At 39.0% G+C, this 461,373-nt stretch carries 383 protein-coding genes, 3 tRNA genes, 2 other RNA genes, 1 pseudogene and 3 riboswitches (2 of these 392 running past the window's edge); of the genes and pseudogenes, 177 read left to right on the top strand and 212 right to left on the bottom strand.

The features are described 5' to 3' along the window. Window positions 1-1,651 carry the 3' portion of a TonB-dependent siderophore receptor gene (locus ABEG20_RS07595; protein WP_406826774.1) on the top strand. It extends 605 nt beyond the left edge of the window, so the window shows 1,651 of its 2,256 coding nt (coding positions 606-2,256); its start codon lies off the left edge, out of view; it ends in the stop codon at window positions 1,649-1,651. A gap of 372 nt (window positions 1,652-2,023) precedes the next feature. Here ABEG20_RS07595 and lysA read toward each other — a convergent pair whose 3' ends face one another. Further along, window positions 2,024-3,190, bottom strand: coding sequence for a diaminopimelate decarboxylase (gene lysA, locus ABEG20_RS07600; RefSeq protein ID WP_406826775.1), 1,167 nt, complete (start codon window positions 3,188-3,190; stop codon window positions 2,024-2,026). A 165-nt stretch (window positions 3,191-3,355) separates the two neighbouring features. Here lysA and ABEG20_RS07605 point away from each other — a divergent pair, with 165 nt between their 5' ends. After that, the gene (locus ABEG20_RS07605; RefSeq protein WP_406826776.1) at window positions 3,356-3,520 is read left to right on the top strand and encodes a hypothetical protein; all 165 of its coding nucleotides are present in this window, start codon (window positions 3,356-3,358) and stop codon (window positions 3,518-3,520) included. Here the strand turns inward: ABEG20_RS07605 and ABEG20_RS07610 are convergent. Further along, window positions 3,509-4,822: an aspartate kinase gene (locus ABEG20_RS07610; RefSeq protein ID WP_406826777.1), complete on the bottom strand. Its 1,314-nt coding sequence runs from the start codon at window positions 4,820-4,822 to the stop codon at window positions 3,509-3,511. The genes ABEG20_RS07605 and ABEG20_RS07610 overlap by 12 nt on opposite strands. Window positions 4,823-5,165: 343 nt before the next feature. Here ABEG20_RS07610 and ABEG20_RS07615 point away from each other — a divergent pair, with 343 nt between their 5' ends. From ABEG20_RS07615 to rnpB, 4 genes are all read left to right on the top strand, one after another. Beyond that, window positions 5,166-6,902 carry a phospho-sugar mutase gene (locus ABEG20_RS07615; RefSeq protein ID WP_406826778.1) on the top strand — a complete coding sequence of 579 codons (1,737 nt, stop codon included), beginning with the start codon at window positions 5,166-5,168 and terminating at the stop codon, window positions 6,900-6,902. 619 nt (window positions 6,903-7,521) lie between these two features. Further along, on the top strand, window positions 7,522-8,172 hold the full coding sequence (locus ABEG20_RS07620; RefSeq protein ID WP_406826779.1) for an SCO family protein: 651 nt from the start codon (window positions 7,522-7,524) through the stop codon (window positions 8,170-8,172). Between the two features lie 128 nt (window positions 8,173-8,300). Continuing rightward, entirely contained in the window at window positions 8,301-8,723 is a 423-nt protein-coding gene (locus ABEG20_RS07625) for a c-type cytochrome (RefSeq protein WP_406826780.1), read from the top strand. A gap of 167 nt (window positions 8,724-8,890) precedes the next feature. Beyond that, window positions 8,891-9,290: RNase P RNA component class A (gene rnpB, locus ABEG20_RS07630), an RNA gene on the top strand. Here the strand turns inward: rnpB and ABEG20_RS07635 are convergent. Further along, window positions 9,290-10,171 (bottom strand): polyphosphate kinase 2 family protein, encoded by an 882-nt coding sequence (locus ABEG20_RS07635; protein ID WP_406826781.1) that lies wholly within the window; start codon window positions 10,169-10,171, stop codon window positions 9,290-9,292. The two genes, rnpB and ABEG20_RS07635, sit on opposite strands and share 1 nt — an antisense overlap. A gap of 141 nt (window positions 10,172-10,312) precedes the next feature. Here ABEG20_RS07635 and ABEG20_RS07640 point away from each other — a divergent pair, with 141 nt between their 5' ends. Both ABEG20_RS07640 and ABEG20_RS07645 read left to right on the top strand, forming a co-directional pair. Then, window positions 10,313-12,769 (top strand): transglycosylase domain-containing protein, encoded by a 2,457-nt coding sequence (locus ABEG20_RS07640; protein WP_406826782.1) that lies wholly within the window; start codon window positions 10,313-10,315, stop codon window positions 12,767-12,769. Between the two features lie 172 nt (window positions 12,770-12,941). After that, entirely contained in the window at window positions 12,942-16,115 is a 3,174-nt protein-coding gene (locus ABEG20_RS07645) for a peptidase MA family metallohydrolase (protein WP_406826783.1), read from the top strand. A 364-nt stretch (window positions 16,116-16,479) separates the two neighbouring features. Here the strand turns inward: ABEG20_RS07645 and ABEG20_RS07650 are convergent, their stop codons facing one another. Continuing rightward, a complete protein-coding gene (locus ABEG20_RS07650) occupies window positions 16,480-16,830 on the bottom strand; it encodes a GIY-YIG nuclease family protein (RefSeq protein ID WP_406826784.1) in 351 nt (116 codons plus the stop codon). A gap of 133 nt (window positions 16,831-16,963) precedes the next feature. On the opposite strand from ABEG20_RS07650, the gene ABEG20_RS07655 reads away from it, so the two are divergent. The 4 genes from ABEG20_RS07655 (at window position 16,964) to bioD (ending at window position 20,076) form a co-directional block, all read left to right on the top strand. Then, entirely contained in the window at window positions 16,964-17,740 is a 777-nt protein-coding gene (locus tag ABEG20_RS07655; protein ID WP_406826785.1) for an XRE family transcriptional regulator, read from the top strand. A 79-nt stretch (window positions 17,741-17,819) separates the two neighbouring features. After that, entirely contained in the window at window positions 17,820-18,272 is a 453-nt protein-coding gene (locus ABEG20_RS07660; protein ID WP_406826786.1) for a hypothetical protein, read from the top strand. A 73-nt stretch (window positions 18,273-18,345) separates the two neighbouring features. After that, window positions 18,346-19,467, top strand: a complete 1,122-nt coding sequence (locus ABEG20_RS07665) for an aminotransferase class I/II-fold pyridoxal phosphate-dependent enzyme (protein WP_406826787.1) — start codon at window positions 18,346-18,348, stop codon at window positions 19,465-19,467. Continuing rightward, window positions 19,468-20,076, top strand: coding sequence for a dethiobiotin synthase (gene bioD, locus ABEG20_RS07670; protein WP_406826788.1), 609 nt, complete (start codon window positions 19,468-19,470; stop codon window positions 20,074-20,076). It abuts the gene before it with no gap. Window positions 20,077-20,203: 127 nt separating this feature from the next. Here the strand turns inward: bioD and ABEG20_RS07675 are convergent, their stop codons facing one another. The 9 genes from ABEG20_RS07675 to ABEG20_RS07715 form a co-directional block, all read right to left on the bottom strand. Further along, window positions 20,204-20,899 (bottom strand): GDSL-type esterase/lipase family protein, encoded by a 696-nt coding sequence (locus tag ABEG20_RS07675; protein ID WP_406826789.1) that lies wholly within the window; start codon window positions 20,897-20,899, stop codon window positions 20,204-20,206. Between the two features lie 25 nt (window positions 20,900-20,924). Continuing rightward, window positions 20,925-21,824 carry a glycerophosphodiester phosphodiesterase family protein gene (locus ABEG20_RS07680; RefSeq protein ID WP_406826790.1) on the bottom strand — a complete coding sequence of 300 codons (900 nt, stop codon included), beginning with the start codon at window positions 21,822-21,824 and terminating at the stop codon, window positions 20,925-20,927. Window positions 21,825-22,082: 258 nt separating this feature from the next. After that, a complete protein-coding gene (locus tag ABEG20_RS07685) occupies window positions 22,083-23,492 on the bottom strand; it encodes a calcineurin-like phosphoesterase C-terminal domain-containing protein (protein ID WP_406826791.1) in 1,410 nt (469 codons plus the stop codon). A 70-nt stretch (window positions 23,493-23,562) separates the two neighbouring features. Beyond that, window positions 23,563-25,098 carry a DUF5689 domain-containing protein gene (locus tag ABEG20_RS07690; RefSeq protein ID WP_406826792.1) on the bottom strand — a complete coding sequence of 512 codons (1,536 nt, stop codon included), beginning with the start codon at window positions 25,096-25,098 and terminating at the stop codon, window positions 23,563-23,565. Window positions 25,099-25,109: 11 nt separating this feature from the next. Then, window positions 25,110-26,690: a SusD/RagB family nutrient-binding outer membrane lipoprotein gene (locus tag ABEG20_RS07695; protein WP_406826793.1), complete on the bottom strand. Its 1,581-nt coding sequence runs from the start codon at window positions 26,688-26,690 to the stop codon at window positions 25,110-25,112. 7 nt (window positions 26,691-26,697) lie between these two features. Continuing rightward, complete coding sequence (locus tag ABEG20_RS07700; RefSeq protein WP_406826794.1) at window positions 26,698-30,198, bottom strand: SusC/RagA family TonB-linked outer membrane protein; 3,501 nt, start codon at window positions 30,196-30,198, stop codon at window positions 26,698-26,700. 117 nt (window positions 30,199-30,315) lie between these two features. Then, on the bottom strand, window positions 30,316-31,323 hold the full coding sequence (locus ABEG20_RS07705; protein ID WP_406826795.1) for a FecR family protein: 1,008 nt from the start codon (window positions 31,321-31,323) through the stop codon (window positions 30,316-30,318). Window positions 31,324-31,811: 488 nt separating this feature from the next. Then, complete coding sequence (locus tag ABEG20_RS07710; protein ID WP_406826796.1) at window positions 31,812-32,339, bottom strand: sigma-70 family RNA polymerase sigma factor; 528 nt, start codon at window positions 32,337-32,339, stop codon at window positions 31,812-31,814. Between the two features lie 103 nt (window positions 32,340-32,442). Next, complete coding sequence (locus tag ABEG20_RS07715) at window positions 32,443-33,678, bottom strand: sterol desaturase family protein (RefSeq protein ID WP_406826797.1); 1,236 nt, start codon at window positions 33,676-33,678, stop codon at window positions 32,443-32,445. Window positions 33,679-33,841: 163 nt separating this feature from the next. Here ABEG20_RS07715 and ABEG20_RS07720 point away from each other — a divergent pair, with 163 nt between their 5' ends. The 5 genes from ABEG20_RS07720 to ABEG20_RS07740 all read left to right on the top strand — a co-directional run bounded on the left by ABEG20_RS07720 (window position 33,842) and on the right by ABEG20_RS07740 (window position 38,871). Beyond that, entirely contained in the window at window positions 33,842-34,600 is a 759-nt protein-coding gene (locus ABEG20_RS07720; RefSeq protein WP_406826798.1) for an ROK family protein, read from the top strand. A gap of 87 nt (window positions 34,601-34,687) precedes the next feature. Then, complete coding sequence (gndA, locus tag ABEG20_RS07725; RefSeq protein WP_406826799.1) at window positions 34,688-36,103, top strand: NADP-dependent phosphogluconate dehydrogenase; 1,416 nt, start codon at window positions 34,688-34,690, stop codon at window positions 36,101-36,103. A 30-nt stretch (window positions 36,104-36,133) separates the two neighbouring features. After that, window positions 36,134-37,648, top strand: a complete 1,515-nt coding sequence (gene zwf / locus ABEG20_RS07730) for a glucose-6-phosphate dehydrogenase (protein WP_406826800.1) — start codon at window positions 36,134-36,136, stop codon at window positions 37,646-37,648. Between the two features lie 138 nt (window positions 37,649-37,786). Next, on the top strand, window positions 37,787-38,512 hold the full coding sequence (gene pgl, locus ABEG20_RS07735) for a 6-phosphogluconolactonase (RefSeq protein ID WP_406826801.1): 726 nt from the start codon (window positions 37,787-37,789) through the stop codon (window positions 38,510-38,512). 5 nt (window positions 38,513-38,517) lie between these two features. Beyond that, window positions 38,518-38,871, top strand: a complete 354-nt coding sequence (locus ABEG20_RS07740; protein WP_406826802.1) for a DUF5655 domain-containing protein — start codon at window positions 38,518-38,520, stop codon at window positions 38,869-38,871. A gap of 435 nt (window positions 38,872-39,306) precedes the next feature. Here ABEG20_RS07740 and ABEG20_RS07745 read toward each other — a convergent pair whose 3' ends face one another. The 3 genes from ABEG20_RS07745 to ABEG20_RS07755 form a co-directional block, all read right to left on the bottom strand. Beyond that, the gene (locus ABEG20_RS07745; protein WP_406826803.1) at window positions 39,307-40,188 is read right to left on the bottom strand and encodes an exopolyphosphatase; all 882 of its coding nucleotides are present in this window, start codon (window positions 40,186-40,188) and stop codon (window positions 39,307-39,309) included. After that, window positions 40,188-42,248: a polyphosphate kinase 1 gene (gene ppk1 / locus ABEG20_RS07750; protein ID WP_406826804.1), complete on the bottom strand. Its 2,061-nt coding sequence runs from the start codon at window positions 42,246-42,248 to the stop codon at window positions 40,188-40,190. Before ppk1 ends, ABEG20_RS07745 begins: the two co-directional genes overlap by 1 nt. Window positions 42,249-42,349: 101 nt before the next feature. Then, window positions 42,350-42,919: a hypothetical protein gene (locus ABEG20_RS07755; protein ID WP_406826805.1), complete on the bottom strand. Its 570-nt coding sequence runs from the start codon at window positions 42,917-42,919 to the stop codon at window positions 42,350-42,352. A gap of 75 nt (window positions 42,920-42,994) precedes the next feature. On the opposite strand from ABEG20_RS07755, the gene ABEG20_RS07760 reads away from it, so the two are divergent. The 4 genes from ABEG20_RS07760 to ABEG20_RS07775 all read left to right on the top strand — a co-directional run bounded on the left by ABEG20_RS07760 (window position 42,995) and on the right by ABEG20_RS07775 (window position 46,557). Then, on the top strand, window positions 42,995-43,486 hold the full coding sequence (locus tag ABEG20_RS07760) for a YajQ family cyclic di-GMP-binding protein (protein ID WP_090979043.1): 492 nt from the start codon (window positions 42,995-42,997) through the stop codon (window positions 43,484-43,486). 129 nt (window positions 43,487-43,615) lie between these two features. Further along, window positions 43,616-44,056 carry a GNAT family N-acetyltransferase gene (locus tag ABEG20_RS07765; RefSeq protein ID WP_406826806.1) on the top strand — a complete coding sequence of 147 codons (441 nt, stop codon included), beginning with the start codon at window positions 43,616-43,618 and terminating at the stop codon, window positions 44,054-44,056. A gap of 66 nt (window positions 44,057-44,122) precedes the next feature. After that, the gene (locus tag ABEG20_RS07770; RefSeq protein ID WP_406826807.1) at window positions 44,123-44,719 is read left to right on the top strand and encodes a DUF4142 domain-containing protein; all 597 of its coding nucleotides are present in this window, start codon (window positions 44,123-44,125) and stop codon (window positions 44,717-44,719) included. A gap of 236 nt (window positions 44,720-44,955) precedes the next feature. After that, on the top strand, window positions 44,956-46,557 hold the full coding sequence (locus ABEG20_RS07775) for a S8 family peptidase (protein ID WP_406826808.1): 1,602 nt from the start codon (window positions 44,956-44,958) through the stop codon (window positions 46,555-46,557). A gap of 110 nt (window positions 46,558-46,667) precedes the next feature. Here the strand turns inward: ABEG20_RS07775 and ABEG20_RS07780 are convergent, their stop codons facing one another. The 5 genes from ABEG20_RS07780 to recQ all read right to left on the bottom strand — a co-directional run bounded on the left by ABEG20_RS07780 (window position 46,668) and on the right by recQ (window position 53,755). Next, window positions 46,668-48,791, bottom strand: a complete 2,124-nt coding sequence (locus ABEG20_RS07780; RefSeq protein WP_406826809.1) for a xanthine dehydrogenase family protein molybdopterin-binding subunit — start codon at window positions 48,789-48,791, stop codon at window positions 46,668-46,670. Between the two features lie 2 nt (window positions 48,792-48,793). Then, on the bottom strand, window positions 48,794-49,777 hold the full coding sequence (locus ABEG20_RS07785) for an FAD binding domain-containing protein (RefSeq protein WP_406826810.1): 984 nt from the start codon (window positions 49,775-49,777) through the stop codon (window positions 48,794-48,796). Further along, window positions 49,774-50,397, bottom strand: coding sequence for a (2Fe-2S)-binding protein (locus ABEG20_RS07790; protein ID WP_406826811.1), 624 nt, complete (start codon window positions 50,395-50,397; stop codon window positions 49,774-49,776). The genes ABEG20_RS07785 and ABEG20_RS07790 overlap by 4 nt, the downstream gene beginning before the upstream one ends. Window positions 50,398-50,636: 239 nt before the next feature. Beyond that, on the bottom strand, window positions 50,637-51,449 hold the full coding sequence (gene kdsA / locus ABEG20_RS07795; RefSeq protein WP_406826812.1) for a 3-deoxy-8-phosphooctulonate synthase: 813 nt from the start codon (window positions 51,447-51,449) through the stop codon (window positions 50,637-50,639). Between the two features lie 116 nt (window positions 51,450-51,565). Continuing rightward, entirely contained in the window at window positions 51,566-53,755 is a 2,190-nt protein-coding gene (gene recQ, locus ABEG20_RS07800; RefSeq protein ID WP_406827387.1) for a DNA helicase RecQ, read from the bottom strand. Window positions 53,756-53,846: 91 nt separating this feature from the next. Between recQ and ABEG20_RS07805 the strand changes: the two genes are divergently transcribed. Both ABEG20_RS07805 and ABEG20_RS07810 read left to right on the top strand, forming a co-directional pair. Beyond that, complete coding sequence (locus ABEG20_RS07805) at window positions 53,847-54,815, top strand: SIS domain-containing protein (protein ID WP_406826813.1); 969 nt, start codon at window positions 53,847-53,849, stop codon at window positions 54,813-54,815. 14 nt (window positions 54,816-54,829) lie between these two features. Then, window positions 54,830-55,921, top strand: a complete 1,092-nt coding sequence (locus ABEG20_RS07810; RefSeq protein WP_406826814.1) for a mannose-1-phosphate guanylyltransferase — start codon at window positions 54,830-54,832, stop codon at window positions 55,919-55,921. Between the two features lie 161 nt (window positions 55,922-56,082). On the opposite strand, the gene rlmB is transcribed toward ABEG20_RS07810, so the two are convergent. Then, window positions 56,083-56,850: a 23S rRNA (guanosine(2251)-2'-O)-methyltransferase RlmB gene (gene rlmB / locus ABEG20_RS07815; RefSeq protein WP_406826815.1), complete on the bottom strand. Its 768-nt coding sequence runs from the start codon at window positions 56,848-56,850 to the stop codon at window positions 56,083-56,085. Window positions 56,851-57,050: 200 nt separating this feature from the next. Between rlmB and dnaB the strand changes: the two genes are divergently transcribed. Then, the gene (gene dnaB, locus ABEG20_RS07820) at window positions 57,051-58,613 is read left to right on the top strand and encodes a replicative DNA helicase (protein WP_406826816.1); all 1,563 of its coding nucleotides are present in this window, start codon (window positions 57,051-57,053) and stop codon (window positions 58,611-58,613) included. A 186-nt stretch (window positions 58,614-58,799) separates the two neighbouring features. Here the strand turns inward: dnaB and ABEG20_RS07825 are convergent, their stop codons facing one another. The 3 genes from ABEG20_RS07825 to ABEG20_RS07835 form a co-directional block, all read right to left on the bottom strand. Continuing rightward, window positions 58,800-59,417 (bottom strand): porin family protein, encoded by a 618-nt coding sequence (locus ABEG20_RS07825; RefSeq protein WP_406826817.1) that lies wholly within the window; start codon window positions 59,415-59,417, stop codon window positions 58,800-58,802. A gap of 84 nt (window positions 59,418-59,501) precedes the next feature. Next, window positions 59,502-60,719, bottom strand: a complete 1,218-nt coding sequence (chrA, locus tag ABEG20_RS07830; protein WP_406826818.1) for a chromate efflux transporter — start codon at window positions 60,717-60,719, stop codon at window positions 59,502-59,504. 35 nt (window positions 60,720-60,754) lie between these two features. Continuing rightward, on the bottom strand, window positions 60,755-61,090 hold the full coding sequence (locus tag ABEG20_RS07835; RefSeq protein ID WP_406826819.1) for a tetratricopeptide repeat protein: 336 nt from the start codon (window positions 61,088-61,090) through the stop codon (window positions 60,755-60,757). A 130-nt stretch (window positions 61,091-61,220) separates the two neighbouring features. Between ABEG20_RS07835 and ABEG20_RS07840 the strand changes: the two genes are divergently transcribed. From ABEG20_RS07840 to ABEG20_RS07860, 5 genes are all read left to right on the top strand, one after another. Continuing rightward, on the top strand, window positions 61,221-61,958 hold the full coding sequence (locus tag ABEG20_RS07840; RefSeq protein WP_406826820.1) for an electron transfer flavoprotein subunit beta/FixA family protein: 738 nt from the start codon (window positions 61,221-61,223) through the stop codon (window positions 61,956-61,958). Window positions 61,959-62,055: 97 nt separating this feature from the next. After that, a complete protein-coding gene (locus ABEG20_RS07845) occupies window positions 62,056-63,024 on the top strand; it encodes an electron transfer flavoprotein subunit alpha/FixB family protein (protein WP_406826821.1) in 969 nt (322 codons plus the stop codon). 51 nt (window positions 63,025-63,075) lie between these two features. After that, on the top strand, window positions 63,076-63,690 hold the full coding sequence (locus ABEG20_RS07850) for a bifunctional nuclease domain-containing protein (protein ID WP_406826822.1): 615 nt from the start codon (window positions 63,076-63,078) through the stop codon (window positions 63,688-63,690). A gap of 186 nt (window positions 63,691-63,876) precedes the next feature. Next, on the top strand, window positions 63,877-65,256 hold the full coding sequence (locus ABEG20_RS07855; protein ID WP_406826823.1) for a nucleoside permease: 1,380 nt from the start codon (window positions 63,877-63,879) through the stop codon (window positions 65,254-65,256). A gap of 17 nt (window positions 65,257-65,273) precedes the next feature. Continuing rightward, entirely contained in the window at window positions 65,274-66,395 is a 1,122-nt protein-coding gene (locus tag ABEG20_RS07860; protein ID WP_406826824.1) for a DUF3667 domain-containing protein, read from the top strand. Window positions 66,396-66,618: 223 nt separating this feature from the next. Here the strand turns inward: ABEG20_RS07860 and ABEG20_RS07865 are convergent, their stop codons facing one another. The 8 genes from ABEG20_RS07865 to ABEG20_RS07900 all read right to left on the bottom strand — a co-directional run bounded on the left by ABEG20_RS07865 (window position 66,619) and on the right by ABEG20_RS07900 (window position 73,286). After that, a complete protein-coding gene (locus ABEG20_RS07865) occupies window positions 66,619-67,908 on the bottom strand; it encodes a citrate synthase (protein WP_406826825.1) in 1,290 nt (429 codons plus the stop codon). Between the two features lie 133 nt (window positions 67,909-68,041). Then, complete coding sequence (locus tag ABEG20_RS07870) at window positions 68,042-68,572, bottom strand: DUF3347 domain-containing protein (protein ID WP_406826826.1); 531 nt, start codon at window positions 68,570-68,572, stop codon at window positions 68,042-68,044. A gap of 96 nt (window positions 68,573-68,668) precedes the next feature. Beyond that, complete coding sequence (locus ABEG20_RS07875) at window positions 68,669-69,217, bottom strand: hypothetical protein (RefSeq protein ID WP_406826827.1); 549 nt, start codon at window positions 69,215-69,217, stop codon at window positions 68,669-68,671. Between the two features lie 151 nt (window positions 69,218-69,368). After that, the gene (locus tag ABEG20_RS07880; protein ID WP_406826828.1) at window positions 69,369-69,893 is read right to left on the bottom strand and encodes an outer membrane beta-barrel protein; all 525 of its coding nucleotides are present in this window, start codon (window positions 69,891-69,893) and stop codon (window positions 69,369-69,371) included. Window positions 69,894-70,002: 109 nt separating this feature from the next. Beyond that, window positions 70,003-70,941 (bottom strand): tRNA (adenosine(37)-N6)-dimethylallyltransferase MiaA, encoded by a 939-nt coding sequence (gene miaA / locus ABEG20_RS07885; RefSeq protein ID WP_406826829.1) that lies wholly within the window; start codon window positions 70,939-70,941, stop codon window positions 70,003-70,005. Continuing rightward, entirely contained in the window at window positions 70,941-71,723 is a 783-nt protein-coding gene (locus tag ABEG20_RS07890; protein WP_406826830.1) for a hypothetical protein, read from the bottom strand. The genes miaA and ABEG20_RS07890 overlap by 1 nt, the downstream gene beginning before the upstream one ends. Before the next feature lie 53 nt (window positions 71,724-71,776). Next, window positions 71,777-72,139: a hypothetical protein gene (locus ABEG20_RS07895; RefSeq protein ID WP_406826831.1), complete on the bottom strand. Its 363-nt coding sequence runs from the start codon at window positions 72,137-72,139 to the stop codon at window positions 71,777-71,779. Between the two features lie 52 nt (window positions 72,140-72,191). Further along, on the bottom strand, window positions 72,192-73,286 hold the full coding sequence (locus ABEG20_RS07900; protein WP_406826832.1) for an MBL fold metallo-hydrolase: 1,095 nt from the start codon (window positions 73,284-73,286) through the stop codon (window positions 72,192-72,194). 211 nt (window positions 73,287-73,497) lie between these two features. On the opposite strand from ABEG20_RS07900, the gene ABEG20_RS07905 reads away from it, so the two are divergent. Next, window positions 73,498-74,514: a LacI family DNA-binding transcriptional regulator gene (locus ABEG20_RS07905; protein WP_406826833.1), complete on the top strand. Its 1,017-nt coding sequence runs from the start codon at window positions 73,498-73,500 to the stop codon at window positions 74,512-74,514. Window positions 74,515-74,536: 22 nt separating this feature from the next. Here the strand turns inward: ABEG20_RS07905 and ABEG20_RS07910 are convergent, their stop codons facing one another. Beyond that, window positions 74,537-75,472 carry a helix-turn-helix domain-containing protein gene (locus ABEG20_RS07910; RefSeq protein ID WP_406826834.1) on the bottom strand — a complete coding sequence of 312 codons (936 nt, stop codon included), beginning with the start codon at window positions 75,470-75,472 and terminating at the stop codon, window positions 74,537-74,539. Window positions 75,473-75,574: 102 nt separating this feature from the next. Here ABEG20_RS07910 and ABEG20_RS07915 point away from each other — a divergent pair, with 102 nt between their 5' ends. Next, window positions 75,575-77,650: a TonB-dependent receptor plug domain-containing protein gene (locus ABEG20_RS07915; RefSeq protein WP_406826835.1), complete on the top strand. Its 2,076-nt coding sequence runs from the start codon at window positions 75,575-75,577 to the stop codon at window positions 77,648-77,650. A 28-nt stretch (window positions 77,651-77,678) separates the two neighbouring features. After that, complete coding sequence (locus tag ABEG20_RS07920) at window positions 77,679-78,779, top strand: HmuY family protein (RefSeq protein WP_406826836.1); 1,101 nt, start codon at window positions 77,679-77,681, stop codon at window positions 78,777-78,779. Between the two features lie 198 nt (window positions 78,780-78,977). Here ABEG20_RS07920 and ABEG20_RS07925 read toward each other — a convergent pair whose 3' ends face one another. From ABEG20_RS07925 to ABEG20_RS07940, 4 genes are all read right to left on the bottom strand, one after another. Next, window positions 78,978-79,157, bottom strand: coding sequence for a hypothetical protein (locus ABEG20_RS07925; protein ID WP_056096518.1), 180 nt, complete (start codon window positions 79,155-79,157; stop codon window positions 78,978-78,980). Between the two features lie 183 nt (window positions 79,158-79,340). Next, window positions 79,341-79,925, bottom strand: a complete 585-nt coding sequence (locus ABEG20_RS07930; protein WP_406826837.1) for a biliverdin-producing heme oxygenase — start codon at window positions 79,923-79,925, stop codon at window positions 79,341-79,343. A 71-nt stretch (window positions 79,926-79,996) separates the two neighbouring features. Next, window positions 79,997-80,416 carry a response regulator gene (locus ABEG20_RS07935; RefSeq protein WP_406826838.1) on the bottom strand — a complete coding sequence of 140 codons (420 nt, stop codon included), beginning with the start codon at window positions 80,414-80,416 and terminating at the stop codon, window positions 79,997-79,999. Further along, window positions 80,417-82,630, bottom strand: coding sequence for an ATP-binding protein (locus ABEG20_RS07940; RefSeq protein ID WP_406826839.1), 2,214 nt, complete (start codon window positions 82,628-82,630; stop codon window positions 80,417-80,419). 143 nt (window positions 82,631-82,773) lie between these two features. Here ABEG20_RS07940 and ABEG20_RS07945 point away from each other — a divergent pair, with 143 nt between their 5' ends. Further along, window positions 82,774-83,142, top strand: coding sequence for a response regulator transcription factor (locus ABEG20_RS07945; protein WP_406826840.1), 369 nt, complete (start codon window positions 82,774-82,776; stop codon window positions 83,140-83,142). A 3-nt stretch (window positions 83,143-83,145) separates the two neighbouring features. Here the strand turns inward: ABEG20_RS07945 and ABEG20_RS07950 are convergent, their stop codons facing one another. Genes ABEG20_RS07950 through ABEG20_RS07960 form a run of 3 tightly spaced genes read right to left on the bottom strand, consistent with a single transcriptional unit; the run spans window position 83,146 to window position 84,505 of the window. Further along, window positions 83,146-83,952, bottom strand: coding sequence for a mechanosensitive ion channel family protein (locus ABEG20_RS07950; RefSeq protein ID WP_406826841.1), 807 nt, complete (start codon window positions 83,950-83,952; stop codon window positions 83,146-83,148). Window positions 83,953-83,973: 21 nt separating this feature from the next. Continuing rightward, entirely contained in the window at window positions 83,974-84,126 is a 153-nt protein-coding gene (locus ABEG20_RS07955) for a hypothetical protein (RefSeq protein WP_406826842.1), read from the bottom strand. Window positions 84,127-84,136: 10 nt separating this feature from the next. Continuing rightward, window positions 84,137-84,505, bottom strand: coding sequence for an STAS/SEC14 domain-containing protein (locus ABEG20_RS07960; protein ID WP_406826843.1), 369 nt, complete (start codon window positions 84,503-84,505; stop codon window positions 84,137-84,139). Window positions 84,506-84,641: 136 nt separating this feature from the next. Here ABEG20_RS07960 and ABEG20_RS07965 point away from each other — a divergent pair, with 136 nt between their 5' ends. Further along, the gene (locus ABEG20_RS07965) at window positions 84,642-85,757 is read left to right on the top strand and encodes an alpha/beta hydrolase (protein WP_406826844.1); all 1,116 of its coding nucleotides are present in this window, start codon (window positions 84,642-84,644) and stop codon (window positions 85,755-85,757) included. A 95-nt stretch (window positions 85,758-85,852) separates the two neighbouring features. Here the strand turns inward: ABEG20_RS07965 and ABEG20_RS07970 are convergent, their stop codons facing one another. After that, a complete protein-coding gene (locus tag ABEG20_RS07970; RefSeq protein ID WP_406826845.1) occupies window positions 85,853-86,623 on the bottom strand; it encodes a Ku protein in 771 nt (256 codons plus the stop codon). Window positions 86,624-86,843: 220 nt separating this feature from the next. Between ABEG20_RS07970 and ABEG20_RS07975 the strand changes: the two genes are divergently transcribed. Then, complete coding sequence (locus ABEG20_RS07975; protein WP_406826846.1) at window positions 86,844-89,114, top strand: glycosyltransferase; 2,271 nt, start codon at window positions 86,844-86,846, stop codon at window positions 89,112-89,114. A 715-nt stretch (window positions 89,115-89,829) separates the two neighbouring features. Here ABEG20_RS07975 and ABEG20_RS07980 read toward each other — a convergent pair. Continuing rightward, window positions 89,830-91,296 carry a glycoside hydrolase family 130 protein gene (locus tag ABEG20_RS07980; RefSeq protein ID WP_406826847.1) on the bottom strand — a complete coding sequence of 489 codons (1,467 nt, stop codon included), beginning with the start codon at window positions 91,294-91,296 and terminating at the stop codon, window positions 89,830-89,832. A 145-nt stretch (window positions 91,297-91,441) separates the two neighbouring features. Between ABEG20_RS07980 and ABEG20_RS07985 the strand changes: the two genes are divergently transcribed. Next, window positions 91,442-92,542, top strand: a complete 1,101-nt coding sequence (locus tag ABEG20_RS07985; RefSeq protein WP_406826848.1) for a sensor histidine kinase — start codon at window positions 91,442-91,444, stop codon at window positions 92,540-92,542. Here ABEG20_RS07985 and ABEG20_RS07990 read toward each other — a convergent pair. Continuing rightward, a complete protein-coding gene (locus ABEG20_RS07990) occupies window positions 92,528-93,631 on the bottom strand; it encodes a metallophosphoesterase (protein WP_406826849.1) in 1,104 nt (367 codons plus the stop codon). The genes ABEG20_RS07985 and ABEG20_RS07990 overlap by 15 nt on opposite strands. A gap of 89 nt (window positions 93,632-93,720) precedes the next feature. Between ABEG20_RS07990 and ABEG20_RS07995 the strand changes: the two genes are divergently transcribed. Together ABEG20_RS07995 and ABEG20_RS08000 are read left to right on the top strand one after the other, a co-directional pair. Next, window positions 93,721-94,677, top strand: a complete 957-nt coding sequence (locus tag ABEG20_RS07995) for an alpha/beta hydrolase fold domain-containing protein (RefSeq protein ID WP_406826850.1) — start codon at window positions 93,721-93,723, stop codon at window positions 94,675-94,677. Between the two features lie 60 nt (window positions 94,678-94,737). After that, on the top strand, window positions 94,738-95,940 hold the full coding sequence (locus ABEG20_RS08000) for a DUF763 domain-containing protein (protein WP_406826851.1): 1,203 nt from the start codon (window positions 94,738-94,740) through the stop codon (window positions 95,938-95,940). Between the two features lie 148 nt (window positions 95,941-96,088). On the opposite strand, the gene ABEG20_RS08005 is transcribed toward ABEG20_RS08000, so the two are convergent. After that, the gene (locus tag ABEG20_RS08005) at window positions 96,089-97,555 is read right to left on the bottom strand and encodes a glutamate synthase subunit beta (RefSeq protein WP_406826852.1); all 1,467 of its coding nucleotides are present in this window, start codon (window positions 97,553-97,555) and stop codon (window positions 96,089-96,091) included. A gap of 3 nt (window positions 97,556-97,558) precedes the next feature. After that, the gene (gltB, locus tag ABEG20_RS08010; RefSeq protein ID WP_406826853.1) at window positions 97,559-102,058 is read right to left on the bottom strand and encodes a glutamate synthase large subunit; all 4,500 of its coding nucleotides are present in this window, start codon (window positions 102,056-102,058) and stop codon (window positions 97,559-97,561) included. 410 nt (window positions 102,059-102,468) lie between these two features. Here gltB and ffs point away from each other — a divergent pair. Together ffs and fsa are read left to right on the top strand one after the other, a co-directional pair. Further along, window positions 102,469-102,568, top strand: an RNA gene (gene ffs / locus ABEG20_RS08015) — signal recognition particle sRNA small type. Window positions 102,569-102,659: 91 nt separating this feature from the next. After that, entirely contained in the window at window positions 102,660-103,319 is a 660-nt protein-coding gene (gene fsa / locus ABEG20_RS08020) for a fructose-6-phosphate aldolase (protein WP_175633162.1), read from the top strand. Window positions 103,320-103,871: 552 nt separating this feature from the next. Here fsa and ABEG20_RS08025 read toward each other — a convergent pair. Continuing rightward, window positions 103,872-104,378: a D-glycero-alpha-D-manno-heptose-1,7-bisphosphate 7-phosphatase gene (locus tag ABEG20_RS08025; RefSeq protein WP_406826854.1), complete on the bottom strand. Its 507-nt coding sequence runs from the start codon at window positions 104,376-104,378 to the stop codon at window positions 103,872-103,874. Window positions 104,379-104,526: 148 nt separating this feature from the next. Continuing rightward, window positions 104,527-105,813: a sugar MFS transporter gene (locus tag ABEG20_RS08030; RefSeq protein ID WP_406826855.1), complete on the bottom strand. Its 1,287-nt coding sequence runs from the start codon at window positions 105,811-105,813 to the stop codon at window positions 104,527-104,529. 388 nt (window positions 105,814-106,201) lie between these two features. On the opposite strand from ABEG20_RS08030, the gene ABEG20_RS08035 reads away from it, so the two are divergent. Next, a tRNA-Lys gene (locus tag ABEG20_RS08035) sits at window positions 106,202-106,274 on the top strand. Between the two features lie 608 nt (window positions 106,275-106,882). Here ABEG20_RS08035 and ABEG20_RS08040 read toward each other — a convergent pair. After that, window positions 106,883-107,623 (bottom strand): hypothetical protein, encoded by a 741-nt coding sequence (locus ABEG20_RS08040; protein WP_406826856.1) that lies wholly within the window; start codon window positions 107,621-107,623, stop codon window positions 106,883-106,885. A 594-nt stretch (window positions 107,624-108,217) separates the two neighbouring features. Here ABEG20_RS08040 and ABEG20_RS08045 point away from each other — a divergent pair. Next, complete coding sequence (locus tag ABEG20_RS08045) at window positions 108,218-108,952, top strand: hypothetical protein (RefSeq protein WP_406826857.1); 735 nt, start codon at window positions 108,218-108,220, stop codon at window positions 108,950-108,952. A gap of 272 nt (window positions 108,953-109,224) precedes the next feature. On the opposite strand, the gene ABEG20_RS08050 is transcribed toward ABEG20_RS08045, so the two are convergent. The 19 genes from ABEG20_RS08050 to ABEG20_RS08140 form a co-directional block, all read right to left on the bottom strand. Next, window positions 109,225-111,093, bottom strand: coding sequence for an AAA family ATPase (locus ABEG20_RS08050; protein ID WP_406826858.1), 1,869 nt, complete (start codon window positions 111,091-111,093; stop codon window positions 109,225-109,227). 4 nt (window positions 111,094-111,097) lie between these two features. Beyond that, window positions 111,098-112,783: a restriction endonuclease subunit S gene (locus tag ABEG20_RS08055; RefSeq protein ID WP_406826859.1), complete on the bottom strand. Its 1,686-nt coding sequence runs from the start codon at window positions 112,781-112,783 to the stop codon at window positions 111,098-111,100. A 6-nt stretch (window positions 112,784-112,789) separates the two neighbouring features. Beyond that, window positions 112,790-114,235: an N-6 DNA methylase gene (locus ABEG20_RS08060; protein WP_406826860.1), complete on the bottom strand. Its 1,446-nt coding sequence runs from the start codon at window positions 114,233-114,235 to the stop codon at window positions 112,790-112,792. 15 nt (window positions 114,236-114,250) lie between these two features. Further along, window positions 114,251-116,599 carry an EcoAI/FtnUII family type I restriction enzme subunit R gene (gene hsdR / locus ABEG20_RS08065; RefSeq protein WP_406826861.1) on the bottom strand — a complete coding sequence of 783 codons (2,349 nt, stop codon included), beginning with the start codon at window positions 116,597-116,599 and terminating at the stop codon, window positions 114,251-114,253. Window positions 116,600-117,069: 470 nt separating this feature from the next. Next, entirely contained in the window at window positions 117,070-118,053 is a 984-nt protein-coding gene (locus ABEG20_RS08070) for a transposase (RefSeq protein WP_406826862.1), read from the bottom strand. Continuing rightward, the gene (locus ABEG20_RS08075) at window positions 118,046-118,399 is read right to left on the bottom strand and encodes a transposase (protein ID WP_406826863.1); all 354 of its coding nucleotides are present in this window, start codon (window positions 118,397-118,399) and stop codon (window positions 118,046-118,048) included. Before ABEG20_RS08075 ends, ABEG20_RS08070 begins: the two co-directional genes overlap by 8 nt. 200 nt (window positions 118,400-118,599) lie before the next feature. Continuing rightward, window positions 118,600-119,505, bottom strand: a complete 906-nt coding sequence (locus tag ABEG20_RS08080; protein WP_406826864.1) for a hypothetical protein — start codon at window positions 119,503-119,505, stop codon at window positions 118,600-118,602. Between the two features lie 267 nt (window positions 119,506-119,772). Beyond that, window positions 119,773-120,321, bottom strand: coding sequence for a GNAT family N-acetyltransferase (locus ABEG20_RS08085; protein WP_406826865.1), 549 nt, complete (start codon window positions 120,319-120,321; stop codon window positions 119,773-119,775). Next, window positions 120,318-121,415 carry an aminotransferase class III-fold pyridoxal phosphate-dependent enzyme gene (locus tag ABEG20_RS08090; RefSeq protein ID WP_406826866.1) on the bottom strand — a complete coding sequence of 366 codons (1,098 nt, stop codon included), beginning with the start codon at window positions 121,413-121,415 and terminating at the stop codon, window positions 120,318-120,320. The genes ABEG20_RS08085 and ABEG20_RS08090 overlap by 4 nt, the downstream gene beginning before the upstream one ends. 59 nt (window positions 121,416-121,474) lie before the next feature. Further along, complete coding sequence (locus ABEG20_RS08095; RefSeq protein WP_406826867.1) at window positions 121,475-122,218, bottom strand: phytanoyl-CoA dioxygenase family protein; 744 nt, start codon at window positions 122,216-122,218, stop codon at window positions 121,475-121,477. After that, window positions 122,211-123,173 carry a phosphotransferase enzyme family protein gene (locus tag ABEG20_RS08100; protein ID WP_406826868.1) on the bottom strand — a complete coding sequence of 321 codons (963 nt, stop codon included), beginning with the start codon at window positions 123,171-123,173 and terminating at the stop codon, window positions 122,211-122,213. The genes ABEG20_RS08095 and ABEG20_RS08100 overlap by 8 nt, the downstream gene beginning before the upstream one ends. Beyond that, window positions 123,163-124,344, bottom strand: a complete 1,182-nt coding sequence (locus ABEG20_RS08105; protein WP_406826869.1) for a glycosyltransferase family 4 protein — start codon at window positions 124,342-124,344, stop codon at window positions 123,163-123,165. The genes ABEG20_RS08100 and ABEG20_RS08105 overlap by 11 nt, the downstream gene beginning before the upstream one ends. Then, window positions 124,341-127,196, bottom strand: a complete 2,856-nt coding sequence (locus ABEG20_RS08110) for a glycosyltransferase (protein ID WP_406826870.1) — start codon at window positions 127,194-127,196, stop codon at window positions 124,341-124,343. Before ABEG20_RS08110 ends, ABEG20_RS08105 begins: the two co-directional genes overlap by 4 nt. 6 nt (window positions 127,197-127,202) lie before the next feature. Next, window positions 127,203-128,099 carry a PIG-L deacetylase family protein gene (locus tag ABEG20_RS08115; RefSeq protein WP_406826871.1) on the bottom strand — a complete coding sequence of 299 codons (897 nt, stop codon included), beginning with the start codon at window positions 128,097-128,099 and terminating at the stop codon, window positions 127,203-127,205. A gap of 116 nt (window positions 128,100-128,215) precedes the next feature. After that, window positions 128,216-129,748: an SPASM domain-containing protein gene (locus ABEG20_RS08120; protein WP_406826872.1), complete on the bottom strand. Its 1,533-nt coding sequence runs from the start codon at window positions 129,746-129,748 to the stop codon at window positions 128,216-128,218. After that, entirely contained in the window at window positions 129,745-132,120 is a 2,376-nt protein-coding gene (locus tag ABEG20_RS08125) for a radical SAM protein (protein WP_406826873.1), read from the bottom strand. Before ABEG20_RS08125 ends, ABEG20_RS08120 begins: the two co-directional genes overlap by 4 nt. Before the next feature lie 2 nt (window positions 132,121-132,122). Then, on the bottom strand, window positions 132,123-132,938 hold the full coding sequence (locus ABEG20_RS08130) for a glycosyltransferase family 2 protein (RefSeq protein WP_406826874.1): 816 nt from the start codon (window positions 132,936-132,938) through the stop codon (window positions 132,123-132,125). A 51-nt stretch (window positions 132,939-132,989) separates the two neighbouring features. Further along, complete coding sequence (locus ABEG20_RS08135; protein ID WP_406826875.1) at window positions 132,990-133,520, bottom strand: hypothetical protein; 531 nt, start codon at window positions 133,518-133,520, stop codon at window positions 132,990-132,992. Window positions 133,521-133,591: 71 nt separating this feature from the next. Then, on the bottom strand, window positions 133,592-134,770 hold the full coding sequence (locus tag ABEG20_RS08140; protein WP_406826876.1) for a hypothetical protein: 1,179 nt from the start codon (window positions 134,768-134,770) through the stop codon (window positions 133,592-133,594). A 768-nt stretch (window positions 134,771-135,538) separates the two neighbouring features. On the opposite strand from ABEG20_RS08140, the gene ABEG20_RS08145 reads away from it, so the two are divergent. From ABEG20_RS08145 to ABEG20_RS08170, 6 genes are all read left to right on the top strand, one after another. Further along, window positions 135,539-136,420, top strand: coding sequence for a hypothetical protein (locus ABEG20_RS08145; RefSeq protein ID WP_406826877.1), 882 nt, complete (start codon window positions 135,539-135,541; stop codon window positions 136,418-136,420). Between the two features lie 145 nt (window positions 136,421-136,565). After that, window positions 136,566-138,530 (top strand): hypothetical protein, encoded by a 1,965-nt coding sequence (locus tag ABEG20_RS08150; protein ID WP_406826878.1) that lies wholly within the window; start codon window positions 136,566-136,568, stop codon window positions 138,528-138,530. Window positions 138,531-138,557: 27 nt separating this feature from the next. After that, window positions 138,558-139,382, top strand: a complete 825-nt coding sequence (locus tag ABEG20_RS08155; protein ID WP_406826879.1) for a phytanoyl-CoA dioxygenase family protein — start codon at window positions 138,558-138,560, stop codon at window positions 139,380-139,382. Between the two features lie 82 nt (window positions 139,383-139,464). Further along, window positions 139,465-147,594, top strand: a complete 8,130-nt coding sequence (locus ABEG20_RS08160; RefSeq protein ID WP_406826880.1) for an RHS repeat-associated core domain-containing protein — start codon at window positions 139,465-139,467, stop codon at window positions 147,592-147,594. An 85-nt stretch (window positions 147,595-147,679) separates the two neighbouring features. Then, entirely contained in the window at window positions 147,680-148,252 is a 573-nt protein-coding gene (locus tag ABEG20_RS08165; protein WP_406826881.1) for a TIGR02466 family protein, read from the top strand. Window positions 148,253-148,312: 60 nt separating this feature from the next. Next, entirely contained in the window at window positions 148,313-150,187 is a 1,875-nt protein-coding gene (locus ABEG20_RS08170; protein ID WP_406826882.1) for an FAD-binding protein, read from the top strand. Between the two features lie 108 nt (window positions 150,188-150,295). On the opposite strand, the gene ABEG20_RS08175 is transcribed toward ABEG20_RS08170, so the two are convergent. Continuing rightward, the gene (locus ABEG20_RS08175; RefSeq protein ID WP_406826883.1) at window positions 150,296-151,045 is read right to left on the bottom strand and encodes an SAM-dependent methyltransferase; all 750 of its coding nucleotides are present in this window, start codon (window positions 151,043-151,045) and stop codon (window positions 150,296-150,298) included. Beyond that, window positions 151,035-152,222 carry a cytochrome P450 gene (locus tag ABEG20_RS08180; RefSeq protein ID WP_406826884.1) on the bottom strand — a complete coding sequence of 396 codons (1,188 nt, stop codon included), beginning with the start codon at window positions 152,220-152,222 and terminating at the stop codon, window positions 151,035-151,037. The genes ABEG20_RS08175 and ABEG20_RS08180 overlap by 11 nt, the downstream gene beginning before the upstream one ends. Before the next feature lie 431 nt (window positions 152,223-152,653). Here ABEG20_RS08180 and ABEG20_RS08185 point away from each other — a divergent pair, with 431 nt between their 5' ends. The 12 genes from ABEG20_RS08185 (at window position 152,654) to ABEG20_RS08240 (ending at window position 165,606) form a co-directional block, all read left to right on the top strand. Next, window positions 152,654-153,526 (top strand): alpha/beta hydrolase, encoded by an 873-nt coding sequence (locus ABEG20_RS08185; RefSeq protein ID WP_406826885.1) that lies wholly within the window; start codon window positions 152,654-152,656, stop codon window positions 153,524-153,526. Window positions 153,527-153,648: 122 nt separating this feature from the next. Further along, window positions 153,649-154,551 (top strand): SDR family oxidoreductase, encoded by a 903-nt coding sequence (locus tag ABEG20_RS08190; protein ID WP_406826886.1) that lies wholly within the window; start codon window positions 153,649-153,651, stop codon window positions 154,549-154,551. A gap of 43 nt (window positions 154,552-154,594) precedes the next feature. Continuing rightward, window positions 154,595-155,509 carry a helix-turn-helix domain-containing protein gene (locus ABEG20_RS08195; RefSeq protein WP_406826887.1) on the top strand — a complete coding sequence of 305 codons (915 nt, stop codon included), beginning with the start codon at window positions 154,595-154,597 and terminating at the stop codon, window positions 155,507-155,509. A gap of 370 nt (window positions 155,510-155,879) precedes the next feature. Beyond that, on the top strand, window positions 155,880-157,580 hold the full coding sequence (locus ABEG20_RS08200; RefSeq protein ID WP_406826888.1) for a ribulokinase: 1,701 nt from the start codon (window positions 155,880-155,882) through the stop codon (window positions 157,578-157,580). Further along, complete coding sequence (locus ABEG20_RS08205) at window positions 157,577-158,278, top strand: L-ribulose-5-phosphate 4-epimerase (RefSeq protein WP_406826889.1); 702 nt, start codon at window positions 157,577-157,579, stop codon at window positions 158,276-158,278. The genes ABEG20_RS08200 and ABEG20_RS08205 overlap by 4 nt, the downstream gene beginning before the upstream one ends. A gap of 160 nt (window positions 158,279-158,438) precedes the next feature. After that, window positions 158,439-159,932, top strand: coding sequence for an L-arabinose isomerase (gene araA / locus ABEG20_RS08210; protein ID WP_406826890.1), 1,494 nt, complete (start codon window positions 158,439-158,441; stop codon window positions 159,930-159,932). A gap of 434 nt (window positions 159,933-160,366) precedes the next feature. Further along, the gene (locus tag ABEG20_RS08215) at window positions 160,367-161,140 is read left to right on the top strand and encodes an IclR family transcriptional regulator (protein ID WP_406826891.1); all 774 of its coding nucleotides are present in this window, start codon (window positions 160,367-160,369) and stop codon (window positions 161,138-161,140) included. Between the two features lie 243 nt (window positions 161,141-161,383). Beyond that, window positions 161,384-162,148: an SDR family NAD(P)-dependent oxidoreductase gene (locus ABEG20_RS08220; RefSeq protein WP_406826892.1), complete on the top strand. Its 765-nt coding sequence runs from the start codon at window positions 161,384-161,386 to the stop codon at window positions 162,146-162,148. 35 nt (window positions 162,149-162,183) lie between these two features. Next, window positions 162,184-163,038, top strand: a complete 855-nt coding sequence (locus ABEG20_RS08225) for a fumarylacetoacetate hydrolase family protein (protein ID WP_406826893.1) — start codon at window positions 162,184-162,186, stop codon at window positions 163,036-163,038. 1 nt (window position 163,039) lies between these two features. Continuing rightward, window positions 163,040-163,369 carry an L-rhamnose mutarotase gene (locus ABEG20_RS08230; protein WP_406827388.1) on the top strand — a complete coding sequence of 110 codons (330 nt, stop codon included), beginning with the start codon at window positions 163,040-163,042 and terminating at the stop codon, window positions 163,367-163,369. A gap of 10 nt (window positions 163,370-163,379) precedes the next feature. After that, window positions 163,380-164,201, top strand: coding sequence for an amidohydrolase family protein (locus ABEG20_RS08235; protein ID WP_406826894.1), 822 nt, complete (start codon window positions 163,380-163,382; stop codon window positions 164,199-164,201). 241 nt (window positions 164,202-164,442) lie between these two features. After that, window positions 164,443-165,606 carry an alpha-hydroxy-acid oxidizing protein gene (locus ABEG20_RS08240; RefSeq protein WP_406826895.1) on the top strand — a complete coding sequence of 388 codons (1,164 nt, stop codon included), beginning with the start codon at window positions 164,443-164,445 and terminating at the stop codon, window positions 165,604-165,606. Between the two features lie 209 nt (window positions 165,607-165,815). On the opposite strand, the gene ABEG20_RS08245 is transcribed toward ABEG20_RS08240, so the two are convergent. Further along, window positions 165,816-166,967 (bottom strand): aldose epimerase family protein, encoded by a 1,152-nt coding sequence (locus ABEG20_RS08245; RefSeq protein WP_406826896.1) that lies wholly within the window; start codon window positions 166,965-166,967, stop codon window positions 165,816-165,818. Window positions 166,968-167,165: 198 nt separating this feature from the next. On the opposite strand from ABEG20_RS08245, the gene ABEG20_RS08250 reads away from it, so the two are divergent. The 3 genes from ABEG20_RS08250 (at window position 167,166) to ABEG20_RS08260 (ending at window position 168,821) form a co-directional block, all read left to right on the top strand. Next, on the top strand, window positions 167,166-167,837 hold the full coding sequence (locus tag ABEG20_RS08250) for an HAD family hydrolase (RefSeq protein WP_406826897.1): 672 nt from the start codon (window positions 167,166-167,168) through the stop codon (window positions 167,835-167,837). 2 nt (window positions 167,838-167,839) lie between these two features. Next, window positions 167,840-168,538, top strand: a complete 699-nt coding sequence (locus ABEG20_RS08255; protein WP_265848869.1) for an NrtR DNA-binding winged helix domain-containing protein — start codon at window positions 167,840-167,842, stop codon at window positions 168,536-168,538. Between the two features lie 210 nt (window positions 168,539-168,748). Beyond that, window positions 168,749-168,821 (top strand) — tRNA-Lys (locus ABEG20_RS08260). Between the two features lie 227 nt (window positions 168,822-169,048). Here ABEG20_RS08260 and ABEG20_RS08265 read toward each other — a convergent pair. After that, a complete protein-coding gene (locus ABEG20_RS08265; protein WP_406826898.1) occupies window positions 169,049-169,501 on the bottom strand; it encodes a hypothetical protein in 453 nt (150 codons plus the stop codon). A 55-nt stretch (window positions 169,502-169,556) separates the two neighbouring features. Next, on the bottom strand, window positions 169,557-170,123 hold the full coding sequence (locus ABEG20_RS08270; protein ID WP_406826899.1) for a Crp/Fnr family transcriptional regulator: 567 nt from the start codon (window positions 170,121-170,123) through the stop codon (window positions 169,557-169,559). Window positions 170,124-170,652: 529 nt separating this feature from the next. On the opposite strand from ABEG20_RS08270, the gene ABEG20_RS08275 reads away from it, so the two are divergent. From ABEG20_RS08275 to ABEG20_RS08285, 3 genes are read left to right on the top strand one after another with little or no spacing between them, the layout of a single operon-like run. After that, a complete protein-coding gene (locus ABEG20_RS08275) occupies window positions 170,653-174,150 on the top strand; it encodes a family 78 glycoside hydrolase catalytic domain (protein ID WP_406826900.1) in 3,498 nt (1,165 codons plus the stop codon). A gap of 5 nt (window positions 174,151-174,155) precedes the next feature. Continuing rightward, window positions 174,156-176,504: an alpha-L-rhamnosidase C-terminal domain-containing protein gene (locus ABEG20_RS08280; RefSeq protein ID WP_406826901.1), complete on the top strand. Its 2,349-nt coding sequence runs from the start codon at window positions 174,156-174,158 to the stop codon at window positions 176,502-176,504. Between the two features lie 52 nt (window positions 176,505-176,556). After that, window positions 176,557-177,303 (top strand): metallophosphoesterase, encoded by a 747-nt coding sequence (locus ABEG20_RS08285; protein ID WP_406826902.1) that lies wholly within the window; start codon window positions 176,557-176,559, stop codon window positions 177,301-177,303. A 7-nt stretch (window positions 177,304-177,310) separates the two neighbouring features. Here the strand turns inward: ABEG20_RS08285 and ABEG20_RS08290 are convergent, their stop codons facing one another. After that, complete coding sequence (locus tag ABEG20_RS08290; protein WP_406826903.1) at window positions 177,311-177,964, bottom strand: hypothetical protein; 654 nt, start codon at window positions 177,962-177,964, stop codon at window positions 177,311-177,313. Between the two features lie 228 nt (window positions 177,965-178,192). On the opposite strand from ABEG20_RS08290, the gene ABEG20_RS08295 reads away from it, so the two are divergent. Then, window positions 178,193-178,996 (top strand): DUF6597 domain-containing transcriptional factor, encoded by an 804-nt coding sequence (locus ABEG20_RS08295; protein WP_406826904.1) that lies wholly within the window; start codon window positions 178,193-178,195, stop codon window positions 178,994-178,996. Between the two features lie 100 nt (window positions 178,997-179,096). Further along, window positions 179,097-179,969 (top strand): NmrA family NAD(P)-binding protein, encoded by an 873-nt coding sequence (locus tag ABEG20_RS08300; RefSeq protein ID WP_406826905.1) that lies wholly within the window; start codon window positions 179,097-179,099, stop codon window positions 179,967-179,969. A 91-nt stretch (window positions 179,970-180,060) separates the two neighbouring features. Here ABEG20_RS08300 and ABEG20_RS08305 read toward each other — a convergent pair whose 3' ends face one another. Next, window positions 180,061-182,208: a GH92 family glycosyl hydrolase gene (locus tag ABEG20_RS08305; RefSeq protein WP_406826906.1), complete on the bottom strand. Its 2,148-nt coding sequence runs from the start codon at window positions 182,206-182,208 to the stop codon at window positions 180,061-180,063. A gap of 222 nt (window positions 182,209-182,430) precedes the next feature. On the opposite strand from ABEG20_RS08305, the gene ABEG20_RS08310 reads away from it, so the two are divergent. Continuing rightward, window positions 182,431-184,698 (top strand): glycosyl hydrolase family 95 catalytic domain-containing protein, encoded by a 2,268-nt coding sequence (locus ABEG20_RS08310; protein WP_406826907.1) that lies wholly within the window; start codon window positions 182,431-182,433, stop codon window positions 184,696-184,698. A 290-nt stretch (window positions 184,699-184,988) separates the two neighbouring features. Here the strand turns inward: ABEG20_RS08310 and ABEG20_RS08315 are convergent, their stop codons facing one another. From ABEG20_RS08315 to ABEG20_RS08325, 3 genes are all read right to left on the bottom strand, one after another. Further along, complete coding sequence (locus ABEG20_RS08315) at window positions 184,989-185,180, bottom strand: hypothetical protein (protein ID WP_406826908.1); 192 nt, start codon at window positions 185,178-185,180, stop codon at window positions 184,989-184,991. Next, on the bottom strand, window positions 185,164-186,360 hold the full coding sequence (locus ABEG20_RS08320; RefSeq protein ID WP_406826909.1) for an ATP-binding protein: 1,197 nt from the start codon (window positions 186,358-186,360) through the stop codon (window positions 185,164-185,166). Before ABEG20_RS08320 ends, ABEG20_RS08315 begins: the two co-directional genes overlap by 17 nt. Window positions 186,361-186,611: 251 nt before the next feature. Next, a complete protein-coding gene (locus ABEG20_RS08325) occupies window positions 186,612-188,036 on the bottom strand; it encodes a glycoside hydrolase family 125 protein (protein ID WP_406826910.1) in 1,425 nt (474 codons plus the stop codon). Between the two features lie 288 nt (window positions 188,037-188,324). Here ABEG20_RS08325 and ABEG20_RS08330 point away from each other — a divergent pair, with 288 nt between their 5' ends. Further along, window positions 188,325-189,512, top strand: coding sequence for a DUF1624 domain-containing protein (locus ABEG20_RS08330; RefSeq protein ID WP_406826911.1), 1,188 nt, complete (start codon window positions 188,325-188,327; stop codon window positions 189,510-189,512). Between the two features lie 13 nt (window positions 189,513-189,525). On the opposite strand, the gene ABEG20_RS08335 is transcribed toward ABEG20_RS08330, so the two are convergent. From ABEG20_RS08335 to mutS, 3 genes are all read right to left on the bottom strand, one after another. Continuing rightward, the gene (locus tag ABEG20_RS08335; protein WP_406826912.1) at window positions 189,526-190,005 is read right to left on the bottom strand and encodes a TlpA disulfide reductase family protein; all 480 of its coding nucleotides are present in this window, start codon (window positions 190,003-190,005) and stop codon (window positions 189,526-189,528) included. A gap of 203 nt (window positions 190,006-190,208) precedes the next feature. Beyond that, complete coding sequence (locus tag ABEG20_RS08340; RefSeq protein WP_406826913.1) at window positions 190,209-190,736, bottom strand: C40 family peptidase; 528 nt, start codon at window positions 190,734-190,736, stop codon at window positions 190,209-190,211. A gap of 75 nt (window positions 190,737-190,811) precedes the next feature. Next, on the bottom strand, window positions 190,812-193,424 hold the full coding sequence (gene mutS / locus ABEG20_RS08345; protein ID WP_406826914.1) for a DNA mismatch repair protein MutS: 2,613 nt from the start codon (window positions 193,422-193,424) through the stop codon (window positions 190,812-190,814). Between the two features lie 394 nt (window positions 193,425-193,818). Here mutS and ABEG20_RS08350 point away from each other — a divergent pair, with 394 nt between their 5' ends. Next, window positions 193,819-194,133 (top strand): HPF/RaiA family ribosome-associated protein, encoded by a 315-nt coding sequence (locus ABEG20_RS08350; RefSeq protein ID WP_293788193.1) that lies wholly within the window; start codon window positions 193,819-193,821, stop codon window positions 194,131-194,133. 139 nt (window positions 194,134-194,272) lie between these two features. On the opposite strand, the gene ABEG20_RS08355 is transcribed toward ABEG20_RS08350, so the two are convergent. From ABEG20_RS08355 to ABEG20_RS08370, 4 genes are all read right to left on the bottom strand, one after another. Then, window positions 194,273-195,013 carry a menaquinone biosynthetic enzyme MqnA/MqnD family protein gene (locus ABEG20_RS08355; protein WP_406826915.1) on the bottom strand — a complete coding sequence of 247 codons (741 nt, stop codon included), beginning with the start codon at window positions 195,011-195,013 and terminating at the stop codon, window positions 194,273-194,275. A gap of 39 nt (window positions 195,014-195,052) precedes the next feature. Continuing rightward, window positions 195,053-195,676: a histidine phosphatase family protein gene (locus ABEG20_RS08360; protein ID WP_406826916.1), complete on the bottom strand. Its 624-nt coding sequence runs from the start codon at window positions 195,674-195,676 to the stop codon at window positions 195,053-195,055. A 106-nt stretch (window positions 195,677-195,782) separates the two neighbouring features. Further along, window positions 195,783-196,976, bottom strand: a complete 1,194-nt coding sequence (mqnE, locus tag ABEG20_RS08365) for an aminofutalosine synthase MqnE (RefSeq protein ID WP_406826917.1) — start codon at window positions 196,974-196,976, stop codon at window positions 195,783-195,785. Between the two features lie 426 nt (window positions 196,977-197,402). Next, window positions 197,403-197,897 (bottom strand): hypothetical protein, encoded by a 495-nt coding sequence (locus ABEG20_RS08370; RefSeq protein ID WP_265852177.1) that lies wholly within the window; start codon window positions 197,895-197,897, stop codon window positions 197,403-197,405. A 123-nt stretch (window positions 197,898-198,020) separates the two neighbouring features. On the opposite strand from ABEG20_RS08370, the gene ABEG20_RS08375 reads away from it, so the two are divergent. Next, window positions 198,021-199,136, top strand: coding sequence for a trans-sulfuration enzyme family protein (locus ABEG20_RS08375; RefSeq protein WP_406826918.1), 1,116 nt, complete (start codon window positions 198,021-198,023; stop codon window positions 199,134-199,136). A 188-nt stretch (window positions 199,137-199,324) separates the two neighbouring features. Here ABEG20_RS08375 and ABEG20_RS08380 read toward each other — a convergent pair whose 3' ends face one another. After that, window positions 199,325-200,338, bottom strand: a complete 1,014-nt coding sequence (locus tag ABEG20_RS08380; protein ID WP_406826920.1) for a hypothetical protein — start codon at window positions 200,336-200,338, stop codon at window positions 199,325-199,327. Window positions 200,339-200,551: 213 nt separating this feature from the next. Next, window positions 200,552-200,662: riboswitch (SAM riboswitch) on the top strand. Between the two features lie 7 nt (window positions 200,663-200,669). Here ABEG20_RS08380 and ABEG20_RS08385 point away from each other — a divergent pair. The 4 genes from ABEG20_RS08385 to ABEG20_RS08400 all read left to right on the top strand — a co-directional run bounded on the left by ABEG20_RS08385 (window position 200,670) and on the right by ABEG20_RS08400 (window position 204,723). Continuing rightward, window positions 200,670-200,798, top strand: a complete 129-nt coding sequence (locus ABEG20_RS08385) for a hypothetical protein (RefSeq protein WP_406826921.1) — start codon at window positions 200,670-200,672, stop codon at window positions 200,796-200,798. A 128-nt stretch (window positions 200,799-200,926) separates the two neighbouring features. Further along, the gene (locus tag ABEG20_RS08390) at window positions 200,927-202,252 is read left to right on the top strand and encodes an O-acetylhomoserine aminocarboxypropyltransferase/cysteine synthase family protein (protein WP_406826922.1); all 1,326 of its coding nucleotides are present in this window, start codon (window positions 200,927-200,929) and stop codon (window positions 202,250-202,252) included. 35 nt (window positions 202,253-202,287) lie between these two features. Further along, window positions 202,288-203,346, top strand: coding sequence for a homoserine O-acetyltransferase (gene metX, locus ABEG20_RS08395; protein WP_406826923.1), 1,059 nt, complete (start codon window positions 202,288-202,290; stop codon window positions 203,344-203,346). A gap of 132 nt (window positions 203,347-203,478) precedes the next feature. After that, a complete protein-coding gene (locus tag ABEG20_RS08400; RefSeq protein WP_406826924.1) occupies window positions 203,479-204,723 on the top strand; it encodes a homoserine dehydrogenase in 1,245 nt (414 codons plus the stop codon). A 77-nt stretch (window positions 204,724-204,800) separates the two neighbouring features. Here the strand turns inward: ABEG20_RS08400 and ABEG20_RS08405 are convergent, their stop codons facing one another. The 4 genes from ABEG20_RS08405 to ABEG20_RS08420 all read right to left on the bottom strand — a co-directional run bounded on the left by ABEG20_RS08405 (window position 204,801) and on the right by ABEG20_RS08420 (window position 207,319). Continuing rightward, a complete protein-coding gene (locus ABEG20_RS08405; protein WP_406826925.1) occupies window positions 204,801-205,061 on the bottom strand; it encodes a hypothetical protein in 261 nt (86 codons plus the stop codon). Between the two features lie 87 nt (window positions 205,062-205,148). Further along, window positions 205,149-205,946, bottom strand: coding sequence for a type II toxin-antitoxin system antitoxin SocA domain-containing protein (locus tag ABEG20_RS08410; protein ID WP_406826926.1), 798 nt, complete (start codon window positions 205,944-205,946; stop codon window positions 205,149-205,151). A gap of 132 nt (window positions 205,947-206,078) precedes the next feature. After that, complete coding sequence (locus ABEG20_RS08415) at window positions 206,079-206,525, bottom strand: hypothetical protein (protein ID WP_406826927.1); 447 nt, start codon at window positions 206,523-206,525, stop codon at window positions 206,079-206,081. 23 nt (window positions 206,526-206,548) lie between these two features. After that, on the bottom strand, window positions 206,549-207,319 hold the full coding sequence (locus ABEG20_RS08420) for a queuosine precursor transporter (protein WP_406826928.1): 771 nt from the start codon (window positions 207,317-207,319) through the stop codon (window positions 206,549-206,551). Window positions 207,320-207,514: 195 nt separating this feature from the next. On the opposite strand from ABEG20_RS08420, the gene ABEG20_RS08425 reads away from it, so the two are divergent. Next, window positions 207,515-208,741 carry a multidrug effflux MFS transporter gene (locus tag ABEG20_RS08425; protein WP_406826929.1) on the top strand — a complete coding sequence of 409 codons (1,227 nt, stop codon included), beginning with the start codon at window positions 207,515-207,517 and terminating at the stop codon, window positions 208,739-208,741. A gap of 236 nt (window positions 208,742-208,977) precedes the next feature. On the opposite strand, the gene ABEG20_RS08430 is transcribed toward ABEG20_RS08425, so the two are convergent. Continuing rightward, the gene (locus tag ABEG20_RS08430; protein ID WP_406826930.1) at window positions 208,978-209,667 is read right to left on the bottom strand and encodes a PepSY-associated TM helix domain-containing protein; all 690 of its coding nucleotides are present in this window, start codon (window positions 209,665-209,667) and stop codon (window positions 208,978-208,980) included. Continuing rightward, window positions 209,633-211,165: a DUF2271 domain-containing protein gene (locus tag ABEG20_RS08435; RefSeq protein ID WP_406826931.1), complete on the bottom strand. Its 1,533-nt coding sequence runs from the start codon at window positions 211,163-211,165 to the stop codon at window positions 209,633-209,635. Before ABEG20_RS08435 ends, ABEG20_RS08430 begins: the two co-directional genes overlap by 35 nt. Before the next feature lie 261 nt (window positions 211,166-211,426). Between ABEG20_RS08435 and ABEG20_RS08440 the strand changes: the two genes are divergently transcribed. The 4 genes from ABEG20_RS08440 (at window position 211,427) to ABEG20_RS08455 (ending at window position 215,590) form a co-directional block, all read left to right on the top strand. Next, window positions 211,427-212,572, top strand: coding sequence for a methionine aminotransferase (locus tag ABEG20_RS08440; protein WP_406826932.1), 1,146 nt, complete (start codon window positions 211,427-211,429; stop codon window positions 212,570-212,572). 20 nt (window positions 212,573-212,592) lie between these two features. Then, on the top strand, window positions 212,593-213,396 hold the full coding sequence (locus ABEG20_RS08445) for a nitrilase family protein (RefSeq protein WP_406826933.1): 804 nt from the start codon (window positions 212,593-212,595) through the stop codon (window positions 213,394-213,396). A 244-nt stretch (window positions 213,397-213,640) separates the two neighbouring features. Then, window positions 213,641-214,675, top strand: a complete 1,035-nt coding sequence (locus ABEG20_RS08450) for a N(4)-(beta-N-acetylglucosaminyl)-L-asparaginase (RefSeq protein WP_406826934.1) — start codon at window positions 213,641-213,643, stop codon at window positions 214,673-214,675. 150 nt (window positions 214,676-214,825) lie between these two features. After that, window positions 214,826-215,590: a copper homeostasis protein CutC gene (locus ABEG20_RS08455; protein WP_406826935.1), complete on the top strand. Its 765-nt coding sequence runs from the start codon at window positions 214,826-214,828 to the stop codon at window positions 215,588-215,590. A gap of 196 nt (window positions 215,591-215,786) precedes the next feature. On the opposite strand, the gene ABEG20_RS08460 is transcribed toward ABEG20_RS08455, so the two are convergent. The 3 genes from ABEG20_RS08460 to ABEG20_RS08470 form a co-directional block, all read right to left on the bottom strand. Further along, a complete protein-coding gene (locus ABEG20_RS08460) occupies window positions 215,787-216,179 on the bottom strand; it encodes a DUF983 domain-containing protein (protein WP_406826936.1) in 393 nt (130 codons plus the stop codon). A gap of 113 nt (window positions 216,180-216,292) precedes the next feature. Further along, window positions 216,293-216,877 carry a Crp/Fnr family transcriptional regulator gene (locus ABEG20_RS08465; RefSeq protein WP_406826937.1) on the bottom strand — a complete coding sequence of 195 codons (585 nt, stop codon included), beginning with the start codon at window positions 216,875-216,877 and terminating at the stop codon, window positions 216,293-216,295. 61 nt (window positions 216,878-216,938) lie between these two features. Then, the gene (locus ABEG20_RS08470) at window positions 216,939-217,925 is read right to left on the bottom strand and encodes a D-alanine--D-alanine ligase (protein WP_406826938.1); all 987 of its coding nucleotides are present in this window, start codon (window positions 217,923-217,925) and stop codon (window positions 216,939-216,941) included. A 200-nt stretch (window positions 217,926-218,125) separates the two neighbouring features. Between ABEG20_RS08470 and ABEG20_RS08475 the strand changes: the two genes are divergently transcribed. The 5 genes from ABEG20_RS08475 (at window position 218,126) to ABEG20_RS08495 (ending at window position 221,554) form a co-directional block, all read left to right on the top strand. After that, a complete protein-coding gene (locus tag ABEG20_RS08475; RefSeq protein WP_406826939.1) occupies window positions 218,126-218,896 on the top strand; it encodes a PASTA domain-containing protein in 771 nt (256 codons plus the stop codon). A gap of 18 nt (window positions 218,897-218,914) precedes the next feature. Next, entirely contained in the window at window positions 218,915-219,970 is a 1,056-nt protein-coding gene (gene mltG, locus ABEG20_RS08480) for an endolytic transglycosylase MltG (RefSeq protein ID WP_406826940.1), read from the top strand. Beyond that, window positions 219,970-220,377, top strand: a complete 408-nt coding sequence (locus ABEG20_RS08485) for an acyl-CoA thioesterase (protein WP_406826941.1) — start codon at window positions 219,970-219,972, stop codon at window positions 220,375-220,377. Before mltG ends, ABEG20_RS08485 begins: the two co-directional genes overlap by 1 nt. 8 nt (window positions 220,378-220,385) lie before the next feature. Further along, window positions 220,386-221,375, top strand: coding sequence for a YihY/virulence factor BrkB family protein (locus ABEG20_RS08490; protein ID WP_406826942.1), 990 nt, complete (start codon window positions 220,386-220,388; stop codon window positions 221,373-221,375). Between the two features lie 94 nt (window positions 221,376-221,469). Continuing rightward, window positions 221,470-221,554, top strand: a tRNA-Ser gene (locus tag ABEG20_RS08495). A 170-nt stretch (window positions 221,555-221,724) separates the two neighbouring features. On the opposite strand, the gene bla is transcribed toward ABEG20_RS08495, so the two are convergent. The 5 genes from bla to ABEG20_RS08520 form a co-directional block, all read right to left on the bottom strand. Continuing rightward, entirely contained in the window at window positions 221,725-222,588 is an 864-nt protein-coding gene (gene bla, locus ABEG20_RS08500; protein WP_406826943.1) for a subclass B3 metallo-beta-lactamase, read from the bottom strand. A gap of 23 nt (window positions 222,589-222,611) precedes the next feature. Further along, window positions 222,612-223,790, bottom strand: a complete 1,179-nt coding sequence (locus tag ABEG20_RS08505) for a serine hydrolase domain-containing protein (protein WP_406826944.1) — start codon at window positions 223,788-223,790, stop codon at window positions 222,612-222,614. Between the two features lie 294 nt (window positions 223,791-224,084). Then, window positions 224,085-224,876, bottom strand: a complete 792-nt coding sequence (locus ABEG20_RS08510; protein WP_406826945.1) for a hypothetical protein — start codon at window positions 224,874-224,876, stop codon at window positions 224,085-224,087. 24 nt (window positions 224,877-224,900) lie between these two features. Continuing rightward, window positions 224,901-225,530, bottom strand: coding sequence for a carboxypeptidase-like regulatory domain-containing protein (locus ABEG20_RS08515; protein ID WP_406826946.1), 630 nt, complete (start codon window positions 225,528-225,530; stop codon window positions 224,901-224,903). Between the two features lie 10 nt (window positions 225,531-225,540). Then, complete coding sequence (locus ABEG20_RS08520) at window positions 225,541-226,125, bottom strand: hypothetical protein (RefSeq protein ID WP_406826947.1); 585 nt, start codon at window positions 226,123-226,125, stop codon at window positions 225,541-225,543. Between the two features lie 221 nt (window positions 226,126-226,346). Here ABEG20_RS08520 and ABEG20_RS08525 point away from each other — a divergent pair, with 221 nt between their 5' ends. The 3 genes from ABEG20_RS08525 to ABEG20_RS08535 are packed head-to-tail and all read left to right on the top strand — an operon-like array spanning window position 226,347 to window position 229,539. Beyond that, window positions 226,347-228,350, top strand: coding sequence for an ATP-binding protein (locus ABEG20_RS08525; RefSeq protein ID WP_406826948.1), 2,004 nt, complete (start codon window positions 226,347-226,349; stop codon window positions 228,348-228,350). Beyond that, window positions 228,343-228,972, top strand: a complete 630-nt coding sequence (locus ABEG20_RS08530) for a response regulator (protein ID WP_406826949.1) — start codon at window positions 228,343-228,345, stop codon at window positions 228,970-228,972. The genes ABEG20_RS08525 and ABEG20_RS08530 overlap by 8 nt, the downstream gene beginning before the upstream one ends. 30 nt (window positions 228,973-229,002) lie before the next feature. Further along, entirely contained in the window at window positions 229,003-229,539 is a 537-nt protein-coding gene (locus ABEG20_RS08535; protein WP_406826950.1) for a hypothetical protein, read from the top strand. Between the two features lie 387 nt (window positions 229,540-229,926). Here ABEG20_RS08535 and ABEG20_RS08540 read toward each other — a convergent pair whose 3' ends face one another. The 7 genes from ABEG20_RS08540 to ABEG20_RS08570 form a co-directional block, all read right to left on the bottom strand. Then, window positions 229,927-230,262, bottom strand: a complete 336-nt coding sequence (locus ABEG20_RS08540) for a Dabb family protein (protein WP_406826951.1) — start codon at window positions 230,260-230,262, stop codon at window positions 229,927-229,929. A 94-nt stretch (window positions 230,263-230,356) separates the two neighbouring features. After that, complete coding sequence (locus tag ABEG20_RS08545) at window positions 230,357-230,854, bottom strand: YMGG-like glycine zipper-containing protein (protein ID WP_406826952.1); 498 nt, start codon at window positions 230,852-230,854, stop codon at window positions 230,357-230,359. 131 nt (window positions 230,855-230,985) lie between these two features. Further along, the gene (locus ABEG20_RS08550) at window positions 230,986-231,708 is read right to left on the bottom strand and encodes a diphthine--ammonia ligase (RefSeq protein ID WP_406826953.1); all 723 of its coding nucleotides are present in this window, start codon (window positions 231,706-231,708) and stop codon (window positions 230,986-230,988) included. Continuing rightward, window positions 231,701-232,384, bottom strand: a complete 684-nt coding sequence (locus ABEG20_RS08555; RefSeq protein WP_406826954.1) for a Sir2 family NAD-dependent protein deacetylase — start codon at window positions 232,382-232,384, stop codon at window positions 231,701-231,703. The genes ABEG20_RS08550 and ABEG20_RS08555 overlap by 8 nt, the downstream gene beginning before the upstream one ends. Before the next feature lie 5 nt (window positions 232,385-232,389). Next, window positions 232,390-233,331, bottom strand: a complete 942-nt coding sequence (locus ABEG20_RS08560) for an ABC transporter substrate-binding protein (protein WP_406826955.1) — start codon at window positions 233,329-233,331, stop codon at window positions 232,390-232,392. Window positions 233,332-233,462: 131 nt separating this feature from the next. Continuing rightward, window positions 233,463-234,053, bottom strand: coding sequence for a DUF6580 family putative transport protein (locus ABEG20_RS08565; protein ID WP_406826956.1), 591 nt, complete (start codon window positions 234,051-234,053; stop codon window positions 233,463-233,465). A 40-nt stretch (window positions 234,054-234,093) separates the two neighbouring features. Then, the gene (locus ABEG20_RS08570; protein ID WP_406826957.1) at window positions 234,094-235,962 is read right to left on the bottom strand and encodes a TonB-dependent receptor plug domain-containing protein; all 1,869 of its coding nucleotides are present in this window, start codon (window positions 235,960-235,962) and stop codon (window positions 234,094-234,096) included. Window positions 235,963-236,059: 97 nt separating this feature from the next. Further along, window positions 236,060-236,254, bottom strand: a riboswitch (cobalamin riboswitch). A gap of 256 nt (window positions 236,255-236,510) precedes the next feature. Between ABEG20_RS08570 and ABEG20_RS08575 the strand changes: the two genes are divergently transcribed. Continuing rightward, on the top strand, window positions 236,511-237,914 hold the full coding sequence (locus tag ABEG20_RS08575) for a sigma-54-dependent transcriptional regulator (RefSeq protein WP_406826958.1): 1,404 nt from the start codon (window positions 236,511-236,513) through the stop codon (window positions 237,912-237,914). Window positions 237,915-238,118: 204 nt separating this feature from the next. Here ABEG20_RS08575 and ABEG20_RS08580 read toward each other — a convergent pair whose 3' ends face one another. From ABEG20_RS08580 to ABEG20_RS08605, 6 genes are all read right to left on the bottom strand, one after another. Further along, entirely contained in the window at window positions 238,119-239,909 is a 1,791-nt protein-coding gene (locus ABEG20_RS08580) for a chloride channel protein (RefSeq protein ID WP_406826959.1), read from the bottom strand. A 77-nt stretch (window positions 239,910-239,986) separates the two neighbouring features. Then, complete coding sequence (locus ABEG20_RS08585) at window positions 239,987-240,709, bottom strand: RluA family pseudouridine synthase (protein ID WP_406826960.1); 723 nt, start codon at window positions 240,707-240,709, stop codon at window positions 239,987-239,989. A gap of 221 nt (window positions 240,710-240,930) precedes the next feature. Next, complete coding sequence (locus tag ABEG20_RS08590) at window positions 240,931-241,620, bottom strand: response regulator transcription factor (RefSeq protein ID WP_113951181.1); 690 nt, start codon at window positions 241,618-241,620, stop codon at window positions 240,931-240,933. Window positions 241,621-241,723: 103 nt separating this feature from the next. Beyond that, the gene (locus tag ABEG20_RS08595; protein WP_406826961.1) at window positions 241,724-242,836 is read right to left on the bottom strand and encodes a redoxin domain-containing protein; all 1,113 of its coding nucleotides are present in this window, start codon (window positions 242,834-242,836) and stop codon (window positions 241,724-241,726) included. Then, complete coding sequence (gene gatB, locus ABEG20_RS08600; protein WP_406826962.1) at window positions 242,836-244,299, bottom strand: Asp-tRNA(Asn)/Glu-tRNA(Gln) amidotransferase subunit GatB; 1,464 nt, start codon at window positions 244,297-244,299, stop codon at window positions 242,836-242,838. The genes ABEG20_RS08595 and gatB overlap by 1 nt, the downstream gene beginning before the upstream one ends. 110 nt (window positions 244,300-244,409) lie before the next feature. Further along, the gene (locus tag ABEG20_RS08605) at window positions 244,410-245,597 is read right to left on the bottom strand and encodes an ATP-binding protein (protein WP_406826963.1); all 1,188 of its coding nucleotides are present in this window, start codon (window positions 245,595-245,597) and stop codon (window positions 244,410-244,412) included. 312 nt (window positions 245,598-245,909) lie between these two features. On the opposite strand from ABEG20_RS08605, the gene ABEG20_RS08610 reads away from it, so the two are divergent. Further along, a complete protein-coding gene (locus tag ABEG20_RS08610; RefSeq protein WP_406826964.1) occupies window positions 245,910-246,503 on the top strand; it encodes a hypothetical protein in 594 nt (197 codons plus the stop codon). Between the two features lie 122 nt (window positions 246,504-246,625). Next, window positions 246,626-247,138, top strand: coding sequence for a hypothetical protein (locus ABEG20_RS08615; protein ID WP_406826965.1), 513 nt, complete (start codon window positions 246,626-246,628; stop codon window positions 247,136-247,138). 84 nt (window positions 247,139-247,222) lie between these two features. Here the strand turns inward: ABEG20_RS08615 and alaS are convergent, their stop codons facing one another. After that, a complete protein-coding gene (gene alaS / locus ABEG20_RS08620) occupies window positions 247,223-250,063 on the bottom strand; it encodes an alanine--tRNA ligase (RefSeq protein WP_406826966.1) in 2,841 nt (946 codons plus the stop codon). A 116-nt stretch (window positions 250,064-250,179) separates the two neighbouring features. Between alaS and ABEG20_RS08625 the strand changes: the two genes are divergently transcribed. The 7 genes from ABEG20_RS08625 (at window position 250,180) to ABEG20_RS08655 (ending at window position 258,684) form a co-directional block, all read left to right on the top strand. Then, the gene (locus ABEG20_RS08625; protein ID WP_029274329.1) at window positions 250,180-250,515 is read left to right on the top strand and encodes a MerR family transcriptional regulator; all 336 of its coding nucleotides are present in this window, start codon (window positions 250,180-250,182) and stop codon (window positions 250,513-250,515) included. 148 nt (window positions 250,516-250,663) lie between these two features. Next, window positions 250,664-252,640, top strand: a complete 1,977-nt coding sequence (locus tag ABEG20_RS08630; protein WP_406826967.1) for a helix-hairpin-helix domain-containing protein — start codon at window positions 250,664-250,666, stop codon at window positions 252,638-252,640. A 52-nt stretch (window positions 252,641-252,692) separates the two neighbouring features. After that, window positions 252,693-252,878 carry a hypothetical protein gene (locus ABEG20_RS08635; protein ID WP_406826968.1) on the top strand — a complete coding sequence of 62 codons (186 nt, stop codon included), beginning with the start codon at window positions 252,693-252,695 and terminating at the stop codon, window positions 252,876-252,878. Window positions 252,879-252,881: 3 nt separating this feature from the next. Next, entirely contained in the window at window positions 252,882-254,969 is a 2,088-nt protein-coding gene (locus ABEG20_RS08640; RefSeq protein WP_406826969.1) for a ComEC/Rec2 family competence protein, read from the top strand. Window position 254,970: 1 nt separating this feature from the next. After that, window positions 254,971-255,747: an enoyl-CoA hydratase/isomerase family protein gene (locus tag ABEG20_RS08645; RefSeq protein ID WP_406826970.1), complete on the top strand. Its 777-nt coding sequence runs from the start codon at window positions 254,971-254,973 to the stop codon at window positions 255,745-255,747. A 22-nt stretch (window positions 255,748-255,769) separates the two neighbouring features. Continuing rightward, entirely contained in the window at window positions 255,770-256,417 is a 648-nt protein-coding gene (locus tag ABEG20_RS08650; RefSeq protein WP_406826971.1) for a DUF4412 domain-containing protein, read from the top strand. A gap of 98 nt (window positions 256,418-256,515) precedes the next feature. Continuing rightward, complete coding sequence (locus tag ABEG20_RS08655) at window positions 256,516-258,684, top strand: S9 family peptidase (protein ID WP_406826972.1); 2,169 nt, start codon at window positions 256,516-256,518, stop codon at window positions 258,682-258,684. 34 nt (window positions 258,685-258,718) lie between these two features. Here the strand turns inward: ABEG20_RS08655 and ABEG20_RS08660 are convergent, their stop codons facing one another. Next, the gene (locus tag ABEG20_RS08660) at window positions 258,719-259,429 is read right to left on the bottom strand and encodes a DUF3307 domain-containing protein (RefSeq protein WP_406826973.1); all 711 of its coding nucleotides are present in this window, start codon (window positions 259,427-259,429) and stop codon (window positions 258,719-258,721) included. Beyond that, a complete protein-coding gene (locus tag ABEG20_RS08665) occupies window positions 259,429-260,040 on the bottom strand; it encodes a SatD family protein (RefSeq protein ID WP_406826974.1) in 612 nt (203 codons plus the stop codon). Before ABEG20_RS08665 ends, ABEG20_RS08660 begins: the two co-directional genes overlap by 1 nt. Before the next feature lie 155 nt (window positions 260,041-260,195). On the opposite strand from ABEG20_RS08665, the gene ABEG20_RS08670 reads away from it, so the two are divergent. From ABEG20_RS08670 to pdeM, 4 genes are all read left to right on the top strand, one after another. Continuing rightward, on the top strand, window positions 260,196-261,224 hold the full coding sequence (locus tag ABEG20_RS08670; RefSeq protein WP_406826975.1) for a ligase-associated DNA damage response exonuclease: 1,029 nt from the start codon (window positions 260,196-260,198) through the stop codon (window positions 261,222-261,224). A 2-nt stretch (window positions 261,225-261,226) separates the two neighbouring features. Then, window positions 261,227-262,816, top strand: a complete 1,590-nt coding sequence (locus ABEG20_RS08675) for an ATP-dependent DNA ligase (RefSeq protein WP_406826976.1) — start codon at window positions 261,227-261,229, stop codon at window positions 262,814-262,816. A gap of 161 nt (window positions 262,817-262,977) precedes the next feature. Further along, window positions 262,978-265,455, top strand: coding sequence for a ligase-associated DNA damage response DEXH box helicase (locus ABEG20_RS08680; protein WP_406826977.1), 2,478 nt, complete (start codon window positions 262,978-262,980; stop codon window positions 265,453-265,455). Between the two features lie 71 nt (window positions 265,456-265,526). Beyond that, complete coding sequence (pdeM, locus tag ABEG20_RS08685; RefSeq protein WP_406826978.1) at window positions 265,527-266,165, top strand: ligase-associated DNA damage response endonuclease PdeM; 639 nt, start codon at window positions 265,527-265,529, stop codon at window positions 266,163-266,165. Here the strand turns inward: pdeM and trxA are convergent. From trxA to ABEG20_RS08710, 5 genes are all read right to left on the bottom strand, one after another. Further along, window positions 266,162-266,458 carry a thioredoxin gene (trxA, locus tag ABEG20_RS08690; RefSeq protein ID WP_406826979.1) on the bottom strand — a complete coding sequence of 99 codons (297 nt, stop codon included), beginning with the start codon at window positions 266,456-266,458 and terminating at the stop codon, window positions 266,162-266,164. The genes pdeM and trxA overlap by 4 nt on opposite strands. A 116-nt stretch (window positions 266,459-266,574) precedes the next feature. Next, a complete protein-coding gene (locus ABEG20_RS08695) occupies window positions 266,575-267,189 on the bottom strand; it encodes a hypothetical protein (RefSeq protein ID WP_406826980.1) in 615 nt (204 codons plus the stop codon). A gap of 75 nt (window positions 267,190-267,264) precedes the next feature. Then, a complete protein-coding gene (locus ABEG20_RS08700; protein ID WP_406826981.1) occupies window positions 267,265-268,620 on the bottom strand; it encodes a dihydrolipoamide acetyltransferase family protein in 1,356 nt (451 codons plus the stop codon). A gap of 56 nt (window positions 268,621-268,676) precedes the next feature. Next, complete coding sequence (locus ABEG20_RS08705; protein ID WP_406826982.1) at window positions 268,677-269,921, bottom strand: competence/damage-inducible protein A; 1,245 nt, start codon at window positions 269,919-269,921, stop codon at window positions 268,677-268,679. Between the two features lie 4 nt (window positions 269,922-269,925). Further along, complete coding sequence (locus ABEG20_RS08710; protein WP_406826983.1) at window positions 269,926-272,586, bottom strand: putative LPS assembly protein LptD; 2,661 nt, start codon at window positions 272,584-272,586, stop codon at window positions 269,926-269,928. Between the two features lie 74 nt (window positions 272,587-272,660). Between ABEG20_RS08710 and ABEG20_RS08715 the strand changes: the two genes are divergently transcribed. The 3 genes from ABEG20_RS08715 (at window position 272,661) to ABEG20_RS08725 (ending at window position 275,436) form a co-directional block, all read left to right on the top strand. Continuing rightward, complete coding sequence (locus ABEG20_RS08715) at window positions 272,661-273,524, top strand: N-acetylmuramoyl-L-alanine amidase (protein WP_406826984.1); 864 nt, start codon at window positions 272,661-272,663, stop codon at window positions 273,522-273,524. A 12-nt stretch (window positions 273,525-273,536) separates the two neighbouring features. Beyond that, a complete protein-coding gene (locus ABEG20_RS08720; RefSeq protein ID WP_406826985.1) occupies window positions 273,537-274,313 on the top strand; it encodes an N-acetylmuramoyl-L-alanine amidase in 777 nt (258 codons plus the stop codon). A gap of 169 nt (window positions 274,314-274,482) precedes the next feature. After that, on the top strand, window positions 274,483-275,436 hold the full coding sequence (locus tag ABEG20_RS08725) for an MlaD family protein (RefSeq protein ID WP_406826986.1): 954 nt from the start codon (window positions 274,483-274,485) through the stop codon (window positions 275,434-275,436). A gap of 431 nt (window positions 275,437-275,867) precedes the next feature. Here the strand turns inward: ABEG20_RS08725 and ABEG20_RS08730 are convergent, their stop codons facing one another. The 5 genes from ABEG20_RS08730 to ABEG20_RS08750 form a co-directional block, all read right to left on the bottom strand. Then, window positions 275,868-276,773 (bottom strand): ribonuclease Z, encoded by a 906-nt coding sequence (locus tag ABEG20_RS08730; protein ID WP_406827389.1) that lies wholly within the window; start codon window positions 276,771-276,773, stop codon window positions 275,868-275,870. Between the two features lie 70 nt (window positions 276,774-276,843). Next, window positions 276,844-277,221, bottom strand: coding sequence for an STAS domain-containing protein (locus ABEG20_RS08735; RefSeq protein ID WP_406826987.1), 378 nt, complete (start codon window positions 277,219-277,221; stop codon window positions 276,844-276,846). A 43-nt stretch (window positions 277,222-277,264) separates the two neighbouring features. After that, window positions 277,265-278,209, bottom strand: a complete 945-nt coding sequence (locus ABEG20_RS08740; protein WP_406826988.1) for a phosphoribosylaminoimidazolesuccinocarboxamide synthase — start codon at window positions 278,207-278,209, stop codon at window positions 277,265-277,267. Window positions 278,210-278,593: 384 nt separating this feature from the next. After that, window positions 278,594-278,872 (bottom strand): hypothetical protein, encoded by a 279-nt coding sequence (locus ABEG20_RS08745; protein ID WP_406826989.1) that lies wholly within the window; start codon window positions 278,870-278,872, stop codon window positions 278,594-278,596. Between the two features lie 94 nt (window positions 278,873-278,966). Beyond that, on the bottom strand, window positions 278,967-279,926 hold the full coding sequence (locus ABEG20_RS08750) for a PhoH family protein (RefSeq protein WP_406826990.1): 960 nt from the start codon (window positions 279,924-279,926) through the stop codon (window positions 278,967-278,969). A gap of 103 nt (window positions 279,927-280,029) precedes the next feature. Here ABEG20_RS08750 and ABEG20_RS08755 point away from each other — a divergent pair, with 103 nt between their 5' ends. From ABEG20_RS08755 to ABEG20_RS08765, 3 genes are all read left to right on the top strand, one after another. After that, entirely contained in the window at window positions 280,030-280,809 is a 780-nt protein-coding gene (locus tag ABEG20_RS08755) for an S-adenosyl-l-methionine hydroxide adenosyltransferase family protein (RefSeq protein WP_406826991.1), read from the top strand. 193 nt (window positions 280,810-281,002) lie between these two features. Beyond that, complete coding sequence (locus ABEG20_RS08760) at window positions 281,003-281,530, top strand: hypothetical protein (RefSeq protein ID WP_406826992.1); 528 nt, start codon at window positions 281,003-281,005, stop codon at window positions 281,528-281,530. Further along, window positions 281,511-281,657 (top strand): hypothetical protein, encoded by a 147-nt coding sequence (locus ABEG20_RS08765; protein ID WP_406826993.1) that lies wholly within the window; start codon window positions 281,511-281,513, stop codon window positions 281,655-281,657. Before ABEG20_RS08760 ends, ABEG20_RS08765 begins: the two co-directional genes overlap by 20 nt. Window positions 281,658-281,725: 68 nt before the next feature. On the opposite strand, the gene ABEG20_RS08770 is transcribed toward ABEG20_RS08765, so the two are convergent. The 4 genes from ABEG20_RS08770 to rpe form a co-directional block, all read right to left on the bottom strand. Next, a complete protein-coding gene (locus ABEG20_RS08770) occupies window positions 281,726-282,676 on the bottom strand; it encodes a D-2-hydroxyacid dehydrogenase (protein WP_406826994.1) in 951 nt (316 codons plus the stop codon). Window positions 282,677-282,752: 76 nt separating this feature from the next. After that, the gene (serC, locus tag ABEG20_RS08775; protein WP_406826995.1) at window positions 282,753-283,826 is read right to left on the bottom strand and encodes a 3-phosphoserine/phosphohydroxythreonine transaminase; all 1,074 of its coding nucleotides are present in this window, start codon (window positions 283,824-283,826) and stop codon (window positions 282,753-282,755) included. A 218-nt stretch (window positions 283,827-284,044) separates the two neighbouring features. After that, on the bottom strand, window positions 284,045-286,465 hold the full coding sequence (locus ABEG20_RS08780; protein ID WP_406826996.1) for a carboxypeptidase-like regulatory domain-containing protein: 2,421 nt from the start codon (window positions 286,463-286,465) through the stop codon (window positions 284,045-284,047). Between the two features lie 173 nt (window positions 286,466-286,638). Beyond that, entirely contained in the window at window positions 286,639-287,307 is a 669-nt protein-coding gene (gene rpe / locus ABEG20_RS08785) for a ribulose-phosphate 3-epimerase (protein ID WP_406826997.1), read from the bottom strand. A 352-nt stretch (window positions 287,308-287,659) separates the two neighbouring features. Here rpe and ABEG20_RS08790 point away from each other — a divergent pair, with 352 nt between their 5' ends. Then, window positions 287,660-288,025 carry a hypothetical protein gene (locus ABEG20_RS08790; RefSeq protein ID WP_406826998.1) on the top strand — a complete coding sequence of 122 codons (366 nt, stop codon included), beginning with the start codon at window positions 287,660-287,662 and terminating at the stop codon, window positions 288,023-288,025. A 90-nt stretch (window positions 288,026-288,115) separates the two neighbouring features. Here ABEG20_RS08790 and pnp read toward each other — a convergent pair whose 3' ends face one another. The 4 genes from pnp to ABEG20_RS08810 form a co-directional block, all read right to left on the bottom strand. Then, window positions 288,116-290,251, bottom strand: a complete 2,136-nt coding sequence (pnp, locus tag ABEG20_RS08795; RefSeq protein WP_205055853.1) for a polyribonucleotide nucleotidyltransferase — start codon at window positions 290,249-290,251, stop codon at window positions 288,116-288,118. A 175-nt stretch (window positions 290,252-290,426) separates the two neighbouring features. Next, complete coding sequence (gene rpsO, locus ABEG20_RS08800; protein WP_025146265.1) at window positions 290,427-290,711, bottom strand: 30S ribosomal protein S15; 285 nt, start codon at window positions 290,709-290,711, stop codon at window positions 290,427-290,429. Between the two features lie 298 nt (window positions 290,712-291,009). Next, window positions 291,010-291,486, bottom strand: a complete 477-nt coding sequence (locus tag ABEG20_RS08805) for a hypothetical protein (protein WP_406826999.1) — start codon at window positions 291,484-291,486, stop codon at window positions 291,010-291,012. A 7-nt stretch (window positions 291,487-291,493) separates the two neighbouring features. Next, entirely contained in the window at window positions 291,494-291,697 is a 204-nt protein-coding gene (locus tag ABEG20_RS08810; RefSeq protein WP_406827000.1) for a hypothetical protein, read from the bottom strand. A gap of 114 nt (window positions 291,698-291,811) precedes the next feature. Here ABEG20_RS08810 and ABEG20_RS08815 point away from each other — a divergent pair, with 114 nt between their 5' ends. The 6 genes from ABEG20_RS08815 to ABEG20_RS08840 all read left to right on the top strand — a co-directional run bounded on the left by ABEG20_RS08815 (window position 291,812) and on the right by ABEG20_RS08840 (window position 297,872). Further along, window positions 291,812-292,231: an acyl-CoA thioesterase gene (locus ABEG20_RS08815; RefSeq protein ID WP_406827001.1), complete on the top strand. Its 420-nt coding sequence runs from the start codon at window positions 291,812-291,814 to the stop codon at window positions 292,229-292,231. A 252-nt stretch (window positions 292,232-292,483) separates the two neighbouring features. Next, complete coding sequence (locus ABEG20_RS08820) at window positions 292,484-293,908, top strand: MATE family efflux transporter (RefSeq protein WP_406827002.1); 1,425 nt, start codon at window positions 292,484-292,486, stop codon at window positions 293,906-293,908. 388 nt (window positions 293,909-294,296) lie between these two features. After that, window positions 294,297-296,084, top strand: coding sequence for a translation elongation factor 4 (lepA, locus tag ABEG20_RS08825; RefSeq protein WP_406827003.1), 1,788 nt, complete (start codon window positions 294,297-294,299; stop codon window positions 296,082-296,084). An 83-nt stretch (window positions 296,085-296,167) separates the two neighbouring features. Further along, a complete protein-coding gene (locus tag ABEG20_RS08830) occupies window positions 296,168-297,049 on the top strand; it encodes a bifunctional 5,10-methylenetetrahydrofolate dehydrogenase/5,10-methenyltetrahydrofolate cyclohydrolase (RefSeq protein WP_406827004.1) in 882 nt (293 codons plus the stop codon). 139 nt (window positions 297,050-297,188) lie between these two features. Next, window positions 297,189-297,449, top strand: coding sequence for a DUF6364 family protein (locus tag ABEG20_RS08835; RefSeq protein WP_406827005.1), 261 nt, complete (start codon window positions 297,189-297,191; stop codon window positions 297,447-297,449). 3 nt (window positions 297,450-297,452) lie between these two features. Beyond that, entirely contained in the window at window positions 297,453-297,872 is a 420-nt protein-coding gene (locus tag ABEG20_RS08840; RefSeq protein ID WP_406827006.1) for a PIN domain-containing protein, read from the top strand. Between the two features lie 290 nt (window positions 297,873-298,162). On the opposite strand, the gene ABEG20_RS08845 is transcribed toward ABEG20_RS08840, so the two are convergent. Next, window positions 298,163-298,501 (bottom strand): Rieske (2Fe-2S) protein, encoded by a 339-nt coding sequence (locus ABEG20_RS08845; RefSeq protein ID WP_406827007.1) that lies wholly within the window; start codon window positions 298,499-298,501, stop codon window positions 298,163-298,165. Between the two features lie 106 nt (window positions 298,502-298,607). Between ABEG20_RS08845 and ABEG20_RS08850 the strand changes: the two genes are divergently transcribed. The 3 genes and pseudogenes from ABEG20_RS08850 to ABEG20_RS08860 all read left to right on the top strand — a co-directional run bounded on the left by ABEG20_RS08850 (window position 298,608) and on the right by ABEG20_RS08860 (window position 302,015). Further along, complete coding sequence (locus ABEG20_RS08850; protein ID WP_406827008.1) at window positions 298,608-299,231, top strand: 7-carboxy-7-deazaguanine synthase QueE; 624 nt, start codon at window positions 298,608-298,610, stop codon at window positions 299,229-299,231. A gap of 39 nt (window positions 299,232-299,270) precedes the next feature. Continuing rightward, on the top strand, window positions 299,271-301,157 hold the full coding sequence (locus tag ABEG20_RS08855) for an OmpA family protein (RefSeq protein WP_406827009.1): 1,887 nt from the start codon (window positions 299,271-299,273) through the stop codon (window positions 301,155-301,157). Window positions 301,158-301,371: 214 nt separating this feature from the next. Continuing rightward, window positions 301,372-302,015 (top strand): annotated as a pseudogene (locus ABEG20_RS08860) (YceH family protein). A 276-nt stretch (window positions 302,016-302,291) separates the two neighbouring features. Here ABEG20_RS08860 and fabF read toward each other — a convergent pair. The 3 genes from fabF to ABEG20_RS08875 form a co-directional block, all read right to left on the bottom strand. Further along, window positions 302,292-303,542: a beta-ketoacyl-ACP synthase II gene (fabF, locus tag ABEG20_RS08865; protein ID WP_406827010.1), complete on the bottom strand. Its 1,251-nt coding sequence runs from the start codon at window positions 303,540-303,542 to the stop codon at window positions 302,292-302,294. Between the two features lie 216 nt (window positions 303,543-303,758). Next, window positions 303,759-304,529, bottom strand: coding sequence for an SDR family oxidoreductase (locus ABEG20_RS08870; RefSeq protein ID WP_406827011.1), 771 nt, complete (start codon window positions 304,527-304,529; stop codon window positions 303,759-303,761). Between the two features lie 86 nt (window positions 304,530-304,615). Beyond that, window positions 304,616-305,266, bottom strand: a complete 651-nt coding sequence (locus ABEG20_RS08875) for a TetR/AcrR family transcriptional regulator (RefSeq protein WP_406827012.1) — start codon at window positions 305,264-305,266, stop codon at window positions 304,616-304,618. An 82-nt stretch (window positions 305,267-305,348) separates the two neighbouring features. Between ABEG20_RS08875 and ABEG20_RS08880 the strand changes: the two genes are divergently transcribed. The 3 genes from ABEG20_RS08880 to ABEG20_RS08890 all read left to right on the top strand — a co-directional run bounded on the left by ABEG20_RS08880 (window position 305,349) and on the right by ABEG20_RS08890 (window position 308,443). Continuing rightward, window positions 305,349-306,260 carry a helix-turn-helix domain-containing protein gene (locus ABEG20_RS08880; protein WP_406827013.1) on the top strand — a complete coding sequence of 304 codons (912 nt, stop codon included), beginning with the start codon at window positions 305,349-305,351 and terminating at the stop codon, window positions 306,258-306,260. An 88-nt stretch (window positions 306,261-306,348) separates the two neighbouring features. Next, window positions 306,349-307,182 carry an SDR family NAD(P)-dependent oxidoreductase gene (locus ABEG20_RS08885; protein WP_406827014.1) on the top strand — a complete coding sequence of 278 codons (834 nt, stop codon included), beginning with the start codon at window positions 306,349-306,351 and terminating at the stop codon, window positions 307,180-307,182. A gap of 409 nt (window positions 307,183-307,591) precedes the next feature. Continuing rightward, window positions 307,592-308,443: an SDR family oxidoreductase gene (locus ABEG20_RS08890; RefSeq protein ID WP_406827015.1), complete on the top strand. Its 852-nt coding sequence runs from the start codon at window positions 307,592-307,594 to the stop codon at window positions 308,441-308,443. A gap of 25 nt (window positions 308,444-308,468) precedes the next feature. On the opposite strand, the gene ABEG20_RS08895 is transcribed toward ABEG20_RS08890, so the two are convergent. From ABEG20_RS08895 to ABEG20_RS08920, 6 genes are all read right to left on the bottom strand, one after another. Continuing rightward, entirely contained in the window at window positions 308,469-309,038 is a 570-nt protein-coding gene (locus ABEG20_RS08895) for a hypothetical protein (RefSeq protein WP_406827016.1), read from the bottom strand. Between the two features lie 29 nt (window positions 309,039-309,067). Continuing rightward, window positions 309,068-309,388, bottom strand: a complete 321-nt coding sequence (locus ABEG20_RS08900) for a DUF5763 domain-containing protein (RefSeq protein WP_406827017.1) — start codon at window positions 309,386-309,388, stop codon at window positions 309,068-309,070. Window positions 309,389-309,468: 80 nt separating this feature from the next. Next, window positions 309,469-310,539, bottom strand: coding sequence for an ACR3 family arsenite efflux transporter (gene arsB / locus ABEG20_RS08905; protein WP_406827018.1), 1,071 nt, complete (start codon window positions 310,537-310,539; stop codon window positions 309,469-309,471). 1 nt (window position 310,540) lies between these two features. After that, window positions 310,541-310,960 carry an arsenate reductase ArsC gene (locus ABEG20_RS08910; protein WP_406827019.1) on the bottom strand — a complete coding sequence of 140 codons (420 nt, stop codon included), beginning with the start codon at window positions 310,958-310,960 and terminating at the stop codon, window positions 310,541-310,543. Window positions 310,961-310,980: 20 nt separating this feature from the next. Then, window positions 310,981-311,547 carry a DUF6428 family protein gene (locus ABEG20_RS08915; protein WP_406827020.1) on the bottom strand — a complete coding sequence of 189 codons (567 nt, stop codon included), beginning with the start codon at window positions 311,545-311,547 and terminating at the stop codon, window positions 310,981-310,983. A gap of 37 nt (window positions 311,548-311,584) precedes the next feature. Beyond that, a complete protein-coding gene (locus ABEG20_RS08920; protein WP_406827021.1) occupies window positions 311,585-311,914 on the bottom strand; it encodes an ArsR/SmtB family transcription factor in 330 nt (109 codons plus the stop codon). Window positions 311,915-312,055: 141 nt separating this feature from the next. Here ABEG20_RS08920 and ABEG20_RS08925 point away from each other — a divergent pair, with 141 nt between their 5' ends. Continuing rightward, window positions 312,056-312,469, top strand: a complete 414-nt coding sequence (locus ABEG20_RS08925; RefSeq protein WP_406827022.1) for an EamA family transporter — start codon at window positions 312,056-312,058, stop codon at window positions 312,467-312,469. A 342-nt stretch (window positions 312,470-312,811) separates the two neighbouring features. Here ABEG20_RS08925 and ABEG20_RS08930 read toward each other — a convergent pair whose 3' ends face one another. Then, window positions 312,812-315,097 (bottom strand): GH92 family glycosyl hydrolase, encoded by a 2,286-nt coding sequence (locus tag ABEG20_RS08930; RefSeq protein WP_406827023.1) that lies wholly within the window; start codon window positions 315,095-315,097, stop codon window positions 312,812-312,814. Between the two features lie 435 nt (window positions 315,098-315,532). Between ABEG20_RS08930 and mnmA the strand changes: the two genes are divergently transcribed. Further along, on the top strand, window positions 315,533-316,624 hold the full coding sequence (gene mnmA, locus ABEG20_RS08935; protein WP_406827024.1) for a tRNA 2-thiouridine(34) synthase MnmA: 1,092 nt from the start codon (window positions 315,533-315,535) through the stop codon (window positions 316,622-316,624). Window positions 316,625-316,834: 210 nt separating this feature from the next. On the opposite strand, the gene ABEG20_RS08940 is transcribed toward mnmA, so the two are convergent. Further along, entirely contained in the window at window positions 316,835-317,149 is a 315-nt protein-coding gene (locus ABEG20_RS08940; protein ID WP_406827025.1) for a hypothetical protein, read from the bottom strand. Window positions 317,150-317,438: 289 nt separating this feature from the next. Here ABEG20_RS08940 and ABEG20_RS08945 point away from each other — a divergent pair, with 289 nt between their 5' ends. Continuing rightward, window positions 317,439-317,801 (top strand): response regulator transcription factor, encoded by a 363-nt coding sequence (locus ABEG20_RS08945; RefSeq protein WP_406827026.1) that lies wholly within the window; start codon window positions 317,439-317,441, stop codon window positions 317,799-317,801. A gap of 166 nt (window positions 317,802-317,967) precedes the next feature. Here ABEG20_RS08945 and ABEG20_RS08950 read toward each other — a convergent pair whose 3' ends face one another. The 3 genes from ABEG20_RS08950 to ABEG20_RS08960 form a co-directional block, all read right to left on the bottom strand. After that, window positions 317,968-318,564: an FMN-dependent NADH-azoreductase gene (locus tag ABEG20_RS08950; RefSeq protein ID WP_406827027.1), complete on the bottom strand. Its 597-nt coding sequence runs from the start codon at window positions 318,562-318,564 to the stop codon at window positions 317,968-317,970. 209 nt (window positions 318,565-318,773) lie between these two features. Continuing rightward, the gene (locus ABEG20_RS08955; RefSeq protein ID WP_406827028.1) at window positions 318,774-320,723 is read right to left on the bottom strand and encodes a glycoside hydrolase family 97 protein; all 1,950 of its coding nucleotides are present in this window, start codon (window positions 320,721-320,723) and stop codon (window positions 318,774-318,776) included. 198 nt (window positions 320,724-320,921) lie between these two features. Then, a complete protein-coding gene (locus ABEG20_RS08960) occupies window positions 320,922-321,611 on the bottom strand; it encodes a DUF4142 domain-containing protein (protein ID WP_406827029.1) in 690 nt (229 codons plus the stop codon). A gap of 160 nt (window positions 321,612-321,771) precedes the next feature. Here ABEG20_RS08960 and ABEG20_RS08965 point away from each other — a divergent pair, with 160 nt between their 5' ends. After that, the gene (locus ABEG20_RS08965) at window positions 321,772-322,083 is read left to right on the top strand and encodes a hypothetical protein (RefSeq protein WP_406827030.1); all 312 of its coding nucleotides are present in this window, start codon (window positions 321,772-321,774) and stop codon (window positions 322,081-322,083) included. Between the two features lie 117 nt (window positions 322,084-322,200). Here ABEG20_RS08965 and ABEG20_RS08970 read toward each other — a convergent pair whose 3' ends face one another. Continuing rightward, the gene (locus ABEG20_RS08970) at window positions 322,201-323,052 is read right to left on the bottom strand and encodes an SDR family oxidoreductase (RefSeq protein ID WP_406827031.1); all 852 of its coding nucleotides are present in this window, start codon (window positions 323,050-323,052) and stop codon (window positions 322,201-322,203) included. A 464-nt stretch (window positions 323,053-323,516) separates the two neighbouring features. Here ABEG20_RS08970 and ABEG20_RS08975 point away from each other — a divergent pair, with 464 nt between their 5' ends. Together ABEG20_RS08975 and ABEG20_RS08980 are read left to right on the top strand one after the other, a co-directional pair. Beyond that, on the top strand, window positions 323,517-324,236 hold the full coding sequence (locus ABEG20_RS08975) for a DUF481 domain-containing protein (protein WP_406827032.1): 720 nt from the start codon (window positions 323,517-323,519) through the stop codon (window positions 324,234-324,236). Between the two features lie 289 nt (window positions 324,237-324,525). Further along, window positions 324,526-324,717 (top strand): hypothetical protein, encoded by a 192-nt coding sequence (locus tag ABEG20_RS08980; protein ID WP_406827033.1) that lies wholly within the window; start codon window positions 324,526-324,528, stop codon window positions 324,715-324,717. A 172-nt stretch (window positions 324,718-324,889) separates the two neighbouring features. Here the strand turns inward: ABEG20_RS08980 and ABEG20_RS08985 are convergent, their stop codons facing one another. The 3 genes from ABEG20_RS08985 to ABEG20_RS08995 are packed head-to-tail and all read right to left on the bottom strand — an operon-like array spanning window position 324,890 to window position 329,867. Next, window positions 324,890-326,191 (bottom strand): PepSY-associated TM helix domain-containing protein, encoded by a 1,302-nt coding sequence (locus tag ABEG20_RS08985; RefSeq protein WP_406827034.1) that lies wholly within the window; start codon window positions 326,189-326,191, stop codon window positions 324,890-324,892. A 38-nt stretch (window positions 326,192-326,229) separates the two neighbouring features. Further along, on the bottom strand, window positions 326,230-327,477 hold the full coding sequence (locus tag ABEG20_RS08990; RefSeq protein WP_406827035.1) for a DUF4374 domain-containing protein: 1,248 nt from the start codon (window positions 327,475-327,477) through the stop codon (window positions 326,230-326,232). A gap of 32 nt (window positions 327,478-327,509) precedes the next feature. Then, on the bottom strand, window positions 327,510-329,867 hold the full coding sequence (locus ABEG20_RS08995; protein ID WP_406827036.1) for a TonB-dependent receptor: 2,358 nt from the start codon (window positions 329,865-329,867) through the stop codon (window positions 327,510-327,512). A 270-nt stretch (window positions 329,868-330,137) separates the two neighbouring features. On the opposite strand from ABEG20_RS08995, the gene ABEG20_RS09000 reads away from it, so the two are divergent. Further along, on the top strand, window positions 330,138-330,719 hold the full coding sequence (locus tag ABEG20_RS09000; RefSeq protein ID WP_406827037.1) for a DUF4142 domain-containing protein: 582 nt from the start codon (window positions 330,138-330,140) through the stop codon (window positions 330,717-330,719). 440 nt (window positions 330,720-331,159) lie between these two features. Here the strand turns inward: ABEG20_RS09000 and ABEG20_RS09005 are convergent, their stop codons facing one another. After that, window positions 331,160-331,837 (bottom strand): competence protein, encoded by a 678-nt coding sequence (locus tag ABEG20_RS09005; protein WP_406827038.1) that lies wholly within the window; start codon window positions 331,835-331,837, stop codon window positions 331,160-331,162. Window positions 331,838-332,010: 173 nt separating this feature from the next. On the opposite strand from ABEG20_RS09005, the gene ABEG20_RS09010 reads away from it, so the two are divergent. The 4 genes from ABEG20_RS09010 to ABEG20_RS09025 all read left to right on the top strand — a co-directional run bounded on the left by ABEG20_RS09010 (window position 332,011) and on the right by ABEG20_RS09025 (window position 337,035). Further along, entirely contained in the window at window positions 332,011-333,213 is a 1,203-nt protein-coding gene (locus ABEG20_RS09010; protein WP_406827039.1) for a hypothetical protein, read from the top strand. A 130-nt stretch (window positions 333,214-333,343) separates the two neighbouring features. Next, a complete protein-coding gene (locus tag ABEG20_RS09015; RefSeq protein WP_406827040.1) occupies window positions 333,344-333,562 on the top strand; it encodes a DUF6965 family protein in 219 nt (72 codons plus the stop codon). A 187-nt stretch (window positions 333,563-333,749) separates the two neighbouring features. After that, window positions 333,750-335,837, top strand: a complete 2,088-nt coding sequence (gene pta / locus ABEG20_RS09020) for a phosphate acetyltransferase (protein ID WP_406827041.1) — start codon at window positions 333,750-333,752, stop codon at window positions 335,835-335,837. A 1-nt stretch (window position 335,838) separates the two neighbouring features. After that, window positions 335,839-337,035, top strand: coding sequence for an acetate/propionate family kinase (locus ABEG20_RS09025; RefSeq protein ID WP_406827042.1), 1,197 nt, complete (start codon window positions 335,839-335,841; stop codon window positions 337,033-337,035). A gap of 56 nt (window positions 337,036-337,091) precedes the next feature. On the opposite strand, the gene ABEG20_RS09030 is transcribed toward ABEG20_RS09025, so the two are convergent. Then, window positions 337,092-337,475, bottom strand: coding sequence for a VOC family protein (locus ABEG20_RS09030; RefSeq protein ID WP_406827043.1), 384 nt, complete (start codon window positions 337,473-337,475; stop codon window positions 337,092-337,094). A gap of 108 nt (window positions 337,476-337,583) precedes the next feature. Then, on the bottom strand, window positions 337,584-338,063 hold the full coding sequence (locus tag ABEG20_RS09035; RefSeq protein WP_406827044.1) for a DinB family protein: 480 nt from the start codon (window positions 338,061-338,063) through the stop codon (window positions 337,584-337,586). A 109-nt stretch (window positions 338,064-338,172) separates the two neighbouring features. Between ABEG20_RS09035 and ABEG20_RS09040 the strand changes: the two genes are divergently transcribed. Further along, complete coding sequence (locus ABEG20_RS09040) at window positions 338,173-339,246, top strand: aminotransferase class V-fold PLP-dependent enzyme (RefSeq protein ID WP_406827045.1); 1,074 nt, start codon at window positions 338,173-338,175, stop codon at window positions 339,244-339,246. On the opposite strand, the gene ABEG20_RS09045 is transcribed toward ABEG20_RS09040, so the two are convergent. Genes ABEG20_RS09045 through ABEG20_RS09065 form a run of 5 tightly spaced genes read right to left on the bottom strand, consistent with a single transcriptional unit; the run spans window position 339,243 to window position 345,280 of the window. Beyond that, entirely contained in the window at window positions 339,243-340,217 is a 975-nt protein-coding gene (locus tag ABEG20_RS09045) for an L-histidine N(alpha)-methyltransferase (protein WP_406827046.1), read from the bottom strand. The genes ABEG20_RS09040 and ABEG20_RS09045 overlap by 4 nt on opposite strands. A gap of 7 nt (window positions 340,218-340,224) precedes the next feature. Next, window positions 340,225-341,373, bottom strand: a complete 1,149-nt coding sequence (gene egtB / locus ABEG20_RS09050) for an ergothioneine biosynthesis protein EgtB (RefSeq protein WP_406827047.1) — start codon at window positions 341,371-341,373, stop codon at window positions 340,225-340,227. Further along, complete coding sequence (locus tag ABEG20_RS09055; protein WP_406827048.1) at window positions 341,373-342,944, bottom strand: ABC transporter permease/substrate-binding protein; 1,572 nt, start codon at window positions 342,942-342,944, stop codon at window positions 341,373-341,375. Before ABEG20_RS09055 ends, egtB begins: the two co-directional genes overlap by 1 nt. After that, the gene (locus tag ABEG20_RS09060) at window positions 342,937-343,896 is read right to left on the bottom strand and encodes an ABC transporter ATP-binding protein (protein ID WP_406827049.1); all 960 of its coding nucleotides are present in this window, start codon (window positions 343,894-343,896) and stop codon (window positions 342,937-342,939) included. The genes ABEG20_RS09055 and ABEG20_RS09060 overlap by 8 nt, the downstream gene beginning before the upstream one ends. A 1-nt stretch (window position 343,897) precedes the next feature. Beyond that, window positions 343,898-345,280 carry a mercuric reductase gene (locus ABEG20_RS09065; protein ID WP_406827050.1) on the bottom strand — a complete coding sequence of 461 codons (1,383 nt, stop codon included), beginning with the start codon at window positions 345,278-345,280 and terminating at the stop codon, window positions 343,898-343,900. A 176-nt stretch (window positions 345,281-345,456) separates the two neighbouring features. Between ABEG20_RS09065 and ABEG20_RS09070 the strand changes: the two genes are divergently transcribed. Continuing rightward, the gene (locus ABEG20_RS09070) at window positions 345,457-345,591 is read left to right on the top strand and encodes a hypothetical protein (protein WP_406827051.1); all 135 of its coding nucleotides are present in this window, start codon (window positions 345,457-345,459) and stop codon (window positions 345,589-345,591) included. Window positions 345,592-345,990: 399 nt separating this feature from the next. Here ABEG20_RS09070 and ABEG20_RS09075 read toward each other — a convergent pair whose 3' ends face one another. From ABEG20_RS09075 to ABEG20_RS09115, 9 genes are all read right to left on the bottom strand, one after another. Then, window positions 345,991-348,558 carry a M1 family aminopeptidase gene (locus ABEG20_RS09075; RefSeq protein ID WP_406827052.1) on the bottom strand — a complete coding sequence of 856 codons (2,568 nt, stop codon included), beginning with the start codon at window positions 348,556-348,558 and terminating at the stop codon, window positions 345,991-345,993. Window positions 348,559-348,568: 10 nt separating this feature from the next. Further along, window positions 348,569-349,753, bottom strand: coding sequence for an NRAMP family divalent metal transporter (locus ABEG20_RS09080; RefSeq protein WP_406827053.1), 1,185 nt, complete (start codon window positions 349,751-349,753; stop codon window positions 348,569-348,571). Next, entirely contained in the window at window positions 349,750-350,511 is a 762-nt protein-coding gene (locus tag ABEG20_RS09085) for a 5-oxoprolinase subunit PxpA (protein WP_406827054.1), read from the bottom strand. Before ABEG20_RS09085 ends, ABEG20_RS09080 begins: the two co-directional genes overlap by 4 nt. Further along, a complete protein-coding gene (locus tag ABEG20_RS09090) occupies window positions 350,508-351,506 on the bottom strand; it encodes a biotin-dependent carboxyltransferase family protein (RefSeq protein ID WP_406827055.1) in 999 nt (332 codons plus the stop codon). The genes ABEG20_RS09085 and ABEG20_RS09090 overlap by 4 nt, the downstream gene beginning before the upstream one ends. Further along, complete coding sequence (gene pxpB, locus ABEG20_RS09095; protein ID WP_406827056.1) at window positions 351,503-352,249, bottom strand: 5-oxoprolinase subunit PxpB; 747 nt, start codon at window positions 352,247-352,249, stop codon at window positions 351,503-351,505. The genes ABEG20_RS09090 and pxpB overlap by 4 nt, the downstream gene beginning before the upstream one ends. 165 nt (window positions 352,250-352,414) lie before the next feature. Continuing rightward, complete coding sequence (locus ABEG20_RS09100; protein WP_406827057.1) at window positions 352,415-353,719, bottom strand: ATP-binding protein; 1,305 nt, start codon at window positions 353,717-353,719, stop codon at window positions 352,415-352,417. 120 nt (window positions 353,720-353,839) lie between these two features. Beyond that, window positions 353,840-354,712 carry a cysteine synthase CysM gene (gene cysM, locus ABEG20_RS09105; protein ID WP_406827058.1) on the bottom strand — a complete coding sequence of 291 codons (873 nt, stop codon included), beginning with the start codon at window positions 354,710-354,712 and terminating at the stop codon, window positions 353,840-353,842. Window positions 354,713-354,723: 11 nt separating this feature from the next. Continuing rightward, a complete protein-coding gene (gene epsC, locus ABEG20_RS09110) occupies window positions 354,724-355,536 on the bottom strand; it encodes a serine O-acetyltransferase EpsC (RefSeq protein WP_406827059.1) in 813 nt (270 codons plus the stop codon). A 345-nt stretch (window positions 355,537-355,881) separates the two neighbouring features. Beyond that, window positions 355,882-358,488: a hypothetical protein gene (locus ABEG20_RS09115; RefSeq protein WP_406827060.1), complete on the bottom strand. Its 2,607-nt coding sequence runs from the start codon at window positions 358,486-358,488 to the stop codon at window positions 355,882-355,884. 789 nt (window positions 358,489-359,277) lie between these two features. On the opposite strand from ABEG20_RS09115, the gene ABEG20_RS09120 reads away from it, so the two are divergent. From ABEG20_RS09120 to ABEG20_RS09135, 4 genes are all read left to right on the top strand, one after another. Then, window positions 359,278-360,378 (top strand): fatty acid desaturase family protein, encoded by a 1,101-nt coding sequence (locus ABEG20_RS09120; protein ID WP_406827061.1) that lies wholly within the window; start codon window positions 359,278-359,280, stop codon window positions 360,376-360,378. Between the two features lie 243 nt (window positions 360,379-360,621). Further along, window positions 360,622-361,209 (top strand): GDSL-type esterase/lipase family protein, encoded by a 588-nt coding sequence (locus ABEG20_RS09125; RefSeq protein WP_406827062.1) that lies wholly within the window; start codon window positions 360,622-360,624, stop codon window positions 361,207-361,209. 66 nt (window positions 361,210-361,275) lie between these two features. After that, window positions 361,276-362,004, top strand: a complete 729-nt coding sequence (locus ABEG20_RS09130; protein WP_406827063.1) for an esterase family protein — start codon at window positions 361,276-361,278, stop codon at window positions 362,002-362,004. A 300-nt stretch (window positions 362,005-362,304) separates the two neighbouring features. Further along, window positions 362,305-363,087, top strand: a complete 783-nt coding sequence (locus tag ABEG20_RS09135) for an HAD-IIA family hydrolase (protein WP_406827064.1) — start codon at window positions 362,305-362,307, stop codon at window positions 363,085-363,087. 86 nt (window positions 363,088-363,173) lie between these two features. On the opposite strand, the gene ABEG20_RS09140 is transcribed toward ABEG20_RS09135, so the two are convergent. The 3 genes from ABEG20_RS09140 to ABEG20_RS09150 form a co-directional block, all read right to left on the bottom strand. Then, window positions 363,174-363,443, bottom strand: a complete 270-nt coding sequence (locus tag ABEG20_RS09140; RefSeq protein ID WP_406827065.1) for a hypothetical protein — start codon at window positions 363,441-363,443, stop codon at window positions 363,174-363,176. 423 nt (window positions 363,444-363,866) lie between these two features. Then, entirely contained in the window at window positions 363,867-366,077 is a 2,211-nt protein-coding gene (locus tag ABEG20_RS09145) for an alpha-galactosidase (RefSeq protein WP_406827066.1), read from the bottom strand. Between the two features lie 53 nt (window positions 366,078-366,130). Next, on the bottom strand, window positions 366,131-368,125 hold the full coding sequence (locus ABEG20_RS09150; RefSeq protein WP_406827067.1) for an alpha-galactosidase: 1,995 nt from the start codon (window positions 368,123-368,125) through the stop codon (window positions 366,131-366,133). Window positions 368,126-368,673: 548 nt separating this feature from the next. On the opposite strand from ABEG20_RS09150, the gene ABEG20_RS09155 reads away from it, so the two are divergent. Then, window positions 368,674-368,874, top strand: a complete 201-nt coding sequence (locus ABEG20_RS09155) for a YtxH domain-containing protein (RefSeq protein ID WP_134204881.1) — start codon at window positions 368,674-368,676, stop codon at window positions 368,872-368,874. A 148-nt stretch (window positions 368,875-369,022) separates the two neighbouring features. On the opposite strand, the gene ABEG20_RS09160 is transcribed toward ABEG20_RS09155, so the two are convergent. Further along, window positions 369,023-370,453, bottom strand: coding sequence for a SusD/RagB family nutrient-binding outer membrane lipoprotein (locus tag ABEG20_RS09160; protein WP_406827068.1), 1,431 nt, complete (start codon window positions 370,451-370,453; stop codon window positions 369,023-369,025). A gap of 11 nt (window positions 370,454-370,464) precedes the next feature. Next, window positions 370,465-373,632: a SusC/RagA family TonB-linked outer membrane protein gene (locus ABEG20_RS09165; protein WP_406827069.1), complete on the bottom strand. Its 3,168-nt coding sequence runs from the start codon at window positions 373,630-373,632 to the stop codon at window positions 370,465-370,467. Between the two features lie 319 nt (window positions 373,633-373,951). Further along, window positions 373,952-374,058: riboswitch (SAM riboswitch) on the bottom strand. A 137-nt stretch (window positions 374,059-374,195) separates the two neighbouring features. On the opposite strand from ABEG20_RS09165, the gene ABEG20_RS09170 reads away from it, so the two are divergent. Continuing rightward, window positions 374,196-375,464 (top strand): peroxiredoxin family protein, encoded by a 1,269-nt coding sequence (locus ABEG20_RS09170; RefSeq protein ID WP_406827070.1) that lies wholly within the window; start codon window positions 374,196-374,198, stop codon window positions 375,462-375,464. A 660-nt stretch (window positions 375,465-376,124) separates the two neighbouring features. Here the strand turns inward: ABEG20_RS09170 and ABEG20_RS09175 are convergent. The 8 genes from ABEG20_RS09175 to ABEG20_RS09210 all read right to left on the bottom strand — a co-directional run bounded on the left by ABEG20_RS09175 (window position 376,125) and on the right by ABEG20_RS09210 (window position 388,673). Further along, entirely contained in the window at window positions 376,125-377,801 is a 1,677-nt protein-coding gene (locus tag ABEG20_RS09175) for a trypsin-like peptidase domain-containing protein (protein WP_406827071.1), read from the bottom strand. Between the two features lie 147 nt (window positions 377,802-377,948). After that, entirely contained in the window at window positions 377,949-379,082 is a 1,134-nt protein-coding gene (locus tag ABEG20_RS09180; protein ID WP_406827072.1) for a redoxin domain-containing protein, read from the bottom strand. Between the two features lie 340 nt (window positions 379,083-379,422). Next, a complete protein-coding gene (locus tag ABEG20_RS09185; RefSeq protein WP_406827073.1) occupies window positions 379,423-380,841 on the bottom strand; it encodes a PKD-like family lipoprotein in 1,419 nt (472 codons plus the stop codon). A gap of 10 nt (window positions 380,842-380,851) precedes the next feature. Then, window positions 380,852-381,661: a DUF4843 domain-containing protein gene (locus tag ABEG20_RS09190; RefSeq protein ID WP_406827074.1), complete on the bottom strand. Its 810-nt coding sequence runs from the start codon at window positions 381,659-381,661 to the stop codon at window positions 380,852-380,854. 29 nt (window positions 381,662-381,690) lie between these two features. Then, window positions 381,691-383,181, bottom strand: a complete 1,491-nt coding sequence (locus tag ABEG20_RS09195) for a RagB/SusD family nutrient uptake outer membrane protein (protein ID WP_406827075.1) — start codon at window positions 383,179-383,181, stop codon at window positions 381,691-381,693. A gap of 34 nt (window positions 383,182-383,215) precedes the next feature. Beyond that, the gene (locus ABEG20_RS09200) at window positions 383,216-386,548 is read right to left on the bottom strand and encodes a SusC/RagA family TonB-linked outer membrane protein (RefSeq protein WP_406827076.1); all 3,333 of its coding nucleotides are present in this window, start codon (window positions 386,546-386,548) and stop codon (window positions 383,216-383,218) included. Between the two features lie 276 nt (window positions 386,549-386,824). After that, a complete protein-coding gene (locus tag ABEG20_RS09205) occupies window positions 386,825-387,943 on the bottom strand; it encodes a FecR family protein (protein ID WP_406827077.1) in 1,119 nt (372 codons plus the stop codon). A gap of 145 nt (window positions 387,944-388,088) precedes the next feature. Next, window positions 388,089-388,673, bottom strand: a complete 585-nt coding sequence (locus ABEG20_RS09210; protein WP_406827078.1) for an RNA polymerase sigma factor — start codon at window positions 388,671-388,673, stop codon at window positions 388,089-388,091. Between the two features lie 828 nt (window positions 388,674-389,501). Between ABEG20_RS09210 and ABEG20_RS09215 the strand changes: the two genes are divergently transcribed. Continuing rightward, window positions 389,502-390,227, top strand: coding sequence for a LytR/AlgR family response regulator transcription factor (locus tag ABEG20_RS09215; protein WP_406827079.1), 726 nt, complete (start codon window positions 389,502-389,504; stop codon window positions 390,225-390,227). A 95-nt stretch (window positions 390,228-390,322) separates the two neighbouring features. Here ABEG20_RS09215 and ABEG20_RS09220 read toward each other — a convergent pair whose 3' ends face one another. Continuing rightward, window positions 390,323-390,502, bottom strand: a complete 180-nt coding sequence (locus ABEG20_RS09220) for a histone H1 (RefSeq protein ID WP_057933955.1) — start codon at window positions 390,500-390,502, stop codon at window positions 390,323-390,325. A 398-nt stretch (window positions 390,503-390,900) separates the two neighbouring features. Here ABEG20_RS09220 and ABEG20_RS09225 point away from each other — a divergent pair, with 398 nt between their 5' ends. The 3 genes from ABEG20_RS09225 to map all read left to right on the top strand — a co-directional run bounded on the left by ABEG20_RS09225 (window position 390,901) and on the right by map (window position 393,721). Continuing rightward, a complete protein-coding gene (locus tag ABEG20_RS09225; RefSeq protein WP_406827080.1) occupies window positions 390,901-392,013 on the top strand; it encodes a helix-turn-helix domain-containing protein in 1,113 nt (370 codons plus the stop codon). Window positions 392,014-392,189: 176 nt separating this feature from the next. Further along, window positions 392,190-392,801 (top strand): Crp/Fnr family transcriptional regulator, encoded by a 612-nt coding sequence (locus ABEG20_RS09230; RefSeq protein ID WP_406827082.1) that lies wholly within the window; start codon window positions 392,190-392,192, stop codon window positions 392,799-392,801. Between the two features lie 113 nt (window positions 392,802-392,914). Beyond that, window positions 392,915-393,721: a type I methionyl aminopeptidase gene (gene map, locus ABEG20_RS09235; RefSeq protein WP_406827083.1), complete on the top strand. Its 807-nt coding sequence runs from the start codon at window positions 392,915-392,917 to the stop codon at window positions 393,719-393,721. A gap of 75 nt (window positions 393,722-393,796) precedes the next feature. Here map and ABEG20_RS09240 read toward each other — a convergent pair whose 3' ends face one another. Next, window positions 393,797-394,921, bottom strand: coding sequence for an AI-2E family transporter (locus ABEG20_RS09240; RefSeq protein ID WP_406827084.1), 1,125 nt, complete (start codon window positions 394,919-394,921; stop codon window positions 393,797-393,799). 223 nt (window positions 394,922-395,144) lie between these two features. On the opposite strand from ABEG20_RS09240, the gene mnmE reads away from it, so the two are divergent. Continuing rightward, a complete protein-coding gene (mnmE, locus tag ABEG20_RS09245) occupies window positions 395,145-396,503 on the top strand; it encodes a tRNA uridine-5-carboxymethylaminomethyl(34) synthesis GTPase MnmE (protein WP_406827085.1) in 1,359 nt (452 codons plus the stop codon). A gap of 62 nt (window positions 396,504-396,565) precedes the next feature. Here the strand turns inward: mnmE and ABEG20_RS09250 are convergent, their stop codons facing one another. Together ABEG20_RS09250 and ABEG20_RS09255 are read right to left on the bottom strand one after the other, a co-directional pair. Then, window positions 396,566-397,282 (bottom strand): hypothetical protein, encoded by a 717-nt coding sequence (locus ABEG20_RS09250; RefSeq protein ID WP_406827086.1) that lies wholly within the window; start codon window positions 397,280-397,282, stop codon window positions 396,566-396,568. 33 nt (window positions 397,283-397,315) lie between these two features. Next, window positions 397,316-397,603: a DUF805 domain-containing protein gene (locus tag ABEG20_RS09255; RefSeq protein ID WP_406827087.1), complete on the bottom strand. Its 288-nt coding sequence runs from the start codon at window positions 397,601-397,603 to the stop codon at window positions 397,316-397,318. Window positions 397,604-397,979: 376 nt separating this feature from the next. Between ABEG20_RS09255 and ABEG20_RS09260 the strand changes: the two genes are divergently transcribed. Both ABEG20_RS09260 and ABEG20_RS09265 read left to right on the top strand, forming a co-directional pair. After that, the gene (locus tag ABEG20_RS09260; RefSeq protein WP_406827088.1) at window positions 397,980-399,224 is read left to right on the top strand and encodes a DUF2252 domain-containing protein; all 1,245 of its coding nucleotides are present in this window, start codon (window positions 397,980-397,982) and stop codon (window positions 399,222-399,224) included. 216 nt (window positions 399,225-399,440) lie between these two features. Further along, complete coding sequence (locus tag ABEG20_RS09265; protein ID WP_406827089.1) at window positions 399,441-399,680, top strand: hypothetical protein; 240 nt, start codon at window positions 399,441-399,443, stop codon at window positions 399,678-399,680. 235 nt (window positions 399,681-399,915) lie between these two features. Here the strand turns inward: ABEG20_RS09265 and ABEG20_RS09270 are convergent, their stop codons facing one another. Then, on the bottom strand, window positions 399,916-400,746 hold the full coding sequence (locus tag ABEG20_RS09270; protein ID WP_406827090.1) for a M12 family metallopeptidase: 831 nt from the start codon (window positions 400,744-400,746) through the stop codon (window positions 399,916-399,918). Window positions 400,747-401,043: 297 nt separating this feature from the next. Beyond that, a complete protein-coding gene (locus ABEG20_RS09275; RefSeq protein WP_406827091.1) occupies window positions 401,044-401,499 on the bottom strand; it encodes a PA2169 family four-helix-bundle protein in 456 nt (151 codons plus the stop codon). A 300-nt stretch (window positions 401,500-401,799) separates the two neighbouring features. Between ABEG20_RS09275 and ABEG20_RS09280 the strand changes: the two genes are divergently transcribed. The 3 genes from ABEG20_RS09280 (at window position 401,800) to infC (ending at window position 403,934) form a co-directional block, all read left to right on the top strand. Continuing rightward, window positions 401,800-402,696, top strand: coding sequence for an SDR family oxidoreductase (locus ABEG20_RS09280; protein ID WP_406827092.1), 897 nt, complete (start codon window positions 401,800-401,802; stop codon window positions 402,694-402,696). Between the two features lie 178 nt (window positions 402,697-402,874). Next, window positions 402,875-403,168 (top strand): hypothetical protein, encoded by a 294-nt coding sequence (locus tag ABEG20_RS09285; protein ID WP_406827093.1) that lies wholly within the window; start codon window positions 402,875-402,877, stop codon window positions 403,166-403,168. 196 nt (window positions 403,169-403,364) lie between these two features. Continuing rightward, a complete protein-coding gene (gene infC / locus ABEG20_RS09290) occupies window positions 403,365-403,934 on the top strand; it encodes a translation initiation factor IF-3 (protein WP_406827094.1) in 570 nt (189 codons plus the stop codon). 350 nt (window positions 403,935-404,284) lie between these two features. On the opposite strand, the gene ABEG20_RS09295 is transcribed toward infC, so the two are convergent. Next, the gene (locus ABEG20_RS09295; RefSeq protein WP_406827095.1) at window positions 404,285-405,118 is read right to left on the bottom strand and encodes an alpha/beta fold hydrolase; all 834 of its coding nucleotides are present in this window, start codon (window positions 405,116-405,118) and stop codon (window positions 404,285-404,287) included. 417 nt (window positions 405,119-405,535) lie between these two features. Here ABEG20_RS09295 and ABEG20_RS09300 point away from each other — a divergent pair, with 417 nt between their 5' ends. Further along, a complete protein-coding gene (locus ABEG20_RS09300; protein ID WP_406827096.1) occupies window positions 405,536-406,630 on the top strand; it encodes an OmpA family protein in 1,095 nt (364 codons plus the stop codon). A 90-nt stretch (window positions 406,631-406,720) separates the two neighbouring features. On the opposite strand, the gene ABEG20_RS09305 is transcribed toward ABEG20_RS09300, so the two are convergent. Beyond that, window positions 406,721-407,344: a class I SAM-dependent methyltransferase gene (locus ABEG20_RS09305; RefSeq protein ID WP_406827097.1), complete on the bottom strand. Its 624-nt coding sequence runs from the start codon at window positions 407,342-407,344 to the stop codon at window positions 406,721-406,723. A gap of 331 nt (window positions 407,345-407,675) precedes the next feature. Between ABEG20_RS09305 and ABEG20_RS09310 the strand changes: the two genes are divergently transcribed. Beyond that, entirely contained in the window at window positions 407,676-408,545 is an 870-nt protein-coding gene (locus ABEG20_RS09310; RefSeq protein WP_406827098.1) for a helix-turn-helix domain-containing protein, read from the top strand. 54 nt (window positions 408,546-408,599) lie between these two features. Continuing rightward, on the top strand, window positions 408,600-410,204 hold the full coding sequence (locus ABEG20_RS09315; RefSeq protein WP_406827099.1) for a S41 family peptidase: 1,605 nt from the start codon (window positions 408,600-408,602) through the stop codon (window positions 410,202-410,204). A 107-nt stretch (window positions 410,205-410,311) separates the two neighbouring features. Here ABEG20_RS09315 and ABEG20_RS09320 read toward each other — a convergent pair whose 3' ends face one another. Both ABEG20_RS09320 and ABEG20_RS09325 read right to left on the bottom strand, forming a co-directional pair. Continuing rightward, window positions 410,312-410,671: a response regulator transcription factor gene (locus ABEG20_RS09320; protein WP_406827100.1), complete on the bottom strand. Its 360-nt coding sequence runs from the start codon at window positions 410,669-410,671 to the stop codon at window positions 410,312-410,314. 69 nt (window positions 410,672-410,740) lie between these two features. Further along, window positions 410,741-411,001, bottom strand: coding sequence for a DUF3253 domain-containing protein (locus tag ABEG20_RS09325; protein WP_406827101.1), 261 nt, complete (start codon window positions 410,999-411,001; stop codon window positions 410,741-410,743). 239 nt (window positions 411,002-411,240) lie between these two features. Here ABEG20_RS09325 and ABEG20_RS09330 point away from each other — a divergent pair, with 239 nt between their 5' ends. Both ABEG20_RS09330 and ABEG20_RS09335 read left to right on the top strand, forming a co-directional pair. Further along, the gene (locus ABEG20_RS09330) at window positions 411,241-412,311 is read left to right on the top strand and encodes a glycosyltransferase family 4 protein (protein WP_406827102.1); all 1,071 of its coding nucleotides are present in this window, start codon (window positions 411,241-411,243) and stop codon (window positions 412,309-412,311) included. A gap of 1 nt (window position 412,312) precedes the next feature. Continuing rightward, window positions 412,313-413,359, top strand: coding sequence for a glycosyltransferase (locus tag ABEG20_RS09335; RefSeq protein ID WP_406827103.1), 1,047 nt, complete (start codon window positions 412,313-412,315; stop codon window positions 413,357-413,359). Here the strand turns inward: ABEG20_RS09335 and ABEG20_RS09340 are convergent. Further along, complete coding sequence (locus ABEG20_RS09340) at window positions 413,356-414,177, bottom strand: glycosyltransferase family 2 protein (RefSeq protein WP_406827104.1); 822 nt, start codon at window positions 414,175-414,177, stop codon at window positions 413,356-413,358. The two genes, ABEG20_RS09335 and ABEG20_RS09340, sit on opposite strands and share 4 nt — an antisense overlap. Before the next feature lie 247 nt (window positions 414,178-414,424). Between ABEG20_RS09340 and ABEG20_RS09345 the strand changes: the two genes are divergently transcribed. Next, on the top strand, window positions 414,425-415,219 hold the full coding sequence (locus ABEG20_RS09345) for a murein L,D-transpeptidase catalytic domain family protein (RefSeq protein WP_406827105.1): 795 nt from the start codon (window positions 414,425-414,427) through the stop codon (window positions 415,217-415,219). On the opposite strand, the gene ABEG20_RS09350 is transcribed toward ABEG20_RS09345, so the two are convergent. Then, a complete protein-coding gene (locus tag ABEG20_RS09350; protein ID WP_406827106.1) occupies window positions 415,216-416,745 on the bottom strand; it encodes a L,D-transpeptidase family protein in 1,530 nt (509 codons plus the stop codon). The two genes, ABEG20_RS09345 and ABEG20_RS09350, sit on opposite strands and share 4 nt — an antisense overlap. Before the next feature lie 179 nt (window positions 416,746-416,924). Between ABEG20_RS09350 and ABEG20_RS09355 the strand changes: the two genes are divergently transcribed. Together ABEG20_RS09355 and ABEG20_RS09360 are read left to right on the top strand one after the other, a co-directional pair. Continuing rightward, window positions 416,925-417,833, top strand: a complete 909-nt coding sequence (locus tag ABEG20_RS09355) for a GyrI-like domain-containing protein (protein WP_406827107.1) — start codon at window positions 416,925-416,927, stop codon at window positions 417,831-417,833. Window positions 417,834-417,943: 110 nt separating this feature from the next. Continuing rightward, window positions 417,944-418,321, top strand: a complete 378-nt coding sequence (locus tag ABEG20_RS09360) for a VOC family protein (RefSeq protein WP_406827108.1) — start codon at window positions 417,944-417,946, stop codon at window positions 418,319-418,321. Between the two features lie 17 nt (window positions 418,322-418,338). Here the strand turns inward: ABEG20_RS09360 and ABEG20_RS09365 are convergent, their stop codons facing one another. From ABEG20_RS09365 to ABEG20_RS09380, 4 genes are all read right to left on the bottom strand, one after another. Beyond that, window positions 418,339-419,820 (bottom strand): TolC family protein, encoded by a 1,482-nt coding sequence (locus ABEG20_RS09365; RefSeq protein ID WP_406827109.1) that lies wholly within the window; start codon window positions 419,818-419,820, stop codon window positions 418,339-418,341. After that, window positions 419,821-421,143, bottom strand: a complete 1,323-nt coding sequence (locus ABEG20_RS09370) for an HlyD family secretion protein (RefSeq protein WP_406827110.1) — start codon at window positions 421,141-421,143, stop codon at window positions 419,821-419,823. A 28-nt stretch (window positions 421,144-421,171) separates the two neighbouring features. Next, complete coding sequence (locus tag ABEG20_RS09375; protein WP_406827111.1) at window positions 421,172-422,176, bottom strand: ABC transporter ATP-binding protein; 1,005 nt, start codon at window positions 422,174-422,176, stop codon at window positions 421,172-421,174. Between the two features lie 267 nt (window positions 422,177-422,443). After that, window positions 422,444-424,117, bottom strand: coding sequence for an alpha/beta fold hydrolase (locus ABEG20_RS09380; protein WP_406827112.1), 1,674 nt, complete (start codon window positions 424,115-424,117; stop codon window positions 422,444-422,446). 163 nt (window positions 424,118-424,280) lie between these two features. Between ABEG20_RS09380 and ABEG20_RS09385 the strand changes: the two genes are divergently transcribed. Next, window positions 424,281-425,138 (top strand): helix-turn-helix domain-containing protein, encoded by an 858-nt coding sequence (locus tag ABEG20_RS09385; protein ID WP_406827113.1) that lies wholly within the window; start codon window positions 424,281-424,283, stop codon window positions 425,136-425,138. 71 nt (window positions 425,139-425,209) lie between these two features. Beyond that, a complete protein-coding gene (locus tag ABEG20_RS09390) occupies window positions 425,210-426,400 on the top strand; it encodes an FAD-dependent oxidoreductase (RefSeq protein ID WP_406827114.1) in 1,191 nt (396 codons plus the stop codon). A 193-nt stretch (window positions 426,401-426,593) separates the two neighbouring features. On the opposite strand, the gene ABEG20_RS09395 is transcribed toward ABEG20_RS09390, so the two are convergent. Both ABEG20_RS09395 and ABEG20_RS09400 read right to left on the bottom strand, forming a co-directional pair. Then, on the bottom strand, window positions 426,594-427,316 hold the full coding sequence (locus tag ABEG20_RS09395; protein WP_406827115.1) for a type 1 glutamine amidotransferase domain-containing protein: 723 nt from the start codon (window positions 427,314-427,316) through the stop codon (window positions 426,594-426,596). A 7-nt stretch (window positions 427,317-427,323) separates the two neighbouring features. Beyond that, window positions 427,324-427,467 carry a hypothetical protein gene (locus ABEG20_RS09400; RefSeq protein WP_406827116.1) on the bottom strand — a complete coding sequence of 48 codons (144 nt, stop codon included), beginning with the start codon at window positions 427,465-427,467 and terminating at the stop codon, window positions 427,324-427,326. A gap of 154 nt (window positions 427,468-427,621) precedes the next feature. On the opposite strand from ABEG20_RS09400, the gene ABEG20_RS09405 reads away from it, so the two are divergent. Then, window positions 427,622-428,512 (top strand): GNAT family N-acetyltransferase, encoded by an 891-nt coding sequence (locus ABEG20_RS09405; RefSeq protein ID WP_406827117.1) that lies wholly within the window; start codon window positions 427,622-427,624, stop codon window positions 428,510-428,512. A 68-nt stretch (window positions 428,513-428,580) separates the two neighbouring features. On the opposite strand, the gene ABEG20_RS09410 is transcribed toward ABEG20_RS09405, so the two are convergent. The 4 genes from ABEG20_RS09410 to ABEG20_RS09425 all read right to left on the bottom strand — a co-directional run bounded on the left by ABEG20_RS09410 (window position 428,581) and on the right by ABEG20_RS09425 (window position 431,787). Further along, window positions 428,581-429,252, bottom strand: coding sequence for a hypothetical protein (locus tag ABEG20_RS09410; protein ID WP_406827118.1), 672 nt, complete (start codon window positions 429,250-429,252; stop codon window positions 428,581-428,583). Between the two features lie 65 nt (window positions 429,253-429,317). After that, window positions 429,318-429,905, bottom strand: coding sequence for a Crp/Fnr family transcriptional regulator (locus tag ABEG20_RS09415; RefSeq protein WP_406827119.1), 588 nt, complete (start codon window positions 429,903-429,905; stop codon window positions 429,318-429,320). A 131-nt stretch (window positions 429,906-430,036) separates the two neighbouring features. After that, window positions 430,037-430,957, bottom strand: a complete 921-nt coding sequence (locus ABEG20_RS09420; RefSeq protein ID WP_406827120.1) for a helix-turn-helix domain-containing protein — start codon at window positions 430,955-430,957, stop codon at window positions 430,037-430,039. 56 nt (window positions 430,958-431,013) lie between these two features. After that, window positions 431,014-431,787 (bottom strand): SDR family NAD(P)-dependent oxidoreductase, encoded by a 774-nt coding sequence (locus ABEG20_RS09425; RefSeq protein ID WP_406827121.1) that lies wholly within the window; start codon window positions 431,785-431,787, stop codon window positions 431,014-431,016. 316 nt (window positions 431,788-432,103) lie between these two features. On the opposite strand from ABEG20_RS09425, the gene ABEG20_RS09430 reads away from it, so the two are divergent. The 3 genes from ABEG20_RS09430 (at window position 432,104) to ABEG20_RS09440 (ending at window position 436,235) form a co-directional block, all read left to right on the top strand. Next, window positions 432,104-433,528 (top strand): serine hydrolase domain-containing protein, encoded by a 1,425-nt coding sequence (locus ABEG20_RS09430; protein WP_406827122.1) that lies wholly within the window; start codon window positions 432,104-432,106, stop codon window positions 433,526-433,528. A 91-nt stretch (window positions 433,529-433,619) separates the two neighbouring features. Then, window positions 433,620-434,774: a M23 family metallopeptidase gene (locus tag ABEG20_RS09435; protein ID WP_406827123.1), complete on the top strand. Its 1,155-nt coding sequence runs from the start codon at window positions 433,620-433,622 to the stop codon at window positions 434,772-434,774. A 153-nt stretch (window positions 434,775-434,927) separates the two neighbouring features. Then, complete coding sequence (locus ABEG20_RS09440) at window positions 434,928-436,235, top strand: hypothetical protein (protein WP_406827124.1); 1,308 nt, start codon at window positions 434,928-434,930, stop codon at window positions 436,233-436,235. Between the two features lie 110 nt (window positions 436,236-436,345). On the opposite strand, the gene ABEG20_RS09445 is transcribed toward ABEG20_RS09440, so the two are convergent. From ABEG20_RS09445 to argS, 4 genes are all read right to left on the bottom strand, one after another. Beyond that, window positions 436,346-437,176, bottom strand: a complete 831-nt coding sequence (locus ABEG20_RS09445) for an XAC2610-related protein (protein ID WP_406827125.1) — start codon at window positions 437,174-437,176, stop codon at window positions 436,346-436,348. An 11-nt stretch (window positions 437,177-437,187) separates the two neighbouring features. After that, entirely contained in the window at window positions 437,188-437,829 is a 642-nt protein-coding gene (locus ABEG20_RS09450; RefSeq protein ID WP_406827126.1) for a hypothetical protein, read from the bottom strand. Between the two features lie 461 nt (window positions 437,830-438,290). Continuing rightward, window positions 438,291-439,055: a sulfite exporter TauE/SafE family protein gene (locus tag ABEG20_RS09455; RefSeq protein ID WP_406827127.1), complete on the bottom strand. Its 765-nt coding sequence runs from the start codon at window positions 439,053-439,055 to the stop codon at window positions 438,291-438,293. A 68-nt stretch (window positions 439,056-439,123) separates the two neighbouring features. Then, on the bottom strand, window positions 439,124-440,896 hold the full coding sequence (gene argS / locus ABEG20_RS09460; protein ID WP_406827128.1) for an arginine--tRNA ligase: 1,773 nt from the start codon (window positions 440,894-440,896) through the stop codon (window positions 439,124-439,126). A 359-nt stretch (window positions 440,897-441,255) separates the two neighbouring features. Between argS and ABEG20_RS09465 the strand changes: the two genes are divergently transcribed. The 10 genes from ABEG20_RS09465 (at window position 441,256) to ABEG20_RS09510 (ending at window position 454,560) form a co-directional block, all read left to right on the top strand. Beyond that, entirely contained in the window at window positions 441,256-442,701 is a 1,446-nt protein-coding gene (locus ABEG20_RS09465) for an arginine deiminase family protein (protein ID WP_406827129.1), read from the top strand. Between the two features lie 62 nt (window positions 442,702-442,763). Continuing rightward, window positions 442,764-443,699, top strand: coding sequence for a citrulline utilization hydrolase CtlX (gene ctlX, locus ABEG20_RS09470; protein WP_406827130.1), 936 nt, complete (start codon window positions 442,764-442,766; stop codon window positions 443,697-443,699). A gap of 162 nt (window positions 443,700-443,861) precedes the next feature. Beyond that, entirely contained in the window at window positions 443,862-444,440 is a 579-nt protein-coding gene (locus tag ABEG20_RS09475; RefSeq protein WP_406827131.1) for a PhnA domain-containing protein, read from the top strand. Window positions 444,441-444,927: 487 nt separating this feature from the next. Beyond that, on the top strand, window positions 444,928-446,316 hold the full coding sequence (locus ABEG20_RS09480) for an arginine decarboxylase (RefSeq protein ID WP_090764474.1): 1,389 nt from the start codon (window positions 444,928-444,930) through the stop codon (window positions 446,314-446,316). 159 nt (window positions 446,317-446,475) lie between these two features. Continuing rightward, window positions 446,476-447,381, top strand: a complete 906-nt coding sequence (locus tag ABEG20_RS09485; protein WP_406827132.1) for a DUF72 domain-containing protein — start codon at window positions 446,476-446,478, stop codon at window positions 447,379-447,381. 193 nt (window positions 447,382-447,574) lie between these two features. Beyond that, the gene (locus ABEG20_RS09490) at window positions 447,575-448,288 is read left to right on the top strand and encodes a 3'-5' exonuclease (RefSeq protein ID WP_406827133.1); all 714 of its coding nucleotides are present in this window, start codon (window positions 447,575-447,577) and stop codon (window positions 448,286-448,288) included. After that, window positions 448,288-449,994 (top strand): ABC transporter ATP-binding protein, encoded by a 1,707-nt coding sequence (locus ABEG20_RS09495; protein ID WP_406827134.1) that lies wholly within the window; start codon window positions 448,288-448,290, stop codon window positions 449,992-449,994. Before ABEG20_RS09490 ends, ABEG20_RS09495 begins: the two co-directional genes overlap by 1 nt. Before the next feature lie 3 nt (window positions 449,995-449,997). Continuing rightward, window positions 449,998-451,035, top strand: a complete 1,038-nt coding sequence (locus ABEG20_RS09500) for an exo-alpha-sialidase (protein ID WP_406827135.1) — start codon at window positions 449,998-450,000, stop codon at window positions 451,033-451,035. Window positions 451,036-451,408: 373 nt separating this feature from the next. Next, window positions 451,409-453,541, top strand: coding sequence for a ribonuclease R (gene rnr / locus ABEG20_RS09505; RefSeq protein WP_406827136.1), 2,133 nt, complete (start codon window positions 451,409-451,411; stop codon window positions 453,539-453,541). Window positions 453,542-453,585: 44 nt separating this feature from the next. Further along, on the top strand, window positions 453,586-454,560 hold the full coding sequence (locus tag ABEG20_RS09510) for a polyprenyl synthetase family protein (protein WP_406827137.1): 975 nt from the start codon (window positions 453,586-453,588) through the stop codon (window positions 454,558-454,560). Window positions 454,561-454,651: 91 nt separating this feature from the next. Here the strand turns inward: ABEG20_RS09510 and ABEG20_RS09515 are convergent, their stop codons facing one another. The 3 genes from ABEG20_RS09515 to rplU form a co-directional block, all read right to left on the bottom strand. Further along, complete coding sequence (locus ABEG20_RS09515) at window positions 454,652-455,536, bottom strand: hypothetical protein (RefSeq protein ID WP_406827138.1); 885 nt, start codon at window positions 455,534-455,536, stop codon at window positions 454,652-454,654. 378 nt (window positions 455,537-455,914) lie between these two features. Continuing rightward, a complete protein-coding gene (rpmA, locus tag ABEG20_RS09520) occupies window positions 455,915-456,319 on the bottom strand; it encodes a 50S ribosomal protein L27 (RefSeq protein WP_406827139.1) in 405 nt (134 codons plus the stop codon). Between the two features lie 51 nt (window positions 456,320-456,370). After that, the gene (gene rplU / locus ABEG20_RS09525; RefSeq protein WP_039476071.1) at window positions 456,371-456,682 is read right to left on the bottom strand and encodes a 50S ribosomal protein L21; all 312 of its coding nucleotides are present in this window, start codon (window positions 456,680-456,682) and stop codon (window positions 456,371-456,373) included. 1,285 nt (window positions 456,683-457,967) lie between these two features. On the opposite strand from rplU, the gene ABEG20_RS09530 reads away from it, so the two are divergent. Beyond that, window positions 457,968-458,924, top strand: coding sequence for a GLPGLI family protein (locus ABEG20_RS09530; RefSeq protein ID WP_406827140.1), 957 nt, complete (start codon window positions 457,968-457,970; stop codon window positions 458,922-458,924). Further along, window positions 458,921-461,373, top strand: the 5' portion of a protein-coding gene (locus ABEG20_RS09535; RefSeq protein ID WP_406827141.1) for a carboxypeptidase regulatory-like domain-containing protein. Its footprint extends 208 nt past the window's final position; 2,453 of the gene's 2,661 nt are visible here — the first part of the coding sequence; its start codon is at window positions 458,921-458,923; its stop codon lies beyond the right edge, outside the window. The genes ABEG20_RS09530 and ABEG20_RS09535 overlap by 4 nt, the downstream gene beginning before the upstream one ends.

A 461,373-nucleotide genomic window follows, 5' to 3' on the forward strand; every position in this document is an offset into this window, starting at 1 on the left:
AAAAAGCAAGGGTTTTTCATATCGTTTCAATACCGCTTTTCAGCACCAGGATTCGTACCTCAATTACATGAAAACCGCAAAGTACGTAATTGCACCAGTATTACAATATAATTTTAGTCCACAGACATTTTTAATTGCTGAATACAATTACATCCGTGGTGAAGTAAAAAATGGCTCTTCTATCAATAAATTGCGTCAGGATAAAGATGTATTGCAAGATCCGATCAGCTTAAATTTCAGTGCCGGGATAGGTTTGCCTTTAAGTGTTGCACAAACACACACTTTCAGGTTTAGTGCCGTTCATCAATTTAATAAAAACTGGCAGCTTACTTCCCAATCTAACTTTGTTAAGGCACCTGCCAACCAATGGTATATGGTATCGGCCAATAACAGAACATCGATCAGCTTTAACACTGAAGGCAAAACCAACCGTATCGCAAGCAACTCCAATATATTGGGCGAAACCTATAACACCAACCTATTTCTAACAGGCAAATTTAAAACAGGTGCATTAAAACACACTTTGTTAATCGGTAGCGATTACACCACAGGTAAAGATTCATTATCAACCTATTACGGAGGTAACTCCTTTCCATTTGAACGGAATAACCCGAATTTTTATGTAGATGGAAATACTGTACGCATAACTAAAAGATCAATCAGGCAGGAAAATCATATTCACTACTCTGCCGCCTATGTTTATGATAATATAGCCATTGATAAATTTTTACTGACTGTTGGGGCGCGTTATACCGATTACCGTAACCGCAATATTTTAACCACTACAAGAGGTCCACGTGTGCCTGATTATTACAAACAACATGCTTTTTCTCCACGTGCAGCATTAAGTTTTATGCCAGACTCTACATCATCTGTATATTTCCTTTACGACCAGTCGTTTGTACCTAAAACCGGGCAGGTAGTAACCGAAACCGCTGATGGTCCACAGGCCGGACAAAAAACGGTTACTGCATCAAAACCTGTTGAACCGGAGCTAGGCAACAATTATGAAATTGGTATAAAAAAGAACTGGTTAAACGGCCGTTTGTTAACTACGGTAAATGGTTTCCATACCGTAAAAAGAAATGTAGCGGCGAGAGATTTCAGAAGTTACGCAGCCGCCGGAGGCGCTATTGCCTATTATCTTCAATTGGGCGAAGTAGTAAGCAACGGTTTTGAAGTAGATGTAATCGGAAATATTACCGATCGCCTGTCACTGATCACGAATTACACCTATGTGGATGCCAAAATAACCAAAGACAATAACCTTAACCCAACAGTTGATGACCCATCAATTGTTGGGCAAAAGATGCCGGATGTACCTCAGCAAGTATTTAATACCTGGTTACAATATAGCATTCCTTTAAAAGGTTATCATAAAATCTCTGTCAGCGCAGGGCAAACCACCATTACCAAACTTTCTGCCATCAGCCAAAGAGATACCTACCTGCCCAATTACACCAAATTTGATGCAGGTTTGAGTTTTAGCAGTCCTAAATATATGTTTAGGCTAATTGCAGATAATCTAACCAACAAACGCTATATGGCATCTGGTGATATCACCACGGATTTCCCATATTCGGGCAACAATTATTTCTTTGTTGAAGGAGAACCTTTTACTATCAGACTTTCACTAGGTATTAAATTTTAATCATAACATATGTTAGAAGCTATTGGATTAACCAAAAAATAAGGGGAGCGTAGTGTTTATTACCCCTAAGATATTTTTAATGCGCTTAATTTAGAGACCATGATTTGTAATTATGCGAAAGGAAACACTTATATATATTTAAATGCCAGGGACATTCCGGCATTTGATCTCAGCAAGTTGTATCTGCAAACAATTTAAAATAAAAATCGTCATTGCGGGGCATCATTCTGGACGTCACCCTGAATTCATTTCAGGGTCTTCATTTCCCAGTTTAATATTCCGCAATGACGAAAAAAATTTCTTTTATCTATTTTAGCAGGTGTTTTTTCGGTTAAAGATCCTTCATTGCATTCAGGATGACAAAAGCTAAAGTTAGATTTCGTAACTATATACCGATCTTATTGCATCCCTCAGGTTATATTTCGAAGCCATTACCTCACCGTAAGCACCAGCGCTTCTGATGGCAAAAATATCTCCCCTAAAAGATTCGGGTTGTTCCACCTCTTTACCAAAACAATCGGTACTCTCGCAAATCGGTCCAACGATATCGTATTTGATTGGCGTTTGAGATCTGAGATTTGAGATTCGAGATAAATTTTCTATTTTATGATAGGCTTGATATAGTGCTGGACGCATCAATTCGGTCATTCCTGCATCTAAAACCACAAAGTTTTTCTTCTTTCCGTTTTTAATATACAATACACGGCTAATTAACGATGCTGATTGACCAACCAGGGCCCTACCTAATTCGAAATGCACTTCCTGACCCGGTTTAATGGTTAAGAATTCATTGAAAATTTTAAAGTAAGATTCGAAATCAGGAATTTGATGATTGGGATTATAGTAATCGATCCCTAAACCACCGCCTACATTCAATACCTGAAGTTTAAATCCTTTATCTTCAAACCATGCTGCAAATTCATTTACACGAACACAAAGATTTTTATAAACATCAAGATTGGTAATCTGTGAGCCGATATGAAAATGAATACCGATAAATTTAAGGTTCGGAGATGATTTTAAGGTCTCAGCACATTCGGCTAAATCCCATGAATTGATCCCGAATTTATTTTCGTCCAAACCTGTGGTAATATTATGGTGTGTATGCGCATCAACATTTGGGTTAATGCGGATAGCTACCTGAGCAGTTTTACCTTTTTTAGCTGCAAGTTCATTTAATACCGCTAATTCCTGGATAGATTCTACGTTAAAACAGAAGATATCCAGATCAAGCGCTTCATTAATTTCTTTGTCTGATTTACCGACACCGGCAAAAACGATTTTTTTATTATCAAAACCAACTTCAACAGCTCTTCTAACCTCCCCTGCACTCACACAATCTGCACCAAAACCAATTTCTTTGATCTGGTTTAACAGTACAGGATTGAAATTTGCCTTTAGTGCGTAATGGATATGGAATTGATACGGAGCCGCTGCATCTGCACAAGTGTGCAGGGTTTTTTGCAACAGATCGGTATCATAGTAGTAAAAAGGCGTTTCAATATTGTTAAACTTTGATATATCTTTATCGGCGAACATGTTCAGATTCCTTATTATAATTTTAATTTTATTCTTTGGGCTAATTTATTTGGGTAATTACCTAGATTTAAAGCATGGAAGAATTACCCGGAAACAATACAATGGAAAAATCCGATTTTTTATCGTGCTACTCCTCATTGTACTGTTTCTTTTATTTATCAAAAAATGAAGATAGCAGCAGCCATATTTATTGTTTTTATTATTTCTGCAGGATTGTATAACTCTTACAAAAAATATAGAAACGGGTTATTACCAGCAAACTTTCTGGCTTTTCATGGCCTTATCGGATCGCTGGTTGTACTAGGCGCTTTTTTCCTCTTATTCGAATAATCGGTTATGCAAGCTTCTTAAAGCCTCCGTTTTATATTCGCTTAAGATTAAAAGCGAAACATTATAATTGCTTCCGCCATAAGAAATCATACGGATCGGAATATGTTTCAAGCCCTCTAAAACCCTGCTGGCGAAACCGTGTTTCTCAGAACCGAAATCACCCACCACACATACAATGCTATGATTTGTGTCTACCTCAACAGTTCCGAAACTTTCCAGTTCTTCGATAATCTGTGGTAAATGCGCTGTTTCATCAATAGTTAACGACACGGCCACCTCAGAGGTGGTGATCATATCAATTGGTGTTTTATAACGTTCAAAAACCTCGAAAACCCGGCGTAAGAAACCATAAGCCAGTAACATCCGGCTTGATTGGATACGGATTGCGGTAATACCATCTTTAGCAGCTATTGACTTGATTTTGCCTTTTTCGCTGTCGTGCGTAATTAAAGTACCGGCAGCTGAAGGTTCCATCGTATTTAACAAACGAACCGGGATTTTATATTTCTGTGCAGGGAAAACAGATTGAGGGTGTAAAATTTTCGCACCAAAATAAGCCAGCTCGGCTGCTTCATCAAATGATAACCGGGCAATTGGTTTCGTACCTTTAACAATACGCGGATCATTATTGTGCATGCCGTCTATGTCCGTCCAGATCTGAACTTCTTCAGCCAGAATGGCCGCGCCTAACAATGATGCCGTGTAATCACTTCCGCCACGACGCAGGTTATCAACCTCGCCAAAACTGTTGCGACAGATATAGCCTTGCGTAATGAACAATTTATTCTCTTTATGCTGCGCTAACAAAGGCATTAAATGTTTGGTGGTAAAGGGAATATCGGGTTCATTATCCTCATCAGTTTTCATAAAATCCAACGCAGGTAACAATACCGATGGTACGCCAATAGATTTTAAATAAATATGATATAAAGTGGTAGATAATAGCTCACCCTGTGCCAATACCACTTTTTCCTCAATTGAGGTGAAAATATCATTTGCCAAGCCAGCTAAGAAACTGAAATGGTAATCAATTACTTCATTACCCTGATCCTGAAATTCGGCGGCAGGCAATAACTCCATCACAAACGATTTATATTTTTGGTATAGATTTTCGACACACTCGCTCCCCTTCTTCTTATCACCAGCTAAAAAATGAGTTGCAATTTCTACTAAACTATTTGTAGTACCAGACACGGCTGATAAAACTACAATCTGCTCTTCATTTGGATTAATAATATCCAACAACTTCGTCATGCGCTCAGGACTACCTACAGAAGTACCCCCAAATTTTAATATTTTCATTACTTGCCAATTGTTTTAAAAGGTAATGAACCATCATATCTTTATGCCACCCTGTGGTTTAAAAATGATGATATTTCATTTATTTATAAACTATTTATAATCCGTGATCAAACAGCGGTAACCCTGTTGGTTTTGCAACTATTTTAAAAAAGTTACAATCGCCTCATATTAATACTGGATTTTCTTTATTATTGTATCGGGGCGTGAAATTAAACAAAAGCAGCTTAAAAGCAACACCCTCAACAAAATAAAATTTGGATGAGTTGAAATAAACATGTTTATACCAAACATCATCCGTTAAAATTTGTTCAACACCAGATATTAAATTTAAAAAAACAGTTCAATGCAGGCAATTGACCAATCAACGCAGGCCACCATTAATCAGTGGTTAAGTGGAAATTATGATGAAAATACCAAGGCAGAAATTCAGGCCCTTGTAGATAAAAATGCAACTACCGAATTAACAGATGCATTTTATAGAAGTTTAGAATTTGGAACAGGCGGTTTACGTGGCATTATGGGTGCAGGTTCTAACCGCATCAATAAATATACTATCGGAACGGCCACACAGGGACTAGCCAATTATTTAAATAATAAATACCCGAACGAAAAAATTAAAGTTGCCATTGCACATGATAGCCGCAATAATTCTGATTATTTTGCGAAAATTACGGCAGATGTTTTCTCAGCCAATGGTATATATGTATATTTCTTTTCTGCATTAAGACCAACACCTGAACTTTCTTTCGCTGTGCGCCATTTCGGCTGCAAAAGCGGGGTTATGCTAACCGCTTCGCACAACCCTAAAGAATACAATGGTTATAAAGCTTACGGGGCCGATGGAGGCCAGTTCACTTCTCCAGATGACAAGTTGGTAATTGATGAAGTAAACAAAATTAAAAGTATAGATGAAGTAAAATTCAACCGTGTTGATGCAAATATTCAACTGATCGGTGAAGATGTTGATCAATTGTATTTAGATGGTATTGCTGCACTTTCAATCTCCCCGGAAGCTATCAAAAGACAGCACGATCTAAAAATTGTGTATTCCCCTATCCACGGAACAGGGATTACGCTGGTTCCTAAAGCTTTAGCGCAGTTTGGTTTTACAAACGTTACCATTGTTGAAGAGCAAAGTACACCAGATGGAAATTTCCCAACAGTAGTGTACCCTAACCCTGAGGAAAAGGACGCATTAACTTTAGCAATGAACAAAGCGAAGGAGATTGATGCTGATTTAGTTTTGGCAACCGATCCTGATGCTGACCGTGTGGGTATCGCTGTTAAGAATAACGAAGGCGAATGGGTATTGCTTAACGGCAACCAGACGGGCAGTTTATTAATTAATTACTTACTCTCAGCCTGGCAAGACAGCGGTAAGTTAGATGGTAATCAGTTTATCGTTAAAACCATTGTAACTTCCAACCTGATCGAAGAAATTGCCAAAAAGAAAAATGTAGAATACTACAATACCTTAACCGGATTTAAATACATTGGTCAATTAATGACCGAGCTTGAAGGTAAAAAATATTTTATAGGTGGTGGCGAAGAGAGCTACGGCTACCTGATCGGTGATTTGGTACGCGATAAAGATGCAGTGGTTTCTGCCGCTTTTATTTCTGAAATGACGGCATACTATAAAGACAAAGGTGCTAGTTTATATAATGCCCTGTTGGATATGTATGTAGAATATGGCCTTTATAAAGAAGATCTGGTTTCGCTGACCAAAAAAGGTAAATCTGGTGCTGAAGAAATTAAAGCCATGATGGTTAAATTTAGAGAAAATCCGCCTGCAACATTAGGTGGCTCGAAGGTGTCGGTATTAAAAGATTACGAATTGGGACAGGAAACCGATCTGGCAAGCGGAAAAGTAACCAAACTGGATTATCCTAAATCTGATGTTTTACAGTTTATTACCGAAGATGGTAGTATTGTTTCTGCACGCCCAAGTGGTACAGAGCCTAAAATTAAATTTTATTGCAGCGTAAATGCACCTTTAGCAGACAGAAAAGATTTTGATTCGGTTAATGCGCAACTGGAAGAAAAAATCAAAGCAGTCATGTCTGATTTACAGGCCTAGGTTTACTGCAACTGGTATCCAGTTGTTTGGGAAACAAAAGAACAAACACAGGTGAATAATCTTCATCTGTGTTTTTTTTGGAAGTCTGAATTTTCATTTTCTTAAATTCGCTTCTTGCAAAGACATTTCAATTTTATTCTGAGTTTTCGAAAAAAGAATCCTTAACAATATACAAAGATTAAGGTGAGTTCTCTCCATAATTTTTTGAGCAGAAGGATGAGTCAAATCATTATATTTTATGGCCTTTAAATCCCAATGGTATCGATCTCGTACAATTTTGATTGTTCATCATGCTGAGCATAGTGAAGCAAATCTGTTTCGGGATAACCAGATCATCTGTCAATTGCTGCTAATTTCTGTTCAAAAGATTCTTCATTACATTCAGAATGACAGTATATAATAAAATCACCTGTAAAAACTGAAAGCAAAAGTTTGCCGTCGGGCCTGCGAACCATGTAAATAAATAAGTCGGTGGTGAGCAGACTAGGTTCGGGAGAAATGAAGCTGAATATTTTAAATGCCCAAACATCCTCCTTTCGGACATTTGACTCCGCACTTTTCAAAACAATTAACGTACCAGACAAAATTACCTCGTATATTTACACTTTAAAATCATATCATGAATAAAATCACTGCTTATTTAGCTACGTCTCTATTAGCTGCTTCCATATTTACGGCATGTAAACAAGAAAGAAAACTTCCATTTTATGGAGAGCGCCATGCTGAAACCGTTAAAGATGCCACTGGCACAGAGAAAATAGATACCGTTTACCAAACTATTCCCGCTTGGTCTTTTCTGAACCAGGATAGTGTGATCACAACAAACAAAGCAACCGATGGTAAAATTTATGTAGCCGATTTTTTCTTTACTTCCTGTACAACCATCTGCCCTACCATGCACCGTAATTTAATGACGGTTTATAACGAATTTAAAACCAATCCGGATGTAATGTTTGTATCACATACAATTGATTTTAAATATGATAAGCCCCATGTTTTGAAAAAATATGCTCAAAAATTAGGTGTTGAAGGTCCAAAATGGCTATTTCTTTATGGCACCAAAGATAGCGTATATACTTTGGCAGAAAAAAACTACTTAGTTGCTGTAGGCGAAGACAGTACGGCTAAAGATGGTTATATTCATCAGGGCTACCTGGTTTTGATTGATAAAGACAGACGGATCCGCGGTGCATATGATGGTACTAAAACAGATCAGGTAGAACAATTAAAAAAAGATATTCCGGTTTTATTGGCAGAATATAAAAAGTAATAGTATAAGTCGTCACCCCGATCCTGTAGCTATCGGATGAAACGCAGTGGACTGAAAGGATCTATCCTTACAGATTTCTTCAGTCCACTCTATCCTGCTCGAAATGACAATTTTTACAACAAAAATCCATGCGTAAATACATTATCAATGCCCTCTTTTTTATCTCCTTGGTTGGCATGATCTTTTCCTGCCAAAATCAGGAAACTATAGACCTGCAAAATTACATGTCGAATGGAAAAGATATCTACAAAACTAAATGTCAGAACTGTCATGGTGAAAATGGTGAAGGTTTAGGTCAGCTGGCACCTCCATTAACTGATTCTTTATTTTTAAAGGCAAACAAATCTCGTTTGGCCTGCTTCATCAAAAATGGCGTAAATGAATCTTTAACCGTTCATGGTCAAGTATATAAAGAAAAAATGCCGGCTTTCCCTGAACTGGCAGATATAGATGTGGCTCAGGTAATGGTTTTTGTAACCAATTCATTTGGCAACAAACAGGGCTTTGTTCCTTATTCAAAAGTTTCGAAAGATTTACAGAATTGTAAATAGCAAGGTTGATGATCAATTAGATATTCATCATCACGGTCGTCACCCTGAATTTATTTCAGGGTCTTATGTACAATAAAGATGCTGAAATAATTCAGCATGACGATATCAAGAGAAAATCTTATAGTTTCTTTATGTCTTTCTGATCAAAAAACACCATCTTTGCGCAAAATGCAGGTTGTTCTATCGCTGTTTCAAATAAAATTGGAAGAGAGGAAAGTCCGGGCAACGCAGGGCATCCCGCTTTCTAACGGAAAGGGGTTCAGGAATGAAAACCTGGACCACGGATTAGTGCAACAGAAAATATACCGTCCCGATTTTACATCGGGATAAGGGTGAAAACGTGCGGTAAGAGCGCACGAGCATTGCAGGCGACTGCAGTGGTTTGTAAACCCCGGGAGTTGAAAGACCAAATAGGCTAACATCCCGAATTTATGTCGGGATAAAGGGCTGCCCGTCCGATGTTAGTGGGTAGGTCGTTAGAGATGAACGGCAACGTTTATAGTAGATAAATGATAGAAATCCTGAGCAATCAGGAAACAGAACCCGGCTTATAGACCTGCATTTTTTTATTCACTCAATAAAATACGCCTGGCTTCGCCAAGTTTAGCTTCTTCCTCCTCATCTAATACAGGAAATTTCAGATCAAGGCTTTTTAACTTATCTTCAATAATTTCGCTTATTGAAAGCCTTGCAAACCATTTTTTATCTGCAGGGATGATATGCCAGGGTGATGCTGACGTACTGGTTTCGTTAATTGCATCCTCGTATGCATCCATATACTCATCCCACAAAGCCCTTTCTTTAATATCTCCGGAAGAAAATTTCCAATTCTTGGTAGAATCATCAATACGCTCTAAAAAACGTTTTTTTTGTTCATCGCGGCTCACATGTAAAAAGAACTTTAAAATTACCGTTCCATTATCCGTTAAATGTTCTTCAAAATTTTTGATGCTCTTGTAACGCTGTTGCCAAAAACTTTTGTTGATCTTTTTAACATCATCAAAACCAGGAATATTTTCACTTAAAATATATTCCGGATGCACCTTGCAGACCAAAACATTTTCATAATGCGAACGGTTATGGATCCCGATCCTACCGCGTTCAGGCAATGCCTTATAATATCTCCACAAAAAATCGTGTTCATATTCTTCTGGCGTGGGGGTTTTAAAACTGTAAACCTGGCATCCCTGTGGATTTAGTCCACTCATAACATGCTCAATCGCGCTGTCTTTACCGGCAGCATCCATAGCCTGGAAAATAATCAGAACTGCATGTTTCCCGGAAGCATACAATTTCTCTTGTAAATGGCTGAGCGATATTTTAGAATTTACCAACGCATCTTTCGCTTTCTCTTTGTTATAACCACCTGTAAAGTCAGTTTTATGATCTTTTAAAGAAAATTTCTTATCTCCTTGTACAATTAATCCTTTAAATTCGTTTTTCATCATTATATATTATTTCCAGCTAAACTCATGCAACTATAATTTAAATATAGAACTAAAAAATAAGTAAATTAAATACGTTAATTTGCATATAGAGTTTTTTATATTTAACGCCACAGCTTTTACCTAAAGATTATCTTATCCAATATGTTTAAAGAGATAAAAAACAAGTACTTACGTTATTTTGCAATAGTTTTATTTTTTATAATAATTTTCTTTTCCGCCCTGCAATTAAACTTTTTATGGTTATTTGGCTATTCACCAAGTGTTCGTGACATTAAAGCACCTACCCTGCGCGTGGGTTCAGAGCTTTACACAGCCGACGGAAAACTGATTGGAAGATACTTTAAAGAAAACAGAACGCCTGTAAATTACAATGATATTGCACCTAGCGTAATACATGCGCTGGTTGCTACCGAAGACGTACGTTTTTATAAACATTGGGGCATTGATGTTCAAGCCGTTGGCCGTGCAGTTATTGGCTTAGGAAAGGACGGCGGTGCAAGTACCATCACTCAGCAGTTGGCCAAAAACCTTTACCGTACGCGTTACAATAAATCTCAGGGGTTATTAATTAAAATACCTTTAGTTAGAACCTTAATCGTAAAGCTAAAGGAATGGATGACGGCGGTAAAATTGGAAGCCAATTACTCAAAAAACGATATCATTACCATGTATCTGAATACCGTATCTTTTGGTAACAATACTTATGGTATAAAAACCGCCAGCCGGATTTACTTTGATAAGGAGACAAAAGATTTGGCCACTACAGATGCGGCTATGCTTGTGGGCATGTTAAAGGGTACAACATTGTATAACCCAACCAAAAACCCGGTAAAAGCATTAGAGAGAAGAAATGTGGTGCTTGCGCAGATGAACAAGTACAATTACCTCAGCAAAGATAGTTTAAGTCAATTATCAAAGGAGCCTATTAAATTAAAAGAGGGTAAAATGCAGGATGGCAGCGATGGCGATTCTTATTTAAGGGCAGCTGTGTCAAAATATCTGGAAAAATGGTGTACCGATAATGGTTATGACCTTTATGAAGATGGATTAAAAATTTATACCACTATTGATTCGAGACTCCAAAAATATGCTGAAGAAGCTGTTGCAGACCAGATGAGAATTTTGCAGCGCAGGTTCTATAGTGTATGGGGCAATGAAGATCCCTGGTACGATTCAGAAAAACAAAAGGTCGATTATCCAGACAGAGCGATGAAAAATCTGCCTATTTATGCACTTCTGCAAAAGAAGTTCCCTAATCACCCAGATTCTGTTACCGCCTATTTCAATAAGAAAAAAAGAATGCAGATTTTTACTTATAAAGGCGATCGCGATACTTTATTTTCTACTTTAGATTCGATCCGTTATTATGGAAAAATCATGAATACCGGAATGATGACCATGGAACCTGCAAGCGGTAAAATTAAAGTTTGGGTGGGTGGTATAGACCATAAGTTTTTCAAATACGATCATGTAAATCAGGCAAAACGCCAGGCAGGTTCTACCTTTAAACCATTTGCTTATTTAACGGCTTTGGAACAAGGGATGAGTCCTTGCGATAAATTTACCGATAAGCCAGTTAAAATTGCATATCAGGATAAGGGTGAAACAAAATATTGGGAGCCTAAAAATGCCGATTACAGTGTTTCTTACCGCGAAATGAGCTTACGTTGGGCCATGGCAAAATCGGTAAATACCATTACTGCCCAGGTAACCGAAAAGGTGGGCTGGGATAACGTGGTTAAATATGCACACGAATGTGGTATTGATAGCCATTTGGAATCTGTTCCATCCGTAAGTTTAGGATCAAATGATGTTACCGTTTACGAGATGGTAAAAGCCTATGCTACTTTCATGAACAAGGGTATTAAAACCGATCCCATATTGGTAGAGAAAATTACCGATCAGGATAATAATTTAATTGATGAATTTAAGCCTAAAACAAAAAGGGTTTTAACTGAAGAAATTGCCTGGTTAATGACCTACATGTTCCGTGGTGGTATGGAAGAACCGGAAGGTACTTCGCAAGCCTTATGGGAATGGCCAGATCTTTTTAGAAAAAACAATCAGATCGGTGGTAAAACAGGTACTTCATCTGATTATGTAGATGCCTGGTATATGGGGCTAACCAAAGATCTGGTAACAGGCGTTTGGGTGGGTTGCGATGAAAGAACAGCCCACTTTAAAAACGGTGAACAAGGTGAAGGATCGAGAACGGCCCTGCCAATTTTTGCAAAGTTTATGGAAAAAGTTTACCTCGATCCTAAATCAGGCTATACTTACGGCCCCTTCCCTAAAGCAACGGTTGATATTACCAGAACCTACAACTGCCCTAGTCCTAGGATAATCAGAGATACCACATCAACAGATAGTGCAGTGGTAGATTCTACTGATTTTGCTGTACCTACCGAAATACCTGTTACTACAGAACCGGTAAACAATGAACCTGAAGTTAAAAAAGAAGAAAAGAAAGCAGAGCCTGCTCAAAATCCCCTTACCCCTACTGTTCCACTTACCAGAAAAGAAGAACGTGAACTGAGAAGAAAACAACGTCAGGAAGAAAAGGAAAAAAAGAAAAACGAAGAAACCAATCAGCAATAGCTTTTTGGATCGGAAGAAGTAAAAATAGTTTACTATATGTTAGAATAGATAGTAGGACTTTAAAAAGTGTTAAATTTTTAATACTCTTTTAAACAATTATTACTTTTATTTCCAGATTTCTTACCATTTCATTTTCGTAAATTTTTGAACAATCATTATTAAAACCATATATATGAAAATAGGCTCTACTTTATTAAGGCGATATTCTTCTTTATTGCTCCTGCTTATTCTTTCTTTTTCAGTTAAAGCCCAATACTTCGGACAAAATAAGGTAAGATATAAAAAACTAGACTTTAAAGTTTTACAAACACCCCATTTTGAGATCTATTATTATATCAAGAACGATAAACTTTTAAAACGTTTTTCGCAAGACGCAGAAACCTGGTACAAAATGCACCAGGAAGTTTTTAGAGATACCTTTTTAAAGAAAAATCCGATCATTTTATATAATAACCATCCTGATTTTCAACAAACGACAGTTCTTAACGGAGAAATCGGCATTGGTACAGGTGGGGTTACTGAAGCATTGAAAAACAGGGTAATTATGCCTGTTATGGAGCTAAATAGCCAAACCAGGCACGTTTTAGGTCATGAACTGGTGCACGCTTTTCAATATCATCTTCTGCTCGAAAAAGATTCGATTAGCCTGGAAAACGTCGGACAAACACCATTATGGATGGTAGAAGGGATGGCCGAGTATTTATCGATCGGGAAAAAAGATGCGTTTACTTCTATGTGGATGCGCGATGCCATGTTGAACCGTGATATTCCTTCGTTAAAAGATTTAACCAATTCCAATAAATATTTTCCTTACCGTTATGGTCAGGCGTTTTGGACTTACATTGGTTCGCAATATGGCGATACCACCATTGTTCCGCTATTTAAGAATACTGCAAAATATGGTTACGAAAATGCCATCAGGTATACTTTTGGCTATGATGATAAAACATTATCGGGTTTATGGAAAAATTCCATCGATGCGCACTATAAGCCGATGCTAAAAGCAGACAGCTCGCAGATTAAGATTACGGGTACAAAAATTATCGACAATAAAAATGCAGGTAACATGAACGTTGCCCCTGCCCTAAGCCCTGATGGGAAATATCTGGCCTTTATGTCTGAAAAGGATCTTTTTGGAATCGATTTATTCCTTGCAGATGCCAAAACCGGTAGGATTATCAGAAAACTCAGCAGCCAGATCTCTAATGGCCACATTGACGATTTCAACTTTATAGAATCAGCAGGTGCATGGTCGCCCGACAGTAAACAATTTGCCTTTAGTATCTTTAGTCATGGTAAAAACCAGATGATGATTATCAATGTTTCGAACGGAACTATGGTTTCTCAAACAGCCATGGGTCAGGTACAACAGTTTGGTAATTTAACCTGGTCGCCAAATGGAAAAGATATCGCTTTTTCGGGTATGGTTGAAGGACAGAGTGATATCTTCTCCTATAATCTGGATACCAAAGCCGTTACGCAGATTACCAACGATATATATTCTGATTATGCGCCAAATTATTCACCCGATGGTAAAAAACTGGTATTTTCATCAGATAGAGCGGCCATTCAGGCCAATGTAATTAATGCCGTGTTACCAATAAATCTTGCCGTTTATGATATTGCAGCCAAAACGGTAAGCAATTTAGATGTTTTTCCGGGAGCCAATAACCTGAACGCACAGTTCTCTTCGAACAGCCAGAATATCTATTTCTTGTCAAACAGAGATGGATTCAGGAATTTATATAAATATAACTTTGCCGATAATACTGTTGACCAATTAACTGATTATTTTACTGGAATTAGTGGAATTACCGAATTTTCGCCTGCAATTTCTGTATCAACAACTGATGATATTGTATACAGCTATTATCGCTACCAACGTTATACCTTATATAATGCCAAGTTAAGCAGCTTTAACGCGAAAAGGATTGGTAATCGGGAAGAAAATTTTGATGCGGCGATATTACCTCCCATGGAAAACATTGGGGTAAACATCATCAATTCTAATTTAAACAATTTCGACCGTTTCGAAAAAACAGTGGCCGATTCGATGAAGACGGTACCTTACAAACCAAAATTCAGGTTAGATTATTTAGCCAATAGCGGCGTGGGGGTATCAACCAGCCGTTTTGGAACCGGTGTTTCCGGTGGTATTGTAGGTATGTTCAGCGATATCTTGGGTACCAACCAGATCATAGCAAATTTATCGGTAAATGGAGAAATTTACGATTTCGGCGGCCTGGTGGGGTACATTAATCAGAAAAGCAGAATAAACTGGGGGGCTGCCGTTTCGCATATTCCATACGTTTCTGGTTTTAGATCTTATGGTTATCAGAATATACCTACAGGTGATAATACGACCATTAATGCGCTGGCAGATAGAACCGATATTATTAGAACATTTGAAGATCAGGTTCAGGTTTTTGGAGCTTACCCGTTCAGTAAAATACACCGTTTTGAGTTAGGCGGCTCGTTTTCTCACTATAGTTACAGAGTTGACCGATATAGCAATTATTACAATTCGGCCGGTAACTACATTGGTTCAGACAGGAGCAGGATTTCTAATGATGTGGCTTCCAATGATTACGGCATTCCATTTAACTCATTTACGCTATACCAGTTAAATGCAGGTTTTGTAGGTGATAATTCAATATTTGGCCTTACGGGCCCACTTGATGGATTCAGATATAGAGTAAGTGGTGAAAAATATTTTGGAACTTATAATTTTGCCGGTGTAACGGCAGATCTTCGTAAATACTGGAGGGCTAAGCCGGTAACATTTGCGGTAAGAAGTTATAATACCTTAAGAATCGGTAAAGATGCAGACAGGCTTTATCCAATGTATCTGGGTTATCCTTATCTGATTAGGGGTTATGAATCAAATTCTATTTACAAAAGCACTTCCGCAAGATCATCAGGATCTTTTGATATTAACCAGTTAACAGGAAGTAAGATAGCCGTTTTCAATTTCGAGGTTCGTCTGCCATTTACGGGGCCTAAAAAATTAACGGCTATACCTTCTAAGTTTTTATTTTCTGATCTGAATTTATTCTTCGATGCAGGATTAGCCTGGACCAACGATACTAATGTGAAATTTAAAAGTGAGCCCACTTACACTACTGAACCTGTTTTAGATGCAAATAAACAACCAATTGTTGACGACAAGGGAAACCCGGTTACGTATCAGGCTACAACAGAGCGTGTGCCGGCAATGAGTGTTGGTATATCTTTAAGGGTGAATGTTTTTGGTTATTTTGTATTAGAACCTTATTATGCGATCCCTTTTCAAAGAAAAGATGTTAAAACCGGTGTATTTGGTTTAACATTTGCACCAGGATGGTAAGAATTGAATCATGACTGGTTGAATCATAGGATCAATAGATCATTTTTTAGATGATAAATCAGGAAATATAATTATTGCTTGAATGATGAGGCTTAATAATCCTTTTCATTCAGGCATTTTTTTTAAACGCACATTTATAAATCATGATTTAATAAAAATTTGCACCAGGATGGTAAGAATTGAACCATGACTGATTGAATTATCGGATCAATAGATCATTTTTTAGATGAAAATCAGGAAATATAATTATTGCTTGAATGATGAGGCTTAATAATCCTTTTCATTCAGGCATTTTTTTTAAATGCACATTTATAAATCATGATTTAATAAAATTCATTCTGTAGACATCAAAGCTTAAAACTGACTAAGAGAGGCTTGTAAAGGATAGCTTAACCTGATTATTGGTATTGCGGTGTAAAAGAATATTTTCGAAATCAAGTCCTATGGTCAAATCAATCCAATCCGGATTACAAGATCTTACCAGACGTTCTTTCTGCATGCGTGTAAAGCGGCTAAGTGACTTAAAGCGTACCAAAGCTTGTGCTTCTGTTTTAAATTCTTCAAAATAAACCAGCCGGGTTAATTGCTGCCCATTATCAAAAAACAAGTTTGGCATCTGTTTGTAGAAATCCAGGGTCTTTATTAAATCAGAGCTCATGCCCACGTGCATACTTGTACGATTTCTGTCGGTAACGATATAAACAAACTTTTTCATGATCTTATGTTTAAAATTTAAAACTAAACTATTTAGTACGTGCTCTTGCAAATCAAAATAATATTACTAACTTTATGAGCATAAAATTACTAACTATTTTAGTAATTCCAAATTTATTTTAAAATTTATTTTTATGTCTAATATTTCAAATAATTTAAAGTACCTCAGAAAGAAAAAAGGCCATACACAGCAGAATTTCGCTGATATTATGGAAATCAAGAGATCGCTTATCGGAGCTTACGAGGAAGACCGTGCGGAACCTAAATATGATTTGCTAAAAAAAATAGCCGAATACTTTGATCTAACCATTGATGAATTCATCAATGAAAAAATATCTGACAGCTGGAAACCTAAACCTAAAAGCCAGGGATCTAACCTCAGGGTACTGAGTATTTCTGTTGATCAGAACGACCGCGAAAACATCGAACTGGTTCCGGTTAAAGCAAGTGCCGGTTATTTGAACGGTTTTTCAGACCCTCAATATATCAGCGATCTGCCTAAATTTCAACTGCCATTGGCTGCATTGAGACAAGGCACTTTCAGGGCTTTTGAAATCATGGGCGATAGCATGTTACCTGTTCAGCCGGGCAGTATAATTATCGGTGAATATATGGATAACTGGAATGAAGTAAAAACCGGCGAAACCTATATTGTAATTAGTAAAAATGAAGGTGTAGTATATAAAAGAGCGGGCAACCGTTTCAGAGAAAACAAAGATTTGAAATTGATATCCGATAATAAAGTATACGATGCCTATACCATTGCTGCTGAAGATATCTTGGAAATCTGGAAAGCCAAAGCATATATATCTACTTCATTACCTGAACCTGCGCCAGACCCAACAATGGAAACATTAACGCAAATGATGGCGCAGATGCAGAAATCAATTTCCCAATTGAATAAAAATTAACATTTTTTAACAGATGCCGATTAAACCGTTTGTGTTTTTATCTATCTATTGATTTAACAAACACATAAAAACACATCACATGAAAAAGGCAATTTTAACAGTAGCAATTGCAGTAATGGGCCTAACCGCTGCATTTGCTCAAGACACCACAAAACATGCAAGAAGGGCAATGCCTAAAATGACTGCTGAGCAAAGGGCAGAAAAGGTAACTGCCAGATTGGAGAAACAACTTAGCTTAACTACTGATCAAAAAAGCAAAATTTACGCCATTGAGTTAGAAAATGCAAAGAAAATGGAAGCCTGGAGATCTGCTGATAAAGGCGACATGAAAGGCAAGATGAAAGAACGTAAAGCCGCAATGGATGAGCAAAAAGCTAAAATAGATGCCGTTTTAACCGCAGATCAAAAAACTAAAATGGATGCTTTTCGTGCCGAAGCCAGAGAGCGCGGTGAAAAGATGAGAAAAGGCATGGGCAACAGAGGCAAAAAAGATAAGGAACCGGTAGTTTCTAATCCGCCTTCGCAAGGATAAATAGCAAAACAGTAATTAATTATATTTTTGAAAGCGTTTCGATTATTCGGAACGCTTTTTTTACTTTTGAGCGATGCGTAAAATTGAAGAGTTTATCAGCGACAGACTTCAGGAACGAAAAGATAAGCTTTCGATCAGGAATTTAACAACAAACACCCCTCCTGTTGATTTTTGTTCTAATGATTATTTAGGTTTTGCCAGATCTGGTGAATTAAAGAAGTTGATCGAAGCTACCCTTGCGTCAATGCCCAATTATCTGAATGGCGCTGGTGGTTCGAGGCTATTAAGCGGAAATACACATTTTACAGAAGAAACTGAACGGTTTATTGCCGATTTTCATCTGGCTGAAAGCGGATTGATATTTAATTCCGGTTATGATGCCAATGTTGGGCTCTTATCCAGTGTGCCACAACGGGGTGACACCATTATTACTGATGAGTTGATTCATGCGAGTATTATAGATGGCTGTAGATTAAGCCACGCTACGCGTTTTAAATTTCATCACAATGATATAAACGATCTGGAAGATAAACTTAAACTCGCCAAAGGGAATATATTTGTGGTGGTAGAAAGTGTTTATTCAATGGATGGAGACCTGGCGCCATTATTAACGATATCGGATCTTTGCGGGCGCTATTCAGCCAATTTAATTGTGGATGAAGCCCATGCTACAGGCATTTTTGGTAAAAACGGGCGGGGATTAATCAATCAGCTTAACTTAACTGACCGGGTATTTGCACGCATTATTACTTTTGGAAAAGCCCTGGGCATACACGGAGCTATTATTTTAGGAAGTAAAAACCTGCGCCATTACCTTATCAATTTTGCCAGATCATTTATTTACACCACAGCCGCCCCAATGCATAACATTGTTGCAGTCAGTGCTGCATACCAATACCTATCTAAAATTGATCATCAGTTGATTCATCAAAAAATTGCATTATTCAGGAAAGCATTAAAAGAAAGTAACATCACGGCACTGGATAGTGAAAGTACCATCCAGGGTATTTTGTTTTCATCAAACGAAGCAACCAAACAGGCAGCTGCCAGATTGCAAAGTAAAGGTTTTGATGTACGGGCAATATTAAGCCCAACAGTAGCGCTGGGCAAAGAGCGGCTCAGGATCTGTCTTCATACTTTTAATACCGATGAAGAAATCGTTTCATTGGTTAATCACCTTAAAGAATTAAATTAAATGAATAAATATTTTATTACAGGCATAGGAACAGGTATCGGAAAAACATTGGTTAGCGCTATTTTAACCGAAAAGTTAAAGGCCGATTATTGGAAACCGATCCAATCAGGAGATTTAGAAACCAGCGATAGTATAACTATAGGTAATTTAATTGGCAACGCACAAACCGTTATTCATCCCGAAAGCTACAGATTAACGCAACCCCTGTCGCCGCATTTATCAGCCAGGTTAGATGGTGTTGACATTAATCTTGATAAAATCAAAATTCCTTTAACCAATAATAACTTAATTATTGAGGGAGCTGGCGGTTTAATGGTACCCTTAAATGAAGATCAGCTGATTATCGACCTGATCAAAAAACTGGAAGTAGAAGTGATATTAGTTTCGCAAAATTATCTGGGCAGTATTAACCATACCTTATTATCTATCAATCTGCTTAAACAATACGAAATCCCAATTAAAGGCATCATTTTCAACGGTGAGGAGAATATAGAGACCGAAAGATACATTCTTCAGTATACCAAAATAAAAAAGCTAGGAGGTGTTCCTGACTTAAAAAATATTGATAAAGAAAAAGTATTGGCAGCCGGTCAGCATATATCTGTTTAACATTGAACGCTACCGCATCAACCAGGTTCAGCAATGTAAGGTTTCTGCAACTATTAATGGTTAAATACAGAGCCATAAATCCTAAGAAGTCAAGTTTTTTAAAAACTTGACTTCTTTTCGAATCATATTATTTTTCAGTTAAATAGCCAGACCTTTTAAGAAAATCAGCCCAAACCTGGTATCCGGCAGGAAGAAGATGTAAGCCATCTTTAGTAAGTTCTGCCTTTAAATGTTTGTCCTGATCAGTAAAATTTGGATACAGATCGACCACCCTTACATTTTTAGCTTCAAATTTTCTGATTTCATCATTAAGCCAAAGAATATGCTCGTCTTTACCATAATGTTTTTTAAACTTTTCGAAAGCAGTATTAACTGGCAAAAGTGTATTGAAATAAATTTTTGTTTTCTTCGATCCTTTTCTGATTCTGGTAATCATGGTTTTATAATTCCTTAAGATCACACTATCCGGAATATTTCTGGAAATATCGTTTATACCGATTAAAATAAAAATCTTTGCTGGCTTACCATCAATCACATCTTGCAAACGCTCCAAAACACCAAAGGTAATGTCGCCAGAAATTCCCCTGTTTTTTGCCTGTGGAAGATCTAAAAGTTTAGCCCAGTTTGTTCCTGCGGTTATGCTGTTACCTAAAAAGATAAAATCTTTTTTTGATTTTGGATCCGCTTTAAATTTAGCCACCAGTTCAGCGTATTTACCCGGGCGATAGGTACTGTCCCATTTAACCACCTGGGCAGAAGCTGCTGTGAAGATGAAAATAAATAAAATATTAGTGATTAGTAATCTATTTAAAAGTGATTTCATAAATTATTTTGATAAGCTGTAACTACTATTTCGCCTGCACTAAAATATCAGGATAATCGGAAATAATCCCATCTACATTTAAAGCTTTCAGTTTTTGAATATCGGCTAAGGTATTAGCTGTCCAGGGAATAATTTTCACACCATCGGCATGTGCCTTTTTAACCAGTTCTTCATTAACCATTTGCCATACCGGACTCAAAATAAATGGCTTAAAACCCAAATCGGCAATATTCTCTTCATATGTTTTTTTATTGGCCACTAAAAAAGAAGTTTTTATGTCCGGGTATTTCTGATGGATAATCTGAATGGTGCGTTTATCAAAAGATTGGATGACCACAAAATCAGCAACATTTTTCTTGATAATTACTTCCATTAAAAGTTTAACAAATTCTTCAGGTTTAGGATTGGTAATCCCATCACCACTTTCGCTGCATTTAGTTTCGATGTTATAGAAAAACTGCTTGTGTTTATTTTTTTTAATATCGTGCTGTACAGCATCAATCAAATCAGCAAGTAAAGGTAAATGCGTTTTTGCTTTTACTTGCCGGGGAAAAAGATCATAATATTTTGTTCCTAAATTAAATTGTTTGATTTTGGCATAATTCATTTCGAAAATGCAATATTTCCTGGCATCTGCTGGTGGAATATCTTTTCCGTCAGGTGTAAGCATAAAAGCTGGGCTCAGGTAATCATCATGTGTTACGACCACTTTACCATCTTTTGAAATATGTGTATCCATTTCCAAAGTGGTAATGCCATTGATTTTCATGGCATTTAACATGGCTTCAATGCTATTCTCAGGCATTAAACCGCGTCCGCCACGGTGTGCTTCGGCGCTAAATGCAGGGAATTTAATTTCCTGACCTTTCGATTTTATCGCTAATGAAGCCAAAAGAATAATTACTGCTGTTTTTTTAAGTTTCATATCAAAATAAGGGTTTTATAAATGTCATGTTATCCATTTTGTCAACTGTCTGACGGCAACATCCAACAGCACGATAATTGATAGTACAATTATACTGGTATCAGGTATAGCCAACTAACGCAGTCAATTAAATCTATATTAATTATCAGCATTTTTAATGGCGTCAGATGTTGCCATCTGACGCCATTGATGACCTAAAAGATTTTAATTTTAAAGGTGATTAAACGTCAGCTAGCATCTTTCTGCATATTAGCATCCTTAAGCATCAACTTCTGCTTCAAATTTTTCTCCGAAACGATCAGTAACAATTACTTTCACCCTTTTAACCGATGGTTCAAAGTGTGCTAAAAATAAATGATCTGTAGATTCAGGTTCAACAAATGGTCTGGGGTTTGGTAATTTATCGCCTTTGTACAATTTTACCGCTAAAGGATCAAATCCATCCTGGATAGCCAAAGTACCCATCGCTTTTCCGTCCAAAAAATATTCAACTTTCCATTCCGGATCATAATTCCAAACATTGGCGATCAATCTTTTCTGCTTGGTTAGGGTATCTACATAAATGCTCAACTGTTTTTTCCGGTCTTCGCCAGTTGATTTATAATACCACTTTAAATCTGTTCCATTTACCTCGTAAACGCCATAACCGCGCGGGGTTCCGTCGCCGCAAATGGGGCCTGTCCACCAACCACCACATACTGTACCATGGTTATGCTCATAAATGCCATTTTTAATCACGTTTTTATTAAAATGGGTATGGCCAGACATAATATGCACGTTTTTGAAATCTTTCAAAACAGCGTAGAAATCATCATTGTTTTTTACGGAATTATGTACAGGAATATGCAGGCAAATGATTAGCAGGGCATCTTTTGGTACCAGCTGTAAATCTTTAGCCAGCCATGCTAACTGTGTTGGCGTAATGTATCCGTCATAAGTCCGCTCTACACCCAGATAACGTACGTCATCTAAAACCACATAATGGGCCTTTCCCCTATTAAAAGAATAATAAGTTGGCCCATAATGCGCCTGAAAAGTACGATCGGAGGTATCATCCCCGCCCATGCGGTAATCCATATCGTGGTTGCCGAGGCACTGGAAAAAAGGAATCCCGATTTGTGCAACAGCTTCGTCATAAGCTGAAAAAAGCGCTAAGTTATCCCAGACCAGATCACCAACACCAATGCCATGAACAGGTATTTTTCCCATTCCTTTTACTACCTCACGGGTATCTGGCACCGAAGTTTCCATCATCTGTTGAACATCTTTTTTATTCTTCACCTGTGGGTCTGCCCAAATGATAAAGTTATGTTTATTGTCGTTCTGTTTTAAGGGTTTAAGGTCGAAGTTTAATTTACCTGCGGTATCTGGATGATAATAGTGACGGGCAATACTGCTTTCGGTTTTAAATTCATAACCCGATGGTGTACTGATCCAAACAAATCGGGCCATTTCGTGTAGCTTTATTTCATAATTTCCACCTTTACCGGTCTGCACTACGCTGTAACCGTCTGATATGACAACGCCAGCCACGGCTTTGCCTTTGCTGGTTACAGTACCACTCACCAATCCGTCAACCGAGAATAACGATGATGGAAAGGATTTTAAACTAACAAATAGAGTGGTAGTTAATAAAGTGGATTTTTGTATAAATGATCTTCTGTTCATGATTTTTAATCACTCTTTTTAAGTTTTATAATATTAAAAAGACCAGTTTTACTGGCCTTTTTGTTCTTTTTTACTTATCAATTAAGGTTGTAATACCTCCTGTTTCAATTGCACTCAGTACCGAAGTATTGGTCAGTACTACACTTGTCATCGTTCTGACTGCTTCCCATCCACCTTTGGTTGCTTTATAAATACCACCTAACTTTGCGAAACTTACAGCAGTCGGAAAACCTGCAAAACGCTTGGAAATATCATTGGTTCCTTTTCCATAATATTCCTGCGGAACTTTTCCGGCGTAAGTGGCAAATTTGTCTGTGATCGTAATTCTTAATCCAGCTTCAGGAGGTCCGGCTGTATAGAAACTACCGTTTGCTCCGCCATAAAAAATTACATCTAGCGGAATGGTATTTGGAGTAACATTCGTTCCTTCAAATATAGCAATCCCTGCAACGTTTCCGCTGTTGGCTAACAGGTTACCTGTAATTGCACCTACACCATCTGCACCTGGCAGCACGGTATAATCTACACTTGAAATCCATTTTGATGCTGGTATAACAGTAGAAGCAGATCCGTTGATACGCTGCCCTGCACCACCTACATAGAAAAACTCTCCTTTTTTTACAGATCCGGAAGTAAGGTTAAACTTGTAAGTTCTAACTCCACCGGTGTTCCATCCCAGTATAGGAAAAGTAGTTGCGCCGGCATTATTATTCGTGTAAACTGAGAATGGCGTAACTGAGAAATCAATATCTTTGGTTGCTAAAAACTGAATATATTCATAATTTCCATCCGTTCCATTCGGATCGGCGAGAAAGCCTGATATAATTGCAGGAGAAAGCTTAGGCATCGGAACGTAAAAAAAATCTTGTATCGTTCTCATCCTGTATTCAATTTTTTTTGAATCTCCGTTACCTGTAACATATACAATACCTGTAAAATTACCGGATGGCTGAATTGCTGTATTGGCAAAGCTGGCACTCGAACTTGTTCGTATTGTGGCAACTCCAAAACCATCATTTAGTTTTTTATCTCCTGAATATACCACATCGCTGGCGGGTTCCGGATCATATACCGCATTATTAATGGCTACCAGTGTACTTTCATAGCGATCAGGATTGGCTAAAATAGCGCTTGTATTTGCAGCCTGCAACTTAATAATTCTGTTGGAAGCAACCTTGGTGATAGCAGAAACTGACAAACCGGTAATTTGTAAGATCCCATCCACCCGCTTCAGCAATCCGCCTTCAAGTTTAATATGTAAGGAATCTCCAGGAACAAAATTTGCTGCTGCAGCGCCAAGGTTGAATGAAATTCCCCTTAGCGAATCTGCTGTACCATTAATACGGCTGTTTTGCAGTGCAATTAATCCAGGCGCTGAATTACCTGATCTAAAATCGGAAACGACGACGCCCCTAATAGCTACAGCACCTCCAATAGCATCTGGATTGAGCGATAGTTCTGATCCTTTATAGTATCTTCTCAGGTCAAAATTAGAAATAAAACCACTCTCCGAAAATTTATAGGGAAAGTCACTTTCTCGCTTGCAACCTGTATATATCGCAATAATTAAGATTAGTGTACTAAAATATTTGAACTTATTTTTCATGATGAATCTGTTTAAGGTTTTTGCCACCACATTAGTGTATTCACATCATCAGGTCCCTGTGCTGTCAAAACATTTTTGTAATTAGTTGGGTTGGTGGATTGTGCAAGAATTGGATAATATAAACGAACAGGCATTTTTCCGCCATTTAACAAACTAGATCCTTTAGGAAGTAAAGGGTGGCCCGTTCTTCTGTATTCAAACCATTGCTGAAAATCTACCAAAAACAAGGCATAATATTTTTGTAAATGGATCAGTTCAAGCTTACTGTTTGAACCGGCTGTTTTGTTATCCAGGGGCAATGCATTGTTCCAGTTAAAATCGCCTTTTAAAGCATAATCTCTGACAGCCGCACCGTCTCCAGAAGCATACAAAGCTGGAATCCAGTAATTTATTCCATCAGCAATACCTTTGTAATAGTAAGTATCGCCTGTTCCGTTGATCCAGCCTCTGGCAGCAGCTTCGGCTAAAATAAAATCAACTTCGGCCACACTCATAATCACACCGGTGTAAGGATCGGTTTGTAAAGACAGCGGATTTCCCGATTGTGCGTCAGAATAAAAATAAGCCTGCTTTAAAGGTGCTCCATTACCTATGGGATAAGCACTTGGAATACCAACATATCCGGCAACTCCTGCGGCTATACCCCATCTGTTGACGTTGTTCTTTCCGTATGCCGGATTGATTCTTGGATCACCCCATGAAGTTAAGTTGTTGATAAAAAAATCAACTATGGCAGGTGTTCTGAAATCTGCTGGCCGAACACTAACCATAAAAGGTGAAGAGTATAGCGCCGTGCTGCTGTTTGTACCATTCCAAAGAATTTTAGCAGTATGGGTATTATCAATCATAATAGGATACTTGGTAGGGTTAGTATCTACAATTTCCTTGATTTTTGCTATTGCCTGTGCGCTTGCTTCTGCTTTACCAGAAATACGCAGTAAAAGCCTTAAATACAATGAATTTCCAAATCTTCTCCATTTAGAAATATCACCATTATAAACCGGATCACTGTTCGGCACAATGGCCTGATTTGCCATAAGCAATGTATTTGCTTCTTCCAGTTTACTAAGCAGCGACATATAAATATCTTTTTGTTTATCAAAAGCGGGCTCAAGCAGGCCAGACTTACCCTGGTTGGCTTGTGTATAAGGTACATCACCATATGTATCGGTCAATAGTTGCATGGTCCAGGCTTCTGCAATTCTTGAGATCCCCTGATAGGAGGTATTAATTGAGGCGGGATCACTTGCAATGGTATTAATATCCTTTATGTTGGTTAGTTCCGAATACCATGAATTCCACATTGCGTCAGATAGTGTTCTTCTGATGTCATAGCGGTAAATTCTACCTTCCAGCACTTCATCTACGGTTGAAACTGAAACCTGCATTAATTCATTATTGATACTCCTGTTCCGGATTAAGTTTGCACTCAACACATTGGTTAACGTGGGAGCCAGTAATTTATCAGCCGTTACCTTTGGCACACCAATTGGATCTGTATTGATTTTGTCGAAATCTTTCTTGCAGGAAAAAAATGAAGTTCCCATCACCAGCAAAAAAGCATAGACTGTAATATTTTTAATCTTTTTCATTTTCTTATTAGTTTATACCCACTACTAAACGTGCACCAAAAGTTCTGGTTGATGGCAATTGTCCAACCTCAAAGCCTTGTACAATGTCGCTGCCTGAGAGTGTACCAAATTCAGGGTCGAATGCTGGCCATGGCGACCAGGTATACAGGTTACGCCCGTATACACCTATCGTTATCCTGCTCAGGCCTAAACTGGATACCAGCCTTTTCGGGAAAGTATAATTGATATTGGCTTCCCTGAACTTTAGATAATCTGTTCTGAACGTACTTCCTTCAGCATTGAGCGATCCATACATGGCTTCATAAAAAGCACCGATATCAGTTGCAATGGTCTTATTAGGACTATAGGTAAGTCCATCAGGATTTAACATTACACCATCTCCGATTAAACCGCCATACCTTCCCGGAAGGGTTAATTTTAATTTACCAAGCCCTGCCATTCTTGCAAAGGTTAGCGAATGGGCAACAGCACCCAACTGCGCATCAAATAACACATTGGTACTAAATCCTTTATAAGTAAAACCTGTACCAAAACTAAATCTAAACTTAGGCATGGTGTTGCCCAGGTATTTTAACTGTGTTTGATCTGGAATAGCTTTACCGGTGTTGTCAAATATAATCTGGCCATCAGGTGAGCGTTTTAATCCAAAACCATATATATCGCCCAAACTGCCTCCAACGTTAGCGACAATCTGCGTACCGCCAATAGGACCAGTCCTCAATATAACAGCGCTATCTGCAAGCTCTTTAATGGTATTTCTATTTGCAGAAAATGTTCCGTTAATTGTCCATTTGAATGACCTGCCTTGTAATGGCGTTGCATTTACTGACATTTCCAAACCTTTGTTATCTACACGGCCGGCATTGAATATCGCAATCGAGTAGCCTGTTGCCCGATCTATAGACCGGCTTAATATCTGGTTTTTCGTACTTCCGGTGTATGCAGCAAAGTCGAAATTTAACCTGCTTTTAAATAATCTTAATTCGGCTCCTACCTCAATCGTAGTGGTAGATAGCGGCTTTAAGTTATTGTTAGGCAGTATGCCCGGGTTTGTCATTGCTCCGCCCGGATAAATTCCATTTGCGGCTAAAGTATAATTATAGGCCGTTCGATAAGGTGTCGTTCCACCGCTACCCACTTGCGCAATCGATCCACGTAGTTTGAAATAACTGATTTGCGCAGGCATTTTCCAAAAATCTGAAGCAATAAATGACAAACTTGCAGATGGATAGAAAAATCCAACATTATCAGTACGAAGTGGAGATGCCAGGGTACTGTTCCAGTCCTGTCTTCCGGTTAAATCTAAATACAGGTAATTTTTTAGCGAAAGCGACATGGTACCATACAAACTATTAATATTAAATCGGGCAGTATCAGGAACCGAAATCAGCGGGTTTTGATTGTTTTCTAAGCTATAATAAGCCGGAATAATTAATCCATCAGCACGAAGCTCCGATTTGTTGTAGCGGTTTCTTAACTGGCTGCCTCCTACCGTTGCAGAAAGTTTTAAATCTTTTGATAAATCTTTATTATACCTTAATAGAAAATCGGCATTTATTTCATAGGAATTTATGTCCTGGATACGGTAAGATCCCTGAGCAAATTTTGAACCTGCAGCATCCCATGGACGCTTGGTTTCCCGGATATCATGATTAAAATCGATAGACGAACGAACCAGTAAGCTTAAATTACTGGTAAACTTGTATGTGGCCTGAACATTTCCCAGAATACCATTTCTTCGCTGTCCATTCAGATACTGTTCAGAAATCGCATAGGGTCCTTCTGGAAAACTCGAGGTTAAGTCTAAAAATTTGCGTTGCTCCTGTCCGGCCACCCAATAGTTTTTAAACCAATCCAAGTTCATATTTGGATGGGCAAACATAAACCAGTACATTAATGACTGATTACCATAACCTGTTGCAGGTAAGTTATCACTGTGCCTGTTATTATAGCTGGCCTTAAAAACAATGTTTAGTTTTTTGGTTATGTTACTATTTCCCGACAATGAGAGCGAAGTACGTTCTAAACTTGTATTAGGAACTATCCAATCATTATTACCGTGACTTGCAGTAAAGCGTAATCCTACCTTTCCGGCATTTCCATCTAAACTTACAGCGTTTGTCGTTTCAACGCCTGTCTTGAAAAATGCATCTAGCACACTTGGGTAAGCCACCCATGGTGTACGTGTTGTACCTCCTTTCTGGGTAGTTGGGTCGTATTGGAAAAACATGCTTGTTCCATCAAACCTTGGCCCGTAAGTAGAACTGGTTGCATGGGTATCTGCACCATCTGCATTTGTACCAAAGCTGTAATAACTTGCGCCACTTACCCCAGCACCATATTCTTGCTGTATATCGGGTCCACGGTTAATTTGCTCAAAAGCGGTATTAGAAGTAAATGTGATATTAAAATTTCTTTTTTTGCTACCTGCAGATTTAGTGGTAATCACAATAGCACCATTTGCACCCCTTTGCCCGTAAAGCGCAGATGCTGCCGGACCTTTTAATACCGTAACATTTTCTATATCATCAGAATTTAAGTCGTTAAGCGCACTTCCGAAATCTGTCGGCAAAATATCTCCTGATGTTCCATACACGCCACCACCTGTTCCTGCTGTACGTTTTGCACTACTGCTGGCCACAACACCATCAATAACAATTAAAGCTTCATTATCACCGGTTAAATTATTTTCTCCACGAAGGATGATTTTATTAGATCCGGCAAGACCGCTGTTACGAACCAAGTTTAAACCTGCTACTTTACCAGATAATGCATCCGTCCAGTTGGTGGCTACTGCATTTGTAAATGCAGAACTATCTAAAGTGGTAATGGCATATCCAAGCGCTCTTTCCGATCTTTTAATACCCAAAGCGGTTACAACAACATCATTTAACGAATTGTCTGATGTTACAAGTTTAATTGTCCCTACTTTCGTTTGATTATTGCTTAAAACTTTTACATTTTGAACGATTTTCTTTTGATAACTAATAAAATTAGTCTCAACAGTATATGTTCCAGGTGAAACATTAATCGTAAAATTGCCATCATTATTGGTTTGTGTAACGCGATTTAATTCAATAATTCTTATTGTTGCAGCGGGCACTGGCTGGTTACTTTCATCAACAACTTTTCCGGTAATCGTTCCATTATTGCTAATTTTGGCAACAATTAAAATATTATTGATGCCGCCTACTTTATAGGTAAAAGGCATGTCTTTCAAAAGCAAAGTAAGTATTTCGCTTACAGTGCGTAGGCCTTTGGGAATATATACCCTTTTCTGGTCATTAAACTGGGTGTTATTATACGCTATGCTATTTCCACTTAACTTTTCTAAAGTTTCAAAAGCTTTTTTTAATGTCATGCCATCCGCTTCGAATAAAAATTTTTTATCGCTTTGTGCATGGGTATATGAGAAAGAGAGCAGATTCAACATCATTATGGTTAAGATCACCATAACTTTTGAGGGATACTGATGGAAATTTTTAATCCATCGGGTATTAATTTTCATAACTTTACTAAGTTTTACTTTGTCAAATGAGTATACAGTTTTCAGGGCTTGAAATGTGTCCAGCATTTCGAGCCATTTTTCGGTTTAGTAATTTTATATCATATCTATCTTTATAATTTATCGTTCATAAATGATTACTTTATTTTCATAGATTGTATATTTTGAATCTGATAACCTAGCAATTACATCCATAATTTGCTTTACCGAACATTTGTCAAATTTTGCGGTAAGCTTTATCCCTTTTAAAGCTTCGGTTTTAATTTCCATATCAAGATCATATTCGCGTGAAATGATCTCGGCAATTTCACTTAAAGGTTTGTCATAGAAAAAAAGCTTATACTCCCTCCAACCGTTAAAATCGGCGGCATTTATCTGCATTTTGTTAAGCCTGCCTCCGTTTTTATCGATGGTGAGCTGTTCATTTGGCAGTAAGAACTGTACCGGGCCGTTTTTACCGTTTTTTGAGCATATTACCCCAACTTTTCCGGTCTGTACCGTAACGGTAATATCTTTTAATGATGAATAGGCATTTATATTAAACGAAGTACCCAGTACAGTGGTGCTTACTTTGCCCGTATAAACCACAAATGGTTGTTTGGCACGGTGCTGCACATCAAAAAAAGCTTCGCCCTCTAAATAAACAATGCGTTTACCGGTATTGAAATTTGTTGCATAACGAATTTTGCTATCGCCGTTCAGATAAATATTAGAGCCATCGGGCATGGTTACCAGTCTTTTCTGTCCTCGTGGATTGTAAATTTCGTTATAGGCCACAACTTCGGCCTTCTTTGTACTGAAAGTATTAAAATACAATGTCGGTAAGAGCGCCATCAATACTATTGCAGCGGCAATGGTAAAATATTTGCGGTAATTGATTTTTCGGATTACAGGCGATTGATCGGTAGCGCTATTTTCGATGTGCTGTTGGATTGACGCCCAACTTTTCTGTTGATTTGCAGGCTTGTTGAGTGCGTAATCTGCGACCTCAAAAGCCTGTAAGGTTTCCCTGAAAATCTGCTGGTTCTGCTGGCTGCTGTCCACCCAGGTCAGTAAATCAGTTAAATCTTCACTGCCAATGTTTTTTTTGCTGTAATCTTCAATTAGTTTGTAGTAACGTTCGTTCATTTAGTCGTGCTGTTCTGGATGTAAGACAGATTAATGGATGCCGATACGTAGCGAAAAAGATCAAGTTATTGTTAAGAAATCGTTAAGCATAATGAAAGAACTAAATGCATTAATAATATTGAAGGATTGTTTCATCGAAGAAAAAATATAGATGCTTTTAATTTGGAATAAAAGTCAGTGTTTCATAAATCCTGTAGCCCCCCCATCCGCTACATATCCATAGGAAAAAATCGGGATCCGCTGCAATTTAGCTACATTCTGAGCGCCTGTAGATTAAATAAATCCGATCCGAAAGCTAGCTATGGGATGTTGGGAAGAGCTTCCGATCTTTCATCCGAACCCGTACCAAAAGCGGGACTGAAAACCGCCATGGAAAACTGAGCCTGCCTTTCAAAAAAACTAATGCGGGTAATATTTCGATAAAATGATCTTCTCAAGGAAAATGAGTATTAATTAAGTATATATTCAAGCAAAAGAAGGAAGCTGAATCAGATCTCCAACCGGTCAGTTTTGAGCGATCTAAAGTTTTTCAAGGCCTGGTATAATAAAGTTTCTACCGTTCTAACAGAAATACCCAATAAATCAGCAATCATATTTTTTTCAAGTAGGTCAATGCGACTCATTAAAAGCACCTCCCGCTGCCTCTCAGGTAACAGGTTGATCAGCCCCATAATTTCAGAATAGGATTCCCTGCTGGTAAGCTGTTCCTGGGGATTTAAATAAGTATCCGGGTAATCGAGTGTATCTTCACGATCGGTGATACTTAAAATATGGAGTTTTACACGCTGAATTTCATTAAAGGCTAAATTTTTTGCTGCAGCAAACAAGTATTTTTTGATCGATCTGATCTGAAGTTCATCCTTTTTGTCCCAAAGCTTCATAAAAAGATCAGCAATAAGTTCCTCAGCCTTATTGTAATCTTTGATGTAAATAGAGGTAAATCTGCATAAAGCAGGATAATACCTTTTAAAAAGTGTTTCCAATGCCAGGCTGTCTTGATTTGCCACTAAAGACATTAAGTCTTCATCACTTTTAATTAAATATACATCCTTCATCTTGCCAGCAAAAGTAGCCCGGCAACGTTACGGTAATATTAAGTAATCTTTTCGTTTAGGTTACCTATGTATTAATTGTGTTGGATTGATAGTTAAAAACGTGTTTTTGATACAGACTATTCAAAGAAAAATTACGCTCCAGAATGATCAATCCTACAACCGGGAATATTAAAAGTTCCATGATATTAAAACTATGAAAGAGATAACCGAATACCAGTATCAACCTGAAACATTCGAGGTAATAAATCCACTTGCGCTGCTCTAACAAGGCGCCGATATTGATCAGGGTAATCAGGATAAAAATCAAAATGGCTACTTTATGTGCTAAGGTTAACGTTTCGTAAAACATGGTTGTACCAGTAAGCATCGCTACCACCATAATCAGCTGGATATTCAGATAAATTTTAAACCTGGGTTTAGGTTTTGCTTCATGTTGCAATTTATTCTGATAATAACGTTTCTCTAAAATCGGTCTTATATTTTGATCCATCAAAGCCGGGCTGCCAAAAACAGCATTCCATTTTGCCTTAAATCCATTTGCGCGCCTGTAGGCCTCTCCTATTTCCAAGTAGTAATGAAAATGCTGCCAAAGGAAACTATAACTTTTAATCGGGTGCGTTAAACCATATTTTGGGGCTTCTTCTTCTTTTTGGAAGGTACCGAAGAGTTTATCCCAAAAAACAAAAACATCTCCATAATTTTTATCCAGGTATTTCTCATCCGATGCATGGTGAACGCCATGTAAAGAAGGTGTAATCAGTATATTTTCCAACCAGCCCAGTTTACCCACTAATTGCGTATGTGTAAAAAATGAGTAAGCGCCATGGGCTAAAAGTATAGTGATGATCATATTAGGATGAAAACCCAATAGTGGTAATGTGCACCAAAATACATTACGGAAGATGGCCTGGATGGTGGTAATTCTGGCCGCTGCCGATAGGTTGAACTCCTCACTTTGATGATGAACAATATGAGCGGCCCACAGGAAATTAATCTCATGTCCTAACCTATGGTACCAGTACCAAACAAAATCTGTAGCTAGCAATAGCAAAATCCATACATACCATTTGGTGGAAATATCGAAAATAGCGTAGTTGGCATATACCCAATGGTATACCTGATAAAAACTGGCCGCGATGAATAAATTTAATAATCTCTCGGCAATACCTACACTAAAATTTGCAACCGTACTCTCATATTTAAAAATTTTAGCCCTCTTTTGGTGTTTGGCGATCTTAAATTCAATAAATACAAAAATAAAAAAAGCTGGAATAGCAAATGCAAGGTAATTTACCGTCATAAAAATTTATATCTTTTTAAGTTAACGAAACAAACTTAAATATATTCTACTAAATATATAGATTTTATAGTATAAAAATTACTGTGTCTGAATTAATCAATATTCATTTAATGTTTGCCATTTTAATTTATTTGTAGAACTTCGGAATTATAAATACAAAATTATGGCTACAGAGAAAAAAGCTGCAAACAACAATATATTATCCATCGATATTGGTGGTACGAGTATAAAAACGGTTCTTTTAGATGAAAGTGGAACGATGCTTACCGAATATTTAAAAAGTAAAACCCCGCCGGAGGCTACCCCTAAAGATATTGTTTCGGGTATTGTTGAATTAATTAAGTCTTTCCCTGACAGCTATAATCGCGTATCAATCGGTTTTCCGGGTTACGTTAAAAACGGTATCGTTAAAACCGCGCCCAACCTGGCCAAAAACAAATGGGCAGATGTTGATCTCGCGCAGCGTGTTGCCGATGTACTTGGCCATCCCGTACGTCTGGTAAACGATGCCGATCAACAGGGCCTGGGTGTAGTTGATGGCAAAGGTTTTGAAATTGTTTTTACGGTGGGGACTGGTTTTGGAACTGCACTATTATTTGATGGTGAATTACTCCCCCATTTAGAACTGGCGCATTTTCCAATTAATAAAGAAGAAGATTATGACGATTATATCGGAAACAAGGCTTTTGAAAAAATTGGTGCTGAACGTTGGAATAAACGGTTAAAAAAGATCATCGAAATTTATAAAACAGTTTTTAATTATGATACGCTATATATTGGCGGTGGCAATTCTAAACACATAGACTTTAAATTAGAAAGCAATATTAAAATTGTAACCAACAGAGATGGAATTAAAGGGGGGGCTAAACTTTGGAAACTGGCTGATAAGTATAATATTTTCACTGTTGAGCCCAAAAAATAATTAATCTTTTATTACAATCATTTAACAACAATCCCTCCAAAATTAATTTGTAAACCCTAATTTTGGGTACATTCTAAAATACAAAAAATGGCAAATAACGATTCTGAAAAATATAAATTGGGAATGATCGGTTTAGGCACAATGGGCCGTAACCTTTTATTAAACATGGCTGATAAAGGCTTCTCTGTAACCGGTTACGATAAAGATATCAAAATGATTGCTAAGCTTGAAGAAGAAGGCAAAACACATCATTTGGAAGGCTTTAACAATATTGAAAGCTTTATTTCGAGCTTACAAATCCCACGTACCCTGATTTTATTAGTACCTGCAGGTCCAATTGTAGATAGTGTTATTGCCGAATTAAAACCACTTTTGAGCAAAGGTGACATCATCATTGATAGCGGGAACTCGCATTTTACCGATACCAACCGCCGTGTTGACGAGTTAGAGAAAGAGGGCCTGCATTTCTTCGGAATGGGTATTTCCGGTGGTGAAGAAGGTGCACGTTTTGGTCCGAGTATGATGCCCGGCGGAGATAAGCAGGCATACAATGTTGTAAAAGATGTTTTTGATGCTGTAGCGGCAAAAGTAGGTACCGATCCCTGCGTCACCTACATTGGTCCTGGTGCTTCAGGCCACTTTGTTAAAATGGTACACAATGGTATAGAGTATGCCATTATGGAACTTATTGCCGAAGTATACGGCATCCTTAAAAATGGCTTGGGTTACTCAAATGAAGAAATTTATAAAGTATTCAAAAAATGGAACGAAGGCAGGCTGCAATCATTTTTATTGGAAATTACTGCCGAAATCTTCCTGTTTAAAGATACTGAAACACAAAACGATCTTTTAGATCAGATTAAAGATGAAGCCCGTTCAAAAGGTACCGGAAAATGGACATCGGAGGTTTCAATGGAACTTCAGTTACCTATACCAACCATTAACGAAGCGGTTTCTAACCGTGATTTATCTAAATTTAAAAAACTAAGGGTTTCATTAGAAGAAGCATTTGGTAAAAAAGACACTAAAATTGAGGTTACGGTTGAAGAACTGGAAGATGCATTTTACTTCTCGATGATCAGCGCTTATGCCCAGGGGATGCATTTACTGGTTCAGGCATCAAAAGAATATCAATACGGCCTGCAGTTACAGGAAATTGCCAAAATCTGGCGTGGAGGTTGTATCATCAGGGCTAAATTTTTAGAAGATATCTACCAGGCTTATGATAAAAACAATGCTCTTGAACATTTATTCGGTGATGCGGGTATTCAGAACATCATTAAAGACACTTTATCGGGCACACGTAAAACTATTAGCGCCAGCATTAATGCTGGTTTAGGTATCCCCGCTTTTGCTTCTACCCTAACCTATTTCGATACCATCACCACTGGCAGAATGCCTTCAAACTTAATCCAGGCACAAAGAGATTTCTTTGGCGCACACACCTTCGAACGAATTGATAAGGATGGTGTATTCCATGCCGACTGGAATAAATTATCATAAACTAATTAGACTCACGAACAAAAACATAAAATGAAAACCAAAACCGCATTAAACCCTACCATTTTTGTCATATTTGGTGGAACAGGTGATTTAAATAAAAGAAAATTAGCACCTGCCCTATATAATTTATTTATGGAGGGTTACATGCCTGATCAGTTTGCTATTATTGGTACAGGGAGGACTGAATTTACTGATGATAGTTACAAAACTGCATTAGAAGAAGCTGTGAACGAGTTTTCGCGAAGCGGAAAAGTTAAAAAGGATAAATGGGAGGATTTTGGAAATACGATACACTACTGCCCTACCGATTTTGCACAGCCAAAAACTTTCGAAAACCTAAAAGCGGCTGTAGAAAAATATCAAAAAGAATTTGGTGCAGGCACACAGGTCATTTTTTATCTTGCAGTTGCGCCTAATTTCTTCCCGATTATTGCTGAATGTCTGCAGAAATACAAACTTACGCAAGATGAAGACAATAGCCGTATCGTTATCGAAAAACCTTTTGGCCATGATTTAGCATCGGCAAAAGAGCTTAACGCATTGTTGAGCACTATTTTTACCGAAAAGCAGATCTACCGCATTGATCATTACCTGGGTAAAGAAACCGTACAAAACATGATGGCTTTCCGGTTTGCCAATGCATTATTCGAGCCGTTGTGGAACAGGTCTTATATTGATCACGTTCAGATTTCGGTAACCGAACAGTTAGGTGTGGGCGATCGTGGCGGATATTATGAAGGCTCCGGTGCTTTGAGGGATATGATCCAGAATCACCTCTTACAATTACTTTGTTTGGTTGGAATGGAAGCACCCATTAATTTTGATGCCGATGAAATCAGGAACCGTAAGGTTGAGGTTTTAAGAGCAATGCGTCCTTTTTCTGCAGAAGATATCCGTTTTCATACCGTTCGTGGCCAGTACAGCAAAGGCTGGGTTGAAGGTAAGGAAGTTCCGGGATACCGCCAGGAAAAAGGCGTTGATCCTCACTCAAATACCGAAACTTTTGCGGCCGTTAAATTCCATATCGATAACTGGAGATGGCAAGGTATTCCTTTCTATTTAAGAACAGGAAAGCGCTTAAACCAAACTTCATCATTAATTACCATTCAGTTTAGAGATGTGCCACATCAGATTTTCTCATCAGAGGTAACCGAAAACTGGCAACAAAACAGGTTGGTGATTAGTATACAACCAGAAATGAGTATCCGCATGCAGGTGCAGGCCAAAAGACCCGGATTAGACATGGTACTAAACCCTGTTGATATGGTATTTGATTATAAAGGTACTTATGAGGGTGATACACCAGAAGCCTACGAAACCTTGTTATTGGATGCCATGATGGGCGATCAAACCTTGTTTATGCGCGGCGATCAGGTAGAAGCAGCTTGGGAACTCGTAATGCCGATTTTAAATACCTGGGAAAGCAAAAAATCAATCAATTTCCCTAATTATCCTGCGGATAGCTGGGGTCCAGAAGAAGCTGAAGCACTTATTGCGAGAGATGGTTTCCACTGGTTTAACCTGCCGTTAAAGAATAAGGAATAAATTTTTACCCTGTTGTTAGCCTGAACCGAGCTTTAGCGAGCGCACCGAAGGTAATTTATTTCAGGGTCTTATCAAGATAGATGCTGAAATAAATCCGATAGCTATCGGATCAGCATGACGAATTTTATTATTGACAGAATGAATCTACTCATATATAAAACATTAGAAGAACTAAACCAGGATCTGGCAGACTACGTAATCAAGATTGCAGAACTGTCTATCGAAGAAAACGACCGTTTTAATTTCGTACTTACAGGCGGTAGTTCTCCTAAAGCACTTTACCATTTTCTTGCTACTGAAGGGCAGCACAGAATCGATTGGGAAAAAGTATATTTCTTCTTTGGCGATGAGCGTAATGTTCCTGCCAATGATGAGAACTATAACGGATTGATGGCCAAGAAAACCATTTTAGATCCGCTGGGCATTAAAGAAGATCATATTTTTTATGTTGATACTACTTTGGCTCCAGAAAAAGCAGCTATCGAATATAAAAAAGCAATCGACAAACATTTTAATGGTGAAGACATCGTTTTCGATTTAATCCTTTTAGGTATGGGTGATGATGCACACACTGCTTCGATTTTTCCACATACTACTTTGGTTAAAGATGAAGAAGTAAACGTAGCAGCTGTATATGTAGAAAAGCTGGATACTTATCGCATCAGCTTTACTGCACCATTGATTAATAAAGCGGATAACGTAGCCTTTTTGGTATTTGGCGGGAATAAAGCCGAAGCACTGAAGCATGTGATTGGTGATACAGAAAAAAATCCTGATCTGTATCCTTCTCAGCTAATCGATCCGATTGACGGTAAATTAACCTGGTTTACTGACGAGGCTGCGACGAAGTTATTAGAAGATTAAAAATCATGATGTCTGAAAAAAAACATTTATCAGACTTTTTAAATGGAAAAACGGAATATACCCTTGGATTATTCCGTTTTTTTATTGACCAGCTGGCCGAATTTGGAGAAATCAATCTTCGAGCAACAAAAACGATGATTGCCATCGAATCTAAAACCAGTTTTGCTTACATCACACAATTGGGCAAGAACTTTGTTCATGTCGTTATTCCTTTTGATCGTGCTCATGGAGAGAATCTTTGCTTAACCAAGATTACACAAATTGCAGGAACAGATCAGTTTAACCATCATTTAAGGATTTTCTTTAAAGAAGATCTTAATGATGAAGTGAAAGGCCTTTTGAAGCTGGCGATGAGTTGATACGGTTTTAACCACAGAGCACACAGAGGAAGGCATAGAGATCGTGGAGTTGGGGACATACATACTAATAACGTTACCGCTTCAAATCCGCAATACCTTCATCATTTTGTCATCCTGAAAGATAATTTATTGCAAAAATCAATATGCTTGACAGATAAATTTTAAGTAGGTATATCTCTCGAGGGATCGTCATTCCCAACTTGATTGGGAATCGTAATGCAAGTGCTTTAAGATTCCCGCATACGCGGGAATGACGACCGCAAAGTGGATTCTGTCAATGGTAGCGTAGTCGAAGGATCTTATAGCAAATCTGTTATTTCGATCTGATGGTTATGGGATTAAGCCGCACGCAGTGGAGAATCTGCCTTAATAGATTTCTCCACTGCGGTCGAAATAACGGCCTAAGAGGATTAGAGTAGTAACTTACGAATTATCCTAATCTAACTTCTCCTCAATTAATAATTTAATAATCCCGTCAGCCATACCCACTTTAGGGACATAAATTTGTTTTATACCGGTCCATTTCATTAAGGTCAAATAAATCTCGCAGGCCGGGATAATTACATCCGCGCGGTCGGGATTTAATCCAAGGGTATGAATCCGCTCTTTCAATGAATAACTGGTTAACTTATTATACATGGAGTTTAGCTTCTGCAAGGATAATGGCGCATTTTCCTTTTCATCAGACATGCGGAACAATTTATTGATATTGCCGCCAGTACCGATGCCGGCTAAATGTTTATAGGCCTTTGTATGCTCTTTTACCCAGTCTTTCATGTCTTCCCAGGTTTCTTCCTTATCCTGGTTGTCGAGCATCCTGATCGTTCCAATATTAAAAGATCTTGATGCTTCGGGTGTACCTTTAACAAAAACAGATAATTCGGTGCTCCCTCCGCCAACATCAATATACAGGTAAGTTTTATTTTCGTCTAACTCCTCTTCTATATGATTGGCGTAAATAATATTGGCTTCACGCTGTCCCTCAATAATTTCTAAAGTAATATCTGCTTCTTTTTTTATCAGCTTTACAATATCTTCACCATTACGGGCCTCGCGCATGGCAGAGGTCGCACAGGCTAAATATTCAGAAACATGATAAACATCCATTAAATTTTTAAAAGCAGTCATGGTTTTGACCAGGTCTGCAGATTTTTTCTCCGAAATATATTGATCCAGAAAGGCATCATCTCCCAATCGGAGTGGCACACGTATAAGGGTGTTTTTCTTGTATTTATATTTCCCGTCTTGTTTGCTGATATCAGCAATGAGTAACCTCACGGCATTCGAACCGATATCTATAGCTGCGTATCTTAACATTATGATTGATGCTTGGTTTTTAAATAGTTGTAGATGTCTACCTGCGCCCTTATCTTTTTACTTAATCTGTTTTTATGATATTTGTTATTGTTCAAGGCATTAATTTGCCTCGATTTGGTATTGTCTTGTAGTTGTAGGTCGATAATGTCCTGTATTTCCTGTTTCACATCATGATCGAGCACAGGAAAACCAACCTCAACACGATGTTCGAAATTCCTGCTCATTAAGTCTGCGGATGATAAATACATATCGTTTTTGCCATTGTTACCGAAGATATAAACCCGGGCATGCTCTAAAAACTTATCGATAATGCTAATAGCAGTAATATTTTCACTAAAACCCTTTACACCGGGTACCAAACAGCAGATCCCGCGGATAATGAGTTGAATTTTAACTCCGGCATTGCTCGCATCATAAAGTTTGGAAATAATACCTTCATCAGCTAAACTGTTTACTTTTAACATGATATAAGCAAGTTTACCCTGCTTGGCATTTCTGATTTCGCGATTAATAAAATTAACCAGTTTAGAGCGGCTTTCCAGTGGGGAAACAATCAGGTGCTTGAAGCCTTTAGTTACGGTACGCTTGCTCAATGCATCAAAAAGTTTAACCAGATCGTTGGTAATTTCTTTCCTTGCCGTGAAAATGCTATGATCGCAGTATAAACCTGCAGTCTTCTCATTAAAATTTCCTGTCGCCAGGTTTGCATAGTATACAGATTTCTCTTTTTCGATCCGCTTAACCAGGCAAATTTTAGAATGTACCTTGTAATCCGTTAAACCATAATTTACTTTAACACCTTCCTCCATTAAACGACTTGTCCAGTAAATGTTGGCCTGTTCATCAAAACGGGCTTTAAGTTCTAATAAAACAGAAACGGCTTTGCCATTTTTGGCGGCGTTGATTAAGGCATTGATTACTTTCGAGTTTTCTGCTAACCGATATAGAGTAATCTGAATTTCTGTTACCTTAGGATCAATTGCCGCCTCGCGCAGGAACAAAATGATATAATCGTAAGATTGGTAAGGCAAATTCACCAAATAATCACGCCTGGCGACTTTATTGAACATGCTTTGTGTTCTATGCAGATCGTGAACTTTAAGCGGTATATTAGGTGCATATTCCAATTCCTTTTTACCCACATTTGGGAAGGCAATAAAATCGCCGAACTTATGGTAGCGGTTGCCGGGAATTAAACTTTCAGCTTCCAGCTTAAGCTTGTTTACCAATACTGTCAGCATATTTAAAGGCATGGCCGAATCGTAAAGTAAACGCATGGGTTTCCCTTTTTTGCGCTTCTCTAAACTGTTTTTTAAATCATCAATAAATTTATCATTAATGTTTTTATCAATATCCAGTTCAGCATCCCGCGTTAACTGAATGGAATAAGCCTCTAAATTATCGTAGGTAAAAACGTAAAATATATCATCCAGGCAATACCTAATGATGTCTTCTGCAAGAATAATAAACTTTAGATCGTTTGTTTCAGGCAGCACCAGAAACCGCGGTAAATTAGGCGGAATTTCAATAAGCGCATATTTCTCTTTAACTTTTGTATCCTTTTTAGAAAGTTTAACAAAAAAGTAGAGATACCGGTCTTTCAATTCTGGAAAAGGTTTGTCCATATCCAGCATAATGGGAACCAGATTAGATAAAATCTTATCCCTGAAATGATTTTTAACGAATTCCCCCCTGCTTACATTTAGCTGGGTATCGTTTAAAATAAAAATCCTGTTTTGAGCGAGTTCATTAATTAAAGTAGCCTGAAAAAGCTGGTCAAACTTTCTTTCCTGTTTTACAACAATATTTTTAATCTCATTAAGAATTTTTTTTGGATTGAAGCCCAAAAGTGCCTTCGCCTTATCATTCAGATTGGTTAACCGGGTTATGGTGGCTACTCTTACCCGATAAAACTCTTCTAAATTAGAAGAAAATATAGATAGAAATTTAATCCGTTCAATCAGCGGAACAGTTTCATCAGCCGCTTCTTGCAATACACGTTCATTAAAGTAAAGCCAACTAATTTCACGGTTAAAAAATGGAATTTTCTTACTGGTCATTTAAAAAAAATAAAAAATCCCTGCAAAAACAGGGACGTTCAAAACTGCACATTAATTTGTTAAATCGATGTTAATTCATCCACACGTTAACGTTAACAAATTTATTTTTTAGCTGGTGTTTTTACCATTTTCTTAACTGCCGGGCTAGCTTTTCCAGCAACCTTTGTCACTGTACCAGTCACTTTTCCTGACGCTTTGCTTGCTGCCTTTTTAGTTGTTTTGGCGGCTTCATTTACAGCTTCTTTTGCTATCGCCACTGGTTTAGCCAATACTTTCTCGGCCTTTTCTTCTGTCTCTATCGCTGCAACTTTAATACTTTGTACTACTGGTTTTGCTTTTGCTACAGCTTTTTTAACTACTTTTTCAGCAGATTTTTCAGACTTACTTACCGCTTTGGCAACAGGTTTTTTTACTTCTTTTGCTTTTTCATTGGATGCATGCAATAAACCATCAATTTTTTGCCCCACATCAGCCTTTACAACAGTAAATTTTTTGGTTAATTTTTTAGCTACCCGCTTACTGGCCTTCCCCACCTCTGTGCTAATTTCAGATACATCATGACCTAAACTTTTAATTACATCTAAGAATTTATCAGTAATGGATTGCTCAAGTTGCTTTTTAGCATCTATTTTTATGATCTTTTTTTGAGACTTCGGCTTAGTGGTTTTCATATTATTTTCGTTTTTTTGTGAGACTGGATTAATTTCTATTAAATCTACTTATTTTTTTACTTTAAAGCTAAAACCATGCCTTCTTTTGATATTGTAAGTAAAGTTGATGCGCAAACATTAGACAACGCCATTAACAATGCTAAAAAAGAAATCCTTAACCGATTCGACTTTAACGGATCAAAAAGCACGATCGATCTGGATAAAAAAACAAATGTAATAACCATTGTTACTGAAGACGATATGCGTTTGAAAGCTATCGAAGGGTCTATCATTTCCCGGATGATGAAGCAGAACCTGGATCCAAAAAGTTTAAATTTTGGCGACGAACATCAGGCTTCCGGCAACATGATCAGGAAAGAAATCAGCATTAAAGAAGGTTTGGATAAAGAAGCAGCGAAAAAGGTGGTGGCAAAAATCAAAGCCAGCGGCTTAAAAGTGCAACCCGCTATTATGGATGATCAGGTGCGGGTTACTGCAAAGAAAATTGATGATTTACAGGCCGTGATCAGCCTTTGCAGAAATGAAGATTTTGATCAGCCATTGCAGTTTATCAATATGCGCAACTAGAAAGGCTTAATTATCTGAACTGGTTAATCGGTTAACTGCGAAAGAGGCTTAGAAAACTTAGCCAACTCTTTAAGTGGATTTTGAAAGAATTCACTCATTTAATCATTCAAAATTCAATCATTAATCAAAATGGAAATCACCGAAAATGGTTTTATATTTTCCGATCAAAAGTCACTTTTAGATCCCGAAGCAATACATCACTATTTAAGTGTAGAATCATATTGGGCTAAAGGTATCCCTTTAGCTACCGTTAAACGATCTATAGAAAATTCTCTTTGCTTTGGCATTTATAAAGACCAGGAGCAAGTGGGTTTTGCGCGGTGGATAACCGATAAGGCAACATTTGCATGGCTTTGCGATGTTTATATTAAGGAAAATTACCGTGGCCTGGGCTTATCTAAAAAACTGATATCATTTATGATTTTCCACCCAGACCTGCAGGGCTTGAGGCGTTACCAATTGGCTACCTTAGATGCCCACAGCCTCTATGAACAATTTGGTTTTTCAGCAATTCAAAACCCTGAAAATCAAATGGGCATTGTGATTCAAAATGCATACAGTAAAGGATGAGCATAGATATAAAAAACCTTTTTTCATGTCTCTTGTTTCTCATACATATCAAAACATAGAGAAAACATGAAAAAGATATTTTTATTGTCAACAGCTTTTGCGCTGGCACTTTCATTTGAGGCTTGCCAAACTGCAGACAAAAAATCGGCGACCACTAAGGATAGCGTTTCCGGCGATACCACAATGGTAAATGGTAATCACGTTGTCGGATCTGAGAGTACCGAATCGGGAGTAGACGAGGCAGGTGCAACATTTTTAAGAAAAGCAGCTGTTGGCGGTATAATGGAAGTTGAAGCAGCTAAGGTTGCTGCTAAAAATGCAAACAGTGCAGCTGTTAAAGATTTTGCAGCCAAAATGCTTGCCGACCATACTAAAGCTAATGCCGAATTAAAAGCTTTGGCGGTAAATAAAAAAGTGATTACTCCTGATGCATTGCCTGCTGATGAGCAAATTCATTTAGATGAAATGAAAAAAATGACCGGTGCAGCATTTGATAAACATTATATGGATATGATGGTTACCGATCATGAAAAAACAGTAGCCTTATTTAAGCAAGGAACTGAAAATCGCGACCAAAACATCAAAGAGTGGGCAACGAATACCTTAAAAGTAATTGAATCACATAATGAGATGGCCAAGAAAATTGCAGCTGGTTTACAATAGATTATTAAAGTATCTTTAGATCAATCAGTCGTCATTTTGAGCGGAGTGTAACGAAGTCGAGAAATCTTTTCAGATAGATCTCTCCATCACGTGAAGCTTGGTTCGGCATGACGACTTTTCTATTTCAGACTGCCTTAAGGGATATAAAAACATGCCAAAAAGAATTTAATTTTAATACAATTTCTTTCGATAAAAAATTAAAATTAACTTTCGCCGTTTAATACAAAAATACATAAATGAATAAGAGTAAAATTTTAAGAGTGCTATTCGGCATTGCAATTGCCAGTGTGGTGCCAACTTTGGCCAATGCACAAAAAGCCAATTGGCAAAATCTTGACCTTAAAAGTGATAGTACATTCGGAATCAGTACCGAAAAAGCATATAAAGAACTTTTAAAAGGCAAAAAATCTGTTAAAGTTATCGTAGCTGTAAATGATGGTGGTGTAGAAGCTACACACGAAGATCTGAAACGGATTATGTGGAGAAATACCAAAGAGATACCGGGCAACGGCAAAGATGATGACAAGAATGGTTATATCGACGATATTAATGGCTGGAATTTTATTGGCGGACCAAAAGGATCTGTAAATTTCGAAACCTTAGAATTAACCCGTCTGGTTCGTCGTGATCAGGTACGCTTTGCTAACGTTACGGATGCGAATGTAGCAGAAAAAGATAAAAAGGATTTTGAAGCTTTTAAAGCAGAAAGAGCTGAATTAGAACAAAAACTGGCAGAAGCAAAGGAAAATTTAGCCGGTATTACTGGTTTTAAAACAGCTTTAGATGCTGTAGTAAAAAAAATTGGTAAAGAAAATCCAACAGCAGAAGATTTTAAAAACTTTAAGCCATCTACAGCGATTGAAGGTCGGATCCAGAATATATTGGGCCAACAATTGGAAAAAGGTAGTTTTAAAGATTTTTACGAAGACCAGATTGTAGAAGGATTGGATTATTATACGCGCCAGGCCGAATACAACTTAAATATTGACTATGATCCCCGTTCAATAGTTGGCGATAATCCCAATAATGATAAAGAGCGGTTTTATGGCAATAATGATGTTGCAGGTCCCGATGCTATGCACGGCACACACGTAGCTGGTATTATCGCTGCGGATAGAACTAATAAACTTGGCATTTTAGGCGTGGCCGATAATGTTGCTATCATGGGTGTTCGTTGTACACCAAATGGTGATGAAAGAGATAAGGATGTGGCGAATGCAATCCGTTATGCAGTTGATAATGGTGCCAAAGTAATTAACATGAGTTTTGGTAAAGCTTATAGCTGGAATAAAGCCATAGTTAACGAAGCCATGAAGTATGCTGCATCTAAAGACGTATTGATTGTTCAGGCTGCAGGAAACGAAAACAAAAATATCGATGTTGAAAATAATTTTCCTAACCACAAGGATTTAGATGAAAAAACCATTGCATCATGGATTACAGTTGGTGCTTCAGGTCCCAAAGATGATGAAACTTTGAAAGCCAGTTTCTCTAACTTTGGTAAGGCACAGGTAGATGTTTTTGCCCCAGGCGTGCAGATCAACTCTACCGTGCCAGGTTCTAAATATAAAAACCTGGATGGAACGAGTATGGCATCTCCTGTTGTGGCAGGCTTAGCAGGCTTAATCCGTTCTTATTATCCGAAATTAACGGCTGCACAGGTAAAAGAAATTATTGTTAAATCGGTTACTAAAGTGAATCACAATGTAGAATACGCCAAAGGCGAAGGGCCGGATGCAGAAAAAGTTTCTGTTCCGTTTTCTGACCTTTGCATTAGTGGTGGAGTTGTGAATGCTTACAATGCATTAAAATTAGCAGCAACTTATTCAGGTAAATAGGTTGCTAAATAATTTCTTCAGATTGTCATGCTGAGTGAAAGTGAAGAATCTTTACAAAAAATGCGTTCCAATTTACAATGGAACGCATTTTTTGTTCAGGATATTTAGTTTTAAGCCAATATCTTATCAGGTGTAATTGGCAATGTTCTGATTCTTTTGCCAGTGGCATTAAAAACGGCATTGGCTACGGCAGCAGAAAAACCGATTAAGGCAATTTCGCCCATCCCTTTTGCCCCCATCGGATTAATGTACGGATCGGGTTTGTTGATGAAGTTAACATCTATCTCCGGTACATCGGCATTCACGGGTACATGGTAATCGGCAAAGTTGTTATTGATGTATCTTCCATAACGGTGATCGATAATTGATTCTTCGGTTAAGGCCATCCCGATTCCGCCAACTGCACCGCCTACCATCTGGCTCCGGGCTGTTTTCGGGCTTACAATAGTACCTGAATCGCCTACGGAAACAATCTTACTGATTTTTACTACTCCTGTCAAGCTATTTACCTTCACCTGCACAAAGTGTATGGAGAATGAATACATGGAGTAGCTATCTTTTTCTTTACCACCCTGGCTCTCTTTCGTTATTTCGATCTGCGGAAGATTGTTCTTTTTTAACACATCAACAAAATTAGATGTAGCATCCATATTTGAATTTGCTGCCAGTTCTGCAATTGTTGATTTTAAAGCTACACAAACATCATTCACAGCCGAGCCTACAGTAGATAGTGTAGCCGAGCCGCCCTGACTTGGTGCTGGTGGCAAAGATGAATCGCCCAATTCGAAGGTAATTTTATCTACGGGGATATGCATTAATTTGCTGGCAATTAAAGTCATGCCAGTTCCTGTACCGGGACCAATATCGCTGGTTGCACTTTGTAAAAGCAGCGATCCATCGGCTTTTAAAATACCCTTTACGCTGGCCTTACCCCTGTTGGCATTAAATACACCAACACTCACTCCATAACCGGTTTGCCATGGTCCTTCAACCAAACTGCCAGGTTTGTTTTTCCGATTGCGCCAGCCTATTTTGTCTGCCCCAATTTTATAGGCTTCCTTAATATTTTTGCTGGAAAAGGGTTTATTTTTTTGCTGATCGCTTTCAGGATCATTTTTAATTCTGAAATCCAATGGATCCATATCCAAAGCATGCGCCATCTCATCAATTGCACTTTCCAGTGCAAAAGCACCTGTTGCTTCACCTGGTCCGCGCATCCAGATGGGCACCCCCAAATCAACCGGTACAATGACATAAGAAGTATTTACATTATCGCATTGATACATAAACTTTGCCATGTTCACCACACCTTCAGTAAAATTCTCATAAGTAGAGGTTTCACCGTAAGCCCTGTGCGTAATGCCTGTTAATTTACCATCCTTATTTGCACCTAAACCAATGGTTTGTATCGCTGCCGGCCGATTACCCACCATTGTAAACATCTGCATTCTGGTGATCACCACTTTCACAGGTTTGCCAATATGTTTAGAAGCCATTATCGTTGCAATTTCAAGCGGCCAGGTACGTAAGGCCATGCCAAAGCCACCACCCACAAACTCCGAATTCACCTGGATATTTTCCATCGGAATTTTAAAAATATTTGCAATAGTACCCTGTGTAGCTTTTACACCTTGTGTTTTGGCATAAACTGTAAGCTGGTTATTTGGTCGCCAATCTGCAATAATCCCATGTAATTCCATCGGATTATGTGTTTCTATCGGTAAAAAGTATCTTTCTTCGAGCTTTACCTCTGCGGTTTTATAAGCATTTTCTTCACCACGTTTATAATCAGCCTGCCCCTGAAGCTTTTTAGCCTTCGGATCTTTCAATGCTTTCTCGAAATCGGTATTAAAAGTTTCTTTAGCATAGGTGGCATTAACTAACGAGGCGGCATAAGTAGCCCTTTCAAAAGTATTCGCCACCACAATAGCTATTGGTTGTCCGTTATAAAAAATCTTATCGGTGTAAAAAACCTTCATCTGTGGGCCACCTTCCTGCTCGTAAGCAGCAACCGATGGCTTGTTCAGGTGAGAAATCACAGCAATTACGCCCGGAGCTTTTTCGGCGGCTTTGGTATCAAGTGAGGTAATTTTTCCTTTGGTAATGGTACTGGTTACCAAAACACCATAAGTTAAACCTGGCAATTCATATTCGGCAAAATACCTGGCTTTCCCGGTAACTTTCAAGAATCCATCAACGCGATCGTTCTCATCTTTTAACATGTTCTTTTCCATAACTAGGCTTTTGATTTTGCAAGGTTTAACGCTTCAATAATCGTATTAGGTGCCAGTTTTAATTTGAAGTCATTACCTCCAAAGCCTTTTGCATCTTTCATGGCCAATTGCGCAGCCTGCTCAAAATGGTTTAAGCTAGCTTCTTTTCCCTTTAAATAAAGCTCAGATGCAGTTAAACGCCAGGGTTTATGTGCTACGCCACCCATGGCTAACCGAACATCAATAATTTTATTATCGACGATTTCAAATGCTGCCGCTACCGATACCAGTGCAAAAGCATAAGAAGCCCTGTCCCTAACTTTAAGATAGTGGTAATTTTTATTCAGCTTACTGATAGGAATCTCTAAACCAACGATCATTTCATCAGCCTTTAAGTTATTGTCTAACTGTGGTGTATCTCCAGCTAAGCGATGAAAATCTTTAAATGCCATTTTGCGTTCGCCTTTAGCATTGGCCAATACCACTTCGGCATCTAATGCTGCTAAAGCTATGCACATATCGCTGGGGTGAACAGCTATACATTTTTCAGAAGTCCCAAAAATAGCATGCATCCGGTTAAAACCTTCCATAGCTCCACATCCTGTTCCGGGTTGCCGCTTATTACAAGGCATTTCAATATCGTAAAAATATCCGCAACGTGTACGCTGCATCATATTACCGCCAACCGTAGCCACATTTCTCAGTTGCGCCGATGCACCTGCCTGTAAAGCCCATGAGAGTAAGGGCAGTTTTTCTTTGATCAGCGCATGATCTGCAACGGCTGTATTGGAAGCCAGTGCTCCAATGTGGATTTTATCCCCAACCTGTTTAATTTGTTTGAGTGGGACATGGTTGATATCAATAAGTTTTTCTGGTGCAGTAACACCTCTTTTCATCAGATCGATTAAGTTGGTACCGCCTGCAAGAAATTTTGCATTTTTATCTTTAACCAATAAAGCAATTGCCGATTTTGCTGTGGTTGTTCTGAGGTATTGAAAATTGATCATACCGTCTGACCTCCTTCCTTTACTTCAATAATTGCATCAACTATATTAGGATAAGCACCACACCTACAGATATTTCCACTCATGTATTCGCTTATCTCGGCCCTTGAATTAGTATGGCCTTCACGCACACAGGCTACTGCAGACATAATCTGACCAGGTGTACAATAACCACATTGAAAACCATCATGTTTGATAAAGGCAGCCTGCATAGGATGTAAAGTATCGCCATTGGCCAAACCTTCAATCGTGATGATTTTCTTTCCCTCATTCATTACCGCTAAGCTGAGGCAGGCATTTATCCTTTGTCCATCTGCATGAACAGTACAGGCGCCACACTGGCCATGGTCACATCCTTTTTTAGTGCCTGTTAAATGTAATTCTTCACGCAGGTAATCTAAAAGCGTTACCCTTGGCTCAACTGTTGTTTGATAAGCCTTATTATTTACAGTAAGCTTTAGAGGGATTTTCTCAAAAAGCTCCGCAAAACGTTCGTCAGCGTTATTTTCTGCTGCTTTGATGGCCACACCTGGCGTTAGCGCAATGGCCGTAATTACTGAACTTTTTTTAAGGAAATCGCGCCTGCTATCGCCTTGATTTGGTTTCTGATCAGAAGATTTCATAATTGGATATTTATTAATCGATGTATTCCCAGAATCTTCATTATTATAAATTCTTCGCTAAAAATCACCAGATTTTTCCGGTATTTCCATCTTTAAATTTAATATAAAAATTAAAGCTAACTTTCCTTAGTTTGGTAGGTAAAAGAAAAGTTACTTCTAGAAATTAACATCAACAAATACAAAACCCAATTATGTCACTAATTGTTCGAACTTATATGTTATAATTTTGAACTTATATGTTATAATATAGCTTGTCTAATCCGGATCAGTTTGGTGAGTGTTTCTTCCAGCAAATCTAAGTGTAGCATATTGGCACCATCTGATTTTGCATTTGCAGGATCAGGATGTGTTTCTATAAATAAACCATCTGCACCAACTGCAATGGCTGCTTTGGCAATGGTAGAGATGAGTTCTGGTTTACCGCCGGTAACACCGCTGCTTTGGTTAGGCTGCTGTAAACTATGCGTACAGTCCATTACCACGGGCACGCCAAAACTTTGCATTTCTGGTAAACCGCGATAATCAACAATCAGATCCTGGTAACCAAAAGTATTGCCTCTATCAGTTAAGATCACTTTGTTATTGCCTGCTTCTTTTACTTTTTCGACAGCAAATTTCATGGAACCAGCTGATAAAAACTGGCCTTTTTTAACGTTAACTACCTTTCCGGTTTCGGCAGCTGCAATTAATAAATCGGTTTGGCGGCATAAAAAAGCCGGGATCTGCAATACATCAACATAAGCGGCAGCCATGGCTGCTTCACCACTTTCGTGAATATCGGTAACGGTTGGCACACCAAATTCTCTGCCAATCCTTTCCAAAACGCGTAAAGCTTTTTCATCACCAATTCCCGTAAAGGAACTCCCTTTGCTCCTGTTCGCCTTGCGGTACGAACCCTTAAAAATATATGGAATCTGCAGTTTATCGGTAACTGTAATAATCTTATCAGCGATTCTCATGGCAATATCTTCGCCTTCAATAGCGCACGGACCAGCCATTAAAAAGAAATTTCCTGAATCGGTATTTTTTAATTTATCTAAATAGTTTAACATGTAAAATGTATTATGGAAGATGGATAATGGAAAATATAAAAACTAAATTTAATGGAAAATGGGAAGGATAAACAGATACATTATCCATCTTACCTCTCCCATTTTATTACATCAATCTAGTTTCCTAGTTCTGACATGAATTTAATCCGCATCAATTGAATTTCTTCGCGGGTATAATCGGTTTCGCCCAGTTCATTAAGCGCTTCATCTATAGAATCACTTTCGGCTGCTCTGAAATAATCGAAAACTTCATCCTGTCTATCATCATCAATCACTTCATCAATGAAATAATTCAGGTTAAGTTTAGTACCTGAGTTAACAATCGATTCAACTTCTTTCAGGATTTCTTCGTAAGTGATGCCTTTTGAATCGGCAATATCTTCCAAACCAATCTGTCTGTCGATATTTTGGATAATCGAAACCTTCATCTGCGATTTATTGGCCTGCGTTTTAATAATCAGATCAATAGGACGTTCGATATCATTATCCTCCACATATTTTTTGATCAATTCGATAAATGGCGTCCCGAATTTCATGGCTTTGCCTGAACCTACACCAGAAATCTGGCGAAGTTCTTCCATGGTAATGGGATAATGGGTACACATTTCCTCCAAAGACGGATCCTGGAAAACCACAAACGGAGGAACACTTTTCTGCTTCGCAATTTTTTTACGTAGCTCTTTCAGTAATGATAGAAGATGGGTATCTAAAGCACCAGTACCATGTTTCACGTCATCATCATCATCATCAGTACCATTCTCTATGGGTTCATTCAATATAAATTTAAGGCTGTAAGGATTAACAATAAAATCTTTCCCCTGCCTGGTTAACTTTAATAAACCATAATTGTCAATATCCTTAAAAAGATAATTGTTCAAAACAGCCTGCCTGATAATTGATTTCCACATCAACTCACCTTCTTCTTTACCAATTCCAAATTCAGGAGCCTTACTATGTTCGTAAGCAATGGTTTGCGCTGTTTCCAAACCTAAGAAAACGTTTAAAAGGTGTGCATCGTCAAATTTCTCTCCGGATTTCTCAATAAACTTTAATAAGGTAGATAACTGGCTTTCGGCATCAAACTGTTTTTTAGGCTTTTTGCAGTTGTCGCACATACAGTTACAGCCAGTTTCATTAAAGTTCTCACCAAAATAGTGAAGAATCTGCTTACGACGGCAAACGCCGGATTCGGCATAGTCAATTACTTCCTTTAATATCTGCGTACCAATCTCTCTTTCAGAAACGGGTTTATCTTTCATAAACTTGGCCAGTTTATCTACATCTTTTTGAGAGTAGAAAGCAATGCATACGCCTTCGCCACCATCACGTCCGGCCCTGCCTGTTTCCTGATAATACCCCTCCATGCTCTTAGGCACATCGTGGTGGATGACGAAGCGAACATCCGGTTTGTCAATCCCCATACCAAAGGCAATGGTTGCCACAATGACCTCTGCATCTTCCATCAAAAATTTATCCTGCGTTTCTGCCCTCACCTTTGGATCTAAGCCTGCATGATAGGGTAATGCGCTGATTCCGTTGAGGTTTAAAGCTTCGGCCACTTCTTCTACCTTTTTACGGCTAAGGCAATAGATAATTCCTGATTTACCCGGATTAGACTTGATGTATTTAATGATCTCTTTGGTAATATCTCTTTTTGGACGAATCTCGTAAAATAAGTTCGGCCGGTTAAATGAAGACTTAAATAATGTTGCTTCCGTCATACCCAGGTTTTTCATAATATCCTGCTGTACTTTTGGTGTGGCAGTGGCAGTTAAGGCAATAATTGGAATGTTATTACCTAATCCGGCAATAACCTGTTTAATCTTACGGTATTCAGGCCTGAAATCGTGCCCCCATTCAGAAATACAATGCGCTTCATCAACGGCAACAAAAGAGATTTTAATCAGGTTTAAAAAATCAATATTATCCTGTTTTGCCAAAGATTCAGGCGCAACATATAATAATTTGGTCTGGCCGCTTAAAAGGTCAGATTTAACTTGTGTAATTTCAGATTTGTTTAAGGATGAATTAAGAAAGTGAGCAATACTGTCACTTCCACCAAAAGCCCTTAGCTGGTCTACCTGGTTTTTCATTAAGGCAATCAAAGGAGAAATCACAATTGCCGTTCCCTCGCTCATTAAAGCGGGCAACTGATAGCAAATAGACTTCCCTCCGCCTGTGGGCATAATCACAAAAGTATTATTGCCTTCTAAAATATTGGTAATGATCGACTCCTGATCACCCTTGAAATTATCAAACCCGAAGAAATTTTGTAGGTTATCAAATAACGACTTTTTCACGTCCATTTTGTGTAATAAAATATGCGATGCTATTTTTGTATCCAAAATAACATAATTTTACAAGAATTTCAAGTATTAACAAACAATTATTTTCTCTTTGAAAAGTAAAAAATCCATAATCCAATCAGCTATAGGCACTTTAGAGCTTGAGGCAGCTGCAATATTAAATGTTGCGAAGAATATTAACGACGATTTTGAAAAAGTCGTATCAAGCATTTTAAATGGCAAAGGGCGGGTAATTGTAACGGGCATAGGAAAAAGTGCAATCATTGCGCAAAAAATGGTGGCGACTTTTAATTCAACCGGCACACCTGCTATTTTTATGCACGCTGCCGATGCTATTCACGGTGATTTGGGGATGATCCAGGTAGATGATATCGTCATCTGCCTTTCCAAGAGTGGAAATACACCAGAAATTAAAGTACTTACCCCTTTATTGAAAACAGCCGGCAATCTCCTGATCGGGATGGTTGGAGAATTGAATTCTTTTTTGGCAGAGCAGGCCGACCTGATTTTGAATACCGCTTTTGAAAAGGAAGCCTGTCCGCATAATCTGGCACCAACAACCAGCACCACAGCGCAATTGGCATTGGGCGATGCCTTGGCCATTTGTTTGTTGGAGTGCAGAGAATTTAATGAATCCGATTTTGCAAAATATCATCCAGGTGGATCACTGGGTAAAAAACTATATTTAAAAGCACGTGATCTGGCCTTATCCAACGAAAAACCTGCTATACATCCGTCTGCATCAGTTAAAGATGTATTGATAGAAATTAGCAAAAACCGTTTGGGGGCTGTTGTTGTTGTAGATAGCGACGATAACGTACTTGGTATTATTACGGATGGTGATATTAGGCGCATGTTGGAAAATAACAGTAGTATTGCAGACTTAAAAGCAGAAGATATCATGGGCAGAACACCAAAGAGCATACAGTTTGATGCTCTGGCAGTTGATGCTCTGGATATTATTAAACAAAACAATATCACCCAGTTGTTAGTTCTGGAACAAAATAGTTACTTTGGCATCATCCATTTACACGATCTTTTAAATGAAGGCATTGTGTAGTTTTAAATAATAAAATGAATAAAAACTATTATGCATTAATTATGGCCGGTGGCGTTGGAAGCCGCTTTTGGCCAGTAAGTAGAACCGAATATCCAAAGCAATTTATCGATTTTTTTGGTGTTGGAAAAACCCTTATCCAAAGCACTTACGAAAGATTTTTAAATATCTGTCCTCCTGAAAATATATTTATTGTAACCAACGAAATTTATTCTGATCTGATTAAAGAGCAGTTGCCTCTTTTAACTGATAACCAGATTTTGGCCGAGCCTTTAATGAGAAATACAGCACCTTGTATAGCTTATGGAAGTTTAAAAATTGCGGAATTAAATCCTGATGCCACCATTGTGGTTGCGCCTTCAGACCATACCATTGCCAATATCGATGGTTTTGTAGCGTCTATTGAGCAATCTTTAGAAGCGGCATCCAAAAATGATTGTTTAATCACTTTGGGCATTAAACCTAACCGTCCAGATACCGGTTACGGTTATATTCAGCATACTGATTATGTGCTTAATACTGATACCGATCTGCATAAAGTTAAAACCTTTACCGAAAAGCCAAATTTAGAACTGGCCAAATCATTTTTGCAGAGTGGCGATTTCTTATGGAATGCCGGGATCTTTATTTGGTCGGCCAAAGCGATATTAAAGGCCTTCGAAAAACATCTGCCCGACATGTATGAAATATTTAATGTGGGAAGATCTGAATTGAATAAAGGCAGTGAAAAAGAATTTATCAATAATGCTTATCTTCAATGTACCAATATTTCAATCGATTTCGGAATCATGGAAAAAGCTGAGAACGTTTACGTGCTTCCATCTGATTTTGGCTGGTCTGATTTAGGTACCTGGGCCTCCATTTATGAGATGGCTGAGAAAGATTACGTGGGTAACGCGGTTATTCCTTCGGAACAGGTGCTGATGTTCGATTCATCAAATTGCATGGTGAATGTTCCAAAAGATAAACTGGTAATCTTACAGGGACTGCATGATTATATCGTGGTTGAAAACAATAACATGCTTATGATCTGCCCAAGAAATGAAGAACAAAAAGTTAAAGAGTTTGTGGCAGAAGTTAAATCCAGATTTGGAAACAGGTTTATATAAACATGGATGATGTGAGATGTAAAATGGATGATGTATAACTATCTTACATCATCCATTTTACATTTAACGTTCAGAGATCCTGAAACGAGTTCAGGAAGACGTATTGATGAGATGTGGATTATCAATTCCATCAACCCTCTTCCCTTACCCATCTTCCATTCTTAAACCGTTCTCTGCCTAACTGCTTCATATAAAATTACCCCGGCAGCTACTGAAACATTTAATGATTCAATTTTTCCGGCCATTGGTATTTTAGCTAAATGATCGGCCACCCTTAAAAGGTCATTAGAAATGCCTTCATCTTCTGAGCCCATTACTATGGCTGTAGGCATGGTATAATCCGGGCTATAGATAAAATCAGTGGTTTTTTCGGTACAGGCTACAACCTGCAGACCACTTTCCTGTAAAAACAAGCAGGTTTTGTGCAGGTTGGCATGGCGGCAAATCGGAATGCTGAATAATGCACCTGCAGACGTTTTAATGGCATCGGCATTAATCTGCGCCGCATTTTTTAACGGAACAACAATGGCATGAACACCTACACAGGCAGCCGTACGTGCTATTGCGCCCATGTTGCGGACATCAGTAACGCTATCTAATACCAAAATTAACGGCACTTCGCCTTTTTCGAAAACTGCAGGGATAATGTCTTCTATGTTTTGATAGGTAATTGGAGAAATTACAGCAATTACACCCTGGTGATTTTTCTGCGACATGCGGTTCAGTTTCTCCACGGGAACCGAGTTTAATGGTATTAACGTATCTTTTAGAAGGGCTTTCAGTTCCAGGAAAAGTTCGCCTCCCAAACCGCGTTGCTGATAAATGGTTTCAATGTCTCTGCCTGCTTTAACGGCTTCAATTACGGCCCTGATGCCAAATACAAACTCATTATTCTCTTTTGCCCGTTGCGGTCTTCTAAAATTATCCATGTTTCAAAATTGTTAGGCAAAAGTATTCAAATAAAATGTTTTAGCCCCAAACAATGTGTTCCTTATTAACATTTAATTGTTTAAAAATTTTTATCACACCCTAAATCCAATAAAATTTAATCTGATTATGCTTCAATTTGTTAACAAACAGCTAGAAACTAATTCAAACAACCCCATCAAAATTTGATTACTTTTGTGGAATGAGTATCGATAACGAACAAGGCGGAAAGAACAGTATGACTGCTAGAAAAAGCAGGTTAAGTAATACCATAAGCTCACAGGGGAAAATTCCTCCACAGGCATTGGATCTGGAAGAAGCTGTTCTTGGGGCATTAATGCTCGAAAAAGATGCACTTTCTGCAGTAATTGATGTTTTAAAGCCAGAGGTTTTCTACAACATTGCCCACCAGAAAATCTTTGAAGCGATCCATATTCTGTTCCAGAAATCGAAGCCGGTAGATATTTTAACAGTAACTGCTGAGCTGCGTACTTTAGGTTCACTGGAAATGGTTGGCGGTGCTTATTACATTACGAGTTTAACCAACCGTGTTGCTTCTGCGGCGAATATAGAATTCCATGCGCGTATTATCTCTCAGAAATATATTCAGCGCGAGCTGATCAGAATTTCAACTGAAATCATTACAAATGCCTACGAAGATACAACCGATATTTTTGACCTCTTAGATCAGGCAGAGAAAGGCCTTTTTGAAATTGCCCAGAACAACCTGCGTAGAGATACGCAAAAGATGGACGACATTATTAAACAATCTTTAGCTACGCTTGAAGAACTTCGTACTAAAACAGATGGTTTAACCGGAGTGCCAACCGGTTTTACGGGATTAGATAGAATAACCGGTGGTTGGCAAAAGCAAGATTTAGTCATTATTGCTGCCCGTCCGGCGATGGGAAAAACGGCTTTCGTACTCACCTGCGCAAGAAACGCCACCGTCGATTTTGCAAAACCAACTGTCGTATTCTCGCTGGAGATGTCTTCAGTTCAGCTGGTGAATCGTTTAATTTCCGGAGAAGCAGAAATTGAGCAGGAAAAAATCAGAAAAGGAAATTTACAGGAATGGGAATGGCAACAGTTACACAGTAAAATCGGCCGTTTAACCGAAGCTCCCCTATTAATTGATGATACACCTGCACTGAATATTTTCGAATTCAGGGCAAAATGCAGAAGATTAAAATCACAATACGACATTCAATTGGTCATCGTCGATTACCTGCAGTTAATGCATGGTAAAGGCGAAGGAAAAGGTGGTGGTAACCGTGAGCAGGAAATTGGTAGTATATCAAGAGCGCTTAAATCCGTTGCAAAAGAGCTGGATGTACCGGTATTGGCCCTATCACAGTTAAGTCGTGCGGTAGAGAGCAGGCCAGGTTTACAGGGAAAGCGACCAATGCTGTCAGATTTACGTGAGTCGGGTTCAATTGAGCAGGATGCGGATATGGTATTGTTTTTATACCGCCCTGAATATTACGGCATTACCGAAGATGAGCAAGGGAGATCGCAAGCGGGTATCGGTGAGGTGATTATTGCTAAACACCGTAATGGTGAAACCGGAATTGTACCACTTAAATTTGTGGGTAAATTTGTGAAATTCCAGGATCTGGAAGATGATTTTAATGCGCCGCCTAATTCATTCGCTGCCGATCCTTCTGCTGGCATGTATCCATCTCAGGATTTTGAAAAACAAAGCAACGTAATTATCCGTCCTTCAAAAATGGACGACTATAATGATGATGATCCGCCTTTTTAATTCTCTTTTATCGTCATTTCGAGCGAAGTGCGGCGTAGTCGTGAAATCTTTAACATGGTTCAACCATTTAATCTGTAATGGATTGGTCAATCCAATCAAACTATTCTCATTTTCAGAATTAGATGATAAAAGAAAATCCCTTGCATTCTTATCAGATACAAGGGATTTTATGTGCAAAGGCTTTTTCTACAGACCGAAAAGCAAACCTGCATTAAAACTGGATCGGTTTGACCTGATCTGGTAACCTTGATTTTGTTTAAACAGATCGGTAAAGCCGGATTGTCCATCAAGTTCTAATAAAACCTTTACTCTATTGGCTACAGGCAACTTCACTCCGATACCCAGATCAATACCAATATCTCTGTTGTGGATAAAATTCTTTAAATCGGTATTAAATTTTGTTTCGCTCGCATTTAATAAAATGCCGAAATATGGTCCAAAGTTTAAATACCAGTTTCTTTTCTTACCAAAATGCCAGTTCGCCATTACCGGGATGGTCAGGTAGTTGATGTGGTAATCGGTGATAAAACTTTGCCCGTTATCTAAATCGGTTAAATAACCGCTGTCCCAGCCTTTTTGATCATATCCGATCTTCGCTTTAATACTCCATCTGTCTGAAAAGAAATAATCTCCAACGGCTGTAACGTTAAAGCCATTTCTGTAATTGCTGTTGGTTTGGTTACTTGTTGATACGGTGGCCAGGTTATAACCAACGTGAAGCCCTAATTCCAGACTGTTTTTTTCTTGTGCCTGGCTGGTCATGCCGAATCCGGCAATTAATAAAAGCGTTAATAGTTTCTTCATTGTTTATCTGATTTAAATTTCGGCGAAGATAAAACTAAAAAACAAGTTATTGAAAAAACAACGGTAATTTTAAAATGATGTTAATTAAAGGATGTAGCCAATAATAATACCTGCCAATACAATAATCGGCGGACTTATTTTTGTAAAATTAAGCAATAGAAATGTAACGAGCATAATGCCTAAAAATAACCAGTTAAAGCCCATTGGTATCAACAATAACACGAAGGCAGCAATAATAAACCCAACACTAACGGCATTGATCCCAGAAAGGCTGTGGCGGATCCTGGAGATTTTTTTCAGATCATCCCAAAAGGGTACAATAAATAAAACAAGGATAAGGCCAGGTAAGTTAATCCCGATCACACCGATCAATCCGCCTAAAACCTGGCCCCATAATCCATATCCAAAATTCTTCATGCTCAATGCGCCTAAGTAGCTGGTAAAAGAAAACGTTGGACCAGGTAAGGCCTGCTGCAATGCGAAACCCGATAAAAAACCAGATGAAGGCAAGTAATGTTTCATTTCTACAAACTCGGTAAACATTAAAGGAACAAGCACCTGCCCTCCTCCAAAAACCAATATTCCGTTACGGTAAAAGTTTTCGAGTAAACGGATCGGTAAACTAAATGGAGAAGTTCTGTTTATAATGGCGCCTACCAATGCGAACAAAAGCAAAGCACCAAGAAAGTAGACCAGTTTTCGGGGATTGATATTTGAAAAAAGTTTAACCCTCAATTCTGTTTCTTCTTTTGGCGTTTCAATAGCCGAAGAGATCATTCCCCCTATTAATATTGATAATGGAAATACATAGGCATTTCTTAAAACCAAGGTGGCAATAACTGAAGCAATGGCCAAAAATATAGACACTTGTGAGGATAGGACCTTTTTGCCAAGTTTCCATGCACCATAAGCTACGATGCCCAGTGCAATGGGCTGAATATATTCTAAAATGTAATTAAACTTTTGTTTTTGATCGAGTAATGCATAACTGATTGCTGCAAAAGTCATTATAGTCGCGGTGGGCAATATCCAGATCAGAAAAGTAATAATGGCCAGTTTAAGCTTTCCCACCTTCCAGGCTATCCCAACCAGGGTTTGTGTAGATGCCGGACCGGGAAGTACCTGTGCCAATGCATTTAACTCTAAAAGTTCTTCTTCTGAGATAAATTTAGCACCATGAACAAAATATTTAAGCAACAGAGACAGGTGCGCCTGTGCCCCACCAAAAGAGGTCAATGTAAAAAAAATAACATTCCGGATAAACAGCCACTGCTTTTTGGCAGCGATAGGTTTGTTCTGCATTAATTTAAACTGATAACGGTTAATTGAAAACTGGCCTAGTCATCCTCATAATCCAATCCGGCGGCTGTGTGATATGCGCCCTGCAATTCTGAAAAAGCATGCATATCTCTTTTATTTCTGGCTACCTGCATCCCCTTTTGATAAATTTCGATTGCTTTCTCTTTTTGATCGTCTTTTTCCAGTAACTTGCCTAAATGATAGTAGGTACCTACATAATCAGGATGTTTATCGGTTAATTGAAGGTAAAAAGAATAAGCTTTTTCTTTATCATTTTGAGTGTTATACTCTGTGGCTAAGGCATATAATATAAACGGATCGTTAGGATCGCTTTCTAAAAATTCCAATAACTTACTTAAACGGGTGGATGACATTTTATTTCCTTGCTTTTTTAATTAAATTTGCAGAAAGACCTTATATAATAATCATATCGTATATGGACTGATCTATAGTTAAACAATTTTAGTTCGAGATCGTTCATAACAATAAAACCACTATTAACATATGAAAATATTAGTTTGTATCAGTAACGTGCCAGACACAACGACAAAAATAACTTTTACTAATGATAATACCGAATTCAATACGTCAGGAGTTCAATATATTGTTAATCCTTACGATGAAATTGCTTTATCACGTGCAATTGAGTTAACCGAAGGCGGAAAAGGAACGGTAACTGTAATCAATGTTGGCGAAGCGGCTAACGATCCAACCATCAGAAAAGCACTGGCTATTGGTGCCGATGATGCGGTTAGGGTAAATGCAGCTCCCAGAGATGCTTATTTCGTGGCTAAACAAATTGCAGCATATGCAAAGGACAAAGATTTCAACCTCATTTTGACAGGTCGTGAATCAATAGATTATAATGGCAATCAGGTTGCCGCTATGGTTGGCGAATTTTTAGATATCCCTTCAGTATCTATTATCAAAAAATTAGATATTGATGGTGATAACGCAACAATAGAAAGAGAAATTGAGGGGGGTAAAGAAATTTTAACCGTTTCAGGTAGATTTGTAGCCAGCTGTGCTGAAGGTGTAGCGGAACCTAAAATTCCAAATATGCGTGGGATTATGAGCGCCAGAACCAAACCCTTGAGTGTGGTAGATGCTGTTGATGCTGAAGAAGTTACCAAAGTAATTAGATATGAAACACCTGCTCCGCGTGGAACGGTAAAATTAATTCCTGCAGACCAAACGGAAGAGCTGATCAGCTTGTTGCACAGCGAGGCCAAAGTAATTTAATTGGCAGTTTGAAGTTTTCAGTTGCCAGTTTACAGAGATAACAAATAGAATATTTCATTAAAATAAAGTCCCCTTTACGGGGTTACAGGATAAATATATGTCAGTATTAGTATATGTAGAACAAGCTGAGGGAAAATTTAAGAAATCTGTTTTTGAAGCCGTATCTTATGCCAAAGCCATTGCCGATCAACAATCAACCAACTTAACCGCAATTTCTATTGGCGATGTAGCCGACAGCGAATTGAAAGAATTGGGTAAATACGGTGCATCAAAAGTATTAAATGTAAGTGCCGATCAATTAAAAACCTTTGTAAATCAAGCTTATGCGAGTGTCATTGCTTCAGCAGCAGAAAAAGAAGGTGCAGATATCATTGTGCTATCTAACTCTTTCTCTGGTAAGGGTTTAGCCCCGCGTATTGCCGTAAAACTTAAAGCAGGTTTAGCTGATGGTGCAGTAGAATTACCAAGTACCGATGGTAAATTTTCGGTTAAGAAAACAGCTTTCTCCGGTAAAGCATTCGCCATCACCGAATTAACCTCCGCTAATAAAGTAATTGCTTTAAATCCTAATGCATTTGGTGTTAAAGAAAACGCTACCGATACAACAGTAGAGATATTTACAGCAGATGTAAAACAATCAGATTTGGGAACGGTGATTAAAGAAATTGTCAGGGCTACTGATAAAGTATCATTACCTGATGCAGAATTGGTAGTTTCAGCCGGCAGAGGTTTAAAGGGACCTGAAAACTGGGGAATGATTGAAGAATTAGCTGGTTTATTAGGCGCTGCTACTGCCTGCTCTAAACCGGTATCGGATGCAGACTGGCGGCCACATTCAGAGCACGTTGGTCAAACCGGTATTGCAATTAGCCCTAATCTTTATATTGCTATTGGTATTTCTGGAGCTATCCAACACTTGGCGGGTGTAAGTTCATCAAAAGTAATTGTGGTAATCAATAAAGATCCGGAAGCACCTTTTTTCAAAGTGGCAGATTACGGTATTGTTGGCGATGCTTTTGAAGTTGTACCAAAATTAATTGAAGCATTAAAAGCACATAAAGGATAATATCTTATAGACCTCATAGGTTTTAAAAACCTATGAGGTCTTACCACAAATATGAAAAAAGTTAAATTAGATATTGTAGGTTTATCTTACAGCCAGACGCAATCTGGTGCTTATGCCTTAGTTTTAGGAGAAGTAAATGGACGCCGGCGCTTACCGATTATTATTGGTGCATTTGAAGCCCAGGCAATAGCGATAGAAATTGAGAAAATGACCCCTAGCAGGCCGTTAACGCACGATTTATTCAAATCAATGGCTGATACTTTTCATATCAATATCAAAGAAATTATTATATACAATTTGGTTGATGGTGTTTTTTATGCAAAATTAATCTGTAGCGATGGTAAAAATACACATGAAGTTGATGCCAGAACATCTGATGCTATTGCCCTGGCTGTTCGGTTTAACGCTATGATTTATACTTACGAATTTATTTTGGCTTCTGCAGGAATTGTGATTGAGGGTAATGACTTTCTTTTCCTCGAAAATATGGATTCTATTGCAAAAGAACATGAAACCGATAACTTACCTGGCTCCACACCGCAACCGGGCTTTGGTGATTTAACATTAGAAGAACTACAGCAAAAATTACAGGATGCCATTGCAGAAGAAGCCTATGAAAAGGCCGCAAGATTAAGAGATGAATTGAATAAACGCAGTAAATCTTAATATCAGCACACCTAAAATGTTTATCCTGCAAAATCTCTCCTATTTTTTTTCTCAAATACCACTTGTAAAAGCTAAATTCTAAAATGAGCCAGATTATTTAAAATAATTTAGGTTCATTTTGGATTATCATTTAAAATAGTTCTATATTCAGCTTTTACTTTCAATCATTCAAACTAAAATATTATTATGAATGTTAAGTTTCGCTTAACGATAATGAGTTTCATGCAATTCTTTGTATGGGCTGCCTGGTTAATTACAATAGCAAATTATTGGTTCGGGACCAAACAATGGGACGGGGCGGACTTTGGAATCATTTTCTCTACCATGGGCATTGCATCGCTGTTTATGCCAACCATAACTGGTATTCTGGCCGATAAGTGGATCAATGCAGAAAAACTTTATGCCATTTTGCATCTCCTGTACGCGGCAACCATGTTCTACCTACCCCAGGTAAATGATCCGCATACGTTTTTCTGGGTAATATTGGTAGCCATGTGCTTTTATATGCCAACCATAGCCTTAAGCAACTCGATAAGTTATACCACTTTAAAAAATGGTAATTTTGATGTGATCAAAGACTTTCCGCCCATTAGGGTTTGGGGTACCATTGGTTTTATTGCTGCCATGTGGATTACCAATTTAACAGGTAATAAAGCCAGTGCCAACCAGTTTTATATTGCGGGCGTAAGTGCCTTATTATTGGGTGTATACTCTTTTACATTACCTGCCTGTAAGCCTTTAAACTTAATTAGTGATAAGAAAACATTTGCGCAGAAACTCGGGTTAGAATCTTTTAAGCTTTTTGCCGACTACAAAATGGCTTTGTTTTTTATCTTTTCTATGTTTTTAGGTGCTGCTTTGCAGTTAACAAATGCCTATGGTGATGTTTTTCTGGATGAATTTAAGTTATTTCCTGTTTTTGCCGAATCATTTGTCATTAAATATTCCACCATTATTTTATCGATTTCGCAGGTATCAGAAACGCTTTTTATCCTGGCTATTCCTTTCTTTTTGAAAAGATTTGGCATTAAATGGGTGATCGCCATTGCAATGTTTGCCTGGGTACTCCGTTTTGGCTTATTTGCCTATGGCGATCCGTCAACAAACCTATGGATGATCATCACCTCATGTATCGTATATGGGATGGCATTCGATTTCTTTAATATTTCGGGATCACTGTTTGTAGAAACCTCAACAGCACCAAAGATACGCTCGTCTGCTCAGGGCTTATTCATGATGATGACCAATGGTTTTGGTGCCGTGTTTGGCAGTTTGGTTTCGGGCTGGATGATTAGCCGTTTCTTTACTACTTATTACCATACTATTGGTTCGCTCTCCAAATACGTTAAAAGTGAAGAAGACAATGTACATCTACTTAAATTCCTTAAAGATAAAGGCATTGATGTATTGCCTAACGGAGACTTAAGCAGAGCCCTTGACGTAAAAGACTGGCACAACATCTGGTTAACTTTTACCATCTATGTACTCATTATTGCCATTGTCTTTGTGGTCACTTTTAAACACAAACATACCCGGGCAGAACTTGAAGTCATTAACCATTTATAATTTGCGATTAACCTCTTATGTCAGCTGGTAAGTATAGAAAAGAACACAATTGTTTAAACTGTGGCGCTCATGTTGAGAAACATTATTGCAGCGATTGTGGTCAGCCAAATTTAGAATTAAAAGAAAGTTTCTGGGCATTTATCAGCCATAGTATTGCGCATTATTTTCATTTCGATAATAAGTTTTTTCAAACACTGGTGCCCCTACTAACCCAACCGGGTAAAGTTACACTCGATTATCTGGCAGGTAAAAGAGCACGATACATTAATCCGGTGAGCATGTACATTTTCGTATCCATCATATATTTTTTGGTAGTATACTCACCAAAACACGTAGAAAAGGACCCGGATAATGGCCATATTGATATCGAAGAAAAAAAAGGTGCGAATGTTTCGGATAGCGTTAATAAAGCACTAGAACTTACGGGTATATCTAAAGAAATTGCAAACAAAGCAACAAAATCCATTAATGAAGCAATCAAAAAGAAAGAATTTATAAAACTTGGCTTTGCTGATCAGGCAAAGGAACTGAATAGACTCAAAGAAGAAAACGCTAAGCTAAAATCCGACTCACTCAGCGATATGATTGAGGAATATAACGATATTCATATCGAAAGGAATGACAGTACCTATGCAGCTTATCTTTCAAGACAGAAAAAACTCCCTGTTTCTGAACAGGACAGCTGGTACGATAGGTTGATTAAAAAAAGGGCAATCACAATTGGAGAAAAATCTGAAGTGATCCAGGAAACCCTTGAGCATAACCGCCCTAAGCAATATTTTTTATTGATGCCTTTGCTGGCTTGGTTTATCATGCTCAACTTTAGAAAAAACCACATCTATTATCTGGACCACCTGATTTTTACCATCCATGGTATGATGGTTTATTTTATAGTTTCCATCATCACTCAGCCCATCATGAAACATGTTTTTGGTGAAGATGCTTTCATGAGCAAAATTATTGAGGTGGGTGTTACCCTATTTTTATTTTGGTACATGTTTAAGGCGCTTACCATTTTTTATCAACGCAAAACGTGGAGCACCATTTTTAAAATATTCTGGATCTTGATCTTATACGCTGTGGCGTTTAAGCTAACTGAAATGGTGATGATTAACCTGATTTATTATGTGGCTACATAGTTTATAACGTCATCTCCGAAACGCAGTGAAACGGAGAGATCTAATCAGATGTGTTATCAAGACAGATTTAGCTTCGCTGAGCCTTCGGGTTCTCGACTTCGTTGCACTTCGCTCGAAATGACGGTACACGAGAAGGTTCGCTACAATGACAGAATTTAATAAAAAATTGAACTCATAAAAAAAACCACCCGGATTTCGAGTGGTTTTTTTATGGCTGTGAAAATTACTTTCTGTCTTTAAGCTCTACAAAATCTCTGTCGGTTTCGCCAACGTAAATCTGACGTGGACGACCAATCGGTTCTTTGTTTTCGTGCATTTCTTTCCATTGTGCGATCCATCCTGGTAAACGGCCTAAAGCAAAAAGCACGGTAAACATTTCAGATGGGAAGCCCAATGCGCGGTAAATAATACCAGAATAGAAATCTACATTCGGATATAACTTACGCTCGATGAAGTATTGGTCAGTTAAAGCTGCTTCTTCTAATTTTTTAGCAATTTCTAAAATCGGATCATCAATACCTAAGTTTTCCAAAATATCATCGCAAGCTTTTTTAATTATTTTAGCTCTTGGATCAAAGTTTTTGTAAACCCTATGTCCAAAGCCCATCATGCGGAAGGGATCATTTTTATCTTTTGCCTTTGCAATCCATTTCTCTGTATCACCACCATCAGCTTTAATCAATTCGAGCATATCAATTACCGCCTGATTAGCTCCACCATGCAGCGGCCCCCAAAGTGCCGCAATGCCAGCCGCAACTGAAGCATATAAATTACAATCAGAAGAACCTACAATACGAACGGTAGAAGCTGAACAGTTTTGCTCGTGATCTGCATGCAGGATCAGCAATTTATTCATGGCATTAACAACGATCGGGTTCACATCATAGTCCTCTGTACGTTGCCCAAATGTCATCCAAAGGAAATTGGTTACATAGTCGTATTTATTTTTTGGATAAATAAGCGGATGACCCAATGATTTTTTATAAACGAAAGAAACAATGGTTGGGAATTTTGCCAGGAGTTTAATAATGGTTAAATCCTGCTCTTCTGCTGTTTGATTTGGCTTTAAGCATTCCGGATAGAATGTTGATAGTGAGAAGATCAATGAACCCAATTGGCCCATCGGATGAGATCTTGATGGATAACCATCAAAAAATTTCTTCATATCCTCATGGATCAGCGTATGTTTACTGATATCAGCTTGTAAATCTTCCAGTTGCTTCTGTGTTGGAAGGTCGCCATAAATAATCAGATAAATCACTTCCAAAAAACTCGACTTTGCGGCAAGTTCTTCAATAGCGTATCCCCTATATTTTAAAATGCCTTTTTCACCATCTAAAAAAGTGATTTTACTTTTTGTAGAACCAGTATTTTTAAAACCAGTATCTAAAGTTACAAAGCCGGTTAAATCTCTTAATTTCGAAATATCAATGGCCTTTTCATCTTCTGTTCCTGTTATTACTGGCAATTCTACTGTCTTACCATCAACTTTTATCTCTGCAATATCTGACATATTATTGTATTGTGTTTATAGCTTTCTAAATTATATAAAATTAATATACATGCATAACAAATCTGTTAAATTAATATGAATAATTGGTCAAAATGAAGTAACAATCATGCTTAATTTAACCGCTTTTAGCACCTTATTTTGCTTTAATCTCTTCGGCAACCCTACCACATTCCAACATCTCGTTACCATAATAAGGGTTTTTTATTTCCTTTTCGGTTGATAGCCAGTCCCCTCCATCTCCTTTATTCGCCATTGGACAATGTTGAACGTATATGGTGCCTTTTTCTATTTCTGCATTTTTTAGTAAAGCGATGATATCGGCGCTTAAAATGGTGAAATCTTTTCGCTGTAAAACCAGATTATTACTTAACGCTATTTTTTGAGCTATTTCTGCAGTTGGCTCACAGCCCTCGTACGCAGCTAAACTGTTTTTTAATACGGCAGCAGTTTTTTGTGCGCTTGCAGCATCAGATTTTACCAGCGCATTTTTTAAATCTACATAATTTGTAAATATGGCTAGTTTCTTTTCGTCTTTTATCGAAACCTCATTTTTGACCGAAACAGCATCGGTTTTGGTGGAGTCTTTGGTTTCAGTAGATTTTTTCTCTGCCTGGTTGCAGGCCATTAAAGTAGTAAGTATGGCTATCCCGAATATTTTTTTCATGGTATTTGGTTTTCGGTTCAAAATAGCAATTAAAATGGTAAATAAATAAAAAAGTCCCGATTTTCATCGGGACTTTAAGATTATATGATGTTTGAATTATAATTTAAAATTATAAGCCAATCTTAATGCATACTGGCCTGTTTTTCTAAAATAGCTTGCTGATGAACTATCGTTTACATAACCTTCATATCTAACACCGGCATCGAAACCACCGAACTCATAACCGAAACCACCGGAATAGATAAAGTTCGTTTTGGCACCGTCTTTAATAGCAAAGCCTGCTCCAGCTTCTGTTGCCAGATACATTCTTTTAATCGGGAATACTTTAACACCACCTTTAGCCGGAATAAAATCTACATCAACAGCATTGTTTTTGGCAACTAATTTGGTATAACCGCCTGATGCTGTAAGGGCAACATATGGTGTTAAATCCCACTGCAATTTTAAATCAGCACCATAGGCATAATCCATCGGTGATTTATCACGGAAAAGTCCGCCGTTAACACCCACCCCTACTTTAAAAGCCATTCCTTTTGGAGCTGGATTTGGATCGGTTTCTGTCATGGTTTGCGCCTGTAACGTTGTAGTGGCAAACACGGCAACGGCAGTAGCTGCTGTTGCTAAAATTCTAGTAATCGTTTTCATATTAGATAAAATTAAGTTAATACTAAGGGTTTTGATGTATATACGTAACCTGATTTCATTCAGATTTTCATATTTTCATTTTTTTCAGAAATAATGATAAATAAAAAAAGCCCCAGCTAATGCTAGGGCTTTAAATGTGAAATAATTGATCTTACAAACTAAATCCGTAAGCTAAACGAAGACCAAAAAATCCGGTGCTTGCACCATCTCGTGCTAAACCTTCATATTTAACACCTAAGTCTAATCCATTGCTCCATGCATAACCAACTGCTGGAGAGTACACGAATGAAGTACCGCTACCAGACTTAGTACCAAAACCTGCACCAAGTTCAGCCAAACCATAAACGCCAGAACCTGAATCGTTAAAGAAATATTTAACACCAGCTTTAACAGGTACATAGCCAAAATCTACTCCATCAAAGGTAGTATTACCAACTGTAATATCTTTAGCAAACATGTGAGTGTAACCTGCAGTTACTGGAATAGACAATTGCTTGTCAATATCGAACTGATAACGTAAATCTATTCCACCCACAAAATTATAGGCATCACTTGTTGGTAAACCAGCAGTTAATCCTATTCCTAATTTCTGAGTTGATTGCGCCTTAGCATTAGTTGTAAAAAATAGAGCCACGACAGCTGCTGAGGTAGCAATAATTTTTGTAATTGTTTTCATGTTTAAGATATTGTTATTGTGTTAAAATAATATGAATCAATAAACACAAAGGTTGTGCCAAAAGGGTACTTTAGGTACAATTTAGGAGATAAAATTAGCCAAAATGAGCTTAAGATGTTAATTTTTTATTAACTGAAACTTTTTCAAGAATCCGCTGTTTTAATTGGTTTGTTGATGCAGCGGCATCAAGCCAGATAATCTCCACATTGTCCTTTTCCATTTTTCTAAAAAAGGTATTTTGTCTTTTTGCATATTGGCAAATGGCAATACCAAGATTTAATTTTAATTCTTCAAGGGTTATTAATCCATCAAGGTAATTCACAATAAATTTGTATTCCAGTCCGTAGAAGATTAAGATCTCCTTGCTAACACCATCGTTAAGTAATTGCACCACCTCTTCTATTAAGCCTGCTTTGAATCTTTCGTCCAGTCTGTTTAGAATTTGAGCTCTGGTTACTTCAACTTCATTCTTCAATCCAAAAATGATCGGCTTGAGCACAGGTCTGTCTACAGCTTCCAGTGTGTGATGTTTCAAATAATCAGCTATTTCCAAGGCGCGGATCAATCTTTTTTTTGAGGATAGATCAACATGGCCGGTACTTTGGCTTTCATCACTTCGCAAAGTTGAAATCAACTCTTCTTTTGATAACAAATCTAAACGATCTCTTAAGGATTGATTGACAGGAACTGCAGTGTAGTTTTGGTGCTGCAAAAGGCTGTGGATATACATGCCTGTTCCACCACAAAGAATTGGTAAACTGTTTTTTTGCGTTATGGATTCAAAGGCCTGGTAGAAATCGTTTTTAAAGGCATCCACATGATAACGTTCGCCAGGTGCTAAAATATCAATTAAATGATGCGGAATAGCCCTGCCATTGATATGGTACTCCAGCAGATCTTTACCGGTACCGATATCCATTCGTTTAAATACCTGACGGCTATCGGCACTAATAATTTCTCCGTTCAAAGCATCTGCAACGCTTACGGCCAGCCTGGTTTTACCAGAAGCAGTTGCGCCTAAAATAATAATAAGATTAGGCTGATCCATTAAAATTGGAGGATAAATTTTAAACTTCCTGTATTAAACACCTCATTTGCAAAAGCACGATTATCTTTTTTAAGCTGACGATCTAGATTTTCATCCAACACATAATTCTGAGGTTCCAAAACTGCCGTTTGCAAAAAGCCTAATTTGGTATAAGCCTCCCCTCGCGACCAGTCGCGATCGGCATAAGTCATCAAGTCGTTAGGTTGATAGGTCGCAGCAAAAAAGGAAATCAGTTTACTTAATCCACCCGTAATGGAATAACCCGCTTTAACAGCAAACCTGATCAGTTCTGCAGATTTATAATTTTCGGTATGGTTCATTTTGCGCAATGCCGAGAAAGTAGCCACGGCTACCAGCTGATCTTTTTCAAACAAACCGATTTTATACCGGCTGGTTACTGCCCCCTGCAAATGATTTTCAATTAAAAAAGAATTGGCAACCGGTTTGGTAATTTTTCCTATTTTGGTTTTTCTACCATGAATGCGGCTATTTCTACCCAGCAAAGACTTTATTCTTGCCAAAACCTGATCTGGTTTTGATAGCCAGAGGTCTTCCCATAGGTGAATGACCTTAATGCCTTTTTGATGATGCCTTTCTTGCAATTCAATAAGATCCTTTGGAATAAAGCTGTTTTTTAAACTAACGAGATGGATGATGAGCTGATGATCGATCATCAATAACAGAAATCCATCTTCTGTAGAAAAAAAACACTCAATTTTATGATCAGCCAGTGCCAAACTTAATTGATGGTGCCAGTTATCTTTAACAGTTAAATTATTCAATCAGCAGAATGTTATTCAGAAATATATCTACTGCAAATTTAACTATCAGATTGTTAAATCCATTCTTTTTCTTTAAAGTTTGTATTGACAATATCTATTAAAGTTTCTACTTCCTTTAACTTTTCATCATCAAGAGCCGAAATTTTCAGACCCGCTTTGTTATGGCCGAAACCGGCTAAATTATGGTTTTCTGCAGAAAACTCATGTGTATTGATTTTAACTTCTACAACATCTCCATTGATGTAAACACCCGCAAAAAAGCGCTCGGTTATTTTTTCTCCGTTCAGTTCCATGTTTTTTTCACTATACAGATCATACCCGTTTTCCGAATTTTCGTGTACCGTATATCCGCGGGTGGCATAGGGCTGTAATCCGGCTCTAATGGTCTGAAAAATTTCTACAAGATCAGTTTTCATAATGGCATTTAATTTTGGTATAAAACACCGCAGTACAATTATTGTTTAGTTTTTATTCTTTTAGCCACCAATTTTCAGTTGGTAAATATTCATTTAAAATGATGGTTTCGCCTAATTTTGGCGTAACTAATGGAAGCTGTTTTGCTGCTGCAGCCAAAACCACCCTTTTAACAGGCTCATTCCAGGGATGCATGGCTAAGCTAAATTTACCCCAATGCACCGGCATTAAAATTTTCGCTTTTAAATCGATTGCGGCCTGCACTGTTTCTTCCGGAAACATATGGATATATGGCCAATAGGCATTGTACTGTCCACATTCAAGCAGGGCTAAATCAAAAGGACCGTGCTCCATACCTATTTTGGCAAAGTGTGTATCATAACCAGAATCGCCACCTAAAAAAAGGCGGAACTTTGCAGTTTTCAATACAAAGGCCGACCAAAGTGTTTGATTTCTTTTAAACTTTCTCCCGGTAAAATGCCTTGCAGGAACTGCTGATAGTTGCAGATTGTTAAACAGTGTTATCGATTCGTTCCAACTTAGTTCATTTATCTTTTCTTTATTAATTTTCCAACGCTCCAGATGTGAGCCTACGCCAAGAGAAGTCACAATGCTTTTAACCTGTGGCGAAATTTTTAGAATGCTCTCATAATCCAAATGATCATAATGATCATGTGTGATGATGAGGATATCAATATTTTTAAATTCTTCAGCTTTTACCATGTCGGTACCCAAAAAAGCCTTACTCCCGATAAATGAAAACGGAGAAGGTCTTTTGCTGAATATAGGATCAACGAGAATTCTTAAGCCGTTTATTTTAATCAGGTAAGACGAATGTCCAAACCAGATCATTTCAGGTGCATCGCCCTCAGGTGTGCCATTTAAATTAGGTAAAATATATGGAAGTGCTTTACCTGGGGCTTTATTAGGATGTTTTTCGAAAAAGAAAGCATTTAAAATCTTAAAAAAACTTACACCTTCTGGCTGCATTAAAGTTATTGACTCGTTTTGCAGGGCACCCTCACGATAATTATTCAGGTTGCGGATTTTTTCTAACCGTAATCCCTTGGGCAAACGCCCAAAAACAGGGAGGTTGGTAACAACCAGGAATGCAGCAACGATAAAAAATAAAATGTATATAATAATCATTTTTAAAATTAAAAGTAGCAAAATATGAATATGATTTTAAAAATGAAGTCGGCGCTGTATATATGACGCGTGGATTACAAGTTAAAGCACGATCAATTTCCATTATCTGTTAAAAAAGGCCATACGAAAGAAGGAAAAACAACGCAAACGTTTGATTAATTTTGTATAATTATATATTCAAGCCATTTAATGTAGTAGTTTAGTAAGCATCATGCAGTCGAAACCAACAACCATCAAAGAAATAGCCAGAATCTTAAACATTTCTCCTTCCAGTGTTTCAAGGGGACTGCACGATCATCCGAGCATTGGGGCAGTTACCAGGGAAAAAATTAAGCAGCTGGCCAAGTCGCTAAACTACGAGCCTAACAAGGCGGCCATTCTTTTTCAAAAAGGAAAAACCTATACCATTGGCGTAATTTTACCAGAGCTTTCAGAACACTTTTTTTCCATTGCAATTTCTGCAATTGAAGATGAGGCGATCAAGAAAAATTATACGGTAATTTTTGCCCAGTCGCACGATCGTTATGAGCAGGAAGTAAAGCTTGTTGAAAAAATGAAAAATCAACGTGTTGATGGTTTATTGGTATCCATCAGTAAAGACACCTCTAATTTTGATCATTTCGAAAAATTTAATTCGTTTAATATACCCGTTGTATTTTTTGATCGGATACCGCCTTTCAAGAACGTGCATTATGTTGCCTGTAGATTAGAAGCTGCAACCGTTAAAGCAGTGAACTATCTTTTAAGAAAAGGACACAGAAGTATCGGAATGATTAATGGCCCCAATACTTTATACGCAAGTGAGGAGCGCAAAGATGGCTATAAACAGGCAATAACTTTTAACCGCTTAAAGTTCGATCCATCTTTGGTCATAAATTGCGATTTAACTGAACAAGGTACCATAGATGCTGCCAAAAAGTTTTTAAACCATAAAAGAAAACCAACGGCTATTGTTGCCTTTAATGATTATGTGGCACTGTTTCTGATTAAATACTTCAAAAAGCTGAATGTAATAAACAATTTTGAAATTGTAAGTTATGCAAATTTGCCTATTATCAGTTACTTAGATCATTCACCTGTAGCATCAGTAGAGCAATATCCATATTTGCAGGGGCAAAAAGCTGTAAACATCTTATTAGATCTTATTCATAGTCCTAATGTTAAGAGTCAGGCCTATTACAATACGATTGTAGATGCTGATCTGATTATAAATGACCTAAGGGAATAGACAAACGTTTGCGTTGCGTTTTTTAACTTTTGTTTAAACTTCCCGGTAAAACATGGTACTGTTTTTTAAAAGCGGTAATAAAATGTTGTGCATTTTTATAGCCCACCAGAAAAGAAACTTCATTTACAGTCTTCTTTTCTTTGGATAGCAGATAGTGCGCTTTTTCCATTCTGATTTTATACAGATAACCGAATACGGTATGGCCGGTTAGTTCTTTAAAACCTATTTTAAGCTTATAATCGTTAATCCCCACTTTACGCGATAACTCTATCAGGGAATTCGGTTTTTGTAAATCGCTTTCTACCAATTGTTTGGCTAACATAATCTTTTCTATATCATCCTTTTTTATTACGCGCGTTTCTTTATCTGGTATTTGATTAAAATAAGCAATGATCAATTCAAATATCCTGGCTTCCAGAAACAAGCGTTTTATCCTGCCTTCGTATTTGGGCTGAATAATTTGCTGCAACACCAGCCTAATTTCCGGGCTAATTGATTTTTGGATTAAAGTTTTAACATTGTAAATAGGTTCTCTGCCGGTTACCTGGCAAAAATACTGTTCTGTAAGCTGTATATATACGTACCTGGTTTTCTCCTTTATATTAAATACGATCGAATTAACCCGCCCCATATTAAAATCCTGCTCGTTTTTAACCAGCGATAAAAAATGAGCAGGTTGAATGTTATTATAATAGCCAATAGCGCCGCGCAAACAAAATAAAAAGCCAATATGCTGCTGGGAAGATTCAAAGCAAAAATTTTCTTCTTGTTGGGGATCAATGTCCGCAATAGTAATGTGAATCCCGCTAAACCACTTTTGAATTACCTTTACACTGACATGATCGATAGCCAACTTCGTTACCGCTTCTTCAACATCCTTAAACCCATTAAAATTTTCAAGGTATTTACATTCATAAATAACTTTTTGTTCCGGGTAGGTTGAGAGTCTGATTTCCATATTCATTTAATCCGTTTAGCGGTATTAATTATCCGTTTAACGTTATCTGCTGTTACTGATTATCTACAAATTTGCATAATTATTTATAATTAGTCTAAATAAATGAAAATATATTTATCAATTGCGCTATCGCTTTATTGGTTTATTGCTGTCTCTCAGCAAACTAAAGTGGATAAAACCAAGGCAAATGATTTAAAAGACGTGGTCATTACCGGACAATACGGTCAGCAGACTTTAAGAAACTCTGTTTATAAAGTGAGAACCATCAGTGCAGAATGGATTAAGTTAAGGGCAGCAACGAATGTACAACAGCTTTTAAATACAGAATTGGGCTTCCGTTTTAGCAATGATTTAACGTTAGGTACAAGTGATGTTTCATTAATGGGGATGACAGGCAGAAATGTAAAAATACTTTTAGATGGTGTACCTATGGTAGATAGATCAGATACACGCGAAAGTTTGAATCAGGTAGACATTAATACAATTGAGCGCATTGAGATTGTTGAAGGACCAATGTCTGTAGTATACGGAGCTGATGCATTGGCGGGTGTGATCAATATTATTACCAAAAATCCGGATAAACAGCTCTTAAATTTATCGGTAAGGATACAGGAAGAGACTGTTGGAAAAGAGTATGAAGCTTTGTCAGGAAAAGGCAACCATCTGCAGAATATCACTGCCAATTGGAAAAACAGCAATTGGAGTGTACTGGGAGGCTTTACCCATAATGATTTTGGTGGCTGGAATTTAGCAAGCAAAACGGCTACCATCCAGGAAGTTGCTGCCATTGCCAACCGGTGGAAACCAAAAGAACAATATTTGGCCAATACCAAAATTGGCTACCTCGATCACAATTTCAGCATCTGGTATCGTTTTGATGGACTGAAAGAAGATATTGACGTGCAGGCCGGTTTAAACCCGAATACTTATAAGGGATTGCTACAAACTTATACCACACACCGCTACACCCAACAGCTTCAATCAGCCTATAAAATCAGTAATAACCTGCAACTGTCGGCTGTTGCAGGTTTTACGAAGCTAGACCGTGCAACCAAAACTGTTATCCACGATTTTACCAACAATACAGAAGTATTATCAACCGCTGCAGGTGAACAGGATATTGCCAGGTTTAATGCTGCCATTTTCAGGGCAACAGCCGTTTATATCCTGAATAGGCTGGTATCGTTTCAACCAGGTTTCGAATATAACCGTGATGCAGCCAGCGGACAAAGAATAAGTGGTTCGCCTGTAATTAATGATTATGCCGCTTTTATTACAGCCGAAATTAAATTAGGTGGCGTAATAAACATCAGACCGGGATTACGGTTGATCAAAAACTCCGTTTACAATGCTCCTCCGGTAATTCCTTCATTAAATGCGAAATTAATTTTAACCAAAGATCTGAATCTGCGTTTGGGTTATGCCAAAGGTTTCAGATCTCCTGCGCTAAGAGAATTGTACTATGATTTCGTAGATGCCAGCCATAATATTTTGGGCAATCCTAATTTAAAAGCAGAAGAATCGAACAGTTTCAATGGCTCTTTAGTATGGACAGGCCTTTACGACCCGAATGTCGAATTATGCACAACCATAACCGGTTTCTATAACATAGTTAAGAACAGGATCGATTTTGGCTTCTCTCCTACCAATACTTCGGTAACCACGTTAATCAATTTGTCTAAATACAAAACCGCAGGTGGTACTTTAGATCATGTGCTCACTTTCCAAAAAAAACTGCAGGTTAGGCTTGGTGTATCCTACATCGGCAGATATAATGATTTAAGCGAAAACGATAACTTACAAACGCCCGAATTTGCCTGGGCTACAGAAGTAAATTCGAATGTTACCTATACTTTTCCAAAAATTAGCGGAAGCATCAGCCTATTTTACAAATATACCGGCAGCTTACCGAGCTATCAGCTGACTACTGAAAACAATGCCGCTACAGCGAAACTGGTAAAAATCGGTTCTTTCCATACAGCTGATTTAATGTTCAACCAAAACCTGTTCAAGTCTCTAACGATCAATGCGGGCATTAAAAACCTGTTTAATGTAACGCAACTTAGCAATAGTTCAACAGCTTCTGGCGGTGCACACAGTACCGGCGGTGCAGCAGTACCATACAGTTATGGCCGTTCTTTCGTGCTTGGACTAACCTATAACTGGAATAAACAATAATATTAAAAACAATATAATTACAATAAACATGAATAAATTTAACTCAATCATCGCTATTGCCCTTGCAGCAATAACCTTTACAGCCTGTAAAAAAAAATCAGATGAACCAATTGTGGTTGTTCCGCCTTCAGACGGCAACACTTTAACCCTCAACGGCTTAATTGGCACAGAAACCGGAAGTGCAGCAGGTAATAGCGTTTATGTGGATTTTAGCAAGGATAAACAAATATCTGTAGCGAGAGCATCATGGGATTTAGGCTTTTACAGCGGAGCTGATTTTAGGGTTATTTTGAACAACACTACAGCAGCAGGGGCAAAAGTAATTACTACCACAAATGCGAGTTTAGCAACAGTTGGCGAAGCTGATACATTAGGTTTAATGCTTGCTGTTAGTCAGGCTAATCCTTTACCTGCACATTTTGCTTTTTTTGATGCAATTGATGGCAATCTTGCTAACACGGTAATTCCAGCAGTTTCTGCTACAGCTGCAGACAATAAAGTAATTATCCTAAACCGTGGTACAGGTGGTGGTATTGCAGCAAGAGCCTGGATTAAACTTAAAGTAACCAGAAATGCGTCCGGAGGTTACACTTTGCAATATGGAAAAATCAAAGAAACCGCCAATTTTACGATAGTTGATATTCCAAAAGATGGAAACTTTAACTTCAAATTTGTATCGCTTAATAACGGTAATGTTGTAAATGTAGAACCAGAAAAGGCAAACTGGGATCTGGTATGGACGTACTCAGTTTATCAGACAGCCTTCGGTAATGATCTTGTTCCATATAATTTTTCTGATTTAGTATTTCTTAATAATCTTGCTGGTGTTACCGCAGCTGCAGTCTCTACGAATACAAAATCTTATGCCGCCTTTGCCGAAGCTGACCTGTCAGCCGTTACCTTTTCTTCTGCACGTGACGTAATCGGTTCAAACTGGAGACTTACACAACCAGTTACAGTTAATGGTATTACCATTCCAATAGGTGTAAAAGCAACAACTTTCTTCCTGGTTAAAGATGCATCTGGTAATATATACAAGCTTAAATTTAACAGCTTTATTTCCAATGATGGCGGTACGCGCGGCAAACCCGTAATCGAATATAAGCTGATTAAGAAAGGATCAGTTTAAGTTTATGCCTATTAAAAATATGTTTTGTTAGTTGGATAGATGCTCCCCGCGATGGGGAGCTTTATCTTTTTATGGCTTTTAAGTAGACTTACGGAGTCCTATTGGCCATATGCTTTTTAGAACTTGAAGTCTAGCCTAAATAAACGCAAAAAGGGCTCCAGCTTACCAGAACCCTTTTTGTTTCATACTCGCGAAATATTATTTTCCAGAGTTTTTCTTTTCAGTTACTTCTGCACGGATTTCTTGTGCTAAAACTTTAAGATCTTGCATTGCTTTACGCACACGAGTACCAGCAGCTGCATTGCCAGCATTATAAAATTTTTCTACATCTGCTTCGATAGCAGCAACAGCAGCTTTAACTTTTGAGAATTTTTCCATCGCTAATTGATGTTTTAAGGTTTAAAAAATTTATTTTTTTTCAATAATACATATTTACCTCGAATTAACAACAGAAAGCAAATATTTATTTGTAAGAAGTTTTGCACATTTTCACAATCGAAAAAATGCCCTGACACTTATTGCAGCCACATTTTTAATAATTTTGAGCTAAAATATGATTACTTATGCAATTTGTTCAGATAGCCTAATCAGGTTGTTGAAGGTTTGGTTCGCGCTATTGATACAACGTTGGTAATCGGCTTCTTCCACACGCTCATTTAATACGCTAACAAAATTTTTCCATTTTGCGCTAAGTTCCTCACCATAAACACCATAATAATTTAGTCCGTTCTCATGGTTTTTAAAATTAGGATTGGCCAGAATATGCCTTTTAATTACGTTACCACCCAATGTTGCCCCTTCTAATACATACAAAGCACCTAAAACTTCTGCCGTATTTTTTTCTGGAACAAATAATTCAAAAGCTAACTCCGGTAATGTTAAATTATCTATATTCCAGTAATTTAAGTCTTGCGTTAAAGCATTCAGTTTCAATCGATCCTTCATTCCCAATTGCTCCGCAATAGCTGAGTCGAGCATATTTGCCAGTAGATTCTCTAACTTCTGGTGAATAATATAATTAATGGTTAACAGCTTTTTATACTGATCGATATTTAAAGAGTTATTCATAATCTCGTTAACGAACATGAATGATTCTAATGTTTTATGGTTCTGCGCAGTGTCAGTTCTTAATAAATTGGCAATCATAAAGGGAATTTATTTTGAAATAGAAAAGATCCGGACTAACAGCCGAATCTATCTATATGTATTATTATATTTTAGTTTAACCTCAAATGTTGATTAAACCAAAAGTCGTGTACGGAATGTACACATTTAACCAGGTTCTCGTAACCATCGGGTTTAGTAAGGTAGGCATTGGCCCCAAATTCGATTGATGCTTTTACATCATCAGGATTATCGGATGTAGAGAATAAGATAACAGGTATTGTTTTCAGGTAAGGAATATCTCTTATAAATTTCAATAAATCCAAACCAGATAAACCTGGTAAATTCAGATCAAGCAAGATTAATTTTGGTTTGGTTTTATTTTCTACAAAATGCTGAAGTTTTTTTAATGCTTCTACCCCATCTTCAACTATGATAAGATTAAGTGTATCCTTAACTTCATGTACAGCACTTTGCATAAAAAATGCATAATCTATATCATCCTCAACATAAAATATATCCGTTGTTTTCATTTATCTGTTTTTAAAAGCTACAAAAAAAGTCGATCCTACATTTAACTTACTCTCAAACCAAACTCTACCATGATGTTTCTCTACAATCCTCTTTACTATAGCAAGTCCCACTCCAGACCCCTCAATATCCTTTACATTATCCATACGTTTAAAAAGCTCAAAAACTCTGTCGTAATAACGGTTATCAATTCCTATACCATTATCTTTAACAGCATAGATAATTTCCTTTTCATCTATATACGCAGAAACGTCTATTATAGGTTTGTTAACCATAGCAGTGTATTTTACAGCATTGCCAATTAAGTTTGTAAAAACCTGAGCAATCATGGTTTTGTCTCCTTTTATATTAGGGAGTTGTCCTAAAGTTAAGGTAACATGCTCTGCTTTATAGGCCGACCACACTTCGTTTTTTATTTCTTTCAACAGCGATTCTACATTAACGGTTTCAAAGTTAATTTCAGAACGGCCAACTCTTGCCAGATTTAAAATCTCTTTAATTAACAAGTTCATTTTATCCGCGCCCACTAATATTCTGCTCAACATTTTTTTGCCGCCCTCATCTAAGCTCTTGTTTTTAAGCATCAGCTCTGCGTAGGTTTTAACTGAGGTAAGCGGTGTTCTTAAATCATGCGATACAGTATAGCTAAACGTATCCAATTCTTCGTAAGCGGCCTGCAGTTTCTCATTAAGTAATCTAATTTCGTTTGCTTTTTTGTTAATATCAGAAATAATAATTTCGCGGATTCTTAATACCGAGGCAATTTCTTCAGCCATCCATTTTTCAGAAGTATTATTAACTACTTCAGACCAGATTTCGAACGATTTTCGTGGGGATAAGCTCATCAAACCGTTTTCTGATGAAACTACAGGTTTATCCGGATCTCCGGCCCAGTTTACATTGGTTATCATTTCGGGTTTAAACCAAATGATCATTTCTCCCATTTCTTTGTTTATCACACACGACAGAATGCCTGAGGCTATTGCTTTATATTTCTTGGCAGGAGAAAATATTTCAGATAGCCGATGTGTATAGTAAACCGACTCATCGTTTGTTGTTTTTAACCATCCTGCAAGTTCTCTTATATCTTCTTCTGAAGGTACATTTCCAATGGTTTTAAGTTCATTTTCAAAAATGATAGCCACTCCACTGGCCTTAGTCGCATCTAAAATGGTTCGCTTGTGGGTGGTTATGGCCTCGATCAGATATTTATCGCGGTTTAAATACTCGGAAAGTGTAATTGCGGTGCTTTTAAATTGTTCAATAACCTTCGCATCTTCTTCTTCCTGGCGATATTCAAGTGCTGAAGAAAGAATCTGTCCGATGAGTTTCGCACCTTCTCTTGCCTTATAATCTATGAATTTAGGGCTATAATTATGGCAGGCAATTAAACCCCAAAGCTCGCCATGAGAAATTAAAGATATGCTAAAGCTGGAATGAACCCCCATATTTTTCAAATATTGAATATGGATAGGTGATACTGCCCGTAAACCTCCGTTTGTTAAATCAAGCGATTCATTTTCTTTAAATGTAATAATTTTCGAATCGGCTATATTTACATCGGCAATTAATCTGGTTAAATTTAGTTTGTATAGCTCTCTCGCCTGTTTTGGAATATCGGATGCAGGATAGTGTAAGCCAAAAAATGATTCTAAATCTGTTTCTTTTTCTTCTGCTACAACTTCGCCATGGCCATCTTCTAAAAATTTATAAACCATAATACGGTCGTAATTGATCAACCTTTTTACTTCTTTAGCTGCGCCATTTAACAAAGCAAAAATGTTCTTCCCCTGAAGCATTGATGATGCAGAACGACCAACGGAACTTTGGATATCAAACTGTAATGTAACAGGTTCAAACTCCAACAACCAATCGTTTGTTGACGAGGAAATAATAAGGTAAAATGGATTTCCGCTAATTTCGAGGGGGTGCGGACTAACGGCATCAAAACTTTTACGGATAACCCCCAGCTTTAACAAGTCTTCAATATTGAAGGCCGAATCTTGGTGGTTAATCAAATCGTTTAACTCAGAGAGGGGTTTATTTAATAAGCTTTTAGCTTCTTTATTTAAAAAATATCCTATGTTTTCACTGATATAGGTAATGGTAGTGTTATTCTTATCAACAGCTAAAAGAAAACCATGCGATTGAATTTTGCCCGGTATGTGGATAGGCTCTTGATCACAATTGGTTAGGTCTACAGAAAATTTAGTCATGTGTATGGTGTTGCAGCATATTTTAATCTCGCAAATTAACAAATATAAAGCCTAATTTTAGAATGTCTCTAATTTGATAAATTCGGATTTGAGATTTGATTTTTATTATATATTTGTTTGAATTTAAAAAAAACATTCAAACTTTGGCTAAGAAAAATATTTTGGTAATCGAAGATAACCATGCAATCCTTGATGTTATAACGCTTATTTTAGAAAGCGAAGCTTTTAATGTTGACGGATTAAACAAAGGCGCTAATTTTATTAATCATGTTAAGGAATTTAATCCCGACGTCATAATTATGGATATTATGCTTCCTGACGTTGATGGCAGGGTACTTTTAAAGGAACTTAAAGATACTGAAGTAACCAAGGATATTCCTGTTTTAATGATTTCTGCCCGTTACAATGCAAATAATTATACCGTTGATGGACTGGAAGCTGATGACTTTATGGCCAAGCCTTTTAACATTGACGAATTAATGGATAAGATTTATGCGCTGTTAAAAAAGTAATTTTTATTCAGTCATACCCGGTAATTTTACTCCTCCAAGTTTTAGGTTTTTCATAAGCGCTTCCAAAAATGCGAGTTTAGTATCTGTAAAGCCATGGGCTTTGACCCAAACATTTAAATTTGCTTTGAAACCATTATCTTCTAAAGTAGATACGCCAATCCTTCGTTCTGGTGTTTTTAAACAGTCGCTAAATTCATCAACTGTTTTATTGAAAATGGATGCAACCTGTTCATAGTCGATTCCGTAGCTAAATTTAATTTCTACATCCAATCTCCTGGTGCCTTGTCTACTGATATTAATGATCACTTCATTGGATAGTTTACTATTGGGAATTACCACTGTTCTGTTATCAAATGTTTTAACAATGGTATAAAATATCTGGATCGAAGTTACCGTCCCCTCCTGGCCTTGTGCAATGATATTATCTCCAACAACAAAAGGCTTAAGTAATAAAATCAATACTCCACTGGCAAAATTCTGCAGTGTGCCTGATAAAGCTAAACCTGCTGCAACACCAATACCGCCAATAAGCACCGTTAAAAAAGTAAGCTGAATGCCAATAACCTGCATGACTGTGAGCACAAGCAAAACACGTAAAGTGATGAGTATTAAGCTGGTTAAAAAGGGCCTTAAGGATGGATTGATATCTTTACGGTGCATACTTCCCTGCATCCACCTGCCCAATAATTTAATGAGCCAAAGGCCCATAATCATCATCATGATACCTAAAATTACGGAGGGCCCTCTATCAATTATCCAATCGTAAGCTTTATCATAAAAACGGTTAACATTACCGGCATCAATCATCATAATGGTATCTTCTATATCTTATTATTTCTTTTTTTGTTTGGCTGACTTGTCCTTTGTTACCTCTACTTTTTTGGCATCTTTTGCTGATGTAACTTTATCATCAGCCCCCTTAGCTTTTACATTTTTCGGTGCAGTAGCCTTGCTACTTTCTGCCGTAGTTTTAGAATTTTTCATATTTCAATCTTTAATCTTCAGTATTAAGCCAGGCTTTCGCCTCTTCTATTTCTTCGGGTTTAAAGCCTTTTGATTTGCCGGGTGTAGCAACTGTGAAAACATCAGTAAACCACTCCACTCCTTTTTCTGCACTTACAACTGCAATTTTTTTCCATTTATTGAAGTTTTGCAGGCCAGCCTTAACATCCTGTACCCATGCGCCTGCTGTAAAATTTTTTACATCGGTTTCTAAAACCAATAAATACCTAATTTCCTTAAACCGATCAGCAGTTCTTTTCAAACCAGTTACTAAAACGCTTTTTATATCATCGCTGGTCACTTCTCCGGTGGCTCTTACGCCAAAAATATGATCTGGTAATCCTGTTATTTCTGTTAGCATCACTGTTAATTTATTTAAAGAACACAGTAATCTCTCAAGAAGTTTGCCATTTATACAAATTCTAAAAAGTTGTGCAATTACGAAAACACTTGTCTGACCGATTATGTTATAAATCAATATTTTGAAAAACAATCCTATGAAAAACATCCTGTTAAAACCTATTATGGTCTGTGGAACGGCACTTTTGCTTTCAGCCTGTACCAGCGGAACAAAAAACACCACAGCTGCAGATTCTTCGAAAACCGATTCTATGCAAATGGCATCATTAAAACCTGCCGGGCCTGCGCCAGAATGGGGAAAAACCATAAAGCCTGAAATGCAGGTGGTAATAGAAAAATTAAGCAGTTATGGAGACAAGCCTCTGGAAACTTTAAGTGCTGCTGATGCACGTAAAAATCATACACCAACCGATGCTGTAATGGATTTAATAAAACAGAATAACATGGTTGTTCCTGTTGCTAAAGTAGATACTATCGGTAGGGATATTGATGCCAATGGTGGTAAAATACATTTACGTATTTACACACCTAAAGCAGGAAATGGGCCTTACCCTATCATTGTTTATTATCATGGCGGCGGTTTCGTTATTGCCAATATAGATGTTTATGATGCTTCAGCGCAGGCTTTAGCCGAACAGGTTGGTGCAATTGTAATTTCTGTAGCTTATCGTTTAGCTCCTGAAAACAAATTTCCCACAGCGCACAATGACGCATTTACGGCCTATGAATGGGCCATAAAAAATGCAGTAGATTTGAAGGCAGACCCTGCCAAGATTGCGGTAGCAGGAGAAAGTGCAGGTGGAAATTTAGCAGCAAATGTATCCATCATGGCCAGAAACAAACACATTATGCTTCCTGTACACGAAGTTTTGATCTATCCTATTGCCCAGGCAGATATGAATACCAAATCTTATAACATGTATGCAAATGCAAAACCACTGAACAAAGCCATGATGAACTGGTTTACAGAAAAATATCTGAATAGCATGATTGAAGCGCAAGACTCGAGGATATCATTAATTAATGCAGATTTAAAAGGACTTCCGCCAACAACTATTATTACGGCAGAAATAGATCCTTTACATGATGACGGCGTAATGTTGGCTGATAAGTTGAAGGCAGCCGGCGTGAAAGTCGACAGTAAAAATTATGAAGGTGTAACACATGAGTTCTTTGGTATGGCACTTCTGGTACCTGAGGCAAAAGCCGCACAGGCGTATGCAGCTGAACAGTTGAAAGCTGCCTTTAAATAAAGTGAATAGCATTGAAGTAAAAATTACTTCAATGCTATTTTTTACGGCGCTACGCGTAGAGCATTGAAAACTCCAAACTGAACACTCCTAACTAATTATGCTCCTTTCTTTGAACCTAAGCTCTGCATCAATTGATCATATAAATCATCACTTGAAGCTTTTTGAGGTTTTATCTTTTTCACCGTAGCTCGTTTTCCCTTAGCTTTAGCTTTAATAATTTTTAATAATTCGCTACTATAGTCATCTTTAAAGGTGCTCAGGTCAAATTTCGAACTATATTGTTTAATCAAAGCCAATCCTACATCCATTTCTTTTTTAGTGATGTTGATATCATCAACTTTATTGATTTCAGATAAACTTCTGATTTCCTGATTAAATCTGATTTTTGTGATCACAATAACATCATCCATCGGATGAATAACACAAAGATTTTCGGTATTCCTTAATACAAACCTGGCTACACCGGCTTTACCAGATTTCTGTAATGCTTTTAACAACAAGCTATAGGCTTTTCTGCCCTGTTTTTCTGGCTCGGTGTAATAAGAAGTTTCGTAATAAATGGGATTGATATCTTTTATATCTACAAAATTCTCCAATTCAATAATCTTTGTTTTTTCGGGGGCCGCCTCTTCAAAGTCGTGTTTATCCAAAATTACATACCTGTCTTTTAAGAAATAGCCTTTTACTATTTTCTCATAAGGCACCTCTTTCTGTGTATTTTCGTTCACCCTCAAAAATTTGATCCTGGCATGATCACGTTCATCGAGCATATCTAAATCGAGGTTACTGTTCTGTACACCGGAAAACAACTTAACCGGAATGTTTACCAAGCCAAATCCAATCGAACCTTTCCATATTGATCTCATCGCTAAATATTTAAAATATTAACCTATTAACACATGTCTAAAACTTATTGTTTTAGGTTTATAGGCCGTAAATCGCCTTAACAGCAAACTATTTGAAATCAATAATGTTATCTAATCATAACCTTATAGAAATACTTGTGAAACCGTTCTGATTTTTCAAAGTAATCAAGGGAATAAAGAGATCACGATTGTGTAATTACCATTGAAAACATTTATAAAGATGAAAATAGCCTATATTTCTACCTATCCGCCACGTGAATGTGGTTTAGCCACCTTCAATCAAAACTTAGTTAATGCTTTAAGTTTAAATTCTACTTACGATGCCAATAAAAGTTTTGTAGTTGCATTAAATGAGTCGGATGATGTAAATGAACATCAATACCCAAATGAAGTAAAATTTGTTATACGCCAACAAAATCAGCAGGATTATCTTGAAGCTGCTGATTTTATCAATAACAGCGATGTAGACACTTGTATTATTGAACACGAATTTGGCATATACGGTGGTAATAGTGGTGTGTTTTTACTTTCGCTGATCAACAGGTTAAAAAAGCCGTTCATTACTATTTTGCATACGGTTTTAAAAGAGCCCAATTTTATGCAGCAAACCATTATTAAAGAGATTGCATCAAAATCGGCTAAATTAGTGGTGATGAGCAAAAAGGCGGTGATGTTTTTAACCAGCATTTATCAGATTCCTAAAACTTCTATTCAGTTGATAGAACACGGTGTTCCGGACTTAGAGCCTTTGGTTAACAATCCAATCGCACAAAGTGAGTTGTTTAAAGGTAAAAAAGTGCTTTTTACATTTGGTTTGATCAGCAGAAATAAAGGTTTAGAAACGGTTGTTAAGGCTTTACCTGATATTGTAGCCAAACATCCTGATGTTGTATACATGATCTTAGGTAACACTCATCCGGGTGTTGTAAAACATAATGGCGAAGAATATCGGGACAGTTTGAAAGCATTGGCAAAAGATTTAGGTGTAGAAAAAAATATTGCCTTCGTCAATAAATTTGTTTCGGAAGCAGAACTTCATCAGTATTTAACAGCATGTTATTTATACATCACACCTTATTTAAATGAAGCTCAGATTACCAGTGGCACTTTATCTTACGCTGTAGGCGCAGGTGCCGCAGTAATTTCTACACCATACTGGCATGCGCAAGAGCTATTGGCCGATAACAGAGGTAAGTTATTCGATTTCAAGGATCATCATAAACTTGCAGCAATTGTTAATGATCTTTTAAGTGACGATGATAAATATCACGAACTGAAAAATAATGCTTACGAATATGGATTAAATCTGCGCTGGCCTGCTATCGGAAGTATTTATCTTCATGTATTAAATGAGGCATTATCAGCCAAGGTTAAAGTAAAAAGAACAATTCCGCCGATTATAGACGTGGAAGGAATGCCTGCTTTAAATTTAAACCATATTGCCTTACTAACAGACGATACCGGGATTATACAACATGCACGCTTTGGCATTCCGAATTTAAAAGAAGGATATTGTATAGATGATAATGCAAGGGCATTAATTATGGCTATAATGGCTGTTGAGCAGGATAAAAACAAAAGAGCTTTGACTTTTATGCCAATATACCTCAGTTTTATCCAATACATGCAAACTGAAGATGGAAATTTCAGGAATTTCTTGAGTTTTAACAGGCAATACTTAGATGAAGTAGGCTCTGAAGACTCTTTTGGCAGAACCATCTGGGCATTAGGATATTTAGTCTCAAGTGCCCCAAATAATTCTTACCGTGAATTTGGTCGTGAATTGTTCTCTCATTCTATAAAACACTTTAAAGAATTAAAGTATTTGCGTGGAAAGGCAAATACGATTATTGGCCTATCATATTACTTACTTGCAAACCCTGGAGATGAACTGATCACCCAGGAAATTAATATGCTAGCAGATGCATTAGTAGCTTCTTATAAAGAAAATAATGATGGCGAATGGCACTGGTTTGAAGATATTTTAACCTATGATAATGCTATACTTCCCCTGGCTCTGCTTCATCATTATGATGCTACAGGTAATAAAGAGTCCTATAGGGTTGCGATGGAAAGCATTGAGTTTTTAAATAGTTTTTCTTTCGAAAATGGATACCTGAATCCTGTTGGGAATGCAGGATGGATGAAAAAGCATGGTAAAAATCCGATTTATGATCAACAGGCTATAGAAACAATGGCTATGGTTTTATTGTATGCAAAAACGTTCGAAATTACTAAAGATGATCAATATCTGAATTTGATGCATATCAGCTATAAATGGTTTTTAGGTGAAAACAGTCTTCATATTCCGCTATACGATTACGAAACCAATGGCTGTGCGGATGGATTACAATTTAATAGTGTAAACAGAAATCAGGGTGCAGAAAGCACATTGGCTTATTTCATCTCGCATTTGGCTATTCTGAAAATTGCAGCGGTTGAATATGAAACTTTATCTTCACCCTTAGTGGAAGCAGAAAAGATTAGCTAAATAATAAAGCTTTCTTAGCATCTAAAAGAGGCTACGTAAATTGAAATTGTCATCCCGAAGGGCAATTTATTGTATAAATCAATATGAGTGACGTTTAATTGATTTCATTTGCCATACGGCGCGGTATTGCCTCGGCTACCGATTAAAAATCGGTACAGGTCCGCCGCCGCCGAATGGCTCTTTCTTTTTGGCATCAAAAAGAAACAAAACCGAGGTTTTTGCCGAGCTCATTAATACAAATAAAAAAGCAGACAACCATTAATAAAATGCCGGCTGGAAATTTATTCATTTGTTTTTATAATTTTCATTTGCATTCATGAGGGTTTCGCCGTTTTCTTTTGAAGCCAGTTGTGCGGACAGAACAGTGCAGCCCGAAAAATTTGTTAGGCCGGATTTAAGTAGAATGGGGATACCACGCTATGGCCTAGCTGGACGGAAATACGAAAGCATATAACATACTGATTATTAATAATTTGCAAGATAACGTCAATGATAGTTTGCCAAAGGACCTTGTCATAAAATGTCTTTAAAGACGATTCGACAGGCTTAAAGTGACAAATCGGATGTGGAATTTCAAATTATGATATAGTCTCTTTTTTTTGGGAACTCAATTTTATCATCCTAAATACAAAAGCCATCTCTGTTTATATTATAAGAGATGGCTTTTTGTTTCAAGATTAATTATAAAAAAAGTCTAACAGCCTAATTGATGGAATTAATTATTCTCTAATAACCTGTTTAACAGCAATTCTAAATTTACAGTAGCAAATGATGAACTGTAATCTGATAAACCATAAGGTATAATCAATTCACCGTTACTGATAATGGATCCACAGGAGTAAACCACATTTGGTACATACCCTTCCCGTTCATCATTATTAGGGATGATCAAAGGCTCTTTTAGGTGACCTATTTCAATACCAGGGTTTTCCAGATCCAATAAACTTACGCCAATACAGTATCTCCGCATCGGCCCTACTCCGTGTGTAATCACAAGCCATCCTTTTTCTGTTTCTATAGGCGAACCACAATTTCCGATCTGCACGAGTTCCCAATCATAGCGGGGCTGCTTTAATAGCACCGGGTTTTCCCAAACATTCACCTTGTCAGAAAACATCAGGTAATTGTTCCATCCATCTATCCGGCTCATCATCACATATTTGCCTTTAATTTTTCTTGGAAATAATGCCAGGTTTTTATTCTGTGCACCATCGCCATAAAGCGGAATCACTTTAAACTCATAAAAATCTTCGGTTTGAACGAGCTTAGGTATAATTAAAGAGCCATCAAACGCAGTGTAGGTAGCATAGTATAGTACCTTGCCATCATCTTTAATAAATTTCACGAAACGCGCATCTTCAATACCTTTACGTTCAAATTCTGAAATAGGAAAAATGACACGATCAGAAATATCGGTATCTTTTGAAAAAGAGATGGTATGATAAGTATCTGATAACCAAAGAATTTTATCATATTCAATTAAACGTGATGGATTTTCCTTGTATAAACTTTTAGAATCTTTAATGATATTGCTTAAACTAGTGTATTCAAATTTGTCATCAAGTTTAGATTCAATTTCTTCTAAAACAGCAGGATCAATCTGGGCATAAGCCGCCTTTTTCAGAAATAATTTCTTGATATAAATGGCGTTTTTTACAACCTCCGCCTCATCAACATAATTGCCAACGGGTAGAACCTGGATGTTATTATTTTTATCGATTAAAGCACGGCGGAAAACAATTGATGAAATATGTCCCTCGCCTACAGCTCTAAAGCTGATGATGACTCTTTTTTCTCCTTCAACCAAGTCAGTTTGATCAGGATCATCTACAATGCTAGGATTAAAAAAGGCAGCTGATTCTATCGAATATTCATGTGTAAAATAAGCGCCAATCAACAATCTGGTATATTCATCAATATCTTCGAATGATGTACCCAGGGCCGAAAATTGCTTTTTTAATTTTTTGCAGTGCCGGGTTAGGATTTTGGTGATATTCCGATGTCTCTTTGAATATTCTTGCAGTATGGGCGATATCAGTGAAAACACTTTTTCATCCGAAAATTCCAAAACCTTCCTGATTACTTCCAGTGCTCTCTCCTCTCCATTAAAAAAAAAACGTGCAATAACTCTCTTGGTATCTGGATTTACCTTAACAGGTTTACGCTCTATGTATAGTCTCATTATTTAATAGTTTTGATGGTCATTTTAATGTTTTCCGCTCTATAATCTCCAATCTTATCATAACGAAAAATACCGCTTAATTGTTTATAGTTTGTACATAATTTTTACCTTTAGTTATTCATCTATCTATTTAACTTTGCCATAAATGCAATACGAAAAAGCAGAACATGATATTTCTTCAGACGAAGCCCTGCGTTTGAAAAAGCTCGACAATTTTGAGATATTAAATACCCCAGCAGAAAGTGCTTTTGACCAGATTTCGCAATTGGCTGCCGATATATTTGATTTACCATTTGCCGGGATCTGCTTTCAGGGCAATGGTTATTCTTTTGTAAAATCGGAAGTTGGCGGAGCTGCTTTGGAAATTATTCAGGACTTAAACAGGGCAAGGTTAGCTTTTTTTGCTTCAGTGCCAATCGTATCGCCTGATGGTTATCACCTTGGTATGATTTACGTTGCAGACACCAAATCTAAACCGATTGAGGAAAGGCACTTAAAAATGTTGCAGCATTTAGCTGGTATGGTAGTGGAGAAATTGGAGTCGAGAATGGCCATTAGAAGAACGTTAAGGGCTTATGATGATCGTTTGCATGTGCTTGTTCATGATCTTAAAAACCCAATGACAACCATTACACTTCAATCTGAATTATTGGGACGCATTCCTGGCATTGATGATAAGACATCTTTAATTTCCGGTAAGATTAACGCACAATCGAAAAAGATGATTGATAATCTGAATGGTATTTTAAGTGCTGCCCGGAAAGAAGCAACTTCATTTAAACCCCAAAAAGATAAAATAGATTTGAGGCAGGTACTGGAAAGGGTAAAAAAAGAATCTGCGCTATCACTTGAACGAAAAAATCAAACAGTTTTAATCGATATTCAGGAACCTGTTGAAGTTTTTGCTGATCGTGATAAAATTGCCATGGTTTTTAGTCAGCTGATTGATAATGCAATCAAGTTTTCGCCTACAGGCAATGAAATTTTTATCACCCATCAAATAACTGATAATGAGGTGACAATTTCGATAAAAGACAATGGTGTGGGTTTAACTCAAAATGATTTAGAGAAAGTTTTCCTGAAATTTGCGAAGCTGAGTTCGGTAAGCACGAATGGTGAAAATAGCTATGGATTAGGATTGATTACTGCCAATGCACTTGTAGAGATTCATAAAGGGAAATTATGGGCAGAAAGCAACGGGAAAGATTTGGGCGCTACTTTCTACGTCACCTTACCCATCAAATAGGTTTACATCTGATAGATCACTGATTTTCATTTCTTCCAGTAAAATTCTTTCGGGTATAATATTTCTATGGTATGACCATTTGATCAATCTGATAAAACCATCGGCAATTTCGATACCCGTAATATCGCCATCACTAAAACAACAGCACCCACTGTTAAAGTAACCAGGCTTGTATTTGCCTAATAGTGGGGCTTTATCTCCTTCTTTTATCCTTTTATGAAGCTCAGCATTTAAAAAAGCGAGGTCACTGGTATTTTTCTCTTTTTGAGCTTTGTTTAATTTTACATAAATCCGTTCAAGGTGTGTTAACGATGCGAAAACTGGCTGATGGGTGTGCCCGGTAATTAAAGCAATGTTTTTCCGGGTAATTACCCAATCGTACATTAATGTGTTGTGCACTGTTTTAAGCTGATTATCGTACGCTGGTGTATTCAGATTAATTTGAAGATACGACTGTAATGGTGCCCATATGGTACTTACAAACCATTTACTAAACCAGTTTCCATCACTCTGTAAGTCGCCCTGATGTCCGTGGGTTAGGAAAATATCAAGTTTATGATCTCCTACCGGCATTCTTAAAATGGCTCCTTCATAAATACGAATGACTTCTCCATAGATCCTTTTCAAGTTAAATTGCGATAAGGGATCATTATCCCAGTACAGATCATGATTGCCAAATATTTTAGTGAAATGATTTTTAACAATAAAAGCTTTCTCTGCTTGGAATGTCTCTGTATTGTGTTTAATGACTGATTCGAGTAAATTCTCCCAAAGTTCCTCGCTATCACCTAAATTGATGTAATGAAAATCCTGTTGATTATAATATTCAAGTGCCTTTAAGTAATTTTTTTCAGCTAAAGTGAAATCATCGGCATCATCACGTGCACCCTTATGCTGATCTGATAAAATGATGAATTTATCAGTATTTGTAACTTCGAAAATAAGTCCACGTTTTCCAGGACTGAGGTTGATAGTCTCATAAAGTTTACTTAAAGCCTCATGGATGCGTTTACGGTTAGGGTTTGAACCAAACTTATTCGACATGCGAATAATCCAGGCACTAAGTAAACGTTGTAAAAATTTTCGCATTAATCTGGTGCTGCATTAAAGTTTAAACTTAACAAAATATAAGTTCAAACGTTTCATCAGCGGCAAAACTATTCCATATATTTACCTTAATGAAATTTCTAACCTTAATTTTCATATGCTGTTTTACCGTAAGTCAGGCGCAAAAAATCCAAGCTGATACTTCATTCAGTATATATTCTGCTTATCTAAAAGAGAAAAAGAAACGTCCTTACCTAACTATTGCCTATCCGCTGGAAAAGGGTCATTTTATAACCAGACACAACATTGTTTATGCCAAATATCCAACAGGGAATTTATTGCTGGATGTAATTTATCCAAAGAAATCTAAAAAACTAATGCCTGCAGTTTTGTTTATTTTTGGTGGGGGCTGGCGTTCCGGCAATCGTACCCAGAACATTCCGCTGGCTCAAAAAATGGCTCTAAACGGTTATGTGGCCATTACTGCTGATTATCGCTTATCTACCCATGCACAATTCCCGGCAGCTGTATATGATTTGAAAAATGCGGTGAGATGGATAAAGGCAAATGCAGATCAATTTAATATAGATACCAATAAAATTGCAGTAGCCGGATTTTCTGCCGGCGGACAATTGGCTGCTTTAGTTGGCACAACCAACAATGACCCTCAGTTTGAGAAGGAAAAAATAAATAACCATAGTAGTCATGTTCAGGCTGTAATCGACGTAGATGGCATACTTGCTTTCGATCACCCCGAAGCTGCCGAGGTGAGTACAGATCCCAACAGGAAATCTGTTGCGGCGATATGGCTAGGAGCAGATTTAAAAGAAAATCCGGCGTTATGGCATCATGCATCCCCGTTAAATCATGCGGGTCAAAATTCCGTTCCTATGCTATTCATCAATAGTTCTACAACCCGATTTCATGCAGGCAGAGACGATTTAATTGCAAAAATTAAGCCTTTCGGTATCTATTCTGAAGTGCACACCCTTCCGGATACGCCTCACCCCTTTTGGTTATTTCATCCCTGGTTCGAAGAGGTTTCCTGCACGATGATCAATTTTTTGGATCAGCAGTTTAAAAATTAAATTCAATCGCTTGTAAACTATATTTCAATTTAACAAAACATATTACTAAATTTGTTAGCATTGAAACGATCAGGAAGCGCAGATTTACCATTACATTATGGCCATGTACCACCATGGCTGGCGCAGCGTATGGCCACACTTGGCTTAGCAATAACAGAAGCCATCCTGATGGAATATGGTAAAGCAGAAGTACTGCGTCGATTAAGTAGCCCGTTTTGGTTCCAAAGCCTGGGTGCAGTAATGGGGATGGATTGGCATTCATCAGGAATTACCACATCAGTAATGGGTGCATTAAAGAAATCGATTAATCCCTTATCTAAAGAGTTGGGAATTTACATCTGTGGAGGCAAAGGAAAACACAGTAAGGAAACCCCAAATGAACTTTTAAAAATTGCGAATGCTACAGGTTTAAATGGTACAGAATTGGTTCGTGCCAGTAAACTCAGTGCAAAAGTAGATAATACAGCTATTCAAGACGGATTTCAATTGTACCTCCATTGTTTTATTTTAAGCAATGAAGGCGATTGGACAGTGGTGCAACAAGGCATGAGCAACCACAGCGCAACAGCCAGAAGATACCATTGGCATTCTGAAAACTTAAAGTCTTTTGTAGAAGAGCCACATACAGGCATTCGCGGCATTAACCAAGGTCAAATACTGAATTTAACGGCTAAAAATGCTGATCAGACAAGGCAGAGCATGATGAGTATCACAGCTGAATCGCCCACGCGGATGCTTAATGAAATACAGAAATTGATATTGCCCAATCATCATGATGTGAAATCAAAAGATGTAGATTTAAAACGTTTAGGAAGTATATTGTGGCTGGCACAGGAAAAACGACCAAAAGACTTCGAGGAGCTATTATTATTGGAAGGCATGGGTCCGAGAACGCTACAATCTATGGCTTTAGTGAGTGAGGTGATTTATGGCACACCTTCGCGGTTTACAGATCCAGCACGTTATTCTTTCGCACATGGTGGTAAAGACGGTCACCCTTTCCCTGTTCCGGTAAACGTTTACGATGAAACGATAAATGTTTTGCAAAAGGCAATTGAAAAGTCTAAAATTGGCAATACTGATAAGCAACAAGCGATAAAATCGCTTCATCAAATTGCCAGCCATGCTGAAAAAGACTTTATACCGAATATGGATTTTGAGAAAGTGATTCAAAAAGAGCGTGCAGATAGCTGGAAATATGGTGGTAGAACAGTTTTTGGGAAAGAAAAGCCACAGAGAGATGAGCAATTGAAGTTGTTTTAATTTTTGTTTATGTCTGAGTTTTAAGTTCAGTTTTATTCTCAAATCCGTAGAGACACTGCGCTTAACTCTACGGAAAGGACATGCTTTAATAAAACAAAAAAAGGCCGTGGTTTGTGCCACGACCCAAAAAATATAAATTTAAAACCTACTAAGCGTACGCTACCGCATCTTTCGATGCCAGTTTAGTTGTTCCCATTAAGTATTCATCTACCTTGCGGGCAGCCTCTCTACCTTCTGAAATGGCCCAAACCACTAATGATTGTCCGCGGCGAACATCACCGGCTGCAAAAATCTTTGCAATATTCGTTTGGTAAGTATGTTCCGATGCCTTAACGTTTCCGCGGTTATCTAACTCTACACCAAGTTTTTCAATTAAACCTTCTCTTTGAGGATGTAAAAAGCCCATAGCTAACAGCACCAGTTCGCATGGAAGATCTCTTTCTGTCCCGGCAACTTCTTTAAAAGTAACCGGACGCCCGTTCGCATCAATCTCCCATTCCACATCCACTACTTTTAAAGCTTTAAGATTTCCGTTTTCGTCGGCAATAAAGTTTTTGGTATTAACCGACCATGCCCTTTGTGCACCTTCCTCATGAGAAGAAGTATTTTTTAACAACATGGGGTAGTTTGGCCAAGGCATATGCTCGTTGCGTACCTGAGGAGGCATTGGCATAATCTCAAATTGTGTGACTGACTTTGCGCCATGACGGTTTGAAGTACCAATACAGTCAGATCCGGTATCACCACCACCAATTACAATTACATTTTTACCGGTAGCCATAATATCTTCAGTTTCTACAGCCCTGCTTGCTACCCGTTTATTTTGTTGTTTCAAAAAATCCATTGCAAAATGCACACCTTTAGCCGAACGGCCATCAATAGGCAGATCGCGCGGAATAGTTGAACCGCCTGCCAATACTATCGCGTTAAAATCGCGTAACAAAGTACCTATTTCAACATTTCCCCCCACATTGGCATTACATTTAAAAATGATGCCTTCTTCTTTCATCAGATCAATACGGCGATCTACTACATTTTTCTGTAATTTAAAATCGGGAATGCCATATCTTAATAAACCACCTGGTGCATCGTCCCGTTCGAAAACGGTAACTTCATGCCCAACTTTATTTAACTGGGCAGCAGCAGCTAAGCCGGCAGGACCTGAACCAATAACAGCTACTTTTTTACCCGTTCTGATTAAAGGTGCTTTAGCTTTGATAAATCCTTTTTCGAAAGCAATTTCAATGATGTGTTTTTCAATTTCCTCAATGGAAACCGGTGGTCGGTTAATGCCTAATACACATGCTGATTCGCATGGGGCCGGGCAAATTCTACCGGTGAATTCAGGGAAATTATTGGTGCTTAGTAAAATATTGGTCGCTAATTCCCATTTACCTTGATAAACAGCGTCGTTAAATTCCGGTATCACATTACCCAGCGGGCAACCTGATTGACAGAAAGGAACGCCGCAATCCATACAACGGGCAGCTTGGTTATTTAATTCTTCCGGAGGTAAATTATTTAAAAATTCACCGTAATGTTTTACACGCGTTGCAGCCTCTTCTCTAGTGGGTGCAACTCTATCGTATTCTTGAAATCCTGTTACTTTTCCCATGGCCTAGTGTGTTTTTACTTGTTGGTTACGTTTGCTTAAAACTGCTTTGTATTCTTTAGGGAATACTTTTACAAAATGAGCAGATTGAGTTTTCCAATCGCTTAAGATAAACTCAGCTACCTTACTATCTGTTAAGCGGATATGTGCTTTAAGTAAAGCTAAGATCCGCTCTTCGTCTTCTGCCTGCAGTGGATCTAAATCAACCATCTCTTTGTTGCATTTACGTTCAAATGTTCCATTGGCATCATAAATCCAGGCTACACCACCACTCATGCCAGCAGCAAAATTGCTACCGGTGTCGCCAAGAATCAGCACTTCACCGCCTGTCATGTATTCACAACCATGATCGCCTACGCCTTCAACAACAGCCGTTGCACCAGAGTTACGTACAGCAAAACGTTCACCTGCTTTACCACGTGCAAATAACTCACCAGAAGTTGCACCATACAGGGCCACGTTACCAATAATAATATTTTGTTCAGGAACAAAAGTTGAGTTAGAGAAAGGATAAATAGCCAATCTCGCACCTGATAAACCTTTACCCACATAATCGTTCGCTTCACCCTCTAACGCTAATGTAACCCCACGGGTATTAAAAGCCCCGAAACTTTGACCCGCAGAACCTACAAATTTAAAATTGATCGTATCTGGAGGTAAACCAGCACTTAAATGAACTTTTGATATCTCATTCGATAACATGGTACCCAAGGCACGGTCGGTATTTTTTACCTCAAAGCTGGCAAATACGGGTTCGTTATGATCTATGGCAGGTTGTGCCGCAGCAATTAACTGATGATCTAAAACCTGATCTAAACCATGGTCCTGACTTTCTGTATTATACAGAGGCAAACCATTTTCTTCTGCTTTGAATAATATGGCTGATAGATCAAGGTACTTCAATTTCCAATCTTCAGCGGGCAGCTCGCGTAATTTCAAAATATCAGCCTGTCCAATCATTTCGTTAATGGTCCTGAAACCCAGTTCAGCCATTATCTCACGTAATTCTTCAGCAAGGAAATAAAATAAGTTTACCACGTGGTCTGCATCACCGGTGAATAACTTTCTTAATTCCGGATCTTGCGTGGCCACACCAACCGGACAAGTATTTAAATGACATTTGCGCATCATAATACATCCCGAAGTTACCAATGCTGCTGTGGCAACGCCCCACTCTTCGGCACCTAATAAGGCTGCAATAGCGATATCCCTGCCTGTTTTAAGCTGACCATCTGTTTGCAACACGATACGGTTACGCAATTTGTTTTTAACCAAAGTCTGGTGTGCTTCTGCTAAGCCAAGTTCCCAAGGCAAACCAGCATGCTGGATAGAGGTTAACGGCGAAGCACCGGTACCACCATCAAAACCTGAAACCAGAATTACATCGGCATGCGCTTTAGCTACACCAGCTGCGATCGTACCAACGCCGGCTTTAGATACGAGTTTAACATTGATCCTAGCTGCGCGGTTGGCATTTTTCAGATCGTAAATGAGCTGTGCCAAATCCTCGATCGAATAAATATCATGGTGTGGAGGCGGCGAAATTAAGCCTACACCCGGCGTAGAGTGACGAACTTTTGCAATCCAATCATCTACTTTGTGGCCAGGTAATTGGCCACCTTCTCCCGGCTTAGCGCCCTGAGCCATTTTAATCTGTAACTCATCAGCATTGGTTAAATAATAGCTCGTTACACCGAAACGTGCAGATGCAACCTGTTTAATCGCTGAGCGCATGCTATCACCGTTTGGCAATTTAGTGTAACGCATTTCATCTTCACCGCCTTCTCCGGTATTGCTCTTCCCGCCGATACGGTTCATGGCAATGGCTAAAGTAGAGTGTGCCTCATGAGAAATTGAACCGAAAGACATGGCTCCTGTTGCAAATCTTTTTAAGATAGACTCCGTAGATTCTACCTCGTTTAAAGGAACAGAAGGACGGCTATAATTAAATTCAAACAATCCGCGGATGGTATAAGCCTGTTGTGTTTGTTCATTTACCAGCTTAGAATATTGTTTAAAGATGTTGTAATCATTTTTACGTGTGGCGTTCTGCAGCAAGTGAATGGTTTGCGGATTAAACAGATGCGCTTCGCCTTTACGACGGAATTTGTAAGTTCCGCCAGCAGGCAATAAATTTTCCGTTTGTGTTAACGGTCCAAAACTGCGGTGGTGTTTAATTAAGGTTTCTTTTGCAATCTCATCTAAGCCTAAGCCGCCAATACGCGAAACCGCACCGGTGAAATAAGTATTAACCACTTGTTTGTTTAAGCCTAAAATCTCGAAAATCTGTGCACCCTGATACGATTGCAGGGTTGAGATTCCCATCTTAGAGAAAATTTTAAGCAAACCGCTATTTACGGCGTAGATATAGTTTTTGGTAAGCTGTTCTGCTGATAATCCTGATTCTTGCTGAAAACCGTTAATGGTTTCCAAAGCCAGATAAGGATTTATTGCCGTAACACCAAATCCCAACAAAGTGGCGAAATGATGTACTTCCCAAATATCTCCAGCCTCAATTACAATACCTACAGCACCACGGTATCCTTTACGGATTAAGTGATGGTGTACTGCTGAAACAGCCAGTAATGAAGGCATTGCAGCATGTTCAGAATCGATAGCCCTATCGGTTAATACAATTACCTGGAAACCATCTTCAACTGCATCAACCGCATAACGGCACAAACGGTCTAAAGCTTTAGCCATAGCGCCTGGTTTACCATCGGCCCTGAAATAAGTTTGTAAAGTTTTGGCCTGGAAAACGCCAGTATCAATACTTCTTAATTTCTCTAATTCCTGGTTAGTTAAAATTGGATGTTTAATGGCTACACAGTGTGCCTGTTTTGGTGTTTCTTCTAACAGGTTACCCATGCTGCCCATAAAACTGGCCAAACTCATCACCACTTTTTCCCTGATTGGGTCAATTGGCGGATTGGTTACCTGTGCAAATAACTGCTTAAAATAAGACGATAAGTGCTGTGGGCGTTTTGATAGAATAGCTAATGGCGTATCTGTACCCATCGAACCGATTGGTTCTTTGCCTTCGATAGCCATTGGTTTAAGTAAAAGATCTACATCTTCCCTGCTATAACCAAAAACCTGCTGGTACTTGAAAATAGATTCAGTAGATAAGCCGGTAAACATTACACGCGGCTCAGGTAATTCTTCTAAGCGGATCTGATATTGGTTAATCCAATCTCCGTAAGGGCTTTTACCACAAACTTCCTCTTTAATTTCGTTATCGCTGATAATCCTGCCCTGCTCCATGTCTACTACGAACATTTTGCCAGGTGTTAAACGGCCTTTTTCGATGATCGTACTCTGGTCGATCGCTAATGCACCAGCTTCAGAACCCATAATTACACGGTCATCTGAAGTAATGGCATAACGCGATGGACGGAGACCGTTACGGTCTAATGTAGCACCAATCAATTTACCGTCGGTAAAAGCAATGGCTGCAGGCCCGTCCCATGGCTCCATTAAAGTAGCGTGGAATTCGTAAAATGCTTTTTTTACAGGATCCATGTCTTCATTACCATCCCATGCCTCTGGAACCAGCATCATTAATACATGAGGCAGGCTTCTTCCCGAGTGAAGCAAAAGTTCTATAACATTATCTAAACAACCTGAATCTGAATTGGTTTCATCGATTACAGGCAACAGCATGTCAAGTTCTTCTGGTGTGAAATAAGCAGAAGCAAAAGACTTCACGCCTGCCCTAAACCAGTTTAAGTTTCCTTGTAAAGTATTGATCTCACCATTATGTGCAATAAAGCGGAATGGCTGGGCCAGCCTCCATGAAGGGAAAGTATTGGTTGCAAAACGCGAGTGAACCAAACCTAAAGCAGAAACCATGCGCTTATCGGTAAGATCGGTAAAATAGGTGCGCACCTGCAATGAAGTGAGTTGACCTTTATATATTATGGTTTGTGCCGAAAGCGAAACAATATAAAAATCTCTACCACCATGAACGGTATTTACGATCAGTTTGATCAGGTAATTTTTAAAAATATAAAGTTTACGTTCGAAATCCGCACCCGGCGCTATTGCATAAGGGCGGGCAATAAAAACCTGCTCAATCTCTGGCTCAACAGAAAGGGCCATGTTACCGATATCTGTTGTATTAACATCAACTTTTCTAAAACCTAAAATTTCCAGACCCAGTTTTTCGGCCGCACGGTAAATCAGCTCTCTGCACTCTTCCCTGGATCTGATATCCTTAGGCATAAATAACATACCAACACCATAATTATTGGTTTCTGGTAAACTAAAGCCTGCTTTTAAACATTCATCGTAAAAAAATTCGTGAGGAATCTGAATCATGATACCTGCTCCATCGCCTGTATTTGGTTCTGCTCCACATGCCCCTCTATGATCTAGATTCTCTAAAATAGTAAGTGCATCAGAGATGATTTGATGCGATTTCCGCCCTTTCACATGCGCAACAAACCCAATACCGCAGGCATCGTGTTCAAATTGCGCATCGTACAATCCACTGTTTGGTTCCATTCTTTGCTCGTTAGTTGTTAGTGTATAGGAAACACTAAGATACGAAAAAGATATTTCAAATTACAGAGTTGACACGATTTTTGGAAAAATTTTAGTTCTTATGTAATTTAAAACATTTAAATTAAAATAATGGCAATAATAATGTTTTAATTTTGCAAAATATATAATGGTGATTTCACCTCATAAATTCCATTTTTTCGCTAAAACTGAAGATAAATCGTTTTAATTTTAGGTTTAAATATGAATGTTTTGTTCATGTATGAAAATTTAGTCTTCAAACTGTTTTTCGTGAAGACTAAAAAACAGATACTTTTATTTTATTGTTTTACTAATCAGCCACATAGCCTAAAAGTGAAAAAAATTACAAAAATGCATTTTGTGAAACAACTTCTTTTTCTACCTTTGTGGCCGGGCAAGTCTTTTACGACCAGCTCCCTTTGAACTCCCCCAGGGTGGGAACACAGCAAGGGTAGAAGGTTGTAGCGGTGCGATAGAAGGTGCTTGCCCTTTTTTTACCCCCTTAATCCCCTGAAGGGGGGATACTAAATTCTTCAGGGGTTCTAGCAGCAGAACCTAATAATCATTTTAAGAATTTATAAACATGAAATTTTTTATTGACACAGCAAATCTTGATCAAATCAAAGAAGCGCAAGATCTCGGCATTTTAGATGGCGTAACCACCAACCCTAGCTTAATGGCTAAAGAAGGAATTACCGGCGATGAAAATGTAATTAACCACTACAAGGCAATTTGCGATATTGTTGACGATAATGTAAGCGCAGAAGTGATTTCTACCACTTTTGATGAAATTATTAAAGAAGGTGAAGCACTGGCAGCTTTAAACCCAAAAATTGTAGTTAAAGTTCCCATGATCAAAGATGGTGTTAAAGCCATTAAATATTTTTCTTCAAAAGGAATCAAAACTAACTGTACTTTAATTTTCTCTGCCGGACAGGCTTTATTGGCAGCCAAAGCGGGAGCTACTTATGTTTCTCCATTTTTGGGCCGTTTAGATGATATTTCGAGCGATGGATTAGTTTTAATTGAAGATATCAGAACTATTTTTGATAACTACGGTTATGAGACTCAAATTTTAGCGGCATCCATCCGCGGACCATTGCATATTGTAAACTGTGCTAAACTTGGCGCTGACGTTATTACTGCGCCATTGGCGGCTATTGTGGGCTTGTTAAAACACCCATTAACAGATAGCGGACTGGCAACATTTTTAGCTGACCACGCTAAAGCAGCAGGTAAATAGTCTGGAGTATTGAGCTTGGAGTATTGAGGTCCAGGCCTATAAAAAGTCCTGAGTTAAATAATAACTCAGGACTTTTTGTTTAATAAAATTTAATGAATAAGAGTTCCTTAGAGTTTGCTACTTGAGCATTTTGCTTATTCCAAACCCCGAACGCCAGACTGAGCTAAATATTTTCTTTTCAATAATTTAGTTAAAGTCTTTAGTCCTAAGTCTTATTTCGGATTTCCGGTTTAAGGCTTAGGATTTTTTCATGGATCATGTAAGGTTTGTAATGGATAATTCCAGGTTCCATCATCCATTTTCCTTCTCCCATGTTTCATGATTTGCGTTAACGATGGAAACGGCATCCTTTTTGGCTGCCATCCTGAGCGTAGTGAAAGGACAGCCAAAAAGATATAGTTGTACAGCTTGTTAAAACGCCCAAATCATTAAAATAGATAAAGTAAGATGGATAATGGGCAAATTGCAGGGCTCATCTCCTGTATTACCTTTTCCATATTAGGTTGGTATGGGCGATTTGCTTATTCCAAACTCCTAACCCCGAACTCCAAACTAAACTAAAGATTCTCTTTTCAATACCTCTTTCACCTTCTCATAACTAATCTGTTCATCGGGTTCTATTAGAATTCCCTTCACTCCTGCCCCGTTTGCGGCTTCTACGTCTCTCGGTTTATCACCGATCATAACAGATTGTGCGGGGTCAATATCGTACATATCCATTGCATCCAAAATCATTCCTGAGGCAGGTTTTCTACACTTACACTCCCCACCAACAGTTGGATGATGCGGACAATAATAGAAGCCGGCAATATCAGCCCCCTTAGCCAAAAAAGCATTTCGAAGCATTTGGTGCATGATAGCCAATTCCTGTTCGGTGTAACGCTTTAATGCAATACCGCCCTGGTTTGTAATTACAATCAGCAAATAACCCTCGTCAAACAATTTTTTTAATACAGGGATCTGGTAATCTAAGACTTTAAAATCTTCAACCCGGCAGATGTAATCGTAAATTTCGTGGTTAAGTACACCGTCGCGGTCGAGAAAAATAGCTTTGTTCATTCTTGAGATTTGAGTATTGTGATGTGAGATAGGAGAATGGAGATCTCTTACTCACTTATAATTTCGCCAAAATAACTGAAAATTAATCGCAAAAGAAAGCCCAATCTATCAAAGACCGGGCTTAATCATAAAATTTATTTGGTTTTGGTTATTTTAATTTTAGTCCGGCTTTATGGCCTTTTACAGCAAAGAATAAAATATAAAGGTAACAGGGCAGTACTGTTAACAGATAGGCCAATTGGAAATTGACGTGTAACTTTTCATTTAAAAAAGCATATAATAATGGCATAATTGCACCACCTGCAATACCCATCACCATAATGGCTGAACCGATTTTCGTAAATCTGCCTAAATGACTAATACCTAGCGGGAAAATTGCCGGCCACATCAATGAATTGGCTAAACCCAACAAGGCCACAAAAATTACCGCGAACCAGCTAGAAATTACAAATGATAAAATGGTGAATACGATACCTAAAATGGCACAAATTCTTAAAGCCTTTTGTTGAGAGATATATTTTGGAATGGTTACAATCCCAATAATATAACCAATTAACATACTAAAAAGCGTGATGGACGTTAATTTTCCGCTAATTTCAGCATTAATACCTAACTCCCGGCCGTAAATCCCAATGATATCGCCAGCCATAACCTCCGCACCTACATATACAAAAATACAAAGCGCACCTAAGAACAAATGCGGAAACTGAAAAATGCTTTTATGTTTTACCACTTCTCCTTTATTTTCATCAATTACATCCTCTTCAACTTCTACCTCGGGCAAATCGGTAAATTTAATCAGCACTGCAAAAAGACAAAAAACGATTGCTAAAACAACATAAGGCATATTTACACGGCCCAACACATCGTTTAACAGTTGTTCATGTGCTGCGCCCTTAGCCGCTTTAATCTGTTTTTCAACTTCTGAAGCATTTTTAAGAAACAGACTGCCCATAATCAAAGGCACAATCATGCCGGCAAATTTATTACAGATTCCGGCAATACTAATGCGTTTGGCTGCACTTTCAATCGGACCTATTATGGTTAAATAAGGATTTGACGCCGTTTGCAGCAAAGCCAAAGCAGCCCCCTGAACAAAAATGCCAGTTAAGAAAAGACCAAAAGTCCGGGTTTGCGCTGCCGGAATAAATATTAATGAGCCAAGGCCCAGAATGACCAAACCTAAAACAATTCCATTTTTAAAACCCACTTTCTTAAGTATCCACGATGAGGGTAAGGCTAAAAAAAAGTAAGCCATATACGAAGCAAAGGTTACAAAGAATGCCTGTAAATTTGATAAGCCAAAGGATAATTTAAAGAAAGGGATCAGGGTTCCGTTTGCCCAGGTTACGAAGCCAAAAATAAAGAATAAGGCACAAATAATAATGAGCGGTTTTGGCCCCTGTGATGAGACTGTTTTTGTTGGTTGTTGCATAAAGTTTGGTTTGGTTTATTTGTTCGGACCAAACTAAACAATAATTTTTAATAAATATGGATCATCGCTTTCGTAATTTCAATTTTAACATTTCCCAATATCTTCAATGCCAACCCGATATTGCTCATTTTTCAATCATATCCATAACCCTACTCACGCTCCGCTTAAGTGTACTAAAAAAATGATGGAAAAGTGAATTATACTTAAAAAGCATATTAAGTTTGTCATCAAAAAAAGATTAAATCTATTTAAAAAAGAAAGGCTGAACAATTAATTTACCTATAAATCAATACACTACCGCATTTATCAATTTTTTATTTGCATGAAACAGTCTGTAAGCCTATATTTGCACCACTTTAAAGAAAACGATTAACGTTTATGAAAAGTAGATTCCGTAGCTCAGCTGGTAGAGCATTACACTTTTAATGTAGTGGTCCTGGGTTCGAATCCCAGCGGGATCACAAGAAACAACATCAAAGAGAACTAAAACCCTGCAAATCAACTGATTGCAGGGTTTTTACTTTTACGGGTTTTACCAAAATATGCACGAAATCGCATATAAAATGTGTGTCATTCGGTGCGTCGTTCTTTACAACATCGAACTCCCCTAATTCGCATTAATACACAGATGTTCAACTAGTTTAATAGATGAACATCTTGTGTGAATAAAACTGCAAAGCTATTTTTGTTTAACCTTAATGTTATCGTTATGAAAACTAATTTTAGCGTCCTTTTCTTTTTGAAAAAGCCTTGTTTTGTAGGGTTACAACACGTTAAACCACATCCTTAACGTTTCCCTACTAATATTTACTGTTTTTTTTGTTTCGGACTGTTGGAACCAGAAAAGGAACTTTGTCTTTCATCCTTACTTCTAAAATTGGTGATTTGCAGACCTTGGTATCGGAAGATATAATTGCACTTAGCCAGCCCTCTGAGTATTCGTTTACTTTATCTCCATCGCTATATTAGAAGTGTTTTAGAATCCATTTTCAAGTTCCGCTTTATTAAATCCAACAATCAGGTTTGCTTCATAAAGCCGCTTAAAAGCGTCAGCAAGCTTATTACTGTTTCAGCTAAAGATTAGTTGACTTGCGGGTTGTTCGTCCGATTTTATAAGTGCAGCAAGTTGGTTAAAATGTTCCTCTGAAAAATAAGTCTTTATGAGTTGCAAAAAGTCATCTATATACTGATGATTGAATTTTGGCCGACCCGCATCGGGATTATATGGGATTTTTGTGGGCTGCTCAAGCGTGACATCTTCAGTTTGTTGCTGGCTTTTCTGTTTGTCCATCCATTCCTCGAAAGTTTCACGGGGATTTAGAATTTCATCTACTTCACTGATCAGCTCACTTAAGAACTTATCCCTGATCTTCAAAGTATCATGCAGACTTTCCACAAACTCATCACCTATATAAATATCCTTGTAGTCTGATTGCAGGTTGTTAACGATAAACAAGTAATCGAGTTGAATCGCAAATATGAAGTTGCTGGGATATTCGGCTCTAAACTCACCGTAATGTTGATGGAAATTTGTCCATATTAGTTTAAACCTTTCCTTTAATTTTTTGATCTGTTCAAATTCTCTTTTTAAACTGATGTCATTAAGTGAGAGCAGGTCAATTAAAGCCATTTCTTTTAATACCCTGATTTCACTCTTGAAAGTAAAGGAATCATAATAGTGGGTCTCATGGGCAAGGCTATAAGCTTGCTTATTTCCATCTTCTTTTATGGAGCTTTTCAATTCTGCCTTATTGACGATTCGTAGTTCAAAAGTCTGTATTTTGGTTAAAAACTGAATTAAGCCGTTCATATTTTAGAGATGGTTGTTCAAATACTAAATTAGGTAAATTTTATTTTATGGATTTGTAGGCTAGTTGATTACATCTGAAGTATGGAAAAAGTAATTGTAATAACTGGCGATATAAAAATAAATTATCTTATTAGAGAGGATGAAAAATAAAAATATTTATATCTTATAATTGGACAAAAAAGTCATATTTTTCTAAATATTCCATGTACTCACTTGTATTATTAGAGGCTTTTTAATTTGGGTTAATTATGATTCATACCTGGTTTTTTATTTGTTATTCATAGCTATGGCCTTTTAATGTTAATTAAGACAGCTTTAATCAAACAAAAACATTCATATTAAGCCTTATTAATCAGTCAATTCAAAATGTTAGTGAGATAGTTATCAACAATCATAACATTGATATTCAGCATAATAAATATTCATTATTAGCATTTAAAAGGGCTTTAAGCTGTATTCAACTAAATATCACACTAAAGGCTTATATGGATGTGGACAAAAAGCGAATACTAATATTTTTAGGAATAACTATTTTTATTCTTAGTTATACATTTATCTACTGGTAATCAATAAGTTAATTAAAGCAATTAGACCATGATAGTTTCTATAGATGTTGAAGTAAAAACGAGAAAGGTTGTAGAAGACCCAAAGTTATCCCTTAAACAATTTGCACGGTATTACGATTCAACCCTAAATGGAAAAGAAACAATATTGAGAGGAAGTAAATACCCAGGGAATTATATTCCAAAATATTACGAAATCGCAAGAACAATCATTGTTGACACCTTTGCTTCAAATTTTGGGGATTACGATTTATACTTCGATGAGTTCAAAAGACATTCCGACCGGTTGAAAAAAGAGTCATTGCCCTTCGACACCAAAACCGACGACTATAAAAATCGCCATTTTTCTGCAATGGCTCTTGAAAAATTTGCTACTTTGAAAAGAGTAATTATCCCTATCCTCGAGCGTTATGTGCTCAACAGCAACTTGAAAAACAGGCGTCAGGCAATCTTCATTAGAGAAGTGAAAATTGGCGCAATGTCAGACATCCTTCTTTATGATGAAATTGGAAATCAAATAGGTTTATTAAAGTTTAATTTTACTCAAAGTAAATTAAAGGAGCATGAAGCTCAGCTTTCTTTACATGTATTGCACACCTTTTTCAGTCAGGTAAAGCAACTTAATCTTAAACCAAGACATTGCATTTTCGTTGATGTTTACAGTGCCAAAATATTTAATGCTGAAAGAGCTTCTGGAATAGAAGATACTGCAAATTATTCTTGTATGGAGATAAAAAGCAAATGGCCAACGATTATAAAACAGTAAAAACATCAGGTCGTCGAAAGAAGATTTATGTCATAAAAGAACTTCGCTAAACTAAGTTCAATTTTATTTAAGGCTGCTCTAGAAGATTGAGAATCTCTGATCATAAATTCTAATTTACGCAAAATTTCGATGTTCAACAATACAAACCATTGCTCTTTCCCACTGCGTCAAGCAAGCCTTATATGGTCCGTGTAATATTGCCAATAAATTTCCCAATAGTTGATGTAGATTGTTGTTTTAATTAGTCCTATGAAACAAAAATATTATTAATCTTAACACTTGCTTTTGATAAAATCAAACATAGGTCTAAATATTTCGAAGCTTTCCTTAGCGAGTGTAGGTACAATATCTGTTGAGAACTTCATTTTTTGAGCGTCGTAAATCTCAATTATTTTCGCGCCTCCTGTTACTTCAACTTCATGAAAACTCTCCTTTGTTATCTCTGAATAAAACACGTGCTCCATTTCAAGCTTAGAATAATTTTCGAATGTCTTTCCGTCAGCTTTCATTATCTGAGGCAAAATTGCTGGTATTTGAGGAATCGGTAGTAGTAAGGCATAACTCTCACGATCATTATATTGCTTGATAAGGCCAAGTTTCAAATCATCAATCAACAAATCCTTATTCATGCTAATCGAATTCCATTCACTGTAAGCTTCGTCAAAATCAAATAATCCAAAGATTGGTTTACCATTCATTTCATCTAAAAATTTTTGGTTTTGTAATAACAATCTTAAGTACAAACAGCCATGACCAAAGCATATTTCAAAAGGGATATCGTCTGTATCATAAAGTATTTGAAAGGCATGCTTTAAGATTATCGGGTCGGAATAACCTTCGGTGAAGAGAATAGGTTTGTCTTGCCCGAGGGTATGGATTATACTTAAGATCTGTTTATCAACCTGGAGATTAACCATTCGCGAAGATAGTTCCGAAATCGCATAAGCTTTACTTACCTTATAGATCTTCAATTGATCTCCTTGATACTTAAAAAAATTCACTTTCCTTTCACCGCTTTGTAGCAAGGTAATTGCACTGTGACTACTTAAAAGCACGTGGTTATTTTCAAGTTTTTTATCATTGATCTCCAGCACCTGCTTTAAAAAATCGTACTGCCATTCCGGATGTAAAAACGCATCGGGTTCATCTAGGAGTGTTAAGCAGTTTTTATCTTTAAATAATTCTATTATTGAATAAATATAGACTGTCTGAAACTGCCCGTCACTAAAATTATTAATGTTAGCTTTTATTTCATTTTGTAAGTCGATAACAATATTTACTTCTTTTAACATTCCGATAGTTTTTAAATTATCAAAATGTCTAAATAGATCTAGGGCGCTGATACCGTTAAGCTTCGTTTGTAGATCCTTGATATCATAATAGAAAATATATTCATCTTCATTTTTTGTTCTCTGAAAATATCCTTCTTCCCGATCACGATTTTCTTCCGATTGTTTCCCTTTCGCAACTGCATTAAGTAATTTTAAAAATTCTCCAACAATGCCTTCAGCTTTCCAAAACAACGTTCTAGGATCAAATTGATCCACATCGAAAGCAGCATTATCTATTGCATAGTCAGGTCTCTTTAAGACAAGCTTTATTTCATGACTTACTTTGGTAATTCCTAACTTTTGTTTCAAGTAGTTTTTAGCATTATTTTCATCATTCTGCAGTAATAAAACTGCTAGCAACAAAGATTTATATTCTTTACCAATTCCTATGAATTCTCTGACATCTTCTATTTTGGCGCCTTTTACTTTCTTCTTGAAACTTTTTTCATATTCTGTGACAAGATCAATTATTTTATCATTATGTCCTGAATAATATATGATGATGTTATCTGGCAGGCTATTCCTTGGTATTGCTTTTAATTTATTGCCATTCCGAGTTAATTCTCCAGAAACCCATTTTATTGCAATTTCTTCTTTATCTAGCTCGTAGATAACTTCGTAATCATAGTCTATTTCATAATCTACCTCAAATAGGTGCCTGAAAATTTCAATTATAGCTTCAAACAAGTTAGATTTTCCTGTGCCGTTCTTACCTACGAAGACATCTATAAAACTAGTGCCCTGAAAGTCAAATTTGAAATCTTTTAGGTTTTTGTATTCGCCTATGATGTGTAAATGTTTTAATCTCATGCTACTATACTTGTGCTAAGACTGCGTTAAGGATCTGAGATTGCTTTTTGGAAGTTTGTTCAATGTTTTTTTCTAACATTTCGCATAACTTAAATAATTCATTAACCCTGTTTGCTATTTTTTTCTGTACTTCATATGGAGGTAGTGGAACTAACATCAATTCCATATTTTTTTTAGCCAACCCCTCTCTATTAGCTCCAGTCTGCACTTGCATTATTTTATCTTGAAAATAGGGAGATAAGATATAATGATGGATAAATCTGTTATCTATCCTGTTTAATAATCTAATTATGGTAACATGTTGACTTACGTTTGCCTCACCAAAATCATCAGGTACTAATGCACATCTACCTATAGAGCCTCCGGTAATATTTAATAGTAAATCTTTCGAAATAACTTTAGTATTGGACATCTTTTGATGCGTATCACTATCAATAAATGCAACGTTATCGAAAACAAGTCCAAAATTATAAACGTTTTGAGATCTGATAAATTTTATCCCTTCATCCTTATATACGTTTTTCCCGCCTCTAGGAGTACTTCCTGAACCAATCTTGGAACAAATATTACCCAGTCTTACCCAAACCCAATTTTCTGGTATTTCAAAAGGAATTTCATTTATGGAAATATCATTATTATTAAGTTTAGGATTGGTTTTACCTCCGTTTATACTGTCTTTTTCTTGTTTGATAAGTTTAGATTCTACTTGAGCTGATTGATTTCTATCTTGTTTTACAAGTTTGCCTCTAATTGCCAATTCCAAGATGACACTTTTTAAATCATTAACGTTTTTTTTGGTGTTATATAGAGTATCAAATTGGCTGGTAATAAATTTCCAGGTGTTATTAAATGATATTTCATTATTGGCCTTAATAAGGTTACTAATGGCCGCCGAATTCATTTGAAGTTGTAATTCCGTTTTACGGTTTCGTTCCGCTTCCAACTTGTCGCATAATAGCATAAGCTGGTCTATCTTTTCAACTATTCTCTTTTGTTCTTCTAAGGGTGGTAGTGGAACAACTGTATTGATAATCTTTTCTCTTGAAATGTTTGGTTGGGCAGCCCCAGCACCTTGACTAATGAAATTTTGTTTTAAGGATAATATCAGATTAAATAGATATTTATTATTAATTAAAGAAAATGTTTGACAAGCACAAACTGCCTGATTTGTAGCGGCTTCGATTTCAAGAACACCAACTTCACCAATATTTGCACCGTACATGGCAACCAATACAGAACCTATAGGGTTTAAATCAAGTGAACATTTTTTCAATGCCAATTCGGAAATTTTCTCAGAGGTTTCATTAATTAACCCTTGTTTTACTTCGCCAGATTTTACCCAAGGAATATTACCATTATAGAAAGTACTATTCGACCTATCTGGTGTTGATCCAGATTTCCAAGTACCAAAATCATTGAGTCTAACCCATTTCCAATTGGAAGGAAGTTGATACAAGACCTCATCATTTTCTACTATTTTTAATTCTTTTTGCTTACGTATTTGTCCTAGTTTAATTAGTTTTACCTTTTCTTTATTTATATCTTCAATAAGTTTATGAGCAGATTGTTCCTTTAAATTTTGTTCCACCAATTTTCCTTGCATAGCTAATTTTAATACTAGCTTACGCAATTGGGCAACACCATCGGGAGTTTCTAATGCAATCTCAAAATGTTTTTCCAGTAATTTCATCTTGTATTAATTTCCCAATGCTTGCATTAATTCTTTTTTCAATAAATCTCTAGTGGCAATCAATTCTTTGCTTATTCTTTCGTAATCTATCATTAATAGTTCTGGGTCAGTGTGAATAATATCAACGCTGTGTGGGTTTTTGAAATCTAGATTGTAATTTTTATCTTCAATTTCTTTTACAGAAACTTTCCAGGCGTGTTCATTTTGCTTGCGGTTGTTCCACCATTTTTTTTCTAATTCGAATTCTTCGATTCTTAATGGTTTACTTCTTGAATAAGATTTATAACCTTCAGGATATGGGTGCTCAAAATACCATACGTGTTTGGTAGACTCACCTTTATCAAAGAACAAGATATTGGTGTTAATACCAGTGTAGGGACTAAATACTCCTTTTGGTAAACGAACTATTGTATGCAGATTGAATTCATTTAAAAGTTCTCTTTTTAAGTTGGTTTTTACACCTTCACCAAATAAAAAGCCATCAGGTAATACTACACCTGCTCTACCTGTATCAGCCCTCAGCAAGTGCATGATTAATGCCATAAACAAATCGGCTGTTTCGCGAGTTTGGTATTTTTTAGGGAAGTTTTTTTCAATTCCATCTTCTTCAACCCCTCCGAATGGTGGGTTGGTAATTATTACGTCCATTCGGTCTTTTGGGCCGTAATCTTTAAGCGGTTTCCTCAACGTGTTGTCATGCCTAATATTGCTTGGTACATCGATTCCGTGTAACATCATATTAGTCATAGCAAGCATATGGGGCAATGGCTTTTTCTCTATACCATGGATGTTATCTTGGAGCTTGGCAATATCCTTATCTGTTTTGAATGACTTTTTCTTGTGTTCAATTACATTAACCAAAAAACCACCCGTTCCACAAGCAGGGTCAAATACTTTTTCTCCTAATTGCGGGTTTAAAATGTCAACCATAAATTGCGTTACTGCACGAGGTGTGTAATATTCTCCTGCATTTCCTGCTGATTGTAAATCTTGTAATATTTTTTCGTAAATGTCATTAAATAGGTGACGGTCTGTGGATGAATTAAAATCCACATCGCCTTGAATAGTATTAATGACTTGACGAAGTAGCGTTCCAGATTTCATGTAGTTATACGCGTCTTCAAAAACACTTCCTACAATTTTTCCATGAGCCGATACTCCTGCTGTGGTTGAAAGTTTTTTCAGAGAGGGAAATAAATCATTGTTTACAAAGTCTATTAATTCCTCTCCTGTCATTCCTTCATCATTGGCCGCCCAGTTAGACCATTTGAAACGGCTTTGTAGTGGTGATTTGTAATTTTCAATCGTTATTTCCCATTCTTTTTCTTTATCGTCGAATATTTTTAAGAAAAGTAACCAAACCATCTGGCTAATACGTTGTGCATCTCCATCGACACCAACATCCTTACGCATTATGTCCTGAATGGTTTTAATTAATGTACTTAGTGACATGTTTAATGTTGTTATTTAATATGAATATATTGCTTGTTCTAATTCTTTTATTGCTTGGTCGTATTTTGCTTTGCCCCCAAAGATGTTAATAATTTCGATTGGGGTGCCATATTTAGTAAAGGGTTGAATGGTTAAGATTTTCGTTTCTTCTATAGGTTCAACACCTTCATCGGCATATTTATCGAGTAAAGCGTTTATTACTTTTTGGGCTTGTTCACCGTATTCAGTAAAATAATTTTTTTTTTTGACTTGTTCTGCCCGCTCTTTTCTTGATAGTGGTGGTTTGTCCCAAGCTACGTGACAAATAATATCGAAAGGGTCAAGTTCTTTTCCGATTTCCTCAGCTAATGCTTCAAAGAAAACACCCTGGTTTGCTAATTCTTCAATAATTATTTTCTTTTTATCGGCATCTGACCATTTGATTAAAAAATCATCTAAAGACGTGAATTCATTTTTAAGTGCTTTTTTGGTGTAGTCTTTCAATGATTCTGTGATTAATTTACCTTGAGCATCAAAGTATTGTACCCGCTCTGCAATAACAGAAACGGCTACATTAGCAACATAGAATTTTTTGATTCGTAGTGGATCTCCTCCATTGTCACCATTACCATCATCTATCCCGTTGTCTGGCGGAGTATCAATTATTCCATCATCTGTATCATTTGGAGGTAAAGGTGGACTCCCTGGTTTAGGTTCATAGATAACAACTGGCTCTCCATCAAACTCTGGGTCTGCAAATAGTTCAGTTGCTTTTTTAAAATCCATTATGGTGAAGAAGAATTTGTTATAGTCTTCATTTATCCTTGTACCTCGACCGATAATTTGCTTAAATTCGGTCATAGATTGAATGCGTTGGTCAAGAACTATTAGCTTGCAAGTTTGCGCATCAACACCAGTGCTCATTAGTTTTGACGTAGTTGCAATAACTGGAAATTTGGATTCCGGAAAGATAAAATTATCTAATTCCATTTTTCCTTCTTCATTGTCACCAGTAATTCTTACTACATATTTATTGTTTGTTGCAGCTATATCACTATTCTCATTAACCAAAGCTTGTCGCATGCGTTCAGCATGGTCTATATTATCGCAAAAAACTATTGTTTTATCGTAACGATTGGTTTGTTTTAAAAAATCGGATATCTTCTTTGCTACTAATTCAGTACGTTTATCCAGCACCAATGTTTTATCAAAATCTTTTTGATTGTAAATTCTATCCTCAATTACATTACCGTACTTATCAGTCATGTTTTTATCGGGACGCCAACCTGTGAGATCTTTGTCTAAATCAATTCTTATTACTTTGTAAGGAGCCAAAAATCCATCTTCAATGCCTTGCCTTAAGGAATAAGTGTAAATTGCTTTTCCAAAGTAATCGGTATTCGATACCTCTTGGGTTTCTTTCGGTGTAGCAGTTAATCCAATTTGTGTCGCACCTGAGAAGTATTCTAAAATTCTCCTCCAATTGGAATCCTCAGCTGCGCTACCCCGATGGCACTCATCTATAACTATTAAATCAAAGAATTCAGGAGAAAACTGTTTGTAAATGTTTTGCTCTTCTTCTGTGCCAGTTACTGCTTGATACAAAGATAAATAAATTTCATAAGACTTATTGGCCTGTCTTTTGGAGATTTTTGTCATTGCAGAACCAAAAGGTTTGAAATCATTAGTCATAGTTTGATCAATCAAAATATTTCTATCTGCAAGAAAAAGAATTCTTTTTTTAGTTTTTGACTTCCATAATCTCCAAATGATTTGAAAAGCAGTATAGGTTTTTCCTGTACCCGTTGCCATAACCAAGAGAATCCTGTTCTCACCTTTTGCAACCGCTTCGATAGTTTTATTAATTGCTAATAGCTGGTAATACCTTGGAATTTTATTACTTCCATTACTATAATAATCTTCTGTTATTAGAGCTTCTTGAATTGGTGTGATTTTTTTGTTTTCACACCACGATTTCCATAACCTTTCTGGCGATGGAAATTCTTCTAAAGAAATTTCTTTTTCAATTTTACCATCTTTAGCTATGCTGTTATGAAACAAAAAGCCATCACCATTAGAACTAAATACAAAAGGTACGTTAATCATTTCACCATAATTAAGTCCTTGTTGCATTCCAGCACCTAAAGAATGTTTATTGTCTTTAGCTTCAATAATAGCAATTGGAATACCTGGTTTATAGAACAAAAGATAATCTGCACGTTTGTTTTTAGCACGAGTATGTAATTGCCCACGAACAATTATTCTACCATCAGTTAATGGAAATTCCTCTCGTATTTGAGTATGTAAATCCCATCCAGATTTTATAAGCGCAGGAGTTATGTACTTTGAGCAAATATCCCTTTCAGTAAGGCCTTTTTTAATCATTTTTGAGAATAAGTGTTCGGAAAAATACAAATTTAAAAATGATTCTGGATTGTTTCTCGTTTGAGTATGATAGATTAATATATAATTTGTATTAATTAACTTAATTCGTCCTATTTTAAACCCAAAGACAAAAAATGCCAACACTCATATTAGACCGATGGTATTTTTGTAACCGCGAGCAGAGTCGAACAAGGAGGAGCTTAAAATAATTTCCTTTGTTTTGTCCCTAACAATTCGTTATATTTACATACAGCAATTGCAGCTAAAACGTATCGAAAAAAATGGTGAGCGATTAGGTGAGTCAAAATCGAAAACCGCATAAAATACTATTTAAACGTTGATTTTTACACTAGGTGTAAATCCCAGCGGGATCACGAAAGGCGCAAGAAATTGCGCCTTTTCTGTTTAAAATACTTTGTAAACGACGATTCGCAAAAAATAAGGATCAAGCGGAAAAGTTGGTGGATTTTTTAGGCATATATTTTCGATAATCTAAATAAGAAGAATTTAATATCCCTGACGCCTCTCGAAGTTGCCCTAAAAGCTTTGATCTTTGCATTGAAAGATTCTGCAGAGGCATTCGTGGATCTGTTAATAAAGAAGTTAAGGATGTATAGATAATGCGATTGAATTGATCTGGCAACAGTTCTGAAAGAATCAATTTCGCATGTTTCTACCTCATTGTACCATATGGCCAATCTTTTAAAGGCCTGTTCCTTACTTTTACATACGCTGAATATATCTCCCAGTTTTTGGGCGATGTCATATGCGTTCTTTAATTTGGGATATCTTTGAAAAAGTAGCACTGCTCTAAGGCCCTGATTCGGAGTCCATTTTGATGGATGTTTAAACAAAAGATATCTACTCCGTGCCAGCAATTGCTTTAACGTATCTCCATTGGCCAATACTTCTGGCTGGTAAGCAGTTTTGTTCTTTTTTGCCTTGACAATACCCTCATTTTCTGAATCGATAGCTTCCAAACGATACTTTATCCTAACTTCCTGAACTGCATCATAGGCTAATTTCTGAACATGGAAACGATCAATTACCCGATGTGCATTTACAAAACACCGTTTTACCGCCAATTGCATATTGGCCGCCATATCCATGGTTACTTCCTGAACCCGTTTTCTTAGTCTTTCCGGAATCTTTTTCAGTACAGATATAATGTTTTCGGCAACTGTACCCTTGATCATGGCAACAATAGCACCCTTCCTACCTTTGGCTTCCTTATTGGTCACAACAGTATAAAGTTCACCATTGGATAAAGCTGTTTCATCAATACTTAGCCTGGGACTTACATTCTTTACAAAAAGCATCCAATTATCCGCATGTCCTTTCTGACCCCAATGACTATAATCGCTAATATGCTCTTTATATTGCTCCTGGAGCTGTTTGCCGACAATTTGAAAATAATGTCCTAAATGATAGCAGCTAATGGGATGGTTATCCAAATATTCCTTTTAAAAAAAGACCGAATTCCGTAGTCATCCGAGCCCCTTTTCTTACTAAATCCCAATCTCTACTGATGATATCGCCAGTCTTTTTTACTGTCCACCTACGCCTTTTTATGCGCAGTGCAACTTTCTGCCCACGGATAGGAAAATCCTGAATGGCAACTTCAGGAAGAAAGCCCTTTGATTCGAGATCCATTATCTGATACCCTGAAGGGGCTATATTCTTCTCTTCCAGATAAATTTGAAGTTCTTTTAACTCTTTTTCTACTTTGAGTATTTCGAAATAATCCAGGATACCTGGTGGTAATAAAAAGCTAATTAGGGTCTGTTCAGCTTGATTCAAGGGGATTCGTAATTGTTATAAACTACAAAAGAAAGAAATTATTTAATTCCCCCCAACTTTTCCGCTTGATCCCTGAATCTGACATAAAACAAAAAGGAACCCAAACCCCTTTCTATCAAGGTGCTTACAAAGGCAAGCATTTCCAAAAATGACTAATTTCTTGATTAGTCTCTAACGATGATCTTATTCATGGAACTAAGTTAAGATTTATTTTCTAATTTAATTAGTAAGTTAGGTAAAAAACTTTCGCTAAATCCCGCAACTATTGAAAAAACAATGTAACCATACAAAGGGTTTTGATTTTTTACATTTAAAAAACCAAGCGCCAGGTTTGACTTTACTATAAAAAATACCGCTAGCGCTCCAGCCACTGATATAAAAACGCGCTCCATAGCATAAATAACAAATATATACCGGGGAAGCGCGCGGGCAAACACCATTTCGCGCAATCTCCTGCTTATGGATATGAAGCCGCCGACGGCGCCTGCTGTGGCAATATAGATAAATTGCTCCAAATTTTTAACAATAGTAATTTTGTCGATGTAAACAAAAAAGGATATAACGAGTCCCAAAATAACTATAGATAAAGCGCTCACCAGGTAAATGATACGGCTTAAAAACTGGTGTCGGTATTCTTTGTTGACTTCATCAATCAATATGCCGAACTGTTTTTGAGCCTCGGTTACCCCACCACTGAGTGCCTGGGAAATCAGATGCGCCACACGTCCTTTATATACCACCGGATCCAGTGCTTTATACATATCACGCTTAGCATCTGCAATACAGTTCCGGATGGAATTGTATTTATCCATAATTTTGTTTAGATCCTCATCTTCTTCAGTATGAATATAAGTACGGATGGATTCTGCAATATTTACCGTATCGATCTCATAAACAAAATATTCACTGGCTTCAATGAAAACTTTTGTGATTTCATAGTTTCCATCATTCTGCCCTACCTTGATCATTTCCATCGCAACTTTGCGCTTTTCCTGGTAAATGCGTCTGGCTTCTTCTTTTTCGTCTTTGATCTGCTCGTTTGGTTCAGCTGACTGCTGGGGTGCTATAGGCTCAGCTTCTTGTGGATATTGAGTGGTATTTTTCATTAAAATTAATTTAGATGATGCAAAGATAATAAAGGTTTGAATAGAAATGAATATGCCAAAATATGCAATAAAAGATCGAAACCTTTTTGGCTCTACTAAAATATCATCCCATTTAGTATTATCACTTTTGATCAAACAAAAATTTAAGCCATGAAAGAACAATCCAGGTTCAATAGCGGCTTCGAGGGTAGCTTTTAGCAAACATAGATTTGCGACAAGAAAGAACAAGATCTGGACTAAAAGTATGGTTAATGAATCTCTTTTTCGCTAGCCGTAATTTATTATGGCCGGTTTATAGCGAGTATTCAGTAACTTATTTAATGGGTAAGATTTATACTTTGTTTCTGTTAACAAAAAATATTGATAGGTTTCATCCTGGCCTTGCAATTCAGCCCCGATTTTTTTGGCTGTACGTAATGAATTTTCGTTTCCCGGCAGAATACGTATATCTAATTTCCGGAAACGCATTTGATGAAAAACATAAAATAAAATCCCTGTTAGCAGCTTGCTGGTGAGCAGCATTTTTTTGGCTTCTATCGTATCAGCAACCATCATACCCAGTTCTGCAGAATCATCGGTAAGATTTTTGATCAATGCCACGCCCAGCGCCTCTTCGTTGCTGATAACCATAAAAAGATGAACCTTGCTACTTTCAATCAGGTTTTCTCTTACCCAGTTAAGATGGCTTTCGTAGGGAATTTTGTCGCTATTGCTCATCCCCATACGAACCTCGTGGCGATTGATCAGGCTGTACAGCATATCAGCATGCTGCGACTTGAACCGTTGTAAAACTATATTGCCGACACGAATGCTCATAAGTATCGTTTTACGATTTGGCAGGCGTTGATCAGCTGTGTCAGATCAACCTGGTAGTTGGGGAATAACCTTATATGTCTGTCGTAAAAGCTAACAATAATCTTATTGGTCATAAGCTCGTTAACCACGGCGTTCATATTATCTGGAGATCCCATATCGATATTCCATAATGCGCCCTTACCAGATAAGCCATGTGCAGGCAAATGCTTTAAAATACAATCTTCTATGCGGGTAATATGTAAAGCCACATGAAGTTGCTTAAAAGCATTCAGGGTGGCGATTATGGATGAACATGCCAGGGGATGGTTAAAATAAGTACCTCCCCCGCGAAACGGCTGAAGAATAACAAAATCGTCTTTTAGTAAAATTGCGGAAACCGGGAAACCGTTACCCATTGCTTTTCCGGTTAAAACAATATCAGGTTTCAGACCATAGGTTTTATGGAAAAAGGGAGTGCCTGTTCTATAGAAACCAATGAGGATCTCATCATATATTTGGATCACACCGTAATGCGCAGCTAACGCTCCTAAACGGCAATAAAATAATGGAGAAGCTTCAAAACCGCCACCACTCATCTGTATGGGTTCTATAATCACCGCTGCAACATTACCCGATCGCATATGTTCTTCGCAAATGTTGAGTATATCGCTTTCCTCTTTTTCACCAACAAAAGGAACCTTAATTATCTGATCGGGTGTGCCAGGATAAGAGTCAAAACCAAGCTGACTGGTAAACAGGGTTTTGCCATGCATGCTTTTAGCAAAGCTGATGATCTTTGGGCGCCTTTTTGAAGTGAGAGCCATTTTTATGGCAATTTCGACTGCGTTTGCGCCTGAACTATAAAATCCGTAAAGATAATAACCATCCAAATAGTTCTCCACGATCTGTTTCGCCTGGGCAAATATTTCTGTTTCAACAAAGCCCGGAGCGCTATAATTCTGGAGCTGCTTTACCTGCCCTTCTATAACGCCGGCAAAATTATGCCCGAGGCTAACGGAACCATAACCCATGCAGAGGTCAAAATATTTTTGTCCTGAAGCGTCTACCAGGAAGTCGCCATAGGCGGCTACAATTTTCATTTTTAGCTCATTCATTGGTTTGTGGGTTAAGGTTTATCTGCGCATGGTGTTAGGATCAGATCATATTTAAATGATTAGAAATTGGGTTTGTCATTCTCAAAGTCATACATCCATATCGGCCTGAAGTATTGTTGCTGCTCCGGCGTTAAAGAGTTTACAACCGCGGTATTGAAACCCGGTTTGTGAAACTGCATACCAAGATGGTTGTAAGAAAAAAAAGCCGACACTCTCGGCTTATCTTCGTTTTGCCAGATGGGACCGCCATGGGCTACGTTTTCTGTAAAGATGATGGCAGAACCCTTTTTGCATGTGATGTGGTGTAAAAATGGCGACTGCTCCCCCTTGTTAAGCGAAACCATATTTTGCGGAACATTGTAATTTGATTTATGGCTGCCTGGTAAAAAACATGTTCCACCGTCTCCCGCCTCCACATCATTGAATTCGTATACAACGCGCAGCATACCTGAATAAATATTGCCGTTGCTGTTAAAATACCGGAACATGGGTTCGGGTGTAGGCCCCCCATGGTGAAGGTCCATCGGATGCCGGCCTCCTTTCTCGCGCCATATTACATAACCATAATCCATTCTTACATGCGGGCCCAAAAGGGTATTCAGCGCGGCGACAACTTTCGGAGGGTTGATCAACTGTGCCAAATGTCCGCCCGGAACGTAGCGCGCTTCTTCCGGAAGAAGCGCCGGGTTAAATTTCATTTTAAATATCTGTTCCTTAATTTTTTCGCATTCATGAGCGGGGATTACATCTTCAAGAACCAAAAAACCGTTCAGGTCAAAAAGAAATTTTTGTTCATCAGTCATCTTGATTATTTATTTCATAAATTATTTTGGTTATCTCCAGGCCTGCCAAAGTTCCGGTGTTCATCGCATTTAATACATGTGCTTTAAAAGGATGATCAGCAAATTGACTGATATGGACGTAAATCAGCATATTATAAAAATCCATCAGCAGCATCAACGAAGCGGTGTCTATTGTAGTGTTGCATTGCTTTTTATAGCCTGTCAGCAAGTTTTTGATAAAGTTCTCAGCAGCTATCTGATAGTTATCTTTGCCTGCCAAACTCAGCAGCGTGATATGGATAGTGATGGCTACATCGTATAAATATGGGGCCAGCATACACTCATCAAAATCAAACAGATAAAGCTTTTTATCATAAAAATGCATGTTCGATTGCGTGAGATCGCCGTGTATAATTCCCCATTCCTTTTGAATAAGCTGGCTTGAAAGTATTTCGGCCCATTTATTTTTCAGCAATTCAAGAATATGTGGTTCTTTTTTTATACGCTGTTTGGCAAAATTTATCAGCACATCTCCGTCTAATTTCCGGTAATAATGTTTATTGGGATCATATTGCCTGCTAAAGTTACGGAGCGAGCCCATCGTTTCACCCCAAAGCTGAATGATGCTGGTCTGCGCAATGCTATCCCGGTTTAAAGGCAGCCCCTTAATCAGTTCAAACATGCACACAATTACCTGCTGCCCGTCTACACGGACTTGTTCGGCCAGTTTATGACCAGCAGACCGGATCACTTTTGGAACAGGTACTTTTCCCTGCAGAAATTGCATAAATTCAATTTCACCCAGTATAGAATCTATATCGCGGTGCTCAACCGGGGTAACACGCATTACCGCCGGTTCTGCATTGATCGTCACCTGATAAATATCATGGTTGGTACCATTCAATTTATGGTGCGGTTCGGCTCCCCAAAGTGCAGCTGCCGCATTGATTACCATATCAGAAAAATCAGCATTCATTAATCATGATTTGTTTGTCGGTATAACCCGGTTCAAGTACTTTGTGTGATATCGTTGCGCGCCGAAGATGTTTATCCACCTCCGTTCCGATATCGATTATATTATATTTTTCAACCGCAGTTTGCCTTGCCTGCTGCGACATCGCCGACAGTTTTTCAGGAGCGGATGCGATTTCATGCATGCACTTGTAAAACCCTAACCAGCCATTTCCGTTACGATTAAGCAATCCATTTTTTTGATGATTGACAATCTCACTTAATCCGCCGGTATCGTTGGCAATAACGGGTAAACCCGCTGCCATGCCTTCAACGGCGATCATCCCAAACGGCTCATACCTTGATGGCACCAGCATCACATCCGCAATCGAAAACAAATTCGCTAAATCTTCCCGCGTTTGCCATTCTAGAAGATGATAGTTTTCTTTAGCAACATCCTTCAGCAGAAACTCATACTTTTCGGTAGGACCGATGGCAATGAGATAGACATCTTTTTTATCACACAACAACCTTCTGAAGGCACGGAACACAATGTCGGCACCTTTGATATATTCCGAAAAGCGGCCGGATGTTAAAAAAACAATCGGTTTGCGGCCATTGATCAAGGGAATCTGAAAGGCGGAACTGCCCCTGTTCACCTCAAGGTCATTTATTTCGATGCCGTTGCTGATTACAGCTACCGGCGATGAAAGCTTAAAGCCATGATTAAAAGCGCTGCAAAGTTCATTAATTGAAATAAAAATATTAAGGGCGGCACCCGAAGCAGCTTCTACCTGCGGTTTAGATAGCAGATTTTGCTTTGCAACCGACATTTTCTCAATGCCCCCATAAGGCGCAAACAATAATTGAAAATGGTTTACAATAGTCAAACCAGGCAATTGTTCTCTCAAATATTTTACAATAAAGCAACCAAAGTGTAGCCCGCCAAGGTTATAGATGATATCGAAGTCGTACGGGTTAACATTGGTAATCAGGAAGTGTTTCAGGCCATCCACTGTATTGTATATATGATCAGGTACAGCAATATGCAGTCCGGGATCTATATCATCGGTAGCACGTGCCAACAAGGTCATATCGTGATATTTGCAAAGTTCACGGATCAGCAAATGCGCAAACACTTCAGATCCGTTCCGGAAGGAGCTGCTGTAATATTCGGTGATAACAAGTATTCTCATTGGTTCGCAGAATTTATTTGTTTAAACAGATTTTTATGATTGCCCCATCGCTGAACAAAACGCTGATAGTTTTCAGCGAAACGATCGTTCCTTTGATTATTATAGTGCAACACACTGGCATTACCGGCGTAAACACACTTAAAATCCCGGTAACGAGCCTTCAAACAGAGATCTACATCCTCCATTTGACTCCCTTCATACATTTCATCAAAACCGTTTACGGCAGTCATTACTTCTCTTTTTACGATCAGAAATGTGGATGGCAGCCAGGTGACTTCTGAAATATACTGATATCTGCCGTCGTCACTTTCTCCAATTCCGCGGGGTACCGGCCGCTGCTTTTCGTTAAAAAACGGATCTGCACAGAAAATTTTCTGGTCCTCGGTTATCAGTCGCGGACCGATAAGGCTTGCTCCATGTTCAGCCATTACGGCTAGCATGGTATCCAAAGCTTCTTGGGATGTGATTTCGGCATCATCATCTATGAAGCAGACCAAAGGTTGTTTGGTTAAGCTAAAACCTTTGTTGCGGTTAACTGAACTTGAGCGTTTCTCATCGATGACGTGAATAGCTTCGTTTTTTATACCGATCTTCCGTAAAGATTGAATACACCTGTTGAGGATTCTTTTTGAGTAACCTTTTTCAACATTAAAAACCCTGGCAAAGAGTATTGGCTCCTTCAACTCATAAAATAAAACCTTAATAGTTGCCGAATTATGCCGGGCGGGTATGAATGTAAGTGACAAGTTAAGATCCTGCCCCCCGGACTCTGCTACCCACTCGATTGCAATAGACACCGCTTTTGAAATTTCCTGTTTTCCCTTCCATTCTGCCTTGCCAGCAGCAACAACGTTACCCATAGCTGATCCTGTTATTTGAATCTGCAGTGTGCCTTCAACATGTTGTTCACAACTAAAGCTTAATTCAATACGCGAGAAAGGGACCAATTCTGCCGGAAACTTTTGCACGAAGGAATTGTAACCTGTCAGTTCAAAATATTGCGGCATCTGCCCGGAAACGGGCCGTCTTTGCGCGTAATGAAGTTCTTTCTCATCGGCTTCGTAAAACGCGATAACAAAATCGATCATGTCTTTTGTAAAAACAGGCATTGACTTCTGCTCATAAATAAATGGCGGCTGCGCATTTACCCGCTGAAGCGGAAGGCCGATGCGGTCTATCGTTTTATCGGCCAGGCGCCTCCACATTTCATACGCACCTTCAGGTTTAAGCAAGTGGCTGGTACGTTTAGAATTGAGCCTGTAGTAGTATAACACTTTGTCGTAAAGTTCTATAGCACCTTTTTCTTCAAGCTTTAAGTAAATATCACAATCTTCACCGGCGTAATAAAAATCAGGAAAACCCTCCCAGCCGCTGGTGGAAGCGTATGCCTTGCGGTTAAGTAAGGTAGGCTGGCAATGGTTATGCAAATCGGTCACCATACCATGCTGGTAATTACGGTTCTCAAAAGGAAACCACTCGTCCATATCAACTAAAACCCCATTCTCATCAATGTATCGTCGCTTTGCCCTGATAATACTGGCCCATGGTTTTAAGATTGCTTCACCGGAAAGGTCTTCAACAATTGTAGCGCCTAACATGTCATCATCATCCAGTGGTATGATATAATCTTCAACAGCACCTGCACTCAGCACATGGCGCGAGCGGGCAATTCCCTGGTTGGAGAAGAAGAAAACTTTCAATTTGGGATGCCCCAACTCGTGCACGATACCCAATATACGCCGTGACAGGTCGTCACCCCCATCCCACAAAAGATAATAAACCCAACGGTTGGAGGTTTGATACAGTACTGATTCGATGCACGGAATAAGCCAGGCACCTTTAAAAACAGGGGTTTCTATTGATACGGAAGGCAGATTATTTCCGGAATCGGGTAATTGTGCATCATGTGCCGCCCATTTAATTAACCGAATTTTGAACTGTTCAAGATATAGTGCTTGTTCGCTGCTTCCTAACTCTTGCACGTTGCACTGGGGTATATTTTCCATTTTAAACACATTCCATGGAGCTGCACCCCCCATTGATTTACCGGTATTTATCAATTCTTCTACCTGCACTCCTGCTTTCTTCTCCCACTGAAAGCGACCTTTGTAATCACAGTTGATGCACGTATTTGTTTTTCCGGCCAAAACGGTGCACATGCCCTTATACATTAATAACTGTTCGTAACTGCTTTCAAATAGGTTAACCCCCACATCCATTCCTTTAACGCCAGATGGGCATATCAGCAACTCCCCTTTTGAGTTGATGACAATGGTTTTGTTAGCTATTTCGCAGCATGGCGAAGAACTTTTAAACTGAGCGGCCACATTTTCAGGTAACGAAGTACTACCTGCTTTTGCAGGGCCAAACAAAGGTTCGGCAATATTGATATTTATGCTTTTTAACTCGATAAACCTGCGATGCGTATAAAGCCGCTCATTGCTTTCGGGCCATATTGAAATATTGATCTTCGATTCAGGGTGCAGGGTATTAAAACTGCCTATCATTTTGCTTATAGCGGCAAGTTTTTCTTCTTCGTTATCGCAGGTGATGATCAGATTAAGAAATCCCCTGAAATTGATGTAAGTAATTGTTTCAGGATGAAGATCCTCTACCGAGATCACAAAAAACATGTTCACCGATCTGGCATAACTCCATGAGGTAAACTCATCAATGGCCTTTTGGACATTAGGCCAGGCCGAGCGCATTTGGACATACATGCTTATTGCAAGGATGTTACCGTTAACCAGCTTTGTACAAATTGATTCAATCTTTTCAAGCCCCGCTTTGCTGATCAGCCTGGGGGAGTTCTCTGTTATATCCTGATCATCAACAAGTAGAATAAGATCCATTGGTTATTAATTAAAGGGAATAAGTTTATAAAAGTGCTCTACACCTTCTGCTTCTTCTCCGGTTACAAGGAGGTTAGAAGCAGTAATATTTCTTTTCAAAATGTGACTTACCAGTGAACGGTTAACCGGGTTGACTGCAGAGAAATGGATATCGTAAAAAAGTTCTTTAATTCCCATTTGCGCACTAACATCTTCAAAATGGTCTGCAATCTTTACAAAAGAGCATTCTGTTTTCCATAAAAAGTCATCGATCAGGTTATAAGTTGCTGCATAAGGAAAATCCTGGTAAAGGAAAAAATCGATACCAGGAAAATAGTCATGTTTAAAAAAATCGAGAATGATATGGTGCAAGATCGCGTTATCAGGATGATTGCCTATTGCCGCCGGGGCAAGTATAATTTGGGGCTTGAACTCGTTGATAGCATTGTACACAGCATACTTCAGCGCTGCTGCAAGGTCGGCAGGCAAACCCGGCATCGATCCCGTATCCCATCGATTTTTTCTAACACTAAAATCAGGATAGTTTAAAAACTTGTTGGTACAATTGCAAAGCTTCGCCGAGATTTCCGCTTCATCATACCTTAGGGCTGATATTTCCTCATCACTTTTAAACAGCCCGGTTAACGTGCAATCTGCAGTATTCGAAAAACAGATAAGATTTAGAATTTCCTTATCCTGCCATTTTAAACAGGCACCTCCAACAGAAAGGTAGCTTGTTTGCGGATTGGGCGCAATTACAAGTACCTTTTGCCCCTCGTTACGATTAACTTTTTGAACTAATGGAAATGGAAGCTCAATTATAAAAGGGGTCAGTTCTGTGAGCAATGCCGCTCCTGCATGCGCTGAAATATCTTTCAGCGAGTTTACTCCGTTACATAGCCGGCATACTTGCTCCTCTTCCATTGTGAGAGGGCGTAACTTTTGACTGCCAAAATATAATGCGTTTTGTATGACAGTGACATGTGGCAATAAAAGAGGGTATATATCCCTGCTGCTCGTTTGATCCATCGAAAAAAAAATTATGAATTTGCCAACATGTTCAAATCGTGCATATACACGGCTTTTATTTTAAAAATGGGATCCTTAATGGTTTTTTTAAACTCCTGATGCAAGGGGTGCGAAGCAAGCTGCACGGCCCGGCTCAGGTATTCTTCTTCTGAGTAAGTGCCCCAATTGAGGATTTGCTTAAAGCAAATAAAATCTGCAGAAACCTGCAGTCCGATCTCTACAAAGTCTTTCATTTCCCTGAAATTATTTTCCTGCACTACAAAATGCAATTCAAAGGATTTTATCTTTCCCGCTCTTCTTAATTTGCCCACAAAATCGAGATTATCAAGCAGTATATTCCAGTTTCCACCGCGGTTCAGCATATAAGTGGGTGCACTGCCCGCATCAACAGAGATGTCTATTTTAGAAATGGCTGTATTACAAATAGAACCCCAGGTTTTAGGTGTCAATAAAAGACCGTTAGTTGATAGCGTAATGTGAAGCTGGGGGGCCGTGCTTGGGTCAAAACTGCGTAAAAACGAGTGAAATAATTGACTGCCAAAAGGGTCGCCACTGCCGGTAATGATCAACTCCTCCACATTTTTTAGCGACCGGTTTACTACACGGTCATGAATAGTTTCGGCATTTTCTTTAGACTTTCCTTTAAGCACCACCATGCCTTTTCTGCACGATGGGCAGCTTAAATTGCAGGAGCGATCATAAGACATATTTATCGTAAGTGGCCCCTGTTCAACGCGGGTGATATGATGATCAATAAATTCCCTGTGCCTTGGATTTTTAACTTCCTCTTTTAGGGGCAGGGAATTGCTTTGCAAATAACCGCATGTTGCCTCACTGCAATACCTGAAACTGCCGTCAAGAATAGATTCGCGAATGGCTATCGCCCCTGGAGAATTCCAGGTGTCCATAAACGTATCAGAAACCAGGTCGCCCGCCGCTTCGGGTAATGTTTGCGGGCAGCACAGATACATTTGGCCCAATGGGTCTATCTGTGCAAAATCGAAAGGAAACTGGCAAAAACGACCGTGAAATTTATGCTGGTGATTCTCCGGTCTGGGCAGACCGATATTGGTTGAAGCTGTTGCGTCTGCCGGTGGCAGGCCCGCCAATATTTTTTGTAATTCGATGCCTATAGGATCCGGGCTGCCGGGTGCATTTAAAATATCAGAAATTCCGATCTTACAGATAACAGCAACACTTTCTGTCGGAAGCGCTGACTGCAGTTGCGCAACCAGGCGCTCAACCGTTTGATTGATAAGCGTACTGAACGGGACGGATGTGCTCCTCTCCTTTTGACGCTCGATATAAGTTTTAAATATGATCGCAAGTTCAGCTTTATTTGCCGATGGCTTTCCATTCCAATAATTAGAAAGGAATTTTAAGGGTGATGGCGCATTGTTTTCGGCTTCGCGCAGGCATATCGCAGCAACCTCCGTTTTGATGTTTAGAATAGCGTTCGCAAATAATTCCCGCAGGTTGTCATCTTTAACTACCCTATTGCATATTTCGGCCCAATGGCTGTCTTCGATCATCTCCTTTATCATCGCAGTGCTATTTGTTTTTTCAGTTCGGAAGGGCAGAAATCACAATTTCCGCATAAAGTATCGTAGTCGCCTTTTATAAAACCCGAGAGCTTGTCAAATTGTAGCTGCTGCAGGGTTGTGCTGTTGATATTACCGTGAGCTGTAACCCGCTGATAATCCATTGCGCAAAGGCGCATGGTGCCATCTGCAGAAATAAAGGCTAAGTTCTTCGCGATCTTACAAAGGTTGTCGGTCTCATCATGATCCCTAAAAACATCCACCACCACGCGTTGATCGCCGGCATATGTGGTAAAGAACGAATCCATTTTTACTGATTTCATGCCCGCACCAAGCAAGCCGGCCCGGTTATTCACAGGATGCAGCCATATCTGCGTTGCCGAACTACCCTTCCAGTTTTCTACAAACTGATCAACCTCGTGCTCGTTTTGCTCGCAGACTACAAAGCTTACATTCACTTTGATATCAGCGTTTAATTCCTCTTTTATTTCGAGTGCCCGTTCGATGTTAGCTTTTACTTTATGGAAGTTCTTCATGCCCATCACCAGCTCATGTGTGGATCCGGTAGCAGCATTGACGCTGAAATTAACGCTTTTTAACCCGGCCTTAACCAATTGCCTGAAGATGTTTTCGTTCATCAGCGCACCGTTACTGGTCATGGCCACGTAGGCATTCGCAGCGGTGAGTATTTCAACAATCCGCTCGATTTGCGGATGCAGGAGCGATTCGCCGATACCACACAATACCACCAGCCGCTGCGGGCCGTTTTTAATATTATTGGCTAAGTTTTCAACAGTACTGACGGCGATAAATGATTTCACATCAGGCATTACCGAGCGAGGGCAAAAACCACAAGTAGCATTACAGCGTGAAGTCACTTCCAAATCGATAACGAGCTTATTTACATCGCTCATGGTTTGATATTGGAAAAATTTGTTTGCCGTTATCACCTCCCGCTTTTGAGCAGCGTGCGTATATGCTGCCATTGCGGTTTGGAAGTTGCCGTCGAGTCCAAATTTCCTGTCTTTTATTTCCCATCCCCCTGGGGTAAATCGCTGGTCTATATTTTTAAAATGCCCCATTGCTTCCTCTATCTTAAATTCAAGTGTGAGGTTTTGGGTAGACAGTCTTCTTAAGTAAAGAGGCGCATTTATCATGCCTACTTTTGCACCCGCCTGGTCGATATGATGGAATAAAAGGGTATCCTCTCCTGCATTTCGCAACGAAGAATCTGCAACGTATCCCCCCAGTTGGTGCAATAGTTTCTTTTGGATGATATAGGGTTGATTAACCTCAAAGGTATCATTTGAGATACCGTCTATAAGGTAGCGTTTTCTGGCCTGGAGCGAATGTTCTATTAACCCGATGATCTGCGTATTTCCGCGAAATACAAAGGTTTCGGGATTGGCGGAAACAGCCCCTGCAAAACAACGTAACGAGTCGGGTACCAGCATATCATCATCATCAATCGGAAATATAAAATCGCCGGTAGCTTGCACCGCCAGGTCACGCCTGGTCGGCCCGGTACCTTGGTTAGCCTGAATATAATAAGACACACGGGGATCGCTGATTTTCGATAGTACCATTGCGATCTTTTCGAGTTCGGCTTGTGGAGGACCATCTACCGCGATAAGCAGTTCCCAGTTGGGCCATACTTGTGCCATTACCGAGTTGATCATCTGTTCAACAAAAGCCGATTTAAATACCGGGCAAATGATGCTGAATTTGGGTCCGTCAAAAGCCTGATCGCCATCAGCCGGTAATTTAACCCGGGCAAAGTAGTGATTGGTTTTTATCCTGAACTGTGACGGCACGGCAGATTTGATCTCTTCCCCCTCTCTTGCCAACAGGGTTTCGTAATCAGCAGCAAGTGCTTCGGCGGAATTGAGTATCCTATTTCCTGCCCACTCACGGCCATCAAAATTAAAGCCGTTCAAATTCATCCGTTTTGATTGAAACTCATTTTTGCGGCCATTGGCGATCAGAAAGAACTCTGTTGTTTTATAGGCTGTATTTGTTTCAGCAGCAAGTGATTCAGCAGGGACTAAATAGCAGCAAGAAGTAACAGCACTATCCCTGCCTTCATTTTCATCGTTACCAAAAATAAAGTCGGTGCCGGGACCAGATAAATTGTAAGCCGTATTTTTTGAGGGCGAAAAACCCATTATAGTGGTTATATCTTTAAGTCCTGATAAAACCACATCATCAATAAACAGTACGTTTGCGGCTGATGATTGACTAAGGTGTTGAGCTATGGTTTGGCCGGCGTGGTCATCAATTGAATATTCAATTACCGCACCGGAATGCCCATCCAATAATTGAGATAAGTTAAGGCTGCGACCTTTTTGCGTTTTGCGAATCAGTATGTCGGTCATGGTCAAATGGGGTCATGTTTACCTGCGAATTCCATTTTTAATAATAATTCTTGATGCCCAGCCATATGGCTCCATCGTTCAGTGAACTTGTCGAAGTTGCGCCATATGATGCGGTGCTTTTCCTCAGTTGCTTTCTGCCTGTAGGTAGAATGTCCATAGTGAAATACAAAGCAATCTTCAACAATTGCCAGTTTGTACGCTATTTTTCTTATCTGGCAGCACAGATCTAAATCTTCAAAGTAGCCATGCTCATAAACATCATCAAAAATGCCAATTTCCTCAAAAAACTGCCTGTTAATGGCAAAACACATTCCTGTTAAATAGGAAGTGTAGGTAAATCCTTTTTTGAGGCCGGAAGCGGCACTATTTAATAACTGCTTTTGATCGTCAGTTGGCGATGGAAATTCAAATCTTAAATGCTGTAAAGCTTCTCTGAACTGAAAAAGATCTGTAGGATGGTTAGATACCGGTCCTACAGCTTTAACATCAGTGAAACGCTCTAACACTTCTATTAGCTTACTGTCAAATGCCATAGCAGGTATGGTATCATTGTTCAACAATATCACATACTTGCTTTCGCAATGGCGCATTCCTTCCCTTACAGTTTTCTTGAACCCTTCGTTGACCTCCTTTTTTATAAACTTAAAAGTAGCCTCGCAGCGATTCAGGTAGGAAAGTACTTTTTCACACTCATGCGCGTCTGAGCCATCGTCCACAACAACCAGGACGCAGTTAAACGTCATGGCGCGGATAATGGCATCTAAACACTGTATGGTTAACTCACTTTTATTAAAAAAGGGAATTAAGACATCGACCATGGATGATGCGTCTGAAAACTATGATAAGAAAAAGATGAGCAGCAAAAAAGCTTAGCGTTGTTGAGCGGCAAGTATGGCACGCCTGCAAATAGCTGCTTTAATGGCACTTGCAACCTGCGCATGATGAGCGTGAATTGCCTTTTGAAGTTGCGCCATTTGAGCATGCTTTAAAATAATCGCTTCGGCTAAGGTCTTCATTTTCACGTGCTGACGGATCACTGAACGTGCAGCTTCAGCACATTCTGCATATTTAGCTGCTTTTTGTTCTTCAAGAGAAAGGTTAGCATTTTTTGACTTGGCCGAAACAAGTAATTTTACTTTTTCAACCATCGTTTTGGCTTCTTGGTGCCCCAGCTGAACAGTTGCAGAAAGTTTTGCCATTGCAGCGTGATGGCTATGTAATGCGGTTTGGATCAACCCCATTTTCATGTGTCCGTAATGTAAAGAAAGGTTTGCTGCTTCTGCCTGAGCGTGTGTCAGGTGAACAATGTCAAGGTCGTTAAGATAAGAATGGTTTTTCATTTTTTTGAGAAGTTTAGATTGTTTTGCTGTTGAACAATAATTTAACTTATTGTTCTCCAACAAGTTAAATATACGAATGATTTATTAAAATACAAATAAATAATAATTTTTTTTTCTTTATGATTTGCTTTTTATTTACCAGGAACATGCTGGCTGAAAACATCATCAAGCACCATTGCCGGTGTTGGCAGATTTTTCTTTCTTTCGCTTTTCCATTGGCGGCAGTTATCAATCACTTCCGCTCTTTTCTGCTCAGAGAACAACATCTTGCGTATTGAAGAAAGAACTTCTGCTTTGTCCAGAATCTCTGCTTTACCATAGCAATGCCCCAGCTCGAAAAGCTCTTCAAAAGCAATACATACCTGATACATGCCATATGGCCATACCCAAAACGGGAACGCTCCCCCTTTAAAAAACGACCCGGAAAGTAATGCATTGTTTTTTCCAGAGTTCATGAGCAACATTGCGGGCGTTTCTAATTGTATAGATTCTACAATACATGATATAAACGAATCCGTAAGGTAAAGGTCTGAAGCATTAATCAGGCTTAAAAAATCTTCGTAAGGTATTGGCGGCAGGATAATTACATTTTCCAAGGCTTCAAATTCGGGGATCTTTTCTGGTAAAATAGTGAGCACCTGTATACGGTCGGCCGCCAGTTCGCTAAATATTTCGCCCAGGTAACCGAAATAATTGGGATAATGTTGCTGTATGAAATAAAAACGATCTTTAGAAAGCGGGTAAAAAATGGTCTTCATGCCCGTTTTGCCTTCCCATTTAGAAATAACCCTGGCAGGATCTATCAACGTTGATTTATTGTAAACAGATTCGGCAAAAAAATGTCGTGCATTTGCAGTTAGCGGGGGGATAGACATGTACCTCAAGGCATAAACCCAGTCTGGTACAGCAGAAAACGGTATAATGTGGCCCGATTGGGGCATGATATGATTAAAGCCCGATTCAAACGGATCAAAAGAAAAGACCGGTATGCTTACATCCTCCTTGTTTAAGACAAATTTACCGAATTTACAGCTGTTATGTCCCGGCAGGTTCCAAAAGGAGTTGGTTGCAAAAATTATTGCCTCGGCAGCGAATTGATCAACAGCTTCCAGGATCGTTTTCCTGATGTCGCGGTCTTTATCAAAAGTCAGGTAACTATCCAGACTACTGATGTACGGCACCAGGTCCGGATCAAGGACAAAACTGTAACTATAATTTTTGCGGCCCAGATCCCTTATCCAGCTCAGGCACAAGGCAAGATCTCCCATGTTGGTTTTAGACGTAACAATGTACAGGATTTTCTTTTTCATAGCTATCAGGTGCAGGTGATTGTCGTGGAGATGATGCACTAAATTTAGTAAATTATCTTTGACAACAATCCTTTTCTGGGTTTCACAATCAAAATTGAATAAAAATTAACGTCATTTTATATTTATTTATATATAATATTAAAATTACACATAATTTGTAATATAAATACAATTAAGTATAATTAATAATACTTTAAATAACGATATTATTCTATATTTAGAATTCTTTAATCTTAATACTCTTGTCATATAAAACAATTACAATGTACTAAAACCAGCGGTTTAAAATAATTCAGTTGGCCCTGGCAGAAAAAATTAATTCCCTTCAAAATTGATCCGAATGCCTTGATTTTAACATTGAATGATTTGGTAAACCCACTCTGATCGTAACTACATAAGTAATTGAATATATGATATTTATGATTAAATACTATTCTTGAAACACCATTAAAAAATCTAAATACAATTGTATCAGCCTTTTCCGCCGGGAAGCTATTTGCGGTAATCTGCAGAAGTAAAAGACAGGCTCCGTATATCTTCAAGTGAAAAAAAACCGAAAATGATTTTGCCTGTACATACAGCGAGAACTCGTTTGATGCGCTGTTCTTACAGCTTTATTATTTAAAGCTTCATTTTAAATTTTTAAATCATTTAATTATTTGGAAATTAAATTTATATGTATTAATTTTATTCATAATATTAGTTTTAATAATACAATTTATTTATATATTAATTACTAAATTTTTAACCATCTAAAAAAACAATTCTATGTCAACCTCATCGACACCATTAGACGTGACAGTAAGTCCGTCGAGTCCGCTGTACATCACGGACACTAACAATCAGTTCGGAACAGTAACCGTTTTACCTGGAGGGCAAATTTTTGTCCAGACAACAGGTAAAATTTCTATTGCTGCCCTAGTCAAATCAACAAACAACAATGCGAAAGCGTTAGTTTCACAACAAGCCACCGGAGATATCAATATTCTTGGTGCACCAGGTGCGGCAGGCACAAATGGTACAGCAGGTGGAAACGGGCAGAATGGCGTTGCTGGTCAGAACGCAAGTTGCAACTGGGCTTCCGGATGTAACGATGGTTCTAATGGTACCAGTGGTGCCATCGGTGGTAATGGTGGTGATGCCAGTGATGGCGGTGCTGGCGGCGATTCTCCTGCTACTACCATGTATATTGGTAAAGTTACCGGTACTTTCTCCGTTGTAGGCGGAGGCGGTAATGGTGGCAACGGCGGTGCGGGCGGTAACGGCGGTAACGGCGGTAATGGTGGCAATGGCGGTAATGGCGACAGTTCCGGAGCCTATTCCCGTGGTGGCTATAACGGCGGTAACGGCGGTAATGGCGGAGCTGGAGGAAAAGGCGCCAATGGTGGCAATGGCGGTAATGGTGGTTTGATCAACATTACTTACGGAAGTCTGGATGCAGGCTCTCAACTGATTGCTCATCCAATAGCTGCTCTTCCAGGAAATGGAGGTACCGGCGGTATTGGAGGTACCGGCGGCACAGCTGGTACTGGTGGTTCATCAGGAGGCGCAAACGGAACCCCTGGAAATACGGGTTCAAATGGTGTATCTGGATCAAAAGGTAGCAATACCGGCCAGGCTCCTCAGATCAATATTGTGCCAGGCAGTTAATTCATCATTTACATTGCAAGATTATTCGTTTGCAATCGCAATTTAAACTATTCCAACCCCACGGCTGATCTATAAATCGACCGTGGGGTTTATAAGCGCCTCAATCAAAATCTAATTTATCCTTTCCGCTCAACTTTAAAAAATTATGATTCGTAGTGTACGCCTCGGCCAAAAAGTTCAACGGCTTATTTCGCTTGCTGAGCGCATTCAACCTACGGCCAACTCTCTGACAGATAGCTGTTACCAGCTTCTTGATTGTGATTCCGGCTCCGAAGATTTTATTATTGGCGCTTCCTGCCTGAACAATGATAGTTCACCATTACAACTTTGCATTACCACTTCCGGCAAGGGCGCATCACTTAGGGTTATTGGCGATCCAGGTTCCTTTCACACCACCACCGAGTCGCGGTATCATTCCGCTATCAAAACACTTAGACACGCTATAAACAGTAGTGGAAGCAGTGATTTGAAAGAGATTGCTGAAAAGACGATTGAAATGTTATTGCCAAAAAATGAAGATGACCGTAACATTTACAAACAAGGATTTGTATGGATTGGCACGAGTCCGCAACAGCCCGGAATTGCTTTCTACCTGGAAATGGCCCCCCTTAGCCAGGAAAAAGGATGGAATACGGTAGTTGCCTGGCTCAAAGGAGTTCTACCTTCGGCCCATGATGCCATGATCATCATAAATAAACTAAAAGAACACTGTGTTGTAGCCAGTGCAGGATTAGAGGGCAGCACACTTGAAAATTCAAGGGCGAAGATCTACTTCCGGATGCGCGACACGACAGACTTTCAGCATTTAGGCATCGAGCTGCTTTCATCACAGGAAATGAAAGATTTTCTTGCCATTGCTACAGAAAAATATAAAACAGATTTAAATGGGTTGGTAATGAGTGTTGGCTTTAATCTCCAAACCGGAGCGCATGCAGATGTAAAAGTTGACCTTTGTGGCCATTGCCTCAGATACACATCTGCTGAATGGCACACCATTATAAACCAATTAACAACGCACTTTTCGATTACGCCTGTTGATACCGGCATCATGCTGGACAGTCAGGAATATCATATTGCCTTCATCGGGTTTGGACTTACTTTGGATCAAAAGCCAAGGTTGAATCTATATCTGAAGCATGATATACAAAGTGGCATGCCTGAATCAGACGAAATATGGGGAGCGCTTAAAGATTCGATGCGCTACCTGATATCCATCCAGAACGAAAATGGCAGCTGGGATGATTATCATCTGCCTGTGGGCACTTCAGACCAATGGGTTACTGCATACGCAGCACATGCATTGGCACAGTATGGCAAAAAAAGCGGCAATAATGAAGCTATTGATGCTGCAACAAAAGCGGCCAACTGGCTTGCAGCGCAGCGGAGCTACCATTCCGGATGGGGATTTAATGCCAGAACAGGGCCCGATGCAGATTCAACTGCGATGGCCGTTGCACTGTTTGATGAACTTGGTCTGCCTGTTGAGGCAGCTGATCGTTTATTTTTCAGGGAACACTGGCGGGAAAATGATTGTATTGCCACCTATACCGAACCTGATGCATGGGCAACAGGTCATTGGGATGTTACTCCCTGGGGTTATCACGGAATGTCTGTGGAAGATCAGACAACATTTTTTGATCCGTTTCAAAAAGCTTTGCACACCCACCGGATGGACAATGGCTTTTGGCGTTCCTATTGGTGGCGAAACCCCTATTACAGTACATTCATCACTTTGGAAGTACTGGATCGATTGGGACTGCAGGAGCCGCTGGATACTTATGAATATGATGTATCCTCTATACAGATCGACAACGCTTTTGATCTTGCCTGTTATATCGGCATTGAATGCATCAGGGGTTATGCTGATGAAAAAATAGGCACCCATCTTCGCACCTTACTCAACTGGCAGGCAGAGAATGGGCAGTGGTATGGTTCAGCAAATCTCCGTGTGACAGATAACTTCTGTTACGAGCCCTGGAACAATCCTTCGGGAACATACTATGAAGACAAAAAATCCATTGTTACCACTGCAACTATTATGCGGGTACTTTCAAAAATTATTCCAACAAAAGCACCGCACAACAGCAGCGTAATATATAACTGGATGTGATATTCATTTTTTTTAATCCAATAAATTATGGCACAAAGTGTATTCACTGACCAACAATATGATGCAACTTTCCGGGAGCAGGGATATGTGGTTATGGATCTTCTTACGGCAAAAGATATAGCCGACTTAAAGTCGGTTTTTACAGCAGTTGAGGCGCAACATACGTTTGATATTGTCGCTTCGGTTGTACTCCACGATGTCGAAATGCGACGTTTCATCCATCAAAACGTTTTGCCGGTTTTTGAACGGAGCCTGCTTCCAGTATTAAATGAATACAAATTTGTGTTAGGGAGCTTCGTTGCCAAACGGGCAGACTCAGAATATGGTAAGTTCCCGCTGCACCAGGATCCTACTTTTGTAGAAGAAGAAAACCACGTTGGGCTCAGTATCTGGTGCCCGCTCGTTGACGTAGATAAAAACAATGGTTGCCTTGGCGTTTTGCCCGGAAGCCATCGCTTAAAAAATCTTTACCGCTCACCTACCATGCTGCCTTACCCCGAATGGGTAGACACTATTGAAGCCGGTTATATGCATTATATACCTATGAAGGCCGGACAAGTGTTATTCATGAATACAAAAGTAATTCATGGTTCACCGCCCAATTTAAGCATGGCCATGAGACCTGTTGCTGCAGGTGTGGCCATACCGGCCCATTTACCGTTGCTTTGCTGCCATGTAGATGAGGCAGCAGATCCCGCAAAAACAAGTGTATTTCATGTACCTGACGACTTTTACCTGAGGCATATAATGACTACCCTTCCCAAAGAAGGAACCTGTATTAAAACCCTTCCAACACAAATAGAACAACTTTCCCCTGAAAAGATAGAAAAACAGTTTACTGTTTTGAATTAAAATACCGAGCATACATTTTTTATCCAAACAACGCATCTCCAACTTCAATCACTAAAAGTTCTCAAATAAAATCCATCCTGTTATGTCTACTAAACCAGCAAATAATGGCAGCAGTGCTGCTCAATCTGAAGTGCCTGCATTACACTCTTTTGAGTTTGATAAAACGGCAATAGGAAACATTAAGAGTAGTGTCAACAAATTCCGCGGCTGTGTATCTATGCCTTTGGATCTGATGACCTTACCAGGGCAGGAAGGCCTTGATGTAAAACTATCTGTTCTTTATTCCAGCAATGTAAAAAACAATTTAAATACCTGGAATACAGAGGCTCCTACCGGCATTCTGGGTTTAGGATGGCAAATGCCTATTGAAATGATTACGGTAGACAAGGGCGGAAGTGCATCTGTAACGTCTGATAAGTATTATCTGGTCTCAGGCGGCAGTGCTAATCCAATGATAAAAACCGGTGAAACAGTAAACGGGAACTGGATATTTCAACTGCGTAATTTCCAGTTCTGGTCTGTACAGTATAACCCTGCATTAAAGATTTGGATCATCATAAAGGAAGATGGTTTTACCTATACTTATGGTGCCGGAAACGACACGGCTTCAAATGGTACCCAATGGGGCATAAGCTGGGGGAACTGGATTGGTTCCAGCAATGTGGGCGCAACACAGGTACTTTATCCTACCGCCTGGAATCTCGTTTCCATTGTAACGCCCATGGGTAATTCAATTCATTATCAATATATCAGTGTATCACAGAAATTAATCTCCTCCGGACTGGCCTATACGCAAGCTTCTTACCTTGGAAAAGTAATTGACAGCTACGGCCGTATTATTACCTTGAATTATGGAAATAAATTTGGCATGCTTAATCCCGGCAGTACCAGTGACGGCAAACCGATTGTTGAATACCAGCCGCTACACACCCAGATAGCGCCCCCCTCTCCCAACGCTTATCAGGACAGGTATGAAACCTATTTCTTAGATTCTGTTGACGTGGAAGATGCAGATGGCAACCTACTTTTGGGCATGAAGTTTACTTACGATTTCATGAATAATGCTGTATCTTCAGACAGCAACTATTCGCTGATGTTCAAGCGATGTCTTCAGTCAGTGTTTCAATACTCCAACAATGGCGAAACACTTCCAGCAATGAATTTCGAATATTTCCCTACCAATTCGTCCAGCACGAATCCTGGTGCCCTAAGTGCCGTTACATACCCCGAAGGTGGTAAGGCATCCTTTGAATATAAGGTGCAGACCATAACATCAGCTAATTCATCAAAAAAAGTACAGCTGCAAAATCCTGTCACCGGCAGTGTTCCGCGCGTTTGGTTTGGATCAGATTACGTTGTATTCACCTACCAGAGCAGTAACCAGGTGCAGGTAAGAATACAATCTTGGAATGGGCAGTGGGTAAACCAGACGGTAAACATCAATAAGACTGTAGCAACCGGCAGCCTGATGGTGCAAACCACTGAGAATTTCTTTGCGCTTTCCCTCCGCAATAGCTCCACCGGCAACGACGAATTGTACCTATTCCGCAATGATGATGCAGAACAGGATTTAAAATTTGGAAAATGGGTGATGTACAATAATCAGCCTTTCATACTTACCATAAAAACCAATTCTAAAGCTCAATCTGTTTTTGTTGCCGGAGATAGTTTTGTGATGGCTTACAATACCGATTACACCACTAACCGTGTACAGGGATTTTCGTATAACTGGCAGGATGGCATGTGGAATGGAAACGGATCTCCGCTGCTGCCCAATTCTTCAGATTGTGTAATGGCATCTATTACTGCGACTCAGAATTTTTATGCCGTGTCCTGTTATCTCCAAAGTTACCGTCAGCTCAAAAACTATCTGTTTTACCGGGCTTTAGATGGCACATGGAAAACGGGCAGTACATGGACGTTAAGCAATGTTGATGTAGTAGTAGATCAGCCAACCAATACAGCCTATCTCGCGATCAGCCCTACACCAAGTTCATTGGTACTTATATTTGCAACAACCACTACCAGTACTGCTATTAACTATAGCCTGAGATTATTTAACTGGGATGAAAATTTCTCTGTACTCAACACTTCATCGCCTGGCTCCGTTGATTTATCTTCCCCTGTTGTAAGCGGAAATTCACTTTATCAAATATTCCAGACATCAATCGTTGGATCCACTGTAAATAATAACCTGGCACTATTGCGCGATGCTGGTGGTGATCAGCGTTACGGCTCTGTATGGAATCAGAAAAGCTTTTCATCTCCCGGAACAACTATTGGGCTGAACATGTCCACTGGTGAGGACATCTCCATTCTTTCACCAGCCAGTGGTGCTGCGGCCAACCAATGGGCGGCCTTTAATCCAAATGCCGGTAACTGGTCTATCTTGTCAAATGCTCCATCCGGAAATAACCCAAGCATCTCGGGTAATTATATGACGGTTGGAAAAACCATCTATTTCCGGGGCACAGATGGCACATGGAGATCATTATCAACACAACTCGGCAGTTTTAATGATCCACAGAGTCTTCAAAACCGGGGACCGAGGTTTATCAGCTACCAGGATGCCAGTGACAATACGGCATCATCATACGTAGCAGCATTAAAAAACGGAACTGCACAGCTGCCTCAAAAACTGAATAATGTAAAATCATTCGTACCCAATGGTACTGCCGGAACGATGCTGGTTGCCGGCCGCTTCCTGGTTACTTACCCTTCATCTGCAGCTTCATTTGATGCTAGCCCGACAATGGATTTATGGAACCTTGATGAAGTTGATTTCAACCAGTCGGCTACAGATACTCCCGTGGCATACCTTGTAATTGAGGATCAATATGATGCCACGCAGAGTTTTACGCAATCCTACTATTATGCCAACTCTCCAGAATCGCAAATTGTTTACAATGCCCTGATGGGTGTGGCGCAGTATCCATTGGTGATGGTGGTTCCCGGTGTTAAAGAAAAAGCTGCTTTACCAACATCCACACCTGAAGGAAGCAGCCATTTTTATTATTCTAACGGACTGGCTCAGCAATCAACGCTTTACCCATCAGGCGGACTCCAGAATTTTCAGAATATCCTTAACGGCATTCAACTTGGCCAAAAAGATTTTGCTAAAGATGGTAACCTCGTATCGTCGCAGTTAAATTACTGGACGGTTTATTCAAAAGATGTTACAGGCAAATACCTTTTGGGCGGATATGCACGTTGCGAAAAAACGGCCAACATGAAAGATGGCATTGTACAATGGTCATCAGGCACTTATGACAAGACTACAGGTGTGTTACTATCGCAGGAGAAATCTTATTATGATGCTGATGGAGTCCAAAAAAATATCCGCACAGAAACCTTATATGCTTATCAGGTTCCGGCATATGCTGCTTCGTTCAACAAGCTGCACATATTCTCTACTGTAGCCATGTCAACACAGAGCGTAGCACCTGCAGATAATAGTTCAAGAAATTATATTAAGAGTCAGGCCACCACTTTTCGTAACTGGGCAGACACTACGGTGAACACTGATTGCAGCGGTACCGGTTCGTGCAAACTGGCTGCTTATCAAATTTTTGACTGGACGACGCCTGGCACTGTGGCTCCGCAATTCCCATCCGACACGCCTACAGATGCGTGGCGATTGAAGACCAAAATTATTTCCAGATCTGGTACCGGCAACCTCATAACAGAGCAGGTAGATGGTAATCAGCTTATCTCCTCTTTCATTTACGATAAAAACCAACAGTCATTAATTGCTAAATTTCCAAATGGTAGTCTATCGGGTAATGAGGTAAGTTACTATGGTTTTGAAAATTATGAAACGCCAATTGGTTGGGTGATAGGATCTGGCGGGAACATTACCCCCAACAGTCAGCATACCATAGTTGATGCGCATACCGGTACCAACAGCCTAAGTATTGCAGCAGGCAGTATGGGCACCGCAGGCGTGCAAGGCATATTTACACCCATTCGTCAGGATCAGCAATATATATTTTCTGCATGGGTGAAAAAGCCTTCGGCATTTAACAATAGTGCGGGTAATGCTTCATGGAAAGTATCTGTTCCTGGAGGCACATCATCTGTGCTCAACTTCCCTGATACCGTTGGCCAGTGGATGTATATATCCCAATTAATTGATCTTCCCAACCCCAAAGGTAATACACAGATTACGATCACTTGTGAAAATGCCAATACATCCTGCAATGTGCTTGTAGATAATCTGCGGTTCACACCTTTGGCTTGTATTACCGAGGCTTACAGTTATTATCATACTTTAGAAGAGCCAACAGCCATACTTGGTGCGAATGGCGAAACAAAACGTAAGGTATTGGATAGTTTTCAACAGGAAATTTTATCCACCAATGCGGCAGACAGAACATCAAAAATTCAAAATGGTTATCTGTCACGCAGCGGGAATCTAGGTGTATTTGCTGCTGCAGACCCCAATTCCTCGCTTACTATCACCGCGGCCAATGGTGGCGAGCTCACCGGATTTACCCGTGGCTCTGAATGGTCAGCTGTATGGCAGCAAGGAACAGGCAACTGGAATGTAGCCGGTACTGTTCTTACGCAGCAATCAGCAGGTACAGCAGGTTCGCTCACCTATGCAGACGATACTATGCAATCAGACTTTTCGCTGGATGTTGAATTCAATCTGCTAGAAACACCTGTTACGCCATTGGGAATCAGTCTGGGATCTGCACTTACCGTTCAGTGGAATCCGCAATTAACTTCCTGGCAGTTGCTGGATTCGGCAGGTGCAAATTTGCTCCCGCCGGTTGATACACGTGCGTTTAATCTTCCCCAGAATCCGTTTACAAGCCAGCTTGATGCAGGTACCTTGTCTGATGCGCTTTGCGCTGAATTTAATAATGCCGGCTTCCTGCTTCCTAACACATCTACGATCAGTACAGGTGCTGCTACAGGCAAAAGCTGGACGATTACCAGTCCCGACAATGCTTACCGTTATGCGCTTAAATTGGATGGCACTAACATTGCAGTGTATACCATGAACAAACAGTGGACATTGCTTATGGGCCAATCAACCGCTGTTTTCTGGGCAGATGGAAAAATCATCTTCAGCTATACGGCCATTGCCAACTTTTCTGGTGTCCCCACTATTTTCTTTGGCAACAAGGTAGCTATTTCACAAATCGCTACGGCATTAACACCAATGGCTGCAATTTCATTCGACAATGCAAATGGCATGAATATTCAGGCGCAGCAATATGCTGGCTCACAAATGATCGTTGGACAGCTAATATCCGATAATTTAGGCAGAATGGCCATTAGGACTAAACAGGCATACATTACTCCACAACAAAATCCGATGTTTTGCTACTGCAGCGGTTTTGCCACCATGAACTGGACTGCAGGAACCATGACGGGCTTAGTGAGTGCCGCTTATCCTGCTGATAACGGCTATCCCTTTGCAAGGCAAACATTTGAAACCTCTCCGCTTGCACGTATCGTCCGGGAAAGCGTACCTGGTGAAGATTTCAGGGTAAATGGCGGCAAATGTACCGTGACCAGCTATAGTGCTGTGACAGGCCAGTCTGGAGTTATGATTTACCCGAAAAAGACGACAACAAATCCCAACGGCAACGTGTTTTATGAAGTCAGCACGTTATTGGATCAAGTGATCCAAAATGTATCTGCTACCGGTACTGAAATCAAAAATGAAACCGGCTTTGATGACGCTGGCAACCCGACGATCGTGCGCTCTCCAAACTATTTCAACCCACCTGCCAATTCTGTACAGAACGATTGGGTGACACTACAGACTTTTGATTATTTAAACCAACTGCTCACGCTGCAGCAGGGAACAAATGCGCCAACTAAATTTATTTATGACCAGGCAGGGAATATTCGTTTTAAACAAGACCAACAGGGAGCAACGGATGGAAACTATATTTATATAAAATACGATCTCCTCTCCCGCCCTATTGAAACAGGCTATATTGCTGGAGCCTGGAACCAGCAGCAGTTAGAACAATATGCCAATACCGATCCGATCTGGCCGCAGAATACGCCGACCTGGAGACAAAAAAACATATATGATGAAGGTGGTATTGGTTCAAATACCATTGGCAGAATTTCATCTATGCAAGCCAATAATGGCAACGCAGGAATCGCAGACGTTACAGAAATCCTGACTTACGATATTTTTGGCAATACCATTTCCGACAACCTTGCCGTAAACGCCTTCGATAGTGGTAACGAACGAATTGTTAATTATGAATACAATGATATTGGCACCATTACTCAAATTCAATATCCAAATGAAACCTATGACTATGCTGTTTATTACCAATTAAATTCATTAAACCAGATTATCGGCATTACAGATCAGATGTCTTCGCAAACGCCGGGCCAATCAGGAACCAGTACGATCGGAAACTTCAGCTATGATGCCGCGGGTACACCATTGCAAAATCAGCTGGCGCTCACCAACGCAACCATCAAACAAACCTATGGTTTCAATGCACCAAACTGGCTGTTGAACATCAATAATCAGAACCAGAATGGTTCCAGTATTTTCCAGGAGACACTCACCTATACGTCAGGGGGCTACGCCAACACCGGGTATTTTGATGGAACCATAGCCTCTTCTGCCGCACAGGTTATTGGCCAAACCAATAACGAATACCAGTATGCCTACGACGCTATTGGACAGCTACAAAACGCAAAGGCTCCTGCAAACCCACCGGTAAGCACACCTGCTGCACCTGATGTAAGTTATGACCAAAATGGTAACATACAAAACTTTGCAGGTAGCAACATCTCGTGTGCATACGCCTATAATCAAGGTAGCCAACAGGTAAACACCATTAGTGATGTTAATAGCGCACAGGTAATTGCGCAGTTTGCCTACAACCAAAATGGAAATGCCATTTCCATGAACATGGCCGATTCAAAGATCAGTAAACCATTTACCCTGGGTTTTACTTACGACCCTGCTTCTATGCTGGCAGTAAGTATTGCAGATACCACACAGGGCGGTGCCACGTTAAATTTCACTTACGGCTGCCGTAACGAACGATTACTTAAAACTGTTACGGGAGGATCTACGCCGGCAGGAACAAAATTGTATGTAAGGGGTACCAGTGCAATGCCGCTACAGGAAATCTTTATCAGCGCTGATGAAAAAACGAGCTCATCTGTGAACTACATCTACGGCCCTGGTGGCCTCATCGCTATGAGAAAGCTTGAAAATGGTACCACTGCAACGCTTTATCATATCTTAAGTGATCATCTTGGATCTGCAAGAGCGGTTATTGATCTCAGTGGAAATGTTGTTGCCTCATACGAATATCTCACATTTGGCGCATTGTCGAATATCAATGAACCAAGCCCTGGCTTTCTGCCCTACCTGTATACCGGTCAGGAATTTGATTCCGAAATAGGGCTGTACAATTACAGGGCCCGTTTCTACAGTGCTGCCATCGGACGGTTCATTGCAACCGATCCAGGCCGCCAGTACTTTAGTCCTTATATTTATGCCTCCAACAATCCGGTGTTGTTTATTGATCCAACAGGTATGTTCTCTATCGGTAGTTTCTTTAGTGCCATCGCAGGAATATTTATCGGTGCCGTAGAAATCGTTGTTGGTGTTGTTATTGATGTAGTGGCTGCGGTTATTGATGTCATTACGGGTGGATTGGGTACACCAGCAACTATTGGTTTGGCAGCACTTTCCGGTGTCTTTTATGGAGCAGGGGTAAGTTCGATTACCTATTCGGCATTTCATTTCGATGATTTCAGCTGGAAAGACTACGGTATCCAGATGGGCATTGGTGCGCTTACTGGCGCATTAAGCGGAGGTTTTGGAGCCGGTTTGGGTATTGCAGCTAAATCAGCCCAGGTAGCACTTACAGAATTTACCGCTACGGCGCGTGCTACTGCAGGCTTGTTAGAAGTTTTCGGCCAGCCTGGCGTGGCAACAGCGGTAAAAGCAGGCGCTTGGGTGACCGAGAAAGGCGCAGCACTTGCAGGGTTGGCCACCAACGGACCTGTAGCTGCAGGATGGGGCGCTTTAGCCAAGGGAATTGGAACCGGTATTATCAAGAGCGAGGTTATTGGAACTTCCATTAATACCGGTAAGAACCTGGTTCTTGGCAATAACTGGGATGCCGGCCTTAGCCAGGTTGTATTCAGCTCGGCGCTGAGCGGATCAATTGGCGGACTGCAGGTTTCTAACCGGATCAAATATTAACAGATTTATTAAAAGACAGCATCACGATTAGCATATGAAAAACACTATTTTTTCCATCCTTGAACCAATGATTTAACCGGACAGTATGCCTGTAGAATATTTCTTTCCAAAAGCATTTTATTATAAGGACGACCTCATTAGTAATGAAGCGAACGAGCGGCTGGTTGAAGCCGCTCATTCACTGAAGCAGGAGTTCCCTTTGTCTACCCGTAATAATTTGTATACCACGTACGGATCTGTTCCAGACATTTTTGTGCGCAGCGAATTCGGTGTTTTGCACAGTGCATTGATTAATGAAATCGGCCAGTACCTGGATATCCTTGAAACCCGTCCGGGTAACAAGTACGCCATCTCAGATTCGTGGGTTAGTATTTCATCCCCAGGGAATTATGAACGCATGCACACACATGACGGCTCTTACATCAGCGGTGTTTATTACATCAGCACAGCCCCAGGCTGTGGAGATCTTTCTTTTGAAGAGCTATCCGATAATTTATGGGCATCATCCCGTACAAAGCCCGAAAACTTTAATACGGTAAGGTATACACCCAAAGATCGGCGCCTCATTTTGTTTAACAGTAAAGTGCCGCATTCAGTAAGTCAGAATCTTTCATCCAGCGAGCGAATTGCTTTAAGTTTCAACGTTATCATTGTCTAGTCCTTTCACAAAAATATCTTATTGAACAAAAGGTATTTGTAAATATTAAAAACAACATCTATGTCACTACAAAAAATTGGAATGATCACCCTGGAAAACTCGGGGGCATTTGTTGCAAGGATCCAGATAAGCTACCAGATTGGGATCGGTCCAAAAAAAATGTCCATCCAAACGGGCAATATCAATGGACTTACGTCAAAAACGGTAGACCCAGAGCAGTTGGGAGTTCCTGATGGCGCTACAGTTCAGCTTTATGTATATGTGATGTGGGGCAAAGATGTTGAAGCGCCGCAAATATTCCAATATCAAAAAGGTAATGGCCTTAATGTTCGATACCATGTAAGCAATGTTGCCTGGGATCCCGTGCTTGTTTTGCTACCATGGCATAACTGGAGCAGAAATATTGTTTATCATGCTCCTGCAAACACAGAGACTTATTATTACCCTAAAAACCGTACGGATTTGCAGGCAATTCTGCAGAGTGCCTCTGCAGCAGGTGTGCAGGTGCGCGTTTCCGGCCAGCGGCACTCTCAACCACCACTTGTTACAGACGACAACCGAAATGGAAATACTTCCAGTAAAATAAGCTGGCTGATTGATATGTCCTGTTACGCCGATCTCGGCCCTGCAGGTAGCCAGAATATCATGATGGAGCCATCCGGCCAAAAGGTAACGCTAAACACTGGTGTCCGCGAAGATGAACTCGATGCTTTTCTTACATCGAATAACAAAATGCTGATTACGGCTACAGCAGGAGGTTTTTTCAGTCTCGGAGGGATGACATCTGTGGATGTGCATGGCGCTACCACCGCCGCTCCCATCTTTTCGGAAACAACTTCAGCTTTCAACATTATGGCCGCAGATGGCAGTATGACCACTATAAACTCAGATACCCCGGCAATTAACGGCTGGCAGCCTATACAATTTGCCAGAGTTTCTATGGGTGCATTGGGTATTGTTACATCCGTTACGATAGATGTAATGGATCGCCCATGGGCCACCACCATAAAACCTGAAAGAGAAACATTCGTAGTCTCCGATCAGCATTCGTTTGTTACCAAATTCAAAGGTCTGGTAGCACAGCATACTCGCATGGAAACTTTTTACAACCCCTACTCCAGCAAGTACCTGTCTCTAAGGTGGGATATAGATTCGAATCCTGTTACAAAAACACCGAATATTTCATCCACGGTTCCAAATGCCTGTGAAATGGCTAAAAGTGATGAGTATGGTGCACCATTGGAAGGCATAGCTGAACCTTTTGGACAAGCAGCGGGGTTATTGGCTCAGGTTTCAGGAAGTACATTTGCAGCAACAGTAGTAATGGATCTCGCTTATGGTGAAATAGAAAAACTCTTTGACGCTGCGGCGGCAAAATACTCCGATCTGTGGCTTAGTAAAGCAGCAAGGGTAATGTTTATGTCTTATTTCTTTGAACTGCCAGATTTAAGTGATGCAGGCATGCAACTGGTGTGGAAAGGTCTGAATGTAGTAACGGACCGTTTGAAAAAATCAAATGACTTTCTAGTGGTTGCACCTTTGGAATTTCGATTTATAAAAGGAGGCAACACGGCATTGGCAGGAACCTATACCGATAACCCAGATTCAACGTTTGTAAACCTTGATCTTATAGCCTTTATTGAGCCTACGGTAGCTTCTTCCTACCCTGCTCCTATGTTGCAGTTTTTTGCCGATATTGAACGAGAGTGGGTAGCGATGGGCGGTATCACACATAACGGAAAGATGTTCGGCTTTTATGATCCGGCCGCGGCCGCAGGATCTTATTCTGCCCCATTTAATACCGGCTTTCTGAAAGAACTTGCGAAACGCAGAAATCAACAAAATGGCAGAGTTGATGCATTTGAGTACTTTAGGGCGAAACAAGATCCCAACAATCTTTTCCTGAACGATTATGTACGGGCCATGCTTGGATAAATAAGACAGTCAGGCATTCTTAAATATTTTGCATCCTGCTTGACGAATGCATCGCCGGGACCATACTATTTGTAGTTTTGTTCTACCATACTAACCACATTTTTAAAATTATGGTTTCTTTAAACTTGTTAGCAGGTAGGCAATAACAGAGTTTTCAAGCCCGTTGGCCAGATCTGTCAGTTGCATAACGTTGCGGAGATGATTACAAAATCCATTTATAGAAGAATTCTTGATATCGTTGCATTGGTGTAGCTGAAAGCCCGCTGCTGTACATAGTTGGGTATAATCATTTATATCGGTAATCAGGTTTGCTGCAGGTACAGACCAGCTTCCAACCCATTCCGTATTGTTCAGCAACATGTCTGAAAAAATAAGTTGACCGCCTGGACGAAGTTTTCGGTAGGCACAATCAAGAAAATCTTTTCGGGTATCAAAATGAAATGCAGCCTCAACACTGATGATTAAATCGAAATTTTCGTCCGGAAATTCCATTCGGGTAGCATCCATCACCCGGAAATCAATACCAGCATGTACCTCCTGTGCAAACGAAATCTGCTTTTCAGAAATATTGATGCCAACAACATGTGCCTTGCCGAACCGTTGGGCAATCACACCAGCCCCCATTCCCAGTCCGCATCCTGCATCCAATATCCTAACAGGATCTTGCGGCATTGCTACCAGATCGAGATGTTTTATGACCAGCGCATTGCATGCGGCTTCCAGGGTTGAAGGATGATTGGTCCAATCGCCTACATTGTAAAAGCCTGAATAGCCATACATGGCTTTCATGGCATCAGACAGGATCATGTGATCGTACCTGTCAATAAAATCACTCCCGGTAACTAGTTCATTTTTCATGGTTCCAGTTTATATCCAATAAAATAGAAGAAGGTCCTCGTTGCACGCTGAAATGACTCCAGCTTACATGGTCAGCAATAGCATAAGAATTCAGATAAGCAAAAAAACGGTGCAGGCCAATACCGCCCTGAATTTGCGCGAGTCTTGCGCCTATACACCTGAAAGCGCCTGCGCCAAAGCCAAGATGGTTTGGTCTTCTCCCCAATATTAATTGATCAGGGTTTTCAAATTTTGCAGGATCCCTGTTTGCCGCACCTATACTAATAAGCAATTGGCTACCGGCAGGAATAGTAGTGCCGTGAAGATTTATTGCTTCCTGAGTAATGAGTAAAACGGATTGAAGCGGAGAATCATAACGGATCAGTTCATCCACACTTGTGATGGCAAGCGGCAGGCTTTCGCGAAGCATGGACTGGTCTTCTACCCTGCCTTGAAGGGCAATCAAAGCATTTCCCATAAAATTCATCATATTTTGATGGCCAGCATAAAAAAGCAGAACCATTAATGAAATGATAAACGAATCGTCCCCGTTACCATCTGGTACAACGGCAAGAATAGCACTGCATAAATCTTTACCAGGCTTTTGTCGTTTTAACCCGATCAGTCTTCGCAGTGTATCAATAAATATTTTTTTGGGTTCGTCTTCACCGTTTTCCCATGATTTTTCATCAACAAAACTTAGGTATCCGCCTTTTAAGCCACTTACTATTTTAGAAAATGCACTCACCTCTTCTTGCGGTACGCCCATCACCCGGCAAATTGTTCCGAATGTAAAAGGATGGGCATAATCATTCATAAATTCGATACGAGTGGAAGAGCGAAGCCCGGTAAGGATTTCATCTGCCTGTTGTTTCATCTCATCTTCATCAACCTGGAGTGTTCTGGCAGCAAGCTGATGCATAATCTGCTTACGAAATGCGGGCGTATGACCAGGTGCCAGCGCATGTAATGTTTGCGCGATTGCTTTTTCAACCGGGCTCAAATACTGAAAAATTTGACTGTCCTGCCCCCAATGCGAACAACGGGGGTCACTTAGTAACAGCATTGCATCCTCATAGCCTGTGATCATCCACATGCCTTCAGGCGTTCTGAAAATGGGTTTTTCCTGTTGAACCCATTTATACCATGGGTAAGGATCAGCTATGGAATATTGAGGTTCGTTTGCGTTAATTATCATGTTATCGGTAACGGAATAACCGGATGGCTTAATTTAGAAATCAGATATAAAGAAGAATGACAGAAAATAATACTGTCCATTCTCTTCGTAAATATAAGTAAATTTAATTAACCGTTCTGGTAAAATTCTGAAACAAGCTGAAGATTTTTATAATAATGATTGTTAGCGTAATGATTGAAAACAACCTCAAATTTATTTAAATATTGATTGTAAATCGCAGCATATTTTCCAGGTATTTTGCATCTCTGTTACTATAATTAAAATTGCTATAGCGGTTACCGGATCATAAATAAGATACAAAACTTTTTCACTCGGCGCTCCATTAATCTATTTATTGTTCTAATAACAACATCAATTTTCACGGGCCAGTTGAAAATTGTATTTTTCCAAAAAAAAACATCTTCATAAAACCGGTTCTCCATTAAAAATATATGCATAAAACCTTTTTAATTATTATTCTAATTTTTACTACGGCTGTAGTTTTTGGACAAAAAAACAGACTGAGAAATACTGCGACCAGTAAACCTTTTGTTCTGGGGCTAATAGACGAAATCCAATCAAAAGCATTGGGAGAGAAAAGAATCCTGAACATCTATCTTCCTGAAGGTTATAAACAAAGCGACACTACAAAATATCCGGTGATCTATTTACTGGATGGTTCTGCTGATGAGGATTTTATCCATATCGTTGGACTTGTACAGTTTAACAGTTTCGAATGGGTAAATCAGGTGCCAAAATCAATTGTGGTTGGCATTGCCACAGTAGATCGTAAAAGAGATTTTACTTTTCCAACATCAATTGCGCGCGATATGAAAAGCTACCCCACCACCGGCCACTCCGATCAATTTATTTCTTTTATTGAAAAAGAACTTGAACCTTATATCCAGTCAAAGTATAAAACGGATCACAGCAAAACCATTATCGGTCAATCTTTGGGAGGTTTGCTGGCCACTGAAATTTTATTTAAGAAACCTGCACTTTTTAATCAATATATAATTATTAGCCCAAGTTTATGGTGGGACAATGGTTCGTTGTTAAACCAGGAATCCAAAATCAGTGAGCGTAGTTTTAATCAGCAGACTAAGGTTTACATTGCTGCTGGCAAAGAAGGTTTAACACCAACCGAAATACCGAGGGTAATGGAAGTAGATGCAAATTTACTGGCAGAAAAGATAAAAGGTTTTAAAAACAGTAATGTAAAAGTTTATTTCGATTTTCTACCGCAAGAGAACCACGGAACAATTATGCATCAGGCAGTTTCCAATGCGTTTAAATTTTTATATCCTGTAGCAAAAAAGGATTAGTACTGGTTAAACACCTAATTATAAAATTTAGAGTAAATCACATTTCGGCTACAAGAAAATACCTTTCGGCTACAAGGGAGCAGAAACCAAATCTGAACTTTGCTTCATAAAATGATATCAATATGAAAGTATTTGTTACAGGTGCTACAGGTTTCGTAGGAACAGCCGTAGTACAGGAATTATTAGCGCATGGGCACGAGGTTTTGGGATTGGCTCGCTCTGAAGACTCCGTAAAAAAATTGATGGCGGCCGGCGCAAAAGCATTCCGGGGAGATTTAAACGATTTTGACAGTTTGAAATCAGGAGCTATTGCTTCAGATGCAGTAATTCATTTAGGATTTGTCCACGATTTTACAAAATTTGAAGAAATGTGTAAGCTTGATGGAAAAGTGATTGAAGCCATAGGTGAAGCTTTATCGGGAACAAACAAATTGTTTCTGATCACTTCAGGAACTGCACTTTTTTCAAAAAACGGAATCACAACTGAAAAAGATTTTTCCGCCAGCCATCCACATCCCCGCATCGCAACAGAAAATGCAGCAGATGCCGTAGCCGCAAAGGGTATAAAAGTTGCCGTTGTCAGACTCTCTCCATCGGTTCATGGTAAAGGAGATAAAATTGGTTTTGTTCCAACCTTAATTCATATTGCAAAAGAGAAAGGAAAAGCTGCGATAATTAATGATGGCAGTAATTTCTGGCCTGCTGTTCACGTACTGGATGCAGCCAAATTATACCGCCTGGCTTTGGAGAAACCTTTTATAAGCGGAACGAGGTATCATGCCGTTGCAGAACAAGGGGTTCCGTTTAAAAACATCGCAACTTTTATTGCCGAAAAACTGCAGGTTCCAGTTGTTTCCCTAACCAAAGATGAAGCAGCACAGCATTTCGGGTGGTTTGCACATTTTGCACAACTTAATAACCTAACTTCAAGCGAAATAACCCAGACAACATTAGGCTGGAATCCTCAACACCCTACCTTGATGGAAGATTTACAAAATGATATTTATTTTCAGGAGGTAAAATAGCCTCTAAGGTTAAATTCATTAAATTTGATTAAATATTAAACTGATGCCCGACTCGCCGATAAGAATAAAAACCATCTCTCAGTTCCATACTTTACGTGGCTTGCCAAAACCAAAACATCCGCTCATCAGTGTGATTAATTTTGAAGATATGGCTCCGGCTCCGGAAAGTGTAAAGCAGCGTTTGATATTTGATTTTTATATGATTTCCGTCAAAAGAGATATGGATCACAAATATAGGTACGGGCAGCAGGATTACGATTTTGATGAAGGAGTAATGTTCTGTATGGCACCACATCAGGTACTAAGTGTGATACGGGAAGAGAATGGCAAAAATCCGTCCGGATGGATGATGATGATTCATCCGGATTTTCTTTGGAATACGCCGTTGGCGAGCGCAATCAGGAAATATGAATTCTTTGATTATTCCGTTAATGAAGCTTTATTTTTATCCGATGATGAAGAAGTAAAAATCCAGCAGATCACGGATAATATCAAGCAGGAATATCAAACCAACATTGATCAATTCAGTCAGAACATTATTATTTCGCAGCTCGAAACACTATTGAATTATTCGGAGCGGTTTTATCAGCGGCAGTTTATTACGCGTGGCAAAGCGCATCATCAATTTTTAGAACGGCTGGAAGTTCTGCTCAAAGATTATTTCGAAGGCAATAATCTCAAAGAGCATGGTTTGCCTAGTGTCCGGTTTCTTGCAGAAAAATTCAATATGTCGCAATACTATATGCGAAGTCTTTTAAAAACTTTAACCGGACAAACTACGCAACAGCACATCCACGAAAAGCTAATTGAGAAAGCCAAAGAAAGGCTCTCCACAACCGAACTTTCAGTGAGTGAGATTGCTTACGAATTAGGATTTGAGCATTCTCAATCATTTAGTAAGTTATTTAAAGCTAAAACTGATATTTCACCTCTGGAATTCAGAAAGTCATTAAATTAATGTTATTTTAGTTCGTCAGGTTTTATTTCAGGAAGTGAAAGTTCTAATTTTTTCATTGAATGTTTGATTAAAATTGCGTATTTGTCCAAATGTGCCATTTATGCTGCCATTACATAATGGCTAATTTTTTCTGATATTTCAGTTTCTTACCCCAAAATAATCTGGTAGTAATAAAGGATCAGGCAGTTTAAGTGCTGAAAATTTTTACTAAAAAAAAGGAATGATTTTTATGAAATCCTCGATTAAAATCGCTGAACATTCCTTAATGAATAGTACTCTAATTGATGTAAAATTGATGTTTTTAATTAAAAGGATAATTAAATTTTTTAATTCAAATAAATAAACGTTAATTAGACATTTATTTATTGTTATGAGCAAAGCAAACTATGTAATTGGAGTAGATTACGGGACTGATTCTGTCCGGTCTGTTCTAGTCGATACCGCAGATGGAAAAGAAATTTCGGCCTCTGTTTTTCTTTACCCAAGATGGCAGAAAGGTTTATACTGTAAACCTGCTGTGAACCAGTTCCGCCAGCATCCCTTAGATTATGTTGAAGGTTTAGAACACACCATAAAAGATTGTTTAGCCAAAGCCGGTGGTGCAGAAATTGCCTCTTTAGTAAGAGGTATTTCAGTTGATACGACCGGTTCTAGCCCGGTTGCCGTTGATGCCACAGGCACTCCCCTGGCTTTAACACCTGGTTTTGAAGAAAACCCAAACGCCATGTTTGTGCTTTGGAAAGACCATACTGCAGTTAAAGAAGCGGCAGAAATTAACGAGCATGCTACCCGGTTCAAAACCAATTATTTAAAGTATGTAGGCGGAATTTATTCGTCCGAATGGTTTTGGGCAAAGCTATTGCGCACCTTAAGAGTCGATCAGTCTATTCGGAATAGTGCACAATCCTGGGTGGAACACTGCGACTGGGTTCCGTTTTTACTTTGTGGTGGTAAGGATGTAACAACGATGAAAAGAAGTCGTTGCGCTGCCGGACACAAAGCTTTATGGGCAGAAGAATTTAACGGCCTGCCGCCAGAGGATTTCTTTAACAGTCTGGATCCGCTTCTGGCTGGTTTCAGAGATAAATTATTTAAGGATACCGATACCTCTGATATGGCCGCCGGAACCTTATGCGAAGAGTGGGCAAACAAACTGGGCCTAAGCACGGATGTAGTAATTGGCGTTGGCGCTTTTGATGCACACATGGGCGCGGTTGGCGGACAAATTGAACCCTATTATTTAAGCAAGGTAATGGGTACCAGTACCTGCGATATTTTAGTGGCGCCTAACCAGGATTTGGATGGTAAATTGATTAACGGGATCTGTGGACAGGTTAATGGCTCTGTCATTCCGGGTATGTCAGGTTTGGAGGCAGGTCAATCGGCTTTCGGCGATGTGTATGCCTGGTTTAAGAATTTAATCAGCTGGCCACTCAATCATTTATTAACTGAATCTGCGTTAATTGATGAGGCTACAGCAATTGCGCTAAAAGAAGAACTGGAAGCTAAAATTATTGCCAATTTAAGTAATCAGGCCGAAGCTTTAGACGATGAAGATTATGCAGAACTGGCTGTAGATTGGTTAAACGGCAGAAGAACACCTGATGCCAATCAGGAACTTAAGGGAGCCATTACCGGTTTAGGCTTAGGTACCGATGCCCCGCGGTTTTTCCGCGCACTGGCAGCCGCAACCTGTTTTGGCGCGAAAGCCATCGTAGATCGTTTTAAAGAACAAGGCGTACCCGTAAAAGGAATTATTGGCATTGGCGGTGTGGCTAAAAAATCGGCCTATATTATGCAAATGATGGCTGATGTGCTCGAAATGCCTATCAGGATTCACCGTTTTGAACATACCTGTGCATTAGGTGCAGCCATGTTTGCCGCGGTAGCAGCAGGCGTTTACCCAAATATTGAGGCCGCTATGCAAGCCATGGGTACCGGTTTTGAAAAAGAATACAAACCTAATTTGAAAAAACAAAAGCTTTACCGCCAACATTACCAGCAGTATTTAGGCTTAGGCCGTTACCTCGAAAAATACAGTAAAAAAGACGTTAGACCTTATTTATCATGAGCAACTATCAGGATATAAAGCAACAGGCTTACGAAGCCAATATGCAGCTGCCCAAATTGGGACTGGTATTGTTTACCTTCGGCAATGTCAGTGCTGCAGACCGTGCAAAACGCGTATTTGCGATTAAACCGAGTGGTGTACCTTACGAGGATTTAACACCTGAAAAAATGGTCATTGTAGATTTTGATGGGAACACGGTTGAAGGTACACTCCGCCCCTCTTCAGATACACAGACACATGCGGTTTTGTACAAACACTGGGAAGATATTGGTGGCATAGTACATACCCACTCTACTTATGGCACCGCATGGGCGCAGGCACAAAAAGCCATTCCAATTTTTGGTACCACCCATGCCGACCACCTGACAGTAGATATTCCATGTGCACCACCAATGGACGACACCATGATTAAGGGCAATTATGAATATGAAACGGGTTTTCAGATTATAAACCATTTTGAAAGCCTGGGCTTGAGCCATAAAGAAGTAGAAATGATTTTAGTGGGTAACCATGCGCCTTTTACCTGGGGCAAAACAGCAGAAAAAGCGGTTTACAACAGCGCGGTACTGGAAGCAGTGGCACAAATGGCTTTGTTAACGCAGCAGATTAATCCGCAGGCACCAAAGTTGAAAGATTCTTTAATTGAGAAACATTATGAGCGTAAGCATGGTGCTGGTGCTTATTACGGACAGAAATAGCTAGTTTGGAGTCTGAAGTCCGGAGTCCTCAGTTCAGCGTAGCAAAAGAATAAATGAATTATTGATTAGGTCTCAACGACCGAAAGATAATCATAAACCTCACAGGTTTCAAAAACCTGTGAGGTTTGATTGAGTAAAATTAAAAACGACATAAAACATAATGATTGATTTAAAAAAATTACAAGTTTGGTTTATTACCGGTACGCAACATCTGTACGGTGAAGAAACCTTAAAACAAGTGGCAGCACATGCACAGCAAGTTGCTGATTCGTTGAACCAAAACCAAAATATCTCGGTTTCGGTAGTGTACAAACCAATTGTAAAAACTACTGAAGAGATTTTTGAAACTTTACAGCAAGCCAATGTTGACGAAAACTGTATTGGTGTAATGACCTGGATGCACACCTTCTCGCCTGCCAAAATGTGGATCAGGGGCTTAAATGTATTGCAGAAACCTTTGCTACACCTGCATACCCAATTTAACCGCGATATTCCATGGAATACCATTGATATGGATTTTATGAACCTGAACCAGAGTGCGCACGGTGACCGCGAATTTGGTTTTATGGTTTCGCGTATGCGTAAAGACCGTAAAGTGGTGGTTGGACATTGGCAGGATGAAGAAGTAGCGAAACAAATTGATACCTGGTGCAGAGCTGCTGCCGGATGGAACGATTGGCAAGGCGCTAAATTTGTACGTTTTGGAGATAACATGCGCTATGTAGCCGTTACCGACGGCGATAAGGTTGAAGCGGAAATGAAGTTTGGTTTTTCTGTAAACACCTATGGTATTGGCGATTTAGTAGCTGTAATTAATGGAATTGATGAGGAAGCTATACAGGCCTTATTAAAAGAATATGAAGCTACTTATGAAATGGCTGATGATTTGAAGGCTGGTGGAGCTAGACACCAATCGGTTTACGATGCAGCTAAAATTGAACTGGGTTTACGTAAGTTTCTGGTTGATGGCGGCTTTAAAGGTTTCTCTGATACTTTTGAAGATTTACATGGAATGATTCAGTTGCCGGGTATTGCAGCACAACGTTTGATGGCTGATGGTTATGGTTTTGCCGGTGAAGGCGACTGGAAAACAGCAGCTTTGGTGCGTGCATGTAAGGTAATGGGCGCTGGCTTACCGGGTGGCAATGCATTTATGGAAGATTACACGTATCATTTCGATCCGGCAAATGCAATGGTATTAGGCTCGCACATGCTGGAGGTTGATGCCAGTTTAGCTTCAGGAAAAGCAAGCTTAGAAGTACACCCGCTTGGCATTGGCGGTAAGGCTGATCCGGCACGTTTGGTATTTAACGTTGGCGGTGGCGATGCGCTTAATGCCTCGTTAATTGATATGGGTAACCGTTTCCGTTTGCTGGTAAATGAAGTTAAAGCTGTTGAAGCTGAAAATGACCTTCCGAACCTACCGGTTGCACGTGTACTTTGGAAACCACTTCCGGATATGAAAACGGGTTGTGCAGCATGGATTTATGCCGGCGGAGCACACCATACAGCTTATAGTCAGAATTTAACTACCGAGCACTTATCAGATTTTGCCAATATTGCCGGTTTGGAATACATTAACATTGGCGCCGATACCAAAATCAATCAGTTCAGAAATGAATTGCATTGGAATGAGGTATTTTATAAAGGTTAAGCTAAACAAGCTCCTTATGCAAAAGAAGCCGGTAATGATCTACATTATCGGCTTTTTTGTATGATTGCCCTACGATGAAAGATTGCTGCGTTTTTACTCTTCAGCAATGAAGATCTATCGATCAGTTTTATCATTGACGACACAGTGAAGAATCTATTGAACCTCCAATCTTGGCCACGGCCTTAATAATCCCGTTTTTGAATCTAGCCAGTTTTAAAAATTATTTTTAACCCCGTCAAAGTTAACCTGATGGGTTAAAAATTAAATCCCCGAATCTATATCCCATGCTTTCGATCAGAAAAGCATCAGTTGTCAGACTTTCTCATTTTAGAATTGCATTGCAATCATTATACAAAATCTTATTGCGTATAAATAAGAATGCATTTTGTATGTTTGAACTGTCAAAAACACACCACAACCAAATTTAAGCCTGTATGAACGAAAAAGAATCGAAATACCAAGCTCCCGCTTTGGATAAGGGGCTTGATATATTAGAGTATCTGTCAGCACAATCTGTTCCGTTATCTCAAACTGAAATTGCCATTGGTATGGAGAAAACGCCTAACGAAATTTACAGGATGTTGATGAGCTTAGCTAGCAGGGGTTATATTTTACGTGATGAGATTTCGGGAAAATACAGGCTATCATTAAAACTTTTTTACCTCTCGCACAGGCATTCGCCTATTGATGAGCTTCGAAAAGCCGCACAATTTCCATTAGAAGAACTTGCTAATACCATACGCCAATCGTGTCATTTGAGTATTTTGTACCTGAGTCAGGTGATGGTGGTTAGCCATGTTAAAAGTCCTGGACCAATTGCACTTTCTACCGAGGAAGGTAGTTTATTTCCATTGCCTTCAACCGCATCTGGCAAGGTAATATTGGCCTACATCACTGAAGCAGAACGTGATACGATATTAAAAAATGATATCACTTTTAAGAGATATGGCAAAGTAGAACGGGAAGATCTTTTGAGTTCTTTAATTGATATTCGTGAGAAAGGCTCCTATTTCAAAAACAGCGATTCAGTATCTGGTATAACCGATATTTCAATCCCTATCGGTGTGAAAAACAATAGTGGCATCATAGCTTGTTTAACCATTTCAGTACTGAATGCAATAAATAATAATACCGCAATTACAAATGATGGTATCCTTAACAATGCCTGTAAATGTGTTAAAAAGATTGAACAGCGGGTTGGAATTTGAATCATCGCCCGGTTTTAAGATTCTGATGGTCAATATTACATTTTCATAAGAAGAAATTAATCTCTTATCATTTGGATATTGCCCAAATACCATAAGAATATTCCGTTTTTAAGTTTCCTTTCTAATTTAAATATTCAGAACGATGTATGACAATATTTGTTAATATTTAGGCAAGAAGATAAAATTTTTAGTTAAGAATATTTATTTTATTTGTAATCTAATCACGTATAATTTATCATAGACATGTTTTCACTCAAAAATAAAAAAGCAATAGTTACCGGTGGCGGAAGTGGGATTGGCCGGGCTATAGCAACTATCCTTGCTCAGCAAGATGCTGAAGTCCATATCATTGAACTGGGTATTACACAAGCACAAGATACACTTGATGAAATTAAAGCAACCGGCAAACAGGCTTTCAGTTATGCATGCGATGTTTCAGATCACCAGGCAGTTAAAGCTGTTTTTGAGCAAATTGGAAGCATCAATATTTTAGTCAATAATGCAGGTATTGCACATATTGGCAAAGCCGATAATACAGAAGAAAGTGATTTCGACCGCGTAATGCGTGTAAATGTAAAAGGAGTTTACAATTGCTTATATGCTGCTATTCCTCAAATCCGCTTGGCTGGCGGAGGTGTAATCATCAATATGGCCTCTATTGCAGCCCTGGTAGGCTTGCCAGACCGTTTCGCCTACAGTACGGCAAAAGGTGCGGTAAAAGCCATGACCATGAGTGTAGCCAAAGATTACATCGGCGAAAACATCAGGTGTAATTCTATTTCTCCGGCAAGAGTACATACACCCTTTGTAGATGGCTTTTTACAGAAAAACTACCCGGATAACATTCCTGAAATGTTCGAGAAATTATCTAAAACCCAACCGATTGGCCGTATGGCTAAACCTGAAGAAATCGGTGCGCTTGCCTTATATTTATGTAGTGATGAAGCTGCATTTATTACCGGTTGTGATTACCCGATTGACGGTGGATTTACAACCTTAAATAATTAATATTCTTTTTTAAATACAAAATATAAACTGTTAATATGAAATTAATACGATTTGGTGAGGCAGGAGCGGAAAAACCGGGTGTAATTATCGGTGATCATTACTATGATGTATCTGCATTGGTTAGCGATTATAACGAAGCTTTTTTCGGTGGAGTTGGCTTAGAAAAGCTAAAATCAGCTATTGCATCTGCTGATTTACCACAGGTTGATAAGGGTGTGCGCCTAGGCCCTGCTTTGGCACGCCCGTCAAAAATTATCTGTGTAGGCTTAAACTACAAAGATCACGCTGCCGAAACCAATGCCCCCATTCCATCCGAGCCGATTTTATTCTTCAAAGCTACATCAGCTATTGCAGGCCCGAATGATGATTTAATTATCCCTAAAAACAGTAAAAAAACCGATTGGGAAGTAGAATTAGCTATTGTTATTGGTAAAAAAGCCAGTTATGTGACTGAAGAAAACGCTTTAGATCACATTGCAGGTTATGTATTGCATAACGATTACAGCGAGCGCGAATTTCAGTTAGAACGTAACGGACAGTGGGTTAAGGGAAAAAGTGCCGATACTTTTGCGCCAATAGGGCCATTTATAGCCACACAGGATGAAATTGCCGATGTGCACAATCTGCGCCTTTGGTTAACTGTTAATGGCAAAACTTTACAGGATGGAAATACGTCAAACCTGATTTTTAATGTATCCTTTATGGTTTCGTACATCAGCCAGTTTATGACCCTTTTGCCGGGCGACGTGATTACCACTGGTACGCCCGCTGGTGTAGGCTTAGGCCAAAAACCAGAACCATGGTATTTAAAACCTGGCGATGTGGTAGAATTAGGCATTGACGGTTTAGGTACCAGCAAACAAATGGTTAAAGCTTATGGCGAAAATTGATATGAGAAGATATTGCCTGGCGCTTGATCTGGTCGAGGATGCAAAGCTTATTGAAGAATATAAGCTATATCATCAGTCGGTTTGGCCCGAAATTAAGGAAAGTATCCGTTTGTCTGGTATCGAAGATATGGAAATATACCTTACTTGTAACCGGCTATTTATGATCATGGAGGTAAATGAAAGCTTTTCTTTTGAAGCCAAAGGTGCAGCCGATATGGTTAATCCGAAGGTACAGGAATGGGAAAGCCTAATGTGGAAATTCCAGCAGGCTTTACCAGGAGCCAAACCTGGTGAAAAATGGATAATGACGGACCGGATATTTAAACTTTAATACTTTTAAAATGATTGATACCCACGTACATTTTTGGAATTTCGATCCGGTTAGAGATAACTGGATTAATGGCGATATGCAAATTATCCGCAAAGATTTTGCTCCTGAAAATCTTTTGGATATTTATAGCGAATTAAATATTAGCGGATGTATAGCTGTACAGGCGAGCCAGTCCGAAGAAGAAAACCATTTTCTTCTGAAATTGGCAGCCGAGCACGAAATTATAACAGGTATTGTGGGATGGGTTGATTTGCTTAACCCCCATCTCGATGAGCGTTTAAGCTACTGGCAAAACCATAAAACCATTAAAGGCTGGCGACATGTACTGCAGGCCGAGAACCGTGATTTTATCCTGAATCCTGCTTTTATTACCGGTATTAAACAGTTAAAAAAATACAATTATACTTACGATTTATTGTGCTACTACAATCAATTGGAAGCCATTATACAGCTGGTTGATCAGATTCCTGATCAGCCATTTGTATTAGACCATTGTGGCAAACCAGATGTAAAAAATCAGGATTTGAAGGAGTGGACAGAAAACATTAAAACTTTAGCTGCAAATCCTAAAGTACAATGTAAAGTATCAGGCCTTTTAGCTGAAGCCGATTGGCAAAACTGGACAGAAACTGAATTGTTTAACTGTTTTGATGTAATATTTGAAGCATTTGGCACTGAACGGGTAATGTATGGTAGTGATTGGCCGGTAATGCTGATCAGCAGGCCTTATCAGGATTGGTTTAATCTGGTCAATAAATACACAGAGAGATTTACCAGTGCTGAAAGGAAATTAATTTTCACTGATAATGCGAAGGCTTTTTACAGAGTTTAACAAAACATATTCGCCTCATCTGTTATCCTGCATGAACTGAAAGATCTTTTTGATGTTGCTTTTATTTGCAAAAGATTATTCACTTCGTTCAAAATGACAGATCAGCCCCCCTACACAAACCATATTTTTCTACATGCTCCTTACTAAAATTAAAATAGCGGATAGTGCAGGATGGAGATTATAATGCATTGTGTTAGTTTTAGATTTTTTAACGCCTACGCCCAAGACAATAAATTAAATAATGAGCAAAAAAATTACCTTTCCCTATCACTCTCAATATCCTTCGGTAGCCGATCTAAGACGTAAAGCAAAAAGGAGAATACCAAAATTTGCATTTGATTATTTAGAAGGTGGTTGTAACGAAGGGCTAAATCTGATTCGTAATGAAACAGATTTCGATAATATATACCTAAAACCAAATTATTTACGTGTTGGTGGAGATATCGATATGTCAGTCGAGCTTTTTGGCCGTAAATACAGTGCACCTTTCGGCATCTCTCCCATCGGTTTACAAGGTTTAATGTGGCCCAATGCACCAGAAATTCTGGCCAAAGCGGCAGCCAAACATGATATCCCCTATACACTAAGTACAGTATCTACCAGCAGTATCGAACGCATTGCCGAAGTTTCAGAAGGAAAATCCTGGTTTCAGCTCTATCACCCTACTGAAAACAAACTTAGGGATGATATTTTATCACGTTTAAAAGCAGTTGAATGCCCGGTTTTAGTTGTACTCGTAGATGTTCCTGCCTTTGGGCTTAGGTACAAGGAAATTAAAAGCGGTCTTTCTATACCACCTAAAATGTCTGTTAGCAATATCTTACAGGCATTTGCAAGACCTTTATGGGGCATTAAAACACTACAACATGGCATTCCCTCGTTTGCTACCTTAAAACCATATATGGAAAAAGGCATGGATATGTCGCAGCTGGGACAATTCATGAACAGAACCTTCACAGGAAAAGTTGATATCGAAAAGGTTATGGCCATTCGTGAAATCTGGAAAGGACCATTGGTATTAAAAGGTATAGCCACCGATGAAGATATGCAGGCCGCTATTCAGATCGGTGTTGATGGGGTTATTGTTTCTAATCATGGTGGACGACAGCTAGATGCGGGTGAATCATCAATCAATTCTTTAATTAAACTCGCTGGAAATGACCTGTATAAATCAAAACTGAAGATCATGCTGGATGGAGGAATCCGTTCGGGTGTTGATCTGGCCAGGGCACATGCTGTAGGCTCTGAATTTAATTTTATGGGCCGTCCGTTTATGTATGGTGTTGGCGCACTTGGAAATGAAGGTGGAGATCATACCATCAATATGTTTAAAACCCATTTGTACCAGATTATGCAACAGCTTACGATCGAGAAAATTTCGCAATTTCCTGAAAGGTTGTTGTAATAGTTATCTAATGGTTGGTGTCTCACCAACCAGCTTAAATCGTATTTGTTGGCGCTCAGTCGTTCGGTCAGTGATAATAGGACCATTGCTTCGGTCGTTGAGACACCAACCGATAGAAGAGAGTAAAAAAAAGACCCCGCAGGTTTCGAAACCTGCGGGGTTTGAGTAAAACTTACAGTTAACCAATTTAAACAGTTAACCGATTAACCTTATTTCGAGAACCTATAGGTTGTACTCGTTTTATAGGTTTCACCCGGTTTAAGCACGGTTGAAGCAAAATTAGGATGGTTCGGTGCATCAGGGAAATGTTGTGTTTCCAAACAAAAAGCCGAACGATGCGGGTACGATTTACCACCTTTACCATCTTTATCAGCACCCGTTAAGAAATTACCGCTGTAAAACTGTAAGCCAGGCTCGGTAGTAATAACCGATAAAATAATCCCTGTTTTGCTACTTTTAACTACAGCAACCGGTGTTTTGCCATCATGGTGGGTTAAGGCAAAGTTATGGTCGTAACCTTTACCAAATTTTAACTGCTCGTCGTTATCACCAATCTGTTTGCCAATCAATTTTGCTTTGTTAAAATCGAAAGCAGTACCTGCAACAGCTTGTAATTTTCCGGTTGGAATCAAAGTCGAATCAACCGGTGTATAAGTACCGGCATCGATCATCAGTTCGTGATCTAAAATGGTACTGTCGCCTTCGCCGTTTAAGTTAAAATAAGCGTGGTTGGTTAAATTTACAATGGTTGTTTTATCTGTAGTGGCCCCATAATCAATTTGCAGCGCATTGTCGTCAGTTAAAGTATAAGTTACCTTTACATCCAGTTTGCCAGGATAACCAGCTTCACCATCATTAGAAACATAACTCAACTCAAGTTTTGTACTATCCAGTTGTTTGGCATCCCACACTTTGCCAAAGAAGCCATCAGTACCGCCATGTAAGGTGTTAACCCCATCATTAAGCTGTAACTGGTATTCTTTTCCGTCTAAAGTAAATTTACCTTTGCCAATGCGGTTTCCGTAGCGGCCAATCAGGGCACCAAAAAATGGCTCCCCTTTTTTACGGTAAGCGCCTAGGCTATCATAGCCCAGCACAACATCGGTAAGTTTGTTGTTTTTATCAGGTACCAGCAATGAAACTACCCTTCCACCGTAATTGGTAATCGATACCGAAGCACCTTGTTTATTTTTTAACGTATAAAGTTTAACCGCTTTACCGTCAATGGTGGCACTGTATTTTAACGAATCTTGCTGCGTGCTGCTTGTTGCACCTTTATCAGTTTTAGGGTTACATGCACTAAAAGCAAGGGCTAAGCATAAGGTAGCCAATGGTAATGCCTTAAGAAATGGTTTTTTCATCAGTTATTATTTTTAAGTTGATGAAGCGATCGTGGTTTTTACCTAGCAAAACTCCTGATGCTTGCATATAGATTTATTTTTGGTTACAGCTAAAGTAGTAAAAAATAATTAACGTCAGGTTAACGATTATCATATTATTTCTGTTAATATTGATCATCATTCCGTACATCAGAAAAAATCACATAATTTAGCAGGAATATGCGCGATTTAAATTTCAGACCTAAGGCTTTCCTCTTCGATTTAAACGGAACCATGATCAACGATATGGAGCATCATACCCTTGCCTGGTACAGTATCATGACCGAAGATTTAGGTGCAGACCTGAATTACGCAAGTGTAAAAAAAGAAATGTACGGTAAAAACCACGAAGTGCTGGAACGCATTTTCGGTAAGCATAAATTTAGTCCTGAAGAAATAGAACGCCTTTCAGTAGATAAAGAAAAGCGATACCAGGCACTTTATTTACCGCATTTGGCTTTAATTGCTGGTTTAGACAACTTTTTGGAACGTGCGAAGGCTGCACATATCCCGATGGCCATTGGCTCGGCTGCAATTCCTTTCAATATTGATTTTGTAGTAGATGGCTTAAATATCCGCCATTACCTGGATGCGATTGTTAGTGCAGACGATGTGCAAACAAGCAAACCCGATCCTGAAACCTTTCTAAAAGCTGCAGCGGCATTGAATGTTTCACCCGCTGGTTGCCTGGTTTTTGAAGATGCGCCTAAAGGCGTAGAATCTGCCTTGAATGCAGGTATGCAATGCCTTGTATTAACCACCACACACACCGCCGAAGAATTTGACGGTTATCCAAATATTTTGGGCTATATTAACGATTACAACGATACTAAATTAAATCTGCTTTTTTAAACATGGGAAAATATTTAAATCAAAAACCTGTATTGGTTGCTGTTGACTGTATTATTTTTGGTTATGATGGCGAACAACTGAAACTTTTGGTCATTAAAAGGGCTATTGAACCTATAAAAGATCAATGGAGTTTGATGGGTGGCTTTATCGGCGAAAACGAAAATCTGGACGGTGCAGCCAAGAGGATCCTCCTGGAGCTTACCGGCCTGCATGATGTATATTTAGAACAGTTGCACGCTTACGGTAGTCCTGACCGCGATCCGATTGAACGTACGGTATCGGTAGTATATTTTGCCCTGATCGATATTAATAAATACAGTAAACAGATTAACGATCAATACCATGCAGAATGGTTTAAGGTTAAAGAAGTACCAGAACTGATTTTCGACCATAACGTGATGGTTAAAGCTGCGATGGACAAAATCCGCTACCAGGCCGCCCTCCACCCTGTTTTGTTTGAGTTATTGCCAAAACGTTTTACCATACCGCAATTGCAGGCTTTATACGAACAGGTGTACGATGCACCAATTGATAACCGAAACTTTATCCGTAAAATTACGGCCAGTGGTTTGCTCATCAAACAAAACGAGAAAGATAAATCGAGCTCCAGACGCGGTGCTTTTTACTTTAAGCTCGATAAAAATAAACATAAAGCGCAGTTTCAGTCATTTTTGAACTTTATACCCAAAGGAGCTAAATAAGAAATTTGTGTTTTATTAGTTTTCGTTTGCCTGTCTTTTAAGTTTATTTAAAAAAAATAAAAAATATTTTCAGGCTTAGCGATTTTAAAATCAAGGGATTATCAACAGACAACTTAATTTTAACGATAAAGGGCAAAAACATTTTATAAAAACATTTGCAAAGCAAGGATTAATCTCTATATTTGCACCTCCTTAATCAAAAGGAAAAATGATTCCGTAGCTCAGCTGGTAGAGCATTACACTTTTAATGTAGTGGTCCTGGGTTCGAATCCCAGCGGGATCACAGAGGATAGTATCAAATACTACGTAAAAGCTTGCAAATCATATGATTGCAAGCTTTTTTTTGTTTTACCGGAAAATCAAAAATAGTTTAATCTGCCCCCGAAACAGTATAAATTTTGTTCAAACTGGATATCCACTTATTTATCATCTTCATTTCTGAAAATTGAAGATATGAATTTGATTTAATGTCGGAACATACATAAAGACCAGGTATTCTTGACGCGCGGTTTAATATTTTATAGCAGAAAAATAAGTCCATAAAATAAATAGAATCTGTAATGGTATCCTAAACCAAAGATATCCTACCCCATTGCCATCAAATGTCGCTTTCTGATAATCGATGTGCTTTAAAGAAGCATAGATATTGAAAGGGAGCACCAACAATAAAAAACCAATAATCAACCAACCAACCGATATCCGGTAGTCGGGAAAGAAAAGCGCGACAGCAAACAGCATCTCTAAAACCCCTGTCAGATAAACAAGTTCTGCTTTATAAGGTATAAAAACAGGTATCATTAAAGACATCCCTTTATTGAATGCGAAATGACCAATTGCCGAAAACAGCAGCATTGCGGATAGGGAAATTCTTCCCGATAACGCAAAGTGATAATTTCCAAATGCAACTTTGGCAATTATAATTGATAGAAAAAATACAGTAACAAGAACAAGTAATGGTTTCATTTTCTTTTTTTCTACAAAGATGCATGTAGAACGAAAACGAAACAATGAACCCAGGTTAAGAAATACGCCTTCGTATCCTGCTCAACGCTTGTGGAGTAATTCCGATGTAAGAACAGATATATTTTAATGGTATATATCTGATGAGGTTTGGGCGCTCTTCGAACAATTTTAAATATCGCTGTTCAGCAGTATCACTTAGCAATGATAATTCCCGTTTAGATTTTAATAAAAATAAACGTTCGCTGAACACTCTCCCAATTACATTGCCCATGCTCGTCGTCTTGTAAATTATCTGCAAATCATCATAGGTAAGGCGCCATAACGTCGTATCTGTAAGTGCTTCAATTGAGTAGTCAGAGTCTGTTCTGGTCAGGAAGGAATCGTATCCGCTTGTAAATTCCCCTTCAAAACTGAAACCAAAGGTTAAATCATTATCAATTCCAGGCACGTAAAAACGAATCATGCCCCGATCAATAAACGAAAGATAATTTTCTTTTTGCCCTTCCTTCAATATCAAACTGCCTTTTGAAAATTCCTGTCTTGTTAGATTGGCACAAAAGGATTGCCAGTCATCATCAGTCAATGGACAGATTTCTTCAAATTGTTTTCTAATATGTTCCATACAAACAAAAAATATTTTTGGTATAATCCTAATAAGCTGGTGACATGCGGCACCTTATGAAATCCTTGTTTGTAAAATTGCAATATAATAAATAGTTGAAAGCATTAATCATGTATCTAAGTGAAACAATTCTTCCCTACTATTCCTGAAATTAATCAAGCTGCAATCCCTTTGCAAAAATTTTAATAAAACATCCTAAAGGACTTGATATCACTTTTATTATTAATCAATATTACCTATCGCAAAAGTACCGAAAACCTAATATAGAAACCTACTGACCAATGAAATACTAGCTAAATATGGTCTGTAAAGGGATAAAATAGATGAATTCAATCCCAATTATTTGATCGATTTTGGGCAAAAGTTTAAACGGGCTCACTATAAAAAATTTTATATAATTCATTTAGCAAATTATTACTTTGCGCGAATGATTATACTACAGCCAACTTTCTTTGATATATTCTTGGTAAAGAAGAATATTATTAATTTAAGTTGAAAAAATATACGCTAAATTATTGCATGTATGCCAATGAAATCTATAAAAATGCTTTTTATTCTGCTTCTTAATTCTTTCATCAGTTTACTTCATGCCCATGATGCCAAATTTAGTGTTGTTGACCTAAGAACAGAATATGCAACCAATCCTTTAGGTATCGATGTAAGTAAACCCCGCTTTAGCTGGAGAATGGAAACTAAAGAAAAAAACTACAGACAGTCTGCTTACCTCATTGAAGTCAGTTCAGAAAAAGGAAATGCTGTTTGGAAATCCGGAATCATCAAAAGCGGCAATTCGATCAATATAGACTATAAAGGCATTCCACTGCAATCCCGTACCCGTTACCATTGGCGTGTAATCGTATGGGATCAAAATAAAATTAGCAGCACAGCAAAATCCTGGTTCGAAACAGGTTTAATGAACCCTAAAATTTCTGCCTGGAACAATGCCAAATGGATTGGCGGCGGTAGTGACGACCTGGTACTTTATCCGCAATATTTACCTGTTTTTAAGTTAAGTTGTACCATACAGCTCGATCAGTTATCAAATACAATGCATGCCGGGTTGATTTTTGGTGCGAATGACCAGCGCTTAATGGACAGAAACAAAAATCAATTTAATCTGAACTCAGATAAAGATAGTTCATATATAAAGCTGGAACTTGATATATCGGCACTTCAACAGGAAAATTCAGCAGTCATTCATGTATTCCGGGCAGGCTACAAACCGGGAGAAAGAACTGTCCAACCTTTGCATACTTTTAAAATACCATTATCGCTAATCAATTCAACAAATGCCTACCAACCGCACAGGCTATACATCTCTTCAGTTTTAGGCGCATCAAAAATTTATTTAGATGGCGAAAAGGAAGAGCACCTCATCGGTCAAATTGGATTAAATCCTTTAGGACAGGGTGGCGACTTTATCAGTTATCCCGTAGTGGCTGACATTGGATTTGCAGTACGTGAAAACGAAACGGCTCAGTTCTCTAACTTACAGATAAGTAATTACAGAAGCCCTTCAAACACGCTTTATAAAGGCTACGAAAAGCCATTTATGCTAAAAAGTAGCGGAAAGCCAACTTTTCATGTTATAAATCCCGCTAAAAACTCAATGCCTATGTTTAGGTCAACATTCATGCTTCAATCGGGCAAGATTGCAAAAGCTCGTTTATACATCACTTCGCGGGGTATTTATGATGCATACATCAATGGAAAACGTATCGGGGAAGATTATTTTAATCCTGGATTAACACAATATACCAAAAGTCAGATGTATCAAACCTTTGATGTAACTAAACTGATGATTTCTGGCAAGAATGCTATAGGTGTTATTCTTGGCGAAGGATGGTGGAGCGGCGGAAGCACCTATATGGGTGATTTCTGGAATTTCTTTGGAGACCGACAATCGTTTTTGTCAAAATTGGTGATTACTTATGCCAATGGCCATGAAAAAATAATAGTTAGTCAACCAAAAACCTGGAAATGCTTTACCAAAGGACCTTGGATATACGGAAGTATGTTTCAGGGCGAAGTATATGATGCAACAAAAGAAAAACTGATTCTAAATTGGAGTAGTTCCTCCTACCTGGATACCGCCTGGAATAATGTAGAAGAAGTACCACTCAAAAACACAATCAGCCTGGATGCTAAAAACAGGATGAATGGCATGCCTGATGTTGATGATTATCAGGAGCTTTCTATTATAAGCCAGCTGGGGGAAACAGTTCGGAAGGTAAATCGTCTAAGGGCAAAATCAATGGAAGAAGTAAGACCAGGGGTATTTGTTTATGATATGGGGCAAAATTTGGCAGGTGTACCGCATATACAATTACATGGAATTACATCAGGAACAACCATTAAGCTACGTTATGCCGAAGTAAAGTATCCGGATGCAAAGCAATATGAAAAACATGCCGGCATGATTATGTTGGAAAACATAAGGGCAGCAATGGCACAAGACATCTACATTACCCATGGCGGTGAGGAAACAATTGCGCCCAGATTTACCTATCACGGATTTAGATACATCGAAATCACCGGAATAAAAAAGCCTTTAGCCTTATCAGATGTATGTGCTGATGTATTAAGTTCCGTACATCAAATTAATTCCTCCTTTGAAACTTCCAATCCACTGGTGAACCGATTGTGGCAAAATATAAAATGGTCTATGATGGCCAATTTTATGTCTATACCAACAGATTGTCCGCAACGAAATGAACGCCTGGGTTGGAGCGGAGACATCTCGGTTTTTAGCCGTACGGCAACTTATTTGTCAAATATGCCTCAGTTTTTTAGAAAACATATGCTAGCCATGAGAGATGTACAACGTGCCGACGGAAGATTTGCTGATGTTGCACCCTTGGGTGGTGGATTTGGCGACGTACTTTGGGGCAGCGCAGGTATTACGGTTGCATGGGAAAGTTATCAGCAATATGCAGATAAAAGCATGATAGAAGAACACTACCCTGCCATGAAAAATTATGTTGATTTCCTGCTTCAACAGATTGATTCTAAAAGTAATGTTTTAGAGGAGAAGAATAGAAATAATTGGTCTAGCCTTGGCGATTGGCTAAGTCCACAGTACGACCAGACCGAAAAAACTTTATTATGGGAAGCCTATCTAATTTATGATCTTGATAAACTTACCAGAATGGCTACCGTGCTACAGAAATACAATGATGCAGCCAGGCTCCAACAACTATATAATGATCGAAAGTCCCATTTTAATAAAACTTATGTAGAAGTTGGGACAGGCATTACCCGGTTTAACGGAAAAAAAATAGATACCCAAAGTTCTTATGCCGTTCCTTTAGCCTTAGGAATTATTGATGAGGACAAAAAAGAACTTTTGGCGCGAAACCTGAATAACACGGTAACCAGGAAAAATATTGGCGATGATGGTAAAATTTATCCTGAATATTCATTGATGACAGGGTTTATTGGTACAGCCTGGATTTTAAAGGCTCTTTCCGAGGGTGGAAACAATGGAAGTGCTTATCTGCAGCTGCAACAAACAGCTTACCCATCCTGGCTTTATCCGGTTAACCAGGGAGCAACCACGATATGGGAACGCTTAAACTCGTATACGCATGATCAGGGATTTGGAGGAAATAACAACATGAACTCCTTCAATCATTACTCATTTGGTGCGGTTGGTGCGTGGATGTACGAAAATGTTTTGGGCATACAACGTGATGAAAACAATCCCGGCTTTAAACATTTTATTGTCGCCCCAAAACCAGATCCTTCCGGAAAAATGAAATCTGCGAAAGGACACTACGAATCTTTATATGGACAAATTGCAGTTAGCTGGTCAATTGCGAATGACAGGTGCAACTATTCCATCCAGATACCACCTAACACTACAGCATCAGTTTTTATCATCGCCACTACAGCAGATCAATTTTCTAGTGATCCGGAAGATTCGCCAAATGAGATCATGAAATATTTTATTAAAAAGACCAACAATTGTTTACAATTTGAATTGCCGTCCGGAAACTACAGTTTTACTACAATCAAGAAGCATTAATAAAAATGAAAAAGCATCAGATTACGTTAGGCATGACTAATTTTAAACTAAAACCATGTATCTGTTATATTTCAATTTGTTTCTTATTTTTTATTAAAGTTCAATCCTCTTTTGCTCAGGATAAATCAATGGTCGGCTATTGGATTTCTCCTGCGTTAAAGGAGGTAAATAAAGCTAATCGCTGGATAGCTTTTCGGCGGGACTTAATCCTTAAAGAAAAACCCGAACAAGCATTGACCACCATAGCCGCAGATACCAAATATTGGCTTTGGATCAATGGTAAACTAATCATATTTGAAGGAGGGCTAAAACGCGGACCTAACCCAAAGGATACTTATGCAGATAAGGTTAATCTTGCTCCGTATTTAAAAAAGGGTAAAAATAAGATTGCCATTTTACTTTGGTATTTTGGTAAAGATGGCTTTTCGCACATTGGCAGTGGCCTCGCTGGTCTTTATTTTAAGATGAATGTGGGAAATACCATGCTCAATAGCGACATGAACTGGTCTTGCCGTATCCATCCGGCTTATGGCGATACGGAAGCTCCATTTCCGAACTACCGGCTGCCAGAATCAAATATCCGTTTTGATGCCAGAAAAGATATGACCAATTGGCAAACCATGCCAATAACTGCACTTGCAGATTTTAGCCATGCGGTACCCATTGGCCAGCCGGGTGGCGCCCCCTGGAATAAACTGGTAGAGCGCCCCATCCCCCAATGGAAAGACTTTGGGATTAGGGCTGCCAAATTTTATCGCCTCAGAGGTAATCTTACAGATACGATCATCGCAAAGCTGCCGTATAATATGCAGCTTACCCCCATTATTTCAGTAAAGGATGATATTGGAGGACGGCTGATCAAAATCAATACCGACCATAGTAAATCTGGTGGAACCGACAACCTGAGAGCAGAATATATCACGAAAAAAGGTATCCAGGAATATGAATCTTACGGTTGGTTAAATGGAGAAAAAATAATACTTGTTGTGCCTAAAGCTGTTAAAGTAACAGCTATTAAATATCGTGAGACTGGTTATAATGCCGAACCTAGTGGTGCTTTTACCAGTAGTGATGAGTTCTATAACCGATTTTGGAAAAAGGCACAGCGCACTTTATATGTTAACATGCGTGATAACTATTTTGATTGCCCTGACAGGGAACGGGCACAATGGTGGGGAGATGCGGTACTGCTCATGGGCGAAAGTTTTTACACCTATTCTATTTCCACACATGCTTTAATGCGGAAAGCAATAAGTGAACTCGCAGCCTGGCAACGCCCCTCAGGAGAATTATTTGCGCCGGTTCCCGGCAACTTTAATCAGGAACTTCCCGATCAGATGCTGACAAGTATTGGCTATTATGGTTTTTGGAACTACTATATCAATACCGGCGACCGTAAAACGATTGAAGCAGTATATCCAGCCATAAAAAGATACCTGGCTTTATGGAAAACGGACAATAACGGCCTTACTTTATTGCGGAAAGGCGATTGGCTCTGGGGCGACTGGGGCGATAACATTGATGTGAAGCTTATCATGGCGGGCTGGCATTATCTTGCTTTAGATGGCGCTTCGAGAATGGCGGATATGCTTGGATATGCTAAAGATGCTGCAATGTACCGCCAAACGATGAATAATGTAAAAATTGGTTATAACAAATGCTGGGACGGACATGCATATCGTCATCCTTCATACACAAAACAAACGGATGACAGGGTACAGGCCCTGGCTGTCATTTCCGGAATTGCTGATTCGTCAAAATACAGGGATATTTCTCAGCTACTGCATACGCAGATGCATGCAAGCCCTTATATGGAAAAATATGTGATGGAAGCCCTTTTTAAGATGGGAGCAGGAAAGTATGCCATGGAGAGAACCAAGCAGCGATTCGCCGAGATGGTTAACAATCCATATTACACTACGTTATTCGAAGGTTGGGGTATCGGTGAAAATGGATTTGGAGGCGGTACCACCAATCATGCCTGGAGTGGTGGTGCCCAAATCGTGATCGCACAATACCTGTTTGGAATCAGACCGCTGGAAGCTGGATACAAAACTTTTCTGATTGAGCCCGACCCTGCAAATCTTCGCACAGGAACCCTTAACGTACCAACCGTAAAAGGAATGATAAACACCTCATTCGAAAATAATATGAATGGGTTTAAGTTGCAGGTTACTGTTCCACCGGCCACAACAGCAATTGTACGCCTGCCTGCAGGCGCAAAGGTCTTTGTAAATAAAAACCTGCCCGAAACAAAAGAATTGGAAGTAGCAGGACTAACAAAGAAAACGAATACAATAACCTTCAAGCTTAGCCCCGGGAAATATAAAATTAAAAGACAACAGCCTTTGTAGGGATGATTAAAATTGCGCTAAATTAATATCTGTTTACTAATTACACGAATAAATGAAAGTAAAGATCATCAGCGACCTGCATCAGGAATTTGGTATTTCCGATTTAGACTTTAGCAATGCTGATATGGTGATTTTAGCTAGTGATACAAACCTCGGTACAAAGGGCATTAAATGGATAAAGGAAAACATGAAAGAAAAACCCGTAATCTATTTATTGGGGAATCACGAATATTATAAAGGCTCGTATCCTAAAACTCTTGACAAAATCTTTGAAGCATCACTTAATTCTAATATAATCGTTCTCGAAAACAAAAGATTAGAATTTGGAAATGTCAGATTTCATGGTGCCACTTTATGGACCGACTTTTCTCTCTTTGGCAGCCCGGTAGAGTATGGTATAATTTGTCAGGCAAAGATGAACGATTACAGACAAATCCGCAAAACCCCTTCCTATTCAAAGCTCAGGAGTATAGATACCTATAAAATCCACCAAACATCAAAACTATGGCTACAGCAAAGCCTGCAAGAATCTGTTGGGTATAAAAATATTGTAATCACTCATCATGCTCCAAGTATAAAATCGATACCTGATGAACACAAAAATGATCCGATATCTTCGGCTTACGCTTCGGATTTGGAAGACATCATCCTAAAATATCAGCCTGATTATTGGATTCATGGTCATATTCATACACCTGTGAGATACCACATCGGCAGAACTGAAATTATATGCAATCCACATGGTTATATAAACGAGAAGTACAATGGATATGATAAAGATTTAATCATTGAGATTTAAAACAAATTTAGTTTGTTGAAGATAAAGACATAGAAAGTTTATTTGAAGGCGCCTCTCCAAAGTGCTTGGTATACCATTCAACCAATTTATCAGATTTAAACTGGCTATTCCCGTTTACTCCCCTAATGAATCTTTTGGCAGATTTGGTTCCATCTTCGCCCTTCATGGCCTGGCAAATCACATAGTCGACTATAATTTTGTCTTCCGGTTTCGGTCCTTTGTAAGATAATATCGCACCATCCTTCCCGATAATGAATGGTGCCGGATCACTAATTTTCAAAATATCCCTAAACTCAGCTGATGAGTTATTATTCATTAACCTGTACGAATTTAATACACTATCTGAGCCAATATAAAGTTTAGCAAAAGCAACATCAGGGTACTTGGCAAAACGTTCCTTCAGCAACAGGTAAGATTTTTCTTGCTGGGCAGATAGTTTTTTATCCTTCCAAATATACAGATAAACTGTTTTTCCATTGTACAAATCGCCAAATGTCTGAAGCTTTCCCTTCGGATCTACAATTTGTATGTCAGAGATATGGGTACTGGTATAATCATTATAATTTTTAACCAAAAGTTTCGCGAAACCTTTAACCATCATGGTGCAAGAACTTGCCAGAACGCAAATAGCTAGAATAAAAAGGTAGATAGATTTTTTCATGTTTAAAATGGTCAGTGTTATGAATGAATTGTTAATGATGAATTTAGGTAAAGACGATAAGGTTTAGCATGAGGTTGCATCGCCTTTTATTTTTTTATTGCAGGCTAACCTTGATTAAATCAGCATATCAGGCATTACAAATGCGGAAAGAAAACCAAATATGACAAAATCAGTTATATTTTTAATTTAATTTTGCATTTATATCTTCACCGATACCTTGGCTCATGTATGATAAACAAAATTGAACCAGCTGCTAGTTTAAAACATTTGGTAAAATGTTTTATTATCCTACAAAATTCTGTTAACCAATCTGTTCCAGAAACATTTAAAATCATTGCAGATGGTTGCCCTGGCCTCATCTTTCAGCAACGAACTGATGCTTTTACAAATTGTAGCGGAACCACCTTCCCCAGCTTGTATTTGCATGGATTAACTACCTCACATGCAGAAAATATAGCGACTGGTAATTATAGCAACCTGATTGTCCACTTTTACCCGCACGCCTTAAAGGCTGTTTTTGGCCTTCATGCATCAGAACTCACAAACAGTTTTGCAGCCTTAAATGATATTGTAGCCAATAACCTGACAGATAGACTAATGGAAGCAGATTCCATAGATCAGAAAATTGCATTGTTATCAGCGTTTTTGCTAAAACTGTCTATCAAAAATGCTGATGCTTCACAGTCGAAGATGTCATACATCATCAGCAAAATAAAAACGGCCGGACCAGATTTTTCGTTAAGTAATCTTTATTCAGAATTAAGTTTATCCGGGCGTTCATTAGAGCGTATGGTTAAAACGCATATAGGTGTGTCTCCAAAATTTTTTTTCCGCATCAGCCGGTTTCAAAATGCATTGGATATTTTGCGTAGAAAAAAATCAAACAGTTTATGTCAGCTGGCATACGAAAGTAATTATTTTGATCAGTCTCATTACATTCGCGATTTCAGGCAATTTACAGGGTCTGCCCCACGGGAATTTATCCTAAAGGCCCATGAGCAGATTGCCAATTACCCTAATTGGAAAGTTTAACCCCACTGCTCATATTATTTTAAGTTAAACCTGCTATCTGTCGGTTTTATACAATTTCTCCACTTTCATTAGCGATAGTTTTGTCTTAAAATTTATCAAAATGAATGGAATACGTCCAATAACCGTTTTTGGTGCTACAGGTAAAATAGGAACCGGCCTGATCGCACTTTTATCTGAAGCCAAACTGCCGGTAACGGCAATAACAAGAGACCTGAAAAAAGCCATACCTCTGCCGTTTGTACAATGGAAACGTGCAGACATGTCCGAGCCGGAAGCGTTGCAACCTGTTTTATCGAAAGGTGGCGCCGTATTTCTGCTCTCTGGTACCGGACCGGACTGCAGCACCGAACAGATCAATGTAATCAGGGTGGCAAAAGAGGCTGGCGTAAGTTATATAGTAAAATTATCATCAGGTGAAGCAGATCTAAATTCTCCCTACTTTATTCCACGTACGCACGGCATAGTTGAAGAATTTCTAAAAAAAAGCAAGATACCATATACCATTCTCCGGTCAAACGGAATGATGCAGAACTGGCTGGGTGAAATTGCAAATAGTGTAAAAAAACAACGCATATTCTACGAATCAACAGGGGATGGAAAAAGGGCATATGTTGATAGAAGAGATATTATCGAAGCTGCCTATATATGTTTGACAAAACCAGAGAAGCACCAAAATAAGACTTATTTTATTACCGGTGGCAAAGCAGTAAATTATAGCGAGCTTGCACAATGTATCAGTAATGTGATACAAGAAAAGGTTAGTTATGTTCCAATTTCCATCGAGGAATCAAGGAAGGAGATGGAGTGTAAGGTAATGCCCTATGCCTTAATCGAAACATTTTGTGCTTATGATGCTGCTCAAGCCAGGGGTGAGAAGGCTTTAGTTACGGATGATTTACATCGGATATTAAACAGGCAGCCACGCACAATTGAACAATTCGTTTTGGACCATCAGGTTTTTTTTAAAAAATAAATATTGATAGGTTAAAACAGTACTTCACAGCTAAAGGGAAAATTAACCGCTAAGGTCCGTTTATTTACCGACCTTAGTGGTGCCTCAAAGTTTATTTAGTGGCAATTTCTACCTTTCCGCCATTTTTAAACAGATCATGCGAGATGAAATATCCATTGCTTACTTTTCCATTTACTTTAATCTGGTTAATCCCCCTGCCCTTACCCGGTTTGGTAATCGTTAACAATTTCCCGTTACTGGTTTTCCATTTTATTTCGTCAAAAAGTGGAGCGGTAATAATATAACTCGGATCGGTTGCTGAAAACGGATACAAACCCAACGCGCTGAATACATACCAGGCCGACATTTCGCCGGCATCATCCATTCCCGAGAGTGCCAAACCATCATCCCCAATACCATATAGTTCATTTAAGATCTTATCGATAATCTTTTGGGATTTCTCTGGTTTACCAATAAAGGTATAAGCAAATGGCGCTTCATGGTCGGGCTGGTTACCCTGACAATATTGCCCAATCATGGTTTCAACATTCCTTGCTATATATTTCGGATTCCAGGGCACAGTAAACAAGGAATCTAACTTGGATTCAAAGCCTTTTGCACCACCATACAGCTCAATTAAACCTTTCATATCATGGGGAGCATAAAACGAAACCTGCCAGGCATTGGCTTCTCTGTACATATATTCGTAGTAAGGATATTGCGGGTTAAAAGGTTTGATCCAATCGCCATTTTCTAATCTTCCCCTCATAAACCGCGTATCCGGATCGAACATGTTTTTATAATTTTTAGATCGGGCCATCAGCTTATGATAATTACTGCTATCGCCCAGTTTTTTAGCGATCTGCGCCAGCGAATAATCATCATATGCATACTCCAGCGTTTTTGACACTCCAGCCTTTGCTTTGGTTTCTACATGCGGATTTTTAATATCAGGGTCCGAAATGTATCCTTTCTCTATATATTCCTTTACAAATGGGCGGGCGCCACCATCTACATTGGCATTACGCAATAAAATCTGGTAAGTAGCTTTAATATCAAAATCATCGATTCCCCTCAAATAAGCGCCTGCAATAGAAGAGGCACCGTGGTCGCCATGGAAAAATGTGGGTATAAAACCCGTCTTATCGCCCACATCTTTCATTGATTTAATCACATCCAAAGTTACTTTAGGCGTAATCAGACCTAAAAGCACATCCTTATTGCGGTAAGTATCCCAAAGTGATGGCTCCGTATAATAATTAAAAGTTCCCTTTATTATGTTGCGTTTTGCATCTCTGAACTCACCGTTGACATCACTGCGCAGGGCCGGCCATAAAAAAGACCTGTACAGGCAAGAATACAACATTTGTTTTTGCTTTTCCGTTCCACCCTTCACCTGAATATGAGATAAAAGTGCCTCCCATTGATCAGTAGCCTCCTGGCGGACCTGCATAAAGGTTTTATCACCAATTTCTTTGGCCAGGTTTTCTTTCGCATTGGCCATGCTGACAAACGATAAGCCGATTTTAAGTTCTACAGGTCCTTTACCCCCATCAGCGAGGTGAACGATGGCATAACCGGAGCGTTTGCCTGCCTCCGTGATATCAAGCCGATCTATCTTTCCGTTTACTACGGCATAAAAATAGACGTTTTCGCCACCTTGAAACCCTTGTATGGCTGATGGACCATCTTGCGCGATATTCCACGTATTAACACCACTGTTGGCTTTACCCATGCTGAACAGGATTTGCTTGTCGGTATTATCTTTGTAAGTGTATTCGTGGAAACCACATCTTAACGTTGAAGTAAGCCTAACATTTACCTGGTAATCATCCAGATAAACCTGATAAAAGCCCGGTGCCGCACTTTCTTTTCTATGCGAGAACTTTGATCCGAATTTACCGTTCGGGTTGGATAGTGGTAAAACAGGAATATTGCACAGGTTCCAGTGCCCTTTATTAGTGTGCGCGAAACCATAAATGGTATCGTCTTCGTACTCGTAGCCCGCGCCAGATCCAAATTCGGTAATCGGACTTAACTGCACCATCGCATTCGGCAGCGAACTACCCGGAAACGTTAAACCCGCCCACGATCGCCAGCCTTCAGGTAAGGCATACCCTAAAATTTTAGGATCAGTTAAGGGGGCAGTGCCAATAAAGGTATTTACATATGGCGTAAATTTGGTTTGTGCTTGAGATAGACTCAGCGTCGCAGCAATTAATATGGTGAGGATGCTTAATGATTTGGTTAGTAACTTCATTTTAGATAAAACGTTTTAGCTTTATGTCAAATATATAAAATCTATTAATCCGGTTAATAAAATATCATAATAGTTACCAATAAAATTCAAGTAGTTTTTGATACTGAATGCTTAAATCGTTGAATCATTTGCCAAATATCGGGATGGATTACGGACTGAGCATCTATACGCGCCTATGCTATTTTATATATCTTTGGCTTACACACTAATCAAATAATCAACATGTTTTTACATTACAGGCAAAACATGGTTTGCACCGTATTATCGTACTTACTGCTCTTCTGCTTCGTTAACCAGCTTCAGGCTCAAAACAAAGAAAATCAAGCTTTCACGATGTGGGATAATAAACCTGCACAGCAATGGATGACGGAAGCTTATCCTATTGGCAATGGCCGCATAGGCGGGATGATTTTTGGTGGTGTTGCTGAGGAGCACATTCAGTTTAATGATAATACATTGTGGACAGGCGATGAAAATGACAGGGGAACGTATCAGGCTTTTGGTGATTTGTTTATCGATTTCAATCATAAAGACCAGCAATTTACCGACTATAGCCGCAAACTAGATATCACTAAGGCGGTACACACTATTAATTATACCCAAGCAGGCACACAGTTCAAGCGTGAGTATTTTTGCAGTTTTCCGGATAAAGTGATGGTGTTGCGTTTTACAGCCAACCGGAAAAAAGCTTACTCGGCAGTTATTGGCTTAAAAGATGCACATGATGGCATAATAAACGCCAGCGGAAATACCATTCAGATTACGGGTAAACTACCGAACGGCATGACCTATCAGGCTACGGCTGTAGTTAAGATAAAAAATGGAAGACTTGAGTCGATAAGAGAAGGTAATGGCACGAGATTAAAAATAACGAACGCTGATGCCGTTACCCTTATTTTTACTGCAGCGACCAATTACCTTAATAAACGCGCGCAAAACTGGAAGGGCGAAGAGCCGGCACCTAAAATTGAACGTATTTTAAATGCGGTTAAAACCAAAAATTATGACCAACTTTTAAAAAGACATCTTCAGGATTACAGTAATTTATATAACCGCCTATCGATAAATCTTGGAACAAGCAATGCTGATACGCAAAATCTGCCAACCTATAAAAGGCTGATCAATTACAAAAAAGTAGCTGACCCCGCCCTTGAAGCCTTAATTTTCCAATATGGGCGATATCTGTTGATCAGCTCGTCAAGGCCTGGCGGTTTACCGGCCAATCTGCAAGGTCTTTGGAACGAAAGTAATAATCCGCCCTGGGGCAGCGATTACCACTCTAACATCAACATCCAGATGAATTACTGGCTGGCTGAACCAACCAATCTTTCGGAGTGCGTGATCCCATACCTGGATTACATTAACAGTATGCGTGAAGTGAGCGCAATGCATACCCGCAAACAATACCCCAATACCAGGGGCTGGACGGTAAAAACAGAAAACAATATTTTTGGAGGCATGAGTTTTCTATGGAACACCCCTGGAAGTGCCTGGTACGCACAAGCACTTTGGGAGCATTATGTCTTTACAAAAAACAAAAATTACCTGAAGAATTTCGCTTACCCGATTATAAAAGAAATCGCTGAGTTTTGGGATGACCATTTAAAAAGAAGACCGGATGGAACATTGGTATCTCCATTGGGCTGGTCGCCGGAACATGGACCAACCGAAGATGGGGTAACGCACGATCAACAAATTGTATTTGACCTGTTTACCAATTATATTGAAGCTGCTGAAGTTTTAGGTATTGATGCTGATTACAAAAAACATATTGCCGATTTAAAAGCACATTTATTAAAACCCAAAATTGGAAAATGGGGTCAGTTGCAGGAATGGGAAACCGATCGCGATGACCCTACCGACCAGCACAGGCATATTTCACATCTCTTTGGTTTACATCCTGGCAGGGAAATCAGCACCATTAAAACACCAGAACTGGCAAAGGCGGCCAGGGTAACCTTAACTGCACGTGGCGATGAGTCAACGGGCTGGTCGATGGCCTGGAAAATGAATTTCTGGGCACGTTTACAGGATGGTAATCACGCTTATAAAATCTTACAAAATTTTCTCACACCAGTTGGTGGCTCAGGTACAGATTATAACAAAGGCGGTGGTATTTATACCAATCTATTCTGCGCACATCCACCCTTTCAAATTGATGGAAACTTTGGCTATACAGCCGGTGTTTCAGAAATGCTGCTGCAAAGCCAGGCCGGAGAATTGCAACTTTTACCCGCCTTGCCCGATCAATGGGCTGCTGGAAGCATTCAGGGTTTAAAGGCGCGTGGTAATTTCGAAATCACTAACCTACAATGGAAAGATGGTAAAATTGAGAAATTATCCATCAAATCGTTGTCTGGCGAAGAGTGTATTGTGAGAAGTCCGAATGCGCTTAAAAAAATTAAAGGCATTGCAGAAGAAAAATCAGGAAATGATTTTAAATACAGTTTTAAAACGCAGGTTGGAAAAGTTTATCTTTTTGAAGGATAGTTTATAGTATTAATCATCAGGAATGAACATGGTAACAATGAGCGTAGTATAAAATTATCGCCCTTCCAACCGCATTGCTTGCCCGTACAGGTGGAGAGAAATCTTTTAAATCTGATTTCAATAATTTAGTCTTAAGATCTCTCCACTTCGCGTTGCTTCGGTCGAGAGGACGATCTTACTACTGTATTATGCCAATCGCAACGGAGCCGAAAAATCTTTAGCCCTAAATTGTTAAATTAATTGCAAAATAGATTATCGTACCACAACCCAGTATGATCAGGAAGATAAAGCTAACAAACCTGTTTAAGCTTTCTGACTTCAATTTCACCCTTCGGCAATACAAAAAGGAACATTAAAAACTCGTCAGTTTCGCTGATCTCCATCTTTTCGATGATACCGCTAAGTCCTTGATCATTGCTGATTTCGTCGCCAACTTTTAATTCTAAAAGTATGGAAGTAGGAAGTTTATCGCTGAGCAACATTATTCTGAAAGTGTAAAGTGAAGCATGTTTTTTCTGCATCTGAAGTTACCTTAAGGGTGCCCTGGTGAGCACGTGCAATTTCCGAGGCGATATACAGGCCCAAACCCAGGCCTTTCTGGTTCGGTTCAACCTCTCCACGCGAAAATGGCTGAAACAGGCGTTCCATTGCCCCTGCAGGTATTTGTTTACCCGAATTAATTACGCACAAAGTAAAGTCACCTCCGGCACTGGTAGCATTTACCTCTACAATAGAATCAACAGGCGAATAATTAAGTGCATTTGCAAGCAGGTTGGAGAAAAGTTGCGCCAGTCGTTTTCCATCAGCATGGATCGGTTGCGCCATAGCAAAGGAGGCTTTAATTTTTCTGGAAGGCCAAATGGCTTGCAGTTCTTCAATCACCTCAGTTAGCATACGTTCATGATCTTCGTCGCTGTTGCGGTTAATAGAAATGCCATCTCCCAGCCTGCCGCTGGCAAAATCAAGTATATTATCGATTAAACCGTTCATCCGGAAAGAAGCGTCTTTAATGATTTTTGCCAGACGACCTCCTTTCTCGTCCAAAGTCAGGCGTGATAAAAGCTGTGCACTGCTTGATATGGCATTCAGGGGATTTTTTAAATCGTGTCCAAGTATAGCAATAAACTGATCGCGCACGATCGCTATTTCCTGCTCTTTCTTAAGTTCCTGTTCTGCTTCGGCCACCTGATCCAAAGCGTCCAGATGAGACGCAATCAGCTCGGCAAACATGGTAAACATACCAGTAATGGCCGGGTTTTTGAGTTTGGCAGGCTTGGGATCTATGGCACAAAGCGTCCCGAAAAAATCGCCGTTTTTAAGAAAAATCGGCATGGAAATATAACTTTGAAAACCATATATCAAAGGTGTATGGTGACCTGCGAAATCAGGATCATTGGCGACATGATCGATAATAACGGGCTGTCGATGCTGTCTGATTTCGTTGCAAATAGTCGTTTCGAGTTGAAGTTCACCGCCGGGCACTAAGCCAAAGTTTATCTCATCGCGAACCGCACAGGCTATCCATGCATCAGATGTTACGCGGGCAACTGCGGCAAACCCCATGCCTGTTGTACGACAAACAATTTCTAAAATATGGGATACTGCCGGGATGTTTTTAATCGCTTCAATATCAGCCTGGATGTTGTGTTGGGCTTTTTGCAAGACTTAAATAAATAAATTTTCAGCAATTTAGTTAAATTTCAGTTCTCAAAAAACAAGACTTAATGAAGTTGGCAGTTATTTTACACAGATCGTCATATTTAAGCACATTTTGAGTGATCGGTACAACGAAAACAGAATGGATGATGCAATCAGCTGTAACGGAATTTTTATTTAAAAATCAAAAACTGCATGAGTATACCTACCTGATTTAAACCAGGTATATGCGGTACAGCCATGCAGTTCTAAAATGTTTATGCTTTTAACAAGGCTGGTTTTTCATGGTAAGTTTTCCAAAGCAACTCCCCAAATAAGGTGTTAGACCAGGCAAACCAGGCCCTGGTAAAGTTGGCAGGGTTATCTTTATTAAAAGATTCGTGCATAAAACCTTTTCCAGCGTGCGTTTTACGCAAGGTATCTATACAATATTTAATCTCTGCATCATCTTTAGAAGTTAATGCACGCATGGTAATACTCATTGGCCAAATCATGTCCTGCCCGGCATGTGGTCCACCGATACCTTCTGCCGCTGTACCTTTAAAGAAGTAAGGATTATCTTTAGAAAGCGCAAATTTCCTGGTGTTCTGATAAATCGGATCTTCAATTTTCATCGCACCCAAATAAGGCAACCCCAATAAACTTGGCACGTTCGAATCGTCCATTAAATACGAACTGCCAAAACCATCCACTTCGAAAGCGTAAATTTTACCATATTTCGGATGGTTTACAACAGCATGCTTCTGAAGTGCGGTATTTACTTCATCAGCAAGATTTAATAAGTTGCTTTCCAGGGTTTTGTCGCTGTTTAGGGCTTTAATCATCTCTGCTGCCTGCTTTAAGCTGGATACGGCAAAAAAGTTAGATGGAACCAGAAAAGGAAAAATGGTCGCATCATCACTTGGACGAAATGCCGAACAGATTAAACCTACCGGGTTTACAGGAAAACCGAAGCCCGCCATCGGCAACGAATCGGTAGGTTGTGTGGTTTCCCGCTGGAAATGATATGGTCCCTTATCCATTTTGCGTTGCTGCTCTTTAAAAGTTTTTAAAGTAGCTTCAATTCCCTTTTTCCAATTGGCATCGAATGGTGTTTTATCGCCTGTTTTTTTCCAATAGTGATAAGCCAGGCGAATTGGGTAACACAAGGAATCGATTTCCCACTTGCGCTCGTGTACACCCGGCTGCATAGCGGTTTTATCGGTTTTCCACTCGCCCACTTTATTGGCATCGCCATAAAAAGCATTGGCATAAGGATCTTTTAAAATACATTTGGTTTGGTGGATAATTACCCCTGCAATGAGTTTTTTTAGTGGCTCATCTTCATTTACAAATTGCAGGTAAGGCCAAACCTGGGCTGAACTATCGCGTAACCACATGGCATCAATATCGCCGGTAATTACATAAGTATCAGGTCTGCCGTCTTTTTCGCTATGATAAACAGTTGTATCTAAAGTATTTGGGAAACAGTTTTCAAACAGCCAGGCCAATTCAGGATTTTTAACATTCGCCTGGAAAGTTTTAATGGCTGTGTCTACTGCCTTACTTTGAAAATGTCTTTTCGCAGCAGCTACACGTACCACAGGAAATTCTGGTAACAGATCAGCGGCAAAAGAAAATTTCGATGCAACAACTCCTGCCCCTAACAAGCCTGTGTTTTGTATAAATGTTCTTCTTTTCATTATGATGTATTATGATATTTTGGTTTAATTTTTACAGAACAGAACGCATGCTATTATCAATTCATATAAGTGGTAATAGTAGCCCATTATTCGGTTAGTCCTTAACAAATATTATGATAATTTTTCGAACATCAAAATCATAATGGTCAATTACACTATTCCTAAATCGATTTTCCTATACAGTATATCGAAATATATTCAGATCACCATCTGATGTCCTAAGATAATCAAGTATGTCTGTAAAAATAATGCTGAAAACGTATATTTAAATAACCAAACCTAATTTTTATGGATGCTGATAACATTACCCTGTCTAAACGCATTTTATCTGTTGATATTCTTCGCGGTTTAGTGATGATCATTATGGCGCTGGATCATACCAGGGATTTCTTTCATATTAGTGCCATGACGGACGATCCGCTAAATCCTGAAACCACTACAGGGATGTTATTTTTTACCCGGTGGATTACCCATTTCTGTGCACCAATCTTCGTTTTTTTATCGGGTTTATCGGCTTATTTATCTGCACAGCATAAAACGCCCGCGCAAGCTGGTGCTTTTTTATTTAAACGTGGATTCTGGCTTATATTTATCGAAATCGCAATTATAACACCTGGCTTAACTTTTAATATGCAATACAATTTCATTATTCTTCAGGTCATCTGGGCCATTGGCTGGAGCATGATCTTTTTAGCGCTCGCCAGTCGTATTTCTTATCAAATGGTATTGATTATTGGGTTAATACTGGTTTTTGGCCATAATGTTTTCAATTTATTCCCTGCACCACAGCATCCAACCGCGGGATTGATTTTAAAGATATTCTTCACGGCTTCCGGAACGGTTGTCCCACTGTCCGGCAATCATTTGGTTGGTATTTTTTATGCCATCCTACCCTGGACGGGCATCATGTTTTTAGGTTATGGGATTGGTGCATGGTATAAAAAAGGCTATGCTCAAGAACTTAGAAAGCGTAATTTATTAATTGTTGGATCATTGACCATTTTACTTTTCATTGCTTTAAGGTTGATCAATGTATATGGCGATCCTGTACCGAGAAAAGAATATCACGACCTGTTCAAGAATTTATTGGCTTTTTTCAATGTAAGCAAATACCCACCCTCATTACAATATACGACCATGACTTTAGGTCCGGCCATGTTGTTTTTGGCTTTAACCGAAAACCTGAGTAACTGGTTTACCAGGGTAACTGCCGTATATGGTGCAGTGCCTTTTTTTTACTACGTAATACATTTTTACCTGCTTCATACCCTACTTGTAGTTGTATTTTTTGCCACAGGGTATACAAGCAGAGATATTGTACAAATTCCGTTCTGGTTTAGGCCAGCTACATTTGGCTTTGGTTTACCTATTGTTTATTTAATATGGTTTGGTGCGGTAGCAACGTTGTATTTGCCCTGCCAATGGTTTAAGAAATATAAAGAAAACCACCAACAGTGGTGGTTAAGGTATGTTTAGTCTTTTTTCCAATTTAATGGATGAATCTATCAAGGTTTAAGAAAGCAACATGAAGTTCACGCTCTGTAAACGCTTTCTCATAAAAATGCCTTGCTTTATTATTGATAAATAAAGTAGCAGGAATAGCGCCAGACCATTTTTTGTCGATACGTTTTATATATTCTTGCTGATCTGGTTCGTTTAAAAGAAACACTTCAGCACTGATGTTGTTGTGCTGTACAAATGGAATAACTGCCTTTTGCAATTTTGATTTAAAATCCAGGCTCACCAAAATTACCTTTACCGGTTTGTTTAAGTTGGCTAACCGTAATTTCTCAAAATTCGGCAGCTCGGCTACGCATGGCGAACACCAGGTAGCCCAAAAGTTAATGACGTAGGTAGTATCTTTTCCATCGGTTATACGTTTGTCCAAATCATTCAAAGTCAGCAATTTCACTTGTGCCTCAACAGAATAAGTAATTAAAGATAGGCAGATGATGAAGATTATGCGCATAAATGGATAATGAAAAATGTTAAAGTTTGTTTTATTGATTAGAATCGTCACCCTAAACAGCATTCGTCATTCCCGAGCAGGCGGGAATCTTAACGAAATCAATAAGCCTTAACAAGGTATGATTTCCAAATAAGTCGGACAAGGAGAATCTATATTAAAGATTTCTCCATTTCGTTGCACTTCAGTCGAAATGACGATTGGATTTAATTCACCGATCCCGATTTAACCAAAACCTTTTGATAAGCCGGTAATGTTAAATCATCTACAATTACGCCCCTGGTTGTGCTTGCATGCACGAAAAAACCATTATTGAGGTATACGCCAACATGATCTACATCATTTCCGCCGAAGGAAAAAAACACCAGGTCACCTTCCTTCAGTTTATCAATATTTTTATGCTTCACCACATTCGCCTGCTCCCGGGAAATTCGCGGAAGCGTAACCCCATATATTTCTTTCTCCAATAAAAATGCAAAACCAGAACAATCGATGCCGTTTTTGTCCAATCCGCCAAAGCGGTACCTCACTCCTGTCCAATCGGTTATGAAACGATAAAGCGGTTTGCTTTGTAAACTGGCCATTGCATCAGCCGCTTTTGCAGCCTTCGTATCACTTTTAACGGTATATTTTCTTGTTCCGCAGGATGACAGGAATAGCATAAGCGCTATTAAATAAAAAACATTTTTTTTGAGGTCTAAGTTATCAAGTGAGTGGTTTAAGGTTATTTCCATTGTATCAATATTAATGGCATTGGGGTATTGGAAGACTAAGACCTGACGCCTTAAACCTCACACCCCACACCTTCCCTAATTCTTAATCAATCGTTGTATTTCATCCAATTTTAACAAAGCTTCTACAGGTGTTAACGCATTTACATCCAAATTATTAAGCGTATCACGAATTTTTACCAAAATTGGATCATCAATAGCAAACATTTGTAACTGGTAAGCCTGGTTCTGTACTTTTTTGATACTGTCTTTAATACTTTGTCCTTCTGTACGGTCTATTTCCAGTTTTTTCAGGATCTCGTTTGCACGGCCTATTAATTTTGTTGGCATACCAGCCATTTTCGCTACATGTATTCCAAAACTGTGTTCGCTGCCTCCAGGCACCAGTTTCCGTAAGAAAATTACCTTATTGGTCATCTCTTTTACCGATACATTAAAGTTTTTAATCCGTGGCATGGTATTGGCCAGTTCGTTTAGCTCATGGTAGTGTGTAGCAAATAAAGTTTTTGGTCGCGCTGTTGGGTGCTGATGTAAAAATTCGGCAATGGCCCAGGCGATCGAAATACCATCGTACGTACTCGTTCCGCGACCAATTTCATCGAGCAAGATCAAACTATCATCAGAGATATTGTTCAGAATACTTGCGGTTTCATTCATTTCTACCATGAATGTACTTTCTCCTGAAGAAATATTATCTGATGCACCTACACGGGTAAAAATCTTGTCCACAATCCCTACCTCAGCATCTTTTGCCGGAACGAAAGAACCCATTTGTGCCATCAGCACAATCAATGCGGTTTGCCTTAAAATGGCCGATTTACCTGCCATGTTGGGACCGGTAATCATGATAATCTGCTGGCTATCGGTATCGAGATAGACATCGTTGGTAATATATTCTGTGCCAACTGGCAATTGCTTTTCTATTACCGGGTGACGGCCACCTTTAATATCAAGCACTTTATTTTCCGTAACTTTAGGCTTGTTGTAATGGTTTTTAGCTGCTAATTGTGCAAAACACAATAAACAATCAAGCTGAGCAATTAAATACGAATCAAGTTGGATGGGTTTTATATAACTGGCCGTTTCGTACATCAGTTCGTTGTACAAACGGATTTCAATGGCCTGTATTTTCTCTTCCGCACCTAGAATCTGATCTTCGTATTCTTTTAGTTCAGGTGTAATATAACGCTCGGCATTTACGAGTGTTTGTTTACGGATCCAGCCTTCAGGTACTTTATCTTTATGAGTGTGGGTAACTTCTAAATAGTAACCAAAAACATTGTTAAAGGCAATTTTTAACGATGGAATGCCCGTTGCCTCTGCTTCACGCTTCTGAATCTGAACCAGGTAATCTTTACCACCAAAAGCAATTTTACGCAAACGGTCTAAATCTTCGTCAACTCCATCGGCAATCACATTCCCTTTGATCAGCAATGCTGGTGGTTCGGCCTGCAACTCACGCTCAATCCTGTCGCGAATGGCCAGACACGGATTTAACTGATCCGCTATTTTAATCAGGAATGGGTTTTTAGAATCGGCTGCCAGTTTTTTAACGGCTTCAATATGATAAAGTGCACGTTTTAAAGCCACCAGTTCCCTTGGTCCAACCCGTTGCAGGCCCACTTTGGAAATCAGGCGTTCTAAATCGCCGATCTGCTTAATATTACTCAGAAATTCCCCTTGTAATTCCACATGTTTTACAAAGTACTCCACCATCCCAAGGCGCTCCTGGATAGGTTTCAGCTCTTTCAGTGGCATAATAATCCACTTTTGCAGCAAACGTGCACCCATTGGGGTACAGGTATGGTCTAAAATATCAAAAAGGGTGACTGCATTATCGTTAGGCGAATTTACCAGCTCCAGGTTACGGATGGTAAAACGGTCTAACCACATGTAACGGTCTTCCTCTATACGGCTAATCGAAGTAATGTGCTGCAGGTTGCGGTGTTCAGTTTCACCTAAATAGTGTAAAATAACACCAGCGGCCACAATTCCGCTTTGCAAACGCTCTACCCCGAAACCTTTTAACGAAGAAACCTCAAAATGTTTCATCAGGGTTTCGTTTCCAAAATCAGTGGTAAATGGCCATTCATCTAAGCCAAAAGTGTAAAAACGATCACCGAAATTTTCAGTAAAAACCTGTCTTTTAGATTTCTGAAATATAACCTCCGTAGGTTTAAAGCCCTGTAAAAGTTTATCGATATAATCGCTGTTTCCCTGTGCAATGAGGAATTCACCTGTTGAGATATCTAAAAATGAAACACCCAGCTGTGTTTTATCAAAGAAAACGCAGGCCAGGAAATTGTTCGATTTCTGGTTTACAATGTTATCACCATAAGCCACACCAGGCGTAACCAGTTCTGTTACACCGCGTTTAACAATGGTTTTCGTCGTTTTAGGATCCTCCAGCTGATCGCAAATGGCCACACGCTGCCCTGCCCTTACCAGTTTCGATAAATAATTATCCAAAGAGTGGTGTGGAAAACCAGCCAGTTCTAAGGCTCCGCCATTAGGGCCAGTACCTCTTCTGGTTAATACGATGCCTAAAATCTGTGCCGTTTTAATGGCATCTTCGCCAAAGGTTTCATAAAAATCGCCAACCCTAAAAAGTAAAAGTGCGCCCGGATACTTCGCTTTAATTGCGTTGTATTGCTGCATTAACGGGGTTTCTTTATTTGTGTCTTTAGCCAAAACTGAAATGAATTTACAAAAGCCATAAAGATAACACGAATAAGCATTTTACAGCTGTTTTGTTGAAAAGTTAAAAAAATTTGGTTGTTTAAATCGGTCAATCGTAGAATATCACCGTTAACCGGTTATCACAATTTAAACAATAAACCACTATTTGGAAATAAAGGGTTCCGTGCATTTCGGTTAGTGTAGTCCTGTTATGCACTTTACTTCGCTGCACTCGTTTTCGCTCCTACCAGATTTAGGTACAAGGGCTGTTTTAACCCTTTGCATAATAGTTCTCTTTCATTAACAGTTTACAGCTTTATATAATTTAGCAGTTAACCACTATTCTTAAAACGTTTCTTACAGTTGTGTGTTACGTTTATATCAATTTAACTTAAATATTATAATTATGACGATCCAACTGAATACCGACAAAAATTTAACCATACACCAGGAATACGAGGAAAAAATCAATAACCAGTTAAATGAAGGCCTAAGTAGATTTAGCGATTTAATTACACGATTAGAAGTTCATTTATCAGATGAGAATGGCAGTAAAGATGGCCTGGACGACAAAAGATGTTTGTTGGAGGCTAGAATAACCGGAAAAGACCCAATTGCAGTCACTAACCTTGGTAATACTTACGATTTGGCCATTACGGGTGCATTAACGAAATTGAAAAGCGCATTAGAAAAAGTGGCTGGAAAAATGAAGGCACATTAAAATATATTCAAAGGTTTCAAAAATAGCTTGTTGAATAAATAGACAAAATCGTCATTTCGAACCGAGTGTAACGCAGTCGAGAAATCTTAATAACAGATCTCTCCGTTTCACTTCATTACAGTCGAGATGACGATTTTCTTTATATGCTAACTTTGTCTAATTCTTTTATATATTCTAAAAACAGCTTCAAAGCTTTCTTTCTATCTTCCGTAACTTCAAATTGTAATTTATGATACAGGTAATCTTCCAGATCGAAGTTGCTTACGGGTGGCAGTTCTGCTAATACTTCCTTCCGATGATCTAAACCAGATTTTAATGCAGCATTAAATTCGTCTTTAAATTCCTGCGGTATTTCTTTGTTGGCCACCCAGGCTGCGTACATAAAAGGCAAACCGGTAAAGTTTTTCCATTCCTCACCCATATCATAGGCATAAGCGAAATCATCTTTTTTACCAAAAGTTCTATCGCCAATCAAAACAAAAGCATCTGTTTGTGCTGTTGGATCGGTAGTAAACTCCACTTCTTTTTTCCAGTAGAACTTCAGTAACACTTTGGCCAAATTATTAGAGGTGCGCGAATGGGCATCCAGCCTTACCGTTTTAATTTCCGCTGCCGGAACTTCACTAAAAATGAATACCGAATTTACACCACCATCGCTGCCGATACAGTAATCTGCTACGATGTTTGCATTTGGAACCAATGGAATTGCTGCTACAGGCATTAAACCAATATCAGCCTGACCATTAATTACTTTGGCTGCACAATCTGAAGGGATATCTAAACTTAAATCAATTTTATTGATTAGGTCCGAATGTTCTAATCCGTATATAAAAGCTTTAGTGTTGGTATAAGCAACAGCCGATATTTTAATCTTATTCAAGGTGTTATATTTTGCGCTTCGCGTTTGGCGATAAGCGGATTATTCAATTACTAAACCGTCTAAATGAACGGCATTGTTAAATTCAAGAACAGTAAATTTCCCGTCTTCAAAACCCATTTTATAAAGCACGGTATTCTGGTGTGGGAATTCGGTCATTTCACTTAATGGTTTGCCCAGTAATAGGCACAGAAAAACACGCATTGCCCTGCCGTGCATACAAAGCAGCACTGTTTTTTCTTCTGGCCTCGTCATTAAAACTTCCATGGGTTGTTTTAAACGTTCATAAACATCCTGCACGCTTTCACCACCTTCAAAATGAGCGGTATAATCTCCATTCTCCCAGCTTTGTAACATCTCACGAAAGGCTTCACGGGCATCTTCGGTATTCGGTTTTCCCTCCCAAACACCCCAGGCCAATTCATCTAGTCCTGAAAGCTTTTCCCAAGGTAATTTAGCATCTATAAATTTTTGAACGGTTTGCCAGGTGCGTTTTAATTCAGAAGTGTAAATCTTATCAAAAGGAATTTCTTTATATTTTTGATAAAAAGCTTCTGCCTGTGCCCTGCCTAAATCATTTAAGTCAGAATTTATACCCCTGCCCTGTACTATGCCTTGTCTGTTAAGTTCCGTTTCGCCGTGGCGTATGATGTATATTTCTTTCATCTAATTCATTATCAAATGAGTAAATTTTGAGTGATTGAATGTTAAAATTAACGCTCAATATCCTCATTTATTCAATTACTCATCCTGTCGTTCTCTAATTCAATCATTAATTCACCACCGGTAGTTTATAATATTGTGGCTTCTTCTCTTCCTCGAAAACAACATGCTCGAAATCTGTTACTACATTGTATAAAGTATCGCGTTCAATTGCTTTTCTACCTACTTGTTTGATCAGATTAACCAGTTCTCTTGTGCTCATTGCAGGTGTTTGCTCTTCTGCGCCGGCCATTGAGTAAATTTTAGTGGTATCATCAAGTGTACCGTCAATATCATCCACACCATAATTTAAGGATAACTGTGCCGTTTCACGACTAATCATGGCCCAATATGCTTTAATGTGATCGAAGTTATCCATATAAATACGGGCAATAGCATAATTTCTTAAATCTTCAATTACTGACGATTCGGGCACATTGCTCATCTGATTATGCTGATTCCTGAATTTTAGAGGAATAAAAGTCTGGAAACCACCTGTACGGTCCTGTAGTTCACGAAGTTTTTCCATGTGATCTACGCGGTGCCAGTATTTTTCGATATGTCCATAAAGCATGGTCGCATTACTGCGCATGCCCAGTTTGTGCCATTCTTCATGTATGTCCAGCCATTGCTGGCCGGTACATTTATCTTTGGCTATCTGCTCCCTGATTTCTGGGTGAAAAATCTCTGCCCCTCCACCTGGTATGGATTCCAATCCAGCTTCTTTCATCAAACGCATACCTGTTGCGTAATCGATTTTAGCTTTTTTGAAAATATAGTGGTACTCTACAGGTGTTAATGCTTTTACATGCAAATCCGGACGGTGTTGTTTAATGGCCGCGAATAATGCAGAATAAAATGCCACGTCGTATTGTGGAAGCACGCCCCCAACAATATGCACCTCAGTTACCGGTTCACCATCATATTTTTTGACGATATCGAGCATTTGCTCCATCGTTAAAGCCCAGCCTTCTTCTTTTTGTTTGATTAAACGGGAGTAGGAGCAAAATTTGCAATCGTATACGCAAAGATTGGTAGGCTCTAAGTGGAAATTGCGATTAAAATAAGTTTTATCACCGTGTTTCTGTTCGCGGATAAAATTGGCCAGAACGCCTAGATAACCCAGCTCTGCATATTCATATAAGTAAACACCCTCATCAAACGTAATCCGCTCTCCGTAAAGAACTTTGTGTGCTATGTTTTGTAATTCAGTTGATAAATTGGTATCAGCTAATATTTTTTCAACTTGTTCAGTTGTATTCATTCCTGATTTATTTTGAACAAAAATACAATAATGAGCCGATTTGAAAATCATTTTCTTGTAACAAACCGTGATTTTTGAATGTCAACCGCAATAATTAATAAAAGATAAACACGGATATTAATTGGGTGTTAATTTAATATCAGCCACAGAGACACGGAAGGCACGAAAAAAATACCAAAAAAAAAATTTGTATATAGAAACATTATTTTAACGGCCATTGATAGCATAACTACTTCGGTCTTCATTCCCGCGCATGCAGGAATCTTAAAGCGCCTGCATTACGATTCCCAATCGAGTTGGGAATGACGGCATCTCGGAACCTAAACTTTTTTATAAAATAAATCAGACCTAATAACGAGAATGAGTAACAAACAAAAAAGCACCTCTTTTCAGAAGTGCTTCGGGGTATGTTTTTCAGTACTAATGTTATCTTGCAGCAGGCGTAAAGGTTAATACGATGTTTGCCGTTTTACCACCAAATTCAATTGGCGATTTCAAGATCATTTGTGTGCTGGAAAGATCAGTTAACACTAAACGGTAACCTTCTGTTACATTCTTAGCTTTATCACCTTCATAGATTTTTTTGAACTGGAAAGTCTGGTCTTTAGGTGCAGCCGACCAGAAAATGGTCTGCATTACCGAACCACAAGCACTTGATGCAGGTAAAGTATAAGAACCATTACCGCTATTGGTTAAGTTCCATGTACTTCCCTGGAAACATTTGTAAGATTTCTCTCCAAATAAGCCCTGAACAGCGCCATCAGGTAATCCCTCTAAAGCTACATTGCTCACCACCCATTCGCGAACAACTGTACCTCTGCTACCTGTTACGCCTGCAGTTACTCTTTTTGCAGTATTACAACTTTGTAACATTACTAAAGTAGAACATGCTATTGCGATAGCTATAAATAATCTTTTCATTTTTTGTTTAATTAAATTTCGACAAACTTGTTACATAAATCTTGCCAAAACCATTACGAACCTTAAATTAGCGCCAAATTATTAAATTGCTTTCCGATATTATTTAGAACAATATTAATTATTATGAAACCCGAAACCCTTGCTATTCACGCTTCTAATCTCGTAAAAATCGCTACTGGTGATGTTACACCGCCGATTAATCTATCTACCACTTTTTTTCGTGGCGAGGATGGTGGTTATCCTGGCGGGCACATGTATAGCAGGGTAAGTAATCCAAACCGGTCTGCTTTAGAAAACACTGTAGCCAAATTAGAATATGGTGAAGATGCTGCAGCTTTTTCTTCCGGTAATACCTGCGGGTTGGCCATGTTCCAGGCTTTAAAACCTGGTAGCCATATTATTGCACCAGATGACATGTATTGGGGAATTAAAAAACAGCTGCTGACCATTTTTAACGAAAGTTTGGAATTTGATTTTGTTGATCAAACCGATTTAAATCTGATCCGATCGAGCATTAAGCCCAATACCAAACTGATCTGGATCGAAACCCCATCCAATCCATTATTAAAGGTTACCGATATTGAAGAAATTTCCAAAATCGCCAAAGCTAAAAATCTTACCCTGGTTTGCGACAGTACCTTTGCTTCTCCAATTTTACAAAATCCGATTTTGTTGGGTGCCGATATGGTCATGCACAGCAGTACCAAATACCTGGGTGGTCATAGTGACGTACTCGGCGGAATATTAGTAACGGCAGAAAAAGATGAACTTTGGGAACGCATCAAAAATATACAGCAAACAGGTGGTGCGGTACCCTCTCCTTTCGATTGCTTTTTATTAACCCGTAGTATTAAAACTTTGGCCTATCGAATGAAAGGCCACTGCGAAAACGGCAAAAAGGTAGCCGACTATTTAAACAGACACCCTAAAGTAGAAGCTGTATTTTATCCCGGGTTGGAAAGTCACCCACAGCATGAAATCGCCAAAAAACAGATGAAAGATTTTAGCGGAATGATGTCATTTTTAGTTAAGGGCGGTGCTGAAGCTGCTCATAAAGTGGTCAATAAGGTTAAATTATTTGCACAGGCAACGAGCTTAGGTGGCGTGGAGAGTTTAATCGAACATCGTTTCTCAGTTGAGGGGCCCGATAGTAAAACACCTAAAAACCTGCTCCGCATTTCAGTAGGACTGGAACATATAGATGATATTATTGCCGATTTAGCGCAGGCGCTGGGTTAAAATATAAAACCTATGAGGTCTTTAAGACCTTATAGGTTTCTAGTTATTTCGAACCTTTGTTGCTAAACCCGATTGCAGCGATATCCTTTTTGGCTGTCACCCTGAGCGAAGTCGAAGGGTAGCCAAAAAGATAAAGCATAACGGGACTGCAATCGCATAAGGATTACAGAACCCTAATTTTCCAAAACTTACTTAGGATTACAAACCGTGGTCAGCTTTAACGAATAGTTAGCCTCCAATGGCTCATTTGTTTGGGCCAAACGTTGCGAACCTGTATTCGCAGGACAGGCAATATCTCCTGCGGCATCATAAACCAGTTTATTTCCATTCGCCATCAATTCTTTCGGCACATACACCTGCACTTTCGTAACTGAATAACCCGAAGGGAAATAACGCACATAATAACCATCAGGATGTTTGGTCCAGATACCGCTTGGCACATCGCTTCTTGGCGGAGCCATCCCTGCTATGATCGCATATTTCTCCATATCGGCATAAGTGTAATTACCAGAAGATACCAGTTGGCGGATATTATTTTCGGCTTCAAAAACAGCCCTCACGCCCGCTGGCAACTGATCTTTAGCCTTTTCCATCACATCGAAAGGCAAAACTCCTAAAGCACCCCCCTGTAATTGCGTAAGTTGTTTTGGGCTTAATAATTTTACAGCGGTAACTTTGACCTGTCCGTTAAAATCGGCAAATTTTGTTCTGGCAATAATGGTCCAAAGTAGTGCTTGTATATCGTGCTGTTCTACTTCAGGGTGTTTCTCTGCACTTTTTAAAATAGAAACCACAATTTCTTCTTTCTGGCCTAAAACCGGGGCGAACATGTAACCATCTCCTTTTGAAGGCGCAAATGTTCCCGCCTTTAAACAATAACTTTTATTGGTCATCTCATAAAGCCCTTCACAAAGCAGAAAACCACCCTCCGAGTTTTTAGGTAGTAAATATAATGGCTGCGCTTTTAAATTTAAGGAAGTAATAAAATCCGGCATTTTTTCACCTTCTCTGCTCACATCTTCAAAACTGGTGGTAATGGCAGCGGGCTGTTTCAAAAATTTGTCTATCCCTAAAGCCTTGGCACCCTGAGCAGTACCGATTTTCAACAATCTGTCTTTCAAACCTCCAAACTGGGCATTTGCAGTGCTAAAACACATCATTGTGATTAGCAGGCCTAAGCCTAAAACTTTTGTATTTTTCATGATAATCATATGTAGATAGGTAGCGCAAACTTAGCATATTGAGCTTTAATTTTACATTAAAATTTTCATTATAATGAATTACTATAAAATTAAAACCCTAATTTTCAGAAGATTATTTAAAATTCAAAATTTTATTTTGTGTATTAAAAATAAATTCAGACATTTGAAATATTATTTGGCAGAGAGCTAAATAAAAGTCAATCTTCACAGGTTGATTTATAAAGAAGTGGCGAGAGACTGGCTCGATGACCCACTGGCAACCCTCAGAGAGAGAAGGTGCCAATTCCTGACCGGATAACATGGTGTTATTTGGAGATATAAATTAGAACTGATGAAAACATTAAATCTTCTATCGCTAAGCGAACCCATTGCAGAACTGAAAACGGTAAAACAAGTTTCTGTTTCTATTACTTCATGCCATATGCATGCCATGGCTGGTATGTGCTGTTGCATACAGTAATTTAAAAAATCTTCCTTTTTTGTTTCTTTCAAACTGGAAGGTCCCGGGAAATCGGGATACGCCCTGTCAGGTTTTAGCATTAGCCTAAACCACCTTACCTCATCATTCCATCAATTAAAACAAAAATTATGTCAACATCATATAAATTTGAAACTTTACAATTACACGCCGGCCAGGAAATAGATCCAACAACCGGTTCAAGGGCTGTGCCGATTTACCAAACCACTTCTTACGGATTTAACAGCGCTGAACATGGTGCTAATTTATTTGCCTTAAAAGAATTTGGTAACATTTACACCAGGATCATGAATCCGACCAATGACGTTTTCGAAAAACGGATTGCGGCTTTAGAAGGTGGTGTAGCGGCTTTAGCTGTAGCATCAGGGCAGGCCGCTCAATTTATTGCTTTAAACAATATACTGGAAGCTGGCGATAGCATCGTCTCTTCAACTCATATTTATGGTGGAACCTATAACCAGTTTAAAGTAGCTTTTAAACGTTTGGGGATCCATGTTGATTTCGCAAATCCAGATGTACCTGAGGAATTTGAAGCTAAAATAACAGATAAAACCAAAGCCATTTATCTGGAAACCATCGGCAATCCTGCTTTTAGTGTGCCGGATTTTGAAAAAATTGCGGCCATTGCTAAAAAATATGATCTTCCATTGGTGGTGGATAATACTTTTGGTGCAGGCGGTTATTTATTTAAGCCATTAGAACATGGTGCCAACATTGTGGTAGAATCTGCAACCAAATGGATCGGCGGTCACGGAACAAGTATTGGCGGGGTAATTGTTGACGGTGGAAACTACAACTGGGGCAATGGAAAATTCCCTCAGTTCTCTGCGCCATCAGCAGGTTACCACGGTTTGGTTTTTAGTGACGTTTTCGGCATCGGCGGACCATTCGGCAATATTCAGTTTATCATCCGGGCACGTGTAGAAGGTTTAAGAGATCTTGGACCTGCCCTATCGCCTTTCAATTCGTTTCTTTTATTACAAGGATTAGAAACCTTATCACTCCGCGTTCAACGCCATGTTGATAATGCTTTAGAACTGGCCACCTGGTTAGAAAACCATCCATTGGTAAAGGAAGTACAATATCCGGGATTAGCGAGCAGCAAATACAATAATCTTGCGAAAAAATATTTAAGTAATGGTTTTGGTGCGGTTCTATCTTTCGAATTAAACGGAAGTAAGGAAAACGCTACACAGGTAATAGATCATTTAAAGTTGGTTTCTCACCTCGCAAATGTGGGCGATGCCAAAACACTAATTATACAACCATCGGCTACAACCCACCAACAATTGAGCGAAGCAGAACAATTGGCTGCAGGTGTAAAACCAAATGCCTTAAGGGTTTCGGTTGGTATTGAGCATATTGATGATATCAAGGCCGATTTTGAGCAGGCTTTTGCGGCTATTAACGCACAAGTTCCTGCTGAGCGTTTATAGCCTAAGCCCGTTTATTTTTCGAATACAGCAAAACAATGAGTACAGCATCAACATATAATCATAATAAACAGTTTAAACTAGAGAGCGGAAAAAAAATCCGTAACCTGCAGGTTGCTTATCAAACTTATGGCAAATTAAATGCCGCTAAAGATAATGTAATTTGGGTTTGCCACGCACTTACTGCCAATGCTGATGTTTTTGAATGGTGGGAAGGTTTATTTGGTCAAAATGCGTTATTCAATCCTGAAGAGCACTATATCATTTGTGCTAATGTTTTAGGCTCTCATTACGGCAGTACCAATCCATTAAGTACCAATCCGGTAACAGGCTTGCCCTATTACCTTTCTTTTCCACAATTTACCATCCGCGATTTAGTATCTGCACACCAGTTATTGGCTGCTCATTTAGGGGTTGATTATATCAAATTATTAATTGGTGGTTCGTTGGGTGGACAACAGGCGGTAGAATGGAGTATTTCGGAGCCGAATAAAATTGAAAACCTGATCTTGATTGCCACTAATGCAGCGCATTCTCCATGGGGTATTGCTTTTAACGAAAGTCAGCGTCTGGCCATTACCACTGACAGAACTTTTTATGCCAGCCAACCTAACGGTGGCAGCAAGGGTTTAAAAACAGCCCGCAGCATTGCGCTGTTAAGTTATAGAACTTACAGTGCATATGGCAGCACACAGGTAGAAAGCGTAAACGATAAGACAGACCATTTCAGGGCTTCGTCTTACCAGAACTATCAGGGAGAAAAGCTGATTAACCGCTTTAATGCTTACAGTTATTATTATTTAACCAAAGCAATGGACAGCCACAATGTAGGCCGAAACCGCAAAAGTATTGCAGATGCACTAAAACTAATTACGGCAAACACTTTAGTAATCGGGATAGAGAATGACGTTTTGTTTCCTTTATCAGAGCAGAAATACCTTGCCGATCATATTCCAGGGGCAGAATTTAGTGCTTTGCATTCAGATTATGGTCACGATGGATTTTTAATTGAAACAGATGCACTGACTAATGTAATCGGAAATTTTATTAAAGAAAGCCGTAACAAAAAGATCATCAAGTTACAGCATACTGCTTAAACAGGCAGAAGATTGGGAGCTTAAAGGCGGAAGGTGAAGAACCATGTGTCTACACAAAATTTAAAACAAATTACAAAAATAAGAACATCTATATCGGTGTAATACACCTATCTGTATAATTACTTTATAACAATGAGCAAGAATTTAAAAATCGGTTTATTTGGTTTTGGCGTTGTAGGGCAAGGTTTATTGGATATCATCCAAAGTCAGAACCTGAACCTGGAGATCATTAAAATCGCGATAAAAGATCCGAGGAAGAAACGTACCCTAAATAAAGATCTGTTTACAACTGATCGTAACGAAATATTGAACAATACAGAGATCAATACGATTGTAGAATTAATTAATGATGCTGATGCTGCTTACGAAATTGTAACCACAGCCTTAAAAAACGGCAAAAATGTTGTTTCTGCCAATAAAAAAATGATCGCCACGCACTTGAAAGAGCTGGTTGCTTTACAACAGAAGCACGGTACATCTTTATTATATGAAGGTGCAGTTTGCGGCAGTATCCCAATTATCCGCAATTTAGAAGAATATTACGACAATGAATTATTCCATGCTTTGAGCGGAATCTTTAATGGCTCATCTAATTATATCCTTTCAAAAATATTTAACGAGGGCCAAAGTTACGATTCGGCATTAAAAGAAGCACAGGATTTAGGTTTTGCCGAAACCGACCCGATTTTGGATGTGGGTGGTTACGATCCGAAATACAAACTCGCTATTGCTACGGCACATGCCTATGGTTTATTTGTAAACCCTGATGCCATTTTAAATATCGGCATACAGAACCTATCCAACAATGATATTAAATATGCGCGTGAGAAAAACTTCAAAATTAAGCTGGTTCCTACAGCACGCAAAGTAAACACCAAAGATATTGTAACCTATGTGCTTCCTAAGTTGGTAGCGAAGGATGATTTTCTTTATAACGTAGAAAACGAGTACAATGCCGTAGCCGTTCAGGCGGCTTTTGCTGATAAACAGTTTTTCTATGGTAAAGGTGCAGGTGGTCACCCTACCGGTGCTGCTGTACTATCTGATATTGCGGCTTTACGTTACGATTACCGTTATGAATACAAAAAATACCACTCAGAAAACGGTGTAAAACATACAGAAGAAATTCTTTTAGAAGTTTATTTGCGTTACACGGATGAAGATCTGATTACGCTATTGGAATTTGATAACATTAGTGAGCGTTATGCGGCCAGCAGTTATAAATATGTGGTTGGTACGGTTAAGTTAAAAAGTTTGATTAAAAACCGAGATTTGCTTTTAGATCAATCTGTTTTTGTGGCTTATACAGGCAGACAGATTTACAAACAGGAGCAATTAAGTGAAAATGTTTTTGCCGCAGAACTGGCAGGCCTGTAATTTATTTTTTTAAGGTTAATTTTTTTTATTTGTTTTGTTGTTAAGCACAAAGGTCGGAGCGAGTCCGACCTTTTGCGTTATTTAAAATTGTCTAAAATACGCTGTCTGTCTTCATTTTCCTTATCATTTTTATGATAAAGCTCGATAAAAACAATCTTTTTTTCTTCTTCGAAATAAGCGTAAATCAATCTCAAGCCAGAGTTCACCCCTCGGCCTTTTAAAGATTTGCAGGCCATCTTTTTTATTTTAATCACACATGTATTAATACCTAAGTTATCTATTGTAAAGCTAAATGGTGGCTGCTGGCTTGGCCTAACATTTATAATTGTCTTTACCATTTCCAAGTCGTCATTTAATGTTCGATACTTTTTTAATAGAAATTTCAAATCCCTATTAAATTCGGTGAGTGAATCGAAATGCATACATTAATTATCATCTTCGTCATACACCCTTACAGAATATGGCAACTCTCTATAGAATGCGAGCTCGTAACTAATATCCTTACCTTCCTCCGTAACCTCCCAGGGCAAATCTTTATGAGAATAATCGCTTATTGCTGTGGCAGACCAATCGCTCATCTGCTCGATCACTTTATCTATAACATCTTTTTCACTAGCTTTAAGTGCGGTTAAATCGGCTTTTTCAAGTGGCAGATAGCGCTTTTGTGGGTAACCTTTAAATGCTGTTTTTATCCGTTGAAGCTGATTGGCATCTATCATTTGATTGATAATAGCATCTAACTTTTGAGGAACAGGGCCATAAGGCAGTTTCTTGTACTTCGCCCCGGTTAGATGCTCTTCATACAACTCATAATAATTAAAATCAGAAAAATAAAGGAGTTTATACAGTACGGTTTCGCCAACATTAGGTTTCCCGGCACAACGCTCTAAAATATAAAGCAAAACATTTTTAAACTTATTTATATTTAGGGTTGGAACAGAAATACGTTCTGTGATAACCTCATCTTGTGATGTGCCAGATGGCTGTAAACTTTGATTGACCAGAAAATCTTTGGTCACAAAATCATCCAGTGAAAAACCCAGCACTATCGATAGTTTTTGCATTTCACTTAGGCTCACTACCCGATTTCCCAACTCCATTTGGGTTAAAGATGGTCTTGAAACCGCAATACTTTTTGCCAAATCTTCTTGCGATAAACCTTTATTTAAACGCAGGTTAGCTATTCGTTCGCCAATTTGCTTTTTCGATAATTCGTTTCCCATACTACAAATATATAGTATGTTTTAAAATAAAACAATATCTTGAAAGATTTAAGAACAATAATTGTTTCCTGGATAAATCGTCCTGATTTTACTCCTTAAACTTTTAAAAACCCAAAGTGGAAAAAATATCTATTATTTTACCTTAATGTATTTTTCGATTATTACGCGGTCTACCCCAGCCTTTTCCACCTTCTCCACACCTTTCTGAATCAAAGTATCATTATGGATGGAGAGTTTGAAATTAAAATGCTTGTCCTCCCAATTTTTGTCTTTATAATATTCAAGGTGTTCGGTATAATCATCACCATTTAAAACAAAAGTTCCTCCTCCTGCATCAAAACTGCTGGTATCTTTAGCATTAAGGCTATGTTTTAAAAATGCGAAATGTGTGTTGTTAAACATCTTGATCATTTTTAGTTTGCCTGAATAATCTGTTGTTTGGCTTGTACCCTTTTCGATTGTTGTAGCCGATAACAACTGCCAGGTACCCTGAATTTCAAGGCTTTTTCCACTTTCCTTTTTATTAGAACAGGCTAATAACGAAAGCCCTGCAAAGAGCGCTAAAATATTTAATCTCATAATGATGTTATTTGGTCAATTTTTTATCCCCTACCTGCCATTTTAATCAGTTTGTGAGCCAGGTCTTTTCCTAAATAACGATCTATAATGGCATGTACAATATATAAAATCGGAGTCATTAGAATGGCAACAATAAATTTATAAGTATAATTAACCAAGCCAATTGCCGCGACCATTTTCCAGCTATAGTGGTATTGTGGGTTTAAATAAAATGCGATGAAAATTACCACAAAACTATCGATCAATTGAGAAACCAATGTGGAGCCCGTGGCACGCAACCATAAAGCACGTTCACCAGTAATTTTTTTAATGCGGTGGAAAATGAGCACATCTGCCATTTGCCCGACAATAAAAGCCGTGATGGAACCTGCGATAATCCACATACCCTGCCCAAAAATCCCGGCGAAAGCATTATTCATATTGAGGTCTTCTCCATTGATCTTCTGGTGAACCCAAAAATCAGCGGCGCTTAAATGCATCGATCCCCAAACGACCAAAAAAGCAAAAGCGATTAAAATGGAGGTAAGGACAGATAAAAAACGGACCTGTTTAACGCCAAAATATTCGTTTATAATATCGGTCATAATGAAAATGATTGGCCAGGTTAGTACCCCAGCAGACATTACGAAAGAAAGGTTTGGAACACCAAGCAAATTGATATCGAATTTTTTAAAACCCAGTGTTTCTTCTACACTGAAGAGTTTAACCCCAATAAATTCTGATAATATAGCGTTCGCCACAAAAAAGCTACCCAGAACGAGTAGCAAACGGCTTTCTTTTGTCTTAAAAGTCATAGACTATAAATCTATAAATAAATAGCTAATTTAGTATACAGCTCATCATATTTTTAACACGGATAATATAGAGCTTAAGCGGGATCATTTTATAACCTATGGATTAAAATATGATTTTTACAATCGTTCGACTATAAAAATAGGTTAACAACTTAAATCTCCCAATCTTTGCACCATCAAATTCCGGTAATCTTCATGGCTAAAAAACAACACTTCTATCTCATACTCATTTTAGGTTCATTGGCAGCCCTTGGCCCTTTCTCCATCGACATGTACTTGCCTGGTTTTGTGGATATTGCAAAGGATTTAAAAAGTACCGAGTCAACCGTAGCCCTTTCATTATCCAGCTTTTTTATCGGAATTTCTGCTGGACAGTTATTATACGGCCCGCTTTTGGATAAATTTGGCAGGAAAAAACCTTTATATTTTGGTTTAGGGCTATATATTTTCGCTTCTTTTTTATGCCTGGCTGTTACTGATGTAAATCAATTGATTGTTTTACGTTTTGTTCAGGCGATTGGAAGCTGTGCCACGGCTGTAGCCTCGGTTGCCATGGTACGAGATCTCTTTTCGGTAGAAGAAAGCCCAAAAGTATTTGCTTCATTAATGCTGGTCATTGCTGTTTCGCCTATGCTTGCCCCTACTGCTGGTGGCTATCTCATTTCGGCATTAGGCTGGAAATATGTATTTGTATTTTTAGGTTTGATGGCTATTTTAATGCTCCTGGCTTCAATCTTTAAATTACCGGAGAGTTACAAACCAGACCCGAATTACTCTTTAAAACCAAAGCCGATTTTAACCAATTTCTTGACGGTTTTAAAAGAGCCTCAATTTTATACCTATGCTTTAATCAGTTCAATCACCTTTTCAGGTCTATTTGCCTATGTATCTTCATCTCCTACTGTATTTATGAAAATATACGAAGTAAGTAAAACTGGCTACGGGTGGATTTTCGCTCTGCTATCAATAGCCTTTATTGGTTCAAGCCAGGTAAATAGCTTAATACTAAAATGGTTTACCAGCAAGAACATTGTTACTTACGCACTTATTGCCCAATGCATTTTCAGCTTAATCTTTTTGATTTTTGCTTTAAATAACTGGCTGAGTTTATATAGCACGATTGGTTTCATCGCATTGTTCTTAGCTTGTTTAGGCCTGATTAATCCTAATGCAGCTGCTTTGTCGCTTGCACCATTCTCCAAAAATGCTGGAAGTGCATCTGCCTTAATGGGAGCCTTGCAGATGGGTTTAGGTGCCCTGGCTTCGGTAATGGTGAGTTTATTTAGTGAACACTCGGTGGTACCAATGCCTTTGGTCATGACAGCCGCTGCGTTTATCGCACTGTGTTGTTTGTTAATCGGCAGGAGGTTGATCACCACTGAAGTAGAGGCATCAGGTGATTCGGCTGTTACAGCGCATTAATATTTACCCTCAAAGACACTTGGGCTATCGTAAATATAGAATTTTCATACCGAGGGCTAATTTATTGGATAAAAATCAATCTCGGGGGGGTGTCATTTCGACCGAAATGGAGAAATCTTTTAAATTCATCTTTTTGGTTCAAAGATCTCTCCATTCCGTTGCACTCCAGTCGAGATGACGACCATTCTATTGAAATCACAAATATGAGACGGCTCTCCCTGTGTTGGGGCGTAAAACTACGGTACAAATAATTTGTAAATCAAATAGCAAACTATTGTACCTGCCGCTGCGATGATGAAGCCACTTAATCGTTTCTTTTTGATAAAACAGATCAAGATTATTCCTGAAATAGATACCAATGTCATCAGCACTGCCGAAATATCGATAATCCACGACCAGGCCTTACCAGAATCTCTTCCTTTATGTAAATCATTGATTACGGCCACCGCACCAAATCTGGTGATGGTTAATTCGTATTTACCGGTTTCGCGGTCTATAAAAGAATCGGCCAGGTAACCGGGTCCGGTAAAGGTTAAACTCAGTTCCCTGTCATCTATCCTAAAATCGCTCAGTGCGCCTTTAACCTCGTGTTTGCTTCTCAAAAACTCAACAATCTGTAATTTGTTGATCTTATTGGTATCTGGCTCGTTAACCCATTGTACATTCACTGATCCGGCATTTTTGGTAACCACTTCCTTGCCAGAAGTAAACCAATCTGCATGATTCAGGGTTAAGCCCGATACGGCAAAGAATAGCAGAATCGTAAAACTCACCATTGATAAATAGATGTGCAGCCAACGGGATAGACCCGCTAAACGCTTTTTGGCCTTACCTTTACCGCTTTCTTTTTTAACCTGTTTTTTACCTGGTCCGCCAGGTACAACCGTTATCTTATTTTTTTGCGGTTCCGATTTTTCTGTAGTCAAGAGATGCTGATGTTAGTTCTGTATTTGGTTTTAATTCTATTTTTTTTGCTGAGCCGGTAAACTTCATTTCTTGCGCAATTACCTGGTAAGTACCATGCTCGCGGGCAACCTCAATAAAGACCGTGTAAATACCTGCTTTTACCAATTTCCCGCTATCATCTTTCCCATCCCATGATAAACTGTATTTACCTGGGCCACGTGTTGCAGAACTTGTTGAGCTCAGTTTTCCTTCAGCTCCTTTTTTAAACTCATCGCCATTGGCCCTGTTCCATGATTTTAAATCGGGTAGCCAACGCGGTTTGTTGTACCATATAGCCAGATTACGCACAGGTATTCTAGCTGCATCTTCAATCCATATGGCCACAAAAGGGCGGCGGACACGTTTGCCATCAGTAGATTCTATATTGGCAATTTCTAGATTTACCACTAACTCATATTTGGTATTCCAAAGTTTATCAGCTTTGCTCGCTTTTTCTACAACAGTAGCCGGTGTATTTAAAACAACCTCATAATTGCCCCATTCCTTGCTTCTGATTTCTTTGCCATCTTTAGTAATCAACAAGTATGCAATATCATTTCTAGTCGCAGTTAATGCTTTAATCTCGGCAACAGAAAGTACATTAAAAGAAGTAGCTAAAGCGCCCGCTTCACTGGCATCAGGGCCAATAACCGTTGCACTGATGATTGCTGAAGCAGGCTTTCCAGTACGCGGATCAACAATATGCGAATACCACTTTCCATTTAACTTAAAACCCCTGCGGTAATTGCCGCTGGTTGCCACAGCCATATTCGATACTTTGATTGTGGTTAGTGCCGCATCGTTTTCAGCATCAGCTTTAGGGTTTGCAATTCCGATAGCTTCTGGCTGGTTTCCCTTAATTACCATGTCGCCACCAATATTTACCACGACGTTTTCAATACCTGGGCTTTGAGCAGCTTTCTCTGCAGCTTTATTAATGATATAACTCTTAGCAAAAGAATTTAATGCTAATGGTGCATCATCCAAACGGGTAACCGTTTTATCCTGCGCATTTAAGACATAATGTTTTTGTTTAACCAAAGCAACTGCTTGCCTGAGCGCTTCAGCAGATGGTAAACGATTTTCGGCAGCTGCCTTTTTCCATACCTCACCTATCACCTTGGCCGATGCATCAAGCGCACCATGGGTTAACACCTTATAGTTTTCAAACTGTTTTAAAACCTCAAATAATTCAGGCGAAACTTTCGTTGTTTGTTTACCATTGCTCATCCATTTACTAAACTCACTTGTCTTTTTATAGGCGCTTAAAATGTCGTCGAGTCGATCTATTTCTGCTAATGCACGGGCTTCTGCCAAATCTGCATCAGCCTGGCTGCTCGTTTTAAATTTTAATTCCAGGGACGTGCCCAATACATTTTCGTAATTGGAAACGAATGTTCTTAAAGTCTTTTCAGGATTTACGAATGCAGACGCACTAATGACCAGTAAAAAAGCAACAGTTAGGTGTTTAAACTTCATATTTAATGGATGTTTGAGGTTTCGATTACAAAGAAAAGGGTTTATCTGGAATAATTTTAAATAAGTAAACATATATTTCAAATAAATATAATATTTGAAGTTAAAAGCGATAAAAACCTGTATTATTCTTTGTTGTTAAATGTAATTTATGTTAAATACCTAATTTTTGAAAAATCAAACAGCTACAGTCACAATCGTTTAGCAAGGCTAATTTTATAGGCTTTACGTCTTAAGCTTTTTTTTCCTATTTTCGCTTATAAGATGCTTCATATACAATCTAAACTTCCTGGCGTAAATACCACCATTTTTTCGGTGATGAGTAAACTTGCCGCTGAATACAGTGCCATTAATCTTTCTCAGGGATTTCCTGACTATGCCTGTGATCCAAAACTAATTGAACTGGTCAATAAAGCCATGAAAGATGGTTTTAATCAATACGCGCCAATGCCTGGTTCTATTTTTCTAAAAGAAACCATTGCGGAGAAAGTTGAAAACGTATACAACATCAAGTATAATCCTGATACAGAAATTACGGTTACAGCAGGCGGAACTCAGGCCATTTTTACCGCACTAGCGTCCATAATCAATGCTGGTGATGAGGTTATTATTTTTGAGCCGGCTTATGATAGCTATGCACCTACCGTTAAACTGCTGGGCGGCCTGGTTAAAACTTACGAACTTGCCCCGCCCACTTATGCGATTGACTGGGATATGGTTAAGAAATTGTTTACGGTAAAAACCAGGATGATCATCTTAAATACACCACAAAATCCTACAGGTAGTATTTTATCATCAGAGGATATGAAATCGCTCATTAAACTCGTTGGCGGCACAGATATTGTCATTTTAAGCGACGAAGTTTATGAACACCTCATTTATGACGGACAAAAACACCAGAGTGTAATGTCTTATCCTGAATTAAGGCAGAGAAGTTTCATTGTAGCCTCTTTTGGTAAACTTTTGCATGCTACAGGCTGGAAAATGGGCTATTGCCTGGCGCCGGAAGATTTAACGAAAGAATTTAGGAAGGTACACCAATTTAATGTTTTCAGCGTTAATAGTCCCATGCAGCAAGCTATTGCCGAGTATATTAAAGAACCAAAAAATTACACCGAAATTGGTAGTTTCTTTCAGCAAAAAAGGGATTATTTTAGAAATCTCCTGGCTGAAAGCCGCTTTAAACTTTTGCCTTGTAATGGTTCGTATTTTCAATGTGCAAGTTACAGCGATATCAGCGATGAAAAAGACACCGATTTTAGCATCAGGTTGATCAAGGAATTTGGTGTGGCCACCATTCCGGTTTCTGCATTTTACCAAAAAGCAACAGATCATAAAATTATCAGGTTCTGCTTTGCGAAAGAAAATGCCACCCTCGCCTTAGCTGCAGAAAAACTCAAAAACGTTTAACCAGACTAAACCGATATACCATGGAAGCACCTGTTTACACTCAAATAGAAAATCTGAAAGTAACCGTTTTTCAGGCCTATCTTTTTTGGGAAAACATCGAGAAAAACCTTTTGAATCTGGCACTTAGATTATCGATGGGCGTAAGGGAGAAAACCGATATTATTATCTTACCCGAAATGTTTAACACTGGGTTTAGCATGAATTCTGAAGCTTTGGCTGAAGAAATGGGTGGTAAAACGATGCAATGGATGGAAAAAATGGCGCATCAGTATAATTGTGTTGTTACCGGTAGCTTAATTATCAAAGAAAACGATCAATATTTTAACCGCCTGATCTGGATGGAGCCGGATGGGAAAAACCAGCATTACGATAAACGCCATCTGTTCGGTATGGGGAATGAAGACCAGCACTTTAGCCATGGTAAAGAAAAACTCATAGTAGAACTTAAAGGCTGGAAAATCAGATTGGCCATTTGTTATGATTTACGCTTTCCGGTTTGGTTACGCAATGTAGATCAGGAATACGATATCTTACTCCTGGTGGCCAACTGGCCTGATAAACGTTCTGCACACTGGAAGGCCTTGATCCCAGCCAGGGCAATTGAAAATCAAAGTTATGTAATTGCCGTAAACCGCGTTGGACACGATGGTAACCAGATTTACCACAGCGGATTATCTATGTGCCTGGATCCCTATGGCAATACCGTTTATTACAAACCCGAAGACGAAGATTTATATACTTTTAGCATCAATTACGAAGAACTGGTTAAAATCAGAAGACAGTTTCCGTTTCTAAAAGATGCGGATAGATTTACCATTAGTTAAAGTAATAAGCAATAGTCAAATCATAGTTTTCAAAAAAACAGTGATTGTTTCCATAATCTAACAATTAAAGAATAACCAATAATCGAATTGAAATTTTCAAACTCAAGTAAAACGATTAATGAATGATAAGCCATGTTCAGATCACAATGACCAGACAGCATTGTTCAATTTAACAATGTAACAATAACAGCAATTCGATAAACCAACTATTAACTATTTAGCCAATTTCAACAATAAACCAAAAATGTTTAACCGCCGTAAATTTATAAAAGCTTCAGCCCTATCAGCCGGACTGATGGCTATTGATAAAAGCAGTATTGCCAATGTTATTCCTAAAAAGTCGTCAAAAGCAAAAAATTTTCCCATTGTAATATCTACCTGGGATTTTGGAATTGCTGCCAATGCTGATGCCTGGAAAGTTTTATCAACTGGCGGCCGTGCTTTAGATGCGGTAGAACAAGGGGTTTGGGTACCAGAAGCCGACGAAAAAAATCAATCTGTAGGTTTTGGAGGTTTGCCTGACCGTGATGGCCATGTTACGCTCGATGCCTGTATTATGGATGAATTGGGCAATTGTGGGGCTGTTTTGGCACTTGAGCATATTAAGCATCCCATTTCTGTTGCGCGTAAAGTGATGGAAAAAACGCCTCACGTCATGCTAGCTGGTGACGGGGCTTTACAGTTTGCCTTGGAGCAGGGTTTCAAAAAAGAGAACCTGCTAACTCCGGCCAGCGAAAAAGCATGGAAAGAATGGCTAAAAACCGCAAAATATGCACCTGTGATGAATATTGAAAATAAACTTTACGATAAAGCTGCCCCACAAAAATTACCGGGCAACCAATATAACCACGATACCATTGGGATGTTGGCAATTGATGCGAAAGGAAACATTTCAGGTGCCTGTACCACCAGTGGCATGGCTTATAAACTACATGGTAGAATTGGCGATAGTCCGATTATAGGCGCGGGTCTTTATGTAGACAATGAAGTTGGTGGCGCAACATCAACAGGTGTAGGCGAAGAGGTAGTACGAAATGTCGGTTCATTCTTAGTCGTGGAGCTAATGAGACAAGGTTATACACCCGAGGCAGCCTGTAAAGAAGCGGTAATGCGTATCATTAAAAAGAAGCCAGAAACGGCTAAAAATATACAGGTAGGGTTTTTAGCTATCAATAAAAAAGGCGAATACGGTGCCTATGCCATCCAACAAGGCTTTAGCTATGCCGTTTGCAACGCAGAAAAACAAGATCTTTTGATTAAAGGCAAGAGTTATTATTAATCTGAACTTATTATTTCGGATGTAAACATTTAGTTTTTAACTATTTAATGAAGGTGCGATCTACACATCCTTTACTTAACAAACCCTGAAATAAATTCATGGTGACGATAAGAAAATAAAAATGCTTTGTAGAATATAAATCTAAATATCATGAATGAAGGAGCAATTCCTTGCTTAGAAGTTTGTGCAAATTCTTATGCCTCTGCCTTGGCCGCTCAAAATGGCGGGGCGAAAAGAGTGGAATTTTGTGATAACCTGGCAGAAGGTGGCACCACACCAAGTTATGGTCAGCTGGCACTTGCGAAAAAAAATCTATCCATCGAAATCTGGCCGATCATCCGTCCGCGGGGTGGCGATTTTCTATATTCTGAAATGGAATTCGAAATAATGAAAGAAGATATAAAAATCTGTAAATCATTGAAGTGTGAAGGCGTAGTGATTGGAATACTGAAGGCCGATGGCACAATCGACAGAGAGCGGTGTACTGAGCTTATTGAACTGGCTAAACCTATGGAGGTGGCTTTCCACAGGGCATTTGATATGAGTAACGATATGGATCAGGCACTGGAAGATTTAATCTCACTCCATATAAAAAGAGTGCTTACTTCAGGAGGTGCTTCTGCTGCAATTCCGGGGGCAGAAAAATTAGCACAGCTGGTAAAAAAGGCCAATGGCCGCATTACCATCATGCCTGGTGCAGGGATCAATGAAAACAACATAAAAAACCTCATTGATCAAACGGGTGCTACACAATTCCACGCCTCTGCCAAAGAATTTGTGCCCAGTAAAATGGAATTCAGAAATACCGAAACCAAAATGGGCAGTATGGAGGACGAATACCGGTATGAACTCACCTCAGAAACTAAAGTGAGCGCATTGGTTAATTGTATAAATGAGGCATTTAATTTAAAATAGCATCTGCTTAATAGCGATCGTAAATTTTAAAAAAGACATAATTTTTTAAAAAAATAGTCATGGCGAGAAGGCCTTTTCAGCTTACGAAGCAATCTTTATAGCGTGAATCTTTAGTATGAAAGATTGCTTCGTCGTTCCTCCTCACAATGACGATTATTCTTACGTATCTATTACAATTTTAAGTTAGTTTTTTATACTAATCTCCACTTCCAGGTACATAGTGTAGGCCTGGTGTAAGGTAATGAAGTAAGATAACTCTCGAATAGCGGTAATTAATTGGCGATAACAATAAAACACCGGCTAAAATTAGCCCCACGTAGTACCACAGATTTTCATATACCAGTGGCAATCCCAAAACATACGATGCCACACCAATGCTAATAATTTCGGCAACGTTCATGGCATAACTCACAAACATGGCTACATAGAAAAATCCTGGCTCGCGCTCAAATTTTAAGTTGCAGTGCGGACAGTTTACATTAGTTTTTTGTAACCTGAAAGAATAAGCGCTCCCTGTAAAAATATCTCCTTTGCGACAACGTGGGCATTTACACTGTATAAAAGCTTGGAATTTCGATAACTCAGCCATAATCTTCTAATTTGAAAGTACAAAGGTAAGCCTAAATTAGACTCTAATTTATGATCTGGGTCATGTTTAAGGATTATTTGGTTTAACTAGTCGTTGGTGAATGACAATAGAAGCTAAACCTTAACAATTTTTCCTTTAATGGTTTTAATCAGGCCTTTCCCGGCTAGTATTTTCGTTCCTCTGATTACTGTTTCTACCCTCAAACCGGTCATGTCGGCTAATTCCTGCCTTGTTACTTTTAAATTTTCGCCTACATTAATATCACTCAGCAGATAATTAATAATGGTTAGTAAACGATGATCAGCCTTTTCGCTGGCGAGTTCCTCGAGCATCATCGATTTATAAAACAATCGGTTACTTAAAGTACGGATCAGCTCTATGCTAAAATTGGGCTCATTTTCAATCAGCCCGAAAAAATCTTCTTTATTTACCGCAATAAGCTGCGAATCTTTATTGGCAATTGTGAAGGCTAAATAAGGCCGATCAATCAACAAGGCAGGTTCACCAAAATATTGACCAGTTTTAAAAACGCTTTGAATAAATTCCTTTCCCTCGTCGCTCACGGTAACCATGCGCACCTCCCCTGATTTGATGAAATATACGAACCGGGGCTTCATCCCAGGCTCGTAGATCACCGAATCTTTTGGATAGTCTTTGAGTTTTAAACCTTTATTAATCAGTTTTTGGATGTTCATCATTGTTCAGGTAAATCAGTATAAAGATTCTTCATTGCATTCAGAATGACAAAACTCAAAAGTACTACCCCAGCGTTTCTTTCATTAAACGGGTATAAAACTCTTTCAGGGTAATGCCCATTGCAGCTACCTGCTGTGGAATAAAACTTGTTATGGTTTGTCCGGGAATGGTATTGATTTCTATAAAATAAAATTTACCGGTTCCCTCTTCCAGGAAGTAATCAATGCGTACCACTCCCCTACAGTTCAGTTTCTGATATACATCTTTGACCACCTGCTGCACACGGCTTACCTCTTCGGCACTCATTCTTCCGGGGGTAATTTCTTCTGTTGCGCCGGGCGTATATTTGGCTTCGAAATCGAAAAACTCATTTTGCGGAATCACTTCTGTTGCTGGTAAAACAATAATTTTACCTTCTGAGCAAAAAATACCTACTGAGAATTCCCTGCCACTCACAAACTCTTCGATTAAAATCTGTGTATCCTCTTTAAATGCTTTTTCAATGGCTTCTTCCAGATCGTCCGCGTGTTTTACCTTGCTCATGCCAATGCTGCTCCCCCCACTGTTGGGTTTAACAAAATAAGGCAACCGTAAATCCTGCTTAATCTGATTTAAATTATAGTTCCCATCTTTAAATATTTGAACGGATTTTGCAGTATGTAAGTGATCAATACCCGCTACAACGGCTTTGGTATAACCTTTATTCATGGTAATGGATGACGTGAGCGCATCGCAGGTGGTATATGGAATACCCAACATGTCGAAATAGCCCTGTAACTTTCCATCCTCGCCAGGGGAACCATGTATGGCAATAAAAACACCATCAAACTTAATTTTTCTTCCTTCAAGTGTTAAGGAAAAATCATTTTTATCAATTTCAATTTTAACAGAATCAGCAGGTTCATAAAACCAGCCCTTTTCGTTCAGCATAATTTTATACACATCGTATAAATTGGGGTCGATATTCTGAGCAATAGTAGCTGCGCTTTTTACAGAAACAACCCATTCGCCAGTGGTACCGCCTGTTAACAATGCTATCGTTTTCTTCATGTTAAAAATCCTTTTATAAATAGAAATTGAATATAAATATATCCTCAAAAATATAAATATCTTTGTGCTTTAGTATTATTGAAGGAGAGAATTTACAGAAGAAATTAGCGCATGATTGAATGCGGAAACAGATTCGATAATTCAATCCAACATTAAAATAGTTACATTTGAGCTTGTACGCATAACCCAAATTAAGATTCATGTCTAAATTTATAGAGTATTTAAAAACCAAATCGTTTAGAAACAACATATTAGCCGCTATAGTAACCGTTGTAGTGCTTCTATTAGTTGCTTTTTTTAGTTTAAGATATTACACCAAACACGGACAAGGCCTGAATGTACCTTTGGTAAAAGGTTTATCTTTTGAGCAGGCCGTTAAGAAACTGGAAGATGCAGGATTAAAATATGAAGTAGATTCTGTTTTTATTATGGATCAACCTGCTGGAATTGTAATTGATCAGGATCCTGACCCCAATACCTTTGTAAAAGATAACCGTACCATTTATTTAACCATTAATGCAGGCAAAACACCGAATACAAAATTCCCGGATATAGCGTTTAAAACCTTAAGAGAAGCACAGGCCATTATAGAGAGTTCGAGATTAAAACTTGGTGACACCACCTACAAGCCTGATGTAAGTCGAGATGTGGTGTTGGAAGCCTCCTTTGGTGGTCAACCGATTGCAGCTGGGCAGGTGGTACCCGTTGGTTCAAGGATCAACCTGGTATTGGGCGATGGACGTGGGAACGAAGAGGTAGATATCCCACAGTTAATGGGCTTAACCATGGATGAAGCTAAATTTAGCCTGAGAGGATCAAACCTCACTTTAGGTAATATCATGTACGATGGACCGATTACCGATAGTGCTGCTGCTGTTATCGTTAAACAAGACCCTATGCTGCTTGATTCGGTGGCCAAAGTACCTATAGGTACCAGAATCAACATTACACTATCTAACAAACAACCATAAACAAGTATCATATTACAGATGACTGAAGTAGAAAAAAAGAACATGAGTACAGGCAAAAAAGCGGCAATAGTGATTGTGCTAATTGTTGTCTTAATTGCCGGTTACTTTGCATTGAATATTTACAGGCTTTACTTTGCCCCTAACGTTACCGAAAATCAAAAATATTTATACATTAAAACCGGAAGCAGTTACGATGATCTGGTTGCAGAAATTAAAAAGAAAGATCTGCTAAAAAGCATTTCGTCGTTTACGGCTGCTGCCGGAAAAATGAATTTGGCAGCAAGTGTCAAGCCGGGCCGTTACCGTTTGAAAAAAGGAATGACCAACCGTACGTTGATTAACCTGATCAAAGCCGGAAACCAGGACCCGGTTAAATTGAAATTCCATAACATCCGCAAGAAAGAAAATTTTGCCGCCTATCTGGCCAGCAATCTGGAAGCCGATTCGCTAAGCTTTATTAAAGTATTGGATTCTACCGCACTGATCAGCAAATATGGTTTTAACCAGGATAATGTGTATGCCATGTTCATCCCGAATACTTATGAAATGTACTGGAATATTTCGCCGGTTGATTTCTTTGAGCGCATGCATAAGGAATACGATAAATTCTGGACAGCCGACCGCAAGCAAAAAGCGGAAAGTTTAAACCTGACCCCGGCACAAGTCTACACTTTGGCTTCTATAGTGGATGCAGAGGCACTTTACGACAAAGAAATGCCCATTATTGCAGGTTTGTATTTAAACCGCTTAAATAAAGGCATATTGCTTCAGGCCGATCCGACAGTGATTTTTGCCAATAACGATTTTACAGTAAAAAGGGTAACCGGAAAATTATTACAGGTACAATCACTTTATAACACCTATAAATATGCAGGTTTGCCTCCCGGGCCGATTATGATGCCGAGTATTAATGCCATCGATGCTGTGCTCAACCGCGATAACAACAATTACATTTACATGTGTGCCAAAGAAGATTTTTCGGGTTACCATAACTTCGCCGAAACGAAGGCCGAACATGAAATTAATGCCAGAAAATACCGTGAGGCCTTAAACAAAAGAAATATATTTAAATAATGTTTAGCCACAGCACAAAAATCAGGGTTCGTTATGGCGAAACCGACCAGATGGGTTATATGTATTATGGCAATTATGCACAGTACTACGAAGTAGGCCGCGTAGAAATGTTGCGCAGTTTGGGCATGAGCTATAGCTCCATGGAGGCTGAAGGCATCATGATGCCGGTTTTAGAACTAAAGTGCAAGTACATTAAACCTGCCCTATACGATCAGGAAATTACGGTAAAAACCATCATCAAAACCTTACCAGGCGTCAGGATTTTTTTTGAGTATGAGCTGTATAATGAAAAAGAGGAGCTCATTAACCTTGGTTCAACCACGCTGGTATTTGTTGATATGAAGAAAAATAAACCGACAAATCCCCCCGAAAATTTTATGGAAAAATTATCGGTGTTTTTTAATTAAACAATATAATGGAATGGCTACACAGGCAGTTATTACATCTTAAGCTCTATTCTAGATTTATAGAATGGACTAAAGGATGCATTTTGCCCGGATTTAGCCCGTTACCATTATATACGGTCGCAACGTTTTTCTTTCGGGAAATCGGAAAAGATGCCTTGGTAAACAAATCATCTTCATTGGCCTACAGTTTCATGCTGGCCATTTTCCCGGGGATTATCTTCTTATTTACTTTAATTCCATTTATCCCGATTAAAGGTTTCCAGGACCAGCTTTTAAATTTAATCCAGCTGGTATTACCGCACAACGCTTTTGATGCTTTTGAATTAACGCTGAAAGATATCATCAAAAACCAGAACAGGGGATTGTTATCCTTCGGTTTCTTATCGGCACTGTTTTTTGCTACGAATGGGGTTAAAAACCTGATGAAGGCTTTTAATAAATCCTCCCTGATTATCGAAACCAGGGGCTGGATTAAGCAACGTTTAATTGCGCTTGTACTCACTGTAATTATCTGCTTTTCGATCATTATCTGCATTAGCGCAATGGCCCTGGGTGAAGTTCTGCTGAACAAAATTAACGATGAGCTACATTTAAAAGATAGTTTTTTGGTTTATACCATCAAATTTACACGTTGGGCATTATTGGCGATTCTGTATTTCATCACCATTTCCATTTTATACCGCTACGGTCCCTCCCACACTAAAAAATGGCGCTTGTTTAGTGCAGGTTCCTGGCTGGCTACTATTCTGGCCTTCCTTACCATCTGGGGATTTTCCTTTTACATTAACCATTTCGCTTCTTACAATAAGGTGTATGGATCTATCGGAACATTAATTGTGGTAATGATCTGGCTTTACCTCAATTCACTGATTTTATTGATCGGTTTTGAACTCAATGCAAGCGTTGATGTCAGTAAACGGAGTGTTAAAATTATCCGCCCTACCTTTAATTTGTTCAAAAAATCGGAGCCGATTGAAGAAAATATACAGAAGAAATAATTTTTTCTCCCTCTGTGTTAAGTAATTATCAAGTTTATATAAAAAAAAAGCTTTCCAAGTTTGCAGAGTTACGCTGAGTTTGTACTTTTGCAGCGGAGAGCTGGCAGAGTGGTCGAATGCGGCAGTCTTGAAAACTGTTGACTGTAACAGGTCCGGGGGTTCGAATCCCTCGCTCTCCGCATCAAAAAAAGGAAGGATTAGCTTAATTCTTCCTTTTTTTTGTATCTATAAAATTTGAATCTTTAGGGAGATGCAAGCAATCATATTTTGTGGCATTCAGGCAATCGGAAAAACTACCTTTTTTAAGGAGCGGTTTTATTAATTTATATTCAGAAAAAGTTGAATATCATTACTTCTCATTTTTTTTCTCATACACTACCTGCAGTTCATCCAAATAGTCATAAAAGCTTTTAACATCCGTAAAAGCACCCGGATTATAAAGATCTCCGGGTTGGTGTTTTTTAAGGAGGTCAAACTGCGAGCCGTGTGAAGCTACCCAGAGATCGAACTTTAGGTTTTTCATATTCCGCAAGGTATAGGCATAATCTTTTGCGATTTGAGGATAGGAAGAAACGTCTGCAAATTTTTTGTCTGTTACAATGGTGGGCAAATTGGCGATCAACACTCTATATTTCCTTTTTTGATCGTTAACGGTAAGCAGAAAACTACATGAACCTTTAGTATGCCCGGGATGGTGAAGCATGATCAATTCCATTCCTCCCAGCCTGATGATATCGTTGTTGTGTAAGATGCGGTCAACTTTTATGGGTTCGAAAACAGCAACTTTGCCGTCCAGATCGTAATCAGAAAGGCCACCATCTGCTGCTACCTGAGCATCTGCATAATCGACCATAAACTTGGCCCCTGTAACTTTCTTTATGGCCGCCATGGCACCCAGGTGATCAAAATGCGCTTGTGTAGTCAATAATATCTTAAGGTCTGAAAGTTTAAAGCCCAGTTTTTTAATACTCTCCCCAATAAGCCTTTCAGATGATGCCAGTCCGGTATTGATGAGGATATTTCCTTTCGGCGTAACGAGCAGATAACAAGCCAGATCGGCTGTGCCCACATAATATAGGTTTCCCACAATCCGAAATGGTGGAAAAGGCGTTGACCATTCCGGGTGATTTTTGGATGATGGTTCATGTACCACCTGCGCCTGCATGGAGCGATAGCAAAGCGCTATGAGTATGAGTATCAGGATTTTTTTCATATATCATTAAGCAGTTTTACAGCTTAGTTTTTGAGTTCAACACCATACCGATAAAGATCTTCGTAGATTTCGAAGAATTTTTTTTCTTCTTTTTCACTTAACGAAGTATTGCTAAAAAAGATAACAGCAATTTTTTTATTCAGGTCAGAAAGCATAAAAACCCTAACGCCCGGGTCAGATCCGTTATGTCCGATCCTGGTACCACCCATTTTGGTCGACCAGAAAATACCAGAATTTAACGCTTTAGGTTTCACATTCTCAGGTGTATGGGCTTCATCAAATTGAAACCTAAGCATTTCTTTAACGGTTTCTGGTTTAAGCACCTGCCTGTTTTGATATTTTCCATCATTTAACAGGCAGATAAAGAAATGGCTAAGGTCGTCTACCGAGCTGCGTACGCCCCCGTCTGGATAGGTAGTGCAGCCGTATAATGGAATTTCCTTAATGTTATTATCCTGTTTCTCGTAAAGCCTGGCATGTTTTTTCAGGTTTATTTCTGACAAGAACCATCCGGTATCATCCATTTTTAAGGGACCAAACAGGTATTTTTTACTGTATTCGTTCAATTTTTGACCAGTTCTGATTTCAACGATGTAACCAGCTAGCGCTGTCCCAATATTAGAGTACTCACGGAATGTTCCAGGTTTGTGATCCAGAAAGTTTTCTTTAGAATAATACTGCCCACCCGGCATAAAATATTGCTGTAGAAAATCGCCCAATACATGCGGAGAATCTTTCCCGTAGAAGTAAAGGCTATCAGTATAAAAGGGGTATCTGTCAGTAAGTCCTGAGGTGTGCGTAGCTAAGTTCCGCAGGGTTATCTTGGCATCCGGAAAATAAGGATTGTGAATTTTAAAAGGAAGGTAGTTATTGATATCCTCATCAAGCGAGAGTTTACCCTGTTCTACTGCTCTCATGAGGCAAGCACCGGTTACCGTTTTGGAAACCGATGCAATATTCATTAATGTCGATGTGGTAAAAGCGGTTCCGTTTTCCTGGTCAGAAAATCCATAGCCTTTTTTCCAAACTACTTTTTTATCAATAATAATGGCTGCACCGAGTCCCACAATCCCGCTTTCTGCCATTCTTTTTCTGATTATGCTATCAATATCCGTCGTTTTGGCTTTACTTTGTGCAAATACGCTGGTGGTGAGGACTAATGTTCCTACGCAGGATAGAAGTATCCGTTTATAATAATTCATAAAAAATGTCGTAAAATTTGAAATTAAAGATTTTAAAAATGGTTTATTCTACCCCACATTTCTCACTTTAGTCCTCCTCATCATTGCGTTCGCATTGCTTTATTCATGCGATAACAGATTTTCTAAAAAAGCGCTTATTAGTTTACATTTGATGTTTATGGTTCAATTTTGTTACATCAATAAAATGTTATCTACAGGTAGCAATAAAGGAATATCAAGTTATAAGATATGCTCTTTCTAAAAATGAGTGATCAATTACTGGCCTATTTTACGCTTTACCTGCATAACAACATCTTATTTCTTAAAACCCGAGACCTGAAAGTTACTCACCAGTACCTTTGCATCATTAGCATATTCCCAGGGAGCCGAAATATAAAAGTTTTTAGCCGCTGTAGGACTGAACAAAACGGTATCAGCAAGTTTAACATTGTTGAGGTAAACGGCCATCTGTTCTCCATTTACGGAGAGCACAACATGGAGCGGACGATCGAGCCATGGCGCCAGGTCAAAAGTGGTGCCCACAAACTTTTCAGGCTTATTACTTCCTATATTTACCTGATCGGTATCGTAATAATGCAGTTGAACATAAGTGCCGATATTGCTTTCGTGCTGGCGAACGCTGTTATCGCTTGCAAAACCAAACGACATTGGTGAAATGTCTTTGACCTGGTCTGCTATGGCAATGATATCAAAGGACAAAGTAAATTGCTTAGGGTAGCTGAGCTGGCGGGAAAATTTGTAAATAGCCTTATCCCTTAATTCCATCCATTTACCATTTTGGCCTTTTATGGTCACAACATTAGCCACTCCGTTTGTTTTGAAACTGGTAGCTGTTGCGCCAGTTTCAAAAGCCGAAAAATCTTCCACAAAAACCAGCGAATTACCTATTACAACATTGCCGTTTCCTGAATTAATCGCCGCTTTAGATTTTTTAGATGCGGTATTTTTGTCAATCTTTTTTTCAAGGGCTTTTTCCGCCTTCTCTTTGGCCTTTTCAAACAGTCCGCCTAGCTGGGCGTGTACTTCAATCCCTGAACATAACAAAAGTACAATTGTTATGCCCATAATTATTTTAGCTGTTTTCATATGGTAGATTTATGGTTTGTGAATTTAGTGCAACTTAACTTTCACGATCTCTCCGTTCTCCTTTACCTCTACAAAGGTCTCGATGCGGTCCTGGATATTTTTGTAATACTCTTTTTTCTGATAGTAGTCGGTTCGTCCGCCATAGTCGTTATAACCTGAACCTGTATAGGCATTATAGGTGCCTCTTAAGGTATAATCTAACATACCCTGCAGAAAGTATTTACCAGGCTTCATGTCGGGAAAGGTAAACTCGCCGTCGCTGTTTGTGATCGCTTCTAATCTGTAACGGTAAGCCTGATCAGAGAGATAGACAAAACGTTTCTTCCTGATGTTTTCCTTATCTTTTCTAAGCTGGTACCATTCTTCAAAATAAGGCGTTACCGGTAAAAGCACAACTTTCATTTTATTAGCGAGTATACGCGGTGATAACGGGACACCATACCCAAGCGGATGTTTCTGCCTGGTAAAGGCTACACCTTTGATAGCGCCCGTGCCTTTGGCCAGCATTTTTTTTGCCAGCAGCGAGTCAAACGCTATTTCCGGACGAAAGATCTCCACTTTATCTTTTTTTTCTGGTTCTTTATACTGTGCGGAAACTACAGCTGTTGCTGATACCACATAGAAAAGTGTAAGGACATATTTTTTAAGCTTCATGATATTGATATTATGGATTAATAATGGTTTCGTAAGGAAGATTAAATGTGCCATCGGTAATGCTAATAGCCTCTCCTGCCAGGTTCCTGACCGTTCCGGAAAAGGTTCCTTTAATGCCTGTTTTGCTGATGGCTTCAACTTTAACGGTAAATACATCATCGCCATAAGAAGTATTGTAAATCAGCGTGCCATCGCTCTTTTGTATCGCATAACGTGCAATCATATTTTCGCCGGGTGTACTATAAGTTCCAGTCGTAATATTGCCGCCAATTTTCCAGATTTCAAAGTCAAACGAAGGCGACACCGGACCTGATGCGGGATAAGAAGACTCGTGCCCACCAATAACGATATGCTCGAACCGGTTGTCGTTACCACCACCCTGAAAATTGACACTGTGGAAGTTGATGGCTTTCCCGCCAATCTTTGCACGGAAATAATAATCCCCGGTGGGTTCACCACCTCCGTCATCATTTTTTGAACATGCAGAAAGGCACATGATGATCATGATAAAATAAAGGACCGACAAAATATGGCTAAATAGCTTTCGGATCATATTAGCATCGGCTGAATAAGGTTTCGAGGGTAATGTTTTCATAGTTTTATGCTCATTATGGTATAAGGGCAAAGCTATTGCAAGTACCAGCCAAAAGAAATACCGATTTTTGCCGTTTTTCTTCTACTGATTTTTAGGTATTTTTCATCACAGCTAAATGAAATGATGGTGGGTAAAGAATTATGTCTGATATTTAGCAATAAATTTGCCTTGCCGGTAAGATAAGCTCATCTTCAGCCCCGCAAATAATGTAATTTTAAAGCATGACCAGATTTTTTTTATTCCTGATAGTGATTTTGATCTCATTTAAATCTGTTGGCCAACAGCAGGTTCCCCTTAATGAGCAGCATTATCTGGATAGCCTGCAGCACATTCTACAGAAAAAGACTACAGACAGCACAAGAGCAAATACAAATTTTCTTTTGGTAGAATATTGGAAATTTAAAGATACCTTAAAGAGTAAAGCCTACCTGGAGGCAGGTAAAGCTGCCGCAAAAAACGATAAGTATTTAAATGCAATGGCATTTTTCTACACCGGGCAATATTATTTCAACTGGAATAAGCAGAAGGCATCTGACGCTTTTAAAAAAGCTGCTGAAGCACTTTCTCCATTCAACACTAAAATCGCCTATGCCAAGCAGGCTGCATCATGGTATAACTATGCCATAATGAACGTTGACAAAATGGGCTATGGTTTTATGACGAAAATAACCCTGGAAAAAGCTATTCCAATTATAGAAAAGACGGGAGATCCGGCACGCATTGCTTACTATTATACGCAGCTTTCCACTATTCTGATGAACAACTACCAGTTTTCAAAAGCCACGGCTTATAATGAAAAAGCCATAGCTTTACTGGAAACCAAAGCACCTGGTTCTACCGACCTGTTGTTCTCCTATCTTTCAGGCGTAAGTATCTATTGTTATGACAACAAGGCCGACAAAGCCTATATACTTCTCGAAAAGGCACAACGACTGTTGAAGCCATATCCGACCTCTTTGAACTATCCGCTTTATTATTATAATGAATCCCTTTACTATTTCACAAAAACATTATTTGATAAATCACTTGAAAGTATAGATAAGGGAATTACGCTTGCTAAAAGGTATAATCAGAAGCAGATTTACCAGCAGTTTTTTTTCCGCCGGTACGAGGTTTATCAGCAGCAAAAAAACTACAGCAAAGCCAGGCAGATTTTACTGGATATAATTAAAGAAGGTACGCTGACTGCTAAAATTAATGACCGCGCTATGCTTTATTCGGAATTGGCCAAAATAAGTGAAAAATTAAATGACTATAAAGAAGCATATCATTGGCTCGCCAAATACAGGCAAACGAATGACAGCATCAACAGCGACCAGACGAAGGTAAAAATCAACGAACTGGAAACTAAATACAATAATGCAAAGAATCAGCAAAAAATACAGGTACTGCAATCGGAAAACAAACAGGTGCAGCTTAATGCCCGCAATGAACGTTTATATAGGTTTATACTCGGTTTGGGATGCCTTTTTCTACTTCTTTTATTAGTTTTTGTTCTCCTTACTGCACGGAGCAGGCGCAAGCTGGCACAGCAAAAAGAGATCAATTACAGACAACAGCTGAGCGAAATGGAAAGAAAACAGCAGCTCAAAATCACCAAAGCCATGCTTGAAGGTGAAGAGCTGGAAAGAGAGCGGGTGGCAAGGGATCTTCATGACGGCCTCGGTGGCATGTTATCAGGCGTAAAAATTGGGCTATCGGGCTGGACAGATACCCAACCTTCAATATCTGACGATAAAGACCTTCACCGCATTATCGGTCAGCTTGATACCTCAGTTACGGAACTGCGCCGCATTGCACGCAACATGGTACCTGAAACTTTATTAAAGTTTGGCCTTGAAACCGCTTTGAAAGATCTTTGTGAGTTTTATATGCGCGACGGCTTACGCATTACATCTGAAATGTTCGGTATTCAGAAAAATATTGTGATGAATGTGCAGCTCAATATCTACCGGATTGTGCAGGAACTCATCTCCAATGCAATCAAACATGCCCATGCAGATAACCTCATATTGCAGTGCAGCCAAAACGAAAATACCATTTTTATTACCTTTGAAGATAATGGTCGTGGTTTCGATATGGCCACACTTGCTGATAAGAAAGGAATGGGCTTGGATAATCTGAAGAACCGCATAGCCTTTTTGCAAGGAAAATTTGAAGTGCACTCTGCTCCTGGCGAAGGAACCAGTATAGATATAGAACTTAAAACCAGTATCGATGAATAAACTGCGTACGGTTATAGTAGATGACCATCCTATTGTTATTGAAGGGCTGAATACACTTCTTAAAAATGAAGACAACCTGGAGGTTGTTGGTGGCTTTTCAAATGGCACACAGCTGCTTTCTTATTTAGCTAACAACCCTGTAGATCTCATCCTGCTGGATGTTACGTTACCAGATATAGGTGGTATGGAACTTTGCCAGATCATTAAAGCACAATTCTCTGCTACCACGATACTTATTCTTAGTAACCACACTGAACGGAGCATTATTATGCAGACCATACAGAACGGTGCCAGCGGCTATTTGCTTAAAAACAGTTCACTCGAGGAGCTTCGGCAATGTATCGCAGCGGCAATAAATGGAAATATCTGTTATAGCAAAGAAGTAGTGGAAATTATCAGCCGACCAACCAAAAACCAGCTGCGCAATACGCCACAGCTCACCAGAAGGGAAAAGCAAATTCTATCGCTTCTGGCACAGGGAAAAACCAGTCAAAACATTGCTCAGGAACTGTTCTTGAGTCCGCTGACTGTAGATACCCACCGGAGGAACCTGATACAAAAATTCGAAGTGAAAAATGTGGCCGAACTCATAGCTGCCGCCCACCAGCAGCAATTATTGTAATCCACTTACCATTAATTCATTAACAAAATAATGAGCACAACCGCATACAGGATAACATTGCTATTTCAGTTTTTAACACTATTTTCTTTTGCACAGCAAAACGCTGAACTTAAAACCCTTTTAAATAAAAATCAGGAGTTTATTTTCCCGCAAACGCCTGAGAAGATTTCGACAATATTAGGTGTAAAAACAGTGTTTTACGAGGATGCCAACGACGAGACCTACGCCAGCTGGTTAACCAAATCCGGGCTGGAACTCTACTGTATTGTTAAGGAGGATAAAAGTATAGATGAAATGTTTTTCAATATTGCAGAAGATCGACCGATTGTAGTAGAAGGTTTACCGTTTAATTTGGTGATGAATAAGACCACTCCTCAACAAACTATGTTAAAATTTAGCAAGTACAAAATCAGGAAGGAAAAGATTGGTGAAGATAGCCAGTATCCCGGAGGGATAAAACTTTACTTTAAAAAGGGGAATCGCTTTATCACCCTCATTTTTGACAGGAATAACTTGCTTAAATCGTTATCGATAACAATCGGGCTCATCGGTTCTTCAATTAATTGATTTGGCAGTTTCGAAGCTAATTAATCTAAAAATATAGACCATTTAACATTCAAGTCATCAATTTCACTTTCTGCTCAATATACCAGGAGCTGTAGCGGCATTTGTTCTCCCTAAAAACCATCGCCAAATATGTAATCTGATAATTCAAAACCAGCTAACACTAGCTCCTTAACTGAACTCAGGTTAATAACTTCAGTTCTGGATGTTTTATTTACGTAGCAGTTACCTTTGTTATCCTGAACAAATTGAAGAATCTTGATCTGACAAAATATGAATAACTATAAAGGATTGGTATAACGCTAAGCCACACACATGATTAGTGTTCAGATAGGTTGATTAGGTCAAAATGAAGCACCAAAATTCACGTATATACACACTCAGCTGCCCTTAAGCAATTACCGTATCATGAACCACTACCCTATACCAGTTTTTGGAGAATTTTTCTACAGCATCTAAATGTATTTTATCTTCCTGATATGCATTGTGATCTTCGATGTTTGCGAAAGTAATCGTTAGCGAATAAGTAAAAGAGTTATCCGTAACCGGACGTACCGGCGTGTTTGCAGCTAATCCAAAACTTAAAGTTTTAATATATTTAATAGGTTTTAAGCTTTCGAAAAAATTAGTAAAATCGGCTATTTCATTTTTGGTTAATTGTGGCTTTAACCAAAACATTACAAAGTGTTGAATCTGTCCTTTATCAGTGGTAGAGATTTCTGTCATGGGTTCTTTTTTCTTTAAATATATTAATCATTTTTTATTAGACATAAAAAAAGTCCTGATGTAAACCAGGACTTTCATATATTTTTAAAAAAAATTAGTTTTTAGGCTGTACCCGACCAGATTTTCTGTCTTCGCCTCTACCGATTAAATAACCTCCACCAGCACCAACCAATCCACCAATAATAGCACCTCTTCCTTTTTTCTTATCAATTAAAGCACCACCAACGGCACCAGCGGCACCACCAATTACAGCGCCCTTAGCTGCATCACTCCAACCTTTTTTCTTAGCTGTTGGTTGTGTACCACCGTAGGCACTGCTAGAACTTCCACCAGAGCTGGCATATGATCTTCTAGTACTTGTACCTGATCTTCTCGCGGCTGCTAATTCTGCCTGGTGTTTAGCTTCTTTCTCTTTTTCTACTCTGGCTACTTCAGCTTTTTTAAAGCTGTCTAAACGTAAACTATCTTTAACGGCTTTAATGGCTAATTGTTTTTCTGCTTCCTGCTGTTTCAATGCGGCATCTTCTTTTGCTTTGTTATTACAAGCAAACATAACAGAACTTAATGCGATTACTACCAATATCCTTTTCATAATTTTTAATTTTAATATGTCTCCGGTTTAGCTACCTAACCTCACTAAACGGGTTTCATTTGTGATATATGATTTAGTTAATTATCACTACTAAAGAAAAAATGATGCCAAAATGTTTTGAAAATGAAAAATTATTCCTCTAAGTCGATATACCAGAAACCAGAAAGCACTGTGGATGAACAAGGTAGATCATCATCTGGTGTGGTTTTGGCGGGTGCATTGTAAGTTCGGAATACCTGCTCTCCGATGGTGAATGGTATTTTATTCCTAAAAATAGGTCCCTCAAATGCAAAGGTATGAAACTCTCCATTTTCTCCACAGGGATCAATTTCTGATGGAAGCTGATCAATCAAGTCTTCGCTGATTATTTTTCCACAAATGTCTTTCAGATTTTCCTGTGTACATACAATGATGGTTTTATAGTTCAGCTTAATAAACTCACTGATCAAATCTCTGGTGTTTTTATGCCATAGTGGAAATATGGCTTTCAAACCAATTTCAGCAAGCTTACTTTCACGGTATTTACGCAGGTCTTCCAGAAAAATATCACCAAAAATAGAATGTGTGATTCCTTCTGCTTTAAATTTACTCAGATGGGTACGCATAGTATTGTCATATGTTTCCATATCGGGCATTTCACCTAAACGGATCTGATATAATGGGATACCAATACTTTCAGCCTGCTTAATCAGCAAAGTTTCCCTTACGCCATGCATCGAAACACGGTTATATTGCTCGGTGACTGTGGTAACCAGATAGCGGATTTCGAGTGTTGGATCCTGAAGAGCGTAATGCAAGGCGAGCGTACTGTCTTTACCACCACTCCAGTTAAAAATGCAGCTTTTTTTATCCATTCATTAAGATACTTTTCAGTTGCTCCATTCCATTCACAGCATTTTTTTCAATGGTTATCACATTTTGGTAGCGCTTAACATCCGGAGTTTTTGGATCGATAATGTATTTATTTACCTCACGAGGTACGAAATCGATCAGTCCGGCTGCCGGATAAACGGCTAACGAAGTTCCAATCAGCACAAATAAATCGGCTTTTGTACAAATTTTGGCCGCAACCTCGATCATGGGCACCGCTTCACCAAACCAAACTACATGTGGACGCAGTTGTGAACCCAACTCGCACAATTCACCCATTTTTATTTCTGAACCCGTAATCGGATAGGTTAAATGAGGTCTAAGATCGGATTGCGACCTGGTAATTACGCCATGAAGATGGGTAACTTTGGCAGAACCTGCTCTTTCGTGCAGATCATCGATATTCTGGGTAACAATTTCCACATCAAAATCTTTTTCCAGTTCGGCCAGCAACTGGTGTGCCCGGTTAGGTATCGCAGCTAAAACCTGCTTTCTTCTTTCGTTATAAAATGCTTGTACCAATTCGGGATTTCTTTCCCAGGCTTCGGGCGTGGCTACATCATATATATTATAACCTTCCCACAAGCCATCGGCATCCCTAAATGTTTTTAACCCACTTTCGGCACTAATCCCTGCCCCTGTTAATACAACTACCTTCATAAATATTACACCGATTGGAGTGATTGAACAAACCGAGCGTGATTGATAAACTTCCTCGCAATATTTTCTTCAGCCTTAAAGATATCAGGATGGAACATGCAAGCCAGAGCCTCAATGCCTTCTACCAAAGTACCAATACTCGGCTGGGTGAACATGTCAAAATCGGCAATGTAAACCTGGTTATTTTTTACCGCCTCCAGATTATTCCAACCTGGTTTTGAGGTAAGGAGTTCCATTTCTTCCAGGCTTCTTTTTTGATCGAAACCACACGGGGCAATAACCAATACCTCCGGATTATATTTTAGTATTTTTTCCCATGGGGTAACAATCGAATCGCCCGCAGGGTTCGAAAGCATATCAACACCACCAGCAGCAGCAACCTGAAAAGGAATCCAATGTCCACAATTGTAGATCGGCTCGATCCATTCCATCAGCATCACCCGCTTTAGTGTTGATTTATTTTGACGTAGTTTATCTAAAATCTGATCGCTTTTCTGCTTTAAGCCTGCCAAATAATTAAAAGCTACTTCTTCTTTTCCCAAAGCTTTGGCAATGGTAATTGCACATTCAAAAACATCCTGCAAATTATTGGGCGAAAGTGGAACCAAAGTTGGCTGCTTACTCAGTTTCATTACCGCGGTTTCGGTACAAACAGTATCGATGTTGCAAACTTCGCATAGGTCCTGTGTGAAAACCACATCAGGTGCAATGCTTTCTAAAAGAGCATCATCTACCCAATACAGGCTTTTACCCTGTGCTTTGGAAGCCGAAAAAATACGGTCGATTTCTATACTGGAGTAGTTTTTACCTTCCAAAATGCAACGCACGATTTTCGGTTGATCAGCTGCTTCCTTAGGACACTCAAAGGTAACGCCATACAGGTAATCCTGAAGCCCCATATCGTATATCATTTTGGTGGCGGCAGGTAAAAAGGAAACAACTTTCATTTGATGGAAGATCTAAAAGGTAAAATGTAATTAGCTATCTAAGATAAAAAAAATCCTCTTTTGAATCGAATCAAAAGAGGATTTCCATGTTATTTTCACTTGTCTGGTGTTACATCAAAAAATAAATATGTTTACAGCCCTTGTGTTTGCAGTTTTAATACAGGATATTTTACTTTTAAAATTTCAAAAGCACCGAAAAGTAAAGCACCATAAATGACCGTTCCTTCCAAAAATCTAATTTCGAACGGAATAGCTTTTACCAGGCAGTTCCAGTAACCTGCTAAATCCTGAGTATATGCAGGATTGTTAATCCAAACACCTAAGTCGGTAACCAACCAGTGAATTAGCACAATGCTCAATGTTGAAGCCAGTAAATTTACTACATTTATGTCCTTAAGCAGTACTCTTCCTATCAACACCATTAAAGCAAATGCAATGTATGTCCAATACCAGCCTTCGTAAAGAAAACCGTTACTGTATTTACTAAAAATAGTGATTGACAAAATAAAATCGCTTAAAAACAAACTCAGTATAGGAAATGCGAAAGCTTTTAGGTGATCTTTAAAATAGGCGCCTCCAAACAAAGCCACCGCTCCGATTGATGAAAAATTGGCAAACTGTAATTCATCAGAGTTGAATGTTACCAGCAAACGGAAAGCCGTTATGGCAAGAATCATCAACAGCAATATTAAAGTGCGGGGATTAAATTTTAAATGAGCCATTTTATTTTGGTTATTATTTAAGGTGCAAAGTTAAATTTTATTAGTGTATATTAAAAATTACGCCGGTATTAAAGTTGAAACCTAAGCTATTGTAACCAATTATCTCATTATATTTTTCATTCAGGATGTTTTTAGCATCAAAAAATAATTTTACGCGTTTTTTAGCTAAAGCATATTCGGCATAGGCATTCAATAATTTATAAGCGGGTAAGTTATCCACAGTGTAAGTTGTAAAGTTACCATCGGTGCGTTTGCCAAAATAACGGTAATTAGCACTCACATATAAATGGCTGGTCGCCTGTGCACCTGCAGTAATCCCAAATGTATGTTTTGGTCTGCGAAAAAGATAGTCGGCAATTGCATTGTCAACAAAGTTGAACTCATTACCTTCCACATAAGCATAATAACCGTTAATATTAAACACATTGAATTTAACGGCTGGTTCAACTTCAAAACCTTTGGTTTTCTGACTGACCTGATTCATATAACCATTAGGATAAGCATAAATGATGGCATCGGTTAAATCGCGTTTATAACCAGCTAAACGCAAGCTGAATTGATCATCAGCAAAGCTAAAATTAACACCAGCTTCGTAATTCTGTGATTTTTCAGGTTTCAGCGCCAGGTTAGCACCAAATTGACCAAAAAGCATGTTTAATGTAGGCACTTTAAAGGCTGTAGAAACCGTTCCGAACAGTTTTATCTCCTTAATGATGTTAATACTTGGAGTAATTGAATAAGTATAATTTTCGCCATATTGTTCGTGTTTATTGTAACGTCCGCCTAGTTCCAGATTAAATACACTTAAATCGTGCAAAAATAATGAACCATAAGCAGCAAAGATATTGGTTTCCGGTTTACTCGTTGCCGATGATAATTTCATCACACGGTTATCTATCCCCACCAACAGATCCAGTTTATTGCCCAATTTCTGGTTGTAGAACAAATCCAATATCGATACCCTGCCTTCGTTAACGCTGGGATACTGGCTATGCGCATCATTACGGGTGCTTTCAAAGCTGTAGTTTAACGTTACTTTCCCGGTAGCAAATTCATATTTGGCATTGGTACCCGTAGCAAAGTTTTTCAGAATAGAATAATTGTTGGCATCAGTAAAAGCACCACCATCGAACTGGTAATTACCGTAATAGTAACGTACAAAAGGATTTACTGAGAAATGATTATCTAATTTGATTCCGAAATTTGCATTTAGCGCATCGGTCTTAAAGCCATCTTTGTCAAACATGGCTGCACTTCCAGCTGGTGTTGCCGCTTCAGAAATTCCATCGGTTTTGGCATGGGTATAATTAATGTTATAAGAAAAACCTTCAACTCCACCATTTAAGCCAATGGTTCCTTTATAAGTTTCGTAGCTACCTGCACTGGCCACACCATATATGGTATTTCCTTTTGGACCACCTTTTTTAGTGATGATATTGATTACCCCCGCAACGGCATCAGAACCGTAAATGGTAGACTGTCCGCCTCTTAAAATTTCAATGTGATCGATCTGATCAATTGAAATCAACCTTAAATCGAATGCACCTCCATTTCCTGAAGGATCGTTCTGCACAATACCATCAATTAAAACTACTGAATAAGCACTTCCAGCACCTCTAAAAAAAACCGACTTGTTCAATCCAGGGTTGCTGCTTGCACCTGCCACAATAATTCCAGCCTGCTCACTAATAAGTTCTGGCAATGATTTACCATTACTGCGCGCTAATACTTCGCGACTAATAATCGTGACCACTTTTCCGGTCTGTGATTGTTTTTGATCGTTTTTGGTTGCAGAAATTACAACATCTTTAAGCTGCAAACTGTCTGGAGTTTGCGCATTGGCCACCTGGCCGATCATTAACTGTGAGAGCCCCAGCCCTGCTACAGTTAGCATACATTTTTTGTTCATTTGATTGTGAGTTTTGCCCACAGCCAACAGATGAGAAAAGGAAATGAAAATACGAACAACGTTAATATCTCAATCCTAGCTTCAATCCCCGAAAGCTATGAAATTAAACGCTAAAGGCAGGTCTTCTGACTTACTCCCGGTTTCCGGCCTTCCCATCCCTACATATCGGGAAAGTGGCACACTGATAGGAAATCCGTTAAGGAGCTTACAGCTGCGGGACAGTTACAGATTTACACTGTATTCCCTTTTAATCCCGGGTGTAAAACCGGGAACCAAAAGCGGTGCAAAAGTAACAAAATTAACCAACTTGTAAAATGAATGTATAATACTACCTACAAATTAACGAGCACACCTAAAGTCTTTTTGAAAGTTGATTTAAGCTGAGCAAAATATAATGTACTGAAGGGAAAAAATATTAAACAGATTATTTCACACGATATTAAAACTTTTCCACACCTTTTAGGTTTATAGCCTATTAATGTATAAAAAACTATACATTAATTAAAAAACAATATATTCGCATTTCAAAATTAAAGAATACATCTCTAATGGCTAAATTATTAATAATTGACGACGAGCGTGCGATAAGGAGTACCTTACGCGAAATTCTGGAGTATGAGAATTATGATGTTGAAGATATAGATAATGGTATCGACGGGCTCGAAATGATCAAAAAAGGAAATTTCGATCTGGTTCTTTGCGATATCAAGATGAATAAGATGGATGGTATGGAAGTGCTGGAACAAGCACAGCTTATTAAGCCTGATTTACCATTCATTATGATATCCGGTCATGGCACAGTTGAAACGGCCATTGAAGCCAGCAAAAAAGGAGCTTTCGATTTTATTTCGAAACCACCTGATTTAAATCGCTTGTTAATTACTGTACGTAATGGTTTAGACCGTGGAAATTTGGTTACCGAAACCAAGGTGCTAAAACGTAAAGCCAGTAAAACACGCGAAATTTTAGGCGAATCGGAAAGCATTTCTAAAATTAAAGAGACCATAGAACGAGTTGCGCCAACCGAGGCCCGCGTATTGATTACCGGTGCAAATGGTAGCGGTAAGGAACTGGTAGCGCGTTGGTTACACGAAAAATCTAACCGTGCCGATAGCCCTTTAATAGAGGTTAACTGTGCGGCTATCCCGTCAGAACTTATTGAGAGCGAATTATTCGGACACGAAAAAGGTTCTTTTACATCTGCGGTTAAGCAACGTATAGGTAAGTTTGAACTGGCCAATGGTGGTACTTTATTTTTAGATGAGATTGGAGATATGAGCCTTTCTGCGCAGGCAAAAGTTTTACGCGCTTTACAAGAGCATAAGATCACACGTGTGGGTGGCGAAAAGGAAATTGATGTAAATGTTCGCGTTTTAGCTGCAACCAATAAAGATTTATTGAAAGAAATTGAAGATGGCAACTTCCGTATGGATTTGTACCACCGCTTAAATGTAATCAATATCCATGTTCCACATTTAACTGAACGCACTGATGATATTCCTGTTATTGCCCAGAACTTTTTAGAAAGTATCTGCAGCGATTATGGAATGCCGGTAAAAAAAATAAATGAAGGCGGCATGTTAGCATTGCAGGCTTTACCATGGACAGGTAACGTGCGCGAACTGCACAACATGATTGAGCGCCTGATTATTTTAAGCGATAAGGTAATTACGGAAAATGATGTACGTGCCTTCGCTAATCCAGGTGGTGGTACAAACATTGGTGCGGCAACCAGTACACAGATTGCCAGTGCAGGCGGCACCAGCCTGGCTTCTTCTTTCGATTCGTTCAATAATTTTCAGGATTACAAAGATTATGCAGAACGCGAATTCATCAAGTTCAAACTGGAAAAAAACAATTGGAACGTATCAAAAACAGCTGATGAAATTGATATCCAAAGAAGTCACTTATATAGTAAGATTGAAAAATTTGGTTTGAAGAGAGCAGAATAAGATAAGTTGAAAAGTTTGAAGGTTGGAATATTCGAAGGTTTTCCTGACAATATTCCAACCTTTTTTTAAATCGATAGGTTTAAAGTTGAATGGTAAAAGAGCAAAATGCCAAATTACAAAGCTAATCTGGAATTTTGAAACGTTAAAATCTTTCTTTAGCACTGAACTTTACAACATTTCAACTTTTGAACATTAAAACCTCACTCAACCCATATAATCATTCTGCCTCATCAGCAATGCTCTGTACTTACTGAAGATTGCTGTTTTAGAAACAAAACCCAAATATTGGTTCTGCGCAGTTAATACAGGCAAAACCCATACATTATCCTGCTCCATTTTTTCTAATACCTTTTTCAGATCATCATTTTCTATAATTGTATTCGGTGCAGACTGAACCAAATGAGAAGCCCTTAAATTTCCCTTATCCGCATGATTGATCATCTCATTAAATAGTTCTTCAATGTAAATAATCCCCTTAAAATCACCCAGTTCATCGGTAACTGCACAAATATTTTTATGCGATTGCAAAATTTCATTCATTTTTACCGAAATCAAGTCGTTCATCTGCAACTGAGGATAGCTTTTTTCGATCAGGTATTTCAGCTTCATCTGGTTTAAAACAGTTGTATCCTTATCTTCATGAGACAATAACTCTCCCTTATCGGCAAGTGCCTTAGTATAAATTGAATGTTTTTGTGAGCTGCGGTTAATGGCGTAAGAAATAGCAGTGGTAATCATCAGTGGGACCATTAAAATGTATCCACCCGTAATTTCGGCAATCAAAAAAATGCCGGTTAAAGGGGCATGCATAATCGAACCTAATGCGGCAGCCATACCAGCCACAATAAAGTTAGATACGTTTAGTTGTGCTATACCCGATAAATTCACCACATAAGCAAAGATAAACCCAATTAAACCGCCCATAATTAAACTGGGTGCAAATGTGCCACCGTTACCACCAGCACCTAAGGTAACCAGGGTGGCAATTGATTTCATAAAAATGGTGACGACTGTAAATAATACAACCACAGCAGAAATTGAACTATAATCGGCAAAAATACTGTTGTTAATAACAGTCTGATAATCACCTTTTAACAACCCTTTTATCGTGATATACCCCTCGCCATAAAGTGTTGGAAATAAGAAAACCAATGCGCCTAACATTAAACCGCCAACAATAACCTTGGTATATGGATGTTTTATTTTATAGAATAGTCCCTTTACGGCATAGTTCGCTTTTGTAAAATAAATAGAAAACAAACCAATAAAGCAGGCTAATATGACATAGTAAAATAAGGCATTTACCTTCCATCCTTCCGTAACTAAAAAGAAAAGTTGTTGCGTGTAAAACAATCTGGCCACCACCGCTGCAGTAGCCGCTGATAATAAAAGTGGGATAAATGCGGGAATGGTAAACTCTGGCAATAAGATTTCGATTGCAAAAACAATCCCCGCGACAGGACTATTAAAAGCACCTGCAATACCTGCAGCTGCACCACAAGCGACCAACATGGTAATTTCGCGATAAGATAAACCCAGTAAACGACCAAGATTGGAGCCAATGGCTGATCCACTGGTTACAATCGGTGCTTCCAAACCTGTTGAACCGCCAAAACCAACTGTAACTGCTGCAGTAATAATCTGCGAATAAATATTATGTGCTTCTACCTTACTCGATTTTTTTGAAATGGCATAAAGCAAAGGGGTTAAACCTGTTTCGAATTTTGTTTTACGGATAAAGTATTTAATGTATAAAACCGTTAACAAAATACCAATCATCGGAAATATAAAGTACAGATAATATTTATATTTCCAGTGCCAGTCTGACTGAAGAAATTCTTCGATATGGTGGGTTAAACTTTTTAGAACAGCGGCGGCCAATCCGGCTAAAATCCCAACAATTACGGCGAGGATAATTAAGAAATTACGGTTTGATATTTTAGATTTCCGGTATTGGTTAATCTTATCAAGGTAATTTACAAATCTGATGTACATTCTATTGTTTTTTTAAATAGAGGGAGGATGCCCAAAAGTAAGAAAAACAAAGAGAGAAGCCAATTTAAAGACCTCTTTTATGCATCAAATTTATCCAGTAATTTAATTAGTGTTGCAAAATCTTTTGGATACGGGGCATCAATCACAATATCTTGATCATCTAATCCTTTAAAAACCAGATGGCGGGCATGTAATGCGAAGCGTTTCATAATAGGTTGCTCTTCCTCGCCTTTGGTTAATTTATAACCTCTCTTAATGGAAGAAAGAAAAACCGGTTTCCCTTTATACATATCATCCCCCACAATAGCCGCTCTTTGTGTGGCCAGGTGAATGCGGATTTGGTGCATACGCCCTGTAATGGGTTTACATTCCACCAAAGTATAGTGTTTATAGTACTTTAACGAGTCGAAAATAGTTTCAGCTCTTTTACCTTCTGCCCTATCAATGGTTACATTTTTATTGCCATCGTTCAGAATCGGAAGATCAACCATTAACTGATCAAAGATAACGTGCCCATCTACCACCGCATGGTAGGTTTTATTTACCTTTCTTCTTTCAAATTGCATAGAAGCATGGCGATAACCTTCCGGATTTTTAGCAATAATTAAAGCGCCTGAAGTTTCTTTATCCAAACGGTGACAAACCTGTGCATCATGGCTATATTGTTTAGCTAAACGCAATACATTAGTTTCTCCAGATCCACCACGCTCATCGAGCGAGGCCAGAAACGGAGGTTTATTGATCACAATAAAATCGTTGTCTTCGAAAAGAATAAGGTCTTTAAAATTTGGAAATTTCAAACTGTGCTGTAATTAATGAAGCGCAAAAATACGATTTTATTTTTTCTTACAACCGACGTCGCCCTTAATTTATTCAATTACCCACCCGCCTAATCATCCTTTCTATTGAAGCGCAGCGAAATGGAGAAATCTGAATCAAAAAATCTTTCTACAGCAGGAGAAATAAAAAAAGCCGCTCCGAATGTTGATCAGAACGGCTTAATACCTTTAACTTTTATAATTTAAGAAAGCTCAAACTTATAACCCACCCCTTTTACGGTTGAAACATAAGTTTCGCCTAATTTTTCTCTTAATTTACGGATATGCACATCAATGGTTCTATTGGTTACTACTACCGAATCTTCCCAGATATTTTTAAGGATCGATTCGCGAGTATATACTTTTCCTGGTTTTGACGCCAGTAAATACAATAACTCAAATTCTTTTTTAGCCAACACCACTTTGTTTCCACCCTGAAAAACCAAATAAGCTTCACGGTCGATTACTAAGTCGCCAATTTCCAATTTGTTTTCAGATACTTCTTCTGTACCGGCATTTCGTCTTAAAATCGCGTTAATCCGACTAACTAAAGCGCGTGGTTTAATCGGTTTTGCAATGTAATCATCAGCTCCCACATTAAAACCTGCTATTTCTGAATATTCCTCACTTCTGGCGGTTAAGAAAACCATAAATGTGTTTTTAAATTCAGGTATTGCGCGCATTAAACGGCAAGCCTCAATCCCATCCATTTTAGGCATCATAATATCCAGTATAATCAGATCTGGATGTACCTTTTTCGCAACAGTAATTCCTTCCTGGCCATTGGTAGCTGTGAAAACCTGATAACCTTCCTTTTTAAGATTATATTCAATAAGCTCCAGAATATCTGGTTCATCATCAACAATTAATATTTTCTGACCTGCGTTGTTCATAGTTAAATATTTGTTACGAAAGTAGTGTCTATGATGTAATATTTAGTTAAGCCTAAGTTAAGAAATTGTTAATTACTTAAATTAGTTTAACATGGAGTTTGTTTTAACGTAACGTTTTAGCTAAAAATGCATCGAGCTCCTCTCCACGCAAGTTTTTAGCCACTATTTTTCCTGCCGGATCTACCAGGTAAGAAGTTGGAATAGCTTGCACCTGATATTTTTTTACCGTTTCGCCATTAAAATCCTTCAATTCTGAAACATGTGTCCAGGTTAATCCGTCTGCCTTCACTGCTCCCAGCCATGCAGCTTTATCAGTATCCAGTGAAATGCCAATGATATCGAAGTTCTTGTTTTTATACTTATTGTAAACTTTCACTACATTCGGGTTTTCCTGGCGACAAGGCTGGCACCATGATGCCCAAAAATCGATCAGCACGTATTTTCCTTTATAATCTGATAAACTTACTGGTTTGTTATCCGCAGTATTAATCGTAAATGCAGGCGCAACCTGCCCCACCTGAACTGCCTTTAAAAGCGCCATCTGTTTTACAAAAGCATCAACAGTAGCATTACCTTTAATTTCGTCTTTAATCTCATCGGCAAATTGTACCAATTCAGCCTCAAATTCTTGCGGACTTAAAGTATTCATCGCATAAAAGCTGGCTAACGTACCTTTATTGTCTTTCGCAAATTTTATAATCTGTGTATTTAACTGATTGATGTACGACTCGTATTGAGGTTTCATCGATTCTAGCACAACTGCCCTGTTTTGAGGTTGTGTTGCCACTTTTGCTTCAAAATCTGCCTGTAATTTTTCTACCTGTTTAGCGAAATTGTTTCTAATGGCATTTAGTTCTGATAATTTTTCTACCTCATTTGCCCCTGAAATTTGATAAGCCATGTTTTTATCGGCCAGATCAGCCTTTAGTTTAATTTCATCGCCATTTTTTGCAATTAACATAAATTCATGATTACCTACAGATACCCTAAAGAAATCAACAGATGGCGTTTTACGGATGAATTTAAATTCACCTTTTTCTGATAAATTAGTGGAATCGATGGCAACCATATTGCTATTTTGCATGCCATATAAAAATACTTTCTTCTCCTTGCCGGGATTTTGGAAAGTTCCGTCAATCGTAAAGCTATCTTTGGATTTACATGCAGTGAAGGCAATCGCGATCAGCATGATCAGGCTCAATTGTTTTAGTCTCATTATTTCAGTTTTTCAAGTATTAATTCATTTAATTTTTTAGCGTCAGCTTTTCCTTTGGCCAGTTTCATTACCTCGCCAACAAACAAACCTAAAACGCCCTTTTTACCTTTCCTGTACGCTTCTACCTGTTGAGGATATTTATTTAACACTTCATCAATAAAACCACCTAATTCATCACCATTTTCAGAAATCAGTAAGTTTAATGATTGCGCTAAGTGGATCAAGTCTGCATTTTCCGCTGATTCAACAGCGGGCAATAATTGTTGAATGGCAATCTGTTGAGTAATTTTTTTATCATCAACCATATTAATTGCCCCGGCTAACTGCTCAGGTTTTACTTTAAACCCGGCAACACCAATCCCTTTTTCATTCAAAACAGCCCTTATCGGACCAATTAACCAATTGATCAGGCTTTTTTTATTATTTACAACCGGTTTGGCTGTATTAAAATAAACCAGAAGATCTAAATCTTCAGCAAAAATTGCCGCATCGGCTTTACTGATTCCGAATTCAGCAATCATTTGCTCCGAAATTTCGTTTGGCAAAGCCGGCATCAATGATTTGATTTCTGCCAACCAATCATCGGAAATATAGATAGGTTGTAAATCAGGATCAGAAAAATAACGGTAATCATTGGCTTCTTCTTTGGTACGCATCGGAGCAGTAGTCCCTTTATCAGCATCAAAATTCAAAGTACTCTGAATAATCCTTCCTCCATTGCTAACCACTTCTACCTGGCGGCCAAACTCAAAATCCATAGCCCTACGTACGTTACGCATGGAGTTTAGGTTTTTTACTTCGCAGCGGGTTCCAAATTCAGTAGTGCCCTGTGGACGTATAGAAATATTGGCATCGCAACGTAAACTACCTTCTTCCATATTGCCGTCACTTACATTTAAATGCCTTACCAGTTTTCTGATTTCACTTAATAAAACAGAAGCTTCTTCCGAACTGCGAATATCGGGTTCAGTTACAATCTCTATCAATGGAACACCTGCACGGTTCAAATCAACCAACGAATAATTATCATCCTGGTCATGGATGCTTTTTCCAGCGTCTTCTTCCAAATGAATGCGGTTGATTCCGATTTTCTTCTTCGTACCATCAGCCAACTGAAGTTCCAAAAAACCATTTACACAGATGGGTTGATTATCCTGCGTAATCTGATATCCCTTTGGCAAGTCGGCGTAGAAATAGTTTTTCCGGTCGAAATGGTTAATCTGGTTAATGGTGCAGTTTAAAGCTAAACCAATACGGATAGCTTTGGCTACTACCTCTTTGTTTAACTTAGGTAATGCCCCGGGCAATGCCAGCGAAACCGTAGATATATTTTGGTTAGGTAAAGCCCCAAAAGATGCACTGTCAGCAGAAAATATTTTGGTATTGGTATTTAACTGAACGTGGATTTCTAATCCTGAAACGAGTTCGAAAACAGTTTGGGGGCTTATTTCTTGTAAAGGCATTTAAAGCTTCTTATTATTATAAGTTTTATTAACCAAAGGTTACAGTCCGATAAGATTTAATCTATGGTTAAGTATTAATGTGTCAAATATAGTTATTATTTAGTCTTTCGTTAAAAAAGGCTTGACGGAGAAATTTTTAAAAACTCTTGCCATGGCAATCCTCCGGCTCCCACTAAAAGTATTTTATCTGGCTTATACATTTTGGTAAAGGCATCCATCCCTGAAGTGCCAGTAACCAATCCTGTACTTTTAACTTCTATGCCGATTACTTTACCACGTTTTTCTAAGATGAAATCTACTTCATCATTTCTGTGCCTCCAGTAAAACACCTTGTAACCTTCTACAAAAGAATAGTTTAGCAAATGCGCACCAATTGATGATTCTACCATTCGCCCCCATTCAGCTGGTTTTTTCCTTATTTCCTCAAAAAGCTCATTTCGCTGCGCGCTCACCAAAGCATTATTATGCACCTGGAATTTAGGACTCGATGAACGTTTACGGATCACATCAGCCGCAAATTTTTCAATGCCCCCCAATAAGCCTGCAGTATCCAGTAACTGCAAATAGTGCGATAATGTTGTGGTATTGCCAGCATCAGAAAGCTGCCCCAATATTTTAGTAAACGATAATATCTGACCTGAATACAGGCAGCCCAACTCAAATAAACGTTTCATCAATGCGGGTTTATCAACGCGCGTAAGCATTAGAATATCTTTAGAAATGCTGGTTTCTATCAAAGCATTTGAGACATAATTTTTCCAGCGCAATTCATCTTTAATTAAAGCTGCTGAGCCAGGATAGCCTCCAAACCATACATACTCCTCGGCGGTGAAACCAAAAGCATTTTCCATTTCTGCAAGGCCCCAATGCCCTAGATAAGTTAATTCGAAACGACCGGCAAGCGACTCGGTAAGCCCCTGTTGAATGAGCAGTCTGGAAGATCCCAATAAAATTACTTTTAAGTTTACTCCATTTCGCATGTCTTCATCCCACAAGCGCTTCACAATTTCACTCCAGTTATCAATCTTCTGAATTTCATCAATAACAAGAAGATATTCATTAACTCCAGGTTCTTTTAACAGTTCTCTGGTATTGAACCAAATCAACTCGATCCAGGTTCTATCTGAAGCAGCAACAGCATCTGCAGATTCGAATATGCATGGCGTATCAATTTCTTTGATCAATTGACTGATCAAGGTTGTTTTGCCTATTTGCCTGGGGCCAACAAGCACCTGAATAAACCTTTTTGGCTCATTCATAACCATTACAAGCTTCTGTAAATAAGACCTTTGGAACATTTTTAGTAATTTACTCAATAAACTGAGTAAATTTACTCAATACGTTAAGTAATTGCAAATGTTAATGTTTCAATTCTGATATTTAAAGATTTAATAAGAAAATACCGTCGATTTGATTAACTAAAAAATTACTACATAAAACACTAAATATGAACAATTTACATGTATTTTGACAATTTACTCAACACATTGAGTAAAATTACTCAATGAGGTACTCATCGTTAAAAAATGTTAAAGGCGATTCCTTAATTAAACTACCTCTAGTTGCTGTGGTCTACCTAAACAACACAAAAGAAACCTTAATTAAAAGTTATGAAAAAGTTAGTTTTATTTGCCGCAGTACTGATGGTTTCATTATTCGGCATTAACAATGCGAAAGCACAGGTGAGTTTAAATGTTAATATTGGCTCACAGCCAGTTTGGGGCCCAACAGGTTACGACCACGTAGACTATTATTATTTTCCTGATATAGATGCTTATTATTACGTTCCATCAGGCCAATATATTTATGCAAACGGCGGGCGTTGGGTTTGGACCAATAGTTTACCTGCCCAATACAGCAACTTTGATTTATTCCATGCTTATAAAGTGGTAATTAACAAATCTAAACCTTATCTGAGAAATAATATTTATGCAACCAGATATGGTCAATATAAAAACTACAGTGGCCATCAAACCATTATCAGGGATAGTAAAGATGCTAAGTACTTCGTTGTAAAGGGACATCCTCATTATAACCAAAGGCCTGTAAGAAACGTTACGGTTATCAACAACCGCCATAACCGTGTAGTGCAAAAAAACGTAACAACACCTGTTCAAAATAATGGCCGTCCTCAATTTAACAATGGTCACGATAACCGTCCGGAAAGAGATAACAGAAAAGGCCTTGATCATAAACACCGTTAAAATTGATATTTAGTTGTGATTAAAGGAGTTTCGAAAGAAGCTCCTTTTATATATAGCCGTTACAATAGAAGTTTTGGCACAGCGTTTGAATTAATAAAGTACACACAAATAAATAGATTATTATGAAAAAGCTATTCATCATTTCCGCGATTTTAGGTATCGTGGCTTTAACATCTAATCGATCTAACGCTCAGGTAAGTATCAACGTAAATATTGGCGCGCAGCCTGCATGGGTTCCCGCGGGTTATCAGAATGTTGATTATTACTATCTTCCGGAGGTACAATCTTATTATTATGTACCGCAAAGGCAGTTCGTTTATTTGAACGGCAACCGATGGACAAGATCGAGATATTTACCAGCAAGATACAGAGGTTATGACCTGCGTCACGGGCGTAAAATTGTCATGCACGGAAATAGTCCATATCGCTATTATAACACACACAGAGTAACCTACGTTAGCCGAAACAATTATTACCGTTCGTCATACGGTGGTGGTGTAGATCGGATCAGATATCGCGGACCCAAAAATCATTTCAAACCTCATCATCCAGATCGTGGGCATCACGATAGAAGGGTAAATTCGAGTTTATTCTCCAGAGGACACCGGGAAAAACATGGGCATGGCAGACATTAAATAAAAAAGAGGCTTTTGGCCTCTTTTTTTATGGATCTGACTGTTAATAAGATCGCTTCATTGTTCTTCGTGATAACGAAGATCTTAAGGAATAAAACTTTCTGCTTTTTCCAAAACAACCTTTAGCCCTGCTGGATTTTTACCGCCTGCAGTAGCATAGAACGGTTGTCCACCGCCGCCACCCTGGATTTCTTTACCCAATTCCCGAACAATATTTGAAGCATTTAATCCTTTCTTTACCAGGTGATCAGAAAGCATTACCGTTATTCCTGGTTTACCATCAATTTCTGTTGTGAAAACCAAAAACAGGTTATCAACCATATCTTTTAAAGAAAAGGCCAGGTTTTTAATGGCTTCGGCACTTTGCAGATCAATGTGTTTTGCAATCAGGTTAATGCCATTAATTCCTCTTACATGATGTACAATTTCATGTTTCAAAGTATTGACACGCTCTATTGTCGATTTTTCGATCTCCTTTTTCAGTTTTGCATTTTCATCCAGTAAAGCCTGGACAGCAGCTGATAAATCTTTGCTTCCATTGAGTAAAGCTTTTAAATGACCCAATTCTTTTCTTTGATCTAAGAAAAACTGTTCGGCTTTATCAGCGGTAATGGCTTCGATACGGCGAACACCGGCTGCAACGGCACTTTCTGAAACAATCTTGAATGAACCGATCTGTCCCGTAGCTTTTACATGCGTACCCCCGCAAAGCTCTTTCGAGAAGTGATCGTCGAAAGTGATCATACGGACAAAATCGCCATATTTTTCACCAAACAAAGCTGTTACACCACTTTCAATGGCATCCTGATAGGGAACGTTACGCTGTTCTTTTAACTTAATGTTTTGCCTGATTTTCTGGTTCACAATCACCTCAATCTGCGCCAACTCTTCTTCAGTTACTTTAGCGAAGTGAGAAAAATCAAAACGCAGGTAATCTGCATTCACTAACGAACCTTTCTGGTTAACATGTTTTCCTAAAACCTGTTTAAGCGCTGCATGCAATAAGTGTGTGGCAGAGTGGTTATCTTCCGTTAAAACACGTTTATCTTCATCTACAACTGCCCAGAATTTGCCTTCCAGATTATCGGGCAATATATCAGTAAAATGAACGGTTAATCCATTTTCCTTTTTTGTATCAGTAATATCTACCCAAAACTGACGGCTATGGTCTTCCAAACGGCCGGTGTCACCTACCTGACCTCCACTTTCTGCATAAAACGGTGTTTGGCGCAACACAATCTGGTATTGCTCTTTACCCTTAGCTTTTACTTTACGATATTTTAAAATCTCCGTTTCGATTTCAAGGTCATCATAACCTACAAATTCGCTTTGATCGTCTGTATTTACGATAATCCAATCGTCAGTATCAATTGACGTAGCGGCACGAGATTTATTTTTTTGAATATTCATGTAAAAATTATATTCCTTTTCGTTAAACTTAAAGCCATTTTCACTAAGAATTAATTCAGTTAAATCTTTAGGAAAACCGTAAGTATCGTAAAGTAAGAAACCAATATATCCGGGTAATATTTTAGTCACTTCTATTAGATAATCAAGTCCATCCTGAAAGTTTTTATTCTTCATTCCACCTTCCATTCCAGATACTCTAAATCCTCCTAAGCGAATAGGAATAAGTTGTATTTTTTCTGCAAATTTATAGACCAATTTATTAGGCTTATAATCATAGTCAGCAATTTCATTTTTATTAATATCTTTCCAATTTTTTTCTGGGTTATTTCTCAAAAATTCCTGAATCTCACTCATATAATTTATGTAGTCATCCAATAATTCAATTCCTTTACCCAAAGTTCTCAAGAAAGAAATTTCTTCTTCCAACACCACTTTTTGCACAAAATCCTGTTGCGAAATCAGTTCATCAAATACCCCTTTAAATTGCTCAGCCAATAAAGGAACCAATTGATTCAAAAATGGCTCTTTAAAGTTTAAAAATGTATAAGCATAACGTACGGCCCGACGTAAAATCCTGCGGATAACATAACCAGCTTTATTATTAGAAGGTAACTGACCATCGGCAATAACAAAGGAAATGGCACGGATATGATCGGCCATTACACGCATGGCAATATCCGTTTTCTCGTCAGCACCATATTTAATTCCAGCTTTTTCAGAGATAAACTGAATCATAGGTTGAAAAACATCGGTATCATAGTTAGAGGTTTTTTCCTGTAAAACACGTACCAAACGTTCAAAACCCATTCCGGTGTCAACATGTTTAGCGGGTAAATTTTGCAATGAACCATTTTTTAAACGGTTAAACTGCATAAATACATTATTCCAGATTTCGATTACCTGCGGATGATCAGCATTGACCAGTGTAGCTCCATCAACTAAAGCCTTTTCTTCATCGGTACGGCAATCCACATGGATTTCGGAACAGGGTCCGCATGGTCCGGTATCGCCCATTTCCCAGAAATTATCTTTTTTATTTCCAGGTAAAATATGGCTTTCATCCACATATTGTTTCCATAGATCATATGCTTCCTGGTCTTTTTCCAACCCTTCTTTCTCATCGCCTTCAAAATAAGTAACATATAATTTATCCTTTGGGATGTTATAAACTTCGGTCAATAATTCCCAACTCCAGGCAATGGCTTCTTTTTTGAAATAATCGCCGAAACTCCAGTTACCCAACATTTCGAACATGGTGTGGTGGTAAGTATCAATCCCCACCTCTTCCAGATCGTTATGCTTACCCGAAACCCGTAAACAGCGTTGCGTATCTGCAACACGAGCATATTTTATGGCGGCCTCCCCCAAAAACAGATCTTTAAACTGGTTCATACCGGCATTGGTAAACATTAAAGTTGGGTCGTTTTTAACCACAATCGGTGCCGAAGGAACAACATGATGTTGTTTCGATTCAAAAAAACTAAGGAATGCCTGTCTAATCTCTTTTGCTGTCATTTCAATATTATTGGAGGGAACAAAATTAAAATTTTATTGCGTTAATCATGAAAAATCAAGCTACATTTGAATACTTTAATTAATCGATATAAAACACTCATAATCAACCATAAAATATGCCATATAAAGAAAGGGACATTAACAAAATGTATTATACCATGGGCGAGGTGACTGAAATGTTTAATGTTAACGCATCTCAGATCCGTTTTTATGAGAAGGAATTCGATATCCTCCAACCCAAAAAAAACAAGAAAGGTAACCGCCTTTTTACGCCAGAAGATATCGAAAACCTAAAAATCATTTTCAACCTGGTTGATGAAAAAGGATTTACTTTAAAAGGCGCTAAAGATTATTTGAAGAACAATAAAACTGGCGTTAGAGAAAATCAAAAGATTATTGATTCGTTAGAAAAACTGAAAGGTTTTTTGGTAAACCTGGCAGAAGAACTTTAACTGTATAATTAAATTATACTGTAAATCTCACCTACAATTTTTTGTAAGTAATAAAATGCATTTTTTGTAGTTTTTTAATTATTTCCCTATATTAGGACTACTAATACAAAAATCACCCTAATTTTTATTAACCAGTTAACCCCTGCTTATGAAAATATGGTGTGTATTGTTGTTGGCTCCTTCCAAAAACCATGTGGTTTTGGGTTTATCTACATTTCCCAGTAAAGGGATACTTCTGGTAAATCTCTTAAGAAAAATACTGTTATTTAACCTGGGCACGGTAATCCAGTGGTTTCTCTACCTGTATCGTAAATTCTCTAATGGAGGTAGCTATGCATTAAAAATCTTAACTACCGCCTTAGTAATGATGGGCTTTGTGGCAAACGCACAAACCAATACCCAGGAGACCGATATCCGTGATATTTTAGAAAGCATGGCTGAAAACCTGCCGGATGATTATGATATGACCGAGTTGGTTGATGTACTGGAAAGATACCGTAAACACCCCATTAACCTGAATCGAACTTCTGTAGAAGAATTAAATACTTTGGTATTCTTATCTCCCCTACAGATTGCCAATTTCTTTACTTATATAAAGGAAAACGGTCCGCTTGCCGATGCGCTTGAATTACAGAGTGTTCCTGGATTTGATGTTAAAACGATTCAGAATCTGCTCCCATTCGTAACATTAACCGATATCACGGAGTATCAGCAGCTCAGTTTAAAAAACATTGTACATGCCGGCGAAAATGATCTGATGATGCGTTTAGCGCAAACTTTACAAAAACAAAAAGGCTATACCGATTTGCCAGGAAACAGATATTTAGGTTCTCCAGAAAAGTTTCAGACGCGATACCGGTACCAATACAGTTCAATTCTATCAGCCGCATTCACTTTAGATAAAGATGCAGGAGAAAAATTTATAGGCAAGCCTTTCGATTTTTATTCAGGAAATATTGCACTATTCAAATTAGGTAAATTAAAAAAATTGATCGTTGGCGATTACACGCAACAGTTTGGTCAGGGACTAACTTTATGGTCGGGTTTTTCTTTTGGCAAAGGGCCCGATGTAACCAGCGTAGCTAAAAAAGATTTGGGTTTAAGGCCTTACAATTCTACCAACGAATATTCCTTTTTTAGAGGCGCGGCTGCAACCGTCAACTTATTTAAAAATGTAGATATAACTCCATTTGTCTCTTTCCGCAAGCTGGATGCGAGTCAAAAGTTAGATGCTGATGGAAATTTAGTTCAGTCTACAATCAATCAAACCGGTTTGCACAGAACGCCTACAGAGCTTAAGAATAAAGGTGTTTTGGCACAAACCGTATTTGGCACCACTATTCAATATGCTAAAAACGACCTGGCCATTGGCGCAATTGCCTATCATACCCATTTTAACAATCGTTTTATCACACAAACTGCAGCTTACGATCGGTACAGTTTTACCGGAAAATCTTTAACCAATTTGGGTTTGTTTTACAATTATACCTATAAAAACATGTATCTCTATGGGGAGGTTGCTAAAGGTTTAGGTGGTGGCTTTGCTTACATTAACGGTGTATTAGTGAGTTTATCATCGGCAGTTTCTGCAGCTTTAACCTATCGCAATTATGCTAAAGATTACCACAGTTTCTTTAATCAGGCTGTATCCGAATCGAGCGAAGCTGTAAACGAAAGGGGGTTGTATGCAGGGTTAAACATTAACCCCAATAAGTATTGGGCATTTTCTTTCTATGGCGATTTATTTCGGTTTCCCTGGTTAAAATACCGTGTGGACGAATCTTCTAAGGGTTACGAAGTTTTAGCTCAGGCCGTTTATATGCCAAGCAAAACCTTTAAAATTTTAGTTCGTTTTAAATCAGAAAATAAGCAACAGAACACCGATATGGACGTCCCTGTTAATTTTTTAGATGATGTAAAAAGAGAAGGTTACCGGGCAGAGACAAACTGGCAATTGAATAAGAATTGGCACTTTCAAAACCGGCTGGAGGTTTCTCAATACAAAAAAGGAAGTGCAAAAAGAGAGTTCGGATACCTTGTTTATCAGGATATAGACTATTCGCCATATGTTTGCCAAGCTTACCGGAAATGTACGATTCGCCTATTTCAACACGCCGGGTTATAACAGTAGAATTTACGCATATGAGGATGATGTTTTATATAGTTTTGCTTTTGGAATGTACAGTGGAAAAGGTTTCAGAACCTACATCAACATGAGATATAACATCATCAAAAAGCTAAATGTGTGGTTTCGGTATGGGTTGTTTATTTATCAGGATGTGAAAACAGTAGGCACCTATTTAGATGAGATTAAGGGCAATAAAAAATCGGAAGTTAAAATTCAGGTACGCTATCAATTTTAGTCTATGTTTAAGACCGAATATATTTTTGCCAGGATCCTTTTTCCTTTTATTCTGGGCATCTGTATCTTTTATTATTTTCCGGCATTTACATTTATTAAATGGTTAACCATCAGCTTATTTACTATTTTACTAAGCATTTTATTTTTAAATTTCAGTTATAAGAAGTTAAATATATATCGCCATAAAGGTGTTGTTGGCCTTATCATTTACCTGCTTTTTTTCAACCTTGGCAGTTTGTTTTGCCTGCTTAATAACGAAAGTTTAGACCAAAATTACTTTGCAAAAACAAGATGTGATTATTTAAAAGTTTGGGTTAATAATGAACCTCAGCAAAATGGCAATATTTCGCGCTTTAAAGCAAATGTAATAGCTGGATATCAAAAAGATAAGCAGATCAGTTTATCAGGCCAGCTACTGCTTCATGTAAAGCTAGATAGCTTAAAACCCATCAGGATAAAGTATGGAGATGAAATGATGATCGCAGTTACATATAACGAAATAGAGCCTCCATATAATCCCGCAGAATTTGACTTTAAAGCCTGGCTGGGTAGTCAGAATATTTATCATCAGGCATTTATGGATCAGGATCACATCTTGATTACTAAAAATAATGTTGGCAATCCGATGATCAAAATGGCCCTGAATATAAGAGAAAGGCAAATAGCAAAATACAGAATTTTGATTAAAAGTGACGAAGCTTTGGCTGTGGCGTCTACCCTTATTTTAGGTTACCGTGCCGATTTAAGTAAAGAAACTTTATCGGCATATTCCAAAACAGGAACCGTTCATGCTTTATCGGTATCTGGAGCGCATGTAGCAATTATTTATGTCGTTTTAGATTTTATGTTCTTCTTTTTGAATAAGAACCGGGCATTAAAAATCGTCAAGTTACTGCTCATCTGTACTTTGATCTGGGGATATGCCTTACTCACCGGGTTATCGCCTTCTGTAGTCCGTTCAGCGATTATGATTAGCATTTTAATAACCGCTAAAGTTTTATCTAAAAAAACCAACAGTTATAATATTTTGGCCTTTTCAGCATTTTGTCAACTCGTTTACAATCCATTTTTAATCCGGGATGTTGGATTTCAACTTTCTTACCTGGCTGTATTTGGATTAATTTATCTTCAACCTAAAATCTACAAGCTCCTCTACACGGAGCATTATTGGATAGATAAATTATGGGGTTTCACGTCCATGTCTTTAGCTGCACAAATTGTCACGTTTCCGTTAAGTATTTATTATTTCCATCAATTTCCACTTTATTTCCTTTTTGCTAATCTTTTCATTACCATCCCATTAATATTAATCATGTATTTAGGGATTGGCGTATTGATCCCGTCGTTCGGGTTTCTGGCTCCGGTTTTCGAATGGATCATAAATTTCACAAATGCTGTACTAAATTGGATAGCAAATTTACCATATGCCAGCTTTTCATCAATATGGATTAATCTGCCTGAATTTATCTTATTGAGCCTATCGCTTAGCTTGTTTATTTATGCATTAACAAAACTTAATAAGCAACTTTTGTTTTCTGCTCTATTTTTATTTGTTTGTTATCAACTATTAATTTTATGCGATGATCTAAAGGTTTTTAATCAGCGGAAAATCATTTTCTTTTCCCTGAGAAAAAATTATGCGGCTGCATTTATTAATGGAAAAGAAGCTGTTTTGGTTTCAGATTTAAACAGTAAAGACAAAAACTATACCTTTTCGGTTGAGCCTGCACTATCCCAACTGCTGGTTGCTAAAATACATTTGATCAGGTTAAAGAAAGACACTGTTTTAGGGCGATTCGTATCAAACAATAACCAGATTGCCTTTTTTCAATATAAGATACTCCTGATTGATGAGGATTTGAATGATAAAGAAATAAATGGGAATGCTAACTTTTCGAGCATATGGTTAAGTGGAAATACAAAATTCAATGTAGCCAAAATACACCCAGATATAAAATATAAAACGGCAATCATAGATGCTACCAACAAAGATTATCAAATTCAGATCTTAAAAAAAGAAATGGAGAATAATGCTATAGATGTACATATTTTAAAGAAAAATAAAGCATATTTGGTGCAACTAAGCCGATAACATGGAAAATCTGGTTTTATATCAGGTTGCTGAACGAATAGCAACGATAACTATCAACAGGCCCGAAAAGAGAAATGCGCTAAACCCTGAACTTATTGCTGAATTAACTACTGCATTTATAAGGGCATCAGAAGATGATCTGGTAAAAGTGGTGATATTAAACGCAAATGGTGATGCATTTAGTGCCGGTGCCGATTTAGCCTATCTTCAGCAATTACAGTACAATACATTTGAAGAAAACGTAGCCGATTCCAATCATCTAAAAAAACTTTTTACTACGATTTACTATCTGCCAAAGGTAGTTATTGCCCAGGTTGAGGGACATGCTATTGCCGGTGGCTGCGGCCTGGCAACCATATGTGATATTATTTTTGCCACTCCTGAAAGTAATTTTGGTTATACCGAAGTAAAAATCGGTTTTGTGCCTGCCATAGTTTCCTGTTTTTTAAAACAGAAGGTAAGCGAATCCATCGCCAAGGAAATTTTACTCACCGGAAAAATTTTCTCTGCCGAGCAGGCATTAAAATATAATTTGATAAATTTTGTAACAAATTCTTCCGATATCCATCAAAAAGCAAGAGAATTTGCACTAAGTTTGTGTAACGGAAGTTCTGGTAATTCATTAATGATTACGAAACAACTGATTACCCAAACGGTTAATCCGTACTTAGAAAAGAGTTTGGAAATTGCAGTACAGATTAATGCGAGGGTAAGAGAAAGTGAGGATTTTAAAAAAGGGATTTCCTCATTTTTAAATAAAGAAAAAATTAATTGGTAAATAACTTAACAACAATAAAAACATGTTCAAATCAATCAAAACTAGCATTGTAGCTTTAATCTTAGTGAGTACCGCTATCATTGCCCATGCACAAAAGAAAATTACTGAAGGTACTTTAGTATTTGCTGTAACGGCTAATGGTGCAACAACTGACGTTAAAACGAAATTTAATGGCAGCTTAACCAAAATAGAAATTGAAAATGGCCCTGCCCTGGTAAACATCATTTCAAATACGGCAGATAAAACCGGACTATTATTGATTGACGTTCCGGTAGCTCAAAAACAGTTTGCCGTAAAGGTGAGCAAAGCAGAAACAGAAGCACAGGAAGCTTTGATGCCAAAATATTCTGATTATAAAGCAACTGGCGAAAAACAGACCATCGCCGGATTTAATGCAGAAAAATATACCTACAAAGATGATAAAGGCGGAGCGCACGAATTATGGGCAACAAAAGATGTTGATATTGCTGCAATCACAACTGGTGGTCTCTTTAAAGGCTTGGGCGCACTTCCGGTAAAATATTCGGCATTAATTAATGGTGTAAATTCAGACCTGGTTTTAAAATCTCTTTCTGAAGCCAAGGTAGGTGCCATTAACACTGAAGTACCTGCCGGTTACGAAGTCGTAACTATGGAAGATTTGAAAGCCATGCAAGGTGGTGGTGAATAATTAACCAATTCAAGGTAATTTACAGCTTTTTAACTGCAGGCTTTTTATTTAAATTAGCCCGAAAGTTGAAAAGCTTTTTTTATGTCCAAAAATTATATATGATTAAAAAATTATTATTCAGATTATCAGTTGCTTGTATAGCATTTTGCTCGCTTATTGATGCAAAAGCTCAAAATATCAACTGGGCAAAAGACGGTAATTCCTACTATCAGATTGCAAATGGAGAAATTATTTCGGTTACCCTCCCTAAAAGCGAAAGAAAAACAATTATATCCAGGGCGCTGCTAACACCTGCCGGAAAAGCTAATGCCATTCCGGTAAGAAGTTTTCAACTGTCTGATGATGGTACAAAAGCATTGATCTACACCAACAGCAGAAAAGTTTGGCGTTATGATACCCGTGGAGATTATTGGTTGGTTGATTTAACTGCTAATAAGATTACCCAGATCGGAAAAGATAAACCAGCTTCGTCATTAATGTTTGCCAAATTATCACCAGATGGCAGTAAGGTAGCTTATGTAAGCCAGCACAACTTATATGTAGAAAATATTGATGGCACTGGAGCCAAAGCTTTAACCACGGACGGTACAGAACGGATGATTAACGGTACTTTCGATTGGGTTTATGAGGAAGAATTTGATTGCCGGGACGGCTTTAGATGGAGTCCGGATGGTAAATCTATCGCTTATTGGCAGCTGGATGCAACGAAGATCAAAAATTTCTTGATGATCAATAACACCGACTCTATTTATCCATTTACGATCCCTGTAGAATATCCAAAGGTGGGCGAAAACCCATCAGCCTGTAAAGTTGGTGTGGTGGATATTACAACAGCCAAAACAAACTGGCTAAATGTTCCGGGAGATAATATCCAGCACTACATTCCGCGTATGCAATGGGTACCTAACAGCAACAATATTATTTTACAACAACTCAACCGCGAGCAGAACGAGAGTATCGTATTTATCTGCAATGCAGCTTCAGGATCGGCCAAAGCTGTTTATACCGAAAAAGCTAAAGCCTGGATTGATGCACAGGATGAATGGAAATGGTTAAATGACAATAAGGAATTTACCATTGTATCTGATAAGGATGGCTGGAACCATGTGTATAGGATTAGTTTGGATGGAAAGAAAGAAACATTGGTTACAAAAGGAAACTATGATGTGATTAATGTTAAATTGATCGATGTAAAAAATAACCTCGTTTATTTTCTGGCCTCACCAACTAACGCTACTCAAAAATACCTTTTTAAAACCAAGTTGGATGGCAAAGGTAAATTAGAACAGGTTACGCCTTCTGTTTTACCAGGAACGCACAATTACGATATTTCACCTAATGCTGCTTTTGCACGCCATTCGTATAACAGTTCGGTTGTTAGATCTATTACGGAGTGGATGAACTTTACCACCGGAAATCCATTCACAATGGATGGAAGCATCACTACACAACTAGCGAAACAATCGGCCACGAAAAACAAAGTGGAGTTTTTTAAAGTAACTACAGAGGATGGCATTGAAATGGATGGATGGATGAAAAAACCCGACAACTTTAATCCAGATAAGAAATACCCGGTTTTATTTTATGTTTATGGCGAGCCTGCAGGTGCAACAGCCTTGGATGTTGAGGGTGCAGGTATCAATCATTTATACGATGGCGACATGGCTAAAGACGGTTATATCTATATTTCAATGGATAACAGAGGCGCACCCGTTCCTAAAGGAAGTGCATGGCGTAAGAGCATATATAAAAATATTGGCATAATCAATATCCGCGATCAAGCGATGGCTGCTAAAAAATTACTGGCTACCCATGCGTATATGGATAAAGACCGTGTGGCTGTTTGGGGCTGGAGCGGAGGTGGTTCTTCAACACTAAACCTGATGTTCCAATATCCGGAGATTTATAAAACAGGTATTGCTATTGCAGCGGTTGGTAACCAATTAACTTATGATAATGTTTATCAGGAACGGTATATGGGCACACCTTTTCCAAGCAAAGAGGCTTATATTAAAGGTTCTCCAATTACGCATGCTAAAAACTTAAAAGGCAATTTATTATACATTCATGGCACGGGCGATGATAATGTACATTACCAAAATGCCGAAATGCTGATTAATGAATTAATCAAAAACGGAAAGGTTTTTCAATTGATGAGTTATCCAAACCGTACCCACAGTATTTCTGAGGGTGAAGGTACCAGTAAACACTTATCTTTAACCTATACTAAATTTCTAAAAGAAAATTGCCCTCCCGGAGCAAGATAGCAAGATTAAAAAAGCAGCTTTAGGGCTGCTTTTTTTATGCAACAGACATTTGAATAAGCATGGCCGTTACAATGGCTATACCAAAGCTTAACAAAGTTCCGATCAGTACATATTCCGTTAATTTAAGATCGTGTTTTTCTTTCAGATCACCGAACCGGAATATCGATTTTGCGGCAAGTAAAAAACCAACAGCTTCAAAATGATGGGTAAGAATAAACAGAAAAATCAATGTCCTTTCCAATATACCGATATATTTACCCGCGTTTTCCAATGATTTAGGGCTGTCAGGCTGATTATCCGGAATCCATTTAGCAATGATTACCTTCATTATAATGGAAGTAGGCAAGGTTAAAAACAAAGCGCCAGAAATGAATACCCAGGTATGCGGATCATTTAAAAAAGCAATATCCAAACTTCCCTTATAGAAAAGGTGCCATACCGCTAAAATTGAGCTAAAATGCAAAAGCTGATCAGCAAAAAACAGTATCCGGGCATTTTTGTTGGTTTGAAAGGTGGATTTTAACGCATCAATAATCAGATGGATTATACCTATTGTTAAAGCCGTCTTCCAAACATCAAAGCTTAAAAAAACAAGAAATATCAAAGCTACATGTATCATTACATGTAAATAGAGCTTGGTTGATTTTAATTTCCTCCTTTCCTTATCTTTTACCCAGGCATCTGGCTGCAAAAAGAAATCTCCGATTAAATGGGCAAGAATAAGTTTGATTAAATAGATATCCATTATTTTAAAATCATTTGGTTCAATTTTTTACGGTAAATCCTGTCCATTTCCATAATTTCGGTGTAATGCGCACGCTTTAATGCTTCACTTACAGATGATTGTGTCCGGCCAGAAATAGCGGCCAGCTCGCTCTGCAACAGGTCGTTATTCTCCAATGCAAGTTTTACCATTTCGGCAGCTACTACGCCCCAGCTATCCATTGCAATGAGAGATAACTTGATTAAAACATTAATCTCCTCGTCAAAATCAGCAGAATCTGTTTTAACAGCTAAATTAACCCTGGCCTGTTTTAAACTGTCAAAAGCCGCTCCTGAATACACAAAAGCATCTCCACTGGATTCGGATAGCTTTTTCCGTTTGTTTTTTAGATCTCCAATTCCAATTCCCATCCTTACATCTGCGGGTTTATTCACCTTAATACATGCTTTTAAATAGGCCGCGGTTTTAATGGCATTTTCTGGCTCTACTTCTAACTGAAAACTATCTCCCCGATAAATTTCCCACTTATTGCCACGACCGGAAATTACTTTTAAGGCGGTTTTCAAATTTAATAACCAGCTATCTTTAATCTTTCTTGAGCCAATAATATCACCTGTTATAATGCAAATCATATTACAATATCGAATTTATTATTGATATTTCAAAAAAAATATCGGCTAATTAGCCGATATTTCATTTTATCGGGTATTTAGCCGATATTTTAAATTATCGGGCATTTAGCCGATAATCATCTAAAACTAAATATTAATTTTATTGTTTATTAACTATGGCATTAATAGAATTTACCAAAAGAGGAATCTACTGTAAACAGGGCGATTTTTACGTAGACCCTTGGTGGCCTGTAGATTATGCCGTAACCACACATGGACACAGCGATCATGTGCGTTTTGGAAATAAATATTACCTCTGCCATACTTTAACCAAACCCATTATTAAACGCAGGATCAGCGAAGATTTAAATGTAGAAACACTGGAGTATGGAGAAAGCATAACCCGTAATGGCGTAAATATTTCTTTTTTTCCTGCAGGGCACATTATAGGCTCTGCGCAGGTACGTCTGGAATATAAAGGTGAAATCTGCGTCATCTCTGGTGATTATAAAATTGAAGATGATGGCATCACCACGCCATTCGAACCTGTAAAGTGCCATTCTTTTGTTTCAGAAAGCACATTTGGCCTGCCGGTTTACAAATGGCAAAAACAGGAAATTATTTTCAATGGAATTAAGAACTGGGTAAATGATAACATCAATCAACAGAAAACAAGCGTATTGATTGCCTATAGTTTGGGTAAAGCGCAGCGTTTAATTAAAAACCTCGCTGGCGATATCCCTATTTATGTACATAACAGCATTGCCAACCTGAACGAAGTGATTATAGAAGCTGGTGTAAACCTTCCAAAAACCATTAGGATTGCCCCCGAAACCACTAAAGATGAGTTACAGAAAGGAATTGTAATTGTACCGCCTGCTATGCGCGATAGCCGCTGGATCAAAAATTTATCCCACCCGGTTACCGGTATATGTTCTGGCTGGATGCAGGTAAGGGCACACCGCCGCTGGCAAAGTGCCGATGCTGGTTTTGCACTGAGTGACCATGCAGATTGGCCGGGTTTAATGGAAGCCATTACCGCAACGGGTGCCGAAAAAGTATATGTTACCCATGGCTTTACAGCTGCTTTTAGCCGCTTTTTAAATGATGAAGGTATAGAAGCGGCCGAAGTTTTAACCAGGTTTGGCCAGGAAGATGATGAAGAAAACAAAGTTGATTTAGCCGAGCAGAACGAAAATAAATAGCCATGAAACGTTTTGCAAAACTGATCCAGCAGCTCGAACTGAGCAATAAAACCAACGATAAAATCGCGGCCCTGGTTGATTATTTTAACTATGCTGACGATAAAGATAAAGTATGGGTAATCGCCTTATTTACGGGTAAAAAACCTAAAAGACCAATTAAATCAGCCTTATTGAAATACTGGGCGATAGACATTACCCAAACACCAGAATGGTTATTTGCTGAAAGTTATGCCAATGTTGGCGATTTAAGTGAAACCATTGCTTTGTTATTGCCCCCTGCCGAAAACACCTCTGATTTTCAATTGCATAAATGGGTTGAGGATTTGCACGATTTAGAAGGTAAAGATGATGAAACCAAAAAAGATTTCATTCTAAGTGCCTGGAACAAACTCGAAACGCAGGAGCGTTTTATTTTTAATAAACTGATTTCGGGTAATTTCAGGATCGGGGTCTCCAATAAAATGCTGGTGAACGCCCTGGCCAAACAAAGCAGCTTAGATAGTGCGCAGATTATGCACAGTATTATGGGGAAATGGAATCCTTACGAAATTACATTTCATGAACTGATCAATGGTATCCATGTAAATACCGATAATTCCTGGCCTTACCCCTTTTGCCTGGCGTATGCTTTAGAGCAAGCACCCGAAAAACTGGGCGATATTGCTGAATGGCAGGCCGAATGGAAATGGGATGGCATCCGTGGGCAGATTGTGAAGCGCAATGGAGAACTCTTTATCTGGAGCCGTGGCGAAGAACTGGTTACCGAACAGTTTCCGGAACTGCATTTTATGATCGATGTTTTACCGGATGGCGTAGTTTTAGACGGCGAAATACTGGCTGTACAGAATAAACAGGTTTTATCATTCAGCACATTACAGCAACGTTTAAACCGTAAAACGATCAGTAAAAAACAGCTGGATGATGCACCCATCGGATTTTTTGTTTATGACATTTTGGAATATGAAGCAAAGGATTTCAGGGAAGAACCTCTAAGTATAAGGCGTAATACACTGGAAAAGTTGATAGGTGGTTTAAACGAAAGTCCGGTGATAATATCTCCTGTGATCAATTGCAGCTCGTGGGAAGCGTTAGCAGATTTAAGACAAACTTCACGTTCGATTAATAGTGAAGGCATCATGCTTAAAAAGTTAAGTTCCCATTATCATAGCGGAAGAAAACGGGGCGATTGGTGGAAGTGGAAAATTAACCCCTATACGGTTGATGCGGTAATGATCTATGCACAAAAAGGAAGTGGCAGAAGGGCAAATTTTTTCACCGATTATACCTTTGCGGTTCGTGATGGTGAAAATTTAGTGACGATTGCCAAAGCCTATTCAGGGTTAACAGATAAAGAAATTAAAGAGGTAAATTCCTTTGTAAACCGTAATGCAATTGAAAAATTTGGGCCAGTACGCACTGTAAAACCAGAATTGGTTTTCGAAATTGCCTTTGAGGGAATTGCGGAAAGTAAACGTCATAAAGCAGGTTTAGCTTTACGTTTTCCGCGTATATTGCGGTGGAGAAAAGATAAAAAAGCAGATGAAATTAACACGCTGGAAGATTTGAGGCAATTATTGCAATCTACCTTATAGTGCCGCCATGGTCTGTGTCCCCACAGACCGAGGAGTTGTTGCAAAAAAGGTAAAGCATATGGCGGGACTGTTGTTATAAAAGAACCACTGTTATTGCTTTTCAAAACGAACAGGAGAACCTGAAATTATCAATAAAAAACCTACGAGGAAAGACATTAAGCATGGACCAAACCAAAACCAAAGGTTATAAAAAGATAAAAGCCTGGTTAAAGGCAAATAAACGCAGGCCTTTTCAATTTCAGGAAGATGCCTGGCAGTATTATCTTAATGGCTATAGCGGTTTGGTAAACGCGCCTACCGGTTTCGGAAAAACATTTTCACTTTTTTTGGCTGTCGTAATTGAAGCTTTAAATGCCTCAGCAAACAATAATAAAAAAGCTAAGGACCGTTTACAACTGATCTGGATTACCCCACTCCGATCTTTGGCCAAAGATATTGCCAGGGCCATGCGTGAAAATTTACTGGAGCTGGAGTTGGATTGGCATGTAGGTGTACGCAATGGCGATACCTCGCAGGCAGAAAAATTACAGCAGAAAAAATCGATGCCCGAAATTTTATTGATTACCCCTGAAAGCCTGCACCTGTTGCTGGCACAAAAGGGCTCTTCTACCCTGTTCCGGAATCTTAAATGCATTGTGGCTGATGAATGGCATGAGCTTTTGGGCAGTAAACGGGGTGTGCTGGTTGAGCTGGCGGTTTCTCGTATTAAAGGTTTGCAAAAGCTGGAAAAAAACCAGTTTTTAAGAATCTGGGGAATCTCAGCAACCATTGGCAATATTGAAGAAGCTTTAGATGTATTGGAACCGGATTTAGCCGCCAAAAGAATTATTGTTAAGGCTGATCTGGAAAAGAAAATCCAGATCAAATCCATCTTACCAGATGATATTGAAACATTGCCCTGGGCCGGGCATTTGGGTTTAAAACTAGCGTATAAGCTATTACCAATTATAGAAAAAAGCAAGACGACCCTAATTTTCATCAATACCCGCGGACAATCGGAAATGTGGTACCAGCATTTGCTGAATATTGAACCAGAACTTGCCGGACGCATTGCCATACATCATGGATCGATAGATTTCGAACTCCGCAACTGGATTGAAGAGGCATTACATACCGGACAGCTTAAAGCCGTTATTGCCACTTCATCGTTAGATTTGGGCGTAGATTTTAAACCTGTTGATACCGTAGTCCAGGTAGGATCACCAAAAGGTGTTGCCAGGTTTTTGCAGAGAGCGGGACGCTCTGGCCATTCCCCTCACGAAATTTCTAAAATATATTTTTTACCCACCCATGCTTTAGAACTGGTGGAGGCGGCAGCGATTAAAGAAGCGGCCAAAACCAACAATATAGAAAGCCGTGAGCCCTTTATTATGGTATTTGATACTTTGATCCAGTATTTGGTTACGCTGGCCATAGGTGATGGATTTGATGATAAAATTATTTACGAAGAGATTAAGAATACCCATGCCTTTAAGCTGATCCTACCCGAAGAATGGACCTGGGTGATGCAGTTTATCACCTCTGGAGGGGATAGTTTGAGCGCCTATACCGAATTTAAAAAGGTAACGAAGGATGAGGGCGGGCTCTGGAAGGTGAAGAGCAGGCAATTGGCCATGCGGCACCGGTTACATATTGGAACCATTGTAAGTGACGCGATGCTGAAGGTAAAATTCATTTCCGGTGGTTACATTGGTATGGTAGAAGAATATTTTGTTACCCGTTTGAAAGCTGGCGATAATTTTCGTTTAGCTGGAAGGGTTTTAGAGTTTGTACAGGTAAAAGACATGACCGTTGTTGTGCGGGTGAGTAAACAGAAAAATGCAATCTCTCCAAGCTGGAATGGCGGCCGCTTACCCCTATCTTCTAACTTAGGGTCGGTTCTAAGGAAAAAATATAATGAGGCATTAGATAAAACCCATCAGGATGAAGAATTGGATTCGGTATATCCGTTATTCTTACTACAGGAAAAGCGCTCTCACGTACCCAATAATGATGAGTTACTGATAGAACTCATTAATAATAAGGAAGGTTTTCATCTCTTCGCTTATCCTTTTGAAGGCCGCTTGGTGCATGAGGTTTTGGCGGCGCTGGTCGCCTATCGTTTAAGTAAACTGCTGCCCATCAGTTTTTCTATTGCCATGAACGATTACGGTTTTGAACTTTTAAGCGAAACGGAAATTCCTATGGACGAATCGATTGCCTACGAAGTTTTTTCGCCTAAGAATTTAACTGAAGATATTACGCAAAGTATCAACTCAACTGAAATGGCAAGAAGGAAATTCAGAGATATTGCCTGCATCTCCGGACTCGTTTTTCAGGGCTATCCTGGAAAGTATGTGGCCAATAAACACCTCCAGTCATCTGCTGGTCTGTTTTTTAATGTTTTTAGCGATTATGATAAACATAATTTACTTTTGCGACAGGCATACGATGAGGTTTTTTACCAACAACTTGAAGAACCCAGATTGGCAGCCGCTTTAGAAAGAATTCAGAATGGCGTGATTATTATTACCAATCCAAAAAGTTTTACCCCGCTTTCTTTCCCTATTAAAGTGGACAGTTTGCGTGAAAACATGAGTTCGGAAGAGTTAGAACAGCGGATTGCCAGAATGAAAGCCGAAGCAGAGCGAATTAAATAGATAAATGTTCTTGGAAACTGCGTGGATCAAAAGATCCTTCGACAGGCTCAGGATGACAGTAAAAGGAATAAATGAATATTACAAGCCAAGGTGAAGAACTGGTTTTAGACAAGGAAAGGGCTTTATTCTTACCCAAGCATCAGCTTTTAGCGATAAGCGATTTACATTTGGGTAAATCTGCACATTTCCGCCAGGCAGGTTTACAAGTGCCGGCAACCATTGCTCAAACAGATTTACAGCGTTTAAGTTTATTAATTAAGCAATATCATCCTAAAACATTACTGATCAACGGTGACATGTTCCACCACGGCGTAAATAGCGATATTGAAGCTTTTTCCGTTTGGAGAAAGCAATACCAGGAACTTAATTTTCTATTGGTAAAAGGAAATCACGACCGGCTTTCCCACGCCAATTATGCAGCAATGAATATCGAAATACATGAGCCCAGCTTTTGTCTGGGGCCGTTCTGTTTTATTCATGATGCACCAAATTGTACTGAAGAAGAATTATACCCCATTAGCGGACATATCCATCCTGGCGTGACCATCGTAGGGAAAGCAAAGCAAAGATTAAAATTTCCTTGTTTTTATTTTGGAAAGGAATATGCTGTTCTACCCGCTTTCAGCTTATTTACAGGGCTTTATAACATCTACCCTAAAACGAGTGAACGGATATTTGCAGTTACGCCCAAGAGCGTGCTGGAGGTTTAAGCATGGGCATCAATCACCTGTTTTAATTGCGAAGCCTGCAATACGCCACTTTGCCTCCATACTTGCTTTCCTTTTTTAAACAAAATTAATGTTGGAACACTTTGAACATTGTACGATGAAGCAACCGGTTGATTTTTGTCGATATCTACTTTGATAATCGATACTGAATCGCCTACCTGTGATTTTAATTGTTCCAGGATCGGTTTCATCATTTTGCATGGACCGCACCACTCCGCAAAAAAATCAACCAGCACTGGTTTATCACCGTTAATTAAATCTGAAAATTTAGCCATGCTATTTGTTTTTATTTAGAAACAAAGATTAACTCGATTGGTTTAAATGAAAGAAGTCAAGTTTTAAAAACTTGACTTCTTAATGTATATACTCGCAAAATAACAATCAGCGATTATTAAACGCTTAAAGGCAATTCTATGGCTAATGCAGCAACCCAGTTATCAAATAAAGCCTGCTCGATTTTAATTACCTCGGCTGCGTGATGTTCCCAATCATCAGAAAAACCAACCAATTGGTTCATCATTTCCTCTAAGTGCCCCTCTTCTTCCAGGATAATTGACTTTACATTCACCTTGCTTTTTGCTTCATCTAAAACTGCCTGATAAATTGGATACAATTCATCTGCACGTACCTCAATTGCGTAGGTAACAAATAAATAAGCGGCGAATTTTAAATCATAACCAGAAAGATTAAATACAGCTTTTAAATAACGACAAACTGCAATATCTAAAGCATGTAAATAATATTTGGTATGGTTTGGAGATAACAACTCTGCATTGGTGTAAGTTTTACAAAGTGCCTCATCAACCTTCGCAATCTGCTTTTTTAAATAATAAGCATGACGGTGTTCTTCTGCAGCATGTTTAAGAATAATCAGATTTACATTTTCTTTGTGCTCAGAAGCAGAAATCTTCTTAGCACCTGCATTTTCCATATAAGATAGCGTATTTAACCATTTGGCATGCAACACATTATCCGAAACTATTGATTTTAAATTTGAAGCTAACATTCTTAATTATTAAACTGTTTTTAATTTATTAGCATGATGCCAACTGAAAACCGTTAATTGAAAACTGCGAATGGATTAAATTTCCCGGTTCAGATCCCAGCTTTCTAAATAATCGGCAACCCTCCGCACAAACATCCCCCCTAAAGAGCCATCTACAACCCTATGATCGTATGATAAGGATAAAAACATCATATGCCTGATCGCAATCACATCACCATGCTCGGTTTCCAATACTGCAGGTTTCTTTTTGATGGCACCTACTGCCAAAATAGCTACCTGTGGCTGGTTAATAATTGGTGTACCCATTACGTTACCGAAACTACCTACATTGGTTAATGTAAAAGTCCCTCCCTGCGTTTCATCTGGTTTTAGCTTGGAGTTTCTTGCCCTGCCTGCCAGATCGTTAACCGCTTTGGTTAAGCCAACCAAATTTAACTGATCAGCATTTTTAATTACCGGAACGATTAAGTTTCCACTTGGTAAAGCAGCAGCCATACCGATGTTGATATTTCCTTTTTTGATAATCTGCGTTCCATTTACAGAAACATTAATCATCGGGAAATCTTTTATTGCTTTGGCAACAGCCTCTACAAATATTGGAGTAAAGGTTATTTTTTCGTTTTCACGTTTCTCAAAACTGGTTTTTACTTTATTGCGCCATAAAACCATATTCGTTACATCGGCTTCTACAAAAGAAGTTACGTGTGGTGAAGTTGTTTTACTCATCACCATATGATCGGCAATCAGTTTACGCATTCTATCCATCTCTATTACCTCGTCGGCACCATTAATGCTTGTTGTGGAAGGTTTATTTGAAATTGGGGCCTGTGGAGATGGTTCAGTTTTATTTGCTATAACTTCGTTAACTGACGGAGCAGGCGGCGTTAATACAACTGTAGCCGTTTTTACAGCACCACCATTTTTCCTGGCAATATAATCCAACAGGTCGTCTTTATTTAAACGCCCATCAACACCAGAACCTTTAATGGCATCCAACTCCGCTAACGAAATATTTTCCTGGGCCGCAATATTTTTAACCAAAGGGGAATAAAAGCGATCAGATGAGCTGAAATCGGTGGTTGTTGCAGTATTATTATCCTGTAGTTGCTCAATTCCAGGGATAGAATCAATTTTTTCTGCTGCTATTGGTTTTTCTACAACCGGCGCTTCGGTTGCAGGAGCATCTCCGTCTTCAGTTTCAATAATGGCAATTACATCGCCTACCTGGGCAACTTCATCTGCAGCAAATAATTGTTTTACCAATTTACCGGCAACCGGAGATGGAACTTCAGAATCTACCTTATCCGTGGCGATTTCCAAAATGGTATCATCTAAATCAATAGTATCACCTGGTTGTTTTACCCATTTAATCACCGTTGCTTCTGCAACACTTTCACCCATTTTTGGTAACAGTAGTTCGTATTGAGCCATATTAAATTACAGTATTTTATATTGGTAACGCTACAAAAATACAGTTTTTATTCTTTCTAAACTGTTTCTTTAAGGACATTTAATAACATAGCCAATGCCGAAGCAGCAGAACGCTCTATGTTTTGAATCCGTTTGTTACTGAAATTAAACACCTTAGCTACGGTTTTGTGTTTGGAAGAAACTGCAATCCATACCGTACCAACCGGTTTTTCTTCTGTTCCACCATCAGGGCCTGCAATACCGCTAACTGCAATTGCATAATCGGTTTTGAAATGTTTAATGGCTCCTTCCGCCATTTCTGTTACGGTTTGCTCGCTTACGGCACCAAAAGTATTTAAAGTACTTTCTTTTACCCCCAGAATAGATTCTTTCAGTTCGTAGGCGTATGCTACTGCCCCGCCCCAATAAACAGCAGAAGAGCCGGGATGCTGCGTAATTAAATGAGCAATATATCCACCAGTACAACTTTCTGCCGTCGATAATGTCTTCCCCTTACTTTTCATCAGGTCCAGAATAGCTTTTTCCAATGGAATATCCTCATCCGTTACCACAAATTTATTTACTTTCGAAATGATCTGTCTGGCATAAAACTCCACCGCTTCATTCAATTCCGCTTCGTGATCACCTCTGGCTGATAAGCGTAAGCGAACTTGCCCTAATTTGGGCAGATATGCCAGTTTGATATGTGCCGGTAAACTATCTTCGATTTCCTCAATCTCCTTAGCCAGAAATGATTCGCCGATATTTGCGGTGAGAATAGTTTTGTGCACTATAAACGGTAGCTTAAACCTGCTTGTAATTCTGGGAAGGATTTCGTCATCCATCAGATACATCATCTCATAAGGTACACCCGGCATGGATACAAAAATGGTGTTGTTTTGTTCAAACCACATGCAGGGCGCAGTACCATTTTTATTAACAATAACCTCACAACCATCAGGAACATCTGCTTGCTGTATATTGATATCCAATAGCGGGCGCTTGTATTTTTCGAAAATCTGACGAACCATTTCCAATGCAGCTGCATCGTTACGGAAACCCATATTAAAATACTTCGCCAAAGTTTTTTTGGTAATGTCATCTTTGGTCGGTCCAAGGCCACCAGTAATCAAAATTAAATCTGCACGTTTTTCAGCAAGTTCGAGTGCTTCTAAAATATGCTGCTCATCATCAGAAACGGAGGTAATCTGCTTGACGGAAACGCCAATTAAATTTAATTGTTTAGCCATCCAGGCAGAATTGGTATCAACGATTTGGCCAATGAGTATCTCATCACCTATGGTAATAATTTCGGCTAGCATAAATTTATCGGTATGTGCTGTAAAAACCCTGTCTTTTGCTCAATTTCAAATCTTGCAATATCGAAGCCTTAACTTTTATGGTAACAGAATAACTTTTGTAAGCCCCATATGGAACCCAGTTTACACTCATATCCCAGCAATGTAAATCGCGGTAAATAGCTAAATTCATAGGCGTTAAACCATTATTTTTAAAATCATAGCCTGAGTTAAAAGTAACTTTCCATTTTGGTGTTAAATTGACATCGCCATTAAAGTTTAATGTATTCGAAACTGTATTGACGTTTCCATCATTTGAATACTGGAAACTATAGGAGAACGAAAAATTCCATGGAATGTTAAAATCAACAAATGCATTCGGGTCGCGGCTTATTGCTGCCAGTTGTTCAGACTGTATATCGTTCAATCCTTTTTTATTGGCTGCCGCGCCCAATTTGTCATTAGCTTCATTTTTACGTTTTAACGCCTCTGGATTTAAACTGTAATCAAACGAAAAACCAAAATTAGCCAGGCGTGGCAAAAACTTACCACTTTGCCAGAAATAACGGTCTTGTCTGATCCGCCGTGTAGAACCTGGTACGGTATCAGCCTCTAAAGCATAAGGATCTAAAGTTCCATTATAGTTGATACCTAATTTATCAGTAAACTGCGACCGGCCACTAAAACCAATGGTTGATAATTTATAAGATGTGGCCAGGAAATTGTATGAGCCGCTAAAACTCAAACCCTGGATAATCGGGATTTTTTTAGAACCTGTTCCGGTTGTATCGTTCTTATTCCTCACTTTTAACTCTACTGTATTATCCAAACCAAAACCAATTGATGCATTAGGCCCACCAAAAGAGCCTGGCTGTGCCATGCCATCAAAAATAGAATACTTTAAAGGTTGCCCACTGGTGTAAATCTGATTCCCATTCTGATCTATTGCTGGTCTGTAAGGCCCCGCGCCCGCTTTGGTAAAATCAGGTGAGTAAGAAAAAGAAACATTCGGGGTCATTACATGCCGCAAAGCCTGGATTTTACCCGCAGGATTAAAATCTCTTCTACCATATATTTTAGTAGACATACTTGTTGACAAGCTATAACTCCCTGCTCTTTTAAAACTACTAGTGGTATCTTCCCTAAATGAATAAGTATTATCGGCATAACTGGTATATCTTCTATTTACACTTTGAAAATTCCAAACTTCGTTATAGGTGCCGCCCAGGCTAAAGTTAAGATATTTTAAAGCCGTGAAAGACATATTTATAGGGATGCTATGCGAAAAACCACTTCTCAGGCGTTTTAGGCCATCGTTTTGAAAAAGCAAACTATCAAAAGTATCAATACGGTTTGTTCCCTGCAGACTGTAACCTACTGTAATTTTTTGATACCATTTTTGTTCTCCAACTGCAGTTTTAGAACTAAACGGGTTAAAGGTAGGTACGTTAAATGTCATTTCCGGCAGCCTGAGTGATATTGCCCTTGTACTTAAGGTCTGGTCACTAGATGCAGCCAAAGAGAAATTCATGCCGTTTGAATAGGCCTTTGCATAACTCACACTACTACTTGTTGAATTGGTAGCAATGGTATTAATATCATAAGTAGTACCTGCTGCTGTATTTCTATAATATCCCTTTCTTCCTGTTGATACCAATCTTACACTGGCACTAAAGGTTGTACCCGGATTGGCATTGGCATTTTGGCTGTGGCTCCAGTTGATACTAAAGTTTTTGGTGGGGTTTTTAAAAGCTTCAGTGCCTTCCAAACCATCTTTAAAACTGGCGTAAGCCAGGTTAATATTACCGTTAAACTTATACCTTTTAGTGTAGTTACTCAATAAACTTGTTTCATAAGAGCCATTGGTATAAATCGAACCAATAAGTTTAGCATCCCAATAATCGTTTAAGCCGAGATAATAACCACCGTTTTGCAAGAAAAACCCCCTCGTGGCATCTTCACCTGGTGTAGGCAGGATAAAACCCGACGTTCGCTTATTCGGTTTAGGAAAAAATGCAAATGGCAGTCCCAGAAACGTGGGTACATCCTCAATAATCATGTAAACCGGACCTGTAATAATCTGTTTCTCGGTTACTACCCCTTTAGAAATCATTAATCCAAAATGCGGATGTGGAAGATTACAGGTGCTGTACATTACGTTTTTAACGTGCAACTCATCATCTATTTGTTTTTTACTCTGTCCGCCAGAGAAGAAACCTCCCTCCTGCTCAGAAAAAACACCATATACCTTGGCACGGGTTGTTTCTGAATTGTAAAAAATAGAATCTGCGATGGCAGTACCTTCAGCACCAGATTTAAAGATCGGTTTGCCAGTATATCTGCCGGTTTTCGGATCTTTCAAGCCACGGGCAAAAATAGAATTTTGCTTTTTATCATATTTGATGTAAGCCGCATCTAGCTCAAAATCACCATATACCACCCTGGCGTTTCCGTATAAATAAACAATGCTTTTATCGGCACTCATTTTAACCGAATCCTCTGCTTTGTATTCTACTTTCTGGTCAATACTGCTATTATTTTTACCTGTCTTTTTAACAGAATCTTTTTTAGTGGTGTCTTGACGGATGATCTGTTGCAATGAAAAATGAGAAAATGCGTTAGCTTTACCAACAACATGTGTTAATAAAATGACAGATATTAGTAAAATAGAACTCTTCAGGGGTTTCAAATTCGTATTTGAATGTTATTTTTGCACAAATGTTTAATCAAAAACGTTCAAAATTAGTGAAAAATATACCATTGATGTATCTTAAATCCATTTTAACCATTATTATTTATTTAGTACTATCAAATTCTATTGATAATCAAGCATTTGCGCAGGGATATAAAATCAAAACAATTGTGATTGATGCTGGTCATGGTGGTAAGGATGGTGCAACCCATGGCGTGTATTCGAAAGAAAAAGATGTAGCGCTTAAAACCGCATTAAACCTTGGCCGTGCACTTCAGGATAGTTTAAAAGATATTAAGGTTATTTATACCCGCGAGTCGGATGTATTTATTCCTTTATACGAGCGTATCAATATCGCAAATAATGCAAAAGCCGATTTATTTATTTCCATTCACTTAAATGATATGCCGGTTAGGGTATCGAGAGTGGTAGATTATTATAAAAAAGTAAGGGGCAGAAAAGTACCTGTTTACCGAACGGTTACCTCTAAAAGTACCTCAACTAAGGGAACAGAAACTTTTGTATCCGGAACAGGCCGTTTAGGTGAGCAGGATGAAGTGATAAAAAGGGAAAATGCATCCATGTTCCTGGAAGAGAACTATCAGAAAAACTACGAGGGATTTATTGCCAATACTCCTGAAAGTGACATTATGTTATCTTTAATGAAACAAACCAATAGAGAAAGGAGTTTAAAGTTTGCTTCAATGCTTCAGCAAGAATATGTTAATGCTGGCCGTATCAACAGGGGTGTACAGGAAAAAAGCCTTGCAGTATTGGCGCGTGCGGCAATGCCTGCCGTACTAACAGAAATAGGTTTTGTGAGTAATCCTGAAGAGGAAGATTACATGAACTCTCCTGAAGGGCAAAATGAAATTGTGAGTGGAATTATCAAAGCAATTAAAAATTATAAACGTATAGCCGAAACATCATTTTAATACCCTCCATGCATGAAGATTAAACTGCTGATTACAATAATCTTATTTTCGCTACTGGCTGTTGAAAAAGCACCTACTCAGGGCTATAAGATTAAAACAATTGTTATTGATCCCGGTCATGGCGGAAGAAAACCCGGAGCATCAGGCAGTTTTTCCAAAGAAAAAGATATTGCATTAAAAGTTGCATTGAAATTGGGTGTATTACTAAACGAGGAAATGCCAGAAATTAAAGTAATTTTTACGCGTAGAACGGATATAGACGTTGATTTATACAAACGTGCAGAAATAGCTAACGAAGCCAACGCAGATCTTTTTATATCCGTACACTGTAATTCGATGCCGCCTGGCAACAAGCATATCAAAGGAGTGGAAACGTTAGTTGCGGGATCTCACCGATTAAAGGAACAAGATGCTGCCATACGGGAGAATGCCGATATTAAACTGGAGAAAAACTACAAAAGTAAGTATGATGGTTACGATCCTGGTAACCCGAGTAGTTTTATTCTTTTATCACTTTTAAAAAATACCTTTCGAGACAAAAGCATTAAATTCGCCAAATTAATACAGAACAGTTACATCAAGCGGGATGAACGACTTAGCCGGGGCGTTAAAGAGCAGGGTGTTTTGGTATTGCAACGTTGTGGTATGCCTGCTGTTTTAACAGAGGTGGGTTTTATCTCAAATACAGAGGAAGAAAAATATATTAATTCACAAGAGGGACAGAATGATATCGCGAATTCTATTCTGGAAGCAATAAAAACATACAAAAAAAATATTGAGGTTAAATAAGTGGCATTATAAATGATAGTTATTTTAACTTTGGGAAAAATATAAAACATATACCAAACAAACAGTGCTGCCTTTGTGTATTTATAAGGTTTAGCACAATAAAAATATTTACGCTCTTACAAGTGGAGAAAGAATACTTGAACACTTGTAACCATTAAATAAAACACTCATGAAGATTAAGAACGAAACCAAAGTAGGTATTTTAGCTGCATTTGCCATTGCTTTATTAATAATTGGATATAATTTTTTAAAAGGAAATTCAATTTTCTCAAATGAAACTACATTATATGCAAAATATACCAGGGTTGATGGTTTAACTGTATCAAAACCTATCCTGATTAATGGTTATCAGATTGGCCGTGTGGCTAAATTAGAGCTACAGGGAGATGGAAGTATAATCGCTACCTTAAGCATAAACAGCAAGTATGAAATCCCGGAAAACAGTATTGCCCGCTTGGAAGGTACAGATCTTTTAGGTAGCAAGGCCATTGTCATGTCGTTAGGTAACTCAAAAAAGATGGCCGAAGATGGCTATACTTTAAATGCTAATGTAGAAAAAGGCTTAATGGAACAAGTGCAGCCGGTTCAAAAGAAAGCGGAATTAATTATAGGTAAAATGGACTCTATTTTAAGTAGTGTGAATTCTATCCTAAATCCTAACTTTCAGAAAAACGTTGATAAAAGCTTTAACAGCATAGCAGGTACTTTAGCCTCTTTAGAAACAACCTCCAAAAAAGTGGATGGTTTAGTTGGCTCAGAAAGCGCCCGTATTGAGGCCATCTTCAAAAATGTGGAAGGCATTACGGCCAACTTAAATAATAACAACCAAAAAATCAGTGATATTTTAACCAATATCAATACCGTTACTGATAAATTCGCTGCTGCTAACTTTAAACAGACTTTAGATAATGCAAACAATGCTATCGCTGATTTGCAAAGTGTAATATCAGGAATTAAAAGTGGAAAAGGTAGTTTAGGACTGTTATTAAACGACGATAAAATGTATCAGAATTTAAATAATGCCTCAAAAAATCTAGACGAATTAATGATCGACTTGAAAGCTAACCCTAAGCGTTACGTACACTTCTCTGTATTTGGTGGCGGCAATAAAAAAGATAAGTAATTTAATTTTTATAAAACAGAAAGTCCTGCAGTTTCTATTGCAGGACTTTTTTTGTGTGCAGTTTTCTCCACGAAGGCAAAGACAGAATGGCTGGAATGACGATCTGTTCAAAAAAATACAGATAGCAACAGTAAATTTTCCGTGGTATTTTGTGCATCTGTGGCAAAAAAATATCTACCAAAGACCCTTCACTGCGTTCAGGATGACAGCTAATGGAGAGATTCTCTGTTGGGAATCTTAAAATACCTGTGTTAAGATTCCCGCCAGTGCCGGAATGACATACGTATTAAATGAATTGATCTATGGTAGCGAATGCAACACAGTTGAAGAAAGGTGCTGAGAAGCAACATCTAACCAATAGATTTCGCTGCGCTCCATCCGATAGGAATCGGATGGAGATGACCATTTTATGCTATAGAATTTTAAAAAAATTAAAGCTGAAAAGTTCTCCCCTCAACAGCTAGTTCAGTATTTTCAAAAACAGATTGGGCTTCTTCAAAAAGCATCTGCAAAGTTTTGTAGCGCGAGGAAAAATGTCCGATAAGTAATTTCTTTGCTCCTGTAATTTTAGCTACTTCTGCTGCCTGTAAAGCAGTTGTGTGATGTGTTTCTTTGGCTCTATCCAATAAATCGTGCATAAAAGTAGCTTCGTGGTATAAGGTATCGCAATCTTTTATGGCAGAAAAGTACCGCTCATCAAATAAAGTATCAGAGCAATATGCATAACAGCGCGGTGCATCCGCTTCAGTAGTGTAATCTTGGCTACGCAAAATATCGCCGTTTGGTAGTTCTACATCAATTCCCTTTTTTAGCGAAGTATAATAAGCCATAGGCACTTCATCTGCCTTATCCTTGATCAGCTTGCGCTGGCGTTTCTTTTGCCGAAAAATAAAACCTGTAGTTGGAATGCGGTGATTTAAAATAATCGTTTTAACTGTTAAATCGTTATTTTCGAATATCTGGGTAGACTGATCGGCTTCAATTGGGAAAAATTCAATTGGATACCTCAGCACAGTATCAGAGTATTTAAATTGGATCTCTAATATTTCTAATAAAGGTTTAGGGCCAAATATCTGTATCGGTTTTATACGGCCGTTTAAATGCAAACTGGATAACAAACCTATTAAACCAAAATAATGATCGCCATGTAAGTGACTGATAAAAATGTAATCGATACGGGCTGCTTTAAGATTATATTTAGCCAGTTGTTGTTGTGTACCTTCACCACAATCGATAAGGTAATATTTTTCATTACAATTTAAAAGCTGTGCAGAAGGATTCCTGTTAAATACAGGCGTTGCAGAACTACTTCCTAAAATTGTAACTTCAAATTTCATCATGATTAAGATATAAAAAGCCCCGTAGATTTTTAGAAACTACGAGGCCGGAATGTTATTTAAATATTTGTTATTTGGCGCCTCTAAACTCTTTCTCCAGCTCCTCCATAAAGATAAAATCAGTTGCTTCATCTATTGTATTAACAAACATCACAGATTGAAATATGTTTGACAATTCGATAATAGATGCCAGTTCATCATTAATTCCGGTTACAATAAATAATCCCCCTGCAGATTTGCAAAGTCTGTCGCCAACTAATAAACAGCTCAAATCCTGTGCATCATTACATTCGGTAACATAACTTAAATCAACAATTATATTTTTAAACCCTTCTGCATTAAGCAAATAGAACTCTGATTTCAAACCTGGAGCATTATCGTTTGTAAACTTATTTTCTTCTAACTTTAAGGTTACATATTTATCGTGTTTATCAACTGAAAATTTCATCTCTCTAATCTTTATTTTACTAATGTATAAATTTCTTTCGAATTTAAAGTGTTTCTAAAGCCCTTAAAACATTAGTTTCAATACGGCTGGAAATGGCATCAGCATCAGCTTTTATAAAGGTCTCTCCTACAATTTTTTCATATAGCTCAATATAGCGCTCTGATATAGAATTTACGATTTCAGGAGTCATTTCCGGTATAGCCTGACCATCTTTACCTTGAAAACCATTTTCAATTAACCACTTACGTACAAATTCTTTTGAAAGCTGTTTTTGTGGTTCATGATTATCCTGACGTTCCTGATAGCCTTCTGCATAAAAATAACGTGATGAATCAGGCGTATGTATTTCATCAATCAGGTAGATTACGCCATCGGCCTTCCCAAATTCATACTTTGTATCTACCAGAATTAAACCGCTTTTAGCCGCAATTTCAGTTCCGCGCTGATAAAGTGCGTAGGTATACTGTTCTAACTGCTCATAATCGGTTAATGAGACAATTCCTTTCGCCAGTATATCTTCCTTTGAAATATCTTCATCATGTCCTACAGAAGCCTTTGTGGTTGGGGTAATAATTGGTTGAGGCAGTTTATCGTTTTCTTTCAATCCATCAGGTAAAGAAACACCACAGACAGAACGTTTTCCGGCACTGTATTCACGCCAGGCATGGCCGGCTAAATATCCTCTGATTACCATTTCTACTTTAAATGGCTCACAGATACGGCCAATAGTAACCATTGGATCCGGAACATCTAAAACCCAATTGGGAACAATATCTTGAGTGGCTGCTAAAAATTTAGCCGCAATCTGATTTAAAACCTGTCCTTTAAAAGGAATCGCCTCTGGCAATACAACATCAAAAGCAGAAATACGGTCTGATACCACCATTATCATGAAACGGTCGGCTATAGTATATACATCGCGTACTTTACCTTTATAAAAATTGCTCTGATTTGGAAAATTAAAATGGGTTTCTTTTTGTGCTTTCATGAGGGGGTAAAAATAGTAAAAAAGTCTGAAAGTCTTTAGTCCGAAGACTGGAGTGAAAAGTCAGAAGATAAAACTATATAAAAAGAGGCTGTATCATAAACATCTTTCTTATCAGTTTGTCATGTTGAGCCTGTCGAAACGACTCGCAAATTTTTACGGAAGATTCTTCGACAAGCTACCATTGACAGAATCCACTTCGCGGTCGTCATTCCCGCGCATGCGGGAATCTTAAAACACTTGCATTACGATTCCCAATCAAGTTGGGAATGACGATCTCTCGAGAGATATACGTACTTAAAATTTATTTGTCAAAGCATATTGATTTTTATGCAATAAATTATCCCTCAGGATGACAATTCAATATTTATGGCATTTCATCTTTCTTTATTTCAAATTATTTAATACCTGTTTAAATTTCTCTGCCGCGATGGTGCCGATATAGTTATTCTTAACCTGAATATCAATATTGTGATTCGATTTAATCAATCGAAGCCGCCCTTTAAAAGCCTGCGTTTGATTAATATCAGTGAACGCCAGCAGCTTTTCAAGCTTTTCTTTTCTGCAAACCCATTCTTCATCATTTTTTGAAACAATCAACCGAGTAGTATGTGGCAATTTCTCAAAAGAAAGCTTTAAATTATTATCCAGATAAATACTTTCCATAATAATAATGTCAGATATAGGGATGTAAGATGGATATTGTTTTTAAAAGACTTCAGTCCTTCTCTTTTTACATTATCTATCTTACATCTCTCATTTATTGAATATCTCCGTAAGCTTTTAAGATATCTTTAACCAGTTTATGGCGAACAACATCTTCTCCACTTAAATAGATGATATCAATACCTTTAATGTCCTCAAGAATTCTTAAACCATTGAATAAGCCCGACATTTGCTTTTTGGGCAAATCAACCTGCGTAACATCACCGGTAACAATAAATTTAGCCGTTGGCCCCATACGCGTTAAAAACATTTTCAGTTGCATATCAGTTGCGTTTTGCGCTTCATCTAAAATTACAAAGCAATTGTCTAAAGTACGTCCACGCATGAAAGCCAATGGTGCAATTTCAATTGTTCTGTTTTCGATATAAAACTTCAGCTTTTCTGCCGGAATCATATCGTCCAATGCATCGTAAAGCGGACGTAAATATGGATCGATTTTTTCTTTTAAATCCCCTGGCAAGAAGCCCAGGTTCTCTCCTGCCTCAACTGCCGGACGGGTTAAAATGATTCTTTTAATTTCTTTATTTTTCAATGCTCTTACCGCCAACGCTACAGCTGTGTAGGTTTTACCTGTTCCGGCGGGACCAATAGCGAATAAAATATCGTTTTTAGCAATACTACTCACCATTTTGCGCTGATTTGCCGTTCTGGCTTTTACCAACAGACCGTTCGTACCAAAAACAATTACCTCGCCACCCCCACCTGTAGCCTGTTCTGCATCTTTTTTTGAAACACCAGAAGCCTTTGCACCCAGTATGGTTTCTACATCATTATTGCTTAGCGAGCTATATTTTTCAAGGTGCGCAATCAGTTGGTTAAACTTCTCTTCAAAAGCCTTAAGTTCCTGTTCATCACCGAGAACCTTAACATCACTACCTCTCGCCACCAGTTTTAACTTTGCGAAAGCACCTTTAATCATTTCGTAATTCTCATTGTTCGCCCCCCAAAAGTGAGCAGGATTTACGCTATCCAGAGTTAATTTTAATTCGTTCAAACTGTAGTATTTTAAAAAGTTATCGGGGTATATTAATTAAAATTTGAATATTTGCAGACGCTTAGGCCTGTACACAAGAATAAGCAATAATAATGAATTTTTAATGGGGATAATTACTTTAACAACAGATTTAGGTTCAAAAGATTTTTACCAGAGTGCCCTTAAAGGTAGTCTGTTGAGTCTTATGCCTAATGTTAATTTAGTTGATATTACCCACGAGGTGCCATCATTCAATATTTCTTATGCTGCCTTCGTTTTAAAAAATGCTTATCCTTACTTTCCAAAGAATACCGTACACCTCATCGGTATAGATTCGGTCTACAGCGAAAACACGAAATACATTGGTGTAAAGCACCGCGATCACTTTTTTGTAGGGGCTGATAATGGTATCTTCTCACTCCTTTTTGATGATGTTCCTGAAGATGTGGTGGAGCTGAATATCATGCAGGATCTAAAATATCTGCACTTCCCCCTGGTTGATATTTTTGTTAAGGCAGCAATACATTTAGCCAAAGGTGGTAAACTGAAAGATATTGGCTTGCCTGTAGCGGAGATTGAGCAAAAGATGCTTTTACATCCTGTGATTGAACGGGATATGATTCGCGGCAGTGTGGTTTATATTGATACTTTTTGTAATGTAATTACCAATATCACCAAGGATCTTTTTACCAAAATTCAAAAAAACAGGGACTTTACCTTATATTTTAGAAAAAGTGAGACGATTACGCAATTAAGCTGGCATTACAATGAAGTGCAGGAAGGCGAAAAACTTTGCCTGTTCGGAATTAGCAACCATTTGGAGATTGCCATAAATAAAGGCAAAGCAAGTGGACTGTTAGGTTTGCATCTTGGTGACATCGTAAGGGTTGAGTTTCATTCTTAAAAGCGGAAAGATTAAAGATGAAAGACTAAAGACCAAAGCGGAAAAAATAAGGAGGAAAAATCGTCATTTCGGAAGGAGTTCAACGATGTTGAAAAATCTATCGAGGCAGATCTCTCACCTTACCAATGAACGAATGACAAATGAACCATTGAACCGGGTAAAACAACTTCTGCTCTTTTCGCGTTTATAGCACATGAAGAAATATGTTTACCTTTTTTTGGTCATCTTATTTAGTTTTAAAGCTTTTGCCCAACAGGATTCTGCAGCTTATGCAGCACAACGGGTTAAAGTAAATTCTTTGCTTCAAGAACGAAGTACAAAATTTGGTCAATATGATGAAAGTTTAACGCAGCGATCTGGTATTTTTGGCTGGCAAACAAAGAAAGATATTAAAAATTCAAATGAGATTCTCCGGCAGGTGGTATTGACGGATAATAATATTTTTAAGGAACTAAAGGTTTTAATGGATTATAAAGACCTACAGAACCAGCAGAAAGTAGCCGTTGCAGACCATTCACAAGAGCGGATTGAAGCTTATATGACTACCATAAAAAAGTTACAGGATCAGAATGCACAGTTTAAAGAAGATTTGGAGAAAAAGAATAAAGGTAGCCTATCTACCTATATTATTGCATTTTTGATTTTGGTAATGGCTGGTGGCTTTTATTTCTTCAATAAAAAATTACAGCAATATAAAAGGTATGAAAAAAGTACTGTTTAAAGCCCTTGTTAAAATTAACAATGCCATTTTGCCTAGTTTATACAAGAAAGATCCTAATAAGTTAAGCGCATGGCAAAAGGCTATTTTAGGCTATCGCTATTGGGTATTAACTAAAGCTTTGGATTAACCGAAAATATTATGTTGAGTCCGTCGAAACATCCAAGATCTTTCGACGGGCTCAGAATGACAAATTTGTTATTTCTTAAAATGCTCAATGATCAACGTTGCCAATTCCGTACCAATACGTTCTTGTGCTTCGTTTGTTGACGCACCAATGTGTGGTGTTAACGAAATTTTCGGATGGGTTAAAATTTCAGCTAATGGCGTAGGTTCGTTATCAAAAACGTCTAAACCGGCAAAAGAAACCTGACCAGAATTTAGTGCTTCAATTAAAGCAGGTTCATCAATTGTTCCGCCGCGAGAACAGTTTACAATACCAACACCTTTTTTCATTTTAGCAAATTCTTCAGCACCCAAAATAGGCTTATCAGCAAATGGCGTATGTAAACTCAGGAAGTCACTTCCGGTAATTACTTCCGCTAAAGAAACGGTTTTAATGGGGATACTTACCGTTTTTCCGCCTTGAAATTCCAAGGTGATTTCTGATTCTGAAGGATATAAATCGTAAGCCAGAACATTCATTCCCAAACCTAAAGCTACTTTTGCTGTAGCACGGCCGATACGTCCAAAACCGATGATACCGATGGTTTTACCACTTAGCTCAGTTCCTTTAGCGTAAGCTTTTTTAAGGTTGTTGAACTGGGTAGCGCCTTCAACAGGCATTTTACGGTTGGCATCCTGTAAAAACCTGATACCAGTAAATAAATGTGAGAATACTAATTCAGCTACTGATAAAGAAGAAGCAGCCGGCGTATTTACTACTGCAATACCCTGACTTCGTGCGTATTCTACATCAATATTATCCATACCAACGCCACCTCTACCGATTAATTTGATATTGGGTACGGCATCAATCAGTTCTTTTCTAACTTTTGTTGCACTACGAACGGTAATAGCATCATAGTTTTTTAAAGCTTCAGCTAATTGATCTTGTGCAATAGTTTCGGTATCTACCTGGAAACCCGCTTTTTCTAATAATTCTTTTCCGATCGGATCAATTCCGTCGTTTGCTAATATTTTAATCATGGTTACTTATGATTGCACAGATTAAATGATTAAAACGATCAAGAAATCGCCTAATCTTCTGTGGTGATAATTTAAATTAATTTGCTTTTGCCTGTTTTTCTTCAAATGCCTGCATAACATCAATTAAAGCATGTACACTTGTAATTGGTAAAGCATTGTACATCGATGCACGGAAACCACCAACACTTCTATGCCCTTTTATGCCCACAATACCCTGCTCTTCAGCATATTTCAAAAATGGTTTTTCCAACTCCGGATTTTCCATGACAAAACAGATATTCATTCTGGAACGGTCTTCTACAGCGCAGGTTCCTTTAAACAGAGGATTGCGATCAATTTCCCTGTAAAGTGCTTCAGCTTTTTGTTTGTTTTCTTTTTCAATTTCGGCAACACCGCCCTTAGCTTTTAACCAACGAAGATTTAATAAGGCAACGTATATAGAAAAAACCGGAGGCGTATTATACATCGAATCATTGTCAATGTGCGATTGATAATTCAACATCGAAGGGATTTTACGGTCAATTTTACCTAATACCTCATTCTTCACAATAGCGATGGTTAAACCAGCCGGACCTACATTTTTTTGAGCTCCTGCATAAATTAAATCGAACTTAGAAACATCGATTACGCGGCTCATAATATCAGAAGACATATCGCAAATAACCGGAATGTTTGTTTGAGGTACTTCGAAAAGCTCAGTTCCATAAATGGTATTGTTTGAGGTATAATGGAAATAAGCACTATCAGCAGGGATTTGAAAATCCTTGGGAATGAATGCATAATTTGCATCTTTAGATGATGCAACTACATTTACATTACCGATAAATTTAGCTTCTTTCAAGGCTTTGGTTGCCCAAACGCCAGTATCCAAATAACTTGCTGTTTGTCCATCTCCCAATAAATTCATTGGTACCATGGCAAACTGTAAACTGGCACCACCCTGTAAAAATAAAACGGAATAACCTGACGGCACATTTAATAATTCTTTTACCAACTTACCTGCTTCAGCAACAACTGCCTCAAATTCGGTTGTTCTGTGCGAAATTTCTAAAATTGATAATCCATCGTTAAAATCTAAAACAGCCTGAGCTGCTTGTTTAAACACTTCTTGAGGTAAAATACAAGGGCCTGCGCCAAAATTATGCTTCATCTTATTATATAATGTTTTATGGGCGTAAATGTAAAATTTTTAAAGCAGTTATGCCCACAAAATCGTCACCTAAAAAATTAAATTTTGTTAAAAAAAAGCTATAAATTGATTGATTTATTGCAGTTTTTATAATTAAACGATTTAATCTAAATATTAAATATTTAGGTTATAATTAAAAGTTGTATTGGGTTTAAGTCTTGAAAATCCCATCAAACTGGCTAATTCTTCAACTTTACAATCAACTTCAGGTTAAACTGCCTCCCTGTTAAATAATTTGGAATCGCATATTGAACATTATCTACATCTTTCAGCCACAGATAAGAAACCGTATTATTAATATTCAGCATATTAAAAACTTCGAAAAACAGAATTACAGCATTAAAATTTCTATCCAGGAATTTTGGTTTATGCATAGCTGCATCATCTAAAAAATCTTTCGAAAAACCGATATCCACACGTTTGTAAGATGGAACATAAAACTTATCTAAATATCGTGGAGTTTGTGATGGACCGATGGGCAAACGCGAGCCATAAAGTGCATTAAGGTGAACTTTATAAGTGGGGCTATTCAAGAGCCTGTCCTGAAAAAATATGGAAAAATTAAGGCGTTGATCTGTTGGCCGCTTTAAATAACCAGGATAAATTGTCGTTCCATTCTGAACATAACTATCACCAATGATATCTTCATTGGCGTGCATTACCGACATTCTGAAATAGGAAACCAGATCTTTAACAAATTCACCACCAATGCTAAAATCGGCTCCATAGGCGTAACCACGAGATACTTCATTTGCGAGGTACTTGATCCTCAGGTTATCAATTTTGTAAGGAATTAACCTGTCAGAATATTTAAAATAGGCTTCAGAAGTGAATTTCAGCCTTGTTCCAAAACCATCGAAAGCATAATCATAACCTATAGAAGTGTTATAAGACCGCTGTGCTTTTTGATCTGTGTTTAATATCCCGGAAAAATCACGGATGGTCCGGTATGAGGGGGGCTGACTATAAACACCTGCAGTAAACCGCAATATTTTATTGTTGGAATTTGGGCGGTAAGCAACTAATACCCTCGGACTGATCAGCAACTGTTTGCTTAAAGAACTGTAAGTGGCACGTGCCCCCAACTGCAGTTCGGCTAAACTGGAAAGCGAATAACTATCCTGAATATAAGCGCTATAATTTTTAATATCAAGGTTATTCTTAACGTTAATTACATTTTGTAAAGTAATATTTTTAGCATTATTGGGTAAAATATATCCTGCAGAATCGGTATAGCTATATTCATTCAACTGATCTCTGTACTTAGACTGGTCAAATTTCAGTCCCCATGAAAAAACATGACTGTTAAAATTCTGATCGACTTTTATTTCTGAAGCAAAAATCTGGGTATTTAAACTATTCCTTCCGTAATTATAATAACTCCCTATTCCCCTGCTTTTGCTAATCTGTCCAAAATTCTCGCCGTAAACACTATGATCTACTTCGGCAAAAATATAGCTTCCGTTAATATCAAAACGCTCCCGTTCAATGGTATTGAAATAGCTGTTTATAAATTTAACTACCACATTTGGTTTAGGCGAATAAGCAGCAGTAATGGCACTACCAAAGGTCTGATAATCATCTATTTCCTGTCCGGTATAGTCAACATCCAGTTTAAGTGTAGTACTTAAGGTACCAAACTGGGTTTCCCGATTGGTAGGCAACAACTTAAACTGACCAATATTGAAATTGCTTAAAAAGCTGACGTTAAATTTTGGTGAAAAATCGTACTGGTAAAGCACTTGTGCATCAGCATAATCAGGATTATAGCTTCCTTTCTCATCCTGCTTAATTAAAACACTCGTATTATTTTTGTATCGCAAACCTGCAAGTAAAAAGCTGTTTTGGAACACCCTCTTTGTACTTAGTGAAGTATTTAACAAACTCGTACTTAATATGGTTTGATTACTATCTGGCTTATCATACCTGATATCCAAAACCGATGAGAGTTTGTCGCCATATTTTGCTTCAAAGCCACCTGCAGAGAATTTTGCTTTGCTCACCAAATCTGAATTGATGAAACTTAAACCCTCCTGCTGCCCATTGCGGATCAATACTGGCCGGTTAATTTCTACATCATTGATGTAAATCAGATTTTCATCAAAATTACCTCCCCGAACGCTGTACTGAGCACTTAATTCGTTATTTGTAGATACCCCAGGCAGGGTTTTAAGCATAGTTTCGAAATTGCCGGAAACTAAAGGCATAAAGGAAACATCGCCAATATTAATAGTAGTGGCGTTACTTAACTGATTCTGTTTATTAACTATATTAACCTGTTCTAATTCGTTAATGTTGGCCATCAAGCTTACCTGCCTGATAATCCGCGCACCCGAACGCGCACTGAACTCAACTGTTTGCGGCTGGTATCCCAGGAGCGAGTATTTGATACTAAACGTTTTTGATTTGGAGTAAATCGTATATATCCCAAATTCATCAGTAACTGTAGATTGCGCCTGCCCCAGAACGGTTACCGTAACCTGCGCTAAAGGTAACTTTTCATCACTATAAACTATTCCTGAAATCCTAACTAAAGGCTGAGCGACAGCAAAACTGAAACCAGCAATCAACAGAAACAGGATGAGCCGAAATTTGAGCATTTTTAGTATCGGGATGTAAGTGTATCGGGATGAAAGTATTAATTATCAAGATAAAAAGTATTGGGTATCGGGATGAAAGTATCAGGTATCAGGATAAAAATGTCGGGATAAGAATATCAAGACAATTATAACGCTATGCTCCTTATTACCAAAACAATTTAGCGATAAAACAATTAAATACTTATACTCATGGTTAACCGTTTCATCTCCGCAATCGTTTCTGTTGGATTATCTGTTGCAAAAATTGCGTTTCCAGCTACAAAAGCATTAGCACCGGCTGCCATTAATGTAGCAATATTCTGTAAACCCACGCCACCATCAACCTCTATGATCAGGTTTTCATTTACCCCTTGAATCATCACTTTTAAATCCTTTATTTTTTTATAGGTATTGTGAATGAAGGCCTGGCCCCCAAAACCCGGATTAACCGACATAATCAATACCAGATCTAAGTCTTCAATCACATCCTGAAGCAATGTTACCGGTGTATGTGGATTTAAGGCCACACCCGCTTTACAACCAGATGCCTTAATTAACTGGATCGTTCTGTGCAGATGTGTGCAGGCTTCATAATGCACCGTAATTCTATCGGCTCCTGCTCTGGCAAAATCCTCAATGTATTTATCAGGCTCCACAATCATTAAATGTACATCCAATGGTTTGAGAGCATGTTTTTTAACTGCCGCCATAACCGGGAAACCAAAAGAGATATTCGGAACGAAAACACCATCCATCACGTCAACGTGAAACCAATTGGCCTCACTTTGATTAATCATTTCAATATCGCGCTGTAAATTTCCAAAATCGGCAGAAAGTATGGATGGGGCTATTATGTATTTCATTTAATTATCTTTTAGTCTTTTAATTTTAATTCCGCTATTCATTTTTAAAATTATATTTATCCATTATCTTCACCCTGAATTCATTTCAGGATACTAATAGCCGGAAAGATGCTGACCACGAAAGAGCTATAAGGCAATTGAAACATTATCTTTACCTGTAAAATAAATCCAATAGCTATCGGATCAGCATGACACTAAGATGCAAGTTACAAAAACTGAGAAAATTTTTAACCAGAATATTAAGTTAATCGCCCCAAAGAAAAAATTAAAAGCCCAAAAATCCATTTAGTACCTTTCAGTAAGTGGTTTTATTAAAAAAGAGTTAACTTAACAGCAATTAAATCATTTACTTATGAAAACAAAACACTTAATTTTTGCTGGTCTCGCAATTTTTATCATGAGCATTGCTTTTGGTTTTACCATCCATAAGCCTCAAACGTTTCCAAAATTCAGCACTTCTAAAAAAGCTGTATGCCCGCCCGGGCCCGGATTTCTCATCACCGCAATGGCAGGCAGTGATTATGGTGGTTACCATTGTGCAGAAGTTGTTTCTGTTTTTGTAGCTAATTCAACCGATAAAATTATAACCGGTACGCCAATTTTTACGAACTCACACTTAACAACTCCATGGCCTGATGGAATTATAACAAATGTTACAACAGGTAAGTCTTACTTTGTTGTGAATGGCATAATAATGGGAACAGCAATTCCCTGCTAAAAATGTTTTATAAATAATAAAACCCTTTCAGTAAACTGAAAAGGTTTTATTATTGAGATGCTGAAACAAGTTCAGCATAATGATTACCGATTAAGCTTTTGGTGCAGCTGGTTTTTCTGGTCTTGGTAATAAAACTTTACGCGAAAGTTTCATTTTACCTTGTTTATCGATGTCTAACAATTTAACCTCGATTTTATCACCTTCTTTCAGTACACCATCCATGGTTTCTAAACGCTCCCAAGAAATTTCAGAAATGTGTAATAAACCATCTTTACCTGGCATTACTTCAACAAATGCACCAAACGGCATAATTGATTTTACTTTACCCTGGTAAATTTCTCCAATTTCTGGTTTAGCAACAATATTACGGATACGGGTAACTGCTGCATCGATTGCTGCTTTATTATCAGCAAATACTTCTACAATACCTTTACCATCAACTTCCTCGATCGAGATTGAAGCACCGGTTTCGCGTTGCATTTCCTGAATAATTTTACCTCCAGGGCCAATAATTGCACCAATAAATTCTTTATCGATAGTTAAAGAAACGATACGCGGCGCATGTGGTTTGTAATCTTCGTTAGGTGCTACGATGGTTTTCTTCATCTCGTTTAAGATGTGTAGACGACCTTCTTTAGCCTGCAACAAAGCTTTGGTTAACACTTCGTAAGATAAGCCGTTGATTTTTAAGTCCATCTGACAAGCAACAATACCATTTTCGGTACCGGTTACTTTAAAATCCATATCACCTAAATGATCTTCATCACCTAAGATATCTGAAAGAATAGCATATTTACCAGTTTTCTCATCGGTAATTAAACCCATTGCAATACCCGAAACCGGAGCTTTGATTTTAATACCCGCATCCATAAGTGCCAGTGTACCCGCACAAACAGTTGCCATTGATGATGAACCGTTAGATTCTAAAATATCAGAAACCACACGAATGGTGTAAGGATTTGCCTCGCCTTGTGGTAATACTTTTTTCAACGAACGCTGAGCCAGGTTACCGTGACCAATTTCGCGACGGCCAGCGCCTCTGTTTGGTCTAACCTCACCTGTAGAGAAACCCGGGAAATTATAGTGTAATAAGAATTTCTGGTAGCCATTAAAGAAAGCGCCATCAATCATTTGCTCATCATCTTTGCTACCTAAAGTAACTGAAGTTAAGGATTGGGTTTCGCCACGTGTAAATACAGCTGAACCGTGAGCTGCTGGTAAATAACCAACTTCACTCCAGATTGGACGGATTTCAGTAGTTTGGCGACCATCTAAACGGATACCTTCATCCAACAATAAATTTCTGATGGCATCATACTGAACATCGTGATAATAATGTTTAGCCATTGCTTTGGTTAAATCAGCGGTATCTTCAGGCATGGCCTCGAAGAATTCGTTAATAATTGCTGTAAAACCTTCTTTACGAACATCTTTATTACCACCGGCTTTAGCTACTGCATAAACTTTATCGTAAGTATCGGCGTAAACCTTTGCTTTTAAATCAGCATCGTGATCTTCGTGGCTGTATTCGCGTTTAACGGTTTTGCCTGTTGCTTCAGTTAATTCAACCTGAACAGCACATTGAACTTTAATGGCATCGTGTGCAAATTTTAAAGCTTCAACCATTTCATCCTCCTGGATCTCGTCGCACTCACCTTCCACCATACAGATATCGTTAGCAGAACCTGCAACCATAAACTCAAGTGTAGCTCGCTCTAAATCACTGGCAAACGGATTGATAACCAATTTACCATCGATTTTAGCCACACGTACTTCAGAAATGGGGCCGTTGAAAGGAATATCAGAAACTGATAATGCAGCTGATGCGGCTAAACCTGCCAAACAATCTGGCATGATATTTTTATCAGCAGATATTAAAGAAATCATCACTTGTGTATCAGAGTGATAATCCGAAGGGAACTGTGGACGTAAAGCTCTATCCACTAAACGGGAAATTAATACCTCGTAATCAGATAATCTTGCTTCACGACGTAAAAAGCCACCTGGAATACGGCCGGTAGCTGCATATTTTTCCTGATAATCAACCGATAAAGGTAAAAAATCAGTACCTGGCTTAGCACCAACAGTAGATACAACTGTTGCCAGCAACATGGTATCACCCATTTTTACTACAACCGAACCATCAGCCTGTTTAGCCAGTTTACCTGTTTCAATTTCTACAATTCTGCCATCGCCCAAATCGAACGATTTTTTTATTACATTCATTTAATTAGAATTATGGTGTGTTTTCCTCTTTCTACACACCGTTGTTTATATAAGTTTTGTTTTTGCAAACGCAAGATAGGATTAAAAAAGCCTATCATAACAAATCCCGTTAAAAAAATTAACAGGAAATTAAAAAGCCACTCCCTTAAGAATGGCTTTCGCTGATAAAATTCGCTTATTTTTGTTTAATGATATCACGTAGCGATAAAGCTTTGATGATAGCACGGTAGCGCTCAATATCTTTTTTGTATAGGTAAGCCAAAATACCGCGGCGTTTACCTACCAATTTTTGAAGTGACAACTGAGTAGAGAAATCTTTACGATTTTTCTTTAAGTGTTCTGTTAGGTGCGCAATACGGTATGTAAATAACGCTACCTGACCTTCTGCAGAACCCGTATTGGTTTCTACTTCGCCGTGTTGTTTAAAGATTTCGGCCTTCTTTTCTGGACTTAAATACATTCTTGAATAATATTAAAGCAATAAAAATTAATTAATTGTGGCGCAAAGATAAGGTTCTTTTTATTCAGAAGCAAGTATTTATTGAATGATAAGTTAAAGTCCATTTTAGTTGGTTTAGGGTAAAGCAAGATGCTGCACTATCGGTTGCTTCACTCCCGCCGTTGCTGCAATCTTTTTGCTTTCCTGCTTGCTTTGTCATCATTGCCAGAAAGAGCTTCGAAGCAATTTAATTCGGCAAGTAAAGCAAAAAGGATTTCCACTAAGTCGGGTTTAGGAAACTTAAGGCAGTAAAAGAAACTTAACTTCTCTTATTAATGCGCTCCAACTCTAAAACATCTAATTGATCTTTCGGCCTGTTCGTAGCCCGTTTATTATCTAGTAAATGGTTATAATGCAAAAACCTTGCTTTAATGCCATTAATTTCATCAACGGTAGCCATTTGAAAATACTCATCGAATTTTCTTTTGTCAAGCCCCGGAATATCTGTCATCAAATCTGCATACATACCATCATCCATTACAACTTCACAATAACCGGCAATGATCGGCACATCTAATAACATATCATATCTGCCATAACCCATTTTATCGAGGGCATAAATCAGATTTTGTCTATTATCTTTAGTATCCTTAAGATAAATATCTAGATCGCCTGTAGTACGGTTATAACCATATCGGTTAACAGCAAAACCTCCAACGATTAGATAATTAACATTGAACTGCTCAAATGTTTCCAACAACAAAAGCATTTCAAGATTTTCTTTATCAAAAGACATAATGCAATTATATGGCAGGCTTACGGATTATAAGCCCTTTGCCTTGCGGAGATTTTAATGGCTTACCACCGTTCATAGTAACTGAAATGTAATTAAGCTGTATAACGTTAAAAAAACGCTGCTCGGGGGTACGGCTCAAATAAATAGCATCACGTTCCTCAACGATTGATTCGCGTGGAATATTAATATCATATAATTTGAGTTTTCCCATTTTCATATCAAAAATAGCAAAAATCGGCAACTAATACATTAATTTTTTTCCGCATTAAGCAAGTAATTCCTTACAATCAAGCTTTATTTATACTTTTGCTGAAAACATTTATCCTTGGAAAAAAATCAATACAGCATATTTGAAAGCGAATTACGCGTCCGCCCGGACGATATAGATATGTTTAATCACGTGCATAACAGCAAATATTTAGATTATGTACTGGCGGCACGTTATGAGCAGATGGAAAAGTTTTACGGAATGCCTTGGGAGCATTTCACCAAACAGGGTTTAGGCTGGGTGGTAAGCCACGTGGATATCAATTTCAAACGCCCGTTATTAATGAACGATTTAATGCTGATCAGGACGGGCATTTTAGCGATGAACGATAAAGGTTGCTCAGTCCAGTTCGAAATTATTAATCAGAAAACTGGTAAAATCGCATCTGACGGGATCTTTGATTATGTGCTTATCGACTTAAATACAGGCAGAGGGACAAAAGTTAGCGAAGAAATGATTGAAGCTTACAGTATATAAAAAAATTGTCGTAAAGGGATAATTCATTCATTAGCTGGCTGGCAAACAATCGTCCACAAAAAAATCTGTTTAAACGTAATTTGACGTTTAGATTTTTTCTTTATCTTTGACCTATCAAAAAGACCAGAGCCATGATAGTATCTGCAATCCGTTTGAGGTTCTAAATAACCGAGGATTCCCTCCTGTTTTAATTTAGGTATGTACGCTTCATAGCGTATCATTGGTTTATACATCAAATTTATTATATATTATATGTCACAGTCCACAAAGGCACAGGGCAAACTATCGTCTTTTTTCGATATCCTGGTACAGTCTTTAAAAGGTCACGAAGTTGATTTAACTTCAATCAGTATTAAACGCGCTATTATTTTATTAGCCATTCCGATGATGCTGGAAATGGCTATGGAGTCGGTTTTTGCTTTGGTTGATTTATACTTTGTTGGCCACCTGGAAAATAGCAGTCATGCTATCCAAACGGTTGGCTTAACAGAATCGGTATTAACCATTATTTATTCCTTGGCCATTGGCCTGAGTATGGCGGCAACCGCGGTTGTGGCACGGAGAATTGGTGAGAAAAACCCTGAAGCGGCATCAAAAGCTGGCATGCAGACCATTTTGATAGCTGTTTTTATTAATGTTATCATCAGCATCCTGGGCTTAATTTATGCCAGAGATATCCTGTTGCTCATGGGCGCTTCAGTAGCGACCGCAGATCAAGGCGTTACATTTGTGCGCATTATGATGGGCGGAAGTGTCATTATTGTTTTGCTATTCTTAATTAACGGGATTTTTCGTGGCGCCGGTAATGCAGCAATTGCTATGCGGAGTTTGTGGATCGCCAACATTGCCAACATCATCCTCTGCCCTGTTTTGATCAATGGCCTAGGTCCAATACCTGCATTTGGCTTAACAGGTGCTGCCATTGCCACTACCATTGGTCGTGGTCTGGGCGTTATCTATCAGGTATACCATTTGTTCAACGGAAAAAATGCTTTAAAAATCATCATCAGTCACTTTATTCCCGACTGGAAACAGATTAAAGCCATTATAAAAATTGCTGCTCCAGCTATCTTTCAGTTTGTTATTGCCAGCTGTAGCTGGGTATTTCTGGCCGAACTGGTGGCCACCACAGGTGGCGATACCGGCTCGGCAGGTTATCAAACTGCACTACGCCTCATGATGTTTTTTATGTTACCAGCCTGGGGCTTAAGCAATGCAGCCGCTACTTTGGTTGGACAGAATTTAGGTGCAGGCCATATAGATCGTGCAGAAAAATCGGTATTCCAGACCTTGAAATACATTATTATTTTCATGGCAATAGTAAGCGTGCTGTTCTTAACCTGCGGACATTTGTTCGCTGCATTTTTTACTGCAGATGAAAATGTGGTTGCCGTTGCTGGTAAAGCTTTAAAAATTTTAAGCATTGGTTTTGTGATTTATGGGGCCGCAATGGTATTCAACAGTGCTTTTAATGGTGCCGGTGATACCTGGACACCAACCAAAATTAATGTTTTCGCCTTTTGGCTCTTCCAGATTCCATTGGCATACTTTTTAGCAAAATATTTAGAAATGGGGCCGACAGGCGTTTTTATTGCGATCCCAACAGCTGAGGCAGGTATTGCGGTTGCGGCATTTATTTTGTTTAAAAAAGGTAAGTGGAAGAAAACGATGGTTTAATTTTTTAATTTCAGTTTGCTACGAAAACACGGATTTACCCTGAATGGGTTTTGCAAAAAATTAGAGAACTAAAATTCCCTTGTTTCTGTAGCAAATAATTTTAGGTAACTAGAAGGAAAACATTCAGAAGAGCTTATGTTGTCAAGTTAAACCTGATTGCAGTGGAAATACTTTTTGTTCCTTTATAGCACTAGATTGCTGCGTCGTTCCTCCTCGCAATGACGGAAATTTTGAACACAACGCAATAACAAAAAGATTGCAACGGAAAATAGACTGTATCAACAGATAAACTATTGCTTTTACTCTTCAAAACAATATAAATTCAGCCTCTGTAGCATTCCATTTTCCCTCTTACATTTTCCATTAAAAAACATATCTTTGCGCAAAGATGAAGCATATACGTAATTTTTGCATTATTGCACATATCGACCATGGTAAAAGTACCCTGGCTGATAGGTTATTAGAATATACAGCGACGATTTCGCAGCGTGAAGCGCAGGCGCAATTGCTCGATAACATGGATTTAGAGCGTGAGAGAGGCATAACGATTAAAAGTCATGCCATACAAATGAACTATAAGGTTGGTGATATTGAATACAATTTCAACCTGATCGATACACCAGGGCATGTGGATTTCTCTTATGAGGTTTCCCGCTCTATCGCAGCCTGTGAAGGTGCATTATTAATTGTAGATGCTTCGCAAGGCATTCAGGCTCAGACCATTTCAAATTTATATTTAGCTTTAGAGCACGACCTTGAAATTATTCCGATTTTAAATAAAATGGACTTACCCGGGGCTATGCCGGAGGAAGTTAAAGACCAGATTATTGATTTGATCGGTTGTAAACGTGAAGATATAATTCCAGCTTCGGGTAAAACAGGAATGGGTATTCCTGATATTATCCAGGCTATTGTGGACCGTGTGCCAGCTCCGGTTGGCGATCCGGAAGCACCACTACAAGCTTTGATTTTCGACTCCGTTTTTAACTCATTCAGGGGCATTATTGCCTACTATAAAGTAGTAAACGGCGAAATTAAAAAAGGTGATAAAGTAAAGTTTATTAACACGGGTAAAGAATATCTGGCTGACGAAGTTGGTATTCTGAAACTGGATATGTCTCCTCGTAATGTGGTTAAAACCGGTGATGTGGGTTATATTATTTCCGGAATTAAAGAAGCACGGGAAGTAAAAGTTGGGGATACCATCACAACAGTCAGCAGGCCGGCGGATGGTGCCATTCAGGGCTTTGAAGAGGTTAAGCCAATGGTATTTGCCGGAATTTATCCTGTTGATACAGATGATTTTGAAGAACTACGCGAAGCGATGCATAAATTGCAGCTCAATGATGCTTCCATTGTTTTTGAACCGGAAAGTTCTGCAGCTTTAGGCTTTGGTTTCCGTTGTGGTTTCCTCGGCATGTTACACATGGAGATTATCCAGGAGCGTTTAGAACGTGAATTCGACATGACGGTAATTACAACCGTACCTAACGTTTCGTACATTGCCCATACCACCAAAGGTATCGAGATTACGGTAAATAATCCATCTGATTTACCAGACCCAAGCAAACTGGATTCTGTTGAGGAGCCTTTTATCAAAGCAAATATTATTACCAAAGCAGAATTTGTTGGTCCGGTAATGTCACTTTGTATCCAAAAACGCGGAATTATTGTGAATCAATCCTATTTAACTTCCGACCGCGTTGAATTGGTTTTTGAAATGCCAATGGGCGAAATTGTGTTTGATTTTTATGATAAATTAAAAACCATTTCAAAAGGTTATGCTTCATTTGATTATCATCAGGTTGGTTACAAAAAATCAGATTTAGTTCGTTTAGATATGTTAATCAACGACGAGCCTGTTGATGCATTATCTTCATTGATCCATAGAAGTAACGCTTACGATTTCGGCAAGAAAATTTGCGAGAAATTAAGAGAATTGATCCCTCGTCAACAATTTGAGATTAAAATTCAGGCATCAATCGGGGCTAAGGTTATTGCCCGTGAAACATTAAGCGCTTTACGTAAAGATGTAACTGCTAAATGTTATGGTGGTGATATTTCCCGTAAGCGTAAATTGTTGGAGAAACAGAAAAAAGGTAAAAAACGCATGCGCCAGGTGGGTAACGTAGAAATTCCTCAATCTGCATTTATGGCCGTGTTGAAATTAGATTAAATTAGATTTGAGATGTTAGATTTGAGACGTGAGATGATATTCTAGCCTCAAATCTAATATCTGGTATCTCACATCTCATAAAAATGAAATTATTAGACGGTAAATACGTATCAGAAAAAGTTAAAGTTCAGATTGCTGAAGAGGCAGATGATTTTTTGAATAAAACAGGTCGCAAACCGCACCTTGTAGCTATTTTGGTTGGTAACGATGGCGGTAGCGAAACCTATGTAGCCAGTAAGATGAAAAACTGCGAAAAAGTTGGTTTTAAATCTTCCCTGCACCGTTACGATAACTCGGTTACCGAAGCTGAATTGTTGGCAAAAATCGAAGAAATTAATCAGGATGCTGATGTAGATGGCTTAATTGTACAATTGCCCTTACCTAAACATATAGACCCTGAGAAGGTAACCGAAAAAATCGACTATCGTAAGGATGTAGATGGTTTCCACCCGGTTAATTTAGGGAGAATGATGCGTAACCTACCTTGCTTTATTCCTGCTACACCTTATGGTATTTTATTGATGTTACAAGAATACAATATCGATACAACAGGAAAACACTGTGTGGTAGTAGGCCGCAGTAACATTGTGGGCAGCCCGATGAGTATTTTAATGGCCCGTAATGCCAATCCGGGCAACTGTACCGTAACGCTGACACATTCGCGGACCAAAGATTTAAAAGAACAGGTTTTGCAGGCTGATATTGTGATAGCTGCAATTGGAAAAAAGAATTTTGTTACTGCCGATATGGTAAAACCCGGTGCCATAATTATTGATGTAGGCATTAACAGGGAAAATTCTACAGAAACCAAATCAGGTTTTAAGTTATATGGTGATGTAGATTTTGAAAATGTAGCACCAATAGCATCGTACATTACTCCCGTACCGGGCGGTGTAGGTTTGATGACGATAGTTGGTTTATTAAAAAATACGCTGGCTTCTGCGCGGAAAGAAATTTATTCATAGTTAAAAGCTTAAAGACAAAAAACGAAAAAACAACTGTAATAGATATTAAAAAACGGCTCAATTTGAGTCGTTTTTTTTTTACGTATAATATTTTTTATTGTTACGTACAATTATTATATTTGACATAAATTTTAGTCACATGGACACCAAGTTAACATTAAGTTTTAATCAAGATGTGGTAGCAAGGGCAAAAAAATATGCCGCTGAAAATAATATTAGCTTATCAAGATTAATAGAGCATCTTTTAATTCAGGTAACTGCTAAAGAATATAAGTCTTTAGAAGATTTTCCAATTTCAGATTGGGTGAGCATGGTTGCTGAGGGTGAAGTGGAATATAAAAAAACACCAAAGGCAACCCGTAAAAATTCAAAAGATGAATTCTTTTCTTCTAAAAAATAATTGATGAAAATATTTTTGGACGCCAATGTTTTGGTTTCAGTACTAAATAAGGAATACCCACTTTATACCTATTCATCAAGAATTTTAAGTTTAGCGTCTCATCCGAAATTTGAAATATATACTTCTCCACTTTGTTTAGCTATAGCATTTTATTTTGCCGAAAAAAAACATAAAGCACAGTTAGCTAAACAAAAAATCGATTTGCTCTGCCAATATATTAAAATTGCCGGAAATTCATCAAAATGTGTTTTGGATACATTATCGAATAAGAAAATACACGATTTTGAAGATGGACTGGAATATTATGCGGCCCAATCCGTTGAATGTAAATGCATCATCACCGAAGATCTGGAAGATTTTTATTTTTCTGAAATTGAAGTTTTAAACTGTCAGGAGTTTTTTAAAAGATATTTGCTTAATTAATATTAATCAAAAAGTCTTTACCAGACTTGTCATCCTGGATGCAATGAAGGATCTTTGTGTAGATGATAGATTTCTCTCCCGAACGTTCTGGACTGAACTTCAGTCTAAATGACGAATTTCCTTTACTATTTGCCCCTATAACCTACTAAACAAAAGTATTTAATGAAAAATACTTAAATTAATGAGCGAAATATGCAAGTTTTCACCAGTGAAATCCGAAGACACAAAGTTTATTTTAAATCTTTTACCAAGAAAAAAATAAGTAACCAGTGGCTAATGAATTACTGAACCTAACTCCCCCAAAGTTTACTCCACCAACTTTCTTCGAAACCAATATATAGTCCGTCTTCACGTAATTCTGTTGGGTAAATCCTGATGTAATCGCCCTGCCCTTCTGCTCCCCTTCCGGTTTCGAGGCTATATTCGTAGCGATGGATTGGGCATACCAGTTTCCCATTTTTACACCAGCCACCACTAAAATGACCACCGGCGTGTGGACAATGCGATTGAGTTGCGATAATTTTATCATCATTATTGATCAGACAGAGCTGTTTTCCTGCAACCTCAACGGTTTTAATCGCATCCATACGAGGTATTTGGTTATTGTTTAACGCCTTAAACCACTTCATGCTACTAAAATACGGCAAATAAATATCACTCTTATTTCATCTTTCCATTAAATTTCAAAAGAGCACCTCATCACCATATTTTTTTAGGATATTTGCATCCTCAAAAATGAAACAGGCAATACCAGAAGACGGCACATTACTTCCTTTAATGGAAGAATTTTACACCATACAGGGGGAAGGATTTAACACAGGTAAAGCGGCTTATTTTATCCGTTTAGGCGGCTGCGATGTGGGCTGCCATTGGTGTGATGTTAAAGAAAGCTGGGATGCCGAAATGCATCCACTTACAGCTTCGGATGTTATTGTAGAAAATGCCGATCAATTTCCCGGCAAGGCTGTTGTAATTACCGGCGGCGAGCCTTTGATTTATAATCTGGATTATTTAACCAATCAATTAAAAAAAAGAGGCATTCTTACCTTTATCGAAACGTCTGGTGCTTACCCGCTTTCGGGTAACTGGGATTGGATTTGCCTATCGCCCAAAAAATTTAAAGCACCACGGCCAGACATTACGCCTTTCGCCAATGAGCTAAAAGTAATTGTTTTTAATAAAAGTGACTTTAAATGGGCAGAGGAGTATGCCGCAATGGTATCTCCCAACTGCAAACTATATCTTCAGCCTGAGTGGTCCAAATCAAAAGAAGTTACACCGTTAATTATTGAGTATGTAATGGCCAACCCTAAATGGGAGATTTCTTTACAAACACACAAATTTTTAAATATTCCTTAAATTAGTTTACATTAGCTTTAATACCAAAATGTTAATGTAATGAAATTTTGCTTAATCCTCTCCTTTAGCATATTAAGCTTTTATTGTTTTGGACAAAGTTCTCCAAATAAAAAAGCGCAGGTTTATTTTGAAAAAGCAGGCCCCTTTATTGATAAACTTGATTACATCGCCGCTGAACAAGCGCTAAAGAATGCGGTGGAAGCTGATCCTTTATTTCAGAATGCCTATATTGTACTTGCCGGGGTTTATAAAGCTCAAAAAAAATATCAGGATGCCAGAGTGGCTTACGAAAAGGCGATATTAATTAATAAAACAGTTGCGCCGGAAGTAATTTACAGCCTTGCAGAAACAATATTTGCCACACAGGATTATTTAAAAGCAAAGCAACATTTTACTGATTTTTTGGCACTGGATTCTTCATCCGAAAAAGCAAGAAGAGCAAAAAAATACCTTCTGGATTGCGATTTTGCCAACATTGCAATAAGGAAGCCTGTAAAGTATAACCCAGTAAATTTAGGTGAAGGTGTAAATACAGTTGATGCGGAATACTTTCCTGCTATAACCGCCGATGGTGAAACATTAGTTTTTACCCGTCAAGTAAATGGTAATGAAGACTTTTGGACCGCTCAGTTTAAAAACAGCATATGGGGCTTGGTCACGCCATTATCAAGCAAAATAAATACAACCAGGTATAACGAAGGTGCACAAACCATTTCTCCTGATGGTAAGTACCTGTTTTTTACCGGATGCAACCGGCCTGATGGCTTAGGTAGGTGTGATATTTATGTTTCTCACCGTGAGGGAAAAGATTGGGGTGAGCCCTATAATGTTGGTCAACCCGTTAATTCTGAATTCTGGGAATCGCAGCCTGCCATAAGCCCTGATGGGCGTACATTATATTTTATCAGCAACAGACCGGGTGGATATGGCGGTTATGACATATGGAAAAGCACCATTACGGATGATGCCAAATGGGGACCTGCTATTAATCTTGGACCTGGGATCAACACAGCTTTCGATGAAAACACCCCTTTTCTACATGCAGACGGCAAGACGTTGTATTTTTCTTCTAATGGCTGGCCAGGTTTTGGCAATAAAGATATTTATTTTAGCAGACAGGACAATGATGGCCAGTGGCAAAAACCAGTCAACATTGGTTATCCGATCAATTCTTTTGAAGATGAAAGCGGTTTAGTGGTGAGTGCCGATGGAAATTCAGGGTTGTTTTCATCAAATTTAAAAGGGGGTTACGGCATGCAGGATATATATAGCTTTGGGATTCCGGAAACAGCTAAGCCCTCAAAAATTTCTTACGTAAAAGGAATTGTAAGAGACCGCGACACCAAAAAAACAATTGAAAGCAACGTGCAGGTGATAGATTTGAAAACCAATAAGACTGTTTTTGATGATTATACCGATCCCGAAACTGGTCAATTTTTAGCAGTGATGCCCATTGGGAGTAATTATCTATTTAATGTAAATGCCGAGGGCTACCTGTTTTACTCCGAAAATTTCGAACTTAAAAGCGGTGATATTAATAAATCTTACCAGATTGAAGTTTATATCGAAAAAATAAAGCAAGGTGGAAATGTTACCTTAAAAAATATTTTCTTCGACACCAATAAGTTTAATCTTTTACCTGCTTCTATCCGCGAATTAGATCTCCTGATTGATTTTTTGCATCAAAACGAAAATGTTCAAATTGAAATTCAGGGCCATACCGACAATGTTGGTGATGATAAATTAAATGAAAAGTTATCTTTCAATCGGGCCAATGCCGTTTACGCATACCTGGTTAAAAACAGTATAGATACAAAAAGGCTCACTTTTAAGGGCTTTGGAGCTGGTAAACCAATTGCTGATAATAAAACTGAAACAGGAAGAAAAAATAACCGCAGAACTTCTTTTGTGATTACAAAAATATAGTGTTCTGGAGGTTCTCTGCATCCTGAACTTTTTCAGAATAATACCCCGTATTATAAATTACCTGAAATAAATAATCTTCCTTGATCTTGGTCAAGTCTTGGTTTACTTTGTAGTTCTCCACTGTGCTACAATTAAATATATAATATAACTCCCTGCTGGCAAGACATTAACAAAATAATTTTCAAAATGCTTAACCAATTTATACTTTTATCATATGGATAACGTAAAAACCCTACCCGATTTATCAGCAGAAGAACAACGCGTTTTAGGTTCGTTAATAGAAAAAAGCCGCACTACACCAGATTATTACCCAATGACTTTGAACAGTTTAACGGCAGCATGTAATCAAAAAAGTTCAAGAAATCCGGTTGTAAATTATGATGAGGAAACGATCTCTTTAACGCTAAATCAACTTAAAATAAAAGGTTTAATATCCACGGCAACAGGTGGATCCAGCCGCTCAACTAAATACAAACATAATTTAGCCATTGTTTTCCATTAGTACCTTCTGAATTGGCTATCATCTGCATTTTGCTTTTACGCGGACCATTAACACCTGGAGAAATTAACAGTAATTCGGGAAGGTTATATGAATTTGAAAGTATTGAAGAGGTTTTGGAGCAACTTCAAAAGCTTTCGGATGAAGAACCTGCCTTTGTAAAACAATTGGCTAAGAGAGCTGGTCAGAAGGAAGCCCGTTTTATTCATCTTTTGGGTGAACAGGTTGAAACTGCTACCGAGACTGAAATATATACAGCACCTCAAACTGATACTACTGAACTGGAAAACCGCATTGAAAAGCTGGAACTGGAAGTGGAAGAACTTAAAGAATTGGTTAATTTATTGATGGATAAATAGGTTTTTTGGTTCGTTTGCCATTAGCTTATTGATTTTCCACCCATAGCTTTAACAGACACTTTTTTAGGATTTTGTCATTCTGAGTGTAACGAAGAATCTTTCCCTTGTAGCACCTTCGTAGAAGCACTGCTCAAAAACTTTCTATTACTAAAAGATTCTTCACTGCGTTCAGAATGACAGCACAGGAATTTAGAAGGACAAAAAGAATAAATTACAGCAATAAAAAAGTGCCTGGCGATTAGCCAGGCACTGTCCGGTATGATCAATAAAACCTACTTAAGCTTCGTACTTTTTAAAAATAGTACTGGCGGTATGACCACCGAAACCAAAAGTATTGTTTAATACATAATTGATTTCCTTTTTAATCGGCTCGCCCAAAACAATATGTAATCCCTTTGGAATATTTTCGTCCAAATTTTTAGTGTTAATGGTAGGTGGAATGATGTTATCCCTGATTGAAAGAATACTGATAACACTTTCAATTGCACCTGCTGCCCCCAACAAATGACCTGTCATCGATTTAGTGGCCCCAATGATTACAGGTAAACCATTAAAAACAGTATTAATCCCTTGTAATTCGCTTAAATCGCCCAATCCGGTTGAAGTAGCATGTGCATTAATATAATCGATTTTATCCGCAGTTATCCCGGCATCTTTCAAAGCTTTTGTCATCCCTAAAGCAGCACCAATCCCATCGGGAGGTGTTCCGGTAAGGTGATAGGCATCTGCGGCCATTCCACCTCCAACAATTTCAGCATAAATATGTGCACCGCGCTGCAAAGCGTGTTCCAGTTCTTCCAAAACCAAGGCACCTGCTCCTTCACTCATCACAAAACCATCCCTATCTTTATCGAAAGGTTTAGATGCACCCTGAGGATCGCCGTTATTTTTTGATAAAGCTTGTGCAGCATTAAACCCACCTACAGATGATTTGGTAAGTGCAGCTTCCGAACCACCTGCAATCATCACGTTGGCTTTACCCAAACGGATGGTATCAAAAGCATTCACAATTGCGGTGTTTGAAGATGCGCAGGCTGAAACCGTACAATAATTTGGTCCCCGCAATTTATGACGAATAGAAATGGCCCCTGCAGCAATATCAACAATCATTTTTGGGATAAAATAAGGGTTAAACCTTGGTGTGCCATCTCCGGCATGAAATTCTTCCAATTGTGCTTCGAAAGTACCGATACCACCATTTCCGGTTGCCCAGATTACACCAACTTCAGCCAATTGGCCATCATTCATGGTGCTGAAATTCAATCCGGCATCTTTTATGGCCTGATCACTTGAAGCAATGGCATACTGCGTAAAAAGGTCGTACTTTTTAATCTCCTTTTTCTCCAGGTATTCTTCCGGATTAAAATCCTTTACTTCACCTGCAAATTGCGTTTTAAATTTACCCGAATCAAATTTTGTAATGGGGCCAATACCACTTTTTCCGGCTAATATCTGTTTCCAAAATTCCTCAACAGTATTGCCAAGCGGGGTTATGGCACCTAAACCGGTTACTACTACTCTTTTCATTTTAATATTTTTTAGTCGATTCCCTTGGATAAATCAAAAATTAATAATCTCCTAGGAACATTTTAAGATAGCTGGGATAACTACACTGTCCGATCGTTTATTAAAGTTGATATAAACCCAGGATTTACACTTAATGCCGCGAAAGTAACAATTCCCATACGGAAAAAGGTCATCTAAATGGAAACAACATTTTTTTTGCTTTACTGCTATATCATTTTAATGCTCAACAGCGTCTATCCAGGCTTTTCTATTGGCGTTCATTATGTTTAAAGCATCAACCGGCGACTGTCTGAACAATTCGTAAATCTTTGCGGTATCGCCTACCCTGATTTCAAAGTCATCATTGGCTAAAGCAGTTAAGAATGCATCAGCTACAACTGAAGGTTTAATCCCATTATGTCCGCCAATTTCTTTAGAAAATTCAGTGTCAACCAATGGAGGCATTAATTCGAAAACTTTAACAGCAGTTTCTGCTAAACTTAATCTTAATGAAGTGCTGTATGAATGTAGTGCTGCTTTACTGGCTGCATAAGTTGGCAGGGTAATGCCTGGTACATAAGCTACCACAGATGAAACGTTTACAATTGCTGATGCTTCCTGTTGTTTTAATACAGGCAATAGCTTTTGGTTAATCCTAATAATGGAAAGGTAATTGGTCAGCATTTCATCCGCTGCATTTGCAAATGCATCCTGTTTTGAATCAGCTAAATTATAGAGCAGTGCCCTTCCTGCATTGTTGATCACTATGTTTAATTGAGGAAATTCGGATTTAATTTTTTCTACCAAAAGATCTACATCATCAGCCTTACTCACGTCAGACAGAATAGTGGTTACATTATGTAATGAAGAGGCTGCTGCATGGAGCCTTTCCTGATTTCTGCCTGTGATAATTACATGGTTATCTAAAGCTGTTAACTGTTTTGCGATTTCTAAACCGATACCGGCTGTCCCGCCGATTAATAGAACGGTATTTTTTGAAGTTTTCATTTTTATATTTTTTTTAAATTTTAAGATTGAACCATTTATAAAATGAGTAAATTAATACCGATCGGTATATTTAAAGTCAAAAATTTTTAGCCGAGGCTGTTCACATATTTTTTTAAAGAATCCATAATCAAATTCCAGTATGCAGGCTTTGCAGTCAATCTCGAAATCATGATCCCCCCTTCTATCATGGCAATAACAGTCAGTGCAATCTGCTCTGGATTATTATCTGCGTTGATTTCTTTAGCAGCAATACCAGCTTCAATCAATTCTATAATCCGTTTCTTCCAACCAAGTACAGCTTGCACTGCGCGTGCTTTTAATGCCGGGTGAGTGTCGTCGGCATCAATAGCCGTATTTAAAATCGGGCAACCTCCTTCTGCTACCGTACCACTAAGAAGATTTTGATAAATATTAATGTAAACCAATAATTTACCTTTTACATCTTTTTGCCTGTTAATTTCTGCTTCTACCCTCGAAACAATATTTTTTAAGTTATAATCGAAAGCAGCCAATGCTACTTCATCCTTATTGGCAAAATTACCGTAAACACTGCCTTTGGTTAAACCTGTAGCTGCAGTAATATCATTTAAAGAAGTACCAGCATAACCTTTCTTATTGAAAATGGATGCCGTTTTCTCTACAATATAATCTCTGGTTTTTTCTGCTTTTGTCATGCTCATCAATTGACTGCACAAATATATACCAATCGGTATATTAAATACAACTATTTTTATCATCGTAATCTCCTTTTAATTTAAGCCTTAGCTTTCCTTTGATTGCATTAATCTACTTTAAGTTTGAATTTTGTAACTTTGATTTATGAATAAACCAGAAACCATTGAAGATTTTTACCAAAACAAATTTAAGTTCCTGCCAGATAACCTCCGGAATGGCGTAGGTCATTTTAACGTTTTCAAACTGGAAGATTGTTTAAGGGATGATCAAAAACCAATGAGTTATAACCGCAGGGATTATTATAAAATATGCCTTACGCGTGGCCATAACGTTTATCACTATGCAGACAGGAGTATTGAGATTAATGGTACAGCTTTAATCTTTTTTAATCCGCTTGTACCTTATATCTGGGAATTGGGCAGCGGCAAACAAAGTGAGGTAACGGGTTATTTTTGCATTTTTACCGAAGCCTTCTTCACCGAAAAGATCCGTGGAAACATTGGCGATTTACCTATGTTTACCCACGGAGGAAAACCCGCATATATTTTAAATGAACAGCAGGATAAGCATATTGAGGCAATTTTCGCAAAAATGTTCGAAGAAATTAATTCTGATTACATCTATAAATATGATCTGCTCTGCAATTACATTACAGAAATCACTCATTTTGCTTTAAAAACGGAGCCTTCCGAAAATTTATTCAAGCATACGGATGCCAATGCCAGGATTACGGCTGTTTTTACAGAGTTATTAGAGCGCCAGTTTCCCATCGAAACCACCACCCAAAGGTTTACCCTACGCTCGGCAAAAGATTATGCCTCACAGCTTTCGGTACACGTAAACCATTTAAACCGTGCGATAAAAGAAACTACCGGTAAAACGACCACCCACTATATTACAGAACGTTTATTAAGAGAAGCCAAAGCCCTGTTAAAGCATACAGACTGGAATATTTCAGAAATAGGTTATTGCCTGGGATTTGAAGAACCCACCCATTTCAACAACTTTTTTAAAAAACTGACCAATCATACGCCCACTTCTTACCGGATTGTTTGAATTTCGTAATAATCAGTTTGATTAATGTAATAAGGAAAATTCATTCATACTGTAATTTTGTCTTAACAAAAAAGATAAAACTATGGGCATGAAAAAAGTTTGGTTTATTACCGGAGCTTCAAAGGGCTTAGGATTAAGTTTAGTTCACCAACTATTACAAGCTGGCCAATCCGTTGCGGCCACCTCCAGAAATATTGGTGAACTTAAAAAGGCCGTAAATAATGACACGGAAAAATTTCTTCCTCTTTCCGTTAACCTGGCCGACGAAAAAAGTGTAGAAGAAGCTATACAAGCCACTATTGCAAAATTTGAAAGAATCGATATTGTGATCAATAATGCAGGTTATGGCATTGGAGGAAGCATAGAAGAACTGAATGATGCAGAAACACGAAACAGTTTTGATGTAAATGTTTTCGGAACAATAAATGTGATCAGAAAAGCTTCACCTTATTTAAGGGCGCAACGATCCGGACACATCATCAATATCGCATCAATTGCGGGTATCGCTGGTGCAACTGGCTGGGCAATATATTCAGCAGCAAAATCGGCCGTAATTGCATTGTCGGAGGTATCAGCCGAGGACCTTAAGGAATTTGGGGTAAAAGTAACCGTGGTGGCACCTGGTGCATTCAGAACCAGTTTCTTAACTCCTGATTCGTTGATTTTGGCGGCCAACCCCATTGCAGAATATGAAGAAGTGCGCACAATACACCGCAAATACCTCAAAATGGATGGTCAGCAAATTGGCGACCCGGAAAAGGCCGCAGCGGCTATGATCTCGTTGGCCAGTATGCCTAATCCACCGGTTCATTTACTGTTAGGGAACGATGCTTTCCAGAGAGCAAACACCAGGTTAGCAGCACTGCAGAAAGAATTTAACGACTGGAAAGCCATTACGATTTCAACAGATTTCGACAATTAATCACATGCTAACGGCGAATTAGCATTTCAAAAAGAGGCTGTATTATAACATAATTTCATTAGAATTTGTCACGTTGAGCCTGTCGAAACGCCTTAAAAAATGTTCCGGAAGATCTTTCGACAGCCTACCATTGACAGACTCCAATAGAATGGTCGTCATCTCGACCGGAGCAACGCGAAGTGGAGAGATCTATTTAGTTAGATTTTGCTTCACAGAGCCTTCGGGTCCTCGACTGCATTGCACCCGATTGCTGTCGAGTCCGCTCGAAATGACGGTAACATGAGGGAGTTTTTACATGAAGATTAATTACTGTCATTCATATCGATTTTTATCCAATAAATTATCCTTCAGGATGACGATGTAATTATTATACAACCTTATCAATTCATTTTAACTTAAAAACAATATCATGAAAAATCAAAAAGTTTGGTTTGTAACAGGCGCATCAAAAGGCCTGGGACTAATCCTGGTAAAAACATTACTAAACAACGGCACTAATGTTGCCGCCACTTCTAGAAATTTAAGCGATTTAACAAAAGCTGTAGGCGAACACGAAAACTTTTTGCCTTTGGCAGTTGACCTGACCGACGAAAGCAGTGTAGAAAACGCAGTTAGCCAAACCATCAGCAAATTTGGCCGGGTAGATGTAGTGGTAAACAATGCAGGCTATGGCATGCTTGGTGCATTGGAAGAATTAAGCGACAAAGAATCGCGCCAGAACTTTGATGTTAACGTTTTTGGCGCTTTAAATGTAATCAGAAAGGTACTGCCACAGTTACGAAAACAACAATCGGGTCACATTTTCAATATTTCTTCAATTGGTGGCTTTTCTGGTAACTTCCCGGGCTTTGGGATTTATTGCGCTACAAAATTTGCAGTAGTCGGCTTTACCGAATCATTAGCTGCAGAAGTAAAATCGATGGGAATAAAGGCAACAGTTGTAGAACCAGGTTATTTTAGAACTGAATTTCTTACATCAGGCTCTTTAGCAGTGCCAAGCTCTCCTATTGATGCCTACAAAGAAGTTCGCGACACGCAAGCGGCACACCAAAACGACATCAACAACCAACAGCCTGGTGATCCGGCAAAAGCAGTTGAGGTGATTATTGAAGCTGCAAAAAGTGAAAATCCACCGCTTCATTTATTTTTAGGCCCTGACGCTTATCAGATTGCAGATGTGAAAATTGCAGATGTACAAAGAGATATGGCGAACTGGAAGTATCTGGCGACGGCCACTAACTTTGACGAGGTTGGTGCTTAATTATTATTTCATCAAGAACCGGCAGCTAGTCGGTTCTTGATAATGACATTAAAGACTTATTTCTAAATCTTTTACATCTATCTATAAAAAACCGGATAACGAGCATCATCATTAAATAAATACTCAAATTGATCAAATAAAAGACAGCAATATTTACTTGTTCAATGCTCAAATAGGTATTATAAGAAGTCGGGATATACCATTCAAAGAATCTGTTTATCAAAAAAAGTGGAATAATAGCCAGCATACCGTTGAAAAGCCTGTACCATCGGGATTTTAAGAAAAAATTAATCCAAAGTAATTGGCTTAATATCAGGTACCAGATCACATCGATCCATGAAATGACCCAACCAGGTCCAAAATAAAAATCTATATAGCCATATCTTTCTTCAGCTTGAGCAAAGAAAATGTTAAACAGGGCTATACTTATTCTGAAGATTAAATAAATACATGCAGCATACTTAATTACTAAACCTGGTGTGCTATCTAACTTTTGTATAGCTGGAGATACATGAAAAACACCATACCAGATACTCCAAAACCCAAAGCCTATCAATTGCGCTTGAGCAATGACTATTAAGATTAATTGGAACATAACAGAGTTTAATGAACGATAAACTGTATTTATTTACTGTGCTGCCAACAATAACCACCACTATCGCCGTTTCTTTTACATCTCGCCCCTTTTTTGGTTAATGCTTTGCATTGCCCAACGTAAACTGATGAAAAACTACTGGCTTTCTTTGGCCGGCTATGAAAACTTTTAGATCTAAAGCCTTTTGAACTACAGATGCCACAGATTCCACCGTTATTGCAGTATTTGCAGCCTGAGCAGGTAGAACATGCACCGCAAGGATTTCGTCCATAACAAGTGGCAACAGGCTCCTTTGTTGAATTTGTTTTTGGAGAAAAGCCACCAAACAGCAATATGCCGCCCAATAGCACGATTATGATCGTTTTCAGGATATTTAAGACTAAGAGGATAATTTATTTACATCTAATTTAACAATTAAATCTAAAATACCCTATGTTATTGGTTTGAAATATTTTTTCTTAAACCACTGTGCCAGGTTAACCAACGCAATCAAAGCCGGTACCTCTACCAACGGACCGATAACACCGGCAAAAGCCTGTCCTGAATGAATACCAAATACAGCAATGGCCACTGCGATGGCCAACTCAAAATTATTGCCTGTAGCGGTAAAAGCAATAGCAGTACTTCTGCTGTAATCGGCTCCAAAATACTTACCAATAAAGAAACTGATTACAAACATGACCACGAAATAAACCACTAATGGCAGGGCAATCCGTAGCACATCAAAAGGTATTCTCACAATTAATTCTCCTTTTAAACTGAACATTACCACAATGGTAAATAGCAGCGCGATTAAGGTTACGGGAGAAATCATTGGAATAAATGTTAAGCGAAACCATTCTTCACCTTTCCATTTTATCAATAGTTTCTGACTTAAAATACCCATTACAAATGGAATGCCCAGATAAATCCCTACACTTTTTGCAATCTCTACTATAGAAATTGACACCATTAATCCTTTTAAACCGAATAAAGGCGGTAAAATGGTCATAAAGAAGTAGGCAAATACACTGTAAAGCAATACCTGAAAAATACTGTTCAGGGCGATTAAACCTGCAGCGTATTCGCGATTACCATCGGCGAGATCATTCCAAACCACCACCATGGCAATGCACCTGGCCAAACCGATCATAATTAAACCAATCATGTATTCGGGATAACCTTGTAAAAAGATAATTGCGAGGAAAAACATTAAAAATGGCCCAATAATCCAATTCAAAACCAGCGAAGCCCCTAAAACCTTCGTATTTTTAAATACTTCACCTAAATGCTGGTAATTGACTTTTGCTAATGGCGGGTACATCATCAGGATTAATCCAATTGCCAACGGAACGTTGGTACTTCCACTGGAAAAGGAATTGATTAATACTGCAGATGAGGGAAATAAAAATCCCATGCCGATACCCAATAACATGGCTAAGAAAATCCACAGCGTTAAATAACGATCTAAAAAGCTGAGCTGTTTTCTTTGAACTACTGGTGCACAAATATTTGCAGACATCTTATCCTTTTAAGTTTTCATTTACAAAATTCTCCATGTAAGCTTTAATCAGGTTTCTCGTACTTCTGAATTGCGCCATGATTTCGGCTTCGGCACCTACCGCTTTGGCCGGATCAGGAAAGTTGTGATGTAATTTTATGGCCTGTGTTGGGAAATACGGACAACTTTCTTTTGCATGATCACATACGGTAATCACATAATCGAAAGGCACGTCATAATACTCCTCAATATTGTTAGAGGTTTGATCTGAAATATCAATTCCATCTTCGGCCATTATCTTTACCGCCCTTGGGTTAACGCCATGAACTTCGATACCCGCACTATAGATAATAGCTTTGTTTTGAGCGAAGTGTTTCAAATATCCTTCTGCAAGCTGACTACGGCAACTGTTCCCCGTGCAAAGCACCAATACATTTTTCATTATTTTAACGTTTAAAATTCTTAACAACAGCCACTGCCCGGTGTACAACTATTTTGATCAGCAGCGAGGTTAACCAGTTCGATTTTTCTTTTTACAGGTTCAATAGGTGCACAGCATTCCTCACCCGTTTCTGTGGTACCACAATTTCCTCCGCGGCCAATGGCCTTACATTGTGTAGCATCTGGTGTTAGGTTTATAATCAGATTGTCGCCATCAACTTTAAATGCGGCGGGATACATCTGTCTGGTATCAAATTCTGAATTGCCGAATTCAATTTTAACGATACCTTTGGGATTTAAGGCCAGTTTACTTTCTACCAGATCGATAATGGATAATGCTTTTTTAACCTGCATGGCCCTGCCCTCTTCCTTTTCGGTAGGCTCCCATAACTGCACAATAATTTCTGTCCAGGCATTCATTACCCCTCCGCAATCCACTGAGGTTATGGGTGCCTGTTTAATTTCAGTAATGTGGTAACTGGCATTTACCCATCTATCATCTGTATATTGAAACTGTAACAGCAATTCCGGATGTTGTAGAAGTTCAGCTTTGAAACTGCTCCATTCTATTGAGGAAGTATTAATCATAATATTGCAATTTAACGATTGATTTATCTAAAAAATTTTAACAGCAGTTTTGTTCGCCTTTATACGATGAGAAGAAATTACCCAACTGATTTTGGAGTAATTTCCATGTCTTAGGTTCAATGCAGTAACAGATACTCACCCCTTCAATAGTACCCTGAATAATACCTGCATTTTTAAGTTCTTTTAAGTGCTGGGAAATGGTAGCCTGTGCTAAGCCCAATTCATCAACCAGATCACCACAAATACAGGTATTTGATTTCAGGATACGCTGAAGAATGGCAATCCGCGCAGGATGGGCCATCGCTTTTAATAACGCTGCCATCTGATTCTGTTCTTCAGTGAAGATTTCTGTTTTGGTAAGTCCCATAATTTACATCGCAATATTACGATAGATAATTTAGATATCAAAATTTAATTTTAAACCTACGCTAACGCCCTACAGAATTTCTATAGATTCGATGCCTTACTTAGCATATAAATATTTGTATTTTCAATTAAAATCTAAATCATGTGGAAATTTTATGCAATACTTTCGGCTTTGTTTGCCGCAGCAACAGCTATTTTAGCCAAAGTTGGACTAAAAGGCGTCAATGGCAATGTGGCAACGGCTATCAGAACGATAGTCATCCTGTTTATTGCCTGGGGCATTGTTTTAGCAACCGGAGAAATTTCTCAGCTTAAAACATTAAGTAAAAACAACCTGATATTTTTAGGCTTATCGGGACTGGCAACAGGCTTATCATGGATTTTCTATTTTAAAGCACTCGAAACCGGAAATGTTTCTAAAGTAGCCCCGATTGATAAATTAAGTGTGGCTATTACAATGGGTTTGGCTTTTTTGATTTTAAAAGAGCCAATTGATCCTAAAACATTAATTGGTGGCGGGCTGATTGTAGCAGGTAGTTTGGTTATTTTACTTTAAATAGTTGCTGTAGTTTATAACCACGGAAAACACGAAAATTTGGTTGATAATGAACTTAGACTATGCCCACACTGAAAAATCCAAAAGAAAAATCATCATTTTACCTTTATTAATTACCCATGATAAAAGACCCTGAAACGAGTTCAGGGTGACGACTTCCTAGAAAGATCCTCATCTCGACCGGAAAGCAGTGGAGTGGAGAGATCTATCTCGAGATAGATTTTGCTTCGCAGAGCCTTAGGGTTCTCAATGTTGCACTAGGCTCGAACGACATTTGAAGGGTAAATAAAAAAACCGCTGGCCAAAAATTGGTCAACGGTTAAATGCTAAATGGATGTATCGCTATTTCTTCGGTTTTGCACTCATGTAAAAAGTAAGCTTCCCACCGTTGGTGATATCAGCGTGTTTGATTTTATGGTCGGTAATTTCTTTGCCATTCAATAAAACTTTTTCTACATATACATTTTTATTGCTTTGTTTAATGGCTTCAACCGTGAAAGTTTTGCCATTTTCTAAGTTGATTACCGCATTATCAACTAAAGGACTTCCTAACGAATATACATCAGAACCTGGTGCTACAGGATAAAACCCCAAAGAAGAAAACATGTACCAGGCGCTCATTTGTCCGCAATCATCGTTTCCGCCCAAACCATCGGCAGTAGGCTTATATTGCATGTTTAAAATATGGCGAACCTGTGCCTGTGTTTTCCATGGCTGATCGGCCCAATTATAAAGGTAAACGATATGGTGGGCCGGTTCGTTCCCATGCACATAACCGCCGATAATACCTTCGCGGGTAATGTCTTCAGTATGCGCAAAAAACTCATCTGGCAAATGCATGGTAAACAAAGTATCTAAACGGGTGGCGAATTTCTTTTTACCGCCCATCTTTTCGATCAATGCAGCAGGATCCTGCGGAACAAAGAAACTGTAATTCCAGCTGTTGCCTTCAATAAAACCCTGCCCTTCGGTATCTTTTGGATCAAATTCCTTTTTAAATGTTCCATCTGCCAATTTCGGACGCATAAAACCAGAAGCGCTGTCATAGTTATTTTTCCAGTTGTTAGCACGTTTGATAAATTCATTATACACATCCATCCGGTTTAATTTCCTGGCCAGTTGTGCAACCGACCAATCATCGTAAGAATACTCTAAGTTATTGGAAACCGAAATGCCTGATTTTTCTGCCGGGATATAACCTTTATCGATGTAATAGCCAATGCCTTCATAATCGCGGTGTTTAGCTGTTGCAATACAGGCATCCAATGCTTTGTTCAGATCGCCGGTGTATGTTCCTTTGATAATCGCGTCAGAAATTACCGATACACTGTGGTAACCACTCATACACCAGTTATCGTTGGCATAGTGCGACCAGATTGGCAACATGTGCAAACTGCTCTGATCGTAATGGGCCAGCATCGATTTCACCATATCGTTACTGCGCGCAGGCTGCGTAATATTAAAAAACGGATGTAAAGCACGGTAAGTATCCCAAAGAGAGAAAGTGGTATAATTGGTAAACCCTTCCGCTTTATGCACACCCTGATCTAAACCTTTGTACTCTCCATTTATGTCGGTATAGGTGGTTGGGTTGATATAGGCATGATATAAAGCGGTATAAAAGTTTATTTTATTATCGTTAGAGGTTTTTACCTGGATTTTATTTAACTCTTTATTCCAGGTAGCCTGTGCCTGCGCCTTTACTTTTTCGAAATCCCAGCCCGAAATCTCTGCACGCATATTCTCCAAAGCATTTTCCTGACTAACAGGCGATAAAGCAAATTTAATTTTGATCTGCTCTCCTTCCCTGGTGTCGAAATCGAAGAACATTTTTAACTTTTTACCTGCAATTTCAGGGAAGTTTTGTTCCTGGTTAAATTTACCCCAGAAACCCCTGTAAGCCTGTTTGGCATCGTAGCTTTTGCGTCCATAATTTTTAAATGGTTTAGAAAAGCTCATGGCAAAATATACGGTTCGTGTTCTGGCCCATCCATTGGTTTGGCGGTAGCCGGTAACCAGGGTATCGTTTACCACACGAACATAGGTCCACACCGTTTTTTCTTCATAATTATAAATACCTGCCATCAGATCGAGGATAATATGCGATTGATCTGATTTCGGGAAGGTATATTGGTGCATGCCAACCCTGGTGGTTGAGGTGAGTTCTGCCGTGATGTTATCATCATCCAGTTTCACTTTATAATAACCCGCCTCTGCCACTTCATTGGCATGAGAAAACGCCGAGCGGTAACCGTCTTTAGGATTTGATGCCGTACCAGGATTTAACTGCAACTTCCCTTGTGTAGGCATGATCAGGAAATCACCCAGATCAGAGTGACCGGTACCGCTGAAATGGGTATGGCTAAAGCCGGTGATGGTTTTATCTTCATATTTATAACCTGCACAGTATTTGTAAACGTCGCCGTTATATTTACCATTTACTTCGTAAGATAAAGTATCCGTTTCGGGACTCAACTGCACCGCACCGAAAGGAACGGTTGCGCCAGGATAAGTATGCCCCATTTTTGAAGTACCGATAATGGGTTTCACATACTGCACCAGGTTCTGCTGTGCCGATGCCATCATGGCCGAAAGCAAAAGACAAGGCAGGATCACTTTTTTAATCATATCTTTTAAATTAGCTTGTTTTTGTTGAAAATTCTAAGGTATAAATTTATCTTTAAATATGCATAAAACACAACACTAAAACGTTTAAGCAAAAAGAAAATTCATTTTAGACTCTTGAAGATACAATTTATTAAATTTCAAACCTCGCAGGTTTTTAAAACCCGCGAGGTTTATGTTGCTTAGACTGCAGGCGCTGTTCAATAAGCCTGATAGAACGTAAAGCCCACAGCGCAGCGAGGACTTGAAGGGATAGCGGGACTGCAGACAGCCATTAACACATACCGCTCATTTTCAAAATAATATTAACTAAGCCACCTGTGAGCATAACTAAGGGATAATTGCAAACTGTTTAGTCGCCGCTTTTTACAAGTAACTGACTTCCTTTAAATAATTTCAGCTAAATAAACCTTATTTTTGCATCCTTATATTTTTAGGATGAGCAAACACGGTAGAATTCTGGTGGCCATGAGTGGCGGAGTTGATAGTTCGGTAGCGGCTGTAATGTTGCATGAGCAGGGTTATGAGGTTATTGGCTTAACGATGAAGACCTGGGATTATGCTACTTCTGGTGGCAGCAGTAAGGAAACAGGATGTTGCTCGTTAGACAGCATTAACGATGCCCGTACGCTTGCCGTAAACTATGGTTTTCCACATTATATCCTCGATATCAGAGACGAATTCGGCGATTACGTAATCGACAATTTTGTGGACGAATACCTTGCCGGAAGAACGCCAAACCCATGTGTATTATGCAACACACACATTAAATGGGAAGCGCTTTTAAAACGTGCCAACAAACTGGATTGCGAATTTATTGCAACGGGGCATTACGCCAATATCCGCCAGCAGGACAGCGGCCGTTATGTAATTTCGAAAGGTAAAGACGAAAATAAAGATCAATCTTATGTACTGTGGGGTGTTTCGCAGGAAAATCTTTCTCGTACTAAATTCCCATTGGGCAGTTTTGCCAAATCTGAAATCAGACAGATGGCTTTAGATATGGGACAGGAAGAACTGGCTAAAAAATCGGAGAGTTATGAAATCTGCTTTGTACCGGATAATGATTATAGGGCTTTCTTAAAACATAAAGTAGCCGATTTAGAAGACAAAGTAGCCGGTGGAAATTTTATTTTAAGTAACGGAATGATCGTTGGGCAACACAAAGGTTATCCTTTTTATACCATTGGTCAACGTAAAGGATTAGGTGTTGCCTTTGGTGAGCCCATGTTTGTCACGCAAATCCTGCCAGAAAGCAATACGGTTGTTTTAGGTAAAGCTGAGGAACTTGAACGCCGTGAAGCTATGGTCCGTAATATTAATTTAATTAAATACGCCAGTATTGAGGAACCAATGAGTGATGTGATTACCAAAATCCGTTATAAAGATGCAGGCATGTTGAGTACAATTGTTCAGGAAAAAGATAAAATGCGTGTAGTGTTCGATCATCACGTATCCGCAATTGCTCCTGGCCAATCGGCTGTATTTTACGAAGGGAATGATTTATTAGGCGGAGGATTTTTAGTTTAGTCTGATCGTCTGCATAGACCCTGAAATAAATTCAGGGTGACGACTCTAGATCTAAGCGGTCGTCAATTCGAGCGGACCCGATAGCTATCGGGTGCAACGCAGTCGAGAAACCGAAGGCTCTGCGAAGCAAAATCTGTCTAGATAGATCTCTCCATTCCGCTGCGCTTCAGTCGAGATGACGATCTTTTTTTTTGTAAAAGTATTTCATAACTATTCACTTCCCTTAAAAACATTAATCGAAGCCGTTTTCCATTGAATGTAACCTAAATTACCGCAGGTTTGGGCTACAAAATTTTCTACATCTTCCGGCACATCATTAACAACACGCCACCTGATTTTATATTTTGGGTTATAACTGATGTAAACCACCAAATCATCACTACGTTGCCCAACTGCATTTAGGGGTTGTAAATGGATATCCTGCAGATCTGCAGCAGCGATTTTTAGTCTTTCATTCATAATCCTACCTAATGAAAGATCTGGTTTAAAATCTGTTTCTAGTATGGCTAAAACGGTAACGGTCATAGAAAAAAAATATATCAGCAAACAAACCAAGAAAGAAGCCTTTTGTTTAAAATCATCCATTATACATCGAATAATCTCGATGATAGTTTCTTATCCTGTCTCTCTAAAGCAAATCTATACTAAAAAAATTAGTATCAAAATTTATTTTTGTATTTTTTTTAGTCAATGTTAAAATTATAGAAATGCATGACATGCGCTAAGATGAGGTTGATAACTCAGAAATTGTGTATAAATATGTTAAAAACATCTGATAGCAAGATCAGTTATCCATATAACAAAAGCTGAGCTCATGAAAAAGTGCATCTATGTAGTGGAAGACAATCCGAATATCAGGGAAATTATCGAATTTCTATTGATCGAGGAGCTTTACGAGGTAAAGGCCTGTCCAAACACCAGAGAGTTTTGGTTTCAAATGAGTGAACAGCTACCAGATATGGTCATTCTTGATATCATGTTACCTGATGGAAACGGGCTGGAAATTTGTAATACTTTAAAAGGAAATATTAAAACGCATCACATCCCCGTAATGGTGATGTCGGCCAATAATCACCTAAGTGCAGTTAAGGCTAAATGTGATGCAGAAGATTTTATTAACAAACCATTTGACCTGAATGATTTTGCCCTCAGGGTAGAGAAGTATCTGGCAGCTTAGTCTAGTCAAAAGTCATTAGTCCACAATTCAGTCTGGAGTCTTTAGTCCTCAGTCGTTAGTCGAAAGTTTTGAGTATAATAAAAAACTTCTTTAAACTAATACCAATGAACTGATGACCAATAAACCAATGACCAGTGAACTAATGACCAATAAACTAATGAATTAGCTAAATGGCTATGCTTTCGATTGCTTTATCTAATGCTAAATCTTTTAAATCTGGAATGCTCACGCCTTCTGCACGATACGCAGTGATATCGGTCATCCCCATAAAACCAAGAACGGATCTTAAATAAGGCTCTGTAAAATCATAAGGTTTCATTGGTCCTTCGGAGTATACACCACCGGAAGAAATCGCCAAATACACTTTTTTATTTTTCACCAAACCTTCAGGACCTTTTTCTGAGTAGCGGAATGTGTGACCGGCACGGGCAATGTGATCGATCCATGCTTTTAAAGTAGACGGGATACCGAAATTATACAACGGAGCACCAATTACAATCACATCTGCATCCTTAAGTTCGGCGATAGCCTCATCAGAATGTTTTATTGCTGCTGTTAATTCTGCAGTATGATTTTCTTGTGGTGTAAAAAAAGAATTGATATGAACCTCCTCCAAATGTGGAAACGGGGTATTGGTAAGATCATGTACGGTTAAGGTACTGCCTGGATTTGCCGACTGTAATTTTTCTACAATGGCATTACCCAATTTAATGCTGAATGATGCTTCGCCTCTAGGGCTTGATATCAGATGTAATATTTTCATTTTTTGCCTTTTAATGTCTGGCAAAATTATGAATACAAAGTATCAAAAAGTTACTACTATACAAAAGGATAGTGCTATCCTTTTGTATAGCGGCTATTCTTTCCAATAAAAAGGGAGCCGATCTCAGTAAGATGCTCGCTTTACCAGGCTATTTTTTACTATCAATATATTCCTTAGAATAATTACCCTCAACCTTCTACCTTTCTACCTTATTTAACCGGCTCAATCACTGCTACAAATCCGCCGTCTTTTACCATATTGATGTCGATTGTTTCTCCTGCTTTGATTGGTTTTACGATACGTTTAAAATCCATCGCCTGAAAATCGGCATTGATGCCATCTTTGATCAGGGTGATCTGGTAGTTTGTATTTGGTTTCAAAAAACCAGCCTCAACTTTCAGGTCGTGTTTCTGATCGTTGACCATAGCACCGATAAACCATTTTTCGCCCTTACGTTTTGCGGTAACGATATATTCGCCAACGCTGGCATCCAGAATTTTGGTTTCATCCCAGGTTACGGGAACGCTTGTGATGAACGATGTGGTTTCAGGTTCTCTTAAATAGTTAAAAGGATTATCGGCCAACATTTGAAAACCACTTTCAAAAACAATATACATAGCCAGCTGATGTGCCCTTGTACCAATGCTCATGGTATTTACCCAGCTGGGTTTATAATCTTGCTTATGTGCCGAACGCATAGCTCCCGGAGTGTAATCCATAGGCCCTACAGCATTACGCAAAAATGGAAGAAATAAATTGTTGTTTGGAGTAGCCAGACCGCCTCCAATGTTTTGCTCCATTCCGATAACCCCTTCATAAGAAAGTACGTTTGGATAAGCCACCTCTAAACCTGCAGGTTTAAATGCTCCATGGAAATCGACTAAAATATGGTGTTTGGCCGCTTCTTTGGCTACGCGTGTATAATAATTCACCATCCACTGGTCGCTCCTATCCATGAAATCAATTTTTACCCCTGCAATGCCCCATTTCTCCAGGGTTTCGAAAATATTAAAGTTATTTTCTACCGCCAGCCAGGTAAACCAAAGTACAATTTTTACATTTTTTTGTTTGCCATAAGCAATCAGTTCCTGCAGGTTGATAGTTGGATTTGGCTCAAAAGGATTTAAGGTGGTTTTTGCCCATCCTTCGTCCATAATGATGTAAGGAATACCAAATTTTGAAGCAAAATCAATGTAATATTTATAGGTATCCTGATTATAACCTGATTTAAAATCTACCCCATAAACATAGGCGTTGTGCCACCACTCCCAAGTCACTTGACCAGGTTTTATCCATTTCGTATCCTGCAACTGGTTAGGGGTACTCAGTTTATACACCATTTGGTTTGCTGCCAATTGGGTGTCTTTATCGCTAATTACCAAAAAACGCCATGGAAAGGATCTTTTTCCAGTGGTTGAGGCAATATAATCGGCTTCTTTTAAAATCTTCTTGCTTCTGTCGCCATCTTCTCCAAAAGCCAAAGGCACTTTCGGAAAAACGGCATCAATACTTTTATCGTTTACTGCTTTTACAAATAAACACGGGTAATCGTATAGATCAGCTTCTGATAATAGTGCTTTATATTTACCGGTATTGAATAAAATTGGCAGCACACTCATTTTATCCTTATTTACTTTTCCAAGTTCATCCTGACGGTACAGAATTTCGTAAGCGGTTTTAAAACTACCCGTTTCCAGATATGCGGCTTTTACATTATCATTAAAATTGAGGTGCACATCTTCACTGTTTATCCTGATTGAATCTTTTTTATTGGTAATGAAGCGATAAGCAATCCCATCGTTATAAGCCCTGAATTCGATACTGAAATCGCCTTTAAAATCGAGTTTCAACAGGTTATAATAGTTTACCACCGTACTGTTTTTAAGTGGAATTACCGGGTTAGAAATAGTATTGACTGTAGAAAGTGTCTTTTTGATCAGTTTTGCATGAGCACCCAGTTTAGCTTGATCCAGATTTAACTGAAGATATGAATCGGTTAAAAACGGATCGCCGTTAAAAGTAACAGCATAAACGATCTTATCTTTAATATTTACCGATATTTTAATACGCTTATCGGGCGATAATAGTTCAATAGGTGCGCTAAATAGTTTCATTGTAAAACACAGTAACAAAATAGATAGCGATAGGTGTTTTTTCATATTTGATTAGTTTTTCACATCGAAATGCTTAATAAATCGTTTTAGTTTAATAAAGTTAAACAAGTTTTTGATTTCGCAAGATATTTCTTTGTGATACTAATAATTTTATAAGGAAAAGATTGAAAAACACCATAAATGCAAAGAGCCGGCTTAATACATTAAACCAGCTCTTCTGTTTCCTTGAAATGTTATTAAAAACTATTTTCCAGCTAAAGCACTCACCTTCTTTAAATGCTTTTTTAGTATAGGTAAATATTTCCCGGCATATCTTTTAACATCAATGTCGGAAGATTGAACAGCTTTTTCAAACAGTGCGACAGCTTTTTGATGATCCGAAACCATCATTTCTACATAAGTTTTATCAAACGAACTTCCACTTAAATTATTCAACTGATTTATCGCTCGGGTTACTTCAGCTTCTGTTGTTTCGTTAATCGTTTTTTGTGCCAAGCCCGTATTACCCGCTTCGCCCCCGGCATTTTTGGTACGGGAAGTATCTTTCAAATTTTCAGGAGCAGAATCAACCCTGCCGTCAGGCCGTTGCCCACCCTCCGGATTACTCATAGGCAGCGCTACTTTTTTGAGTTTTGCCAATAACCTTAATTCTTCATTGGCCTTAATATGATCATCAACCATCATTTGGCCAAATGCTTTAATTTTTTTATCGGTTGCTTTATCGGCTGCAAGCTTTCCTGTTAAAGCCCCTTTCATTCCTGCAATTGCCGCCTGTTGCAAAAATTGATCAATAGCTATGGTATCTTGCCGGTGCGAATAATCGGTTAAAGTTGAGTAATGCCAATCGGTTTTCGCCATCGCATTAAATGAAGTAGCTGAAATAATCATTCCCACTACTGCTATTTCCCTGGTTTTAAAAAGGTTTTTCATCATGAAGTAATTAAGGTATAACGCATTAATAGAACCTTTTTAACATTTAAAAAGTTTGAATTATAAACTTTCTTATTTATATACAACATCAGTGGTTTAAGATTTTAAATTTCCACTAAACTTAATTCAATCTTACCCTGTTCTATTATAAAAAATATATACTATGGAAAATCAAGAAAACAACCAACCGGAAGAAGAAATTCAAAATATTGAACAGTTCCAGATTAACCGATCGGAAGGAAATGCATCTGAAGGCCGTACAACTCCGGAACCCGATGGCGACAATGACTATACGGAAGATGAAGTACCATTTGCCGATGGTGAAGGAACACGGTTAAATGAAGAAATAGAGGATCCTGAAGACGAAGAGGAGGATATAGAGCCGGAAGAAACCGACGACTACAATGAGTCTGATATAGAAGAATTGGATAATGATCCCAATGCTTATGATGAAGAAGATAGTGAAATGCTTTAACCGATCTTCATGAAAAAAAAATGCCAGACACAAATTTCTGGCATTTTTTATTTAAATAATATCCTGCAAAAGATCTATCTGTAAAGTAATCTTACTGTACCTTCCCTATCAGGAAAATTATCCGTTTACCACTTCTCCGCCATTAACGTGTATGACCTGTCCTGTAATAAATGAGGCATCGTCTGAAGCCAGAAATACATAAGATGGCCCAAGCTCCGAAGGTTGCCCTGCCCTTTCCATTGCGGTTTCAGCACCAAATGATTTAATTTTTTCTTCATCAAAGGTGGATACAATGAGTGGTGTCCACACCGGGCCGGGCGCTACAGCATTTACGCGGATACCGGTTTTGGCTAAATTTGTAGCCAGCGAACGTGTAAAAGATGTTATCGCTCCTTTTGTTGAAGAATAATCGATCAGATTTGGTGAAGAACGGTAAGCTGTTACCGAGGTAGTGTTGATAATGGTATCTCCTGCCCGAAAATACGCCAACACCTCGTTTGCAAAGTAAAAATAGCCGAATATATTGGTGCGAAAAGTATCTTCCAACTGTTTATCATCGATCTTTTTTGGATCTTTTTGCGGAACCTGCATTCCGGCATTATTGACCAGAATATTAATTTTTCCGAATTTTTTAACCGTTATTTCTACAGCTTTTTTACAAAATGCAGGTTTTTTAACATCACCTTTAATCAATAAACAATTTTTACCTTCAGCTTCAACCATTTCCCGGGTTTCTTTTGCATCAATATCCTCATCCAGATAAACAATGGCCACATCAGCACCCTCCCTCGCAAAATGGACAGCTACCGAACGGCCAATTCCACTATCTCCACCGGTAATCAATGCAACTTTATCAGTCAGTTTGCCTGCTCCTTTATAATTTGTCTTAATGACTTCAGGTTTCGGATCCATCTTTGCTTCTATGCCCGGTTGTTTGTTTTGTTTGACAGGTGTTCCTTGTGTCTTCATCGCTTCTTATTTAATTAAGTTTCAATACTTCATTTAACAAGATCATGTTCTGCAAAGTTTTAAAAACCCGGGCATGCCTCTGGGCATTAATAATGCTCAGCGTAACAAAATCAAGATAAATTTCTTTATGATATAACTCTTTTTGTTGATCGGGCGTTATAGTTTTTCAGAAAATGAGTAAAACTTATCTTAATTTATACCCTTAAAACAGGCGAAAATGCTTTGATTTTATGAGCCGAAAATAAATCTGAACGGGAAAAACCTTATCATTATTTACCCGATGATACTTACCGGTTTAAAAAATAAATTGTGAAAGAAGAGCCTCGCATTGAACTGATCTCTGCGGTGTATAGAAATGAACAGGATGAAATTTTCCGGAGCGGGCAATACATATCCGTTCCAAAATGGTACAACCTTAATTAAATGCCGGCTAAACATATTAACAGCAAAAATGTTAAGCTTGTATGAAGTTTATTGCATTGTCGCTATGTTTTTTTCTGTGCTGTCTCAAATCCTATGCTCAATATACCGATAGCATCAATTACCATGTGTTGCTCACTTCAACCGGATCTATTAATCGCACCAATGAAGACCGCGCATATTTATTGAACAACGCACTTAATTTTGGGTTGAAAAAGAAGAGTTTCGTTTTAAATTCAACTTCTGCATGGCTTTACGGAAAGCAAAACAGCGATTTGACAAACAATGATTTCTCTACCACCTTAAACTTTAACCTGTATAAAACCTTTCCGCATTTTTATTATTGGGGCCTGGTGAATTACAATACCAGTTATTCGTTAAAATTAAAAAACCAATTACTTGCAGGTGGAGGCATTGCCTACAGCATATTAGATAAGCCAAATGCATACATTAATTTAAGCGATGGCGTATTATTTGATCAAAGCAGCCTGATAGTGGGGGATAGCTATCACACGTACCGGAATTCACTTAGGTTACAATATCATTTTGAAATAAAGGAACTGATTACGATTGATGGAAATCATTTCCTGCAAAACTCGTTTGATAGAAAAGGCGATCATATTATCCGTTCTACTACTGCACTTGGCTTAAAACTACGCAAATGGATCAGCCTCACTACCGCATTAAATTATAATAAACTGAATATTACCCGTAGTGAAAACTTAAACTTAACGTATGGATTAACGCTCGATAAGTATTTTTAAAGTCTCTTCAGTCATTTTTCATCTTTGAAAGCAATATAGTTTTTATCTGTATAGAAAATATCCTGAGCAACTACCTAAAACCATCAACAAATAAGTTTGGTTTTATGCTTATAAATTAATTACTACTGTAAATCCAAGACCGCTAAATTCTTCGGCTTTTAACCATTGTTGAAAATATTATCAGAATAAAACCCACTGAAATAGAACACTTAGCAATTTTTATTGACACAACTGACAAAAAGAAGTTTTTAGATGTGCCATCAAATCATAATTTTGTGTTATGGCAAACATGAACGTTAGAAAATCAATCCAGAATAAGATCGAATCACTAGGTAAGGAAATTGAAACCTTACAGGCAGAATTAAAAAGATGGGAGAAAATTGCAGCCGATTATGAAATTAACTCGGAAAGCATTGATTTGATTTTATCGATCCAATTACCGGAAAAACCTGAACCAAAAGCCAAAAAGGTAAAATCGTAAAGCTTTAAGAATGATTCCCGGACAATGTCCGGGAGTTCATTGCATCACGACTTAGGATTATTTTAGGATCGATCAAGAAAGATGCTGACCACGAAGTAGCTGTAAGGCAGTTGAAAATACTATCCTGCTGGTAAAACAAGCTCAGTATAACGATTTCGAGAGACAAAGGGTATTACTCTACAACCTCTTCTACCCTTTTTAGCGGAATTTTAGCCCGAGGTTTAAAATTACCATTAGTATTACCTTCTTCAGTTAAAACAGGTACTTTCTTTGTCGTTTTCTTCTTAAATTTTCTACCATACCAGATCAAAAATCCGGTTATGGGTAAACTAGCCCCTATTAGTGATGCTAAAAAAGCCATTACTTTGCCCGGGAAACCCAAGATGCTCCCCACATGGATATCGTAATTCATTTTCCTTAGTTTACCACCAAAGCCAGCTTTTTCGTAAGCAATGGAATAAACCCCTTCGGGTTTAAATTCTTTTAAAGTATGCTGATCGAACGTATAACTCTGGTTATTGTAAAACTGACCGGCATTTGGATAAACGATAATATTGATGGTAGCTTTTGCTTTTGAAGTATCAGGAAAATTGTAGTAAAAACCCTTCGATTTTGGATGGCGGCTAATGACTTTCTGCCAGGCCTTATCCATCGCCTTTTCTGGGGTATAGAATTTTCCAACAGCCAGAGAATCTGATTCCACTCGTCGAAAATCGCCCAATTTGTCGCCACCAGAAGTTACCCAATATAAACCTTCACTGTACCATTTAATGCCATAAACCATGCCGGTTAAAGCGATAAATAATAAAAAGATCAAAGAATAAAAACCGAGTACATTATGCAAATCAAGGTTTACCCTTTTAAATGAAGCGCCCCATTTAATTTTGAAACTCTTATCGCGGGTTGATTTGTTCCATTTTTTAGGGTACCACCAGATTAAACCTGTAAGGAGCAAAATTACAAATATCATGGTACCATAATTTACAATAGGCCTTCCGATAGCATAGGGTAACCATAAAAAACGGTGACCATTGAGGATAAACCTAAAAAAATCAACCTCTCCCTTTTTATGAACCACTGTACTGATTACGGCACCTGTGTAAGGATTAATTTTTAAATTCGTGCCCCCTCCACGACGCCCTTCATCCTTTTTTCCCCTTAAATTTAAACTGATTGACCTTCCCTGTTGATACTGTGCATAAGAAGGAATTTTATCGGGATAAAGCTTAAACGCAATTGCAGTCAGCTGCGATGGTGTAATTACAGGTTTATCTTGCTTTTCAACCTTGGTTTCCGGCTCCAATAAACCTGTAATTTCTTCATTAAAAACCCAGATACAGCCGGTTATGCAAACAATCAGAACAATGATACCAGATATGAGGCCAAGCCAGAGGTGAAGCCATTTATTGATTCTGCTAAACAATGAATCTTTATTTTTTTTCTTTACCGGGTTGGTTTTGTTTACTGTTGCCATTATGCTGTTCTGTTTAGTTTTATAATTAATATCTGAGGCTATTTTAAATGTTGAACAGCAGTAATTACGCCGCCCTCTACTTTTAAGCCTCTTGTAGCCGTTGCGGTAGCAGCATCAATTTTGTACACGTAGCTTGTACCATCACTTAAGTTAAAGCCCATGTAAGCCAGTTTTCCATCTTTTGGCGTGTAGTTGTTCGTAGTAACACTAGAAATAGCACTTTCGGCAGGAAGTCCGCTAACCTTTTTAAAAGTTTTATCAACCACATTTAATACTCCAATGGTCTTACCCACTGTATAGGCACCTTTATTGGCTTTTAATACCGCATTTACGATAAAATTATTACCACCGATATAAATCCAATTGGTAATTGCATAACCACCAGATGCATACTCAAAATCAAGAAAATAAGTTAAGTCGAACTCGGTGGTACCGGCTTTAATTTTGGTAATGGCTGAAGGTTTTGTAGAGGTGATTTTAGAATCGGTCAGCACATCTGTGGTTTCAGTATTATCGTCAACAGCCACTGAAGTCGAAAATGCATAAACATCTCCGTTTTCAACTACGCCCAATCCATCTGTAAAATATCTTCCGATAAAACTCGTGCGGTCGTCTTTAATCACTTTCTCTAATTTCATCTCCGGATAAGAATATACAGCTATCCAGGCCGTGTTAGGGTATTTCGTCCAGAATCTGCTGCCGTAGATACAGAAAAATGGTGCATAAACTTTGTTTCCTACCTGTTTAATCCAGCTAAAGTGTGCAATTTCCCCGTTGTTTGCCGGAAGAGTGGCATCCAATGTCCCTTCGCCGGAGATTAAAAGGCTATTGGTATTTACTTTATACCAGTTTGCTGTTGGAGCGGCTAAATTTCTGGGGATTTTAACCAATAACAGATCATCGTTAACCGGCGCAAAAGCCTGAACGGTTTCTGTCTGAAAATTAGAAACCTTATTCAGTTTTCCAGCCAAAATGTTATAAGTAGTTACTGCCCCCGGATTTCCCTGTCCGTAAAGCATGCTGAAAAACTTATTGTTGTGCGTAACATAATAACGGTAAGTTCCGTCCTGCTCCACTCCGTTTCCGGCGGTAGAGATTGTACCTTTTTCCAGATCGCTAGCTGTAAGCAGGTAATCGGCAACGCCTGTAGAGGCAACTGGTGTAACCGCCAGGATAAAATTGCCCGGGTTTTCAGGAACATTTTCGCCTTCTTCTTTTTTTGAACAAGAGATAAGTACGGCAGCGAAAGCTAGAGCGATAAACGCTTTGGTAAAGTTTGTTTTCATATTACTTTTATTTATCTATTTAATTATTGATTTTAATTGATGAAATATCTCAGGTTGAGGTAGAACGCCCGACCGGGTTTTTGAAGGCTAAAATTGTCGAAGAGATCGGCATTGGTGATATTTTTGGCTTCTACCCCAATATTATAGCGGCCATGCTTTAAACTGTACACCAGGTTTAAATCGTGATTGAGTTGCCGGGGAATCACTTTTTTATCAGCAGTGGCTCCCTGACTTGGCCAATACAGCCAAAAAGCATGCACATATAATAAGTTATAACCAATTGACAGGTTATTGCCCTCATGGCCCACATCTTTCAACGAAACCGAAACATCTCCGTTTCCATACAAGTAAGGAATGTTTGGCATCTGATCCAGGTATACATTGCTTACATTGGTAAACTTTTGGCCTGTACCTGGATTAATTTCGTATTTCTGAAGGTTTTTAAGGTTCTGGTAAGTAACGGTGGTACCAGCACTTAACCAATTTTGATACAAATACCTGATTTCGGCATCACCACCTACTGTTCTTACCCCATCACGGTTATCGGCAACCAGTTTCGATTGATTTTGGTTCAATCTGTTATAGATAAAATTGGTTGCATTACGGTATATGCCATTAGCCGTAACGGAGAAGTTATGCTCCTTATTTATAGAAAAGGCGTAACTGATTCCTAAATTAAAATTATCGCTTTTTTCGGGTTTTAAACCCGGGTTGGCATCCTGGTTTTCTACATCGCCAAAAATCTCCTGAGCTTCGGGCATGCGATTGGTTAGTTCGTAAGAGGCTTTTAATTGCATGTTACGGTTAATAAAGTAGGTAACCGCAGTACCATAGCCCAGCCTATCGATACTGTTTTTACCAGCATTGCTGCCGTTTCCGTTCACGTTGCCCTGATTGATATATTTACCAAAAATGGTTGCCCCCCATTTATCTTTTACATCAAAATTATAACCAAGCCCCAGCACATTCTTATTGGTTTTCTTTGGCCGCTCGTAATCTGCATTAGTTGGATTTAACTCATCACTGCCTTTTCGGTTAAAAGTGGTAAATACATTACTTAACGCTACGGATTGATTGTCGTCTATTTTGTAGTTTAACATCGTTGTTGCCAAACCGTTGTTGTTTTTGTATTTGTACAAACTCCGGGAGCGTTCGCCATTCGTTCCATTGGGTTTGCTGTTCCCATACCAGTCATACCGCACATTTAAAGTATCTATATTCTGCTCGTGCCCTAAATTGTAACTGGCGTTAATGGTTACATCCAAACCTTTGATCAGGTTTTCTTTCTTATATTTTAAGGTGGGCATTAAGATATTTCCCCTGCGGTGCCAGCCACCAAAAACAGAAACCATTCTGGCCCCAGTTTGTATTTCCTTATAATTCTGGCCAACAGTAATCCCAAACAATAATTTATCGGCATAGCTTTTACCCACCACACCCACATTTGCAATTAAAGTTTCGTTATGGTAAGTATCGTTAAACCTCCTTAAAGAGGCTATAGGTGCATAAGCTCCGGTATAAATATCTGAGGCTTCTACATTAACCTTATAATTGTTATCCGAATAATTCTGGAAGGCATTTAATTGAAATGTTAAACCGTTTGCTGAAGTAACTGCGGCATTAATTACGCTTCTATGCGTATTAAATGACCCAAAAGAATAAGAAACATCAGCATAGTTGCGGTAACGATCGCCGGTTACAATGTTAATGGCGCCACCTAAAGCATCAGAGCCCAACCACATGGGTACCACACCTTTATACACTTCTATTCTATCGGCTATATTAATGGGGATATTATTGATCTGGAATGATGATCCAAAATTATCCATTGGAATACCGTCGATAAAATACCTCACATGATGACCAGAAAAACCGTTCAGTGAAAGGTTGAAATTTGATCCAACCCCGCCCGATTCTCTTACCCGAATACCGGCAACGCGATCTAAAGCACCAGAAATATCAAGCGTGGTGTTATAAAGTTTTTTGGCATCAACAGCAGTCACGTTAAAAGCCTGCCGGTTCACTTCCTGACTGGTGGTTCTACCGATTACATTAACGGTTTCCATTTGCTCAGCAGATTCTGAGAGGCTGAAATTGAAATTCCCGGCCTGTCCATCTGCAAGCTTAATTTCCTTTTTCTGCGTTTTAAAACCAATTGCCGATACCTGTAAGGTGTAATTACCCAAAGGAATATTGGAGAGTTTAAAATTTCCGTTCTGATCTGTTAAGGTGCCGTAATTGGTTTTATGTAATTTAACGGTGGCACCGGGAAGGGGCTCACCACTGCTGGTTTTAATTTGCCCGGAAACGCTCAACGGTCGATTTTGGGCGGAAGTAAAAATTACACAGGCACATAGTATGCCCAATAGCAAAATTTTCTTAATTTGCATGACTTTTAATGGAGATTAAAGGTGAGCCGGATTTCCGGTTTTGCCACACGGGTCCGAACCGTGTGGCTTTCTTATCTTCGGCAAAAATAGAGCTTATTTAGATCAAGTCCAAATAAGAATACATATAATTTGTGCAGATATATCCCTCTTGGCTCATCAATAAGTATAGCTTTCTGAGCATCTGACTATTAGGTGAGTTTACCAATCTCGAAAAGCTTAAAACCCTTTCGTGCCAAAACGTGTTAAACATATACAACAAAAACAATGTATATGAAAAAGTTTATTTATGTAATGGCTGTTTCTGCCCTGGCCTTTCAGGCTTGTAATGGTGGGAATAAAGATGCCAAAGAAAGCGCCGATAGTTTAAACATGGCCAAAGACACCACCACCAATACCGCGGCTACAGGCGGAATTGCAGTAGACGAAGCAGATGCCAAATTTACCACTCAGGCAGCTGTTGGCGGCATGGCTGAGGTAGAATTGGGAAAAATGGCCCTCGACAAAAGCAGTAATGCGCAGGTTAAAGAATTTGCAACCATGATGGTTAAAGACCATGGTATGGCAAATGCGGAGTTGATGTCCATAGCAAAACAGAAAAACATTACGCTTCCAAGTACAGTAGACGATGAGCACAAGAAAAAAATGGAAGACCTGAGCAAAAAAACAGGTGCAGATTTTGATAAGGCTTATGTAAATGCCATGGTTGACGGGCACAAATCTACCTTAAAACTAATGGAAGATGAATCAAAGGATGGAAAAGATGCAGATCTTAAAGCTTTTGCGACGAAAACTGCACCAATTGTTCAGAGCCATCTGGAGATGATCAACAAAATTAAAGATAGCATGAAATAAAATGCCTATCGTTTTATCATTGGGAGAAGGAATATGCTTCCCTTTTCAGGAACCTTCTCTCCATGATGATTTCTTTTAAAAGTATTTTAAACGGGCTGAAAGTTTTGTAAAATGGTTATCTTCGACCGAAGCATAGCAATTGGAGAGATCCACGAAAGGTAGTAAATGATTTAATACCTACTACTTAATTCTTCCATTCATTTATAACTTTAGTTCAATCGTTCCTGTTTATTAAAATTATTAATAAGCCCATTTTTTAGGCTATTCCAATTTAAAGATTTCTCTACTTCTCAGCGTTTCGCCCGAAATGATGTTAACTCGATAGAATCCACTAAAAAGGCTAGTCATCTGCGAAGCAAAATAAAGCGACCTTTAAACCAGCATATTCATGAAGTCCTTTATCCGTGAAAAAAAAATTTCACCAATACATCTATGGATTTCTAAATCTCTGGCGGGGTATGCCAATCAACAAACGTTTTTCTGCTTATCATTTTTAGATAGGGATAATTTCCATTTATTTGTTTCCGCTGTTTCAGTTCATACAAAAAATGGCCGCCAAAATCAACAATAATCTTCGCAGTAGCAGCATACCATACGCTATGAGGCTGTTTCCAGCAAAAAGAATATAAGTTGGAGGTAAGTTTTATTCCTTTCAGTTCCGCATGGTAAAAGTTAAGTATTTTTGGATGAGGTATCCCCTGCATTACTTCTGCTTTTCTAACCATCGAAAGGTGATCGGAATGGCAGAACTCATATCCATCTAACTTTGGATCGTCTACGTCTGGCAGATGCTTCAATATTTTAAAGCCCTTAAATTTCTTACCGTTCAATACCCATATCAAATTTGGATAAAAAGCCTCCCTGCTATTCAGTTCAGCCAGTGTAATGGGTGAATTTTGAAATTCAATGGTATAACCGGATGGGGTAAATATATCTGCCCGGTGAAGATCGGAATTGGCAGCATCATAAAAGCCAACTTCTCTAAATGATGGCGGAAAAGCCAACTTCCAATCGCGATGCCACACTGTTTCTTTTCGGTAATATTCCTTTTTAGGTGATGGAATACCACGAAGCACCTTCTCAACAGGAATATCTGTTCTGATTTCAGCATTATCCATTCTCTTCACAAATCATAAAAATCAATTAGGGTAGCACAAAATTAAGCTAAAAATTTTAGCCATAAAATCAAATCCTAAAAAAAAAGGCAATATATTTAGGATGATGATCAAAAACTTTTTCACCCGAGCAACTTTTTCCAAAATTCTACGACTTTTATGTAAATAATATACAAATGAAAAAAATTAGCTGCTTCCTCTTCATAATCTTATCATTATGTGCTACTTACACCGATGCACAAACTTCAAAAAACATCTTTAGTGATGATTTAAAATTCTATAAAGATAGCCTTCCGGTTAAACACAAAAATCTTTTTGCAAAACTCTCTAAACCAGAATTTAATACAATGATAGCCCATCTCGAAGCGCAGACCGCTAATATCTCCGCTGAAAAATTTTATGTGGAAATCATGAAAATACAAGCCGCTATTGGTGATGAGCACAGTACAATAATCCCTCCGTATACCACTAAATACCCGATAAAATTTGAAAGATTTGATGATGGACTGGTCGTTACCTCAACAGATGAAGCAAATAAGCAGCTTTTACTTTCAAAGGTGATCCGAATTGGCGGCAAAACTTTATCAGAAGCAGAAAAAACCATTTCATCTGTAATTATCTCTGGCAATATTCCTTATTTTAATATCGCTGAAGCAAGTTATCTGGCTAGTCCCGGTTTGCTTTATGCACTAAATTTGAGCCCTAGCCTAAGTGATGTAAACCTCGAACTTTTAAATCCAAATGGTGAAATGTTAAAGGTGAAGTTAGCTGCCATACCAAAAAGCAGGAAAATAGATATGGTGTATGCGCCTGTATATGGCAACTTACTTGCCAATACCCACCAGGAAAATTACTGGTATACAATTGAAAATGGCAATTTGTATTTCAATTACAACAAATGCCGGGATGATCCGAAAAAGCCTTTTGATGCTTTTAATAATAACTTATTTAACGAAATTGAAAAACAAAAACCAAATCGCATCATTATCGACTTAAGGATGAATGGCGGTGGGAACAGTGCAATATTGGAACCCTTTATCGAAAAACTCAAAAACCATGATTTAAATAAAAGGGGAAAGATTTTCGTGTTAATTGGCCGGGCTACTTTTTCTTCTGCCATTATGAATGCCATCAAACTTAAAAAAGAAACAAAAGCCATTTTAATTGGGGAAACTACGGCAGGTACCATTAACCATTATGGAGAGGTACGCGCATTTAGTTTACCAAATACCAAATTACAGGTAAATTACTCTACACAGTACTGGGAAAATTGGAAAGGGCATGATGGGCCACTCGTACCCGAAGTTAAAATTCCAAAGAATCTATCAGATTTATTAAAGGGAAATGATAATGCACTAGACTATGCGATGAAAAACTAATGTAATAAAATCAGTAATCATCTTGAGTGTATTACACCAGTTAAATTTATTTAGATTGAACATGAGCGGGATACTCATTAACACTTCATTTTGTTTGGCCCAACTCATTACATAATGATAACTTTGCAACATGACCACCCAAGAAATACAGCAGTTAGAAGATTTTTTTGCCCAGGCCGGTAAACAGCAGGTTCCCATTTATCTAAATGAGGCAACCGTAATTACCGACTATGATCATTTTTTGGAAAGCCATCTGATGCCGCTAAAGCTCAACCCTGATGCAAAAGTGAATCTGCCCATTATACACAGGCTAAAAATGCTGAAGTTATTGATTGAATCAAATGTTTAGGACCTTAAATTAAGGTAAACACTAAATAGAATTGTCAATCCTCAGCCTGTCGAAGGATTTCCTATGGTCTGCACAATAGGCTAACGCATACCAAGCAGCAATAACTTCACCTACTTTAGTTTTTAAAATAAATATTTCCAACTATATTGGGCATCATTCGTTATTGATATGCATTTCCTCTTTTATTATGACTAAAAATATATTCATTGCTTCAGCCGAACCTTATACCGGCAAATCCGTAATTGCTTTCGGGATGATTAATATGTTGTTGGCAAAAACCCAAAAAGTGGGTTATTTTAAACCCATTATTGCACAAGACGATCCGAACAAAAAAGATGAGCATGTAGAAGCTATGCTAGATTATTTTTCGCTCCCTGTTAATTATGAGGATGCTTTTGCTTTTACCCGCCAGGAAATGCTCCACCAATCAGAAGATAGTGGCGGAATTATCAATACCATCATCAGTAAATATAAAAAATTAGAAGATAATTACGATTTCACCGTAATTGAAGGAAGCGATTTTTTGGGTGAAGGCACAGCATTCGAGTTCGAATCTAATGCACTGATGGCCAAAAACTTAGGTGCACCTGTTTTAATAGTCGTATCTGGAAAAAATAAAACGGCAAGTCAGCTTTTTAAATCAGCCATCAATATCTACCGCAATTTTTTGTTGCGCGATGTACAGGTTTTAGGTGTAGTGGCAAATATGGTAAATCCGGAAGAGGCAGACCGTATTAAACAAGCTTTAAGCAATCAGTTACCAGCTGAATTACTGATCGCCGTAATTCCGACTGAAACAGGTCTGCAAAGTCCAACCATGAAAGAAATTACCTTGGCGCTTGGTGGTGAGGTACTTTTTGGCACAGAACTGCTGGATAATCAGGTGGATAATTTTGTAACCGGTGCCATGATGTTACCTAATTTTTTAAGGCACATTAAAGATAACCTGCTTATTGTTACCCCGGGCGACCGTGGTGATATTATTATTGGCGCCCTTCAGGCCAATTTATCAGCCAATTATCCAAAGGTTGCAGGCATTGTTTTAACCGCCGGTAGTTTGCCGGATGAACCGATTATTAAACTGATTGAAGGCTTACAGACCATCATCCCCATTATAGCCGTACAAAAAGGAACTTTTGAAACCACAACTACTATTGGTGGGATCCACTCCAAAATTACTATCGAAAACAAGAAAAAAATTGCGTTGGCCATAGAACTTTTCGAAAAGTATGTAGATATTAAAGCACTTGATGATAAAATCATTACTTTCAGCTACCAGGGCATTACCCCACACATGTTTCAATATCAATTGGTTAAATGGGCAAAACGCGATAAAAAACATATCGTTTTACCAGAAGGTAATGATGAGCGCATTTTAAAGGCGGTAGAAAAACTCATTACCCAGGATATTGTAGACATTACGCTCCTGGGCGATCCCATCGAAATTACAAACAGTATAAAAAGGCTCGGGTTAAACCTGGATATCAATAGCTTAAAAATACATAACCCTGCCCATTCAGCACATTATAGCGACTATGTAAATACCTTACATGAACTGCGTAAAAACAAAAATGTAAACCTGGAAATGGCCAGAGACATGATGACCGACGTTTCTTATTTTGGAACCATGATGGTTTATAAAGGCGATGCAGATGGAATGGTTTCAGGCGCTGTGCATACCACTCAGCATACCATCAGGCCTGCTTTACAATTTGTTAAAACCAAGCCAGGTGTATCCGTCGTTTCTTCCATTTTCTTTATGTGCCTGCCAGAACGCGTGGCCATATTTGGCGATTGTGCAGTTAACCCCAATCCAACTGCCCAGCAATTGGCGGAGATAGCCATTTCCTCGGCAGAAAGCAGTGCAAAATTCGGTATTGAACCACGTATAGCCATGTTATCTTATTCGTCCGGCACATCAGGCGAAGGTGAAGATGTAGAACGCGTAAGAGCAGCCACCGCCATAGTTAAAGCAAGACATCCGGAATTGAAAATTGAAGGACCGATACAATATGATGCTGCTGTAGATCCCCTTGTGGGCAAACAAAAACTCCCCGGATCTGAAGTAGCGGGCAGAGCCAGTGTATTGATTTTCCCTGATTTAAATACCGGCAATAATACCTATAAAGCTGTACAACGCGAAACCGGCGCATTGGCTATTGGCCCAATGTTACAGGGCTTAAACAAACCTATAAACGATTTGAGTCGCGGTTGTACCGTTGATGATATTTTTAATACCGTTGTGATTACAGCAATCCAATGTCAAGACATTTAATATGAACATTTTAGTTATCAACTCTGGAAGTAGTTCCTTAAAATACCAGCTTTTTAAAATGCCGGAAAAAGCGCCTGTTTGCAGCGGGATGGCAGAACGCATTGGCATTGAGGGCTCTTTTACAAAACATACGGTTTATCGCAATGGCGAAAAATTCAGTATGGAAGAGCCTGGTTTTATAGCCAACCATGGTGAAGCATTAAAAAAGGTTTTGGCCTTATTAACGCAGGGAGCCTACGCAGTAATTGCAAGTCCTGATGATATTGCAGCTGTTGGCCACCGCGTAGTGCATGGCGGTGAACATTTTTCAGGCCCTACCATCATTACAGACAAGGTAAAACAACAGATCAAAAAGCTGTTTTCACTGGCCCCGTTGCATAATCCCGTAAATTATAAATGCATTGAAGTAGCCGAACAGACTTTTATAAATGCCAGACAAATTGCTGTTTTTGACACGGCTTTTCATCAAACTATACCAGAACAGGCTTATCGTTATGCCATTCCAGAATCGTATTACAAAGAATATGGCATCAGGGTGTATGGATTTCATGGTACCAGCCATAAATATGTAAGCGAGCAGGCAATTAATTGGTTAGACCAAAAAGACAGCAAAATCATCAGCATTCACTTGGGTAACGGTTGCAGCATAACAGCTATCAAAAATGGTCAATCGATAGATACCAGTATGGGTTTTGGACCTTTAAGCGGGCTAATGATGGGCACACGTTCCGGAGATATCGATCCATCGGTTATTTTTCATTTAATGGAACATTCCGGATATACTTTGGCACAACTGAGTAATCTGGTTAACAAACAATCCGGGCTTTTGGGTGTAGGTGGCTCAAGTGATATGCGCGATATCAGAAAAATGGTAAACGAAGGCAACGCAGCGGCTCTTTTAGCCATTAAACTCTATGCTTACAGGATTAAGAAGTTTATAGGAGCCTATGCAGCTGTTTTGAATGGCATTGATGCCATTGTATTCACCGCTGGTGTTGGTGAAAACGACAGCAACATGCGTGAGGCCGTATGTTCGGAACTGGAATATTTAGGGATTGAATTAGATCCAACACTTAATACAGCGTACAATGGAGAATTAAAAGAGATTAACACAGCAGCTGCAAAGGTTAAAATATTGGTTATTCCAACTAATGAAGAGTACGAAATTGCGCATCAGTGCTTTGGACTATTGGGATAACACTTCCGAAGTTAGCAGGGCCGTTAGTCCATAGTGCAAACTTCGGAAGTTTGGGCCTATTCTGCCTCCAAAACAGATAAAATATTGCCTGAAGGATCTCTAAACCAGGCAATATCCGGCCCACCGTTTCCACGCGAAATACCCTTTTGGTCTGTTTTGATTGATTCCTGATTGTACATCTCGAACTTTACCCCTTTTGCTATCAATTCATCAACAGCCTGATCAATATCTTCAACCGGAAAGTTAAGCACTGTAAAAGTTGCCGGAACATGATTAGGTTTTGGGTAAAGCAGTATATGTGATGACCCGGAAACCACCACTTCAATCACGCCCATTGGGTTATCTATAACTTCGAGGCCCAATATACCCTGGTAAAATTCTTTTGCCTGCTGTAAATCAGCTACAGAAAACGAGCTGAATGCTTTTGAGTTTTTTAACATAGCTTAATTTTTTAATTCTTTTTTTTGGAAGAACAGACAATTAATTTGGCGATCGACCTGGCCATAATTAACTACTTTGATGGCAAAATACAAGCCTCAAGGCTAACCTTAAGTAACATTCCATGCACCAAGCAAACGCCTGATGACCACAATTTCGGCAATATGATAAGCATTGTGATCTGCAATCTGTAAAGCCTCAGTCAAAATACGCTGTCCATCGCCATGTGGTATGGCATCGTATAGGTTTGATGATTCCAAAAGCGCTATAAATGCCTGGAGATTATCGTCGATCTGCTTTAAAGTGTTATTCCAGGTTTCTTCGTTTTTTGGAGCCATTTCTTTAGGCCAATATTCATCGGGCCATTTTGGCGATTGGTGGGCTCCGTCTTTACTAAATTCCAGCATATCCCATTGGGCGATTTTAATATGTTCTACTAATTGCCAGATGCTATAAGGCAAATGATAAGGCTTTTCGCCCAGGAGCCTAAAAGGTAGATTGGCAACAGCATCCTTAAACCCTACATGCGCGCCACCCCCGTTTAAAAGCTTTTTTAATTCATTAACCAATATTGCGGTTTCACTTTCCATAATATATCCGTATTTATAAAACAACAATCCTGATTCTCATAGGTTTGTATAAAAATTAATTTTGCTGGGCAGCACTTATTTTTAATGCACAATTCTTTTAATTTTGAGCATGAATCTATCTTTCCCTATCCTCAAAGAATATACCTATCTTAACACAGCCAATTCGGGCATTTTATCAACTAGTTTAGCTGAATGGCGGTCCCGGCATGATGAAGCGTTCATGACTGGTGGAAGCGTTTTCAAAATGGAAAGTATGTCCCTTATTACTGACCTTAGAAATAACATCGCCAAACATTTTGGATCAAAGCCTGAAAACACTTATCTCGTTCAGAATTTTTCGGTAGGCTTCAATATTTTATTGAACGGATTAGATAGAAATCATCGTTTTTTACTCTTAGAGGAAGAATATCCCTCGGTAAGTTACCCCATAATGAGCATGGGTTTTGCTTATTATAGTGTGCCAATTGATGAAAAACTGGAGGAAAACATCATTAATGCCATAGAAGAATTTAAACCTACCATACTGGCATTTAGCATGGTACAGTACATCAGTGGCTTCAGAATGGATGATGATTTTATCCGGAAGCTAAAAACAACCTACCCTAACCTATTATTGGTTGGTGATGGCACTCAGTTTTTAGGTACCACAGTCTTTAATTTTGAAAAATCGGGCTTAGATGCATTAATTGGCAGTGGATACAAATGGCTTTTGGCCGGATATGGAAATGGTTATGTAATGTTATCCGATCAGATAAAAGATGCGATTTACGCAAAAAACAAATTGGCTAGCCTCCCAGTGGCGCCATTTTTAAAAGGAAAACACCATTTATCCATGTGTTTCGAACCCGGGCACCTGGATACTTTAAACTTTGGCACCTTAAACGAAAGTTTAAATGACCTGGCGACAATGGGATTTGATTATATTGAAAAAACCACACAAACGCTCAGTAATCAGGCCAGGTTGGCCTTAAATGCGAGGGGATTAGTACCCGATTGGATGCTCAATAGGAAGTATCAATCCACCATTATGAGTATGCCGCTAGATGAAAAAACAGCAGATAAACTGGCTGCTGCAAAAATTCTCGGTTCACCCAGGGGTGCTGGTACCAGGATATCCTTCCATTTTTATAATACGGATGAAGATTTAAACCGGCTGCTTGAAATTTTAGACGGGAAGAACTAATCTACCCGCCAAATGGCATCTACAAAATATTTATTGTGATCAAAAAAACGTTGAAGCGGTTTAAAGCCGGTTTTCGAGGCCAATTGATCAACATCACCTAAGGAATATTTTTGTGAGATTTCCATAAAAATATACTCATTCTCGGCAAAATGAATAACATGATGCCCAATATTTACTGTCTGTTTTTTTAAACTGATGAGGTAACTTTTACAGGCGCCTGATGCCGGATCATAACTGGCATAATGTTCAAATTGATCAGCATTAAAATCACCATCAAGTTCTTTATTGATGCGGTGAAGCAGATTGAGATTGAAAGATCTGGTAATTCCACCTTTATCATTATAGGCAGCCAGAATCTGTTGCGGATTTTTTTTAAGATCAAAGCCAATAATGAGTAAATCGTTTGGAGATAGTAGCTGCTTTAGCGAAATACAGAAAATTTCCGCATCAGCAACGGTCATGTTACCAATATTTGCCCCCATAAATAGCACTACTTTTCTACGGTCAGATAGTTCAGCAGCCTTTTTCAGCATGTCAAAATAATCGCCATTTAAGCCTGTAATATCCAATGCAGGAAGTTTTTTAGGCAGATTTTCTTCCAGATCCAAAATAACATGTTCCGAAATATCAATAGGAAAATAGCTGAATTCCATTTGAGCATCCAGCAGGGATTTTAACAAATGGACAGACTTAGTGGCATCGCCTGCACCCAATTCGATCAGATCGAAAGCTGTTCCATGTGCAGATATAGCTTCAGAAAGTTGTGCAGATTGATTTTGGAGGATTTCCATCTCTGCATTGGTTAGATAATACTCTTCCATTTCCATAATCTGCTGAAATATGCGGTCTCCGGTAGCATCATAAAAATACTTGGAAAGCATAAATTTAGGTTCAGATTGTAGTCCTGTTAAGGTTTCCTGAAGAAACTGTGTTTTGTTGTCGGTTGGTATTTCAATGGTAGTGGTGTTCATACTGATTTTATTTTACCAGGCGTATGCCCGTATATTGCCATCTTAAATGTGGATGAAAGAAGTTTCGATAAGTAATACGTGAATGATTTTGAGGTGTAGCGATGGAAGCCCCGCGAAGTACTTTTTGATTGACCATAAATTTGCCGTTGTATTCGCCTATTGCGCCTGGCGCCTTACTAAAACCAGGATATGGGAGATATGCACTTTCAGTCCACTCCCACCTTTCGCCCCAATTAAAGTTTTTTGCGGCTGCTTCCCATTCAAATTCAGTAGGCAAACGCATGCCTTTCCAACTGGCATAGGCATAAGTTTCATAATAACTCACATGACTTACCGGCGCATTGGGATCAATAGGCAAAAGTCCGCCTAAAGTATAATTAAACCATTCGCCATCTATTAAATGCCAATACATGGGTGAATTGATTTGGTTGTTTTTTACCCAGTCCCAACCCTCGGCATGCCAAAAATTAAAATTTTCGTATCCACCGGCATGGATAAATGCTAAAAATTCAGCATTGCTGACCAGTGTTTTACTGATAGAAAAATCGTGCAAGTAAACCTGATGCCTGTTCAATTCATTGTCAAAGCTAAATCCGGTCCCTTCGTAACCAACTTCATAGATTCCAGCCGGAACATCGGTCCAACCGGATTCATTGTCAAATGCCAAAACTTCTTTTTTGTCTTTAGCATAAACCGGAAATAATGGATTATTGCCTAAAATATACTTAATATCGGTTAACAACAATTCCTGATGCTGCTGCTCGTGGTTAAAGCCCAAAACCAATAATTCCTTAATTTCAGCATTTAGCGCTGTACTTAAAAAACTTACCATCGCCTCATCTACGTAAGCACGGTACTGATAAATTTCATTCACGCCCGGGCGGCTTAAATTGCCCCGATCGGTACGGATTACACGACTGCCTACGGTTTCGTAATAACTATTGAACACGAAATTAAAATCATCGTTATATACCTGATAGTTTGCCGAATATGGTTTTAATATAAAGGTTTCAAAAAACCAGGTGGTATGCCCTAAATGCCATTTAGGCGGACTTACATCTACAACAGGCTGCACCACATAATCTTCAGTTTGTAAAGGTTCACAAACCTGTTCGGAATATTTCCTAATCTGCAGGTATTCTTCTACTAGTGTCATTAATTTTTATCAAGATAGTTTTTAAGGTCTGTGATGCTATTAACATTCAGTTCTTTTGATTGTTTTTGCCGCATCATTAAAGCATATGAATTATTAAAACCGATGGGCTTGAGCCATTTGATTTTAAACTTTTTCTCAAATTCGGTGCTTACGTAGTTATAGGTCTTTTCTTTATCGTATGCCATTTCCTTTACAATTTTTGGATCTGGCTGTAACAACACCAACAGACCTGTTCCGGTATATTCGGGATAAAAGTCGATCTGATCATTCATAAGCGCATCAAAACAGATTTTGGTTCCGCCCAAACCGGTTTTGGTGGCTACAGCATAATTAGTATTTCCCTTAATGAGCATGCTGTATATTTCTGCAAGAATATATTGTTCACCAAAAATCTTCGAACCGATCCGTACAGTGCCCTGATGTCCGTTTTTAGGCGCTTTGTACAAGCCATTGCTGATCAGGAAATCCTTCGCTACCCGTTCCGGCTGTTGATGAAGATAATCAGTTCTATAGTTCAGATCGGTCATGATCGAATCTGTAATTTTACCGGAGAGCAGGTTCAAAGTTTTCTCGAGTTCGGGAAATTGATTTAAAGCTTCATTGCGAACAATTGGTGCAGCATAATAGGGCGGAAAAATGTTTTTATCATCTTTTAAGATTTTCAGGTCGAAAGCTTTTAAACGGCCGTCAGTAGAATAACCGCTGATGACATCCAATTCTTTCGCAAAAGCGGCTTTATACATCACCGCATCGCTGATCACAATAGTATGGATCTTTAAACCATAAATTGATTTCAATCCAAGATCGCCGTCCTGCCTGCCCATAAATTCGGGTGTAAATCCTGCCGTTAAAGTTGAGCCATATGCTGAAGGTAAAGCATAAAATCCGCCCATGATTAAAATCACGACAGGAAAAACATATAAAGCTTTCCTTAACCTTTTGACATCCATTTTTTGAACAAGCGAAAGTAAAGCATCAAGTATAATCGCCAATAAGGCGGCCGGAATAGCCCCAGCCAAAATCATATTGGTATTATTGAGCGAAATACCACCAAAAATAAATTCACCCAAGCCTCCTGCAGCTATAAATGAAGCCAAGGTGGCCACACCTACATTAATTACAGTAGCAGTCCGGATCCCCGCCAAAATAATAGGCATGGCGAGGGGCAATTCTACTTTTAACAAAATCTGGCTTTTACTCATTCCCATAGCCCTTGCAGCCTCTTTAACATGTAAATCGATGCCGATAATACCGGTGTAAGTATTGCGGATAATGGGCAGCAATGCATAAATCAGCAGTGCAACAATGGCCGGTTTGGCACCAATACCCAAAACAGGAATCATAAAACCCAATAAGGCAATACTTGGGATCGTTTGTAATACCCCGGCAACCCCTAAAACCATCCCTGAAAGTCTCCGCTTTCTGGCAATCAGTATGCCTAAAGGTAAACCAATAGCAATAGCAAGAATTAAAGAAATAAAGGTTAAACCTACGTGCTGCAAGGTTTGGCTGAACAATTTATCAGACTGCCCGGACATAAATTGCCATAAGGTCTGCTGTTGCTCATTCATGCAGTTGTAAGTTTTGGTATTGGTTAAATCCTTTGGTTAATTGCTCAAAATCGATGGATTTGATGGTTTTGTCCGCACCTGCCACGTACAGTTCAGAATTTCCCTTATTCCGCAATAGTTCCATGGCTTCCCATATGCTTAAATCTGCCGTTACACTTCCATGATGATGAACTGTTTCTTCAGGTAAATAAGTCCAGATGTCCTGTATATTAATTACTTTAAATTCTAGCGCGAGCTTCTGCCCGGCAAGAAAACGCATTGCAAAATCGTTTGTCGGCCGGTACAATAATTCTTTAGGTGTACCGATCTGAACCACCGCTCCCTTATCCATTAAACAAATCCGGTCTCCCAACTCAAAAGCTTCCAAAACATCATGTGTCACCATCACAACCGTTTTCCGCTTCAACTCTTCCAAAGCCTTAAATTCTTTTTGAATACTGGTGCGGGTAACGTTATCTAACGCTCCAAATGGCTCATCCATTAACAATACGGAAGGATCGGTAATTAACGCACGGGCCAGGCCTACACGTTGCTGCTGTCCGCCACTTAACTCATGCGGATACATCGTCAGGGTACTTTCCGGCAGATGAAGTTTTTGGATCAGTTCCTGTGTACGGCTTATAATTTTTGCCTTATCCCATTTCAACAGCTTTGGAACGAGTGCAATGTTCTCGGCAATGGTATAATGTGGAAAAAGGCCGATATTCTGCATCACGTAACCTATTCCCGTACGTAACACATCGGGATCCTGATCAATGATGTTTTCATTATTAATCAAAATCTGCCCTGCATCAGGTTCGATTAAACGGTTGATCATTTTCAAGGTAGTGGTTTTACCACAGCCACTGGTACCCAACAAGACCAGTGTTTCCTCCCTGGCTACATTAAAAGAGACTTGTTTTACCGCCTGGGTATTTCCAAATTTCTTACTTATCTCTTTTAATTCGATCATCTTATTTATCGAGTTTCATAAACAGGTTATTCAGCGATTCGGTATAGGTAGGATGAGCAAAAACGCAATACCTGATCCTATCGTAAGTGATACCGCCTTCCATGGCCATTTGGAGCACAGACATAATCTCCCCGCCTTCTGAAGCCAAAATAGCTGCTCCCAAAATCTTTTTTTTATCCGGATCTACAATCGCCTTCATCAACCCTAAAGTTTCGTTGGTTTCAATCCCACGTGCCACCTGCGACATTGGAATCATGGCCACTTCATAGTTTAATTTCTTTTCCTTTGCTTCTTTTTCTGAAATACCAATCCTACCCAATTGCGGGTCGGTAAACATACAATATGGCACAGGGCGGTCTTGAATGGTATATTTCGTTCCTTCAATCAGGTTGCGGTAAACAATGGTATAATCGTTATAGGCAATGTGTGTAAAGGCAGGCCCTCCTTTTACATCGCCCAATGCATAAATGCCTTTTATGTTGGTTTCCAGTTTTTCATTCACCATTATATGGCCTTTATCATCTAATTTAACCCCACAATTTTCGAGTCCCAAATCAGCAGTTTGTGGTATGCGCCCGGCTGCAATGAGCACATGACTTGCCGTGATGTTCTTTTTAGTTTTACCTGAAAGAAGTGAAATCTGCAGGTGTTTATTATCCTGAATGATTTTGTCAACTTTCGTATCTGTAAGGATTGCTATCTTTTCATCGGTTAAGATTTCAGTTAGCGCTGACGAAACATCTTCGTCTTCTTTTGCCAATATACTTGAAGATTTTTCCAGGATGGTGACTTTACTACCAAAGCGATTAAACATCTGTCCAAACTCCAGTCCAATGTAATTCCCACCGATCACTACCAAATGCTCTGGAACCGTGTCTATATCCAAAATTGTTGTTGAAGTAAGATAATCAATTTGGTCCAATCCTGCTATATCAGGTATAGCTGTTTTTGCGCCGGTATTGATAAAAATTAAATCAGCAGTTACTTTTTCTTCACCACCTTCGTTAAGGGCAATGGTCAATTCTTTTTCAGCGCTGAATTTTGCCGATCCGAAAATGAGCCTAAGCCCTTTCGTTTCGTCAATTCCTTTTTCTGATGATGCCCTGAACTGCGCTACAATATCATCTTTGCGCTGTTTTATCTTCTTAAAGTTAATTTTAACTGTTCCGATCTCAACACCTAATGCTGAAGCTTTTTTAGCCTGATATATGGCTTTTGCTGAAGCAATCATGGCTTTTGTTGGCGTACAGCCATCATTGATACAAGTACCACCAACTAATCTTTTTTCAATTAGAGCTGTTTTCTTACCAGCCTCAGCGAGTTTTTTAGCCAATGGTGTACCTGCCTGCCCCGCTCCGATAATTATCGCGTCGTAGTGTTTCATTAAAAGGATTTGTTTTGTTGTAATAATAACCCGAATAAGCAGGTCAATGTTTGACCACAAACGATTTATTCTTTTATTGGAATATTTATGTTTAAATAAAAAAGTTACAAACCATATTCAAAAATCTGCGTTAAAGATTTGTAGACATTAAATTGACAAACGTAAATCCCCAACTCATGCAAACTCAAACAGCAGAAAACACGAACCTTACCGTTTTTATCCAGGATGATACTTCTATTGAAGATAAAAGAGAAATGGTTTTAACCAGTTTATTGGATGATTTGAACAGCCAGACTGAATCTTTTAATTAAGTTAGAAATAGCACCGGATGCTGTAGTTCTGACTTTAAGTTTAGCCCAAATACCTATAAGCATTTAGGTACTTTGACAATCAATGTTAAAAAGTTAAATCAAGCGGTTTTATTAAGATAAACATCTCTATTCCAGGGTGTTTCAGTAAAGATGACGGGAATCTATGATTTAATCTATAAAAGCGAATATCAAAGACAAGAAGAAAAAAAAGGAAGATTTGGAAATATTAATTTCGGCGAATTAATTAAATAATGAAAAATCAAATTGAATAAAAAAGATTTTTAACGACAGAATTGAAATTAAAATAACCGTTCAAAAAGAAAAGGAGCAAACAAATTAATGCTTACCCTTTTCAAATCCAAATTAACGCCCGCTCGACAAAAACATCAATTCTTTGAGTTAGTGCATGATTTGCCGTGCCCTCCTCAGATTATCTGTAGTCTGCAAAATCTTATCTTTTAGTTTTGGATTATAATCAGGATGGGATTTTAAAAAATCCTGTACGACCTCATCTGCCTCTTTATTATTATAAGTAGAAAAAGTAGCGGCCAACCACGATTGAGGAAAAAATATATCTCCTGTTTTCTGAATTTCTGCGAGTAAATCCAAACTTTCTTTCAGATAACCGATAGATGTTTGTTGCCTGATGGGATGATGCAGATAAGACAAGGCGGTAGTTACCCAGGCTTCTTTCTGGCGATTTTTCCGGTCCTTTAAACCACTAAAAAAGAGATTTCTTTCTTTAACATCTAAAGATAATGCAGGCATTAAATAAATCAGCCTGTTTTTGCGGTCTTCATTTTTAGTGCGGGCTAACTGGTCTTTTAAAATTGTATTTGCGGTATCCGTTTTAAGGGCCAGCGTTAAGGCAAGCGCACTATAATCATCTTCTAATAGTTTAACGCCATCTGGTGCTGTTTGCCTGAACCAGATATCGTACATTCTTTTTCCAGCCCCGGCACTCATGTACACATTTTGATAAGCATTGAACAAAATTTTCCTGTTGTTTGGCATCTGCTGTTGCTCCATTGCGCTCCATATGGTTTTCTCCATATTTTCATGCATACGATTCCGTACTTCGCCATGAAGAAAAGTCCAGTAAATATTTGTGAGGTATCCGGTAATCAGCCTCAGGTTCATTTCATTTTTCTCTACGGCTAATCCCTGCAAAAACACGCTCAAAAGTTCAGCTGGTTTATTGACTTTGCCCGAAAGCATATTTTCATAAGCATTAATATAGGCCGATGCACGTTCCAAAGGATCATTGATATGATAAAGATTAGCCATCATTTCTTCTTCAACCGGGAAAAGACCATATCCGGCACCATTTGCATTAAATAAGATATACAATGGTTTGGGTAAACCCTTTGCCTCTGCTAAATCTGTCATAGCTGTTTTGGCATTTACCACCAAAATCTTACTATGGGTTGGATAAACCAGCTTTACGGTAAAAGATTGTGGCCATACCCTGGGCTGCCCCATCTCACTGTTTTGGCTTAAACTAAAGTGGCTTATTTTATCTTTATTATATTCAATGTTGTAATTAAAAACTGGTCTTCCAGGTTCATTTACCCAAACTTTGTTCCAGCTAAAGAGATCGCTTTTACTGTATTTACTTAAAATGGCAATCAGATCGTTCCAGTTAGCATTGCCATAGCTGTATTTTTTTAAATACTCCCTTATGCCCTGTTGAAAATGATCTTTGCCCATCAATAATTCCAACTGACGCATCATAATCGGGGCTTTATGATAAATGATATTTCCATACATTGACCCGGCTTCTTGTAAGTTATCCAATTGCTGGCGAATAGGATTAGCGCCCGGGGTCCTGTCTACTCCATAAGCTGCCGGGTAATGATCTTGCAAAAATTTAAGGTCGAAAGTGTTTTTACCCATTAATTTTTCGGTCACTTTATCGGCCATAAAATTGGCAAAAACCTCTTTCATCCAAACATCGTTGAACCATTTCATGGTCACCAGATCGCCAAACCACATATGTGCTGTTTCATGCGAAATGAGATTAGAACGGGAAATAAACTGATCTTTAGTTGCACCCTGATCTAAAAACAGTGATGATGCCTTATACTGCACCTCACCAGGATGCTCCATTCCGCCAAACTGAAAATCGGGGATGCTCACAAAACCAATTTTTTGAAATGGATATTTGATTGCTGTCCAGTCTTCTAAAAAATCGATGGCATCACGGTGAGCTACAAAAACAGAATCTACACTAAATCGAATCTTTGCCGAATCGGTTTCGCGGTGCAAAAATTCCATGTGGTTATTTTTCATTTTCCGATTGATCAGGGTATATTTTCCCGCGGTAAAGGAGAATAAATAAGTAGGCAATTTATCCGAACGGTTAAAATGATAAGTAATCGCATTATTCTGTATTACCGAATCCTTTTTAGCAGCATTAGCCATTACCTTCCAATTAGTTGGGACGGTTAATGAAAGTAAAAAATTAGCCTTCAAATCGGGTTGATCAAAACAAGGGAATACTGTTCTGGCATGGTCGGGAACAAAAAGGGCATATAAAAAGTCTTTATTTCTGTTCAAAGATTCGTCTCCAGCGACGAATTTAGTTTCAATGTGGTTATTGCCAATCTTTAAATACTCCTGCTTGATTAAGATATGTTCTGCCCTAAAATCGATCGGTATTGATTTTCCATTAACGGATACCCGTTTGATATGATCTGCATTTTGCTTGAAGTCAACCTGCAGATAAATTACTTTATTTAATTTAAAATCAATGCTTTCTGATGATTCAATTGGCGCTGTTTGCTCATCTGGTATATTAAAGTGAAGTTTGTATTCAATATTACTTATGGCAGCACTCCTGGCATTCGCCAATGCCATTGAAACCCCTGGCGCTACAGCTGCCTTTTTTGAATGCTGCTGCTGCTGCGCGAAACAGGTTATACCCAGTAATTGTAAAAAGCAAAAGTATTTGACAATTGTATTCATTTAATAAAATTTATTCTCCGTTTATCATTTGTATAATGGTGCCGTAACTCATCCAGACCATGATTAATACCACAGCCAGACCTGTTAAGGTTAACCATAAAGGTTGTTTGTAATTTGCGATGATTTTGGTTTTATAAGCTGCAATAAGCATAATCCCCAAGGCAATGGGCAAAATAAAACCATTTATGGCTCCTACGGTAAGCAGTGTTTTAACGGGTTTACCAATAAGGAGAAAAACAACACAGGAGATTGATATAAAGATGATGATAATCTCTCTGTTAAACTTTAATATCAGGGGGTGAAAACTCTTTACAAAAGAGATGGAGGTGTATGCAGAACCCACTACAGAAGAAATTCCCGCAGCCCAAATCACTACACCGAAAATTTTATAGCCTATTTCGCCACTGGCCAATTTAAAAACCGAAGCAGCCGGATTGGCCGGATCTAAAGTAAAACCTTTACTTACTACCCCTAATGCCGCTATAAATAACAATAAGCGCATAATCGATGCAAGTCCGATGGCACTTAATGCACCTTTATTTACCGCACCTAAATTTTGTATCCCCGTTTGTCTGGCATCCAATAAACGATGAGCACCTGAAAAAGTTATATAACCACCTACAGTTCCACCAACTATGGTTAATACTGCAGTAAAACTAAACTGTGTAGGATTTACTGCCCTTAATGCTGCTTCTGCCAGCGGTGGTGAACTTGTATAAGCTATAATTAGTGCGAGCACAATTTTGATCAGCCCCATGGTTTTGGCAAAAACATCCATGGCTTTGCCAGCTTCCCTGTAAATAAAGATCCCTATGGCCATAATCGCGCTGATTACTGCACCCTGTCCAACACTAATGCCAAATAATACATTTAACCCCAGGCCAGCGCCGGCAATATTACCAATATTAAAGGCCAGGCCACCTAAAAAAACCAAAAAAGAAATAAAATAGCCCAGGCCGGGGAATACTTTATTGGCGATATCCTGCGCCGGTTTATCGGCTACGGCAATAATCCGCCAGATGTTTAACTGTGCAATGGCATCTAACAGGATGGATAACAAGATGACGAATGCAAAACTTGCGCCCAGTTGCTGGGTAAAAACAGCTGTTTGTGTTAAAAACCCAGGACCAATGGCTGATGAAGCCATTAAAAAAGCTGCTCCTAAAAGTACGCTCCAATTGTATTTTGACTTCATCTTATTGGGGCTTTAATGATGATACCTTCTTTTTTAAGTCTTTCGGCTATTAACTTGGCAAACTCAACAGCATGTTCACCATCGCCATGCAAACAAACTGTTTCTGCCTTAACTGCAATATGATTTCCGCTTACGCTTTTTACTTCCTGCTTTAAAGCAAATCCCAATACCTGATTAACAGCATCCTCTTCATTGGTAATCAATGCATGATCTACTGAACGCGGAGTGAGCAAACCGTCATCCTGATAGCTCCGATCGGCAAAAACTTCTGATGCGGTTGCCATGCCATATTTTTCAGCTTCAGTGATCATCCTGCTTCCTGCTAAGGCATATAAGATTAAGCCCGGATCGAAATCAAAAACAGCCTGCACAATCGCTTTTGCCAAAGCAGTATCCTTTGCAGCCATATTATATAATGCGCCGTGTGCCTTAACATGATGTAACTTACTGCCGGCAGCCTGTACAAAACCGCTTAACGCACCAATTTGGTACAAGGTAAGCTGATAGGCTTCATTTGGACTAATCTTCATTTCTCTACGGCCAAAACCCTGCAAATCCGGCAAACCCGGATGCGCACCTATGGCTACATTTTTTTTTATAGCTAAAGTTACAGTTTGCTGCATTACAGCCGGATCGCCTGCATGAAAACCGCAGGCTATATTAGCCGATGAAATATAATCCATCAGTTTTTCATCATTTGGCATAGCATAATTTCCAAATGCTTCTCCCATATCACAATTAAGATCGATCATTTTCATGTCTCCGTATATTTAAGGTTTATTGCCTTGGTAATCAACAACAAATCATGTTCACGTTCAAGATAAAGTTCTTCGGCCTCATCTCTTGAGATTTCAGTAAACTCAATACGATCGCCGGGCTTAAGCTGCGCACATAAAGGTAAATCAACTGCTGCAACATGAGCAATACGCGGGTAACCACCTGTTGTCTGGCAGTCGGCCATGAGTATAACCAAATCGCCGCTCCCCGTTACCTGGATAGTTCCTGGTGTTACAGCTGTACTGAGTAATTCTTTATCAACTTTCTTTACCAACCGTTTTCCGGATAAATGATAACCCATACGGTTACTCCTTCTATCAATAGTATAGGCATTGGTTAAAAAAGAAATAATGGATGTTGCATCGAACCAACAGATCTCATTGGCCAGAACAACCCTAATCTTTCGCCTATTCTCTGGCAGTAAACTATCGCGCGAAATGCGCCAGTTTGAACAGGTTAACGATCGTTCGGTCAATTGATTCAAAATTTTATTTGACACGTCGTTAAAGATGGTTCCGTTCACCAGCAGATCTGCTTTTTGCAATGTCCTTCCCTTAAAGCCTCCAAAACCAGCGGTTAGGTAAGTGCTTTTGCTTTCCATTACATCTGGCACCTCCCATCCACCGGCAACAGCCAAATAGGTTCGCAATCCAATAGGGTTATGGATCATCTTGATCACAGAACCTGCCGAAAAAAACAGCGGTTTGTCTGCAGGCATTATTTCATCATTATAAACCAAGCAAGCACCATCGCCAGAATAAGCAATCAGAATTGGCGTTTCAGCTTTAAATGAAGCATCAGCATAAGTAAACTCAATGGTAGCATGGTTATCCCCATTGCCAACAGCCATATTGGCTAACCGGTGAGCCAATTCATCCATTGCACCCGAAACGGGTACAGCTTGCGAAAGATACCGGTATCTTCCCATATCCTGAACGGTGCTCAATAAGCCAGGTTTAATGATGCTGATTTTCATATTCCTATTTCAACGTAAGCATTAAACTCATCCTGATCAATGGCTTTAAAAGTAACCCGATCTCCACCCTTTAAAAGGGATGGCTGTGTACGGTTTACATCAAACATATTTAAAGGTGTTCTGCCGATAATCTGCCATCCGCCGGGTGTTTCCATGGGATAAATACCAGTCTGATTACCTGCAATGCCAACAGATCCGGCAGGAATTTTGGCAGTGGGAACCGCTTTTCTAGGTGTAGATAACCTGTTATCCATCCCACCCATATAAGCAAAACCGGGCACAAATCCAATCATAAAGATGGTATAATGCCCGGCTGTATGGATAGCAGTCACCTCATCTTCAGTAAGGTTATTGGCACGGGAAACGGTTAAAAGATCAGGCCCAAAATCATCTCCATAACATACCGGAATAACCAGATGATCAGCTATTACCCCAGATTTTTCTATTTCTATCCTCGCAATTTTATTTAAATGCACCGATACCTTTTCAAAGCAAACCTCACCGGGAAGATCTGATAACATTACAGTTAAGGGATTGTAAAAAACAGTTAAGGTGGTATAAGCCGGAACTGTGGTCATGAGGCCAGGAAAAGGGTTTTCCAAAAGCAACTGATTAAAATCGGTAATCAAATCCAACAAATCATGATCGATTGTTGTACCAAATGTTATGGTAACCGATTTTTCGCTCAACCCGTAAATTTTTAATGGAATGTTTTTCCCTAAATATCTTCCCTGCTTATTCATACAAAACGGCAAGACTTATCTATAACTACCTTCATATACCGGCATCATAACTAAAGTGCCGCTATAAAAATGGCTATATATTATCAAAATCGCAAAGATTTTGGCGATGGGATACCCAAAACTGTTGTATTGGTAAAAAATTAACCACTAAAGCTTAATATACGATCATTTTTCAGTAGTCCGCAGGCCCATTATTAATTGCAACAGCTCATTTTGCTCTTCAGCCTCTAATTCGATAATACCATTAAATAATTCAAAAATTTCATCATGGAGGTTAGCGCGCATTAAAAGATCAAGCAGGCGTACAATGGTTTTCTTCTGATCAGTATTTAAGCCACCAAACAGTTTAGGTTCTATTTCATACACTGCTTTAATTAAATCAACCAATGCGGGTTTTCTTAATTCTTTTTCTCTTTCGCTGGCATAAACCGGAAATATCCCATCCTGCCCGTAACTTTGAATTAAGTTACTGGCATATTCTTTTAAAAATGGTTTACGTTTACTTTTAAGATATGCTGTTAATTCCTTAATCAAAAACCTATATTCGGCCGAAGACTTAGCAGCACCAAATATGGCCACCTGTCCCTCATTTTCAAAACTTTTAAAATCAAAATCACGGAAAAAATCACTGTCGATATAAATACTGTGAAAATAATCGTCGCTCTTTTTATTGAGGGTGGTATAATCTTTATAAATTTCTTCGCCACCGGCCAAAAAGTAATATTTTGACAATTCTTTGTGCAGGTTTTCTTTCCAGTGAACATATTTGATCTTAAAAGTAACCGCCGCATCAGGATAAAAAAGTTTAAATTCTTCTACGCTTTTAATATTGCTGCTAAAATCCAATGCTTCACCATTTACCATAATCGAGTAATTCTTATGTTTATTCAATTCTATAAACCAACAAAATTCATTGATTAAAAACGGAAGCACCATTGTTTCTATATCTTGCTGACTGATCTTCAAATTGGTAAAAGAAACCGTTGTACCTGTTTTACCTGTGTGGCTCGGAGTGGTCGAAAAATCAGCGCTATAATTATTTAAACCGCCCGTATTAATCTGGATTTCTCCATTACGAAAGCCCTGTTCTGATTGATAAGTGGTACGCCAGACAGCGTTGTGCGCAAAGGTAAAAAAGGTAAGCCTACCTACCCCATTACGCCCATGCATTTTAGAAGTATGTTTTGGTGCTACAATCTGAATGGCTTTTTCAGATTCGAAAAATGGTTCAAATTTTTGTTGTAAGCGGTCGAAATTGATTCCATAACCGTTATCAGCAATTGTTAACCGGGTTAAAAGCCCCAATGGATTGGCTACATAATCTACATGAATGGTATTTGCATTGGCATCAAAACCGTTCCAAATATATTCGGCAATTGCCTGCCTCTCGTTATAGTTCTTAAGTACTTTTTGTATTCCTTTTGAAGTGATATTAACCTTTACCGACATGTTTACTAATATAATTAGCAAATATATACATTTTGATCATTTAAACCTGATGATTTTAGAATGCCCTTTGGAGATGGCTACATTACTCAACATAACATCATAATTTGATCATAAACGCACGGCAAGATCAATGATCTATATTCAACCAAAAAGATCGCTGCTCAGGTAGCGGTCTCCCCGATCGCAGGCGATAAAAACAATAGTGCCTGTATCTAATTCACCGGCAAGCTTCAACGCTGCTGCACAGGCACCTCCAGAGCTCATACCTGCAAACAAACCTTCTTCCTTTGCCATTCTCCTCGCCATTAAGGTTGCTTCGTCCTGTGCAATATCCATCACGCGATCTACCCTTTTGGGATCAAAAATTTTGGGCAGATATTCTTCAGGCCAACGCCTGATTCCCGGAATAGATGAACCTTCTGTAGGTTGACAGCCTACAATCTGAATATTGGCGTTCTTTTCCTTAAAAAATCTCGAACAGCCCATAATGGTTCCGGTTGTTCCCATAGAACTCACAAAATGTGTAATCTGCCCTTCGGTATCGCTCCATATTTCTGGTCCGGTTGTTTTATAATGGGCCAGATAATTATCCTGATTGGCAAATTGATTTAACAGGTAATATCCTTTTGAAATACCTTTTTCTTCAGCATAATCCCTGCACGCTTCAATACTGTCCAACAATGTTACTTTTGCACCAAAGGCTTCCATGGTTACCTTCCGTTCGCGTGTAGAATTGGCCGGCATTACCAATTCAATATCTAAATGATATAAACTTGCAATCATGGCCAGGGCAATTCCGGTATTGCCACTTGTGGCTTCCACCAGCTTGGTTTCAGGCGTTACTTCTCCACGTTCAATTGCACTTCTGATCATATTGAGCGATGCCCGGTCTTTAACACTACCGCCCGGATTGTTTCCTTCCAACTTAGCAAATACGCGCACACCAGGGTTAACATTCAGCTTTTGAAGTTGGGCCATTGGCGTATTTCCGATCAGATCGATTATTCCTGCCATATTTTAATGTATTAATGGGTTTCTTTATGATTTCTAATGGTAATAATTGGCGAATGATAAGCGGTAGAAAATGCCGGAATACTCTCGGTAAGCCATACATTCCCTCCGATGATACTATCGTGTCCGATGATGGTTTCGCCGCCCAGTATGGTTGCTCCTGAATAGATTACTACCCTATCTTCTACTGTAGGATGCCGCTTACTGCCCGCCAATGTTTTTTTTACACTCAATGCACCAAGTGTAACCCCTTGATATAGTTTAACATATCGGCCAATCGTACTGGTTTCTCCAATTACAATTCCCGTTCCATGGTCAATATAGAAATGTTCTCCAATACTGGCTGCCGGATGGATATCAATACCCGTTTTAGAATGTGCATATTCGGTCAGTATTCTCGGTACAAGCGGGATGCCGAAATTATAAAGCATGTGGGCAATTCTGTAAAAACAAATGGCATAGAAACCCGGATAAGTACGAATGACCTCAAACCTGCTCTGTGCCGCCGGATCGCCCTCGTAAATCGCTACAATATCGGTATTTAAAATCCGATAGAGTTCAGGTAAACGTTCAAAAAACTGACCGGCTGCATTTTTGCATGCACTATTTTTAAGCTTACAACTCGCCGATATAATATCATAAAGTTCAAACTCCAAAAGGCCGACATATTCCTTTATTTCTGTAACGGCCGAAAATACCCTGGCAGAGTTTTCTGGAAAAAGTACCTGAATAAGCTTTTCTGCCCAAAGGGATATTACTTTGTTGGGTGGAATATTTTGTTGTTCAAGAGGATTCCTGAGAATTTGTTCAAAAAAATGGTCTTCCATAACTGCTGGCCGATCTGCTCATCGACTAAATATATAGATTTAATCGCTAAATGTAAGTTTTGTTTTTTTAAACCAAAACTATTGTCCGAATTTTTTGAATAAAAATGGCGTGGAAATAACAGATTAGTCTTGAGTCCGAAGTCCCGAGTCTTAAATCGAAAGATTGAAGTTTGGCTGATCAGTCTTTTGGTTGGATAGAAAGATATTACCGGAGAAATTTAATAAAAGACCCTGAAACAAGTTCAGGGTGACGACCCCTTTAAATACATGTTATTTTAAAGAAAAATAGCGGAGATTTCTATTATTTAGAAAACTCCGCTATAGCTAAATGGTAATTTGAGATAGTTATTGCTTCTGTTGAGACAAGAAAGAAACTAAAGAAGCCAATTCTTCATATGACAATGAGTTAGCCAAACCTTCCGGCATCATTGAAGTTTCCATTTCTTTCCTTGACAGGATATCACCTGTTTTAATAGTGAAAACTTCACCTGCGATGTTACGAATGACCACTTTAGCTGCAGTTTCTTCTGTAATAAAGCCCATATACGTACGGTCGCCTTTAGCTGTAATCATTACGGAAGCAAATCCCTGAGAGATTGAAGCGTTGGGTTTTAATATCGATTCTGCAATCTGCTCACGGTTCATGATAGAACCGATCTGCCCCATGAATGGACCTTTCATTTTTTCGCTTTTGCTTAAGCTATGGCAGGCTATACAACCCTGGCTATTGAAAATATTTTTTCCCTTTAGCGGATCGCCCTGTAATTTATTGATCGCCAACAATACATCTTCAATAGATGATTTACCCACCTGACCTTTTTTGTTTTTGATTTTATCCAGATCAATTTTTGGTTCTTCAACTGTTGCAACTTTTTCTTCTACGGTAAATTCAGGGATATCCATCCTTTGGCGTTCATTTAAATCAACATAAAACTGCCTGCCCTTTGCCCCTGCTTTTGCAGCCTCCTCTTTTAAAAAATTTTCAATAATCGGGGAGCCTTCCCATGAAACGGCTTTAAAATATGGACCGTGTGAATCGGGACGTGTACCCCACCACCAGGTAGCATCATAGACAATTTCTTTTTTATACAAACGCCCTAAAGTAACCAGTATCTGCTGTTTTAACTTTTCATCTGTGGCTTGTTTATAGTTGTCGATTAATCCGTTAACCGCTTTTTCTGTATGTATATAACGTAAAGCCCAAAGCGCAAGGGTAGCATTTTCAGTTTTAACTGCATCAAGTAAGGCATCTACCGCCTGAAGATCAACCAAGGCCCTAACAGCCAGATGAGGTAAAATAATGGCTGAGTTTGGTGTTGCGTGAGGTCCTTCGGTACCTTTTGCAGGCGCTGTAAACGAAGCAGGTAATTTGGTTTGCAAAAGCACATTGGCCACTTCGGCCCTGCCCAAACGGTTTAAGCCAATAATTGAAGCAGCCTGAACACGAAGATCAGTGTCTTTTAAACCTTCTAAAAATGGCTCAACGGGTACTTTATCTATATAAGTTTTACGATCAGCAAGTGCTTTCAGGGCAAATTCCTTCATCGCTTTATCTTTCGTAAATTCAATTAAAGCCGGAATACCGTTTTCCTTGGTCAGCTGTGCATAGGTATACAAACCGGCTAAACGAACATCAAGCGCTAAAGCCTGATCGGAGGCAACTTTTAAAGCTGCTGACATAGCTTGTTTATGGTTACGTGAAATCAATTCTTGCGAAGCTGCTAACCGGCCTACTGCACTGTTTGATTTCAGTAGCTCCGTTAATTTTTTAACAGAAGCTTTTTTAACATCCGGAAAAGCTTTGTAGGTCCAGTTGTTAGGTACTGCCCGAACAACGTAGCCTTTATTCGGACTGCCGGAATATCCTGCGCCATCCCAAGCTGAAAGGTATAACCTTCCAGATCCGTCTACATCAAGATCTGTAATCTGTGGTAGTTTAATAAATTCTTCATCTTTCTGCGTAAAGGTTGGTCCGTCAGCAGTAACCCTGTGGATATAAAGCATACTTCGGCCCCAATCAGCCATCATGGGTACGTGGTTATATTGTTCAGGCCAGTTGGGTTCATCCATAAATAATGCTCCTGTACCGGATCCACCACCCAAATCGGCAAGTGCCGGAATAATTTCATCAGTAAAATGCTGAAACAAAACCGGGTAACCATATTCGCCAGATTGTATGTGGTGCGAGAAACGTACATTCCAGCCTCCGCCATCATTGGTATTTTCTCTGGTAAAAACATTCATATAAGGATCAATAGCTACATCGTAAACATTACGTGTGCCGTGTGTATATATTTCCATTTCAGTTCCATCCGGACGAACGCGCATAATGCCCCCACCTAACATGGTCAGCTTTTTACCTGAACGGTCTACGGCATCATGGAATCCAAAGTCTCCGACAGAGATGTAAATCCATCCATCAATGCCCATCCTGATACCATTGGTGGCGTGATCGGTACCGCGTTCGCGAATATATTTTGCGTTACTGATATGTTCGATAAGGGGTTTTTCAGGTCCATCAGCCTTCCCATCGCCATCTTTATCTTCAAAAACAACCAAATTCATGCCTGTAGCCTGTTTTGTTTCTTTTGAGAAAGTAGTGTGCAATACATATACCTGGCTACCTTGTACAATAATTCCGCGGGGATTATCTACTTCAGCAAAATCTATATGTTCATCCATTTTACCATCATTATCCTTATCTATCAACTTAAGGATATGGCCTTTACCAGGATCTTTACCTAAAGATCCGATCATATCTACCCCCACATATACTTCTCCTGTTGGTGCTACAGCTAAACAGGCCGGACTTGGTGTAACGTCGGGTCCGGCGAAATTTGTAATGGTTAATCCGGGTGGCGATACCTGCCGGATCTGTGGTTCGCTAAAAAAGTTTCTTAATCCAAAAAAAACTAGTGTAAAAGAAATTAAGCTTAAAGAAAATTTAATCATTTGTGTGTTATTAATCCTGGTTAGTTTGTGTGGGGTAAACTTACATAAAATATAAATGCCTTATTGCCACAATTTTGTGCTGTTTTATCCGCTTTATTTACCAATCTGGTTAAAATCCACGTATTTTATTATGGTGAAAATTAGATTAATTGTTTTATACAAGAATTTTTTACAAAAGAGTTTAAATTGTATCAGAAAACCAGCAAAAAGCCCTTAATCTGATCTGTAAAGAGTCATTTTAAACACAATAGGTGCGCCTTCATCACAATCAGGTAAATTATTTCGGAAAAAACTTTAATTACTATATAAATTTTATTATATTGTACTCAATACAACAATCATAAAATCAGTACGTTATGAAAAATATTCTTTATTTCTTCCTGACTGCCCTGATCTCCTCCGTTGCGTTGTTAATAACAAAGGATTCATTTGAACCCGAATTGGTTTATAGCACAGTGGTGTTAATATGGATTCTGTACATCTGGTACCATATTTATGCAGCTAATAAGAGGAATTACAGTGAGTAGCCTGTATCTGGATGGAGTGGAATTTTCCGGTTAGTTATAATCAGGAACTAAAATATTATTGCCTGATCTTTTTTTATTAATACAATCGCACTTATTTAACGTGATTGCTGATGCATCAACGTTAATTTACTATCTTCGTGAAAAACTAAAACACAATAGTTTACGTTTATAACAAAACCTGGCCAATTAGCCCGGTTATACATTAAGCTTAATGAACTTGGAGCATCGACCTCGTACATGGGGTAGATTAGCGCATAAGATCATGAAATTAAAAGCAAAATTTCCTTGTTTAGCAGGGAATACATTCTACTCGGAAGTTCGCCGCAGAGTAAACAACGACTTTAAAGAAAACAACAGGAGTATCAACGCCAATGTGTTGATGTGGTTTAAAGCCTTTCTTTTCCTGACCATTTTTCTGGCACTCTACTTTTCTATACTCCTTTTGAACCTGAACGGTTTTACACTTCTGATCATGACCACTTTACTTGGCATAACCTGTGCATTTATTGGTTTTAACATCTGCCACGATGCTATTCATGGTTCGTTTTCGAGTTCTAAACGGACCAATTCATTTTTTAGTTTTATTTTTAATATGGTTGGGGCGAGTCCATATGTATGGAACATTACGCATAATGTGGTGCACCATACGTATACCAATATTCCCGGTCATGATGAAGATATTGAAGTAGCACCGGGTTTAATACGCATCTGTATGGAGGATGAGTTAAAACCCCATCAACGTTTTCAGCAATGGTATGCTTTTCCGCTCTATAGCCTGGCTTCGTTATCCTGGGTGTTTCGTAAAGATTATAAAAAGTTTTTTCAAAAGAGTGTAGGTGCCTGCAAGAACAAGCATCCCAGGATCGAATACTTTAACCTGTTTTTCTATAAATTTATTTATTATTTAATTTTTATTGGTTTACCGATCATGATTATGCCGTTTTCGTGGTGGCAAATTGCAATCGGCTTTGTCGTTTTACACATGGCCCAAGGCTTAACCATGGGGCTTGTTTTTCAATTGGCGCATGTAGTAGAAGGAACAACTTTTCCCAAAACCAATGCAGCAGGCAATATGGAAGAAGCCTGGGCCGAACATCAAATGCGTACTACAGCCAATTTCGCAACCCAATCGCCTATCCCGGCATTTTTTCTAGGCGGCTTAAACCGACAAATAGAACACCACCTTTTCCCTAAAATATGCCACGTCCACTATGGCAGAATCTCCATAATTGTAAAACAAACAGCATTAGAATTTGGATTGCCTTATCACGAAAACACCACTTTTCTTTCGGCACTCCGCTCCCATTACCGCATTTTAAAAAAAATGGGACGACCTGAAACTAATTTAACTGATCATCTTTAATTGCTTAAATCAGTTAAGATCGATGATTGAGACTTAATTCTTAAATTTAATTAAATGGTAAAAATCTTTAAAAGCTATTTATTTGATCATTAAGAAATTTAGGCAGTAAGTTTTCTGCTCTCATTAAAAACCGGGCAATATGCACAACCAAAGAACTAATGAACCAATAAACCAGCAGCTCATAACATAAACTTAACATACAATACATCACTTCAAGAAGCAGATCTTTATATCTTTAACGATATGTACTGGTACGAAGAAGAAGTTAAACAGTTGGAAAGGGCGCATCGCTTAGACCGGGAGCACCCAGGGGTTATTTTTTATGGCAGCTCATCTATCCGGTTATGGAATAGTCTCGATGATGATTTTGATTACATGAAAGTAACCAATTTAGGTTTCGGTGGTTCTACATTAGCGGCATGCGTATGGTTTTTTGAAAGGATTATGACTGACTACAGGCCAAAGGCGCTTGTGATATATGCAGGTGATAACGACCTTGGCGATGGCAGAAATCCGGAGGAAATATTTATTTTTTTTCAACAGCTGATGGTTAAAGTTAACCAACGGTTTGGCCTATTACCCTGTTATTTTATTTCTTTAAAACCCAGTATTACCCGCTGGCAAATGGCTGATCAGTTCAGATACACCAATAACCTGATTGAAAGTGAAATTATTAAACTCAACAGCCATTGGAAATTTATTGATGTTTTTAAGAAAATGCTTAATAAAGATGGCCAGCCAAACCCTGCACTTTACGATCAAGACGGTCTTCACCTGAGTGAAGAAGGCTATCGGTTATGGGCCAGTGCAGTTAAAGAGAAATTAGGTTAATTATTACGCTTAATTAATACTCTGATAACATTGATGCCTTAATTTTCCCAAAAAAGAATTAACGCGATGAACAGGGAATATCACAAATGGTTCAGCCAGCATCTTCAGCGAGACATGGAGCTTCTTGTTTTCGGCCATGCAGGCAGAGCAGTTATCTTCTTCCCCACCCGGATGGCCAGATTTTACGATTACGAAAACTGGGGTATTATCGCTTCATTAAGTGCGCAGATTGAAAACGGTGAACTTCAAATTTTCTGTGTAGACAGTATAGATGGAGAGAGTTTTTATAATGATGAGGTATTTCCATCGGTAAGGATAGACAGGCATTTACAATATGAAAAATACCTCCTTGAAGAAGTATTACCGCTTATTGATCAGAAAAACAATGGTGATTATATTGAAACTGCCGGCTGCAGCATGGGCGCCTATCATGCCATAAACCTGGCCCTGAAATATCCCTGGTTATTTAAAAAAGCTGTTGGCATTAGCGGCCGATATGACCTTACCAATAACATTGGCGATTTTAGAGACTTAATGGATGGATTTCATAACGACGGCGTTTATTTTAACATGCCCGCTCAATACATGGCGAACTTAAACGATGATCGATTTTTACAGGCAGTTAGAAATATGGAAATTATCCTTGCAGTAGGCGAAACTGATCCTTTTTTAAGCGAGAACCAACACCTGAGCAGTTTGCTATGGGACAAAGGTATCCCCAACCAGTTTCATACCTGGGAAAGTAATGCACACAGACCCCATTACTGGCGAAAAATGGTGCCCATTTACATTTAATTTTTCACTAAGTACCTTGTCTTACTTAACTGTTAGGCTAACATACTGATAAACAAATATCTACAACGTTTCCATTATCAAAATCCATTGGTACGATCTTCGTTAACGCACATGCCGGAACTACAAAGTGCCCAGCGAAGCTAATCTTAAAGGGCCCGCATTACGATATGCTCAATCTAATCGTTAACATTGCACAGCAGGGTCAATCGGGCTAAAACTGACTGTACAAAAACTTTACCTTGACATTGATTGAACAAGAAAATATTAAGTTTGCAAATAAACAGACTAAACTTTAAAAACATGAAACAAGGATTATTAATTGATATGGATGGGGTGATTTATAGTGGAGAGGCACTCATCACCGGAGCAGACAAATTCATTAAAAACCTGATAGATGAAGACATCCCTTTCGCGTTTATGACGAACAACAGCCAAAGAACGCCATTGGAAGTGGTACGTAAATTAAAAGGACTGGGCATAAAGGTTGAAGAAAGCCATGTATATACCAGCGCAATGGCTACCGGAAAATTCCTTTCAGACCAAAGTCCCAACGGTACTGCTTATGTATTGGGAGAAGGTGGCTTATTAAGCAGTTTACACGATCATGGCATTACGCTGGTAAATACCGATCCAGAATTTGTAGTATTGGGAGAAGGCAGAAACTTTACACTGGAAATGGTTCAGCGGGCGGTTGATATGATTCTGGCAGGCGCTAAATTTATCACCACCAACAGAGACCCATCGCCAAAGAAACCTGGATGGAATAACCTGGGAATTGCGGCCACTACAGCCATGATTGAAGAAGCAACCGGCAGAAAAGCCTTTGTTACAGGTAAACCAAGTCCGGTAATGATGCGCTCGGCACGTAAATTTTTAGGATTGGAAACCAGTGAAACCACCGTGATAGGCGACACGATGGAAACTGACATTCAGGGCGGCGTACAGATGGGTTATAAAACCATTTTAGTGCTTTCGGGTATATCAAGCAAGGATACTTTAGGACATTATGCCTTTAAACCTGATATGATTGCAAGCTCTGTTGATGAAATAAAATTTCCGCTAACCTGGTGGGAGAATAAATAGTCTGGAGTTTTGAGTCCTGAATCCTCAGTCCAAAGTCTTTAGTCCGGAGAAATTAGTCTAGTGTCTTAAACTTGATTGGCTATTGGTTAATGGTAATAGGTGAAAAATGGACTGGAATGAGGATGTACAGACTTAAAATAACTTAAACGATAATCAGTTGTAGATATATTAGGTGTATACCAGAAATTAGCAATCACACCGGTCCGATTAAACCAATTTAATGTAGCTGAATCACCTGCAATCTGCTCATGCACTGGCCTGTCAGGCGTTTTTTTGTCAGTAAATTTATTCGCTTTGGTTAAAAGGCCAATTGCTGGTATAACCATCAATAGCGCCACGCAAGAAATCAGTCTCATATTATTGTGCTTAAATCGTATTATGATTTGGTTCGCCTTTCTAAACAAATATGAACAGATGGTATTAGCAAGATGATTAGCCAGCATTATGAAATTGTTAAAATTACGGCGCAGTTTTAATTCATTATTAAGCGTACCGAATTGAAGATCAACCCATTCAGGTAGATTTCTTCTCTATACTGCACCACTTTGGTTGAGATGACGCCATTGTGTGGAGGCAAAAACCAAACGAATGTATGAGAGCAAGAATGGCATATCAGATAATCATCAACTCAATGCACACTGAGCGCTTTCCTCAGTGATTTCTGTGGTTTAATGGTATTCCGATCCGCAATGATCGGGTTAAGAAAAAATTGTTTGAATATTGCAAGTGGTTCGTGTCACCACGAACCACGGAAACAGGAACCACGGAAATATATTTTATTATTTTACTTCCTCAAACTTCAGTACCACACTTGTTCTATCTGTAGTTAAAACCGGGTTAAACCCGATATTCATCAGGAAATCTCCTGTATAGGTTTTGCTGGCATCAATTGGTGATTTGGTATCAGGAAACAGATTAATTTCCCGGATCTGGTACTTTTTTTCGGCATCTAATCCATTTAATTTAACCGGATATTTGCTGCCTGCACCATAACGGTAATTGACCAGGTAATTAAAAATTACACCTTCCGTTTTCTGTTTGTTTACGTACAACATCGAAGCTACACTACCGTTTCGCGGATCGGCCAACCGGTATTGTTCGCCTTGCCAGATAATCCCTTTTACCTCATTATAGTTTTTAATAGCGCTCTGGCAGAACTGAAGTTCTTTTTCAGGCAGCTTACTCACTACAATATCAAAACCCAGTTTACCCATCATGGCTACATCAGTACGGAATTTTATCGGTTGTTTGCCCCAGTCAGTTACATGATTGGACGTGCTGATGGCCGGATAAAAATACGAATATTCCCATTGCATAAATATCCTTTCCAGTGGGTCGGTATCGTCGCTGGGCCAAAACTCTGTAAAATACTGAAGTGCAGCATAATCTACCCTTCCGCCACCTCCGGAACATAACATCATGGGTACGGTTGGATATTTGGCACGGATACGCTGCAAAACATTATACAAACCCTTAACATAATCGATATAAAAATGCGATTGATTTTTCTGGTGTGCGGAGTAAGCATTATAAATTACCGCATTGCAATCCCATTTAATATAAGCCAGTTTTGGGTTTTTGGTAAACAACCCGTCAACTATCCCGAAAACAAAATCCTGCACCTTTGGATTCGACAGATCAAGTTCCAATTGGTTCCGGAAATAATATTCTGGACGGTTTGGCTGTTTCACCACCCAATCGGGATGTTTTTCATACAGTTCACTTTTGGGGCTCACCATCTCGGGTTCGATCCAGATCCCAAACCGGGTACCTACATCATCAGCCTCTTTTACCAGAGAGGCAATGCCATTTGGCAGCTTCCTTTTGTTTTCCTGCCAGTCGCCAAGTGCTGCATTGTCGCTGTTACGGGGATATTTATTGCCAAACCAACCGTCATCCAGTAAAAATAAGTCGACACCCAGTTTTTTGGTATCTTTCAACAATTCAGCAAGCCTCTGTTCGTTAAAATCAAAATAAGTAGCTTCCCAATTATTTAAAAGTGTTAGGCGGTTACCTTTACCATCCAATATTTTATAGTTGCGTGCCCAGCTCTGCAATTTTCTACTTGCTTCGCCTTTCCCCTGGTCAGAAAAAGTATATAAAAAAGCAGGAGTGGCAAAAACTTCGCCTGATTTTAAGCTGTAAGGTGAAGCATAATTATTCATCCCGGCAATGATACGCAGGTTATCCTGATAATCGAGTTCCAGATCAACCTTGAAATTACCGCTCCACTCCAAAGCACCATATAAAACATTTCCCGTGTTCTCTTCGGCGGGTTTATCCATCGAGATCATAAAAACAGATGGCTGAAAAAGGTTGGCCCTGGTACCTAATTTGCTATCCAAAGTTTTAATGCCATGGGTAATTTCACTTTGCTCGGGCTGCATTTCCTTTGCCCAATCGCCATGGTACTGGTTAAGCCAGAAATGTGGCGATTTTAAATGCAGGTTTGCAGAAGCATATTTATTTAATACAACCGTTCCTTTTTCATTATGCTTAATTTCGGTCCACTGCTCTATTACATCCTGTTTATAAAATGATTTATAAAACAGGGTCACTTCAAAATTGTAAACCGGATCTTTTAGCCTGATTTTTAACAGGTTTACATTATCATCTATTTTGATAACGGTATGATCAACATATTTCAGATCCAGTGAATTATTGCCATCGGCATGGGTAACGCTAATGGCCGGTTCAACCAGGTTCCGCGATCCCGATGGTGTATAAACCGAATTTAACTGTCCGGTATAATCTTCTGTTTGCTTGTACTGGCTGCCGATATGAGCATATTCTTGTTTATCAACCAGTTTTTTTCCAAAAAATATAGTATTTACATCTTTTTTAGCATCAGCTTGCAAAACCAGCGCATTTTGGGCGGTTTCGATGGGTATAATGGTTTGTGCATTAAGCTTGGTAAGGGCAAAAGTGGAAAAGGCAATAGCCAACGCGCCATGCCTAATGCAACCTGTAAATTGATTTGGTTTGTTCATTTGTGTCTTCAATAGTAATTGCTAATTTTTATAGATAAAGGGTTGATTATTAGTCATGGTTTGAGCGTAATTTTAAAGATCGCAGCATCCTTACCTGCTAAACTGAGCATTTGGTTATTTTTAAGATCTGCTGCTTTTTGGTTAATCAGGTTTTCGGCTTTATAAATATCGTTTGTTTTCAAACCCATTCTTGAAAAGTCGATATTAAAAGCTTTTATCTGATCGCTATAATTAAAAATAGCCAGGTATTTTATGTTGCCAGTTTGTTTTATGAATAATGGTGATGCCGATTTGCCCCTGTTGCCTTCAACCGGAACAAATGCTTTTCCATCTTCCAAAACCTTTAGCACTCCGGTATTGTTCAATAACCGTTTTGCGGTACCTGTCCATTTGCCCTGAAGAGAAAAATCATCGCCAATGATGCAGGTTCCCGTAACGATGGCAGATAAAAACCTTGCGGTATTTTCACCGTCTGACTGATCAGAAAAAACCACATGATCTGCATCGATATAATCATATAGGTAAGTTTGCCACCAGCCATTACTTACACTATTTAAAGTATACTCGGTATCTTTTATGGATTTAAAAGCATCGCATGCGATGCGGCGCACATGTACATACCGACCTGAAGCCAGATTCGGAGAGATGGCCGCATAAACCATCATTTTATCATCAAGCTGCTTTAATAAAAATTCCATTCCGGCTTTATAGGCCTGCATCCCAGTGGTGATTTTGGGATCGTAAAAGTGATCAGACTCGATGGCCGCATGACCTAAAAAATCGATCTTAATCATTTCGAAACCACATTCTTTAAATCTCTTAATCACGGCTGCAATACGCTGCCGCGTACCCGGATGTGTTGGATCTAACGCTCTTGCGCCATCTATATCATGGTAACCATTACCAACTTTTGTCCACATTTCGCCAAAGCTGTAGCCGGTTCCTTCGGCTTTGCGGTTGCCGCCGCCTGCAAAACCCCAATCAACAAAAGGTGCCCAGTAGATGCCCGGTTTTAAGCCTTTAGATTTGACGTAATCGGCAAAGGCTTTCAATTTGGAGTAATCGCCCATTAAACCACCTTTTAACAGTTTATCCCAATACGAATCGAGGTCAATGTAAGCTGTGCCACCACTCCTGAAACTTTTTAAACTATCTGCAAAAAAACCGACTACCTGATTGGCTTTTTCGGGTGTAATTTTCTCCTGCATTGCCCCCCAGCTATTCCAGCCTACCGGTGTAGCGTTCTTCCACTTCAAAACAATGGGAGGTTCCGAAATCCTGTTTAATTTGGCATAAGTTTCCATGCCCAAACGCCAATCATCAAAAGCACCAAAAAATACTTTTGCCGAACCCACCGAATTACCCTTTAAATAACCATGTGGAATTTTATCGCGGGTAATACTTTCTTCGGTAAAACCGCAGATGGCCTGTACGCTGATTTTGTTAGTATTGTCCATTGCGGTAATAACACCTGTTTTCCAGTTGCCATGCTCAATAGAACCGATTACAAAACCTTTCCGCGACTGAGTATGATATAATGATGTAACCTCAGCACTAGAATTGGCGATATTAGCGGTTAAGGGGATAGTATTGTAAGAAATGAAAGTATCATTATCAAAAGGTACAAATAGACTGGTAGGCACGTCGGCGTATTCCTGATCGATCAGGTTGCCGTTTAAAGGAATAATTCGGTTAATAGATAAATCAGCGCCAATTAATACCAAGCTGATCATGAAATAATTTTTACCATTATAAGTATAAAACACTTGTTGCATAGTTGGTAAACCAGCCTGTTTTAGCAGAAAGACGTGTTTAAGGCCCCTGCCAAATCCGTCATGAATAGTTTTTTTACTGTAGGTAATTACTTTATAATCCTTTGAGCTGAACAGCTTTTTCTGGTATTCGGCTTGTGAAAAACCTTTTAACAATAGCTGTTTCGCACTTTCTGACACATTGAAGGTGCCAGTTTTAAGATTATAATCAATTTTACCACTTTTACCATAAGGTATAATAATTGTTGAAGCCCGTGTGGTAAAAAGGAATAACATACTGAAAATTAGGAGCACCAGATACCTGAATAAAAATCTACAAATCATGTCTTTCTAAAGTTTAACCGAAGTGATGGTGCTCAATTTTCCATTTATTTTAACTTTTACCTTTTGTGGCATTGTTGAAGCTATTTTGTAAGGAGTGATTTTAATTTAGGATGCTCAATTCTTTAATTTCATTGAATAGCTTTTTCTTATTCATGCAGGATATCTGGTTAATCGATTTATTCGCAGTTAATTCTCCGAAATATATAAATTTAATAGGGATAATTGGCAAAAAATTAAGCATGATGGCAATTATACAAACACATAATTTGCCACATAAACACGGATTAGCACGGAAAATCCTTGGAGTGATTTTTTACTCGTTTTGTCATCCTCAGCGGAGTCGACGAATCTCCCCAACTAAAATTATTAATCCAACAGTAGAATCACCGATCTGCCAGATGGTAACATCCGGCAGCACATCATTTGTAACAAAGGTTATTTAGCATTGTCTAAAACTTTTAACGACCTCAAAATGTTAATTTTAAAAAACAGAAAAGAACATGGGAATTTTAAGAACAGCCATTATTGGCGCAGCAGTATATGCAGGCGTAAAATATATCACGAAGAAAGATCCAATTACAGGACAATCTATCGTTGATGAATTATTAGATCGTGCACCACAATGGGCCGATAAAGCAAAAGGTTATACAGAAGACCTGAAAAGCAGGGTGAGCAATGCCGCTGAAGATTTGGCGAGATGAATACCCGGAGATCATAAAGAGCCTGAAGAGGCTAAATATCTCTTTCTCTGATCAACAAAAAAGTCCCGGTTTAAAACCGGGACTTTTTTGTTTTAGTGTCAGACGGTAACATCCGGCACCACAGATCAATCAGAGAGACGGTTCGCCATTAAAAAGCATCGAACCAAAGTTTGGTGGTTAACAAATCTGCTCCCTGACTGCTTACTGCGTTTTTATAATTCTGCCCGTTTAACGATTGTTCAGTTCCGGGATAAATAAAACGTACCGGAATTTTTCCGTTCAACACTGTATTTACCGAAGCCGTTAACTGTGGATAATCTAACCTTCTCTGTTCTGCCCAGGCTTCTAAGCCCTGACCGAATAAGGCTATCCATTTTTGCTCGCCAATTGATTTTTTATAATTGGCCGTACTATAAACTACTCCGGATTGCTTAATGTAATCTTCAACTACAGTTCCACCAATATTATACTGTAAAAAAGATGCCCTGATGGCCTGCTTATATAAATCTTCAGCATCTTCGGCAATAAAACCTCTCGCGGCCGCCTCTGCCCTGTCGAAAAGTAATTCGGCATAGCTAAAAATTACAGCCGGTGCCTTGGCATCTAAAAAGTAAACACCAGGTTTAGAAGAATTTGCCAAACCTATCGCACTGGCCTCAGAGTTAGTTGAACCATTGGGTATACCTACATAACCTTGTGGCTGATTTTCGGTTCTACTGGCATAAACAGGCAACCGTGGATCATTTAAAGAATTAAGTTTATCCACAATGGTTTTACTGATCCGGTAATCGTTTCTGGTTTCGAATGAAGCTGCTACCGGGTTTTGCTGTGGTGATACATCATATTTTAGAACAGCACTTTCTGAATTACTGCTGAGAAAAGCACCACCTTCCGCCTTTATTTCATCAATTACCTGTTTGGCTTTAGCCAGATCTTTATCTGCAATACGCAAGGCGATGCGAAGCCTCAACGAATTGGCAAACTTTTTCCACGAGGCAATATTGTTACTATAAATCACATCACCGGCTATAGCCTTTCCTGCAGGATCTAAAGTGGCCTGTGCTGACTTCAAATCGTTTAAAATACCATAATAAACATCCTTCTGTTTATCGTAAACGGGGGTAACAAATTGTTTTATTTTTCCTGCCTGCGAGTATGGGATATCGCCATAAGCATCGGTAAGCAGTAAAAATGTCCATGATCTTAGTACAAGCGCAACACCTTTATAGTTCGCATTGCCTTGTGCATCGCCCAGTTCGATAATTTTATTAAAACCGGCAATACTCTGGGCATAACCAGTTGACCATAATGCCGTGAAACTGCTGTTCGAATAAATAAAACGGTCTTCTTCTGTGTATTGCACTTTAGCCCATTGCTGCGCGAACAGTAAACTGGAGTTCATGTTATTGGTTACGCCCCAGTAGGTATCTACTGTAGCTTTGGTTGTTCCGGTAAGCAAATAATCGGGTTGTGCAACTTCAGGTGCGTTGGGATTGATATTTACCTCATCCAATTCTTTTTTGCATGATGAAAATGCAATTGCCAAAATAGCCAGTATATATAGTTTCTTATTTTTCATGATGGAAATATTTAAAATTTAACGTTCAGGTTGATACCATAACTGCGGGTACTTGGATTAGATAAACTTTCCAAACCTTGACCATTACCTGTATTAAAAGCCACTTCCGGATCAATGTCAACCGTGTTGCGGTGAATAATCCACAGGTTACGGCCAACAAGTGATACCGAAACCCCTTGTAAACTTAACGGACGCAGCCATTTTGCAGGTAAATTATAGCTTAATTTTACCTCACGCAGTTTTACATAGGAAGCATCGAAAATATTTGCTTCGTCTATATTTCTAAAGGTTTTGTAATACTGCTGAGCAGGCAATATCTTCTCGTTCCGTTTGCCATCAGCCGTTACACCATCAAAAATAATCCCGTCGTCATATACGGTAACACCTGCCGGTGCAGTTCCATTTACCCGAATGGTTCCATTGGCTTTATCATTACCCGGATAATAATAAGAAATACCGCCATATTCAGCTGCCCTTCCCGGAAGTGTGGAAGCTAAAACGCCCGTATAAGTTCCTGTAGCGTAAGTTCCATTATAAATAGAGCCGCCAAAACTGGCATCAACCAATACACCTAAACTGATGCCTTTATAGCTAAAGGTATTGTAAACGCCGCCAATCCAATCTGGTGTATATTTTCCCAATACCTGTTTGGTTGGATTTGTGGCCGGTGCACCAGTAGCGTTAACAATGATGTTGCCGTTACCATCCCTTAAAAATGCTGTTCCGAACAATGAGCCATATGGCTGACCAACTGTTGCAATCACCTGGGCCGAATTTGTGGCCACCACATAATTAGTCAGCAGTTTTTCAGCATCCAGCTCAATTACCCTGCTCCTGTTTGCGGCAAAATTGAAATCTACATCCCAGTTAAAGGCTTTTTTGATTGGGGTGATACCTAATTGTGCTTCAATTCCTTTATTATTGATTTTTCCGGCATTAAGCAATTTTGAGCTAAAACCTGTACTCTGGCTTACATCGGCGGCTAAAATCTGGTTGTAACTATTGGTGTTATATGCACTTAAATCAAACCGCAGTCTTTTATTAAAGAATACCGCTTCGAGCCCAAGTTCTGTAGAAGTAGTCGTTTCTGGCTTTAAGTTAGGATTCAGGTCGATAGCACCCGTGGTAAGCTGAGGATTACCATAAAATGGCGCACTGAATACATAGGTATTGATTAAACGGTAAGGATCTGCATCTTTACCTACTTTAGACCAACCTGCACGTATTTTTAAATAGTTAAGGGCTTCGCTTTTAATATCAAAAGCTTCTGTGGCCACAAAACTCCCGTTAAATGACGGGTAAAAATAAGATCTGTTCTGCGCCGGCAAAGTAGACGACCAATCGTTACGTGCCGTAATGTTGGCAAAAAGGTAATTTCTGAAACCGATCTGTCCGGATGCATAAACACTATACGATTTTAAACGAGATAAATTATTGGACGAAACCAGGGGATCGCGGGAATTTTTAAGGTTGTAAAGCCCTGCAATGGCCAGCTTAGGTGCGCTCTGGTCATTTTGCTCGATATATTGTCTGCGGATATTACCACCACCCAACAATTCTAAGCTAAAATCATCGCTTATCTGTTTGTTAAAGTTTAAAGTTGCATCGGTATTATTTTCGCTCACGGTAAAGGCACTTTCGGTGTAAGAACCAAAAGGTGTTCCATTGGTACCATAAGCGATTCTAACCTTACGCCTGTCGTTGTAATAATCTGTTCCTGATCTGAAATTGAAATCAAGCCCCTCAATAATTTTATAATTAAGCGCTAAACTTCCAATTATCCGGCTGCGGTTTTGCGATACAGTATTTTCGTAAGCTACCCAATATGGATTGCTGTAATAGCTATTGTTCCAGTTAAACGTTTTTCCATTTTCATCCAGATAATTTTTCAGCTGGTTGATATCCACCTGACGGCCAAACCAGGTAAATTGTAACATCGTACTGGTTGATCTTGAACCACCTGTACCAGGTAAATTATCAGTACTCAGCTTGCTGTAGTTTGCATTGGCCGTTAAAGTCAGTTTTGGCGTTATCTTTAGTGAAGTATTTAATACAAATGAGTTTTTACCCTGACCGGAGTTAGGCACAATACCTACCTGTTTCAGGTTATTATAAGATATCCGGTAATCATATTTTTCGCCTGCATCTGCCACAGCAATACCATTATTTAATGAATATCCTGTCTGAAAGAAATCGCGGACATTATCAGGATGAGCTACAAATGGAACCGCCACTCCTTTCGAAAAAAACTGCGGAATTAGTCTACCATCCATTTTTGGTCCCCAACTCTCATCTACCCCATCATTAAGGCCCTTACCAGCCCCATCTACATAACTGAACTTACCTTCCGACCCCTGTCCAAATGCATTTTGGTAAACCGGCAGGGTAAGCAAAGTTTCCAGCACGGCATTAGAGTTAACCTCAATGCCCAATCCTTTTTTTGATTTACCGGTTTTCGTCTTAATTAAGATTACGCCTGCGGCAGCCCTTGAGCCGTATAGTGCCGCTGCGTTTGGTCCTTTTAATACACTGATTGATTCAATATCCTCTGGATTGATATCTGAAATGGCATTCGCATAATCTCTTGCGCCCGCAGAATTTAACTGCGAATTATCTACCGGAATCCCATCAACCACAAATAGTGGCTGGTTATTTCCGGCTATAGACGTTTCCCCTCTGATGACTACACGGGATGATCCCATGCTTCCCTGACTATTGGTTACCCTTACTCCGGCTATTTTCCCGGCCAGTGCATTAACCAGGTTAGATTCTTTTGCTTCAGACAAATCCTGCCCCTTTAATTCCTGAACAGCATAACCAAGCGATTTTTTCTGTCTCGAAATTCCCAATGCGGTAACGACTACTTCATCCAGTGCATTATCACTCGATTGAAGGATGACCGAAATCGGGCCAGCATTTTTATTGATCTGTATTTCCTGCGTTCTGAAGCCAATATATGAAAACACTAATGTGCCCTTTTCGGGTGCATTTATCGAGAAAGTACCCTTAGCATCAGAAATGGTGGTTTGTTTGGTTTCTTTTATAAATATAGAAACACCCGGTAGTGTCTCACCATCTGCCGATTTCACCGTTCCGGTAATGGTGGCATTTTGAGCGAATAATTGCTGCGTGATAAAAAGCAGCAAAACAAACGCTATTAATTTAAAATTTGTGAACATGTGTGTGTAATTAATGATTAGATTAAGGATAAAAATTTGGCAATAACAATTTCTGCACGGCCAAAACCGTGTTTTATTAAAGAATAAGAAGGAATGGTCAGATCAAAAAAGCCTGTTAAAAGAATGCTATTTTAACAGGGCATACGCATTCGGAAATAGGCATTAGGCTTTGCATCAATGGATTTTAGCTCGTCTGTTTTTTTCATTTCAATGATTTTCTATAATACATATTTACTTATCAAGAGCAGCTTCCGGGCAAAAAAAGAAGCACCCCTTAAATCAGAAGTGCTCCATATATTAATAAGATAGGCAAACAACTGACTTAACTACCCCGGATTCATCCGGGATGGAATTAGCACCATTTCTAAAAATTAGATGGTTGCTAAGGCTTCACCGGGCCATTCCCTCCGCCTTTCTTGATAAGTATTTTAAAATAACTGGGGCAAAGGTATAATTAATTCCATTTATCCTATAGTTTTTATAGATATTTATTAAAATATTTTTTCTTTGGTTATTTCATCCGTATATTTGTCGACTAAATTAGTAGATTAATATACTTTTCAATGAATATAAAAACCTTATTAACGGCCGTATTGGCTATATTAACCTCCATTACCTTTGCTCAAAATCAGGCTGTTTCAGCTAATAACCAACAGGCAAAAGCTAAAGAAAAAAAAGCAAAAGCTTTTGTTGCGTCAGGCAACTGGCGTGGTGTAGCTAAAGTAAAAGAGGGTCTCGAAATCCCTTTCAGTTTTGAGATTAAGGAAAAAAGCGGTCAACAGAAATTGTATTTCCGCAATGCCGAAGAAAGTTTTGAGGGTGGTCTGGTGAAACAAACGGCCGATTCACTTTTTGTTAAACTGGATCAGTTTGATAATGAACTGGCTTTTGCAATAGATGGCGATCGGTTAACAGGAACTTTACGTAAACAGGATAAAACCGGAAAACCTTTAATAATTGATGCCGAACGCAAAAATTACCGTTTTAAAACAGATAAACCCGCCTTAGCCGATTATTCCGGAAGTTATGATGTAATTTTTACTTCTCCGAATGGCAAAGAAGAAAAAACAGTAGGTTTATTTAAACAAACGGGAAACAAACTGACGGGAACTTTCCTCCGTGTAACCGGCGATTCACGCTATCTTGAAGGTATTGTGGAAGGGAATGAATTTCAACTTTCGAGTTTTATTGGCTCCTCTCCTGCTTATTACCAAGGAACTTTCGGGGCAGATGGCACTTTAAAGGGTGAAGTTTTAAGTGCAAGAGGCAGTCAGCCTTTTGCCGGAACCAAAAATAAAGATGCTGCCCTGCCGGATCCTTATCAACTTACCTACCTGAAAAAAGGATACAAAACACTCGATTTCAGTTTCCCTGATGTAAATGGTAAAAAGATTTCATTAAAAGAGGAAAAATACAAGAACAAAGTAGTGATTTTAACCATTACCGGCAGCTGGTGTCCTAATTGCGTTGATGAAGCTACTTTTATGGCGCCATGGTATAAAAAGAATAAAAACCGCGGCGTAGAAATTATTGCCTTGCATTACGAACGTTCTACCGAGCCCGAATATGCCAAAAAAGTGATGAGCCGTTTCCGCGATCGCTTTGGTATCGAATACGATCAGGTTTTGGCAGGCACAGCCGACAAACAAGCGGTATCTGAATCATTGCCTGCACTTGATTCATTTTTATCGTTCCCAACTACGATAATAATCGATAAACAGGGAAATGTAGCCCAGATCCATACCGGTTTTAATGGCCCGGCCACCGGTAAATTTTATGAGGAATTTGTGAAAGAATTTAATACTGAAATTGATTCGCTGGTGAAGAAATAAGCATCATAAATCACTTCCTGTATGTCATTCTGAACGAAGTGAAGAATCTTTTGAATACTAACATTAGTTGGTGAGACACCAATCAATAGGAACAAAATAGCGGTTCAAACTCTGTCCTTAGCAGTAACGGTGTTTTTAGCCCCGGGCAAAGCGGCATCCCTAAAGCGCAGCGTAAGGATATAGCGAAGCGCGGGAACAATCTTTGATCGTCGCGAATGGCCCTGCGCTCCAAAAAAGCATATTTTTTTCCTTTTTTGGAAAGGCGGTGCAGTGCGCTTCGGTTCCAGCATTCCTTCTTTCCGCTTCTATCTTTTTGTGAAGGCTCAGCGGGAACATTTTGGTTTGTGCAACAAAAAGGATAGCCGCTGCAAAAAGGTTTATTTAACAAAGGTCTTTACAGGAAACAAAATAACGTTTCATACTTTATTGGTTTGTTCTTAGCACTAACCGCGTTTTTAGCCCCGGGAGAAGCGACATCCCTGAAGCGCAGCGAAAGGATATAGCGAAGCACGGGAACGATCTTTGATCGTCGCGAATGGCCCTGCGCTCCAAAAAATGTATGATTTAGTCTTTGGTCCGTGAGACACCAGCTAATAGAAAAATTTAAATGAAGGTCCTTCGACAGGCTCAGGATGACAGTTTTCAGTCATTTAATACAGGCTATCTCACATGCTTTAAAACAAACTCAACAATTGTTTTCTTTGGAACCACAACTGTAGTCGTGCGGCTGAACCTGGCAATGTTGATTCCATAAAAATGACCTTCCCAATCAAAAACAGGTGATCCGCATGCATTGGCTTTAATGGCCGCATCATGTGTAAAGATGGCGTTAAAACCATCTCTTCGCTCTGATTTTCCGCCTTCAAATTTATCTGCAGGATGATTGGAGAGCGACTGTCCCCTTCCGTCAAGCTTGAATGTTTTGTTCACTTTACCAGATGCATTCTCCCATTCGAAGGTAACTTCATCATCTGCCCAATATTTTAAGATTTCGGGCGCAAATTCACTTGCTTTTTTGATGGCTTTTCCATTAATACTGATGAGTTCATCGCCAACTTTTATCCCTGCTCTTTCTGCCGGGCTTCCCTCTTTAATTAACGAGAATTGTACAGGACTAGAATGGTATACTATCATGGCGCCTAAATAAGGCTGACTATTTACTTTTGGCAAATTAAATAACGTACTGCCTAAAATACTACGAATCATATGGCCTGCAGGATTTATACTATAAAGCAGTTTACCCATCTCTATTTTAATAGTGTCGGCATCAGCAATATTTAAATCAATTCCTCCTTTTAAAGATTGACCAAGTTTAAATAAAACCAGGTCATTTTCCTGATCTTTTCCAATAAAGTTAATCGGCACCCTTTTTCCATTAATGTCACAATTTGCCGCTTCGCCGACCATGGTATTTTTGCTCAGTAAAAATTGTCTTTTAATACCGTTTGATGTTTTAATATTTAATAAACAGGCATCAATTTGCTGCTTTTGTCCTTTTATGGTGCTTGTAATGGTGAAACAACTGTTTTTAAGCTTTGACGTATCAAAATCCGGATGTAAAGCCTTTTGTCTGCTTTCTTTCTGCAATAACAAAAACAAAGGATCAGTTTTCACATGATCTGTTTTTTCGGGTAAAGCTGTATAAAGCGTTTCGCTGTTCAAGGCTGTCCAATATTGGCGGTAAAGATCAACAGGAATTTCAAAATTCATGTCTTCAGCAACATCAATCGCACTGTGCAATCCGATTACGCGGCCGTGATAATCGTATAAAGGTCCACCTGAATCACCTGGTTCCATTTTACAGGTTGAGCGAATAAAACCATATTCATTTTTAACTTCTGCAATACGGCCCAACCTTAAAGTGGGCAGGGTTTGGTTCAGGCTTTCGGGATAAGAAATACTGATGCAAGGTTCATTTTCAAGCAAACTGCCTGAATAACCGATCTCTGCAAACGGATAACTGCCCTTACCGGTAATTTTCATCATGCCCACATCCGGAATACCAGGGGTTTCCTTGTTTTCTATCTTACCTAAAGCCACTGCAATACATTCACGTCCATCAGGAAAAAAAACCTTATAATTTTTGCCCGGTAAAATGGTATGCGCAGCCGTTAAAATATAACCATCTGCACTGACTACCACACCACTAAACTGGGCGCTGGTTCTTTGGTTTTGCTGTACATCAAAACCCCACATCCGCACACTTGCAGGGTACACTTTTTTAACCGCCCGGGCAATGGTGTACTGAAATTTAGCCACCTGCTTTTTTTGCGCATAAGCATTCAGGCCAAACAGCAACACAAAGGTTGCTGTTATGGTCCTTATATAGTTATTCATTATTTTTATGATTTTTTGGGCAGAAAACTTAACTGGCCCTGCCCTTAACAGTCACATCAGTTTGATCAGACATTTTTACTTTGGCGAAACAAACACCAAGCGTACAATTGGCATCTTTTCCTTCATCAAGATCAGTCCAGTCAATAATTAGTTAAAAATTTCAGCAAGCTTTTTGTTTAGCGGTTCGCCACGAAGGCCATTGCCGATAATTTTGCCCTGCGCATCTACCAGAAAACTTGCAGGCACCGCACGGACACCGTACAAACGGCCCACTTCATTGTTCCACCCTTTCAGGTCAGAGACGTGAACCCAGTCTAAACCATCTTTTTCTATCGCTTCTAACCAATTCTCTTTTACATGATCTAATGAAACCGATATAATCTCGAAACCTTTGTCTTTATAAGTCTCATACTGTTTTACCAGGTTTGGGTTCTCTGCCCTGCATGGACTGCACCAGCTTGCCCAAAATTCAACCAGTACTACTTTTCCTTTAAAACTGGCCAATGAAACCGGCTTGCCAACCACATTGTTCTGGGTAAAAAGAGGGGCTGCATTTCCAACAGCAGTAATACTGCCCGCAGCGATACGCTGTGCCAGTTCTCTCCCCATATCGGTTTCGCGGTAAGCTTTATTTAAGGCATTAAAAACCGGCTGAACTTTGGCTACATCAACCTTGCTTCCAGCTGCTTCTGAGAGTGCCACCAATGCGAAATAAGAAGTTGGGTTTTCTTTAGCAAACTGAAACTGTTTATCTGTTCTGTTCTGGATATTTCTTCTGAAGCGCAGATCTACCGCTTTCCTGTAAGCGGTATCTTTCTGCTGTTCGGGTGTTCCCTTGTTAAAATCGATATTAACCGCTTTGGTTAGGGCCATAATGGTACCGCCAATGGCTTTGTTATAGGCATCGTATTCCTGATATACCTTTGAGCCTGTAAAAACAGCATTCTCTAAAGAATCTTTTGAACTAATGGTAACCTGCTCTTTCCCAAAATAAAAGTAAATGACATCACCTGTGTAAACAGCCTTGCCTTTACCAGCACCCGTATGATCGAGCGCCATTCGGGCATAGGCATTGCCGGAAATATGTCCGGTGAATTTAAAACTGCCGTTAACCAGCGTTACAGAATCTTCGTGACTTACACCGTTATCCATGTAATCGATATAGGCTTTTGCAGGCGTGCCCAGTGTTCCTATTTTACCAGTTAAACTAAAGTTTGGCGTTTGTGCCCAGCTTAAGGCTGGGCATAATAGGGCTAATAATGCTAATTTTATATTTTTCATTTGAATTTTTTTATGGTTAAATGACAAGAGTTTGTTTTAATTATAAGTTGTGATAATGGAGATTATTATGTAAAGTTTTTGTGATTAACATAACTCATTTATTATTCCTTTCAGCATAGTCTTGCCTCGGCTCGCCGCCGCCGATTGGCTCCTTCTTTTTGGCGTCAAAAAGAACCAAAACACGCCGTTTGAAAATTTTTCTTTTAAAGCGAATGATAAGGCTAGGACCGTGCATTCCGAAAAATTTGTCAGGCCGGTTTTAAGTAGAACGGAGATACTGTGCCATGGCCTAGCTGGATGGAAATGCATTAACACAAAAACATAATGCTGTCTCATCAGTTTACTTTCTAATGGCGATATCTACGGGCGCGCCTGGTATACCTTCAATCTTTTTGATGAATACACCGTTCATTCCAGTGGAAATGTTTAAAAAAGAAACAGTTTCTTCTGTTCCTACCATCAGGGTTTCCTCATCTTCGCTAAGTTTCAACATCGAAATCGTTTTTCCGCTAAAACTGGTTGCCAGTTCCCTCAGCTCTTCATTTACCGGATTATAACGGTAAACTTTACTTCCATTGGCCATGTAGATCACCCCGTTTTTAGCACCGCTCCACTTCGTATTTTCATTAATCAACTCCTGGCGAACGAATAAACGTTTATGTTGCGGGGTAAAAGTGAACGGACCGTTGAACTGAACATTAAACTTTAATTCATACATTTTACCATCGGTTCCTTTGCAATAGGCAAAACAATCAGCATTGTTAAGCTGCTCCATATGAACCAGGTCCATACCAACATTTAGCGGATCAAAAACATTGGCCGTAACTGAATATTGGGTACCAAAGTAAACAGGTGCGCCATATAAGTTAATCCGTACAAACTGTTTTCTGTTGCGGTCAAATCCGATAAAATAAGTTGCTGACTGTGTGAAACTCATGGCAAAAGATGAAGCCAGTTCGTAATCACCATCAGCCGGTAAACCAAACATGCCGTAAGTGGCTGCCTGATCCCAGGTACTGGTGGTACCGCCGTAAAATTTACCGTTAACAACGCCCATCATTACCCCTTGCGGATGCGAAATCAGTGAACCGACCTCAAGATTATCCGGTGGTGTAAAGAAGTTGTCTTTGAGCGTATTGGGATATTTTGGATCTTCCTGCATGGTATTGGGTTCCAGCCTGATGCCGCCATTTTTAGTAATGATCCAATAGCCCAGCAAGGTACCACCAGTAAATGTATTCCTTAAAAGGAACAGATTTGTTGGGTTTGGTGGCAGATCTTTCCCTTGCATGGCGCGATATAAACGGGCCTGTACACTACCATCCGGCTTAATAAACGAAAACTGTGTAATTCCTTTTTCAACGCTTAATATGGTTGTGCCTTTGGCAAATTCCGTTCCCCCATCAATGTAAAACTGATGGAAATATTTCATCCCATTCGCTTTATTGTAAACCGTGAGGCGGGCAGGATATCTTTTAGCCTGCAAACCGAAAATGATCCTTAAAGCGGGGCCGTTGTATAAAACATCATTCCCTTCCATTACACTGATCCTCCATTGAAGTTCTACATTTGCGGCATCAGCACCTTCTATTTTCGGCTTAATGATCAAACTATCGCCGACATTTGCGGTGTAAACAGAATCGAGGTTAACCAGTTTAGGCGCTATAGGCATATCAATATCGTAGTTACCCAGGTCTTTATGACATGCGGCTAAAGCAGCTACGCCAATTATGAATATGATTAATTTTTTAATGTTCATGTTCTTCGAATTAAATAACCTCGTTGCCATTTTCATCTATAAAATAATATTTACCATTCTGCATGTTTTTTCTCAGAAGCGTTTTTTTAGCCGGGTTGCTCTTGTTGTAGAAGTAATAGCTATTGGTATTGCCAGCAGTAACTTCTTCAATAACGTAACCTTTTGCTGCATTTTTGGCCACCCAATTAAACGGATTGTTTAACATCGTGGTTAATAAACCGATATAATAAAGGTTTTTTGGGGCGTCTAGCCCATCTGTAGTAAGAGATGTCTGCGCAGTGACCAGAATGAACAATTCATGTTTGGTTCTCGAGTAAGGCGGTAACGGCCAGGTGTCCCACCAACCTGGTTTTTCTAATTTGGATGAGAATACAACCTTTGCCCTGATCAGGTAAGGGTTTTCGATGCCCAGATCCGGCGTTCCGGTTAATTTGATCAGTATCGAAACCGATCTGTTTTCCAGTTGCCGGTCCTGATTGTAAATCACTACCGGGATATACCCTATTCCCCTATTCGGAAGAATGGAATATTGTGGCTTCAAAGCTTCATAATGTAATCCGGGCGTAGCGGTAGAAGAATCAGTATCTACCCGTGCACTGAATTTCCGGTCTGCACTGGTTCTGATTCCGGATAAACGTACCGGCAGCCAAACGGTATCTTGGGCCAGTGTAGGATTATAGGCAAAGGTTCTTACAATACTGTCTTTATCTCCATTATAAATGTCGAAGTAAACATTTGCACTATGATCAAAACGCATCTCTTCTGCTTTTTTGCAAGAAGCCAGACAAATGACTGCGAATATTAATATGTATATTTTCATAATTTGCTATTAATAAATTTCAAATGATTCTATCTGCCGCCATAAACCACCTCATCGTTAGGAAGAGGGAGTACGAAAATGTTATCAGAAGCCGGGATGATTACCCCGGTTTGGCCTACAATACCCCTATTCAGCCTTTTATACATATAAAATAGCTGACCTTCTGCCAACCATTCTTTACGTGCATCCTTAAGCAGCTCTTTTAACAGGTCTTCTTCACTATTGATGGATAAAGGATCGCCAATCTGCCTCGCTTCCCGAACCTGTTTAAGGAAATTTACGGCTTCCGTTGGATTGCCTGCATATGAACATTCGGCAGCGATATAATATAGTTCACTAAGCCTGATGGCAGGAGCCATCAGATAATGTAAGTTTGCATTTGCTTCAGCGCTTAAAGGATTTCTGCGGTATTTAACAATATCGTAAGATCGTGACGACTGATTGGAAGTAGCAGACAACCAATATTTATAACGGGAATCACTCGCACCGGCTGTAGCCTTTTCATAAATATAATCTGCAGCATCCTCAATTAAATAAAAGCCCCTGGTACCACTTTGAAACCAATTGTCTTTGATCTCTTTTGCGGCGCCTGGTATATACCATCCAAAAACAAGTTCCTTGTAGAGAATCCGGTCTTTTTTTGAATCTTCGAAAGCTTCAAAATCGCTTTTTGAAGTCCAGGGGAATTTTTTAGAGTCGATTACTTCTTTTGCATTCTGTAAAGCTCTAGCTTTATCATTCTTATAAAGATATACCCTAGCAAGCGTGCCACATACCGCATAATAATTTAAACGGTGCCTTCTGTTCTGTAAAAATAAACTCGGGTTCCGCTCTTCCGTATTTTTGAGCGTATCGGTAACCAAAGGATAATTTACAATGTAGCCGGCACTGCGGATCGGATCGGCCGTTAATAATTGTTTAGCTTGCTCCAGATCTTTAAGGATAAGATCGATCGTTTCTGATACGCTCGAAACCGGCGTAATCTCTTTGGTATATTTATTTGCATATGGAATGCCTTTTGCAGTGGCATTTCTCAGATAAGAGGGAGCAAAAAGACGTAATAAATCGAAATGCAGATATGCTCTCAATGCAAGTGCTTCACCTTTAACAATCGCATAATTATTGCCGCTGAAGATGTTCTTTTTTGCATCTACATTTTCCAGAATCAGGTTGCAGTTTACAATTGCATTGTATAAACCCGCCCAAATTTTGTCTTTACGTTTAATGAACTCGCCATGTTTATAATTATACAGGGAGGTTTGCCTGTAATCCTGACCGTCATCACGCATTGAAAAATTTTGCGCCAATACTTCTGTTGTACCAAAGGTAAGTTCTTTGCCATACAGATCTGATTCGGTACTGCGGTTGTACACACCGTTTATGGCTTCCATAAAGCCACTTTCGGTACTGAATAAAATGGGCGCCGCAATTTCTGATTCGGGCTCAACTTCCAGCCATTTTTTGCAGGAACTCAACAATCCTGTTATTACGATGAGGCAGATCAACAATCTAATATTCATATTTTTATATTTTAAATCCGTTAATTAATATCGCTTAGAAAGCTGCTCTGATGGAGAAGGTTAAACTTCTGGTAAATGGATAATTGATTCCTCTTTCTTCTTTCACTGATGACCAACGTACCACATCATTAGCCGTTACCTGGAACATGAGGCTCGACATCGACAATTTTGACGCGATTTTTTTGTTCATATCGTAAGAAAGGTTAACCGATTGCAGGTTGATCAGGTTATCAGGCTGTATAAATCTGGAGCTAACATCCGTTTCGCCATTGTCTGCTATGTTTTTATAAAAAGATAGGTCGCCAGGCTGCTTCCATTTTTCCTCGAACACCCGTTTATCCACATTATATCTTGGGTCGGCATTTTCAACACGTTCAACCAGGGTGAGGTTGTATTTATCTCCGCCGAAATAGGTTTGAAACTGCACATACAGGCTAAACCTTTTGTAGTTAACGGTTCCGCCAAAGTAGCCGCTCACTTTAGGGTTAGGATCACCGATTACAACATAATCCCTTTTATCGTAATCATAGGTGAGTGTACCATCTTTTTTAAGGTATAATTCACGGCCATTTTCCGGATCTATGCCTAATGAGCGTACACCATAAATGGCATTAAATGGCTGCCCTTCGCTGAACCTGAGCAATGGAATTCCCCGGTAACCTCCGTCACCAGGCTTCAAAGACTGTAGTTCATCTGCCCGGTCATTGTATTTCTTTAAAGCGTTCGAGATCCTTACGACCTTATTTTTATTGGAAACCAAATTGGCATTCAGGTTTACCGACCAGTCCTTGCTTCTTACGGCCTCAACGTTTATGCCCAGCTCAGCGCCTTTGTTTTCCATATCGCCAAGGTTTTCTTTATAAGACAAAAACCCTGTTGACGGTGGCAGCGTGATGTCGGCCAAAATATCTTTGGTAAACTTTTTATATATTCTTGGCAAAATCATTACCCGGTCTTTAAACAGCCCAATATCTACACCGATATCTGTCATCCTGGTTTTTTGCCAGCCAAGATTCTCATTTCCATAACTGTTTACATTGGCACCAATGCCTGATGAATACCAGTTTCCGGTGTTATACTTATAGATGGTCTTTGACAAATAAGGGTCAAACTCTACTGACCCGGTGAGTCCTGTAGAGGCTTTTATCCTCAACTGGCTAATAACAGGGTTATTCTTCAGAAATTCCTCTTGATGTACGTTCCAACCTAATCCGAAAGACCAGAATGGGGCCAGTTTATTGTTCACGCCGAATTTTGAAGAACCATCAATACGAACGGTTCCGTCCATGAGGTACCGGTTTTTGTACGAATAGTTTACGGAAAAAAACGAACCGAATAAGCGGGCTTTTTCGAGCCTGCTTAGGGGTTTTCCGTCTTCTGCGTAACCTTTAGCAAAGCCGATGCTGGTAAAACGATCGTTAGCAAAGCCAATAGCGGTAAATTCTTTCTGATCGCGTAACTCTGTACGGGCATTTACCCCCACCAAAGCATTAAAATAATTACCGCCGATCTGCTTTAACCAGGTTAACCTGATGTTACTATCCCAGTAAGTTTCTTTCATTTCCCTGTTGGTATATTCGCCTTTTTCATCAATTTTATCGGTGGTATACAGGTAATATTTATTTGCCTGTGGCGAGGTGAAGATATCATCGGAGTTTGATCGTGTGGTAACACTCATCTGCGCCCTTAACCTCAGGTCTTTTGCTACTTCTAAATCGGCAGAAAGGTTATCGATAATTTCGGTGTATTTAGATTTATTGAAGCTGCTTAAATTGGCGTCAAATAATGGATTAAACACATATTCTTTTGACCGATCCTGTTTTTCATATACATCCGAAATCCTCATGGCCATACCATTGGCGTCTCTTAACGGATAGTAAGGATTCATCCTTACGTAATTGGAAAAATCGCCATAAGGTGATTCGGTAGCGCCAACCTGTGTTACGGATAATTCATTTCTGAACTGAAGTTTCTTCACATTGTACTGAAAACTCATTCCACCCGAATATTGATCTCTTTCAGAGCCTTTCATCGCTCCAGGCCTGGTTTGGTAGCGAAGATTTACGTTATAACGGAATGCCTGCGAACCGCCATCCAGGTTTACAGCATGCTTATGGCCTATGGTATTGCGTAGCGGTTGTGATAACCAATAACTGTTCACCCCACCAACAACATTGGCTTTTTTGTGGTAATAGATTTCATCAAGCTGATCTTGAGGCACCTGTTGTTTTGAAGAACTATATAACCCGGCCAAAACCTCATAATCCAGTTTTTCAGCTGCATCTAAAACCTGGTAATCGCTCAGATCAGCAGCGGTAAGATTCAGTTCGTAGTTGTATTCTATACGTAGTTTTCCTTCTAATGGTGTTTTAGTGGTAATTACAATTACACCATTGGCCGCGCGCGAACCGTAAATTGCTGTTGCGGCTGCATCCTTTAAAGAGGTAACCGATGCAATACGGTTCACGTCCAGATCAAATACTTTCTGCACGCTCACTTCATAGCCATCAAGCATAAAAACAGGCATGTTCGCCGTTCCAAGAATATCATCTCTTCTCAGCACCTGTCCATCACCGCTGGGCAGTGCAGAGGCTCCCCTGACATTAATGGAGGGAATCCTGTTCGGGTTGGAACCTGCAAGGTTATTTTCAATCAGTTTAAAGGAAGGATCGAATGTGCCGATACTTTGCAGCAAATTCTGTGGATTTACCCTTTTCAGCTGTTCTCCGGATATGGTTACCGCATTGCCGGTATAATTATCTTTTTTAATCGTTTGATAACCGGTAACCACTACATCATTCATTTGGGTCATTTTAGGGCTGAGCTTAACGTTTAACGTTTTAGTACCTGTAACCTTGATTTCAAACAAGTCATAGCCTACATAACTGAAAACCAAAATGCTTCCTTCGTCAACGTTTACTTTGAATTCGCCTTTCTCATTGGTGATGCCTACACTGGCACCGTTTTTAACCGAAACATTAACGCCAGGAAGGGTTTCACCGGTAGCTTGATCAGCTACCAAGCCCCTTACCTCGATTTTTACCGCTATACGGGCTGTAATAACCGGTTTATTTGCCCCGGGACTAATTACTATGGTTTTGTTAACAATGTTATAGCTTAGATTTTGATCTTTTAAAGAAGCATTCAGCGCATCTGCGAGAGATGTGTGATTGAACTCTACCGTTACATCAGGTTTATCCTGCAGTAATTGCCCTTTGTAAAAGAAAAAATAGCCTGTTTGCTTTTTGATCTCTTTAAAAACCTGTTTAAGCGAAGTTTTTCTTCGGGAGAGCGTTACTGTTTGAGAAAATGTGGCTGCCGACAAATGTAGGGCACCGGCCAATAGTAAGATTGCAGTCAATTTCATGACCAATAAAATTTTAATCTTTACCCTCCGCATGTCGCACACGGGGTTGTAAAGGGTAGTTAATTTCATACCTTTGTTATGAATGAGGTTAAAAAATAGCAGCTGGGTTTCGAAGCAGGCTGCTTGTCCAAATTTCTACCGGAAGCGTTGCCGCGCTTTCGGTTTTTTTTTTAAGGTATTCCGTTAAATTTCTGGTAGTTTTTTCATCATAAAGTTTAGTTAGTTGGTGATTGGTTGGTTGATTTTTGCGGCTGTTTAAAGAAAAGCCATTCTTATTTAATTTCCTGTTACTGTGATTACTTTACCCCTGGCATCAATATGAACGTGGTTGAGTTCTAATATTTCAAAAACCTCTGCCAGGTTGCTGTTTCTTGGTATTTCTCCCACATATTTTTCTGATGTAATTTTGCCCTGATAAACTACATCTACGTCGTACCAACGCGAAATCTGGCGCATAATGCTCTGCAAATCGTCGTTATCGAAAGAGAAAACATTATTTTTCCAGGCCATTTCTTTATCTACATCTACCCGCGCATTGAGCGATAACCTGGCACTGGTTGCATTTAACAGCGATTGCTCACCGGGGTGCAGATTTACTGAAGCCGATGGAGTACTTACTTTTACAGCACCTTCTAAAAGTGTAGTTTTAACAACAGCTTCATCCTGATAAGCATTGATATTAAAATGCGTACCTAAAACTTCAACCGTTTGTACTGCTGTTTTTACCCTAAAAGGACGGGTACGATCTTTTGAAACCTCGAAATAGGCTTCGCCATTTAACTCTACCAGTCTTTCATTTTTTGCAAACGCATAAGGATATTTTAAGGTTGTGGCGGCATTCAGCCAAACTTTTGTTCCATCAGGAAGATTTACCTCATACTGTCCTCCGCGTGGCGTAGCAATTGTATTCGATCCCTTTACAGTTGCCTTCGGGATTTCTTTAATGATATATTCGAGCTGGCCGTTTTTTGTCTTACGGATCACGATGCCGCTTTGATCCGCAATCTGACCATTTTTAGCATCATCCAGGTTAACAACAGTTCCGTCAGCCAGGGTAAGCACTGCTTTATTTCCGCCCGGAAGAATATTTTTTAATTCGGTTTTGGCAGTTAAAGGAGCAGCATAATGCTGCGTTACAAAGTAGATCCCAACACTCAGGCATAAAACTAGGCTTGCTGCTATGGCAAGCCATTTAACAATAACCATTTTTACAGATTTACCGCGAGGGCTTAACCGGTTCCAAACTTCTTGGCTGGTGGATTCTATTAAGGAATGATGAGGTGCTTCTTTTTCAAATGGTAATTGCAGATACCAGTCTTCTATAACCGTCATCTCGTCTGGCGTACAATTACCAGCAATGTACTTATCTAAAAGCTTTTTCGCATTTTTCTCCATTAAAAAGAAGTTTGTTTGGGTTGATTAATGTATATACGGCCAAGGTATAGGGTTGGGGGTATCAGAAATTTATTTTTTTTTAAAAAAATAAATTCGATAGCGCTAATTTGAAGAAAAAAAGATTTTATTTACGCCTTACAGTGCGTTATTGATAGATTTTTAAAAGATAAGCCAAGTAAATAGCCACACCCAACCTCGATTTAAGAATTCGAAGTGCTTTTTTCACCTGTGTTTTAACAGTTAGCTCGGAAAGCCCTAAGGCTAAGGCAATCTCCTTATGCGATTTATTTGCTTTGCGACTTAAAATAAAAATTTCCCGCATTTTGGGTGGCAAAGCATTAATTTCTTGCTCAATCAATAATGCCATTTGCTTTTCCCGCACCAAATAATCGGTCAGCACATGGTCCTGATCTATATAATCCTGCAAAGAATCTACGTATCTGCTTTCCACTTTTTGATGCGCAAAAACATCCAGCACACGGTTACGTACGGCTGTATATAAATAAGCGGATAAGTTACCATCAGGCGCAACCTGTAAACGTTTTACCCAAAGTGATTCAAACAACTGATGCAATACATCCTTCGCTTCCTCTTCATCATTTAAACGTTTGCTGGCGTGGATGAAAAGCAGGCCATAAAAACGGTTGTAAATTTCGGTAAAGGCGAGCTCATCACCCTGAGTTAACAAGTACGCCAATTCGCTATCAGAATATGAACCGTAGATATGCATAGAAACCACACAAAGATAATACAAATACAATCGGTTTCATTGCATCGCATTGGCTGTTATCTCATTACACCCCTATGTTTTCATTTTTTTACAAAGGAATTGGGCAAATTTAGGTAATTATGTAAATCAACTAGTCTTCGATACCTGTTTAGAAAGCTTTGGTACATCAGAATTGCCGGATCGTGAATGTTCTAAGTTAATTTGGCCACTTAAAAGAGGTATACAAGGCGAATTTGCGTATAAAGAGGCCTTAAGCATTTAAACCAATATATGGACAGATAAAAAAATCCTATCTAAAAAAGGAGCGCTAATTTAGATAGGAAAGAGAGATAATTTAGATACTATGTTTTTGTAGGTAGATGTTATTTTATATCGATGAATATGATTCGCATTAATATCCGTGTATTCTCTGGATTGTATACCAATATCGGATTCTATTTCCATTTTTAGCATATCCTTACACAGATCGGCTTGTTTCCGTTACAGATCGGTTCAAAAGTTAATCAAATTTCTTTATCCGATGACTACAATATGAGCAATCTTCTCTCCCGGCTATCTATGCCAGGAAGTAAAATCAGGATTCTGATCTGCAAAACGGAGGACAAATCCTTTCAGATTATGGATAAAATCATCGTCTTACCGGTGCCTTGACCAATGAACCCAAAATTTTATCAGATTACATCATTTAATTTGCCCTACATCAACGAGAAAGGTCTTTTCGTCATTTCAAATAAGCTTGTGCAAAGGAAAATTAAGGCAAAACATGATAATTATTCTATTTTCATTGCGAAAAGGTGTAAATTCGTTATGTACAAAGAAGATTAACAAATGATTAGGTGTATAGCCATTGATGACCAGCAAAACTCGATCTCGGGTCTTGAAAAATACATATCAGATACCCCGAATATGGAACTCTTAGCTAGTTACACCGATCCGATGGCGGCTTTAAACGAACTGAAAAATATTGATCTGGTAGATGTAATATTTATGGATATTCAAATGCCACAGCTTTCGGGTATTGACCTTTCTAAAGCAATCCGATCCAAAACCCGCAAACTGATATTTACCACCTCGCACGAGGAATATGCCTTTGAAGCTTTCGAAGCAGATGCAGATGCTTATTTACTTAAACCTTATGGTTATGCTAAATTTGCCTTCACGCTTAACCGGGTTTTTGGGGATGAGATTGAGGATACTGAGGAGGAGGCTTACTTCTTTGTGAAAAATAAATCCGAAGCACACAAAGCTGTTTTGGTACGATATGCAGACATCATCGCTTTTGAAAGTTTTCACAATTACATCAAAATCCATACAAAAGAGAAAGTAATTATTGCCTATTTAAGTCTGAAAGATGTTAAAGAACAACTGAACATAGAAAAAGGCTTTATCCAACTGCACAGAGGTTATATTATTTCCATCAATCATATTTTACATGTTGAAGGCACTAGGGTAACACTTTCTAACGACACCAGCTTTACCGTGGGCGATCTTTATTATAATGATTTTCGCGACTTTTTTACCGATAAACTGGTTACCAGCAAACGCAATAAATAATCGTAACCGATAGTTAAAGCAAAAGACTAAAATCTGCATATAAACAGAAAGCCCATCTAAATCTAGATGGGCTTTCTGTTTAAAGCGAAAACAAATTATTTTGCGCTATTTTTTTTATCAGTTACTTCAGCTCTAATTTCCTGCGCTAAAACTTTTAAGTCTTGCATGGCTTTACGTACACGTGTACCTGCTGCAGCATTACCACCATCATAAAATTTAGTTACGTCTGCTTCAACAGAAGAGATTAGATCTTGCACTTTTTTAAATTTGTCCATAATTTTTCTTTTATAGGGATGGTAAACATCCGTTAATTAAATAATATTCCTTTCCGCTAACAATAAACGGGCCGCAAAACTATTGCTTTTTATAAATTAAACAAACGTTTATGCCAAATCATTATTGCAAATAATATAAAAAAGCAATAAAAACATAAGGGCCGATCGGCAATATACGCCATATTAATTAAATTCCTCTTCATTTTCAACATTTTAAGCGTGGCGCATTTCACCACTTAAAAAAAATAAAATCAGGGAAATTAATATTGCAAATATGTCTTATCTTGGTTGGAAATATGCAGTCTTTAAACCTTCTCATTAGTACAACTTGTTTATTTTTGCTTTTATTCTCCATGCATCTTTTTTTCGCGAAAAGAGGGAATAAACTGTTAAACATATTGCTTTCAGTTATATTTTTTGCACGATTTGGACAGATTATTACTTCGCTGCTCTTTAAAGCCGGCGAGCCTCATGCTTTAGCCTTTTTTCATCAGACTTTTACTCCTTTTTATTATGCGGCCCCCGCCTGCTTTTATTTATACATTACAGGTTTTCTTCAGGATCGTAAACATTTACAAAAAATAGAATGGCTTCATTTTGTGCCAACCTTACTGGCCATTATCCACGTAATCCCCTGGCATTTACCTGTTACAAACGATTGGAATTTAGTGGGTACCCAATTAGCCCAAAACGGTTACTTTTCATTAAAAGCAAAAACAGGCCTTTTTCCGCCATATTTCCATTACATCGGTAGGCCACTGCTGGTACTGGGCTATCTATGTGCCACGTGGATTACGGTCATGCGCCTCAAGAATAAACCGCAACAGCTACTGGAAAGTGAAGGAAGAAAATGGATTATCTTTTTTCTTCGGGTTGCAACTTTTTTCCAGCTGTTGGGTTTGGTACCCATTATTTTAAGATTTTTACATATCCCATATGTTAATACTTATTTTATTGTAATGAACTGCCTGGCTCTGCTGCTTGTTTTATTGTATACGCTCCATAAACCGTATATTTTTTATGGCTACTTGCTGGTGGCGGTAGATTGGACTAAAAAACCAACCAGCAAGCAAACAACAGGTATTGACCCTGGTCTGATCTCCTTAAAGACAGAAAATCAAACACGGACTCCAATAACAGCAAAAAAAATCAAGTTTTTAGATGCGCAGCTAGCTGGTTATGCCTTTGCCATGAAGGAAATAATGGAACGTGAACAGCTTTATCTTGTTCACGACTTTCAGATTATCGATCTTGCCGCAAAACTTAACCTCCCCATCCACCACTGTTCTTTCGTGATCAACAAGCAGATTGGTAAAAATTTCCGCGATTGGATAAACGGTTACCGGATTGATTACTTTTTGAAACAATATCCCCTAAAATCAGATAAAATAACCATCGAAGCCATTGCTTCAGAAGCTGGCTTTAAAAGCCAGGCCACATTTTATAATGCCTTTAAAAAAGAAACAGGTTTAATGCCAACAGCCTATTTCGCACATGAATTAAGCCATTAAACGGCTGTAAAACAATTTTTAAGTCTAACTATCGTATCGTTAGAGAGTACAGATGCCCTTTTCTTCAGTGTGAAATAAAAAACCAGATACCTTTGGTTTCAGATCATTTATGCATACGTAGTTTCAGATGAGTATGCCACAGATCTTTTTTACAGCAATCAAAACAGGGTTGAGTTATGCACTACAAAACATCATTTTTAAGTCCGCTTTTCGATTATCTTGAGCAATTCTATCCTTTATCTGAAGCGCTAAAGGCGGAACTTGAAAAATCCTGTAAGCTCATCTATATCAAAAAAAACAAACATATTCTTTCTCCAATAGATACGAATGTTTCTTTATATTTTTTAGTTAGCGGGCTTGTACGTGGCTTTGTACGCGATGGTAAAAATGATATCAGCACCTGGTTTAGCACTGGAAAAGAAATTATTGGCGCCATACGTCACCCCCATCTGCAACCCAGCCATTCTGTTGAGTATCTTCAGGCCCTCGAAGAATGCCAGCTGATCTGCATTCCCTACACCCTGATGGATTTAATGTATACCAACTATCCCGAGTCCAACCTAATCGGCAGAAAGCTACTGGCACTTCAGCATTATGCTGCATCAGAAAGAGCTATCCTTGCACGCATACCAAAAGCCACAGACAGATACCGTAAACTTCAGGCAAGCGGTTTGGACATCAGTAGAATACCGCAACGTTATCTGGCCAGTTATCTTGGCATGCGCTTAGAAACCCTGAGCAGAATCAGACATAAAGTTTTAACCCCCGATTACCGGCTGTGTTCTTAATGAAAAGCAAATATTGAGTATTTAACAAGTTTATTATCATATGAATTAATGATTTTACATCACATTCTTTTGGTATTTTCTCCGTTTGCGCTTCTTTTGTTAAATTTGTGGCAATGATTTTATATAAAACCAACGAAGAAGTAGAACTGATGCAGATTAGTGCGCTACTGGTGAGCGATACCCTTGCAGAAGTAGCTAAAATATTAAAGCCAGGTATTACTACCCTCCAGATTGATAAAGTAGCTAACGAATTTATATTGGATAATGGTGCCGTACCTTCCTTTTACAACTACAATGGCTTTCCTTTTCATATTATTACCTCGGTAAACGATGTAGTTGTACACGGCTTTCCAACCAAAGATGAATTGAAAGATGGCGACATTATCTCAGTAGACGTTGGTACCATTAAAAATGGCTTTCATGGCGATCATGCTTATACCTTCATCATAGGCGAAGTATCGGCAGCGGTATTAAACCTGGTCAAAACAACTAAAGAATCACTTTTTCTTGGAATTAAGGAAGCTGTTGTGGGCAAGCGAATCGGCGATATTGGTGCAGCCATCCAAAGTCATAACGAAAAACAGGGTTATGGAGTAGTGAGAGACCTTGTAGGCCATGGTTTGGGTAAAGAGATGCATGAAGATCCTCAGGTGCCTAATTATGGCAGGAAAGGCACTGGTTTACTTTTAAAAGAAAATCTGGTGATGGCCATTGAACCTATGATCAATATGGGTAAAAAAGATGTTTTCCTGGATGAGGACGGCTGGACCATCAGAACTGCAGATGGTAGCCCATCTGTACATTTTGAACATGACGTATGTGTAAAAAAGGGCGAAGCACTTATCCTTTCTGATTATGCTCCCATTGAAGCTGCAGAAAAGCAGAACAGCAATCTCAATACTTCTTATTATTCAATATAATGCAAAACGCAAGGAAATCTGATAAAATCAGGTTCCTTGCGTTTATGCTTCTATATCTTTTCTACAATTAAAAAACTAACCTTTTTCAGTTCCTGATTTGGTAGCCACTGGCCTTTTTCGCCTAAAAACAGGGAAAGTCATCGGACTTCTGGCCGGGCGTTCATCACCAAGCAACACACCCCATTGTTTAAAAGATTCTGTACGATCGAAGATAACTTTAAGCACAGCTACAATAGGCAATGCCAGGAACATTCCCGAGATCCCCGCTATGCTACCGCCGATAAATACACCGAGGATGGCAAATAAGGCGTTTATTTTCACCTTAGAACCTACAATACGTGGCATTAGTATATTATTATCCAAAAACTGAACAAAAGCAATTACCCCTAAAACCGTAAGCACCGGCCATAACTCCTGCGATGAAGTCAGTGTTAGCAACACCCCGATCACATTACCGATCAATGCGCCAACATAAGGGATCAGGTTTAATATGGCAAAGATTACCCCAATTAATAAGGCATGTTTTATCCCAATCAACATCAATATCCCACCCAATAAAATGGTCATGTAGGTGATCTGAATCAACAATCCGATCAAATAGCTTTTAATGATCGATTCGGTTTCATAAATGGCTTCTTTAACTTTCGGATGGTCGTCTGCTTTAAACCACATAAAGATAAAGCGCAGTATGATATCTTTATAGAAAAGCATCAGGTAAATATAGATGGGCAACAGGCCAATAAATACAAAAATACCACTTAAGGTAAGTGCTGCACCGCCAGCCATTGATGTTCCCATGTTCATTAAATCATCACTTTTGGCCTGAATAAAGGCTTTTTGCTGTTTATCGTTATAATGGGTAATGCGACTGATCCAGTCGCTCAGCGAATTGATATGCTGTGTTACATTGGCTTTTATCTGCGGAAAATCTTTAACCAAAATCCCAATCTGGTTGGAGAAAAACCAAATAATCAAAGCCACAAACAGGGCTACTAATAAAATGGGTAAAATAATGGCTAATGATTCGGGTACTTTTTTTCTTTTTAAAAAACGGTATAAGGGCAGTAGCATAATGCTGATAAAAAAAGCCATCAATATTGGCATGATGATATCTCGTCCGATAACCATTACAGCGGCAAGGGCTATCAGTCCCAATAATTCTATCGATCGTTTTACGGTCAGGGGTAAATTGTTCATCATATAAGCTTATTCTGATTTGAGATTTAAACATAAGGCGGGGTTAAAATGTTTTGAAATAATTGCTTTGCGTGTGGTATTTGGCGTTTGGTGGCAAGAATCAGTTTAGAGTTGGGAGACAATTAATCGATTAAACAATTACCCAATTAATACTAATTAAAAAAATTACTTGTCTAACACCATATCCCCATAGATTAGCCTTATTTTTGCAGCTTTAATAACACACATGAACAATCAAGATACCATTATTGCTTTATCTACTCCTTCAGGTTCTGGTGCCATTGGCGTAATCCGTTTGTCTGGCCCGGAGGCTATTTCACTCACCAATGCCGTATTTGCCGGGAAAGATTTAGAAAAGCAAGCCTCACATACCTTACATTTTGGTCTGGTTAAAGATGGCGATCATATTGTGGATGAAGTGGTAGCGGGTTTATTTGTTGCCCCAAAATCGTATACAAAAGAGAATGTGGTCGAAATTTCCTGCCATGGTTCTAATTATATTATTCAACAGATTATTAACCTGTTAATCAGCAAAGGTGCACGGGCGGCCAAACCTGGTGAATTTACTTTGCGTGCCTTTTTAAACGGTGCTTTCGATCTGAGTCAGGCCGAAGCTGTAGCCGATTTAATTGCCTCCAACTCCAAGGCTTCGCATGATGTGGCCATGCAGCAGATGCGCGGTGGTTTTGCCAACGAATTAAAGGGCTTACGCGAACAGTTGATCCATTTTGCTTCCATGATTGAACTCGAGCTCGATTTTGCAGAAGAAGATGTAGAGTTTGCCAACCGCGAGCAGCTAAAAAACCTGGTAAATAAAATCAATTACGTTTTACAACGCCTTATTTCCTCTTTCGAAATGGGGAATGTGATTAAAAATGGCGTGCCTATTGTAATTGCCGGTAAACCTAATGTAGGCAAATCTACCTTATTAAATGCGCTGCTGAACGAAGAACGCGCCATCGTTTCGGATATTGCCGGCACTACACGCGATACCATTGAAGATGAACTGACCATAGGTGGCATTGTTTTCCGTTTTATTGATACGGCAGGAATCCGCGATACGGCCGATATCATCGAAGCCTTAGGCGTAGAACGCACGTTAGAAAAAATGAAACAGGCCAAACTGATCATTTACATGGCCGATGCTGCTCAAAGCATTACAGAAATTGAAGAGCAGATCAGCGGTCTGGCAAAATTGGGCATCCCCTATTTAATTTTAGTCAACAAAGCCGAACTCCTTAACGATGAACAGCGCAAAGCTTTCGAAGCCTTGAACGTCGTTTTTATTTCAGCCAAAGAGAAACAGGGTATAGAGGAATTAAAAACCACTTTGCTGGAGCAGGTTAACCTGCACCATATCAATACCGGCGAAACTTTGGTTACCAATATCCGCCATGTAGAGGCTTTAAAGCAAACCGAACATGCGTTGCAAAGGGTTTTAGCCAATGTAGATAATCCGGTAACCTCTGATTTTTTAGCCATGGATATTAAACAGGCACTGCATTATCTGGGTGAGATTACCGGTACCGTAACGACCGATGATCTGTTGGAGAATATTTTTACGAAGTTCTGTATCGGAAAGTAATCATCAAATACTACCCATAAGCAACTCAAAAACAACTAAATAGAGTTCAAAGATAAAACAAATTAAGGTCTGAAGTCAGCCTCACTTACATCTGAATTAATCTTCAGTTCAACAACAGTCAGGGTTTGTAAACTGTCTTTATCACCGATTTTCATCTCGGATGCAAAGGTTAGTCCTGAATATTTTTTATAACCCACATAAAGTGTTGTAGCAAAACTATTTTTATTTATGTCCTCTATCTTATCATCCCGCATAAGCAACTTGCTTTCTTTATCAAAATACAAAAGCTCTACCAGCCCGCTTTTGCGCTTTGCCCTAATCTTATAGCAGTCCTTTTCTCCCACCTTCTCTTCACCCGCAAATTCGAGTGTCCATAGTTCGGGCATGATCCAATCGAGTTCATTAAAAATGTTTGTTCTATCGAACTTGTCCTTGAATTCAGCCAGATCTGCTTTCTTAACCTCGCCATCAACGGTTTCAAAAGCTGTTTTCCCGTCGAACCAATTTTGAAATACGGTTCTGCCTTTGTATACAATCTTAAAACTCCCCTTATTTGGCAACATCTCTTTTGTGATGTAATTTACCTCCCTACCTTCCATTTCTGTTTTCATATTACTGTACAAAGTTGTAATACCACGTAGAAAAGTTTCACCACCCCTAGCCTCTATACAGTTTTTAACAATACTTACAGGATCGGGTTTTGCGGTCTCCTGAGCCAGAAGAGCAGAGCTGACAAGGGTGAATAACAGTACAATGGAAATCGTTTTTGGAAACTTCATGTTTTTACGGGTTGAACGTTTTATTTTAAATGATTAAGTATGTCTACAGGAGTAAAAATTACCAGCCGAAAAAAACATCACCAGCGCAGAGAACGGTACTAACTTATACAAGCCTGATTTATCTAAATCATGACAGCGTTTTGCACCCCGAGAAATCACCGGATATATTGGTAATAACATGGTAATTTCAATCCAGCGGTCAACTGACTTATTTTTCTCAAAAATCAGCACAAAAAAGTAAACAATCGCATAAAAGATTTGGGTTAAGATAAATTCCGTACGGCGGATCCTGCCACAAACAGATAAGGGATCTTTGAACATTGGAGAGGCTGTTATTTAGTTGCCTGTTAATTTTGATCAAAGTAAAGATTATTAAAATAGATGTCAAACATTTTTATAAAAAAAGAAATCATGCAAACTGGCGGTTTAAAGTTATTGATCACAAAAAACTGGATGGCAATTACTAAGAGGCTAATAAAACTAGGTTGCTTCTACAGATAACAAATGAAGTTAAAACCAAAAAAATATATTGCTGGATATCAAATATCTATACACAACCCAAAACCATTAGGCCCATCAGGTTGTACTAGCTATAATTTAAGTTTCTGCAAAGGCAATTTTCAAGAAAAAACCTGATCAATAAAAAACTGGTCAAAAATTCATTAAATCTAACTCATTTCTTTCCATAAATCAACATATGTCAGCACGTTCCGATAAAATAAAAGCATTCAATAAAAATCGACTGCCATCAATCATCAGGCTTAAATATAGTGCAATGCTGGAAAATGCATTCAGGTTCTACCGTGGCACCTGTCATCTTTTCTATGAAAGGATCGCTTCACTGAAAACAATGCCTAAATCGCCTGTCGGATGGATCAGCGGCGACCTGCACCTGGAAAATTTCGGCAGTTATAAAGGTGATAACAAACTGGTGTATTTTGATCTCAATGATTTCGATGAAGCTGTAAAGGCACCAGTGCTTTGGGAAGTGGTGCGTTTGGTGACCAGTATCTTTATCGCTTTTCAAACCCTGGAAATTGATGGAGAACAGGCCATGAATATGGCAGCGCTATTCCTGAAAAGTTATGGAACAACCCTGATCGGTGGAAAAGCTATGGACCTGGATCCAAGAACATCCAAAGGCATCACGGGTGATTTTTTAAGACGTGCGGAAAGGAGTTCTGCAGATGAGCTATTACAGAAAAGGACGTTAAAAAAAGGACGAAAGCTGCAGCTTGACACCAGTGATGAGCGGCACTTCAAACTGAAAAAAGAATTAAAAGCCGAACTGATCAGACATATGGAAAGTTGGCTGTCTCAAAACAGCGATAGCCCATATAATTACCACGTACAAGATGTAGTCTACCGCCTTGCAGGAACGGGAAGTCTGGGACAGAAACGATACCTGTTTCTGCTTAAGAGCATACGTAAAAAAGACCGCTACCTGCTCATCGACATGAAACAGGCTTATCCATCTTCTATATCACCCTATTTGGATATTCCACAACCCAATTGGGAAAATGAGGCCGAGCGGATTGTTACGGTACAAAAACGCATGCAACATGTTTCAGCATCTCTGCTGTCTACGGCAACATTCAAAGGCGAGGATTACGTGGTTCAGGAATTGCAGCCTGTAAAGGACACCCTTAAGTTTAAACTCATAAAAGAAGAATACCGTAAACTTTATCAGGTAATTGATGATATGGGCATGCTTACTGCATCCTCGCAGCTGAGGAGTTCAGGAATGGACGGATCTGCCACAAAAGATGACCTCAAAGCTTTTGCCATTAAAGCGGGATGGCGGGAAAAAATCATAAGCATAGCCACCGAACAGGCAGCCCTGGTATGTGCTGATTATGGTGCCTTTCAGCAGGATTACAGAAACCGGGCCTATGAAAGCCACCCGACAGATCAGAAGAAAACTGAAAGCATACTGGATTAATCCCGGGAAGCAACATTTTTCAAGGCATCTCATGATGCCTGTAATTATTTATGACATTTAACAAAACTTATCGCTGAACAGGTTACATGAAACGGCTTGGCTGGATAGAATAGGTAACCCAAAGGAATAAGCAATTTTGAGTACGCACCAAACCAATCAGCTTAAAATTTGTATTACAATAGCGTCTGCACCAAATGCAGCCCAACAATTACTACTATGGAAAACTTAACATTATCCGAAAATGCGAAAGGGTTTATGGACTACGCCATAGACACGATTAATGCCATGGACGGTGCTCCAGAGCACAGTTTAGCACAAAAAGATGAAGTAATCGCCAGGATCAGTATGCTTAAAACCTTACTGGGCAAACTTGAGCAATCTTATCTTGATAATACCCCGGGCGATATGACCTCTCCTGTAGACCCCGAATATATTGCAGCTGCCGGACACAGCTAGACAATAAGATCAGATTCAAACCTGGTATTAAAGTGCTTTTAAAATGCTGATAAAACAGTTTTTTTTTCCAGGCACAATAAATATCATAAAATTACGCTTATACATACGAGAGCGTTAATTTAGATTAAACGGGAAACTATCTTAGGAGAGGTTCCCGTTTTTCATTTTTCCAGTAATTAATTAATGTCTGATACATCAAACATCGGTTTTTAGCAAATTAACCAAGAACCTAAAATTAAATACCATAAATAGTTTTCACCCAGCTGGCATCTTTGGTAGATGGGGATTTTGTACCGCTCCAGGAATTATCGATCCAGGTAGAACCATCCAATCGTGTGGTGGTCGGAAGACTACTATTTATCGCGCCATAACCATTGTATGATCCATACAGCATGATAGAACTGATATCAAATGTAGTCCCACCATAATTCATACCGGTAAGTTTATTGTATCCAGCTTGATCTGATGCATTTATATTATCCCATTTGACTAAAATGTAAGCGTCACGGTCTGCACGTAGCTGCTCATGGTGTAATCCGATGGCATGCCCCAACTCATGGACAACAATGCCTTTAGCTTCCGGATTTGAAAGGTTCATCGTGGCTCCGCTGACATAGCCTACCGTGCAATTGTTTACACTCCCAGGTTGGATAGTCAGGTAATAACCCGAAGTTACTGCTTCGAATATAATTCCAGATTTTGCTGTCCAGTCGGCCATTGCCGTTAATATTGTGTTTGTCTGTGCAGTGGTAAATCCAGCGGCAAACCGATATGAAACCTTATGGTTTGGCCACTTGTAAGCACCAGCCGGACCATGTCCTTCAGTTGTTACTTCAGGGAGTTTTGTGGTGATTTGTTCATCAGGAATAACCATATCGCCATTGAAGATGTTTTTACCGTTAATCCGCTCATAACTGATCAATGACCCTAAATAATAGCCCTGCCGCAATTCTACGGTATTTTTTTTCTCCGAAACATTTAGCGCATCATTATTCGCTTTTTTACATGCCTGAGATAGCAACAGCGATCCTGCTAAGGAAAGCATTAACAATTTTGTGTTTTTCATAATATTGATTTTGTAGTTTAAATACTAATTTAATGTATTTATTCATATTATAAAATTTAAAACGTTTTTTGCTCACTTCTGTATTTATGCTAACACATAACTTATTTGAAAGCATGTTGCAAAAGTTTAAAAAAACTTTCCATGAAGAAAAGTATAGCCTCGCTTACTGCTATTTTAGATTAAGAAAGTGAAAAGTAAATGCTGACGATTATACAGACCGAAGGTTGATGGTATGAGCGAAAAAAAAAGCCATCAATTTAATTTCGATGGCTTTTTACTTAAAAAAATATGAGTGACTTAAGCATGAGCATCTCTCAATGCTTTGATTGCATCATGGCTGGTATTAATACCTTCCTGTTGTTTTAACAATACCGTTCTGATATTTTCCCCAAGCTCATTTTCTGCTAGTGCATCACGGTATGCCTTTTTAATTGCATCTTCACCGCGCTCACATTCCGCGAGGATACTGTGTCTGTCATCGCCACCAAAAGTTGCTTTAATATCGATCCAGGCTCTGTGCAGGGTCCCTAAAATCGTATTTCCGTTATCGGGGGTCTCCGCATGTCTACCAACTAATCCAGCCAGTTCTATAACATTGTCGCGGCTGTCAGATGATAGTTTATCAAAAGTTGCCTTTAAATCAATGTTTTCGTCTTTTAGATCGGCTGCTGCTTTATCAAAACCATCTGCTCTATCATTGTTGATCTGAATGAGGTCATTTAAGATTTCAACTGTTTTTTCTGTATTTTCCATAGTTTAATGTAATTTCTAAATACAACATGGCGGGTATAAATATGTTTTGGTGAAATCAAATAAATCGTAATAGCCATAGCTATTGACCAAACATATGCTTAACCATGTACAATGAACGCTTACTGATCAGCTTTTTATGGCCATAAAAAAGTTCAAGCCGGAGATATGCCAATTTGATCTAATTGTCCTTTTAATTAAACAAAAGATAAAGAAGCCGTGTTGCATAAATGATAGGATAACTAAAAAAAGCTTACATTAATAGTTATCGGCAAATTCATTGACAAATTATACAACACAAAAATGTCTGAAAACGAAAAAAAAATTGATAGTCCATTAACGAAATATCCAAGGCCACCATTTGTAAAGCAACCGCAGCAGGTACCTGGACTGGCCTCAAAAATGGATCCGATTCCAGATCATGGAGAACATAGCTATAAAGGCTCTGGAAGATTAACAGGACGCAAGGCACTGATCACAGGTGGTGATTCCGGAATAGGAAGAGCGGTGGCTATAGCCTATGCACGCGAGGGTGCTGATGTAGTGATCAATTATCTTCCGCAGGAGCAATCTGATGCGGACGAAGTTTTAGCTTTGATCGCCGCAGCCGGAAGAAAGGGATTTGGTATTGCGGGAGATATCACCTCAGAAGATTTCTGCCGTCAACTTGTTGCGGAAGCTGCAGAAAAAATTGGCGGGATCGATATCCTGGTCAACAATGCAGGCCACCAGCAGGCCATTGAATCTTTGCTTGACATCACAACTGAAGATTTTGATACGACCATGAAAACTAACGTATATGCACCTTTCTGGATAACTAAAGCGGCACTGCCGTTGCTTGAAGAAGGTGCAGTCATTATCGCAACCAGTTCAGTGCAGGCATACGATCCGTCAGAAAATCTTTTTGACTATGCACAGACCAAAGCGGCAAACGTTGCCTACGTAAAATCACTTGCCAAACAGTTGGGGCCAAAAGGGATCAGGGTAAACGGAGTAGCACCAGGGCCCGTATGGACACCTTTGCAAACCAGTGGAGGTCAACCCCAAGATGCCATTGTAAAATTTGGCGAAGTTACCCCGCTTGGACGCCCGGGACAGCCTGCAGAACTTGCATCAATTTTTGTACAATTGGCAGATAGTCTTGCCAGCTATGCAACCGGGCAGATATATGGTGCCGCTGGCGGAAATGGTCATCCATAAAAATTTAATCTGGTGCCGGGGGGATGCATTCATCATCCGGCATCAGTTCATTCGGGTTTTGGTAAAGACCTATTACACCTTTTAGGGTGATTCGCAACCGGCATTTACCACAACTCCGATTCAAACACTTAAAAAATATTTTTTTTAAACTTTTTAGCTTTCTATTCGTCTTTTTTATATGATAGAAACACAGGAAACCTTAACTTTTACCACAATGCCCTTTATTAGCGGTATTTTAGCGCTGATTTTTGGGACATTTATTTTCATCTTCGCAATCCGGAGAAGAAACAAGCGGAGAAAACTAACCGGGATCAATGAATTTACCTGTACAGACAGGATGGTCAATACCAGGAGCACTGAAAAACTTTTGCAATTTTTGGCACTGGTACTGTTGATATCAGGTTTTATGCTCATCACCTATGAAGCGCTAAGAATTGAAGATAAGGTAACGAACGAAGTTACCACAAGCTAAATAAGGAATATAATTAGCGTATGGCTTTTCAAAACAGCTCACAGATGCATGATTACAGAAAAAAATAGCCGAAATGTACTTATAGCGTCATGATTTCGCGAGCTGCTAGGCTTTTTCCGCTAAAAAAGCTATATTACTATAATAGTCCGAATTAACCGCTCAAGGTAATAGAATTTTTCATTAAAACTTTTCAAATTTGGCATTAAAAAAAGCAGGATTTTACAGGGGCCCACGCTTGCCCTTCAGAAAAAAAGAAGCAGAACATAAAATAAATGAGTTTATAACCGCACCGGAGGTGCGCTTGACCGGTGAAAATGTTGAAACCAATATTTACCCACTCACAGAAGCACTCCAAATGGCTAAACAGCTGGATCTGGATCTGGTTGAAATCTCACCGAATGCCATCCCACCCGTTTGCCGGATTATCGACTACAGCAAATTTCTTTACGAACAGAAAAAGAAACAAAAGGAGATTAAAAGTAAGGCCAAACAGACCATTATCAAAGATATCCGTTTCGGCCCGAATACAGATGATCATGATTTTCAATTTAAACTTAAACACGCAGTTTCTTTTCTGGAAAGCGGTGAAAAGGTACGCGCCTATGTTCATTTCAAAGGCCGTTCTATAGTGTATAAAGACCAGGGCGAAATTCTACTGTTGAGATTTGCGCAAAGCCTGGAAGAGGTGGGCAAAGTTGAACTGTTGCCAAAATTAGAAGGCAAGAGAATGTTTTTAACCCTGGCCCCAAAAATGGGGAAAAAATAAAGCATGGCAATCAACTTCTTTCAAACTACCAATTTGCTTCCCCGTCATCAGCACATAAATGGAAATCAGAAGGCCATTTTATCGCTAAGCCATGACAAGGGGCTACAAATTTCTTGCTCCAGGTTCTAAACAAAGGGATAAAATATTAAGTGATATGTTTGTAACGGCCTCCATCAATTGACGGCTGGAAAGAATTGGATACAAACCATAAATCAGACTCTACCTTTAGGCAATACCCGGTTGATGATTTTATCGTAAACAGGTAGCGGAATATACCGCTACCATACTTTTTATTAACCAGTAAATTATTCTGGCAGAGCTATTTGGCTCTTACCTGATCTCCTGAATGATTACTTACGTATAAAATCAATCAGATCTGCATTCAATCGATCTTTTGCGGTAATGAAAAGGCCATGTGGCTCACCCTCATAAACAATATAGGTTGCATGAGGTAAAAGCCTTGCAGCCTGCTCTCCGGTTGCTTTGATTGGCACGGTCTGGTCTTCATCGCCATGAATAATAAGTACAGGTACGTTTAGCGACGATATTTCTGCCCTTAGGTCAGTCGAAGAAAATGCTGCTGCACAGCCAAGGGTCGATTTTAAAGTGGCCTGCATCGCAATGCTGAGATCGGTTGCCAATCTTTCACTGCTCACTGGTTTATTAAGCAATCCTTGCCCGTAAAATTGTTTAGTAAAAGTGCCCAAAAATCCGGGGCGGTCGTCAATAAGCCCAGCTGTGATCTCATCTATTTTCTCTTGCGGAACCCCATCCGGATTGTCGGGGGTTTGGAGCATAAAGGGCGCTATAGAGCTGATTAAAATTGCTTTCGAAACGCCTTTGCCACCATGTCTGCTGAAGTAGCGCACTACTTCCCCTCCGCCCATCGAAAACCCGGCCAGTACCGCATTTTCCAATGCAAGCTCATCAATGAGCGCCTTTAAATCATCTGCCAGCGTATCATAATCGTAACCCTCCAGCGGTTTGTCTGATTTACCAAAGCCACGCCTGTCATAACTGATTACCCTGAATCCTGCATCGGTTAGAGCAGTGGATTGATAATCCCACATCTGATGATCAAGCGGCCAGCCATGAATCAGTATTACCGGTATACCCTTACCCAGGTCCTGATAATGAAGGTTAATTTCTTCGCCATTTGCGGATGTTGTCTTTAAGAATTTCATAGGTTTATACTTTATTGATTTTTTCAGAATATAGATTTAGAACATCTGTCGGGAGGCAATGTTTTTAATTTTCGTTTCCAGAATCCTAAATTCATAAAACCAACGGTTGTTGCAGGCGATTTTAAAATGAATGGTGAGCGGTAAATTTTAACAGAAACCTGCTCCCCTGACAACAGTTAACGCAACGACCATTTCCTGAAGCAACAAATTTATGTACTTGATCAGTATTTCCGGGTATATATGCCGAGACAAATAGCATCAAGCTACTACTCGAACGCAAAAACTTATCGAATAAAGATGACTTAATTGCAGTATTTTTTTCTACTGGTATTTCAGTATTTTTCATTATTGAGGGAAAATACGGCTGTGAATTTGGAATGATGTCCAATTTTTACTGTTAAATTCGCTCAGGCATTTTTGGTTAAATCGAAAAGTCAAAATCCCGTTAAGCACCTAAAAGGCAGCTTTATGAATAGACGAATAGTTTTACCCGTAACTAAAATTCATACACGTATGAAAAAAATTGGATTTTTATTTGCATTTGCAACCATTGTTATTTCCTGTAAACAAAAGCCAAAAGAAAATGAAGCAAAAGCCGCTAAACAGGAAGAACCAGCAGTTGAGCAACAGGTAACACCGGACTCCACGCCGGATTTTAGTTTCGAAACAGTACCCTACACCAAGGCAGATCTCGGCGTATTTCCTTTTTTCACATTGCCTAAAGGGCTGACGGAAATGAACAAACCCCTGTTAAATGATTTTGACATATGCTTTTTCCCGGTGAACGGGATTATGAAAGGCTTTGAAGGCAAATTATACAAGGCTTACATAACTGGCCAGGAGGGAACCAAATTCTCTCAGCACTATTTTGAAAGTAGCATAGACAATTATCTTAAATCAATTGGAGCCGTCAAAATATTTACCGGAACCATTACCAATGAGGAATATCAGCGGTACAATAAGCAAGATCCGAACAAAGGTGGCGAGGGAGACATTGGTTATGATGGAGAGCAAATTAATGTTTATGCCATTCGAAGTAAAGATAAAGGGAATATCCTCGTGCAGTATTCAGCTACAAATGCTAGCGCCAAGCTGAATGTTTTACAACAACAAGCCTTAACCCAAACTATTAGTAAGATTACTGCTGACGTTATCATTAAAGATCTGGCCAACACCGGGAAGTCTATCCTATATATTAACTTCGATACTGATCAATCGACCATTACAACCAATGGTGAAGAAACTGTGACTCAAATTGCTGAAGCCTTAAATAAAGATGAAAGCCTTAAAATTAGCATCGAAGGTCATACTGATAATACCGGTGATGCCGCTCATAACAAAAAATTGTCGACCGACCGGGCAAATGCCGTGATGGCAGCGCTGATTAGACATCATATCGCAAAATCACGCCTGTCAGCCAAGGGTTTCGGTGCGGAACGTCCTTTGGTTGCCAATGATTCTGAAGAAAACAAAGCAAAAAACAGAAGGGTCGAATTGGTTAAAACAAACTAGCAGGCAGTACACGTTTGCCATAGATAATGGTAGATTCCAGTTTTTCATCAATAAGCCAAAATTATTTAGCTGATCACATATGCCAGCTTTTTAAAACGAATATGATTTCTGCACGCACCAAGTGGTCATGGCCCTTCTATTCTGTACGTTGGTCGTTTTGATCGGCTCGTGAAGTTGTCCACCAAGATTTTTGGTGAGTCTCAACAGCATTTCCTGGTTAACCAAAAACCGTTCCGATCCGTCCGGAAGAATATACCTGCCATTTCCGATAAAATGGACTAGTGACTCAATACCAATTTCTGAGGCCAGGCGACAGAAGAAATATCCACCTTTTTTAAGTACACGCCACATGGCGGTTAACATTGCCTCAAAATGTTCCTGGTTTTCTGCAAAATGGAGTACAGCAGAACTGATCACCAGATCAAAACTTTCATTTTCAAACGGTAACTGTTCTACAGGCGCTATGCTGAAGTTTTCTTCGGGATTAATGTTGGGAAAGGCACTTGCCAGAGTTTTAAGCTGCGCTATTGCTTCAGGATCTTGATCTACCCCATAAACCTGTACAGCACTTTTCAGAAAGTAAAGCAGGTTTCTTCCTGTTCCACATCCGGCATCCAAAACAGTTTTGCACTCATTATAGGTGCCTTTTAACAACTGGTCGAATAAATAAATATCAATGTTTCCGAAGGTTTCCTGTATCTGCTCGCTTTTCATCTCCAACAAATATAATTACAAATTGACAGGACGGGAAATAATCAGTAATTTTTAAAAATGCAGCAAAAAGCAAATTCAGTATTACTTTTAAGAAGAGTTTATTTTAAAATCTACAATTCACGATGTACAAAAATGGTGTTCTATTTGCGTTATTTAATATTGAAATGGTTTTAAAAGCACATGAAAGTTAACCTTAAGCTTTAATACCGCTATCCAAATAATTTTCTTCGCTAAACAAATGCTTTAAAGTAAATCCAGTTAAACTTAATTTAATAATTTAGCCGCGACAAATTTCCCTTATGAAAGATTTATAGCGCAAGCCTGCAGAAATATGGAGAAAAATCTATTGAAAACCACCATCTTAAAACCTGAAAATATCGTGTTAAAGCAGTATATTGAATATTTTCTTTTTCTGCACAAAAAAGATGGTGTACCGGTTCAATATACTACCTTTCCTAACAATAACTTGTGTCTGGCGATCTATCGGCATAATCATGTCGACTATCAGCATGATGAAAAAGTGAATCATTGCCTCATTAAAGCGGGCAGGCAAGAATTTACCAGCCGGATCTATGGCTTTCACAACATGCCTTTCCAGGTGGATATTCAGCAGGAACTGGATCAGATTTGTGTGATCTTCTACCCTGCGGCTTTAAAAGCTTTTACCCGGTTAGATTTTGATGAAATGCACTGTACCGACCAGGTATTTGAACAATTGTTTAAACCAAAAGACAAGTATTTTCTCGAAAAATTATTCGAGGAGCCTCATCCTACACAACAAGCCAGGCAGCTTGAAAGATTGTTGCTGGATCAACTGGAAGAACATCGCGTATCGAAAATCCAGGAAGCACTTTACTATTTGTCGATAGCTCATACAGACAACCAGAATATAAGCGTAGAAATGCTCTGCGAAAAACTTGGATGTAGTGATACTACACTCTTCAGGCTTTTTAAAACCAGTTTGGGACAAAATCCTCAAAAATACCTTAAAACCTTCCGTTTTAGGAAAGCATTAAAAGATCTGATGACTACACCAGATCTACTCACCACCGTCGCGTTACGTCATCATTATTATGATCAGGCTCATTTCATTAAAGATTTTAAAACCTTTACAGGTTATTCTCCTAAAAAATTGCTTCATGCCGTGTCTGTACAGCAACAATCTCTGGCGTGGATTTACCAGGAAAAATCAGGTGAATGATTTTTACAATTTCTTTTGCCTGCAATCCTCTTCCTTTGTGGAAATTCCTATTCCATGCGATACCTATACATTCTTTTGTTCATTAGTTTCACTTCCTGTGCTTTAAAACAAAAACAATTTTCAGCTGATTTTTCTTCATCTTCCGATGGTGTTCCACAGTTAACATATCAGCAAATGCTGGCCGATCATGATTCTTTAATTTCTTTTTTCAGACAAGTTAGTCCGATCATTTATTTTAATCAGGAAGTCAGGCAAATTCATTTTGATCGTTATGCCAGGCAATTGAGGAAACAGATTAAACCGGGAATGGGCATGGGTGCCTACCTCTTTATTGTTGAACAAACGTTTAATGCTGCCCAGGACGGGCACTCGAACAGATTGGGAAGCTGGCAACTGGATATCATGAAAAGTAACTGGATTCCCAATGGTTTGGTAACAAATATCGATACCAGTGCGATCAGCTATGGTTACCAATATGAAAACTATGCAAATAAAAACTTTTCGGCCAGGCTCAATCTGAATCTGGCATATACAAATGGTGAATATTATAACCTTTTACCCTTTAGTTACAAAGGTCAGAACTACCCTGCCGGGATGAAAGTATTGTATTGTAATGATGTGCCGGTACACCAATTTGTGGGCAAAGAGATTACAACAATATCGCCCTTAAGATGGGACAGACCAAACAATCGGGTTTATCATGAACGCTTCTATCAACCTGTACAGGTTTTTAATCAGGGCCAGCTGAAATTGGTTTTTGAAGATGGCAGTGCGCAGAAACATCAGCTGATTGTTGGGTATAAAGATACCCTGCAGTTTACGCAGAAAATCGTACATCCGTTTGGTTATAATGGTGAAAAAGAGCCACTCACAACACATTATTTTGAACGGGAGAACATTTTTTATGCCCGGATGCCCTTAATGATTGAAGCTTATGGTGATTCATTAGCGAAAAAATTTAGCCAGCTAACCGCCGGAAATCCGGTTAAAGCCATTGTACTGGATATAAGAGGTAATGGCGGCGGCAGTGATAATACCTACGCTAATTTTTTAGGAAAAATAATGAACGACACCTTAAAGCAGGATGTTGTTGTAGGAAGAAATTTTAGTCCTTACAACCAAAGGCAGTTTAAAGTAAATACCGATTCTGTAAAGAATAAAAAAGGCTTTTCATTTGAAGTAAAAGTAGCTGCATTGAAAGCGCCGGATATGTATTTTATCTCTGTCCCTAACTTTAAATTTGTAACGCCAGATAGTCTGAATGCAGGATTTAGAGGAAAAGTATATCTCCTGCAAGACCGTTTTATCTATTCTTCAGCTTCCAATCTTTCTAATCTCGCCAGTAAAAACGATCAGCTCGTCAGTATCGGGGAAACCCCTGATTTATTAGGCGGTCTGCAAACGAATCCTTCCATTCTTCAGTTACCCTACAGTAAGATTATTTTTAGGATTGAGCCTCAGATCGATTTTACCGGTGCAACAAAAGCAGCAGATGCCTTTCAGAACCATGTGGAATATCCGGTAGCCTATACAATCAAAGAATTAAAAGAAAGAGTTACCACAGAAAAACCGATATATGGCCGAGATTTTTTGTATCACAGCGATCCGATGTTTAAAAAAGTACTTCAGCTGGAGCAAATGAACAGCAGGCAGCATTAAACCCGCCGAACTGTTTAATTATCATATTTTGCTTCCTGACGAGCACTTTAACAGCATGCTGGTTTAAAGTGCCAAAATAAAATTAAGTTCGAGTAATAATTAAGTTATCAGTTTACCACGGCATTCACCCTGGCAACAAAATCGTCTATATTGAAAGGTTTTGCAATAAAATCATCAGGAAGGCATTTTTTATTAACCTCCGTTACAGAGGAATGAGCTGACATCATCAAAACCGGAACGCCCAGGGTTCGCTGGTCATTTTTCACTTCCCTGCACAGATCGTGGCCATTACCATCGGGCAGGCGAACATCTAAAATCATCAGGCTTGGAGAAGTAAAAAGTAAATCCTTTCTAAAACTCCTGATGTCAGGGTATAATTTAACTTCGTAATTCTCTTCATCCAACAGCAATCCTATAATCTCTCTGATATCAAGATCGTCTTCCAAAACCATTATTTTCTTTTTCATCATCATTCCATGTGTATCATTATAACCAGTTGGATGCCATTTAGTTTTAGCAAAATCAAAACAATTAAATTATCTGCTTAAAGTGCATTGTTTGATCCGCACAGGTCCCTTAATCTTTTCCACATCTACCGCCTTACCTTTCTGGGTGATCGAAATTCTGCCATCGATACTTAGGTTAGTTGCTACTTGCATAATGGCCCCCATCTTTTTCCGCCAATCGTTTGGAAAAAGCATCCTGGCAATTTCGGACGGACAGGTACTTTTACCGGCCCCACGCTGCCCGGCTACCATTAATATACGTTCCGCTATTCTCTGCTCCTCTTGCATCATTTTTTAAACACTGGCTTTCAGCAAATGGTTTCAAACAATATTACAGACCATTGAATAAGCAGCTCAGCGCGTTACCCATACCATCCAAACCGCTAAGCATAAAGATGTTGATGTATATCATCATTAGTAAATTGCTTCGGGTTAAATACGGGAAATAATACAAAAAGATTTGGCAGAAGAATTACTCAAAACTTTCGCCGTTTTATCCAGTTGTTATGGTAACACCTTTAAAAATACCAATGAATATCGGAATAATAGCGCATCTAAAACATCCCATCCGTAAGCCATATATGGGCGGACTGGAGGCTTTCACTTATGAAGTTACCAAAAGACTTATTTCCAGGGGACATACCGTTACCTTGTATGCAAGTGAACTGAGCGATCCTGATCTTAATGTTAATGTTATACTCACTGATGTGGATTATGACAGGGAAACGCTAAGCAGATTCAGGTCTCACGAGCTTAGCGAAGACTTTATTTCCACTCATCATGCTTATTTAGAACTGATGCAGGATATTGATGGCCGTAAACATGACGTGATCTTCAACAATAGCCTGAATTATGTACCACTTACCATGTCAACCATTACGGCAACGCCCATGGTTACCGTGCTACATACCCCTCCTATCTTCGAAATGAAACGTGCAATGTTACAAGAGCGTAAAACAGGGCGCATTCGGTACGTAAGTGTTTCAAAACCTAATGCGCTTGCCTGGAAACCTTTCCTGAATCATTGTGACGTGATTTGTAATGGTGTGGATATTTCATTATGGAAATTTCATGCTCAACCCGCTGGTGATTACCTGATCTGGTTTGGAAGGATTCATCCGGATAAAGGAACACACATAGCGATACAAGCCGCTAAACTGGCGGGCTATCCGATTAAAGTGGCTGGTAGTATTGCCGATAAACACTATTTCCAGACTTATGTTGAACCGCTGATCGGCGAAGGCGTAGAAATGCTTGGAAACTGCAGTCATGAAACACTGAATGAATTAATAGGTAATGCCAAATGCGCGTTGATTACTCCTTGCTGGGATGAACCTTTTGGTCTTGTAGTTGCTGAAACCCTCGCCTGTGGCACACCCGTTGCGGGCATCTCTCGAGGCGCATTGCCCTACCTGATCAATAGCGGAACGGGTTGCCTAACCAGCAGCAATGACCCTGCAGATCTTGCAAATTGTGTGTCAGTAGCTGTAAAGATGGATCGCGGTGCCTGCCGCCGTCACGCAGAAGAAAACCTGGATATTGAAAGGATGATGGATGCTTATGAATTGCTATTGATGGAAACCGTTGGCCAACTAGTTTAATATGGAATTTGCTTTTTACGTTCATCATCATGGTTCCGGCCATTTAATGAGGTGTTTGGCCATTGCATCTGCCCTGAAAAATTGCCATATAACCTTTTTGGGGAGTGGGCTCGAAGCACAAAAGTCGCTGATCCCAAACTCAATTGATCTCATTTTTTTACCGATGGACACCCCTAACGAACAGGATCATGATTTCCTGGATCAAAGTCTGGAGGGATTGCATTATGCACCACTTAATGTTAGTGGGCAGCTTCAGCGGGTAAATATCATAACCAGCTTTCTGGCCAGCCACCCCAAATTGCTATTTGTCGTCGACGTTTCAGTTGAAATTGCCATGCTATCGGGGCTCTGTGGCGTACCTGCTATCGTCATCAGGCAACATGGTTTGCGAGACGATTTACCACATCAAATCTGTTACCACAATGCCGTTGGATTGTTAGCGCCTTTTGATGTGCGGATGGCTGGACAAGTGCCAGCATGGATCAACGAGAAAACTTTTTATACAGGTGGACTTAGCCGATTTGCGACCAGTGCGGATCAGTCAGATCCAAACAAAAGACAGGTAGCGGTACTGATTGGCAGTGGCGGCACAAGTATAGATCACGAATTTTTAAACCATCTTTCAGGGCAATGCCCAGGATGGACCTTCCATGTAGTGGGCAACAGCGAAAATTCAAATCCTGTTCATAACCTGCATTTCCACGGTAGATGGAATGATCCCAGGCCTATCCTGGCAGATTGTTGTATTGTTATTGGGAATGCCGGCCATAATACAGTGATGGAATGTGCTTCGCTCAATAAACGTTTTATTGCCATAGCCGAAGAACGTCCTTTTAAAGAGCAAGAAGAAAAAGCCCGTATTATCGGAGCACTATCATTGGCTGTACACCTCTCCGCCGCGGAGATACTCCATGTCAATTGGAAAGAAATTCTGGAAAATTTGTTAACCAGCCGTCCCAACTGGACTGGGTTTATCAGAAGCGATGCAGCCGAACGCGCTGCAGATTATTTGATAAATACCCACCGCTCTATTTTTAAGCATGATTAAGTCAATTTCAGCGCTTTTTCAATTTCACTGGCTGAAGGCATACGCCTTAATTCCAAATGATCTTCCGACCAATTGATTAATCCTGCACGTTCAAACTTATTCAGCCAGCCCTCCATAGGCCAAATTCCCCATTTTTCCTGAAAAGTTCTAGCATTGCTGATAATATCTGAAAGGTGATTCATAGGCGGATCATAACTGGGGTGATACTGATGGAAGGCCATGGCATCTATCGTATTCATAGGTATTTGCCTGGCTTTTGCGGCAAAAGCAAAATCGGTATCTTCCGCGCCATATCCCGTAAAAAGCTCATCAAATCCACCGATTTTCCTGAAAACGCCCTTACTACAGCCAAAATTAAGCGACCAAAAAAGTTCATAGGGATATTGGTCAACATTTTCGCGTAAGAGATCTGGCATACTGTATTCCCTCATACGTTCGAAAAGGTCTTTCTTTTCCATTGCCTGCGCCGTAAGATACCGCACACGGCCAGAGATCAGTGCATCAGAACTGGTAAAGGCTTTATGGTAACCGGAAAGAAAATCTTTTGCCGGAATACAGTCAGCATCCAGAAATACTACCTGCTCATGACGCGCGAAGGACACCGCAGCATTTCTTGCAGCTGCCAGTGGTAAATGATGTATACTGTTAACCACACGCTGCCTGAGCGGAAAAGTACAGGCAGGCAGTTGACAGGGTTCCTCGTTCATGTGTATGATGACAAGTTCCGAAGGCTGTGCTGTGCCACGCTCCAGGCCGCTGATCATGTTGATGAGTGCATCGCGTCGGTTTTTTACGATCGTAACCAGTGAAATATTCATGATATCTTAACTTGTCCGGAGGTGAAAAAGTTTGAAGAAATCCATTTCAGAAACAACTTTGAAATCAGCAGCATGACGAGACACACAAATAAAAACCGTGTTATAAACCAGACCATTATCATCATGTAATTGTCAGCATTTGGCCTTATATTAGCAAATTGCTTGCTAATGTTGTATTTTTGTTACACAAACAATCCAAACAGCCTATTGCAGAAAGCCCTACTTTAAACATTTCAATTAGCTAACTATGAGAAAATATATTTTGGGCATCTTCTTTATCGTTATATCCTTAAGTTTTTTCCTATTGGCCATGAGCAATAGTAAAAGCGCGCCTCCTAAAATTGTTGCAGGTGCTTCTACCTTAATTAAACCGAGTTATACTGCTTATGCAAGGTCACTTTATAATCAGGTTCATTTAAAAGATTCGGGTCTGACTTATCCGGTATTTGAAAAAGCACTTACCGGATTTTATAATTTAAAGGAAGCTGGCAGATTATCGCAGCATGCGCTGTTGAGCATTGCAGACTTTGACCAGAAGAGTACGAGGAAAAGGCTTTATGTGCTTGACCTGGTTAAAAAGAAAGTTATATTAAATACCTGGGTAGCCCATGGCCAGCGCAGTGGTGATGATGAAACGGTTACTTTTTCCAACCGAAATGACTCTTACAGCAGCAGTATAGGCTTTTATGTTACTGGCGAAGAATATGTAGGCACGCACGGAAGGTCGCTTCGTTTGGATGGTATGGATGCCGGCTATAACGATAATGCCAGAATGCGCGCTATTGTTATTCATGGCGCACCTTATGTAAGCCAGGGTACAATTGAAGCTTTGGGCCGCTTAGGTCGAAGTCAGGGCTGTCCGGCGGTAAGTCCTGAATTATCCAATCAACTGATCAGCGCAATGGGTGAAGGCAGTGTACTTTTTATCAATAAAACTGCGGAGAAATATGCTTCACGTTACCTGGATGAGAAGCATGCTGCACTGGCTGTGCTGCCAGCCCTGAGCAATAATGCTGATCAGGGCCAGATGCACATGGATTAAGCCTTATTCAGGTGGGTGTAAAGTACTGCATCCTGACCGTAAATATCATTTGCAAACATAAGCTTACCACTTGTTGAATCTTTCCAGCAGGTAAAATAACTCAGGTATACGGCAACCTTTTTCGGAAGTGCAATATCTTCCGCTTTTGGATCTTTGCTTTGCATACCCTCATTTATTTTATTGAATTTATCACCTGGGCCAAAAAGTGCTCGGGCCAGCTCCAATGGCTTTTCTACCCTTACACAACCATGGCTTACTGCCCTTACGGCGAGGTTAAAGGCCGCTTTGGCTGGTGTATCATGGAGGTAAACGCTGCTTTGGTTATTAAACAGAAATTTGATTTTGCCTAGCGAATTGTCTGCCCCGGGCTGCTGCTTAAAAGTATAGATTTTTCCTGCATCAGGCGCTGACCAGTCAATGGTCTCTGTATCTTCAACCTTTTTTCCTTTATAAAAAACATCAATATTCTTGTTGCTCAGATAATAGCGGTCTTGGGCAGCGTACCTGGCAATTTCATTACTGGCTATACTTTCAGGGATATTCCAGACCGGATTAACCTGTACACTATGGATCATACTCTTTAGTTGTGGGGTTTCGCGGTTAAATGCGCGGTCTTTTTTCAGGTCGTTTTCATCATACTCCATCAATGAGGTTACCTGCCCCGTATTACGTCCTTCCCCTACGCAAACTTTCATGCTCAAAACCGGTTTTTGTTTTTCAATTACCTGCAGTTCAAAAGCCGGAATATTTACCCAGACATATTTATCTTCCTGTTCAGCTGTATGCCATCTCAGGCGTTCCATGTTGACCTCAATAATTCGCCTGGTTTCTGCAGCAGTATGCCCGGGAGCCGTAATGTTTTGATTCAGGGCAGTTTGTAACATTTTATATGCTTCGGAACTCGGCTGAATACTATCCAGAAAGGTGGTTATGTTACTGGTTTGATAAGGCTTTTTAAATGAAAGGGAATCTGGTCTGAGTACCTTGGTATAAAACTGCGCAAATATTTTTCTGGGGCTCACGATTCCGTACTGCATGGCTGCAGCATAATCGGTAATGGCGCTGCTTGCAATCAGCTCCAGATCAATAACTGCTTCATAAGCTTTATCAACCGTATTTACCTCCGTTTTCGAGTAAATCTTCTCCAATGCGGCATTGAATTTTGCCGCCTGAAAGTTTTCGGCCGAAAGGCCATGTTCTTTTGCCGAATTAATCTTTTTAAAGGCATTCATCAGACCGCTATCAGGTAGAAATTTATCAATTAAAACCGGCTGGTAGTCTGCCTGCTTATAAATTTCCTGTGTAAATTTAGGATTAGACATCGATTTCCGCCTTTTGCTTAATGCAGCTTTAAACTTATTGCTCAATACCTCAGCATCAAGATCCTTATATAATTTATTGCCGGTAATCCTGGTTAGTTCAGCGCCAGTTTTAGATTTAGGTTTATTACAGGCCTCAAATAGGATCAATAAGGGTAAAAGCATCAACAGGCTGCTCAAAAATTTAGGTAAAGTTTTTTTGCTCATGCTCATATAATTAGTTTTTGGCTAAATTGTTTTTATAAATTAGCTAATTATCTGTTAGTTAATAACTTATTTTTTTACGGTAAAAAGCATTTTAAAAAAATTTTACTTTATGAGGAAATCGCATTTAATCAATATGAAGGATAGGATTTATCTGCGGATTATAAACTGTATAAAAAGGTATGAACAGATCGACCGATATTTACCAGCGACGGATTAATCAGGTAATCGACTACCTCAACCAAAACCTGGACAAAGTTGTACCACTGGAAGAACTGGCATCGGTTGCCTGCTTTTCGGCATTCCATTTCCATCGCACATTCACTGCCGTAACTGGCGAAACTGTTCATGCTTTTACCAGTAGGATGCGTATCGAACAAGCTGCTCGTTTGCTTAAATTTTCCAAAAAATCCATTACTGAAGTCGCATCAGCATGCGGCTTTTCCTCTGCATCAACGTTATCTCGCCAGTTTAAACAATACTTCGCTACCTCACCAGGCCGATATCGTAAAGATGGAAAAATAAAAAACAGCAAGATCTGCAAAGAATTACAGCCTGTAAATGAATATCATTGTGAACTGACACAGGAAAAACTGGAACAGCTTTTTCCGGTACAGATAAAACAGATGAAAGAACGAAAGATTGCATACATCCGGGTGACTGATGCCTTTAAGCAGGGAGTGGTAATTTTAGCATTATCCAAACTGATTGATTGGTCAAAGGAAGTGGGTATTTACGAAACGGAGACTATTTTTGGTATGTCTAAAGATGATCCAGAGGTAACTCCTAAAAAGAAGTATACTTACGAGGCCTGCATTACCCTACCTAAAGACTTTAAGGTAAGGCCAGACAGCCCGGTCCAAACGAAAGTTTTGCCACCATGTAAATACGCATTCACCAGCGTTAGTGGTAATCTCCAATTGGTTGGAGCGGGCATCAATTTTCTTTTCGACAATTGGCTGATCAATAGCAATTACGAATGTGAAGCGCAACCGGGGCTGGAGGTATTTTTAGATAAGGAAAATGTATGCAATTGGAATCATTTCGATCTGGATATTGGCATACCTGTTAAAACAGTAATCAATTATTAAGTAAAATGACGATAAAAATAAAAAAAACGGGATTTACCCTCCTCATGTTACTGGCATCCTTTCTTTCAGGTTTTACAGCCAGTATCATGGTTAGCAACAATCGACAAAAAATGAAAAGAGTAACCGGTATTGGGGGCATATTTTTCAAATGCAGAAACCCCAAGGCAATTAATCAGTGGTATAAGACACATCTGGGTTTCGACACCACACCATATGGAACAAGTTTCGAGTGGCGCGATATAACAGACAGTACAAAAAGGGGCCTCACACAATGGAATCCCTTTCCTGAAGATACCAAATATTTCGAGCCCTCAGAAAAGGATTTTATGATCAATTACCGGGTTGAAGACCTGGAGCAGCTAGTTGAAGTGCTCAGAAAAGAAAATGTGACCATTTTAGATCACATTGAGACATTCGACTATGGTAAATTTGTTCATATTTTAGATCCGGAAGGCAATAAAATTCAACTTTGGGAGCCAAAAGATTAAGGTGATACCGATGGTAGTTAGCGCTCTAAACGTTTTCCTGCCTGATAATAAACCTCCGCCATCGCTTTTTGCAGGTTAGCGAGTAGCTCAGCGCGCTTTACCTGCATTTCGATGAGTTTGGTTTCCCTCGCATTAATCAAAAAAAGATTACTCTCTCCCAGCTCAAACTTCTGCTGTTCCCCATTAACCAATGTGCGTTGACTGGCGACATTCCGGGTTTGCAGTTCAAGTTGCCCCTGATAGCCTTTGTACTGATTAAATGCGGTTAAAACAGCTGTCTGGATCTCCCTACCCGTTTGCTGCAAACCGTATTCCATATCTGCCTGCTTAATTTTCACCTCACGAAGCTTACCACGCTCCTCTCGCAAAAACAGAGGGATAGCGAAATCGATACCGACCTTATAATTGGCTAAACGAAAATCATAGTTATCTGCTACATAAGAAAAATCTCTCCGGCCGGCTAAAAAAGCACCTTTTACGCTCAGCTTTGGTTTTAACATTTCCTTCCTGTACTGTTCCTCAACGCCTAGTTGCGCCTGCTTACTTTTGATCTTTAACAACGCCGGGTGTTGCTCCGTGGCATGGCTTACTAATGAATCGAGTTGAACATTGTTCACCGAAGCCCTGGTATCTGCTACATTTTCAGGTACAGCAAGCGAAGGAAGTTCCTGCGGCACACCATCGGCAGACCATAGATTATTGGAAAGTACAAGCCGTGCATTATTTAATTTAACAGTGGCTTCCTGAAGCTGAACCCTGCGATCTTGAAGCGTAATGGATGCCTCTACAGAATCAATCGGTGGCTTATCTCCAATAAGGACCTGCTCTTTTAAAGCGCGGAATCTTTTTTCTGCAAGATCAACGCCTTCAGCAGTAAAACGTTGCTGTTCGAAAGCGTAATACCAGTTCCAATAGTCTTTTAATGCATAAAGCCATACGGCATTGATCTGCGAAATTTTATCGGCTTCTGCATAGTCTACCATAATCTTTGCCTGGCGCAGGGTATTTCTGCGCGAGTCTATCAACAATCCCTGTCCCAGCGGAATACTGAGACCCACACCTGTGAGGCCCGTATTGCTGGTCCTGGTTTCCGGATTATTATAAATACCTACATTACGGTCGTAACCAATATTTAAATCGGCACCCGCCAGCCAAAGCGGAACCTTGAGCTGGCTGTTCCAATGGTTATAATATTCAGTGCCACCAAAAATTTTCCTATCGAAAGAAGCCACCACCTCGGGATCGAAATTCCCCAACGCCTGTAGTACTTTGGCTTGTGAAGCCTTAGGGAGCAAGGCTGCCTGTTTAACAACCGGATGTCCAGTAAATACAATTTCCTGCAGATCGCGTAACGAAAATACCTGGCCGCCTGTATCTCCTTTTTGCTGTGCAGATGCGGAGAAAACCATAACAGACAGGTAGATGATAAAAACATTGCGCTTAAATGATGTCGCCAGCCATTCTGGCCCGGAAGCATGTTTTGCGTAGTAAGTCCTCATTTATTTGTTATTGATATTTTCAGCAGTCGGTGCCTTGTCTAAACTTGGTGGAAATCCATTGAGCTGCCGCCAGATTTCATACCATACCGGAACCGAGCGGAGAATAACCCTACCATAAACCCCAGAGCCCTGTCGTAATTGAATCGGCCATGGTTCATCGCCTTTAGGTACCCGATCAAGCTGCCTAACCAAAATCCGGTATTTACCATTTGTACTTACCCTATCAATAACAGAGACCTTACCTCCAAAAGTACCCACCGCAACTGATGGCCAACCAGAAAACTGAACCGAAGGCCAGCCTTCAAACTGAAGCCGAACATTACTGCTGTCTAAAATAAGTGGGACATCCATCGCATCCACGTAAATTTCGGCGGCAACAAGCGGTGTTAATGGTTGAAGCGTTGCCACAGATTCCCCCTCTTTGATGTTTTCTCCAATACCTGCTTTATATGTTTTTACGATATAACCATCCTGTGGTGCACGCACGACGTACAGCCCCCTTCTGATATCGATATTTCTCATTTCATTTCGCAATTTGGATATCTCTTCTCTCACAGATGCTTTACCGGAAATCGCAGAGCTAAGGTCTGACTGTGCTGAAGCTAAAGACTGTGCATACTTTACCTTAATATTATCTAATTCGATAACGGCAATGGCCAGCGATTGCCTGGCGCTATTGAGTTTATTCTCCTGGGCTACCTCTTTCGCTTTGTCTTCTGCAAGCTTTAATCTCCTGGATTCGATATCAGTCAAAGAAAAAAGGCCATTTTTATACCCTACTTCGTATCGCTCCAGCCTTACTTTACTGGTTTGGTAAATGTTTTTAACAGCTACCAGTTCAGCACTATCAATAGTTACCGTATTTTTTGCCTGCTTAACCCGGTTGCGGGCGGCATCAAGCTGTACTTTTAATCCATTGTTCAGGGCATTGATCTGGGCATCACTTGCTGAAATTTTCTGATCGGCTGCCTGCTCACTCCCCCTTTTGGCACTAAGCTGTTCATCCAAACGTTCGGGCAATTCGGGATTGAAGTATGACTGGCTGGTTTCAGAAAGGACCAAAATGGTGTCACCTTTCTTCACCTGTTGTCCTTCGGTTACCGCCCAGTACTCAATACGTCCTCCAATTTGATTTTGTATGGTCTGTGGCCTGTCTTCAGGGCGAAGGGCGGTAACTGTTCCCCGGCCAGATATGGTCTGCCTCCAGGGAAGTAGTAATATGATCACAAAAAGCAAGGCTACCCCAATCATTATTCTTCCCAGCAGCTTCGGTCCATTAACAGAAATCAGTTGCCCTTTGGATAACACTGCGTATTCATTCACTTTCTTTACCACCAGTTTTTTAGTTTGACTAATCATGCTGCTCTTCTCCTTCCTCTATTTCCATATCGGTTACCACGGCGAGTTTCTCACTGCCGGTTACCATATCAAAAACGGTATTTAAACTGGTCATCAACTTTTCAACGGCATAAGAAATCTGTACAATAATTACTTCTGCTGCAACAAATTGTCCAAAAGTCATCTCTCTTTGAACAACAAAATAAGAGCCCAGGAGCAAAAGTGCCCCCATCAGGGTAGTGCGTAAAACTACGGCGCTGGCAAACAATCGTTTCAGAATACTAAAATGATCGTTTCTGGCTTCTACATACCTGGAGGTAATTTCATCAGTCATTTTGGCGATATTATCCATTTCATGCTTTTGTCCACGATAAGCATCCAGGTGATCAGCAACATTCTCCAGGTAAGCCACAACCTCATATTTATACTCTGATTCCTCAATGCTGGTTTCTACTCCCCTTCGGTAATAAATGGCAATAATTACCACAATACAGGCGATGGTGAAGATTCCAAAACCAATGAATACCGGGTGGTAAAATGAGAGCAGTATGGCGCTAAAAAAAATCAGTACCCCTGATGCTACAATATCTATCAACAGCTTGGTAAGGCCCTTTTGGATGGTGAGCACATCAAAAAACCGGTTCACCAGTTCCCTTGGATCCTCGCCCTCCAACTCCTTTTTTTTGATCCTGGGCAAACGGTAGGCAAATCCAATGGCCGCTTTGATAAAAATCTTCTGTTCCAAATACTCTACCAATGAAAGTTGCCCCATAAGGAGCATTCCACCAACCACGATTCCAATTAAAATCGCAGCAATTAAAATATAGGTTGAACTGTACATGGAGCCATTGGCAAGCAGGTTAAAAACCGCTGCTGTACCCAAAGGAAGGGATAAGCCGATGACGCCGATGAAACCGGCATATAGAAAGATGTAATTAATTGTAGAGCGCTCTACATGAAGCATTTCTACAAGCCGCTGCCAGGGCGTAGGACTTAGGTTTGTATGGTGTTTTCTCATAAATCGTACACCTAACACTTATCCAATAAATTATGTTTTTGGAAAATACATTTTTTAAGCTTTCCTTCTCATGATTTTACCGCTATAACATATTTTGCTTAACCCGAAGTTTGCGATCATTTACTATTAATTTTGAACAATACCTGCCCTCATGGCTTTTTAAAAGGTTTTACTAATTAGACCTGTTTCTTTTATCCATAAATTTCATTTCACTATCGCCAGAGAAAACCAATTTTATCGCCCTGACAATTTATATTTTTATTGATGTTAATTGTTCTGCTTTGATAAGGGAATCAGAAAATTAAGAATAAGTTTATTCAGGTAACCTGGTTTTTCAAATGGCACATAATGTGTTGCATCAGGTATGATTGCTAACTGAGATTTACCAATATTGGCTGCAATAAGCCTGGTATGTTCAGCTTTAATCACATCATTGCTTCCTGCAATTACCAACACCGGATTCTCGATTTGCCGCAATTGCATAGGAGGCATATTGGGTTGTGCTATCATCAGTTTAATTAACCTGGAGTTTTGAGCTGGGCTTTTTGCCAGCAATTGATTTTTAAAGGATGCCATCAGACTATCGGAAACACCCGAAGGATCAAGATTGGCCCCTATAGTTACGATCTTGCTGACCATATCAGGATGCGCCAGATTAAAACTCAATGCGGTATTACCCCCGTCACTCCAGCCTATAACATTTACTTTTTTCAAATCCAATGCCTTAAGCACCTGATACAAATCGTCAGCAAATTTATCATAACTATACGGCTCCACAGATAAATCTGTACTTCTACCCTGGCCTCTTGTATCGAGAGCAATTACCCTGAAATGCTGCTCAAAAAAAGGTATCTGCCGATAAAAATCAGATATACTACCATTATTTCCATGCAGAAGTACCAAAGTTTCTCCTTTACCATACTGTTCGGTGTAAATTTTCGCATCTCCGACATCTACATAACTACCCTTTTTATTCCTTCCATACCCACTTTTAAAGCTTGCCTGTTTATATTGATGGTAATTGGCCAACAAGGTAACATCAGGACTATTTTCCGCTAATAAATCTTCCTGCACTTTCGGTTTATTTACATCCTTGTCGTACTTAATATCAAGATTAGCAATGAACGTTCCCGAACTGGTTTCCCAGTTTCCCTGGTTTTGATATCGAAAAAGCAGATCCTTAGCCAAAGTTTTTTTTGCTGACACACCAAAAATAAAATTTGTACTGCTATCCGGTACGTAATCAACAAGCTGTAGGGTTACGGCAATTCGGTCCAGGCCTTCAAAATTTAAATGATAAGGTGCAAGATTTATGCTTTGCCAGCCTACCGAAGTGGTTCGGAAGGTGATGAGTTTCCTTAAAAGATTGCTGTCCGGTATATTATTCTTTACCGTATATACATTAAGTTTTAAAGTAATAGAGGCGTACTTTGAGCTAGGTATGATATAAAAGTTATAGGCTTTAAGTATAGTCTGATTATAGATTTCAAATATATTGCCTTGTTCTATACTCGGAACATTTTTATCAAACATTCTGGAAAAAGTGATCATGGGTCTGGATCGCTGCCCCACCATCTGCTCCTTCATTTTAGTACCTTTTATCAGCACTTCAGCCATCTCAAAAACCTTCTCGTTAAGTTTGACCACCATTCCGGGTTTGAATTCCTGATGTCCAATTTGCCGATCGGTGAAACCGATAGCGCTGAAGATTACAGGGCTTTCTGCTAAACTGTCTGGAATAACCAGTTTAAACATTCCATCCCCGCCAGCTACAGTACCTACTTTACTATTTTTAATCCCTACTGAGCAATGTGGAACCGGTTGCTGATTGAAATCTTTAACCACACCGGTTAAAACATATTGTGCGTTTGCATTAATAAAGATAAATAATGCTACTAATGTGAAAGATAGCCTTTTGACAAAATGTATTGTTATTTCCATACCTAAGGAGATGATAAACCAATTGGATTGGTTGCATCTATATAGCTAAAAAGAATATATACCCTATTCACCAGACCCATAATATTTATCCTACACCTGGCAACGCTTACTTGCCCAAGGCTTTTGAATCCATCTTTTCTGATATCTTTGTAAAATTCTATCGATGACAAAAAAAGTAACACATATTCCGGTCAACACTTTACCTAAGGGTACCAGCCGGGGCATCATGATGTTAAGAAAGTACTTTGACGGATTTCCTGACAATGAGCAGGTCCGGCGGTCACATCGCGATCATGGCTATACGTTCATTTTACAGGAAAAAGGAATCACACATCTGGAGATAGACTTTCAAACCTACAGTATTCAGGCACCTGCAATCATATACCTCCATCCCAGCCAGGTTCACCGGCTCATCGCATTTGAAAGCGCCGAACTCAGCACCTGGATCATTGAAGAGGAAAACCTTCATCCAGCGTATTTAAGGTTGCTGAACGACCTACTTCCTGTTAGTGCTCTGTCGCTGAGCGACGAGACCCTTTCCATTTTATCGCAGATGGTTAATGTATCTTATACCCTTTTCACAAAACTGGAAGCCAAGTTATATCATACCACATTAAAAGAGAGCATCAATACCTTGGCAGCATTCATCACCTCGCTTTATCAGGCCCAGTCCCATCTTACTAAAAATCACAATAGGTTTAATAAAGTAGCCAGAGCATTCAGTGAGGAACTGGAACTTAGGTACAAAACCGTGAAACGTCCGGCGTTATATGCAGATTTCCTGAACCTGTCGGTTTCTTATCTTAACGAATGTGTAAAGATTGCTACAGGACTATCGCTTTCCGGCAATATACATCAACGCATTATTTTAGAAGCCAAAAGGCTTCTTTATCATTCCGACAAATCGGTAAAAGAAATTGCAAATGAACTCGGTTATGATGATTGTTCCTATTTCATACGGCTGTTTGTAAAAGTTACCGGATCAAAACCTTTACACTTTAGACGTAAAAACCGCGGATAGTCCTATACTTACACCGAATAGACATTCTTTATGAACCTTTGATGCCGTTCCTTTGTGCAATAAAATAGCATATGGAAACTTCTAAAAAAATAAATTTACTACACGAACGCCAAATAGCAATTGTTGGTGGTGGCCCCGGAGGACTTGCCCTGGCGCGGTTATTACAGCTTGAAGGTGCAAACGTAAAAGTTTATGAAAGGGATGCCAATCAGAAAGCACGTATACAGGGCGCCATTGTAGATCTGCATTACCATTCAGGGCTAAAGGTGCTTGAAGAAGCAGGACTAATGGACGCTTTTAAGATCCGGTATATGCAGGGCGCAGATAGGTTTAGGGTGGTAGATCAGCGTGCAAATATCTTACTGGATGATTTTATTCAAAGTGGCAGATATACTTTCGGCGACGAACATTTCCGTCCAGAAATTGACCGGGGTGCGCTCAGGGATATCCTGATCGATTCGTTACTGCCAGGTACGGTGATCTGGGACAGTCAGCTGATTACCCTGAATTTCAGTAATGACCGGTGGGAAATGCAATTCAGGAACGGCACTTTCGCCAGTTCAGACCTGGTTATTGGCTGCGAAGGCTATCGCTCCCGCATCCGTGAATACTTAACAGATATCAAGTCAGTGTACACAGGTGCGGCGATCATCCAGGGAGAGATCGATGATCCAAAAACAGCTTGTCCAGAGATAGACCACATGTTCAACAATGGAAACCTTATGGCAATGGGACAGGAAAAAATGCTTACGGTACAGCCCAGGGGTGATGGCGGCCTAACATTTTATGCCGCCGCTATGTATCCTGAAAATTGGGAAAAGATCAGCGGTATAAATTTCAATAATCCCGAGGAGGTATGTGGATATCTTATTAACTTCTATAATGGCTGGCATCCTGCATTTCACCAACTTTTTAAAGCGTGTTCGCACTTTACCTACCGGCCGCTTAACTACCATCCGTTAAAATTACGCTGGCAAACCAGATCCAACATCACCATTTTAGGCGATGCCGCTCATCTGATGCCGCCAAATGGCGAAGGCGTAAACCTGGCCATGCTGGATGCCCTTGATTTAAGTAATTGCCTGACCAGTGGCGCTTATCAAAATATAGAGGCTGCGTTAAAGGCTTATGAAGAAATGATGTTTGCAAGAGCTTACCCGATCAGCGAAGAAACCGTAGCGGGGATTAAGGATTTTGCTTCACCGAACGAAGAATCGATCCAAAAACTCATACAGATTTTCTCGGGTAATGAAAACGTCTAATACGGGATATAGAAAAACCTAAAAAGATGAAATTGCCGCTGTTACTTAAGAATTAATGCCTTCGTTATATTACCTTTTTAAATTACAGCTGTAACACCACCATCATATGATATCGATGTAAGAAACTCATAATCAAACCATTAAAATGTGTCCCTTCCTTATTAATGGATCGGGACACATTTTGATGCAAAACCTAATTTTGGGCGATTTCAGTTGATTGCCTGACCTCTGTTGCCTCATCTAAAAAATTGATAAGCGCCTTTGCCGCCGGACCAGCCGATAGTGGATTTTGACCGGTGATGAGTAAGCCGTCCTTTTCCACGTGCGATAAAAATGGTACAAGTGCTGTTTTTATTTCAGCACCGAATTCTTCCAGTTTGGTTTGAAGCAGATAAGGTACATTGCCACTTCGGCCCACCAAAGTCTCCTCGGTATTGCTAAAGGCCGAGATGATTTTCCCCTTTAAAAACCCAGGACGTTGCCTTTCGGCACTAATTAATGCCGCTGGTCCATGACACACCGCTGCAACCGGTTTTCCGGCATCCAGAAAATTGAGGATCAAAATTCCACTGTTGTTGTCTTGAGCAAGGTCCCAGATTGGGCCATGGCCTCCAGGATAGAATACTGCATCGTAATCTTCCGACCTGATCTGATCTAAAACCCGGGTTTGAGAAAAGGCTGCTTTTGCGGCCTCATCGTTGTTATACCTCCGGTTAGCGCCGGTTACATGTTCCGTTAATTCACTCATTGGATCAACAGGTGGCCTCCCTCCTTTCGGGCTGGCTAAAGTGATATCATAACCTGCATCTATAAATTCATAATAGGGATCTGTAAACTCACCTAACCATACACCTGTTTTTCCATCGGTATTGTCCATCGCGCTATGCGATGTTAATACCATCAATATTTTCTTCATAAAATTCTTATTTAATATCATCTGGTTCTAATTCATTCCCTTCCTCATCTATCCGTTGGTGTTCATTCCAGTTTGAATCCTGACCGGTTTTATTCTGCTGCTCCACATTTTCGTCTTGCTTTTGCGCTTCGTTCTCTTTAGGATCTGTCATAGCCATGATTTTTATTTTAGATAACAACAGTACTACGGATAAAATAGTTCGGCAAACTTGAATGGTGTTTGTAAATTTTCGATCGCTGACCTATGGCCTGTATTTATAATGGATGAGAAAAATTAATGCCTATATTTATCTTAGCAGATTTATCATGATTAAAAAAGAAATTTTAACAGACAGGCTTATATTGAGTGAATTGGAGACAAATGACCATGCATTTATTCTTGAGCTGGTTAATTCTGCAGGCTGGCTGGAATTTATTGGCGATAGAAATGTGCGAACAGCTGATGATGCGCTGGCCTATATTGTAAAAGTTACATCTAATCCTTTTATTAAATATTGGAAAGTTAAACTGAAGGGCAATGATCTGCCGCTGGGAATTATCACCCTAATCAAAAGAGATGAGCTGGAACATTTTGATATTGGGTTTGCTTTTTTACCCCAATATGCAGGAGCAGGATATGCCTTTGAAGCTGCAAACGCTGTGCTTGATTCGCTCCCTGAAACGATTTTGGCAGATAAGGTACTGGCCATTACCAAGGAAGACAATTTGCGGTCGTTAAAGTTGCTGAAAAAACTAAAGTTTAAATACGAACGCCCGGTAGATAAGGGAGAAAAAATATTGTTACAATATGCTTTAAGCGCAGATGAGATACAGATCGGCAAAATTACCCGTTCATTTTTTCGCCTGTTTAACAATACCTTAAACGAACCTGATTTTAAAACGATATACCAACTCTGCGCAGTATCAGCAAGCATTATCCGGAAATCGGGTGCCCAAGCAGACGTTTACGGGCTGGAATCTTTTATTGAACCCAGAAAAAAAATGTTGACAGACGGCACGTTACAGCAGTTCAGTGAATTTGAAACTGATGCAGAAACCCGGGTTATTGGAAATATCGCACAGCGTTATTCAAAATACCGTAAGCAAGGACTCTTAAACGGCGTTTACTTTGAAGGCCGTGGACATAAGTTTTTTCATTTTATGAAAGAGGCCGGCGAATGGAAAATTGTACAGGTTATTTGGGAAGATGAGGCTTAATACAGATGTAGAAAGCCATATATTCCTGCAATGCTCAATATGGCTTTATCATTAACCTCAAACAATTTTTACACTGAGCAGATTCCGCATGATCTCTTCCTAATCAACAGACGATAAATAGCCAGGCATCCCGGAATCATCGGAAGAACCGCGGTACACATGCCTGGAAAATAATAATGCCCTGTGGTTTTAAAATAAAAATTAGGCATTTGTGGTATTCTGGTGCCGTTAATGGAGGCCGTTAACGAGTGCGGATCATCTGGAAACAAGTCGGGAGCAAGCAACGGAAAAATAAAATGTGTAAATTCTGCCACGCCCGGACCAATAAATATAAACCAGGCCACAAATCCGGCTATCGGCACCTTGTAATATAACCCTAGTGAAGTAAGGGTATAAATTACCGGGCCGATTAGTGCAAACACCATCAAAAAATTCTTTTCACTCCATGGAATACCAAACAGCCTGCTCATTGCCGGCGCAAATCCCATGAGGTATTCTTCAACAATATGAATCTGCAGACCGGCAACAGTGAGGATAAAAAGCGGTAGGATAATGCCCGGTTCTACCGGTTTTTTAAGATAGGTAAAGTACCAGCAGAACAGCCCCACCAATGCAGAGCCTCCCACAATTATAACTGGCGGAAGCCCAATAGAAAGATAGCCCATAACGGGCGCTACAACTGTAAAAGTACAGGCTGCCAGAAAGCTTACTTTTTGGGATAATGACAATGAGTTTTTCATAACAGATTAATTTTAACCCGAAATTACAGCCCTTGCACAACCCAGCATTTATCAAATGATAAAAACTATTTCATGGCCCTGATCCTGCTTAACGATACCTGAGTAATACCAAGATAAGAAGCCACATCTGCCAGGCTGATGCGTTGCATCAGCGGCCCGTATGCTTTTAAGAATTTATGGTAGGCCATCTGGGCTTTTTCTTCCAGGTTACTGCCAATCCTGTCCATCATATTTACCGCGGCCAGTGAAAGGAGTTTCCGGTAAAAGGTTTCCACGGAGTGATACCGCCTGCAAAGCATATCCAGGTCATCATAATTGAGACAGGTGATTAACGTATCTTCGAGAGCCAGAACCGCGTATGCGGATGGCTGTTGAAGTACGAAACTATCGAGCACGGTAAACATATTTCCTTCAGCAAAAAAGCGCATAATGAATTCCCGCGTATCCGTATAAAAGAAAGTTTTAACTAAGCCCATGTTCACAAAATAGATCCGTTTACAAACCGTTCCGGTTTCCAAGATCAGTTCCCCTTTCCGATATTTCTTTTGATAAAGTTTTGATTGCAAAGCGTCGGTTGTTTCGCTTTCAAGCAAGGAAAGAGCAGATACAAAACTTAAAAACGCAGTGGCACCGGAAAATTGATTGCTTATCATGACAGCAAGTTACGAAAGGATAGCCTTAATATAGTCCTCTTTTTATGTTAAGTTTAGGCTATTCATTCCCTGAAGGATATCTTAATCTAATAACCAGTCAACGTAAACCACAAACTTTTACTATGCCCTTATCAATTATAAGCAATCCGAAATTCGATTGGTGAAAGCCCCGTTCGAACCCTAAACATCTTGCTGAAAGACTGCGGATGCTCGAAACCCAATTCATAGGCGATCTCTGCCACCGTCAGGTCAGTACCGGTTAATCTCTCTTTCGCTTTCTCAATCAGTTTACTGCGGATATATTGCTGGGCGTTCTGACCGATTAGTGCGCGTAACATATCACTTAAATAACCAGAAGAGATATTGAGCTGCTCCGACAGGTAATGTACCGTTGGAAGTCCCTGGCGCAGTGCTTCCTGGTTATTGAGGTAGTTATCGAGAATACTTTCAGTTCTTTGAAGAATATCATTACTGGCTGTTTTCCTGGTAATAAATTGTCGTTTATAAAATCTATTGACATAGCTCAGCAACAATTCGAGTTGGGCAATTACGACCTCCTGGCTGAACTCATCTACACGGCTATTGAGTTCCTGTTCCATGATTTGATAAACCGATAGGATAATCTCCCGCTCAGCTTCAGACAGATGCAGTGCTTCATTAGATGCATAAGAAAAATAACTGTACTGTTTTATTTTTCTGGCGATGGGATGCCCCAGCAGAAAATCAGGATGGATTAGCAAAATGTAACAATAGGTTTCGCTATTATAATCAGTACTTCCGATCAACTGATTAGGTGCCATAAACAGCATACTGCCCTCATCAAAGTCGTAATAATTCCGGCCATATTTTAGCCTGCCCCTATTTCTCGTAATGAAAGTAATCTTATAAAAACTCAACACATCATAGATTGGTGCCATCGCTGTATTGAACGGATTGTCCTGGTTGAAATGAACCAGACTGATCAGCGGATGCTGCGGCGCCGGTAGCCCGAAGGCCTGATGGCTTTCCGATATCGATATAAAACGGATCAGTTTATCTCCCTTACCTTTCATACTATAAATGTATAAAAAACCTATGATTGGCGATCATAGGTTTTAACTGTTAAAAATTACCAGGGTAGGATATTGTTTTCACCACTGAAATTGACCGGACCGGTAAAACTTACGTTCGGAAGATCTTCAGCCAGCGCCACGCGGATCGGCTCTTTAGAACCTTCCTCCACAGTGTCGGTTCCCTGAAAATTATTAAGGGCCGTTGCGGTAAAGCCCGGACTTACCAGGTGAACCTTGATATTGGTATGCTCCAGATCGATCGCTAGTGACAGAAAGATTCCATTCAGTGCTGTTTTTGAAGCCCCGTATGCGGCGTCGAAGTTTAAACGGTACGGATTTTCCGGATTGGCATTGATAGTGAGCGATCCCAGCGCACTGGAAACGGTTACAATTCTAGCGTTTGGCGCTTGGTGCAATAAAGGCAAACAGGCCTGTGTCAGGGCCAGTGTTGCAAAAACATTTGTTTCCCAAACCATTTTCAGCTCGTCAATCGGTACAATACTGGCTCGCTGCGAACCCAATACCTCCTCCATCGTACGACCGGGCTTACCAACGTGAGAAACCGCTGCGTTGTTGACCAGCAACGTCAGGTATCCGGATTCATCCTCAATGGTTTTAACCACTGTTCTGATGGATTCATTGTCAGTAATATCCAGTTGGATCGCGATGGCCGATTTCCCCAGCCCTTCAACCGCTGCTTTTCCCTTTTGCAGGTCGCGGGAGCCAGCATACACGATATATCCGTTTTCTACGAGGGCTTTGGTAATCTGATAGCCCACACCAGTATTTGCACCTGATACGAGTGCAACTTTATTTTCATTTATCTGCATAATCTTTAATTTGATACGGCAAAAATGCGCATCAAATTAAACATCAATGTAACTCAATCGAGACTATATGAAGCCGAATCGAAGATAATGTCAAATTTTAGACACTATAACATCAATAGGTGCAGCCTATGATTGAGGATGAGATATGATTCACCTTTATATTACGCTTTGGGTGCTGGAATTAAGTAATCTTTCGATCACACATCCATGCAGCATATTACCAATATTGGATTGAAATACCAATACCGCAATAAAATTTGAATGTCAGATGCAACATATTCTTAATTTTGGTGTCAGGTAAATAAATATTTACCTGATGAATAAAATCCGAATTATTGCGCTCCTATTGCTTACTTGCACCAATGTATTTGCTCAGCAAACTTTCCAGACTCAGCTTGACAGTGTGTTTACGGTAATGTATAATCAAAAACAGTTTAACGGCTCTGTACTGGTAGCCGAAAAAGGCAAAATATTGCTGGCAAAAGGTTATGGTTTCCGCGATACTTTATCCAGATATCAAACAAATAAAAATACCATCTACGAGCTGGCATCATGTTCAAAGCAATTTACAGCTGCAGCTATTGTGTTGCTTCACCGGCAAGGATTGCTGCAATACGATGATCCCCTCGATAAATACATCCCTGAACTGAAACAATGGCATGATGTGACCATATACGATCTGCTTAGACATACCAGTGGTCTCCCTGAGTATATTGGTGATATGGCAAAAGGATGGGACCATCAGAAAATTGCCACCAATAAAGATCTGATCACATTTTATGCGGATCGTAAAGATACCTTAAGTTTTAAACCAGGCAGCATACACCGTTACAACAATACTAATTATGCACTTCTGGCCAGTATCATCGAGCGCATTTCTGGTAAAACTTATGCAGATTACCTTAAAGAAAACATTTTTATGCCACTAAAAATGAAATCTACATTTGTTTATAACAGAAGATTAAATCCCAAAAGGATAAAGAATTATGCTACCGGATATGTTTGGAGGCGCCAATCGTTTGATAAAATTACATCCGAAAACCCAAATTACGCAGACAGTGTAGTGTACTACCTGGATGGTATTGTAGGAAGTGCCAAGGTAAACTCCACCATCCTCGATCTGTATAAATGGGTAAATGCACTAAAGTCGAATACATTTTTTTCGCCCAGCGAATTTGAGCTCATGACTGAAGTGACCAAAACCTCAAAAGGAAAAAACATTCCTTACGGCTTCGGATTTGATCTTTCCGGAGGGAACAGCAACCTATCTTTCGGGCATACGGGCAGCTGGGATGGTTATGCTACCTTTATTTACCATACCGTAAATAAGGACCGGACTATTATTACACTCCAGAATTTTAAAATGGGCGCTTATCCGTTCCGCACCATTAACCAGATTTTGGATAACCGTAAAATGGAGATAGAATATCCCAAAAAAATCACCCTACCAGCACCACAGATCGCGCAGTTTGCAGGCACTTACCTGAGTACAGATGATGGCGAAGAGCAGCTAATTACTTATCTCGATGGCCACTTGGTCCATAATACCAACAGGATTAAATGGGACATGCGGTTTTTTCCAATTGCTCAAAACGAATTTCAGGGCATCAGGCAAGGCGGAGCAGATGGCGTAATTAGATTTACCCAATTGCCTAATCAAGAGGTAAAACTCGAAATGCTGGAGTATGGAAAAGTGATAGGAACCGCTTTCAGGAAAAGCAACAATAAAGGTCTTGAATAACTAATCATAAATAACTGCATATTGATATTATTAAACGTATCCATGTAACCTTGATGTGTTAAGTCGCATCTAACAGGTAAACACCTATAGAATGAAAAGTAAAGGCCTTAGACTATCCTATTTAATTTTGCTATTTTGCTTTATTTTGTTGAGCCATTCAATGGCACAGAATGCACCAGCGCAGCGCATAGCCAAACCTTTTTCCTTTCCGCTGCAATTGGAAATGCGTGTCCCATTTGGCCCTACAGCTTTTCCTAACGGACCAAATCTGTTCCTGATCTATGAACTTTACCTCACGAACTTTAGTGCTTCACCTATTCGTTTACAAGGTATGCAACTGCTTAACGGAAACCGGAAAAGCAACGCTCCAATCGTATCTTTCGACTCGCTGGAACTCAAAAGCATGGTAAAAATTTTGGGTACCGATAATCCAAAAGATGGACTAACTATCGGAGCCGGGCAGAGTGCAGTATTGTATATAGAAGCAAAAACTAGCAAAGAGATACCTTTTCCAAACAATATCGTTCATCGGATCATCACCTCAGCTGATACTTTAGACGGAGCAGCAGTAAGTATGCATACCACGAGAATTCAAACACTCAAAGCACCTGTAACGGGTTCGGACTGGATTGCGGCCGATGGTCCGGGCAACAGTATTGATAATCATCACCGACGTGGAAATATCATTCTTGGCGGACGTGTAATAAATTCTAGGCGATTTGCCATTGACTGGAAAAAAGTTAAAGACAGCGTATCTTTTTCCGGCGATCCGGCAAATGTGCAATCATATTTCTGTTACGGCGAAAAAATATTTGCTGTTGGCGGTGGCACGGTTATCACTGCTACAGACGGATTACCGGATAACATTCCCGGCCACGGAAAAGCCTTTCATCCGGCGGTGCCACTCACCTTTGAAAAACTGCCTGGCAACAACATTGTAATTGATCTTGGTGACGGGCAATATGCCCATTATATGCACATGAGGTCAGGTAGCCTAAAGGTTAAAAAGGGAGATCATGTAACCAAAGGCCAATTATTGGGCAACATCGGTAATTCCGGAGATGCACGGGAACCGCATCTGCATTTTGAGGTAACCACCTCTCCCCAGCTCCTTTTGGGAGAAGGCTTACCTTACGTAATTGACTCCTATCGGTTAGGATACCAGGATGGTTTTGATGAAGTGCGAAACAAGGAATTACCTAAAGAGAAAGAAATTGTTGAATTTGGAAAAGCAAATAAAAGATAACTGGCCAATGCCTGTATGATAAACTCTTTGCTTAAAGTTTACCATGCTTCAGCGCAGTTTTAATTTTAGCCCGATTTGCTGACCGGATAAAATGCCACAGATTGCTTATGTTTATTTCAGATTTTATATCGTATTAATTTAAAAACAACTCGCTTGAAACCATCCACTTTATTATTTCTTCTATCCTTATTTTTATTAAAGGCAAATGCCCAAAATCCGCAGCAGTATATCATCACTTCCGATATTAAAAACTTTTGGACAGCTTATGATAAGATTAAGGAGAGCAGTGATAGTACTTTACACATAGGTTACATTAACGATCTGTTTATTAAACAGGGTACCGATGGCTTAAAGTCGATCATGAAAGCGAGAGGATACACGGCTAAATCTTATCTGGATGCGATCCGTCATTACCCACTTTTTTGGCGTTCGGTGAGGGCCAATACCCTTCGCGCCAATGAGTTTGCAGATAGTATTGCAATAGAGGTAGATAAATTAGCCAGGATTTACAAAAAACTTAAACCTGCACGTATTTATTTTACCGTTGGGGCCTTACGCACCAATGGAACAACTTTGGATGGAAACGTCCTGATCGGCAGTGAACTTGCTCTGGCTGATGCACAAACCGTTTCTTCTGAATTTCCGAAAGCGCTGTCGCACCTGAAAACTTTTTTTGGCAGCAACCCAATCAATGGAACCGTATTCTTAAATGTGCATGAATATGTGCATACCCAGCAGAAAAGCAGTATTGGCTATAACCTCCTATCCCAATGCGTTATTGAAGGCGCAGCTGAATTTGTAGCCGTTACGGTTACAGGGAAACCATCATCAACGCCAGCTATTTATTTTGGAACACAGCATTTTGAAAAGGTAAGAAGCGTATTTGCCAGACAGATGTTTTTTGAAGATAGTGGATTCTGGTTGTACAGCAATGCCGATAATGAATTTAAGATGCGCGATTTAGGCTATTATGTAGGGTATGAAATCTGTAGAAAATATTATCAAAATGCCAAAGATAAAAATTTGGCCATCAGTGAAATGATTACGCTTGACTATAACAACCCATCAGCTTTATATCAATTTGTTGACCGCTCAGGTTATTTTGAAAAACCCGTATCAAAATTAAACAGGGCGTATGAAAAAGATAGACCAGTGGTTATCGGGATTAAAGAGTTTAAAAACGGAAGCAAAAATGTTGATCCGAATTTAACGGGGATCACTATCAACTTTTCAACTAAAATGGATAAGAAGTACCGGAATTTTGAACTTGGACCGTTAGGAGAAACACACCTCTTGAGAATAAAAGAATTTAAAGGCTTTTCGGATGACGGATATTCTGCATCATTTGATGTCGCTCTGAAACCCAATAAGCAATATCAGCTCGTGATAGGAAGCGGGTTCCGCGATGAAAATGGAATACCACTCAAAGCTTATCTGGTTAACTTTACCACTGCAAATTGATTGAAGTTGTTTTTTTGCTGGAAAGGCGTATTAAAATGGAGGGTCAATCCTGCTCCACTATCAAATAAGATATCTCCTCAGAGCATCATTTAATCTCTCTAAAAGAAAAACTAATTTTCTGCTTTTTTGGAACTGATCCAGGTTAAATGTTTAGCGGTGGTATATTTATATTCATTATTCCACCAGGTTGCCCCGCCCCTGCAGGCTGTAATGAGCAATTTATTCTTCTTATCTAATGTTACATCACAAAATCCGGAACATTTTGCTCTAGGGTCATTTGGTTCTGCGAGTAAGTCAAACCGCTTCGAAACAGGGTTATACAGATAGATGGTGAAGGTTCGGTAAACGCCCATCCCTGCATCTGGAATGGAAAATGCCACATCATCAAAACCGTCAAAATTGTAATCAGCTATAGTGCCTATGCGTTGAGGGTCAGGGCTGTCAAAACCAGGTAAATGAACTTTTGTAATCTTATCCGGATAGCGGAAGCTAAGCATTTCATCCATACCTTTCGAAAAAGAGATGACTGTTCCATGCAGCAAAAAACCTGTTTTTTCAGAACCGTCTTCATGGTTTTTCGCCTGCTCCAGCTTAAACAGCTGATGATCTTTATATCGTAGATAAGATGCTGCTGATACCTGATTGCCTTCCTGGCTCAGTTTATACACTCCGGTTACCTTTCCCTGCACTAATTCATCCCAAGTGTAGGATACTTTTGATGTTGATGTTTTGCCCTGCGCTGTTCGATTTTTTAAACTTAAGGCAATAAATCCCTGCTGCCCATGGTATTTTACATAGGCTCCCTCTCCACCCGCAGCATAATAAATATTCATTAGAAAGGGTTTAGCTCCGGAAGTTGATTTGAGCAGAAAAGGCTGTGCATGTGCAGCCCAACTGATCATCGCAAAGACCATTATTAATTTTAATTTTCTGATCATCATAGAACCCCGATTTATATAAAAAGATTAAAAAGGTTAATACCAGCTAACGTCCAAAAAACATAATCATGGATTTTGCTTGATTTCGATGGTGTTACTGTTTCAACAACCTCAACTTTATTAAGTTTTTTTATTAGAAATACAATTAAACCCGGTGCCAATAAAAAAAAGCTAAATATCCACCATTTGTAATTATACTTCCATAAATCTGTCCAACGTAAAAATGCATTCGATCTGAAAGTTATCTGTCTCAAACCAAAAAAAGGGAAAGCCTCCATCTCATTTACTTTTCCTCCAAAAATATCCTGCTTCTGTTTAATCTCCTTTTTTTTGATGCGATTGTAATCGCTTTCCCGAAGGTAAAAAGAGAAATTAAGTTTGCGGCTCTTTTTATCTATCCCCCAAAGCCAGGTATTTAGGCCTTCAATTATACCCGGATATTGCCTGCTGATCCGGATCTTATCTTTTACAAAATTGTATGTCACCGTTGTGCTCCTCAAGCTAGCATATACAACTGTATGATTTTCTGCATTTGTCCATTCAATATGTTTCATGCTCGAAAAATCATAACAGGTAAGCATAATTGTATAACAGGTATAAAGCGCCCAGAAATACACAAAAAGCGGAAGTATAAAATCAAGATTAACCTTTTTCATTTATTTTTCAACCAATAACGTTATTTTACTCTCCACTGTGCCTGACGATAGCCAATATTAGTATAATAACGTTAATAAAACCGTAACCATTTCGCACTTCCGGCCTAATCTAATAACATAATATATAAGCCATTAGGAAGTCTGGTACCCTTACTTGTTCCATCGAACGGCATCCTGTATCCAACTGATAGAAATTAGACAACTGATTGAGCAAGGTTATGGTTTTACCGCTCTCACTATGATCTGCCAAGTTAAAATGAATAAAGTCTTTATCGGCAATACCATTTGCAGCTGCTTTAATCAATGCTTATTTTAAAGTTCCAGAACCAGCATCTGCGTTCGAAGTTACCATAAAACTTCTGCACGGATATCTAAAGAAGTAAAAAGCGTCAGTAAAAACGAAGCAAGAACAAATTTTAACGTTAATCTAATCATGGATTAACAAATCTACTAAGATTATCTTATTTTAATAATACATCGTAGGCAAATCTCAAAATCGTTCCGAAAACTACAATTAAAAAGAATAAACGTACAAATTTGTTGCCCTTGAGCAGAGCCAGCTTCGTACCAAAAAAAGCACCAAGCAGGTTAAAAACAGCCATGGGTATGGCATATTGAAATAAAATATGTCCTGTTGAACTGAAATAAAGAATTGCGGCCAGATTGGTGGCCATGTTAACGATTTTAGCGTGTGCACTGGCATGAAGAAAATCGAAGCCAAGCACGGCAATGAAAATCAATATCAGAAAAGCGCCTGTTCCCGGTCCGATCAATCCATCATAAAAGCCGATAACCAAACCAAAAACGGCCGACATTAACACCTGCTTTTTTACCGAATGATTCTTCTCCTGATGAATCCCAAATTGCTTGTTAAAATAAGTGTAAGCAGCTACCAAAATCAGTATGACCAAAATAATAGGCTTAATTACGGAGTTATCGATCCTGCTGACCAGAAAAGCACCAAAAAAAGCAGAAATAAACGCCGTAAAGGCACAAGCTGCCAGTACCTGATCATTAAATTTAACCTTTTTAGCGTATTTAAATGCCGCAAGTGTTGTGCCCGCAATAGATGGGATTTTGGTTGTTCCTAAAAGTGTGGCTACCGGATAATGAGGTAAAATAAGTAAAGTGGCGGGGGTTTGCAATAAACCACCGCCACCCACAATAGCATCTATAAAGCCGGCTGCAAAAGCCACCAAACAAAGTAAAATCAATTCAGTTGCCATCCGCCAGCATTTCTGTTCTTTACAGCTTCCATCTTACATCATCCGTTTTACATCTTACATCCGCCCATTTACATTCTTTCCGGAGAAGTGATTCCCAGTATCAGCATTCCGGCATGAATAATATCCGCAGTTTTTTTACAAATGTTTAAGCGGAATTGTTTCAACTCACCTTCTTCCGTTTTTACTATTGGCGGTACCTCATGGTAAAACTTATTAAACAACTTGGCCAGTTCATATAAATAGTTGGCCAAACTCGCCGGACTGAAAGCCTTGGCCGCGATTTCTATTTCTGAAGGGTATTTGGCCAATTGCAGGATCATTTCCAGCTCAACTGCTGATATGCCCGAAAACTGCTCACTGGCCGTTGCAAACTGATAGTTCGATTTACTGAGCAAAGATTTAATCCTGGCGTGAGTGTACTGAATAAAAGGGCCGGTATTCCCTTGAAAATCGATACTCTCTGCCGGATTGAACAATAAACGTTTTTTAGGTTCTACCTTCAGTAAGAAATATTTTAAAGCCCCCAAACCAATGTTTTTGTAAAGCGCTTCTTTATCTTCCTGAGGAAAATCATTGGTTTTACCCAGTTCTTCAGTTTTCTCGCGTGCGGTAGTGATCATGCTTTCAATCAGTTCATCGGCATCTACCACGGTTCCTTCACGGCTTTTCATCTTTCCGTTAGGTAAATCTACCATCCCGTACGATAGGTGATATAAACCTTTTGCCCAGCTTTTACCCAATTTCTCTAAAATCAGGAACAACACTTTAAAGTGGTAATCCTGCTCGTTACCTACCACGTAGATAGACTCATCCATATTGAAATCGTCGTGCTTCATTTCGGCAGTACCTAAATCCTGTGTAATGTAAACCGAAGTACCATCGGCACGCAGTACCAGTTTCTGGTCTAAACCATCCTCCGTTAAATCGATCCATACCGAGCCATCTTCTTTTTTGAAGAAAACACCTTTGGCCAAACCTTCGTCAACCGTACCTTTTCCTAACAGATAGGTATTGCTTTCGTAGTAAAACTTATCAAAATCTACACCGAGGTTTTTATAGGTAATATTAAAACCCGCATACACCCACTCGTTCATCATTTTCCAAAGCGAAACCACTTCTTCATCACCCTGCTCCCATTTCAAAAGCATCTGCTGCGCTGCTATAATTAAGGGTGCATTTTTCTTAGCCTGGTCTTCTGTCTGCCCTTCTGCTTTTAAAGTATCAATCTCTTTTTTATACTCTTTGTCAAAAATCACATAGTATTTTCCAACCAGATGGTCGCCTTTTTCCCCTGTACTTTCCGGGGTTTCGCCATTACCCCATTTTTGCCAGGCCAGCATTGACTTGCAGATGTGAATACCGCGGTCGTTAACCAGGTTAACTTTTACCACATCGTAGCCATAAGCTTTAAGCAATTCAGAAACTGAATAACCCAATAAGTTATTGCGTACGTGCCCCAAATGAAGCGGTTTGTTGGTATTAGGAGATGAATATTCTACCATTACCTTTTTACCGTTTGATGGGTATTTACCAAAATCCGCAGCTAAAACTTCTTCGTTAAACTGCTTTAAGAAGTAACTTTCAGCTATGCTGAGGTTCAAAAAGCCTTTAACTACATTAAATTTGATAATATTCTCTGCATGGGCCACTAAATATTCGCCTATTTCGGTAGCCGTTTGCTCAGGAGATTTTTTAGAGATTTTAGTAATCGGAAAAACTACAATTGTAGCCTGACCTTCAAATTCTTTACGCGTTTCCTGTATATTGATTACACTTTCAGCTATTTCTTCTTTATAAAGCTCCAAAATGGCTTTCTGTGTCTCGGTAATAATAAAATTCATAGGCCAAAAATATGTAAAAAAGGTGGAAGGTGAAAGGTTTAAGACCGAAGGTTTTTGAACTCCTGAAGGCTTGGAAAGGTGCTGTAGTGCTTATCGGTATCTACACTCCTTCTTTTCGCTGTAGTCCCGATTGGAGGAATCGGGCGCTGCCGCTGCAATTAGGTTTAGAGACGAAGGTGTTGTGCATAAAAAAGGCTGAAGAATGAGGTCCGAGGCTGGAAGACAAGATGCCCATAACGATAAACCCCATTTACCACAAAAATTTCCGGCACTTATTTCAACCTATATCTTCGGACTTTCGGACCCTGGACTTTCGGACTCTCAAAAATTCTGATAGATTTGTAACAACTAATTTATTTATGAGCGAGCAGAATCTAAACTTTAAAGTGAATGTAAATACCGAAATCGGCAGGTTGCGTAAATTGTTAATTCATAGCCCTGATAGTGGTTTGGGCAAAGTGGTACCATCTAAAGCACAAGACTGGCTTTTTGAAGACATTGTGCATTTAGATACTATCCGTAAGGGTGAATACGATTATTACATCAAACTGTTGATGTACTTTTTAGATCCGGACAAGATAAAAGGCAAACTGGCTGAAATTGATTCAGAAGCGGCCAACCGAAATTTCTATAAGCCTAATCATCCTGAGTTTCACAACTCAACAGCAGTAATCGAAATACAGAATTTATTGAGCGAAATGCTGGAGGATGAATCTATCCGGAAGAAACTGGTAGCCGCAGTTTGTGCCATTGAAGGCTGTACCTATAAAGTGCAGATCGCGCTGACCAATACGCCGGCTAAAGAACTCGCAGAAATTTTTATTTCAGGCACCCTGGCCAACGATACCATGATCTTTGCGCCTATTCCCAACCTGATTTTTACCCGTGATGTGGGCACCACGATCAATAATCACATTCTGTTAAATAAACCGGCAAAAAAAGCACGTGTACGCGAAACGCTTCTGATGCGCTATATTTTCTTTAACCATCCCTTATTCGAAAATTACCGCCACAACATCCTCGAAATTCCGGATGTTACCATGCACTTTTTACGACCTGGCGATGAACCCGCTTTCAGCACCACGCTTGAAGGTGGCGATGTGATGATGGTAAGTCCCAACCATGTATTAATTGGTTGTAGCGAACGGACGTCAGAACATGGCGCCAATGAAGCTATTAAACTCCTGTTCGAGCAGAATGTGGTAGAAAAAGTAACGGTGGTAAAAATACCGAGCAAACGCGATTACATGCACCTGGATACCGTTTTTACGCAAGTTAAACGCAATACCTGGGTCATTTTAAACTCGATTGCGCACTCGCCAAAATACAATCCTTACGAGCCGATCAATTTCTTAAAGGAACCCGAAAAACTAGAGGCTACCACGGCCATTCAGTTTACTAAAGCCAACCCGCAAGAACCAAAACATTTCGAGCATGTAGAAGCTTTACTGAACGATATTAGTCAGAATGATTTAAAGAGTACCGAACCTACCCAGATTATTTATAGCGGTAACAATACTTTTCCTTACGACTCGAGAGAACAATGGACCGATTCGTGCAACCTGTTAGCCATTAAAGAAGGTGTAGTTTTAGGTTATGACAGGAACGATAAAACCGTTGAAGCCTTTAAAGCGGCAGGTTTTAACGTGGTTGATGTAAAAGATTTAATCCAGGATCTGGAAAGTGGCAAAGCAAATGCCGAAACCATAACCGATACGTTGATTTTAATGCCATCAGCAGAACTTTCGCGTGCGCGCGGAGGATTCCACTGTATGAGTTTACCTGTTTTAAGAGACGATTTATAGATATACCGTCATGCTGAATTTATTTCAGCATCTAATCAGAAAGATCCTGAAATGAATTCAGGATGACGAATAGAGAAAGAAAAATGCAAACGACCAACCATATCCTCATGATCCGCCCAGTTGATTTTAAATTCAATGAGCAAACTGCGGCGAACAATAAATTTCAGGTAGCATCCGAAATGCAGGATGTACAGGCACAGGCCTTAATAGAGTTTGATGGTTTTGTTGAACTGTTAAGGCAAAATGATGTTGATGTTACGGTGATTGATGATACCTTGCAGCCAGAAACCCCCGATTCCATTTTCCCGAACAACTGGGTTTCTTTTCACGAAGATGGCTCAGTTTACCTCTATCCCATGTTTTCTGAAAACCGCCGTTTAGAGCGCAGAAAAGAAATACTTGAAAGCCTGAAAACCCGGTTTGAACTGAACCACATCAGCGACCTGAGCTTTTACGAAATGCAATATGCTTTTTTAGAAGGTACTGGCAGTATGGTGTTAGATCGCACCAATAAAATGGCCTACGCTTGTTTAAGTGTACGCACAGATGAAGAGGTTTTAAATAACTTTTGCATGCTTAGCGGATACGAGCCTGTTATTTTTCACGCGGTAGATAGTGATAATTTTCCGATTTACCACACCAATGTGATGATGTGTATTGGCGATCGTTTTGCGGTAGTTTGTCTCGATTCGATCCGCGATGCTGAAGAGCGCCTTCGGGTGAGCATCAGTTTAAAGGGTAGTGGTAAGGAAATTATCGAAATCAGTCTGGAACAGATGAATAAATTTGCCGGAAATATGCTACAGGTTTCCAATGCGGCCGGCGAAAGTTTGCTGGTGATGTCTGAACAGGCGTATTTATCCTTAAACCCTGAACAGATTGAAACATTGGAGCGGTACAGTCGCATCATTTATGCACCACTTTATACCATCGAAAAAAATGGTGGTGGCAGCGCAAGATGTATGCTGGCAGAAATACATTTGCCTGGTAAATCTTAATATTCCAATCGCCATGGTTCGTGTCTGCACGAACCCTTTATTTTTTTGCCACGGAAACTCAGAACACACGGAAAACCCATCGAATAGAAGGCACCTCGCTATTTAACTTCGACGTGTTTATTCCAATTAGTTTTATTACTTTCGCGAAAAATTTAAATAACCATGTCTTTACTACAAGAATTGCAAACCCGTTCGGGCAATAAATGCGAATTGTGCACTGCTGAAAACAGCTTATCGGTATACGAAGTACCCCCAACCAGTAATGCCAATAGCGATAACAGCATTTTAGTTTGTAAAACCTGTTTAGACCAGATTGAAAAAAACGAACAACTTGATGCCGTTCACTGGAAAATTTTAACAGAAACCATGTGGTCGGCATTTGCACCTGTTCAGGTAGTGGCCTGGCGCATGTTAAGCCGATTGAGAAATGAAGGTTGGGCTGCAGACAGTCTTGACATTTTATACCTGGACGATGAAACTTTAGAATGGGCTAAAAAAACCGGCGACCATGAGCAGGAAGGCACAGTGGAATTTCATCAGGACAGTAATGGAGCCCGTTTATTTGAAGGCGATACCGTAGTTTTGGTTAAAACACTCGATGTTAAAGGTTCAACACTAAGTGCCAAGCTCGGTACTGTGGTAAAAAACATTCGTTTGGTGCACGATAATACCGAACAGATTGAAGGTAAAGTAGAAGGCCAAACCATTGTGATTTTGACCAAATATTTAAGAAAAGGCTAATACCATGCCTTACTGGCGCCTTTTAAACGCGTGCCTGAATAGCCTAACGATTGTATCGTTACAAACCATTTTCTCTGCCGTGGTTCGTGTCCGCACGAACCACTATTTTTTTCATCCTCCAATGCACAAAGCGCACTAAAACTTTTAGGATAAAAGCACCTCGCGATATAACCCTGAATAGCAGTACTGCCCATCCCACCTAAACCTGACCGGAACGGACACGAGTGCAACGAGTAAAGTGGAGCGCAGGGGCAACCCAAACCTATAAAAAAAGGAACCTGCTTTCCTAAAAACACGAAGTGAAACAAATTAAATAAATTATTGAATTACAACAATTTAACCAAAAAATCAATTCCATTTTTTTCTAAAAACACTTTATGTTAAAATTTTGCACTTAAGCTAAGCGTTTCTCTACAGTAAAAATATTTTTAATACCGTTTAATTCTCGATTTAAAATTACATTTTTGCAAAAATTATTTAAAAGTAAATGCAGAGTTATTCAGAATTTCTCGATCTAAGCGTTGGCTTTCCACAGGAAGGCTTTGATGTGATAGATGATGAATTATATTTTCAGGATTTAAACCTGATGGAAATGATCGAAACTTACGGTACTCCCCTACGTTTCACATACTTACCCATGGTAAGTAAGAAAATTCAGCAGGCGAAGATTCTTTTCCAGACTGCCATTTTAAAAAACAACTATCGCGGCGATTACAAATATTGCTATTGTACAAAAAGTTCGCATTTCAGACACATTGTTGAAGAAGCTTTAAAGAACAATATCCACCTGGAAACTTCTTCTGCTTTTGATATGCCTATGGTTGATGCACTGGAGAAAAAAGGTGCTTTAACTAAAGATACCACCATTATCTGCAACGGGTTTAAAACTTACCAGTACAAACAGTATATTATTGATATGCTGCACGACGGTTACACCAATATTATTCCGGTTTTAGATAATAAAGAGGAATTTAACCTGTTTGATGATGAGGTAGATATCGATACCCCTTGTAACCTGGGGATCCGTATTGCTGCTGAGGAGCAACCAGATTCGCAGTTTTATACCTCACGTTTAGGTGTGCGTATGGAGGATGTGATCGAATTTTACAACAATAAAATTGTACACAATCCTAATTTCAGGGTAAAACTGTTACACTTCTTTATCAACTCGGGTATTACCGATTCGCCATATTACTGGAACGAACTGGAAAAATACGTAACCCTTTATTGTAAATTCAAAAAAATCAATCCTGATTTGGATACGCTTGATATCGGTGGCGGTATGCCGTTTAAAGATTCGTTGGTTTTTGATTTCGATTACGAATATATGGTAAACGAAATTGTAAAAAGGATTAAAGAAATCTGCGCCATCCACGAAGTAATGGAACCGGATATTATTACCGAATTTGGTAAATACACCGTTGCCGAAGCTTCGGGTATCTTATATAAGGTTTTAGGCCGTAAACAGCAAAATGACCGCGAGCGATGGTTAATGCTGGATGGTTCTTTCATCACCAACTTGCCTGACGTTTGGGCCTTAAACCAAAAATATATCCTCCTGCCGATTAATAACTGGGATGCTGAATATGAACGCGTTAACTTAGGTGGCATTACCTGCGACGGACAGGATTACTACAACCAGGAAGCACACATGAATAGTGTATTCATGCCAAAAACCCGTAAGGTACAGTATTTGGGATTCTTCCATACCGGTGCTTACCAGGAAGTGTTGAGCGGATATGGCGGTATACACCATTGTTTATTGCCAAGTCCGAAGCATGTTTTAATTCGCAGAAACCGCGACGAAAGTTTCAACTTTGAAGTTTTTGGTGAAGAACAGAACAGTAAGCAGGTATTGAAGATTCTGGGTTACTAATTCAGTTTTCAGCTGGGAGTTTACAGTTTGGATAAGTGAAACATAAACTTTCCACAATAAGCTAAAGCAAAGCACAAGTTTCTTATTTTTACAATATATAAATACCTTAGTTGAATAAGCTAAGGTATTTTTTTGGCCTTACACCTAAAACCTTTAAACATGCAATTTGGTAAAGTAGACGATCCATCAATAATAGATTATACCCTTCCGGCTGATGCACCTGAAACGGCAACAATTTTAGCTTCCAATAAACCCAAGCAATCTTTTAAGGCCTACGTAGGTTGTGCAAAATGGAACAAAGCTGATTTAAAGGGCTTTTATCCGAAGGGAACAAAAGACGAGCTCACCTATTATGCTACCCAATTTAATTCAATTGAACTTAATGCCACGTTTTATGGCATGCCTACCCGCGAGCAGGTCATTACATGGACAAAAAAAACACCAGCAGATTTTAAATTTTTCCCGAAACTGACCAATACCATCAGTCACTTTAAAAGATTGATCAATGTAAAAGAACCTGTGGCACAATATTGCGATGCCATTAGTAATTTCGAGGATAAACTGGGAATGGCTTTTCTCCAATTGCATGATAACTTTAAACCCAAGGATTTTGAAAGGTTAAAAATTGTGATCAACGAATTCCCAAAGGTGATTCCGCTGGGCGTTGAAGTGAGAAATACGGAATGGTTTACCAACCCCGCCATTGCGAATGAATTTGCCAGGCTTTTTGAAGATAACGGGATAACCAACATCATCGTAGATACTTCTGGCAGACGGGATATGATGCACATGCGCTTAACTACACCAACAGCTTTTGTACGTTTTGTGGGTGCAAATAACGATGAAATCGATAAAATGCGTTTAGATGACTGGATCGAAAGAATTGTGGATTGGAAAGCGCAAGGTTTAGAGAACTTATATTTTTTTGTACACCAGAATGTAGAACTTTCCTCGCCGTTATTTTCAGCTTATTTTACAGAGAAACTGAACAAAGCGATTGGAACAGATTTAAAGATCCCGGTAATGGCCAACCAGGCGCCACCTAGTTCACCCAGCTTGTTTTAGATAGCGTTTGGTCGAGATTTTTAAACTCGGCCTCATGAACCGTGGATTTTAAATCCACTTTAAAAACAAATTTTAGTCGGGATTGCAAATCCAGATTAACTCACCAGCGGCATACACATGTATAACTAAAAATATTCCGGCTTGCTAAAATTATGAACAGAAAACTGTAAATTGTTAACTGAAAACTGTTTATATGTTAAAAACGCTAGATCTAAACCAGGTAATGGTGCTCGATATTGAAACCGTTCCACAATATTCTTCCTTTCAGGAAGTACCGCCCCATTTTCAAGAACTTTGGGAACAAAAAACACAATATCAACGCCATGGTGACCAAAGCGCAGAAGACTTTTATGAGCGTGCAGGTGTAATGGCCGAATTTGGTAAAATTATTTGCATTAGCCTCGGCATTTTCTACACGGAACAAAACACGAACAAACTGCGCATCAAATCCTTTTCCGGCCATGATGAGCATGAAATACTGTCACAATTTGCAGCACTACTTCATAAACAAACGCCTAACCTGATGTTCTGCGCCCACAACGGAAAAGAATTTGATTTTCCTTACCTGTGCCGGAGGCTTTTGATCAATCGGATAGAAATTCCTTCACAATTGGAATTATCAGGCAAAAAACCCTGGGAAGTTAACCATATTGATACAATGGAACTATGGAAATTTGGCGACTACAAAAATTTTACCTCGCTTAACCTGCTTGCCACTATTCTAAATATCCCTACACCAAAAGATGATATTAACGGCAGTCAGGTAAAACAGGTATATTATGAAGAAAAAAATCTTCCACGGATTGTTACCTATTGCCAGAAAGATGTAATTACTACGGCACAGGTACTGTTAAAATTCAAAGGGATGGATATAATTCCGGAAGAAAATATTACCATTGTAACCTGATGCTAAACGTTGAAAATTTAAATATCGATTTCTACAACCGGGAAGATAAAAACTGGTTCAATGCCGTTAAAAAATTGAGCTTTAATGTAAAAAAAGGCACTATTTTAGGCATAGTTGGCGAATCTGGCTCTGGCAAATCGGTTACTTCATTCTCCATTATGCGTTTACATGATGAAGGCCTGGCAAAAATTACCGGTGATATTGAATTTGAAGATATTAGCCTGCTTAATTTAGACGCTAACGAAATCAGGCACATCAGGGGAAATCAGATTTCGATGATTTTTCAGGAACCCATGACCTCCTTAAATCCTGTTTTTACGTGCGGCGATCAGGTGGCAGAAGCCATTATTCTCCATCAAAAGGTAGATAAAGCCGAAGCAAAAAAGCAAACCATTGGCCTGTTTAACGAAGTTCAGCTTCCGCGGCCCGAAAAGATATTTGACAGTTATCCGCACCAGATTTCTGGTGGCCAAAAACAGCGGGTAATGATAGCCATGGCTTTGAGCTGCAATCCTAAACTCCTCATTGCCGATGAGCCTACAACTGCTCTGGATGTAACCGTTCAAAAAACCATTCTGCAATTGCTCCTCAAGCTTAAAAAAGAGCGCAACATGGCCATGATCTTTATCTCACATGATTTAGGTGTGGTAAATGAAATTGCCGACGAAGTTGCGGTGATGTATAAGGGCGAAATTGTAGAACAGGGACCAGCAAAATCGGTTTTCGAAAATCCACAACATCCTTATACCAAAGGTTTACTGGCCTGCAGGCCCTCGCCATCCTTACAATTAAAAAAATTACCGGTTGTAGCCGATTTTTTGAATAACGAAACTGGAGATAAACCTGCCTATTTAATGGCTGCAAACCAGTTAACAGCAACAGAAATTGCGCAAAGAAGACAGACACTTTACCAGCAAAAACCATTGCTGCAAATTAAAGATCTCTGCACCTGGTATCCTGTCCGCAATGGATTATTTGGTAAAATTACCGATTATGTTAAAGCGGTAGATGGAATTAATTTTGAGGTTTTTCCAGGTGAAACACTTGGCCTCGTAGGCGAATCGGGTTGCGGAAAAACCACCCTGGGGCGCACCATCCTCAGGTTAATCCAGCCAACTTCTGGTTCCATTATATTCAACGGAGAAGACATCACACATTTAGGTAAAAACGAGTTAAGAAAACTGAGAAAAGATATCCAGATTATTTTTCAGGATCCCTATGCTTCGCTAAATCCTAAATTAAGCATTGGTCAATCAATACTGGAGCCCTTGCAGCTGCACCAGCTTTATCAAAACAATGCTGAGCGTAAACAAAAAGTCTTAGAACTTTTAGATAAAGTTGGTTTAAAAGCAGAGCATTTTAACCGCTATCCACACGAGTTTAGTGGAGGCCAGCGACAGCGTGTGGTCATTGCGCGGGCTTTGGCCTTACAGCCTAAATTTATTATTTGTGATGAATCGGTATCAGCGCTTGATGTATCGGTACAGGCACAGGTGCTCAACCTCATCAGGTCTTTACAGGAAGAGTTTGGCCTCACCTACATTTTCATTTCACACGATCTGGCGGTAATTAAGCACATTTCTGACCGAATTTTAGTGATGAATAAAGGGAAAATTGAAGAAGAGGGTTTTCCCGAAGCATTATTTAATGCCCCTAAGGCCGAATATACCCAAAAACTGATCGCCGCCATTCCCGGCCACCAATAAATTATGCGATTTTTCCTATCCATTGTTGCCATACTATTCTTCTGCGCTACCACTTACGCCCAAAAAGTAGAAATTTTACAGTCAACTCCCGTTTTTAAACAAGTGCCTTTCGAAGCCTGTCATGCTTCAACACTGGTTGATCTGGGAAACGGGAAAATTATGGCAGCCTGGTTTGGTGGCAAACACGAAGGGAGCCAAGATGTGGTTATCTGGTCAGCAATAAAAAACGGGACAAACTGGAGCCAACCTGTCGAAATTGCCAATGGGATACAAAACGATACCAGCCGTTTTGCCTGCTGGAATCCGGTGCTTTTTAAAGCCAAAAACGGCACCTTATTTTTACATTACAAAGTGGGCATAAATCCCCGTACATGGTGGGCCGAATATAAAACATCTGTTAATAATGGTAAAAGCTGGTCTAAAGCTAAAAAACTACCAGATGATTTTTTAGGCCCCGTTAAAAACAAACCCATTCAATTGGCAGACGGAAATATCCTCTATCCTTCAAGTACCGAAAGCGAGGATGAAAAAACGTGGCATATCCACATCGAAAAATCGGATGCCGATGGCCAGAATTGGAGAAAAATCGAGATCAACTGCGATACTTTTGGCGTTATCCAGCCATCCATTCTCATTCATCCCCAAGGAAAATTGCAATTGCTTTGCAGAAGCCGCCAAAATGTAATTGTAGAAAGCTGGTCTGTTGATTATGGCGAAACCTGGTCAAAATTAAAACCTACCCAATTGCCCAACCCCAATTCGGGCAGCGATGCGGTAACTTTAAAAGATGGCCTTCAATTGCTTGTTTACAATCCATTAACAGCAGGGAAAAACTGGTGGGAAGGCCGCTCGGTATTAAAGCTGGCCATATCAGCAGATGGCGAAAACTGGAAAGATATTTACACCCTCGAAAACCATTTAAAAGGCGAATATAGCTACCCAGCCATCATTCAGGATCAAAAGGGAAACATCCATATCAGTTACACCGCTGAACGGAAGAAAATTAGTTACATGGAGATCAGGTTAGTCCATAGTCCATAGTCCATAGTCCATAGTCCATAGTCCATAAGATGGAATAAAGTTTAGAAATGAGGTTTAATCTGGAATATTATTTATTCTGCTCAAGTTAATCCTATATAGTGTGAATGGCAATTTCCGCTTACCCCACGGCAATTAACTATGAGCTATTAAACCGTCAACATGCAGTCCTGTTTGCTATAGCAATAAACCAATGGCCAATGAACGATTTAACGATAAACCATCTTACCGCTCACATCTCAACACCCATATCCTGTGTCTCCCCGCTCAGTTCTCACATCTCAGTTCTCATATCTCACATCTGGAATACATTTTACACGCCAAATCCTGCCACTTCCCTATCTTTTCTGTATCTTCGGTAAATTCAGTTTAGCGTATGGCAAAGAAAAAATCGGCAAATATTAAATTGGTTCTGAATCAATTGGTTAGTGATATTTTTGAAAAAAACAATAATCAACTCCTAAATTACAAACAGGTTTCGTCAAAATTAAACCTAAACGATCAGGAATCAAGAGAAACGATTTTAGAAATATTAAAAGAGGGAAAAAACAGCGGAATTTTCTTAGAACCCGAAAAAGGAAAATTTAAACTTAAAGAACTGCAGAACTTCATTATTGGTACTGTAGATATGACTGCCGATGGATCGGCTTATATCGTACCCGAAGATGAGTTTGAAAAAGATATTTTTGTTGCGCCCCGCAAGCTTAAAAATGCGCTGCACGGCGATACTGTAAAAGCTTATGTGTTTGCTAAAAAGAGCGGCCGTAAAAATGATGGTGAGGTAATTGAAATCATTAAAAGGGCAAAATCAGACTTTACAGGTGTGATTAAAATATCAGACCGTTTTGCCTTTGTCATTGCCGACGATAAAAAAATGATGCACGATATTTTTGTGCCATTGGCCGATACGCACGGTGCCAAAAGTGGTCAAAGGGTCTTGGTAACGTTATCCGATTGGCCTGAAAGTGCCAAAAATCCAATAGGTATTGTAAAACACGTGCTGGGCAACCAGGGTGAAAACAATACTGAAATGAATGCCATTTTGGCCCAATACGGTTTTCCACTTGAGTTCCCGCCACAGGTAGAGAGAGAAGCCAATGCTATTCCGGAAGAAATTCCTGCTGCTGAAATTGCCAAACGCAAAGATTTTAGGCAGGTATTAACCTTTACCATCGATCCGGCAGATGCCAAAGATTTTGATGATGCCATCTCTTACCAAAAACTACCTAACGGAAACTATGAAATCGGAGTTCACATTGCCGATGTTTCACACTATGTGATCCAGGGAAGTGAACTCGATAAAGAGGCTTACAGCAGGGCAACCTCTGTTTACCTGGTTGATCGCGTCATTCCGATGCTGCCAGAACGCTTAAGTAACGGTGTATGCTCACTTCGTCCGCATGAAGATAAATTATGCTTTGCTGCTGTTTTTGAGCTTGATGAGCAGGCAAATATTCAAAACGAATGGTATGGCCGTACCGTAATCCACTCCGACCGCAGATTCACCTACGAAGAAGCCCAGGAAGTGATTGAAAATAAAACCGGCGATTATGCACCTGAAATACAAAAACTGAATGAACTGGCTTACATCTTGCGCGACCGAAAGTTTAAAAACGGTGCTATCAGTTTTGAAAGTACAGAAGTTAAATTTAAACTCGATGAGGCGGGTAAACCGATAGGCGTTTACGTTAAAGAACGTAAAGATGCCCACAAACTGATTGAAGATTATATGCTTTTGGCCAACCGCAAAGTGGCTGAATTTATTGCTAAAAAAGTGAAGGGCAAAAATAAACTGACCTTCGTTTACCGGGTACACGATTCGCCAAATATGGAAACCCTGAACACCTTTGCCAACTTTGCGTCCCGTTTTGGTTATAAAATCAATACCAAATCCGATAAGGAAATTGCAAAATCACTAAACCATTTAATGGCCGATGTAGAAGGTAAAAAAGAACAGAACATTTTAACCTCGCTAGCCATCCGGTCTATGGCAAAAGCTATTTATACCACTAAAAAAACCAGTCATTATGGCTTGGCTTTTGAATATTATACCCACTTTACTTCTCCTATCCGTCGTTATCCCGATGTAATGGTGCACCGTTTACTCCAAACTTATTTGGATGGTGGCAAATCGGCCGATATGGAATTTTTTGAAGTTGCGTCTGTACATTCTTCGGCAATGGAAAAACGGGCTGCAGATGCAGAAAGGGCTTCGATTAAGTACAAACAGGCAGAATATTTAGAAAACAATATCGGTACCGAATACAAAGGCATTATTTCGGGTGTAACCGAATGGGGCATGTATGTAGAAATTGAAGAGAATAAATGCGAAGGTATGATTCGTTTACGCGATATATCTGACGATTTTTACGTACTTGATGAGAAAAACTACTGCATTGTTGGCCAAAGAAAAAAGAAAAAATATCAACTAGGAGATGAAGTGATGATTCGGGTAAAAAAAGTTGACCTTTCTAAACGTCAGATCGATTTTACGCTAATTCCTGATTAAAAAATTAAGACATTTGTGCCCGGAACACAATGTTTAAACAAAACATGCAGACTACAGAACAATTACAGCAGATTTTAAATAACGCCATACAAAATTTAAATTTACCAGGTTACCCTAAGCAACTTTACGATCCAATCAGTTACATCATTAACCTTGGCGGCAAACGTGTAAGGCCACTATTGGTACTAATGGCTACCGAATTGTTTGGTACAGACGCCAATAAATCTGTTCATGCTGCCATGGCAATTGAAATTTTCCATAATTTCACTTTGGTACACGATGATATTATGGATAATGCACCATTACGCAGGGGCCAGGCAACGGTACACGAAAAGTGGAGCACCAATGTGGCCATTTTAAGTGGCGATGTGATGATGGTAGAAGCCAATAAAAATCTGGCAAAGGTAAACCCGGTTTTCCTTAAAGATGCACTGGATACTTTTAATGTTACTGCACAGGGCGTTTGCGAAGGTCAGCAGCTGGATATGGAATTTGAAAAACGTGATGATGTAAGCATTGAAGAATACATCAACATGATCAGACTTAAGACGGCAGTACTATTGGGCGGTGCACTGAAATTGGGCGCTATTATTGCCGGTGCATCTGCAAAAGATGCAGATTTGATTGAACAGTTTGGAGAAAACATAGGCATCGCCTTTCAACTACACGATGATATTTTAGATGTATATGCTGATCCTGAAAAGTTTGGCAAGCAGGTTGGCGGGGATATTATTGCCAATAAAAAGACCTTCTTGCTGCTAAAAGCGCTCGAGCTTGCCGAAGGCGATACCAAAACTGCTTTAAAAACCTGGACCGCTTCTAAAGTATTTGATGCACAAGAAAAAGTAAAAACGGTTAGGGCTGTTTACGATACGCTGAATATACAGAAAATTGCTAAAGAGCACATGAACCATTACCGCGATAAAGCTTTAGCCTTATTTGCGCAGATAAATGTGAGCGATGAAAGAAAAGCCGACCTGTTAACACTAACCAACCAGTTAATGGCCAGGGAGTATTAAGGTATTCGTCATTTCGAGCGAAGCGCAACGAAGCCGAGAAATCTATATCAAAAGATTTTCCATTTCGCTGCGCTTCAGTAAAAGACGTACTTCAACTATCTCCCAAGCCTTTAGCTAACTTATATTTAATCCAAAAATCAGCTGATTTAGTAGAATATTCAGCTCCTGGCATTGGTCTTTGACCGCCACCACCCATTCTTCCGCCGCCGCCCATACCGCCACGGCCGCCAGTACCCATGCCTCCAGCCCCCAGCCCACCTCTGCCGCCTGATCTTCCACCACTTCTGTTTCCTCCTTCAGGGGAAGCTTCTCTTTTAAACCCAGATTTACCTGGTTCGTTAATTTTGATATTATAAACAATGGTTTTTTTAAGATCCAGGCCCACCTGTAACTGTGCCAATGGAATGCTCAACTCATAAATCAGATCTCTGTTGGGATGAATGCTCATACCCGTTTCAATACCATCCTGATTAATCGCAGGCAGCTCCCCATCAGCAATATTTTTAAAACCTGAAACCCTAATGCTTTTATTCGTAGCAGCAAAATCATGCATTTCTTGATCAGATGATAAAGCATGATGCGCTTCCCCATCTTTTGGCATGGGCGGCCTTTCCATTAGCGGAAAAGTTAACTTCATTCCATCCTTCTTTTTACCTTCAGTATTAATATTTAAGGTGATCCCTCCTCTTAGTACACTAAAAGTAGTTTGCGGGTCTAATGATTCTATGATGATATATAGATTTTTGTCATCGTTGGCCAGGGCAAAAGCCAGTTTGGTGGCATCGTTATATTGGTTGAGTGGTTCATTCCATTCGTTCGGGATACCATCGGCTTTAAACGGTTTTACCATGCGGATATTTTCTTCTACCTCTTGCGCATATAAAAAACTGCCGGAAATAAGTAATGGAATTAATAAGGATATTTTCTTCGGATTCATTGGATTTGTTTTAAAATCAATACCCAAATCTAAAAGCATGCAATGTTAATTTTTGTTATTTAACAGGATTTAACAAATTAGTCAGGAGTCAACAGCCGGAACTACATAAGTCAGCTTAAATGGACTGAACCAATAATCAGTTACCAGTTTTCAATGTTCAGTTGAAATAGGCTATGGGTTATTGACCATCGAATATAATCTAATGAGCAATTACCAGTTTTTAGTTAGATTAAACTACGGGCAATATAAACCAATGACTAATACACCAATGAGCAATGAATTAATGACTAATGCACCAATGACGAATGACCAATGCACCAATGACGAATGACCAATGCACCAATGAACCAATAACCCATATAACAAAAAAGGTCCTGATTTGCATCAGAACCTTTTTTATATTTTATTTCGTACCAGTTATTCTGCAGCTGCAGCTTCTTCAGTAGCTTCGTCTTTTTTAGCTGCTTTTTTTGCAGGTGCTTTTTTAGCAGGTGCGGCTTCAACTTCAGCTGCAACTTCTTTCTTTGCAGGTGCTTTTTTAGCAATTGCTGCTTCGATCTCCGCATCAGTGATAGGAAGAATAGAAACGTATGATTTGTTATCTTGTTTCTTTTTGAAAACAACAGTACCATCAACTAATGCAAATAAAGTATGGTCTTTACCAATACCCACGCCTTTATCAGGATGGTGTTTTGTACCACGTTGACGTACTAAAATGTTTCCTGCGATAGCTAACTGACCACCGAAAACTTTAATACCTAAACGCTTACTATGCGATTCACGTCCGTTTTTCGAACTACCGGCTCCTTTTTTGTGTGCCATGATTTTATATTTTGTAACCCGCTAAAAGCGGATTATTGGGTTAACAATTAATTATAACGTGATGTCAGAGATCTGAATCTTAGTGAAAAACTGGCGGTGACCATTTTTCTTTTTGTAACCTTTTCTACGTTTTTTGTGGAAAACGATTACTTTATCACCTTTTAAATGAGATACGATCTTAGCTGAAACTTTAGCACCTTTAACTGCAGGAGCACCTACAGTAATTGCACCACCGTTATCAACCAACAATACATTATCAAATTCAATACTAGCGCCTTCATCTCCTTGTAATCTGTGTACAAAAAGGTGCTGGTCTTTAGCAACTTTAAATTGCTGCCCTGCTATATTTACTATTGCGTACATTGTTTAAATATTAGTTTTTTAATTTTTATTTAACGAGGTGCAAATATAGAACAAATTCAATTAACACACAAACACATATCAAAAATATTTTTCATTAAAATCATATGCAATCAGTATTTGAAGTATCTGAGCGTTTCAATATCCATTTTACATTATACTTTTCGAAAATCATGATTCAATAATCTACGGCTAAGCACACCCTACTGCCATTTCAGCCATCCATACAGTGGAACGCAACGCCACTACGAAAAACTAAGTTTCTACGCGTTTTATGCTTATATGCCTAGCTTCCCTCTATCTTCTTGCTGCAGGGTAATACTGCAACCGCCCACCTGCAACGGACCGGGGCCTAAACGGCCAACATGGCATTTGATATCAGTGGTTGCAAGGCGCAGAAACCCTTGTTCCTAAACCTGATTGGAGCGAACACGAAGTGCAACGGAGTAAAGCGTAAAGCAGGGCTGAAGCCAGCCACAAACCACAAGCCGTTCATTTCCAAAACTTACAAAATATATATCATGTATTATTTAACTTCATGGCAGCCCCTTCTACACCGTTCAAGATGAGGTCATTTCCTCGGTTGCAGGGCGCATAACTCCTTGTTCCTAAACCTGATTGGAGCGAACACGAAGTACAACGGAGTAAAGCGTAAAGCAGGGCTGAAGTCAGCCACAAACCACAAGCCGTTCATTTCCAAAACTTACAAAATATCTATCATGTATTATTTAACATCATGGCAGCCCCTTCTACACCGTTCAAGATGAGATCATTTCCTCGGTTGCAGGGCGCATAACCCCTTGTTCCTAAACCTGATTGGAGCGAACACGAAGTGCAACGGAGTAAAGCGTAAAGCAGGGCTGAAGTCAGCCACAAACCACAAGCCGTTCATTTCCAAAACTTACAAAATATCTATCATGTATTATTTAACATCATGGCAGCCCCTTCTACACCGTTCAAGATGAGATCATTTCCTCGGTTGCAGGGCGCATAACCCCTTGTTCCTAAACGTGATTGGAGCGAACACGAAGTGTAACGGAGTAAAGTATAAAGCAAGACTGAAGCCAGCCAAGAACCACAAGCCATTCATTTCCAAAACTTGACGATGCTCCTTCGTATATGAAATACATTAGCCTACCATTATCAATCATCCATTTCCCATCTTCCATCTTACATCTTACATCTTCCATCCCCCACCTTCCTCCCGTTAAAAAATGTTAAAACATTTTTTAATTACGAAAATTTCGTAGATTTACGAAAATTAAATAGAAAACTAAATTTCCAGATCATGAAACGAATTTTAACTACCTGTTTGGCTACGGCCATTTTATTTTCGGCAAAGGCCCAGGAACCAGATAAGGCGTTGGCCAGGGTGCGCTACACTTTTACACATATAACAGACACTACGCAAAGGGATAAACCCAAAGTAGAAAATATGCTGCTGGTAACCGGTAAAAACGCGTCGGTGTTTACCAGTTACGATAAACTGAACCAGGCAAAAAACATGCAAATGCAAATACTGGAGCAAATGAAAAACCAAGCAGGTAGCGGTAACGTGAAAATTGAAGTAAAAAGTGAAACAAAAGCACCGCTTACCCAGGAAGACTATTTCTTTTTTGCGAATGAACATAAAATGATTACAAAAGAGCGCGTATTTAATAATTACCTGGTTGAAGAAGCCGCCCCAACCCTTAATTGGAAGATCCTAAAAGATACAATGAGCTTTTCGGGAGTTGCCTGCCAGAAAGCAACCACACATTTTAAAGGCCGTAACTGGATCGCCTGGTTTGCTACCGAAATTCCGTTTCAAAGCGGTCCATGGAAATTAAATGGCCTGCCTGGTTTAATTATAGAAGCTTATGATGATAAAAAGGATATAAAATTTGAATTTGCCGGACTGGAAAATGTAAAAGAAGCAGATGCCACAACCAATGCCGATGGAGAAGTGAAAATTGCAGCTCCAAATGGCGGAGTGGGTTCCGTAAAAATTATGGGCATGGATATCAGCACAGGCTACCTTGGCCCTGAAATTAAGCTACCTGCTGGTGCCATAAAAACCACCCGGAAAGAACTAGATAAACTTAAAGCCGCCCGCGATCAAGATCCGCAAGGCTTTATGCAGGCGCAAATGGCTGCAAACGGTATGCAAGGTTCTTTCAAATCTAACCAGGTGCCACGCCCTGGAGGCACTACAGTAGCTAAAGCCTCAATTAACAACCCGATAGAAATTGAAGATAAAAAATGAGAAAGTTCATTTTAAGCTGCTGGCTTTTGCTGGCAGCCTTTTCTGTTTTTGCCCAAAAGCCACTTAAAGGATCGGTAAAAGATGCCGTTGGCAAGGGTATTGAATCGGTTAATGTGACGCTAAAAGATACTGAAGGCAATATCATCAATTTTACCAGGACCAATAAAAATGGTGCTTTTACCATGGAACTCAAAAACGACCCGATTGCAGGTTACAAACTTGAAGTTTCGAGTATTGGTTTTAAAAAGCTGACTACCGTGGTAACCGGTGTTGCTAAAAGTTACGAACTGATTTTACAGCCCAGCGAAACCACACTGGAAACGATAAACGTTAAAAACAGACCTTCATTAAACGCCAGGGGCGATACCTTAAATTACCGTACTGCTGACTTTTCTGATAAGCAGGACAGAAGTATTGGCGATGTATTGAAAAAAATGCCTGGCGTTGAAGTGGCGGAGGATGGCAAAATCAGCTACAACGGGAAATCGATATCTAACCTGTATGTGGATGGCGACAATCTGTTAGATGATAAATATAATATAGGCACTAAAAGCATCCCGCATGGGGCAGTTGATAAGGTACAGGTCATTCAAAATGATCAGCCGATTAAAATGATGCGCAAAAATAACATGAGCGATGATGTTGCCCTAAACCTGGTGATCAAAGATGAAGCTAAGTTAAAAGTGATGGGCGATGCCACCGTGGGCGCTGGCGTGCCCAACCGGTTTGACGAAAACCTAACCGCCATGTTGTTCAATAAAAAGCTAAAGTTTATCAATAACATAAAAGGAAACAATATTGGCATTGATCCGGGTGGAGATCTTATCGCACACAATTTTTCTGATTATGCAAAGAAACTGGATAACGATAAACCCAACGCACTGCTCTCTACAGGTGCTGCCGGAGTACCCTCCTTACCACAAAGCAGATATCTTTTTAACAAAGCTGGCTTAATTAACCTGAACAACTTATACAAATTCAATCCGGACCTTCAGTTGAGGGCAAACATATCTTATCTATATGATCAGCGACGTCAGGAATACAATAAATTCTCGGAGACATATCTTACCGATCAAACCATACGCTATACTGAAACGCAGCGTAATGCCATTCATCCACAAAAACTAAGGGCGCAGTTCAATCTAAATGGCAATGCGGAGCAATACTATCTGAACAATAACCTGGTATTGGAATATGAACCATTTAAAACCTCATCTGATTTTGTAATTAACAACGTTGCAGCCAACCAGATGCTTAAACAGGAAACTTTCGACTTGTCGAACGAATTTAATTACAGAAAAAAGTTAAAGTCGGAGGATGTAATCAACCTCTACTCCTACTTAAACCGCACTACGCAACCCGAAACCATAAATATTATGCCCGGCCTAAATGCCGATGTTTTGAATAATGGAAACAGCTATCTTGGTTTAACACAAAATATTAAACTGCCTACCTGGTACACCAATAATTATGTATCGTTCGCTTTTGTAAAAAACAATTTCGTACAAACCTATAAAGCAGGTTTCAATGTGCAACAGCAGCAGCTTAATTCAACACTCTTCCGCACACAAAACAACCAGCAAACAGAGCCTGTTAACGGTAATACCGTTAATCACCTTGATTGGCTGAAGGCTAAAATTTATACTGACGCTACATACGAGTATAACAACGAGAAGTTAAAGGCTAGTTTAAGCTTGCCGCTAAGCTACAACCAAATCCACTATAACGATGTACCTAACCAATTGGATAACAGCTTGAATAAACTATTCATAAATCCTTCGTTTAATGTAAAATACCAAACCAGTACCGAAAATTATGTAACGGCGAATTATAATTTCAGAAACGATCTGGGCGGTATCAGTGATGTTTACCGGGGTACAATTTTAAAAAATTACCGCTCGCTGTTTTCCAACGATGCACCAATTGCTGAATCCAAAATGCATAACCTGGGAGCCGGTTTTAACTTTAGAAAAGCCATGCAAATGTTATTTGCCAACTTAACAGCAAATTACAGCGATACTGAACTGAATACTATTGCGGCCTACAACCTCAGCAACAATATTCAGCAAAAAATTGTATTACCGTTTAATAACCATATCCGCAACTTTTCTTTGGCGGCAAACGCAAGCAAATACCTGTTTACCTTAAAAAGCACCGTAAATGCCGGCGTAAGTTTTGCGCAAAGCAAATACAGTCAGCTGCAGAACAACGCGCTGCTACCATTTAACACACAAACTATGGCTTACAAAGTTGGCATTGATGCTAAGCTGAACAACTTCATTAACTGGTCGTACGCTGCTAATTTTGCCGTTACCGACAATAAAGCCATGGTAGCCGATGGGATAAAAACGAATTTCAAACAATTGAGGCAACAATCTGCTTTAGCCATCACCACGGTTAAAAATCTGTATTTGAATTTATCTGCCGAGCACCTGTTCACCCGGCAATC

The sequence above is a fragment of the Pedobacter sp. KACC 23697 genome (assembly GCF_045348445.1).
Taxonomy (GTDB): domain Bacteria; phylum Bacteroidota; class Bacteroidia; order Sphingobacteriales; family Sphingobacteriaceae; genus Pedobacter.

What these genes read in the sequence shown, in the direction of transcription:
- lysA (WP_406826775.1), bottom strand. Translation starts at nt 3,190, where the DNA reads ATGTTCGCCGATAAAGATATATCAAAGTTTAACAATATTGAAACGCCT.
- ABEG20_RS07605 (WP_406826776.1), top strand. Translation starts at nt 3,356, where the DNA reads ATGAAGATAGCAGCAGCCATATTTATTGTTTTTATTATTTCTGCAGGA.
- ABEG20_RS07610 (WP_406826777.1), bottom strand. Translation starts at nt 4,822, where the DNA reads ATGAAAATATTAAAATTTGGGGGTACTTCTGTAGGTAGTCCTGAGCGC.
- ABEG20_RS07615 (WP_406826778.1), top strand. Translation starts at nt 5,166, where the DNA reads ATGCAGGCAATTGACCAATCAACGCAGGCCACCATTAATCAGTGGTTA.
- ABEG20_RS07620 (WP_406826779.1), top strand. Translation starts at nt 7,522, where the DNA reads ATGAATAAAATCACTGCTTATTTAGCTACGTCTCTATTAGCTGCTTCC.
- ABEG20_RS07625 (WP_406826780.1), top strand. Translation starts at nt 8,301, where the DNA reads ATGCGTAAATACATTATCAATGCCCTCTTTTTTATCTCCTTGGTTGGC.
- ABEG20_RS07635 (WP_406826781.1), bottom strand. Translation starts at nt 10,171, where the DNA reads ATGATGAAAAACGAATTTAAAGGATTAATTGTACAAGGAGATAAGAAA.
- ABEG20_RS07640 (WP_406826782.1), top strand. Translation starts at nt 10,313, where the DNA reads ATGTTTAAAGAGATAAAAAACAAGTACTTACGTTATTTTGCAATAGTT.
- ABEG20_RS07645 (WP_406826783.1), top strand. Translation starts at nt 12,942, where the DNA reads ATGAAAATAGGCTCTACTTTATTAAGGCGATATTCTTCTTTATTGCTC.
- ABEG20_RS07650 (WP_406826784.1), bottom strand. Translation starts at nt 16,830, where the DNA reads ATGAAAAAGTTTGTTTATATCGTTACCGACAGAAATCGTACAAGTATG.
- ABEG20_RS07655 (WP_406826785.1), top strand. Translation starts at nt 16,964, where the DNA reads ATGTCTAATATTTCAAATAATTTAAAGTACCTCAGAAAGAAAAAAGGC.
- ABEG20_RS07660 (WP_406826786.1), top strand. Translation starts at nt 17,820, where the DNA reads ATGAAAAAGGCAATTTTAACAGTAGCAATTGCAGTAATGGGCCTAACC.
- ABEG20_RS07665 (WP_406826787.1), top strand. Translation starts at nt 18,346, where the DNA reads ATGCGTAAAATTGAAGAGTTTATCAGCGACAGACTTCAGGAACGAAAA.
- bioD (WP_406826788.1), top strand. Translation starts at nt 19,468, where the DNA reads ATGAATAAATATTTTATTACAGGCATAGGAACAGGTATCGGAAAAACA.
- ABEG20_RS07675 (WP_406826789.1), bottom strand. Translation starts at nt 20,899, where the DNA reads ATGAAATCACTTTTAAATAGATTACTAATCACTAATATTTTATTTATT.
- ABEG20_RS07680 (WP_406826790.1), bottom strand. Translation starts at nt 21,824, where the DNA reads ATGAAACTTAAAAAAACAGCAGTAATTATTCTTTTGGCTTCATTAGCG.
- ABEG20_RS07685 (WP_406826791.1), bottom strand. Translation starts at nt 23,492, where the DNA reads ATGAACAGAAGATCATTTATACAAAAATCCACTTTATTAACTACCACT.
- ABEG20_RS07690 (WP_406826792.1), bottom strand. Translation starts at nt 25,098, where the DNA reads ATGAAAAATAAGTTCAAATATTTTAGTACACTAATCTTAATTATTGCG.
- ABEG20_RS07695 (WP_406826793.1), bottom strand. Translation starts at nt 26,690, where the DNA reads ATGAAAAAGATTAAAAATATTACAGTCTATGCTTTTTTGCTGGTGATG.
- ABEG20_RS07700 (WP_406826794.1), bottom strand. Translation starts at nt 30,198, where the DNA reads ATGAAAATTAATACCCGATGGATTAAAAATTTCCATCAGTATCCCTCA.
- ABEG20_RS07705 (WP_406826795.1), bottom strand. Translation starts at nt 31,323, where the DNA reads ATGAACGAACGTTACTACAAACTAATTGAAGATTACAGCAAAAAAAAC.
- ABEG20_RS07710 (WP_406826796.1), bottom strand. Translation starts at nt 32,339, where the DNA reads ATGTCTTTAGTGGCAAATCAAGACAGCCTGGCATTGGAAACACTTTTT.
- ABEG20_RS07715 (WP_406826797.1), bottom strand. Translation starts at nt 33,678, where the DNA reads ATGACGGTAAATTACCTTGCATTTGCTATTCCAGCTTTTTTTATTTTT.
- ABEG20_RS07720 (WP_406826798.1), top strand. Translation starts at nt 33,842, where the DNA reads ATGGCTACAGAGAAAAAAGCTGCAAACAACAATATATTATCCATCGAT.
- gndA (WP_406826799.1), top strand. Translation starts at nt 34,688, where the DNA reads ATGGCAAATAACGATTCTGAAAAATATAAATTGGGAATGATCGGTTTA.
- zwf (WP_406826800.1), top strand. Translation starts at nt 36,134, where the DNA reads ATGAAAACCAAAACCGCATTAAACCCTACCATTTTTGTCATATTTGGT.
- pgl (WP_406826801.1), top strand. Translation starts at nt 37,787, where the DNA reads ATGAATCTACTCATATATAAAACATTAGAAGAACTAAACCAGGATCTG.
- ABEG20_RS07740 (WP_406826802.1), top strand. Translation starts at nt 38,518, where the DNA reads ATGATGTCTGAAAAAAAACATTTATCAGACTTTTTAAATGGAAAAACG.
- ABEG20_RS07745 (WP_406826803.1), bottom strand. Translation starts at nt 40,188, where the DNA reads ATGTTAAGATACGCAGCTATAGATATCGGTTCGAATGCCGTGAGGTTA.
- ppk1 (WP_406826804.1), bottom strand. Translation starts at nt 42,248, where the DNA reads ATGACCAGTAAGAAAATTCCATTTTTTAACCGTGAAATTAGTTGGCTT.
- ABEG20_RS07755 (WP_406826805.1), bottom strand. Translation starts at nt 42,919, where the DNA reads ATGAAAACCACTAAGCCGAAGTCTCAAAAAAAGATCATAAAAATAGAT.
- ABEG20_RS07760 (WP_090979043.1), top strand. Translation starts at nt 42,995, where the DNA reads ATGCCTTCTTTTGATATTGTAAGTAAAGTTGATGCGCAAACATTAGAC.
- ABEG20_RS07765 (WP_406826806.1), top strand. Translation starts at nt 43,616, where the DNA reads ATGGAAATCACCGAAAATGGTTTTATATTTTCCGATCAAAAGTCACTT.
- ABEG20_RS07770 (WP_406826807.1), top strand. Translation starts at nt 44,123, where the DNA reads ATGAAAAAGATATTTTTATTGTCAACAGCTTTTGCGCTGGCACTTTCA.
- ABEG20_RS07775 (WP_406826808.1), top strand. Translation starts at nt 44,956, where the DNA reads ATGAATAAGAGTAAAATTTTAAGAGTGCTATTCGGCATTGCAATTGCC.
- ABEG20_RS07780 (WP_406826809.1), bottom strand. Translation starts at nt 48,791, where the DNA reads ATGGAAAAGAACATGTTAAAAGATGAGAACGATCGCGTTGATGGATTC.
- ABEG20_RS07785 (WP_406826810.1), bottom strand. Translation starts at nt 49,777, where the DNA reads ATGATCAATTTTCAATACCTCAGAACAACCACAGCAAAATCGGCAATT.
- ABEG20_RS07790 (WP_406826811.1), bottom strand. Translation starts at nt 50,397, where the DNA reads ATGAAATCTTCTGATCAGAAACCAAATCAAGGCGATAGCAGGCGCGAT.
- kdsA (WP_406826812.1), bottom strand. Translation starts at nt 51,449, where the DNA reads ATGTTAAACTATTTAGATAAATTAAAAAATACCGATTCAGGAAATTTC.
- recQ (WP_406827387.1), bottom strand. Translation starts at nt 53,755, where the DNA reads ATGGACGTGAAAAAGTCGTTATTTGATAACCTACAAAATTTCTTCGGG.
- ABEG20_RS07810 (WP_406826814.1), top strand. Translation starts at nt 54,830, where the DNA reads ATGAATAAAAACTATTATGCATTAATTATGGCCGGTGGCGTTGGAAGC.
- rlmB (WP_406826815.1), bottom strand. Translation starts at nt 56,850, where the DNA reads ATGGATAATTTTAGAAGACCGCAACGGGCAAAAGAGAATAATGAGTTT.
- dnaB (WP_406826816.1), top strand. Translation starts at nt 57,051, where the DNA reads ATGAGTATCGATAACGAACAAGGCGGAAAGAACAGTATGACTGCTAGA.
- ABEG20_RS07825 (WP_406826817.1), bottom strand. Translation starts at nt 59,417, where the DNA reads ATGAAGAAACTATTAACGCTTTTATTAATTGCCGGATTCGGCATGACC.
- chrA (WP_406826818.1), bottom strand. Translation starts at nt 60,719, where the DNA reads ATGCAGAACAAACCTATCGCTGCCAAAAAGCAGTGGCTGTTTATCCGG.
- ABEG20_RS07835 (WP_406826819.1), bottom strand. Translation starts at nt 61,090, where the DNA reads ATGTCATCCACCCGTTTAAGTAAGTTATTGGAATTTTTAGAAAGCGAT.
- ABEG20_RS07840 (WP_406826820.1), top strand. Translation starts at nt 61,221, where the DNA reads ATGAAAATATTAGTTTGTATCAGTAACGTGCCAGACACAACGACAAAA.
- ABEG20_RS07845 (WP_406826821.1), top strand. Translation starts at nt 62,056, where the DNA reads ATGTCAGTATTAGTATATGTAGAACAAGCTGAGGGAAAATTTAAGAAA.
- ABEG20_RS07850 (WP_406826822.1), top strand. Translation starts at nt 63,076, where the DNA reads ATGAAAAAAGTTAAATTAGATATTGTAGGTTTATCTTACAGCCAGACG.
- ABEG20_RS07855 (WP_406826823.1), top strand. Translation starts at nt 63,877, where the DNA reads ATGAATGTTAAGTTTCGCTTAACGATAATGAGTTTCATGCAATTCTTT.
- ABEG20_RS07860 (WP_406826824.1), top strand. Translation starts at nt 65,274, where the DNA reads ATGTCAGCTGGTAAGTATAGAAAAGAACACAATTGTTTAAACTGTGGC.
- ABEG20_RS07865 (WP_406826825.1), bottom strand. Translation starts at nt 67,908, where the DNA reads ATGTCAGATATTGCAGAGATAAAAGTTGATGGTAAGACAGTAGAATTG.
- ABEG20_RS07870 (WP_406826826.1), bottom strand. Translation starts at nt 68,572, where the DNA reads ATGAAAAAAATATTCGGGATAGCCATACTTACTACTTTAATGGCCTGC.
- ABEG20_RS07875 (WP_406826827.1), bottom strand. Translation starts at nt 69,217, where the DNA reads ATGAAAACGATTACTAGAATTTTAGCAACAGCAGCTACTGCCGTTGCC.
- ABEG20_RS07880 (WP_406826828.1), bottom strand. Translation starts at nt 69,893, where the DNA reads ATGAAAACAATTACAAAAATTATTGCTACCTCAGCAGCTGTCGTGGCT.
- miaA (WP_406826829.1), bottom strand. Translation starts at nt 70,941, where the DNA reads ATGGATCAGCCTAATCTTATTATTATTTTAGGCGCAACTGCTTCTGGT.
- ABEG20_RS07895 (WP_406826831.1), bottom strand. Translation starts at nt 72,139, where the DNA reads ATGAAAACTGATCTTGTAGAAATTTTTCAGACCATTAGAGCCGGATTA.
- ABEG20_RS07900 (WP_406826832.1), bottom strand. Translation starts at nt 73,286, where the DNA reads ATGATTATTATATACATTTTATTTTTTATCGTTGCTGCATTCCTGGTT.
- ABEG20_RS07905 (WP_406826833.1), top strand. Translation starts at nt 73,498, where the DNA reads ATGCAGTCGAAACCAACAACCATCAAAGAAATAGCCAGAATCTTAAAC.
- ABEG20_RS07910 (WP_406826834.1), bottom strand. Translation starts at nt 75,472, where the DNA reads ATGGAAATCAGACTCTCAACCTACCCGGAACAAAAAGTTATTTATGAA.
- ABEG20_RS07915 (WP_406826835.1), top strand. Translation starts at nt 75,575, where the DNA reads ATGAAAATATATTTATCAATTGCGCTATCGCTTTATTGGTTTATTGCT.
- ABEG20_RS07920 (WP_406826836.1), top strand. Translation starts at nt 77,679, where the DNA reads ATGAATAAATTTAACTCAATCATCGCTATTGCCCTTGCAGCAATAACC.
- ABEG20_RS07925 (WP_056096518.1), bottom strand. Translation starts at nt 79,157, where the DNA reads ATGGAAAAATTCTCAAAAGTTAAAGCTGCTGTTGCTGCTATCGAAGCA.
- ABEG20_RS07930 (WP_406826837.1), bottom strand. Translation starts at nt 79,925, where the DNA reads ATGATTGCCAATTTATTAAGAACTGACACTGCGCAGAACCATAAAACA.
- ABEG20_RS07935 (WP_406826838.1), bottom strand. Translation starts at nt 80,416, where the DNA reads ATGAAAACAACGGATATATTTTATGTTGAGGATGATATAGATTATGCA.
- ABEG20_RS07940 (WP_406826839.1), bottom strand. Translation starts at nt 82,630, where the DNA reads ATGACTAAATTTTCTGTAGACCTAACCAATTGTGATCAAGAGCCTATC.
- ABEG20_RS07950 (WP_406826841.1), bottom strand. Translation starts at nt 83,952, where the DNA reads ATGATGATTGATGCCGGTAATGTTAACCGTTTTTATGATAAAGCTTAC.
- ABEG20_RS07955 (WP_406826842.1), bottom strand. Translation starts at nt 84,126, where the DNA reads ATGAAAAATTCTAAAACTACGGCAGAAAGTAGCAAGGCTACTGCACCG.
- ABEG20_RS07960 (WP_406826843.1), bottom strand. Translation starts at nt 84,505, where the DNA reads ATGCTAACAGAAATAACAGGATTACCAGATCATATTTTTGGCGTAAGA.
- ABEG20_RS07965 (WP_406826844.1), top strand. Translation starts at nt 84,642, where the DNA reads ATGAAAAACATCCTGTTAAAACCTATTATGGTCTGTGGAACGGCACTT.
- ABEG20_RS07970 (WP_406826845.1), bottom strand. Translation starts at nt 86,623, where the DNA reads ATGAGATCAATATGGAAAGGTTCGATTGGATTTGGCTTGGTAAACATT.
- ABEG20_RS07975 (WP_406826846.1), top strand. Translation starts at nt 86,844, where the DNA reads ATGAAAATAGCCTATATTTCTACCTATCCGCCACGTGAATGTGGTTTA.
- ABEG20_RS07980 (WP_406826847.1), bottom strand. Translation starts at nt 91,296, where the DNA reads ATGAGACTATACATAGAGCGTAAACCTGTTAAGGTAAATCCAGATACC.
- ABEG20_RS07985 (WP_406826848.1), top strand. Translation starts at nt 91,442, where the DNA reads ATGCAATACGAAAAAGCAGAACATGATATTTCTTCAGACGAAGCCCTG.
- ABEG20_RS07990 (WP_406826849.1), bottom strand. Translation starts at nt 93,631, where the DNA reads ATGCGAAAATTTTTACAACGTTTACTTAGTGCCTGGATTATTCGCATG.
- ABEG20_RS07995 (WP_406826850.1), top strand. Translation starts at nt 93,721, where the DNA reads ATGAAATTTCTAACCTTAATTTTCATATGCTGTTTTACCGTAAGTCAG.
- ABEG20_RS08005 (WP_406826852.1), bottom strand. Translation starts at nt 97,555, where the DNA reads ATGGGAAAAGTAACAGGATTTCAAGAATACGATAGAGTTGCACCCACT.
- gltB (WP_406826853.1), bottom strand. Translation starts at nt 102,058, where the DNA reads ATGGAACCAAACAGTGGATTGTACGATGCGCAATTTGAACACGATGCC.
- fsa (WP_175633162.1), top strand. Translation starts at nt 102,660, where the DNA reads ATGAAATTTTTTATTGACACAGCAAATCTTGATCAAATCAAAGAAGCG.
- ABEG20_RS08025 (WP_406826854.1), bottom strand. Translation starts at nt 104,378, where the DNA reads ATGAACAAAGCTATTTTTCTCGACCGCGACGGTGTACTTAACCACGAA.
- ABEG20_RS08030 (WP_406826855.1), bottom strand. Translation starts at nt 105,813, where the DNA reads ATGCAACAACCAACAAAAACAGTCTCATCACAGGGGCCAAAACCGCTC.
- ABEG20_RS08040 (WP_406826856.1), bottom strand. Translation starts at nt 107,623, where the DNA reads ATGAACGGCTTAATTCAGTTTTTAACCAAAATACAGACTTTTGAACTA.
- ABEG20_RS08045 (WP_406826857.1), top strand. Translation starts at nt 108,218, where the DNA reads ATGATAGTTTCTATAGATGTTGAAGTAAAAACGAGAAAGGTTGTAGAA.
- ABEG20_RS08050 (WP_406826858.1), bottom strand. Translation starts at nt 111,093, where the DNA reads ATGAGATTAAAACATTTACACATCATAGGCGAATACAAAAACCTAAAA.
- ABEG20_RS08055 (WP_406826859.1), bottom strand. Translation starts at nt 112,783, where the DNA reads ATGAAATTACTGGAAAAACATTTTGAGATTGCATTAGAAACTCCCGAT.
- ABEG20_RS08060 (WP_406826860.1), bottom strand. Translation starts at nt 114,235, where the DNA reads ATGTCACTAAGTACATTAATTAAAACCATTCAGGACATAATGCGTAAG.
- hsdR (WP_406826861.1), bottom strand. Translation starts at nt 116,599, where the DNA reads ATGATTAAAAAAGGCCTTACTGAAAGGGATATTTGCTCAAAGTACATA.
- ABEG20_RS08080 (WP_406826864.1), bottom strand. Translation starts at nt 119,505, where the DNA reads ATGAAAAATACCACTCAATATCCACAAGAAGCTGAGCCTATAGCACCC.
- ABEG20_RS08085 (WP_406826865.1), bottom strand. Translation starts at nt 120,321, where the DNA reads ATGAGCATTCGTGTCGGCAATATAGTTTTACAACGGTTCAAGTCGCAG.
- ABEG20_RS08090 (WP_406826866.1), bottom strand. Translation starts at nt 121,415, where the DNA reads ATGAATGAGCTAAAAATGAAAATTGTAGCCGCCTATGGCGACTTCCTG.
- ABEG20_RS08095 (WP_406826867.1), bottom strand. Translation starts at nt 122,218, where the DNA reads ATGACTGATGAACAAAAATTTCTTTTTGACCTGAACGGTTTTTTGGTT.
- ABEG20_RS08100 (WP_406826868.1), bottom strand. Translation starts at nt 123,173, where the DNA reads ATGAATGCTGATTTTTCTGATATGGTAATCAATGCGGCAGCTGCACTT.
- ABEG20_RS08105 (WP_406826869.1), bottom strand. Translation starts at nt 124,344, where the DNA reads ATGAGAATACTTGTTATCACCGAATATTACAGCAGCTCCTTCCGGAAC.
- ABEG20_RS08110 (WP_406826870.1), bottom strand. Translation starts at nt 127,196, where the DNA reads ATGGATCTTATTCTACTTGTTGATGATCAGGATATAACAGAGAACTCC.
- ABEG20_RS08115 (WP_406826871.1), bottom strand. Translation starts at nt 128,099, where the DNA reads ATGGAAGAGGAGCAAGTATGCCGGCTATGTAACGGAGTAAACTCGCTG.
- ABEG20_RS08120 (WP_406826872.1), bottom strand. Translation starts at nt 129,748, where the DNA reads ATGATAAAGGAGATGATCGAAGACAGCCATTGGGCCGAAATATGCAAT.
- ABEG20_RS08125 (WP_406826873.1), bottom strand. Translation starts at nt 132,120, where the DNA reads ATGACCGACATACTGATTCGCAAAACGCAAAAAGGTCGCAGCCTTAAC.
- ABEG20_RS08130 (WP_406826874.1), bottom strand. Translation starts at nt 132,938, where the DNA reads ATGGTCGATGTCTTAATTCCCTTTTTTAATAAAAGTGAGTTAACCATA.
- ABEG20_RS08140 (WP_406826876.1), bottom strand. Translation starts at nt 134,770, where the DNA reads ATGAAAAAGAAAATCCTGTACATTGTTACGTCTAAAACCAACATGGGA.
- ABEG20_RS08145 (WP_406826877.1), top strand. Translation starts at nt 135,539, where the DNA reads ATGTCAACCTCATCGACACCATTAGACGTGACAGTAAGTCCGTCGAGT.
- ABEG20_RS08150 (WP_406826878.1), top strand. Translation starts at nt 136,566, where the DNA reads ATGATTCGTAGTGTACGCCTCGGCCAAAAAGTTCAACGGCTTATTTCG.
- ABEG20_RS08155 (WP_406826879.1), top strand. Translation starts at nt 138,558, where the DNA reads ATGGCACAAAGTGTATTCACTGACCAACAATATGATGCAACTTTCCGG.
- ABEG20_RS08160 (WP_406826880.1), top strand. Translation starts at nt 139,465, where the DNA reads ATGTCTACTAAACCAGCAAATAATGGCAGCAGTGCTGCTCAATCTGAA.
- ABEG20_RS08165 (WP_406826881.1), top strand. Translation starts at nt 147,680, where the DNA reads ATGCCTGTAGAATATTTCTTTCCAAAAGCATTTTATTATAAGGACGAC.
- ABEG20_RS08170 (WP_406826882.1), top strand. Translation starts at nt 148,313, where the DNA reads ATGTCACTACAAAAAATTGGAATGATCACCCTGGAAAACTCGGGGGCA.
- ABEG20_RS08175 (WP_406826883.1), bottom strand. Translation starts at nt 151,045, where the DNA reads ATGAAAAATGAACTAGTTACCGGGAGTGATTTTATTGACAGGTACGAT.
- ABEG20_RS08180 (WP_406826884.1), bottom strand. Translation starts at nt 152,222, where the DNA reads ATGATAATTAACGCAAACGAACCTCAATATTCCATAGCTGATCCTTAC.
- ABEG20_RS08185 (WP_406826885.1), top strand. Translation starts at nt 152,654, where the DNA reads ATGCATAAAACCTTTTTAATTATTATTCTAATTTTTACTACGGCTGTA.
- ABEG20_RS08190 (WP_406826886.1), top strand. Translation starts at nt 153,649, where the DNA reads ATGAAAGTATTTGTTACAGGTGCTACAGGTTTCGTAGGAACAGCCGTA.
- ABEG20_RS08195 (WP_406826887.1), top strand. Translation starts at nt 154,595, where the DNA reads ATGCCCGACTCGCCGATAAGAATAAAAACCATCTCTCAGTTCCATACT.
- ABEG20_RS08200 (WP_406826888.1), top strand. Translation starts at nt 155,880, where the DNA reads ATGAGCAAAGCAAACTATGTAATTGGAGTAGATTACGGGACTGATTCT.
- ABEG20_RS08205 (WP_406826889.1), top strand. Translation starts at nt 157,577, where the DNA reads ATGAGCAACTATCAGGATATAAAGCAACAGGCTTACGAAGCCAATATG.
- araA (WP_406826890.1), top strand. Translation starts at nt 158,439, where the DNA reads ATGATTGATTTAAAAAAATTACAAGTTTGGTTTATTACCGGTACGCAA.
- ABEG20_RS08215 (WP_406826891.1), top strand. Translation starts at nt 160,367, where the DNA reads ATGAACGAAAAAGAATCGAAATACCAAGCTCCCGCTTTGGATAAGGGG.
- ABEG20_RS08220 (WP_406826892.1), top strand. Translation starts at nt 161,384, where the DNA reads ATGTTTTCACTCAAAAATAAAAAAGCAATAGTTACCGGTGGCGGAAGT.
- ABEG20_RS08225 (WP_406826893.1), top strand. Translation starts at nt 162,184, where the DNA reads ATGAAATTAATACGATTTGGTGAGGCAGGAGCGGAAAAACCGGGTGTA.
- ABEG20_RS08230 (WP_406827388.1), top strand. Translation starts at nt 163,040, where the DNA reads ATGAGAAGATATTGCCTGGCGCTTGATCTGGTCGAGGATGCAAAGCTT.
- ABEG20_RS08235 (WP_406826894.1), top strand. Translation starts at nt 163,380, where the DNA reads ATGATTGATACCCACGTACATTTTTGGAATTTCGATCCGGTTAGAGAT.
- ABEG20_RS08240 (WP_406826895.1), top strand. Translation starts at nt 164,443, where the DNA reads ATGAGCAAAAAAATTACCTTTCCCTATCACTCTCAATATCCTTCGGTA.
- ABEG20_RS08245 (WP_406826896.1), bottom strand. Translation starts at nt 166,967, where the DNA reads ATGAAAAAACCATTTCTTAAGGCATTACCATTGGCTACCTTATGCTTA.
- ABEG20_RS08250 (WP_406826897.1), top strand. Translation starts at nt 167,166, where the DNA reads ATGCGCGATTTAAATTTCAGACCTAAGGCTTTCCTCTTCGATTTAAAC.
- ABEG20_RS08255 (WP_265848869.1), top strand. Translation starts at nt 167,840, where the DNA reads ATGGGAAAATATTTAAATCAAAAACCTGTATTGGTTGCTGTTGACTGT.
- ABEG20_RS08265 (WP_406826898.1), bottom strand. Translation starts at nt 169,501, where the DNA reads ATGAAACCATTACTTGTTCTTGTTACTGTATTTTTTCTATCAATTATA.
- ABEG20_RS08270 (WP_406826899.1), bottom strand. Translation starts at nt 170,123, where the DNA reads ATGGAACATATTAGAAAACAATTTGAAGAAATCTGTCCATTGACTGAT.
- ABEG20_RS08275 (WP_406826900.1), top strand. Translation starts at nt 170,653, where the DNA reads ATGAAATCTATAAAAATGCTTTTTATTCTGCTTCTTAATTCTTTCATC.
- ABEG20_RS08280 (WP_406826901.1), top strand. Translation starts at nt 174,156, where the DNA reads ATGAAAAAGCATCAGATTACGTTAGGCATGACTAATTTTAAACTAAAA.
- ABEG20_RS08285 (WP_406826902.1), top strand. Translation starts at nt 176,557, where the DNA reads ATGAAAGTAAAGATCATCAGCGACCTGCATCAGGAATTTGGTATTTCC.
- ABEG20_RS08290 (WP_406826903.1), bottom strand. Translation starts at nt 177,964, where the DNA reads ATGAAAAAATCTATCTACCTTTTTATTCTAGCTATTTGCGTTCTGGCA.
- ABEG20_RS08295 (WP_406826904.1), top strand. Translation starts at nt 178,193, where the DNA reads ATGATAAACAAAATTGAACCAGCTGCTAGTTTAAAACATTTGGTAAAA.
- ABEG20_RS08300 (WP_406826905.1), top strand. Translation starts at nt 179,097, where the DNA reads ATGAATGGAATACGTCCAATAACCGTTTTTGGTGCTACAGGTAAAATA.
- ABEG20_RS08305 (WP_406826906.1), bottom strand. Translation starts at nt 182,208, where the DNA reads ATGAAGTTACTAACCAAATCATTAAGCATCCTCACCATATTAATTGCT.
- ABEG20_RS08310 (WP_406826907.1), top strand. Translation starts at nt 182,431, where the DNA reads ATGTTTTTACATTACAGGCAAAACATGGTTTGCACCGTATTATCGTAC.
- ABEG20_RS08315 (WP_406826908.1), bottom strand. Translation starts at nt 185,180, where the DNA reads ATGTTGCTCAGCGATAAACTTCCTACTTCCATACTTTTAGAATTAAAA.
- ABEG20_RS08325 (WP_406826910.1), bottom strand. Translation starts at nt 188,036, where the DNA reads ATGAAAAGAAGAACATTTATACAAAACACAGGCTTGTTAGGGGCAGGA.
- ABEG20_RS08330 (WP_406826911.1), top strand. Translation starts at nt 188,325, where the DNA reads ATGGATGCTGATAACATTACCCTGTCTAAACGCATTTTATCTGTTGAT.
- ABEG20_RS08335 (WP_406826912.1), bottom strand. Translation starts at nt 190,005, where the DNA reads ATGCGCATAATCTTCATCATCTGCCTATCTTTAATTACTTATTCTGTT.
- ABEG20_RS08340 (WP_406826913.1), bottom strand. Translation starts at nt 190,736, where the DNA reads ATGGAAATAACCTTAAACCACTCACTTGATAACTTAGACCTCAAAAAA.
- ABEG20_RS08350 (WP_293788193.1), top strand. Translation starts at nt 193,819, where the DNA reads ATGACGATCCAACTGAATACCGACAAAAATTTAACCATACACCAGGAA.
- ABEG20_RS08360 (WP_406826916.1), bottom strand. Translation starts at nt 195,676, where the DNA reads ATGAAAGAAATATACATCATACGCCACGGCGAAACGGAACTTAACAGA.
- mqnE (WP_406826917.1), bottom strand. Translation starts at nt 196,976, where the DNA reads ATGAATACAACTGAACAAGTTGAAAAAATATTAGCTGATACCAATTTA.
- ABEG20_RS08370 (WP_265852177.1), bottom strand. Translation starts at nt 197,897, where the DNA reads ATGAAAAGATTATTTATAGCTATCGCAATAGCATGTTCTACTTTAGTA.
- ABEG20_RS08375 (WP_406826918.1), top strand. Translation starts at nt 198,021, where the DNA reads ATGAAACCCGAAACCCTTGCTATTCACGCTTCTAATCTCGTAAAAATC.
- ABEG20_RS08380 (WP_406826920.1), bottom strand. Translation starts at nt 200,338, where the DNA reads ATGAAAAATACAAAAGTTTTAGGCTTAGGCCTGCTAATCACAATGATG.
- ABEG20_RS08385 (WP_406826921.1), top strand. Translation starts at nt 200,670, where the DNA reads ATGAAAACATTAAATCTTCTATCGCTAAGCGAACCCATTGCAGAACTG.
- ABEG20_RS08390 (WP_406826922.1), top strand. Translation starts at nt 200,927, where the DNA reads ATGTCAACATCATATAAATTTGAAACTTTACAATTACACGCCGGCCAG.
- metX (WP_406826923.1), top strand. Translation starts at nt 202,288, where the DNA reads ATGAGTACAGCATCAACATATAATCATAATAAACAGTTTAAACTAGAG.
- ABEG20_RS08400 (WP_406826924.1), top strand. Translation starts at nt 203,479, where the DNA reads ATGAGCAAGAATTTAAAAATCGGTTTATTTGGTTTTGGCGTTGTAGGG.
- ABEG20_RS08405 (WP_406826925.1), bottom strand. Translation starts at nt 205,061, where the DNA reads ATGGTAAAGACAATTATAAATGTTAGGCCAAGCCAGCAGCCACCATTT.
- ABEG20_RS08410 (WP_406826926.1), bottom strand. Translation starts at nt 205,946, where the DNA reads ATGGGAAACGAATTATCGAAAAAGCAAATTGGCGAACGAATAGCTAAC.
- ABEG20_RS08415 (WP_406826927.1), bottom strand. Translation starts at nt 206,525, where the DNA reads ATGAGATTAAATATTTTAGCGCTCTTTGCAGGGCTTTCGTTATTAGCC.
- ABEG20_RS08420 (WP_406826928.1), bottom strand. Translation starts at nt 207,319, where the DNA reads ATGACTTTTAAGACAAAAGAAAGCCGTTTGCTACTCGTTCTGGGTAGC.
- ABEG20_RS08425 (WP_406826929.1), top strand. Translation starts at nt 207,515, where the DNA reads ATGGCTAAAAAACAACACTTCTATCTCATACTCATTTTAGGTTCATTG.
- ABEG20_RS08435 (WP_406826931.1), bottom strand. Translation starts at nt 211,165, where the DNA reads ATGAAGTTTAAACACCTAACTGTTGCTTTTTTACTGGTCATTAGTGCG.
- ABEG20_RS08440 (WP_406826932.1), top strand. Translation starts at nt 211,427, where the DNA reads ATGCTTCATATACAATCTAAACTTCCTGGCGTAAATACCACCATTTTT.
- ABEG20_RS08445 (WP_406826933.1), top strand. Translation starts at nt 212,593, where the DNA reads ATGGAAGCACCTGTTTACACTCAAATAGAAAATCTGAAAGTAACCGTT.
- ABEG20_RS08450 (WP_406826934.1), top strand. Translation starts at nt 213,641, where the DNA reads ATGTTTAACCGCCGTAAATTTATAAAAGCTTCAGCCCTATCAGCCGGA.
- ABEG20_RS08455 (WP_406826935.1), top strand. Translation starts at nt 214,826, where the DNA reads ATGAATGAAGGAGCAATTCCTTGCTTAGAAGTTTGTGCAAATTCTTAT.
- ABEG20_RS08460 (WP_406826936.1), bottom strand. Translation starts at nt 216,179, where the DNA reads ATGGCTGAGTTATCGAAATTCCAAGCTTTTATACAGTGTAAATGCCCA.
- ABEG20_RS08465 (WP_406826937.1), bottom strand. Translation starts at nt 216,877, where the DNA reads ATGATGAACATCCAAAAACTGATTAATAAAGGTTTAAAACTCAAAGAC.
- ABEG20_RS08470 (WP_406826938.1), bottom strand. Translation starts at nt 217,925, where the DNA reads ATGAAGAAAACGATAGCATTGTTAACAGGCGGTACCACTGGCGAATGG.
- ABEG20_RS08475 (WP_406826939.1), top strand. Translation starts at nt 218,126, where the DNA reads ATGTCTAAATTTATAGAGTATTTAAAAACCAAATCGTTTAGAAACAAC.
- mltG (WP_406826940.1), top strand. Translation starts at nt 218,915, where the DNA reads ATGACTGAAGTAGAAAAAAAGAACATGAGTACAGGCAAAAAAGCGGCA.
- ABEG20_RS08485 (WP_406826941.1), top strand. Translation starts at nt 219,970, where the DNA reads ATGTTTAGCCACAGCACAAAAATCAGGGTTCGTTATGGCGAAACCGAC.
- ABEG20_RS08490 (WP_406826942.1), top strand. Translation starts at nt 220,386, where the DNA reads ATGGAATGGCTACACAGGCAGTTATTACATCTTAAGCTCTATTCTAGA.
- bla (WP_406826943.1), bottom strand. Translation starts at nt 222,588, where the DNA reads ATGAAAAAAATCCTGATACTCATACTCATAGCGCTTTGCTATCGCTCC.
- ABEG20_RS08505 (WP_406826944.1), bottom strand. Translation starts at nt 223,790, where the DNA reads ATGAATTATTATAAACGGATACTTCTATCCTGCGTAGGAACATTAGTC.
- ABEG20_RS08510 (WP_406826945.1), bottom strand. Translation starts at nt 224,876, where the DNA reads ATGAAAACAGCTAAAATAATTATGGGCATAACAATTGTACTTTTGTTA.
- ABEG20_RS08515 (WP_406826946.1), bottom strand. Translation starts at nt 225,530, where the DNA reads ATGAAGCTTAAAAAATATGTCCTTACACTTTTCTATGTGGTATCAGCA.
- ABEG20_RS08520 (WP_406826947.1), bottom strand. Translation starts at nt 226,125, where the DNA reads ATGAAAACATTACCCTCGAAACCTTATTCAGCCGATGCTAATATGATC.
- ABEG20_RS08525 (WP_406826948.1), top strand. Translation starts at nt 226,347, where the DNA reads ATGACCAGATTTTTTTTATTCCTGATAGTGATTTTGATCTCATTTAAA.
- ABEG20_RS08530 (WP_406826949.1), top strand. Translation starts at nt 228,343, where the DNA reads ATGAATAAACTGCGTACGGTTATAGTAGATGACCATCCTATTGTTATT.
- ABEG20_RS08535 (WP_406826950.1), top strand. Translation starts at nt 229,003, where the DNA reads ATGAGCACAACCGCATACAGGATAACATTGCTATTTCAGTTTTTAACA.
- ABEG20_RS08540 (WP_406826951.1), bottom strand. Translation starts at nt 230,262, where the DNA reads ATGACAGAAATCTCTACCACTGATAAAGGACAGATTCAACACTTTGTA.
- ABEG20_RS08545 (WP_406826952.1), bottom strand. Translation starts at nt 230,854, where the DNA reads ATGAAAAGGATATTGGTAGTAATCGCATTAAGTTCTGTTATGTTTGCT.
- ABEG20_RS08550 (WP_406826953.1), bottom strand. Translation starts at nt 231,708, where the DNA reads ATGGATAAAAAAAGCTGCATTTTTAACTGGAGTGGTGGTAAAGACAGT.
- ABEG20_RS08555 (WP_406826954.1), bottom strand. Translation starts at nt 232,384, where the DNA reads ATGAAGGTAGTTGTATTAACAGGGGCAGGGATTAGTGCCGAAAGTGGG.
- ABEG20_RS08560 (WP_406826955.1), bottom strand. Translation starts at nt 233,331, where the DNA reads ATGAAAGTTGTTTCCTTTTTACCTGCCGCCACCAAAATGATATACGAT.
- ABEG20_RS08565 (WP_406826956.1), bottom strand. Translation starts at nt 234,053, where the DNA reads ATGGCTCATTTAAAATTTAATCCCCGCACTTTAATATTGCTGTTGATG.
- ABEG20_RS08570 (WP_406826957.1), bottom strand. Translation starts at nt 235,962, where the DNA reads ATGAACAAAAAATGTATGCTAACTGTAGCAGGGCTGGGGCTCTCACAG.
- ABEG20_RS08575 (WP_406826958.1), top strand. Translation starts at nt 236,511, where the DNA reads ATGGCTAAATTATTAATAATTGACGACGAGCGTGCGATAAGGAGTACC.
- ABEG20_RS08580 (WP_406826959.1), bottom strand. Translation starts at nt 239,909, where the DNA reads ATGTACATCAGATTTGTAAATTACCTTGATAAGATTAACCAATACCGG.
- ABEG20_RS08590 (WP_113951181.1), bottom strand. Translation starts at nt 241,620, where the DNA reads ATGAACAACGCAGGTCAGAAAATATTAATTGTTGATGATGAACCAGAT.
- ABEG20_RS08595 (WP_406826961.1), bottom strand. Translation starts at nt 242,836, where the DNA reads ATGAGACTAAAACAATTGAGCCTGATCATGCTGATCGCGATTGCCTTC.
- gatB (WP_406826962.1), bottom strand. Translation starts at nt 244,299, where the DNA reads ATGCCTTTACAAGAAATAAGCCCCCAAACTGTTTTCGAACTCGTTTCA.
- ABEG20_RS08605 (WP_406826963.1), bottom strand. Translation starts at nt 245,597, where the DNA reads ATGTTCCAAAGGTCTTATTTACAGAAGCTTGTAATGGTTATGAATGAG.
- ABEG20_RS08610 (WP_406826964.1), top strand. Translation starts at nt 245,910, where the DNA reads ATGAAAAAGTTAGTTTTATTTGCCGCAGTACTGATGGTTTCATTATTC.
- ABEG20_RS08615 (WP_406826965.1), top strand. Translation starts at nt 246,626, where the DNA reads ATGAAAAAGCTATTCATCATTTCCGCGATTTTAGGTATCGTGGCTTTA.
- alaS (WP_406826966.1), bottom strand. Translation starts at nt 250,063, where the DNA reads ATGACAGCAAAAGAGATTAGACAGGCATTCCTTAGTTTTTTTGAATCG.
- ABEG20_RS08625 (WP_029274329.1), top strand. Translation starts at nt 250,180, where the DNA reads ATGCCATATAAAGAAAGGGACATTAACAAAATGTATTATACCATGGGC.
- ABEG20_RS08630 (WP_406826967.1), top strand. Translation starts at nt 250,664, where the DNA reads ATGAAAATATGGTGTGTATTGTTGTTGGCTCCTTCCAAAAACCATGTG.
- ABEG20_RS08635 (WP_406826968.1), top strand. Translation starts at nt 252,693, where the DNA reads ATGTACAGTGGAAAAGGTTTCAGAACCTACATCAACATGAGATATAAC.
- ABEG20_RS08640 (WP_406826969.1), top strand. Translation starts at nt 252,882, where the DNA reads ATGTTTAAGACCGAATATATTTTTGCCAGGATCCTTTTTCCTTTTATT.
- ABEG20_RS08645 (WP_406826970.1), top strand. Translation starts at nt 254,971, where the DNA reads ATGGAAAATCTGGTTTTATATCAGGTTGCTGAACGAATAGCAACGATA.
- ABEG20_RS08650 (WP_406826971.1), top strand. Translation starts at nt 255,770, where the DNA reads ATGTTCAAATCAATCAAAACTAGCATTGTAGCTTTAATCTTAGTGAGT.
- ABEG20_RS08655 (WP_406826972.1), top strand. Translation starts at nt 256,516, where the DNA reads ATGATTAAAAAATTATTATTCAGATTATCAGTTGCTTGTATAGCATTT.
- ABEG20_RS08660 (WP_406826973.1), bottom strand. Translation starts at nt 259,429, where the DNA reads ATGGATATCTATTTAATCAAACTTATTCTTGCCCATTTAATCGGAGAT.
- ABEG20_RS08665 (WP_406826974.1), bottom strand. Translation starts at nt 260,040, where the DNA reads ATGATTTGCATTATAACAGGTGATATTATTGGCTCAAGAAAGATTAAA.
- ABEG20_RS08670 (WP_406826975.1), top strand. Translation starts at nt 260,196, where the DNA reads ATGGCATTAATAGAATTTACCAAAAGAGGAATCTACTGTAAACAGGGC.
- ABEG20_RS08675 (WP_406826976.1), top strand. Translation starts at nt 261,227, where the DNA reads ATGAAACGTTTTGCAAAACTGATCCAGCAGCTCGAACTGAGCAATAAA.
- ABEG20_RS08680 (WP_406826977.1), top strand. Translation starts at nt 262,978, where the DNA reads ATGGACCAAACCAAAACCAAAGGTTATAAAAAGATAAAAGCCTGGTTA.
- pdeM (WP_406826978.1), top strand. Translation starts at nt 265,527, where the DNA reads ATGAATATTACAAGCCAAGGTGAAGAACTGGTTTTAGACAAGGAAAGG.
- trxA (WP_406826979.1), bottom strand. Translation starts at nt 266,458, where the DNA reads ATGGCTAAATTTTCAGATTTAATTAACGGTGATAAACCAGTGCTGGTT.
- ABEG20_RS08695 (WP_406826980.1), bottom strand. Translation starts at nt 267,189, where the DNA reads ATGTTAGCTTCAAATTTAAAATCAATAGTTTCGGATAATGTGTTGCAT.
- ABEG20_RS08700 (WP_406826981.1), bottom strand. Translation starts at nt 268,620, where the DNA reads ATGGCTCAATACGAACTACTGTTACCAAAAATGGGTGAAAGTGTTGCA.
- ABEG20_RS08705 (WP_406826982.1), bottom strand. Translation starts at nt 269,921, where the DNA reads ATGCTAGCCGAAATTATTACCATAGGTGATGAGATACTCATTGGCCAA.
- ABEG20_RS08715 (WP_406826984.1), top strand. Translation starts at nt 272,661, where the DNA reads ATGTATCTTAAATCCATTTTAACCATTATTATTTATTTAGTACTATCA.
- ABEG20_RS08720 (WP_406826985.1), top strand. Translation starts at nt 273,537, where the DNA reads ATGAAGATTAAACTGCTGATTACAATAATCTTATTTTCGCTACTGGCT.
- ABEG20_RS08725 (WP_406826986.1), top strand. Translation starts at nt 274,483, where the DNA reads ATGAAGATTAAGAACGAAACCAAAGTAGGTATTTTAGCTGCATTTGCC.
- ABEG20_RS08730 (WP_406827389.1), bottom strand. Translation starts at nt 276,773, where the DNA reads ATGAAATTTGAAGTTACAATTTTAGGAAGTAGTTCTGCAACGCCTGTA.
- ABEG20_RS08735 (WP_406826987.1), bottom strand. Translation starts at nt 277,221, where the DNA reads ATGAAATTTTCAGTTGATAAACACGATAAATATGTAACCTTAAAGTTA.
- ABEG20_RS08740 (WP_406826988.1), bottom strand. Translation starts at nt 278,209, where the DNA reads ATGAAAGCACAAAAAGAAACCCATTTTAATTTTCCAAATCAGAGCAAT.
- ABEG20_RS08745 (WP_406826989.1), bottom strand. Translation starts at nt 278,872, where the DNA reads ATGGAAAGTATTTATCTGGATAATAATTTAAAGCTTTCTTTTGAGAAA.
- ABEG20_RS08755 (WP_406826991.1), top strand. Translation starts at nt 280,030, where the DNA reads ATGGGGATAATTACTTTAACAACAGATTTAGGTTCAAAAGATTTTTAC.
- ABEG20_RS08760 (WP_406826992.1), top strand. Translation starts at nt 281,003, where the DNA reads ATGAAGAAATATGTTTACCTTTTTTTGGTCATCTTATTTAGTTTTAAA.
- ABEG20_RS08765 (WP_406826993.1), top strand. Translation starts at nt 281,511, where the DNA reads ATGAAAAAAGTACTGTTTAAAGCCCTTGTTAAAATTAACAATGCCATT.
- ABEG20_RS08770 (WP_406826994.1), bottom strand. Translation starts at nt 282,676, where the DNA reads ATGATTAAAATATTAGCAAACGACGGAATTGATCCGATCGGAAAAGAA.
- serC (WP_406826995.1), bottom strand. Translation starts at nt 283,826, where the DNA reads ATGAAGCATAATTTTGGCGCAGGCCCTTGTATTTTACCTCAAGAAGTG.
- ABEG20_RS08780 (WP_406826996.1), bottom strand. Translation starts at nt 286,465, where the DNA reads ATGCTCAAATTTCGGCTCATCCTGTTTCTGTTGATTGCTGGTTTCAGT.
- rpe (WP_406826997.1), bottom strand. Translation starts at nt 287,307, where the DNA reads ATGAAATACATAATAGCCCCATCCATACTTTCTGCCGATTTTGGAAAT.
- ABEG20_RS08790 (WP_406826998.1), top strand. Translation starts at nt 287,660, where the DNA reads ATGAAAACAAAACACTTAATTTTTGCTGGTCTCGCAATTTTTATCATG.
- pnp (WP_205055853.1), bottom strand. Translation starts at nt 290,251, where the DNA reads ATGAATGTAATAAAAAAATCGTTCGATTTGGGCGATGGCAGAATTGTA.
- rpsO (WP_025146265.1), bottom strand. Translation starts at nt 290,711, where the DNA reads ATGTATTTAAGTCCAGAAAAGAAGGCCGAAATCTTTAAACAACACGGC.
- ABEG20_RS08805 (WP_406826999.1), bottom strand. Translation starts at nt 291,486, where the DNA reads ATGTCTTTTGATAAAGAAAATCTTGAAATGCTTTTGTTGTTGGAAACA.
- ABEG20_RS08810 (WP_406827000.1), bottom strand. Translation starts at nt 291,697, where the DNA reads ATGGGAAAACTCAAATTATATGATATTAATATTCCACGCGAATCAATC.
- ABEG20_RS08820 (WP_406827002.1), top strand. Translation starts at nt 292,484, where the DNA reads ATGTCACAGTCCACAAAGGCACAGGGCAAACTATCGTCTTTTTTCGAT.
- lepA (WP_406827003.1), top strand. Translation starts at nt 294,297, where the DNA reads ATGAAGCATATACGTAATTTTTGCATTATTGCACATATCGACCATGGT.
- ABEG20_RS08830 (WP_406827004.1), top strand. Translation starts at nt 296,168, where the DNA reads ATGAAATTATTAGACGGTAAATACGTATCAGAAAAAGTTAAAGTTCAG.
- ABEG20_RS08835 (WP_406827005.1), top strand. Translation starts at nt 297,189, where the DNA reads ATGGACACCAAGTTAACATTAAGTTTTAATCAAGATGTGGTAGCAAGG.
- ABEG20_RS08840 (WP_406827006.1), top strand. Translation starts at nt 297,453, where the DNA reads ATGAAAATATTTTTGGACGCCAATGTTTTGGTTTCAGTACTAAATAAG.
- ABEG20_RS08845 (WP_406827007.1), bottom strand. Translation starts at nt 298,501, where the DNA reads ATGAAGTGGTTTAAGGCGTTAAACAATAACCAAATACCTCGTATGGAT.
- ABEG20_RS08850 (WP_406827008.1), top strand. Translation starts at nt 298,608, where the DNA reads ATGAAACAGGCAATACCAGAAGACGGCACATTACTTCCTTTAATGGAA.
- ABEG20_RS08855 (WP_406827009.1), top strand. Translation starts at nt 299,271, where the DNA reads ATGAAATTTTGCTTAATCCTCTCCTTTAGCATATTAAGCTTTTATTGT.
- fabF (WP_406827010.1), bottom strand. Translation starts at nt 303,542, where the DNA reads ATGAAAAGAGTAGTAGTAACCGGTTTAGGTGCCATAACCCCGCTTGGC.
- ABEG20_RS08870 (WP_406827011.1), bottom strand. Translation starts at nt 304,529, where the DNA reads ATGAAAACTTCAAAAAATACCGTTCTATTAATCGGCGGGACAGCCGGT.
- ABEG20_RS08875 (WP_406827012.1), bottom strand. Translation starts at nt 305,266, where the DNA reads ATGATAAAAATAGTTGTATTTAATATACCGATTGGTATATATTTGTGC.
- ABEG20_RS08880 (WP_406827013.1), top strand. Translation starts at nt 305,349, where the DNA reads ATGAATAAACCAGAAACCATTGAAGATTTTTACCAAAACAAATTTAAG.
- ABEG20_RS08885 (WP_406827014.1), top strand. Translation starts at nt 306,349, where the DNA reads ATGAAAAAAGTTTGGTTTATTACCGGAGCTTCAAAGGGCTTAGGATTA.
- ABEG20_RS08890 (WP_406827015.1), top strand. Translation starts at nt 307,592, where the DNA reads ATGAAAAATCAAAAAGTTTGGTTTGTAACAGGCGCATCAAAAGGCCTG.
- ABEG20_RS08895 (WP_406827016.1), bottom strand. Translation starts at nt 309,038, where the DNA reads ATGTTCCAATTAATCTTAATAGTCATTGCTCAAGCGCAATTGATAGGC.
- arsB (WP_406827018.1), bottom strand. Translation starts at nt 310,539, where the DNA reads ATGTCTGCAAATATTTGTGCACCAGTAGTTCAAAGAAAACAGCTCAGC.
- ABEG20_RS08910 (WP_406827019.1), bottom strand. Translation starts at nt 310,960, where the DNA reads ATGAAAAATGTATTGGTGCTTTGCACGGGGAACAGTTGCCGTAGTCAG.
- ABEG20_RS08915 (WP_406827020.1), bottom strand. Translation starts at nt 311,547, where the DNA reads ATGATTAATACTTCCTCAATAGAATGGAGCAGTTTCAAAGCTGAACTT.
- ABEG20_RS08920 (WP_406827021.1), bottom strand. Translation starts at nt 311,914, where the DNA reads ATGGGACTTACCAAAACAGAAATCTTCACTGAAGAACAGAATCAGATG.
- ABEG20_RS08925 (WP_406827022.1), top strand. Translation starts at nt 312,056, where the DNA reads ATGTGGAAATTTTATGCAATACTTTCGGCTTTGTTTGCCGCAGCAACA.
- ABEG20_RS08930 (WP_406827023.1), bottom strand. Translation starts at nt 315,097, where the DNA reads ATGATTAAAAAAGTGATCCTGCCTTGTCTTTTGCTTTCGGCCATGATG.
- mnmA (WP_406827024.1), top strand. Translation starts at nt 315,533, where the DNA reads ATGAGCAAACACGGTAGAATTCTGGTGGCCATGAGTGGCGGAGTTGAT.
- ABEG20_RS08940 (WP_406827025.1), bottom strand. Translation starts at nt 317,149, where the DNA reads ATGACCGTTACCGTTTTAGCCATACTAGAAACAGATTTTAAACCAGAT.
- ABEG20_RS08945 (WP_406827026.1), top strand. Translation starts at nt 317,439, where the DNA reads ATGAAAAAGTGCATCTATGTAGTGGAAGACAATCCGAATATCAGGGAA.
- ABEG20_RS08950 (WP_406827027.1), bottom strand. Translation starts at nt 318,564, where the DNA reads ATGAAAATATTACATCTGATATCAAGCCCTAGAGGCGAAGCATCATTC.
- ABEG20_RS08955 (WP_406827028.1), bottom strand. Translation starts at nt 320,723, where the DNA reads ATGAAAAAACACCTATCGCTATCTATTTTGTTACTGTGTTTTACAATG.
- ABEG20_RS08960 (WP_406827029.1), bottom strand. Translation starts at nt 321,611, where the DNA reads ATGATGAAAAACCTTTTTAAAACCAGGGAAATAGCAGTAGTGGGAATG.
- ABEG20_RS08965 (WP_406827030.1), top strand. Translation starts at nt 321,772, where the DNA reads ATGGAAAATCAAGAAAACAACCAACCGGAAGAAGAAATTCAAAATATT.
- ABEG20_RS08970 (WP_406827031.1), bottom strand. Translation starts at nt 323,052, where the DNA reads ATGAAGACACAAGGAACACCTGTCAAACAAAACAAACAACCGGGCATA.
- ABEG20_RS08975 (WP_406827032.1), top strand. Translation starts at nt 323,517, where the DNA reads ATGAAGTTTATTGCATTGTCGCTATGTTTTTTTCTGTGCTGTCTCAAA.
- ABEG20_RS08980 (WP_406827033.1), top strand. Translation starts at nt 324,526, where the DNA reads ATGAACGTTAGAAAATCAATCCAGAATAAGATCGAATCACTAGGTAAG.
- ABEG20_RS08985 (WP_406827034.1), bottom strand. Translation starts at nt 326,191, where the DNA reads ATGGCAACAGTAAACAAAACCAACCCGGTAAAGAAAAAAAATAAAGAT.
- ABEG20_RS08990 (WP_406827035.1), bottom strand. Translation starts at nt 327,477, where the DNA reads ATGAAAACAAACTTTACCAAAGCGTTTATCGCTCTAGCTTTCGCTGCC.
- ABEG20_RS08995 (WP_406827036.1), bottom strand. Translation starts at nt 329,867, where the DNA reads ATGCAAATTAAGAAAATTTTGCTATTGGGCATACTATGTGCCTGTGTA.
- ABEG20_RS09000 (WP_406827037.1), top strand. Translation starts at nt 330,138, where the DNA reads ATGAAAAAGTTTATTTATGTAATGGCTGTTTCTGCCCTGGCCTTTCAG.
- ABEG20_RS09005 (WP_406827038.1), bottom strand. Translation starts at nt 331,837, where the DNA reads ATGGATAATGCTGAAATCAGAACAGATATTCCTGTTGAGAAGGTGCTT.
- ABEG20_RS09010 (WP_406827039.1), top strand. Translation starts at nt 332,011, where the DNA reads ATGAAAAAAATTAGCTGCTTCCTCTTCATAATCTTATCATTATGTGCT.
- ABEG20_RS09015 (WP_406827040.1), top strand. Translation starts at nt 333,344, where the DNA reads ATGACCACCCAAGAAATACAGCAGTTAGAAGATTTTTTTGCCCAGGCC.
- pta (WP_406827041.1), top strand. Translation starts at nt 333,750, where the DNA reads ATGACTAAAAATATATTCATTGCTTCAGCCGAACCTTATACCGGCAAA.
- ABEG20_RS09025 (WP_406827042.1), top strand. Translation starts at nt 335,839, where the DNA reads ATGAACATTTTAGTTATCAACTCTGGAAGTAGTTCCTTAAAATACCAG.
- ABEG20_RS09030 (WP_406827043.1), bottom strand. Translation starts at nt 337,475, where the DNA reads ATGTTAAAAAACTCAAAAGCATTCAGCTCGTTTTCTGTAGCTGATTTA.
- ABEG20_RS09035 (WP_406827044.1), bottom strand. Translation starts at nt 338,063, where the DNA reads ATGGAAAGTGAAACCGCAATATTGGTTAATGAATTAAAAAAGCTTTTA.
- ABEG20_RS09040 (WP_406827045.1), top strand. Translation starts at nt 338,173, where the DNA reads ATGAATCTATCTTTCCCTATCCTCAAAGAATATACCTATCTTAACACA.
- ABEG20_RS09045 (WP_406827046.1), bottom strand. Translation starts at nt 340,217, where the DNA reads ATGAACACCACTACCATTGAAATACCAACCGACAACAAAACACAGTTT.
- egtB (WP_406827047.1), bottom strand. Translation starts at nt 341,373, where the DNA reads ATGACACTAGTAGAAGAATACCTGCAGATTAGGAAATATTCCGAACAG.
- ABEG20_RS09055 (WP_406827048.1), bottom strand. Translation starts at nt 342,944, where the DNA reads ATGAATGAGCAACAGCAGACCTTATGGCAATTTATGTCCGGGCAGTCT.
- ABEG20_RS09060 (WP_406827049.1), bottom strand. Translation starts at nt 343,896, where the DNA reads ATGATCGAATTAAAAGAGATAAGTAAGAAATTTGGAAATACCCAGGCG.
- ABEG20_RS09065 (WP_406827050.1), bottom strand. Translation starts at nt 345,280, where the DNA reads ATGAAACACTACGACGCGATAATTATCGGAGCGGGGCAGGCAGGTACA.
- ABEG20_RS09070 (WP_406827051.1), top strand. Translation starts at nt 345,457, where the DNA reads ATGCAAACTCAAACAGCAGAAAACACGAACCTTACCGTTTTTATCCAG.
- ABEG20_RS09075 (WP_406827052.1), bottom strand. Translation starts at nt 348,558, where the DNA reads ATGAATACAATTGTCAAATACTTTTGCTTTTTACAATTACTGGGTATA.
- ABEG20_RS09080 (WP_406827053.1), bottom strand. Translation starts at nt 349,753, where the DNA reads ATGAAGTCAAAATACAATTGGAGCGTACTTTTAGGAGCAGCTTTTTTA.
- ABEG20_RS09085 (WP_406827054.1), bottom strand. Translation starts at nt 350,511, where the DNA reads ATGAAAATGATCGATCTTAATTGTGATATGGGAGAAGCATTTGGAAAT.
- ABEG20_RS09090 (WP_406827055.1), bottom strand. Translation starts at nt 351,506, where the DNA reads ATGAAAATCAGCATCATTAAACCTGGCTTATTGAGCACCGTTCAGGAT.
- pxpB (WP_406827056.1), bottom strand. Translation starts at nt 352,249, where the DNA reads ATGAATAAGCAGGGAAGATATTTAGGGAAAAACATTCCATTAAAAATT.
- cysM (WP_406827058.1), bottom strand. Translation starts at nt 354,712, where the DNA reads ATGGCAGGAATAATCGATCTGATCGGAAATACGCCAATGGCCCAACTT.
- epsC (WP_406827059.1), bottom strand. Translation starts at nt 355,536, where the DNA reads ATGGAAGACCATTTTTTTGAACAAATTCTCAGGAATCCTCTTGAACAA.
- ABEG20_RS09115 (WP_406827060.1), bottom strand. Translation starts at nt 358,488, where the DNA reads ATGATTAAATTTTCTTTAAGCTTAATTTCTTTTACACTAGTTTTTTTT.
- ABEG20_RS09120 (WP_406827061.1), top strand. Translation starts at nt 359,278, where the DNA reads ATGAAATTAAAAGCAAAATTTCCTTGTTTAGCAGGGAATACATTCTAC.
- ABEG20_RS09125 (WP_406827062.1), top strand. Translation starts at nt 360,622, where the DNA reads ATGTACTGGTACGAAGAAGAAGTTAAACAGTTGGAAAGGGCGCATCGC.
- ABEG20_RS09130 (WP_406827063.1), top strand. Translation starts at nt 361,276, where the DNA reads ATGAACAGGGAATATCACAAATGGTTCAGCCAGCATCTTCAGCGAGAC.
- ABEG20_RS09135 (WP_406827064.1), top strand. Translation starts at nt 362,305, where the DNA reads ATGAAACAAGGATTATTAATTGATATGGATGGGGTGATTTATAGTGGA.
- ABEG20_RS09140 (WP_406827065.1), bottom strand. Translation starts at nt 363,443, where the DNA reads ATGAGACTGATTTCTTGCGTGGCGCTATTGATGGTTATACCAGCAATT.
- ABEG20_RS09145 (WP_406827066.1), bottom strand. Translation starts at nt 366,077, where the DNA reads ATGAACAAACCAAATCAATTTACAGGTTGCATTAGGCATGGCGCGTTG.
- ABEG20_RS09150 (WP_406827067.1), bottom strand. Translation starts at nt 368,125, where the DNA reads ATGTTATTCCTTTTTACCACACGGGCTTCAACAATTATTATACCTTAT.
- ABEG20_RS09155 (WP_134204881.1), top strand. Translation starts at nt 368,674, where the DNA reads ATGGGAATTTTAAGAACAGCCATTATTGGCGCAGCAGTATATGCAGGC.
- ABEG20_RS09160 (WP_406827068.1), bottom strand. Translation starts at nt 370,453, where the DNA reads ATGAAAAATAAGAAACTATATATACTGGCTATTTTGGCAATTGCATTT.
- ABEG20_RS09165 (WP_406827069.1), bottom strand. Translation starts at nt 373,632, where the DNA reads ATGTTCACAAATTTTAAATTAATAGCGTTTGTTTTGCTGCTTTTTATC.
- ABEG20_RS09170 (WP_406827070.1), top strand. Translation starts at nt 374,196, where the DNA reads ATGAATATAAAAACCTTATTAACGGCCGTATTGGCTATATTAACCTCC.
- ABEG20_RS09175 (WP_406827071.1), bottom strand. Translation starts at nt 377,801, where the DNA reads ATGAATAACTATATAAGGACCATAACAGCAACCTTTGTGTTGCTGTTT.
- ABEG20_RS09180 (WP_406827072.1), bottom strand. Translation starts at nt 379,082, where the DNA reads ATGAAAAATATAAAATTAGCATTATTAGCCCTATTATGCCCAGCCTTA.
- ABEG20_RS09185 (WP_406827073.1), bottom strand. Translation starts at nt 380,841, where the DNA reads ATGAACATTAAAAAATTAATCATATTCATAATTGGCGTAGCTGCTTTA.
- ABEG20_RS09190 (WP_406827074.1), bottom strand. Translation starts at nt 381,661, where the DNA reads ATGAAAATATACATATTAATATTCGCAGTCATTTGTCTGGCTTCTTGC.
- ABEG20_RS09195 (WP_406827075.1), bottom strand. Translation starts at nt 383,181, where the DNA reads ATGAATATTAGATTGTTGATCTGCCTCATCGTAATAACAGGATTGTTG.
- ABEG20_RS09200 (WP_406827076.1), bottom strand. Translation starts at nt 386,548, where the DNA reads ATGAAATTGACTGCAATCTTACTATTGGCCGGTGCCCTACATTTGTCG.
- ABEG20_RS09205 (WP_406827077.1), bottom strand. Translation starts at nt 387,943, where the DNA reads ATGGAGAAAAATGCGAAAAAGCTTTTAGATAAGTACATTGCTGGTAAT.
- ABEG20_RS09210 (WP_406827078.1), bottom strand. Translation starts at nt 388,673, where the DNA reads ATGCATATCTACGGTTCATATTCTGATAGCGAATTGGCGTACTTGTTA.
- ABEG20_RS09215 (WP_406827079.1), top strand. Translation starts at nt 389,502, where the DNA reads ATGATTAGGTGTATAGCCATTGATGACCAGCAAAACTCGATCTCGGGT.
- ABEG20_RS09220 (WP_057933955.1), bottom strand. Translation starts at nt 390,502, where the DNA reads ATGGACAAATTTAAAAAAGTGCAAGATCTAATCTCTTCTGTTGAAGCA.
- ABEG20_RS09230 (WP_406827082.1), top strand. Translation starts at nt 392,190, where the DNA reads ATGCACTACAAAACATCATTTTTAAGTCCGCTTTTCGATTATCTTGAG.
- map (WP_406827083.1), top strand. Translation starts at nt 392,915, where the DNA reads ATGATTTTATATAAAACCAACGAAGAAGTAGAACTGATGCAGATTAGT.
- ABEG20_RS09240 (WP_406827084.1), bottom strand. Translation starts at nt 394,921, where the DNA reads ATGATGAACAATTTACCCCTGACCGTAAAACGATCGATAGAATTATTG.
- mnmE (WP_406827085.1), top strand. Translation starts at nt 395,145, where the DNA reads ATGAACAATCAAGATACCATTATTGCTTTATCTACTCCTTCAGGTTCT.
- ABEG20_RS09250 (WP_406827086.1), bottom strand. Translation starts at nt 397,282, where the DNA reads ATGAAGTTTCCAAAAACGATTTCCATTGTACTGTTATTCACCCTTGTC.
- ABEG20_RS09255 (WP_406827087.1), bottom strand. Translation starts at nt 397,603, where the DNA reads ATGTTCAAAGATCCCTTATCTGTTTGTGGCAGGATCCGCCGTACGGAA.
- ABEG20_RS09260 (WP_406827088.1), top strand. Translation starts at nt 397,980, where the DNA reads ATGTCAGCACGTTCCGATAAAATAAAAGCATTCAATAAAAATCGACTG.
- ABEG20_RS09265 (WP_406827089.1), top strand. Translation starts at nt 399,441, where the DNA reads ATGGAAAACTTAACATTATCCGAAAATGCGAAAGGGTTTATGGACTAC.
- ABEG20_RS09270 (WP_406827090.1), bottom strand. Translation starts at nt 400,746, where the DNA reads ATGAAAAACACAAAATTGTTAATGCTTTCCTTAGCAGGATCGCTGTTG.
- ABEG20_RS09275 (WP_406827091.1), bottom strand. Translation starts at nt 401,499, where the DNA reads ATGGAAAATACAGAAAAAACAGTTGAAATCTTAAATGACCTCATTCAG.
- ABEG20_RS09280 (WP_406827092.1), top strand. Translation starts at nt 401,800, where the DNA reads ATGTCTGAAAACGAAAAAAAAATTGATAGTCCATTAACGAAATATCCA.
- ABEG20_RS09285 (WP_406827093.1), top strand. Translation starts at nt 402,875, where the DNA reads ATGATAGAAACACAGGAAACCTTAACTTTTACCACAATGCCCTTTATT.
- ABEG20_RS09295 (WP_406827095.1), bottom strand. Translation starts at nt 405,118, where the DNA reads ATGAAATTCTTAAAGACAACATCCGCAAATGGCGAAGAAATTAACCTT.
- ABEG20_RS09305 (WP_406827097.1), bottom strand. Translation starts at nt 407,344, where the DNA reads ATGAAAAGCGAGCAGATACAGGAAACCTTCGGAAACATTGATATTTAT.
- ABEG20_RS09310 (WP_406827098.1), top strand. Translation starts at nt 407,676, where the DNA reads ATGGAGAAAAATCTATTGAAAACCACCATCTTAAAACCTGAAAATATC.
- ABEG20_RS09315 (WP_406827099.1), top strand. Translation starts at nt 408,600, where the DNA reads ATGCGATACCTATACATTCTTTTGTTCATTAGTTTCACTTCCTGTGCT.
- ABEG20_RS09320 (WP_406827100.1), bottom strand. Translation starts at nt 410,671, where the DNA reads ATGAAAAAGAAAATAATGGTTTTGGAAGACGATCTTGATATCAGAGAG.
- ABEG20_RS09325 (WP_406827101.1), bottom strand. Translation starts at nt 411,001, where the DNA reads ATGATGCAAGAGGAGCAGAGAATAGCGGAACGTATATTAATGGTAGCC.
- ABEG20_RS09330 (WP_406827102.1), top strand. Translation starts at nt 411,241, where the DNA reads ATGAATATCGGAATAATAGCGCATCTAAAACATCCCATCCGTAAGCCA.
- ABEG20_RS09335 (WP_406827103.1), top strand. Translation starts at nt 412,313, where the DNA reads ATGGAATTTGCTTTTTACGTTCATCATCATGGTTCCGGCCATTTAATG.
- ABEG20_RS09340 (WP_406827104.1), bottom strand. Translation starts at nt 414,177, where the DNA reads ATGAATATTTCACTGGTTACGATCGTAAAAAACCGACGCGATGCACTC.
- ABEG20_RS09345 (WP_406827105.1), top strand. Translation starts at nt 414,425, where the DNA reads ATGAGAAAATATATTTTGGGCATCTTCTTTATCGTTATATCCTTAAGT.
- ABEG20_RS09350 (WP_406827106.1), bottom strand. Translation starts at nt 416,745, where the DNA reads ATGAGCAAAAAAACTTTACCTAAATTTTTGAGCAGCCTGTTGATGCTT.
- ABEG20_RS09355 (WP_406827107.1), top strand. Translation starts at nt 416,925, where the DNA reads ATGAACAGATCGACCGATATTTACCAGCGACGGATTAATCAGGTAATC.
- ABEG20_RS09360 (WP_406827108.1), top strand. Translation starts at nt 417,944, where the DNA reads ATGAAAAGAGTAACCGGTATTGGGGGCATATTTTTCAAATGCAGAAAC.
- ABEG20_RS09365 (WP_406827109.1), bottom strand. Translation starts at nt 419,820, where the DNA reads ATGAGGACTTACTACGCAAAACATGCTTCCGGGCCAGAATGGCTGGCG.
- ABEG20_RS09375 (WP_406827111.1), bottom strand. Translation starts at nt 422,176, where the DNA reads ATGAGAAAACACCATACAAACCTAAGTCCTACGCCCTGGCAGCGGCTT.
- ABEG20_RS09380 (WP_406827112.1), bottom strand. Translation starts at nt 424,117, where the DNA reads ATGGAAATAACAATACATTTTGTCAAAAGGCTATCTTTCACATTAGTA.
- ABEG20_RS09385 (WP_406827113.1), top strand. Translation starts at nt 424,281, where the DNA reads ATGACAAAAAAAGTAACACATATTCCGGTCAACACTTTACCTAAGGGT.
- ABEG20_RS09390 (WP_406827114.1), top strand. Translation starts at nt 425,210, where the DNA reads ATGGAAACTTCTAAAAAAATAAATTTACTACACGAACGCCAAATAGCA.
- ABEG20_RS09395 (WP_406827115.1), bottom strand. Translation starts at nt 427,316, where the DNA reads ATGAAGAAAATATTGATGGTATTAACATCGCATAGCGCGATGGACAAT.
- ABEG20_RS09400 (WP_406827116.1), bottom strand. Translation starts at nt 427,467, where the DNA reads ATGACAGATCCTAAAGAGAACGAAGCGCAAAAGCAAGACGAAAATGTG.
- ABEG20_RS09405 (WP_406827117.1), top strand. Translation starts at nt 427,622, where the DNA reads ATGATTAAAAAAGAAATTTTAACAGACAGGCTTATATTGAGTGAATTG.
- ABEG20_RS09410 (WP_406827118.1), bottom strand. Translation starts at nt 429,252, where the DNA reads ATGAAAAACTCATTGTCATTATCCCAAAAAGTAAGCTTTCTGGCAGCC.
- ABEG20_RS09415 (WP_406827119.1), bottom strand. Translation starts at nt 429,905, where the DNA reads ATGATAAGCAATCAATTTTCCGGTGCCACTGCGTTTTTAAGTTTTGTA.
- ABEG20_RS09420 (WP_406827120.1), bottom strand. Translation starts at nt 430,957, where the DNA reads ATGAAAGGTAAGGGAGATAAACTGATCCGTTTTATATCGATATCGGAA.
- ABEG20_RS09425 (WP_406827121.1), bottom strand. Translation starts at nt 431,787, where the DNA reads ATGCAGATAAATGAAAATAAAGTTGCACTCGTATCAGGTGCAAATACT.
- ABEG20_RS09430 (WP_406827122.1), top strand. Translation starts at nt 432,104, where the DNA reads ATGAATAAAATCCGAATTATTGCGCTCCTATTGCTTACTTGCACCAAT.
- ABEG20_RS09435 (WP_406827123.1), top strand. Translation starts at nt 433,620, where the DNA reads ATGAAAAGTAAAGGCCTTAGACTATCCTATTTAATTTTGCTATTTTGC.
- ABEG20_RS09445 (WP_406827125.1), bottom strand. Translation starts at nt 437,176, where the DNA reads ATGATGATCAGAAAATTAAAATTAATAATGGTCTTTGCGATGATCAGT.
- ABEG20_RS09450 (WP_406827126.1), bottom strand. Translation starts at nt 437,829, where the DNA reads ATGAAAAAGGTTAATCTTGATTTTATACTTCCGCTTTTTGTGTATTTC.
- ABEG20_RS09455 (WP_406827127.1), bottom strand. Translation starts at nt 439,055, where the DNA reads ATGGCAACTGAATTGATTTTACTTTGTTTGGTGGCTTTTGCAGCCGGC.
- argS (WP_406827128.1), bottom strand. Translation starts at nt 440,896, where the DNA reads ATGAATTTTATTATTACCGAGACACAGAAAGCCATTTTGGAGCTTTAT.
- ABEG20_RS09465 (WP_406827129.1), top strand. Translation starts at nt 441,256, where the DNA reads ATGAGCGAGCAGAATCTAAACTTTAAAGTGAATGTAAATACCGAAATC.
- ctlX (WP_406827130.1), top strand. Translation starts at nt 442,764, where the DNA reads ATGACGAATAGAGAAAGAAAAATGCAAACGACCAACCATATCCTCATG.
- ABEG20_RS09475 (WP_406827131.1), top strand. Translation starts at nt 443,862, where the DNA reads ATGTCTTTACTACAAGAATTGCAAACCCGTTCGGGCAATAAATGCGAA.
- ABEG20_RS09480 (WP_090764474.1), top strand. Translation starts at nt 444,928, where the DNA reads ATGCAGAGTTATTCAGAATTTCTCGATCTAAGCGTTGGCTTTCCACAG.
- ABEG20_RS09485 (WP_406827132.1), top strand. Translation starts at nt 446,476, where the DNA reads ATGCAATTTGGTAAAGTAGACGATCCATCAATAATAGATTATACCCTT.
- ABEG20_RS09490 (WP_406827133.1), top strand. Translation starts at nt 447,575, where the DNA reads ATGTTAAAAACGCTAGATCTAAACCAGGTAATGGTGCTCGATATTGAA.
- ABEG20_RS09495 (WP_406827134.1), top strand. Translation starts at nt 448,288, where the DNA reads ATGCTAAACGTTGAAAATTTAAATATCGATTTCTACAACCGGGAAGAT.
- ABEG20_RS09500 (WP_406827135.1), top strand. Translation starts at nt 449,998, where the DNA reads ATGCGATTTTTCCTATCCATTGTTGCCATACTATTCTTCTGCGCTACC.
- rnr (WP_406827136.1), top strand. Translation starts at nt 451,409, where the DNA reads ATGGCAAAGAAAAAATCGGCAAATATTAAATTGGTTCTGAATCAATTG.
- ABEG20_RS09510 (WP_406827137.1), top strand. Translation starts at nt 453,586, where the DNA reads ATGCAGACTACAGAACAATTACAGCAGATTTTAAATAACGCCATACAA.
- ABEG20_RS09515 (WP_406827138.1), bottom strand. Translation starts at nt 455,536, where the DNA reads ATGCTTTTAGATTTGGGTATTGATTTTAAAACAAATCCAATGAATCCG.
- rpmA (WP_406827139.1), bottom strand. Translation starts at nt 456,319, where the DNA reads ATGGCACACAAAAAAGGAGCCGGTAGTTCGAAAAACGGACGTGAATCG.
- rplU (WP_039476071.1), bottom strand. Translation starts at nt 456,682, where the DNA reads ATGTACGCAATAGTAAATATAGCAGGGCAGCAATTTAAAGTTGCTAAA.
- ABEG20_RS09530 (WP_406827140.1), top strand. Translation starts at nt 457,968, where the DNA reads ATGAAACGAATTTTAACTACCTGTTTGGCTACGGCCATTTTATTTTCG.